The organism is Rhodococcus sp. WAY2 (assembly GCF_009859915.1).
Classification (GTDB): domain Bacteria; phylum Actinomycetota; class Actinomycetes; order Mycobacteriales; family Mycobacteriaceae; genus Rhodococcus_F; species Rhodococcus_F oxybenzonivorans.
In genome coordinates, this window is sequence record NZ_CP046572.1 from 2,668,358 (window position 1) to 3,129,730 (window position 461,373).

403 protein-coding genes, 4 tRNA genes, 3 rRNA genes, 1 other RNA gene, 2 pseudogenes and 3 riboswitches (2 of these 416 only partly in view) are annotated in these 461,373 nt (G+C 66.6%); of the genes and pseudogenes, 254 read left to right on the plus strand and 159 right to left on the minus strand.

What is annotated here, in order from left to right:
* Positions 1 to 2,509: the 5' portion of a pyruvate dehydrogenase (acetyl-transferring), homodimeric type gene (gene aceE, locus GFS60_RS12360; RefSeq protein ID WP_159921575.1), read on the minus strand. It extends 344 nt beyond the left edge of the window; the window shows 2,509 of its 2,853 coding nt (coding positions 1–2,509); the start codon lies at positions 2,507 to 2,509; its stop codon lies off the left edge, out of view.
* 225 nt (positions 2,510 to 2,734) lie between these two features.
* Between aceE and GFS60_RS12365 the strand changes: the two genes are divergently transcribed.
* From GFS60_RS12365 to GFS60_RS12380, 4 genes are all read left to right on the plus strand, one after another.
* Positions 2,735 to 3,268: a hypothetical protein gene (locus tag GFS60_RS12365; RefSeq protein ID WP_159921577.1), complete on the plus strand. Its 534-nt coding sequence runs from the start codon at positions 2,735 to 2,737 to the stop codon at positions 3,266 to 3,268.
* 165 nt (positions 3,269 to 3,433) lie between these two features.
* Complete coding sequence (locus GFS60_RS12370) at positions 3,434 to 3,859, plus strand: DUF3052 domain-containing protein (RefSeq protein WP_109329110.1); 426 nt, start codon at positions 3,434 to 3,436, stop codon at positions 3,857 to 3,859.
* A 38-nt stretch (positions 3,860 to 3,897) separates the two neighbouring features.
* Positions 3,898 to 4,362 carry a peroxiredoxin gene (locus GFS60_RS12375; RefSeq protein ID WP_109329112.1) on the plus strand — a complete coding sequence of 155 codons (465 nt, stop codon included), beginning with the start codon at positions 3,898 to 3,900 and terminating at the stop codon, positions 4,360 to 4,362.
* A 32-nt stretch (positions 4,363 to 4,394) separates the two neighbouring features.
* Positions 4,395 to 4,466 (plus strand) — tRNA-Val (locus GFS60_RS12380).
* A gap of 110 nt (positions 4,467 to 4,576) precedes the next feature.
* Here GFS60_RS12380 and GFS60_RS12385 read toward each other — a convergent pair.
* Positions 4,577 to 4,939 carry a DUF5655 domain-containing protein gene (locus GFS60_RS12385; RefSeq protein ID WP_159921579.1) on the minus strand — a complete coding sequence of 121 codons (363 nt, stop codon included), beginning with the start codon at positions 4,937 to 4,939 and terminating at the stop codon, positions 4,577 to 4,579.
* A 47-nt stretch (positions 4,940 to 4,986) separates the two neighbouring features.
* Here GFS60_RS12385 and GFS60_RS12390 point away from each other — a divergent pair, with 47 nt between their 5' ends.
* Positions 4,987 to 5,970 (plus strand): cobalamin biosynthesis protein, encoded by a 984-nt coding sequence (locus GFS60_RS12390; RefSeq protein WP_159921581.1) that lies wholly within the window; start codon positions 4,987 to 4,989, stop codon positions 5,968 to 5,970.
* On the opposite strand, the gene GFS60_RS12395 is transcribed toward GFS60_RS12390, so the two are convergent.
* The 3 genes from GFS60_RS12395 to GFS60_RS12405 are packed head-to-tail and all read right to left on the minus strand — an operon-like array spanning position 5,911 to position 8,021.
* Entirely contained in the window at positions 5,911 to 6,792 is an 882-nt protein-coding gene (locus GFS60_RS12395) for an SURF1 family cytochrome oxidase biogenesis protein (protein WP_201453559.1), read from the minus strand. The two genes, GFS60_RS12390 and GFS60_RS12395, sit on opposite strands and share 60 nt — an antisense overlap.
* Positions 6,793 to 6,835: 43 nt before the next feature.
* Positions 6,836 to 7,309, minus strand: coding sequence for a low molecular weight protein-tyrosine-phosphatase (locus GFS60_RS12400; RefSeq protein WP_159921583.1), 474 nt, complete (start codon positions 7,307 to 7,309; stop codon positions 6,836 to 6,838).
* Positions 7,296 to 8,021 carry an HAD-IA family hydrolase gene (locus GFS60_RS12405; protein ID WP_159921585.1) on the minus strand — a complete coding sequence of 242 codons (726 nt, stop codon included), beginning with the start codon at positions 8,019 to 8,021 and terminating at the stop codon, positions 7,296 to 7,298. Before GFS60_RS12405 ends, GFS60_RS12400 begins: the two co-directional genes overlap by 14 nt.
* 29 nt (positions 8,022 to 8,050) lie before the next feature.
* Between GFS60_RS12405 and cobC the strand changes: the two genes are divergently transcribed.
* The 4 genes from cobC to GFS60_RS12425 all read left to right on the plus strand — a co-directional run bounded on the left by cobC (position 8,051) and on the right by GFS60_RS12425 (position 12,183).
* Positions 8,051 to 9,085 (plus strand): Rv2231c family pyridoxal phosphate-dependent protein CobC, encoded by a 1,035-nt coding sequence (cobC, locus tag GFS60_RS12410; protein ID WP_159921587.1) that lies wholly within the window; start codon positions 8,051 to 8,053, stop codon positions 9,083 to 9,085.
* Entirely contained in the window at positions 9,082 to 10,230 is a 1,149-nt protein-coding gene (locus GFS60_RS12415; protein ID WP_159921589.1) for a Nif3-like dinuclear metal center hexameric protein, read from the plus strand. The genes cobC and GFS60_RS12415 overlap by 4 nt, the downstream gene beginning before the upstream one ends.
* A gap of 88 nt (positions 10,231 to 10,318) precedes the next feature.
* A complete protein-coding gene (locus tag GFS60_RS12420; protein ID WP_159921591.1) occupies positions 10,319 to 11,056 on the plus strand; it encodes a zinc ribbon domain-containing protein in 738 nt (245 codons plus the stop codon).
* Positions 11,053 to 12,183, plus strand: coding sequence for a bifunctional RNase H/acid phosphatase (locus GFS60_RS12425; RefSeq protein WP_159921593.1), 1,131 nt, complete (start codon positions 11,053 to 11,055; stop codon positions 12,181 to 12,183). The genes GFS60_RS12420 and GFS60_RS12425 overlap by 4 nt, the downstream gene beginning before the upstream one ends.
* A gap of 6 nt (positions 12,184 to 12,189) precedes the next feature.
* Here the strand turns inward: GFS60_RS12425 and GFS60_RS12430 are convergent, their stop codons facing one another.
* Positions 12,190 to 13,425, minus strand: coding sequence for an SLC13 family permease (locus tag GFS60_RS12430; protein ID WP_159921595.1), 1,236 nt, complete (start codon positions 13,423 to 13,425; stop codon positions 12,190 to 12,192).
* Positions 13,426 to 13,432: 7 nt separating this feature from the next.
* On the minus strand, positions 13,433 to 13,960 hold the full coding sequence (locus tag GFS60_RS12435; protein WP_159921597.1) for a DUF1697 domain-containing protein: 528 nt from the start codon (positions 13,958 to 13,960) through the stop codon (positions 13,433 to 13,435).
* Between the two features lie 77 nt (positions 13,961 to 14,037).
* Between GFS60_RS12435 and rnpB the strand changes: the two genes are divergently transcribed.
* Positions 14,038 to 14,475: RNase P RNA component class A (gene rnpB, locus GFS60_RS12440), an RNA gene on the plus strand.
* 58 nt (positions 14,476 to 14,533) lie between these two features.
* A complete protein-coding gene (locus GFS60_RS12445; protein ID WP_159921599.1) occupies positions 14,534 to 15,337 on the plus strand; it encodes an alpha/beta fold hydrolase in 804 nt (267 codons plus the stop codon).
* A gap of 11 nt (positions 15,338 to 15,348) precedes the next feature.
* Here the strand turns inward: GFS60_RS12445 and GFS60_RS12450 are convergent, their stop codons facing one another.
* Both GFS60_RS12450 and GFS60_RS12455 read right to left on the minus strand, forming a co-directional pair.
* Complete coding sequence (locus GFS60_RS12450; protein WP_109329134.1) at positions 15,349 to 15,768, minus strand: MaoC/PaaZ C-terminal domain-containing protein; 420 nt, start codon at positions 15,766 to 15,768, stop codon at positions 15,349 to 15,351.
* Complete coding sequence (locus tag GFS60_RS12455; RefSeq protein WP_159921601.1) at positions 15,765 to 16,211, minus strand: FAS1-like dehydratase domain-containing protein; 447 nt, start codon at positions 16,209 to 16,211, stop codon at positions 15,765 to 15,767. The genes GFS60_RS12450 and GFS60_RS12455 overlap by 4 nt, the downstream gene beginning before the upstream one ends.
* A 381-nt stretch (positions 16,212 to 16,592) precedes the next feature.
* On the opposite strand from GFS60_RS12455, the gene GFS60_RS12460 reads away from it, so the two are divergent.
* Both GFS60_RS12460 and GFS60_RS12465 read left to right on the plus strand, forming a co-directional pair.
* The gene (locus GFS60_RS12460; protein ID WP_109329136.1) at positions 16,593 to 16,778 is read left to right on the plus strand and encodes a hypothetical protein; all 186 of its coding nucleotides are present in this window, start codon (positions 16,593 to 16,595) and stop codon (positions 16,776 to 16,778) included.
* A 53-nt stretch (positions 16,779 to 16,831) separates the two neighbouring features.
* On the plus strand, positions 16,832 to 18,232 hold the full coding sequence (locus GFS60_RS12465) for an RNB domain-containing ribonuclease (protein WP_159927112.1): 1,401 nt from the start codon (positions 16,832 to 16,834) through the stop codon (positions 18,230 to 18,232).
* Here the strand turns inward: GFS60_RS12465 and pip are convergent, their stop codons facing one another.
* The 3 genes from pip to panB are packed head-to-tail and all read right to left on the minus strand — an operon-like array spanning position 18,233 to position 20,573.
* Positions 18,233 to 19,189, minus strand: coding sequence for a prolyl aminopeptidase (pip, locus tag GFS60_RS12470; protein ID WP_159927110.1), 957 nt, complete (start codon positions 19,187 to 19,189; stop codon positions 18,233 to 18,235).
* A 19-nt stretch (positions 19,190 to 19,208) separates the two neighbouring features.
* On the minus strand, positions 19,209 to 19,646 hold the full coding sequence (locus tag GFS60_RS12475; protein ID WP_236603444.1) for a hypothetical protein: 438 nt from the start codon (positions 19,644 to 19,646) through the stop codon (positions 19,209 to 19,211).
* Between the two features lie 57 nt (positions 19,647 to 19,703).
* Complete coding sequence (gene panB / locus GFS60_RS12480; protein WP_159921603.1) at positions 19,704 to 20,573, minus strand: 3-methyl-2-oxobutanoate hydroxymethyltransferase; 870 nt, start codon at positions 20,571 to 20,573, stop codon at positions 19,704 to 19,706.
* 182 nt (positions 20,574 to 20,755) lie between these two features.
* Here panB and GFS60_RS12485 point away from each other — a divergent pair, with 182 nt between their 5' ends.
* The 4 genes from GFS60_RS12485 to GFS60_RS12500 all read left to right on the plus strand — a co-directional run bounded on the left by GFS60_RS12485 (position 20,756) and on the right by GFS60_RS12500 (position 27,766).
* Positions 20,756 to 22,324 (plus strand): alpha/beta hydrolase, encoded by a 1,569-nt coding sequence (locus tag GFS60_RS12485; protein ID WP_159921605.1) that lies wholly within the window; start codon positions 20,756 to 20,758, stop codon positions 22,322 to 22,324.
* 116 nt (positions 22,325 to 22,440) lie between these two features.
* Positions 22,441 to 23,781 carry a glutamine synthetase family protein gene (locus GFS60_RS12490; RefSeq protein WP_109329144.1) on the plus strand — a complete coding sequence of 447 codons (1,341 nt, stop codon included), beginning with the start codon at positions 22,441 to 22,443 and terminating at the stop codon, positions 23,779 to 23,781.
* Positions 23,782 to 23,789: 8 nt separating this feature from the next.
* On the plus strand, positions 23,790 to 26,804 hold the full coding sequence (locus GFS60_RS12495) for a bifunctional [glutamine synthetase] adenylyltransferase/[glutamine synthetase]-adenylyl-L-tyrosine phosphorylase (RefSeq protein ID WP_159921607.1): 3,015 nt from the start codon (positions 23,790 to 23,792) through the stop codon (positions 26,802 to 26,804).
* Positions 26,801 to 27,766, plus strand: coding sequence for an endonuclease/exonuclease/phosphatase family protein (locus GFS60_RS12500; protein WP_159921609.1), 966 nt, complete (start codon positions 26,801 to 26,803; stop codon positions 27,764 to 27,766). The genes GFS60_RS12495 and GFS60_RS12500 overlap by 4 nt, the downstream gene beginning before the upstream one ends.
* Positions 27,767 to 27,769: 3 nt before the next feature.
* On the opposite strand, the gene GFS60_RS12505 is transcribed toward GFS60_RS12500, so the two are convergent.
* The 6 genes from GFS60_RS12505 to GFS60_RS12530 form a co-directional block, all read right to left on the minus strand.
* Positions 27,770 to 28,762: a glycine betaine ABC transporter substrate-binding protein gene (locus GFS60_RS12505; protein WP_159921611.1), complete on the minus strand. Its 993-nt coding sequence runs from the start codon at positions 28,760 to 28,762 to the stop codon at positions 27,770 to 27,772.
* Positions 28,762 to 29,532, minus strand: coding sequence for an ABC transporter permease (locus GFS60_RS12510; RefSeq protein ID WP_159921613.1), 771 nt, complete (start codon positions 29,530 to 29,532; stop codon positions 28,762 to 28,764). The genes GFS60_RS12505 and GFS60_RS12510 overlap by 1 nt, the downstream gene beginning before the upstream one ends.
* Positions 29,529 to 30,740, minus strand: a complete 1,212-nt coding sequence (locus GFS60_RS12515; protein ID WP_159921615.1) for an ABC transporter ATP-binding protein — start codon at positions 30,738 to 30,740, stop codon at positions 29,529 to 29,531. The genes GFS60_RS12510 and GFS60_RS12515 overlap by 4 nt, the downstream gene beginning before the upstream one ends.
* Entirely contained in the window at positions 30,733 to 31,389 is a 657-nt protein-coding gene (locus tag GFS60_RS12520) for an ABC transporter permease (protein ID WP_159921617.1), read from the minus strand. The genes GFS60_RS12515 and GFS60_RS12520 overlap by 8 nt, the downstream gene beginning before the upstream one ends.
* Before the next feature lie 162 nt (positions 31,390 to 31,551).
* Positions 31,552 to 32,616, minus strand: coding sequence for a DUF2332 domain-containing protein (locus tag GFS60_RS12525; protein ID WP_159921619.1), 1,065 nt, complete (start codon positions 32,614 to 32,616; stop codon positions 31,552 to 31,554).
* Between the two features lie 48 nt (positions 32,617 to 32,664).
* Positions 32,665 to 33,642: an antibiotic biosynthesis monooxygenase gene (locus tag GFS60_RS12530; protein WP_159921621.1), complete on the minus strand. Its 978-nt coding sequence runs from the start codon at positions 33,640 to 33,642 to the stop codon at positions 32,665 to 32,667.
* 167 nt (positions 33,643 to 33,809) lie between these two features.
* Between GFS60_RS12530 and GFS60_RS12535 the strand changes: the two genes are divergently transcribed.
* Entirely contained in the window at positions 33,810 to 34,544 is a 735-nt protein-coding gene (locus GFS60_RS12535) for a GAF and ANTAR domain-containing protein (protein WP_159921623.1), read from the plus strand.
* A gap of 223 nt (positions 34,545 to 34,767) precedes the next feature.
* Here the strand turns inward: GFS60_RS12535 and glnA are convergent, their stop codons facing one another.
* Positions 34,768 to 36,204, minus strand: a complete 1,437-nt coding sequence (gene glnA, locus GFS60_RS12540; RefSeq protein WP_109329159.1) for a type I glutamate--ammonia ligase — start codon at positions 36,202 to 36,204, stop codon at positions 34,768 to 34,770.
* 212 nt (positions 36,205 to 36,416) lie between these two features.
* Here glnA and GFS60_RS12545 point away from each other — a divergent pair, with 212 nt between their 5' ends.
* Positions 36,417 to 36,893 carry an RDD family protein gene (locus tag GFS60_RS12545; RefSeq protein ID WP_159921625.1) on the plus strand — a complete coding sequence of 159 codons (477 nt, stop codon included), beginning with the start codon at positions 36,417 to 36,419 and terminating at the stop codon, positions 36,891 to 36,893.
* Between the two features lie 86 nt (positions 36,894 to 36,979).
* Here the strand turns inward: GFS60_RS12545 and GFS60_RS12550 are convergent, their stop codons facing one another.
* From GFS60_RS12550 to sucB, 5 genes are all read right to left on the minus strand, one after another.
* Positions 36,980 to 37,738 carry a DUF4191 domain-containing protein gene (locus GFS60_RS12550; RefSeq protein ID WP_109329163.1) on the minus strand — a complete coding sequence of 253 codons (759 nt, stop codon included), beginning with the start codon at positions 37,736 to 37,738 and terminating at the stop codon, positions 36,980 to 36,982.
* Positions 37,739 to 37,810: 72 nt separating this feature from the next.
* The gene (lipA, locus tag GFS60_RS12555) at positions 37,811 to 38,821 is read right to left on the minus strand and encodes a lipoyl synthase (protein WP_201453560.1); all 1,011 of its coding nucleotides are present in this window, start codon (positions 38,819 to 38,821) and stop codon (positions 37,811 to 37,813) included.
* A gap of 51 nt (positions 38,822 to 38,872) precedes the next feature.
* The gene (gene lipB, locus GFS60_RS12560) at positions 38,873 to 39,652 is read right to left on the minus strand and encodes a lipoyl(octanoyl) transferase LipB (RefSeq protein WP_159921627.1); all 780 of its coding nucleotides are present in this window, start codon (positions 39,650 to 39,652) and stop codon (positions 38,873 to 38,875) included.
* A 47-nt stretch (positions 39,653 to 39,699) separates the two neighbouring features.
* Positions 39,700 to 40,590 (minus strand): TIGR01777 family oxidoreductase, encoded by an 891-nt coding sequence (locus GFS60_RS12565; protein WP_159921629.1) that lies wholly within the window; start codon positions 40,588 to 40,590, stop codon positions 39,700 to 39,702.
* Between the two features lie 96 nt (positions 40,591 to 40,686).
* Positions 40,687 to 42,441 (minus strand): 2-oxoglutarate dehydrogenase, E2 component, dihydrolipoamide succinyltransferase, encoded by a 1,755-nt coding sequence (sucB, locus tag GFS60_RS12570; RefSeq protein WP_159921631.1) that lies wholly within the window; start codon positions 42,439 to 42,441, stop codon positions 40,687 to 40,689.
* A gap of 327 nt (positions 42,442 to 42,768) precedes the next feature.
* On the opposite strand from sucB, the gene GFS60_RS12575 reads away from it, so the two are divergent.
* Positions 42,769 to 43,110: an oxidoreductase gene (locus tag GFS60_RS12575; RefSeq protein WP_109329171.1), complete on the plus strand. Its 342-nt coding sequence runs from the start codon at positions 42,769 to 42,771 to the stop codon at positions 43,108 to 43,110.
* A gap of 68 nt (positions 43,111 to 43,178) precedes the next feature.
* Here GFS60_RS12575 and GFS60_RS12580 read toward each other — a convergent pair whose 3' ends face one another.
* Entirely contained in the window at positions 43,179 to 44,696 is a 1,518-nt protein-coding gene (locus tag GFS60_RS12580) for a leucyl aminopeptidase (RefSeq protein ID WP_159921633.1), read from the minus strand.
* A 122-nt stretch (positions 44,697 to 44,818) separates the two neighbouring features.
* On the opposite strand from GFS60_RS12580, the gene gcvT reads away from it, so the two are divergent.
* Both gcvT and GFS60_RS12590 read left to right on the plus strand, forming a co-directional pair.
* A complete protein-coding gene (gene gcvT / locus GFS60_RS12585; protein ID WP_159921635.1) occupies positions 44,819 to 45,919 on the plus strand; it encodes a glycine cleavage system aminomethyltransferase GcvT in 1,101 nt (366 codons plus the stop codon).
* 61 nt (positions 45,920 to 45,980) lie between these two features.
* A complete protein-coding gene (locus tag GFS60_RS12590; RefSeq protein WP_159921637.1) occupies positions 45,981 to 47,084 on the plus strand; it encodes a branched-chain amino acid aminotransferase in 1,104 nt (367 codons plus the stop codon).
* Between the two features lie 22 nt (positions 47,085 to 47,106).
* Here GFS60_RS12590 and GFS60_RS12595 read toward each other — a convergent pair whose 3' ends face one another.
* The 3 genes from GFS60_RS12595 to cobU are packed head-to-tail and all read right to left on the minus strand — an operon-like array spanning position 47,107 to position 49,591.
* Positions 47,107 to 47,847, minus strand: coding sequence for an adenosylcobinamide-GDP ribazoletransferase (locus tag GFS60_RS12595; RefSeq protein WP_159921639.1), 741 nt, complete (start codon positions 47,845 to 47,847; stop codon positions 47,107 to 47,109).
* A gap of 2 nt (positions 47,848 to 47,849) precedes the next feature.
* A complete protein-coding gene (gene cobT, locus GFS60_RS12600) occupies positions 47,850 to 48,947 on the minus strand; it encodes a nicotinate-nucleotide--dimethylbenzimidazole phosphoribosyltransferase (protein ID WP_159921641.1) in 1,098 nt (365 codons plus the stop codon).
* Positions 48,944 to 49,591, minus strand: a complete 648-nt coding sequence (cobU, locus tag GFS60_RS12605) for a bifunctional adenosylcobinamide kinase/adenosylcobinamide-phosphate guanylyltransferase (protein ID WP_159921643.1) — start codon at positions 49,589 to 49,591, stop codon at positions 48,944 to 48,946. Before cobU ends, cobT begins: the two co-directional genes overlap by 4 nt.
* A 100-nt stretch (positions 49,592 to 49,691) precedes the next feature.
* Here cobU and GFS60_RS12610 point away from each other — a divergent pair, with 100 nt between their 5' ends.
* Positions 49,692 to 49,928, plus strand: coding sequence for a hypothetical protein (locus GFS60_RS12610; protein WP_159921645.1), 237 nt, complete (start codon positions 49,692 to 49,694; stop codon positions 49,926 to 49,928).
* On the opposite strand, the gene GFS60_RS12615 is transcribed toward GFS60_RS12610, so the two are convergent.
* Entirely contained in the window at positions 49,925 to 50,581 is a 657-nt protein-coding gene (locus GFS60_RS12615; RefSeq protein WP_159921647.1) for a DUF3043 domain-containing protein, read from the minus strand. The genes GFS60_RS12610 and GFS60_RS12615 overlap by 4 nt on opposite strands.
* Before the next feature lie 135 nt (positions 50,582 to 50,716).
* On the opposite strand from GFS60_RS12615, the gene GFS60_RS12620 reads away from it, so the two are divergent.
* The 7 genes from GFS60_RS12620 to GFS60_RS12650 all read left to right on the plus strand — a co-directional run bounded on the left by GFS60_RS12620 (position 50,717) and on the right by GFS60_RS12650 (position 55,672).
* The gene (locus GFS60_RS12620; RefSeq protein WP_159921649.1) at positions 50,717 to 51,169 is read left to right on the plus strand and encodes an ArsR/SmtB family transcription factor; all 453 of its coding nucleotides are present in this window, start codon (positions 50,717 to 50,719) and stop codon (positions 51,167 to 51,169) included.
* Complete coding sequence (locus GFS60_RS12625) at positions 51,166 to 52,206, plus strand: cation diffusion facilitator family transporter (protein WP_159921651.1); 1,041 nt, start codon at positions 51,166 to 51,168, stop codon at positions 52,204 to 52,206. Before GFS60_RS12620 ends, GFS60_RS12625 begins: the two co-directional genes overlap by 4 nt.
* A 40-nt stretch (positions 52,207 to 52,246) precedes the next feature.
* The gene (locus tag GFS60_RS12630) at positions 52,247 to 52,903 is read left to right on the plus strand and encodes a class I SAM-dependent methyltransferase (protein ID WP_159921653.1); all 657 of its coding nucleotides are present in this window, start codon (positions 52,247 to 52,249) and stop codon (positions 52,901 to 52,903) included.
* Between the two features lie 138 nt (positions 52,904 to 53,041).
* A complete protein-coding gene (locus GFS60_RS12635) occupies positions 53,042 to 53,596 on the plus strand; it encodes a copper resistance CopC family protein (protein ID WP_159921655.1) in 555 nt (184 codons plus the stop codon).
* A gap of 125 nt (positions 53,597 to 53,721) precedes the next feature.
* Complete coding sequence (locus tag GFS60_RS12640) at positions 53,722 to 53,982, plus strand: hypothetical protein (protein ID WP_159921657.1); 261 nt, start codon at positions 53,722 to 53,724, stop codon at positions 53,980 to 53,982.
* Positions 53,983 to 54,172: 190 nt separating this feature from the next.
* On the plus strand, positions 54,173 to 54,523 hold the full coding sequence (locus GFS60_RS12645) for a HesB/IscA family protein (RefSeq protein WP_109329195.1): 351 nt from the start codon (positions 54,173 to 54,175) through the stop codon (positions 54,521 to 54,523).
* A gap of 174 nt (positions 54,524 to 54,697) precedes the next feature.
* Positions 54,698 to 55,672: a carbohydrate kinase family protein gene (locus GFS60_RS12650; protein WP_159921659.1), complete on the plus strand. Its 975-nt coding sequence runs from the start codon at positions 54,698 to 54,700 to the stop codon at positions 55,670 to 55,672.
* Between the two features lie 72 nt (positions 55,673 to 55,744).
* On the opposite strand, the gene asnB is transcribed toward GFS60_RS12650, so the two are convergent.
* Positions 55,745 to 57,670, minus strand: a complete 1,926-nt coding sequence (gene asnB / locus GFS60_RS12655) for an asparagine synthase (glutamine-hydrolyzing) (RefSeq protein ID WP_159921661.1) — start codon at positions 57,668 to 57,670, stop codon at positions 55,745 to 55,747.
* A 252-nt stretch (positions 57,671 to 57,922) separates the two neighbouring features.
* On the opposite strand from asnB, the gene ctaC reads away from it, so the two are divergent.
* The gene (gene ctaC / locus GFS60_RS12660) at positions 57,923 to 58,996 is read left to right on the plus strand and encodes an aa3-type cytochrome oxidase subunit II (RefSeq protein ID WP_159921663.1); all 1,074 of its coding nucleotides are present in this window, start codon (positions 57,923 to 57,925) and stop codon (positions 58,994 to 58,996) included.
* 41 nt (positions 58,997 to 59,037) lie between these two features.
* Positions 59,038 to 59,454, plus strand: a complete 417-nt coding sequence (locus GFS60_RS12665) for a cytochrome c oxidase subunit 4 (RefSeq protein WP_109329202.1) — start codon at positions 59,038 to 59,040, stop codon at positions 59,452 to 59,454.
* A gap of 70 nt (positions 59,455 to 59,524) precedes the next feature.
* Here GFS60_RS12665 and GFS60_RS12670 read toward each other — a convergent pair whose 3' ends face one another.
* Complete coding sequence (locus tag GFS60_RS12670; RefSeq protein WP_159921665.1) at positions 59,525 to 60,118, minus strand: TetR/AcrR family transcriptional regulator; 594 nt, start codon at positions 60,116 to 60,118, stop codon at positions 59,525 to 59,527.
* A 68-nt stretch (positions 60,119 to 60,186) separates the two neighbouring features.
* Between GFS60_RS12670 and GFS60_RS12675 the strand changes: the two genes are divergently transcribed.
* Complete coding sequence (locus GFS60_RS12675; protein ID WP_236603445.1) at positions 60,187 to 61,122, plus strand: DMT family transporter; 936 nt, start codon at positions 60,187 to 60,189, stop codon at positions 61,120 to 61,122.
* A gap of 17 nt (positions 61,123 to 61,139) precedes the next feature.
* On the opposite strand, the gene qcrB is transcribed toward GFS60_RS12675, so the two are convergent.
* The 4 genes from qcrB to ctaE form a co-directional block, all read right to left on the minus strand.
* A complete protein-coding gene (gene qcrB, locus GFS60_RS12680; RefSeq protein WP_159927118.1) occupies positions 61,140 to 62,783 on the minus strand; it encodes a cytochrome bc1 complex cytochrome b subunit in 1,644 nt (547 codons plus the stop codon).
* Positions 62,784 to 62,812: 29 nt separating this feature from the next.
* Positions 62,813 to 63,955 carry a cytochrome bc1 complex Rieske iron-sulfur subunit gene (gene qcrA, locus GFS60_RS12685; protein ID WP_159921667.1) on the minus strand — a complete coding sequence of 381 codons (1,143 nt, stop codon included), beginning with the start codon at positions 63,953 to 63,955 and terminating at the stop codon, positions 62,813 to 62,815.
* Entirely contained in the window at positions 63,952 to 64,803 is an 852-nt protein-coding gene (gene qcrC / locus GFS60_RS12690) for a cytochrome bc1 complex diheme cytochrome c subunit (RefSeq protein ID WP_201453561.1), read from the minus strand. The genes qcrA and qcrC overlap by 4 nt, the downstream gene beginning before the upstream one ends.
* A 63-nt stretch (positions 64,804 to 64,866) precedes the next feature.
* Complete coding sequence (gene ctaE, locus GFS60_RS12695; RefSeq protein WP_159921669.1) at positions 64,867 to 65,478, minus strand: aa3-type cytochrome oxidase subunit III; 612 nt, start codon at positions 65,476 to 65,478, stop codon at positions 64,867 to 64,869.
* A gap of 126 nt (positions 65,479 to 65,604) precedes the next feature.
* Here ctaE and GFS60_RS12700 point away from each other — a divergent pair, with 126 nt between their 5' ends.
* Both GFS60_RS12700 and trpD read left to right on the plus strand, forming a co-directional pair.
* Positions 65,605 to 66,084 carry a hypothetical protein gene (locus tag GFS60_RS12700; protein WP_159921671.1) on the plus strand — a complete coding sequence of 160 codons (480 nt, stop codon included), beginning with the start codon at positions 65,605 to 65,607 and terminating at the stop codon, positions 66,082 to 66,084.
* Positions 66,085 to 66,142: 58 nt separating this feature from the next.
* Positions 66,143 to 67,246, plus strand: coding sequence for an anthranilate phosphoribosyltransferase (trpD, locus tag GFS60_RS12705; RefSeq protein WP_159921673.1), 1,104 nt, complete (start codon positions 66,143 to 66,145; stop codon positions 67,244 to 67,246).
* An 18-nt stretch (positions 67,247 to 67,264) separates the two neighbouring features.
* Here trpD and GFS60_RS12710 read toward each other — a convergent pair whose 3' ends face one another.
* On the minus strand, positions 67,265 to 67,540 hold the full coding sequence (locus GFS60_RS12710) for an Lrp/AsnC family transcriptional regulator (RefSeq protein ID WP_109335029.1): 276 nt from the start codon (positions 67,538 to 67,540) through the stop codon (positions 67,265 to 67,267).
* Positions 67,537 to 69,333, minus strand: a complete 1,797-nt coding sequence (locus GFS60_RS12715; protein ID WP_442972190.1) for a DEDD exonuclease domain-containing protein — start codon at positions 69,331 to 69,333, stop codon at positions 67,537 to 67,539. The genes GFS60_RS12710 and GFS60_RS12715 overlap by 4 nt, the downstream gene beginning before the upstream one ends.
* A 463-nt stretch (positions 69,334 to 69,796) precedes the next feature.
* A riboswitch (cyclic di-AMP (ydaO/yuaA leader) is annotated at positions 69,797 to 69,959 on the plus strand.
* A gap of 14 nt (positions 69,960 to 69,973) precedes the next feature.
* Here GFS60_RS12715 and GFS60_RS12720 point away from each other — a divergent pair.
* The 4 genes from GFS60_RS12720 to GFS60_RS12735 all read left to right on the plus strand — a co-directional run bounded on the left by GFS60_RS12720 (position 69,974) and on the right by GFS60_RS12735 (position 74,529).
* Positions 69,974 to 70,513 carry an NlpC/P60 family protein gene (locus tag GFS60_RS12720; protein ID WP_109329220.1) on the plus strand — a complete coding sequence of 180 codons (540 nt, stop codon included), beginning with the start codon at positions 69,974 to 69,976 and terminating at the stop codon, positions 70,511 to 70,513.
* A gap of 375 nt (positions 70,514 to 70,888) precedes the next feature.
* Positions 70,889 to 71,941 carry a C40 family peptidase gene (locus GFS60_RS12725; RefSeq protein WP_159927122.1) on the plus strand — a complete coding sequence of 351 codons (1,053 nt, stop codon included), beginning with the start codon at positions 70,889 to 70,891 and terminating at the stop codon, positions 71,939 to 71,941.
* Positions 71,942 to 71,990: 49 nt separating this feature from the next.
* On the plus strand, positions 71,991 to 73,358 hold the full coding sequence (locus GFS60_RS12730; protein WP_159921675.1) for a hypothetical protein: 1,368 nt from the start codon (positions 71,991 to 71,993) through the stop codon (positions 73,356 to 73,358).
* Between the two features lie 43 nt (positions 73,359 to 73,401).
* Positions 73,402 to 74,529 carry a glycosyltransferase family 4 protein gene (locus GFS60_RS12735; protein WP_159921677.1) on the plus strand — a complete coding sequence of 376 codons (1,128 nt, stop codon included), beginning with the start codon at positions 73,402 to 73,404 and terminating at the stop codon, positions 74,527 to 74,529.
* A 59-nt stretch (positions 74,530 to 74,588) separates the two neighbouring features.
* Here GFS60_RS12735 and GFS60_RS12740 read toward each other — a convergent pair whose 3' ends face one another.
* Positions 74,589 to 76,400: an AMP-dependent synthetase/ligase gene (locus GFS60_RS12740; protein WP_159921679.1), complete on the minus strand. Its 1,812-nt coding sequence runs from the start codon at positions 76,398 to 76,400 to the stop codon at positions 74,589 to 74,591.
* A 172-nt stretch (positions 76,401 to 76,572) separates the two neighbouring features.
* Between GFS60_RS12740 and GFS60_RS12745 the strand changes: the two genes are divergently transcribed.
* The 6 genes from GFS60_RS12745 (at position 76,573) to GFS60_RS12770 (ending at position 81,123) form a co-directional block, all read left to right on the plus strand.
* Positions 76,573 to 76,953 carry a polyketide cyclase / dehydrase and lipid transport gene (locus GFS60_RS12745; RefSeq protein ID WP_159921681.1) on the plus strand — a complete coding sequence of 127 codons (381 nt, stop codon included), beginning with the start codon at positions 76,573 to 76,575 and terminating at the stop codon, positions 76,951 to 76,953.
* 153 nt (positions 76,954 to 77,106) lie between these two features.
* The gene (locus GFS60_RS12750) at positions 77,107 to 77,544 is read left to right on the plus strand and encodes an SRPBCC family protein (protein WP_159921683.1); all 438 of its coding nucleotides are present in this window, start codon (positions 77,107 to 77,109) and stop codon (positions 77,542 to 77,544) included.
* Positions 77,544 to 78,782 carry an ArsA family ATPase gene (locus GFS60_RS12755; RefSeq protein ID WP_317768221.1) on the plus strand — a complete coding sequence of 413 codons (1,239 nt, stop codon included), beginning with the start codon at positions 77,544 to 77,546 and terminating at the stop codon, positions 78,780 to 78,782. The genes GFS60_RS12750 and GFS60_RS12755 overlap by 1 nt, the downstream gene beginning before the upstream one ends.
* Positions 78,779 to 79,180: a hypothetical protein gene (locus GFS60_RS12760; RefSeq protein WP_159921685.1), complete on the plus strand. Its 402-nt coding sequence runs from the start codon at positions 78,779 to 78,781 to the stop codon at positions 79,178 to 79,180. The genes GFS60_RS12755 and GFS60_RS12760 overlap by 4 nt, the downstream gene beginning before the upstream one ends.
* Before the next feature lie 64 nt (positions 79,181 to 79,244).
* Entirely contained in the window at positions 79,245 to 80,240 is a 996-nt protein-coding gene (locus GFS60_RS12765) for an ROK family protein (RefSeq protein WP_109335033.1), read from the plus strand.
* A 127-nt stretch (positions 80,241 to 80,367) separates the two neighbouring features.
* Entirely contained in the window at positions 80,368 to 81,123 is a 756-nt protein-coding gene (locus tag GFS60_RS12770) for a lysophospholipid acyltransferase family protein (protein ID WP_159921687.1), read from the plus strand.
* Between the two features lie 147 nt (positions 81,124 to 81,270).
* Here GFS60_RS12770 and GFS60_RS12775 read toward each other — a convergent pair whose 3' ends face one another.
* Positions 81,271 to 82,608, minus strand: coding sequence for a glycosyltransferase 87 family protein (locus GFS60_RS12775; RefSeq protein ID WP_397518053.1), 1,338 nt, complete (start codon positions 82,606 to 82,608; stop codon positions 81,271 to 81,273).
* A 52-nt stretch (positions 82,609 to 82,660) separates the two neighbouring features.
* Between GFS60_RS12775 and GFS60_RS12780 the strand changes: the two genes are divergently transcribed.
* Positions 82,661 to 83,152: a polyadenylate-specific 3'-exoribonuclease AS gene (locus GFS60_RS12780; protein WP_159921691.1), complete on the plus strand. Its 492-nt coding sequence runs from the start codon at positions 82,661 to 82,663 to the stop codon at positions 83,150 to 83,152.
* A 42-nt stretch (positions 83,153 to 83,194) separates the two neighbouring features.
* Positions 83,195 to 84,580 carry a class II 3-deoxy-7-phosphoheptulonate synthase gene (locus GFS60_RS12785; protein WP_109329236.1) on the plus strand — a complete coding sequence of 462 codons (1,386 nt, stop codon included), beginning with the start codon at positions 83,195 to 83,197 and terminating at the stop codon, positions 84,578 to 84,580.
* An 11-nt stretch (positions 84,581 to 84,591) separates the two neighbouring features.
* Here the strand turns inward: GFS60_RS12785 and pknB are convergent, their stop codons facing one another.
* Positions 84,592 to 86,604, minus strand: a complete 2,013-nt coding sequence (gene pknB, locus GFS60_RS12790; RefSeq protein WP_236603447.1) for a Stk1 family PASTA domain-containing Ser/Thr kinase — start codon at positions 86,602 to 86,604, stop codon at positions 84,592 to 84,594.
* A gap of 110 nt (positions 86,605 to 86,714) precedes the next feature.
* Here pknB and GFS60_RS12795 point away from each other — a divergent pair, with 110 nt between their 5' ends.
* Positions 86,715 to 87,083: an Rv2175c family DNA-binding protein gene (locus tag GFS60_RS12795; RefSeq protein ID WP_159921693.1), complete on the plus strand. Its 369-nt coding sequence runs from the start codon at positions 86,715 to 86,717 to the stop codon at positions 87,081 to 87,083.
* An 8-nt stretch (positions 87,084 to 87,091) separates the two neighbouring features.
* Here the strand turns inward: GFS60_RS12795 and GFS60_RS12800 are convergent, their stop codons facing one another.
* The 4 genes from GFS60_RS12800 to GFS60_RS12815 form a co-directional block, all read right to left on the minus strand.
* Positions 87,092 to 88,033: a phytoene/squalene synthase family protein gene (locus GFS60_RS12800; RefSeq protein ID WP_159921695.1), complete on the minus strand. Its 942-nt coding sequence runs from the start codon at positions 88,031 to 88,033 to the stop codon at positions 87,092 to 87,094.
* A 7-nt stretch (positions 88,034 to 88,040) separates the two neighbouring features.
* The gene (locus GFS60_RS12805) at positions 88,041 to 89,645 is read right to left on the minus strand and encodes an alpha-(1->6)-mannopyranosyltransferase A (RefSeq protein ID WP_159927128.1); all 1,605 of its coding nucleotides are present in this window, start codon (positions 89,643 to 89,645) and stop codon (positions 88,041 to 88,043) included.
* Positions 89,646 to 89,726: 81 nt separating this feature from the next.
* Entirely contained in the window at positions 89,727 to 91,334 is a 1,608-nt protein-coding gene (gene crtI, locus GFS60_RS12810) for a phytoene desaturase family protein (RefSeq protein WP_159921697.1), read from the minus strand.
* Positions 91,335 to 91,344: 10 nt separating this feature from the next.
* Entirely contained in the window at positions 91,345 to 92,445 is a 1,101-nt protein-coding gene (locus tag GFS60_RS12815; protein WP_201453610.1) for a polyprenyl synthetase family protein, read from the minus strand.
* Positions 92,446 to 92,614: 169 nt separating this feature from the next.
* On the opposite strand from GFS60_RS12815, the gene metF reads away from it, so the two are divergent.
* Positions 92,615 to 93,619 carry a methylenetetrahydrofolate reductase [NAD(P)H] gene (metF, locus tag GFS60_RS12820; RefSeq protein WP_159921699.1) on the plus strand — a complete coding sequence of 335 codons (1,005 nt, stop codon included), beginning with the start codon at positions 92,615 to 92,617 and terminating at the stop codon, positions 93,617 to 93,619.
* Here the strand turns inward: metF and GFS60_RS12825 are convergent.
* The 5 genes from GFS60_RS12825 to GFS60_RS12845 are packed head-to-tail and all read right to left on the minus strand — an operon-like array spanning position 93,612 to position 98,603.
* Positions 93,612 to 94,772, minus strand: coding sequence for a glycosyltransferase (locus GFS60_RS12825; RefSeq protein ID WP_159921701.1), 1,161 nt, complete (start codon positions 94,770 to 94,772; stop codon positions 93,612 to 93,614). The two genes, metF and GFS60_RS12825, sit on opposite strands and share 8 nt — an antisense overlap.
* Entirely contained in the window at positions 94,769 to 95,491 is a 723-nt protein-coding gene (locus GFS60_RS12830) for an LppM family (lipo)protein (protein ID WP_159921703.1), read from the minus strand. The genes GFS60_RS12825 and GFS60_RS12830 overlap by 4 nt, the downstream gene beginning before the upstream one ends.
* Positions 95,492 to 95,522: 31 nt before the next feature.
* On the minus strand, positions 95,523 to 96,353 hold the full coding sequence (locus GFS60_RS12835) for a carotenoid biosynthesis protein (RefSeq protein WP_159921705.1): 831 nt from the start codon (positions 96,351 to 96,353) through the stop codon (positions 95,523 to 95,525).
* On the minus strand, positions 96,350 to 97,939 hold the full coding sequence (locus tag GFS60_RS12840; protein ID WP_159921707.1) for a phytoene desaturase family protein: 1,590 nt from the start codon (positions 97,937 to 97,939) through the stop codon (positions 96,350 to 96,352). The genes GFS60_RS12835 and GFS60_RS12840 overlap by 4 nt, the downstream gene beginning before the upstream one ends.
* Before the next feature lie 4 nt (positions 97,940 to 97,943).
* Positions 97,944 to 98,603 (minus strand): GNAT family N-acetyltransferase, encoded by a 660-nt coding sequence (locus GFS60_RS12845; protein WP_159921709.1) that lies wholly within the window; start codon positions 98,601 to 98,603, stop codon positions 97,944 to 97,946.
* 53 nt (positions 98,604 to 98,656) lie between these two features.
* On the opposite strand from GFS60_RS12845, the gene GFS60_RS12850 reads away from it, so the two are divergent.
* From GFS60_RS12850 to GFS60_RS12965, 24 genes are all read left to right on the plus strand, one after another.
* Entirely contained in the window at positions 98,657 to 99,241 is a 585-nt protein-coding gene (locus GFS60_RS12850) for an SAV_6107 family HEPN domain-containing protein (RefSeq protein ID WP_159921710.1), read from the plus strand.
* A 235-nt stretch (positions 99,242 to 99,476) separates the two neighbouring features.
* Complete coding sequence (locus tag GFS60_RS12855) at positions 99,477 to 99,905, plus strand: DUF3040 domain-containing protein (protein WP_159921711.1); 429 nt, start codon at positions 99,477 to 99,479, stop codon at positions 99,903 to 99,905.
* Positions 99,906 to 100,379: 474 nt separating this feature from the next.
* Complete coding sequence (gene mraZ / locus GFS60_RS12860) at positions 100,380 to 100,811, plus strand: division/cell wall cluster transcriptional repressor MraZ (RefSeq protein ID WP_109329258.1); 432 nt, start codon at positions 100,380 to 100,382, stop codon at positions 100,809 to 100,811.
* 198 nt (positions 100,812 to 101,009) lie between these two features.
* Positions 101,010 to 102,026, plus strand: a complete 1,017-nt coding sequence (gene rsmH / locus GFS60_RS12865; protein ID WP_159921712.1) for a 16S rRNA (cytosine(1402)-N(4))-methyltransferase RsmH — start codon at positions 101,010 to 101,012, stop codon at positions 102,024 to 102,026.
* Positions 102,023 to 102,703, plus strand: a complete 681-nt coding sequence (locus tag GFS60_RS12870) for a hypothetical protein (RefSeq protein WP_159921713.1) — start codon at positions 102,023 to 102,025, stop codon at positions 102,701 to 102,703. Before rsmH ends, GFS60_RS12870 begins: the two co-directional genes overlap by 4 nt.
* The gene (locus GFS60_RS12875) at positions 102,700 to 104,550 is read left to right on the plus strand and encodes a peptidoglycan D,D-transpeptidase FtsI family protein (protein ID WP_159921714.1); all 1,851 of its coding nucleotides are present in this window, start codon (positions 102,700 to 102,702) and stop codon (positions 104,548 to 104,550) included. The genes GFS60_RS12870 and GFS60_RS12875 overlap by 4 nt, the downstream gene beginning before the upstream one ends.
* Before the next feature lie 267 nt (positions 104,551 to 104,817).
* The gene (locus GFS60_RS12880; RefSeq protein WP_159927132.1) at positions 104,818 to 106,392 is read left to right on the plus strand and encodes a UDP-N-acetylmuramoyl-L-alanyl-D-glutamate--2,6-diaminopimelate ligase; all 1,575 of its coding nucleotides are present in this window, start codon (positions 104,818 to 104,820) and stop codon (positions 106,390 to 106,392) included.
* Positions 106,389 to 107,903 (plus strand): UDP-N-acetylmuramoyl-tripeptide--D-alanyl-D-alanine ligase, encoded by a 1,515-nt coding sequence (locus tag GFS60_RS12885; protein WP_159921715.1) that lies wholly within the window; start codon positions 106,389 to 106,391, stop codon positions 107,901 to 107,903. The genes GFS60_RS12880 and GFS60_RS12885 overlap by 4 nt, the downstream gene beginning before the upstream one ends.
* Positions 107,900 to 108,979 (plus strand): phospho-N-acetylmuramoyl-pentapeptide-transferase, encoded by a 1,080-nt coding sequence (gene mraY / locus GFS60_RS12890; RefSeq protein WP_159921716.1) that lies wholly within the window; start codon positions 107,900 to 107,902, stop codon positions 108,977 to 108,979. The genes GFS60_RS12885 and mraY overlap by 4 nt, the downstream gene beginning before the upstream one ends.
* 4 nt (positions 108,980 to 108,983) lie before the next feature.
* Positions 108,984 to 110,480 (plus strand): UDP-N-acetylmuramoyl-L-alanine--D-glutamate ligase, encoded by a 1,497-nt coding sequence (murD, locus tag GFS60_RS12895; protein WP_159921717.1) that lies wholly within the window; start codon positions 108,984 to 108,986, stop codon positions 110,478 to 110,480.
* Positions 110,477 to 112,144 (plus strand): putative lipid II flippase FtsW, encoded by a 1,668-nt coding sequence (gene ftsW, locus GFS60_RS12900; RefSeq protein WP_236603448.1) that lies wholly within the window; start codon positions 110,477 to 110,479, stop codon positions 112,142 to 112,144. Before murD ends, ftsW begins: the two co-directional genes overlap by 4 nt.
* On the plus strand, positions 112,141 to 113,289 hold the full coding sequence (murG, locus tag GFS60_RS12905; RefSeq protein WP_159921719.1) for an undecaprenyldiphospho-muramoylpentapeptide beta-N-acetylglucosaminyltransferase: 1,149 nt from the start codon (positions 112,141 to 112,143) through the stop codon (positions 113,287 to 113,289). Before ftsW ends, murG begins: the two co-directional genes overlap by 4 nt.
* Positions 113,286 to 114,794, plus strand: coding sequence for a UDP-N-acetylmuramate--L-alanine ligase (murC, locus tag GFS60_RS12910; RefSeq protein WP_159921721.1), 1,509 nt, complete (start codon positions 113,286 to 113,288; stop codon positions 114,792 to 114,794). The genes murG and murC overlap by 4 nt, the downstream gene beginning before the upstream one ends.
* A gap of 233 nt (positions 114,795 to 115,027) precedes the next feature.
* Positions 115,028 to 115,669, plus strand: coding sequence for a cell division protein FtsQ/DivIB (locus tag GFS60_RS12915; protein ID WP_159927136.1), 642 nt, complete (start codon positions 115,028 to 115,030; stop codon positions 115,667 to 115,669).
* Between the two features lie 210 nt (positions 115,670 to 115,879).
* Positions 115,880 to 117,076, plus strand: a complete 1,197-nt coding sequence (gene ftsZ / locus GFS60_RS12920; RefSeq protein ID WP_109329280.1) for a cell division protein FtsZ — start codon at positions 115,880 to 115,882, stop codon at positions 117,074 to 117,076.
* Positions 117,073 to 117,816 carry a peptidoglycan editing factor PgeF gene (gene pgeF, locus GFS60_RS12925; protein WP_159921723.1) on the plus strand — a complete coding sequence of 248 codons (744 nt, stop codon included), beginning with the start codon at positions 117,073 to 117,075 and terminating at the stop codon, positions 117,814 to 117,816. Before ftsZ ends, pgeF begins: the two co-directional genes overlap by 4 nt.
* A gap of 30 nt (positions 117,817 to 117,846) precedes the next feature.
* Positions 117,847 to 118,632, plus strand: a complete 786-nt coding sequence (locus GFS60_RS12930) for a YggS family pyridoxal phosphate-dependent enzyme (protein ID WP_159921725.1) — start codon at positions 117,847 to 117,849, stop codon at positions 118,630 to 118,632.
* A gap of 110 nt (positions 118,633 to 118,742) precedes the next feature.
* Positions 118,743 to 119,420: a cell division protein SepF gene (locus GFS60_RS12935; RefSeq protein WP_159921727.1), complete on the plus strand. Its 678-nt coding sequence runs from the start codon at positions 118,743 to 118,745 to the stop codon at positions 119,418 to 119,420.
* Between the two features lie 164 nt (positions 119,421 to 119,584).
* Positions 119,585 to 119,887, plus strand: a complete 303-nt coding sequence (locus GFS60_RS12940) for a YggT family protein (protein WP_005247609.1) — start codon at positions 119,585 to 119,587, stop codon at positions 119,885 to 119,887.
* A 102-nt stretch (positions 119,888 to 119,989) separates the two neighbouring features.
* On the plus strand, positions 119,990 to 120,835 hold the full coding sequence (gene wag31, locus GFS60_RS12945) for a DivIVA-like cell division protein Wag31 (protein WP_159921729.1): 846 nt from the start codon (positions 119,990 to 119,992) through the stop codon (positions 120,833 to 120,835).
* A 49-nt stretch (positions 120,836 to 120,884) separates the two neighbouring features.
* Complete coding sequence (locus GFS60_RS12950) at positions 120,885 to 121,100, plus strand: hypothetical protein (protein ID WP_159921731.1); 216 nt, start codon at positions 120,885 to 120,887, stop codon at positions 121,098 to 121,100.
* Between the two features lie 271 nt (positions 121,101 to 121,371).
* Positions 121,372 to 124,527, plus strand: a complete 3,156-nt coding sequence (ileS, locus tag GFS60_RS12955) for an isoleucine--tRNA ligase (RefSeq protein WP_159921733.1) — start codon at positions 121,372 to 121,374, stop codon at positions 124,525 to 124,527.
* Between the two features lie 31 nt (positions 124,528 to 124,558).
* Positions 124,559 to 125,908 (plus strand): DNA polymerase IV, encoded by a 1,350-nt coding sequence (locus GFS60_RS12960; protein ID WP_442972191.1) that lies wholly within the window; start codon positions 124,559 to 124,561, stop codon positions 125,906 to 125,908.
* Positions 125,909 to 126,063: 155 nt separating this feature from the next.
* Complete coding sequence (locus GFS60_RS12965; RefSeq protein WP_159921735.1) at positions 126,064 to 126,564, plus strand: hypothetical protein; 501 nt, start codon at positions 126,064 to 126,066, stop codon at positions 126,562 to 126,564.
* 97 nt (positions 126,565 to 126,661) lie between these two features.
* Here GFS60_RS12965 and GFS60_RS12970 read toward each other — a convergent pair whose 3' ends face one another.
* Together GFS60_RS12970 and GFS60_RS12975 are read right to left on the minus strand one after the other, a co-directional pair.
* Positions 126,662 to 127,405 (minus strand): sensor domain-containing protein, encoded by a 744-nt coding sequence (locus GFS60_RS12970; RefSeq protein WP_159921737.1) that lies wholly within the window; start codon positions 127,403 to 127,405, stop codon positions 126,662 to 126,664.
* Positions 127,405 to 128,358 (minus strand): hypothetical protein, encoded by a 954-nt coding sequence (locus tag GFS60_RS12975; RefSeq protein ID WP_159921739.1) that lies wholly within the window; start codon positions 128,356 to 128,358, stop codon positions 127,405 to 127,407. Before GFS60_RS12975 ends, GFS60_RS12970 begins: the two co-directional genes overlap by 1 nt.
* A 51-nt stretch (positions 128,359 to 128,409) precedes the next feature.
* Here GFS60_RS12975 and lspA point away from each other — a divergent pair, with 51 nt between their 5' ends.
* The 5 genes from lspA (at position 128,410) to dnaE (ending at position 135,157) form a co-directional block, all read left to right on the plus strand.
* Positions 128,410 to 129,006: a signal peptidase II gene (lspA, locus tag GFS60_RS12980; RefSeq protein ID WP_201453562.1), complete on the plus strand. Its 597-nt coding sequence runs from the start codon at positions 128,410 to 128,412 to the stop codon at positions 129,004 to 129,006.
* Between the two features lie 14 nt (positions 129,007 to 129,020).
* Positions 129,021 to 129,929, plus strand: coding sequence for an RluA family pseudouridine synthase (locus GFS60_RS12985; RefSeq protein WP_201453613.1), 909 nt, complete (start codon positions 129,021 to 129,023; stop codon positions 129,927 to 129,929).
* Entirely contained in the window at positions 129,901 to 130,608 is a 708-nt protein-coding gene (locus tag GFS60_RS12990) for a hypothetical protein (protein ID WP_236603449.1), read from the plus strand. The genes GFS60_RS12985 and GFS60_RS12990 overlap by 29 nt, the downstream gene beginning before the upstream one ends.
* Positions 130,605 to 131,522: an EamA family transporter RarD gene (gene rarD / locus GFS60_RS12995; protein ID WP_159921745.1), complete on the plus strand. Its 918-nt coding sequence runs from the start codon at positions 130,605 to 130,607 to the stop codon at positions 131,520 to 131,522. Before GFS60_RS12990 ends, rarD begins: the two co-directional genes overlap by 4 nt.
* A 98-nt stretch (positions 131,523 to 131,620) precedes the next feature.
* Positions 131,621 to 135,157 (plus strand): DNA polymerase III subunit alpha, encoded by a 3,537-nt coding sequence (dnaE, locus tag GFS60_RS13000; protein WP_109329304.1) that lies wholly within the window; start codon positions 131,621 to 131,623, stop codon positions 135,155 to 135,157.
* Between the two features lies 1 nt (position 135,158).
* Here the strand turns inward: dnaE and GFS60_RS13005 are convergent, their stop codons facing one another.
* Positions 135,159 to 135,398 carry a hypothetical protein gene (locus GFS60_RS13005; RefSeq protein WP_159921747.1) on the minus strand — a complete coding sequence of 80 codons (240 nt, stop codon included), beginning with the start codon at positions 135,396 to 135,398 and terminating at the stop codon, positions 135,159 to 135,161.
* 144 nt (positions 135,399 to 135,542) lie between these two features.
* Here GFS60_RS13005 and GFS60_RS13010 point away from each other — a divergent pair, with 144 nt between their 5' ends.
* On the plus strand, positions 135,543 to 135,977 hold the full coding sequence (locus GFS60_RS13010) for a nitroreductase family deazaflavin-dependent oxidoreductase (RefSeq protein WP_159921749.1): 435 nt from the start codon (positions 135,543 to 135,545) through the stop codon (positions 135,975 to 135,977).
* Between the two features lie 49 nt (positions 135,978 to 136,026).
* On the plus strand, positions 136,027 to 137,376 hold the full coding sequence (gene ilvA, locus GFS60_RS13015; RefSeq protein ID WP_159921751.1) for a threonine ammonia-lyase IlvA: 1,350 nt from the start codon (positions 136,027 to 136,029) through the stop codon (positions 137,374 to 137,376).
* Position 137,377: 1 nt separating this feature from the next.
* Here ilvA and GFS60_RS13020 read toward each other — a convergent pair whose 3' ends face one another.
* Positions 137,378 to 137,902 (minus strand): TetR/AcrR family transcriptional regulator, encoded by a 525-nt coding sequence (locus GFS60_RS13020; RefSeq protein ID WP_159921753.1) that lies wholly within the window; start codon positions 137,900 to 137,902, stop codon positions 137,378 to 137,380.
* Positions 137,903 to 138,024: 122 nt separating this feature from the next.
* Here GFS60_RS13020 and GFS60_RS13025 point away from each other — a divergent pair, with 122 nt between their 5' ends.
* Positions 138,025 to 139,605, plus strand: coding sequence for an MFS transporter (locus tag GFS60_RS13025; RefSeq protein ID WP_159921755.1), 1,581 nt, complete (start codon positions 138,025 to 138,027; stop codon positions 139,603 to 139,605).
* Here the strand turns inward: GFS60_RS13025 and treZ are convergent.
* The 5 genes from treZ to GFS60_RS38585 all read right to left on the minus strand — a co-directional run bounded on the left by treZ (position 139,557) and on the right by GFS60_RS38585 (position 143,791).
* Positions 139,557 to 141,305 carry a malto-oligosyltrehalose trehalohydrolase gene (treZ, locus tag GFS60_RS13030; RefSeq protein ID WP_159921757.1) on the minus strand — a complete coding sequence of 583 codons (1,749 nt, stop codon included), beginning with the start codon at positions 141,303 to 141,305 and terminating at the stop codon, positions 139,557 to 139,559. The two genes, GFS60_RS13025 and treZ, sit on opposite strands and share 49 nt — an antisense overlap.
* Before the next feature lie 90 nt (positions 141,306 to 141,395).
* A complete protein-coding gene (locus GFS60_RS13035) occupies positions 141,396 to 142,742 on the minus strand; it encodes a permease prefix domain 1-containing protein (RefSeq protein ID WP_159921759.1) in 1,347 nt (448 codons plus the stop codon).
* Positions 142,742 to 143,104, minus strand: a complete 363-nt coding sequence (locus tag GFS60_RS13040) for a PadR family transcriptional regulator (RefSeq protein WP_159921761.1) — start codon at positions 143,102 to 143,104, stop codon at positions 142,742 to 142,744. The genes GFS60_RS13035 and GFS60_RS13040 overlap by 1 nt, the downstream gene beginning before the upstream one ends.
* Positions 143,105 to 143,190: 86 nt before the next feature.
* Positions 143,191 to 143,613 (minus strand): hypothetical protein, encoded by a 423-nt coding sequence (locus GFS60_RS13045; RefSeq protein ID WP_159921763.1) that lies wholly within the window; start codon positions 143,611 to 143,613, stop codon positions 143,191 to 143,193.
* A gap of 34 nt (positions 143,614 to 143,647) precedes the next feature.
* A complete protein-coding gene (locus GFS60_RS38585; RefSeq protein WP_201453563.1) occupies positions 143,648 to 143,791 on the minus strand; it encodes a hypothetical protein in 144 nt (47 codons plus the stop codon).
* A 110-nt stretch (positions 143,792 to 143,901) separates the two neighbouring features.
* On the opposite strand from GFS60_RS38585, the gene GFS60_RS13050 reads away from it, so the two are divergent.
* The 3 genes from GFS60_RS13050 to GFS60_RS13060 all read left to right on the plus strand — a co-directional run bounded on the left by GFS60_RS13050 (position 143,902) and on the right by GFS60_RS13060 (position 145,292).
* A complete protein-coding gene (locus GFS60_RS13050; protein ID WP_109329317.1) occupies positions 143,902 to 144,090 on the plus strand; it encodes a DUF1918 domain-containing protein in 189 nt (62 codons plus the stop codon).
* Between the two features lie 81 nt (positions 144,091 to 144,171).
* A complete protein-coding gene (locus tag GFS60_RS13055) occupies positions 144,172 to 144,807 on the plus strand; it encodes a TetR/AcrR family transcriptional regulator (protein ID WP_159921765.1) in 636 nt (211 codons plus the stop codon).
* A gap of 137 nt (positions 144,808 to 144,944) precedes the next feature.
* The gene (locus tag GFS60_RS13060; protein WP_159921767.1) at positions 144,945 to 145,292 is read left to right on the plus strand and encodes a PLD nuclease N-terminal domain-containing protein; all 348 of its coding nucleotides are present in this window, start codon (positions 144,945 to 144,947) and stop codon (positions 145,290 to 145,292) included.
* 13 nt (positions 145,293 to 145,305) lie between these two features.
* Here GFS60_RS13060 and GFS60_RS13065 read toward each other — a convergent pair whose 3' ends face one another.
* The 4 genes from GFS60_RS13065 to GFS60_RS13080 are packed head-to-tail and all read right to left on the minus strand — an operon-like array spanning position 145,306 to position 152,251.
* Positions 145,306 to 146,247 carry an NADP-dependent oxidoreductase gene (locus GFS60_RS13065; protein WP_159921769.1) on the minus strand — a complete coding sequence of 314 codons (942 nt, stop codon included), beginning with the start codon at positions 146,245 to 146,247 and terminating at the stop codon, positions 145,306 to 145,308.
* Entirely contained in the window at positions 146,244 to 148,631 is a 2,388-nt protein-coding gene (gene treY / locus GFS60_RS13070; RefSeq protein ID WP_159921771.1) for a malto-oligosyltrehalose synthase, read from the minus strand. Before treY ends, GFS60_RS13065 begins: the two co-directional genes overlap by 4 nt.
* 12 nt (positions 148,632 to 148,643) lie before the next feature.
* A complete protein-coding gene (gene glgX / locus GFS60_RS13075; RefSeq protein WP_159921773.1) occupies positions 148,644 to 150,905 on the minus strand; it encodes a glycogen debranching protein GlgX in 2,262 nt (753 codons plus the stop codon).
* A 32-nt stretch (positions 150,906 to 150,937) separates the two neighbouring features.
* On the minus strand, positions 150,938 to 152,251 hold the full coding sequence (locus tag GFS60_RS13080) for an adenosylmethionine--8-amino-7-oxononanoate transaminase (protein ID WP_159921775.1): 1,314 nt from the start codon (positions 152,249 to 152,251) through the stop codon (positions 150,938 to 150,940).
* Positions 152,252 to 152,328: 77 nt separating this feature from the next.
* Here GFS60_RS13080 and GFS60_RS13085 point away from each other — a divergent pair, with 77 nt between their 5' ends.
* The gene (locus GFS60_RS13085; protein WP_159921777.1) at positions 152,329 to 153,471 is read left to right on the plus strand and encodes an 8-amino-7-oxononanoate synthase; all 1,143 of its coding nucleotides are present in this window, start codon (positions 152,329 to 152,331) and stop codon (positions 153,469 to 153,471) included.
* Positions 153,468 to 154,178, plus strand: coding sequence for a dethiobiotin synthase (bioD, locus tag GFS60_RS13090; protein WP_159921779.1), 711 nt, complete (start codon positions 153,468 to 153,470; stop codon positions 154,176 to 154,178). The genes GFS60_RS13085 and bioD overlap by 4 nt, the downstream gene beginning before the upstream one ends.
* A gap of 36 nt (positions 154,179 to 154,214) precedes the next feature.
* On the opposite strand, the gene GFS60_RS13095 is transcribed toward bioD, so the two are convergent.
* Positions 154,215 to 154,622, minus strand: coding sequence for a VOC family protein (locus tag GFS60_RS13095; RefSeq protein WP_397518052.1), 408 nt, complete (start codon positions 154,620 to 154,622; stop codon positions 154,215 to 154,217).
* Complete coding sequence (locus GFS60_RS13100) at positions 154,619 to 155,005, minus strand: VOC family protein (RefSeq protein ID WP_159921781.1); 387 nt, start codon at positions 155,003 to 155,005, stop codon at positions 154,619 to 154,621. The genes GFS60_RS13095 and GFS60_RS13100 overlap by 4 nt, the downstream gene beginning before the upstream one ends.
* A gap of 173 nt (positions 155,006 to 155,178) precedes the next feature.
* Between GFS60_RS13100 and GFS60_RS13105 the strand changes: the two genes are divergently transcribed.
* From GFS60_RS13105 to GFS60_RS13120, 4 genes are read left to right on the plus strand one after another with little or no spacing between them, the layout of a single operon-like run.
* Entirely contained in the window at positions 155,179 to 155,463 is a 285-nt protein-coding gene (locus tag GFS60_RS13105; RefSeq protein WP_109329332.1) for a hypothetical protein, read from the plus strand.
* The gene (locus GFS60_RS13110) at positions 155,460 to 156,284 is read left to right on the plus strand and encodes a hypothetical protein (RefSeq protein ID WP_159921783.1); all 825 of its coding nucleotides are present in this window, start codon (positions 155,460 to 155,462) and stop codon (positions 156,282 to 156,284) included. Before GFS60_RS13105 ends, GFS60_RS13110 begins: the two co-directional genes overlap by 4 nt.
* A 36-nt stretch (positions 156,285 to 156,320) precedes the next feature.
* Complete coding sequence (locus tag GFS60_RS13115) at positions 156,321 to 158,252, plus strand: fumarate reductase/succinate dehydrogenase flavoprotein subunit (RefSeq protein WP_159921785.1); 1,932 nt, start codon at positions 156,321 to 156,323, stop codon at positions 158,250 to 158,252.
* Between the two features lies 1 nt (position 158,253).
* Positions 158,254 to 159,003, plus strand: a complete 750-nt coding sequence (locus GFS60_RS13120; RefSeq protein ID WP_159921787.1) for a succinate dehydrogenase/fumarate reductase iron-sulfur subunit — start codon at positions 158,254 to 158,256, stop codon at positions 159,001 to 159,003.
* Positions 159,004 to 159,064: 61 nt separating this feature from the next.
* Here GFS60_RS13120 and GFS60_RS13125 read toward each other — a convergent pair whose 3' ends face one another.
* The 4 genes from GFS60_RS13125 to GFS60_RS13140 all read right to left on the minus strand — a co-directional run bounded on the left by GFS60_RS13125 (position 159,065) and on the right by GFS60_RS13140 (position 162,414).
* Positions 159,065 to 159,736 carry a sterol desaturase family protein gene (locus GFS60_RS13125; protein WP_159921789.1) on the minus strand — a complete coding sequence of 224 codons (672 nt, stop codon included), beginning with the start codon at positions 159,734 to 159,736 and terminating at the stop codon, positions 159,065 to 159,067.
* Entirely contained in the window at positions 159,733 to 160,464 is a 732-nt protein-coding gene (locus GFS60_RS13130; protein WP_159921791.1) for a FadR/GntR family transcriptional regulator, read from the minus strand. The genes GFS60_RS13125 and GFS60_RS13130 overlap by 4 nt, the downstream gene beginning before the upstream one ends.
* A 96-nt stretch (positions 160,465 to 160,560) precedes the next feature.
* Positions 160,561 to 161,688 carry a lipase family protein gene (locus GFS60_RS13135; protein ID WP_159921793.1) on the minus strand — a complete coding sequence of 376 codons (1,128 nt, stop codon included), beginning with the start codon at positions 161,686 to 161,688 and terminating at the stop codon, positions 160,561 to 160,563.
* Between the two features lie 96 nt (positions 161,689 to 161,784).
* Positions 161,785 to 162,414, minus strand: a complete 630-nt coding sequence (locus GFS60_RS13140; protein WP_159921795.1) for a TetR/AcrR family transcriptional regulator C-terminal domain-containing protein — start codon at positions 162,412 to 162,414, stop codon at positions 161,785 to 161,787.
* Positions 162,415 to 162,558: 144 nt separating this feature from the next.
* Here GFS60_RS13140 and bioB point away from each other — a divergent pair, with 144 nt between their 5' ends.
* Genes bioB through GFS60_RS13155 form a run of 3 tightly spaced genes read left to right on the plus strand, consistent with a single transcriptional unit; the run spans position 162,559 to position 164,397 of the window.
* Positions 162,559 to 163,572 carry a biotin synthase BioB gene (bioB, locus tag GFS60_RS13145; RefSeq protein WP_109329346.1) on the plus strand — a complete coding sequence of 338 codons (1,014 nt, stop codon included), beginning with the start codon at positions 162,559 to 162,561 and terminating at the stop codon, positions 163,570 to 163,572.
* Entirely contained in the window at positions 163,572 to 163,829 is a 258-nt protein-coding gene (gene bsaP / locus GFS60_RS13150) for a biotin synthase auxiliary protein BsaP (protein ID WP_159921797.1), read from the plus strand. Before bioB ends, bsaP begins: the two co-directional genes overlap by 1 nt.
* Positions 163,830 to 163,839: 10 nt before the next feature.
* Positions 163,840 to 164,397 carry a DUF2567 domain-containing protein gene (locus GFS60_RS13155; protein WP_159921799.1) on the plus strand — a complete coding sequence of 186 codons (558 nt, stop codon included), beginning with the start codon at positions 163,840 to 163,842 and terminating at the stop codon, positions 164,395 to 164,397.
* Here the strand turns inward: GFS60_RS13155 and GFS60_RS13160 are convergent.
* A pseudogene (locus GFS60_RS13160) lies at positions 164,387 to 164,803 on the minus strand (SDR family NAD(P)-dependent oxidoreductase); the annotation flags it as partial. The gene GFS60_RS13155 and the pseudogene GFS60_RS13160 sit on opposite strands and share 11 nt — an antisense overlap.
* Between GFS60_RS13160 and GFS60_RS40115 the strand changes: the two are divergent.
* Positions 164,797 to 164,889, plus strand: a pseudogene (locus tag GFS60_RS40115) (TetR/AcrR family transcriptional regulator); the annotation flags it as partial. The pseudogenes GFS60_RS13160 and GFS60_RS40115 overlap by 7 nt on opposite strands.
* Before the next feature lie 84 nt (positions 164,890 to 164,973).
* On the opposite strand, the gene GFS60_RS13170 reads toward GFS60_RS40115, so the two are convergent.
* On the minus strand, positions 164,974 to 165,708 hold the full coding sequence (locus GFS60_RS13170) for an NUDIX hydrolase (RefSeq protein ID WP_159921801.1): 735 nt from the start codon (positions 165,706 to 165,708) through the stop codon (positions 164,974 to 164,976).
* 76 nt (positions 165,709 to 165,784) lie between these two features.
* Between GFS60_RS13170 and nadA the strand changes: the two genes are divergently transcribed.
* Genes nadA through nadC form a run of 3 tightly spaced genes read left to right on the plus strand, consistent with a single transcriptional unit; the run spans position 165,785 to position 169,256 of the window.
* Positions 165,785 to 166,822, plus strand: a complete 1,038-nt coding sequence (nadA, locus tag GFS60_RS13175) for a quinolinate synthase NadA (protein ID WP_159921803.1) — start codon at positions 165,785 to 165,787, stop codon at positions 166,820 to 166,822.
* Positions 166,819 to 168,387 (plus strand): L-aspartate oxidase, encoded by a 1,569-nt coding sequence (locus GFS60_RS13180; RefSeq protein ID WP_159921805.1) that lies wholly within the window; start codon positions 166,819 to 166,821, stop codon positions 168,385 to 168,387. Before nadA ends, GFS60_RS13180 begins: the two co-directional genes overlap by 4 nt.
* The gene (gene nadC, locus GFS60_RS13185; RefSeq protein ID WP_159921806.1) at positions 168,387 to 169,256 is read left to right on the plus strand and encodes a carboxylating nicotinate-nucleotide diphosphorylase; all 870 of its coding nucleotides are present in this window, start codon (positions 168,387 to 168,389) and stop codon (positions 169,254 to 169,256) included. Before GFS60_RS13180 ends, nadC begins: the two co-directional genes overlap by 1 nt.
* Positions 169,257 to 169,305: 49 nt before the next feature.
* Here nadC and GFS60_RS13190 read toward each other — a convergent pair whose 3' ends face one another.
* A complete protein-coding gene (locus tag GFS60_RS13190) occupies positions 169,306 to 170,583 on the minus strand; it encodes a glycoside hydrolase family 1 protein (RefSeq protein ID WP_159921808.1) in 1,278 nt (425 codons plus the stop codon).
* A gap of 88 nt (positions 170,584 to 170,671) precedes the next feature.
* On the opposite strand from GFS60_RS13190, the gene GFS60_RS13195 reads away from it, so the two are divergent.
* The 13 genes from GFS60_RS13195 (at position 170,672) to GFS60_RS13250 (ending at position 181,439) form a co-directional block, all read left to right on the plus strand.
* Positions 170,672 to 172,615: an acyl-CoA dehydrogenase family protein gene (locus GFS60_RS13195; protein WP_159921810.1), complete on the plus strand. Its 1,944-nt coding sequence runs from the start codon at positions 170,672 to 170,674 to the stop codon at positions 172,613 to 172,615.
* Positions 172,616 to 173,173: 558 nt separating this feature from the next.
* Entirely contained in the window at positions 173,174 to 174,496 is a 1,323-nt protein-coding gene (gene hisD / locus GFS60_RS13200; protein WP_159921812.1) for a histidinol dehydrogenase, read from the plus strand.
* Entirely contained in the window at positions 174,493 to 175,635 is a 1,143-nt protein-coding gene (locus tag GFS60_RS13205; RefSeq protein ID WP_159921814.1) for a histidinol-phosphate transaminase, read from the plus strand. Before hisD ends, GFS60_RS13205 begins: the two co-directional genes overlap by 4 nt.
* Positions 175,632 to 176,246 carry an imidazoleglycerol-phosphate dehydratase HisB gene (gene hisB / locus GFS60_RS13210; RefSeq protein ID WP_109329368.1) on the plus strand — a complete coding sequence of 205 codons (615 nt, stop codon included), beginning with the start codon at positions 175,632 to 175,634 and terminating at the stop codon, positions 176,244 to 176,246. The genes GFS60_RS13205 and hisB overlap by 4 nt, the downstream gene beginning before the upstream one ends.
* 13 nt (positions 176,247 to 176,259) lie before the next feature.
* The gene (locus GFS60_RS38590) at positions 176,260 to 176,412 is read left to right on the plus strand and encodes a hypothetical protein (RefSeq protein WP_201453564.1); all 153 of its coding nucleotides are present in this window, start codon (positions 176,260 to 176,262) and stop codon (positions 176,410 to 176,412) included.
* 65 nt (positions 176,413 to 176,477) lie between these two features.
* Positions 176,478 to 177,593 carry an MFS transporter gene (locus GFS60_RS13215; protein ID WP_159927144.1) on the plus strand — a complete coding sequence of 372 codons (1,116 nt, stop codon included), beginning with the start codon at positions 176,478 to 176,480 and terminating at the stop codon, positions 177,591 to 177,593.
* Positions 177,594 to 177,630: 37 nt separating this feature from the next.
* Positions 177,631 to 178,266, plus strand: coding sequence for an imidazole glycerol phosphate synthase subunit HisH (gene hisH, locus GFS60_RS13220; RefSeq protein ID WP_159921816.1), 636 nt, complete (start codon positions 177,631 to 177,633; stop codon positions 178,264 to 178,266).
* Complete coding sequence (locus GFS60_RS13225; RefSeq protein ID WP_159921818.1) at positions 178,263 to 178,523, plus strand: hypothetical protein; 261 nt, start codon at positions 178,263 to 178,265, stop codon at positions 178,521 to 178,523. The genes hisH and GFS60_RS13225 overlap by 4 nt, the downstream gene beginning before the upstream one ends.
* Before the next feature lie 19 nt (positions 178,524 to 178,542).
* Positions 178,543 to 179,277: a bifunctional 1-(5-phosphoribosyl)-5-((5-phosphoribosylamino)methylideneamino)imidazole-4-carboxamide isomerase/phosphoribosylanthranilate isomerase PriA gene (gene priA / locus GFS60_RS13230; protein WP_109335048.1), complete on the plus strand. Its 735-nt coding sequence runs from the start codon at positions 178,543 to 178,545 to the stop codon at positions 179,275 to 179,277.
* Positions 179,278 to 179,284: 7 nt separating this feature from the next.
* Positions 179,285 to 180,115 carry an inositol monophosphatase family protein gene (locus GFS60_RS13235; RefSeq protein ID WP_159921820.1) on the plus strand — a complete coding sequence of 277 codons (831 nt, stop codon included), beginning with the start codon at positions 179,285 to 179,287 and terminating at the stop codon, positions 180,113 to 180,115.
* Positions 180,115 to 180,888 (plus strand): imidazole glycerol phosphate synthase subunit HisF, encoded by a 774-nt coding sequence (gene hisF / locus GFS60_RS13240; RefSeq protein ID WP_159921822.1) that lies wholly within the window; start codon positions 180,115 to 180,117, stop codon positions 180,886 to 180,888. Before GFS60_RS13235 ends, hisF begins: the two co-directional genes overlap by 1 nt.
* Complete coding sequence (gene hisI / locus GFS60_RS13245; protein WP_159921824.1) at positions 180,885 to 181,229, plus strand: phosphoribosyl-AMP cyclohydrolase; 345 nt, start codon at positions 180,885 to 180,887, stop codon at positions 181,227 to 181,229. The genes hisF and hisI overlap by 4 nt, the downstream gene beginning before the upstream one ends.
* 30 nt (positions 181,230 to 181,259) lie before the next feature.
* On the plus strand, positions 181,260 to 181,439 hold the full coding sequence (locus GFS60_RS13250) for a tautomerase family protein (protein ID WP_159921826.1): 180 nt from the start codon (positions 181,260 to 181,262) through the stop codon (positions 181,437 to 181,439).
* A 72-nt stretch (positions 181,440 to 181,511) separates the two neighbouring features.
* On the opposite strand, the gene GFS60_RS13255 is transcribed toward GFS60_RS13250, so the two are convergent.
* The gene (locus GFS60_RS13255) at positions 181,512 to 182,021 is read right to left on the minus strand and encodes a MarR family winged helix-turn-helix transcriptional regulator (RefSeq protein WP_159921828.1); all 510 of its coding nucleotides are present in this window, start codon (positions 182,019 to 182,021) and stop codon (positions 181,512 to 181,514) included.
* A 171-nt stretch (positions 182,022 to 182,192) separates the two neighbouring features.
* Here GFS60_RS13255 and GFS60_RS13260 point away from each other — a divergent pair, with 171 nt between their 5' ends.
* A complete protein-coding gene (locus tag GFS60_RS13260; RefSeq protein WP_159921829.1) occupies positions 182,193 to 182,972 on the plus strand; it encodes a dioxygenase family protein in 780 nt (259 codons plus the stop codon).
* Here GFS60_RS13260 and GFS60_RS13265 read toward each other — a convergent pair.
* On the minus strand, positions 182,960 to 183,424 hold the full coding sequence (locus GFS60_RS13265; RefSeq protein ID WP_159921830.1) for a peroxiredoxin: 465 nt from the start codon (positions 183,422 to 183,424) through the stop codon (positions 182,960 to 182,962). The genes GFS60_RS13260 and GFS60_RS13265 overlap by 13 nt on opposite strands.
* A gap of 59 nt (positions 183,425 to 183,483) precedes the next feature.
* Here GFS60_RS13265 and GFS60_RS13270 point away from each other — a divergent pair, with 59 nt between their 5' ends.
* The 13 genes from GFS60_RS13270 to GFS60_RS13330 all read left to right on the plus strand — a co-directional run bounded on the left by GFS60_RS13270 (position 183,484) and on the right by GFS60_RS13330 (position 201,749).
* On the plus strand, positions 183,484 to 185,070 hold the full coding sequence (locus GFS60_RS13270; RefSeq protein ID WP_159921831.1) for an anthranilate synthase component I: 1,587 nt from the start codon (positions 183,484 to 183,486) through the stop codon (positions 185,068 to 185,070).
* Positions 185,067 to 185,777, plus strand: coding sequence for a TIGR02234 family membrane protein (locus GFS60_RS13275; protein ID WP_159921832.1), 711 nt, complete (start codon positions 185,067 to 185,069; stop codon positions 185,775 to 185,777). The genes GFS60_RS13270 and GFS60_RS13275 overlap by 4 nt, the downstream gene beginning before the upstream one ends.
* Before the next feature lie 86 nt (positions 185,778 to 185,863).
* Entirely contained in the window at positions 185,864 to 186,673 is an 810-nt protein-coding gene (gene trpC, locus GFS60_RS13280; protein ID WP_109329383.1) for an indole-3-glycerol phosphate synthase TrpC, read from the plus strand.
* Positions 186,674 to 186,735: 62 nt separating this feature from the next.
* The gene (gene trpB, locus GFS60_RS13285) at positions 186,736 to 188,058 is read left to right on the plus strand and encodes a tryptophan synthase subunit beta (protein WP_159921833.1); all 1,323 of its coding nucleotides are present in this window, start codon (positions 186,736 to 186,738) and stop codon (positions 188,056 to 188,058) included.
* Complete coding sequence (gene trpA, locus GFS60_RS13290) at positions 188,055 to 188,858, plus strand: tryptophan synthase subunit alpha (protein WP_159921834.1); 804 nt, start codon at positions 188,055 to 188,057, stop codon at positions 188,856 to 188,858. The genes trpB and trpA overlap by 4 nt, the downstream gene beginning before the upstream one ends.
* Positions 188,855 to 189,892 carry a prolipoprotein diacylglyceryl transferase gene (gene lgt / locus GFS60_RS13295; RefSeq protein ID WP_159921835.1) on the plus strand — a complete coding sequence of 346 codons (1,038 nt, stop codon included), beginning with the start codon at positions 188,855 to 188,857 and terminating at the stop codon, positions 189,890 to 189,892. Before trpA ends, lgt begins: the two co-directional genes overlap by 4 nt.
* Positions 189,885 to 190,808 carry a TM2 domain-containing protein gene (locus tag GFS60_RS13300; protein WP_159921836.1) on the plus strand — a complete coding sequence of 308 codons (924 nt, stop codon included), beginning with the start codon at positions 189,885 to 189,887 and terminating at the stop codon, positions 190,806 to 190,808. The genes lgt and GFS60_RS13300 overlap by 8 nt, the downstream gene beginning before the upstream one ends.
* A gap of 286 nt (positions 190,809 to 191,094) precedes the next feature.
* The gene (gltB, locus tag GFS60_RS13305; RefSeq protein ID WP_159921837.1) at positions 191,095 to 195,678 is read left to right on the plus strand and encodes a glutamate synthase large subunit; all 4,584 of its coding nucleotides are present in this window, start codon (positions 191,095 to 191,097) and stop codon (positions 195,676 to 195,678) included.
* Positions 195,671 to 197,173, plus strand: coding sequence for a glutamate synthase subunit beta (locus GFS60_RS13310; protein ID WP_109329389.1), 1,503 nt, complete (start codon positions 195,671 to 195,673; stop codon positions 197,171 to 197,173). The genes gltB and GFS60_RS13310 overlap by 8 nt, the downstream gene beginning before the upstream one ends.
* Before the next feature lie 37 nt (positions 197,174 to 197,210).
* Positions 197,211 to 198,629, plus strand: coding sequence for a pyruvate kinase (pyk, locus tag GFS60_RS13315; RefSeq protein WP_159921839.1), 1,419 nt, complete (start codon positions 197,211 to 197,213; stop codon positions 198,627 to 198,629).
* Positions 198,630 to 199,508, plus strand: coding sequence for an acyl-CoA thioesterase (locus GFS60_RS13320; protein WP_159921841.1), 879 nt, complete (start codon positions 198,630 to 198,632; stop codon positions 199,506 to 199,508). It begins immediately after the preceding gene.
* 52 nt (positions 199,509 to 199,560) lie between these two features.
* Positions 199,561 to 199,845 carry a hypothetical protein gene (locus GFS60_RS13325; RefSeq protein WP_109329392.1) on the plus strand — a complete coding sequence of 95 codons (285 nt, stop codon included), beginning with the start codon at positions 199,561 to 199,563 and terminating at the stop codon, positions 199,843 to 199,845.
* A 116-nt stretch (positions 199,846 to 199,961) separates the two neighbouring features.
* Entirely contained in the window at positions 199,962 to 201,749 is a 1,788-nt protein-coding gene (locus GFS60_RS13330; RefSeq protein ID WP_159921843.1) for an ABC transporter ATP-binding protein/permease, read from the plus strand.
* A 93-nt stretch (positions 201,750 to 201,842) separates the two neighbouring features.
* Here GFS60_RS13330 and GFS60_RS13335 read toward each other — a convergent pair whose 3' ends face one another.
* A complete protein-coding gene (locus GFS60_RS13335) occupies positions 201,843 to 202,346 on the minus strand; it encodes an SRPBCC family protein (protein WP_159921845.1) in 504 nt (167 codons plus the stop codon).
* A 148-nt stretch (positions 202,347 to 202,494) separates the two neighbouring features.
* Between GFS60_RS13335 and GFS60_RS13340 the strand changes: the two genes are divergently transcribed.
* On the plus strand, positions 202,495 to 203,307 hold the full coding sequence (locus tag GFS60_RS13340; protein WP_159921847.1) for a DUF427 domain-containing protein: 813 nt from the start codon (positions 202,495 to 202,497) through the stop codon (positions 203,305 to 203,307).
* Between the two features lie 117 nt (positions 203,308 to 203,424).
* On the opposite strand, the gene GFS60_RS13345 is transcribed toward GFS60_RS13340, so the two are convergent.
* A tRNA-Leu gene (locus tag GFS60_RS13345) sits at positions 203,425 to 203,498 on the minus strand.
* 101 nt (positions 203,499 to 203,599) lie between these two features.
* On the opposite strand from GFS60_RS13345, the gene GFS60_RS13350 reads away from it, so the two are divergent.
* Both GFS60_RS13350 and GFS60_RS13355 read left to right on the plus strand, forming a co-directional pair.
* The gene (locus GFS60_RS13350) at positions 203,600 to 204,226 is read left to right on the plus strand and encodes an ANTAR domain-containing response regulator (RefSeq protein WP_109329396.1); all 627 of its coding nucleotides are present in this window, start codon (positions 203,600 to 203,602) and stop codon (positions 204,224 to 204,226) included.
* A gap of 159 nt (positions 204,227 to 204,385) precedes the next feature.
* On the plus strand, positions 204,386 to 205,711 hold the full coding sequence (locus tag GFS60_RS13355; RefSeq protein ID WP_159921849.1) for an ABC transporter substrate-binding protein: 1,326 nt from the start codon (positions 204,386 to 204,388) through the stop codon (positions 205,709 to 205,711).
* 82 nt (positions 205,712 to 205,793) lie between these two features.
* Here the strand turns inward: GFS60_RS13355 and GFS60_RS13360 are convergent, their stop codons facing one another.
* The 4 genes from GFS60_RS13360 to GFS60_RS13375 are packed head-to-tail and all read right to left on the minus strand — an operon-like array spanning position 205,794 to position 209,961.
* Entirely contained in the window at positions 205,794 to 206,588 is a 795-nt protein-coding gene (locus GFS60_RS13360) for an ABC transporter ATP-binding protein (protein WP_109329398.1), read from the minus strand.
* On the minus strand, positions 206,585 to 207,604 hold the full coding sequence (locus GFS60_RS13365; protein ID WP_159921851.1) for an ABC transporter ATP-binding protein: 1,020 nt from the start codon (positions 207,602 to 207,604) through the stop codon (positions 206,585 to 206,587). The genes GFS60_RS13360 and GFS60_RS13365 overlap by 4 nt, the downstream gene beginning before the upstream one ends.
* Positions 207,597 to 208,586, minus strand: a complete 990-nt coding sequence (locus tag GFS60_RS13370; RefSeq protein WP_159921853.1) for a branched-chain amino acid ABC transporter permease — start codon at positions 208,584 to 208,586, stop codon at positions 207,597 to 207,599. The genes GFS60_RS13365 and GFS60_RS13370 overlap by 8 nt, the downstream gene beginning before the upstream one ends.
* A 4-nt stretch (positions 208,587 to 208,590) precedes the next feature.
* A complete protein-coding gene (locus GFS60_RS13375; RefSeq protein WP_236603450.1) occupies positions 208,591 to 209,961 on the minus strand; it encodes a branched-chain amino acid ABC transporter permease in 1,371 nt (456 codons plus the stop codon).
* 223 nt (positions 209,962 to 210,184) lie between these two features.
* Here GFS60_RS13375 and polA point away from each other — a divergent pair, with 223 nt between their 5' ends.
* Positions 210,185 to 212,929 carry a DNA polymerase I gene (gene polA / locus GFS60_RS13380; protein WP_201453565.1) on the plus strand — a complete coding sequence of 915 codons (2,745 nt, stop codon included), beginning with the start codon at positions 210,185 to 210,187 and terminating at the stop codon, positions 212,927 to 212,929.
* A gap of 87 nt (positions 212,930 to 213,016) precedes the next feature.
* On the opposite strand, the gene trxA is transcribed toward polA, so the two are convergent.
* The 3 genes from trxA to GFS60_RS13395 form a co-directional block, all read right to left on the minus strand.
* The gene (gene trxA, locus GFS60_RS13385; protein WP_109329403.1) at positions 213,017 to 213,385 is read right to left on the minus strand and encodes a thioredoxin; all 369 of its coding nucleotides are present in this window, start codon (positions 213,383 to 213,385) and stop codon (positions 213,017 to 213,019) included.
* 74 nt (positions 213,386 to 213,459) lie between these two features.
* The gene (locus GFS60_RS13390; protein ID WP_109329404.1) at positions 213,460 to 214,458 is read right to left on the minus strand and encodes a helix-turn-helix domain-containing protein; all 999 of its coding nucleotides are present in this window, start codon (positions 214,456 to 214,458) and stop codon (positions 213,460 to 213,462) included.
* 210 nt (positions 214,459 to 214,668) lie between these two features.
* Positions 214,669 to 215,190 carry a 2'-5' RNA ligase family protein gene (locus GFS60_RS13395; RefSeq protein ID WP_159921855.1) on the minus strand — a complete coding sequence of 174 codons (522 nt, stop codon included), beginning with the start codon at positions 215,188 to 215,190 and terminating at the stop codon, positions 214,669 to 214,671.
* A gap of 19 nt (positions 215,191 to 215,209) precedes the next feature.
* On the opposite strand from GFS60_RS13395, the gene GFS60_RS13400 reads away from it, so the two are divergent.
* The 6 genes from GFS60_RS13400 (at position 215,210) to GFS60_RS13425 (ending at position 220,629) form a co-directional block, all read left to right on the plus strand.
* Complete coding sequence (locus tag GFS60_RS13400; RefSeq protein ID WP_159927150.1) at positions 215,210 to 216,307, plus strand: isocitrate/isopropylmalate dehydrogenase family protein; 1,098 nt, start codon at positions 215,210 to 215,212, stop codon at positions 216,305 to 216,307.
* A gap of 165 nt (positions 216,308 to 216,472) precedes the next feature.
* Positions 216,473 to 217,402, plus strand: coding sequence for an ABC transporter substrate-binding protein (locus GFS60_RS13405; protein ID WP_159921857.1), 930 nt, complete (start codon positions 216,473 to 216,475; stop codon positions 217,400 to 217,402).
* A gap of 20 nt (positions 217,403 to 217,422) precedes the next feature.
* Positions 217,423 to 218,406, plus strand: a complete 984-nt coding sequence (locus GFS60_RS13410; RefSeq protein WP_284708525.1) for an amino acid ABC transporter permease — start codon at positions 217,423 to 217,425, stop codon at positions 218,404 to 218,406.
* Complete coding sequence (locus GFS60_RS13415) at positions 218,403 to 219,164, plus strand: amino acid ABC transporter ATP-binding protein (RefSeq protein ID WP_109329408.1); 762 nt, start codon at positions 218,403 to 218,405, stop codon at positions 219,162 to 219,164. Before GFS60_RS13410 ends, GFS60_RS13415 begins: the two co-directional genes overlap by 4 nt.
* Positions 219,161 to 219,853, plus strand: a complete 693-nt coding sequence (locus GFS60_RS13420; protein WP_159921859.1) for an ABC transporter ATP-binding protein — start codon at positions 219,161 to 219,163, stop codon at positions 219,851 to 219,853. The genes GFS60_RS13415 and GFS60_RS13420 overlap by 4 nt, the downstream gene beginning before the upstream one ends.
* On the plus strand, positions 219,850 to 220,629 hold the full coding sequence (locus tag GFS60_RS13425; RefSeq protein WP_159921861.1) for an ABC transporter permease: 780 nt from the start codon (positions 219,850 to 219,852) through the stop codon (positions 220,627 to 220,629). Before GFS60_RS13420 ends, GFS60_RS13425 begins: the two co-directional genes overlap by 4 nt.
* A 28-nt stretch (positions 220,630 to 220,657) precedes the next feature.
* Here the strand turns inward: GFS60_RS13425 and GFS60_RS13430 are convergent, their stop codons facing one another.
* Positions 220,658 to 221,554, minus strand: a complete 897-nt coding sequence (locus tag GFS60_RS13430; protein WP_159921863.1) for a class I SAM-dependent methyltransferase — start codon at positions 221,552 to 221,554, stop codon at positions 220,658 to 220,660.
* A gap of 214 nt (positions 221,555 to 221,768) precedes the next feature.
* Here GFS60_RS13430 and rpsA point away from each other — a divergent pair, with 214 nt between their 5' ends.
* Positions 221,769 to 223,256: a 30S ribosomal protein S1 gene (gene rpsA, locus GFS60_RS13435; protein ID WP_109329412.1), complete on the plus strand. Its 1,488-nt coding sequence runs from the start codon at positions 221,769 to 221,771 to the stop codon at positions 223,254 to 223,256.
* Positions 223,257 to 223,407: 151 nt separating this feature from the next.
* On the opposite strand, the gene GFS60_RS13440 is transcribed toward rpsA, so the two are convergent.
* On the minus strand, positions 223,408 to 223,629 hold the full coding sequence (locus GFS60_RS13440; protein ID WP_109329413.1) for a hypothetical protein: 222 nt from the start codon (positions 223,627 to 223,629) through the stop codon (positions 223,408 to 223,410).
* Between the two features lie 169 nt (positions 223,630 to 223,798).
* Between GFS60_RS13440 and coaE the strand changes: the two genes are divergently transcribed.
* Positions 223,799 to 225,013 (plus strand): dephospho-CoA kinase, encoded by a 1,215-nt coding sequence (gene coaE, locus GFS60_RS13445; protein WP_159921865.1) that lies wholly within the window; start codon positions 223,799 to 223,801, stop codon positions 225,011 to 225,013.
* A gap of 2 nt (positions 225,014 to 225,015) precedes the next feature.
* Here the strand turns inward: coaE and GFS60_RS13450 are convergent, their stop codons facing one another.
* On the minus strand, positions 225,016 to 225,531 hold the full coding sequence (locus GFS60_RS13450; protein WP_159921867.1) for a DUF402 domain-containing protein: 516 nt from the start codon (positions 225,529 to 225,531) through the stop codon (positions 225,016 to 225,018).
* 76 nt (positions 225,532 to 225,607) lie between these two features.
* Here GFS60_RS13450 and uvrB point away from each other — a divergent pair, with 76 nt between their 5' ends.
* The 3 genes from uvrB to GFS60_RS13465 all read left to right on the plus strand — a co-directional run bounded on the left by uvrB (position 225,608) and on the right by GFS60_RS13465 (position 229,317).
* On the plus strand, positions 225,608 to 227,770 hold the full coding sequence (uvrB, locus tag GFS60_RS13455; protein ID WP_109329415.1) for an excinuclease ABC subunit UvrB: 2,163 nt from the start codon (positions 225,608 to 225,610) through the stop codon (positions 227,768 to 227,770).
* A gap of 22 nt (positions 227,771 to 227,792) precedes the next feature.
* Complete coding sequence (locus tag GFS60_RS13460; RefSeq protein WP_159921869.1) at positions 227,793 to 228,665, plus strand: SCO6745 family protein; 873 nt, start codon at positions 227,793 to 227,795, stop codon at positions 228,663 to 228,665.
* A 199-nt stretch (positions 228,666 to 228,864) separates the two neighbouring features.
* On the plus strand, positions 228,865 to 229,317 hold the full coding sequence (locus GFS60_RS13465; protein ID WP_109329417.1) for a universal stress protein: 453 nt from the start codon (positions 228,865 to 228,867) through the stop codon (positions 229,315 to 229,317).
* Between the two features lie 15 nt (positions 229,318 to 229,332).
* Here GFS60_RS13465 and GFS60_RS13470 read toward each other — a convergent pair whose 3' ends face one another.
* The 4 genes from GFS60_RS13470 to GFS60_RS13485 form a co-directional block, all read right to left on the minus strand.
* A complete protein-coding gene (locus GFS60_RS13470; protein WP_236603451.1) occupies positions 229,333 to 229,665 on the minus strand; it encodes a DUF732 domain-containing protein in 333 nt (110 codons plus the stop codon).
* 50 nt (positions 229,666 to 229,715) lie between these two features.
* Positions 229,716 to 231,998 carry a HelD family protein gene (locus tag GFS60_RS13475; RefSeq protein WP_159921873.1) on the minus strand — a complete coding sequence of 761 codons (2,283 nt, stop codon included), beginning with the start codon at positions 231,996 to 231,998 and terminating at the stop codon, positions 229,716 to 229,718.
* A gap of 159 nt (positions 231,999 to 232,157) precedes the next feature.
* Positions 232,158 to 233,096, minus strand: a complete 939-nt coding sequence (locus GFS60_RS13480) for a DoxX family protein (protein ID WP_159921875.1) — start codon at positions 233,094 to 233,096, stop codon at positions 232,158 to 232,160.
* 125 nt (positions 233,097 to 233,221) lie between these two features.
* Entirely contained in the window at positions 233,222 to 233,911 is a 690-nt protein-coding gene (locus GFS60_RS13485; protein ID WP_159921877.1) for an MBL fold metallo-hydrolase, read from the minus strand.
* A gap of 152 nt (positions 233,912 to 234,063) precedes the next feature.
* Between GFS60_RS13485 and uvrA the strand changes: the two genes are divergently transcribed.
* Positions 234,064 to 237,084, plus strand: coding sequence for an excinuclease ABC subunit UvrA (uvrA, locus tag GFS60_RS13490; RefSeq protein ID WP_201453567.1), 3,021 nt, complete (start codon positions 234,064 to 234,066; stop codon positions 237,082 to 237,084).
* A 6-nt stretch (positions 237,085 to 237,090) separates the two neighbouring features.
* Here the strand turns inward: uvrA and GFS60_RS13495 are convergent, their stop codons facing one another.
* Together GFS60_RS13495 and GFS60_RS13500 are read right to left on the minus strand one after the other, a co-directional pair.
* The gene (locus GFS60_RS13495) at positions 237,091 to 237,825 is read right to left on the minus strand and encodes an alpha/beta fold hydrolase (protein ID WP_159921879.1); all 735 of its coding nucleotides are present in this window, start codon (positions 237,823 to 237,825) and stop codon (positions 237,091 to 237,093) included.
* An 11-nt stretch (positions 237,826 to 237,836) separates the two neighbouring features.
* Positions 237,837 to 238,223 (minus strand): DUF1844 domain-containing protein, encoded by a 387-nt coding sequence (locus GFS60_RS13500; RefSeq protein WP_230990166.1) that lies wholly within the window; start codon positions 238,221 to 238,223, stop codon positions 237,837 to 237,839.
* Positions 238,224 to 238,598: 375 nt separating this feature from the next.
* On the opposite strand from GFS60_RS13500, the gene infC reads away from it, so the two are divergent.
* From infC to GFS60_RS13585, 17 genes are all read left to right on the plus strand, one after another.
* Positions 238,599 to 239,240 carry a translation initiation factor IF-3 gene (gene infC / locus GFS60_RS13505; protein ID WP_159927154.1) on the plus strand — a complete coding sequence of 214 codons (642 nt, stop codon included), beginning with the start codon at positions 238,599 to 238,601 and terminating at the stop codon, positions 239,238 to 239,240.
* 59 nt (positions 239,241 to 239,299) lie between these two features.
* On the plus strand, positions 239,300 to 239,494 hold the full coding sequence (rpmI, locus tag GFS60_RS13510) for a 50S ribosomal protein L35 (RefSeq protein ID WP_109329424.1): 195 nt from the start codon (positions 239,300 to 239,302) through the stop codon (positions 239,492 to 239,494).
* Between the two features lie 64 nt (positions 239,495 to 239,558).
* Positions 239,559 to 239,948 (plus strand): 50S ribosomal protein L20, encoded by a 390-nt coding sequence (gene rplT, locus GFS60_RS13515; protein ID WP_005247385.1) that lies wholly within the window; start codon positions 239,559 to 239,561, stop codon positions 239,946 to 239,948.
* A gap of 38 nt (positions 239,949 to 239,986) precedes the next feature.
* Entirely contained in the window at positions 239,987 to 240,796 is an 810-nt protein-coding gene (locus GFS60_RS13520) for a TrmH family RNA methyltransferase (protein WP_159921881.1), read from the plus strand.
* Between the two features lie 92 nt (positions 240,797 to 240,888).
* Complete coding sequence (pheS, locus tag GFS60_RS13525; protein ID WP_159921883.1) at positions 240,889 to 241,959, plus strand: phenylalanine--tRNA ligase subunit alpha; 1,071 nt, start codon at positions 240,889 to 240,891, stop codon at positions 241,957 to 241,959.
* Positions 241,960 to 242,021: 62 nt separating this feature from the next.
* Positions 242,022 to 244,508 (plus strand): phenylalanine--tRNA ligase subunit beta, encoded by a 2,487-nt coding sequence (pheT, locus tag GFS60_RS13530; RefSeq protein ID WP_159921885.1) that lies wholly within the window; start codon positions 242,022 to 242,024, stop codon positions 244,506 to 244,508.
* Between the two features lie 44 nt (positions 244,509 to 244,552).
* Complete coding sequence (locus GFS60_RS13535) at positions 244,553 to 244,951, plus strand: hypothetical protein (RefSeq protein WP_159921887.1); 399 nt, start codon at positions 244,553 to 244,555, stop codon at positions 244,949 to 244,951.
* A gap of 63 nt (positions 244,952 to 245,014) precedes the next feature.
* A complete protein-coding gene (gene argC / locus GFS60_RS13540; protein WP_159921889.1) occupies positions 245,015 to 246,070 on the plus strand; it encodes an N-acetyl-gamma-glutamyl-phosphate reductase in 1,056 nt (351 codons plus the stop codon).
* Complete coding sequence (gene argJ, locus GFS60_RS13545) at positions 246,067 to 247,308, plus strand: bifunctional glutamate N-acetyltransferase/amino-acid acetyltransferase ArgJ (RefSeq protein ID WP_201453568.1); 1,242 nt, start codon at positions 246,067 to 246,069, stop codon at positions 247,306 to 247,308. The genes argC and argJ overlap by 4 nt, the downstream gene beginning before the upstream one ends.
* Entirely contained in the window at positions 247,305 to 248,231 is a 927-nt protein-coding gene (gene argB / locus GFS60_RS13550; RefSeq protein WP_109329429.1) for an acetylglutamate kinase, read from the plus strand. The genes argJ and argB overlap by 4 nt, the downstream gene beginning before the upstream one ends.
* Complete coding sequence (locus tag GFS60_RS13555) at positions 248,228 to 249,427, plus strand: acetylornithine transaminase (RefSeq protein WP_159921891.1); 1,200 nt, start codon at positions 248,228 to 248,230, stop codon at positions 249,425 to 249,427. Before argB ends, GFS60_RS13555 begins: the two co-directional genes overlap by 4 nt.
* Entirely contained in the window at positions 249,424 to 250,371 is a 948-nt protein-coding gene (argF, locus tag GFS60_RS13560; RefSeq protein ID WP_159921893.1) for an ornithine carbamoyltransferase, read from the plus strand. The genes GFS60_RS13555 and argF overlap by 4 nt, the downstream gene beginning before the upstream one ends.
* Entirely contained in the window at positions 250,368 to 250,886 is a 519-nt protein-coding gene (locus GFS60_RS13565; protein WP_230990167.1) for an arginine repressor, read from the plus strand. Before argF ends, GFS60_RS13565 begins: the two co-directional genes overlap by 4 nt.
* A 47-nt stretch (positions 250,887 to 250,933) precedes the next feature.
* Entirely contained in the window at positions 250,934 to 252,133 is a 1,200-nt protein-coding gene (locus GFS60_RS13570) for an argininosuccinate synthase (protein ID WP_109329432.1), read from the plus strand.
* A gap of 2 nt (positions 252,134 to 252,135) precedes the next feature.
* On the plus strand, positions 252,136 to 253,554 hold the full coding sequence (gene argH, locus GFS60_RS13575) for an argininosuccinate lyase (protein WP_159921895.1): 1,419 nt from the start codon (positions 252,136 to 252,138) through the stop codon (positions 253,552 to 253,554).
* 110 nt (positions 253,555 to 253,664) lie between these two features.
* Complete coding sequence (locus tag GFS60_RS13580; protein ID WP_159921897.1) at positions 253,665 to 256,649, plus strand: acyl-CoA synthetase; 2,985 nt, start codon at positions 253,665 to 253,667, stop codon at positions 256,647 to 256,649.
* A 38-nt stretch (positions 256,650 to 256,687) separates the two neighbouring features.
* Positions 256,688 to 256,900, plus strand: coding sequence for a Trm112 family protein (locus GFS60_RS13585; RefSeq protein WP_109329435.1), 213 nt, complete (start codon positions 256,688 to 256,690; stop codon positions 256,898 to 256,900).
* 15 nt (positions 256,901 to 256,915) lie between these two features.
* On the opposite strand, the gene GFS60_RS13590 is transcribed toward GFS60_RS13585, so the two are convergent.
* The 3 genes from GFS60_RS13590 to GFS60_RS13600 are packed head-to-tail and all read right to left on the minus strand — an operon-like array spanning position 256,916 to position 259,007.
* A complete protein-coding gene (locus tag GFS60_RS13590) occupies positions 256,916 to 257,524 on the minus strand; it encodes a TetR/AcrR family transcriptional regulator (RefSeq protein WP_109329436.1) in 609 nt (202 codons plus the stop codon).
* Positions 257,521 to 258,276, minus strand: a complete 756-nt coding sequence (locus tag GFS60_RS13595; protein WP_159921899.1) for an ABC transporter permease — start codon at positions 258,274 to 258,276, stop codon at positions 257,521 to 257,523. Before GFS60_RS13595 ends, GFS60_RS13590 begins: the two co-directional genes overlap by 4 nt.
* Positions 258,276 to 259,007 (minus strand): ABC transporter ATP-binding protein, encoded by a 732-nt coding sequence (locus tag GFS60_RS13600; protein WP_159921901.1) that lies wholly within the window; start codon positions 259,005 to 259,007, stop codon positions 258,276 to 258,278. Before GFS60_RS13600 ends, GFS60_RS13595 begins: the two co-directional genes overlap by 1 nt.
* Before the next feature lie 39 nt (positions 259,008 to 259,046).
* On the opposite strand from GFS60_RS13600, the gene GFS60_RS13605 reads away from it, so the two are divergent.
* From GFS60_RS13605 to GFS60_RS13715, 23 genes are all read left to right on the plus strand, one after another.
* Positions 259,047 to 259,718, plus strand: coding sequence for a DNA-3-methyladenine glycosylase (locus tag GFS60_RS13605; RefSeq protein ID WP_159921903.1), 672 nt, complete (start codon positions 259,047 to 259,049; stop codon positions 259,716 to 259,718).
* Between the two features lie 8 nt (positions 259,719 to 259,726).
* Positions 259,727 to 261,004, plus strand: coding sequence for a tyrosine--tRNA ligase (gene tyrS, locus GFS60_RS13610; RefSeq protein ID WP_159921905.1), 1,278 nt, complete (start codon positions 259,727 to 259,729; stop codon positions 261,002 to 261,004).
* 602 nt (positions 261,005 to 261,606) lie between these two features.
* Positions 261,607 to 263,124 (plus strand): 16S ribosomal RNA (locus GFS60_RS13615).
* Positions 263,125 to 263,461: 337 nt separating this feature from the next.
* Positions 263,462 to 266,596, plus strand: a 23S ribosomal RNA gene (locus GFS60_RS13620).
* Positions 266,597 to 266,751: 155 nt separating this feature from the next.
* Positions 266,752 to 266,868 (plus strand): 5S ribosomal RNA (gene rrf, locus GFS60_RS13625).
* The 16S, 23S and 5S rRNA genes sit together here, the layout of an rRNA operon.
* Before the next feature lie 60 nt (positions 266,869 to 266,928).
* On the plus strand, positions 266,929 to 267,882 hold the full coding sequence (locus tag GFS60_RS13630) for a tetratricopeptide repeat protein (RefSeq protein ID WP_159921907.1): 954 nt from the start codon (positions 266,929 to 266,931) through the stop codon (positions 267,880 to 267,882).
* Entirely contained in the window at positions 267,879 to 268,895 is a 1,017-nt protein-coding gene (locus tag GFS60_RS13635; RefSeq protein WP_236603452.1) for an HAD-IIA family hydrolase, read from the plus strand. The genes GFS60_RS13630 and GFS60_RS13635 overlap by 4 nt, the downstream gene beginning before the upstream one ends.
* A gap of 90 nt (positions 268,896 to 268,985) precedes the next feature.
* A complete protein-coding gene (locus tag GFS60_RS13640) occupies positions 268,986 to 269,213 on the plus strand; it encodes a hypothetical protein (protein WP_159921909.1) in 228 nt (75 codons plus the stop codon).
* Between the two features lies 1 nt (position 269,214).
* Positions 269,215 to 270,069 (plus strand): TlyA family RNA methyltransferase, encoded by an 855-nt coding sequence (locus GFS60_RS13645; RefSeq protein WP_159921911.1) that lies wholly within the window; start codon positions 269,215 to 269,217, stop codon positions 270,067 to 270,069.
* On the plus strand, positions 270,066 to 271,019 hold the full coding sequence (locus GFS60_RS13650) for an NAD kinase (protein WP_109329442.1): 954 nt from the start codon (positions 270,066 to 270,068) through the stop codon (positions 271,017 to 271,019). Before GFS60_RS13645 ends, GFS60_RS13650 begins: the two co-directional genes overlap by 4 nt.
* 2 nt (positions 271,020 to 271,021) lie before the next feature.
* Entirely contained in the window at positions 271,022 to 272,794 is a 1,773-nt protein-coding gene (gene recN, locus GFS60_RS13655; RefSeq protein ID WP_159921913.1) for a DNA repair protein RecN, read from the plus strand.
* Positions 272,795 to 272,885: 91 nt separating this feature from the next.
* Positions 272,886 to 274,070, plus strand: a complete 1,185-nt coding sequence (gene steA, locus GFS60_RS13660; protein WP_159921915.1) for a putative cytokinetic ring protein SteA — start codon at positions 272,886 to 272,888, stop codon at positions 274,068 to 274,070.
* Positions 274,067 to 275,017, plus strand: coding sequence for a copper transporter (locus tag GFS60_RS13665; protein WP_159921917.1), 951 nt, complete (start codon positions 274,067 to 274,069; stop codon positions 275,015 to 275,017). The genes steA and GFS60_RS13665 overlap by 4 nt, the downstream gene beginning before the upstream one ends.
* A 144-nt stretch (positions 275,018 to 275,161) precedes the next feature.
* Entirely contained in the window at positions 275,162 to 276,931 is a 1,770-nt protein-coding gene (locus GFS60_RS13670; protein WP_159921919.1) for a CTP synthase, read from the plus strand.
* Positions 276,932 to 276,944: 13 nt separating this feature from the next.
* Complete coding sequence (locus GFS60_RS13675) at positions 276,945 to 277,604, plus strand: NUDIX domain-containing protein (RefSeq protein WP_159921921.1); 660 nt, start codon at positions 276,945 to 276,947, stop codon at positions 277,602 to 277,604.
* A 4-nt stretch (positions 277,605 to 277,608) separates the two neighbouring features.
* On the plus strand, positions 277,609 to 278,532 hold the full coding sequence (xerD, locus tag GFS60_RS13680; RefSeq protein WP_236603453.1) for a site-specific tyrosine recombinase XerD: 924 nt from the start codon (positions 277,609 to 277,611) through the stop codon (positions 278,530 to 278,532).
* A gap of 160 nt (positions 278,533 to 278,692) precedes the next feature.
* Positions 278,693 to 279,592, plus strand: coding sequence for a ParA family protein (locus tag GFS60_RS13685; RefSeq protein ID WP_236603454.1), 900 nt, complete (start codon positions 278,693 to 278,695; stop codon positions 279,590 to 279,592).
* A complete protein-coding gene (locus GFS60_RS13690; protein ID WP_159921925.1) occupies positions 279,593 to 280,474 on the plus strand; it encodes a segregation and condensation protein A in 882 nt (293 codons plus the stop codon).
* A complete protein-coding gene (gene scpB, locus GFS60_RS13695; RefSeq protein ID WP_159921927.1) occupies positions 280,471 to 281,190 on the plus strand; it encodes an SMC-Scp complex subunit ScpB in 720 nt (239 codons plus the stop codon). The genes GFS60_RS13690 and scpB overlap by 4 nt, the downstream gene beginning before the upstream one ends.
* Positions 281,191 to 281,208: 18 nt before the next feature.
* Positions 281,209 to 282,330, plus strand: coding sequence for a pseudouridine synthase (locus GFS60_RS13700; RefSeq protein ID WP_159921929.1), 1,122 nt, complete (start codon positions 281,209 to 281,211; stop codon positions 282,328 to 282,330).
* Complete coding sequence (cmk, locus tag GFS60_RS13705; protein ID WP_159921931.1) at positions 282,327 to 283,016, plus strand: (d)CMP kinase; 690 nt, start codon at positions 282,327 to 282,329, stop codon at positions 283,014 to 283,016. The genes GFS60_RS13700 and cmk overlap by 4 nt, the downstream gene beginning before the upstream one ends.
* A complete protein-coding gene (gene der, locus GFS60_RS13710) occupies positions 283,013 to 284,440 on the plus strand; it encodes a ribosome biogenesis GTPase Der (RefSeq protein WP_109329462.1) in 1,428 nt (475 codons plus the stop codon). The genes cmk and der overlap by 4 nt, the downstream gene beginning before the upstream one ends.
* Before the next feature lie 85 nt (positions 284,441 to 284,525).
* Positions 284,526 to 284,599 (plus strand) — tRNA-Pro (locus GFS60_RS13715).
* A 139-nt stretch (positions 284,600 to 284,738) separates the two neighbouring features.
* On the opposite strand, the gene GFS60_RS13720 is transcribed toward GFS60_RS13715, so the two are convergent.
* On the minus strand, positions 284,739 to 285,503 hold the full coding sequence (locus GFS60_RS13720; RefSeq protein ID WP_159921933.1) for a L,D-transpeptidase: 765 nt from the start codon (positions 285,501 to 285,503) through the stop codon (positions 284,739 to 284,741).
* A gap of 150 nt (positions 285,504 to 285,653) precedes the next feature.
* Between GFS60_RS13720 and GFS60_RS13725 the strand changes: the two genes are divergently transcribed.
* From GFS60_RS13725 to gcvP, 13 genes are all read left to right on the plus strand, one after another.
* Positions 285,654 to 286,094 carry an SRPBCC family protein gene (locus GFS60_RS13725; protein WP_159921935.1) on the plus strand — a complete coding sequence of 147 codons (441 nt, stop codon included), beginning with the start codon at positions 285,654 to 285,656 and terminating at the stop codon, positions 286,092 to 286,094.
* An 85-nt stretch (positions 286,095 to 286,179) separates the two neighbouring features.
* Positions 286,180 to 286,797 (plus strand): NUDIX hydrolase, encoded by a 618-nt coding sequence (locus tag GFS60_RS13730; protein WP_159921937.1) that lies wholly within the window; start codon positions 286,180 to 286,182, stop codon positions 286,795 to 286,797.
* Between the two features lie 40 nt (positions 286,798 to 286,837).
* Positions 286,838 to 287,872, plus strand: coding sequence for an SMP-30/gluconolactonase/LRE family protein (locus tag GFS60_RS13735; RefSeq protein ID WP_159921939.1), 1,035 nt, complete (start codon positions 286,838 to 286,840; stop codon positions 287,870 to 287,872).
* Positions 287,873 to 288,017: 145 nt separating this feature from the next.
* The gene (locus GFS60_RS13740; protein ID WP_159921941.1) at positions 288,018 to 288,641 is read left to right on the plus strand and encodes a CDP-alcohol phosphatidyltransferase family protein; all 624 of its coding nucleotides are present in this window, start codon (positions 288,018 to 288,020) and stop codon (positions 288,639 to 288,641) included.
* Positions 288,641 to 289,504 carry a DUF881 domain-containing protein gene (locus GFS60_RS13745; RefSeq protein ID WP_159921943.1) on the plus strand — a complete coding sequence of 288 codons (864 nt, stop codon included), beginning with the start codon at positions 288,641 to 288,643 and terminating at the stop codon, positions 289,502 to 289,504. Before GFS60_RS13740 ends, GFS60_RS13745 begins: the two co-directional genes overlap by 1 nt.
* Positions 289,505 to 289,562: 58 nt before the next feature.
* The gene (locus GFS60_RS13750; protein ID WP_159921945.1) at positions 289,563 to 289,925 is read left to right on the plus strand and encodes a small basic family protein; all 363 of its coding nucleotides are present in this window, start codon (positions 289,563 to 289,565) and stop codon (positions 289,923 to 289,925) included.
* A 7-nt stretch (positions 289,926 to 289,932) separates the two neighbouring features.
* Complete coding sequence (locus tag GFS60_RS13755) at positions 289,933 to 290,676, plus strand: DUF881 domain-containing protein (protein WP_159921947.1); 744 nt, start codon at positions 289,933 to 289,935, stop codon at positions 290,674 to 290,676.
* A gap of 42 nt (positions 290,677 to 290,718) precedes the next feature.
* Positions 290,719 to 291,123, plus strand: coding sequence for a glycine cleavage system protein GcvH (gcvH, locus tag GFS60_RS13760; RefSeq protein ID WP_159921949.1), 405 nt, complete (start codon positions 290,719 to 290,721; stop codon positions 291,121 to 291,123).
* Between the two features lie 314 nt (positions 291,124 to 291,437).
* Entirely contained in the window at positions 291,438 to 291,938 is a 501-nt protein-coding gene (gene garA / locus GFS60_RS13765; RefSeq protein ID WP_109335060.1) for a glycogen accumulation regulator GarA, read from the plus strand.
* Positions 291,935 to 292,675, plus strand: coding sequence for a transcriptional regulator FtsR (gene ftsR, locus GFS60_RS13770; RefSeq protein WP_159921951.1), 741 nt, complete (start codon positions 291,935 to 291,937; stop codon positions 292,673 to 292,675). The genes garA and ftsR overlap by 4 nt, the downstream gene beginning before the upstream one ends.
* A 147-nt stretch (positions 292,676 to 292,822) precedes the next feature.
* Positions 292,823 to 293,296: a bifunctional nuclease family protein gene (locus GFS60_RS13775; protein WP_109335061.1), complete on the plus strand. Its 474-nt coding sequence runs from the start codon at positions 292,823 to 292,825 to the stop codon at positions 293,294 to 293,296.
* A 271-nt stretch (positions 293,297 to 293,567) separates the two neighbouring features.
* Positions 293,568 to 294,188, plus strand: a complete 621-nt coding sequence (locus tag GFS60_RS13780) for a MerR family transcriptional regulator (protein ID WP_109329483.1) — start codon at positions 293,568 to 293,570, stop codon at positions 294,186 to 294,188.
* Between the two features lie 111 nt (positions 294,189 to 294,299).
* Positions 294,300 to 294,421: riboswitch (glycine riboswitch) on the plus strand.
* Positions 294,422 to 294,595: 174 nt separating this feature from the next.
* Positions 294,596 to 297,448, plus strand: a complete 2,853-nt coding sequence (gene gcvP / locus GFS60_RS13785) for an aminomethyl-transferring glycine dehydrogenase (protein WP_159921953.1) — start codon at positions 294,596 to 294,598, stop codon at positions 297,446 to 297,448.
* Positions 297,449 to 297,491: 43 nt separating this feature from the next.
* Here gcvP and GFS60_RS13790 read toward each other — a convergent pair whose 3' ends face one another.
* The 9 genes from GFS60_RS13790 to GFS60_RS13830 form a co-directional block, all read right to left on the minus strand.
* Positions 297,492 to 298,649 (minus strand): metallophosphoesterase, encoded by a 1,158-nt coding sequence (locus GFS60_RS13790; protein WP_159921955.1) that lies wholly within the window; start codon positions 298,647 to 298,649, stop codon positions 297,492 to 297,494.
* Positions 298,650 to 298,868: 219 nt separating this feature from the next.
* Positions 298,869 to 300,656 carry a substrate-binding domain-containing protein gene (locus GFS60_RS13795; RefSeq protein WP_159921957.1) on the minus strand — a complete coding sequence of 596 codons (1,788 nt, stop codon included), beginning with the start codon at positions 300,654 to 300,656 and terminating at the stop codon, positions 298,869 to 298,871.
* A 130-nt stretch (positions 300,657 to 300,786) separates the two neighbouring features.
* Positions 300,787 to 302,970 (minus strand): malate synthase G, encoded by a 2,184-nt coding sequence (locus GFS60_RS13800; RefSeq protein WP_159921959.1) that lies wholly within the window; start codon positions 302,968 to 302,970, stop codon positions 300,787 to 300,789.
* Positions 302,971 to 303,082: 112 nt separating this feature from the next.
* On the minus strand, positions 303,083 to 304,048 hold the full coding sequence (locus tag GFS60_RS13805; protein ID WP_159921961.1) for a sulfite exporter TauE/SafE family protein: 966 nt from the start codon (positions 304,046 to 304,048) through the stop codon (positions 303,083 to 303,085).
* Between the two features lie 262 nt (positions 304,049 to 304,310).
* The gene (locus GFS60_RS13810; RefSeq protein WP_159921963.1) at positions 304,311 to 305,555 is read right to left on the minus strand and encodes a saccharopine dehydrogenase family protein; all 1,245 of its coding nucleotides are present in this window, start codon (positions 305,553 to 305,555) and stop codon (positions 304,311 to 304,313) included.
* Positions 305,556 to 305,592: 37 nt separating this feature from the next.
* Positions 305,593 to 306,003 (minus strand): DUF2784 domain-containing protein, encoded by a 411-nt coding sequence (locus GFS60_RS13815; RefSeq protein ID WP_159921965.1) that lies wholly within the window; start codon positions 306,001 to 306,003, stop codon positions 305,593 to 305,595.
* A 72-nt stretch (positions 306,004 to 306,075) separates the two neighbouring features.
* Entirely contained in the window at positions 306,076 to 306,492 is a 417-nt protein-coding gene (locus GFS60_RS13820) for a universal stress protein (RefSeq protein ID WP_159921967.1), read from the minus strand.
* 105 nt (positions 306,493 to 306,597) lie between these two features.
* Positions 306,598 to 308,052, minus strand: a complete 1,455-nt coding sequence (locus tag GFS60_RS13825) for an SDR family NAD(P)-dependent oxidoreductase (protein ID WP_159921969.1) — start codon at positions 308,050 to 308,052, stop codon at positions 306,598 to 306,600.
* 72 nt (positions 308,053 to 308,124) lie between these two features.
* Positions 308,125 to 308,210, minus strand: a tRNA-Leu gene (locus GFS60_RS13830).
* A 107-nt stretch (positions 308,211 to 308,317) separates the two neighbouring features.
* Between GFS60_RS13830 and GFS60_RS13835 the strand changes: the two genes are divergently transcribed.
* Both GFS60_RS13835 and GFS60_RS13840 read left to right on the plus strand, forming a co-directional pair.
* Positions 308,318 to 309,670, plus strand: a complete 1,353-nt coding sequence (locus tag GFS60_RS13835) for a M20/M25/M40 family metallo-hydrolase (protein WP_159921971.1) — start codon at positions 308,318 to 308,320, stop codon at positions 309,668 to 309,670.
* Between the two features lie 33 nt (positions 309,671 to 309,703).
* The gene (locus GFS60_RS13840; RefSeq protein ID WP_159921973.1) at positions 309,704 to 310,234 is read left to right on the plus strand and encodes a YbhB/YbcL family Raf kinase inhibitor-like protein; all 531 of its coding nucleotides are present in this window, start codon (positions 309,704 to 309,706) and stop codon (positions 310,232 to 310,234) included.
* An 81-nt stretch (positions 310,235 to 310,315) separates the two neighbouring features.
* Here the strand turns inward: GFS60_RS13840 and GFS60_RS13845 are convergent, their stop codons facing one another.
* From GFS60_RS13845 to GFS60_RS13855, 3 genes are read right to left on the minus strand one after another with little or no spacing between them, the layout of a single operon-like run.
* Positions 310,316 to 311,386, minus strand: a complete 1,071-nt coding sequence (locus GFS60_RS13845; protein ID WP_159921975.1) for a quinone-dependent dihydroorotate dehydrogenase — start codon at positions 311,384 to 311,386, stop codon at positions 310,316 to 310,318.
* A 10-nt stretch (positions 311,387 to 311,396) separates the two neighbouring features.
* Positions 311,397 to 311,636 carry a DUF5703 family protein gene (locus GFS60_RS13850; protein ID WP_109329507.1) on the minus strand — a complete coding sequence of 80 codons (240 nt, stop codon included), beginning with the start codon at positions 311,634 to 311,636 and terminating at the stop codon, positions 311,397 to 311,399.
* On the minus strand, positions 311,637 to 312,647 hold the full coding sequence (locus tag GFS60_RS13855) for a YncE family protein (RefSeq protein WP_159921977.1): 1,011 nt from the start codon (positions 312,645 to 312,647) through the stop codon (positions 311,637 to 311,639).
* A 182-nt stretch (positions 312,648 to 312,829) separates the two neighbouring features.
* On the opposite strand from GFS60_RS13855, the gene GFS60_RS13860 reads away from it, so the two are divergent.
* Positions 312,830 to 313,183, plus strand: a complete 354-nt coding sequence (locus GFS60_RS13860; protein ID WP_109329511.1) for a hypothetical protein — start codon at positions 312,830 to 312,832, stop codon at positions 313,181 to 313,183.
* Positions 313,184 to 313,196: 13 nt separating this feature from the next.
* Here the strand turns inward: GFS60_RS13860 and GFS60_RS13865 are convergent, their stop codons facing one another.
* From GFS60_RS13865 to GFS60_RS13885, 5 genes are all read right to left on the minus strand, one after another.
* A complete protein-coding gene (locus GFS60_RS13865; RefSeq protein WP_159921979.1) occupies positions 313,197 to 314,069 on the minus strand; it encodes a heme ABC transporter ATP-binding protein in 873 nt (290 codons plus the stop codon).
* Positions 314,066 to 315,136: a FecCD family ABC transporter permease gene (locus GFS60_RS13870; RefSeq protein ID WP_109329515.1), complete on the minus strand. Its 1,071-nt coding sequence runs from the start codon at positions 315,134 to 315,136 to the stop codon at positions 314,066 to 314,068. The genes GFS60_RS13865 and GFS60_RS13870 overlap by 4 nt, the downstream gene beginning before the upstream one ends.
* Positions 315,133 to 316,173, minus strand: coding sequence for a heme/hemin ABC transporter substrate-binding protein (locus tag GFS60_RS13875; protein WP_159921981.1), 1,041 nt, complete (start codon positions 316,171 to 316,173; stop codon positions 315,133 to 315,135). Before GFS60_RS13875 ends, GFS60_RS13870 begins: the two co-directional genes overlap by 4 nt.
* Positions 316,170 to 316,856 carry a biliverdin-producing heme oxygenase gene (locus GFS60_RS13880; protein WP_159921983.1) on the minus strand — a complete coding sequence of 229 codons (687 nt, stop codon included), beginning with the start codon at positions 316,854 to 316,856 and terminating at the stop codon, positions 316,170 to 316,172. The genes GFS60_RS13875 and GFS60_RS13880 overlap by 4 nt, the downstream gene beginning before the upstream one ends.
* 94 nt (positions 316,857 to 316,950) lie before the next feature.
* Positions 316,951 to 317,880, minus strand: a complete 930-nt coding sequence (locus GFS60_RS13885; RefSeq protein WP_109329521.1) for an aldo/keto reductase — start codon at positions 317,878 to 317,880, stop codon at positions 316,951 to 316,953.
* A 241-nt stretch (positions 317,881 to 318,121) separates the two neighbouring features.
* Between GFS60_RS13885 and GFS60_RS13890 the strand changes: the two genes are divergently transcribed.
* From GFS60_RS13890 to mshC, 5 genes are all read left to right on the plus strand, one after another.
* Positions 318,122 to 318,967 (plus strand): undecaprenyl-diphosphate phosphatase, encoded by an 846-nt coding sequence (locus GFS60_RS13890; protein ID WP_109329523.1) that lies wholly within the window; start codon positions 318,122 to 318,124, stop codon positions 318,965 to 318,967.
* 40 nt (positions 318,968 to 319,007) lie between these two features.
* The gene (locus GFS60_RS13895) at positions 319,008 to 319,706 is read left to right on the plus strand and encodes a histidine phosphatase family protein (RefSeq protein ID WP_159921985.1); all 699 of its coding nucleotides are present in this window, start codon (positions 319,008 to 319,010) and stop codon (positions 319,704 to 319,706) included.
* A 104-nt stretch (positions 319,707 to 319,810) separates the two neighbouring features.
* Entirely contained in the window at positions 319,811 to 320,404 is a 594-nt protein-coding gene (locus GFS60_RS13900; RefSeq protein WP_159921987.1) for a DUF3090 domain-containing protein, read from the plus strand.
* A 3-nt stretch (positions 320,405 to 320,407) separates the two neighbouring features.
* Positions 320,408 to 321,211: an SCO1664 family protein gene (locus GFS60_RS13905; protein WP_109329529.1), complete on the plus strand. Its 804-nt coding sequence runs from the start codon at positions 320,408 to 320,410 to the stop codon at positions 321,209 to 321,211.
* 91 nt (positions 321,212 to 321,302) lie between these two features.
* On the plus strand, positions 321,303 to 322,547 hold the full coding sequence (mshC, locus tag GFS60_RS13910) for a cysteine--1-D-myo-inosityl 2-amino-2-deoxy-alpha-D-glucopyranoside ligase (RefSeq protein ID WP_159921989.1): 1,245 nt from the start codon (positions 321,303 to 321,305) through the stop codon (positions 322,545 to 322,547).
* A gap of 48 nt (positions 322,548 to 322,595) precedes the next feature.
* Here the strand turns inward: mshC and GFS60_RS13915 are convergent, their stop codons facing one another.
* The 5 genes from GFS60_RS13915 to GFS60_RS13935 form a co-directional block, all read right to left on the minus strand.
* Positions 322,596 to 326,768 carry a TIGR02680 family protein gene (locus GFS60_RS13915; RefSeq protein ID WP_159921991.1) on the minus strand — a complete coding sequence of 1,391 codons (4,173 nt, stop codon included), beginning with the start codon at positions 326,766 to 326,768 and terminating at the stop codon, positions 322,596 to 322,598.
* The gene (locus GFS60_RS13920; protein ID WP_159921993.1) at positions 326,765 to 328,150 is read right to left on the minus strand and encodes a DUF2398 family protein; all 1,386 of its coding nucleotides are present in this window, start codon (positions 328,148 to 328,150) and stop codon (positions 326,765 to 326,767) included. The genes GFS60_RS13915 and GFS60_RS13920 overlap by 4 nt, the downstream gene beginning before the upstream one ends.
* Positions 328,147 to 329,598 carry a TIGR02677 family protein gene (locus tag GFS60_RS13925; RefSeq protein ID WP_159927162.1) on the minus strand — a complete coding sequence of 484 codons (1,452 nt, stop codon included), beginning with the start codon at positions 329,596 to 329,598 and terminating at the stop codon, positions 328,147 to 328,149. Before GFS60_RS13925 ends, GFS60_RS13920 begins: the two co-directional genes overlap by 4 nt.
* 294 nt (positions 329,599 to 329,892) lie before the next feature.
* Positions 329,893 to 331,050, minus strand: a complete 1,158-nt coding sequence (locus tag GFS60_RS13930; protein WP_159921995.1) for a hypothetical protein — start codon at positions 331,048 to 331,050, stop codon at positions 329,893 to 329,895.
* Between the two features lie 183 nt (positions 331,051 to 331,233).
* Positions 331,234 to 332,355, minus strand: a complete 1,122-nt coding sequence (locus tag GFS60_RS13935; RefSeq protein WP_159921997.1) for a helix-turn-helix domain-containing protein — start codon at positions 332,353 to 332,355, stop codon at positions 331,234 to 331,236.
* 603 nt (positions 332,356 to 332,958) lie between these two features.
* Between GFS60_RS13935 and GFS60_RS13940 the strand changes: the two genes are divergently transcribed.
* Entirely contained in the window at positions 332,959 to 333,576 is a 618-nt protein-coding gene (locus GFS60_RS13940; protein WP_159921999.1) for a class I SAM-dependent methyltransferase, read from the plus strand.
* Here the strand turns inward: GFS60_RS13940 and GFS60_RS13945 are convergent.
* From GFS60_RS13945 to GFS60_RS13960, 4 genes are all read right to left on the minus strand, one after another.
* Positions 333,573 to 333,899: a Rieske (2Fe-2S) protein gene (locus GFS60_RS13945; RefSeq protein WP_159922001.1), complete on the minus strand. Its 327-nt coding sequence runs from the start codon at positions 333,897 to 333,899 to the stop codon at positions 333,573 to 333,575. The genes GFS60_RS13940 and GFS60_RS13945 overlap by 4 nt on opposite strands.
* Positions 333,896 to 336,391, minus strand: coding sequence for a nitrite reductase large subunit NirB (gene nirB, locus GFS60_RS13950; RefSeq protein ID WP_159922003.1), 2,496 nt, complete (start codon positions 336,389 to 336,391; stop codon positions 333,896 to 333,898). The genes GFS60_RS13945 and nirB overlap by 4 nt, the downstream gene beginning before the upstream one ends.
* Before the next feature lie 90 nt (positions 336,392 to 336,481).
* A complete protein-coding gene (locus tag GFS60_RS13955; RefSeq protein WP_159922005.1) occupies positions 336,482 to 337,630 on the minus strand; it encodes an MFS transporter in 1,149 nt (382 codons plus the stop codon).
* Positions 337,627 to 338,568 carry a PAC2 family protein gene (locus tag GFS60_RS13960; protein ID WP_159922007.1) on the minus strand — a complete coding sequence of 314 codons (942 nt, stop codon included), beginning with the start codon at positions 338,566 to 338,568 and terminating at the stop codon, positions 337,627 to 337,629. The genes GFS60_RS13955 and GFS60_RS13960 overlap by 4 nt, the downstream gene beginning before the upstream one ends.
* A gap of 51 nt (positions 338,569 to 338,619) precedes the next feature.
* On the opposite strand from GFS60_RS13960, the gene metH reads away from it, so the two are divergent.
* The 6 genes from metH to hisG are packed head-to-tail and all read left to right on the plus strand — an operon-like array spanning position 338,620 to position 345,869.
* A complete protein-coding gene (metH, locus tag GFS60_RS13965; RefSeq protein ID WP_159922009.1) occupies positions 338,620 to 342,189 on the plus strand; it encodes a methionine synthase in 3,570 nt (1,189 codons plus the stop codon).
* The gene (locus GFS60_RS13970; protein ID WP_159922011.1) at positions 342,182 to 342,886 is read left to right on the plus strand and encodes an HAD family hydrolase; all 705 of its coding nucleotides are present in this window, start codon (positions 342,182 to 342,184) and stop codon (positions 342,884 to 342,886) included. Before metH ends, GFS60_RS13970 begins: the two co-directional genes overlap by 8 nt.
* A 15-nt stretch (positions 342,887 to 342,901) precedes the next feature.
* Positions 342,902 to 343,762: an oxygen-dependent tRNA uridine(34) hydroxylase TrhO gene (gene trhO, locus GFS60_RS13975; RefSeq protein WP_159922013.1), complete on the plus strand. Its 861-nt coding sequence runs from the start codon at positions 342,902 to 342,904 to the stop codon at positions 343,760 to 343,762.
* Between the two features lies 1 nt (position 343,763).
* The gene (locus tag GFS60_RS13980; protein ID WP_159927164.1) at positions 343,764 to 344,657 is read left to right on the plus strand and encodes a pseudouridine synthase; all 894 of its coding nucleotides are present in this window, start codon (positions 343,764 to 343,766) and stop codon (positions 344,655 to 344,657) included.
* A 25-nt stretch (positions 344,658 to 344,682) separates the two neighbouring features.
* A complete protein-coding gene (locus GFS60_RS13985) occupies positions 344,683 to 344,964 on the plus strand; it encodes a phosphoribosyl-ATP diphosphatase (protein WP_201453570.1) in 282 nt (93 codons plus the stop codon).
* Between the two features lie 53 nt (positions 344,965 to 345,017).
* On the plus strand, positions 345,018 to 345,869 hold the full coding sequence (gene hisG, locus GFS60_RS13990) for an ATP phosphoribosyltransferase (protein WP_159922015.1): 852 nt from the start codon (positions 345,018 to 345,020) through the stop codon (positions 345,867 to 345,869).
* Between the two features lie 36 nt (positions 345,870 to 345,905).
* Here hisG and GFS60_RS13995 read toward each other — a convergent pair whose 3' ends face one another.
* Positions 345,906 to 346,748 carry a thioesterase family protein gene (locus GFS60_RS13995; RefSeq protein WP_159922017.1) on the minus strand — a complete coding sequence of 281 codons (843 nt, stop codon included), beginning with the start codon at positions 346,746 to 346,748 and terminating at the stop codon, positions 345,906 to 345,908.
* Positions 346,745 to 347,671 carry a RecB family exonuclease gene (locus GFS60_RS14000; protein ID WP_159922019.1) on the minus strand — a complete coding sequence of 309 codons (927 nt, stop codon included), beginning with the start codon at positions 347,669 to 347,671 and terminating at the stop codon, positions 346,745 to 346,747. The genes GFS60_RS13995 and GFS60_RS14000 overlap by 4 nt, the downstream gene beginning before the upstream one ends.
* 92 nt (positions 347,672 to 347,763) lie before the next feature.
* Between GFS60_RS14000 and GFS60_RS14005 the strand changes: the two genes are divergently transcribed.
* Positions 347,764 to 348,618, plus strand: a complete 855-nt coding sequence (locus tag GFS60_RS14005; RefSeq protein WP_159922021.1) for a tRNA (adenine-N1)-methyltransferase — start codon at positions 347,764 to 347,766, stop codon at positions 348,616 to 348,618.
* 60 nt (positions 348,619 to 348,678) lie between these two features.
* On the opposite strand, the gene GFS60_RS14010 is transcribed toward GFS60_RS14005, so the two are convergent.
* Positions 348,679 to 349,188, minus strand: a complete 510-nt coding sequence (locus GFS60_RS14010) for a hypothetical protein (protein WP_159922023.1) — start codon at positions 349,186 to 349,188, stop codon at positions 348,679 to 348,681.
* A gap of 180 nt (positions 349,189 to 349,368) precedes the next feature.
* On the opposite strand from GFS60_RS14010, the gene arc reads away from it, so the two are divergent.
* The gene (arc, locus tag GFS60_RS14015) at positions 349,369 to 351,144 is read left to right on the plus strand and encodes a proteasome ATPase (protein WP_159922025.1); all 1,776 of its coding nucleotides are present in this window, start codon (positions 349,369 to 349,371) and stop codon (positions 351,142 to 351,144) included.
* A 30-nt stretch (positions 351,145 to 351,174) separates the two neighbouring features.
* On the opposite strand, the gene GFS60_RS14020 is transcribed toward arc, so the two are convergent.
* Positions 351,175 to 351,759, minus strand: coding sequence for an NUDIX hydrolase (locus GFS60_RS14020; RefSeq protein WP_159922027.1), 585 nt, complete (start codon positions 351,757 to 351,759; stop codon positions 351,175 to 351,177).
* A 178-nt stretch (positions 351,760 to 351,937) separates the two neighbouring features.
* On the opposite strand from GFS60_RS14020, the gene dop reads away from it, so the two are divergent.
* The 4 genes from dop (at position 351,938) to prcA (ending at position 355,462) form a co-directional block, all read left to right on the plus strand.
* A complete protein-coding gene (gene dop / locus GFS60_RS14025) occupies positions 351,938 to 353,437 on the plus strand; it encodes a depupylase/deamidase Dop (protein ID WP_159922029.1) in 1,500 nt (499 codons plus the stop codon).
* Between the two features lie 170 nt (positions 353,438 to 353,607).
* Positions 353,608 to 353,802: a ubiquitin-like protein Pup gene (locus tag GFS60_RS14030; RefSeq protein WP_005242990.1), complete on the plus strand. Its 195-nt coding sequence runs from the start codon at positions 353,608 to 353,610 to the stop codon at positions 353,800 to 353,802.
* Positions 353,799 to 354,686, plus strand: a complete 888-nt coding sequence (prcB, locus tag GFS60_RS14035) for a proteasome subunit beta (protein WP_159922031.1) — start codon at positions 353,799 to 353,801, stop codon at positions 354,684 to 354,686. Before GFS60_RS14030 ends, prcB begins: the two co-directional genes overlap by 4 nt.
* On the plus strand, positions 354,683 to 355,462 hold the full coding sequence (gene prcA, locus GFS60_RS14040; protein WP_109329571.1) for a proteasome subunit alpha: 780 nt from the start codon (positions 354,683 to 354,685) through the stop codon (positions 355,460 to 355,462). The genes prcB and prcA overlap by 4 nt, the downstream gene beginning before the upstream one ends.
* Here prcA and GFS60_RS14045 read toward each other — a convergent pair.
* Positions 355,453 to 356,826: a bifunctional phosphatase PAP2/diacylglycerol kinase family protein gene (locus GFS60_RS14045; RefSeq protein WP_442972198.1), complete on the minus strand. Its 1,374-nt coding sequence runs from the start codon at positions 356,824 to 356,826 to the stop codon at positions 355,453 to 355,455. The two genes, prcA and GFS60_RS14045, sit on opposite strands and share 10 nt — an antisense overlap.
* A gap of 165 nt (positions 356,827 to 356,991) precedes the next feature.
* Here GFS60_RS14045 and pafA point away from each other — a divergent pair, with 165 nt between their 5' ends.
* The 7 genes from pafA to GFS60_RS14080 all read left to right on the plus strand — a co-directional run bounded on the left by pafA (position 356,992) and on the right by GFS60_RS14080 (position 365,473).
* A complete protein-coding gene (gene pafA / locus GFS60_RS14050; protein ID WP_201453571.1) occupies positions 356,992 to 358,350 on the plus strand; it encodes a Pup--protein ligase in 1,359 nt (452 codons plus the stop codon).
* 47 nt (positions 358,351 to 358,397) lie between these two features.
* Complete coding sequence (locus GFS60_RS14055; RefSeq protein ID WP_201453572.1) at positions 358,398 to 359,393, plus strand: helix-turn-helix transcriptional regulator; 996 nt, start codon at positions 358,398 to 358,400, stop codon at positions 359,391 to 359,393.
* Positions 359,386 to 360,366 (plus strand): helix-turn-helix transcriptional regulator, encoded by a 981-nt coding sequence (locus tag GFS60_RS14060; RefSeq protein WP_159922035.1) that lies wholly within the window; start codon positions 359,386 to 359,388, stop codon positions 360,364 to 360,366. Before GFS60_RS14055 ends, GFS60_RS14060 begins: the two co-directional genes overlap by 8 nt.
* 153 nt (positions 360,367 to 360,519) lie before the next feature.
* Positions 360,520 to 360,795: a Sec-independent protein translocase subunit TatA gene (gene tatA, locus GFS60_RS14065; protein ID WP_159922037.1), complete on the plus strand. Its 276-nt coding sequence runs from the start codon at positions 360,520 to 360,522 to the stop codon at positions 360,793 to 360,795.
* 91 nt (positions 360,796 to 360,886) lie between these two features.
* Positions 360,887 to 361,927: a twin-arginine translocase subunit TatC gene (gene tatC, locus GFS60_RS14070; protein WP_159922039.1), complete on the plus strand. Its 1,041-nt coding sequence runs from the start codon at positions 360,887 to 360,889 to the stop codon at positions 361,925 to 361,927.
* A 12-nt stretch (positions 361,928 to 361,939) separates the two neighbouring features.
* Positions 361,940 to 364,678 (plus strand): DEAD/DEAH box helicase, encoded by a 2,739-nt coding sequence (locus GFS60_RS14075; protein WP_159922041.1) that lies wholly within the window; start codon positions 361,940 to 361,942, stop codon positions 364,676 to 364,678.
* A 102-nt stretch (positions 364,679 to 364,780) separates the two neighbouring features.
* Positions 364,781 to 365,473, plus strand: coding sequence for a DUF4333 domain-containing protein (locus tag GFS60_RS14080; RefSeq protein WP_159922043.1), 693 nt, complete (start codon positions 364,781 to 364,783; stop codon positions 365,471 to 365,473).
* 26 nt (positions 365,474 to 365,499) lie between these two features.
* Here the strand turns inward: GFS60_RS14080 and GFS60_RS14085 are convergent, their stop codons facing one another.
* Positions 365,500 to 366,456 carry a 5'-3' exonuclease gene (locus GFS60_RS14085; protein ID WP_159922045.1) on the minus strand — a complete coding sequence of 319 codons (957 nt, stop codon included), beginning with the start codon at positions 366,454 to 366,456 and terminating at the stop codon, positions 365,500 to 365,502.
* Between the two features lie 36 nt (positions 366,457 to 366,492).
* Between GFS60_RS14085 and GFS60_RS14090 the strand changes: the two genes are divergently transcribed.
* Together GFS60_RS14090 and GFS60_RS14095 are read left to right on the plus strand one after the other, a co-directional pair.
* Positions 366,493 to 367,632, plus strand: coding sequence for a M24 family metallopeptidase (locus tag GFS60_RS14090; protein ID WP_159922047.1), 1,140 nt, complete (start codon positions 366,493 to 366,495; stop codon positions 367,630 to 367,632).
* Between the two features lie 130 nt (positions 367,633 to 367,762).
* A complete protein-coding gene (locus tag GFS60_RS14095) occupies positions 367,763 to 368,521 on the plus strand; it encodes a polyprenol monophosphomannose synthase (RefSeq protein WP_159922049.1) in 759 nt (252 codons plus the stop codon).
* On the opposite strand, the gene GFS60_RS14100 is transcribed toward GFS60_RS14095, so the two are convergent.
* Complete coding sequence (locus GFS60_RS14100; RefSeq protein WP_159922051.1) at positions 368,481 to 368,894, minus strand: TIGR03618 family F420-dependent PPOX class oxidoreductase; 414 nt, start codon at positions 368,892 to 368,894, stop codon at positions 368,481 to 368,483. The genes GFS60_RS14095 and GFS60_RS14100 overlap by 41 nt on opposite strands.
* 30 nt (positions 368,895 to 368,924) lie before the next feature.
* On the opposite strand from GFS60_RS14100, the gene GFS60_RS14105 reads away from it, so the two are divergent.
* From GFS60_RS14105 to GFS60_RS14120, 4 genes are read left to right on the plus strand one after another with little or no spacing between them, the layout of a single operon-like run.
* Positions 368,925 to 369,701, plus strand: a complete 777-nt coding sequence (locus GFS60_RS14105) for an SDR family NAD(P)-dependent oxidoreductase (RefSeq protein ID WP_159922053.1) — start codon at positions 368,925 to 368,927, stop codon at positions 369,699 to 369,701.
* Positions 369,698 to 370,936: a precorrin-6y C5,15-methyltransferase (decarboxylating) subunit CbiE gene (gene cbiE / locus GFS60_RS14110; RefSeq protein ID WP_159922055.1), complete on the plus strand. Its 1,239-nt coding sequence runs from the start codon at positions 369,698 to 369,700 to the stop codon at positions 370,934 to 370,936. The genes GFS60_RS14105 and cbiE overlap by 4 nt, the downstream gene beginning before the upstream one ends.
* On the plus strand, positions 370,933 to 371,682 hold the full coding sequence (gene cobM, locus GFS60_RS14115; protein WP_159922057.1) for a precorrin-4 C(11)-methyltransferase: 750 nt from the start codon (positions 370,933 to 370,935) through the stop codon (positions 371,680 to 371,682). The genes cbiE and cobM overlap by 4 nt, the downstream gene beginning before the upstream one ends.
* Before the next feature lie 2 nt (positions 371,683 to 371,684).
* On the plus strand, positions 371,685 to 372,425 hold the full coding sequence (locus tag GFS60_RS14120; RefSeq protein WP_159922059.1) for a cobalt-precorrin-6A reductase: 741 nt from the start codon (positions 371,685 to 371,687) through the stop codon (positions 372,423 to 372,425).
* A 14-nt stretch (positions 372,426 to 372,439) separates the two neighbouring features.
* Here the strand turns inward: GFS60_RS14120 and GFS60_RS14125 are convergent, their stop codons facing one another.
* Positions 372,440 to 372,883, minus strand: coding sequence for a cupin domain-containing protein (locus tag GFS60_RS14125; protein WP_159922061.1), 444 nt, complete (start codon positions 372,881 to 372,883; stop codon positions 372,440 to 372,442).
* A 173-nt stretch (positions 372,884 to 373,056) separates the two neighbouring features.
* On the opposite strand from GFS60_RS14125, the gene GFS60_RS14130 reads away from it, so the two are divergent.
* A complete protein-coding gene (locus tag GFS60_RS14130; protein WP_159922063.1) occupies positions 373,057 to 373,443 on the plus strand; it encodes a hypothetical protein in 387 nt (128 codons plus the stop codon).
* A 34-nt stretch (positions 373,444 to 373,477) separates the two neighbouring features.
* Here the strand turns inward: GFS60_RS14130 and GFS60_RS14135 are convergent, their stop codons facing one another.
* Entirely contained in the window at positions 373,478 to 374,404 is a 927-nt protein-coding gene (locus GFS60_RS14135) for an LLM class F420-dependent oxidoreductase (RefSeq protein WP_159922065.1), read from the minus strand.
* A gap of 139 nt (positions 374,405 to 374,543) precedes the next feature.
* Between GFS60_RS14135 and GFS60_RS14140 the strand changes: the two genes are divergently transcribed.
* Together GFS60_RS14140 and GFS60_RS14145 are read left to right on the plus strand one after the other, a co-directional pair.
* Complete coding sequence (locus tag GFS60_RS14140) at positions 374,544 to 374,831, plus strand: hypothetical protein (protein ID WP_159922067.1); 288 nt, start codon at positions 374,544 to 374,546, stop codon at positions 374,829 to 374,831.
* 129 nt (positions 374,832 to 374,960) lie between these two features.
* Entirely contained in the window at positions 374,961 to 375,806 is an 846-nt protein-coding gene (locus GFS60_RS14145; protein ID WP_159922069.1) for an HpcH/HpaI aldolase/citrate lyase family protein, read from the plus strand.
* Here the strand turns inward: GFS60_RS14145 and bla are convergent.
* The gene (gene bla / locus GFS60_RS14150) at positions 375,781 to 376,728 is read right to left on the minus strand and encodes a class A beta-lactamase (protein WP_159922071.1); all 948 of its coding nucleotides are present in this window, start codon (positions 376,726 to 376,728) and stop codon (positions 375,781 to 375,783) included. The two genes, GFS60_RS14145 and bla, sit on opposite strands and share 26 nt — an antisense overlap.
* Positions 376,729 to 376,875: 147 nt before the next feature.
* On the opposite strand from bla, the gene GFS60_RS14155 reads away from it, so the two are divergent.
* Both GFS60_RS14155 and GFS60_RS14160 read left to right on the plus strand, forming a co-directional pair.
* Positions 376,876 to 377,769 (plus strand): LysR family transcriptional regulator, encoded by an 894-nt coding sequence (locus GFS60_RS14155; RefSeq protein WP_159922073.1) that lies wholly within the window; start codon positions 376,876 to 376,878, stop codon positions 377,767 to 377,769.
* Positions 377,766 to 378,674 (plus strand): serine hydrolase, encoded by a 909-nt coding sequence (locus GFS60_RS14160; RefSeq protein ID WP_159922075.1) that lies wholly within the window; start codon positions 377,766 to 377,768, stop codon positions 378,672 to 378,674. The genes GFS60_RS14155 and GFS60_RS14160 overlap by 4 nt, the downstream gene beginning before the upstream one ends.
* Before the next feature lie 27 nt (positions 378,675 to 378,701).
* Here GFS60_RS14160 and GFS60_RS14165 read toward each other — a convergent pair whose 3' ends face one another.
* The 3 genes from GFS60_RS14165 to cobG are packed head-to-tail and all read right to left on the minus strand — an operon-like array spanning position 378,702 to position 381,985.
* The gene (locus GFS60_RS14165) at positions 378,702 to 380,204 is read right to left on the minus strand and encodes a precorrin-2 C(20)-methyltransferase (protein WP_159922077.1); all 1,503 of its coding nucleotides are present in this window, start codon (positions 380,202 to 380,204) and stop codon (positions 378,702 to 378,704) included.
* Complete coding sequence (locus GFS60_RS14170; RefSeq protein WP_159922079.1) at positions 380,201 to 380,827, minus strand: precorrin-8X methylmutase; 627 nt, start codon at positions 380,825 to 380,827, stop codon at positions 380,201 to 380,203. Before GFS60_RS14170 ends, GFS60_RS14165 begins: the two co-directional genes overlap by 4 nt.
* 24 nt (positions 380,828 to 380,851) lie before the next feature.
* Positions 380,852 to 381,985 carry a precorrin-3B synthase gene (gene cobG, locus GFS60_RS14175; protein WP_159922081.1) on the minus strand — a complete coding sequence of 378 codons (1,134 nt, stop codon included), beginning with the start codon at positions 381,983 to 381,985 and terminating at the stop codon, positions 380,852 to 380,854.
* Between the two features lie 6 nt (positions 381,986 to 381,991).
* Positions 381,992 to 382,134, plus strand: a riboswitch (cobalamin riboswitch).
* A gap of 71 nt (positions 382,135 to 382,205) precedes the next feature.
* Between cobG and cobN the strand changes: the two genes are divergently transcribed.
* Positions 382,206 to 385,808 (plus strand): cobaltochelatase subunit CobN, encoded by a 3,603-nt coding sequence (cobN, locus tag GFS60_RS14180; protein WP_159922083.1) that lies wholly within the window; start codon positions 382,206 to 382,208, stop codon positions 385,806 to 385,808.
* A 30-nt stretch (positions 385,809 to 385,838) separates the two neighbouring features.
* A complete protein-coding gene (locus GFS60_RS14185; protein ID WP_159922085.1) occupies positions 385,839 to 386,225 on the plus strand; it encodes a PPOX class F420-dependent oxidoreductase in 387 nt (128 codons plus the stop codon).
* On the opposite strand, the gene GFS60_RS14190 is transcribed toward GFS60_RS14185, so the two are convergent.
* Positions 386,206 to 387,156 (minus strand): ADP-ribosylglycohydrolase family protein, encoded by a 951-nt coding sequence (locus tag GFS60_RS14190; RefSeq protein WP_159922087.1) that lies wholly within the window; start codon positions 387,154 to 387,156, stop codon positions 386,206 to 386,208. The genes GFS60_RS14185 and GFS60_RS14190 overlap by 20 nt on opposite strands.
* A gap of 245 nt (positions 387,157 to 387,401) precedes the next feature.
* Here GFS60_RS14190 and GFS60_RS14195 point away from each other — a divergent pair, with 245 nt between their 5' ends.
* A complete protein-coding gene (locus tag GFS60_RS14195; RefSeq protein ID WP_159922089.1) occupies positions 387,402 to 388,556 on the plus strand; it encodes a hypothetical protein in 1,155 nt (384 codons plus the stop codon).
* A 19-nt stretch (positions 388,557 to 388,575) separates the two neighbouring features.
* On the opposite strand, the gene GFS60_RS14200 is transcribed toward GFS60_RS14195, so the two are convergent.
* Positions 388,576 to 388,902: an ANTAR domain-containing protein gene (locus GFS60_RS14200; RefSeq protein ID WP_159922091.1), complete on the minus strand. Its 327-nt coding sequence runs from the start codon at positions 388,900 to 388,902 to the stop codon at positions 388,576 to 388,578.
* Positions 388,899 to 389,114, minus strand: coding sequence for a hypothetical protein (locus GFS60_RS14205; protein WP_109329622.1), 216 nt, complete (start codon positions 389,112 to 389,114; stop codon positions 388,899 to 388,901). Before GFS60_RS14205 ends, GFS60_RS14200 begins: the two co-directional genes overlap by 4 nt.
* 253 nt (positions 389,115 to 389,367) lie before the next feature.
* Between GFS60_RS14205 and GFS60_RS14210 the strand changes: the two genes are divergently transcribed.
* Positions 389,368 to 390,174: an SDR family oxidoreductase gene (locus GFS60_RS14210; RefSeq protein ID WP_159922093.1), complete on the plus strand. Its 807-nt coding sequence runs from the start codon at positions 389,368 to 389,370 to the stop codon at positions 390,172 to 390,174.
* A 1-nt stretch (position 390,175) separates the two neighbouring features.
* On the opposite strand, the gene GFS60_RS14215 is transcribed toward GFS60_RS14210, so the two are convergent.
* The 4 genes from GFS60_RS14215 to GFS60_RS14230 form a co-directional block, all read right to left on the minus strand.
* Positions 390,176 to 391,537: a metallopeptidase TldD-related protein gene (locus GFS60_RS14215; protein WP_159922095.1), complete on the minus strand. Its 1,362-nt coding sequence runs from the start codon at positions 391,535 to 391,537 to the stop codon at positions 390,176 to 390,178.
* Positions 391,534 to 393,054, minus strand: a complete 1,521-nt coding sequence (locus tag GFS60_RS14220) for a TldD/PmbA family protein (protein ID WP_159922097.1) — start codon at positions 393,052 to 393,054, stop codon at positions 391,534 to 391,536. The genes GFS60_RS14215 and GFS60_RS14220 overlap by 4 nt, the downstream gene beginning before the upstream one ends.
* A 22-nt stretch (positions 393,055 to 393,076) precedes the next feature.
* Positions 393,077 to 393,844, minus strand: a complete 768-nt coding sequence (locus tag GFS60_RS14225; protein WP_109335072.1) for a TSUP family transporter — start codon at positions 393,842 to 393,844, stop codon at positions 393,077 to 393,079.
* A gap of 187 nt (positions 393,845 to 394,031) precedes the next feature.
* Positions 394,032 to 395,243 (minus strand): NAD(P)/FAD-dependent oxidoreductase, encoded by a 1,212-nt coding sequence (locus tag GFS60_RS14230; protein ID WP_159922099.1) that lies wholly within the window; start codon positions 395,241 to 395,243, stop codon positions 394,032 to 394,034.
* Positions 395,244 to 395,349: 106 nt separating this feature from the next.
* Between GFS60_RS14230 and GFS60_RS14235 the strand changes: the two genes are divergently transcribed.
* From GFS60_RS14235 to GFS60_RS14250, 4 genes are all read left to right on the plus strand, one after another.
* Positions 395,350 to 396,513 carry a sensor histidine kinase gene (locus GFS60_RS14235; protein WP_159922101.1) on the plus strand — a complete coding sequence of 388 codons (1,164 nt, stop codon included), beginning with the start codon at positions 395,350 to 395,352 and terminating at the stop codon, positions 396,511 to 396,513.
* Positions 396,514 to 396,569: 56 nt separating this feature from the next.
* Positions 396,570 to 396,929, plus strand: coding sequence for an ArsR/SmtB family transcription factor (locus GFS60_RS14240; protein WP_159922103.1), 360 nt, complete (start codon positions 396,570 to 396,572; stop codon positions 396,927 to 396,929).
* Positions 396,907 to 397,377 carry an SRPBCC family protein gene (locus GFS60_RS14245; protein WP_159922105.1) on the plus strand — a complete coding sequence of 157 codons (471 nt, stop codon included), beginning with the start codon at positions 396,907 to 396,909 and terminating at the stop codon, positions 397,375 to 397,377. The genes GFS60_RS14240 and GFS60_RS14245 overlap by 23 nt, the downstream gene beginning before the upstream one ends.
* Before the next feature lie 128 nt (positions 397,378 to 397,505).
* Positions 397,506 to 397,925, plus strand: a complete 420-nt coding sequence (locus GFS60_RS14250) for a hypothetical protein (protein WP_159922107.1) — start codon at positions 397,506 to 397,508, stop codon at positions 397,923 to 397,925.
* Between the two features lie 384 nt (positions 397,926 to 398,309).
* Here GFS60_RS14250 and GFS60_RS14255 read toward each other — a convergent pair whose 3' ends face one another.
* A complete protein-coding gene (locus GFS60_RS14255; RefSeq protein ID WP_159922109.1) occupies positions 398,310 to 399,080 on the minus strand; it encodes an META domain-containing protein in 771 nt (256 codons plus the stop codon).
* Between the two features lie 247 nt (positions 399,081 to 399,327).
* Here GFS60_RS14255 and GFS60_RS14260 point away from each other — a divergent pair, with 247 nt between their 5' ends.
* The 3 genes from GFS60_RS14260 (at position 399,328) to GFS60_RS39100 (ending at position 402,059) form a co-directional block, all read left to right on the plus strand.
* Positions 399,328 to 400,251: an ABC transporter ATP-binding protein gene (locus tag GFS60_RS14260; RefSeq protein ID WP_159922111.1), complete on the plus strand. Its 924-nt coding sequence runs from the start codon at positions 399,328 to 399,330 to the stop codon at positions 400,249 to 400,251.
* A complete protein-coding gene (locus GFS60_RS14265; protein ID WP_236603456.1) occupies positions 400,248 to 401,048 on the plus strand; it encodes an ABC transporter permease subunit in 801 nt (266 codons plus the stop codon). Before GFS60_RS14260 ends, GFS60_RS14265 begins: the two co-directional genes overlap by 4 nt.
* A gap of 747 nt (positions 401,049 to 401,795) precedes the next feature.
* Positions 401,796 to 402,059, plus strand: coding sequence for a hypothetical protein (locus tag GFS60_RS39100; protein WP_236603457.1), 264 nt, complete (start codon positions 401,796 to 401,798; stop codon positions 402,057 to 402,059).
* A gap of 258 nt (positions 402,060 to 402,317) precedes the next feature.
* Here GFS60_RS39100 and gvpJ read toward each other — a convergent pair whose 3' ends face one another.
* The 12 genes from gvpJ to GFS60_RS14330 form a co-directional block, all read right to left on the minus strand.
* Positions 402,318 to 402,686, minus strand: coding sequence for a gas vesicle protein GvpJ (gvpJ, locus tag GFS60_RS14275; protein ID WP_159922113.1), 369 nt, complete (start codon positions 402,684 to 402,686; stop codon positions 402,318 to 402,320).
* 32 nt (positions 402,687 to 402,718) lie between these two features.
* Positions 402,719 to 403,396, minus strand: coding sequence for a hypothetical protein (locus GFS60_RS14280; protein WP_159927172.1), 678 nt, complete (start codon positions 403,394 to 403,396; stop codon positions 402,719 to 402,721).
* 247 nt (positions 403,397 to 403,643) lie between these two features.
* Complete coding sequence (locus GFS60_RS14285) at positions 403,644 to 405,692, minus strand: transglycosylase domain-containing protein (RefSeq protein WP_442972199.1); 2,049 nt, start codon at positions 405,690 to 405,692, stop codon at positions 403,644 to 403,646.
* Positions 405,693 to 405,878: 186 nt separating this feature from the next.
* Positions 405,879 to 406,199 (minus strand): hypothetical protein, encoded by a 321-nt coding sequence (locus GFS60_RS14290; protein ID WP_159922117.1) that lies wholly within the window; start codon positions 406,197 to 406,199, stop codon positions 405,879 to 405,881.
* Between the two features lie 135 nt (positions 406,200 to 406,334).
* Complete coding sequence (locus tag GFS60_RS14295) at positions 406,335 to 407,549, minus strand: vWA domain-containing protein (RefSeq protein WP_159922119.1); 1,215 nt, start codon at positions 407,547 to 407,549, stop codon at positions 406,335 to 406,337.
* Positions 407,546 to 408,187, minus strand: a complete 642-nt coding sequence (locus tag GFS60_RS14300) for an SRPBCC family protein (RefSeq protein ID WP_159922121.1) — start codon at positions 408,185 to 408,187, stop codon at positions 407,546 to 407,548. Before GFS60_RS14300 ends, GFS60_RS14295 begins: the two co-directional genes overlap by 4 nt.
* Positions 408,188 to 408,200: 13 nt before the next feature.
* The gene (locus GFS60_RS14305; protein ID WP_159922123.1) at positions 408,201 to 409,088 is read right to left on the minus strand and encodes an AAA family ATPase; all 888 of its coding nucleotides are present in this window, start codon (positions 409,086 to 409,088) and stop codon (positions 408,201 to 408,203) included.
* Positions 409,085 to 409,978, minus strand: a complete 894-nt coding sequence (locus GFS60_RS14310; protein ID WP_159922125.1) for an XdhC family protein — start codon at positions 409,976 to 409,978, stop codon at positions 409,085 to 409,087. The genes GFS60_RS14305 and GFS60_RS14310 overlap by 4 nt, the downstream gene beginning before the upstream one ends.
* Before the next feature lie 29 nt (positions 409,979 to 410,007).
* Complete coding sequence (locus tag GFS60_RS14315) at positions 410,008 to 412,410, minus strand: aerobic carbon-monoxide dehydrogenase large subunit (RefSeq protein WP_159922127.1); 2,403 nt, start codon at positions 412,408 to 412,410, stop codon at positions 410,008 to 410,010.
* Positions 412,410 to 412,991 (minus strand): (2Fe-2S)-binding protein, encoded by a 582-nt coding sequence (locus GFS60_RS14320; RefSeq protein WP_159922129.1) that lies wholly within the window; start codon positions 412,989 to 412,991, stop codon positions 412,410 to 412,412. Before GFS60_RS14320 ends, GFS60_RS14315 begins: the two co-directional genes overlap by 1 nt.
* A gap of 2 nt (positions 412,992 to 412,993) precedes the next feature.
* A complete protein-coding gene (locus GFS60_RS14325) occupies positions 412,994 to 413,899 on the minus strand; it encodes an FAD binding domain-containing protein (RefSeq protein WP_159922131.1) in 906 nt (301 codons plus the stop codon).
* Between the two features lie 75 nt (positions 413,900 to 413,974).
* Positions 413,975 to 415,117 carry an XdhC family protein gene (locus tag GFS60_RS14330; RefSeq protein WP_159927174.1) on the minus strand — a complete coding sequence of 381 codons (1,143 nt, stop codon included), beginning with the start codon at positions 415,115 to 415,117 and terminating at the stop codon, positions 413,975 to 413,977.
* 209 nt (positions 415,118 to 415,326) lie between these two features.
* Here GFS60_RS14330 and GFS60_RS14335 point away from each other — a divergent pair, with 209 nt between their 5' ends.
* Entirely contained in the window at positions 415,327 to 415,986 is a 660-nt protein-coding gene (locus tag GFS60_RS14335; protein ID WP_109329663.1) for a response regulator, read from the plus strand.
* A gap of 18 nt (positions 415,987 to 416,004) precedes the next feature.
* Here the strand turns inward: GFS60_RS14335 and GFS60_RS14340 are convergent, their stop codons facing one another.
* Positions 416,005 to 416,622 (minus strand): hypothetical protein, encoded by a 618-nt coding sequence (locus tag GFS60_RS14340; protein ID WP_159922133.1) that lies wholly within the window; start codon positions 416,620 to 416,622, stop codon positions 416,005 to 416,007.
* A 194-nt stretch (positions 416,623 to 416,816) separates the two neighbouring features.
* On the opposite strand from GFS60_RS14340, the gene GFS60_RS14345 reads away from it, so the two are divergent.
* From GFS60_RS14345 to GFS60_RS14360, 4 genes are all read left to right on the plus strand, one after another.
* The gene (locus GFS60_RS14345) at positions 416,817 to 417,323 is read left to right on the plus strand and encodes an FxsA family protein (RefSeq protein WP_159922135.1); all 507 of its coding nucleotides are present in this window, start codon (positions 416,817 to 416,819) and stop codon (positions 417,321 to 417,323) included.
* Between the two features lie 12 nt (positions 417,324 to 417,335).
* Entirely contained in the window at positions 417,336 to 418,940 is a 1,605-nt protein-coding gene (locus GFS60_RS14350) for an amidohydrolase (protein WP_159922137.1), read from the plus strand.
* Positions 418,930 to 420,663, plus strand: a complete 1,734-nt coding sequence (gene lnt / locus GFS60_RS14355) for an apolipoprotein N-acyltransferase (RefSeq protein ID WP_159922139.1) — start codon at positions 418,930 to 418,932, stop codon at positions 420,661 to 420,663. The genes GFS60_RS14350 and lnt overlap by 11 nt, the downstream gene beginning before the upstream one ends.
* Positions 420,664 to 420,951: 288 nt before the next feature.
* On the plus strand, positions 420,952 to 451,989 hold the full coding sequence (locus GFS60_RS14360; RefSeq protein ID WP_159922141.1) for a non-ribosomal peptide synthetase: 31,038 nt from the start codon (positions 420,952 to 420,954) through the stop codon (positions 451,987 to 451,989).
* Positions 451,990 to 452,194: 205 nt separating this feature from the next.
* On the opposite strand, the gene GFS60_RS14365 is transcribed toward GFS60_RS14360, so the two are convergent.
* Entirely contained in the window at positions 452,195 to 452,839 is a 645-nt protein-coding gene (locus tag GFS60_RS14365) for a TetR/AcrR family transcriptional regulator (protein ID WP_159922143.1), read from the minus strand.
* 160 nt (positions 452,840 to 452,999) lie between these two features.
* Positions 453,000 to 454,430, minus strand: coding sequence for an MFS transporter (locus GFS60_RS14370; protein WP_159922145.1), 1,431 nt, complete (start codon positions 454,428 to 454,430; stop codon positions 453,000 to 453,002).
* Between the two features lie 230 nt (positions 454,431 to 454,660).
* On the opposite strand from GFS60_RS14370, the gene GFS60_RS14375 reads away from it, so the two are divergent.
* From GFS60_RS14375 to GFS60_RS14390, 4 genes are all read left to right on the plus strand, one after another.
* Positions 454,661 to 455,092 carry an acyl-CoA thioesterase gene (locus tag GFS60_RS14375; RefSeq protein WP_159922147.1) on the plus strand — a complete coding sequence of 144 codons (432 nt, stop codon included), beginning with the start codon at positions 454,661 to 454,663 and terminating at the stop codon, positions 455,090 to 455,092.
* Between the two features lie 247 nt (positions 455,093 to 455,339).
* A complete protein-coding gene (locus GFS60_RS14380; protein ID WP_159922149.1) occupies positions 455,340 to 456,173 on the plus strand; it encodes a phytanoyl-CoA dioxygenase family protein in 834 nt (277 codons plus the stop codon).
* Positions 456,174 to 456,202: 29 nt separating this feature from the next.
* On the plus strand, positions 456,203 to 456,604 hold the full coding sequence (locus tag GFS60_RS14385) for a RidA family protein (protein ID WP_159922151.1): 402 nt from the start codon (positions 456,203 to 456,205) through the stop codon (positions 456,602 to 456,604).
* A gap of 9 nt (positions 456,605 to 456,613) precedes the next feature.
* Positions 456,614 to 457,597 (plus strand): hypothetical protein, encoded by a 984-nt coding sequence (locus GFS60_RS14390; protein ID WP_159922171.1) that lies wholly within the window; start codon positions 456,614 to 456,616, stop codon positions 457,595 to 457,597.
* A 575-nt stretch (positions 457,598 to 458,172) separates the two neighbouring features.
* Here GFS60_RS14390 and GFS60_RS14395 read toward each other — a convergent pair.
* Positions 458,173 to 458,538, minus strand: coding sequence for a hypothetical protein (locus tag GFS60_RS14395; RefSeq protein ID WP_159922173.1), 366 nt, complete (start codon positions 458,536 to 458,538; stop codon positions 458,173 to 458,175).
* A gap of 417 nt (positions 458,539 to 458,955) precedes the next feature.
* Positions 458,956 to 459,606, minus strand: a complete 651-nt coding sequence (locus tag GFS60_RS14400; RefSeq protein ID WP_236603458.1) for a helix-turn-helix domain-containing protein — start codon at positions 459,604 to 459,606, stop codon at positions 458,956 to 458,958.
* 255 nt (positions 459,607 to 459,861) lie between these two features.
* Here GFS60_RS14400 and GFS60_RS14405 point away from each other — a divergent pair, with 255 nt between their 5' ends.
* Together GFS60_RS14405 and GFS60_RS14410 are read left to right on the plus strand one after the other, a co-directional pair.
* A complete protein-coding gene (locus GFS60_RS14405; RefSeq protein WP_159922177.1) occupies positions 459,862 to 460,713 on the plus strand; it encodes a sugar phosphate isomerase/epimerase family protein in 852 nt (283 codons plus the stop codon).
* Positions 460,714 to 460,757: 44 nt separating this feature from the next.
* A protein-coding gene (locus GFS60_RS14410) for an SDR family NAD(P)-dependent oxidoreductase (RefSeq protein WP_159922179.1) crosses the window boundary here: on the plus strand, positions 460,758 to 461,373 show its 5' portion. Its footprint extends 110 nt past the window's final position; only the first 616 of its 726 coding nucleotides appear in the window; the start codon lies at positions 460,758 to 460,760; the stop codon falls past the right edge of the window.

Sequence of the window (461,373 nt, forward strand, 5' to 3'; positions counted from 1 at the left end):
CCGGGTCGCGCAGTGCCTGCTTCTCACACTCGACGCCGTCGCGGCGCAGCTCGCCCCACGACGTCACCGACCACACGTCGGCGGCCACACCCCAGTCGTCGGCGAGAAGGTTCTGCGCGCGCAGAGCCTCGGGCATCCCGACGCCGGAGACCAGGATCTGGGCCTTCGGGCCGGAGCCTTCCGACTTCTTGAACAGGTACATGCCCTTGAGCAGGCCCTCGACGTCCAGGTTCTCCGGCTCGGCCGGCTGCGAGTACGGCTCGTTGTACAGGGTGATGTAGTAGAAGATGTTCTCGCCACCGAAACCGTCGACACCCTCGGTGCCGCCGTACATGCGGCGCAGACCGTCCTTGATGATGTGCGCGATCTCATAGGAGAACGCCGGGTCGTAGGCGACGGCAGCCGGGTTGGTCGACGCCAGCAGCAGCGAGTGTCCGTCCGCGTGCTGTAGTCCCTCACCGGTCAGCGTGGTGCGGCCGGCGGTGGCGCCCAGGACGAATCCGCGCGCCATCTGATCCGCCGCTGCCCAGAGCCCGTCGCCGGTGCGCTGGAAACCGAACATCGAGTAGAAGATGTACAGCGGGATCATCGGCTCGCCGTGCGTGGCGTACGAGGTGCCGACTGCCGTGAACGACGCGGTCGACCCCGCCTCGTTGATGCCCTCGTGCAGGATCTGCCCGATCTCGCTCTCCTTGTAGGCGAGCATCAGTTCGGCGTCCACGGCCGTGTACAGCTGACCGTTGCGGTTGTAGATCTTCAGCGACGGGAACCACGAGTCCATACCGAACGTGCGCGCCTCGTCGGGGATGATCGGCACGATGCGCTTGCCGATCTCCTTGTCCCGCAACAGTTCCTTCATGATGCGGACCAGTGCCATCGTGGTCGCGACCTGCTGCTTGCCGGAACCCTTGCGCACCACGTCGTAGGTCTTGTCGGGCGGCATCGGCAACGGCGCGACGTTGGAGCGACGTTCGGGGAGGAACCCGCCCAGCGCGCGGCGACGGTCGAGCATGTACTGGATCTCGGGTGCGTCCTTGCCCGGGTGGTAGTACGGCGGCATCTTCGGATCTCGCTCGAGCTCCTCGTCCGAGATCGGGATGCGCTGCAAGTCGCGGAAGTTCTTCAGGTCGTCGAGCGTGAGCTTCTTCATCTGGTGGGTCGCGTTGCGGCCCTCGAAGTGCTTACCGAGGGTGTAACCCTTGATGGTGTGCGCGAGGATCACCGTCGGCTGACCCTTGTGTGCCATCGCGGCAGCGTAGGCGGCGTAGATCTTGCGGTAGTCGTGACCACCACGCTTGAGGTTCCAGATGTCCTGATCGGACAGGTTCGCGACGAGTTCCTTGGTCCGCGGATCGCGACCGAAGAAGTGCTCGCGCACGTAGCCGCCGTCGTTGGCCTTGTACGTCTGGTAGTCACCGTCCGGGGTGACGTTCATGAGATTGACCAGGGCGCCGTCGCGGTCCGCATGCAGGAGCGCATCCCACTCGCGTCCCCACACGACCTTGATGACATTCCAGCCGGCGCCGCGGAAGAACGATTCGAGTTCCTGGATGATCTTGCCGTTACCGCGGACGGGGCCGTCGAGGCGCTGCAGGTTGCAGTTCACCACGAACGTCAGGTTGTCGAGACCTTCGGTGGCGGCCACGTGGGCGAGGCCACGCGATTCCGGCTCGTCCATCTCGCCGTCGCCGAGGAACGCCCACACGTGCTGATCGGAGGTGTCCTTGATGCCGCGGTCGTGCAGGTAGTGGTTGAACCGGGCCTGGTAGATGGCATTCATCGGGCCGAGACCCATGGACACGGTCGGGAATTCCCAGAAGTCGGGCAGCAGCCGCGGATGCGGATACGACGGCAGGCCGCCACCCTCGTCGGCGTGGGAGGCCTCCTGACGGAATCCGTCCATCTGCTCGGCCGGAATGCGGCCCTCGAGGAACGCGCGGGCATAGATGCCGGGGGAGGCGTGACCCTGGATGAAGATCTGGTCGCCCCCACCCGGGTGGTCCTTGCCACGGAAGAAGTGGTTGAAGCCCACCTCGTACAGGGCCGCCGAGGACGCGTACGTGGAGATGTGGCCGCCGACGCCGACGCCGGGACGCTGGGCACGCGTCACCATGATCGCCGCGTTCCAGCGGATGAAGGCGCGGTAACGCCGCTCGACTTCCTCGTCACCGGGGAACCAGGGCTCGTTCTCGGTGGGGATGGTGTTGACGTAGTCGGTGGATGTCAGCGCGGGAAGAGCGACGTGCTTCTCGCCGGCGCGTTCGAGCATGCGCAGCATCAGGTAACGCGCGCGGGTCGGACCGGACCGATCGAGCAGTCCGTCGAACGATTCCAGCCACTCAGTGGTTTCGTCCGGGTCGATGTCGGGCAGATACGACGCGACACCCTCACGGATGACGCGAACGCGGCCGTCGGAGCCCGGGGTCGCACTGGGGGAAGGTTGGGCCGCTCCGGCGCCGGGTGTGGCGGAATCCGGTTGAGACGCGGGTCCCTGGATCAGGTCTGACAACGTTGCTCCTCATTGTGGTGGGACGCGCGGTGTGGCGTCCTCTCCATGTGATCGGGACCTTGTTAGGTCCGACCCATCTCCTTTATGAAATATGGCGCAAGCCCCATCTTTCCCCATCGCGACGCAGTCGGCACACTCCGCTCGGGTTACTCTCCGGTAGCGTTTGCGCAGTTACGGGGCCTGGCGGTTCACTTGTCGGGGGTCGTCGTGGAACAGGGGAGACGAATGCGCGCCGGAACCGAAAGAGCAGCCCTGCTCGGCGCTGCCGCCGCGGTGATCGGACTCGCCCTGGTCGTGGGTTGCTCCGCCCCGGTGGAGGGTCACCCACAGGAGAACCGAGCGCAGGCGGCCGAGTACGCCGCGGAAGTCACGTCGTCGATGGCGGCAGCGTCGTCCTCCCAGAAGGTCGCGGACGAACTCGCCGCACTGGAAGCGGAATGCGCGCTGTTCCTCACCCGCGCCGGCGACACCATCGACTCGTACAACGCCTTCATCGACGCGGCCAACACCGACGCCGCGGACGCCGGCACGAAAGCCGCTCAGGCCGTAGGGGCTCTGCGTTCCGCGGCGGACCGGGCCGAGGAGGCGCGCCCGGCGTTGCCCTCGGATCTGGCGGGTCTCTTCGTCGACTACGCGGCCACGTATCGCGACCTCGCCTCCGCGGTCGAGAGCGGCGAGCGAGGCGACTATCTGAACACGCTGGCGGGTCGTGGGGACGAACTCCGCGACTCGATTCGGGCAGCCTGCCCCACTTCCTGAGCTCCGCACCGTAGGCTCGGTCGATGACCACGCGGCACTTTCTCCACAATTTTCGCGTGGTCGGCTTGCGCGAAAGCGTCCGAGCATGTTCGCTTTCACCTAATTGATCTTCATTCGGCCGGTGTTCGGGTACCCGAGCACCGTCAACAAAAGGAGGACCCCACCGTGGTCGCCGCGGCGGACGCCCAGAACTACGCTCAGAAACTCGGGATCACTGCTGACATGGCAGTACAAGAACTGGGCTGGGACGAGGACACCGACGACGACCTGCGTGCCGCGGTCGAGGACACCATCGGTGGAGACATGCTCGACGAGGACTCGGACGAGGTGATCGACGTCGTGCTGCTGTGGTGGCGCGACGAAGACGGCGACCTCGTCGACGCCCTCATGGACGCGATCGGCCCGCTGGCCGACGACGGGTTCGTGTGGGTCCTCACCCCCAAGACCGGCCAGCCCGGTCATGTGGAACCCAGCGAGATCGCCGAATCAGCCCCCACGGCCGGGTTGACCCAGACATCCGCGGCCAACCTCGGAGACTGGACCGGAAGCCGCCTGGTGCAGCCGAAGTCACGCCCCGTGAGCAAACGCTGACACGCCGGAACGTTCATCACACATCGAAGGATCACCTCATGCCGCTCGAGGTGGGCACCACCGCCCCCGATTTCACCCTCAAGGACCAGAACAACCAGCAGGTGACGCTGTCCGACTACCGCGGGAAGAAGAACGTCCTGCTGGTGTTCTACCCCCTCGCCTTCACCGGCACCTGCCAGGGGGAGCTCTGCAAAGTGCGCGACGAGCTGCCGAAGTTCGAGAACGACGACACCGCCATTCTCGCGCTGTCGGTCGGTGCGTCGCCCACGCACAAGATCTGGTCCGCCGAACAGGGGTACACCTTCCCGCTGCTCGCCGACTTCTGGCCACACGGCGAGGTCGCACAGGCATACGGCGTCTTCAACGAGAAGCTGGGCTTCGCCAACCGCGGCACCTTTGTGATCGACAAGGAAGGCATCATCCGGTTCGCCGAAATGAACGGTCCCGGAGAAGCCCGTGACCAGGGAGCTTGGGAGAAAGCGCTCGCCACGCTAGAGTCCTGATGCACATCCGGCGAGCCTCTCGCCGGATGTTCGGGCGTGTAGCTCAGTGGTAGAGCTCTGGTTTTACACACCAGCGGTCGGGGGTTCGAAACCCTCCGCGCCCACCGTTTTCGCCTTGTCCGCATCCGCGCACCGATTTGCGCGACTCGCCGGCCAATTCCTCAGCACCTGACCAATGTGTATGCGGATGCGTCGCGGCTCCCGCGCGCAGCGGCTACCGCGCGCGGGTGCCCGGGCCGACCGTCTCGTAGGCCTCGGTCAGAAGCGCGGCGAGGGTGTCGTCGAGCTGGCCGTCGGCGGTGATCGTGAGCCGATGCGTGATCACCGTTTTGGTGGTGGGGAAAGCGTCGCGCAGCTGCGGGTGGTGCACGCGTCGACGAAGGTCGAGGGCGATCTCGAGTCGGGACGAGTAGATGAACGCGGCGGCGAAGACGCGGGTGCGCGCCCAGGCGATCTCGGTCCTGTGCACTCGCTCGTCCACCTCACCGCAGGCCAGCACCAGGTCCCGGAACTGCAGAAGACGCTCCGTGGCGTCCGGATCTTTCCCGGCCAGATACTCGTCGATCACGGCACTCATGGACGCTCCTTCACTCCCCTGCAACGTTAGTTGATACAAATAGCGGCGTGTATCCAACCTCCCGCCCCGGCACCGCGCGTGCAGTAGGCCTGTTGCTCGGCTTCGGCGCCGACCGACTGCTGGCCGACCCGGCCCGGTGGCATCCGGTGTCCGGATTCGGCAGGGCGGCAGCAGCATGCGAGAAAGCCACCTACCGCGACTCGCGGCTGTCGGGCGCCCTGCATGCAGCGGTGCTCGTGGGCGTCGTCGGAGCATTGGGGGTGGTCACCGCGCGGGCTGCGGGGCAGGGAGGCTGGGCAGGCGAGGCAGGCGGGACCGCGATCGCGACGTGGGCCGTGCTCGGCGGAACGTCCCTCGGCCGCACCGGCGCGGCGATGGCCGAACACCTCGCGGGTGACGACCTCACCGACGCCCGCGAACTGTTGCCGTCCCTGTGCGGCCGGGATCCCAGCGTGCTCGACGCCCGGGGGATCACGCGGGCGACGCTCGAGTCGGTGGCGGAGAACACATCCGACGCGGCAGTGGGACCACTTTTCTGGGGTGCGCTGGCAGGCATCCCCGGCCTGTTCGTCTACCGGGCGTTCAACACACTGGACGCGATGGTCGGGTATCGCTCGCCGAGATACCGCAATTTCGGGTGGGCCGCGGCGCGCGGCGACGACGTTCTGAACCTTCTGCCCGCCCGGCTGACGGGCGCTCTCACCGTGGCGCTGGCCCCGGCAGTGGATGGTTCGCCGAGGCAGGCGTGGACGGCATGGCGCCGGGATGCGGCGGGGCATCCCAGTCCCAACGCGGGCGTCGTGGAAGCCGCGACCGCGGGCGCTCTCGGGATTTCCCTCGGCGGCCGGACCCAGTATGCGCACGGAATCGAGATGCGCCCGCAGCTGGGGAGTGGCCGTGTGCCCACGCCTACCGACCTGCGCCGTGCGGTGCGGCTGTCGATCGCGGTCCAGTGCGGTGCGGCGTGTGCCTCAGCGGCTCTTGCCGTAGCGGTCGGCCATCTTCGCTTCCGCCGCCGTCCGCGGGGCTGAGTCGGCGGGCTTGGCCCGCGTGAACGGCGTCTTCTTCGGGGCGGGAACGGGGGCGGACGCCGGGGACGTGCCGCCTGCGGCAACCTTCTCCTTGCGACGTTCCCGCAATTCCGCGCGGACGAAGTACGCCAATCCCAGGGGAGCCATGATCCCGAACGCCAGCCACTGCAGTCCGTAGGACAGGTAGGGGCCGGCGTCGAGCTGGGGGAGCGGAATGGTGCCCAGTCCGCCGGGCTGATCAGGTTCCAACTGCACGTAGGCGTCGAGAAGGTCGATGCCGATGAAGTCGCCGATCTGACCGGCGTCGATGAAGTAGACCTGCCGCAGCCCGTTCTCCGTGATCGGGTCCTTCCCGGCGACGGTGCCCTCCGACTTGCGGATGCGCCCGTCGAGCGTGACCTGTCCTGCGGGGGGCGGTCCGACGGGGGGCGCTTGGGTTCCCTGGACCGGTCGCACGTATCCGCGATTGACGAGAATGGCGCGGCCGTCCGTGAGCTGCAGGGGTGTCAGTACCTCATACGCGGGCTCCGAACCGATGGACCGCAACCGGACGAGGATGTCGCTGTTCTGCACGTACGAGCCGGTGGCGGTGACGCGGCGCCACTCGTCGTCCGGATTCGGCGCCGACCCCGGGATCAGGCTCTCCAGCGACACCGGCTCGGCCTCCACCGATTCGGCGATCAGCTGGTTGCGGTGTTCCGTCGAGGTGTTCTTGCCGAGCTGCCATGGCGCCAGTACGTAGAAGCACATGAATGCGAATCCGGCGACCACCACGGCCAACACCAACCAGCCGGGTCGCAACAGAAATCTCAGCCTTCGCACCCTTCCACGGTAGCCGCTCGCAGGTGAGACCCCTGATCGCGGGTCAGCGACCGCGGACCCACTCGAGCAGTCCGGGCACCGCGGCCTCGATCTGGCGGCGCACCCGTTCGAAGTCCTCGAGACCGCCGTAGAACGGATCGGGGACGGACGGGGAGTCGGCGTCCGGGTCGAAGCTGCGCAGCAGCCGGCGACGCTCCTCGGGTACGCCGAGGTGAGCGAGTTCACGATCGTGATTGGCCGCCAGGGCGACGACGAGGTCGGCGCCGAGGTGGTACGGCCCGACCTCGGCAGCGGTGTGGCCGGTGGGGTACCCGCTGCGCTTCAGGATCTCGTTGGTCCGGAGGTCCGCCTCCCGGCCGACGTGCCAGCCGTGCGTGCCGGCGCTGCTCACCCTGACCCGGTGGTCCAGGTCTGCGCGTCTGACATGCTCGCCGAAGATCTTCTCGGCCATGGGGGAGCGGCAGATGTTGCCGGTGCACACGAAGGTGACGTGCAACCGCGGGTCAGGCTGCGCCATCGAGCATCTTCCCGAGCTCGGTCACCGTGCGCGCCGAACGGTGCGCACCCGAGGCCTCGGCCGGCGAACCGTACCCCCACTCGACGAAGACCGCCGGAATACCCCACCGCGCCGCACCGAGCACGTCGTGGTCGCGGTCGCCGATCATCAGCACATCGGACGTCGCACCCTCGGTGGCGGAGACACCCAGGGCCTGCAGAGAGTGCGCGATCACGTCTGCCTTCGCGCGGCGCTGCCCGTCGTTGCTGGCGCCGCCGATGAACTCGAAATAGTGGGCCAACTCGAAATGCTCGAGGATGCGGACGGCGAACCGCTCGGATTTCGACGTGGCGACGGCGAGCCGCCTGCCGCTGTCGCGGGCGCCGGCCAGCACGTCCGCGATGCCGTCGAAGACGGAGTTCTCCGCCCACCCCACACTGTCGTAGCGGTCGAAGTACGCCGTGAGTGCGCGCTGGACATCGGCCTCGTCGAGGCCCAGTGAACGGAAGGTGTCGATCATCGGCGGCCCGATCACGTTGTCGAGCATCTCCGGGGTCGGCTCCGGCTGCCCGATGGTGGCGAGCGCGTGGCGGAAACCGCCGTGGATACCGGGAGCCGAGTCGGTGAGTGTGCCGTCCAGGTCGAACAGCACGATCGGCGCAGACAGGGCCGAGGGGGCGGACAGGGTCGACTGGGCGGACAGGGCCGACGGGGCGGTGGAGAGCGAAGTCACCGGACCATTGTCCCTTAGGCTCGACAGCTGTGGACATTCGTGCCGGTAGCCGGGAGAGCCTGCGTCATCACGGAGATGTGGAAGCGGGCCCAGGTCTGCTCGATTTCGCAGTGAACGTGCAAGGCGACGGCCCACCGGAATGGTTGCGCCGCCGCCTCGCCGACGCGCTCGGGAGTCTGGGCACGTACCCGACGGTGGCCGCCGACCTCGCCGCCCGCACCGCGGTCGCCGAGCGGCACGGACGGTCACCGGACGAGGTACTGCTCCTCGCGGGTGGGGCCGAGGGCTTCTCGTTGCTGCCCCGGCTCGGTGTGCGGCAGGCAGCACTGTTTCATCCGTCGTTCACCGAGCCCGAATGGGCACTGCGGGAGGCCGGGATTCCTGTCACGCAGGTACTGCTCGAGGATCCGTACCGACTCGAGCAGGCGCCGGTGCCCGACTCGGCGGACCTCGTCGTGGTCGGAAATCCGACCAATCCCACGTCGGTGCTGCACCCCGCCGAGGACATTCTCCGGTTGCGCCGTCCCGGCCGAATTCTTGTAGTCGACGAGGCCTTCGCAGACGCGGTGCCCGGTGAAGTGGAGTCGCTGGCCGGTCTGTCGCTGCCCGACGTCCTGGTGTTGCGCAGCCTCACCAAGACCTGGGCGCTTGCGGGATTGCGCTGCGGGTACGTCCTCGGGCCGCCCGAGCTTCTCCAGCGACTGCAGGTGGGCAGGGCCCACTGGCCGCTGGGAAGCCTGCAGGTGGAGGCGATAGCGGCCTGCAGTAGTGCCGCCGCCGTCGCCGCCGCCAGGGACCGTGCCGTGCTCCTGGGCTCCTGGCGGGACGACATGATCCGGCGACTGCGCGACCTCGGTGTGGCAGTGCACCAGCCCGCATTCGCTCCTTTCCTGCTGCTGCGACTTCCCGACGGCGAACTGATGCGCAAGCACCTCAGGGAGCGGGGCATCGCAGTCCGGCGGTGTGACACCTTCCCGGGGCTGGACGCGAACTTCCTGCGGGTCGCGGTGCGGCCCGGCGAGCAGACCGACGTCCTGATCGACGCGATGAAGGAGATCCTGTGAACCCTGTTCGTCTCCGTGACATCATCGCGGTCCTGGACGACGCCTATCCGCCGGCCCTCGCGGAGTCGTGGGACTCCGTCGGCCTGGTCTGCGGCGACCCCGAGGACTCCGTCACCACGGTGATAATTGCGGTGGACCCGACGGCTGCGGTGGTCGCAGAGGCCGTCGACGCGGGCGCCGACCTCCTCCTCGTCCACCACCCGTTGCTGCTGCGCGGTGTGGACACCGTCGGCGCGCACACGCCCAAAGGTGCGTTGATCCACCGGCTGATCAAGGCGGGCTGCGCCCTCTTCACCGCGCACACCAACGCGGATTCCGCAGACCCCGGCGTGTCCGACGCATTGGCGGAGGCGCTGGGTCTGAACGTCACCGGGCCGATCGAGCCGCAGCCCACCGAGCCACTCGACAAATGGGTGGTGCCGGTGCCGGTCGACGATGCTGCGAAGGTCCGCCGTGCGATGTTCGACGCGGGAGCAGGCAACATCGGCAATTACCGAGACTGCAGCTGGTCGGTCACCGGGCAGGGACAGTTCCTTCCGACGGAAGGCGCGCAACCCGCCCTCGGCTCGGTCGGGGAGCTCGAACTCGTCGAGGAGAGCCGGATCGAGGTGATCGCGCCGCGGCGGATCAGAGCGGGAGTGCTCGCCGCGCTGCGGGCCGCGCACCCCTACGAGGAGGTCGCGTTCGACGTCTTCGAGACCGCCACCTTTCCCGGACCACGCGGACTGGGCCGGGTAGGCGAACTACCCGAACCGGTGTCGCTGAAGACCTTCACCCAGCAGGTCGCCGACGCTCTTCCCGCAACGTCGTGGGGAGTGCGGGCGGCCGGCGACCCGGACGCGACGGTACGCACGGTCGCTGTGTGCGGGGGATCGGGCGACTCCTTCCTGGACGCCGTCGCCCGGTTGGGCGTCGACGCATATGTGACCGCGGACCTGCGTCACCATCCCGCCGACGAGCACCTGCGCGCTGGCGGTCCCGCGCTGATCGACGTCGCCCATTGGGCCAGTGAGCAGCCCTGGTGCGCGCAGGCGAAGGGCGTACTGGACAACGCCTTCGGTGACGGGCCCGGATGGCAGGCGCGGGTGTCGCAGGTACGGACCGATCCATGGTCGGTCGGCGCGACATCGGACTGCTCGCGGTAGCGCCGATCGACGCCCACGGCCGGGGTACGGTTGGCCTACACATCTCCAGAGAAGAACCCTTCACAGAAGACAGCAGGAGTTACCACGCGTGAACGTCGAACCACAGGTCCAGTCCAAGCTCCTCGACCTCGCCGGCGTCGATGCGGAGCTCTCGAGGATCGCCTACCGCCGCACCGCGCTCCCGGAACAGCAGGAAGTCGAGCGGCTCGAGGCCGAACGACTCACCCGCAAGGATGCGGCAGTGGCCGTGGAGATCATCCTGGACGACCTCGACCGCGACATTCGCAAACTCGAGGGCGAGGTCGACGCGGTGCGCAAGCGTGAGGATCGCGACCGCGCGCTGCTCCAGAGCGGCTCGGTGGGGTCGAAGCAGCTCACCGAACTCGAACACGAACTCGGCAGCCTGGTCCGACGGCAGGGTCTCCTCGAAGACGAACTGCTCGAAGTGATGGAACGGCGTGAAGCGTCCCAGTCCGATCACGACCATGCCGGTGCCCAGCTCTCGCAGATCGAGGACGAACTGATTGACGCACGACGCCGCCGCGACGATGCGGTGGCCGACCTCGATTCCGCGGAGCAGCGGTGCACGGCGGACCGGACCACACTGGCGGAGCAGCTCCCCGCCGACCTGATCGCGATCTACGAGAAGCAGCGTAAGCAGAACAGTGTCGGCGCGGCACTGCTGCAGGCGCGGAGGTGCGGCGCATGCCGTATCGAACTGGACCGCGGCGAGATCTCGCGCATCACCGCCACCGCACCGGACGTCGTGGTGCGGTGCCCGGAATGCGGGGCAATCCTGGTGCGTACCAAGGAGTCCGGTCTGTGAGTGTCGAGCGGGTGGTCGTCGAGGCCGACGGCGGGTCGCGGGGCAACCCCGGGCCGGCCGGCTACGGCGCCGTCGTGTTCGACTCGGCACACGGCACCGTTCTGGCGGAGCGGAAGGAAAGCCTCGGTGTCGCCACCAACAACGTCGCCGAATACCGGGGACTGATCGCCGGTCTCGGAGCGGCGGCCGAACTCGGTGCCTCCGCGGTCGAGGTACGGATGGATTCGAAACTGGTGGTCGAGCAGATGTCCGGGCGCTGGAAGGTCAAGCATCCGGACATGATTCCGTTGCAGCGACGCGCCGCCGACCTTGCCGGACAGTTCGAGCAGGTGACGTACACGTGGATTCCGCGGGCGGAGAACGCGCATGCCGACCGCCTCGCGAACGAGGCGATGGATGCGGCCGAGGGCGTGCCGTCTCCCACACTTTCCTCGGCGCCACCCTCCCCGGCGCCGGCGCCGGCGCCGGCGCCGGCGCCATCCAGCCCCGCCGCGCCGGGCTGGATGGACGCACACGGTGCACCCACCCGAATGTTGCTATTGCGGCACGGGCAGACGGCGTTGTCCGTCGACCGCCGCTACTCCGGGCGCGGCAACCCGTCGCTCACCGAACTGGGGCAGGCGCAGGCGGGGGGCGCCGCCAAACGTCTCGCCGGGCGCGGCGGAATCGCGGCGGTCGTCTCTTCCCCGCTGGGGCGCGCGCAGCAGACCGCGGCCGCGGCTGCCGAAGCGCTCGGGCTTCCCGTCACTGTGCACGAGGGTCTCACCGAAACCGACTTCGGGAAGTGGGAAGGGTTGACGTTCGCGGAGGCCGCGGCGCGCGACCCCGAACTTCACCGCAGCTGGCTGTCGGACACGTCTGTGCGTCCGCCGTCCGGGGAGAGTTTCGACGAGGTGCGCGAGCGGATCGAGCGGGTGCGGGAAGACCTGACCTCCTCCTACGCGGGCTCGACCATCCTCGTGGTCACCCACGTCACCCCCATCAAGACGCTACTCCAGCTGGCACTCGCTGCCGGACCGTCGCTGCTGTACAAACTGCACCTGGATCTGGCGTCGCTGAGCATCGCCGAGTTCTACCCCGACGGCGGCTCGTCGGTACGCCTGGTCAACGACACCTCGCACCTCTGACCCGGCTCACCGCAGGACCAGCCACAGCGCGGTGACGGAGGACAGCAGTGTCAGCGGCGTGGTGACGAGGCCCAGGACGGTGAACGTCCGCAACTCGGGCGGCGAACCGGCGCGCGCGGACACCCGCCGCCACAGCATGATGGCCAGCGAGCCGACGTAGGTGGGGTTGGGGCCGAGGTTGACACCCAGCAGCATCGCAAGAACCAGGCCGGGTGGGGCCTGAGTGCCCAGCCCGGCCAGCAGCAGAAGCGTCGCCGGAAGATTGTTGACGAGGTTGGCCGCCACCGCCGCCACCACGGCCATTCCGAGCAAGCCGAGGAAGGTGGCGCCGGTGGGAAGCCGCTCGCTGATCCACTGACCGATCGGACCGTTCGCCACCCCCGCCACCACGACGCCGAGGAGAAGGACGAACAGGCAAAACCACGCGTCCAGCGCGTAGAGGATGTGACGGATCCTGGTTCGCCCCTCGCGCAGGGCGAGGACACCCAGAGCGAACGCTCCGAGAGCCGCCACCCATGCCGGGGCGACGTCGACGACGCCGGACACAGCGAAACCCGCCAGCGTTGCCCCCACGATCGCCAACGCCGCAGTAGGTGCGGGTACATCGCGTTCCGCCGCCGGTTCGGCGCCTCGCCGAGCGAGTAGTTCCCGCCGGAAGAACGCACGGAACAGCGCCAGTTCGACGCAGACCGACACGATCCAGGGCAGCGCCATCACCGCGGTGAAGTGGAGAAAGGTCAACCCCGTCGCGGAAAACGCGATGAGGTTGGTCAGGTTGGACACCGGCAGGAGTGTCGACGCGGTGTTCGACAGATGCGCCGTGGCATACGAATGTGGCCGTGGGTCCATCTGCAACGCACGTGCCGTGGCGATGACCGCAGGCGTCAGAAGCACCACCGTGGCGTCGAGACTCAGGACCGCCGTGGTGAGCGCGGCGGCGCCGAACACCAGCGTCAGCAAACGTGTCGGCTCTCCTCGCGCGCCGCGCCGTAACCGGCTCGCGATCCAGGCAAATACACCCATCGCGTCCGCCAGGTGCGCCAGGACGAGGATTGCGGCGAGGAACCCGACGGTCGGCGCCATCTCCCGTATTTCGTCCCAGGCCTGCGACGGCGTCACCAGACCCACCCCGACGGCGACGGCAGCGGCCGGGGCGGCCACCACCACCTCGGGGAGGCGGTACGGGCGGACGACCGCGAACAGGAGGACTACGGCGACCAAGGCCGCTGCCAGAACTGTCACCGCCGAATTACTTCAACAGCTTCTGCAAGGTGCGGAGATTGCGAGTCGTCGTGGACCCCTTGAGCCGCGGTGTGCCCGTGCTCTTGCCGAACGCGCTCTTCAGCGTCATCCCGCGTTCGACCTCCCAGTACAGGACCCCGTTCCCGGCCTGGACTCGCTCGACTGCCGGATCCAGTTCCTCGCCCTTGGCGATCAGCCCCGCGAGAACGTCGGGATCAGGCGTCACGAGCACGTACGGATGCCAGCCTTCCCGCTCGGGATCGAACGGGTAGTCGTCGACGATCCTTCGGACCGTCTCGAGGTCAAAAACGAAAACCCATGCGTCGTAATGGAACTCGGCCCTCAAGGCCTTCTCGATCTCGCTCTTCAACGTGGGGACGTCGGTGCGATCGGAATCGAACAGCACGTTGCCGGACGCGAGCACCGTCTTCACGTTCTCGAAACCCAGATCGCTGAAGGTGCGGCGCAGATCCACCATCTTGATGTTGATGCCACCCACATTGATCCCACGCAGAAGGGCGACGTATCGAGTCATGAGTCCGACCATAGTGCGAAGGCACGACACCGCGAGTTCGGAGGCCGAGCGCGTGACGCGTATCCTGATCGGGCGGACGAGTTGGCCGGGCGGCCGCGGCACGGGGAACCAGCATGCAGATGCACAGGCCCCGGGCCGAGGAAAGTCCGGACTCCACAGAGCAGGGCGGTTGTTAACGGCAACCCGAGGTGACTCGCGGGACAGTGCCACAGAAAACAGACCGCCGACGTCACACCCCTTCGGGATGTGCGTCGGTCAGGGTGAAACGGTGCGGTAAGAGCGCACCAGCACCCCGGGTGACCGGGGTGGCTAGGTAAACCCCGCCCGGAGCAAGGTTGAAGACCGCACCAGGCCTTTCGGGGTCCCGGTGCGGTTGCGCAGGTGTTCGAGGGCTGCTCGCCCGAGCCTGCGGGTGAACCGCTCGAGGTACCCGGCGACGGTGTGCCCAGATGGATGGTCGCCACCCGGCATTTCGGTGCCGGGGACAGGATCCGGCTTATACGCCAACTCGTCCGCGCTCCTCGTTTCTCCGGGAGCTGTAAGTGTTACCGGTGGGAGCGCTAACATCTGCCCATGGACTTGCCTCATGACATCGCCGGCTCCGGCCCCACGCTCGTCCTCGTGCACGGCGTGGTGCATCGCCGCCAGGCGTGGAACGCCTTGCTGGACCAGTTGACGCCATATCGCCGGGTGGTCACGGTGGATCTTCCGGGCCACGGGGAGTGCCCGGCTCTCGAGCACGACGGTGTGGATGCGATGGCCGCCCTCCTCGAGGAGCTGAGCGGGTTCGTCCGGTCGGTGACGCCGCCGGGAGAACGCGCACACATCGCCGGGAACTCTCTCGGGGGCTGGCTTTCCCTCGCGCTCGCGGCCAGGGGTGAGGTGGCCTCCGCCACCGCCCTCTCGCCGGCCGGGTTCTTCGTCAACAAGGCCGATCAGGCGCGCACCATCTACACCTTCCGTGCGCTCCGCAAGGTGGCGAGGGCAATGGGGGAGAATGCGCCGAAGGCGCTGAGCTACCGCGCAGTCCGCTATCCGTCGCTGGCCGCCTTCTTCGCCAGGCCGAGCCACGTACCGTACGAGGATGCCGTGATCGACGCCCGATCCCTCACCACCAACGTGTTGGTCGACCAGGGACTGACGGCGTCGTTCGCGCTGCCGCCCGTCGTCGACGCCACCGTCCCCGTCACCGTGGCGTGGGGCCGGCGCGACCTCATCCTGCCGGTGTATCAGGCGCGACGCGTGCGCAAATCCTTCCCGCAGGCCCGGCTACTGGTGCTCCCCGGAATCGGTCACGTTCCGATGAGCGACGACCCCGATCTCATCGGCACCATTCTGTTGGGCGGCAGCTCGGCGACATCCTCTGCGCCGCGCTGACCGGTACGCCCTCAGCGAAGCGAAATCCACACCTGGGACTTGCCCAGCACCGTATGGCCGTCGCAGGTCACGGTCAGATCGATCCGGGCGCTGCCGGCTTCGTCGTCCACGCGAGCGGCCTTGGCGACCACATCGACGACCGCACCGTCCTCGGCATGAACGATGACCGGCTTCGTGAAGCGGGCCCGGTAGCCGGTGATTCGCGCAGGGTCGCCGAGCCACTCGACGACGCACTGAGTGGCGAGCCCCAGCGTGAGCATCCCCTGAGCCAGGACACCGGGAAGTCCGACCGTCGCGGCGACGTCGTCCCGATAGTGAATCGGATTGAAGTCGCCGGAGGCGCCGGCGTAGCGAACCAGTGATTCGCGGGTCAGGTGGTATCGCGCCTTGACGACAGTGTCGCCCAGCAGGATTCGCTCGGGCGAACTCACTGGTCACCTCGCACGAAAAGGCTGGAGGTCATGGTGCTGACCACAGCACCGCTCGCGTCGGTGATGTCGATGCCGGCCACGATGAGGGTGTGGGGACCTCTCGGGGCCACCTCGGTCACGGTCAATACCGCCGACAACTCGTCGCCGGCGACTACGGGGCGGAAGGACGACGCCTGTTCAGTGCTGTGCACCAGGTTGACGGGCTCGATTCCCGTGGTCGGATCGGCGACCAACTGTGCGAGGGCCCGCTCCTGCACGATGACGGGAAATGTCGGCGGCGCAACGAGATCAGCGTGTCCGGCGGCTCGGGCGCGTTCCACGTCGTAGGACGTCGGGTTGGTGGCGAAAACGGCCCGTGCGAACTCGCGAATCTTCTCACGGCCGACGAGGTACGGCTCGGTGGGCGGATAGACCCGTCCCTCGATCGCTCGATTGACTGCCATCATGACAGCGTAGAGAGACTACGGGCGCCGGGCGCAGTGAAACGGCCGGAACTCTACGCCTCCGGCAACGGCGAAGCCCCCGCCGAGAAGTTCGGCGGGGGCTTCGTTCGAATCAGCTGACCGGCATCCCGTCAGACGGGATCGACCATCAGAAGCTGGGCCCAGTAGGAGGCGCCTTCGGCGCCGAGGTAGGGAAGTAGCTGATCAAAAATGATCGTTGACATGCTCGCTCCATTCTCTGTTCGGGCACTGCACGCGGGACACGCTGCCACGACACCGCACGTACCGGCGCCGGGGAACGAATCACCGGACAGGCCCCGAGGGTAACAGTCTGAGCATGATCCACAACTCCAGACGTCCCGCCGGTGCGACACTGGGAACATGACTGACGAAGATCAACTCTGGTACTACAACGTCGACGACGGATCCGTCACGCAGGGGAAGGCGGCTTCGTCGATGTCCAGGATGGGCCCGTACCCCGACCGGGCTTCGGCCGAGAAGGCGCTGCAGATCGCCGCCGAGCGGAACAAGGCGGCTGACCGCGCCGAAGAGGAATGGAACAACTGACAGCGCGCACCGTCAGGGTGCCTACGGCGTGAAAGGGGCTACCTACGGTGCCGATCACTCGCTTTCTCGCGCACGGGATCGATTTCGGTGCCGTGCGCGAGGAGTTCAACCTTCCGCACGGTTATCCGCCCGAGGCGGTGGCCGAGGCCGTGCGGGCTACGGACCGGTGTTCCGCCGAGCGTGAGGACCGCACGGATCTGCCCCTCGTGACCATCGACCCGCCGGAGTCGATGGACCTGGATCAGGCCCTCCACCTCGAGCGCACCGCGGACGGATTCGTCCTGCACTATGCGATCGCGGACGTCGGCGCCGTCGTCGAACCCGGTGGTGCCCTGGAGGTGGAGAGCCGCAAGCGGGGCCAGACGTTCTACCTGCCGGACGGCAAGGTTCCGTTGCACCCGAAGGAGCTGTCGGAGGGGTCGGCGAGCCTCCTGCCGGACCAGATCCGCCCCGCAGCCCTGTGGCGGATCGAGCTCGACGAACAGGCAGCACCGGTGTCGTGGACGGTATCCCGCGCGACCGTCCGCTCGGTGGCGCGGCTCGACTATGCCGGGGTCCAGGCGGATTCGGATGCGGGCCGATTGCACCCGTCCATCACCTCGCTGCCCGAGTTCGGCCGGCTTCGCGCCGCAGCCGCGGTGGCGCGCGGTGCCATCGAGCTGCGACTTCCGGAACAGGACGTGGTACCGGACGGCGAGGGGTGGCGCATCGATCTGGCGCCGCGCACCGAGGCCGACGACTGGAACGCCGAGGTGTCCTTGCTCACCGGAATGTGCGCCGCTGCCATGATGATCGACGCGAGGATCGGGCTGCTGCGGACGTTGCCGCCCGCCGGACCCGACGCCGTCGCCGCGTTGCGACGCACCGCGGCGGCACTGGGCATCGAGTGGCCACGCGACGTCGGTGTGGGCGAAATGCTGGCCGGGCTGGACCCCAATTCGGCGCCGACGCTCGTGTTGATGACCGAGGCCCCGTCCTTGCTGCGCGGCGCCGATTACGCCGCTTTCGACGGCAGCGTTCCGGAGCTCACCGTGCATGCGGCGATCGGCGCCCCGTACGCACACGTGACCGCACCGCTGCGGCGGCTGTCGGACCGCTATTCGACGGAAGTGTGCCTGGCCATAGCGTCCGGCGCCGCGGTCCCGACGTGGGTGCGAGGCGCGCTGGGGTCGATGCCCGAGATCATGGGCGGCTCCGACACGCTGGCCGGGAAGGTGGAACGCGCCTGCATCGACCTTGCCGAGGCGACAGTGCTCGCCGACCGGGTGGGGGACGTGTTCGATGCGACCGTTCTCCGCTCACGCAACGGCAAGCGCACCGCCGACGTGTTCGTCCCTTCCGTGTCGGTGATGGGCAAGTGCGTCGGGGATCCCGCGGAAGGGGAGCAGGTCAAGATCCGGCTCGTCGCCGCCGACGTCCACAAGCGGTCCGTCGAGTTCAGCTACCCGGCGTAGTTACGGGCGGAACCGGTCGGTGGCCCGTACCAGACGGTCGACGATCCCCGGCTCCATCGCTGAATGACCGGCATCGCCGACGATGTCGAGCTGCGAGCCGGGCCACGCCTGGTGCAGCGCCCACGCGCTCGTCGCCGGGCATACCACGTCGTAACGACCCTGCACGATCACCCCGGGAATCCCCTCGAGCCTGGCAACATCACGCAACAACTGTCCCTCGTCGAGGAACCCGCGGTGATGAAAATAGTGGTTTTCGATGCGGGCGAACGCGAGTGCGAACCGAGGCTCCGAACTCTCGGCGATCCGCTCCGGCTTGGGCAGGAGCGAGCTGGTCGCCCCTTCCCAGGCCGACCACGCGATCGCGGCCCGCGTCGCAATCTCCACATCTTCGGCGTGCAGCAGCCGGTGGTAGGCCTCCACCAGATCGCCGTCCCGCTCTTGCTCGGGAACAGGCGCCAGGAACTGCTCCCACCGTTCCGGAAAGAGATGTGCGGCACCGCCGTTGTAGTACCAGTCGATCTCGCTGCGCCGCAGCAGGAAGATTCCTCGCAGCACCAATTCGGTGACCCGGTGCGGATGCTTCTGCGCGTAGGCGAGGGCCAGGGTGGAACCCCACGAACCGCCGAACACCTGCCACCGCTCCACGCCCAGATGATCACGCAGCATCTCGATGTCCGAGAGCAGGCGGTCCGTCGTGTTCACCGACAGATCGGCCCCGTCGGCGACGTGTGGTGTGGAACGACCACACCCGCGCTGGTCGAACAGAACGATCCGGTACGCGGCTGGGTCGAAGAACTGCCGATACGCAGGATCGGTGCCGCCGCCCGGGCCGCCGTGCAGGAAGACGACGGGCTTTCCGTCGGGATTGCCGCTCAGTTCCCAGTACACCTGCTGGCCGTCACCCACATCGAGATGCCCGAACCGGAAGGGTTGGATCTCGGGGTAGAGAGTGCGCAGGTCCTGCTCGCCGGACACCTCAGAACCCGATCAGGCCGGACGCCAGATCGGGTATCTCCAACGCGGTCACGGCTTCCTGACGGATGTCCGGGCAGGCCGCCGTCGTGATCACGTCGATGCGACCGCGATCCTGCAGGAAGTCGAGGGCATTGAGGTTGTTCTGCGCGATCCACGTGCCGACCAGCCCGTTGAGTCCGGTCTTCCCGATGGTCGGCGTGTACGTACGCCAGCTCTGCAGCTGCCCCTCGAGATCCCGGCACAACTGGGTGGCCTGGGCCTCGGTCACTCCGCCCGGGACCGCAGCGACTCCCGGCGGGGCGGCGCGGGAACTGGTGGGAACAGCGGATTGGGGCGCGGGTGCGGTGCCCTGTCCCGCGCACCCCGTGAGCGCGGCGAGTGCGACCGCCCCGGCCGCGAGTGCGGCCGGGGCGGCGACGGTGGCCGGTCTGCGACGCACGTCGTACTCGCATGAACACCTCTCTCGAATTGTGGAGCCGAACCGGATGAGAAGAGATCAGAAGCTGTGCTCATCCGCGGGGAAGGCGCCCGAACGTACCTCGTCTGCGTAGGCCGCGGCTGCCGCGCGGAGCTCCTCACCGACGTTGCCGAAGCGCTTGACGAACTTCGCCGTCTTCCCGCTGGTGTAACCGGCCATGTCCTGCCACACCAGCACCTGGGCGTCGCATTCGGCGCCGGCACCGATGCCGACCGTGGGGATGGTGAGCTTGCGGGTGACCTGCCCGGCGATTTCCGCGGGCACCATCTCCATGACGACCGAGAAAGCGCCTGCTTCCTGGACGGCGATGGCGTCGGCCACCAACTGCTCGGCCGCGTCACCTCGGCCCTGCACCCGGAAGCCGCCGAGTGAGTTGACGCTCTGCGGAGTGAAGCCGACGTGGGCCATGACGGGAATACCCGCGGCGGTAATTGCGGCGATCTGGGGTGCGACGCGTTCGCCGCCCTCCAACTTGACGGCGTGGGCCAGGCCTTCCTTCAGGAACCGGGTGGCGGTGGCCAGGGCCTGCTCGGGCGAGCTCTCGTAGCTGCCGAACGGGAGGTCGGCCACGACGAGGGCGTGGGGTGCGCCGCGAACGACACCTCGTACCAGGGGAAGCAGTTCGTCGACGGTGACCGGAACGGTGGTCTCGTACCCATAGACGACGTTGGCGGCGGAATCGCCGACCAGCAGGACCGGGATGCCGGCTTCCTCGAAGATGCGGGCGCTGGAGTAGTCGTAGGCGGTGAGCATCGCCCAGCGTTCGCCTTCGGCCTTCATGGCCTGCAGGTGGTGGGTCCGGGTCTTGCGTCGGGGTGCGTCGGGGGAGGGGGCTGATCCGTAGAGCCGATTCTCGGACGTGCTCTCGGAAGTCTTGCTATCGGACATCGTTGTCCCTTTCTGGCCTCGAGGCCCTTGGCGGGTCCCCGGGTGCGGGTGATGACGCCTACAGTCTGCCACCGGGCCATGGGGGTGCGAACCCCCGGCGCAGGTGCGATAGGTCACATCGATCTCCGGGGTCTGACCTGCCCTCGAGGCACGCACCCGGTGAACCCTGGCACGATCGTCGTATGTCTCGCAGTGCTCGCGTGCCGGCCGCGTTCGCGGGTGCCGTCGCCGTTGTCCTCGTCTTCGCAGGATGCAGTGGGAGTGGAGGGGATTCCGGCGAGGCCGTCGCCGAGCCCTCGCCTTCTGCGGCGTCGCCGGGAGCGTCCGCTCCCGACGGACTGGAGGCCTTCTATACGCAACAGGTGAATTGGGGTTCGTGCGAGGGATACAGCACGGACGGCACACCGCTCGGGGACAACCTCGACTGCGCCAAGGTGACCGTGCCCAACGACTACGCGGACCCGGGCGGCGCCACGGCGCAGATCGCGATCTCCCGTTCGCGGGCGGGTGGACCGAAACTCGGGTCTCTTCTGGTCAACCCCGGCGGTCCCGGGGCATCCGGTCTGGCTCTGGCATCCGTGGCCGACGGCACCGAACTCGCCGAGAAGTTCGACGTCGTCGGATTCGACCCGCGCGGTGTCGGCGCATCCACCCCGGCAGTGACCTGCTTGACCGACCCAGAGGTGGACGCCAAGCGGAGGGACGACGACGTCGACATGAGCCCTGCCGGGATCGCGCAAACCGAAGCGGAGAACCGTGATTACGCGGCCAAGTGCGCAGAGCGGACAGGTCCGGACGTACTGGCCCACGTGGGCACCTACGACGTCGTCCGCGACATGGACGTCATCCGGGCAGTGCTCGGCGACGCGAAGCTGAACTACCTCGGATATTCCTACGGCACCCGGCTGGGGTCCTCCTATGCGGAGACGTTCCCCGGCAACGTGCGGGCGATGGTGCTCGACGGCGCCCTCGACCCCGAGCAGGATCCGACCGACGAGGTCATCTTGCAGGCCGAAGGCTTCCAGAAGGCATTCGACGCCTTCGTCGCGGACTGCATGAGGCAGCAGGATTGCCCCCTGGGCACCGACCCGGCGAAGGCCGACGAGAACTTTCGCGCTCTGGTCGATCCGCTGATCGCGAAGCCGGCGGCCACGACCGATCCACGAGGACTCAGCTACACCGACGCGATCACCGGCGTCCAGCAGGCGCTGTACTCACCCAACCTGTGGGGACCGCTGCGCGGCGGATTGCAGAGTCTGCGGACGGGCACCGGGGATTCGCTGCTGATGCTGGCCGATCTGTACGAGGGCCGGGCGGACGACGGCAGCTACTCGAACCTCAACGACGCTTTCAACGCCATCCGGTGCGTGGACGATCCGCCGGTCACCGATCGCGCGAAGGTCGGCGAGGCCGATCTGCGGTACCGGCAGGCGGCTCCGTTCCTCGACGACGGTCGCGGCACGGGCAACGCGCCGCTCGACGTCTGCGCGTTCTGGCCGGTACCGAGCACGGGTGCACCGCACACGGTGGACGCCCCCGGAATCCCGACGATCGTAGTGGTCTCGACCACAGAGGATCCGGCCACTCCCTATCAAGCGGGAGTGGACCTGGCGAAGCAGATGAACGGCGCGCTGATCACGTACCGGGGCACTCAGCACACCGTCGTTCTCGATGGCGAAGCATGCGTCGACGACGCCGTCATCGACTATTTCGTGACCCTCGAGCCGCCGCCCGCCGACCTCACCTGTTGACACGCGCGTCCGCGGCGAGGGGTCGAGGTGGCCACACGCTGGCACGATGCGGAATCGTAGCCGGGTGAATTCACGAAGTAACACAGATTTAACGAACTTTGCTTACTCTCGCGGACATGGATCGCCAAAAGGAATTCGTGCTTCGCACCCTGGAAGAGCGCGACATTCGGTTCGTCCGATTGTGGTTCACGGATGTTCTCGGATACCTGAAATCGGTGGCGATCGCCCCCGCGGAACTGGAAGGTGCCTTCGAGGAGGGCATCGGCTTCGACGGATCCGCGATCGAAGGGTTCTCGCGGGTGTCCGAAGCCGACACCGTCGCGAAGCCGGACGCCTCCACGTTCCAGGTTCTGCCCTGGAGCTCGAGCAAGGGCCATCAGCACTCCGCCCGCATGTTCTGCGACATCGCCATGCCCGACGGGTCCCCGTCCTGGGCCGATTCGCGGCACGTGCTGCGACGGCAGCTGAACAAGGCCAGCGACCTCGGCTTCAGTTGCTACGTGCACCCCGAGATCGAGTTCTTCCTGCTCGAGAACGGGCCGATCGACGGCACGCCGCCGAAGCCCGCAGACTCCGGTGGGTACTTCGACCAGGCAGTCCACGACTCTGCCCCCAATTTCCGCCGCCACGCCATCGACGCGCTCGAGTCGATGGGAATCTCCGTCGAGTTCAGCCATCACGAGGCGGCCCCCGGCCAGCAGGAGATCGACCTGCGGTATGCGGATGCCCTGTCGATGGCCGACAACGTCATGACCTTCCGGTACGTGGTGAAGGAAGTCGCCATTGCCGAGGGGGTGCGGGCCACGTTCATGCCCAAGCCGTTCAGCGATCAGGCCGGCTCGGCGATGCACACGCACATGAGCCTGTTCGAGGGCGACACCAACGCGTTCCACAACCCGGACGATCCGATGCAGCTGTCGGAGACCGGGAAGGCGTTCATCGCCGGCATCCTCGAACACGCCAATGAGATCAGTGCGGTCACCAATCAGTGGGTGAACTCGTACAAGCGGCTCATCCACGGTGGAGAAGCTCCGACTGCGGCCTCCTGGGGTCCGTCGAACCGGTCGGCGCTCGTGCGTGTCCCGATGTACACGCCCAACAAGGCGTCGTCGCGTCGCGTCGAGATCCGCAGCCCAGACTCGGCGTGCAACCCGTATCTCACCTTCGCGGTCCTGCTCGCTGCGGGACTGCGCGGTATCGAGAAGGGTTACGCACTGCCGCCGGAGGCCGAGGACGACGTGTGGGCGTTGACATCGGCCGAGCGGCGCGCCATGGGGTATCGCGAACTCCCCGGGAACCTCGACGGGGCGCTGCGGGAAATGGAGAAGTCCGAACTGGTCGCCGAAGCACTCGGTGAGCACGTGTTCGACTTCTTCCTCCGCAACAAGCGTCGCGAGTGGGAGGAGTACCGCAGCCACGTGACGCCGTTCGAACTCAAGACGTATCTGGGGTTGTGAGCAAGAACATGGTGAAGCCTCCGGCAGCGCGTTCTGCCGTTCCCGGCCCGGGTCGACTGGGCCTCGTCGAACCGACCGCTCCCGCCGAACTTCGAGATCTGGGCTGGGTAGGCGAGGGCAGCGTCGAGCTGCTCTGGTCCCTCTCCCGTGCAGCCAACGCCGACCTCGCGCTCCGCACGTTGGTGCGGATGAAGGACGGTCTGGGCGACGGGTGGGAAGCCCTCGACAAAGCCCTGCGGACCGACAAGGCCCTGCGCGGGCGCTTGTTCGGCTTGCTGGGTGCTTCCAGTGCGTTCGGCGATCATCTCGTAGCGGACCCCGCGCTGTGGACCAATCTCGCCGGCGACGTGACCCTGCCGACGAGGGAAGAGGCGAACGCCCGGATGTTAGCGTCCGTCGACGCCCACCCGGAGGAAGGCGTTCATCCCGAGGCGAATCTGTACCGGGCCGCCGTGACGGGCTCGGACGCTGTCGCCGCATTGCGCAAGTCGTACCGTGACCAGCTCATGCTCCTGGCCGCCGTGGACCTCGCGGCCACCGTCGAGAACGAACCGGTACTTCCGTACCAGACCGTCGGGCGTCAGTTGTCCGATCTGGCGGACGCCGCACTCAATGCCGCCCTCGCAGTCGCCGTCGCAACAGTGTGTCCGGAAGCGCCCTGCCCGGTGCGGCTCGCCGTGATCGCGATGGGCAAATGTGGTGCACGCGAACTGAATTACGTCAGCGATGTGGACGTGGTCTTCGTCGCCGAGCCCGCCGATGCGATCGCCAGCCGGATCGCGGGTGAGCTGATGCGCATCGGATCGACGGCCTTCTTCGACGTCGATGCGGCACTGCGACCCGAGGGTAAACGCGGCGAACTCGTCCGCACCCTCGAATCTCACGTCACCTACTACAAGCGGTGGGCCAAGACCTGGGAATTCCAGGCGCTCCTCAAGGCTCGGCCGATGATCGGCGACCTCGAGCTGGGACGGCAGTACGTCGAGGCCCTCAGCGCGATGGTGTGGACGGCCTCCGAGCGGGAAGATTTCGTTCCCGAGGTGCAGGCCATGCGCCGGCGGGTAGAGGAGATGGTTCCGCCCGAACTGCGCGAGCGGGAGCTCAAATTGGGCCGGGGCAGCCTGCGGGACGTCGAGTTCGCGGTGCAGCTGCTCCAGCTGGTCCACGGACGTGCGGACGAGGCGCTCCACGTGCAGAGCACCATCGACGCCTTGACGGCGCTCGCCGCGCGCGGGTACGTCGGGCGCGACGACGCCGCGAATTTGGCTGCGTCGTACGAATTCCTGCGGCTGCTCGAGCACCGGCTGCAACTGCAGAAGTTGCGACGCACCCACACGCTTCCGCCCGCCGAGGACGAGGAAGCATTGCGGTGGCTGGCGCGGGCCGCCCACATGCGGCCGGACGGCAGCAAGGATGCCCTCGGCGTCCTCAACGCCGAAATCAAGCGCAACGCCCACCGGGTGCGGCGCCTGCACGCCAAATTGTTCTACCGCCCACTGCTCGAATCGGTGGCTCGGATCGACAAGGATGCTCTGCGGCTCAGTCCCGACGCGGCAATCCGGCAGTTGGCGGCGCTGGGATACACGGCACCCGAGAACGCCCTCGGACATCTGACGGCGCTCACGAGCGGTGCGTCCCGAAAGGGCCGCATCCAGGCGCTGCTGCTGCCGACGTTGCTCGAATTCCTCGGTGACACACCGGACCCCGACGCGGGGTTGCTCGCCTACCGCAGGCTGTCGGATGCGATGAACGACCAGACATGGTTCCTGCGTCTGCTCCGTGACGAGGCGTCCGTGGCCGAGCGACTGATGACCGTGCTGGGTTCGTCGGCCTACGTTCCAGACCTGCTGATCAAGGCCCCCGATGTGGTGCGGTTGTTTGCCGATTCCCCGGGCGGCCCGCGCCTGCTGGAATCGAAACCGGAGGACGTCGCGCGGGGAATTCTGACGGCGTCGGCACGCCACGACGATCCGGCGCGCGCCATCGCGGCCGCGCGGTCCCTGCGCCGGTACGAACTGGCCCGGATCGCCTCCGCCGACATTCTCGGCATGCTCGACGTGCCCGGGGTGTGCCGGGCGCTGTCCTCGGTGTGGGCGGCCGTCCTCAACTCCGCGCTGACCTCGGTGATCAACGCGAGCGAGAAGGAGCTGGGCGAACCGGCACCCGCAACGTTCACGGTGATCGGGATGGGCCGGCTCGGTGGCGGTGAGCTGGGCTACGGATCCGACGCCGACGTGCTCTTCGTGTGCGAGCCCCGCGAGGGCGTCGACGAGACCGTCGCCGTCAAGTGGGCCAACGGAGTCGCCGACAAGGTGCGCTCGCTCCTGGGTGCGCCCAGCACGGATCCACCACTCGAGGTCGACACCGGGTTGCGGCCGGAGGGTCGTAGCGGTCCCGTCGTGCGCACGCTCGCGTCGTACGAGGCCTACTACGCACAGTGGGCGCAGGCCTGGGAGATTCAGGCGCTGCTGCGAGCACACCACGTTGCCGGCGACGCCGACCTCGGACTGCGCTTCCTGCACATGATCGACAAGACGCGTTACCCCGAAGGCGGGGTGTCAGAGCAGGCGGTACGCGAGATCCGGCGCATCAAGGCGCGGGTCGACTCGGAGCGGTTGCCTCGCGGCGCCGACCCCGCCACGCACACCAAACTCGGCCGCGGCGGGCTCGCCGACATCGAGTGGACTGTGCAGCTGATCCAGCTTCGCCACGCCCACGACATCGAGTCGCTCCACAACACGTCGACCCTCGAAACTCTCGACGCCATCGGGGCCGCAGAACTGCTCAGTGAGGCGGACGTCGAACTGCTACGCGACGCGTGGATCACGGCGACGAAAGCCCGCAACTGCCTGGTGCTGGTGCGCGGTAAGCCCACCGACCAGCTGCCCGGCTCCGGTCGCGTCCTGTCCGCGGTCGCACAGATTGCCGGCTGGGGTAGTGACGACGCGGGCGGGTTCCTCGACCATTACCTGCGCGTCACCCGACGGGCCAAAGCAGTGGTGGAGAGGGTCTTCGGCGGGTGATCGCCGCCTGGGGAGTGCGAGCGCTCACTGCCCTCGGGTGGTGCGCGGTGCTCGTCGGGGTGTTCGGTGTGGTGCTCCGATTCCTCGACGTGCACAACCAACGACTCCTCGTGCTGGCGTCGGCCGCCCCCTATTTGATGGCCGCGGCCGCGGTCGGGGTGCTGGTTCTCGGAGTGACGCGGCACTGGGTCGGATTCGGCGTGGCCCTGACAGTCGCGGCGGTAGCCACGCTGTCGCAGGCGCCGCTCTATCTGGCGAACGGCTCGGCGCCGGCATCTGGTCCGGAAGTGACTGTGATGCAAGCCAATATCTGGCTCGGCAACGCTGATCCCGATTCGCTGAGGAGGCAGATCGAGGACAACGACGTCGACGTCGTTACCGTGAACGAACTGACGCCCGAGGCTGTCGGGCGGCTCGAGGCGTCGGGTATCTCGTCTGTGTTGCCTTACTCGTTTCTGCGGCCCGGGACCGGCGGAGTAGGAACCGGGATCTGGAGCCGGTATCCGCTGTCCGAACAGATACACCACGAGGAGTTCCTGCTGACGGCGCTGTCGGCGCGGATAACCCTTCCGGACGGCGCGAGTGCCGCCGTGTACGCTCTGCATCCCGTTCCGCCCTGGCCGGTGGATTCCGCGGTGTGGGCGGGGGAGATGGACCGCATCAAGGCGTTGCTCGACGGGATCCCCGAGGACTCGGGTCCGGTGATTCTCAGCGGCGATTTCAATTCCACCCGCGATCACGTCAAGTACCGCAATCTGGTGAGCGGCCGCTTCCGGGACGCCGCCGACCAGGTGGGTGCCGGAATCCAGAACACGTATCCGGCAGACCGGCAGCCGTTTCCGCCGATGATCGCGATCGACCACATCGTGACGAGCGGGGCCCGGGCGCAGTCGGTCGAGTCGGTGGTGATCGCCGGTTCGGATCATCGGGGCTTGATCGCAACGATCACGCTCGGTCCTTGACGGTCAGGGGAGTGTCACAAATCCCTTGTCTGCCAGCCAGTTACGAGCGACGTCCGCCGGTTCCTGTCCTTCGACGTCGACGAGCCGGTTCATCTCGGTGACCTCCTCGTTGGTCAGGGCGTCCGAAATGGGCGCCATGACCTCCGCCACCTGTGGGTGGGCATCGGCGAAGTCCTTCCGCATCGTGATGGCAGGGTTGTACTTCGGGAAGAACTGCCGGTCGTCCTCGAGAAGAACCAGATCGAGCGCGATGATGCGTCCGTCGGTGGTGAACACCTCACCGAACTTGCATTGTGTGCCGTCCGCGGTGGCCTGATAGATGATGCCGGTCTGCAGGATCTGCCGGTTCGCTCTCGCGGGATCGAAGCCGTAGGTGGCGGCCAGCCCGGGGAAGCCGTCCTGTCGCACATTGAATTCCGTCTCGACGCACGTGGTGGCGGCCGCAGGGTCGCGGTTGACCAGGTCTGCGTACTGGGACAACGTGGTGATGCCGGTCTGCTCGGCGGTCTGCCTGTTCATCGCCAGGGCATACGTGTTGTTCATGGGCGCGGGCTCCACCCACACCATGGCATTGCGTTCGAGGTCTTCGTCCCGCACGGCCTCGAATTGCGCGACGGGGTCGGGCACAGGAGTCTCGTTGCCCAGATAGTTGATCCAGCCGGTTCCCGTGTACTCGTAGGTGACGTCGATCTGCCCGTCCAACTGCGCGTCCCGGGTGCTGTTCGATCCCTGGATGTTGGTGAGATCGCGCACCTCGGCGCCGGCGGCGCTGAGCGCGAACTCGATGATGTACCCGAGGATCACCTGCTCGGTGAAATCTTTGGACCCGACGGTGATCTTGACCCCCTCGAGTCCGGGGACAGGCTGGATACTGCCGGGGAGTACGGACAGCGGCAACGCGCCACCGGATTCGAGACCGCAGCCGGCCAGGAGAGTGACACTGCACGCCAACGCCGTTGCGGCAAGAGTGCGCCGGAGTCCTCGTCGCAAGGCCATCAGCGCAGTCCCTTGGGGCCCAGGAACTCCTCGGCCAGTGCACCGCACCAGTCGACCAGAAGCGCGAGCGCAACCGCGAGCACCGCGCCGACGACCAGTGTGACGTTGTCGCGCAGCTTGTATCCGGTGTCGATGAGGATGCCGAGACCGCCAGCGCTGACGAGGAAACTGAGGGTCGCGGTGCCGACGGCGAGGACGAGCGAGGTACGCAACCCGGCCAGGATGTACGGAACGGCCAGTGGCAACTCGACTTTCTGCAACACCAGGCGCGCCGTCATTCCTTGCCCGCGCCCGGCGTCGATGACGGCGGGATCGACCTGCTGCAGACCGAGCATGGTGTTGCGAAGCACAGGAAGCAACGAGTAGAACGCTATGGGCAGAACGCCGATCCAGAACCCGGTGGTGTTGGTGGCCAGGAACAGCAGCACGAGTAGCCCGATCGCCGGCGCGGCCTGACCGATGTTGGCGACACCGATGAAGACTGGTGCCAGCCTGGTGAAACCGGGGCGCGTCAGAAGGACGCCCAGGGGAACGGCGATGGCAACGACGATGGTCACGACCACGACCGTGATCAGCACATGCTGCCATGTCAGGGTGGCGATGTTCGAAGCGTTGAGACTGCCCTTCTGAGTGGCCGTGAGTTCGCGGTTGAATGCCCAGCCGAGGACCCCGGCGACGAGTACGAGCACGATCGCCGGTTGAACCAGCAACCGGGCACGTTCGGACCGGCGGGCGGCGGGGATGGTCTGTGCGACAACGGCGGTGGTCATGACGGCGGTCCCTCCACGCTCGTTTCCCCGTTCTCGCTGTCCGGCCCGTGCTCCTCCCGCATCGCGGAGAGGTGGTTCACCAGCGTGTCGATACTGATGAGACCTTCGTACTCGCCCCGTCGGCCGGTGACGACGGTCGAGGCGCTACTTTCGGCGAGCAACGCCTCGAGCGCATCCTGCAGCGTGGACTGGGTGGAGACGACCTCCTCGATCGGGTCACCGATGTCCTGCAGTGAGGAGGCGTGCGCCAGGTGGCCGAGGGACACCCAGCGGATGGGGCGATCACGTGCGTCGAGAATCAGACCCCACTTGATTTTGCGTGGTGTGATGGCCGCCCGCAGCTCGTCGACCGAACCGTCGGCATACGCGGTGGGGCAGTCGAGGAGCGGCACGTCCCGGACCCGGGTCAGCGTCAACTGTTTGAGCGACGCGTTCGCGCCGACGAAGCCGGCCACCATGTCGTTCGCGGGATTCGCGAGAATCGCATCCGGGGTGTCGTACTGCATGATGTGCGACTGATCCCCGAGAACGGCGATACGGTCGCCGAGCTTGACGGCCTCGTTGAAGTCGTGGGTGACGAAGACGATGGTCTTGCCCAGATCCGACTGCAGTCGCATCAGTTCGTCCTGCAGCAGTCCGCGCGTAATCGGATCCACCGCGCCGAACGGCTCGTCCATGAGCAGGACCGGGGGATCGGCGGCCAGGGCCCGGGCCACGCCGACCCGCTGTTGCTGACCACCCGACAGCTGCCGGGGATAGCGGTCCCGGTAGACATCGGGGTCGAGTCCCACAAGGTCGAGCATGTCGTCGGTGCGCTGGGCGATCTTCTTCTTGTCCCACCCGATCAGCCCGGGAACGGTGGCGACATTCTTGGCGATGGTCAAATGCGGGAAGAGCCCTGCCTGCTGTATCGAGTAGCCGATGCCCCGCCGCAACCTGTCGGGATCGATGGACAGCGCATCGTTGCCGCCGATCGTGATCTTGCCCGACGTCGGTTCGATGAGGCGGTTGATCATCCGCATCGTGGTGGTCTTGCCGCAGCCGGACGGGCCGACGAATACGACGATCTCGCCCGCCGGGATGCGCATCGAGACGTTGTCGACGGCCGGCCGGCTCTGGCCGGGATAGTTCTTGACCACATTCTCGAGGACGATCTCGACGCCTGAGACGGTGTCGGCGCCGGTGCGTGCTGTGTCGAGTTCAGTCACGGATCCCCCTGGAAGTGGTGAGTCGCCCGACGACCACGAAAAGGCCGTCGAGCACGAGAGCGAGAAGGACGATCAAAACGGTGCCCGTGAGGGCCTGCGGGACTGCCGTGGGGCTTCCCACCCGGGACAGTCCGGAGAAGATGAGGTTGCCCAGTCCGGGGCCCTTGGCGTACGCCGCTATGGCGAGAATTCCCATCAACATCTGGGTGCTCACCCGCATGCCGGTGAGGATCGACGGCCACGCGAGCGGCAACTCGATCCGGCTCAGCACAGCGATCCGGCTCATACCGACACCTCGTGCCGCGTCCGTCACCGCCGGGTCCACCGACGACAGACCGAGGATCGTGTTCCGGATGATCGGCAGCAGGGCGTACAGGACCAGGGCCGTCACGGTGGGAGCCACACCGAGACCCAGGATGGGGATCAGGAGGCCTAGTAGGGCGAACGACGGGACGGTGAGGATGGTGCTCGCGAGCGCTGTGGCGACGGCCGAGCCCGCCGGACTGCGATACACGACGATGCCGACGACCACCGCGACGACCGTGGCGATGACCACCGATTGCACCACAGCGCTGACGTGCAGATAGGAGTCCGTGAGCAGTTGCTGCTTCCGCGCGGAGACGAAATCCCACAGCTGCACGATGTCCACTGTGCGACACCTTTCACCCGTCGAAACCTGTTCCGAGATATTTCACAGTGCTATGCGCCGGCCCTGTACGCAGGCAAATGCGAATCTTCGGCGGGTTGTACGCGGTCAGTCGGGGCAGGGGTCGTCGATCTCGGCAGGACGGTCGCTCACTCGGTCAGAACATCAGGAGCCGGTCAGCCAGGACAGCAAGCGGCCCCGCGACCAGCAGCGGCCGATGGCCTCGGCGCGCAGAGTCGACGCGTCGAACACAGCCAGCCCGATGATGCTGTGGCCGGAGGCGCGGCGATCGCCGAGCGTCGGTATGGACGGCGCGACCCCGACTCCCTCCGCCGACACCCACACCACAACCCGGCCGGCAGCTGCGGCGCCGAGGCGGTGCAGGAAGCGCACGCGGCTTTCGAGGGACAAGCGCGACAGCGCCCACGTCGTCGTCACGACGGGCAGGGCGTCCGCGGGCACACGGGCGAAGGCCTCAGGCAGAACCTCGACGGCGTCACCTCGGAGCAGCAGCGGAGGCTCCGTCGCCGCCAGCGCGATTTCCGCATCGAGCCTGGCGACCCGCTCCGGCTGGTCCGGCCACACGCAGGCGCGTAACCAGCGGGCTTCGTCCGCGTCGGTCACGTCGACCGGATCGAGGTCGATGCCCACCCGGGCGACAACCTCGGGCATCGCCCGCGGCGGGAGGGGGCGATCTCCCACGATCGAGGACGACAGCTGTACCGGAGATGACGGGTCGCCCAGGAATTGTCGGTTGCTGTAGGTGATGCCGACGCGATCGACGGTGAGATCGAACCCGGCCGAACAGCCCACGTCGATCAGCGCAACCCTCTCCGCACCCACCCGGCTTGCAGCCTCAGCGATGGCGGGATACAGCACAGTGCAGTGACCGGTGTCATCGGCCCGCATCGTCCGGCGCACGGCGGTGGCCACCACAGAGTCGGTCATGTGCATCAGCGTGTCGATCGCCGCGCCGACGGCAGCGTCGCGGTCCGCGGCGGCATAGGCGGCGGCGAGCGCGGGGGCGTGTCCGGCGAGCGCGAGGTCGTGGAGCGCGGCGAGAATGACCGTGGGGTGCCGCTTGCGCGCCGGCGCGGCCTCGATCGCGCGCAGCGCTTCCGCGGACTCGCTCAGGGCGACGGCGATGCGATGGTACAGCGGCGATGTCGGGGCGGCATCGACCTCACCGAAGTCTCGGTACACCTGAGCGAGTGTGCGGGCCCTACTCACGATCCCGACTTTCTCTTGGACGAGCTCGGCGCTCACTTCCCCGGAACATCAGGTGGTGGGAATGGCGAAAAGCAGGGTGGACACGGCGATCGAGACACCGAACAAGGCGATCATCACGGCGTATCCGATATTGCGCCGGCGAGGAGAAATCGTTGGGTCCATCCACCATCCGAACGCCTTGAAGGCGGCCGGAACCGCCCACCACCCCAAGAGCTGGGTGGTGACGACATTGCCGATGAACAGCGCGATGGCAACGGGGACACCGCGAGCCTCGATGAGCGGTGCACTGACGAAGTGGCCCCAGATCACCACCATCGGATACAAGACGAGGAGTACCAGGAGGTTGCTCCGCGCAACCGGAACCTCCGCGGACTGTTCGCCTTTCGCCCCGCGAAACCAGAAGTCGAAACCGTAACTGGCCCTGCGGACTCGAAGGTTCTGATTGAAGCGCGCCCCCTGTTCGAGAAGTTCGGCGCGCTCTGCCGAGTTCATCCATCGCTCGAGATTCTCTTCGGTGTCGAAGCTGAGGACGATCGTCCAATCGTCGGTGACGCCGCGGACAGGCCGCTCCACCTTGTGCCCCCGGAAGCCCGTGAACCGGGCCTCGGCGGCGGAAATCCGACGCTGCCAATCCATGAAGGCGGACTCGTCCTCCGGATCGATGCGGCAGGAGATGACCACCGACGACGCAGCCTGCGCGGCAGTCTGTTCACCGGTGAGCAGATGGACGTCCTCGTTGCCGATGAATGTGTGCTTGATCTTCGCGACGAGGGTAGTCCGTTCGGCACTGTCCAGCCACGCTCTGGCGTCGTCGATCGTGGTGAACCGTTGGACCGTTACCCAGTCGTCCTGCACGGGCGGTGACGGCGGGATGATGTCCTGATCGATGAATCCTGGAAGACCCGACAGGATTTCGGCTGAGCGGTGCTCCCAGCGCAGGTACTCGTCGAAACTGGCGTCGTCGATCCTGCGTCGGAAGATGATCGACACCGGCGATTGCGCCGGATCGCGGGCGGAGCGAGGCACGCGTTCACCCCCATCGGTTCGGCCCAAGGCAGTGTGCGGCCGGGTTTCCGGATCATATCGCCGGTCTCGGTGGCAGCGAGGAGGTTCCCGTACTTCTGGAAGTCCTCCCATCCACGGCCGCCGCGGTGACGAATAATGGAGGGTCGGAGAATCACGGAAGGTGCACGATGAGCGGAGTGAGTGGGAACGGACTCGGTGATCGCCAGTTCGACGCGCTGAAGGATGCGCTCCACAGCTTGTACTCAGAACTGGACTCGGCGGGGCGAACGGACCGATTCCTCGAAGAAGTCAGCCGCGAGGCCCTCGCCCTGGTGCCGGGCGCCCACCTGGCAGGCGTCACAGTCCTTCTGGACAACGGAGATGCCACGACGAGAGCCGCCACCGACCGCTTGGTCGTCGACGTGGATCGTGTCCAGTACGACGCCGGCGACGGGCCGTGTCTCGAAGCTGCCCGCACGCAGACGATCACGCGGGCCGATTCCGAAGAAGCGACACGGCGATGGCCGTCGTTCGCACACAGCGCCCGGCGCTTGGGTGTCGCGAGCTACCTGTCCGCGCCGATACTGCTCGAGGGAAAGTACCTCGGCGCACTGAATGTATACAGCCGGGAGGCACACGGTTTCACCAGGGCAGATGCCGCCGTCCTCAACGTGCTTCTCGTTGCCGTCCGCTACGCCCTCGACGGCGCCTCGCGACTCGAGGAGGCGCGCAGGCGTGGTGAGCAACTGGAGACGGCGATGAAGTCGCGTGCGGTGATCGAGCAGGCGAAGGGCGCCATCATGGCGGCCCGCCGGGTCTCCGCCGACGAGGCGTTCGAGGTTCTGGTCACCGAGTCGAAGAACCGCAACATCAAGCTGCGCGTCATCGCCGAGGAGATGCTTCGGACGCTGCAGGAAGGGTGAGGCGGCGGCGCCGCCTCGACTTCTGAACCGGCGCCGCCTGGACGATCCAATGGTCCGGAACACTGGAACGCCTGGTGTGGCGGTTACCCGAGTCGCCTGGAGTGAAACAGGTGTGCCACAGGAGAGACGAACGAGCCCATCCGCGGGAATCGGCTGCAGGCAGCCGAGACCACGGATGGGCTCCTCGGAGAAACGATTCCGCGCGAAGGCGGGAACCTACGACTTACACGTCGTAGTACAGCTGGAACTCGTAGGGGTGCGGCCGCAGGTTGACCGGAGCGATCTCCTGCTCACGCTTGAGCGAGATCCAGGTCTCGATCAGGTCGGAGGTGAACACGCCACCCTCGGTGAGGTAGTCGTGGTCCGCCTCGAGGCGGTCGATCACTGCCGACAGGCTGGTGGGGGCCTGCGGGATGTTGCGGGCCTCCTCCGGCGGGAGCTCGTAGAGGTCCTTGTCGACCGGAGCCTGCGGCTCGATCTTGTTCTTGATGCCGTCCAGGCCGGCCATCATCTGCGCCGCGAAGTTCAGGTAGGGGTTACCCGAGGAGTCGGGGGCACGGAACTCGAGGCGCTTGGCCTTCGGGTTGTTGCCGGTGATCGGGATACGCACGGCCGCCGACCGGTTGCGCTGGCTGTACACCAGGTTGATGGGGGCTTCGTAGCCCGGCACCAGGCGGTGGTACGAGTTGACGGTCGGGTTGGTGAACGCGAGCAGCGACGGAGCGTGATGCAGAATGCCGCCGATGTAGTGGCGTGCCATGTCGGACAGACCCGCGTAGCCGGCCTCGTCGTGGAACAGCGGCTTGCCGTCCTTCCACAGCGACTGGTGGACGTGCATGCCCGAGCCGTTGTCGCCGAACAGCGGCTTCGGCATGAAGGTGGCGGACTTGCCGTGCTTCCACGCGGTGTTCTTCACGATGTACTTGAACAGCTGCAGGTCGTCTGCGGCTGCGAGCAGCGTGTTGAACTTGTAGTTGATCTCGGCCTGACCGGCGGTGCCCACCTCGTGGTGACCGCGCTCGAGCTCGAAGCCCGCGTTCTGCAGGTTGGTCGAGATCTCGTCGCGCAGGTCGACGTAGTGGTCGTACGGTGCGACGGGGAAGTAGCCACCCTTGGGACGGACCTTGTAGCCCAGGTTGGGGCTGCCGTCGGCGTTGAGTTCGGCGCCGGTGTTCCAGGATGCGGAGACGGAGTCGATCTCGTAGAAGGAGCCGTTCATCTGCGAGTCGTAACGGATCGAGTCGAAGATGTAGAACTCGGCCTCGGCGCCGAAGAACGCCGTGTCGGCGATGCCCGTCGACTTCAGGTATTCCTCAGCCTTGCGGGCGACGTTACGGGGGTCGCGACTGTAGGACTCACGCGTGAACGGGTCGTGGACGAAGAAGTTCACGTTCAGTGTCTTGGCGGCACGGAAGGGGTCGATCTGCGCGGTAGCGACGTCGGGGAGGAGCATCATGTCCGACTCGTGGATCGACTGGAAGCCGCGGACGGACGAACCGTCGAACGCGAGGCCGTCCTCGAAGACATCCTGGGTGAACGCAGAGGCCGGGATCGAGAAGTGCTGCTGGACGCCGGGAAGGTCACTGAACCGAATGTCGACGTACTCGACGTTCTCGTCCGCGATGAACTTGATGACCTCTTCGGCCGTGGTGAACGCCACGCTTGTGCTCCTTAAGTCGCTTCAGCCAAGTAGATATTGGCGAATTCGTCGTGCCAGACGGTATGGACCTGGTGTTGCCCGCGGGTCAACCTTTTGTTTCCGGCATGTTACGCGTCGCAACGTCCTGGGCTTTTGCGGCCGGGTGTGACTGCGCACACAGGCCCGAACGCCAGTGTGAGGTGCCCCGAGCGGCGACGCCTATCCTGGACAGCATGGCACGTATCACCGGCTCCTGGCTCTCCGGACCCTCGGCTGCCCTGCCGAACGGGGCAGCCGAGGCGCAACAGTCCTATCGAGGTGAACGCCTCGGGCTGCCGGCGGACGGGCCCGGCGCGCTCGTCGGCACCGGCCGCCGTCTGGCGGCCCTCATGATCGACTGGGTGTCGTCGGCGGGCGTGGCCGCGCTGATCATCGGCGACAATCCGCTCGAAGGCCCGTTGTCGAGCGTCACGTTGCTCGTGTGGTTCGTCGTCGGGATCGCCGCCGTCACCTTGTTCTCCTTCACTCCCGGGCAGTTGTGCCTGGGAATACGGGTGGCGCGGGTGGACGGCCCCGTGCGTGTCGGCTTCGTCCGTGCGCTGGTGCGTCAGGCCCTGCTCGTCTTCGTCGTGCCGGGCACCATCACCGATGTCGACGGCCGTGGCATGCAGGACCGCGCCACCGGCACCGCCCTCGTGCGCACACGCTGACTCCGACCTCGACGAAAACGCCGATGCCGGGCCGATGCAGTCGAGCTGCATCGGCCCGGCATCGGGCTTGTGTGACAGAGGCGAACTCAGCGACGACGGATGGTGCGCTGCACCCCGCGCATCTTGGCGCCGCCCGGCATGGGGCCCTTGGGTAGTGCGGCACCGCCGCTCCGGCTGCTCAACGCCGCAAGACGCGACTCGATAGCGTCCATGCGCTTGGTGTCGATGTTCTTCGGGAGCTTGTTGAGGTACTTCTGCAGCTGCGAGAGCGGTACCTGCCCCTCGTCGTTGCCGATGACGATGTCGTAGATCGGCGTGTCACCGACGAGTCGAGCGGTCTTCTTCTTCTCCTGCGCGAGTAGCGATTTGACCCGCTGCGGTGATCCCTCGGCGACGAGGATGACGCCGGGGCGTCCGATCACTCGGTGCACGGCATCGAGCTGAGTGGTACCTGCGACAGCGCTCGTCACTCGCCAGGCACCCTGCATGTTGTCGAGCGCCCACGCCGCGGCGCCCGCCTGCCCTTCGGCTTTTCCGTACACAGTCTTCTGCACACGCCGGCCGAAGATGATGAACGCTCCGAGGACGCCGAGCAGGAGACCGATGGGCAGCAGAAGCCACTGGATGCCCCAGATCAGACCGACGAGGAAGAACACCACCGCGAGTCCGACCAGGGTCCCGAGCATGAGCGGCAGCAGCAGCTTGTCGTCCTTGCGCTGCATCTGGAAGGCCTGCCAGAGCTGGGTTCTACGCTCCTTCGATGCCTGCCTGCGAGCTGCCTTGGCGGCTGCTTTCGCTTCCTTGCCGGGTTTGCCCGCTTTACCAGATTTACTGCCGTTCGCCATGCTGTTCAGGATACGTCCCCAACACTCGGGACCGATGACCCGTCCGGTGTTGGTCGACGTCGTCGCTTCGCGTTACCGTGCGAGCCTGGCCATGAGGGAGCTCGCCTCCTGTGACGCACTGCCGCCCTCCGCGAGATGTGCTTGCCCGGCGGGCAGTTCACGGCCGTGGTGGGCCATCGCCTGCGCGTACAGGCGGCCGGCCCGGTAGGAGGAGCGGACCAGTGGTCCGGCCATCACGCCGGCGAAGCCGATCTCTTCGGCGGTGGTGGAGTGCGCCACGAATTCCTCCGGCTTGACCCACCGCTCGACGGGGTGATGCCGCGGCGAGGGCCGCAGGTACTGGGTGATGGTGATGATGTCGCAGCCGGCGTCGTGCAGGTCGTGCAACGCCTGAGTGACCTCGTCGGGGGTTTCACCCATTCCCAGGATCAGGTTCGACTTGGTGACGAGTCCGTCCTCGCGGGCGGCGGTGATCACGTCGAGGCTGCGCTGGTAGCGGAACGCCGGGCGGATGCGCTTGAAGATGCGGGGCACGGTCTCGACGTTGTGGGCGAGGACCTCGGGGCGGGTGGAGAACACCTCGGCGAGTTGCTCGGGTTTGGCGTTGAAATCCGGGATCAGCAGTTCGACGCCGGTGCCGGGGTTGAGCTGGTGGATCAGCCGCACGGTTTCGGCGTAGAGCCAGGCGCCGCCGTCGGGGAGGTCGTCGCGGGCGACACCGGTGATGGTCGAGTAGCGCAGCCCCATGGCCTGGACGGACTCGGCGACGCGGCGGGGTTCGTCGCGGTCGAGGTCGTCGGGTTTGCCGGTGTCGATCTGGCAGAAGTCGCAGCGCCGGGTGCACTGCTCGCCGCCGATCAGGAAGGTGGCCTCGCGGTCTTCCCAGCATTCGTAGATGTTGGGGCAGCCGGCTTCTTCGCAGACGGTGTGCAGGCCCTCGCGCTTGACGAGGCTCTTGAGCTCGGAGTATTCCGGGCCCATCTTCGCTCTCGTCTTGATCCAGTTCGGCTTGCGTTCGATCGGGGTCTCCGCGTTTCGGATCTCGAGGCGGAGCAATTTGCGTCCTTCTGGGGCCACAGTCACGCAGACGATGGTACGCCCGGCCCGAGGTACCCGGCGGGCCGGGGACGCCCGTCAGCCGTACTGAACAGTAGTGAAGGTGGGGGTCGACGAAGAGCGCTGGGCGGCCGCGGCAGCGTCGAACTCGACCCGTTCGATGTCGTGATCGGTGATCGGCAGAGTGCCGTCGAGTGCGGCCAGGACCGCTTCGGTCACGGCGGGAGTGACCTCGTCGACCGTCACGTCGCGGCCGAGTTCGTGCGAAAGCGTGGTGACCCCGGCGTCGCGGAGGCCGCAGGGAATGATGTTGTCGAAACCCGTGAGGACCGAGTTGCAGTTCAGCGAGAAGCCGTGCAAAGCGACGCCCCGCTGCACTCGGACGCCGATGGCGGCGATCTTGCGCTCCGGTAGCCACTGCCCCTCGGTCAGGGAGGCAGCCAGCCACACACCGGAACGACCCTCGACCCGGCCGCAGTCCAGGCCGAGGTCGGTGCAGACGGTGATCAGTGCCTGCTCGAGGCGGCGCACATACTTCACGACGTCTACCGGTTCGGCGAGCTTCAGGATCGGGTAGCCGACGAGCTGGCCGGGGCCGTGCCAGGTGATTTTCCCGCCGCGGTCGACGTCGATCACGGGCGTGCCGTCGCTCGGCAGGTCCTCGGGTTGCGTCCGACGCCCGGCGGTGTACACGGGCGGGTGCTCGAGGAGCAGCAGCGTATCGGCGCCGATGTCCTCCGCGCGTTGGGCAGCGAGCTCACGCTGACGATTCCATGCATCGACGTAATCGATCAGGCCGAGATTCTCGACGGTGATCGGGTCGCGGCTGAAACGGGCGGAAAGTGGCACGCTGCTCATGTGCTAGAGATTACGCCCGGCTCGAGTTGCCGCGGACGTGACCTCCTTCACCGCACGAGGCAGGCATCGAGTGCCTCACCGATCGTGTTGTGGCGAAAAGAGAAGCCGCACGCCTCCAGAACGGTGGGGATGGCGCGCTGGCCCGCCAGGATGCCTTCTCTCGCGAACTCGCCGAGCAGTGCGTTCAAGGCGAAACCCGGGACGATCCAGGGCGCCGGACGGTGCAGGGTCCGTGCCACCGCACTATTGAACTCGGCATTGGTCACGGGTGCGGGCCCGGTGAGATCGACCGGTCCGTCGACGTCGTCGCGGGCGAGGAGGAACTTGATGGCATCCACCTCGTCCTCCAGCGAAATCCATGACAGGTACTGGCGGCCGTCCCCGAGGCGTCCACCGAGGCCGATCGAATACAGCCGCCGCAGCTTGCCGAGCAGCCCACCCCGCGGTGAGAGGACGATCCCGCTGCGGATCAGAACCGTCCGGACGTTCGACGCGACCGCAGGAGCTGCGGCCGCCTCCCAGTCGCGACAGGTGTCGGCGAGGAACCCGGTACCCGATGGCGAGCTTTCGTCGACGACGGTATTGCCCGTGTCGCCGTAGTAGCCGACAGCGCTGGCGCTGACGAACGCGGGGACGCGAGCCTCCGCAACCGCCTCGGCCAGGACGTCGGTGGCTGCGATGCGGCTGTCCCGGATCAGTTGTTTGTACGCCCCGGTCCATCGTTTGTCACCGATGCCGACACCACACAGATTCACGACCGCGTCGGCGTCGGTGAGGATCGCCGTGTCGAGCCGGTCCTTCTGCGGATCCCACCGCGATTCGTCGGGTCCGGCCGTTGCCCGCCGCACCAGCCGGACGACGTCGTGGCCGTCGCCACGTAGAGACGAGACAAGTGCAGTTCCGATCAGCCCCGAGGAGCCGGCGATGACAACGCGCATGTGCAACAGCCTCCTTCACAAGGCAGGGGCACCATTCCGGAATGAATGGTGCCCCTGCGCGAATCCGAACCGAACCGACTCGGTGTGCTCCGCGAACTACAGGCCGAGATCAGCCTCGAACGAAGCCTCCTCCAGGCGATGCTTGACCGTGGTCAGGAAGCGTCCGGCATCGGCGCCGTCCACCAAGCGGTGGTCGTACGTCATCGGCAGGTAGCACATCGAGCGGACGCCGATGGATTCGCTGCCGGACTCGTCCGTCACGACGACCGGGCGCTTGACGATCGCGCCGGTACCGAGCATCGCCGCCTGCGGGGGCACGAGGATCGGGGTGTCGAACAGGGCGCCCTGGCTACCGATGTTCGTGATGGTGAACGTGCCACCCGACAGTTCGTCGGGCTTGAGGCCACCGGACCGGGCGCGCTTGGCGATGTCGGCGATGGCGCGGGCCAGCCCGGCGAGCGACAGATCACCGGCGTTGTGGATCACCGGGGAGAGCAGGCCCTGCTCGGTGTCGACCGCGATGCCCAGGTGCTCGGCGTCGTAGTAGGTGATCTGCTTGTTTGCCTCGTCGTAGCTGGCGTTGACGTTCGGGTGCGACTTCAACGCCTCGACGACAGCCTTCGCGAAGAACGGGAGGAACGTGAGCTTGACGCCCTCGCGCTCGAGGAAGGTGTTCTTGGCCCGCGCACGCAGTGCGGCGATCCTGGTGACATCCACCTCGAAGGTCTGGGTGAGCTGCGCCGTAGTCTGCAGCGACTCCCGCGTCTTCGTCGCCGTGATCTGGCGAATACGGTTGGCCTTCTGCGTCGTTCCGCGCAGGTGGGCCAGCTCCGGGCGGACTCCGGCTGAGGTGGGCGCCGGTGCCGAGGCGGCCGCCGCGGGGGCCGATGCCGGTGCTGCTGCGGGAGCCTTCTTGGCCTCCGCCGCCGCGAGGACGTCCTGCTTGCGGATGCGTCCACCGACGCCGGTGCCCGTGATCGAGGACAGGTCGACGCCGTTGTCCGCGGCGAGCTTGCGGACGAGGGGAGTGACGTACGGGGTGCTGTCGCCGGACGGTGCAGCGGGTGCCGACGTCGCGGCCGAGGGTGCCGGTGCGCTCTTGGCGGGCTCCGCCTTCGCGGGCTCAGGCTTGTGTTCGGGCTTCGGTTCCGGCTTCGGCTCTGCCTTCGCAGGTTCCGGCTTCGGCTCTGCCTTTGCGGGCTCCGGGGTCGGCTCGGGTGCCGCAGCAGGCTTCGCGGCGGGAGCGCCGGATCCGATGACGGCGAGCTGACCGCCGACCGAGACCGTGTCGTCTTCCTGCGCGCTGATCTCGAGGAGGGTTCCTGCCACGGGCGACGGGATTTCGGTATCGACCTTGTCGGTCGAGACCTCGACGAGCGGCTCGTCGACGGCAACCTCGTCACCGACGGCCTTGAGCCACCGGGTCACGGTGCCTTCGGTGACCGACTCGCCCAGTTCGGGCATCGTCACCGGGGTGCCGTCGGAGCTTCCGTTGCCGGACGAAGCCGGTGCGGATTCGGCGGCCGGTGCCTCCTGAGCGGGTTCCGCGGCCGGCTCTTCGGCCGGCTCTTCCGCGGCCGGCTCGGGTGCGGAGTCGGACGACGGCGCTTCACCGTCGTCACCGATCACGGCAAGCTCGCCACCGATTTCCACGGTGTCGTCTTCCTGAGCGACGATTTTGCTGAGCACGCCGGCCACGGGGGACGGGATCTCCGTGTCCACCTTGTCCGTGGAGACTTCGAGCAAGGGTTCGTCAACTTCGACCGTGTCTCCTTCCTGCTTGAGCCATCGCGTGACAGTTCCCTCGGTGACACTCTCACCAAGCGCTGGCATCTGGACGGAGAAGGCCATGTCTTTTGACTCCTCGACAGTTGTGTTCGGGTTGTTGAATTTTGTCGACTTGTGGTCGTGAACCATTGTGCTCGAGATGCACATATCTTGCGGCTACTCGCAGGTAATTCCGATTCGTCGTCACCCACTCGCTGTGTCGGCGCTCCACATCTTTCCATTGATCGGAGGCGCGCGTCCGTCGAGGGTTCCCCCACGTCGGCTCGGGTGTGTCGCGACGTTCGCCCTACTGGCGAGTAGTTTCCGATCGCGGCACCGAGCGGAAGTTGCCTGGCAAACTGGGGGAACCGTGCCGGCACCGACCGGCGCACGCTTCCGAGGAGGCCCGACGTGGGGTTGTTCGACCGTTTCTCGCGGCCACGACCGGGCCGCCGATCCCAGGCATCGCCCGAGGACGCTTCCTATCTGGCGAATTGGGCGCGAACTCACCTCGGCGTCGAGGCTTATGTGGAACCGCAGACCACGGTGACCGAGGTCACCGTGGTCTTGGTCGCCGCCGACGGGGAATGGACCCGGCGCCGCGTCGGCGGCGAGCGGGGCGCCCGCAAGCTCGGCGAAGATCTGCAGATCCCCGTCTACGACGTCCGCAAGACCGGTTACCCGCAGCGCATGCGCGACCACGACGCGCGGCGGCGCATCGAACGCCGACGCGAGCGGGAACGCGACCTCTAGGCGGCTTCGCCGCCCGTGCGCCTTTTTGGTAGCGGCGACAACCAGAAAGGCGCACGAGCGCGGAGCGCCTAGCCGTTGGCTGCGATGTCCTCGATCACCGAAATCATGGTGCGCACCGGGACTCCGGTGCCGCCACGCCCGGTGTACCCCCACGGGCCCGACGAGTTGTAGGCCGGTCCGGCGACGTCGATGTGTGCCCACTGGACGCCGTCGGCGACGAACTCTTTGAGGTACAGCCCCGCGGCCAGCATGCCGCCCCAGCGGTGGTTGGTGACGTTGGCGAGGTCGGCGACCTTCGAATCCAGGTCCGCACGCAGCTCCGTGGGGAGCGGCATCGCCCAGGCGTTCTCGCCGATCGCCTGCGAGATCGACGCGACCCGGTCCCGGAATTCGTCGGTGCCCATTACGCCGGGTGTACGAGTGCCGAGCGCGACCACCTGCGCGCCGGTGAGAGTTGCGGTGTCGATGAGGTAATCGGGGTCGTCCTCGCAGGCGCGGACGATGGCGTCGGCGAGAATCAGGCGCCCTTCGGCATCGGTGTTGATGACCTCCACCGTGGTCCCGCCGTACTGGGTCAGCACGTCACCGGGGCGCTGGGCGGTGGACGAGGGCATGTTTTCAGCCATCGGCACGGTGGCGATGACGTCGACGGGCAGTCCGAGTTTCGCCGCGAGGACAACCGTGGCGACGACCGCTGCCGCGCCGCCCATGTCGGAGGTCATGTTCTCCATGCCCGCAGCAGGCTTGATCGAGATGCCGCCCGTGTCGAACGTGATGCCCTTGCCGACGAGCGCGAGCTTGGGGGCGTTCCGCTTCTTCGCCGAGTAGCTCAGCCGGACCAGTCGAGGAAGGCGCGACGACCCCTTGCCCACGCCGAGGATCCCGCCGAACCCGTTCTTCTCCAAGGCCTTCTCGTCGAGGATCTCGACCTTCAGCCCGGCCTCTGTGCCGAGAGTCTTTGCGCGCTCGGCGAATTCGGCCGGAAACAGGTGGCTCGGGGGAGTGTTGACGAATTCGCGTGCGGTGGCGACGGCCTCGGCGATCGCGGCCGACCTGGCCAGCGTCTCCTTGGCTTCCTTCGCGCGGGGGGACGACACGAGAAGCTCGACCCGCGAGACCGGCTGTGCCTCCGGTCCGGGCGCGGATTTCGCCGACTTGAACTCCGTGAATCGGTACGCGCCGAGCGCGAAACCCTCGGCCGCGGCGCCGAGATCCAACGACGACAGGGTGGTGGCGACGGTATCGACACCGCCGAGTGAGCGGGCCGCCGCCCCCGCGGACCGGCGGATCTGCTCCGCGTCGAGCTTGTCGGCGCCGCCGAGCCCGACCGCGAGGACGCTGTCGACCGGGAGCGTGTCGGGAGCGGGGATACGCGTGGTCTCCTCCGCCTTGCCCTTGGCTCCGACCGCGACGAAACGGTCGAGGAGTCCGGCGAGGACCGATTCGTCGACGATGCCGTCGCCCAGCGCGATCTCGGGGCCGTTCGACGTGGACGTCAGCCCGATCACCAGCACGTCCACCCGCTTGCCGACAGTGCCTGCAAGGGCGAGTTGTGGTCCGAGGGGTCGAGCTGTGCGAGTGCTCACGGTGTCTCCTGAAGCAGTTCGGGGTTCGGGTCGTGCCGGGCCGGTCCGGCGCTCGTCCCGATGGTAGTGCGCGTGTGCCGTCACCGACGCGGGGTGCTGCGGGGTCCGATAGGTTTGTGGCCATGACCGAGGAGCAACTCTCGCAAGGGCCGATTCACGCCGTTCACGTCGAACTCGGGGCCACGTTCGCGCCCTTCGGTGGATGGGAGATGCCCGTGTCGTATGCGGGGGTCGTCGCCGAGCACACTGCCGTGCGGGAATCGGTGGGCGTGTTCGACGTCAGTCATCTGGGCAAGGCTCTCGTGCGCGGCAAGGGAGCCGCAGCTTTCGTCAACTCCGCGTTCACCAACGATCTGGACAAGATCGGCCCCGGTAAGGCGCAGTACACGCTCTGCTGTACCCCCTCCGGCGGAGTGATCGACGACTTGATCGCCTACTACGTGAGCGCCGAAGAGGTGTTTCTCGTCCCCAACGCCGCCAACACCGCTGACGTGGTCGCGGCGCTGGCGGCCAAGGCGCCCGAAGGTGTCACCGTCGACAACTGCCACCGCGATTTCGGTGTCATCGCAGTTCAGGGGCCGAAGTCGCCGGAAGTGCTCGCCGCGCTGGGCCTGCCGACCGACATCGAGTACATGGGCTTCGCGGACGCCACGTGGGAAGGCGTGCCCGTGCGGGTGTGCCGTAGCGGGTACACCGGCGAAATCGGATTCGAAGTCCTGCCCCGCTGGGAGGACAGCGAGAAATTGTTCCGGGCCGCGGTCGAGCAGGTTCGGACCCGCGGTGGTCAGGTCGCGGGTCTCGGCGCCCGCGACACCTTGCGGACCGAAATGGGATATCCGCTGCACGGTCACGAGTTGTCCTTGGAAATTTCTCCGCTGGAGGCACGGTGCGGATGGGCGATCGGGTGGAACAAGCCGAAGTTCTGGGGCAAGGAAACCCTGGCCGACGAGAAGGCTGCCGGACCCGCCCGCAAGCTGTGGGGCATCAAGGCGCTCGACCGCGGGGTGCTGCGAGCAGGGCAGAACGTCCTCCGCGACGGTGAGCCGATCGGCGAGACCACGTCGGGCACCTTTTCGCCCACACTCAAGGTCGGTATCGCCCTCGCTCTGCTCGATTCGGATGCCGGTGTCGCGGCCGGTGACGCTGTCGACGTGGATGTGCGCGGACGCGCGTTGCGGGCGGAGGTCGTGTCTCCGCCCTTCGTGAAGACCAGCACCAAGTAGCCGCTGCGGGTCGACCCTCTCGGGCGCTGGGGAGCAGGAGGCGTTCGATAGGATCACCGGCATGACAGGTGTCACCGAGTTCCTTCGCGTCCCGCATCCTTCCCCCGCCTCGGATGAGGCGCGGCGAGAGATATTGGCGGCGCCCGGATTCGGTCGGTACTTCACGGACCACATGGTGTCGATTACCTACTCCGCCGTCCACGGCTGGCACGACGCCCGGGTGGAACCCTACGGTCCGCTCCAACTCGATCCGGCGGCCATGGTGCTGCACTACGGGCAGGCCATCTTCGAGGGCCTCAAGGCGTACCGGCAGCCGGACGGTGGCATCGCGACGTTCCGCATCGAGGCGAACGCCGAACGACTCGTCACCTCGGCTCGTCGGCTCGCGATGCCCGAACTTCCCGCCGAGTTGTTCGTCAAGTCGATCACCGAACTCCTCGACGTCGATCACGAGTGGGTGCCTGCCGCCGGGGGTGAGGATGCGCTGTATCTGCGTCCTTTCATGTTCTCCACCGAGGCCGGCCTGGGGGTCCGGCCGGCCGACGAGTACCGCTACCTCCTGATCGCCTCGCCTGCGGGGGCATACTTCCCGCGCGGGGTGAAACCGGTCAGCGTGTGGCTTTCGACGGAGTACGTGCGCGCGGCTCCCGGAGGAACCGGCGCGGCCAAGTTCGCCGGCAACTACGCGGCTTCGCTTCTCGCCCAGGCGCAGGCGGCCGACGAAGGCTGCGATCAGGTGGTGTGGCTCGACGCCCTCGAACGTGCATACGTCGAGGAAATGGGCGGAATGAATCTCTTCTTCGTCTACGGGTCCGGTTCCGATGCCCGCCTCGTCACACCCTCGCTGTCCGGCTCGCTGCTTCCGGGCATCACCCGGAATTCGCTGCTGACCCTGGCAACCGACGCCGGTTTCGCAGTCGAGGAACGTCGTATCAGCACCGAGGAATGGCGAACCAAGACCCTGTCGGGAGAGATCACCGAGGTATTCGCCTGCGGCACCGCGGCAGTCATCACCCCGGTGGGGCGGGTCAAGTCGGCAGAGGGCGAGTTCGTCGTCGCCGACGGGGAGCCGGGAGAGGTCACCATGGCCCTTCGGGACACCCTTACCGGGATTCAGCGTGGCACGTTCGCCGACACCCACGGCTGGATGCACAAGCTGCGCTGAATCGGGGCTTCTCGGCGGTCGCTCAGAGGAGGAAACCGACCGCTGAGGCCGCAACCGTGATCTCGATCGCGGCACCCAGCACGTCACCGTTCACGCCTGCGAACCGGCGGACACAGTGCGCCACCAACAGAGCCGACAGGGCGAGAGTCACCGCGACGACGATGATCCCGTGCCACCAGTCGGGGCCGCACCACGCCGCTGCTGCTAGCAGCGGGACCGTCCAGGCGAACGCCGTCCACCACGACTGCGTTTCGGCAACGAGTGCGCCGAAACCTTCGGTGGCGGAAGCCGGAACTCCACGGCGGCAAGCGAATACGACGGCGACCCGCCCGGTCGCCACGGCGACTGCTACGGCCCCGAACTGTCCTGCAACGGCGAGTGAACCGAAAGCAAGAGCCTGTGTCCCGAGGCAAATCAGCAGGGCACACACGCCGAACGGGCCTGCGCCGCCGCTGTGCATCACAGCCTTTGCGCGTTCCGGCGGCCCGTAACACCCGAGACCGTCGACCGTGTCGGACAACCCGTCGATGTGCATGCCACGAGTGGCGAGCGCGAGAGCCCCGACCGTCAACAGTCCTCCCAGGGCCGGGTTCAGTCCTGCCGACACCAGGAGCCACAGCAGGCCGGCAGCGAACACGCCCAGAGCCGCACCGGTCACGGGTGCATATCGGATCGCGCGCCCGCCTGCCGCACGGTCCACGCTGTCGGGGCCGCGGAGCGGGAGCACGGTCAACCAGGAAAACGCCAGCAACAAGCCAGACACGATCAGTCCACGTCGGCGACGTCGGCCTCGGTGACGTCGCCGGTGCTGACTCCCGCCTCGTCGAACGTCGCCATGAATGCGAGTGTGGCCACGGCGCCTTGCAGGATCGGTAGTGCGGCCACCGCGCCCGACCCCTCACCCAAGCGCATGTCGAGTTCGAGGAGAGGGTCCAGCTGCAGGTGTTTCAGGGCGATCGTGTGTGCCGGTTCGGTCGACCGGTGTCCCGCGAGCCACCACGCGCGGGCGCCATGGGCCAGTTCCTCGGCAACCATGGCAGCGGCCGTGACGACGACGCCGTCGAGGATCACCGGCGTCCGGCGCGCGGACGCCTGCGCGAGAAAACCTGCCATCGCTGCGATGTCCGCGCCCGACACGGTGCGTAACAAGGCCACCGTGTCACGGACGACGGGCCGAGCGCGGCGGAGGGCGTCGCGGATCACCGCCGTCTTTCGTATCCACCCGGCGTCGTCGATACCGGTTCCCCGGCCCACCGCTGCGACGGGCTCGGTGTCCGTCAGCGCCGCGATGAGCACCGTGGCAGGGGTGGTGTTGCCGATTCCCATGTCTCCGGCGATGAGAAGATCAGCGCCGGAGTCTATTTCGTAGTCCGCGATGGAGCGTCCGGCTTCGATCGCCCGTAGGGTCTCTTCGGTAGTGAGTGCGTCCTCGCGGTCGATCACCCCCGACGAGCGCCGCACCTTGTACGCCGACACCGCCGGATCGGTGTCGCCGTCGACCGACATGTCGACCACGCGCACACTGGCACCCGCTCGGTCGGCGAGAGTGTTGACCGCGGCCCCACCGCCGAGAAAATTGGCGACCATTTGCGCCGTCACTTCGGGGGGATACGCCGACACCCCGGTGCGCGCGACTCCGTGATCCCCGGCGAAGACCACGACGCGGGCCCGCTCGAAAGGTGCGGGCGGACATATTCCCTGGCATGCCGATGCCCAGCATGCGAGTACCTCGAGCCGTCCCAGTGAGCCGGCCGGTTTGGTGAGCTGCAGCTGACGGGCTTCGGCCGTGCGGCGGATCGTGTCGTCCGGCGGGGAAACTGGATCGAACCGACCGGGGTCGTTGCTCACGGACTCGCTCGTCACGCTTGGCCTCTCGTTCGACTGGGAACTGTTGTCCCGGATGCATTCGCGGCGGGTAGGTCTTTCAGGGTCATGGTCAGCCCGGCCACCACGAGGACTGCCCGATCGCAGACCTCGGCCAGCCGGGCGTTGAGGGCGCCGATTTCGTCGCGGAAGAGGCGTCCGGAGCGGGTCTCCGGGATGACCCCGAGGCCGACCTCCGGTGTCACGAGGACGAGGTCACCGGCGTAGTCCCGGACGCTCGCGACCAGTTCCTCCACCTCGCCTGCGAGGGTGCCTCGCGGCAGATCCCAGGCGCCGGCGGCGTCGAACTCCACGGTCAGCCAGGTGCCCAGATCGTCCACCAGGGTGACAGGGGCATCGGTGGACGACCGCAATTGTTCGGCGAGGTCGCGGCCCGGGGCAGTCTCGATCGTGGTCCAGGTGGCGGGACGGCGGACTCGGTGCTGCTCGACGCGGTCCTCCCAATCGACATCGCTGGGCTCACGGCGACTGGTGGCGAGGTAGCGGACCGATTCGGTACCCGCGAGAGTGTGCGCCAGCCGTTCGGCGTATGCCGACTTCCCGGATCGTGCGCCGCCGAGAACTAGGGTTCGCGAGGACCTGTGGGGGAGATCCGGTCGGTTCGGGGGCTCGGCAGGGGGCACGGACCCCAACGCTACCAACCCGACAATTTGGCAGTATTCTGACGTACATCGTCATTTGCGCCACTGTTGGTCGGAAGTAGTCGAGCGGAGACTTTCAGCCATGACTGAGTTCCTCGCGCTCGTAGCGCTCTTGGTAGCGCTGAACGCGGCCGTGATGTTCGCCGGGAAGCGCCTGGGCGCGCCACGCCCGTGGCTTCGCCGCAGCTTCCGCGACAACTTTTTCCGGCCGGGAGCCCCGCCTGTGGATCAGTTGGATGGCCACGACGCCGAACTCGGCCGACTACTCGCCGAGTCGCACCGCGCGCCGCATCACTTACGCAAAGAGGGTGAGTCCTAGATCGCGTCGCCCGGACGAACCCGGGGCTTCGGAGCGCGAAGCTTACGAATCTGCGACGCCCGAACGAACGCATACCAGCCGAGTTTGAAGCCGCCGTCGATCGTATCCGGGAAGCGCTCGCGCACCCGGGAGTTGATCTTGCGACCCAGCCACACGCCTTCTGCGGCCATGAACAGCATCATCACGAGCATCGCCAGCGTCACAATCGCCTGCAGGGCGGGGCTGACGAACATCGCCATGATCAGTACCAGCGCCAGTGGCATGAAAAGTCCGACGAGGTTGCGCCGGGCGTCGACGATGTCGCGGACATACGCGCGGACCGGCCCCTTGTCGCGCGGCAGGAGGTACTTGTCCTCCCCGGCGAGCATGCGGGCGCGCCGCTCGGACGCCGTGGCCCGCCGTTCCGCGGCAGCGATCTTGCGTTCTTCCTTGCTGCCCCGCGTGGCTTTGCGGCGTGCCCGCGCCTCTTTCGCTGTCAGAGGTGCCGGTGCCACAGGTCCTCGCCGCCTCGCTTCCGCGTCGCGGCGTTTAGGAGTCGGACGGCCCTTGCCGACCTGTTCGGCGGACTCGGGTTCCGGTGCCGTGGACGGCGCGGCCGTCTCGGCATCCCGCTTGTCTGAATTGTCCGAATCACCGCGGCGTAGCAATTTCACTCTTCCAGCCTATGGGAAGACGCGGCCACGGGGAAAACTGCCCTCGCACCGAAATGCCGGGTGGCCTCGGCGGGCGAAGGCTTCGTGGGTGCGAGCACTTGCCCGGCTTTCGGGCGTGTGCGTTATTATCTGCGTATGAATGCAGATAACGGTTCATGCCGTCGGCGCTTGCCGGACGATCAGGTTGATCTGGTGGTCGAGGTCTTCCGCATGCTGGCCGATTCCACCCGCGTCCAGGTGCTGTGGGCGTTGGTGGATCGAGAGTTGTCGGTGAATGACCTGGCCGAGCATGTGGGAAAGCCCGCCCCGTCGGTGTCGCAGCATCTGGCGAAGCTGCGGATGGCGCGTTTGGTGCGTACACGGAAGGAAGGCACCCAGGTGATCTACCGGCTGGAGAATGATCACATCCGCCAGTTGGTGACCGACGCGGTGTTCAATGCGGAGCATGCCGGGCCGGGTGTTCCGGGGCATCACCGCACCGGTGACGAGTTGCGGATTCTGCATCCCGAGCGAATGTCGGGTCCGGCTCCGTCTTCGGCAGGTGCCGATATTCCGGCTCCCGCACGTGCGGAAGGTGGCCAGGCATGAGTCACGCACCGAAGCCACCGACTCACACCCACGGCCACGGTCACGGTCACGGTCACGGTCACGGGCATGAGGGTGGGGGCCGGTTCCGGGCGGCGGTGCGGGAGGTGTTCGCCCCGCACAGTCACGACGCAGCGGACAGTGTCGACGACGCCCTCGAATCGAGCGAGATCGGCATTCGGGCGGTGAAGATCAGCCTGGTCGCGCTGGGTGTCACCGCGATCGCTCAGTTGGTGATCGTCGCCGTGTCGGGTTCGGTCGCATTGCTGGCGGACACGGTGCACAACTTCTCCGACGCACTGACCGCGATTCCGTTGTGGATTGCGTTCGCGCTCGGGCGTCGGGCGGCCACTCGCCGCTACACCTACGGGTTCGGGCGGGCCGAGGACTTGGCGGGGCTGTTCGTGGTCGCGATGATCACGCTGTCCGCGGTGATCGCCGGAGTCGAAGCTGTGCGGCGACTGATCAACCCGGTTTCGATCGAGCACGTCGGGTGGGTTGCCGTGGCAGGCCTCGTCGGATTCGTCGGTAATGAACTCGTCGCCCTCTACCGCATTCGGGTGGGCAGCCAGATCGGCTCCGCCGCCCTGGTCGCCGACGGATTGCACGCACGCACCGACGGTTTCACCTCCCTGGCCGTGTTGTTCGGCGCGGGGGGTGTGGCCCTGGGCTTCCCATTGGCGGACCCGATCGTCGGACTGGTCATCACCGTGGCGATCCTCGCGGTCCTGCGCACCGCGGTGCGGGACGTGTTCCGCCGTTTGATGGACGGGGTCGATCCGGAACTCGTCGACGCCGCCGAGGGATCGTTGTCCGTAGAACCCGGGGTGCGTGAGGTGCGTAGCGTGCGGATGCGGTGGATCGGGCACCGTCTGCATGCCGACGTCGAGCTCGACATCGACCCCGAAATCAGCCTGGCCGAGGCGCACCGGTTAGCGCACGAGGCCGAGCACACCTTGACCCATGCGGTGCCGAAATTGTCCACCGCACTCGTCCATGCCTACCCCGCCCACCAACACGTTGTCGTCGGCGCGCCCTGATGCGCGTCGGCCGGGGTAGCTCACCGAAGGGAAAGTCGTCATGGGACTCGGTCAACGACTGCTCGGCGGATCTTACGGACACGCCGACCACTCGAGCGGAGGACTGATTCGGCGCGCCCGGTTATACGAGTGGTTCTCCGCAGTGGGGTTCGGTGGTTTCCGTCGCCGGGTCTTCGACGGCCTGGTCGCGCTGTCCGGTGCGAAGCCGGGGGATGAGGTGCTCGACATCGGTTGCGGAACCGGCATCTTCTCCCGCCGTGCAGCCCGCGTGGTGCGTCCGGGTGGGCGGGTGGTGGGCATCGATCCGTCACCGCCGATGATCGAGTACGCGGCCCGGCGAGCCCTGGCGAACTGCACCTTCGTGATCGCCGGTGCCGAAGACCTTCCCCAGCCGGACGCGTCTTTCGACCTCGTGATCTCCAGCCTGGCCATTCATCACATTCCGACCGAACTGCGCGCGAAGGCGCTCGCAGAGGCGTTCCGGGTACTCAGGCCCGGGGGGAGGCTGTTGATCGCCGACTTCCGGCCACCGCGCAACCGCATCGCCAGCCACCTCGTCGGAGCTGTGAGCGGGCATGCGATGCAGCACAATCCGATCCACGAATTGGCCGGTTCGGTTCGCGGCGCCGGGTTCGTGGTTACCGGGAGCGGTGACCGCTGGCCCCGCCTGCATTACATTCAGGCAACACGACCCTGATCCACGATTTTCAGGCGCTCCCGGCTCGAGACCTATCCTGGTCCGAAAGCTCGCTGCTCCCCTGGAAGACCTTCTTGCCAGCGCGCTGCCTTCGCCGATCGGTGACTGTGCTCGACACCAAAAGAAATGAAGAAACACATGACTTCCTGGTTCACCCGCGCCGTCCTCGTCGCGGCCGCGGTCTTCGCCTGCGCCGCTCTGACCGCCGGCCCGGGAATGGCTCATGCCGCGCTCGAAAGCAGCAACCCGGCCGACGGCGCCCAGATCGATGCCGCCCCGGACAACGTCACCCTGGTGTTCAACCAGGACATTCAACCGAATTTCGCCGCCCTGACGGTGGTGGGTTCCGACGGCGCCCAGTGGGGGCGCTCCGAGCCGGTCGTCGACGGTCGGCTCCTGAGCGTCGACCTCGACGGTCTCGGCGCTGCCGGGCAGTACACCGTCGCGTTCCGGGTCGTCTCCTCCGACGGTCATCCGATCGCCGGCACCTACACCTTCGACCTCACCCAGGCTTCGGCTACTCCTGCCGCCGGTACAGCGCTTTCGGCGACCACGGCTGCGAACACCTCCCAAGCACAGCGAGCGGTGGAGTCCGGTGGATTCCCCGTCTGGATCCTGCTGGTGATCGGTGTGGTGGTCGTCGGCGGCGCGGTCACGTTCATGCTCGCCAGTAAGCCGAACACCCGAAAATAACCTCACGGTTCGTACTCGGCCGTCCACCCCGTCGACATCCGGCGGGGTGGACGGCCGGTCGTGTTTTCGGCCTCCGCTGGACGGCCCGATCTCGGTAAACTTCGGGTACAAGCGAGGTGCTGACGATGTGGACGGTAGCGAAGCTCGAGGTCGAGGATCTGCGGTGGTCCTGGGTGGTGATCGCCGTTGCCGCCGGCCTCCTGGGCCTGCTGGTTCTGCCCCCGATTTACCTCTTCTTCCTCGCGGCCGTGATTGGCTTCGCCGGGATGAGCATGTTCAGCACCCGCACCCACCGCGCGAGCGGTGCCACATTCGCATCTATCGGTCTCGGAATGCTGATTCCGGCCGCGGCAGCACTCGTCCTACAGGGGATCAATTCTCTTTGACGACGGCCGTGGGTGCACGGCGATAGTTAATGGGAACCCCTTCGGTAGTAACCGGAAATCGCGACGTCGGATACCATGGACGGTGATTGCTGTGCGGTCGCGCCGCATAGGCAATGAAACCCGGGAATAAGTCGGGCGCGGAGTACCGTTGAAGCGTTCACGGGTTTGTTACGAACTACAGGGAGAGCCCATGACTGTGCAGAACGAGACCGCCACCCACGGCGTCAAGATGACCGAGGCTGCGTCCGCCAAGGCAAAGGCGCTGCTCGATCAGGAGGGTCGTGACGACCTCGCACTGCGTATCGCCGTGCAACCCGGCGGCTGCGCAGGACTGCGTTACCAGCTTTTCTTCGACGATCGCAACCTCGACGGCGACCTCATCGTCGACTTCGGCGGCGTAGCCCTCGCCGTCGACCGGATGAGCGCGCCGTACGTCGAAGGTGCGTCGATCGATTTCGTCGACACCATCGAGAAGCAGGGGTTCACCATCGACAACCCCAACGCCACCGGGTCCTGCGCCTGCGGCGACTCCTTCAACTGAGTCCCGGGCCGGCCGACAACTGAATCGAAAAGTCTGATGCGGAGCTCAGGTTCCGTGTCAGACTTTTTGGTGTCCGGACACCACTGTCCACCTCGCCGTGCTCCCACCCGATCATGGGTGGTACTGCGGGTACGGTGAGAAATCCCGCCCGAACTCACCGAAAGGCATCCGCCCGTGACAATTGCGGTAACCGGTTCCATCGCCACCGACCACCTGATGCGGTTCCCTGGCCGGTTCGCCGAGCAACTGCTCGCCGATCAGCTCAGCCATATCTCGTTGAGTTTCCTGGTCGATGACCTCGTGGTCCGGCGTGGGGGAGTGGGCGGCAACATCGCGTACGCCATGGGTGTCCTGGGCGGCTCGCCGCTCCTCGTCGGCGCCGTGGGGGCCGACTTCGCCGATTACCGTGAGTGGCTCGAGAGCAACGGCGTCGACTGCACCGCCGTTCGGATCTCCACGACGGCGCACACCGCGCGGTTCGTCTGCACCACGGACGAGGACATGGCGCAGATCGCGTCGTTCTACCCCGGCGCAATGAGCGAGGCTCGCGAGATCGAGCTCGAAGAGGTCACCGCAACCGGTGGAAGTGTCGACTTGGTGCTGATCGGCGCCAACGACCCCGCCGCGATGATCCGCCACACGGACGAGTGCCGGCAGAAGAACATCCCATTCGCGGCCGACCCCTCGCAGCAGCTGGCCCGGCTCAACGGTGACGAGGCAGCGGCGCTGATCAGAGGCGCCAAGTACCTGTTCACCAACGAGTACGAATGGGGATTGCTCCAGCAGAAGACCGGCCTGTCCGAGGAGCAGATTCGTGCGCAGGTCGGCGTCCGGGTCACCACGCTGGGTTCGAAGGGCGTCGACATCGTCGAGTCGGACGGCACCCATACCCGGGTCACCGTCGTACCGGAGAAGGGCAAGGTCGACCCCACCGGTGTCGGCGACGGATTCCGGGCAGGATTCCTCCTCGCGCACAGCGCCGGCCTGAGTTTCGAGCGCTCCGCCCAGCTGGGATCGCTCGTCGCCGTGCTCGTCCTGGAGACAATGGGAACCCAGGAGTGGACTTTCGACCGCGACGAGGCCGTCAAACGGCTGGCCGATGCGTACGGCTCCACCGCGGCCGACGAGATTGCGGCGTTTCTCCCGTAAGAGGCGGCTCCGCCGCTCGTGAGTGGTTGACGAGTCCCTGGACTCGTCAACCACTCACGGGCGGCGGAGCGCCTAGAGGGACACCGGGTACGCAGGCTCCGCGATCTTCGGCGTGATCCGGTTCTCGACGAAGATGCCGTGCCAGACCATAAAGGTCAGGACGGTCCACAGGCGACGGCTGTGATCTGAGACGCCGTCCCGGTGATCGTCGAGCATCTTCGCGACAGCGGCCTTGTCGAGCAGCTGGTCGGTGCCGGACGCGGCGATCTGCTCGTGCGCCCAGTCGAAGAGTTCCGTGCCGCGTAACCAGTGCCGAAGCGGCACGGGAAACCCGAGCTTGGCGCGGTGCAGCACGTGGCCGGGCACGATGCCTTCGAGAGCCTGCCGTAGCGCGTACTTCGTGGTGTTCTTGGTGATTTTCTGGTCCAACGGCACCCGGGAGGCCACCTCGAACACCTCCGGGTCGAGGAACGGCACCCGCAGTTCGAGGGAGTTGGCCATGGTCATCTTGTCTGCCTTGACCAGGATGTCACCACGCAGCCAGGTGAACAGGTCGAGGTGCTGCATGCGGGCCACGGGGTCCCACCCCTGCGACTGGGCGTAGATCGGATCCGTGACGTCCCGATGCGTCCATTCGGGACGGAAATCGCGCAGCACCGTACGCAGCTGGGCGTCGTTGAAGCTGCGGGCGTTGCCGTAGTACCGCTCCTCGAGGGTGAGGGAACCGCGATTGAGCAGGCTCTTTCCGCGTGTCCCGTCGGGGATCCGTTCCGACAAGCGTCCGGCGGCCCGCCGCAGACCCTTCGGCAGATATTCGAACGGCTTCAGTGACAGCGGCTCGCGGTAGATGGTGTAGCCGCCGAACAACTCGTCGGCGCCTTCGCCCGACAGCACCACCTTGACGTGCTTGCGGGCTTCCTTCGCCACGAACCACAGCGGAACGAGGGCCGGATCGGCGACGGGGTCGTCGAGGTACCACACGATTTCCGGGATGGCCGCAGCGAATTCTGCGGGGCTGACCACCTTGACGACGTGCCGTGCCCCGATGGCCTCTGCCGACTCGGCCGCGACGTCGACCTCGGAATAGCCCTCCCGCTCGAAGCCGGTGGTGAAGGTGATCAGGTTGGGATTGTGGCGCATCGCGAGCGCCGCAATGGCCGTCGAATCGATGCCGCCCGACAGGAAGGACCCGACCGTGACATCGGCCCGCATGTGCTTGGCGACAGAATCCTCCAGAGCCGCCGCGATCTCCGCATACCGGGCCTTCTCCGTTCCCGCGGTGAAGGGCTGCACCGGGAAGGTAGGGGCGAAATACCGGGTGATGACCGGTGCCTCACCCGGACGCACCCGCGCGAAGCAGCCCGATTCGAGTCGGCGGATGTCCTTGTGCAACGTCTCCGGTTCCGGCACGTACTGCAACACCGTGTAGTGCTCCACGGCGCGCGGATCGAGGTCCGTACCGATACCGATGAGGTCGGCCAGCTCGAGCAGGCTCTTCTTCTCGCTGCCGAACGCGGTGCCGCCCGTCCCCGTCGCCAGAAACAGAGGCTTGATGCCGAACGGGTCGCGGGCAATGAACAGCTCCCGCGTCTCGGTGTCCCAGATCGCGAACGCGAACATGCCGCGCAGGCGGCGCACAGCATCCTCGCCCCAGTAATGGAACGCCGCGACGATGGCCTCACTGTCGCCCTCGGTCGCGAACCGCGCCCCGAACTGCTCGGCGAGTTCCGCGCGAACCTCGAGGTAGTTGTAGATCTCACCGTTGAAGGTGAGGGCGTACCGCTGCGGGTTCTCGGCAGGACCCCACCGCAACGGCTGGTGGGAGTGTTCGATGTCGATGATCGACAGCCGATTGAAGCCGAACACGAGGTGATCGTCGTGCCACGTCCCGTGCTCGTCCGGCCCGCGATGCCGCAGGCAGTGCATCGCCTCGTCGACCTGTGAGACGGCGTAGTCGCTGGTTTCTCCAGAGGTCAGTAGCCCGAGCAGTCCGCACACAGCGTCCGGTACCTCAATTCAGAATCTGGGATGCTCCACACGGGTGTGGAGAGGTCAGGGAACTCTGCCGGAAAGTATGCCGCAGATTCCCGTGGCGGCCGGTTCCGGCCGTCGAGGACACCGCCCCGGCAGCGGTGGCGACACGACCGCCCGACCCGAGGAGGGACGGCCATCCGCTTTGGTCTACGCTGCGTAGTAATTGGGCCTTCCCATCGGGTGTGCCCTAGTGGAATTTGCGGCGATCAGGAAGGCGTGAACGTGGCGCAAGGTCGGATCCTTCGGCGGGCAGGGTTGGCAGCATCTTTGGGCGTTGCTGCCTTGCTGCTGTCGGGTTGTTCAATCGACAACGAAGTGCTTCGTTTCGGGTGGCCTTCGGGCGTAACCCCGCAGGCAGAACGCATGCGTGAGCTCTGGACCTGGTCGGTCATCGCCGCCCTCGTCATGGGCATCCTGGTGTGGGGCCTCACCTTCTGGGCGGTGATCTTCCATCGTAAGAAGAAGGACTCTCCCGAGTTCCCTCGCCAGACTGCGTACAACGTGCCGCTCGAGTTGGCGTACACCGCCGTCCCGTTCGTCATCATCGCCGTTCTGTTCTACTTCACGGTGGTCGTGCAGAACCACGTCCTCGACAAGGAGGACAACCCCAACGTCGTGGTCGACGTCACTGCCTACCAGTGGAACTGGAAGTTCGGTTACCGCTCCATCGATCTCGGTGACGGCCAGGCCAAGTACGACGGCATCGACCAGGAGGCCCAGGCGGCCGTCGAGGCAGGCGCGGCGTCCGGAACCGAGCACGGGGGCGAGGGCGGTCACGCGCAGCCCGGTGCAATCCACGGCAAGTCCCCGCAGGACCTGTCCTACCTGCACTACGACAAGATCGAGACCATCGGCTCCAGCCAGGAGATCCCGATCCTCGTCTTGCCGACCGGTAAGCGGATCGAGTTCGAGCTCGCTTCCTCTGACGTCATCCACTCCTTCTGGGTGCCGGAGTTCCTCTTCAAGCGGGACGTGAACCCGAACCCTAAGGAGAACCAGTCCGACAACGTCTTCCAGATCAGTGAGATCGAGAAGGAAGGCGCCTTCGTGGGACGCTGCGCCGAGATGTGCGGAACGTTCCACGCGATGATGAACTTCGAGGTTCGCGCCGTGAGCCCGGAGAAGTTCGCGCAGTACATCGATCTGCGTAAGCCTGCTGACGAGGGTGGCCGGGCGCTGACCACGGCGGAGGCTCTCGAGGCTATCGGCGAGTCGCCTGTGGCGACCTCCACCTCACCGTTCACCACCGATCGCGGCTACCAGCAGGCGAGCGGTGTCGAAGGTAACTGACCCCGCTGCTGATACCTCATTGACCAAGGACAAGTGCTGATATGAAGATCGAAGCCAAGCTCTTCGAGATCCTGACGGTATTCTTCATTCTCGTCGCGATCGTCTACGGCGTGTTCACCGCCGTCTCCCGGACCGGTATCGAGTGGGCGGGTCTGACCGGCATCTGCCTGTCGGCGGGCCTGACATTGATCATCGGTACCTACTTTCGGTTCGTCGCCCGCCGTCTCGACACCCGGCCCGAGGACTACGAGGACGCAGAAATCGCCGACGGCGCCGGCGACCTCGGGTTCTTCAGCCCCGGAAGCTACTGGCCCATTCTGCTGGCCGGTGCAGCGGCCCTCGCCGGCCTCGCGCTGGCGTTCTTCCAGCCCTGGATGATCGTTGTTGCAGTTGTTGCCGTGTTGGCGGCAGCGGCAGGCCTGGTCTTCGAGTACCACGTCGGACCCGAAAAGCACTGAGCATCAACACCCCATGGCGGGGCGTCGGAATCCTAAGGGATTTCGGCGCCCCGCCGTTGTTGTCGCATCACTAACGGGCGGCCGCGCGTAGCAGTGCCTGTGACCGAGCCGACGCGAGGATGAGTGCGTCCTCGAACACGTGAAGACCATGTGCCACCAGAGCCCCCTCGTGGAGCAGCATGAAGGTGCAGGCAAGTTCGTGTGCGTCTGCCACTCCCGCGTCGGCGCATACCTGCGTGAACAATGCGAGCATCCACCGCTTCTGCTCGATGATGACGCGGTACCCCGGATGGGCTGGGTCGCTGATCTCGGCGTGTGCGTTCACCATGCTGCAGCCCTTTGTGCTGTGCTGACCGGCCCAGTCGCGGGATGCGTCGAAGATAGCCTTCAGGCGTCCGTCCGGTGAGCTGCCCGCTGCGTCGAGATAGCCGGCAAGGAACAGTCGCCAGCGCTCGTCGCGGTCGGCGAGGTACTCGACCACGAGCTGTTCCTTGGACCCGAACCGGTCGTACAGCGTCTTCTTCGTGACGCCCGCCTCCGCGGCGATGAGATCGACCCCCACAGCGGAGATTCCGCGCTCGTAGAACAAGCGGTCGGCTGCGGCCAGGGCGCGTCGGGCCCCCGGGGTCAGCGTGACTCGTCTAGGTTCCGGCACTGTGCCCATGACAGAAGTATACAGATCGGTATATCGTTGGTTTTGCTACACAGATCTGTATACCCGGGAGGTTCTTCGTGAATGTACTTCTCGCTGCGGCCTTCGTCGTGTGCTGGAGTTCGGGCTTCATCGGAGCGAAACTCGGGGCCGGCACCGCCGATCCCATCACCCTGCTCATGTGGCGGTTCCTGCCCCTCGCGGTGGTGCTTGTCCTCTGCACAATGCTCTTCGGACTCCACCGCTGGAGAAGCCTCCGACTGCACACGGTGCGGCGCGAGATTGTCATCGGCGCGCTGTCGCAGACGGGCTACCTCCTCACCGTCTACCAGGCAATCGGCTTGGGGGTCTCCAGTGGGACCACGGCGCTGATCGACGGTACTCAGCCTCTCGTCGTCGCCGTACTTGCCGGACCGCTGCTGAGGGAGTATGTCGGGCCGCGGCAATGGTGGGGTCTGGCGCTCGGTGTGGCCGGAGTCGTGACGGTCACCGCCGGCGATGCCACCTCGTCCGGGGGAGTGGTGTGGTGGGCGTATCTGGTGCCGTTCGCGGGGATGCTCTCACTGGTGGCCGCGACGTTCTTGGAGCGCCGCTCACCTCGGGACACCGACCCCACGGTGTCGCTGACGATCCACTGTGTCACCAGCGCGGTGTTGTTCACCGCGATGGCGGCAGCGGGCGGAGATGTGACTCCACCGGCTGACGCCACATTCTGGCTTGCCGTGACCTGGTTGGTGGTTCTGTCCACCTTCGGCGGCTACGGCCTGTACTGGCTGGTGCTGCGACGCAATGGTATCACCCGGGTCAATACGCTGATGTTTCTGATGGCACCCGTGACCGCGGTGTGGGGGGCCGTGGCCTTCAGTGAGCCCTTCGGAGCCCTCACCGCGACAGGCCTGCTGTTGTGTCTCGGTGCAGTGACAGTGGTGTTCCATGCGCAGTCGCGAGAGGAGGGAGGAGATGCAGCTCGTCCCATAGAGGCAGGGCCCCGAACCACAAGTGGTTCGGGGCCCTGACCAGCGCGGGGTCAGCCTCAGTGGGCCTCGCCGTTGCCGGAGCTGCCGTTGCCTGAGCTTCCGTTTCCGTGCACCCGATTCTGAAGCTCGGTCAGCATGGTGAGCTGTTCGCGCTCACCATGATGCAGAGCGGCCTCGAGAGCTTCGCTCTCTTCGATCGGGTCTGCGGTGACAAGGCTGCCGGAGCCGGGCTTGCCTGCGGAGCCGAGCTTGTTCATCTTCTTCGGGATGGCCGCACCCTGGTACTCGAGCGGAATCGGGTGGCCATGGCCGTCGACCGGGCCGAGCGGCTGATGGATCTCGATGTACTGACCATTGGGCATCCGCTTGATGATGCCGGTCTCGATGCCGTGCTCGAGAACCTCACGGTCGCTGCGCTGCAGACCCAGGCAGAACCGGTACGCCACGAAGAACGCGAGGGGCGGCAGCAACACCATGCCGATACGGCCGATCCAGGTCATCGCGTTCAACGAAATGCTCAGGTGGTACGCGATGATGTCGTTGATGCAGGAGATCGTCAGAACGGCATAGAACGTCAGTGCCATTGCGCCGATCGCCGTGCGGACCGGAACGTCCCGCGGACGCTGCAGCAGGTTGTGGTGAGCGTCGTCCTTGGTCAGACGCTTCTCGATCCACGGGTAGGCGATGAGGACGGTGAAGACGAGTCCCATGATCAGCGCCACCGCGAACACGGCCGGGATGGTGTACCGGTCGAACAGGTAGATCTCCCACGCGGGCCACAGACGGGCCAGGCCGTCCGTCCACATCATGTAGATGTCGGGCTGCGACCCGGCGGACACCTGTGCCGGGTTGTACGGGCCGATGGTCCACACCGGGTTGATCTGCAGCACGCCGCCCATGACGGCGAGAACACCGAAGGTGATGGCGAAGAACGCGCCCGACTTGACGGCGAAGACGGGGAGGATCCGGACGCCGACGACGTTCTGTTCCGTGCGGCCGGGGCCGGGGAACTGCGTGTGCTTCTGGTACCAGACGAGCGCGAGGTGACCGGCGATCAGCGCGAGGATGATGCCGGGGAACAGCAGGACGTGCGCCACGTAGAGCCGGGGGATGATCAGGTCGCCGGGGAAGTCGCCGCCGAAGATCAGCCAGTGCATCCAGGTGCCGGCGATCGGGATGCTCAAGGTGATACCGGAGAACGCGGCACGTAGGCCCGTACCCGACAGGAGGTCGTCGGGAATGGTGTAACCGAAGAAGCCCTCGAACATGGCCAGGATCAAGAGAAGGCAACCGATGACCCAGTTCGCTTCACGCGGACGCCGGAAGGCGCCGGTGAAGAAGATGCGCATCAGGTGCACCACGATGGACGCCGCGAACATCAATGCCGCCCAGTGGTGGATCTGCCGGACGAACAATCCGCCGCGCACCTCGAAGGAGATGTTCAGCGTGGTCTCGTATGCGCGCGACATGGTGACGCCGCGCAGAGGCTCGTACGCGCCGTTGTAGACCACGTGGGCCATCGACGGGTCGAAGAACAAGGTGAGGTAGACACCCGAGATCAGCAGAATGACGAAGCTGTACAGCGCGATCTCACCGAGCAGGAACGACCAGTGGGTGGGGAAGACCTTGTTGATCTGCCGCCGCATTCCTGCTGCGAGGTGGTAACGGGAGTCCATTGCCTCCGCCTGGCCGGCGGCCATGGCGTTCAGTCTGGACGGTTTGTTGTTGGTCACGGTCGACGCTCCCAAAATGCCGGGCCGAGAGCTTCGATGTAGTCACCGGTGGCGACCAGGAAACCCTCTTCGTTCACTGTAATAGGCAACTGCGGAAGTGCACGAGCAGCGGGACCGAAAATCGGCTTTCCGTAGGTCAGCGCGTCGAACTGCGACTGGTGGCACGGGCAGAGAATTCGGTTGGTCTGCTGTTCGTACAGCGACGTGGGGCAGCCGAGGTGGGTGCAGATCTTCGAGAAGGCGAAGTAGTCGCCGTAGTTGAAGCTCTCCTGGCCCTTGCGCTTGGTGACCCGTTCGGTGTCTTCCGTGCGCAGACGGATGAGCATCGTCGCGTTGCGGATACCGCGCAGGCCCTCGAGCAGGGCGTCGTGGTCGCCGCGGTCGGACTCGCGGAAAGGAAAAACGGTTTCCATGGCACCGGCGTCGAGGTCTTCCGGACGGACGAGGACGACGTCCTCAGGACGACCGGTGTCTCGGCGCAGGTAGATGGTCTCGCCGGCGTAGCGGGGCGTCCAGCCGGACACCCAGAGCGGCGAATCGTCACGCTGTGCCCACGGGTTCTTGACCAGTCCACCGAGCGGCATCAAGGACATGATTCCGAGTGCGCCACCACCGAAGAGGAGACTGCGCTTGATGAGCTTGCGGCGCCCGAGCGTCGAGGTGTCGAAGGAGTCTCCGAGTTCCGCGACGATGGTCCGGCGGTCCGTCTCGGACGATCCGCCGTCGTGGCGGTCCTGGACGGACAGCTCTTCCGGAATGAACTTCTTGGTGAACTGGACGGCGCCGACACCCAGACCGAGGATGGCCAGGCCCATGGTGAGACCGATCAGCGGGGTGTACAGGCTGTACGCGGAGTAGTTCTCTTCACCGGCGCCGGCGTACTCCCACGGCCAGAACAGGTAGATCGCGATGAACGCCACGGCCGAGACGCCGGCGAGGGCGAACCAGAACGCCACGGAGCGTTCGGCGCGCTTCTCGGCCTTGGTTCCTTCGACCGCCCAGCGGTTGCGGCGGAACGCGACATCGACCCCGTCGAGGTTGGTACCGAGTTCGACCAGCTCGTCGCGGCTCAGGTTCTCGAGTTCCGCGTCCGTGTACTTCTTTGGCGTAGCGCCGCCCGGTTGGCCAGCGTCGCTCATGACCTTGCTCCGATCCACAGTGCTGCACCGACGACAGCGATGATTCCGACGACCCACATGGCCAAGCCCTCGGATGCCGGACCGATGCCGCCGAGTCCGTATCCACCGGGCTGCTTCGTCTCGCCCGACGACTTGATGTAGGCGATGATGTCCTTCTTCTCCTCGAGGGTCAGCTGACGGTCCGAGAACTTGGGCATGTTCTGCGGTCCGGTGACCATCGCGGTGTAGATCTGCTGCTCGTTGGCCGGGTCCAGGACGGGCGCATACTTGCCGGAGGACAGTGCTCCGCCGCGACCGGTGAAGTTGTGGCAGGACGCGCAGTTGAGGCGGAAGAGTTCGCTGCCTCGTCCGATGTCGCCGCCGCGCAGCGAGGACTGGGCGATTTCGCCGTTCTCGTCGCGCACGACCGTGGGGCCGCCGCCGTTGGCCTGGATGTAGGCGCCGATGGCGTCCGTCTGCTCGGCGTCGAACTTGAGCGGCTTGCGCTCGACCTGCGCCTCGTTACGCGACGCGGGCATGCGTCCCGACGACACCTGGAAGTAGACGGCGGCCTCACCGACACCGATCAGGCTGGGCCCGCGGTCCTGCACACCCTGAAGGTTTGCACCGTGGCAGGTGATGCACGACGTGTCGTACAACTGCTTGCCTTCACGGATCAGTGCTGCCTGATCGTCGGTCGCGGTGGCCACCTGCGGGGTAGGCGTCAACGCGGACGCGAGGAAACCGGCGCTGACCAGTCCCATCATCAGGACCAGGGCGCCCGTGACGCGACGGCGTAGCTTGCGCTGGCGACGCGTCTTCGCGGCAGACGCCGTGGTATCGGATGCGGGCGGGGGGGATGAACTCATCTGTATCCCTTTGGTATGTCGGGACGGACTGGACGTCAGGGGGCTGCCTGGGCGTTCAGCTGATCAACGGATGAAATAGATCGTGGCAAACAGGGCGATCCACACGATGTCGACGAAGTGCCAGTAGTACGAGACGACGATCGCGGCGGTGGCCTGGGCGGGCGTGAACTTGCTGACCTTGGTGCGGGCGATCAGGAAGACGAACGCGATGAGACCGCCGATGACGTGGAGACCGTGGAATCCCGTGGTCATGTAGAACACCGAGCCGTACACGCTGCTCGAGATGGACGTGCCGTGCTCGACGAGGTGCACGTACTCGTATCCCTGGCCGAGCACGAAGAACGTGCCCATGGCGAGGGTGAGGAGGTACCAGCGGCGCAGACCGAAGACGTCACCGCGCTCGGCCGCGAACACGCCCATCTGGCACGTGAACGACGAGGCGATCAGCACGAGCGTCACCGGCACGGCGAGGAAGAGGTTCAGCTCGGTCGGCTCCGGCGGCCAGTTTCCATTCGCTTGTGCTCTGGCCACGAAGTACATGGCGAAGAGCCCTGCGAAGAACATGAGCTCACTTGACAACCACACGATGGTGCCAACGCTGACCATGTTTGGTCGGTTCAGCGAGTGCACGCGTTGGGTGATTGCTGATCCTGAAGTCCCTACTGCGCTCGTCACAGACAGAAGTATGACGCTTCGTCGTAAGAGACGACTACCCGGGTCCACCCTCGGCGCGCCGACGCGTCCCGCTTGTCCGATTCTGCCTGCTGACACGCTGGTGGCGGGGCATGAAAGGGTGGAGGAATGCGAACTCGTGACAACAGTACGGGGTGGTTGCGGAGACTGTTCGGCGGCGGCAGGTCGGCGCCTCCGCTGGACCCGGACCGGGAAGATCTCGTCGTGGTCGCCTCCTGCTTCGACGACGTGGAGGCGTGCTCGACCACGCTCGAACGCGCGGCCTCGGAGACCCCGGTGTGGCGGGCCGGCGAGGAGGCCGTGCTGCGTCACCATTTGCGGCTGCCGGCGACCACGGTCGGCGAGGCGGAGTCCATTGCCGCGCAGGACGGATACCGGCCACGGCGCACCGGCGTCGCGGTTGCCGACACCCCCGGCGCGGCCGAGGGGACCGTGGAGTTGGTGTTACAACGGGTCCAGGTGCTGGACGCGCTGCACTGTTCCCAGGAACGGTCGAGAATGGCCGGGCTGGCACAGCGTCTCGGTGGGGACGTCGCGGGGTGGGACGCAATGCAACCGGTGCGCGAGATGGATACGCAAGGCAACTAGGCTGCGGAGAGCGGATCACACGAGTACACATCGCTACGAGTTTCGAGGGGACACGACGATGCAGAGCCCGACCGTGCAGGGCCCGGACGCCCAGGGGACGAACGACACGACCCCGCCGGTCCGCACGTGGCCGTCGGTTCTCGGGGCGCTCACCGAAGGACGCGACCTGTCGGTGGAAGACGCGACGTGGGCAATGGACGAAATCATGTCCGACAATGCCACGTCCGCCCAGATCGCCGCGTTCGGTGTCGGCCTCAAGATGAAGGGTGTCGTTCCGGAAGAACTGCGCGGACTGGCCGACTCGATGCTGGGCCATGCGCGCAAGGTGCCGGTCGATGCCGATGTCGTGGACATCGTGGGTACCGGTGGCGACCGGTCCAACACCGTCAACATCTCCACGATGGCGTCGATCGTGGTGGCCGCCAGCGGCATTCGGGTGGTGAAGCATGGAAACCGGGCCGCCTCCTCGAAAAGTGGCGGCGCCGACGTACTCGAAGCACTCGGTGTTCGGATCAACTTGGGGCCCGACGAGGTGGCACGCTCCTTGCGCGAGGCCGGTATCGGTTTCTGCTTCGCGCCGGTCTTCCATCCCGCCCTCCGGTTCGCGGCGGCGCCGCGTAAGGAAATCGGCATCCCGACGGTGTTCAATGTGCTGGGGCCTCTCACCAATCCGGCGCGGCCGCGCGCGGGACTCATCGGCTGCGCGTTCCGCGATCTGCTCCCGGTGGTCGCCGGGGTGCTGGCGCAGCGCGGTAACTCCGCACTCGTTGTGCGGGGGGATGACGGCCTCGACGAGCTGACTACGTCGAGCACGTCGACCGTGCATCTCGTGTCCGAGGGATCGGTGACGGTGCGTCAGCTCGATCCTCGCGATCTCGGTATCGCCCGGGTGTCGCTGGACGAGCTGCGGGGCGGGGACGCCGAAGCGAACGCGCTGGTGGCACGGCGCCTCCTCGACGGCGAGGCCGGGCCGGTGCGTGACGCGGTTCTGCTCAACGCTGCCGGCGCCATCGCGGCCTTCCGTGGTCTCGGCGACCGCCCGCTCGAAGAACTCTTGGCCGAGGGTATTACGACTGCAGCTCAGGCAATCGACAGTGGGGCGGCGGCGGCACTTCTGGCGAAGTGGGCCGCAGTCACCTCGGCGATGACGGCGACCAAGTAGCGCGCCCGCCCGGCGCGGTCATTCGCCGATGGAGAATCCGGCCTCGACATCGGCGCTCGAATAGGACTGGAACGCGATGTGCGTTGCCGTCCTGGACACTCCGTCGACCTTGTTGATCCCCTCGGTGACCACTTCGGCGATCTTCGCGTGGTCCCGGACCCGCACGATTGCGATCAAGTCGATGTCGCCGGCGCAGGAGTAGACCTTGTCGACGCCGTCGATATCGGCGACGGCTTGCGCTGTTTCCGGGATGCGGCGGGCTTCGGCGTGGATCAGGACGATGGCGTTGATCATGAGTGCCACCCTATGTGGTGGTGAACAGCGTCGGGCACAGGCGCTCGGGACTCCGGTTCGGGTGTCGGTTCACTGCCGGCGCGGGCCCGCTCGCACCACTCCGCCCACGATCCGGCCCCTCGCGCGGGTTCGCAGTATCCCGCGGAGGCACTGACTATGCGGGTGCCCTCGCTAGCGAGCCAACGGGCCAGCAGGCCGGCTTCCTCGGGCGAGGCCCCGCGGAGCGGCGCATCATCCGGAACGACGGTCTCGGCAGCGAGCACCAGAGCCTCAACCACCGGCATCGGGTGTATTCCGCGCCGCGCACGCCCGGAGGATGCGAGCCGGCCGTGCCGGATCACCGCGAACTCCCAGCCTCCGGTGGCGGCCGGGCGGGCCGCCACGATCTCCTCGAGCGCGGTGAGGGCAGCCAGCCGTTGCATCCTGCGCAATGCGAGGGCCACGTCGGCAGTGCGGTCGCGCAGCCGGGCGGCGTTCTCGAACAACTCGCTCGCCGCGAGCCCGTCCAGCCGTGTGCGCATCCGCCGCAGTGGCGTGTCGTCGACGCCTCGCAGCAGGTGACGGAAGAGTCGGGGGCCGGGGCTGTAGTCGTCCTCGGTTTTCAGACCCTGCACGGCCGCCGGGCACCGGGCGAGTTCGCGCGGCGGACATTGCGGTCCATGCTCCCGTCCTTTCGGTATCCGGGTGGTACAGGTTCGCAAGACGCAGTACTCGGCGAGCGTCTCCGCGACCTCGACCGCGGTGGAGCGGGACCGGAACGGGCCGAGTGAATCCGGAGTGGGAGTGCGTACGACGGACAGTCGGGGAAAGGCCTCGACTGTGAGTGTGATCCACCATCCGCGCTTCGGATACTTCGACCGCCGGTTGTACGGCGGCGTGTGTGCGGCGAGTAGGCGCAGTTCGCGGACACCGGCCTCGAGCGCGTGCGAGCACTCCACATGATCGATCCGGGTGGTGAGCGCCACCATCTCCTTCATCCGTCCGCGCGTCTCGGACCCGGTGAAGTAATTGCGTACCCGGCGCCGCAGGTCTGTCGCCGTTCCGACGTAGAGCACCTCGTCCGAGGGGCCACGGAACAGGTACACCCCCGGGGCATGCGGTAGGTGACTGGCGAGGGTGCGCTTGGCTCGCTGGTGGGAGGAGACATCGGGAAGGTAATCGACGAGTTCGGTGAGGCTGTGCACTCCCTGGTTGCCGACCCGATCGATCAGAGCGTGCAGGACGTCGACGGTGGCGCGGGCGTCATCGAGTGCGCGGTGAGTGGGCTGTGTGCTGACGTCGAAGAGCCGGGCAAGGGAGGACAGCTTCACCGACGGCGCTTCGTCGCGGGTGAGGACGCGGCGCGCCAGCTTGACCGTGCACAGCACCGTGAACTTGGGCCAGGGGGTGTCGGTGGCCGCCGCGGCGGCCTTGAGGAAACCGGTGTCGAAGGGAGCGTTGTGCGCAACCAGCACCGAGCCTCGTGCGAATTCCAGAAAGGCAGGCAGTACCCGCTCGATACGCGGGGCGTCCACGACCATCGCCGTGGTGATTCCGGTGATCTCCACGATGTGCGGCGGGATGGAGCGACCCGGATCCACGAGGGTGGCCATCTCGCCGAGTACTTCGCCTCCGCGCACCTTCACGGCGCCGATCTCGGTAATCGCGTCCTCCCCGGGCCGTCCACCGGTCGTTTCGAGATCGACGATCACGAAGGTGGTATCTCGCAGCGGGGTGTCGAGCTCGTCGAACCTCAGTTGCTCGAACTTCGGTTGCACGAATTTCGGTAACTCGGGTACGCCGGAAACTCTCACAGCCCGGAGCGTATGGGCGGGTACCGACAAGCCTCTCCAACGAACACTTCGGGGGTGGGGAGACGAGGATCACACTGCCTCTTCCCGGCTCGTCCCAGAGTGCGGTAGCGGGCAGCGATTGTCGCGCAGTGGGTGTGCCTCGGGCGGACGATGACAGGTGTTCGGCCTCGGCGACGCGTCGCGGGTCTCGTATCGAGGAAGGGTATGTGAACTGCACGGATGCGGGGTCGGCGAAGGCTCCTCGCGAAAGGGTCGGGCGAAATCGCCACAGCCGCTATCGAAAAGAGATCGGAAACCAACCGGCTGTTATCTCGCTGTTATCGGGACCCGGTACAGGCGCCCGCGGCGGGTATCCCTGCGCCCGATGGGCAATCTTCGCGTGTCCCGGTCGACATCCGGGTACTCCATTTCGTAACCTTCCTGAGACCTAGCGGAGTCTTGCCGCCCCACACCGGGACAGCATCGCTAGTCACCGCCTAATCGGCTTCTCGTGAGAGGGCCGTACCGGGAACCCAAGTTTCTACTGGGGTGAATCCTGCCGGGACGTTCGTCGGACCGGTGGGTAGGGCTGATCTTCCCAGCCCGAACCCGTCAGCTAACTCGGTCGGCGGACGAATGGAAGAAACGGAGTACCCCTTTCGTGGCGTCACAAGTTTCCAAGCGGAATGTGCGGCGGGCAATCGTCGCCAGCGCTCTTGCAGTAGGTGCGCTCACCGCTACCGCAGCCCCGGCCGCTGCGGACCCCATCACCATCCCCGGAATCGGAACCTTCGAGATCCCGGGCGTCGTCATCCCGCAGGTCCCCGGAGCGCCCGCGCTACCCGCGCCGCCCGCGTCCTCCACCGGCGACAAAGCTGTTCAGGCAGCTCAGAGCAAAATCGGTGCCCCGTACGTCTACGGCGCCGCCGGTCCCAATTCGTTCGACTGCTCCGGTCTCGTGCAGTGGGCGTTCAAGCAGGCCGGACTCAACCTGCCGCGCACCAGCTACGACCAGGCCGCGGCCGGGACTCCCGTCGCGCAGTCCGATCTTCGTCCCGGCGACGTCGTGTCCTTCTACGGTGGGTCGCACTCCGGTATCTACGCTGGCAACGGCAACGTGATCCACGCCTCGACCGAGAGCCAGCCGGTCAAGTTGGCGCCCATCGCGTCGATGCCTTTCGACGGCGCACGCCGCTACTGATCCAGCCGCGTGGCACACGCATCTCCGGGACTCGTCCGGGGATGTACGGGGTAGCTTCGCAGGATCGCGCACGACCACCGAGGGTGGGTTCGAATCGCCATTCGAACCCACCCTTTGTGACATCTCGGCGCCCTGTCACCGTCGGAAATGCGCCCCGTTGTCGTCTGTGCCACGAGGCTGCGTCGGAGGTGGACACGAACGTATGCCATTCCGTAACCTATCCGAGACCTTGCGAACTCATGTCACCCGAACCGGACGACAACGCGGGTCGCCACCTCTTCAGCATTCCGTGGCCGTGCGCGACCGCGGACCCTCGTGTCGCGCATCGCATCGCGTCTCGGGTGGTGGAGATCGATGAACGGAGAACCGCATTCCGTGGGCTCGAACAAGATGAAGCGCTCGCTGCGCAGCATGCTGACCGTGGGCGTCCTGTCCTTGACACTCACCTCTCTGCCCACCGTGTCGGCGGGCGCGGACCCGGTGGTCACCAACCCAACGGAGGCACTGGCCAAACTCGGTGATCTCTCCCGGCAGTCCGAGCAGACGTCCGAGGCACTCCACAACGCGCAGATCGACCTCGACGCCAAGTTGGCGGCACAACGTGACGCCGAGGCGAAGCTCGCCGGTGATCAGGGGGCTCTCGACGCCGCCAAAGCGCGCATTGCGGTGTTCGAGCCGGTGGTGAACAAATTGGCCACAGCCAATTACCAGGGAGCCCGCACCAATCGGCTCTTCGCGGTGATGGTCAGTGATTCGCCGCAGCAACTTCTGGACCAGATGTCGGCTCTCGACGTCATCTCCAACGAGACCCGCAACCAGGTCGCGCAGTTCCAGGCAGCGACGTCGGATGCGGCGAAGGCCGCGGAAGCATCGAAGCAGTCCGCGGACACCGCCCGGTCCGCAACCGAAGAAGCCAAGGCGCTCAGCGACGATTTGCAGCGCAAGCAGAGTGACCTGCAGGCGCAGATCGGTGAGGTGATGAAGGCGTTCGGTGACCTCACGGGTGCCGAGCGCGACCAGTTGGCCGGTACCCCGTTCCCCCCGGGATTCGATCCGAACACGATCCTCGCCCACCTCACACCGGGCTCCGGGTCGAGCGCACTCCAGGCCGGGATGACCCGCATCGGCGACCCGTATGTCTGGGGCGCCACCGGTCCGAACGAGTTCGACTGTTCTGGTCTCGTGGTGTGGGCTTACAAGCAGGTCGGGAAGACGTTGCCGCGGTCGAGTCAGGCGCAGGCAGGCGGGGGCACCCCGGTGTCGCGCGATCAGCTCCAGCCCGGCGACGTGGTCCTCTTCTACGACGACGCCTCTCACGTCGGCCTGTATGCGGGCAACGGCAACATCCTGCACGCGTCCACATTCGGTGTCCCGGTAAAAATCGAGTCGATGGCCAGGTTCCCGTTCTACGGAGCACGCCGCTACTGACGGTGACCGTCCCGCCACCGTTCGAGGTCATGCTCATACACTCACCGGCGTGCCTGAATCAGAGCCGGCGACCGCCGGGGAGCCGACATCACGCCGCCGGACGCGTCCCTGGGAACTCGCCGCCCTGGTGGGACTCGTTCTCGCCGTCCTCGTCGTACTGGCTTTGACTGCATTCTCGCGAACCGGCGAACGCACGGACGGCGCCGTCGGCAACGCCGACACCGCGGAGCAGAGCCGTCGCATCGCGGTGCAGGCCCTCCTGGATCGATGGGCGGAGGCAGTTCGCTCGAACGATCCGGCAGCCTTGTCACAGCTGATGGATGCGTCGGCATCACCCGGATTTCTCGCTGCAGAGACGCGGCGAGCCGCGAATCTCGCGGCTGTCGAATTCTCGGACTGGGGATACGAGCTCGCCGACGGTACCGCGACCGAGGTGCCGGAGAGTCTGGTCGACGCGCTCGGCGCCGACGAAGTGTGGTCACCCGCGGTTCGACTCCGCTATGCGATCGCGGACGTCGACGTGCTTTCCACCCGTAAACCTGTGTCACTGGTCGTCGCCCGGCGCGGTGATCGTTGGACCCTGGTGAGCGACAACGCCACAGTGGACGGGGATCATCGGACTTGGCGTGGGCCGTGGGATTTCGGCCCCGTGGTGTCGCGCCGCGTGGACACAGGCGACGGACTGACGTCGGTGGTGCTGGGGCACCCCGACAACGCCGCAATGGTGGACCGGCTGGCCGAAGAACTCCCGTCTGCGGTGGTCAACGTCACGCAATTGTGGGGGCCGGACTGGGCGGGCAGGACGCTCGTGTGGGTGGCGGCGTCGCAAGACGAGTTCACGGCGCTGGTCGGCCCGGATCACGACGGACGTGACATTGCCGCCGTCGCGATCTCGGATGCCGTCGACCCGGAGGCAGCAGCGGTGAGCGGCCAGCGAATCGTGTTCAGCCCGGCGTCGGCGGAGCGCCTCACCGAGGTGACGCGCCGGGCGATCCTGCGGCACGAACTGACCCATGTGGCGGCGCGGGCCGACACGGTCGATCACTCGCCGATGTGGGTGCTCGAAGGGTACGCGGAGTACGCGGCATACCGCGGTTCCGACGAGGAGAAACGCCGGATCGCACCCGCGCTCACGGCGCTGGTGGACGAGGAAGGCGCACCGCAGGAGTTCCCCCGTGACGAGGACTTCTCTGCGGCAGGTGAGCGCGGGTCCATCGCCTACGAGACGGCGTGGTCCCTCAACGCGTTCGTGGCAGAGGAATTCGGTGAATCGAACGTGACGCAGCTGTATCGTGCGTTGGCTGTCGGGGAGAGTGACCCCGTGCAGGTCGACGACACACTGGCCGAGGTCCTCGACGTCGATGCCGATCAATTCCGGGACGAGTGGGCCGACTGGGTGGGCGCCCGACTGGGGTGACCCTGCGTCGCCCAGCGCCTGGTCAACCGCCTACGGTGGTCACATGCGTCGAACCCTGTTGGTGACGAACGATTTTCCGCCCCGCCCGGGTGGTATCCAGTCGTACCTGCACACCTTCGCCAAGCACTTTCCGGCGGACGACTTGGTGGTGTATGCCCCGCGGTGGCGGGGCGACTCGCATGTCACCTTCGATGCACGACAGCCCTTTCCGGTGGTACGCCATCCCACCACGCTGATGGTGCCGACACCGTTCGTGGCCCGGCGCGCCGCGCGGCTGATCGAGGAGTACGGGTGCGCGAATGTGTGGTTCGGGGCCGCCGCGCCACTCGCCTTGCTCGCTCCGACGCTTCGCCGTGCTGGCGCGCAGCGCGTCATCGCCAGCACGCACGGGCACGAAGTGGGCTGGTCGATGCTGCCCGCCGCGCGGCAGGCGTTGCGGCAGATCGGTGAGCAGACGGACGTCGTCACCTACGTGAGCCGCTACACCCGTGGCCGCTTCGCGTCCGCATTCGGTGCGGGCGCCGCGCTCGAGCACGTGCCGCCGGGGGTCGACACGGAACGGTTTGCGCCCGACAGCGGCGCTCGCACGGAATTGCGGGCCCGGTACGGGCTGGGGGAGCGGCCGACTGTCCTGTGCCTGTCGCGTCTGGTGCCGCGCAAGGGGCAGGACGTTCTCATCCGGGCCCTTCCGGCCATCCGTGAGCACATCGACGGTGCGGTACTCGTAATCGTCGGCGGCGGGCCCTACGAGGACCGCCTCCGGTCCATAGCCCGGGCGGTGGGTATGGAGGACCACGTGGTGTTCACCGGAACGGTCCCGTCGGCCGAACTGGCGGCACACCATACGATCGCCGACGTGTTCGCCATGCCGTGCCGCACACGGGGCGCGGGACTGGACGTGGAAGGCCTGGGGATCGTGTTTCTCGAAGCATCCGCCAGTGGAGTCCCCGTGGTCGCGGGACAGTCGGGTGGTGCACCGGAAACGGTGCGCCAGAACGAGACCGGGCTCGTCGTCGACGGCACGTCGGTGAACGAGGTGGCCCGTTCGGTGATTGCGGTTCTCGCCGACCGCGATCGCGCGGCCGCCATGGGTGCGGCCGGACGCGAATGGGTCAAGGCGGAGTGGCGATGGGACGTACTCGCCGCCCAGCTGCGGGCACTGCTTGCGTGACCGCTCGTGAGTACTTCTCAACCGCGGGCGGTTGAGAAGTACTCACGAGCCGGAGGGGACTACTTGGCGTAAATGGCGGCGATCTCCTCGGAGAAGCTCTCGTGCACGACGTTCCGCTTGAGCTTCATCGTGGGCGTGAGTTCCCCTGTCTCCTCGGTGAAGTCGACGGGCAGGACACGGAACTTCTTGATCGCCTCCGCGTGCGAGACGAGTTTGTTGGCTTCGGCGACCGCCTCGTCGATCTCGGCCGTGAGATCGGCGTCGGCGAGCAGATCGCCGACCTTGGTCTCGGCGGGCTTGCCGTTGCGCTCGTTCCACGCGGGGAGGGCGTCGGCGTCGATCGTGATCAGAGCGCCGATGAACGGCTTCTGGTCGCCGACGACGATGGCCTGGCTGATGAGCGGGTGCGCGCGAAGGTGATCCTCGAGCTGCGCGGGGGACACGTTCTTTCCACCGGCCGTGACGATGATCTCTTTCTTGCGGCCGGTGATCGTGATAAAACCGTCCGAATCGACCGACCCGAGGTCGCCGGTGTGGAACCAGCCGTTGTCGAGTGCCTCGGACGTGGCGGCCTCGTTGCGCCAGTATCCGTGGAACACCACCGGTCCCGACAGCAGGATCTCGCCGTCGTCCGCGATGCGGACCGAGTTTCCTGCGAGGGGTTTGCCGACCGAACCGACCTTCTGTTCGCCGATCGTGTTGACTGCGAATGCCGCTGAGGTCTCGGTGAGACCGTAGCCCTCGTAGATCGTGATGCCGATGCCGCGGAAGAAGTGACCGAGCCGGGCGCCGAGGGGTGCGCCGCCCGAGATCGCCAGCTGACACTTTCCGCCCAGCGCCGCGCGTAGTTTCGAGAACACCAGCTTGTCGAACAGTGCATGCTTGGCCTTGAGGACCAGTCCCGGCCCGCCCTTGTCCTGAGCTTCGCTCAAGGCGATGGCCGTCTCGGCGGCCGCGTCGAAAATCTTGCCCTTGCCCTCGCCGTGGGCCTTGGCGCGGGCACTGTTGTACACCTTCTCGAAGACACGGGGCACCGACAGGATGAAGTCGGGGCGGAACTCGCCGAAAGTGGGGACCAGGTTCGGGATGTCGCTCGTGTGTCCGAGCGCAGCACCGGCGTCGAACGATGCGATGCTCACGGCCCGCGCGAGTACGTGCGCCATCGGGAGGAACATCAGCGTGCTCACACCGGGGGACTTCAGCAGGGTGCCGAGGCTCGAGTCGAGGATGCCCTTCGACTCGGCGATCAGATTCGAGTGCGTCAGCTGGCAGCCTTTGGGGCGACCGGTGGTACCGGAGGTGTATATGAGAGTCGCGGGGTCGCTCGACTTCAGAGCCGCGACCCGGGCCTCGATCTCCGCGTCCGGGACGTCGATGCCGAGCGTGGTCAGTTCGTCGACGACGCCGCGCTCACCGCCGGCCGCCTCGATCTGGTAGACCCCACGCAGCGCCGATGCCTCGGCGGCGACCTCCTTCACGGTTGCCGCATGCGTGGCGTTCTCGACGATCAACTGGGTGGCTTCGGAATCGCCGAGGATCCAGCGGACCTGCTCCGCCGAGGATGTTTCGTAGATCGGGACGGTAACGCCGCCGGCGGACCAGATGGCGAAGTCGAGGAGCGGCCACTCGTACCGGGTGGCGGACATCAACGCGACCCGATCACCCTGCTGGACGCCCAGGGCGACAAGGCCCTTCGCGACCGCGGTGACCTGTGCCGCGAAATCTGCGGCCGTGACATCGGTCCAGCTTCCCGCGACCTTCCGCTTGTACACGACCAGCGCCGGACGGGCCGCTGCGTGGGCGAACACCGAGTCGACCGCGGACGCGTCCTCCGCGATCGTGAACGACTGTGGCGCGCTGAACTCGGGCACGAAAAACCTCCGACGCTGAAAGATACTGACGAGTAGGATTGTCTGGCCCAACTTTAGACCTTCGCCTGCACCTCGCTGTCCCAGCCCGACGGACCCCTGCTCAGAGCCTGCTCTCGGCCACCGGAGCGACCACGCGGCGATCGTGGCGCGGCAGTGTGTGAAGCTAGTCGCTGTGAGCAGTATTCAGGTCGCAGACCAGACGTTCGTTGCGGCGCCACCCGCGCAGGTAGCGGCGGCGATTGCCCCGCCCACCCGCTGGCGACGGTGGTGGCCCGACCTCACTCTGTCCGTCCGCGAGGACCGTGCCGACAAGGGGATCCGGTGGGTCGTGGCCGGGTCCCTCACCGGAACGATGGAGGTGTGGCTCGAACCGGTGCTCGACGGGGTGATCGTCCACTACTTCCTGCATGCCGAACCGGCCCGGAGCGAGGGCGACGGTTCACCCGACCTGGCCGCACTGAACCGTCGCCGCCGTGTCGAGGGGAAAGTGATGTCCTTCGAGGTCAAGAAGGAACTGGAAGCGGGTCGCGCACCCGGGGAACCACCATCCTGACCTGGCGCCCTTTCCCAGGGGCGCCGTCAGCATTGTGTCCGAGCACAGGAATCGTGTGTGATAGTCGGGCACGACACAGTCACGGAACCAGGTAACAGTGTGGCCCGGCCATCGGCGCGCGGGTTCGCACACGCGAAAGGAAGCGTTCAGTCCATGCCCGAGAGGACCAAGAGGTCGATCAGTATCGAGGCGCCGGCCGCCCGGGTGATGGATGTGATCGCCGACTTCGACGCGTATCCGGCGTGGGTGACGGCAGCGAAATCCGTGGAGGTACTGGACCCGGGGCCGAACGGCAGGGCCGATCGGGTGCGCTTCGTCCTCGATGCGGGAATGGTCAAGGACACCTATGTGCTCCGCTACCAATGGGCGCCGGACGGCAAGGCCGTGAGCTGGGAGCTCGAGTCGGGCGAGATACAGAAGGCGCAATTCGGTTCGTATGTGCTCGAGGAAGAATCGGGCGGCAGTACCACCGTCACCTACGAACTGACCGTGGACCTCACCATCCCGATGATCGGCCTGTTCAAGCGCAAGGCCGAAAAGGCCATCACCGATACAGCGCTCAAGGAACTGAAGAAGCGGGTGGAAGGCTGATCAGCGAGGGCGGTAGCGGTCCCGCACGGGTCCAGTTCTTCGTTGGCAAGGGCGGTGTGGGTAAGACCACACTCGCTGCCGCGACGGCGCGGGCGGCTGCGGACAGTGGTAGTCGGACACTTCTCGTTTCCCTCGATCAAGCGCATTCACTCGCCGACGTCCTCGGTGTCGGGTCGGCACGGGACCTCGTGTCGGTGGCCGAAAGTCTCGACGTGCTCGAACTGGACACTCTCGCCGTGCTGGAAAGGCGCTTCAGGAGCGTGTCGGCACTGATCGCCGCCGCAGGCAACCACGACCACGGCGCGCAACTGTCGGCACTGGAGCCCGAGGAGTTGACGGGGCTGCCGGGTGTGCAGGACGTGCTGGGTTTGCGGGAGGTCGTCGGCTTCGCCACCAGCGGGCGGTACGACACCGTCGTCGTGGACTGCCCACCCACCGCGGATGCCCTGCGGATGCTCGACGCTCCTGCGATGACCCTCGACTACATCGAGCGGGTGTGGCCGCAGCATCGGCGGATGATCGCCCTGGTGGGCACGGATCCGCGGCTGGTCATGCTGGTCTCGTTGCTCGAGCAGGTGGTCTCCGCCGTCGGCGAGGTCCGGGCGTTGCTGACGAACCGCTCGAAAACCACTGTGCGCCTGGTTACCGCGCCCGAGCGGGTGGTGCTCACAGAAACACGCCGCACCTTGGCCGCGGCGGCGCTCTCGGACCTGCGGGTCGATGCCATCCTCGTGAACAACCTTCTGCCGCAGTTCGATTCGACTTATCAGGGAGATGGTCCCGGAGTCGCCTGGCTGACGCGGCGACGGGCGCTCCAGCAGAGGGTGCTCGCCGAGCTCACCGCGTCGGTCGGAGCGACCGTGATCCGCACGGTGACCCGTTCGGTGACGGAGCCGGTAGGGTTGGCCGATCTCGGCGATATCGCCAGGGAGTTGTATACCGACGGCGTGGACGCGGTTGCGGTGCTGGGGAAAAACCCCCCTGCAGTGCGGGTGGGGCTGGAATCGGGGGCCGGTGTGGATTCTGTGTACACGATGCGGATGTATCTGCCGCTCGTGAATCCGTCGACTCTCACCTTGGGTCGAGTGGAGGACGATTTGGTTGTGGGTGCCGAAGGGGTGCGCCGGCGAATACGCCTCGCCTCCGTCCTACGCCGATGCGTCGTTGCAGGCGCGGAACTGGACGGCACCGACCTCGTGGTGCGCTTCACCCCCGACCCTCAGGTGTGGCCGGTATGAACGACGATCACGCCCAACTCGTCGCGGAACTGCGGGCGCTGGCCGAAAATGCCCTGGAGCGACTCGAACCGATCCTGCAGCGCGCCGCGGCACCCCACGCGCAGGACGGGCCGAACGATCCGGCGGCGGGCACCGGCGAGTGGTCGGGGTGCACGTGGTGCCCGGTCTGTGCGCTCGCGGCGTTGATTCGCGGTGAACAGCACGACCTCGTGACACTTCTGGCGAATCAGGGGACCGTGCTCATCGCGGTTCTCCGGCAGATACTCGACGAGCATCGTGTGCACGACACCCCGGACGGCCCGCAGGCCCCGGACCCCCCGCCGGGTGGCGCCGAGGACGCAGCACGCGATCCCGCCGGCTCGGCGTTCGTCCCCATTTCGGTCACCATCAAGCAGTGACCGCCGGCGCCCTGTCCGCAGATCTCATGCGCGCGGGCGGCCCGGCGTGGGCACAATCATGTCCATGAACAACGGCGCGGGCAGCGACACGGGCGGCAGCTCGCCACTGACCATCGGCATCGACGTCGGCGGGACCAGCATCCGTGCCTCGGTGGTCGATGCGAGTGGCGAGGTTCTGGACTCGCTCCAGTCGCCGACACCGGCGTCCGCGAAGGCTCTCGAGAACGGCCTCGACCGGGCCGTACGGGAGCTGTCGGGGCGACACAGTATCGCCGCTGTCGGGCTGGCGGTCGCCGGATTCATCACCCCGGACCGCACCACGGTGCGGTTCGCGCCCCACCTGCCCTGGGTGGGTGCACCGGTAGGGCGGGACCTGGGCGAGCGGCTGGGCCTCCCGGTGATCCTCGAGCACGACGCCAATGCCGCCGCATGGGCCGAGCACCGTTTCGGCGCTGCGGCCGGAGGTCGGAACGTGGTGATGCTCGCCGTCGGGACGGGCATCGGGGCCGCGCTCCTCGCGGACGGGCAGCTCTACCGCGGCAGCCATGGTGTCGCTCCGGAGCTCGGGCACATTCAAGTCGTTCCGGGTGGCCGTCCGTGCGCGTGTGGGAAGCGCGGGTGCTGGGAGCGGTACTGCAGCGGCACGGCCCTCGTCGACACTGCGATCGAGCTGCTGGCCGCCGATCCGACGACGTCGACCATCCTCGCCCGTGAAGTCGCCGTCGATCCGGGTGCGCTGACGGGACGGCGGATCGCAGGCGCCGCCCAGGACGGGGACCCCCTGGCCCAACAGACGATGCGGGAATTCGCGCGCTGGCTCGGGGTGGGGCTGGCACTGATCGGCGACGTGTACGACCCTGATCTCATCGTGATCGCAGGCGGCGTGGCAAGCTCGTCCCCGTTGTTTCTCGACGCGGCACGCGAGCACTACGCTGCATTGACCACCGGCGCGGGCCATCGGCCGTTGGCACGAATCCGGTCGACTCAACTGGGTGAGGCAGCGGGCATGATCGGTGCCGCGGAGCTCGCCCGGGCCGTCCTGCCCGACCGGGTAGGTTGACTCCTCTTCGACACCTGTAAACCTGCAGTGTGATGCTGTGCGGGGTACCAGGGCGTATGTAGCGGCCCTCACCTACCCGAAGTAGAGTCGACCCGAACGAAGCTTGGGTTGCAACGGGAGGGACGCCATGTGGTACTGGCTCTTCAAGTACGTGTTTTTGGGGCCGGTTCTCTGGGTGTTGGGTAGGCCCACGGTGGAGGGAACGGAGAACATTCCGGCCGAGGGTGGTGCCATCTTGGCGAGTAACCATCAGGCAGTGCTGGATTCGTTCTTCCTTCCGTTGCGTGTCTCGCGCAGGATCACCTTCCTCGCGAAGAGTGAGTACTTCACCGGGACGGGACTGAAGGGCGCCTTCCAGCGCTGGTTCTTCTCCGTCGCCGGGCAGGTGCCGATCGACCGCACCGGGGCCGACGCCGCGCAGGACGCACTGAATGCCGGTCTGCGGGTGTTGTCGCAGGGGAAGTTGCTGGGCATCTATCCGGAGGGCACCCGTTCTCCGGACGGCCGGCTCTACAAGGGGAAGACCGGACTGGCGCGGTTGGCGCTCGAGTCCGGTGTGAAGGTCATCCCGGTGGCCATGATCGGAACGGCGAAGGTCAACCCGATCGGTTCGCGGCTCTGGCGTCCCGCGAAGGTGACCGTCCGGATCGGGGAGCCGATCGACTTCTCCCGGTTCGAGGGAATGGGCGGCAATCGGTTCGTCGAGCGGGCCGTCACCGACGAGGTGATGTACAAGCTGATGAAGCTGTCCGGTCAGGAGTACGTCGACATCTACGCGGCGACCCTCAAGAAGTCGACGTCGACCGGCCCGACTGCGGTGCCGGAGGCAGGACTCGCCCCGGCCACCGATGTCACTCGGATGCCGGACACACGCGCGAGCTGACTTGCCACGGCCTCAGGCCACGGGGACGGACACGTCGCCTCAGGACACGGGGACGGACACGTCGCCTCAGGACACGGGGACGGACACGTCGCCTCAGGACACGGGGACGGACGCGTCGCCTCAGGACACGGGGACGGACGCGTCGCCTCAGGACACGGGGACGGACACGTCGCCGGACGGTGTCCGGCGTTCGTCCCCGTCCGGCCGGGGCGCGGCCGTGCCGAAGGTGACGAACGCCACGGCTACCACAGCGAGGCCCCACCACACGTAGGACGACGCCAGGAACTGGTCCCACACACTCCAGTGGACGCCGCTCCAACGGCCGACTCCCAGCTTCCAATGGGCGGCCACCTTGATGACGGCCAGTCCCGCGACTGCGAGGAGCCCGAGCGCGATGCTGCGTCGCCGGTAGGCGAGGACCCCGAGCGTGAGGATGATCGGCACCGACCACACCCAGTGGTGTGACCAGGACACCGGGGACACCAGAAGTCCCAGCACCGCGTTCACCCCGAGCGCGAGCGCGGCCTCTCCGGCGCGGAGCGTTCGGAGCATCGCGACGATCACGACGGCGAGAACCCCGAGACTGAGCAGCAGCCAGATCGGGGTGCGCAACGACTCGCTCACGTCGAAACGTGCCAGCACCCCGGTGATGCTCTGATTTGCCGGATACGCGGGAGTGCCGATCCGGCCCGAGTCGAAGAGAGTCCGGGTCCAGTAGATGACCGAGTCGCTCCACGTTGCGATCGCGCCCACCGCGCTGAATGCAACGAAGGCGGCCGCCGTCGTCACTGCCGCGCGAAAGTCTCTGCGCAGCAGGAAGTACAGCACGAACACGGCGGGGGTCAGCTTCACGGCGGCGGCCAGTCCGATCAACACACCGCGGGGCAGGGGTGTGCGCTTCGCGAGGCAGTCGAACGCCACCAACGCCATCAGCAGGATGTTGATCTGCCCATAGTCGAGAGTGGACGACACCGGTTCGAGTGTCATGGCCACGGCCAGCCCGCCGAGTGCCGTCCACACCAGGGTGGTCCGCGGGGCGATTCCGAGGGAGTCGAGAGTGACGAGGAGTGCGCCGAACAGGGCGACAAGGGACAGCACGGTCACCACCACTCCTGCGGCCTCCAGCGACACCAGCGACAGTGGACTGAAGACCACCGCCGCGAGCGGCGGATAGGTGAACGGAAGGAAGTTACCCATCTGCGTGGGTGGCATCGATCCGTAGAGAGTGGGCCCGTGGAGGAACACCGACCCGCCGAGACGGTAGACGTCCAGGTCGAGCCGGTAGTAGAAACCGAAGTCGCGCAGACCCGGCAGACCGACGAGGTTATACGCGAAGCCGGTGACGAGTCCGGTGACGATCAGGACCCGGATCAACACACCTGCCACGCGTTGTCCCGGCGGCGTCCGCGGCGCCTCCGAGCGGTCCGCGGCAGTGCCCGCGGACCGACGACCGTCGGGGGTAGCGCTCACCAAGGTCTCCTTCAGGAGTGAGGGGTGGATCCGGTCGACGCCGACGAATGAGGCATAGTCTGCGGGCGTGCGTTACTTCTACGACTGCGAGTTCATCGAGGATGGTCGCACGATCGACCTGGTGTCGATCGGGGTGGTCGCAGAGGACGGACGTGAATTCTACGCCGTGTCCACCGAGTTCGATCCCGCGCGCGCCGGAAAGTGGGTGCGGCGGAACGTTCTGCCGAAACTGCCTCAACCGTCGTCCCCCTTGTGGAAGAGCCGCGCGCGGATCCGCGACGACCTGTACACGTTCCTGATTCCCCGACCCGGCGTGGTGCCCGAACTGTGGGCGTGGGTGGCCGCCTACGACCACGTCGCCCTGTGTCAGCTGTGGGGAGACATGACGGCGTTGCCGCAGTCGCTGCCCCGCTACACCCGAGAGCTCCGTCAGTACTGGGAGGACAACGGCAGTCCAGCCCTTCCACCTGCACCGGGAGACGCACACGACGCACTGGCCGACGCCCGGCACAACATGGCAAAGTTCGAAGCCGTGCGGGTGGCGCGGTCGCTGCGGTGACCTGACTCGCCATCCGTCCTGCCGAGCGAATATCCTGTATGGGTGAACTGGACTGTCGACGTGCCGATCGACCGCTTGCCCGAACTTCCGCCGCTTCCTTCCGTGATGCGTGAGCAGCTCGACGCTGCCCTGGCCAAGCCGGCTGCCCAGCAGCCGCAGTGGCCGGAGGGGCAGGCCGCGGCGATGCGGACCGTCCTCGAGAGCGTTCCGCCGATCACGGTCGCCAGCGAGGTCGTCGCGCTGCAGGAGAAGCTGGCGCAGGTGGCCCGTGGGGAGGCATTCCTCCTCCAGGGCGGTGACTGCGCGGAGACCTTCGCCGACAACACCGAGCCGCACATCAAGGGCAACATTCGCACGCTGCTGCAGATGGCCGTCGTCCTCACCTACGGCGCGAGCCTGCCCGTGGTCAAGGTTGCGCGCATCGCCGGTCAGTACGCGAAGCCGAGGTCGTCGAACGTGGACGCACTGGGACTGCAGTCGTACCGCGGCGACATGATCAACTCCCTCGTCGCGGACGAGGCGGTGCGCGCCCACGACCCGTCGCGGCTGGTGCGCGCCTACGCGAACGCGAGTGCAGCGATGAACCTCGTCCGCGCGCTCACCGGCGCGGGCATGGCCGATCTGCACAAGGTCCACGACTGGAACCGTGAGTTCGTGGCGTCCTCACCCGCGGGTGCCCGCTACGAGGCACTTGCCGCGGAGATCGACCGTGGCCTGCAGTTCATGAACGCGTGCGGCGTCACCGATCCGAGCCTGCATCAGGCGCAGATCTTCGCCAGCCATGAGGCGCTGGTCCTCGATTACGAGCGAGCGATGCTCCGTCTGGACAACGACGACGATCACCCCAAGCTGTACGACCTGTCGGCCCACTTCCTATGGATCGGTGACCGCACCCGTCAGCTCGACGGAGCGCACATCGCGTTCGCGGAACTGGTGTCCAACCCGATCGGACTGAAGATCGGTCCCAGCACCACCCCCGAGATGGCCGTCGAATACGTCGAGCGTCTGGACCCCACCAACAAACCGGGCCGGCTGACGCTGATCTCCCGGATGGGCAACAACAAGGTGCGCGACCTGCTGCCGCCCATCATCGAAAAGGTGCAGGCCACCGGTCACCAGATCATCTGGCAGTGCGACCCGATGCACGGCAACACGCACGAGGCGTCCACCGGCTACAAGACCCGTCACTTCGACCGCATCGTCGACGAGGTCCAGGGTTTCTTCGAGGTCCACAACGGCCTCGGCACCTACCCGGGCGGCATCCATGTCGAGTTGACCGGCGAGAACGTCACCGAGTGCCTCGGCGGCGCCCAGGACATTTCCGACCTCGATCTCTCGGGCCGGTACGAGACTGCCTGCGACCCGAGGCTCAACACGCAGCAGTCACTCGAACTGGCGTTCCTCGTCGCGGAGATGCTGCGCGGCTGATCCGGACAGAGTCAGGGCAGCGACACCAGGGTGACGGTGCTCCCGGGTTTCACCAGGTCGCCGCCGCCCGGGTTCTGGCTGATCACCACCGACCGGTCGGTGTGGGTGACTTGACGCACCTTCACCTCGAGTCCCAGTCGCGTCAGCTCGTCGCGAGCGGATCCGACGGTGCGTCCGAGCATCGACGGCACCCGCACGGCGTTGGACACCGTCAAGGTGACACTGCTGCCTGCGCTGACCTGGGTACCGGCCTTCGGGTCGGTGGCGATGACATCGCCTTCCTCGACCTTCCGGTCGAAGTCGGTGGCAGTGTCCTGTACCACGATGCCGACCGCTTCGAGGGACGCGCGTGCCTCAGCCTCCGACATTCCCCGCACGTCGGGGATGTCGACGGGGGGAGCGCCCTTGCTGACGATGAGTTTTACCTGCGAGCCCGTGGGGAGTGAGGTGCCGGGCGCCGGATCGAGCGCGGCCACCGCACCGATCGGAACCTTCGCGCTGAATGCCTGACCCCCGTCGACGGGCATGAAGGTCCGGTGCCGAAGCTCCCGCTCGATCTCGGAACGATCGCCGCCGGCGGGCAGGGGAGGGACGGTCGGCTGTCCGAGTGACACGACGAGCGCGACCGTGCCGTCCCGGGAGATCCGCGAGCCGCCCGGGGGATCCGTCCCCAGCACGGTGTCGAGGGCGGCTGTATCCGAATACTCGCCGCGAATCTCCGAAGAGAGCCCTGCCGCCTCGATCGCCGACACCGCGGCACCTCGATCCAGCCCGTCGATGGCCGGGACCGCGGTGTACCGGCCGGAACCCATCCACCAGCCGCCGAACCCCACGGCGAGGGCGAGCATCAGTACCACCAGCAGCCACAGGATCGTCGTCCGCCGCGACCGCTGACGTTCGGCGGCGAAATCCGGATACCGGTACCCCTCGTCAGGTTCGTCGTCGCCGGCCGATCCGTGCCCGTCCATCGGGGGACGCGGGGTACCCGCCGTCACGATGCGGGTGTGCTGGATACCGGGCTGTCCGCTGTGTTGCGGGAGCGGTGCGTGGAGAGGAGCAGCGGGAAGGTGCGCGGTGGGTGGGGCGAGCGGGCTCGGCGGCGAGGTGAGCGGAGGTGCGCTCGCAGCGGCCGCAAGATGCTGGGCCGAGCGGCGGGGTGCGGGCACCCGGTAGGTGGGCAGCTCGAGCGCCGCCGCGATGCTACGGAGTGCCGTTCCCATCTGTTCGGCGTTGGCGAAACGGTGTGAGGGTTCCCGGTGGGTGGCCTCGGCGACGAGTTCGTCGAACTCGTGCGGAACCCCGGCGATGTACGACCCCGGTCGGGGAACGTCCTGGTTGATGCGCTGATACGCAACGGAAAGGGAGGTGTCCCCGGTAAACGGTGTGCGCCCGGTGAGAAGCTCGAACAGCAGGATCCCGGTGGAATAGACGTCGCTGCGGGTATCCGCGACCCCGGACGTGACCTGCTCGGGAGACAGGTATGCGGCGGTACCGAGAATGACGCTGTTGGACGTGGTGTTCGACGCTGCTGCGGCGCGCACCAGACCGAAGTCGGCGATCTTCACCTCGCCGCCGTCGGAAATCAGGATGTTCTCCGGTTTGACGTCCCTGTGCACGAGTCCGGCACGGTGAGCGACGGCCAGCGCATCGAGAACCGGTCCAGCCACCGCGGCCACGGCATGCGGAGGCATCGGCCCGCGCTCGCGCAACAGTTCCCGTAGCGTTCCCCCATCGACGAGTTCCATCACGAGAAAGGCGTGTTCGCGGTCGTGTCCCTGGTCGTAGACGGCGACGAGTGAGGGATGCCCCAGCCGGGCCACCGAACGGGCTTCGAACTCGAAGCGGGAGACGAAGGCAGGGTCGGCAGCGAACTGCGGGTCCATCACTTTGATGGCCACCGGACGGTCGAGGCGCATGTCGAGCCCCCGATACACGGTGGACATACCCCCACGCGCGATCAGGGCATCCACCCGATAGCGCCGGTCGAGCAGTTCGCCGATCAAACGTTGACCTCCATCGTGCACTGTGTCCGTCCCCCGTAATGTCCGCGCAGTCCGGCCACGCGCCCTCCAATCGTAGCCAGCCGGACCGACCGGTAGCGCCACGGCGGAACCGACCAGATAACGTTAGGGGAGTGAGTGCCATCCCTTACTGTGACGATGTCCTGGACCCTTCCGTCTCGCTACTACAGCTGGTGGACGTGGCGAAGTCGCTGGGTGTACCCGTCACACGTGTGCAGCAGCTTCTACGGGATGAGCAGCTGATCGCTGTTCGCCGCAACGGTGTGCTCGGCGTTCCGGAACTGTTCTTCGGTGAGGACGGGCAGACGCTGAAGTGGCTGCCCGGCCTCATCGCGGTACTACACGACGGCGGCTTCCGCGACGAGGAGATTCTGCTGTGGCTTTTCCGGGAGGACGACAGCCTTCCGGGGACGCCCGTGCAGGCGCTGCACGGGGATCTGGCTCGAGAGGTCGTTCGCCGGGCACAGGCGATGGGTTTCTGAGCGTCGTTTCACTGCGTGCCGCGTATGGGAACCGCGAGCCGGGCGAATTGGGGAATGGCGGTGGACCACCGGTTCCTGCGCGGCACCGTCGCGCGCTGGTGTAAGACGGCATAGCCGCTGCGCTCTATTTCGTCGAGAATCCTCGAGTACAGCACGAAGGCCGTTCTGATCCCGGGCTGTACCCGGCGGTCCAGCATGCCGATTCCCGGCTCCGCATCCCGGTACACCGCCCGGGTGACCGCGATGAGGTGGGCGAGCGCACGAACGATGCGCTGATCCGTTGTTCCGGTGCGTCGGCTGGACATCAGCAGGTCGGTGTCGACACCGAAAGCTGCCAGCTCGTCAGCGGGGAGGTACACGCGTCCCCGGTCGAGGTCTTCTCCGACGTCCCGGAGGAAATTGGTCAGCTGGAACGCTTCGCCGAGCGCAGCGGCGTGGGGCTCCGCCTCGTCCGCGGGACAGATCGTGCCGAGCACGGGCAGCATCTGCAGCCCGATCACGGCGGCGGACCCGTACATGTACTCCCGCAGTGCCGGCATCGTGGTGTACCGGGCACGGTGCGACGGGGTATCCGGAATATCCATCCGCATCGACTCGAGGAACGCAAAGAAGTATTCGGGCGAGATGTGGAAGGTCGCGACCGAGTCCAGGAAAGCGGGAAGGACGGGCGCCAGCTCGGGAACCGTTCCGGGGTCGATTGCAGTCGGGTCGTCGAATCCCCGTCGAAGCATCGATTCGATTCGATCGAGTTCTGCTGCACACTCTTCGGTCGACCGCACGCCGCCCATCTCGACATCGACGATGTCGTCGACGGTGCGGGCGAACGCGTAGAGCGCGTGAACCGCGTTGCGGCGGTGCCTGGGAAGTAACCGGGTGGCGAGGTGGTACGTGCGTCCATGCTCCGCTGTCAGAGCACCGCAGTAGCGATAGCTCTCCACCAGCTCCGCCATGGCCCGGCTATTCCACGCCGGGTGACGCGGCTACGCGTCGGAGTCCGGAGGAGGGGACCTCCGGGGACGGCCGGGATGCGCGCAAGCGCAGAGGGTCGACCGTGCGCAGCGACACCGCCGCGACCACAGCCGCGAACGTGGCGAGAGCAACGTGGGGGAAGGTGTAGAGGCCGATCGAGCCGTCGGGCTGGAATACCAGCATCAACCAAGTGGACAGCCCGACGAGCACCATCAGCGTGCGTGTGGACAGGGCGAAGCCCGCTGCGATGGCGACGGGCCAGGAGTAGTACCAGGGCAGCGCGGCCGGCGAGAGAATGACGATGGCGACCAGGACGATCAGGATTCCGAGTATTGCGTCCCGTTCGGTGTTCTTGAATTTCCACCAGACGGTCAGGACGATCGCGACGAGTGCGGCTGCGCAGATCGGCCGGGTGATCGCGAGGATTTCGCCGAGCCGCAGATCCGCGAACCAAGACGTTCCGACGGTCACGACATGGGCAAGGATCGTCGGCAACGACAACCAGTTGATGATCTTGTTCGAACCCGACAGGGCCGTCATCCAGCCCAGTCCGACCCCGGCCACCGCCGACGCTGCGGCGAAGATGACGACGAACACGGCGACCCCCGCGCCGGCAGTTTTCGCGAACAGTGCCAGCGGCGATGCCGGAGTACGCCCTTCGGCCTCCGCTCTCTCCTTCTCGTGCAGCATCCAGATCCACACCATGAAGGGGAGTGCGGCACCGGCGGTCGCCTTGATCGCCACCGCAATCGCGACGAGCCCGATGCCCGCGAGATGGCGTCGCTCGAGGACGAGCGCGATGCCCGCCGTCATCAGGCCGACCATCAGCATCTCGTTGTGGACTCCACCGATGAGATGGACCAGAACGAGGGGGTTGAGCACTGCCAGCCACAGGGCGATGGCCGGGTTTCCGCCGAGGTGACGTGCGAGGTGGGGGACCGCCCACATCATGAGAGCGAGCCCCGGCAGCATCGTCAGACGCAGCAGCATGGTGCCGGCGATGACGTTGTCACCGGTCAGGGCGGTGATTCCCTGACCGAGAAGCAGGAAGACCGGACCGTAGGGCGCCGTCGTCGTGGTCCACACGTTGCTGACGTTGTCGAGCAGAATCCCAGGATTGACCACCGGGCCCACGGCATAGGGATCGAAGCCGTCGCGCAGAAGGGCGCCCTGGGCGAGATACGAGTAGGCATCGCGGCTGAACATCGGCACCGCCAGCAGCAGGGGCGCCGTCCAGATCGGAACGATCAGGCGCAACTGCCGCAGAGCGACATCCCCGGCCAGCGTGCCGCGCCCCAACCGGACCCAGGCGGCGATCATCGAGATGACGCCGATCCAGACGATGGCGGTGGACAGTATCTGGCCGTGCCCGAACCGCAGCCACGACAGATGCATCGCCTCGAGCAGGGGATCCTCGCGGCGGACGCTACCCGCACCGAAACCACCGAACGTGATCATGATCGCGCCGGCGAAACCCAGGATCGCCGCATGTCCCGCCTGGCTGCGGAGGAAGTCGGCCGTGGTCTGAGGCCACGAACGGTGCGGCGGTGTCGTCGCAGGGGCGACGGTCGCCTGCGGGGCAGAGGACGTCATGGGTGCAGATTCCTCCCCCGAGGTGAGTTCGGTTGCGATCGGTGCACCGATCATCGCGCGCACCACATGGTCGCGCCTAGTTTAATTGCTCCCGACACCACTTATTGCCACGCCTCGCTCATATATCTGCCTTTCGGGCTCCTGCGCACCGGTGATGCGGCGCGCGGCGAGCTTCCCCGACAGCAGGACGGTCGGTACACCGACACCGGGGACCGTGCCGGAACCGGCGAGGACGGCGTTGTCGACGCCCGGCACCAGATTCGGGCGCCGGAAGGGGCCTGTCTGGCGGAAGACGTGTGCTGCCGCGAACGGGCTGCCCGCGCTCATGCCCTTGTTCAGCCAGGTCAGCGGCGTATCGACGTGGTCGATCTCGAACTGCGCGGCGATGCCCGTGTATCCGCGGTCCTCGAGCACCCGCAGAAGTTCGCGCGTGTAGGGGCCGGTCAGCGACGACCACTCGAGCGGGGCACTGTGCAGATTGGGGCAGGGCGCCAGGACCGACAGCGGCTCGGACGGAACATCCGAGCGGTCCACGAGGAGGCTCGGGTCGGACAGCGCGGGCCGGGTGATCAGCAGGGAGGGGTCCGTCATGAGGCGACCGCGGCCGGCTCGTGCGGTGATCTCCGCGAAGGTTCGCTCCCACGCGGCGCCGAAGTCGATGGTGTGGTGACGCTGCGCCGCCCACCGGGAGGTCACCGCGGTGGGGATCGTGCCGTGGAGGACCACCGCGGACGGTGACACCCTTACGCGGCGGGGGATCCTCCGGGCGACCGGCCGGAGCAGTTCGTCGACGACCGCGGTGTCCGGGGTGAGGACCACGGCGTCGCATCCGACGCGTTCACCGGACGCGGTGTGGAGGGCGCGCACACGGCCATCGGACGTTTCGACCCGCGTGACCGTTGTGTCGAGCCGGAGGTCGCCGCCCGCCGTGGTGAATGCGTCGGCGAGTGCGCGAGCAATGGAGCGCATGCCGCCCTGCGGGAAGTAGACGCCCAATGAGGTGTCCATGTGGGCGATGGCGCCGTACACCGCGAGCGCATCGGCGGGCGCAACCCCGGCGTACAGGGCCTGGAAGGTGAAGATCCGGCGTAGCCGCGGATCGGTGATCGTGCGATCGACCCGGGAACCGAGCCGGCCGAACCCGCCCAGGGCAGTGAGCCGGACGAGATCCGCCGCGGCCGCCCTGCTCGACACGAGGTCGAGAGGCGAGTCGAAGTTCGCGTCCATGAAACGGGAGTACTCGGCGTCGAAGATGCGACCGAGCCAGCGTCGTAGCTTCAGGTAGCGATCGGATTCCGCGGGTCCGCACACCCGGGTGATCTCGGCGACCATCGCCGCCGGGTCCGAGTGGACGTCGAGCGAGGAACCGTCGGTGAAGCGCGCGTGATAGGCCGGGGACAGTTTCTCGAGAATCAGGGCGGGCCGGGTCGAGGTGAAATCCGCTCCGACCGCAGCGAGGGCTTCACGGACCAGTTCGGGCATGGTGAGCACGGTTGCGCCGTTGTCGATGTCGTAGCCGGGACCGCGGTAGGTGCCCACCCGGCCGCCCGGCAGTGGATCCCGTTCGAGGACGGTGACCCGCCGGCCCGACCCCCTGAGGTGAAGAGCCGCCGACAGGCCCGCGAGACCGGCGCCGACGACGACGACGTGATCGGTGGGGCCCGGAACGGTGCGGAGCGTGCGTGCCATCGGGGTGCCGTCAGGAGTTGCGCCGCGTCGCCGCGACCGCCATGTCGGTGAGGTGTTGTTTCGCCTCCGGCGTCGCGGTGCTTGCCGTCAGGGTCGTCAGCGCGGAGTCGACGAGTTCCTCGATTCGTTTCTCGACGTCGTCGACCGCGCCGAGCGAGGTGATCGTCTCGCGGAGCGTATCCACGTCCGCGTCGGACAGGTCGGTGCCGATGCTCCCGCGTAGCGCTGCGGCCGCCCCGGGATCATCGCGGTCGGCGCGCTGAAGGGCCAGCGCGAACAGCACGGTGCGTTTCCCCGCCCGCAGATCGTCACCCGACGGCTTTCCGGTCACGGCCGGGTCACCGAACACGCCGAGGAGATCGTCCCGCAGCTGGAATGCGATCCCGATGTCCGTACCGAATCTTCGGTAGGCCGACACGAGGTTCTCGCCGGCACCGGCGAGTGCGGCACCGAGATGCAGTGGCCGCTCGATGGTGTACGCCGCGGTCTTGTACCGGTTGACCCGCATCGCCGCGTCGATCGACTCGTCGGCCCGGGCCTCGTTGCTGATGTCCAGAAACTGGCCACCGAGAACCTCGGTGCGCATCGCGGACCAGACGGGGGAGATGCGCGCGGCGGCGTCCGGGCCGATACCGGATTCGCGGATCATGTCGTCCGCCCAGGCCAATGCGAGGTCGCCGAGCAGGATGGCGACAGCCTCCCCGAAGTGCGGAGACTCGCCGCTCCAAGAACCGGCGCGGTGGCGTTCCTCGAACTGGACGTGGACGGTGGGGAACCCGCGTCGCGTGGTGGAGGCGTCGATGATGTCGTCGTGAACCAGGGCGCAGGCTTGGACCAGCTCGAGGGCTGAGCAGGCGCGCAGCACCGGCCCGGCGTCGGGACCCTGCGGGTCACCGCCCGCGCCGATCCACCCGGTCCACGCGAAGGCCGGGCGTACTCGCTTTCCGCCGCGGAGGACGAAGTTCTCCAGCGTGGTCACGGCGTCGCGGTAGCCGCCGCCCACGGCGTCGACCAACTCCGTCCGGCCGGCGAAGAACTCTCGAAGCGCATTCTCGACCCCGGCCGCCAGAGCGGAGGGGCGCGTTTCGACGGACAGTGTTGCCTCCCAGATCGACGTTCCGCGTGCGCACCGGTGACGGCAGCAGGCCTCGTCACCACCATAGTGGGCGTCGCCCGGTAGGACCCGATGCCCTGTTTCCCACGAATGCCCCGCTCCCGCGATCGAAGAGGATCGGCGACGCGGTGGGCACACCCGGCGCGGCTGTACCTATGCTTGTCGGGTGACATTCGATTCCGTCAGGGGGCGGGCCAGCGAAGGCTGGGTGACCCGCACTCCCTCCATCGTCGACCGCATCCGGTCGTGCCGTGACGGTCGGGTGCCCTTCTCCGTCGAATTCTCGCCCCCGCGGGACGAGGCCGCCGAGGCCCGCCTGTGGCGCGCGGTGCGGGAGTTCGAACGTCTGGGACCGGCCTTCGTGTCCATGACCTATGGCGCCGGTGGCTCCACCCGTGACCGCACCGTACGTGTCACCGGTCAGCTCGCCGAGGAGACGACGCTCCTGCCCGTGGCGCATCTCACCGCGGTGTCGCACAGCGTCGACGAACTCCGGTCGATGGTCGGCGCCTACGCAGACCGCGGAATCAGCAACATTCTCGTCCTTCGTGGTGACCCACCGGGCGATCCGCTGGGCGAGTGGAAGAAGCATCCGGAGGGTGTCGAGTACGCCGAGGAACTGGTCCGGCTCGTGCGTGAGCTCGGTGACTTCCATGTCGGCGTCGCGTCGTTCCCGGAAGGTCACTACCGGGCGCCGGACCTCGACCACGACACCCGGTACCTGGTCGCGAAACTTCGGGCCGGCGCGGAGTACTCCATCACGCAGATGTTCTTCGACATCGACGACTACCTGCGCCTTCGGGACCGGGTCGCGGCCTTCGACGCCGAGCAGGGTGAGAAGCCGATCATTCCCGAGATCATGCCCATCACGTCCCTGCGGTCGGTGCAGCGCGTGATGGAGCTGTCGGGGTCCCGGCTTCCGGTCGCCCTGGAACGCCGGTTGAGCCGGGCGGCTGGTGACGGCCCCGAGGAGAATCGGGCCGCTGTCCGTGAGATCGGCATCGATGTGGCCACCGAGATGGCTGAGCGGCTCATCGCGGAGGGTGCGCCCGGCCTGCACTTCATCACGTTGAACTTCGCCCGGGCGACCAGTGAGGTGCTGGCGAGGCTGGGGGACAAGGTCGGATCGCGAACCGACCCTCGGCCGGTCACTCCGGCCCGCGTCAGCTGAGGGCACGCCCCTTCCAGCGGGTTCGTCCACGGTGGTGGGCGAGGTGTGACGAGATGATCAGTGCTGCGGTCGCCGCGACCGAGAGCGGGTGGGTCACCGCCCCGGCCACGTCCGTGGCGGTCGGCGACGCGCCACGCTCGAGCGTTCGTGCGCACAGTCTCGACGTCACGGCAGCGAAATACCCCACTGCACCCCATCGGCGCACCCGTCCACTGCCCAGCGCGAGCGCCACCGGCGGCACAAGATAGGCCAGACCGACCGCACCGACGGCTGCCACAGCCCCCGGCCTCGAGCCGAAGGCCGTCCACAGCCAGCGGTCGTATCCACTGCGGAGCGCAGTGGCGTTCTCGTACATCCGGCAGGTCGCGGCGCCGCCTGCGACGACAACGTGGGTGGAAACTCCGCGGCGTCGCAGCAGTCGGGCAATGTCGAGATCCTCGGTGAGACTGTTCACCACCGCGCCGTGCCCACCCGCCCGGCGGTACGCCGCGGAGTCGAAGACCATGAACTGTCCACAGGCGACGGCCATGGACGGGCGCAGCGAACGATTGCCGAGTCGCACGGGTAGTGAGGCCGCCCACGACCAGGCCAGAAGCGGCTGGACGGCGGTTTCGGCGATCGACCCGGACTCCTGGAACGGCCAGGGGCAGATCAACCCGGCCCCGCACTGGCGAAGCGCGGAACACGCCGCGGCCAGCGCGCCCGGCTGCAACCGCACGTCGGCATCGAGGAACACCAGCAGTCCGTCGCGGCGGGGATGGAGGGCTTGGGCGCGATCGTAGGCGCGGTGGCAGGCGGCGGGCTTCCCCACCCACCCGGGAAGCGGCTCCTCGGTGCTCCTGACGACGGTGAACCGCGAGTCGTCGGCGCACGCAGCCTCGGCTGCCTCGGCCGTGTCATCGGTCGAGGCGTCGTCGAACACGAGCACTCGGAGATCGTGGATGCCGCGCTGACCGGCCAGATCTTCGATGAGGGCGGGCAGTCGCCGGACCTCGTTGCGGGCAGGGATGCAGACCGTGACCGGTTCGGTGACGGTGCGGCGCGGCACCCGCAGACGCGGGGCCCTGCACAGATTGACGGCGGCGACGGCCATACCGGCCACCGACAGCACCGAACCGGTGCGGACCAGCTGCACGATCGGCGCAGGCGTCACACCGTCGACGAGTCCTTCCGGCGTCCACTGCCTACGGCCGGCTCCCTGTTGCGGGCCAGCCATGCCAAAGCCCCCACGATCACGGCCACGCCGAGCGTCACCCCGGCCATGATCCCCGCCCAGCCCGCGAAGCTCCGGGTGCTCGGGTCGGAGTAGCGCACCTCGGCGCGGATCGTCGACGTGTCACCCGCAGGCAGTTTCCACGACACGATGGAGTCACCCTCCCGCGTGCCGTTGGTCGTGGCCACCCGGGCCGGGAAGGCGATAGTGAACTGCACATCGGTGCCCTGGGCGGGAACCGAGCTGAGATCGGCCTTGCCTTCCAGGGTCACGAGGTCGCCGGTCCGGCGCAGCGAAATCTGGAAGCTGCCGGCGGCCTGTTCGGACATCGAGCCGAGTTGCTGTACGTCACCGAACGTGAGATCGCTGAAGAACGCCTGGGTGCCGACGTACCCGTCCTTCTTGTACTCCTGTACGCGAATCTTGCCCGACAGCGCATCGGGCGGGGTGAGCTGCGGACCCTTGTCCTGATCGTCTGCGGGTACGGCCGCAGCCACGATCTGACCGGAGACCCGGTCGTCGGCGGACACTCCCATCGACACCTGGACGCGCAGACAGCCGGCGAGCAACGGGACGATCAGGAGTACCAGGGCCGTCAGGGAGAGGGCCCGGCTCCGCGCGCGGGTGATGTTCGGGGCAGGGAGTGAGGGCGGCTGCACAGTCGTATCGTGCCAGGGGAGTGAACCGGTGTCAGGCGCGAGGGGGCGTGTCGGGGATCTCGGGTCGCCGGACCCGCGACCGCACGAGGACGATCAGGAGGGGAATCCCGAGAACTCCCATCGTGATCCACCCGTAGATCGCGGAGAATCGGAGTCCGGGTCCGTCGAGAAACACTGCGTGGGCCAGCGCCGAACCCAGCCAGGTCCATAGGAACAACGCGATCGGGACACCGTCCCTGTGTGGCGGCGTTCCGTGCGGTGCGGCGGTATCGGACATGCGGTGGTCGAACCATTCCATCGCCGCAGCCATGCTGGCAGCCACCACACACCATCCGACGTAGTTGGTCACCGGAATGTGCTCGACACCGGGAAGACCCGCATCGGTGACGCACCAAGTCCACTGACCGTCCGCGACCATCTGGGGGTCGAGATACAGATCCCATCCCACGACGCCGACCGTGGTGAGGACCATCCGAATCAGGTGCCGATATCTGCCCCCCGCCAGGAGGGAGGCGACGCACCACACCGGATAGAAGCCCGCTGTCCAGGCGAACGGCACCACGAGGGGGACACCGGCGAGTGCGGGACCGAGTCGGTCGACGCTGTAGTCGTAGCAGCCGTAGGGCACGCCGGTTGACGTCCCGACGACCTCCGAGAGCAGGCCGACACCCGCTGTCACCAGAACCAGAGCCGCGGACCAGCGCGGACCGCGGGTGAGGGCGGCATGCGTGATGCTCGCCGCGGCGAGCAGGAGCACGACGCAGACCGTCACCGCGTCACGGAGGTCACCGCGCACCAGAGGGTAGACAATCTGCGCCGCGATCGCTGCTGCGGCCGTCAGGGCGGGGATGCGCGCGGTCACGTCCCCGGCCACAGGCGGCGCAGTCGCGCGGTTCTGGAGGCGCGGCGTGCGTCGTGGAGCGCGACGTGTGCGGCGCTGCGCCCGCTGGCACCGGACACCCCACCGCCCGGATGCGTCGAGGCGCCGGTGAGGTACAGGCGTTCGGCTCCGGGGACCCGGTGCCCGGACAGTTCGGGAAGGGGCCGCCACATCATCATCTGGTCGAGCGACATCTCGACGTGCATCACGTTGCCCCCGATCAGCCCCATCTCCTCCTCGAGGTCCTGCGGTGACTGCACATGACGGTCCAGGATCGACGCCCGGACACCGGGGGCGAGTGCGTCGATCTCGTCGACGATGCGCTCGGCCTCGGCCTTTGCCAGGTCGCTCCACCGACGGCCCCCGCTGAGCCGGTAGGGCTGCCACTGCGACCACAGGGTGATCTGATGCCGACCCGCGGGCGCGATCGTGGGATCGAGGCCACTGAAGCTCATCCCCAGCACCGCCGGCCGCGGCGGGAGTTCCCCTGCGAGCGCGGCGCCGTGGGCGAGGCGCAGGTGCGCGCGATCGGACACGAGGAGCTGCAATCCGCTGGTCACCGAGGTGTCAGGGGCGCTCGGATAGGACGGCAGGGCGTCGGTCGCCAGCCGTACCACCATCCCGATGCCCGGTCCGACGCGGATCCGCCGGCGCCAGCTATCGAGGATCTGCTTGTCGTAGCCGCCTGCTTCGAGGAGATCGAGCGTAGTGAGCACGTGGCACCCGGCAATGACGGTCCGCGATCGTATTTCCCGCCCCGCCGATGTCCGGGTGATCCAGGAGGTCCCGTCCCGGCGCAGCGCGACGACCTTCTCACCCAAGGAAAGCACGCCGGAGTCGGCCTGCAACCGCGACGCCAGGGCCGCCGTCAAGGCGCCGCTGCCACCGACGGCACGGCCGGGCGGAAGGGTGTGCATCAGTGCCGCGAATCCCACCATCGGGGCGGTGCCCGGCTCGGACATCGGCGGCCCGGACTGGGCGCCGAACCATGCGAGTGCGGCCTTGAGCCGTTCGTCGTCGAAGAATTCGTCCAGCAGGGCGTCCCCCGACGCGAGGAACTGCCGCGACAGGTCGCTGCCGCCGCCCCCCGTATCGAGACCCCAGAACGACGACAACAGCGCGGGGGCGGTCGGCGGCCTGGTGAAGGCCCGCATCACGCGGGCGCTGCGCGGCCCCCACACGTCGACGAACCGCCGATACGCGTCGGCCTCGGCCGGTCCGCAGGATTCCTGGATGGACAGGCAGGTCGCGTCGAGGCTGCGCCGGAACACGATGCCGGGCCGGTCGGTACCCGCAGGTGCCGGGGCGAACGCCCACGGATCGCAATCCAGGTAGCGCAGACCGTGCGCCTGCAGGCCCAGTTCTTCGACGATGCCGGTGTGACGGATCATGATGTGCGCGGAGGATCCGCGGTCGACGCGGTGACCTGGAAACCGTTCCACTGTCGAGACCGCTCCGCCCGGTACGGTGTCGCGTTCGATCACCTCGACCGACCATCCCGTTCGAGCCAGGTAGCACGCCGACACCAGGGCGTTGTGTCCCGACCCGACTACCACCGCATCGATCATCGGGTCAGGTTAACGGTTCTTCTCCGGAGGAAGGCTTCTCGGTGGAAAGGCTTTCCAGTGGAAGGCTACGGCCGAGGACCGCGAAGGGACGGTTGTCGCCTGCGAACCGGAAGTGGCGCAGTACATCCCGGAATCCGAGCCGACGGTAGAGCCGCCACGCTCGATTGTTCTCGTCCGCGACCTCGGGGGTGGACAACAACACGCCGCGTTCGGGTCGGCGGTCGAGCAATCGGAGAAGGAGTGTTTCGCCGAGACCGTGTCCCTGGGCGTCGGGATGGACGTGGAGTTCGGTCAGTTCGAAATAGTCGTCGAGAATTGTGTCGATCCGGTCCCGGGTCCAGCCGGTGTGCCGCAAACCGGTGCGGACCTGCTGGTGCCACCACTGTTCGGGGGCTCCGCGGTAGCCGTAGGCCACGGCCACGAGGCGGTGAGTCGCATCGGATTCGGCGGACGGATCGGCCGGGACCACGGCGCCGACACCGCTCCACCCCGATCGCTGCACATGTTCGGTCCACATCGGCGCGCGGTGGTATTCCGTGCCGCGGGGATAGCCCATGGCGGCGACATAGATCGCGAGGGCCTCCTGGAGGCGGTCGCGGAACTCGGCAGCCGAGAGTTCGACCACGAGCGGTATCTGGTCAGCGTTCGTGTCGACCGGTCTCACCTTTCTCTTGACGACGTGTCGGTGGGTCCAGCTATATTGAATAGGTCGAACGGATGTTCGATAGCGGGGATCCGGCGATGCTCGAGGGAAGCGAGCATCGCCGGGACCCCGGCTCACGACAGGACTACGCCCGGCGGGGTGGACACACCGGGGTTGTGGAGGTGTTCGAAGTGAGGAACAACTCGGTTTCAGGACCGACCTCTGGGCCCTCGCGGCGACCGGGGGAGGTGCGTGCTCCGGCATCTCGGCGCGCCGCCTCCCTGCTCGACCGGGCTGACGCTCTTCTGTCGCAGTCGGTCGGCGCCGACTCGCCTGCGGATCGTTTTCACAGCGCGTATCTCGCCGCACTGCGCGGCGCCGGTGCCGTGCTCGCCGCTGTCGAGGGGTCCTCGCCGGGAGGTCGACGGACACGAACGCGTAACGCTTGGGTTCTCATGGCAGACGCCGCGAGCGACTTCGGCGCTTGGGCCGACTATTTCGCTGGGCACTCCGCCACTCGTGCCGCGATCGAGGCCGGGATGTCTCGTACGCTCACCGATCTCGAGGCGGATGAGTTCTTTGTCGAGGTGGGGCGGTTTTTGCAAGCGGTGGAAGACCACATCGGTCGCGGTGCAGACGTCGATCTTCGGGCGTCGTAGCTGCCCGTCTCGCCCGGAATCCGGGTCGGCCGCCCGCAGTGTCGGCGACGTAGTGAAAGCCCGGAGCAGGGTTCGGTGCGGGAGTCCGTAAGGTTGGTGTCGAACTCGTGCACCGAGTAGGTGGTACCGGGGTCGAACTGCTCGTATTATTAAATCTAGGTAGCCGCCAAAGTCGGTTACCCACCGCCTCGCACCGTGAGGCGGTGGCCAACACTCCAGTGCCGGGGGAGGTACCGTGCCACTCTCCGAGCACGAGCAGCGCATGCTCGACCAGATCGAGAGCGCTCTCTATGCCGAAGATCCCAAGTTCGCCTCCACTGTGCGAGGCGGTCGCATGCGTGCGGCATCGAGTCGTCGTCGTTTTCAGGCCATAGCCCTGTTCGTCCTGGGGCTGGTCCTGCTCATCGCCGGCGTCGCCCTGCCGATCAAGCCGGGTGGATTCCCGGTGATCAGCTTGATCGGCTTCATCGTTATGTTCGGTGCGGGAGTCCTCCTCCTGTGGGGTGGGGGAAAGAACAAGTCCCGACAGTCGTCGCGTGGCGGCTCGACCACGCCCGACGAGACCAAGAGGTCCGACCGGGGTAAGCCCCGGGGCGGACGAAAGAGTGGCGGGTTCTCGTCGCGAATGGAAGATCGCTTCAAGAAGAGATTCGAGCAGGAGTAGCAGAACTCACTTCGGGCGTTGGCGGCGTGGCATTTCGATGCCACGCCGCCAACGCTTTTTTGTGGCTGTGAACGCGCCCACGCCTCCCGCCGCGACTGGCTGGTGCTCTCAGTGAATGTCTCTGTGTGATCCCCGGCCCCCTACTCGCCCCACTTTCCCCCATTGCGTGCGGACTGATCGACGCGCGACTGCCCGGGACGTCGCCGTCGTCACCTCACCTGGCCTTTTGCGGCGTTCACCGCGTGCGCTGGCTGGTTCGTCCCATGAGTGGGCCGTGTTTGTGATCACTGTGGGAATTTTCCCCCACCTTCACGAATTGGCATTGACCAGCAAGTATCGAGCAAACAGGAGGGAAACACCCCTGCTTCCGCCTTGTCAGTGGGGGAAAGTGGGGTACTGTGGTGCGCAGCGGGGAGCCGAAGGTGAACCGCCCGGGCATGCGGCGTTCGATATGGACGTAGTGGGAGGTGTCGAGTGTTTCTCGGTACCTACACGCCGAAGCTCGACGACAAAGGGCGGCTGACGTTGCCCGCAAAGTTCCGGGATGCACTGGCGGGAGGGTTGATGGTCACCAAGGGTCAGGATCACAGCCTCGCGGTGTATCCCCGGGAAGAGTTCACCGCGCTCGCGCGCAAGGCCGCGGCAGCGTCGAGAAGCGATCCGGAAGCGCGAGCTTTCGTGCGCGGTCTCGCTGCCGGCACCGATGAGCAGCATGCAGATGCCCAGGGGCGCATCACCCTCTCGGCAGATCACCGTCGCTACGCAGGTCTCTCCAAGGATTGCGTAGTGATCGGTTCGGTCGATTTCCTCGAGATCTGGGATGCGCAGGCATGGCAGACCTACGTCGAGGAGAACGAGGAGAACTACTCGCAGGCAACGGGAGTCGCGCTCGGCGAGATCGTCTGAGCATGACCGCACGCACGCGAATGCAGCGAGGCCTCTGTCCGACGGAACCCTGACGCACTTCCCCAGCGCCAGGTTTTCATTTCGGGCAGGGACCTCGAAGCATTCGCACCGGCAACCGGCCGAGAAGAGAAGTTCGACATGTGGACTCCGGCTTCGGACATGTCCACCCGCACCACAGAAGCAGGAGCCGGAGGGATCATGGTGGATCACGAGGGGGAAGAATCCTCGCCCGCCGATGGCTTCGGCCATATCCCCGTCCTGCTGCACCGAGCAGTCGAACTCCTCGGCCCCGCGCTCACTCTGCACGACCCGGAGGGTGGGGGAGCCGTCATGATCGACGCCACCCTCGGCCTCGGTGGGCATTCCGAGAATTTTCTCCGGACGTACCCTCGGCTGAAGCTCGTGGCCCTCGACCGGGATCCGCACGCCCTCGAGATCGCCGGGGCTCGGTTGGCCCCGTTCGGGGACCGCGTGACCTTCGTCCACACTCGGTATGACGGCATCGAGAATGCACTCCTCGAAGCGGGACTTCCTCCTCGAGATTCAGTTCACGGCATCCTGTTCGACCTGGGGGTGTCGTCGATGCAACTCGACGAGTCCGATCGCGGTTTCGCCTACTCCATCGATGCGCCGCTCGACATGCGGATGGATCCGACTACGGGGATCACGGCGGCAGAGGTACTCAATACATACAGCCACGGTGACCTGGCCCGGATCCTCAGCACCTACGGTGAAGAACGGTTCGCGGGAAAGATTGCGTCGGAAATCGTCCGGCAGCGGGCGAAGCAGCCCTTTACGACGAGTGCGGAACTGGTCGAACTGTTGTATCGCGCCATTCCGGCGGCGACCCGCCGGACCGGGGGACACCCCGCCAAGCGGACCTTCCAAGCTCTTCGCGTCGAGGTCAACGGCGAACTCGATTCACTGCGAGCGGCGATACCGGCGGCACTCGACGCATTGACTGTCGGGGGACGCGTCGTGTTCATGTCGTATCAGTCGCTCGAAGACCGGGTCGTCAAGCAGGAGATCACTCCCCGGTCGAAGTCGAGGAGTCCGGAGGGGCTCCCTGTCGAGTTGCCGGGTATGGGGCCGGAGTTCCGCATCCTCACCCGAGGGGCGGAGAGAGCGTCCGAGCAGGAAATAGAAGAGAACCCACGATCAGCCCCGGTGCGCTTGCGTGCTGCAGAGAAAATTGCCAGGAGGTCGGCGGCATGACGGTTCAGGTGAATTCCCCCGAGGTACGGCCTGCACGTGGGGGTAACCGTTCGGGCGCTGCCCAGCGAGCGTACGAGCGGCGTACCCAGCGTGCGGCAGTGCACAGCGGATCGCCGACCGCCGTGGCCGGAATGAACCGCGCCGGTTCCCTTGCTGCCCGGATTCCTTTTGTGGCAACAATTCTCGGACTTCTCAGCTTGGGCCTCGCCGTCACTCTCCTGCTCACCACCCGCTCGGCGGAGGATTCCTATCAGCTCAGTGCTGCGCGGGAACACAATCAGTCGCTCGCGGAGGAGAAGGCGGCGCTGCAGCGGGATGTGGAGACGGCCAACTCTGCGCCGAAACTCGCGGAGGAAGCGGCCAAGTTGGGGATGGTTCCGGCGAACGATCCCGCTCGTCTCGTGGTGCACCTGGACGGAAGCGTCGAGGTGGTCGGGAAGCCGGCTCCGGCATCCGGGTCACCTGTGCCCCCGCTCGATGCCGCGGCCCCGTCCACCCAGGCGGGGAAGACGGTCGCGACAGCTCCGAATCGGGGCACGACCACTACGCAGGCGCCGCGCGCCACGCCACGACCCGGCAATAGCCCGGAGATCCAGGCCCGAGGTGAACAATTGGTTCCCGTGATGCCTTCGACCACTGCACCGACGACAGCACCACCATCGGGTGGTCGCCGGTGAACCGAAACGCACCGAGAAGTCGTCCCCGGCGCCCCAAGGGCGCCGGCACGGGGTCCTTTCCGTTCAGGCAACGGATCGGACGCGGGATGATGTTCGGAGCGCTCGGCCTCGCCGCGGTGCAACTCTTGTGGATTCAGGTCATCGACGCGCCGCAACTGTCGGCCGAGGCGGCGAATCAACGCACGACCACCCAGGTGGATCCGGCGCTGCGCGGGTCGATCACCGACCGCAATGCCAACCCCATTGCTTTCACCATGGAAGCGAAGGCACTGACTTTTCAGCCTGCGCGGGTCCGTAAGGAGCTCGAGGAGGCGCGCGCCAAGAGCGAGACCGCCCCCGAGGTCGATTCGAGGCTCGATGCCATTGCCAAGGAAATTCACGACCGCCTCGGTGACGCGGCGCCGGAGAAAGAACTGAAGGAGAAACTGCGCAGCGACGAGACGTTCGTCTATCTCGCCCGCAGTGTCGACCCCGCGATTGCCGCCGAAATCAGTGAGAAGTATCCCGAGGTGGGTCTCGAGCGTCAGGACATCCGCGAATATCCCGGCGGATCCCTCGCCGCAAACCTCGTCGGCGCGACCGGCTGGGACGGGCACGGGCTCCTCGGCCTCGAGGACTCACTGGACTCCACTCTCGCCGGCACGGACGGCTCCGAAACCTACGACCGCGGGTCCGACGGCGCCGTCATTCCCGGCAGTTGGCGTGACAAGCAGCCTGCGGTGGACGGGTCGAGTGTCGAACTCACCATCGACTCGGACCTTCAGTACTACGTGCAGCAGCAAGTGCAGATGGCGAAGGACAAGTCCGGCGCCAAGGATGCGTCGGCGGTGGTGCTCGACTCTCACACCGGTGAAGTCCTGGCGATGTCGAACGACAGCACGTTCAACCCGGCGATCGGTGTAGGCAATAATCCGAGATCTGTGGAGATGGGCAATCTGTCCGTCAGTACCCCGTTCGAGCCGGGATCGGTGAACAAAATCGTGACCGCCGCGGCGGCCATCGAGTACGGACTGACCACCCCCGACGAGGTCCTCGAGGTTCCCGGCACCATTCAGATGGCAGGCGTGTCGGTGAAGGATGCCTGGGATCACGGCGTGGCTCCCTACACTTCCACCGGGGTGTTCGGTAAGTCGTCGAACGTCGGCACGCTGATGCTCGCCCAGCGCGTCGGCGAGGACCGTTACGCCGACATGCTGTCGAAGTTCGGACTCGGTCAGCGCACCGAGGTGGGGTTACCCGGCGAGAGCGCGGGCAGTGTGCCGAGCCGCGACCAGTGGTCGGGCGGCACCTTTGCGAACCTGCCGATCGGCCAAGGTCTGTCGATGACGTTGTTGCAGATGACCGGCATGTATCAGGCCATCGCCAACGACGGTATTCGCATTCCGCCGCGAATCGTCCGGGCCACCATCGACGCGGACGGCGACAGAACCGAGACGGAGCGACCGGAAGAAATCACCGTGGTCAGCCCGCAGACAGCGGCCACCGTGCGCGACATGTTCCGGTCCGTCACGCAGAACGACACCGGCAACCAGCGCGGCACAGGGGTTCAGGCTGCTGTCGACGGCTACCAGATCAGCGGTAAGACGGGAACAGCGCAGCAGGTCGACCCCGCCTGCAAGTGCTACTCGAATTCGAACTACTGGATCACGTTCGCCGGGATCGCGCCCGCGGACAATCCGCGGTACGTGATCGGCATCATGCTGAACGCACCTACGCGGAGCGCGGACGGCACCGGTGGGCAGTCCGCCGCGCCGCTGTTCCACAACATCGCGTCGTGGTTGCTCCAACGTGACAGCGTCCCGATGTCCCCGGATCCCGGACGCAGGCTGGTGCTCCAAGCCGATTGAGCGATGGTCGGCCGAATCCGGCTTTCGGAACGGTCGCGGTAATCTGACACGTCGGCCGTTCAGTGGGCACAGTCGTTCAGTGAACACAGTCGCGTGAAGATGCCCAGGTCGCGCACTGTAGAGCCGTGCACGACGCCCGTAGTCAGTAGAGAGTCGACACCCGAGAGGAGCCCGGTGCCTGTTCCGTCCCGCCCGCAGTCGACGTCCGCGCCACTGAAGTCTGGAGAAGATCTGCAGTCCGGAAAAACTCTGCAGTCCGGAGAAGATCTGAAGTCTGGCGACGATCTGCGCCCCAGTCTGCCGGTTCGTACCCCGGTGAGCGTTCTCGCCGCAGCTGCCGGAGCCAGAATCGAAGCTTCCGCAGGTGGTGCTGCCGACGTCGTCGTCACGGGAGTGGATCTTCGGGCTCAGGCCATCGCCCAGGGCGATCTCTTTGCTGCCTTGCCCGGCGCCCGGGCGCACGGGGCGGAGTTCGCGGCAGACGCTGTGGCACGCGGTGCCGTGGCGATCCTCACCGACGAGGCCGGGTTCGACATCGTGTCGGGGCTGGAAGCGGACGTGCCGGTCCTGGTCCACCACGATCCCCGCGGAGTTCTCGGCGAGATGTCGGCCACCATCTACGGCCGTCCGTCGGAGCGCATGCAGGTGATCGGTATCACCGGCACTTCCGGTAAGACCACCACCTCGTACCTTGTGGAGGGCGCCCTCACCGCGGCGGGGCGCACCACCGGTCTGGTGGGAACCATCGAAACGCGGATGAAGGGGCGACGGGTGCCGAGCGCACTGACGACGCCCGAGGCCCCGCAACTGCACGCCCTGTTCGCCGTGATGCTCGAGCAGGGGGTCGACACGGTGGTGATGGAGGTCTCCAGTCACGCGCTCGCGCTCGGCCGGGTCGACGGTGTGCGGTTCGATGTGGGTGCCTTCACCAATCTCTCGCAGGACCACCTCGATTTCCACCGCGACTTCGAGGACTACTTCGCCGCCAAGGCCAGGCTTTTCCGCGCCGAATCCTCGGTCCACGCGCCGCGGGCCGTCATCTGCGTCGACGACGAGTGGGGGCAGCGGATGGCCGAGGTTGCCGCCGACGCCGGCTCCGTCGTATCCACGGTGGCCACGGGGCCCGGCCGTGTGGAGGCGGAGTGGACTGCAGGTGCGCCGACGGTATCCCCTTCCGGTTCGCAGACCTTCTCTCTCACCACTCCGGACGGCACGTCGCTCGAGGTGTTGCTACAGCTTCCGGGCCGGTACAACGTTGCCAATGCCTCGGTTGCCGTTGCGTTGAGCGCCTCACTGGGGGTCGATCCGCTCGTCGCAGTGAAGGGCATCGCGGAGGTCGACGTGCCCGGGCGGGTGCAGCGGATCGATCGCGGCCAGGACTTTCTCGCCGTCGTCGACTACGCGCACAAACCCGCCGCCCTCGAGGCTGTGATCGCAACCCTTCGGAGCCAGGTGTCCGGCCGTGTCGCGGTGGTCGTGGGTGCGGGAGGTGACCGCGACGCCGGGAAGCGGCCCCTGATGGGGTCGGCGGCGGCGCGAGGGGCGGATCTGCTGATCATCACGGACGACAACCCGCGTACCGAGGACCCGGCGACGATCAGAGCCGCGGTCCGGGAAGGCGCCCTCGCGGTGCCCGAATCCGAGCGGGGAGAAGTTCGGGAAGTGGGGGACCGCGCGAGGGCGATCACCGAGGCCGTCAGCTGGGCGCAGGCAGGCGACGTAGTTCTGGTCGCAGGTAAGGGACACGAGTCCGGTCAGGAGATTTCCGGGGTGAAGCACCCATTTGACGATCGCGAGGTTCTGGGCGAAGCGATCGAGCAGGTAATCGGAGGAAGCAAATGATCCCGATGACACTCGCTCGCATCGCCCAAATCGTGGGAGGCGAGCTCCACGACGTCGTCGATCCCTCGACCGAGGTGACCGGCAGCGTGGAATTCGATTCGCGGAAGGTAGGTCCAGGCGGCCTCTTCCTCGCTCTGCCCGGTGCCCGCGTCGACGGTCACGACCATGCGGCGGCCGCCGTTGCGGCAGGTGCGTCCGCCGTCGTGGCTGCGCGGCCGGTCGGGGTTCCGGCCGTCGTGGTCCCGCCGATTCCCGTGGACGTCCCGAGCCGGGCGATGGCACTCGAACACGATTCGGACGGGTCCGGCGCCGCGGTGCTCGCCGCTCTGGCGAAGCTTGCCCGCGCCTCTGTCGACGAACTGACCGACAAGGGCTTGACCGTGGTCGGAGTGACCGGGTCAGCGGGCAAGACCTCGACCAAAGACCTCCTCGCGGCTGTTCTGCGCCCCCTGGGCCCCGTGGTGGCGCCGCCTGGATCGTTCAACAACGAGCTCGGCCACCCGTGGACTGCCCTGCGCGCTGATGCCGACACCCGGTTCCTGGTTCTAGAGATGTCTGCGCGCGGGCTGGGGCACATCGCGTCCCTCGCGACCATCGCGCCTCCCCGGATCGGGGTCATTCTCAACGTGGGCACGGCACATCTCGGTGAGTTCGGGTCCCGGGACGCGATCGCCCTGGCGAAGGGGGAGCTCGCCGAAGCGCTGCCGACTGCCGCGGACGGCGGCGTCGCCGTGCTCAATGCAGACGACCCTCTGGTCGCCGCCATGGCCTCACGGACCTCTGCGCGCGTGGTGCTCGTCGGTCAGTCGGAGGCGGCGGATATCCGGGCCACCGACATCGTGCTCGACGAGAAGGCGCGTGCGCGATTCACGCTCACCACGTCTTCGGGCAGTGTTCCGGTCGAGCTGGCGGTGCACGGCGAACATCAAGTCGGGAACGCACTCGCCGCTGCCGCAGTGGCTTTCGAGTGCGGCGCAGATCTCGGCCAGGTTGCCCAGGCACTGTCCGGGGCCGCTGCGGTGTCGGCTCGCCGTATGGATGTGCGAGACCGGCCGGACGGTGTGACGGTTGTCAACGATTCGTACAACGCCAATCCCGATTCGATGCGCGCAGCCATCAAGGCGCTGGTGTCGATGGCGAAGACCGGCCGCGGCGCGGCGCGCCGCAGTTGGGCGGTACTCGGAGAAATGGCGGAGCTGGGGCCAGAATCAGTGGTCGAACACGATGCGATCGGCAGGTTCGCGGTCCGGCTGGACGTGAGCAAGTTGATCATCGTCGGAACCGGCAGACCGGCACGGGCCATGCATCAGGGCGCGGTCATGGAGGGCTCGTGGGGCGACGAGGCGATACTCGTTCCCGACGCCGCCTCCGCGATCGCGTTGCTCGAGGAGGAATTGGCGGCGGGTGACCTGGTATTGGTCAAAGCGTCGCAATCCATCGGACTATGGGAGGTCGCGGACGCGGTGCTGGCGGGACACACGGGACAGAAGGGTTCGGAGGCCATGCGGTGAGACAGATCCTCTTCGCGGCGGGCATCGCGCTTGCCGTCTCGATTCTGCTGACCCCGGTCCTCATCAAGGCCTTTTCCCGTCAGGGTTTCGGCCAGGAGATCCGTGTCGAAGGTCCGGCCAGTCACCAGTCGAAGCGCGGGACCCCGACGATGGGTGGAGTCGCCATCCTCGCCGGCCTGTGGGCGGGGTACTGGGGATCGCACCTGATCGGTATCGGCTACAACGCAGACGGCCCGTCGGCGTCGGGTCTGCTGGTGCTGGGCCTGACGACTGCGCTCGGTGGTGTCGGGTTCCTCGACGACTTCATCAAGATCCGCAAGCAGCGCAACCTGGGACTGAACAAGACCGCAAAGCTGGTCGGCCAGCTGATCGCGGCGGTGGCGTTCGGCATCCTCGCGCTGCAGTTCCGCGGGGCCAACGACCTGACCCCCGGCAGTGCCCACCTGTCGTACGTCCGAGACATCGCGACGGTGACCCTGGGATCCGTAGTGTTCGTCGCGTTTTGTTATCTGCTGGTCAGCGCGTGGTCGAACGCCGTCAACCTCACCGACGGACTCGACGGCCTGGCGGCCGGTTCCATGAGCCTCGTGCTGGGTGCCTACGTCATCATCACATTCTGGCAGTACCGCAACGCATGTGAGACCAGCCCGGGAAAGGGTTGCTACGACGTCCGGGATCCGCTCGACCTGGCCCTGATCTGCGCCGCCGGGGCGGGCGCCTGCATCGGCTTCCTCTGGTGGAACGCCGCGCCCGCCAAAATCTTCATGGGCGACACCGGCTCCCTTGCGCTGGGCGGCATGCTCGCCGGGCTGTCCATCACGACGCGGACGGAACTGCTCATGGTGGTGATCGGCGCTCTCTTCGTCGCCGAAGCGGCGTCCGTGGTGATCCAGGTTGCGGTGTTCAGGTCGAGCCGGAGACGAGTGTTCCGCATGGCGCCTTTCCACCATCACTTCGAACTCGCCGGGTGGGCGGAAACCACGGTGATCATCCGCTTCTGGTTGCTGGCGGCCATCGCCTCGGCGATCGGCCTCGCGCTGTTCTACAGCGAGTACCTGGCAGCGATCGGCGGCTGACGCAGTGGCCGAGGATCTGGAACTCGATCGGTTGCGGGGCCGTGCCGTACTCGTCGCGGGGGCGGGGATCTCGGGCCGGGCGACGATCGAACCGCTCCGTGAACTCGGAGCCCTCGTCACCGTCACCGATTCGAATGCCGACGCCCTTGCCGAATGCGCGAGGCTCGGCGCAGCCACCGTGCCCATCGACGACCTCCTCGCCGACCGCGAACGTGTCCGTGACTTCGCACTGGTGGTGACCAGCCCCGGATTCCGTCCCGACGCACCGCTGCTCTCTGCTGCCGCCGGAGACGGCATCCCCATCTGGGGAGATATCGAACTCTCCTGGCACGTGGACCGATCGGGACTCTACGGCCCGCCCCGCCGATGGTTGGTGGTTACCGGGACCAACGGAAAGACGACCACGACCTCGATGCTGCAGTCGATCCTGTCGGCGGCAAAGGTGCCCAGCGCAGCCTGCGGGAACATCGGACTCCCGGTCCTCGAGGCCCTACGCCAGACGTCTCCTCGGCCCGAAGTGCTGGCGGTGGAACTCTCGTCGTTCCAATTGCACTGGGCACCGTCAGTTCGGCCGGCGGCCGGAGCCGTCCTGAACATCGCCGAGGACCACCTCGACTGGCACGGCGGTATGCAGTCGTACATCGAAGCGAAGGCGCGAGCGTTGACCGGCGATGTCGCAGTACTGGGTCTCGACGACGACGTGGCCGCGTCCCTCGCAACCTCCTCACCCGCCGAACGCACGGTGGGCTTCCGGGTGGGGATGCCGGGGCCGGGGGAGTTGGGGATCGAAAACGGCCACCTGGTGGATCGGGCGTTCGCCGACGGGCTGCGGCTGGCCCCGGCGGAGGGGATTACCCCGTCCGGTCCTGCGGGATTGATGGATGCGCTCGCTGCGGCAGCGCTCGCGCGCGCCGCCGGGGTGGGGCCCGAGGCCGTGGCCCGCGGTCTGGCGAGTTACGTCGTCGGCCCGCACCGCGGTGCACGCGTTGCCGAGATCGGCGGGGTCACCTTCGTCGACGACTCGAAGGCCACCAACCCACACGCGGCCGGGCCGTCGATTCTCGCGCACGAACGCGTGGTGTGGATCGCCGGCGGCCTCCTCAAAGGCGCCCAGGTCGACGACCTGATCGTCGAGGTGGCCGACCATCTGACCGGAGTCGTGCTACTCGGGCGTGACGCCACCCACATCGCCGAGTCGCTTGCGCGACACGCCCCCGAGGTTCCCGTGGTCAGTGTCGAAACGGGAGACGATGCTGGAGTGAGTGCTGTTGCTCGAGCCGCGACCCGACGGGTGGTTCTGCCGCCCGGTACCGACAGCGACGCGGTCATGGCAGCCGTCGTGCGTGAGGCGGCTGCCCTGGCGACGGCGGGTGACGCCGTCGTACTGGCTCCTGCCGCGGCTTCGCTCGACATGTTCGACAGCTACGGTCATCGAGGTAGGAGCTTCGCCGACGCGGTCGGCCGGCTGCATGCATCGGACATTACCGGGCAGCCGCAATGACGTCGGCCGATCCGCGCCCACGCCGGGTTCCCGACGCGCAGCGCAGCCGTGGGGCCGACGCGCAACGGAGCCGGGTGTCCGACGCGCAGCGGGGCCGCGGTGGCGAACGTGGTCGCGGTGACGCACCTCGGGGCCGTGCCGGTGATGCGGGACGGCCTCGCTCTCCCGCAGGCCCGCGTTCGCAGGACGGTTCTCCGCGCTCGGCTACGCCCCGCCGCCCGCCGCAGGGTCCGCGAACCCGCACTTCGCCGCCGCGCGCTCCCCGCACCCGGATCGGTGCGTGGCTGGCCAGACCACTGGCGTCGTTCCACCTCGTCGTGACCATCGCGTTTCTGCTCACGGTGCTGGGGCTGGTAATGGTGCTGTCGTCGTCGAGCGTCGAGGCGTATGCCAACGACGGCTCGGCCTACACGCTGTTCACCCGGCAAACAATCTTCGCCGGCGTCGGCATGATCCTGTTCTTCGTCGCGTTGCGCATCCCGGTACGGGTGATGCGCGCGCTGTCCTTTCCCGCCTTCGCGGCAACGATCGTTCTTCTGATACTGGTGCTCATACCCGGTATCGGAACGGTGTCCCAGGGCACCCGGGGATGGTTCGTCGTCGGCGGTGTGTCGCTGCAGCCGGCCGAGTTGACGAAGATCGCGCTCGCCATCTGGGGTGCGCACATCTTGGCGTCACGCCGGAGCGACCTGGTCGGGATCCGCGACATGCTGGTCCCACTCGTTCCCGCGGCGCTGTTGGCGTTCGTGCTCATCATCTTGCAGCCCGACCTCGGAACGACGGTTTCGTTGGCCATCATCCTGATGGCCTTGCTGTGGTTCGTAGGTCTGCCGCTCAAGTTGTTCCTGGGCATCGTGGGAACCGGCCTCGCCGGGGTGGTCGTTCTCGCTCTCACAGCCGGTTACCGTTCGGCGAGGGTCCGGGCCTTCTTCAATCCGGACGAGGATCCGCAGGGTATCGGGTATCAGTCACGCCAGGCGATGTACTCGCTGGCCGACGGCGGAATTCTCGGGCGTGGACTGGGGCAGAGCCGCGCGAAGTGGAGTTATCTCCCCAACGCGCACAACGACTTCATTTTCGCCATCATCGGTGAGGAACTGGGCTTCCTGGGTGGTGCCGCCGTGCTGGGACTCTTCGGGTTGTTCGTGTACACGGGGCTGCGCATCGCCGCACGATCGGCCGATCCCTTCCTGCGCTTGCTCACAGGTACGGCCACGGTGTGGATCACCGGTCAGGCGTTCATCAATGTGGGGTACGTCATCGGGCTGCTCCCCGTCACCGGACTGCAGTTGCCGCTCGTGTCCGCCGGGGGAACGTCGACGGCGACGACGCTGTTCATGTTCGGCGTGGTGGCGAATGCGGCCCGGCACGAGCCGGAGGCCGTAGCGGCGCTGCATTCGGGTCAGGACGGCCGTTTCGGGCGAATGCTGCGTCTTCCGAAGCCCGAGGCATATTCACCGGTGCGGGCGGACGCTGCCCGGGCGGAGGCGGTGCGACGGGCCGAGGCACGGCGGCAGGCCGGACGCGAGATGGCAGCCCGCACCCGGAGCATCACATACGACAAGGGCCGCGCGGAACGCGGCAATGCCCGCACACCCGACCGCGGTGTGCGCCAGCAGCGAAGCTCGGGTGGCCGAGCAGGAGAGCGAGGATTTCGTAGGTGAGCGGCGAGAAGCCCACTCTGTCGGTGATCGTGGCCGGTGGTGGAACCGCCGGACACATCGAACCGGCTCTGGCGGTGGCCGATGCGATCAAGGCGATCGACGGGGATGTGGTGGTGACGGCGCTGGGGACGGCCCGCGGTCTCGAAACCACCCTGGTTCCGGAGCGCGGTTATCCGCTGGAACTCATTCCGCCGGTGCCACTTCCCCGTAAACCCACCCTCGACCTGCTGCGGCTCCCGCGCCGGGTGCTGCATTCGGTTCGTCGTACCCGTGCGGTGATGGACGAGACCGGGGCCGACGTGATCGTCGGTTTCGGCGGTTACGTCGCTCTTCCGGCGTACCTGGCCGCGGGTCCCGGTCTGCTGCGGCGGCGACGCAGAATCCCGATCGTGGTGCACGAGGCGAACGCGAGCGCGGGCATCGCCAACAAGATCGGCGCTCGCCGTGCTGCACGGGTCCTCGCGGCGGTGGCGGGTTCCGGTGTGAAGGCGCGCGGCAGGGCGGAGGCCGAGATCGTCGGTATACCCGTGCGGGCATCCATCACCGGTCTCGACCGGGCGGGATTACGCAGTGAGGCCCGGGCCCACTTCGGGCTTCCCGCCGAGGGACCAGTGCTGCTCGTGTTCGGTGGGTCGCAGGGCGCGCGGTCGCTCAACGAGGCGGTGTCGGGGGCGGCGGAGTCGCTCGCGGCGGCGGGGATCGCCGTCCTGCACGCACACGGTCCGAAGAACACCCTGGACGTCCCCGACTCCGCAGGCGGTCCGCCCTACGTGGCCGTCCCGTACCTGTCGCGGATGGATCTGGCGTATTCGGCTGCCGACGCGGTGATCTGCCGATCGGGTGCGATGACGGTCGCGGAGGTGTCGGCTGTGGGTCTCCCCGCGCTGTACGTGCCGTTGCCGCACGGCAACGGTGAGCAAGAACTCAATGCGCGGCCAGTCGTCGAAGCGGGAGGTGGAATGATTGTCCGTGACGGCGACCTGACCGCCGCCTTCGTCGCGGACACCGTGATCCCGCTGCTGCGCGACCCCGCGCGGCTCGCGGACATGGGGCGGCGCGCGGCGGGAGCGGGTCACCGTAGCGCAGCCGCCGAGGTTGCGCAGATTGTTCTCGACGTGGCCGCGCTGACGAAGGAAACCCGATGACCGACCTGCCCGCGCACCTCGAACGTGTCCACATGGTGGGGATCGGTGGCGCCGGAATGTCCGGGATCGCCCGGATCCTGCTGGCCCGAGGGGGCCAGGTGTCCGGATCCGACGCCAAGGAGAGCCGCGGCGTGCTGGCCCTCCGCGCTCGCGGCGCGAACGTGCGCATCGGCCACGACGCCAGCGCACTCGATCTCTTGCCCGGCGGACCCACCGTGGTCGTCACCACGCACGCCGCCATCCCGAAGGACAACCCGGAACTGGTCGAGGCCGCGCGGCGCGGCATCCCCGTGATCCTGCGCCCGGCGGTACTCGCATCGTTGATGCACGGTCACCGGACCCTGCTCGTGTCGGGCACCCACGGTAAGACGTCGACGACGTCGATGCTGGTGGTGGCGCTCCAGCATTGCGGTTTCGACCCCTCCTTCGCGGTGGGCGGCGAGCTGAACGAAGCCGGGACCAACGCTCATCACGGCAGCGGTGACGTATTCGTCGCCGAGGCCGACGAGAGTGACGGTTCGCTTCTCCAGTACGACCCCGATGTCGTCGTCGTCACCAACGTCGAGGCCGACCATCTCGACTATTTCGGGAGCCCGGAGGCCTATACCCAGGTTTTCGACGATTTCGCCGATCGGCTCTCGCCCGGCGGGCTCCTCGTCACCTGTCTCGACGATCCCGGTTCGGCAGCGCTCGCGTCACGGGTGAGCGCGCGGAACCTCCCCGGTGTGCGAGTGGTCGGCTACGGCAGCGCAGAGTCGTCCGCCGCTCCGTTCGACTCCGTCGACGGGATCGAGGTCGGTGCCCGGCTGCTGAGTTTCGAGGCCAGAGATGTGGGGGGAGTGCTGCAGTTCCAGCTGGCCGGTGAGCGGAGTCCGCGGACCATCCGGATGGGTGTCCCGGGACGGCACATGGCACTCAACGCGCTGGCCGCACTTCTCGCTGCCCGCGAGGCCGGTGCCGACGTCGACGAGATACTCGAAGGAATCGCCGGTTTCGGCGGTGTACACCGCCGGTTCCAGTTCACCGGGCGTGAGCGTGGTGTTCGCGTGTTCGACGACTATGCGCACCATCCCACCGAAGTGCGTGCGGTGCTCGGCGCCGCCGCGGATCTGGTGCGCCAGCCGCACGAGGCGGATCGGCGAGAATCCGAGGAATCGGTCCGCCGGGGCAAAGTGATCGTCGTGTTCCAGCCGCATCTCTATTCGCGGACAGCAACTTTCGCGGAAGAGTTCGGGCATGCTCTCGATCTCGCCGACGAGGTCGTGGTGCTCGACGTGTACGGGGCGAGGGAGGAACCCATGCCCGGTGTCAGTGGCGCCCTGGTCGCATTGTCGGTGACCAAGCCGGTGCATTATCAGCCCGATCTGTCGCAGGCGCCGCGTCAGGTGGCGGGGTTGGCCGAACCCGGCGACGTCGTGATCACGATGGGTGCCGGTGACGTCACGATGCTCGGAAACCAGATTCTCGACGCGCTGCGCGCGGCCCCACACAACGCCTCGCGATGAGCCGGGAGCGCCGAGGCCGCCCGGAACGGCCGGATCGCCCGGTTCGCCGCGACACCCAGCGCAGTCCGCGGCCCGGTGGCGCCTCCGCGCGGAGTTCCGGCACCAGGACTGGGTCGCGCCGGACGCCGCCGGGCGGTGACCCGTCCACTCGCAGACCGCGCGGATCGGTCCCGGCCGCAGCATCTCCGGACGTGGAGCAGGGGCCGGGACGGCCGTGGTATCGCAGGCCGGCGGTGACCGGTTTGATCGGTGTCGTGGTGGTCGTGGCGCTCGGTCTGGTGGCCTGGTTCACGCCGCTGTTGTCGGTCCGGTCCACCGATGTCGCGGGTGCCACGAGCATTCCCGAGGAACAGATTCGACAGGTACTCGCCGTGCCGCAGGGGCAGCCACTGCTGCGCGTCGACACCGTGGCGGCCGCGCAACGGGTCGCCGCGATCCCCAAGGTGGCTACCGCCCGCGTGCAGAGAATGTATCCGTCCACCATCCGGGTGACGGTGACCGAACGCGTGCCGGTCGTGTTCGTCGATACTCCCGACGGCACGCATCTTCTGGACGCCGACGCTGTCGACTACGAGATTGCGCCACCGCCTCCCGGCGTTCCTCGCCTGGTGACCGACACTCCCGGGTGGGGTGATCCCAGTACCGCGGCTGCGCTCGAGGTGCTCGAGTCGATGCCGCCGCAATTGCGCGGGCAGGTGGGTGAGGTTGCGGCCAAATCCATTTCGGACATCTCGGTGACGTTGCTCGACGGCCGCGTCGTGGTGTGGGGCGGCACGGAGAAGTCCGAACGCAAGGCGGCGGTCACCTTGCCCCTGCTGACTCAGCCCGGGCAGACGTACGACGTGTCGAGTCCTGATCTCCCGACGGTGCGGTAGGGGAATGAAATTCGTAGTTGGCTCCAGCGAGCGAGTTCGTCAAAAAACTCGGCGAGTCTCGGCGCGCCTAATGGCGTATCCCGATGACGGTGCATAGCGTTTCGCTCTAGTCGAGCACTTGACATAACCGTAACCCTATGGTTCAGGTTGAGAGTTTACCCGACTGATTTGTACGAAAGCGTGATACACACTCATGGAAGGCGAGAGCCGATGACGCCCCCGCACAACTACCTCGCCGTAATAAAGGTCGTCGGCATCGGCGGCGGCGGCGTGAACGCAGTCAACCGGATGATCGAGCAGGGACTCAAGGGAGTTGAGTTCATTGCCGTCAACACGGACGCGCAAGCGCTGCTGATGAGTGATGCCGACGTCAAGCTCGACGTCGGCCGTGAACTCACCCGCGGCCTCGGAGCCGGCGCGGATCCCGAAGTCGGCCGCAAGGCCGCAGAAGACCACAAGGACGAGATCGAGGAAGTGCTCAAGGGCGCCGACATGGTGTTCGTCACGGCCGGTGAGGGCGGCGGTACGGGTACCGGCGGCGCCCCCGTCGTCGCGAGTATCGCGCGCAAGCTCGGGGCCCTCACCGTCGGTGTGGTGACCAGACCCTTCTCGTTCGAGGGGAAGCGTCGCGGCGGGCAGGCCGATACCGGCATCCAGTCGCTGCGCGAATCGTGCGACACCCTCATCGTCATCCCGAACGACCGCCTTCTTCAGCTCGGTGACGCCGCGGTGAGCCTCATGGATGCGTTCCGCAGCGCCGACGAGGTCCTCCTCAACGGTGTTCAGGGCATCACCGACCTCATCACCACCCCGGGTCTGATCAACGTCGACTTCGCCGACGTCAAGGGCGTCATGTCCGGGGCCGGTAGCGCGCTGATGGGCATCGGGTCCTCGCGCGGTGAGGGGCGTGCCATCAAGGCTGCCGAGTCCGCGATCAATTCACCTCTCCTCGAAGCATCGATGGAGGGTGCGCGCGGCGTCCTGCTGTCGATCGCGGGTGGCAGCGACCTCGGACTGTTCGAGATCAACGAGGCCGCCTCGCTCGTCCAGGAAGCGGCGCACATCGATGCCAACATCATCTTCGGCACCGTGATCGACGACTCGCTGGGTGACGAGGTGCGGGTCACCGTCATCGCCGCCGGATTCGACGGCGGCACGCCGGCCCGTCGTCCGGTCGAGTCCACCGCCGCCGGCCGCAGCGCCATCGGGGCCGGACGCGCGGGTGAAGTGAACCAGGGCGCGGAGCCGCAGGGCGGTGAGCCGATGTCCGTGACACGCGAGACGATCAGCTCGCACAGCGCGAGCAGTCTGCCTCCGTTGTCCGGAAACGGCTCTTCCCGGCCCGTGCCGGTGTCCGACGAGGAGGGCGAAGACGACGTCGACGTGCCCTCCTTCATGCGTCGTTGACTTCGCCGTCGGGTCCCGGATTCCGGGTTCGCCGCGTCGTCACCGCACGTGCGGGTGGGCACTCCGTCGGACCGTACGAGTCCTTCAATCTGGGTGACCACGTGGGGGACGACCCCGGCGCGGTAGAGGCCAATCGTCGTCGGCTGGCCGCAAAGATCGGTGTTCCGTTCGACCACCTGATCTGGATGGAACAGATTCACAGTCGCACGGTGACGGTGGTCGACAGACCGACCGATACGGCTGTGCCGGCAACCGACGCGTTGGTGACCACGGTGCCGGGTTTGGCGCTGGCCACGCTCAGCGCCGACTGTGTGCCTGTCCTGCTCTCCGACGAGGAGGCGGGCGTCATCGCGGCCGTGCACGCCGGACGGATCGGTGCACGCATCGGTATCGTCCCCCGGGTTCTCGAGGTGATGGTGCAGCAGGGCGCCCGGATCGGACGGATCGGTGCCTTCCTCGGCCCGGCCGCGAGTGGACGCCAGTACGAGGTTCCCGCCGCAATGCAGGCGGATGTCGAAAAGTACCTTCCCGGCAGTGCCGCCCGCACGGTGAAGGGGACCCCCGGTCTCGACCTGCGGGCCGGCATCCGCAGGCAACTGCTCGACGCGGGAGTGTCAGGTGTCGCCGAGGATCCGCGTTGCACCATCGAGGACCGGACCCTCTTCAGTCATCGGCGGGAGGCACCGACCGGCCGGCTCGCAGCGGTGATCTGGATGGATACTGGGCAGGGCGGCAGGTAGGCGCGCGAGAGGGTGTGGGAGTTGACGGCGATGGATCGTGTTCCGGAGGCGAGCGGAGCGGGTGACCGTGTTCCGGAGGCGAGCGGAGCGGGTGACCGTGTCGCGCAGATTTCGGATGCGCTCGGGGCTGTCCGGCAGCGGCTGGATGCGGCGTGCCGTGCGGCGGGACGCGAACCCTCGGAGGTGACGCTCCTCCCGGTCACCAAGTTTTTCCCGGAGTCCGATGCCCGCATCCTCTATGAACTCGGTTGCCGCGAGTTCGGTGAGTCGCGTGAGCAGGAAGCGACCGCGAAGATCGGCGAGTTCCGCGCCCGAAATCCGGACCCGGCGGTGCGGTGGCACATGATCGGCCACCTACAACGAAACAAGGCCCGGGCGATCGCCCAGTGGGCGTACGCAATTCACTCGGTGGACAGCGAGCGCCTGGTCGGCGCGCTCGGTAAGGCAGCGACCGCGGCCGTCGAGGCGGGAGAACGCACGGAGCCGCTCCGAGTGTTGCTCCAGGTCAGTCTCGACGGTGATCCCCAGCGTGGCGGCGCTGTGGTGGGCGACCTCGAAAGCCTTGCGGCGCAGGTTCGGTCGGCTCCACACCTCGAATTCCGGGGTCTGATGGCCGTCCCGCCGATCGAGGCCGACCCGGATGCGGCATTCGAGGAGCTGTACAACATTCACGCCCGGTTGTGCCTGGAGCATCCCGATGCGACGGAGCTCTCAGCGGGGATGACGAATGATCTCGAGCACGCTGTCCGACACGGGTCGACGTGCGTGCGTGTCGGAACCGCTCTGTTGGGCGCGAGGCCTATAACCTCGAAATGATCGCCGAGGCGAGCCTCGAAGGAAAGTCGGCTGGGTGATCGCCAACCCGTCCACACCGCTGCGACCGGTCGTAGCGGGATCCTGTCCGCCGCGCCAAGGAAGGTCGATCAATGAGCAGTCTGCACAAGTTCAAGGCTTACTTCGGCATGGTTCCCCTCGACGACTACGAGGACGAGTACCTGGACGAGCCGGAGCCTGCGCGCAGGCCTGCACGCCCGGTACGGGACGGTGGACGTGATCCGTATCTCGACCGCGACGACCGGGACTTCGCCGAGCCTTCGTTCAGCAAGGCGGCATATGCCCCGGGTCGGCGCGACGATCTCGACGACGAGTTCGACCGCTATGAAGGCCCGCGGCACGCGTCGCGGGTCGAGCCTGTGGCTGTGCGTTCGGCGCGCCCCGGCGTGAGTGGGTCGGTCCGGGGGAGCACCCGCGGTGCGCTCGCTGTCGATACTCGATCCGAGCGGGTGGAAAGCCGCCGCGGACCTCTCTTCGACGAGGGCGGTCCGCTCTCGAAGATCACGACGCTGCGGCCCCGCGACTACAGCGAGGCGCGCACCATCGGTGAGCGCTTCCGCGACGGCACCCCGGTCATCATGGACCTCGTGGAGATGAGCAACGCCGACGCGAAGCGTCTCGTCGACTTCGCGGCGGGCCTGGCGTTCGCCTTGCGCGGCTCCTTCGACAAGGTGGCGACGAAGGTGTTCTTGCTCTCACCCGCCGATATCGACGTCTCGGCCGAGGAGCGCCGCCGGATCGCCGAGACGGGCTTCTACAGTCAGAAGTAGCACGGCGTGCAGCAGGCATGGGCGAAGCGGTCAGGGAAAACCGAAGGGTGATCATCGGGATCGGGACGTTCGGACATCACGCGGGCTGCGGTGGCTGAGGTGCAGAGTGCCCTGGTCACGCGGCCCGTTTTGATAGACCGAACTGTTTCAGGCAGAGTGAAGGTGTGGCCTTGTTCTCGGTGATCTATTTGATACTGTTCGTTTTCTGGCTGCTTCTCATCGGCAGAATCATCGTCGAGTTCGTACGGACCTTCGCTCGGGACTGGCGGCCGACCGGCGTCGTGGTCGTCATTCTCGAGGCGATATTTACGGTCACAGATCCGCCGGTCAAGCTGCTGCGGCGGTTGATCCCCCCGATAAATCTCGGCGGGGTGCGGTTGGATCTATCCATCATGGTCTTGCTGTTCATCGTCTTCATCCTGATGTCGATCGTTCAGGGGCAAGCGCGTGCTACGGGTCTGGTGTGACAGAATGGACCCCATTGATCCAGTGTTGGTTCACCGTTACGTAGACTGCGCTGTAACTGAATGCTTGCTAGACCGCCAAATGACGCGTGAAGGGATCCTTCCATGCCGCTGACTCCAGCTGATGTGCACAATGTCGCGTTCAGCAAGCCGCCGATCGGTAAGCGGGGCTACAACGAAGACGAGGTCGATGCGTTTCTCGACCTTGTCGAGCAAGAGTTGTCGCGCCTGATCGAGGAGAACGCCGACCTTCGGCAGCGAGTGGGTGAGCTCGACAAGGAACTCGCCGATGCGAAGAAGGCCCCGCGCCCGTCCGGCGCAGCCTCAACGCCTGCGCCCAAGGCCGAGCCCGCTCGTGTCGTCGAGCAGCCCAAGGCGCCGGCGCCCGCACCGGCCCCGGCCGCCGCGGCTCCGCAGGCGGCACCGCAGGGAGCGGACGCTCACATGCAGGCCGCCAAGGTGCTCGGGCTCGCCCAGGAGATGGCTGATCGCCTCACCAGCGATGCGAAGACCGAATCCGAGCAACTTCTCGGTAATGCCCGCACCAATTCGGAGCAGCTGGTCAGCGACGCGCGGCAGCGTTCGGAATCGATGATTGCGGATGCTCGGCAGAAGTCCGAGGCGCTGATCACGGACGCGCAGACTCGTTCCGAGACCCAGCTGCGGCAGGCCAAGGAGAAGGCCGACGCACTGCAGGCGGACGCGGAGAAGAAGCACACCGAGATCATGGCGACGATCAACCAGCAGCGGTCGGTGCTGGAGGGTCGCATCGAGCAGCTCAAGACCTTCGAGCGTGAATACCGCGTGCGGCTGAAGTCGTACCTGGAGTCGCAGCTCGAGGAGCTGGAGCAGCGGGGTTCCGCCGTTCCGGTGGACGGTGGTCAGGATTCGTTCGCGCAGGGCGGATCGCAGTCGAATTACAGCCAGTCCTACGCCAAGGGCAATAGCTGACTGAGCGTGCGGTAGTTGCCCAGCCAGCGGCCCGGATAGAGGTTGAGCCGTGCTGGTCGTGACACTCGTTCTTGCAGCGGTGGGGTTCGCCCTCCTGGTGGTCGCTCTGATGACCGGTTCGGTCATCTGGGCCTGGGGATGCATCGTGGTGTGCGTCGCGGGTGCGGTGCTGCTGTTGATCAGTGCCCTCGCGGGCAGGCGGACGGCAGCGGTGTCCGGCCGCGGTGTCGATTCAGTTCCGCCCACCGACCCGTCGAGTGACTGACCGCGCCGGTTTCCCACGGCGAGGACGACTACACTACATAGAGCGAGCAATTTCAGATTAGCGAGACAACCACGGCGTCGATCCGGCCATCACCGGGGAGCCTTCGGAAGAACGGCCGTACGCAGGCTCAGTAGAACCGAACGGGTGGGCCCGTCACAGCCCGCTAGTGAGAGGCACTCCTCGGAGTGCAAGCGGGGTGGTACCGCGGTGGTGACGCAGGAGGCGTCCCCGTCGTCCCCGTGCCGAGTACGTCAGGCACGAGGAGATCGCGGTGAGCACCACCAGTAACGTCACCAGCACCAACGAGTCCTACCCGAAGGTCGATTACGGCGTTCCGCAGGATGCGGGCGTCAAGTTCCCTCAGGTGGAGCAGCGTGTGCTCGCGGGGTGGGACGAGGACGACACTTTCCGGGCGTCCGTGACACAGCGTGAAGGTGCCGAGGAATTCGTCTTCTACGACGGCCCGCCGTTCGCCAACGGTCTTCCGCACTACGGTCACCTGTTGACCGGGTATGTCAAAGACCTCATCCCACGTTTCCAGACCATGCGCGGCAAGAAGGTCGAGCGCCGGTTCGGCTGGGACTGCCACGGCCTTCCGGCCGAACTCGAGGCGGAGAAGCAGCTCGGCATCAAGGACAAGTCCGAGATCGACGTCATGGGTCTCGAGAAGTTCAACGAATACTGCAAGTCCTCGGTTCTGCGATACACCGACGAGTGGCGCAACTATGTCACCCGTCAGGCCAGGTGGGTCGACTTCGACAACGATTACAAGACCCTGGACCTCGACTTCATGGAGTCGGTCATGTGGGCCTTCAAGGAGTTGTTCGACAAGGGGCTGATCTACCAGGGTTTCCGCGTACTGCCGTACAGCTGGTACGAGCAGACGCCGCTGTCGAATCAGGAGACCCGACTCGACGACGCCTACAAGATGCGTCAGGACCCGGCCGTCACCGTCGACATGCCGCTGCGCGGTGAGGGCCCGCTGGACGGCGCGAACGCGATCATCTGGACCACGACGCCGTGGACTCTGCCGTCCAACCTCGCGATCGCGGTGCACCCCGACATCGACTACGTGCAGGTGTCGGGTCTCGACGGGAAACGCTATGTGCTCGCCCGCGATCGTCTGGGCCACTACGCGCGGGAAGTCGGGGACTCGCCGGACGTGCTGTCCGAGCACACGGGGGCCGACCTCATCGGTCTGCACTACGACCCGCCGTTCGACTTCTTTGCCGGTCACGAGAACGCGCACCGCGTCATCTCGGCCGACTACGTCACCACCGAGTCCGGTACCGGAATCGTGCACATGGCCCCGGCTTTCGGTGAGGAGGACTACGACTACTGCCTCCGCAACGGCATCGAATTGGTCCAGCCGCTCGACGCGGGTGGCAAGTTCACGTCGATGGTGCCGCCCTACGAGGGGCTCTTGGTGTTCGACGCGAACCCGGCGATCATCAAGGACCTCAAGGCTGCTGGAAAGTTGCTGCGGCACGAGACGATTGAGCACTCGTATCCGCACAGCTGGCGCAGCGGGCAGCCGCTCATCTACATGGCGGTCCCGTCGTGGTTCGTCGCGGTCACCAAGTTCCGCGATCGGATGGTGGAACTGAACCAGGAGATCACCTGGGTGCCGGAGCACATCCGCGACGGACAGTTCGGCAAGTGGCTCGAGGGTGCCCGAGACTGGAACATCAGCCGGAACAGGTACTGGGGCAGCCCCATCCCGGTGTGGGTCTCCGACGACCCGGCCTATCCGCGGACCGACGTGTACGGCTCGCTCGACGAACTCGAGCGCGACTTCGGCGTGCGCCCGACCGATCTGCACCGGCCGATGATCGACGACCTCGTGCGCCCGAACCCGGACGATCCGACGGGGAAGTCGATGATGCGTCGCGTGCCCGAGGTGCTCGACTGCTGGTTCGAATCCGGGTCGATGCCGTACGCCCAGGTGCATTACCCGTTCGAGAACCGCGAGTGGTTCATTGGGGCGACGGGGGATGACACCGCGCACTTCCCGGGCGATTTCATCGTGGAGTACAACGGCCAGACCCGCGGCTGGTTCTACACGCTGCACGTGCTGGCGACGGCATTGTTCGACCGTCCCGCGTTCAAGACGGTTGCGGCCCACGGCATCGTCCTCGGTGACGACGGACTGAAGATGAGCAAGTCGAAGGGCAACTACCCGGATGTCAAGGAGGTGTTCGAGCGCGACGGTTCGGACGCCATGCGGTGGTTCCTCATGTCTTCGCCGATCCTGCGGGGCGGAAATCTCGTGGTCACCGAGCAGGGCATCCGTGAGGGTGTCCGGCAGGCGCTGCTGCCGTTGTGGAACGCATGGAGTTTCCTGCAGCTGTACGCGCCGAAGCCGGGTCAGTGGCGGACCGACTCGACCAACGTCCTCGACCGGTACATCCTCGCCAAGCTGGCCGGCACCAGGGACGTGATCACCGATGCGCTCGAGACGAACGACATCGCCGGGGCGTGCGACGAACTGCGCACGTTCTGTGATGCGTTGACGAACTGGTATGTGCGGCGGTCGCGTTCGCGTTTCTGGGACGAGGACAAGGACGCCGTCGACACCCTCCACACGGTGCTCGAGGTGGTCACCCGTCTCGCAGCTCCGTTGCTGCCGCTGATCAGTGAGGTCATCTGGCGTGGGCTCACCGGCGGACGGTCCGTGCACCTCGCCGACTGGCCGGCCGCAGGTGATTTGCCGGCGGATGCGGAGTTGGTGTCGGCGATGGACGAGGTTCGGTCGGTGTGTTCGACGGTGCTGGGTCTGCGGAAGGCCCAGAACCTGCGGGTGCGGTTGCCGCTGCCGGAGGTGACGGTGGCCGCGGACGACGCCGAGCGTCTGCGCCCTTATCTGGGACTGATTGCCGACGAGGTGAATGTGAAGAAGGTCGACCTCACGACGGATGTGGACGTGCACGGCCGTTTCGAGCTCGTCGTCAACGCGCGTGCCGCGGGGCCGCGCCTGGGCAAGGACGTGCAGACCGTCATCAAGGCAGTGAAGGCCGGTGACTGGTCGGAGAACTCGGACGGCGTCGTCACCGCGGCGGGGATCGAGTTGCTGCCGGAGGAGTACACGCAGCGGCTGGTCGCCGCCGAACCGGAGTCGACGGCAGCCCTGCCTGATGGGGCCGGCCTGGTGGTTCTCGACTCCGCCGTCACCGAGGAACTCGAAGCCGAGGGCTGGGCGAAGGACCGCATCCGTGAGTTGCAGGATGCGCGCCGGGCGGCGGGCCTCGACGTGTCGGACCGGATCACCGTGGTGCTCGAGGTCCCGGCCGAACGGCGGGACTGGGCACGTGCTCACCGCGAGCTGATCGCGGGCGAGATCCTCGCTGTCGAGCTCGAACTGGCAGAGGCGCCCGCCGACGCGGTCGAGCTCGGTGAGGGTGTGCGGGCGGCCATCTCGAAGGTGTGATCTGTCGGACCGCGCGGGTAGGTTGCACCAGGTGAGTCGTCGATGGGTGCTGCACCTCGACATGGATGCCTTCTTCGCCTCCGTGGAGCAGCTCACCCGGCCGACGTTGCGTGGCCGCCCGGTGCTCGTCGGTGGGCTCGGCGGTCGTGGGGTGGTCGCCGGGGCCAGTTACGAGGCGCGGGTGTTCGGCGCCCGTTCCGCGATGCCGATGCACCAGGCCCGGCGGCTCGTCGGGCCCGGTGCCGTCGTGTTGCCGCCGCGCGGCCGGCTGTACGGGATGTTGAGCAAGTCCGTGTTCGATGCGCTGCGTGGCCCCATGCCCGTGCTCGAGCAGCTGTCGATGGACGAGGCGTTCGGTGAACCGGCGGAGCTGGCCGGGGTGGACCCGGCCACTGTCCGCCGGTACTGCGAAGCCCTGCGCGCCCTGGTCTTCGAAGAAACCGGACTGGTCGCGTCGATCGGTGCGGGATCCGGCAAGCAGGTGGCGAAGATCGCGTCCGGTCTGGCCAAGCCGAATGGAATCACCGTCATCGCGCCGGAGGAACAGCAGGAGTTGCTCGACGGGTTGCCCGTGCGGAAGTTGTGGGGCATAGGTCCCGTCGCCGAGGACAAGCTCAAACGCCTCGGCATCGAGACGATCGGAAGTTTCGCGCGCACTCCCGAATCCGAGGTGGCTTCCATTCTCGGCACCACGATCGGCCCCGGCTTGCACCGGCTGGCGCGGGGGATCGACAATCGGCCAGTTGCCGAGCGGGCCGAGTCGAAACAGGTCAGTGCCGAGACCACCTATGCCACCGACATCGTCACCCTCGCGGAGCTGCGGGGAGCGGTCGAGTCGAGTGCGGGTTCCGCCTTCGCGCGCCTGCAGAAGGACGGCCGCGCGGCACGGACGGTGGTGCTCAAGTTGAAGAAGGCGGACATGAGCATCGTCACCCGATCGGTCACCTTGCCCTACGCCACCCTGGATCGTCCCACCCTGGTCGCCGCGGCTCAGCGGCAGGTGATCGACCCTCTCGAGCTCGGTCCCGTGCGCCTTGTCGGGGTCGGTTTCGCCGGTCTGTCGACGGTGCGGCAAGGGTCGCTGTTCCCCGAACTGGATCTGGACGTGCCCGGCTATCCGGACTCGGCGGCGACGCGAAACGAAGGCGGTGACGCGGTGTCGCCCGTGCAGCCGATCCCGGCACGCGAACCCGATCGACGATGGCATCCGGGTCTGGACGTGAGGCACCCCGACTTCGGGCACGGGTGGGTCCAGGGGGCGGGGCATGGTGTCGTGACCGTCCGATTCGAAACGCGCACAACAGGTCCCGGCATAGCCCGCACCTTCAAGGAGGACGACGAGCAACTCGAGCACGCAGGAGTGGAGGGCTCCCTCGCCTGAGGTTCCGGCCTGGCTGGGACGGAGTGGAGGGTGGCTCGGCGAGAAGGTAGCCTCGGGGGCTGGTGCTTACCCTTGGGTAATGTTGCCCCAGGATGCAGCACTTCGATGCTGAGTTCGCCCGAGAACGAACACCCGAGAATGAAGAGGTTATTCAGTTGAAGCTTCGTAAGATCACGGTTGCCGCAGTAGCGATCGCCGCAGCCCTCACGATGTCCGCCTGTGGTTCGGACGACAGCGACACGGCGACCAAGACCACGACCACCACGACTTCCGCAGCCGAAACCTCGGAAGCCATCGAGGTGCCCACCGCCGCCGAACTCAACGCTCTGCTCGTCAAGGGTCTCGATCCCAACACGCCCCTCGAGGAGAAGTCGGTCATGGTCGAGGGCTCCGAGCAGGACCCTCAGCTGATCAACCAGGTCGCCGCCGCAGCCAAGGCAAACAACGCCGAGGTCACCGTGCTCGACCCGGTCATCGACAACGGTGACGGCACCGCCAGTGGCCAGCTGCAGCTGACCGTCAACGGCCAGGTTCAGCAGGGTGGTCTGCCCGCGATCTTCATCCCGGGCGAGAACGGCGAATGGAAGCTGTCGAAGGTCACCGCGTGCCAGATCGTGTCGCTCGCGCAGCTGACCTCGCCGGCGTGCCCCGCCTGATCGAAGACGATCCGGTCCCGACGGACCGATAAAAAGTAGGTGCCGATGCCGGCGTCCCGTCACGGGACGCCGGCATCGGTCGTTTCGAGTCGGCCGCTCAGCTGGCAGGCGCGGACGCGAGCTTGCTCACGGCGGCGTGCGTCATGTCCTCGAAGACGCCCTCGTCGATCGGCTCCTGCCCGGTGGCCACCAACTGGGTCACGGTGCTTCCGGTCATCGCGACGACCACATCCGAGACGAGGCTGAAGCCGTCACTGGTGGTGACGAGCCGGAACCCGGTCGACGCATCGCCCGCGGGTCGTCCGTCCCGGCCGCCGACCCGGTACTGCACGTCCACCCCGTCGGCGTCCGTGCCGGAGTAGTCGGTGCAATGGGCGAGGGTGGTCTGGATGTCGGTGAACGCCTGTGCCGCGTCGGCGGCCGTGGGGTAGCTCGCCGCATCTTGATCGACGGTCGTGAAGTTCGGGCCCTGAAACCAGGCCGACGCGGACGCAGCGGCGCCGGGATGCTGATCCGCAACAGGGGACAGGACGGCGCTGCACAGGGCCGGGTCGGTGCTCGACTTGTCGGACTGCGCGGCCTCGGAGGCCGGCGGGAGTCCGAGGTCCTCCTCGGGGTCGGCGACGGGGGAGAAGCCGACGGGAAGGTCACCGACGTCGAGCAGTGCGGCCCGCAGCACGGCCGGATCAGGGAACGGAGCACCGGCGGCGTCGGGGGGCGCCGTGACCATCGGGCCGAGCGGTGCGAGGAACTCGTCGGATCCCGGTTCGCTGTCTGCGGCCGACGAGCACGCCGACACTGCGAGGGCTGTCAGGACGGCAGCGATGGCACTGGCGCGCATCAGGATCCCCACTGCACGCGGTTCGAGGTGGTCTGCCGCAGAAGGGTGGCGCCCTCCGGGTCACTGTATTGCTGCTCACCGGACACGGTCACCGTCCCGGCGACAGGCAGCGGAAGGCCGAGATCGACGGTCGTCGTGCCCGCCCCCCGCATGACGTACTGGTCGACGTTCAGGGTCCCCGCCTCACCGGGGAGCTGCCAGATCGGTGACTGCGGTGTCTGGTCGACGGTGTAGTCGATGGTCACCCGGTTCCCGTCGCGGGCGGTGAGGGTGGCGACAGTGGTTTGATCCAGGGCGATGCCGCTCATGACTTTCTGATGGATGGTCCACTGCGCTCCTATGCCGACGGGTTCGGCGGGGAAGGCGATAGTGCGGTACACCGCCTGATAGAACGCCTGCTCGATTGCCGAACGCGCTATGTCCTGCGATTCGGCCGCAGGACGGAGGCGAAGGGCGGTGATCGCGCCGGTCGAATCGAACGTGAAGCCGGCCCCGGATCCCTTGCTCGCTTCCAGGGCGCTCGCCAGGCGGGAGTCCGGACTCGTCACGGCGCCGAGCGTGAGGTCGAGGGCGATGGCCCCGTCGGCGTCTTCGGTCGGGCGTGTGACCACCGCGGTGAGGGGCACCGTGATCTCGGGGGAGGAAAAGTCCTGGACCGGCTGATCGTCGATCCGCTGGAATACCTCGGCGCCCGTGGTCAGCTGCACCTGCTGGGCGACGTCTACCGCCGGCCGGCGCTGAAGCACCTCTCGCGGCTCGTCACCGGGCCGAGTCAGCCGGACGGTCGTCGCGGAGATGGGGACCGTCACCTCGGCGGTGGTCGACGTGGTTCCCGCGGGACCTGCCTGCGAGGAGTCGTCGTCACTTCCACAGCCCGCGGCCAGAGCGACCACGGAGAGTGTTGCGGCGAGGAGAGAGGAACCGGGTCGCGAAGCTTTCGAGAACAGTGGCACGCCCCCAGGTTAGTGGGCACGGGAGCGCGTGAACCGCGGCTTGCCCGCGTAGTGGATGATGGACGGGTGAGTCAAGACCCCGCGGCCGAGAACGACACCGCCGCCGAAGACCCGAACGACACCGACACGACCACCACCTCCGCGCCCGCGGCTGCACGGTATCAGCGCATGCGGTTGCTGTTCGTGATCGCCGGTGTCGTGCTGATCACCGACCTCGTGACCAAGGTGCTCGCCGTTGCCAGGATCGAGCCGGGGGAGTCGGTTCGGGTGATCGGCGACGTGGTCACCCTGCGTCTCGTGCGCAACCCGGGTGCCGCGTTCTCGATGGCCACGGGCATGACGTGGTTGCTCACGCTGGTGGCCGTCGGTGTGGTCATCGGGGTCGTGCGCATCGGACGGACTCTGCGGTCACCGTGGTGGGCGCTCGGTCTGGGACTCGTCCTCGGTGGCGCCCTGGGCAACTTGGTCGACCGTTTCTTCCGGGCACCGGGAGTGATGCAGGGGCACGTCGTCGACTTCGTCTCCGTCGGCTGGTGGCCGGTGTTCAATGTGGCCGACTCCGGCATCGTGTGCGGTGCGGTCTTACTCGTCGTGCTCACCCTGATAGGCCTCGAACCGGACGGAACTCGGAAGGTGGAGAAGAAGTGAGGGAAACTCGGTCGATGCCGGTCCCGGACGGGCTCGACTCGATGCGGGTCGACGCCGGCCTCGCGCGACTGCTCGGGCTCTCGAGGACCGCGGTCGCGCAGCTCACCGAGGACGGGTCGGTTCTCGTCGACGGAGCGCCCGTCGGAAAATCCGATCGACTCTCGGCCGGGACGTGGCTGGAGGTGGAACTCCCGGAGCCGCCGCGCCCGCTGACGATCGAGGCGGAACCCGTCGAGGGTATGGAAATCCTGTACGCCGACGACGACGTCGTCGCAGTCGACAAGCCGGTGGGTGTGGCCGCCCATGCCAGTGTGGGCTGGACCGGTCCCACGGTGATCGGCGGCCTGGCCGCCGCAGGTTTCCGGATTTCGACGTCGGGTGCGCACGAACGGCAGGGCATCGTCCATCGGCTCGACGTCGGCACGTCGGGTGTGATGGTGGTGGCCACGTCCGAGCGCGCCTACACGCTTCTCAAGCGCGCATTCAAACAGCGGACCATCGACAAGCGGTATCACGCCCTCGTGCAGGGTCACCCCGATCCGAGTAGCGGAACCATCGACGCACCGATCGGGCGGCATCGCAGCAACGACTGGAAGTTCACGGTCACCGCGGACGGCAAGCCCAGCATCACGCACTACGACACCGTGGAGGCGTTTCAGGCGGCGAGCCTGCTGGACATTCACCTCGAGACGGGACGGACCCACCAGATCCGCGTGCACTTCGCGGCTCTGCGGCATCCGTGCTGCGGTGACCTCACCTATGGCGCGGACCCCCGGCTGGCGGAACGGCTCGGTCTCGAGCGCCAGTGGTTGCACGCTCGATCGCTCGGCTTCGCGCATCCGGCGGACGGGCGGTGGGTGGAAATCACGTCCAAGTATCCGAAAGACCTCGAGGATGCTCTCGAGGTTCTCCGGTCCAGCTGAGGTGATCCGCGGCCGCCCGACCGGAGTCGCCGTCCCGGTCGGTGTCACCATCGCGGTGGTGTTGCTCCTGGTGATCGTGCTGGGAATCACCAATCCGGTTCGAGCCCCGCTCGTCACGTCAGATGCTCTCGGTCCGGACAACGGCGAAGTGGTGTCCGATTATGTGGCTCGTGCGGCCGGAACGCTGGAACAGCCGCCCGGGAACGAGCACTGGGCCCTGGTGTCGTTCACCCGGCCGGTGTCCTCCGACACCGTGCGCGAGGTCGCGGCCACGGTGCGGGTGTCACAGTTGCTGTTTCGGCTTCCCCTCGACCGGGTCCAGACGCCGCTCGTGCCGGTGTCGGTCGGCTCGGGTGCCGCAGCGATCGAACGCGCACACGTCCTGGCGTCCGCCCGGGTCCAGCGCATGACCGGCGAGACGGTCCGGCAGGGGAACATTGCTGCGGTGTCCTCCCAGCAGTTCGCGCGCGACTGCGCCTGTGTGATCGGCATCGTGGTGCGGGGCGACCTCGACCGGTTGGGCGCACTGCGCTCGACCTCGGCGGTCCGCGCTGTCGAGGCGCTGCACGCCGACGCGGTGTTCGGGCGTTTCGCGATCCGGCCTCTTCTGCCCGAGCAGGCCGAGACGGTCTCGCCCGGCCCAAACGACGGTGCGGTGGTATCCGGAGGTGGCCCGTGACAGCGCGGAAGGCGGAAACCGTCGGCGTTGCCTGCGGAGTCGGTGCCTACGCGCTCTGGGGTGCTTTTCCCGCGTTCTTCGGAATTCTCGGCCCGGCGGGGTCGGTCGAGATTCTCGCCCATCGGGTGGTGTGGACGCTGGCCCTGATGCTCGTGGTGCTGTGGGCGTCCGGGCGCATCCGCTCGCTGCGCGGACTCGGGGTGCGGACATGGCTCCTCGTCGCCGCGGCGTCGGCATTGATCGCGATCAACTGGGGCACGTACATCTACGGCGTGACGTCGGACCGGGTGGTCGAGACTGCACTCGGCTATTTCATCAACCCGCTGGTGAGCGTTCTGCTGGGGGTAGTGATCTTCCGGGAGCGTCTGGTGCCGGCGCAGATCGTGGCCCTCGCGCTCGCCGCCGCGGCGGTCGTCGTGATCACCGTCGACTACGGACATCCGCCGTACATCGCGCTCACCCTGGCGCTGTCCTTCGCGCTGTACGGGCTCTGTAAGAAGGTGATGCCGCTGGACCCGAGGACCAGTCTCACCGCCGAAGGAATCGTTGCGGGACCGATCGCGCTCGGCTATCTCGTCTACCTGTCGGTCGTCGGCACCGGCACGTTCCTCGGGCACGGGCCAGGTCACAGCCTGCTCCTCATCGCCGCCGGCCCGGTGACCGCGCTTCCGCTGCTGCTGTTCGGTGCTGCCGCGCAGCGAGTGCCGCTGCGCACGCTCGGAATGTTGCAATACTTGACACCTGCCCTGCAGATGATGTGGGGCGTCGCGGTCCTGCACGAGGACATGCCGGCCTCCCGGTGGATCGGATTCGCGTTAATCTGGGTGGCACTTGCGATCTTCACTACCGATGCGCTGGTGCGTGTTCGGCGCGGAAGGCAGTCGGCGCGATCGTCACAGGAGCCCGTCCAGTAACTCTCGTCACGAGTTCGCCGACACCCCGCCGCAGCGGCGGGTGGTGTCGGTTCGAGGGCCTACACTCGTGAGGCTCCCAGACCTTCAGAGAGGCGCACGTGGCTGACTCGTTCGTACATCTGCACAATCACACCGAGTATTCGATGCTCGACGGTGCGGCCAAGGTCGGCCCCCTGTTCGAAGAGGCCGAGCGGTTGGGAATGACCGCGGTGGGAATGACCGACCACGGCAACATGTACGGTGCCAGCGAGTTCTACAACGTAGCGAAGAAGCAGGGCATCAAGCCGATCATCGGGATCGAGGCCTACGTTGCTCCCGAATCCCGTTTCAACACCAAAAGGGTTCTGTGGGGTGACCGCAGCCAGAAGTCCGACGACGTCTCCGGTAGCGGTGCGTACACCCACATGACGATGGTTGCCGAGAACGCCACCGGTCTGCGAAACCTGTTCAAGCTGTCCTCCCTCGCGTCGATCGAGGGGCAGCTCGGCAAGTGGGCGCGCATGGACGAGGAGTTGATCGCCACCTACCACGAGGGCATCATCGCCACCACCGGATGCCCGTCCGGTGAAATCCAGACACGCCTGCGGCTCGGTCACGACCGGGAGGCCCTCGAAGCCGCCGCGAAGTGGCAGGAGATCTGGGGCAAGGACAACTTCTTCCTCGAACTGATGGACCACGGTCTGTCGATCGAACGGCGGGTCCGGGAGGGACTGCTCGAGATCAGCAAGAAGCTCGACATTCCGCCGCTCGCCACCAACGACTGCCACTACGTCACCAAGGACGCCGCGGAGAACCACGAGGCCCTCCTCTGTATCCAGACCGGTAAGACGCTGTCCGATCCCACCCGGTTCAAGTTCGACGGCGACGGCTACTACCTGAAGTCCGCCGCGGAGATGCGGGCACTGTGGGACGACCAGGTGCCCGGCGCGTGCGACAACACGCTGCTGATCGCCGAGCGTGTCCAGTCGTACGACGACGTGTGGGCGCACCACGACCGGATGCCGATCTTCCCGGTCCCCGAGGGCGAGACGCAGGGCACCTGGCTGCGCAAGGAGGTCATGCGCGGACTGGACCGCCGGTTCCCCGACGGACCGCCCGAGGAGTACCTCGCCCGCGCCGATTACGAGATCGGCGTCATCCTCGAAATGGGTTTCCCGGCATACTTCCTCGTCGTCGGTGACCTGATCAACCACGCGCGTGAGGTGGGTATCCGCGTGGGTCCCGGCCGAGGTTCCGCCGCAGGGTCGCTCGTGGCGTACGCGATGGGTATCACCAATATCGATCCGATCCCACACGGTCTGCTGTTCGAGCGGTTCCTCAACCCCGAGCGCGTGTCGATGCCCGATATCGATATCGACTTCGACGACCGTCGGCGCGGTGAAATGGTGCGCTACGCCACCGACAAGTGGGGAAGCGACCGGGTGGCTCAGGTCATCACGTTCGGCACCATCAAGACGAAGGCGGCCATCAAGGACTCCGCCAGGGTCCAGTTCGGTCAGCCGGGATTCGCGATCGCCGATCAGATCACCAAGGCGCTGCCGCCGCCCATCATGGCCAAGGACATCTCGGTGTCGGGCATCACCGATCCGAATCACGAGCGGTACAAGGAAGCGGTGGAGGTTCGTGCCCTCATCGACTCCAACCCGGACGTCGCGAAGATCTACCAGACTGCCAAGGGTCTCGAAGGCCTGATCCGCAACGCGGGCGTCCACGCCTGCGCGGTGATCATGTCGTCCGAGCCGTTGATGGACGCCATTCCGGTGTGGAAGCGCGCCCAGGACGGCGCCATCATCACCGGTTGGGACTACCCCTCGTGTGAGGCCATCGGCCTCCTCAAGATGGACTTCCTCGGCCTTCGAAACCTCACCGTCATCGGTGATGCCATCGACAACATCAAGGCCAACCGAGGCATTGACCTCGACCTCGACACGCTACCGCTCGACGATCCGGCAACCTACGAATTGCTCTCGCGGGGTGACACTCTCGGTGTCTTCCAGCTCGACGGCAGCGCCATGCGGGACCTGCTGCGCCGCATGCAGCCCACCGGCTTCGAGGACATCGTCGCGGTGCTCGCGTTGTATCGGCCGGGCCCGATGGGCATGAACGCGCACAACGACTATGCCGACCGCAAGAACGGTCGCCAAGAGGTCAAGCCCATCCACCCGGAGCTCGAGGAGCCCCTGAAGGAGATTCTCGCCGACACCTACGGGCTGATCGTCTACCAGGAGCAGATCATGCAGATCGCTCAGAAGGTGGCCGGGTACTCGCTGGGGCAGGCCGACATTCTCCGTCGGGCCATGGGTAAGAAGAAACTCTCCGTGCTGGAGGAGGCGTACGCCGGGTTCCGCGAGGGCATGCTCGCCAACAACTTCTCCGAGCCGGCGATCAAGGCGTTGTGGGACACCATCCTCCCGTTCGCCGGCTACGCCTTCAACAAGTCTCACGCCGCCGGCTATGGACTGGTGTCGTTCTGGACGGGATATCTCAAGGCCAACTACCCCGCCGAGTACATGGCGGGCCTGCTCACCTCGGTAGGCGACGACAAGGACAAGGCCGCCATCTATCTCGCCGACTGCCGCAAGATGGGTATCACGGTGTTGCCGCCCGACGTGAACGAGTCGGAGGTCAATTTCGCCTCGGTCGGCGAAGACATCCGCTTCGGCATGGGCGCGGTGCGCAACGTCGGGGCCAATGTGGTCGCGTCGATCATCAAGGCGAGGAAGGAGAAGTCCAAGTTCGTGGACTTCTCGGACTACCTCAACAAGATCGACGCCGCAGCCTGCTCCAAGAAGGTCACCGAATCGTTGATCAAGGCGGGTGGGTTCGACTCGCTCGGCCATCCCCGCAAGGGACTCATGCTCGTCCATGCCGACGCGATCGACGCGGTGATGGGTACCAAGAAGGCGGAGGCCATCGGCCAGTTCGACCTGTTCGGGGGCGACGACGCCGACGAATCGATCTCCTCGGTGTTCAACGTCAAGATTCCCGACGAGGAATGGGACAGCAAGCACCGACTGGCGTTGGAACGCGAGATGTTGGGGCTCTACGTTTCGGGGCATCCGCTCAACGGCGTCGAGCACGTCCTGTCCGCCCAGTCGGACACGGCGATTCCGGCCATCCTCGAAGGCGATGTGAAGGACGGCGCCCAGGTCACCGTCGGCGGTATTCTCGCCTCGGTCAACCGGCGGATCAACAAGAACGGTCTGACGTGGGCGTCGGCACAGCTCGAGGATCTGTCGGGCGGTATCGAGGTGCTGTTCTTCCCGCAGGCGTACTCGGTCTACGGGATGGACGTCACCGAGGATTCCGTCGTCCTCGTCAAGGGGCGGGTGTCTGTCCGTGACGACCGCATCTCACTTATCGCGAACGACCTTGCAGTGCCGGACCTTTCGGCAGTCGGTGTCGCCAAGCCGCTGGCGGTGAGCCTCCCGTTGCGCCAGTGCACCAAAGACAAGCTGGGCGCACTCCGGCAGGTACTCACTCGGCACCCGGGAACCTCGGACGTGCATGTGCGGTTGATCGGTGGAACCGAGATCACGTTGTGGAAGGTCGACGACGTGCTGCGCGTCGAGCCGTCGTCGGCGTTGATGGGCGACCTCAAGGCGCTGCTCGGGCCCAGCTGTCTGTCGGTGTGACCTATTCGGGTGGGGCGTCGGGAAAGAGCCGGCGCACCCACCAGACCACCACTGCGACAGCGGCTGCGGTGAGGACGGCCACCGGCACGGCCTCGGTGATGATCAGAACGGCCACGAAAACCAGCAATCCGACGGCGAGAGCTTCGAGTTTGTAGAGGGGCCACGCGGTACCGGCGAGATCGACGGTGCGGGGAGGCCGGCTGCCTGTGACGTGAGGGATCGGCGTGTCGGATGTCGTCATCGCGGGTTCACCTCGCTGTTCGTTGATCCGTGTGTGTCGATCAGGGTACGCGCAACTGGGAGTTCGGTCCAACGAACACTCGCGCTCGCTGTCGATTCGAAGCGTTCGGTGGCGCAGACCGGATGGTCGGGGTTCACTGGACGCATGCCACTCACAGGTGAATACGAACCCAGTCCGTCCAAGTGGGCCGCAGATCAAGCGGAGTTGATCGAATCGAGCAACGGCACCGAAGGTACGACGCTCAATGGAATGCCGGTCGTCCTGTTGACCACCCGCGGCGCGAAATCCGGGAAGCTTCGCAAGACCCCGCTGATGCGCGTCGAGCATGACGGAAAGTATGCGATCGTGGCGTCCCTCGGCGGCGCTCCGAAGAACCCCGTGTGGTACTACAACGTGAAGGCCGATCCGCACGTCGAGCTCCGGGACGGTCGAACGACACGGGACATGGTGGCCCGGGAGGTGACCGGCGAGGAGAAGGCAGCCTGGTGGGAGCGCGCAGTCGCTGCGTTCCCCAACTACGCCGATTATCAGAAGAACACCGACCGGGAAATTCCCGTCTTCGTTCTCGAGCCCGCCTGAGAATTGCCCCGGCTGGTACGGCGGGCTGTGGTGGTGGGAACATATGCGGGTGTCCACATCGCCCGATACCGCAGCCCGCAACACCACTTCGCCCCTGACCGTGGGCGACATCGACGCGGCGATCGAGCGAATTTCCCACGTGATCGACGCCACGCCGCTGCAATGGAGCGAGCGACTGTCGGCGCTCACCGGCGCGAATGTCTATCTCAAGCGTGAGGACCTACAGGTCGTCCGCTCCTACAAGCTGCGGGGCGCCTACAACCTCATGGCTCAGCTCGCCCCGGACGAACGTGCGGCGGGTGTGGTGACGGCCAGCGCGGGCAATCATGCGCAGGGAGTGGCCTTCGCCTGCCGCGCAATGGGAATCGTCGGACGAATCTATGTTCCGTCCAGTACGCCGAAGCAGAAGCGCGACCGCATCCGCGCGCACGGCGGCGAGTTCGTCGAACTCATTCTGACGGGGGAGACCTACGATGCCGCGGCCGCTGCCGCCACCGCCGATGTGCTGCGCACCGGGGCGACGATGGTCCCACCGTTCGACGACGCACGCACTGCGGCGGGCCAGGGGACGATCGCCGCCGAGATCCTTGCGCAGCTCGACACGGTTCCCGACGCGGTGGTCGTCCCGGTCGGGGGAGGCGGGTGCATCGCCGGTATGGCGACCTATCTTCACGCTCACGCGCCGCGGACTGCCCTCGTCGGCGTGGAGCCGACCGGCGCGGCGTCGATGACCGCCGCCCTGGTGGCCGGGGCGCCGGTCACGCTGTCGGAGATCGACCCGTTCGTCGACGGTGCCTCGGTGAAGCGGGTCGGCGACCTGCCGTTCGCCGTCGTGTCCGCGCTCGGCGCCGAGGTCGTTTCGCATACGGCGCTGCTGCAGGCTGACGGGTCGACGATCCGACTCGATCCGGAGAGCTTCGTCATGACGAACCTCGACGAAGGTGCCTTGTGCACCACGATGCTCGAGCTGTACCAGAACGAGGGCATCATCGCCGAGCCCGCCGGCGCACTGTCCGTCGCCGCCCTCGGCAGCATCACGTTCGAACCCGGTTCGACGGTGGTGTGCCTCGTGTCGGGCGGTAACAACGACGTCTCGCGTTATGGCGAAATTCTGGAACGGTCGCTGGTGCATCTCGGTCTCAAGCACTACTTCCTCGTCGATTTTCCGCAGGAACCGGGCGCGCTGCGACGATTCCTGGACGAGGTGCTCGGTCCCGAGGACGACATCACGCTGTTCGAGTACGTCAAACGGAACAACCGTGAGACCGGCGCCGCCCTGGTAGGTATCGAGTTGGGGAATGCGGACGGTCTCGGCGACCTCCTCGAGCGGATGGAGCACTCGCAGATGCAGGTGGAGCGGCTTGAACCGGGTAGCCCGGCGTACCGCTACCTCACCTGAGTTACTTCTGCAGGAGTCGCTCCACGACCTTGCTGTACAGCGCGGGTTCGGGCAGGGGGAGTCCGAGTAGTGCTGCGAGGTAAATTCCGTCGCCGACCAGTCGGACGATCTCGGCCTGCACCGGGTCGTCGATTTCGCTGTGCAGGCCTTCGTCCCAGCCGCGCATGACCTCGATCACCGCTCGCTGGATCTCGTCGTGTTGTCCGTCGACGCTGCGCAATGCGGCGATGGTGGATCGATAGAGGGCCAGCTCTTCCGTCGTGCTGGCATCCGGAACCTGGAGATACCACTCGGACAGCGAGGTGCCGCCTGAGACGGCGTCGGCGAGCTGGGCGTCGGCGCGCTCGCCCAGGCGACGCACCATCGCCGCGAGAAGTGCCTCTTTGCTGGGGAAGTGGTACAGGAGACCACCCTTGGAGACCTCTGCTTCGGCGGCGACTGCTTCGAGTGTCACCTGGGCGATTCCCACGTCGAGTAACAACTTCTCGAGGGCGTCGAGTATTCGATCGCGCGTACCGGCAGCCATGAAGAGGGACTGTACCTGGAAATAACTTTACCGTCCGGACGGTTCAAGCTACAGTAGCCAGCTGTACCGGCTGGACGGTTTACCTACCGTGTCGGCCCTCCGAGGAAAGTCGTAGGAAAGAAATGTCTGTCTCCACGGATCGCGGGATCAACGACGCCTTCGGCGCGCCGGATCAGGCATCCGCGTCACGCCGAGACTGGCTCGGGCTCGTCGTTCTGGCGTTTGCCGTACTCCTCATCGCCGTCGACGGCACGGTGCTCGATCTCGCTCTTCCCTTCATCAGTGCCGATCTCGAGCCGAGCAGCACCCAGCTGCTGTGGATCATCGATGTCTACTCCTTCGTGCTCGCCGGACTGCTCATCACGATGGGCACCCTCGGTGACCGCATCGGCCGACGGCGCCTACTGCTCGTGGGCGCTGCCGGTTTCGGTATCGCCTCGTTGATCGCGGCGTGGGCGCCCACCCCGGAGATGCTCATCGTCGCGCGGGTTCTGCAGGGAATCTCCGGTGCAACCCTCATGCCGGCGACTCTCGGGCTGATTCGGACGATCTTCGCCAACCCTCGCGAGCGCACACTGGCGATCGGTGTGTGGGGCGCGATGGCCGGCGGCGGAACCGCGGCCGGCCCTCTGATCGGGGGCTGGCTACTCGAACACTTCTGGTGGGGTTCGGTGTTCCTGATCAACATCCCGGTGATGCTGGTCCTCATCGTCGCCGGACCGCTCGTGATCCCCGAGTCGAAGGATCCGACACCGGGTCGCTTCGACCTGCTCAGCGCTGCGCTGTCGATGTCGACGATGCTGCCGCTCGTGTATGCGGTGAAGGAAACGGTGGTCCACGGGTTCGCGCTGGAACTCCTTGCGATCGGCCTGGTCGGCGCGGCGTCGGGCGTGGCATTCGTGCGCAGGCAGCGCGCGATGAAAGATCCGATGATCGACGTCGCGCTGTTCGCCAAGCCGGCCTTCTCGACGGCCGTCCTCACGAACCTACTGTCTATCTTCGCCCTGGCAGGCGTGCTGTTCTTCGGATCCCAGTATCTGCAGCTGGTGCTGGGTAACACGGCATTGGAATCGGGTGTGCTGATGCTCCCCGGCATGCTGCTCAGCGCTGTCACCGCGCTCGCCGCCGCCTGGATGGTGCGCCGATGGTCGACGTCCCACGTCCTCGGTGGGGGCCTCGCGGTCGCCGGACTCGGTGCCGCGATGATGCTGACACTGAGTGTCGACGGTGCCCCGACGATGTTCGTCGCCGGCTTCGCCCTCGCCGGGGCCGGTGTCGGAATTGCCTTGACCCTGACATCCGACCTCGTTGTCAGTGCGGTCGAGCCCGAGCGGGCGGGCGCCGCCTCGGCCGTGTCCGAGACGGCGTACGAACTCGGTGTCGCACTGGGTGTCGCGGTCCTGGGCAGCGTGGTGATGGCCTTCTTCCGCGGCGGCCTCGACACATCGATGCTGGCACCGGAACGGGTGGACGCGGCCCGGGGCACGCTCGGTGCGGCGGTCGCGGAAGCCGAGCATCTACCCGATACGTCGCGATCGGTCTTTCTGGAGTCGGCGCAGTCGGCGTTCGTCGAGGGCATGCACGTGGCCGCAGGCGCCACCGCGCTGATTCTGTTCGCCACCGCGGTGCTCGTGCTCCGGATGCTGCGCGGCCGTCAGCCCGAGGCGACAGTGCGCGAGGCATCGAGCACCACGAACGAGTGACCCGGCACGATCGTCGCCGACGCGGTCTCGTCCTGCTTCGGCGGCTCCCACCACAACACGGGGGAGCCGCCGACCGGCACGGTCACCGGGTCCGCTCCGAGATTGCACGCGAGTCGCAGCGCACCGCGATGCACCACGACCCAGCATTCGTCCTCGTCGTAGTCGACGGTGAGGTCGCTCAGCCACGGATCGGTCAGCTCGACGCGTTCACGTCGCAGGCGAAGCAACGCGCGGTAGCACTCGAGTAACCGGGCATGGGGTTCGCGCCCTCGTTCGTCCCAATTCAGCTTCGAGCGCTGGAAAGTGAGCGGGTCCTGCGGGTCCGGGACGTCCTCGGTACTCCAGCCGTGCTCGGCGAACTCGGCTTTGCGGCCTTCCGCGGTTGCCCGTGCCAGCTCGGGCTCCGGATGCGAGGTGAAGAACTGGAAGGGTGTGCTCGCGCCCCACTCCTCGCCCATGAACAGCATCGGCGTGAACGGCGAGCACAACACGAGTGCCGCCTTCACGGCCAGCTGCCCCGAGTCGAGATAGGCGCCCGGGCGGTCACCGATCGCCCGATTACCCACTTGATCATGTGTGCAGGTGTAGGTGACCAGCGAACTGGCCGGAATCTGCCGCGTGTCCAAACGACGCCCGTGGATGCGTCCGCGGAACGTCGAGTACGTGCCGGCGTGAAACCAGCCCTGCCGCATCGTTTCCGCCAGGCACGCGAGTGACCCGAAGTCACCGTAATAACCCTGCCGTTCACCCGACACCGCGGCGTGGACTGCGTGATGCATGTCGTCGTCCCACTGCGCGTCGAGGCCGTACCCACCGGCAGAACGCGGAGTGATCAACTTCGGATCGTTGAGATCGCTTTCGGCAATGAGGGTCAGCGGCCGACCCAGATGGGCAGAGAGGCGGCGCGTTTCGACAGCCAGTTGTTCGAGGAGGTGGGTCGCGGTGTGGTCGACGAGGGCGTGGACCGCGTCGAGACGCAGCGCGTCGACATGAAACTCCTCGAACCAGCGGAGCGCGTTGTCGATGATGTAGCGCCGCACATGGTCGCTGCCGGGGCCGTCGAGGTTGATGCTGCGACCCCACGTGTTCGCGCCCTGCGCCAGGTAGGGGCCGTAGCGGTCGAGGTAGTTTCCCGATGGTCCCAGGTGGTTGTAGACCACATCGAGTACCACTCCGAGGCCGCGCGCGTGGCAGGCGTCGACCAGGGCCTGCAGGCCGTCGGGACCTCCGTAGGCCTCGTGCACGGTGTACCAGAGGACGCCGTCGTATCCCCAGTTGTGGGTTCCGTTGAAACCGTTGACGGGCATCACTTCCACGAAGTCGATCCCGAGTTCCACGAGGTGGTCGAGCTTGTCGACGGCCGCGGCGAAGGTTCCTTCGGGCGTAAAGGTTCCGATGTGAAGTTCGTAGATGGAGGCCCCGGCGAGCTGGCGGCCGTGCCACTGCGAGTCCGTCCACGCGTCCCGGTCGACGGTGTGAAGCTGTGACGGTGCGTGCACGCCGTCGGGTTGGCGTGGCGAACGGGGGTCGGGGAGGGCGGTGTCGTCATCGTCGAGAAGGAAGCCGTACCGCGAGTCGTCAGACGCGTCGACCTCCGCTCGCCACCAGCCGTCGGGAGAGGGTGTCATGTCGTGACTTCGGCCGTCGACGTCCACGCGAACGGCGCTCGGAATCGGGGCCCATACCTCGAAAGTGTGCACCCGATAAGCATGCCTTGCCCTCGCGCGGCGTGCAGGGTTGTCGGCCCCGGCTGGTCAGACAGCTCTGCCGCCGACGCGACTGGGTCATGGTTACATGAAATCGAAGGCGGGGGGCACCGCAATCATGGCGACGGCGGCCCACCCGCCGTACACGGGCAGATATCGGGTTTGCCAGCGCTCGACAGCGCCGAACCCGCACCGACCGCGGACGAAGCCGAAACCGAGTCGAGCGGACCACACCAGGTTGACCAACAACACCACGTTCAGTCCCAGCGCGGTCACTTTGTTCGGTGTGAAGCCGAATTCCGCGATGCGACTGAGCATGGCGGTCAGCATCAGCACGTCGACGGCGAGTGCGCTGACGACGAGGACGACTTGCAGCTTGTCGAACAGGTCGGGAGGTGCCAGCGGATCACGTGCGGAGATCGCGTACAACAGCAGGCCGAGCACGAGCACGAGAATGAGATCCATGAGGATGAGCAGATCTCGGTCGACGCCGACGACGCTGCGGGCAGCCACGAACGCCGTCAGCAGTGCCAGCAACATGAGAATGGTGAGAGGTGTGAACACGCGAGTGAGCACGGGGGCGATGTTCTCGATGACGTCCTGCTTCGCCTCCACGAGCCAGGCCGCCACGAGAATCGCGCCGGCAATGCCGAAGGGCAGGATCCACTGCTCGATGACCCACTCGACATCGAGGTCCAGGGAGGCGAATGCGCCGACAGTCAGGCCGATCAGCACTCCGCCACCGAGCGCAAGCAGGGCCATATAGACCACCCACTCGCCGGTGAACCGGACGAAGTCCATGCGGCGCCCTTGGGATCGCCAGTCGCCACCGACATAGGCCAGCCCGGCGACGAACCACAGCGCAATGGGCGCATGGATCGCCGCGATCACTTCCGTCGACCCGTTGTCGACGAACGGAAAGAGATTCAGGACGAGTGCTGCGACCGCGAAGGGCACAGTGAGGACTGCGGCGCCGCGCACTGTCATCTTCCGTTTCCACGCGAAGTATGCCGTCAGGAACGGAAGTACGAGGAGGCTGATATCTCGGGCCAGGGCAAGTTCGGGCAGCAGCTCCATCCCGGCCTTGACGGCCAGTCCCGCTCCGACGGCGAGGGCCAGGACGACGCTCAGTTCGCGCTTGGAGGAAGTCGTTTCGGGTTCCGCGGTGGCCGGCATCAGCACCAGTTGCTTCCACAGCCGGTCGGAATGCTCGAGCGCGAACTCGCGGGAGATCGCGTCGAGGTTGCCCATACGTCCGACGGCGACGAGGAAGGCCTCGGCCGCCGTCAGCCCGACCGCGGAGAGGTCGGAGACCTGATCGCGGAGGTGACCTTCCATTTCGTCGACATCGGCACTCGAGATCACGCGGTGGCCCCGAACGTAACCACGCCACTGGCCGATCTGCGATTCCAGCTCTGCGTCGGTATCCATCACGACCACCCCTCGGCGGCGGCCGGTGGAAGCTGAGCCGACTGCCACACTCGATGCAGGGCTTCCGCAACGACGTTCCACTGCATGCGCCGGTCGGCGAGCATGTCCCTGCCGGGATCGGTAATGGCGTAGTGCTTACGCCGCCTGCCGTTCTCGGCCGTGCGCCAGGTTGCCGTGACGTACCCTGATCGCTCGAGGCGATGCAGGAGCGGGTACAGCATCCCGTCCGTCCACTGCATCCGCCCGCCCGACAACTCGTTGACGCGCTTGATGATGGCGTAGCCGTAGGACTCGCCGTCGGCGAGAATGCCGAGCACGAGCGGGGTGGCCGAGGCTGCCACCAAGTCCTTGTCGATGAACATCCGAGCTCCATACCTAGTTCCTCTAGGGTTCGAAGTTGACCCTAGCAGATCTAGGTATGAAGGGAGCTCCCTGATCTCCGGATGATTCACTGTTCTCCGGGTGATTCGATTCGATCGAGCAGCCACCGGGGTCCGACTGTGCCGGCCCCGAGCGCCTCGACCCGAGAGCGGAGTCCGCGATCCGCCGTCACCACCCTGACCGGCCGGTCGCTGTTCGTTTCGACCGCTTCAGCCACGATCCCGACGATTGCGTCATCACCGGATTCGTCTGCCCGCACCACCCGCAGCTGTTGCGAATTCACCTTCGCCTCGTCGGCGACCGCGACTCGCGCAGCGCCTTCGAGCACGGCAATCACCTCGGGTGGTTCATCGAGGCGTTCCTGCCACCGGGCCAGATTCACGAGCAATCGCCGGGCGGCACCGCCGCGATCACGCCACCAACCATCGGGCCTGGAACCGACGACGTTCGCGGCATCCACCACGATGAGAACGGATCTGGCATCGGTCATGAGCGACGGTTCCCACGCGTCGGCACGGGGGCGCTCAGTCCTTGCCGGAGTCTTCGACCTTCTCGATGATTTCGGCGCCGAGGACCGACAGTCGGTGTTCCTCGGCATCCTGCACGGTGCCGAAGTCGTGCTCTTCCAAGACGTTGTGGTCCTTGTCGAGGTATCGGTAGGTTGCCATGTCCCCACGATGGCACATCGAGTCTGCACATGCCGGTGAGTCAGCCCTTTCGCCGGCGGTCGCGAAGTAGCAAGCTTGAGGTGACGAGTCCAGTATCGCGAGGAGCAGTCATGCACGTAGCAGTGGGAGACCGGTTGCACGTCCAGGGCAGGGTTGTGGGAGCGCACGCGCACACCGCCGAAGTCGTGGAGGTACATGGGGAGAACGGCGAACCGCCCTACCTGGTCCGGTACGACGACGGTCACGAAGCGCTGGTGTTTCCAGGGCCCGACGCCTGGGTGGAACATCCGCAGTCGTAGGGCATCGACGCGTGGGTGGACCACGGTGACTCACCGCATTGGTTGCAGGGGCGCTGCTTCCAATGCGGTTAGCATGAGTTCGTGCTGGAACCGGTCAGAAGGACCTACAGTTCGCCGTTGCGCGCGGAGTCGGCGCGCCGCACCCGCGTCCTCGTCCGGGATGCTGCGGCCCGACTGTTCGTGGACCGGGGCTATGTGAGCACCACGGTGCGCACGGTTGCCGAAGCAGCGGGAGTCGCAACGCGGACGGTGTTCACGGCGTTCCCGGGTGGGAAGGCCGAGCTGTTCCACGAGGCGCTCGCCGCCGCCATCGAGGGCGGCGACGACAGCATGCCGACCGTGTATGCGTCTGCCTCTCGCGACGGCGATCCGGTCGAACGCATCCTCGACGAAGTGGTGGGGTACGGCGCTGACGTCCTCGAACGGGCTGGGACTCTCATGTTGACGTCGATCAAGAGTTCGGGCGCCGACGAGGACATGAGGCGATTCGCCGAGGAGGGCGCCCGAGCGTCCGCCGCGAACGCGATGACCCTTGCCGAAGGGCTTGCCGCGCACGACCTGCTGCGACCGGAGATCTCCGTGCAGCGAGCGGCGGACGTGCTCTTCACCGTCGTCTCACCCCAGGTTCATTCCATGCTTCGGCACGACTGCGGGTGGGACATCGACGAGTACCGCAACTGGGTCAAGGCGATGATCAGGGCAAGCCTGCTCCATTGACCCGGAACGCTCTGTGGTTTCATGGGCGCAGTAATTCCATGGACACAGTAATTCCATGGACACCGCCGTTTCACGACACGTCATTCCGTGGGACACCGCGCTCGGCATTCCCGGCGCGCTTCGGAGGGGGAATCTCGGTGCCGTACTTTGTCTTCGGTCTCGTCACTCTGCTGTTGTGGGTCTACTGCCTCGTCGACGTGATCACGCGGAACGAGTCCGATATTCGGCACTTGCCCAAGATGGTGTGGCTGCTGATCGTGCTGCTCCTGCCGACCGTCGGGTCGTTGGTCTGGTTGTTCGTCGGCCGCGGTGCAGGAGTCCGCAGACCGGGCACGACAGGCGGGTTCGGTGAGTACGAGCGCCCCGGCCGTCACGTGGCACAGAACCCGGACGACGACGAAGCGTTTCTCCGGCAGTGCCGCGAACGCGCCGAAGAGCAACGCCGTATCGCGCGGCGTCGGAGCGAAGAGTCCGGCGAGCCCTGAGGCTGCGCAGCCGTTACGGAAGCAGGACGAACTTCCCCGCAGGATGGGGACCGGCAAGTTCTGTGTGGGCGCGTCCGGCCTCGGCCAGCCAGTACGTCCGGGCGACCCGCACCCTGAGGTCGCCGCGGTCCGCGAGATCGACGACCACCGATCGGAGGCGTCGTCGCACTTCTCGACTGGCCGGATTCTTGCCACCCACGCCGAGGAAGCCGGCGTCGACCGCACGCGGTACTGCCAGGGTCGTGACCATCCGGGACGGGTCGCGTACCGATGCGACGGACACGTCGACAGCCTCCTCGCCGCCGACCGTGTCGATGACGGCGTCCACGCCATCCGGCGCGAGGACGCGGACGCGATCTGCAAGACCGTCTCCATAGGACACCGGGGTGGCGCCGAGCGACCGGACGTAGTCGTGATGTCCCGGCCGGGCCGTGCCGATCACCGTCGCGCCCCGGCCGCAGGCCACTTGGACGACGCACGACCCGACAGCGCCGGCCGCTCCGTGGACGAGAACCAGATCTCCCGAACCGACCTGGATGACGTCGAGTGTCTCGACTGCGGTCGTACCGGCCACCAGGAGCCCGGCGGCCTCGTTCCACGGGAGCGAGGGCGGTTTGCGGACAACGGAATCCGCGCCGACGACGAGTCGATCCGCGTACGCCCCATCGACCGGGTATGCGATCACTTCGTCGCCGGGTGAAAGTGGCCCGTCCGGACCCGTCGCATCCCCGCCGACCTCGACGATCACGCCGGCCGCCTCGGCACCGAGGCCCATCGGCAGGGAATCGGGATTGGTGCCGAATGCGCCGCTGTACCGCTTGTAGTCGATGGGATTGACGCCGATCGCCCGGACTTCGATCGCGACCTCACCGCGCGCCGGCGGCACCGGGTCGACCTCCACGACAGTGAGGACCTCGGGACCTCCGTAACCTCGGGCAATGACGCGTCGCGTCATGACCCTGGCAACTCGGCTACCGAAGTTCGGCTGAGCAGGGCCACCGGGTAGCGATCGAACAGGCTGGACAGCCGAACGTGGCCGGACTCTACGTCCTCGGCGGTCAGCAGGTTCGTCCACGAACCCTCCGGCAACGTGAATTCGGTGTCGCCCCAACCGCGTTCGCTGAGCCGGACGCTGTGCCGGGTCGCGAGAGCGATGACATCCTGGGCCGCACCGGATCGGCCTCGCGCGAAGCCGATCAGGTGGGCGGCCGCACTTCCCGAGGCGAACACCGGTGTGTACGTGTCGAAACTTTCGGGACGTGTTCGGCGCAGCCTGAGTGCGGTACGAACAACGTGGAGCTTGGCCGCGCCGGTGGCGTCGACAGGAGGGAGGTCGAGTCCGTCGAGCGCGCGTCGGCGAACGTCATAGTCCACCAGGCGCCGGTTGTCGGGGTCGACGAGCGAGTCTTCCCACAACTCCGTTCCCTGATAGACATCCGGTATCCCGGGTCCACAGAGCTGGAGCAGCTTCTGGCCCAGAGCGTCCGACCAACCGTGGGGTGCCAGCTGGGTGCAGATCGAACCGAGGGCGTTGCCGACGGCACCGTCGATCACCGTGTCCAGCCAGCGATGGAGATCGCGTTCGAATTCTTCGTCGACATCGTTCCAGGATGTGCGGGTGCCCGCCTCGCGGACCGCCTTCTCGGCGTAGGCGTGGATGCGATCGCGGAAGTCCGGAACGTCCGCGGCCGCGCGGCCGTCCACCGGCCAGACCCCGAACAGGTTCTGCCACAGAAACAATCCGAGGGCCGGGTCGGGACTGGGGGCGATGCGCTCCCATTGATCCACGCACTCCGCCCACAGGCTCGGCACCTGGGACAAGACGCCGATACGTGCGCGGACATCCTCACCGCGCTTCGTGTCGTGGGTGGACAGGGTGGTCATCGCCCTCGGCCACCGCGTCGCCCGCCCGGCGAACGCCAGGTGGAACTCGGCGGGGGACACGCCCACCGTCGCGGGATCACCACCCACTTCCTGGAGCGAGACGAGGCGAGCGGTGCGATAGAACAGGCAGTCCTCGACGGATTTCGCCATGACCGCACCGCACACCTGGTGGAACCGCGTCGCCGCCTCACCCCCACGAATGAGGGCCGACGCCAAGGCCGCCAACGGCTCCGCCATGCGCGGCTCCTCGGCGACCACGCTCCCGATCACCCGGTGCGCCAGGCCGGCGAGGGGACTGTAGTCGGACCGGTACACGGGCATGGCCGCGACCACCGCGATGACCGCGTCTCGGACGTCCTCGACGACGTAGTCGCCGTCGGCTTCCCGAAGGATCGCCCGCACAAGCCGCCGGACCTCCGGAGCGAGCATCGTGCTCGCCACTTCTCGTTTGATCTCGGGTTCGCGCTGTCGAAGCCAGGCGCTGTCTCCCCGCTCTTCGGTCCGGGCCGCAGACAGCGCAGTCAGCGCGGGCGCCCCGGACGAATCGAGGAACACCCCACCCAGTTCGGCCAGCGCGTCGTATCCGGTGGTGCCGTCGATCGGCAGGTGATCGTCGAGTGGTTCCTCATGACCCAGAATTTTCTCGATCACGAGCCACCGATCGGGGCCGATCATGGCGCGGAGCCGGTCGAGGTAACCCGCCGGATCGGCCAGCCCGTCGGGATGATCGATGCGCACACCGTCGACGAGGTCGTCCGCGATCCAGCTCTGCAGCTCGCGGTGTGAGGCGTCGAACACGCGTGGGTCCTCTTGTCGGATCCCGGCGAGATCACTGACCGCGAAGAACCGCCGGTAGCCGATGATTCCCGAGTTCCACGGGACCAGGCGATACGACTGCGCCTCGTGCACGGCCCGCGCGTCTTCCGAGTCGGTGCCCGGGGCGATCGGGAAGCGGTGCTCATAGAACGCGAGAAGCGGTTCTTCGCTTGTGCGGTCGACCGTGAACGCGTCGAGGTCGGAGTCCGATCCCAGAACGGGGAGCGCCAGCTTCCCGTTCGCACCGTTGTCCGGCCGCCAGTCGATATCGAAGAAGTCGGCGTAGTCGGATCGCTGTCCGTGGGTGAGAACGTCCCACCACCAGGCATTCTCGCGGGGGTTGGCGACGCCCACGTGGTTGGGAACGAGATCGACGACGAGTCCCATTCCCCGCCGCCGTAGCTCCTCGGACAGGGCTGTGAGAGCCTGCCGACCACCGAGTGCCGGGGACACGGTCGTCACATCGGTCACGTCGTACCCGTGTGTCGAACCCTTGCTGGCGGTGAGGATCGGCGACAGGTAGACGTGTGAGACGCCGAGGTCGTCGAGATAGTCGGCGACCGCAGCGGCGTCCGTCAAGGTGAAGGCGTCGCCGCGCAGCTGGAGCCGATAGGTCGCGGTAATCGTCGGATTCCCCATGCTCGCCCGGCCTCAGGCGGTCCGTCGCAGCACGACCAGCGAGCGCGCCTCGACCTCGAGCGGCTTCCCGGCCTCGATCACCGCGTCGTTCGACCCCGTCGGCACCGCGGTGTCGAGCACCACGGTCCACTCGTTCGCGTAATCGGAGTTCGGCGTCGAGAACTCGATGGCGTCGTCGTGGGCGTTGAAACACATCAGGAACGAATCCCCGACGACCCGCTCGCCGCGATGATTGGGCTCAGGGATCCCCTCACCGTTGAGGAACACGGCCAGCGACTTGCCGAACCCGCTGTCCCAGTCCGCGGGTGTCATCTCCTCACCGGACGGGGTGAGCCAGGCGATGTCCCGAGTCTGGTCCCCGCTGCGGATGGGGGTGCCATCGAAGAAACGTCGCCTGCGGAACACCGGGTTCTTGGCCCGCAGGTCGATCACTCGTTTGGTGAACTCGACGAGGTCGGCGTTGGTGTCGGCGAGTGACCAGTCCATCCACGACAATTCCGAATCCTGGCAGTACACATTGTTGTTGCCCTGCTGAGTCCGGCCCATCTCGTCGCCGTGCGCGATCATCGGAGTGCCTTGGCTGAGCATCAGGGTGGCCATGATGTTGCGGCTCTGACGGCCACGGAGGTCGAGCACCTCGGGGTCGTCCGTCGGTCCCTCGACACCACAGTTCCACGAACGGTTGTGGCTTTCGCCGTCGTTGTTGTCCTCGCCGTTGGCCTCGTTGTGCTTCTCGTTGTAGGAGACGAGGTCGCGCAAGGTGAATCCGTCGTGAGCGATGACGAAGTTGATACTCGCACCGGGACGGCGGCCCGTCGCCTCGTAGAGGTCCGAGGAGCCGGTGAGGCGGGAGGCGAACTCGCCGAGGGTGGCGGGCTCACCGCGCCAGTAGTCCCGAACCGTGTCGCGGTACTTGCCGTTCCACTCGGTCCACAGTCCTGGGAAATTGCCCACCTGGTAACCACCCTCGCCGACGTCCCACGGCTCGGCGATGAGTTTCACCTGGCTGACGATCGGATCCTGCTGCACGAGGTCGAAGAAGGCGGACAGTCGATCGACGTCATGTAGTTCCCGGGCCAGCGTGGAGGCGAGGTCGAAACGGAAACCGTCGACGTGCATCTCGGTCACCCAGTAGCGGAGCGAATCCATGATCAGTTGCAGTGTGTGGGGATGGCGGGCGTTGAGGCTGTTGCCCGTTCCCGTGTAGTCCATGTAGTGCTCGAGGTCACCGTCGACGAGCCGGTAGTAGGCGGCGTTGTCGATGCCGCGGAAGCTGATCGTGGGGCCGAGATGGTTTCCCTCGGCCGTGTGGTTGTAGACGACGTCGAGAATCACCTCGATGCCGGCCTCGTGGAAGGCGCGCACCATCGCCTTGAACTCGGACACCGCGCCACCGGGCTTCTCGGCGGACGAGTAGCCCGTGTGGGGAGCGAGGAAGCCGAAGGTGTTGTACCCCCAGTAGTTACGCAGACCTTTGTCGAGCAGCGTCTGGTCGTGCATGAACTGGTGCACCGGCATCAATTCGATCGCGGTGACGCCGAGATCGACCAGATGATCGATGATTGCGGGATGGGCGAGACCGGCGTACGTGCCGCGGAGCTCTTCGGGTACATCGGGGTGCGTCGCGGTCATCCCCTTGACGTGGGCTTCGTAGATGACGGTCTCGTGATAGGGGCGTTTCGGCGCCCGGTCGGTGGCCCAGTCGAAGAACGGGTTGATCACCACGGTCGTCATGGTGTGGCCCAGCGAATCGTGCCCGGGCAGGGGAGAACCGGGGTCGTCCTCGTTCTGCTCGGCGCCGTTCTGCGCGTCTTCGTCCTGGCCGCTGTCGGCCGCGGCAACGCCCTCGGCGTCGGTGCCGGCCGCGGGGTCGGCGTCTTCCGCCGGCTCGGGCAGATCGATGTCGTACGAGAACAACGACCGATCCCCGTCGAACTCCCCGTCGAACGCCTTGCCGTACGGGTCGAGGAGCAACTTGCTGGGGTCGCAGCGATGTCCCGCCGCGGGATCCCACGGGCCGTGGATGCGGTATCCGTACCGCTGTCCGGGTTCGACGGTCGGCAGATAGGCGTGCCAGACGTATCCGTCCACCTCGTCGAGACGCACCCTGGTCTCGGTTCCGTCCCGGGCGATGAGGCAGAGGTCGACCGCCTCCGCGACCTCGGAGAAGACCGCGAAATTCGTCCCTGCGCCGTCATAGGTGGCGCCCAGTGGGTAGGCCGTTCCGGGCCACACGGGGATGTGTGTGGTGCCGATCTCGTCGCTGGCAGTCATGAGAAGAACATTAGCCCGCGGCGCTCCGGCGCTCAGCTCGAGGCGAGAGGGGTTCCGGCGCCGCGCGAGCTACCTGCCGCGGCAAGCATTCCGGCTGTGATGTTCCGCACGTCGTCCCCGGTGGACACGTAGGGAGGCATGGCGTAGATCAGGTTGCGGAACGGTCGAAGCCAGACCCCGGCGTCCACCGCCGCGTCGGTCGCCGCCTGCATGTCGACGGGGTCGGTGAGTTCGATGACGCCGATACCGCCGAGCACCCGCACATCCCGCACGCCGGGCAGGTCGCGGGCAGGAGCGAGGCCGGACTCGAGTCCGCGGTGCAGCGCCGCGACCTCACCCCGCCAGTCGCGCGCGAGCAGCAATTCGACGGCGGCGACGGCGACAGCGCACGCGAGGGGATTGGCCATGAACGTGGGACCGTGCATCAGTCCACCGGCATCCCCGGCGCTGATGGTCTCGGCCACCTCGGTGCTGCAGAGGGTGGCCCCGAGCGTGAGGTACCCGCCGGTGAGCGCCTTGCCGATACACATGACGTCCGGGCTGACACCCGCGTGCTCGGCGGCGAACAGCTCACCGGTCCGGCCGAACCCTGTCGCGATCTCGTCGAAGACCAGCAAGAGTCCGTGCTCGTCGCAGATTCTTCGTAGTTCCGTCAGGTAGCGGGAATCGTGGAAGCGCATACCGCCCGCACCCTGGACCACCGGCTCCACGATGACCGCCGCGAGCTCGTCGGCATGCGAGCGTGCGAGGCGCTCGAACTCGTCGACGTACTGCGGATCGAAGTCGCGTGGGGGCGGTCCTGCGAACACCTGCCGGGTGAGCACGTCCGTCCACAGCGAATGCATCCCGCCGTCCGGATCGCAGACGCTCATCGGGGCGAAGGTGTCACCGTGATAGCCGCCGCGCCAGGTCAGGAGCCGGTGCTTCTGCGGCTTGCCCCGGCTGCGCCAGTACTGCAGGCACATCTTCACGGCCACCTCGACCGACACGGAACCGGAGTCGGCGAGGAAGACCTTGTCGAGCCCGTCCGGCGTGATGTCGACGAGCAGTCGCGCCAGCCGCGCCGCAGGCTCGTGGGTGAGACCCCCGAACATGACGTGGCTCATCCGCCCCAGCTGCTCCGCGGCCGCAGCATCGAGAACGGGGTGGCGATAGCCGTGCACTGCCGCCCACCAGGAACTCATTCCGTCCACCAGTTCGCGCCCGTCCGCCAGGACGAGGCGCGTGCCCCTGGCCTCGGTCACGACCAGCGGGGTGGTGGAGGAGGGAAAGGCGCCGTAGGGATGCCACAGCAGCGAGGCGTCGAGGGACGTGATCTCTTCGGCGGTCAGGCTGGGATGGGTCACGTTCGTGACCCTAGCCACTGGACGAAAAGGGGGCCCACCCGGGTTGAACACTGTTCAAGTCCCGTATCGTTCCGGAGGTGAGCAACGATCGCACCTTCTCCACGTGGCTCGACGACGTCGAGCATCGACGTCGTGTCGCCGGACTGCGCCGTGAGCTGCGTCCGCGGACGGCCGGAAGCGCACTCATCGACCTTGCCTCGAACGACTACCTGGGTCTCGTCCGTCATCCCGAGGTACTGCACGGAGCGATGACAGCTCTACGCAGATGGGGTGCGGGAGCGACGGGTTCTCGTCTTGTCACGGGATCGACCACCGAACACCAACTGCTGGAATCGGAACTCGCCGAGTTCGTGGGCGCAGAGGCCGGCTTGGTGTTCTCGTCCGGCTACACCGCCAACCTCGGGGCTGTGACCGCGCTGTCGGGGGCAGGGTCGTTGATCGTCAGCGATGCGGGCAGCCACGCCTCCCTCGTCGACGCCTGCCGGCTTTCCCGCGCCCGCGTCGTCGTCGCGCCGCACTCGGACATCGAGTTCGTCCGGGCCGCGCTGGCCACCCGGTCGGAAGAACGCGCCCTGGTCGTCACCGATTCGGTCTTCAGCGCTGACGGCGATCTGGCACCGCTCGTCGCGATGCACCGGGTGTGTCGCGACACCGGCGCCGTCCTCGTGGTCGACGAGGCCCACGGTGTCGGTGTGCGCGGCGAGGGCGGGCGGGGGCTGGTCCACGAGGTCGGGCTCGCGGGTGAACCGGACATCGTGATCACTGCGACGCTGTCGAAGTCCCTTGCCAGCCAGGGCGGTGCAGTCCTGGCCTCCGAGAAGGTGCGCGCCCATCTGATCGACGCCGCCCGCACCTTCATCTTCGACACCGGTCTGGCGCCCGCCGCGGTAGGAGCGGCGAGGGCGGCGCTGTCGGTGCTGACACGCGAACCGCACCGCGCGGCTGCCGTGCTCGACCGCGCGCGGGACCTTGCGCGTTTCACCGGCGCCGCGACTCCGGAATCCGCCGTGGTGTCCGTGATCCTCGGTGATCCTCAGCACGCGGTCGACGCGGCAGCCGCATGCCGGGAGCTGGGTGTGCATGTCGGGTGCTTCCGGCCGCCGTCGGTGCCGGAGGGCACGTCGCGACTGCGACTCACCGCCCGGGCGACATTGGACGAAAAGGAATTGGCGCTGATCGAGACGGTGCTCACCAGCGTGGTGGCGGGAGCCTCGGCATGAGTGTGCTCGTGGTGACGGGAACGTCGACCGATGTGGGCAAGACCGTCGTCACCGCCGCACTCGCTGTGACGGCTCAGGCCGCGGGCCGTTCCGTCGCCGTGTGCAAACCGGCGCAGACGGGCGTCGCCCCGGGAGAGCCGGGTGACCTCGCCGAGGTGACCCGGCTGTCCGGTGTCACCGCGGTGCGGGAACTCGCGCGTTATCCCGAGCCGCTCGCCCCCGACACCGCGGCCCGACGGAGCGGTATGCCGCTGCTGCACTGCGCCGACGTGGTGGCGGCGGTCCGGGCGCTCGATGCCGGGCACGACCTCGTCCTCGTCGAAGGTGCCGGTGGTCTGCTGGTCCGGATGGGGGAGGCCGGGTTCACGCTCGTCGACGTTGCGCGTGCGCTCGATGCGCCGGTCGTCGTGGTCGCGGCCGCCGGGCTGGGCACCCTCAATCACACCGAACTGACCATCCGGGCCATCACCGGTGCCGGGCTGTCCTGCGCCGGCACGATCATCGGGTCGTGGCCCGATCACCCCGGGCTCGCCGAGCGCTGCAACCTCGTCGACCTGCCCGTCGTGACGGGAAGCGGCGTGGTCGGCAGTGTGCCCGCGGGCAGTGGCAGCCTCGACGCGGAGACGTTCTCCGCAGCAGCACCGGGTTGGTTCGACAGCGGTTGGCGGACGTCGGTGCTCACCGGAAACTTCCTGACCGGACACTGATCGGGCGCACCGGGCGAGCGACGCCGTGGTGCCGGGTCAGGACTCGGACAACACCGACAGGATGTTCCCGGCGGGGTCGGTGAACCAGGCGATTTCGGGGCCGTTGCCGCGCATGATCCCCTTGTCGTCCTGCTCGAAACCGTCGTACCGCAGGAAGTGCACCCCGCGTTCGGTCAGGGCGTCGACCGTCTTGTCGACGTCGTCGACGGCGAAGTTCACGATGGTGTACGTCGCCGGTGTGTGGTCGGGTTTCGGGTAGATGAGCACCACTGGTCCGTTCGGCAGATGCAGCCCCAGTAATCCCATCTCCTCCTCGGTCACCTCGAGTCCCAAGGTGGTGGTGTAGAAGGACTCGGCGGCGGCAATGTCGTTCACCGCGAATCCACTGAATCCTCGCGACTGGGCCAACACGTCGGTTCGCCCGCTTTCCTGTCGAGTGGTCATGACATCTCCGCTCGCGCACGCTCGCTGAGCTCGATGATCTGTACGTAGTTTCCGTCCGGGTCGATCGCGGTGCCGAACCAGCTGCCGTCGCGATCTTCGAGCGGCGACAACCACGTGACACCCAGGTCGTCGAGACGCCCGGCGGCGGCGCGCGCATCGGCGACCTCCACGTTGAGCAGGATGCGTCCGGGTTCGGGGTTCGTGTCGCCGACATCGTCGCGGCGGTCGATCATGATGTAGAAACCGTCGAAGTCGAGTACGTCGTACCCCGGCTCGCCCGGCGTGCGATCGACCTTCGGTGAGAAGGCTGCGGCATACCAGTCCCGCAGTCGCTCAGGATGTGTGCTGGCGAGCAAGATGCTGCCGATGGCTGCGTCGGCCATGATTTCCTCCAGATGTTCGAGAGTGCTGTTGCCTTTCCGAAGGTATGGACTCGTGCGATCGCGGAAAGTCATCGCTGCGGGACTCGCCGGGCCGAAAAGCCGCCCGTATCCGGCGGGAAGTCGGTAGTGTGATACGCGTCACGGGTTCATCCGTCTGGGTTGGGAGGGGTCCAATGTCGACCTCCGAAATGCTCGAATTGAATCGCACGATCAACCACCTCCGGCGGTGCGTCGGGTCGTTGCGTTCGATGTATGGCGACGCTGCACAGGTGCGCCGGCTCAGTAACGATCTCGAGCGCCTCGAGATCGACGCCCAGGAACTCGACACGTCGCCGCCGCATGTCACGCGCCGCGAACCCGTCGAGCGGATCAAGATCCCCGACGTCCCCTACGACGCCTCGATGTGGGCGGGTGTCGACGACGAAGGTCTCGGCGGCTGCCACTACGAGCGCGGATGAGCGCGCCACCGAAAAATTCCGAAAATCTGGGTGTTGCGTCCCCGAGGCGTGCCCGAATCGCGGAACGGACACTACGCACCGACCGGTGGTGGCAGGCGCCGCTGCTGACCGTGCTCGGACTCGCGGCGTTCGTGATCTACGCGTCGATTCGTTCGTGGGTACGGACCGCCTACTTCGCCGAGGAATACCACTACCTGACGCCGTTCTACTCACCCTGCCTGAGTGATTCGTGCGTGCCCGGGTCGAGTGACTTCGGAACTCCGATCGGCGAATTGCCGATGATCATTCCGCTCGGGTTCCTCGTGTTGCCGTTCCTCCTGGGGTTCCGGCTCACGTGCTACTACTACCGCAAGGCGTATTACCGCTCGATCTGGCTCTCGCCCCCGGCGTGTGCCGTGGCCGAACCCCACCGAACCTATACCGGTGAGACACGCCTTCCGCTGATCGTCCAGAACGTCCACCGATACTTCTTCTACGTCGCGGTGATCGTCTCGCTGATCAACACCTACGACGCCATCCGAGCGTTCCACGGCGCGGACGGGGGTTTCGGCATCGGGCTGGGCACACTCATCCTGGTCGGCAACGTCATCCTGCTCTGGGCGTACACCGTGTCCTGCCATTCATGCCGGCACGTCGTCGGCGGGCGGCTCACCCACTTCTCGAAGCACCCCGTCCGCTACTGGTTGTGGACCCAGGTGAGCAAGCTCAACGTACGCCACATGCAGCTGGCCTGGACCACCCTCGCCACGCTGATGATCACCGACTTCTACGTGATGCTCGTGTCCAGTGGGACTCTGTCGGACTTGCGACTGATCAACTGACCGCGCATCGAAGCCGCCGAACACGAGGGGAGTGGAATGACGGAAGTCGAACGGCACCGGTACGACGTCGTGGTGATCGGTGCGGGTGGCGCCGGACTGCGAGCGGTCATCGAGGCACGCGAGCAAGGCCTGTCCGTCGCCGTCGTCTGTAAATCGCTGTTCGGCAAGGCGCACACCGTGATGGCGGAGGGTGGCTGCGCGGCCGCGATGGGCAACGCGAACGACAAGGACACCTGGCAGACCCACTTCCAGGACACGATGCGTGGGGGGAAGTTCCTCAACAACTGGCGGATGGCCGAACTGCATGCGCGTGAGGCGCCCGACCGAGTCTGGGAACTCGAGACCTACGGGGCGTTGTTCGACCGCACCCCGGACGGGCGGATCAGCCAGCGCAACTTCGGGGGTCATACGTATCCGCGGCTGGCGCACGTCGGTGACCGCACCGGTCTCGAACTGATCCGGACGATGCAACAGAAGATCGTGTCGCTGCAGCAGGAAGATTTCGCCGCCACCGGCGACTACGAGGCGCGGGTCAAGATATTCGCCGAATGCACCATCTCGGAACTGGTCAAGGATGGCGACCGCATCTCGGGTGCGTTCGGGTATTGGCGGGAAAGCGGCCGATTCATCCTCTTCAAGGCTCCTGCCGTGGTGATGGCGACAGGGGGGATCGGGAAGTCGTTCAAGGTCACCTCCAACTCCTGGGAGTACACCGGCGACGGACACGCTCTCGCACTGCGTGCGGGGGCCAACCTGATCAACATGGAATTCGTCCAATTCCACCCGACCGGCATGGTGTGGCCGCCGAGTGTCAAAGGCATCCTCGTCACCGAGGGCGTGCGCGGCGACGGCGGGGTCCTCAAGAACGCCGAGGGTGAACGGTTCATGTTCAGCTACATTCCCCCGGTCTTCAAGGGCCAATACGCGGAGACGGAGGAGGAGGCCGACGGCTGGTACAAGGACTCCGACAACAATCGCCGTACCCCCGATCTGCTGCCCCGCGACGAGGTCGCGCGAGCCATCAACTCCGAAGTCAAAGCCGGGCGGCAGACACCGCACGGCGGCGTGTATCTCGACATCGCCTCCCGGATGCCCGCCGACGAGATCGTGCGCCGGCTCCCGTCTATGTACCACCAGTTCAAGGAACTCGCGGACGTCGACATCACCAAGGAACAGATGGAAGTCGGCCCCACCTGCCACTACGTCATGGGAGGCATCGAGGTCGACCCCGACAGCGGCGCGGCCAGTGTTCCGGGTCTCTTCGCGGCGGGGGAGTGCTCGGGCGGAATGCACGGGTCCAATCGGCTCGGCGGAAATTCGCTTTCCGACCTCCTCGTCTTCGGACGTCGCGCCGGACTGGGCGCCGCGACGTACGTGTCTTCGCTGACGGACCGGCCGTCCGTGTCGGACGAAGCCGTCGATGCGGCCGCACGAATGTTGCTGTCGCCATTCGACTCCGGGCAGGAGGGGGAAGCGGTCGAGAATCCATATACCCTGCACACCGAGTTGCAACAGAACATGAACGACCTCGTCGGCATCATTCGCAAGGCCGACGAAATCGAGCGCGCACTCGACAAGCTCGCCGATATCAAGAGCCGGATCGGTGCCGTCGTCGTGGAAGGGCACCGTCAGTTCAATCCCGGATGGCACCTTGCCGTCGACCTGCGCAACATGGTCCTCGTCAGCGAGTGCGTGGCGCGGGCGGCATTGACCCGCACCGAAAGTCGCGGTGGGCACACCCGGGACGACCACCCCGCCATGGATGCGCAATGGCGCAACACCCTGCTCGTCTGCAGTGTGGAGGGCGACATGGCATCCCATCCGGATGCCGTGATCCCCGATGTGGTTGTCACGCGGGAGCAGCAGGAGCCGATGCGATCAGACCTGCTGGAGCTCTTCGAGGCCGACGAACTCGCCAAGTACTACACCGACGCGGAACTCGCCGGGCATCCCGGGAGAAAGGCCTGACATGGGTTACGACGCACAGTTCCGGGTCTGGCGCGGTGACGTCGACGGGGGCGCCCTGCAGGACTACTCGATTCCCGTCAACGAGGGCGAGGTGGTCCTCGACATCATCCACCGGCTTCAGGCCACGCAGGCGCCCGATCTGGCTGTCCGGTGGAACTGCAAGGCAGGTAAGTGCGGGTCGTGTTCGGCCGAGGTGAACGGTCGCCCCCGGCTGCTCTGCATGACGAGGATGTCCACCTTCACCCAGGACGAGGTGGTGACGGTAACGCCGCTGCGGACCTTTCCGGTGATCCGCGACCTCGTCACCGACGTGTCGTACAACTACCTGAAGGCACGAGAAGTTCCGTCGTTCACCCCGCCTTCCGGACTGGCGCCGGGCGAGTACCGGATGAAGCAGATCGACGTGGAACGGTCTCAGGAATTCCGTAAGTGCATCGAGTGCTTTCTGTGCCAGAACACCTGCCACGTCGTGCGCGATCACGAGGACAACAAGGCGGCGTTCTCGGGTCCGCGATACTTCATTCGCGTCGCGGAACTCGAAATGCACCCACTCGATACTGCTGACCGCCGCAACGCGTCGCAGGACGAGTTCGGTCTCGGTCTGTGCAACATCACCAAGTGCTGCACCGAGGTGTGTCCCGAGGGAATCAAAATCACGGACAACGCCATCATCCCGATGAAGGAACGGGTGGTCGATCATCGATACGACCCGCTGGTGTGGTTGGGTAACAAGCTCTTTCGCCGGGGTTAGCGCCTGCGGCGCCCGTGAGTACTTATTAACATCCCGAGGTTGACAAGTACTCACAGGGGCGTCAGCGCACGGTGTGGAGGCTGCGAGCGGTCGGCGACTTCTCCACTGACTCGGGGTCGGGCGCAGTGCCGAGTAGGCGGTCCGCCGTTCCGGTGGTGGTCACCGTGAACCAGTAGTGCTCGTTCTTGTAGTGATGGTGCCGGTGGCTGCGCCAGATCGCCCGATAGAACCGGGATTTCGGCTTGTAATCGCTGTGGATCAGATAGTGCGTCCATTCGTACACCACGCCCAGAGCGCTCAGTGTGACGAGGAACGTCAGCCCCAGGCCGAGGCGCGGGAAAGCCAGCACGGACAGACCGGCGAGAACCGGAATGAGCCACGTCAGGGTCTGCCAGGGGATGAAGACCAAAGGCACGTCCCGGGGATCGACGTGGTGCTCGCGATGCTTACGGGCAAGCAGCGAGTCGACGGTCAGGCCCAGGACTCTGCGGGGTTTCCAGTGCAGGATGCAGACGTGAATGACCCATTCGGCGAACGGGAACAGCGCCAGCATCACCACCGGCAGGACGGCATCGCTCAGGTGCCAGTCGCCCACCGCCAATCGTGCCGCGACAGCGACCGCCAGCATGCCGCCGACCATCCACGGGGACGGGTGGCGCCGGAATTGATCGGCAGCGTCACGCAGGGTGAGTGACCGACGTCGGCGGCGATCTGCCGAAGAGTGTGTCGTCATGAGTGCTGCTCCTGTTGTTGGAGTTGGTCGATGGCGGTGGTCACCGCAGCAGTCCCGAGGTCGAGAAGGGTGGCGGCGACACCGGTGGCAGTGTCCTCGTCGTGCGCGGCAACCGCTTCGGCGAGAGCGTGATAGAGGTCGGATCTCCCGACCTCGGCAACCATGACGCCTGCCATGGCCGTCATGGTCGGCTCATAGGCGTTGCGCAGGCTGTTGAAGATGAGCCGGAAGGCGATCGAATCGGCCGCGTCGACCACCCTCTCCCAGAATGTGAGGGCGTGCACCTGTTGCGAGACAGGGTCGCTCGCGGCTGCCAGGGTCTCGGCCGCGTTCTGCACGGCGGCCGCCGCGTCGGGTGTCGCCCTGCTCGCGGCGAGTCGAACCACCTGCGTGCCGATCATCCGGCGTGCCTCGAGGACGCTCCGCACGACCGGCCACTCGGGTTGTCCGTTCCGGATCAGCAGCTGGGACAGCAGTTCGGGCCCACCGTGCTGCCGAAAGTCGCGCACCGACGTCGCATCGCCCTGACGAACTTCGACGAGGCCGGCCTGCGCGAGCTTCTGGATCGCTTCGCGCACGGCCGGCCGGGACACACCGAACGCCTCGGCGAGTCGCCGCTCGCTGGGCAGCGATTCGCCCGCGGCGAGGTCCCCGCCCAACACGCGTGCGGTGATCTGGTCGAAAACCTCGGTGGATGCGGACTTCCGCGCGATCGGCTCGAACATCATGCAGTCACAATAGGGCGGCCATAGGTAAGAGGTCAAGTGGTAAGACCAGCTCCCCGAAAGGATTGCGAAAGCCTGGTGCCGTTAGGGGGTATGCGACTACGAGAAGGCCTGCCGGACGAACGGCGTGGTGTCGGGCAGGGACGCCGGCATGGTCTGCAGATGCCCGGTCGGGTAGGTGCGGTAGACGAAACTTTGCCCGTTGGCGGCAAGGTCGGCGGTCAACTTCCAGCTGAACGCTGCGGGGACGATGTCGTCGAGCAGTCCCTGGCCGATGAAGAGTGGCCGGTCGTATCCACGGACGGGAACTCCAAGGGTGCCCCGAATCGCGTCGAGGATGGCAGGGTCGTCGAGGTTTCGGGACATCAGTTGTCCGATGGTGACGCCCTGTAGCTGCGGCGCTGCGTCTTGGTAACAGAGTTCCTCGAGGCGGTCGAGCGCGGAGACGCCGAGGGGGCTGAGGTAACTGTCGACGTCGAGATCGGGACGAGATGCCCGCAGTCCGGCCAGGGCATACGCGACGAACACGGTGCTCCCGGTGAGGGGAAGCGGTGGGAAATTCGGACCCACCAGAGGTGCCAGCTGTTCGAGATTCGATGGCGCCCCGGTTGCGACCGTGCCCCGAAAATCGAGTTCGGGCGCATATCTGGTCGCCATCGATGCGGCGACCAGCGCTGCGTGTCCGCCCTGAGACTGTCCGAGAGCAAGCCAGCGGTTCGACAGTGACGGCGTCACGCTGCGAGCGGCGCGCACCATGTCGATCATGCTGTGTGCTTCCGTCGGACCGTCCAGATAGGGATGGACACCGGGTGTGCCGAGGCCCACGTAGTCAGTGGCCACCACGGCATATCCCTCGCGGAGCCAATGCTCGACATATTGCCCGCCGAAGTTCCCGGTGGCGGTGGGAGCGCAAACGTCGGCCAGCCCGACCGTCCCGTGCGCCCACGACACCACGGGCCACCCGCCAGGGGGCGGTCCGCCAGGTGGCAGAAACGTCGCGCCGGTACTGAGCGCGGGCCGGTTCAACGGGCCCGTAGTCCAGTAGGTCAAGAATGAACCCGTGGCGGCACCCGGCGGCCACATCTGCTGCGGCACCGACGAGGACGCGACCACGTCACCCGGTGCGCCGACGGGTTGCGACGGGCTCGGAGCCGGGCCGGCGAAAAGGGAGAAGGCCAGTACCGCCGCGACAACAATTCCGGCACGGCGGCCGACTGTCGACCTCATCGTCACCCCCTGGCCTGACCGGGTAGCCACTCGGTCTCGGATGTGAGTGTGCCCACCCAGCTTTCGATTACGAGTGTGCCCACTCAGTGTGCCCGTTCAGGGGTGCTGCGCGGGGTCTTTCAGCCGTGCACGGATGCCGTCGACGAACAGCGAGAGTCCGAAGTCGAATCGGACCGCGGGATCACCGTCGAGGAGGTCGTCGTCGTAGGCGCCGATTTCCGAGGTCGGGGCGTCGGGGGAGAGCGCAGCGCGGGTGAGGGCGCCGACGGATTCCATCTGTGCGCGCGACTGCTCGTCGACCGTGTGTCCGAGGACGTAGTAGAGGAGCGAGTACGACGCCAGCTCGGCGTGCTCGCGGGAAAGTCCGGATCGCAGCCCGACGGCGGCGAACGTTTCCCGAACGCGGGAGTTGGTCATCCGCGAGGCGTAGGTCGCGGAGACGAGCTCGGCACCGTCGCGGTGCGACAGCAGGGCGCCTCGCAGGCGATGGGCCAGCTCGACGAACTCCTCGTTCCAGCCGGTAGCCGAGGTGGGCGCGTCGACATCTTCGAGGATCTTGTCAGCGAGAGCGCCGAGGAGGGTCTGCTTGTTGGGAAAGTGCCAGTACAGGGCGCCGGGTTGGACGCCGAGGGCGGTCGCAAGCCTCCGCATCGTGAGGTCGGCGAGGCCGAATTCGTCGAGGATGGCCAGTGCGCCGTCGAGTACGTCGCCGCGTCGCAATTGCACTGCTGTTCTCCTCAGGTATTCGGTCCTTGCTTTGACAGTATTCCATCACGGATCTAACCTGAACGCCGTTCAACTTGTACGGTGTTCAATTCTTGCTCATGTCGATCCACGACGCGTGATCGGCCCGCTCTTCAGGAGATACGTGTGACGTCGGCCCCGGTACAGACAGACATTCTCGCCCTGGCGCGTGACCAGGTTCTCGAACGCGGGGAAGGGCTCACGCAGAGCCAGGTACTCGAGGTCCTGCAACTGCCGGACGAACGTCTCGAGGAACTGCTCGCGCTGGCGCACGACGTGCGGATGACATGGTGCGGTCCCGAGGTCGAGGTGGAGGGAATCATCAGCCTCAAGACCGGCGGCTGCCCCGAGGACTGCCACTTCTGCTCGCAGTCCGGCCTGTTCCAGTCGCCGGTGCGAGCCGCCTGGCTCGACATCCCCTCGCTCGTGGAGGCTGCCAAGCAGACCGCCAAGTCCGGCGCCACCGAGTTCTGCATCGTCGCTGCGGTCCGCGGACCCGACGAACGACTGCTCGCCCAGGTGGCGGCCGGTATCGAGGCCATCCGCAACGAGGTCGACATCCAGATCGCCTGCTCGCTCGGCATGCTCACCCAGGAGCAGGTCGACCAGCTGGCCGCCATGGGTGTGCACCGGTACAACCACAATCTCGAGACGGCGAAGTCGCACTTCCCGAATGTGGTGACCACCCACTCGTGGGAGGAGCGGTGGAACACGCTGCGGATGGTTCGTGAGGCGGGTATGGAGGTGTGCTGCGGCGGCATCCTCGGGATGGGCGAGAGCCTCGAGCAGCGCGCGGAGTTCGCCGCGAATCTGGCCGAACTCGAACCCGACGAGGTTCCGCTGAACTTCCTCAACCCCCGTCCGGGCACGCCGTTCGGCGACCTCGAGGTGCTGCCCGCGAGCGAGGCGCTCAAGTCGGTGGCCGCCTTCCGGCTCGCGCTACCGCGCACCATCCTCCGCTTCGCCGGTGGTCGTGAAATCACCCTCGGCGACCTCGGCGCAAAACAGGGCATCCTCGGCGGAATCAACGCCGTGATCGTCGGCAACTACCTGACGACGCTCGGACGGCCCGCGGAACAGGACCTCGACCTGCTCGTCGACCTGCAGATGCCGATCAAGGCACTGAACGACACCTTGTGATGACCGGCACCGACGTTTCACCGGGCAGTGTCGCTGACGAGCGCGCTGCAGAGGAGCGGTACAACCCGTACACGGGCCGCCGAGTCGTTCCCGGAGTCGAGGACAGTGTCCCGACCGCGGCCCAGCTCGGGCTCGAACCGCCGCGCTTCTGCGAGTCGTGCGGTCGGCGCATGGTCGTACAAATCAGTCCCGACGGCTGGTGGGCAAAATGCTCACGCCACGGTGTGTTCGACTCGATCGGGCTCGCCCGGCGGTAGCGTCGTCGGTGTGACCAACTTCCCGCGCATCAGGCTTCGATCTGCCGCCGGAATCGTCTGCGGAACGGTCGTGGCAAGTGCACTCGTGGGGGCGATATGGGGAGTGCTCGCGCCGGCAGAACACCTGTTGGTCGTTGCGCCCGACCGCGGCGTGACGCTGACGGGTGAGAGTGTGCACCGATTCGATGCGATCGGCATGTTCGCGTGCGCGGGGCTGGTCGTGGGAATCCTCGCCGCGGTTGCGGCCTGGACGGCGCGGCGGAGTCGTGGTCCGGTAGCTGTCGCGGCTGTCCTCGCCGGCAACATCGTCGGAGCGGGTGTCATGGCACTCGCCGGACTCGGCGTCGCTGCACTGCGGTTCCCCGGCGACGACGTGTCGACGCCCGGAACGATCGTCGCGACGGCACCGGGGATCGGGACGCTGCTCGTGCTGGTGTTCCAGCCGCTGGCTGCCTGCGTCGTCACGTTGGTACTCGCCGCGCTCAACCCATTCGACGACCTCGGAATCAGCGATTCCCCGGTCGAACTCGACGAATGGGACGAGCGCGACGCGACACTTACTTCATGACCGCGGTTCGCATACGGACGTCCCCGAGGAGACGCCCACTGGCGAGAGCGCCGATGCGGCGAGTCGCGAACCGGGTGCTGACCGACGACACCCAGTTCATCAGCCCGGATACGACGCTCGGTGGTGTGCTGCGCCGATCCAGCGCGCGCAGTGCTGTCGTTACCACCTGATCCGCGGTCTGCATGCGGCCGACGGCGGCGTCCTCCGAACCGACGACGTCGAAGAATTCGGTGCGGGTGGGGCCCGGGCAGACGGCGAGCACGGTGAGGCCCGTGCCTCGGGCCTCTGCCCACAATGCCTCCGTGAAACTCATAACGAACGCCTTGGTCGCGCCGTACACGGCCATGCCGGGAGTCGGCTGGAACGCGGCGGTGCTCGCTACGTTCACGAGCTTGCGGCATGTCCGTCGCCGAACAGCCCTATCACCACGGGAGTCTTCGCCAGGTGCTGCTCGCGCGCGCCGGGAGCACGCTCGAGCAGGACGGCGTCGACGCATCGGACACGTTCTGGCGGGGGCTCGGACCGAGGACCGAGGTCGACTCACGGTGACGTCCTAGGTCCCTGATCGCAAGCGGGTCAGGCCGGCGGTCGAAGCGCCGCGAATTCGTCGGTGACCCGCAAAGTGGCGTCGGTGAACCGGTAGAGCGCGGCGGGGCGTCCGCCGGTGCGGCCCGACGGCGCGGTGTTACCGGTGGGCGTCAAGACCCCGCGCCGCCCGAGGACGCGTTGCAGATTCGTGGCGTCCACCTGGTAACCGAGTGCCGCACAGTAGATTTCGCGCAGCGTCGACATGGAGAATTCGCCGGGCGCCAGGCCGAACGCAATGTTGGTGTAGGAGAGCTTGGCGGCCAGGCGTGTACGCGCATGCTGCACGACGGTGCCGTGGTCGAACGCCATCTCGGGCAACTCCGAGACCGGATGCCACGCAGTGTCCGGCGGGAGGGTCGGATCGGCGGGGAGGGGAACGAGCCCGAGGAAGGTCGAGGCGATGGTGCGCGGCCCGGGGACGCGATGTGGATCGCTGAACACCGACAGCTGCTCGAGGTGTGACACCTCCCGCACGTCCACCTTCTCGGCGAGTTGCCGCCGGGCGGAGGTGGTGAGGTCTTCGTCTTCACCCAGCAGGCCGCCCGGAAGCGACCAGGCGCCCGCCTGGGGGTCGAGGGCGCGTTGCCACAACAACACGGCGAGTTCGCCCGCGCCCGTCGCGTGACGCGCATCACCGGGCTGACCTGCGCAGATACGATCGGCGAAGTGGCGAACCTGGAACACCGCGGTGAGCACTTCGTGCCTGGTGTTACTATGGGGCATGTTTTCGATCCTAAGTCGAAAACCTCGATTTAGGAATTCGGGCCAGCCCGCCCGAGTCCACGGTGAAGGAGCAGCCATGACGACCAGCACGTTGTGGGCGGGAACGCACCCGCAGATTCAGGACGGTCCCGGCGGTTACGGGGGTGTCGAGGCGAGCGAGGAGTGGGCTGCCGAAATCAAACGGCTGGCGCGTGAGCGGGGGGCAACCCTGCTGGCGCACAACTACCAGTTGCCCGCCATCCAGGACGTCGCCGACCACGTGGGTGACTCCCTCGCGCTCTCGCGCATCGCGGCGGAGGCGCCCGAGGACACCATCGTGTTCTGCGGTGTGCACTTCATGGCCGAGACGGCGAAGATTCTCAGCCCGGACAAGACCGTGCTGATCCCCGACGAGCGCGCGGGGTGCTCGCTTGCGGACTCGATCAACGCCGATCAGTTGCGGGAATGGAAGGCCGAATTCCCGGACGCCGTGGTCGTCTCGTACGTCAACACCACCGCCGAGGTCAAGGGACTGACGGACATCTGCTGCACGTCGTCCAACGCCGTCGACGTGGTGGCATCGATCGACCCGGACCGTGAGGTGCTCTTCCTGCCCGACCAGTTCCTCGGCGCACACGTCAAGCGCGTCACCGGGCGCAAGAACATGCAGATCTGGGCGGGCGAATGCCACGTCCACGCCGGCATCAACGGCGACGAACTCACCGCCCAGGCGAAGGCGCACCCCGGCGCCGAGCTGTTCGTCCACCCGGAGTGCGGCTGCGCCACCTCAGCTCTGTACCTGGCGGGAGAAGGGTTCGTCCCCGAGGACAAGGTGAAGATCCTGTCGACGGGTGGCATGCTCGACGCCGCACGAGCGACCGGCGCCAAGCAGGTTCTCGTCGCGACGGAGGTCGGGATGCTGCACCAGCTGCGCAAGGCGGCGCCGGACGTCGACTTCCAGGCTGTCAACGACCGCGCTTCCTGCCCGTACATGAAGATGATCACCCCCGCGGCGCTCCTCCGGTGCCTGCTCGAAGGCAAGGACGAGGTTCACGTCGATCTCGAGACTGCCGAGCGTGCCCGTAAGTCGGTGCAGCGCATGATCGAGATCGGAAACCCTGGCGGCGGCGAGTGAGCAGCCCGGCCCGGGGGATCTCCTGGGAAGAGCATGCCGACCTGGTCGTGGTGGGCGGTGGGGTGGCCGGACTGACGGCCGCCCGTACCGCCTCCCTGCGGGGGCTGAGGGTCCTCACCGTCAGCAAGGGCGGTCCCACGGACACGGCGACGCAGTATGCGCAGGGTGGGATCGCGGTGGTGGGCGATGCGCTCACCGACTCGGTGGCCTCACATGTGGCGGACACCTGCGAGGCCGGAGTCGGTCTCTGTGACGAAGACGCCGTGCGGTCGATTGTGGCCGGTGGTCGCGATGCGGTCGCCGCCCTCACCGACCTGGGCGCGGTGTTCGATCGTGGACGCGACGGCGTCGTCTCCCGCACCCGTGAGGGTGGGCACAGCACCCGCAGGATCATCCACGCCGGCGGCGACGCCACGGGGGCCGAGGTGCAACGGGCACTGGGCGCCGCGGGTCTGCCCGTGCTCTTCGGCGCGTCCGCGGTGCGGGTCCTCACCGATGTGCGCGGGGTCACGGGTCTGCTCGTCGATGCACCGAATGGCCTCGGCGTGATCCACACGCCCGCAGTCGTCCTGGCAACGGGCGGACTCGGTCAGCTGTACGCGTGCAGCACCAACCCGCCCGGCGCGACCGCGGACGGCATCGCACTTGCGTTGGATGCGGGCGCAGCGGTGGCTGACCTCGAATTCGTGCAGTTCCACCCGACCGTCCTGTTCACTCCGGGCGGCCTCGGGCGGCGTCCGCTCATCAGTGAGGCCGTTCGAGGGGAGGGGGCACGGCTCGTCGATGCGAACGGCGATTCGGTGACCGAGGGCGTCCATGCCCGCGGCGATCTCGCTCCCCGAGACGTCGTCTCCCGGGCGATCGCCTCCCGGCTGCGGGAACTGGGGCACGACCACGTCTATCTCGACGCCCGGCACCTGCCGGGGTTCGCCGAGCGTTTCCCAACCGTGACGGCGTCTTGCCTGCAAGCGGGGATCGATCCCCGCGAGCACCTGATTCCGGTGGCACCGGCCGCGCACTACTCGTGCGGCGGCGTGGTCACCGACGTCTCCGGACGTACCGAGGTGCCGGGCCTCTACGCCGCCGGTGAAGTGGCGCGCACCGGGCTGCACGGAGCCAACAGGTTGGCGTCGAACAGTCTGCTCGAGGGTCTCGTGGTCGGTGAACGTGTCGGCGTCGCGGCGGCCGAGCGTGCCGGTCTGCGCGTGGAGGTGACGGACACGGTCCGGCCCGGACTGTCGTACGCGTCTCGTGAACTGGTGCAGCAGGTGATGACCGCGCACGCCTCTGTGGTCCGCGACGGAGCGGGCCTCGCGTCGGCGGCGGTTGCGCTCGCCGACGCACCCCGAAGTCTTCCCGACGGCCCGACCGAACTCGAGGACGCCGCGCTGACCACTACGGCCTCTGCCCTTGTGCTTGCTGCAGGTGCGCGAACCGAGAGCCGGGGTTGCCACACCCGCAGCGACTATCCGGAGTCCAGCGAACAGTGGCGGCGGAGCACGCACATCCGCTCCCGGGACGGCGAACTCGAACTGCTCGAACCCCAACTGACAGGAGTGCTGTGATGTCCGGCCATGTCCTTCCAAACGGTCTCGACGCGGACGAAGTGCGGGCACTCGTGCGACTCGCGCTCGACGAGGACCTGCGGTACGGCCCGGACGTGACGTCGACGTCGACGGTTCCGGCGGACGCGGTGGCCAAGGCGTCGGTCGTGTCCCGCGCGCACGGCACCGTGGCTGGTCTCGATGTGGGCCTTCTGGTGCTCGACGAGGTGATCGGTGAGGGTAGCTACCAGGTGCTCGAGCGCGTTGCCGACGGCACCCGTGTGAGCCCCGGGCAACCGGTCCTGAGCGTGTCCGCCCCTACGCGAGCGCTGCTCACTGCCGAGCGGACCATGCTGAATCTGGTGTGCCACCTCTCGGGCATCGCGACCGCGACGGCGGCGTGGGTGGACGCGGTCGAGGGAACCGGGGCGCGGATCAGGGACAGCCGCAAGACGCTGCCTGGGTTGCGTTCGCTGCAGAAATACGCGGTCCGCGTCGGTGGTGGCGTCAATCACCGGATGGGGCTCGGGGACGCGGCGCTGATCAAGGATAACCATGTCGCCGCAGCAGGTTCGGTGGTGGCGGCGCTGCGGGCGGTGCGTGCGGCGGCCCCGGACATCGAGTGTGAGGTCGAGGTCGACAGCCTCGAGCAGCTCGACGAGGTACTGGCCGAGAATGTCGAACTCGTCCTCCTCGACAACTTCCCGCTGTGGCAGACGCAGATCGCCGTGCAGCGCCGCGACGCGAAGGCGCCCGGCACCAAGCTGGAGTCCTCCGGAGGTCTCACGCTCGACGTAGCGGCGGACTACGCCGGTACGGGCGTCGACTATCTCGCGGTCGGGGCTCTCACCCACTCCGTGACGGTGCTGGATCTCGGGCTCGACATGTAACGCCCCGTGAGTACTTGTTCACCGCGGGCGGTGAAGAAGTACTCACGGGTCAGGGCGGGTCGATGCAGCTGGTGGGCAGATCTACCAGTGAACAGAATCCCGGTTTCCGTGCCGGGACGTAGCTGTCCGGCAGCCCTGCCACGATGATGTCGCGGTAGGTCGCGACCGCATCCGTGGGGCGGCGGGTGAGGGTCGGATCGGTGAGCGCGTCGACGGTGTAGAGGCCGAACCGGGGTCGGTACGTTCCCCACTCGTAGTTGTCGGTGATCGACCAGTAGTTGTAGCCGATGACCGGTGCTCCGTCCTGTCGGGCCCGTTCCATCCAGTCGATGTGGTCGCGGAGATGATCCGAACGGGTGTACCCGTCCGGTCGCGGTTGGCCGTTGTCGGTCGGCATACCGTTCTCCACGACGTACAACGGCAGTCCGGGGAACTTGCGGGTGTAGCGCATCAGCGCGGAGTAGATGCCGTCCGGTTGCGGATCGATGCGGTAGAAGTCGTCGGTGATCGCGTTGACGGCGGTGACGTTGTCGAGAGCGAGTCCGTAGTAGTAGTCGACACCGAGGAAATCGAGCTTCTCGCGAACCCGGTCCACGAAGATTGCATCCACGGCGTCGGTGGCGGCCGGGATGTAGGAGAGATTGCTGCTCACGCGGGCGTCCGGGTCGTACTCGTGAATCAGGTCGTACGCGCGCCGGTGCACCTCGACCAGGCGGTCGAGCATCTGGGGACCCTGGGCGGCGGTGACGCCGCCGAACGTCAGTTCCTTCTGCAGATACACGGTCGGTTCGTTGATGGTGATCCAGAGAGCGCCCGACCCGGAGTAGCGGGGTACGACCCTGCGGGCGTACTCGAGCCAGTGGTCGACCGTCGCCTGATTCGTCCACCCACCTTTGTCTGCGACCCAGCCCGGATACACCCAGTGGTCGAGAGTGATCATCGGTGTCATCCCGCGGCCGGTGATCTCCCGGACGACGTCGTCGTAGTACCGGAGTTCGGTGTCGTCCCAGGAGCCGGGCGACGGCTGTACCCGCGCCCATTCGACGCCGAAGCGGAACACGTCGACACCGAGATCTGCCGCGCGGGCGATGTCCTCGCGGTAGCGGTGACGGAAGTCGACCGAGTCGCCGAGTGCATCGTCGGTCCTGCCCGACGCCGCGTAGCGCGCCCAGTTGCTGTCGGGCGACGAACCCTCCGATTGGAAGCCGGAAGTGGCGACGCCCCAGAGGAACTCGTCCGGTAGCGGTTCGGCGCCCGATGTGGCCGGGGGCGTCACGAAGCACAGGAGAAGCGCGCCGGCGCCCAGGAGAGTCGACGGAGTCCGCATCGGCCGAAGAGTAACCGAAATGCTGTGTCGACTCCGTCGATTTGGGGGATACTCGTCAGTAGGACTACCCGCCAGTAGGAGGCGCGTCATGGTCGACACATCAGCTCCGAAGGTCACCGAGGAAGAAGCACGAGCTGTAGCGGAGGAGGCGAGGGAATCCGGTTGGGACAAACCCTCATTCGCAAAGGAACTGTTTCTGGGACGGTTCCGGCTGGATCTGGTTCACCCGTTTCCCCGGCCCGCGGCCGAGGACGCTGCCAAAGCCGACGAATTCCTGACTCGTCTCCGCGCCTACTGCGAAGAGATGGACGGCAGTGTCATCGAATCCCAGTCGCGAATCCCGGACGAGTACGTTCGCGGCCTCGCCGACCTGGGATGTTTCGGGCTGAAGATCTCCGAGGAGTACGGCGGACTCGGGCTTTCCCAGGTCGCGTACAACCGGGCGTTGATGCTGGTCGCGTCGGTGCACCCGAGCCTCGGCGCACTCCTGTCGGCGCACCAGTCGATCGGGGTACCGGAACCGCTCAAGCTCGCCGGCACACCCGAGCAGAAAGCCGAGTTCCTGCCGCGGTGTGCCCGAGGTGCCATCTCCGCGTTTCTCCTCACCGAACCGGACGTCGGTTCCGACCCGGCCAGGCTGGCGTCGTCGGCTACTCCCATCGAAGGCGGGGCGGCCTACGAACTGGACGGCGTGAAGTTGTGGACGACCAACGGCGTCGTCGCGGAACTGCTCGTCGTCATGGCACGGGTTCCGAAGCGTGAGGGTCACCGCGGCGGGATCTCGGCGTTCGTCGTCGAGGCCGACACCCCGGGCATCACCGTGGAACGGCGCAATGCCTTCATGGGGCTACGCGGGATCGAGAACGGCGTGACCCGCATGTACAAGGTTCGCGTTCCCAAAGAAAATCTCATCGGGCGGGAAGGCGACGGACTCAAGATCGCGCTCACCACACTGAACGCCGGCCGACTCGCTATACCCGCAATGTGCGCCGGCGCCGGCAAATGGTCGTTGAAGATCGCCAGGGAATGGTCCGGTGTCCGGGTGCAGTGGGGCAAGCCGGTCGGTGAGCACGCGGCCGTCGCCAACAAGCTGTCATTCATGGCCGCCACCACCTACGCCCTCGAAGCCGTGGTGGACCTGTCGGCACAGATGAACGACGAGGGCCGCAACGACATCCGGATCGAGGCGGCGCTCGCCAAGCTGTGGTCGTCCGAGATGGCCTGCGTTCTGTCCGACGAGCTCATTCAGGTGCGCGGCGGTCGGGGATACGAGACTGCGGCGTCGCTGGCGGCCCGAGGAGAACGAGCAGTTCCCGCTGAGCAACTCGACCGAGATCTCCGCATAAACAGGATCTTCGAGGGCTCGAGCGAGATCATGCGTTTGCTCGTCGCCCGCGAGGCCGTCGACGCCCATCTCACGGCGGCAGGCGATCTCGCCGACCCCCACGCCGACACCGGCGCGAAGGCCCGGGCGGCGGCCAAGGCGAGTGGCTTCTACGCGAAGTGGTTGCCGCAGCTCGTCGCCGGCAAGGGACAAATGCCGATGGCATACGGCGACTTCGGCATTCTGGCCAAGCATCTGCGCTTCGTCGAGCGGCATTCCCGCAAACTGGCCCGCTCCACGTTCTACGGCATGGCCCGATGGCAGGCGGCGCTCGAGAAGCAGCAGGGATTCCTCGGCCGGGTGGTGGACATCGGCGCAGAACTGTTCGCGATGTCCGCCAGCTGTGTCAAGGCGGAGATGCAGCGCGAGGAGAACGAGGCCGAGGGAGCCGCGGCCTACGAACTCGCCGACGTGTTCTGCCGGCAGGCCGCACTCCGTGTGGAGAAACTGTTCGACGGGTTGTGGCACAACACCGACGACGTCGATCGGCAGGTCGCGCATTCCCTTCTCGAAGGACGGTATGCATGGCTCGAACGGGGAGTGGTCGACCCCAGCGAGGGCACCGGTCCGTGGATCACCGAATGGACGCCCGGCGCGTCCACCGAAGAGAATCTCGCCAGGAGGTTCGTCGAATCCACTCGCCTTTGACCGGAGCATGCCACGACGCTGACCCCCGGGCTGCCACGACTCCGACCCGGGGGGCGCCACGACCTCGCGTAACGGGTGGAACTGAGGTCGACTCTTGCCGTCTTCACGGTCGGCCTCGTCGTGCGACCCACGGTCGGCAGTGTCTTCCGCCTATGGACGAAACTGCCGTCGAACTGGGCCATTGAGGTCCGTCCGGGGGTGGTTTAACGTGGAGGTGCGGGCCGTATCCCGTCGGGTCGAGACTGGGCATTCCGGGATACGACTCGCCGGGGGGCACCGATGACGAACTCGCGCGGCAGGCCCGCCGATTCGAAGTTGGGTGTGCTGCCGGCCCGAGAAATTCTCTGCGCGCGATCTCCATCGACCGGGCGAGCGGGATCTGCCGGCCCGGCCCGCAGCGGCAGCCACCGACCGGTGAAAACGCGGTACGCCTATCCTGGATAATCGGTGCAGAGCCCTGTTCTCCGTAGGACAGCCGGCTCGTCAGTGACCTGCCGGCTCATCCGTGACCTGCGTGTCAGTGACACCGTGTCCCGCCAGTCGCAGAGAGGACCTCTCATGCTCGCCCGCACCGACCTTCGTGGTCGTACCCCTTCCACGGCCGAACTTCGTGCCGCACTTCCTCGAGGTGGAGTGGATGTGGACGCGGTGCTGCATCAGGTTCGCCCCGTGGTCGACGCCGTGCGTGAGCGTGGCGCCGCTGCCGCCCTCGACTTCAGCGAGCAGTTCGACGGCGTCCGGCCTGCGCAGATACGTGTCCCGCAGGCAGAACTCGATCGTGCGCTCGCCGAACTCGATCCCGCAGTCCGGGCCGCTCTCGAAGTCGCGATCGAACGCACCCGCAAGGTGCACGCCGACCAGCGCCGCACGGACACCACTACCCAGGTAGTCCCCGGCGGCACCGTCACCGAGCGGTGGGTGCCCGTCGACCGGGTCGGCCTCTACGTGCCCGGCGGCAACGCCGTCTATCCGTCCAGTGTCGTCATGAACGTCGTGCCGGCGCAGGCCGCCGGTGTGCGGTCTCTCGTGGTGGCCTCGCCGCCCCAGGCGGAGTTCGGCGGGCTCCCGCACCCGACCATCCTCGCGGCGGCGGCGTTGCTGGGCGTCGACGAGGTCTGGGCCGTCGGCGGCGGGCAGGCTGTCGCCCTGCTCACCTATGGCGGCACCGACACGAACGGCGCCGAACTCGCCCCCGTCGACCTGATCACCGGTCCCGGCAACATCTACGTCACGGCGGCCAAGCGCCTGTGCCGTGGCCTCGTCGGCATCGACGCCGAGGCCGGACCCACCGAGATCGCGATCCTCGCCGACCACACGGCAGACCCGGTGCACGTTGCGGCAGACATGATCAGCCAGGCCGAGCACGACGTGATGGCGGCGAGCGTGCTCGTCACCACCAGCACCGAACTCGCCGACGCCGTCGACACAGCGCTGGCCGCGCAACTGGAGATCACCAAGCACAAGGAGCGCGTCACTGCCGCGCTGTCCGGCACGCAGTCGGGCACCGTCCTGGTCTCCGATGTGGAGGCCGGACTGCGGGTGGTCAACGCCTACGCCGCCGAGCACCTCGAGATCCAGACCGAGAACGCCACCGCCGTCGCCGCGAAGGTGACCAGTGCGGGTGCGGTGTTCGTCGGGCCGTGGGCGCCGGTCAGCCTCGGCGACTACTGCGCCGGATCGAACCATGTCCTGCCCACCGCAGGCTGCGCCCGGCACTCCTCGGGTCTGAGTGTGCAGACGTTCCTGCGGGGCATCCATGTGGTCGACTACTCGGAATCCGCGCTGAAGGAGGTCTCCGGCCACGTCATCACCCTCGCCAACGCCGAGGACCTGCCCGCACACGGTGAGGCTGTCCGGCTGCGTTTCGAGGCCTTGAAGTGACCGCGGCGAACGTGCCGGGTTCGTCCATCGGCGTGGACGCGCTGCCGATCCGGGAGAGTCTGCGCGGCAAGTCGGCGTACGGCGCGCCGCAGCTCGCCGTGCCGGTGCAGCTGAACACCAACGAGAACCCGCACCCGCCCACGCAGGCGCTCGTCGACGACGTCGCGGAATCCGTGCGGGAGGCGGCGCGGGAACTGCACCGTTACCCGGACCGCGACGCGGTGGCGCTGCGCACCGATCTCGCCGCCTACCTCGCCGGCCAGACGGGTGTGCCGGTCACGGTCGACAACGTCTGGGCCGCCAACGGCTCGAACGAGATCCTGCAGCAGCTGCTGCAGGCCTTCGGAGGTCCTGGGCGTAGCGCGATGGGATTCGTGCCGTCGTACTCGATGCACCCGATCATCGCGGACGGAACGCAGACGGACTGGTTGCCGATCTTCCGCCGCGCCGATTTCGCCCTCGACGTCGACGCTGCGGTGGAGGCGATTCGGGCACGCCGTCCCGACGTCGTGTTCGTCACCAGCCCCAACAACCCGACGGGGCACAGCGTCGGCATCGCGGAACTGCGCCGGGTCCTCGACGCCGCGCCGGGCGTCGTGATCGTCGACGAGGCATACGCCGAATTTTCCGACGCCCCCAGCGCCCTGACATTGATCGACGAGTACCCGTCGAAGATCGTCGTGTCGCGGACGATGAGCAAGGCGTTCGCGTTCGCCGGCGGCCGGCTCGGATACCTCGCCGCCGCACCGGCATTCATCGAGGCGCTGCTCCTGGTCCGGTTGCCGTATCACCTGTCGGTGGTCACGCAGGCCGCCGCCCGCGCGGCGCTGCGGCACGCGAACGAGACACTCGGCAGTGTGCACGCGCTCGCCACGGAGCGGGTGCGGGTGTCGAAGGCATTGGAGGACACGGGGTTCCGTGTCATCCCCAGCGACGCCAACTTCATCCTGTTCGGTGAGTTCACCGACAGCGCCCACGCCTGGCAGGCCTACCTCAACCGCGGAGTGCTCATCCGGGACGTCGGGATCCCCGGATACCTCCGTGCCACCGTCGGACTGGCCTCCGAGAACGACGCCTTCATCGTGGCGAGCGACGCGATCGCCGCCACCGAACTCACGACCTCAGGAGACCGAGGATGACCGACCGCATCGCCAAGGTGGAGCGCACCACCAAGGAATCCAGCATCACCGTCGAACTGAACCTCGACGGTACCGGCATCGTCGACATCTCCACGGGTGTCCCGTTCTTCGATCACATGCTGACCGCGCTCGGCTCCCACGCGAGTTTCGACCTCAGTGTTCAGGCGCAAGGTGACGTCGAGATCGAGGCGCACCACACGGTGGAGGACACGTCCATCGTGCTCGGCCAGGCCCTGGGTCAGGCGCTCGGCGACAAGAAGGGCATCCGGCGGTTCGGTGACGCGTTCATTCCCATGGACGAGACGCTCGCCCACGCGTCGGTCGACGTGTCGGGGCGGCCGTACTGCGTCCACACCGGCGAACCGGAACACCTGCTGCATGCCGTCATCGGCGGTTATCCCGGAGTTCCCTACGCGACCGTGATCAATCGGCACGTGTTCGAGTCGATCGCACTCAACGCCCGGATCGCCCTGCACGTGCGGGTGCTCTACGGCCGCGACCAGCATCACATCACCGAGGCCGAGTTCAAGGCCGTCGCCCGCGCCCTGCGGGAGGCCGTCGAACCCGATCCCCGGGTGTCCGGGGTGCCGTCGACCAAGGGCAGCCTGTGATCGGCTCGCCTTCGTGAGCGTCGTGCTGGTGTACGTACTGTTCATCGCCGCCGGAATAGCGGCGGGCGGCGCGTACTCGATGTGGAAGTTCAACAAACTGGCCTCGGGTGTGCTGCTGGCACTGGCTGTGCTGGCGGCAGTGGCGGGCGTCGTCAGGCTGCTGTAGTGCCTGTCGCCTCCGTGACCGGACCTCGGTTGCTACGCACTCCTGGTCTGCTCACCGCGCTGGTGATGGGTGCGGCGGCGTTTGGTGGGTGGGCGGTACTGCTCCCTGTGGTTCCGCTGATCGTGTCTCTGTCGGGAGGTTCGGACACCCTCGCCGGTGGTGTGACTGCCGTTTTCATGGCCGCCACGGTGTTGACCCAATTCGGCGTGCCCCGGCTCTTGCGCAAGTGGGGCTACCGATGGGTGCTCGCGGCCGGATGCCTCCTCCTGGGGCCTCCGTCCTTACTGTTCCTGCTGTCCACCGAGGCGATTCCGGTTCTCGCCGTGTCCGCCGTGCGGGGTGCGGGTTTCGGGATGCTCACGGTGGCGGGCAGCGCTCTCGTCGCCGAACTGGTTCCGCGGGAGATGCTCGGCCGGGCCACAGGCGCGCAGGGGATCGCGGTGGCTGCCGCGCAGATGGTGGGCCTGCCCGCGGGGCTGGCGATCATGCAACACTGGTCCGCCACGCCGGTTTTCGTACTCGGTGCGCTGATTCCCTTGCTGGCGGTGGGCGCCGTCACTCGGCTGCCGCACCTGCATCCACGCCCGGCCGGTACAGCACGAGGGCGTCTTCCGCTGTCGGTCCTGCTCGTGCCGTGGCTGTCCATTGCCACGGCGGCTGCAGCGTTCGGCGGTGTGTCGAGTCTCCTGCCGATCGCGATTGCCGAGCGGGCGTCCCTCGCCGGCGGGGTCCTCGCGGTGGTCAGCGGCGCCGCAGTGTGCGGACGTTACGCGGCGGGGTCGTTCTCCGACCGGGCCGGAGTCGGCCGGGCGTTGATGCCCGCGCTTGCGTTCACCTGCGGCGGTCTGGCGCTGTTCGCGGTCGCGGCGGCACGGAGCGGGGACGGGATCGTCCTGGTCTGTGCAGCAGTGATGTTCGGGTTCGGATTCGGCGCCGTTCAAAACGAATCGCTGGTCATGATCTTCACCGCAGCCGGGCCCGCCCGATTCGGTGCCGCGAGCGCCGGATGGAACATCGGATTCGACGCCGGCACAGGATTCGGGTCCCTCACCCTGGGGGCCGTCGCTTCGGTGGCGGGGTTTTCGTGGGTCTTTGCGGTGGCGGCGATGGCGGTGGCCGTCGTCCCGGCGACGGGAATGCTGGTCGGCCGCGCCCTGGGTGGCCGGACACGGCCCGGATAGAATCAGGAGGCCGGACACGGCCGGATAGAATCGATTCATGACCGTCCCCACCATTGCAGTCCTCGATTACGGCTCCGGCAATCTGCATTCGGCCACCCGCGCGCTGGCTCGCACCGGTGCACAGGTCGAGGTGACGGCAGACCACAAGGTGGCTCTCGCGGCGGACGGCCTGGTGGTTCCCGGGGTCGGCGCTTTCGCCGCCTGCATGGACGGGCTCCGCGCGGTGCGCGGCGAGCGACTCATCGGCCAGCGCCTCGCCGGTGGCAGGCCCGTTCTCGGCATCTGTGTGGGCATGCAGATCATGTTCGAACGCGGAGTCGAATTCGGTGTGGAGGCGGAGGGCTGCGGTGAATGGCCGGGCACGGTCGAACGCCTTCAGGCCGCTGTCCTGCCGCACATGGGATGGAACACGGTCGAGGCGCCCGACGACAGCACCTTGTTCAAGGGAATCGATCCTGACACCCGGTTCTACTTCGTGCACTCCTACGCGGTGCAGAAGTGGGAGATGCCCACACCCGAGCGGCTGGCACCGCCCGCGCTGACGTGGGCGGATCACGGTGGGAAGTTCCTCGCGGCCGTCGAGAACGGTGCATTGTCCGCCACCCAGTTCCACCCGGAAAAATCCGGTGACGCAGGAGCGGAGTTGCTCCGGAACTGGGTGCGCAGCTTGTGACGCCATCACCCGGTGAGGGGAGCGGTGACCTGTCGATCGGCCGGCTCGCGGTGTGCGCACTGGGTGCGGCCACCGTGGTGCTGGTGATCGCCACCACCGTCATCCTCGTCGTGAAGCCGGGGCCGGTCGTGGGCCTGGTCGTCGGACTTCTGGGAGTCGCGGGGGCGATTGCGTCCATGGGGTACGTGTCGAAGCGCATGACCCGCAACGCCTACGGTGACGATCCGCAGGACCCCGAGCCGGGTTCCGGGCGCTGAGCGACTAGGGTTGTCGCACGTGAGCCTGGTCCTTTTGCCTGCTGTAGATGTCGTCAACGGTGAAGCTGTTCGCCTCGTCCAGGGGGAGGCAGGGAGCGAGACCGGGTACGGCTCGCCTCGTGATGCCGCCCTTGCGTGGCAGAACGACGGTGCCGAGTGGGTGCACATCGTCGACCTCGACGCCGCATTCGGTCGCGGTTCGAACCGGGAACTCCTCGCCGACGTGGTGGGTGAGCTCGACATCCAGGTCGAACTGTCCGGGGGAATCCGCGACGACGAGTCGCTCGAGGCCGCTCTGGCCACCGGGTGCGGCCGCGTGAATCTCGGTACCGCCGCCATCGAGAATCCCGACTGGTGCGCCCGCGCGATCGCGAAGTACGGCGACAAGATCGCCGTCGGCCTCGATGTCCGGCTGATCGACGGTGAGTATCAGCTCCGTGGCCGCGGCTGGGTCACCGAGGGCGGAAACCTGTGGGAGACCCTCGCGCGCCTCGACCGGGACGGTTGCTCGCGCTACGTCGTCACCGATGTGAGCAAGGACGGCACACTGACCGGCCCGAATCTCGAACTCCTCGCGCAGGTGTGCGCGGCCACCGACGCGCCCGTCGTGGCGTCGGGTGGTGTGTCCACCATCGACGATCTGACGGCGATCGCCGGACTCGTCGATCAGGGTGTCGAGGGCGCCATCGTCGGCAAGGCGCTCTACGCGGGACGTTTCACGCTCCCCGAGGCGCTCGCCGCGGTCTCGGGCTGATCCGGTCATGAGCCCGGACCGCGATCCTCAGGAACTGCTCGCCGTTGCCGGTGAGCTGCTCGACGGCGTCCACGACCGGTTCGTTGCCGGGGTGGGGTCGCCGAGTGCCGTGCACAAGGGACCCGACGACTTCGCGACTGCTCTCGACCTCGAACTCGAGAAACGGCTGACCGGAGAACTTCAGGATCGGACCGGCATCGCGGTTCACGGCGAGGAATTCGGCGGCCCCGATCTCGACGCGGGATTGGTGTGGGTTCTCGATCCCATCGACGGCACCTTCAACTACTCGGCGGGATTGCCGACGGCGGGCACACTTCTCGCCCTGCTCGACGACGGTGTTCCGGTCCTCGGTCTCACGTGGCTGCCGCTCGTCGGGCGACGGTACGCGGCCGTGGCGGATGGGCCGCTCCTCGAGGGCGGTCTGCCGCTGCCGCGTCTCACCGAGACGTCGCTGGCGTCGTCGATCGTGGGAATGGGCGCACTGAACATCGACAGCCGCGGACGCATCCCCGGGCCTTATCGGCTGCAGGTTCTCGCTCAGCTCAGCCGGGTGTCGTCGCGGATCCGGATCCACGGCTCGACCGGCGTCGACCTCGCCTTCACCGCGGCGGGAATACTCGGTGGCACGGTGGTGTTCGGCCACAATGCGTGGGACAACGCCGCCGGTGTGGCTCTGGTGCGGGCGGCGGGTGGCGTGGTCACGGATCTCGCCGGTCAGCCGTGGACGATCGCTTCGGGTTCTGTGCTGGCCGGTGCCCCCGGAGTGCACGGTGAGATTCTCGACATTCTCGGATCGCTGGGTGACCCCCGCGCCGAGCTCTCGGAAGGGCTTTCGTAATGACTCTGGCAGTGCGGGTTATCCCTTGCCTCGACGTCGATGCAGGACGCGTCGTCAAGGGCGTCAACTTCGAGAATCTGCGTGATGCAGGTGATCCGGTGGAGTTGGCGGCCGCCTACGACGCACAGGGTGCCGACGAGCTGACCTTCCTCGATGTCACAGCCTCGACCGCGGCCCGTGGCACCATGCTCGATGTCGTGAGCCGGACGGCGGAACAGGTCTTCATTCCACTCACCGTCGGCGGCGGCGTCCGTACCGTCGAGGACGTCGATCGGTTGCTGCGTGCCGGTGCCGACAAGGTCAGCGTCAACACCGCGGCCATCGCCCGGCCCGAACTGCTTCGTGAACTGAGCGAGCGTTTCGGATCCCAGTGCATCGTGCTGTCGGTGGATGCGCGCACCGTCCCGCAGGGTCAGCCGGACACCGCGTCCGGATGGGAAGTGACCACCCATGGCGGCAAGCGCGGAACCGGGATCGACGCGGTCGAGTGGGCAGTGCGCGGCGCCGAACTGGGTGTCGGCGAAATTCTGCTCAACTCGATGGACGCCGACGGGACGAAAGCGGGCTTCGACCTCCCGATGATCCGCGCCGTGCGGGCGGCCGTGCATGTGCCGGTGATCGCGAGCGGGGGAGCGGGTGCTGTGGAGCATTTCGCACCCGCCGTCGACGCGGGCGCCGACGCGGTACTGGCCGCAAGTGTCTTCCACTTCGGCGACATGACGATCGCCGAAGTGAAGAAGTCCATGCGCGAAGAAGGGATCACCGTCCGATGAGTCTCGACCCCGCTATCGCCTCGCGGCTCAAGCGCAACGACGCAGGCCTGTTCAGCGCCGTCGCGCAGGAACGGTCGACGGGCGACGTCCTGATGGTGGCGTGGATGGACGACGAAGCACTCGCCCGCACCCTCGACACCCGCATGGGCACCTACTACTCCCGTTCCCGCCAGCAGTACTGGGTGAAGGGGGAGACGTCCGGGCACACGCAGTACGTCCACGAGGTGCGGCTCGACTGCGACGGCGACACGGTGCTCCTGATCGTGGATCAGGAAGGCGCTGCATGTCATACGGGCACGCACACGTGCTTCGACACCGACGTTCTACTCGCCCCGCAGTAGAGTTCCGGGCGCTCGGGCAGAATGTCCCGTATGCCGTTAATCCAGATCAGTCAGACAACCGGGCTCACCGCCGAGCAGAAGCGCGCCACCATCGAAGCGGTCACCAAGGCGTACGCCGAGGCGACGGGTAAGGATCCGGCGAAGGTCTGGGTGACGATTGCGGACGTGCCGGCCGAGAACTGGGGTGTCGGCGGGTCGCCGCTGGGGTGAGGTGCGGTCGGGTCGCCGCTGGGGTGAGGTGCGGTCGGGTCGCCGCTGGGGTGAGGTGGCTGTTTCGGCGCGTCACGCTCTTCCGGTGCCGGCGGCGATGCCCTTGTCGAGTTGGGTGAGCATGGCGCTGCCGAGTTCGGAGAGCTGACGTACTTGGTCCGTGGAGAGGCCGTCGAAGACGAGTGCGCGGACGGATTCGACGTGGGGTGGTGCTGCCTCCACTACTTTGGCCATCCCTGCGTCGGTGAGGACGGCGTCGGAACCACGGCTTCCCCGGATGCTCTCTCGCCGTACCCAGCCGGCTTTTTCCATCTTGGTGATGACGTGGGACAGCCGCGACAGTGACGCGTTGGCCCGCTGCGCGAGCAAGGAGAGCTGAAGTCGACGGTTGTCTTCGCCGGACAGGGAGGCGAGGACGAAGTACTCGAAATGGGTGAGCGCCGAGTCGCGCTGCAGCTGGGCGTCGAGGGCCGCGGGCAGGCGGGTGACGAGTGCGATGAGGGTGAGCCACGCCTGCTGCTGATCGGCGTCGAGCCAGCGTGTCTCCGTCTGCGTCGAGCTGTCCTCGTCGTACCCACCCATGAGTGGTGTCCTCCATTTCGTGCGCCGAACCGCTGTGCGACCTCTTCACCATAGGCAGCACGCCGCCTGCGGAACGGTACCCGGGAATAGTTGTCGCATCCGCGTGTTGACTCCTATACTAGCTTGAAGGTTCAACTTAGGGCCTTGCGAGTCGGACCTCGAGGAGTCACGATGACGAACGTCATGCCCGCGCTGTTCCTGAGCCACGGAGCGCCGCCGTTGGTCGACAGCGAACTGTGGGTGTCGCAACTGGCGAAGTGGGCCGGCGACCTGCCGCGGCCGAATGCCATCCTCATGGTCTCGGCGCACTGGGAGTCCGCGCCGCTCACCATCGGCTCGACCACCACCGGGACCCCCCTCGTCTACGACTTCGGTGGTTTTCCCGAACGTTTCTACCGGGCCACGTACGCCTCACCGGGTGCTCCGGATTTGGCCGCGCTGGTCGCGGCACTCATGCCCGACAACGAGACGGTGGCGCATCAACCGGATCGGGGCCTCGATCACGGCGCCTACGTGCCGCTCACGGTGATGTATCCGGACGCGGACATCCCCGTCCTGCAGATCTCCTTGCCGACGCTCGACCCCGAACGGCTGCTGCACCTCGGTGAGCGGCTGCGCCCACTGCGGGAGCAGGGAGTCCTGATCGTCGGCTCCGGGTTCACCACCCACGGGCTGCCGTTCCTGCGCGACCCCTCGCCGGAGGCGAAGGCCCCGGGATGGTCGGCGGAGTTCGACGCGTGGGCGAACGAGCGCCTGGCCGCAGGCGATGTCGACTCGCTCATCGGCTTCCGCTCACTCGCCCCGGGAATGCCCTATGCGCATCCGACGATCGAGCATTTCGCTCCGCTGTTCGTGACGCTCGGCGCCTCCAGCGACCCCGAGCAGATTCCCCGCCAAGTGATCGACGGGTTCTGGATGGGCTTGGCGAAGCGGTCTTTTCAGGTGGCCTGACGGGCACGGAGGAAGGTCAGCGCCTGATCGCCGTGGGCATTCGCGCGAAACTCGCTCGAGATCACCTCGAGCACCGTGCGGTCGGTGTCGATGACGAACGTCGACCGTTTGACGGGTGCGAGTTTGCCGAGCAGTCCACGCCGGACACCGAACTTCTCGGCGACCGCGCCGTCGCGGTCCGACAGAAGTGGGTAGTCGAACGACTGCGCCTGCGCGAACGACGCCTGCTTGGGCACCGCATCGGTGCTGATCCCGGCGCGGGAAGCCCCGACGGCTGCGAACTCGTCGGCGAGGTCGCGAAAATGGCATGCCTCGGCAGTGCAGACCGGGGTGGACGCCGCCGGATAGAAAAACAGCACCAGCGGACCGTCCTCCAGAAGGCTCGACAGCGAACGTTTGCTGCCGTCCTGGTCGGGCAGGGTGAATTCCGGTGCGAGCTGACCTGGCTTCATGACAGCCGAGGCTACCCGCGCACGCAGACGCGCCGAACGCGCCTGGGATGATGGTCGGCATGCACGGTGAGCCCACCACGATGTCCGCGCCCAAATCCGCCGCCACCCTGCCGGATGGCGGATCCGACTCGACCACCACGCGCGAGCAGTTCCACGCTCTCGCCGCCGAGCATCGGGTCGTCCCGGTGACTCGTAAGGTGCTGGCGGACGCCGAAACTCCGCTGTCGGCGTACACGAAGCTGGCGGGAAACAGGCCCGGCACGTTCCTGCTGGAATCGGCGGAGAACGGTCGGTCGTGGTCACGATGGTCGTTCATCGGCGCAGGAAGTCCCGCCGCGTTGACCGTCGTCGACGGGGAGGCGGCCTGGTACGGAAACGTTCCGGCGGGAGCGCCGTCGGGTGGGGATCCCATCGCGGCGCTCGGTCAGACCCTCGAGCTCCTGCGGAGCGAACGGTTGCCCGACCTGCCGCCGCTGACCGGCGGCATGGTGGGCTTCCTCGGCTACGACGCCGTGCGGCGCATCGAACGCATCGGTGAACACGCCGTGGACGACCTGCAGATCCCGGAAATGGTCATGCTGCTCGCCACGGATCTGGCGGCCGTCGATCACCACGAGGGGGCCATCACCCTCATTGCCAATGCGGTGAACTGGGACGGCACGGACGAGCGGGTCGACGAGGCGTACGACAATGCCGTCGAGCGCCTCGACCGGATGACGGCCTCGCTGTCGGCGCCCGCGCCGTCCACGGTGTCCACGTTCGCCACACCCGCACCCGACTACCGCCGGCAGCGCACCACCGAGGGATTCGGTGCGGACGTACAGCGCCTGGTGGGGGAGATCGAGGCGGGCGAGGCGTTCCAGGTCGTGCTGTCGCAGCGTTTCGAAATCGATTGTGCTGCTGCACCTATCGATGTGTACCGCATGCTGCGCGCCTCGAATCCCAGCCCGTACATGTACCTTCTCAACGTTCCCGGTGGTGACGGCGAGACCGCGTTCTCGATCGTCGGTTCCAGCCCGGAAGCACTGGTGACGGTCAAGGAGGGTGTCGCCACCACCCACCCGATCGCCGGCACCCGGTGGCGCGGTGCCACCGAGGAGGACGACATCCTCCTGGAGAAGGATCTCCTCGCCGACGAGAAGGAGAACGCCGAGCACCTCATGCTCGTCGACCTCGGCCGCAACGACCTCGGCCGCGTGTGCGAACCCGGCACGGTGAAAGTGCACGACTATCGGCACATCGAGCGGTACAGCCACGTGATGCACCTCGTCTCCACGGTGACGGGCCACCTCACGGCCGGCAAGCAGGCACTCGACGCCGTCACCGCCTGCTTCCCGGCCGGCACGCTGTCTGGCGCGCCGAAGGTCCGGGCCATGCAGTTGATCGAGGAACTCGAACCGACGAGGCGCGGGATCTACGGCGGCATCGTCGGATACCTCGACTTCGCCGGCGACGCAGACACGGCGATCTCCATCCGGACGGCGTTGATCAAGGACGGCATAGGGTACGTCCAGGCCGGTGCCGGTGTGGTGGCCGATTCGAATCCCGAATACGAGGACACCGAGGCGCGGAACAAGGCCATGGCCGTGCTCAGCGCCATCGCCGCGGCGCACACGATGAAGACCCTGGGAGGCGGCACGCAGTGACCGAAGGGACCGGAGCGGGAACCGAGGCTCCAGGACGCCGCCGGTCGATCCTCGCGGTGCTCCTTCTCGCCGTCGCGGCGGTGTGCTTGTGGGGAGCATCTCGGATGACGTGGGTGGAGGTCACCTCCTCCGACGGACTCGGTGAGCAGCGCACCACGGCGCTCGACGGGGGCACCTGGGCGGCGGCGCTCACGCCGCTGGCCCTGACCCTTGTTGCCGCCATCGCAGCATCCTTTGCCGTCAAGGGCTGGGCGCTCCGCATTCTCGGCGTACTCGTCGCCGCCGTGGCCGTCGTAGCGGCCGTCCCGGCGGCAACTGTGCTCGTTTCCGGCGCAACGGACGAGCAGGCGGGACGGCTGGCGGAATTGCCGGGCCGTGCGGTGATCGATTCCGTGACGGTGAATCAGGGGCCCGCAGTGCTGGCTCTCGCCGGCGCTGTCGCCGCCCTCGCCGCCGCCGTCGAACTGGCCCGCCGTCCACGGGTACGCGCCGGGCTCTCCTCGAAGTACGACAGCCCGGCCGCCCGGCGCGCGGCGGCCAAGAAGACCAGCGCTGATTCCGCCGACGAGCCCCTCACACAACGCATGCTGTGGGACGCGCTCGACGCGGGCGAAGATCCGACGGTCGACGGCTCCCGCGCAGACAAGAAAGCCGATGATGTCGACCGGCTGGACGGCGACACCAACGAGCCGGGTACCCGATCGTAAACAGAATCAGAGTGCCATCTACGCTTGCTTCACTCCTGATGATGTTCCTCACATCGGGTTCCTGCCCAGAAAGGACTCGGGCCACGATGACCGTTCTCGACTCGATTCTCGACGGAGTGCGCGCCGATGTGGCCGCCCGCGAAGCCGTCCTTGACTTCGCCGCTGTCAAGGCCGCCGCGGCTGCCGCACCGCCTGCGCTCGACGCTGCGGCTGCTCTGCTCGAGCCTGGCATCGGAGTCATCGCCGAGGTCAAGCGTGCAAGCCCGTCGAAGGGCCCGCTCGCCGAGATCACCGACCCCGCCGAACTCGCCAAGGCCTACGAGGCCGGAGGCGCCCGGGTCATCAGCGTGCTCACCGAGGAACGACGCTTTCAGGGATCCCTCGCCGACCTCGACGCCGTCCGGCGTGCGGTCAGCATCCCGATCCTGCGTAAAGACTTCATCGTCGGGCCGTACCAGATCCATGAGGCCCGCGCGCACGGCGCCGACGTCGTCCTGCTCATCGTCGCCGCGCTCGAGCAGCATGCGCTGGCGTCGTTGATCGACCGCACCGAGTCGCTGGGAATGACCGCGCTGGTCGAGGTCCACACCGAAGAGGAAGCCAACCGGGCACTCGAGGCCGGCGCCAGGGTGATCGGCGTCAACGCCCGAAACCTCAAGACACTCGAGGTCGACAAGAACACCTTCGGGGAGATTGCACCCGGACTGCCCACCGAAACCATCAAGATCGCCGAATCCGGTGTCCGGGGCACCGCCGACCTCCTCGCCTACGCGGGTGCCGGAGCGGACGCCGTACTCGTCGGCGAAGGCCTCGTCACCAGCGGAGATCCACGCAAGGCCGTGGCCGATCTGGTCAATGCCGGGGCGCACCCCTCCTGCCCCAAGCCGTCGCGCTGAACCGACTGCGGCCGAATTGACCCGGACGGCGGCAGCGCCCGGCGTTGGGGCAGACTGGACCTGTGACTTCACGTAATCAGGACACCGTCTTCAAGGGTGGCGATCTGCCGACTGCCAGCGCCGGAATCGCCGAACGCACGTCGCACGACCCCGACTCCGGAGGACACTTCGGCGTCTACGGCGGACGCCACGTGCCCGAGGCGCTGATGGCGGTGATCGAGGAGGTCACGGCCGCGTACGACAAGGCGCGGTCGGATGACACCTTCCTGTCCGAGCTCGATCGGTTGCAGCGCGATTACACGGGCCGCCCGTCGCCCATCTTCGAGGCCACTCGGATGAGTGAATTCGCCGGGGGTGCGCGGCTGATTCTCAAGCGCGAAGATCTCAATCACACGGGCTCGCACAAGATCAACAACGTGCTCGGTCAGGTGCTGCTCGCCAAGCAGATGGGCAAGACCCGCATCATCGCGGAGACCGGTGCCGGTCAGCACGGTGTGGCCACGGCGACGGCGTGTGCACTGTTCGGGCTCGAGTGCGTCATCTACATGGGCGCGGTCGACACCGAGCGGCAGGCGCTGAACGTGGCCCGTATGCGGTTGCTCGGTTCGTCGGTGGTTTCGGTGGAGTCCGGCTCCCGGACGCTCAAGGACGCCATCAACGAGGCGCTGCGGGACTGGGTGACCAACGCCCACAACACGTACTACTGCTTCGGCACCGCGGCCGGACCGCATCCCTTCCCGACCATCGTCCGCGACTTCCAGCGTGTCGTCGGGCTCGAGGCGCGGGCGCAGGTGCAGGCGCTCACGGGCAGGCTGCCCGACGCGGTCACCGCGTGTGTCGGTGGTGGGTCCAACGCCATCGGAATCTTCCACGCCTTCCTCGACGACCCCGGGGTGCGGCTGGTCGGGTACGAGGCTGCCGGTGACGGAGTCGAGACGGGGCGCCACGCCGCCACCTTCGCGGCCGGCACCCCGGGCGCCTTCCAGGGTGCGTACTCGTATCTGCTGCAGGACGAGGACGGACAGACCATCGAATCGCATTCCATCTCGGCTGGTCTCGACTATCCCGGCGTCGGACCGGAGCACGCCCTGCTCAAGGACATCGGCCGCGCCACCTACGAGCCCGTCACCGACACGGAGGCCATGGATGCCCTGCGCCTGCTGTCCGAGCGTGAGGGAATCATCCCGGCCATCGAATCAGCGCACGCCGTCGCAGGATCGTTGCGACTCGGCCGCGAGCTGGGGGAGGGCGCGATCATCGTCGTCAGCCTCTCCGGGCGCGGTGACAAAGACATGGACACGGCGGCCAAGTGGTTCGGGCTCTTCGACCCCGACGCCGCCACCGAAACCCCCACGACCACCGACAAGGAAGGTTCGGCCAAGTGAGCGAACGACTCTCGCGCCTCGCCCCGACATTCGCGCAGTGCCGTGAGGAAAAGCGTGCCGCTCTCGTCGGATACCTACCCGCCGGGTACCCCACCGTCCCCGAATCCATCGACGTCTTCAAGGCCATGGTCGACTCGGGCTGTGACATCGTCGAGGTCGGTATCGCCTACTCGGACCCGGTGATGGATGGACCCACCATTCAGGCGGCCGCCGAGAAGGCGCTGAGCAACGGCGTCAAGGTGCGTGACGTGTTCACGATCATCGAGCAGATCGCGTCGGTGGGCGGCAAGGCCGTGGTGATGACGTACTGGAATCCGGTTCTGCAGTACGGTGTCGACCGGTTCGCCCGTGACCTCGCAAACGCCGGCGGCCTCGGACTCATCACGCCGAACCTGATCCCCGAGGAGGCCGGCGAGTGGATCACGGCGTCGAAGGAACACGACCTCGACCGGATCTTCCTTGTTGCCCCGTCGTCGACCGAAGAACGACTGGCGATGACCCTGAAGGCGAGCAGCGGATTCGTGTACGCGGCGTCGACGATGGGGGTGACCGGCGCGCGTGACGCGGTGTCGTCGATGGCGCCCGAGTTGACCGCGCGCATCCGCGCCCATTCCGACATTCCGGTGGGTGTCGGTCTGGGTGTCCGTTCGGGGGCGCAGGCCGCCGAGATCGCCGCCTACGCGGATGCAGTCATCGTCGGGTCTGCCCTCGTCACCGCGGTCGAATCCGGGCTCGACGCTGTGCGCTCGCTGACGAGGGAGCTCGCCGAGGGCGTTCGCTCCGCTACCGTGGCGTCGTGACTTCCACTGTGGACGTGCTGGCGTATATTCCGAGTCCGCCTCAGGGCGTCTGGTACGTCGGCCCACTGGCCCTGCGCGCGTACGCGCTGTTCATCATTGTCGGCATCGTCGTCGCGATCTTCTGGGGCGACCGCCGCTGGGTCGCCCGCGGCGGCGAGAAGGGCACCGTGCTCGACATCGCCATCTGGGCGGTGCCGTTCGGGTTGATCGGTGGCCGGCTGTATCACGTCCTGACCGACTGGCCCACCTACTTCGGGGAGGGCGGGGATCCCGTCGACGCCCTGAAGATCTGGCAGGGCGGGCTCGGTATCTGGGGCGCGGTGGCGCTCGGCGGCGTCGGCGCGTGGATCGGCTGTCGCAGGCGTGGGATACCGCTGCCTGCGCTCGGTGACGCGGTAGCGCCTCCCATCTTGCTGGCCCAGGCGATCGGACGAATCGGCAACTACTTCAACCAGGAACTGTACGGACGGGAAACCGACGTGGCGTGGGGGCTCGAGATCTTCGAGCGCCGCAACGACGCCGGGCAGGTGCACCCCGAGTTGATCGACGGTGTCTCCACCGGGCAGGTCGCTTTCGTGGTGCACCCCACCTTCCTGTACGAAGCGCTGTGGAACGTGCTGATCGTGATCCTGCTGGTGTGGGTGGACCGCCGCTTCCGTATCGGGCACGGCCGCCTCTTCGCCCTGTATGTGGCCGGGTACTGCGCGGGTCGGTTCTGGATCGAGCTGATGCGCAGCGATCACGCCAGCCTCATCGCCGGCGTCCGCGTCAACTCGTTCACATCGGCGATCGTCTTCGTCGCAGCGGTGGTGTATGTCTTCGCCGCGACCAAGGGCCGGGAAGACCCGGCGGAGTTGCAACCGCATCATCCTGTCGCGGCGGAACAGGGGACGCCCAATCAGGAGACGACCGAACAGGACAACGGGGAGAAAGACAAGCCTGCGGGTGACGACAAGGCTGTGAGTACTGCGAGTGCCGGCACCGATGCGGGCACGACGACCACCGACAGCAAGAAGGATGACGCGAATGACTGATCCGGGGAAAGCATCCGACGATTCCGCCAAGGCCGACACCTCCGGCGACGACACCCAGCGGGTGGATCTGGGGAAGAAGAGCGGAAGCGGTGAGTCGAGCCTTCCGCCCGAGTTCGGTTCGCCCTTCGATTACGACGCCACCGCCGAGGCATCGCTGTCGCAGCCACCCGCCACCTCGGACGCAACGCCCTCACCGGCGTCGTCGGGAACCGGGCCCGGATGGGACACCTACTCCGGGGTCGGCAATGGTCCCGGCTGGGGTTCGACTCCCACCTACCCGTCGCCGAGTGGAACCGAACCCACCACCGCACTGCCTAATGTGGGCGACACCCCGCCGCCGACCGCCCCGTACACCGGTTACGACAAGCCGCAGCAGCCTGCGGACGGCCCGACGTACGGCACCCCCGATCCTTACTACAACGCGCAGTACGGGACGTCGCCGCAGTCCGGGCAGGACTATCAGCAGCCCGGCTACCCGCAGGCCGGTTACGGTCAGCAGGGTGCCGCACCCCAGAGTTACGGTCAGCCGGACTACGGCCGGCAGAATTACGGCCAGCAGAATCCCGGACAGCAGTATGGCCAGCAGGGGTACGGCCAGCAGGGATACCCGCAGCCCGGATATGCCCCGGTCGGGTACAACGCCTACGTCGATCCGTCTGCGCCGTTCGGCCGGCACCCGGTCAGCGGTGAGCCGTACTCCGACAAGTCGAAGCTCACCGCGGGACTCCTGCAAATTTTCCTGGGTGCCTTCGGTGTCGGACGGTTCTACCTGAACCAGCCCGGCATCGCGGTCGCGCAGATCGCCGTCACCTGGCTGACGTGCGGATTAGGCGGGCTCTGGCCGCTGATCGACGGCATCATGATGCTGACGGGCAGCGTGAAGGACAAGTACGGACGACCCCTCCGGGACCAGTGACGACGTAGCGTCGCCGCTCGATTCCACCGCTGTGGCCCCTGTTGCTCGTGCGACGGGGGCCACAGCGCTGTCCTCTCCGGAAATCGGCATATCCGAGGCTTATCGGTGCTGGTAAGCTGAGCGCGCCGGATGTATGTCCGGTAACAACCTTCACGGGCCGAGGCTGTCCCGGTAGACCCCCGAAAATGCAGTTAGCGCCCGTCGTGGCGACCCCGCTAGCGGAGGCCGCCGGCAGGGACGCGCAAGCGCCACCGGTGGTCCCCTCGGCCGATGTGGAGGTATATCGGTGCTGTTCTCTCAGTCGCCTGGTCCGCAAGGTCTCTATGACCCGGATCGCGAAGTCGATTCGTGCGGTGTCGCCATGGTGGTGAACGTGCACGGCCGCCGTTCGCACTCCATCGTCGCGGATGGTCTCGTCGCTCTGGACAACCTCGAGCATCGCGGCGCTGCCGGCGCCGAGACGAACAGCGGAGACGGTGCCGGAATACTGGTGCAGCTGCCCACCGAGCTCTTCGAGGAGGTCGTCGATTTCGACCTTCCTTCGCCGGCCCCGGACGGAAGTAGTACCTACGCCGCGGGTTTCTGCTTCCTTCCTCGCGACCCGGAGGCGCGATCGACGGCCCGGAAGCGGATCGAGGACCTCGCCGACGAGGAGGGGCTCGAAATCCTCGGGTGGCGGGACGTGCCGATCGATTCGCAGGGCGCCGACCTCGGGGCTACGGCACGCGGATGCGAGCCGCACATGAGTCAGCTGTTCGTCGCGGCGCCGCCGACCGGCGAACGGCGGCCCAGTGGTCTCGACCTCGATCGCCTCGTCTACCCGTTGCGCAAGCGCGCCGAGCAGATCACTCCGGAGGTCGAGTCGAGCGGATCGGGCGTCTACTTCCCGTCGCTGTCGAGCCGCACCATCGTCTACAAGGGCATGCTGACCGTTCCCCAGCTGCCTCTCTACTACGTGGACCTGCGGGATTCCCGCATGATGAGTGCGCTCGCGGTGGTGCACAGCAGGTTTTCCACCAACACGTTCCCGTCCTGGCCGCTTGCGCACCCGTTCCGCTTCGTGGCGCACAACGGGGAAATCAACACCGTTCGAGGCAACCGGAATCGGATGCGGGCGCGGGAGGCGATGCTGTCGAGTGCCGCCATCCCAGGCGACCTCCGACGGTTGTACCCCATCTGCACACCCGAGGCGTCGGACTCTGCCTCGTTCGACGAGGTGCTCGAGCTGCTGCATCTCGCGGGACGCAGCGTGCCCCATGCGGTGATGATGATGGTGCCCGAGGCGTGGGAGAACGACACGAGGATGTGTCCCGACCGGCGCGCTTTCTACCAGTTCCACGCTTCGCTGATGGAGGCGTGGGACGGGCCGGCGTGTGTGACGTTCACCGACGGAACCGTAGTCGGGGCAGTGCTGGACCGTAACGGTCTGCGGCCCGGCCGCTGGTGGCAGACCGTCGACGGGCGGGTGATCCTGGCGAGCGAGAGCGGAGTTCTCGACGTGCCCCAGGACGAGGTCGTGGCGAAGGGGCGCCTCGAGCCGGGGCGCATGTTCCTGGTCGACACGTCGGAGGGACGTATCGTTCCCGACGACGAGATCAAGTCGCGGCTGGCAGCCGAGAAGCCGTACGCCGAGTGGCTCTATGCAGGGTTGCTCGACCTCAGGACGCTGCCCGAGCGACCGCACGCTCAGAACAACCACGAGTCGGTGGTCCGGCGACAGGTGGCGTTCGGCTACACCGAGGAAGATCTCCGGATCCTGTTGTCGCCAATGGCGGCGTCCGGCGGGGAGCCGCTGGGCTCGATGGGAACCGACACGCCCATCGCTGTGCTGTCCGCCCGGTCGCGGCTGCTGTACGACTATTTCGTCGAACTGTTCGCCCAGGTGACCAATCCGCCGCTCGACGCCATCCGCGAAGAGATCGTGACGTCGCTGTCCCGGGTCATGGGTCCGGAACAGAATCTGCTCGAGCCCACTGCGGCGTCGTGTCGTCAGATAGTGCTGCCGTGGCCAGTGCTCGACAACGACGACCTGAACAAGATCATCAATGTGAACGCGGACGGCAACCACCCCGGTCTGGCGGCGACCGTTCTGCGCGGTCTCTACGAGGTGGAGCGCGGCGGTGCGGGCATGGCCGATGCGCTGGAAGAACTGCGCACCCAGGCGAGCGCTGCGATCGCGCAGGGATACCGGACACTGGTGATCTCGGACCGCGACTCCGACCACACCCGCGCTCCCATCCCGTCGTTGCTGGCCGTGGGCGCGGTGCATCACCACCTGATCCGCACCAAGGAACGAACGAAGGTGGCGCTGGTCGTCGAGTCCGGCGACGCGCGCGAAGTGCATCATCTGGCGCTGCTCATCGGCTACGGAGCGGCCGCGGTCAATCCGTACCTCGCGATGGAGTCGATCGAGGACCTCGTGTCGGAGGGCGAGCTGACGGGAGTCGATCACACTATCGCGGTGCGCAACTACCTGACGGCACTCGGCAAGGGTGTGCTGAAGGTGATGTCGAAGATGGGCATCTCGACAGTCGGTTCGTACACCGCCGCCCAGGCTTTCGAGGCACTCGGCCTCGACCGCGGCCTCGTCGACGAGTATTTCCGGGGGACCACCAGCAAACTCGGTGGCGTGGGACTCGACGAGATCGCGCGGGAAGTGCTGCTCCGGCACCGGCAGGCCTACCCCGACAATCCCACCGAGTACGCACACCGCCGGCTTGCCCACGGCGGCGAGTACCAGTTCCGCCGCGACGGCGAACTGCACTTGTTCACGCCCGAGACCGTGTTTCTCCTCCAGCACGCCACCCGCACCGGCAGGCACGAGGTTTTCGCCCAGTACAGCGACGAGGTGAACAGGCTCGCCGCAGCCGGAGGTGCACTGCGCGGCCTCTTCAGCTTCCGGGAGGGCATCCGGCCTCCGGTGCCGCTCGAGGAGGTGGAGCCGGCGGAGCGGATCGTCACTCGTTTCAACACCGGCGCGATGAGCTATGGGTCCATCTCCGCCGAGGCGCACGAGACGATGGCCGTGGCCATGAACAATCTCGGTGGGCGATCCAACTCCGGGGAGGGCGGGGAGAACGTCGACCGCCTCTACGACCCGTCCCGTCGCAGCGCCGTGAAGCAGGTGGCGAGCGGAAGATTCGGCGTCACCAGTGATTACCTGGTCAACGCCAGCGACATCCAGATCAAGATGGCCCAGGGCGCCAAGCCGGGCGAGGGCGGGCAGTTGCCCGCCTACAAGGTGTACCCATGGGTGGCGGAGACCCGGCATTCGACTCCGGGCGTGGGGTTGATTTCACCTCCGCCGCACCATGACATCTACTCGATCGAGGACCTCGCACAGCTGATCCACGACCTCAAGAACGCCAACGACCAGGCCCGTGTCCATGTGAAGCTGGTCAGTTCGGTGGGTGTGGGGACGGTGGCGGCCGGTGTCAGCAAAGCGCACGCGGACGTGGTCCTCATCTCGGGCAACGACGGCGGCACCGGCGCGACTCCGCTCACGTCGATGAAGCACGCGGGTACGCCGTGGGAGATCGGACTGGCCGACGCACAGCAGACACTCGTGCTCAACGGTCTGCGCGATCGGATCACCGTTCAGTGCGACGGCGGCATGCGTACCGCGAAGGATGTCGTCGTCGCTGCGCTGCTCGGGGCGGAGGAGTTCGGCTTCTCGACGGCGCCGTTGATCGTGGCGGGGTGCATCATGATGCGTGTGTGCCACCTCGACACCTGCCCGGTGGGAGTGGCCACTCAGAACCCCGAATTGCGCAAGCGGTACACCGGCAAGCCCGAGTTCGTCGAGGAGTTCTTCCGCTTCATCGCCGAGGACGTCCGGCAGCACCTGGCGCGTCTCGGCTTCCGCAGCATCGACGAGGCGGTGGGGCACGCGGACATGCTCGAGACGGCCGAGGGAATCGCGCACTGGAAGAGCCGCGGACTCGACCTCTCGCCGATCTTCGCGTTACCGAAGGGCCCCGACGGGACCCCGCTCACCCAGCGGCGCAAGGTGACCGACCAATACCATGCCCTGGACCGGGCGCTGGACCGCACGCTCATCCAGCTGGCCGAAGGCGCCCTCGAAGACGCGCATCCGGTCGAGATCGAGATGCCCGTGCGCAATGTGAATCGGACGGTCGGGACGCTGCTCGGTGCCGAGGTCACCCGTCGTTACGGTGCGGGTGGGCTCCCCGACGACACCATCCGGCTCACCTTCACCGGGTCGGCGGGTCAATCACTCGGTGCGTTCCTGCCGCCGGGCATCACCATCGACCTCACCGGCGACGCCAACGACTATGTCGGGAAGGGGCTGTCGGGCGGGCGAATCGTGGTGCGCCCGGCCGCCGACGTCCTGTTCGTCCCGGAGACTCAGGTGATCGCCGGCAACACACTGCTCTACGGTGCGACCTCCGGTGAACTGTTCCTCCGCGGACGGGCCGGCGAACGGTTCTCGGTACGCAATTCCGGAGCGACCGCCGTGGTCGAGGGAGTGGGCGATCACGGGTGCGAGTACATGACGGGCGGACGGGTCGTCGTCCTCGGTCCCACCGGACGGAACCTGGCGGCCGGAATGTCGGGCGGGATCGCATATGTGCTCGACCTCGATCCCGCCGACGTCAATCCGGCCATGGTCACCCTGCTGACACCCGACCCCGAGGACCTCGACTGGCTGTGCCGTACCGTCAGCGACCATCTGCACTGGACCGGCTCCACCGTCGCGGCTTCGATGCTCGCCGATTGGCCCCGGCGGTCTGCGCTGTTCACCAAGGTGATGCCGGTGGACTATCAGCGGGTTCTCGAGGCCACTCGGCTGGCCCGCGCCGAGGGGCTCGACGTGGACACCGCAATCATGGAGGCGGCTCGTGGCTGATCCGCATGGTTTCCTGCACATCCCCAAGAAGGAAGCACCCAAGCGACCCATTGCGGAAAGGGTGCACGACTGGCACGAGGTCACCAGTCCGCTCAGTCCCGAGGAGCGCAACGCCGAGGTAGCCGAGCAGGCCACCCGCTGCATGGACTGCGGTATCCCGTTTTGCCACTCGGGAAGTGCGGGCTGCCCGCTGGGCAATCTGATTCCGGAATGGAACGATCTCGTGCGCCGCGGCCGCTGGTCGGCGGCGAGCGAGCGTCTGCATGCGACCAACAACTTCCCGGAGTTCACCGGCAGGTTGTGCCCGGCGCCGTGTGAATCGGCGTGTGTGCTCTCGCTCGCCGACACCCACACGACGGGCAGCGTCACCATCAAGCGGATCGAGCAGACGATCGCCGACGTCGCTTGGGAGTCCGGAACGGTGGAGCCTAAACCGCCGATGATCGCCACGGGAAAGAAGGTCGCGGTGGTCGGTTCCGGTCCGGCCGGGCTCGCGGCCGCCCAGCAGCTCACCCGCGCCGGACACGATGTCACCGTCTACGAGCGCGACGACCGGCTCGGGGGACTCCTTCGCTACGGCATCCCCGAGTTCAAGATGGAGAAGTCGGTGCTCGATCAGCGGCTGGTCCAGATGCGCGCGGAGGGAACACATTTCGTCACCGATTGCGAGGTGGGTGTCGATCTCACCGTGGACCAGTTGCGGACCAACTTCGATGCGGTGGTCCTCGCCATCGGCGCCCTGCGTGCCCGCGACAACACGACGGTGGAGGGCCGGGAGTTGGGCGGCATCCATCTCGCAATGGAGCACCTGGTGACGTCCAACAAGGAGTGCGAGGGTGACGGCCCTGCGTCGATCACCGCGAAGGGCAAGCACGTCGTCATCATCGGTGGCGGTGACACCGGCGCGGATTGCCTCGGAACGGCGCATCGGCAGGGAGCGTTGTCGGTGACCCAGTTGGACTACCGCCCTGAGTTGCCGAGCGAGCGGGACGAGTCCGTGACTCCGTGGCCGGCCTCGCCGATGGTGCTGCGCACGTCGCCGGCCCACGCGGAAGGCGGCGTCCGCCGGTATCAGGTTGCGGTGCAACGGTTCCTCGGTGACGAGAACGGAAACGTCAGGGCCATGGTGCTCGCGGAGGTCCGGGTGTCGAGGGAGGACGGCAAGCGCATCATCACCCCGGTGGGGGAGGAAATCGAATTACCCTGCGGATTGGCGCTTTTCGCGATCGGTTTCGAGGGCGTCGACCTCGGTCCGCTGCTCGACGACTACGGTTTGAGCCCCACCCGTCGGGGCGTGCTGTCCTGTGGTCCCGACTGGCAGACCACCGCACCGGGAGTGTTCGTGTGCGGCGACGCGCATCGCGGTGCCTCGCTCATCGTGTGGGCGATCGCCGAAGGCAGGTCCGCCGCGCATGCCGTCGATGCGTACCTCACAGGGGCGTCCGACCTCCCGTCGCCGGTGCATCCGACGGCGCTTCCGCTGGCCGTAGTCTAAATGGAGATGGACGGGCGGGACGACTAGGCTTCAGGCCGTGAACCGACGGACGAAGATCGTATGCACTCTTGGACCTGCTACCGCCACCGGTGACCGTATTCGCGAACTCGTCGAAAGCGGTATGGATGTGGCCCGGCTGAACTTCAGCCACGGGGAACACTCCGACCACGAGGAAAATTACAACCGCGTCCGAGCCGCATCGGATGCGACGGGAAAGGCGGTCGGAGTCCTCGCCGACCTCCAGGGGCCCAAGATTCGGCTCGGCCGGTTCGCCGAAGAGCGCACCACCTGGGCCAACGGTGAGCTCGTCCGGATCACCGTGGACGAGGTCGACGGCACGCACGACCGGGTGTCGACCACGTACAAGCAGCTCGCGGAGGACGCCAAGGCGGGTGACCGACTTCTCGTCGACGACGGCAAGGTCGGTCTCGTCGTCACCGGCGTCGAGGGCAACGACGTGGTGTGTCGTGTCACCGAGGGTGGCCCGGTCAGCAACAACAAGGGTGTGTCCCTGCCGGGGATGAACGTGTCGGTGCCCGCGCTGTCGGAGAAGGACATCGCCGACCTCGAGTTCGCGCTGAACCTCGGTGTCGATTTCATCGCCCTCTCGTTCGTGCGTTCACCTGCCGACGTGGAGTTGGTGCACGCGGTCATGGATCGCGTCGGTCGCCGCATCCCGGTCATCGCGAAGCTCGAGAAGCCGGAGGCCATCGACAACCTCGAGGCCGTCGTCCTCGCGTTCGACGCGGTCATGGTCGCGCGTGGTGACCTGGGCGTGGAACTTCCGCTCGAGCAGGTCCCGCTCGTGCAGAAGCGGGCCATCCAGATCGCCCGCGAGAACGCGAAGCCGGTCATCGTTGCCACGCAGATGCTCGAGTCGATGATCGAGAACTCGCGCCCCACGCGCGCCGAGGCGTCCGATGTGGCCAACGCGGTTCTCGACGGTGCCGACGCGGTCATGCTCTCCGGGGAAACCTCGGTGGGCAAGTACGTGATGGAGACCGTGCGCACCATGGCCCGCATCGTCGAGGCCGTGGAGGGTGAATCGACCCGGGTGCCTCCGCTGACCCACGTTCCTCGCACCAAGCGGGGCGTCATCTCCTACGCCGCCCGCGACATCGGTGAGCGACTCGACGCGAAGGCGCTCGTTGCCTTCACCCAGTCCGGCGACACGGTGCGGCGACTCGCTCGCTTGCACACCCCGCTGCCGTTGCTCGCGTTCACCCCGCTCCCGGAGGTGCGCAGCCAGCTCTCGCTGACCTGGGGCACGGAGACGTTCCTCGTCGACCCCGTCGAGAGCACCGACGCGATGGTCCGTCAGGTCGACCACGCACTCCTGGGCCTCGGCCGTTACCAGAAGGGTGAACTGGTCATCATCGTGGCAGGTTCGCCGCCCGGCACCGTAGGATCGACCAACCTGATCCACGTCCACAGAATCGGTGAAGAGGACCACTAGGTGAGCGAAGTCGCGGCGAAGACCGATCTCGAGACTCTTCTCGAACTCCTCGATCTGGAGAAAATCGGGGAGGACACCTATCGAGGTCGGCATCCCGCGCAGGTGGGCAGCCGGACGTTCGGCGGCCAGTTGATCTCGCAGGCTCTGGTCGCCGCCGGCCGCACCGTCTCCGGTGAACGGGCGGTGCACGCGGTCAACGCCCACTTCATTCGCGGTGGTGACGTGAAGGAACCGATCGAGTACCGCGTCGATCGTCACCGCGACGGCCGAGCCTTCGCCAACCGGCAGGTCACCGCCCTGCAGAACGGTCAGGAACTGTTCGTGATGCTTGCGGCGTTCCAGGACTGGGGCCAGGGACTCGAACACGCGGTCGCGGTTCCCGATGTTCCGTTCCCGGAGACACTTCCGCCTCTGGGTGATCATTTTCTCGGTTACGAGGACCGGCTGAAGATGTTCGTCAACGCCCTGAAGCCGATCGACATGCGGTATGCGAACGACCCGTCCTGGATCATGAAGGGTACGGGGGAGAAGCTCACCCACAACCGGGTGTGGATGAGGGCGGACGGCGATCTTCCGGACGATCCGCTGATCCACGTCGCCGTCATGGGTTACTCGTCGGACACCACGGTGCTCGATTCGATCATCACCACGCACGGGTTGTCGTGGGGCCTCGACCGGATCGTGGCGGCCACGGTCAATCATTCGATGTGGTTTCATCGCCCGTTCCGGTTCGACGACTGGGCGCTCTATGCCACCGAGTCGCCGGTGGCCGCCGGTTCACGAGGGCTTGCGACCGGGCGCTTCTTCTCGCTCGAGGGCGAACTGCTCGCCACCGTGGTGCAGGAAGGGCTGATTCGTCATTTCCCGCCCAGGAAGTGACGGTTCGGGGCGTATCGTCGATTCCGGATCTCCGACGGAACGGACGTGCACCATGAGCGCAGACGACACCGAGCAGAAGAACACCGGCGAGCAGACCGAGGGCGAAGTGCCCCGTCCCGACGACGAAGCGATCGAGAAGGCCAAGAAGAAGGCCGAAGAAATCGACGCTCGGTACGATCCGGGAGCCAGGGAGACGGTCGTGCTCCCCGGCTCCGGGGGCACGGTCTCCGGCACCGCCTTCGACGACTATGTCGACGACGAGGGCAACCTCAAGGAAGAGTATCGAGACCGAGATCCGGACACCGAAGAAAAGCAGGAACCTGCACAAGACGGGTAGCTTTCCGGGCGACGACGGACGTGTCGTTCACGTTTCTCTCGCCGATCACGCCGAACCAGGGTTAGACTTCGCCATCTTTTCTCCTGAGCTTCATCTCGTGATCGGGGACCTGGGTCGTGGACTGGAACAACGTGGTGTGGGACAGCACGGTATGGCTGTTGAAGGCCTACGTGATGACTGCCGTCGTCTTTGTCGTCGTCATCGTGCTGCTGGCCCGATTCACCAAGTGGGGCAGGCAGTTCTGGCGTTTCGCGGCGGCGTATTTCAATCCGCGGCGTAGTCCCAAGCCGCTGGTGATCCTCGCGGTCCTGCTGCTGTTCACCGTGTTCGCCGTGCGGATGAACGTACTGTTCTCCTATTGGTCCAACGACTTCTACGACTCGATCCAGAACCTCGACGAGACCGCGTTCTGGCACTTTCTGCGGGTGTTCGCGTTCCTCGCGGCCATCCACGTCGTACGCGCCCTGATCGAGTTCCTCATCGGCCAGACACTCGACATCGATTGGCGTGTCTGGCTCACCCACCACCTCACGGACGACTGGCTCGACAGTCGGGCCTATTACCGCGACCGCTTCCTCGACGACGCGATCGACAACCCCGATCAGCGAATTCAGGCCGACATCACCAATTTCGTGACCACGGCCCGGGTGCTGTCCATGGGCGCGGTCACCGCGGTGCTGTCGATCGTGTCGTTCACCGGGATCCTGTGGGACCTGTCCGGTCCGATGACCATCTTCGGCACCGAGATTCCGCGGGCGATGATCTTCCTCGTCTTCGTCTACGTTCTCGTCACCACGGTCGTGGCGTTCTGGATCGGTAAGCCGCTCATCAGGCTGAACTTCCTCAACGAGAAGCTCAATGCGAACTTCCGCTACGCCTTGATCCGGGTCCGTGAGTACGGCGAGAGCATCGCGTTCTATCGCGGCGAGAACGTCGAGCGGCGAACGCTGGCAGGCCGGTTCGCGCACGTCATCCGCAACATGTGGCACATCGTCTTCCGGACTCTCAAATTCAACGGCTGGAACCTCTCGGTGAACCAGACAGCGGTCATCTTCCCCTTCCTGATTCAGGGGCCGCGGCTGTTCAGCGGTCAGGTCTCACTCGGTGACGTCATGCAGACCTCGACGGCGTTTTCACAGGTGCACGACTCACTGTCCTTCTTCCGCGAGTCGTACGACGACTTCGCGAGTTTCCGCGCCACCCTCATCCGACTCAATGGACTGGCCAACGACAACATGCACGCCGCCGCACTCCCGATCTTGAAGACGGGCAAGTCCGGGAACGAACTCGACGTCGACAAGCTCGACGTGCGGACTCCGTCCGGAGCGACGCTCATCGAGGGACTCGATCTCACCGTCGGCCCCGGTCAGTCGCTGTTGGTCAAGGGTCCGTCCGGTTCCGGCAAGACGACGCTGCTCCGGACCCTCGCCGATCTGTGGCCCTACGCGGACGGCACGGTGTCGCGACCATCCGGGGATGCCATCTTCCTGTCCCAGCGGCCGTATCTGCCGCTCGGTTCGCTCCGGACAGCGCTGGCGTACCCCAGCGAACCGACAGCGGCGGACGGCACTCTCCGTGAGGCGCTGTCGAAGGTATCGCTCGGCAATCTCGGCGACCGACTCGACGAGACAGCCGACTGGACCCGCATCCTGTCCCCGGGAGAGCAGCAGCGGCTGGCTTTCGCGCGGGTCCTGACCGCGCGGCCGGCCGTCATCTTCCTCGACGAGGCCACCTCGGCGATCGACGAGGGGCTCGAGCACACGCTCTACACACTCCTGCGGTCCGAATTGCCGGACAGCATCGTGGTCAGTGTCGGGCACCGCAGCACGCTCAACCAATTCCACTCGCTCGGAGTGGAACTGGAAGGCGAGGGGCAGTGGACCGAAACTTCGCTCGTGGGTTGAGCGGCCTTGCCCGGGTGTTGGGTTGAACGGCTCCGCCCGGGTGCTGGGTTGAACGGCTCCGCCCGGGTGTCTCGGCGGCACCCGGGCGGACTGTCAGTTGGCCTTGCGGTAGGCCGATGCGAGTTCGTCGGCCCGATCCCACGGTGACCAGTTCACCTCGCGGCCGTCGAGTTGCGCTTCCACCACCTCGAGGCCGGCGTGCCAGCCCGCGGCGTGTGCATAGGCGGAGTCTTCCTCTTCCACCGTGTGCGTGAGCGTCAACCAGCAACCGCCGCTCCCGTCGGGACTCAGCTCCCAATGCAGGGTCTCCGCGTCCCACAGATACTCGAGGATGTGGCCAGGGTGCACCGAGATGACCGTGCCGGTGGTCGTGTGGTCTTCGGGTAATCCGAACCGGCGGACCTGCTCCGGGGTTACGCGGAACACCAGTTCCGCGCCGGGAGTGAGGTCGAAATCGACGTCGGCGGGGAACCAGACTTTCAAATACTGGGGGTCCGTCAGTACCCGCCACACCTTCTCCGGCGAATGCGACAACGCTTGCTGGAATCGAAGAGCTACGCGCCCGTCGTACGTGAAGTTGACGGTGCCGAGATCCATGGGTGACCTCCGTGCTCGAGGGCGGAACCGTGCCACCATGGTACTGGCAGGCACACGCCGAACCACAGGGTTCCGGCACAACAAAGCCGCCACTACCTGCGGCTCAGTTCTCTTCGCGCGTACGCAGGTCGACAAGGAGGTACAGCGGATGGCCGTCAGAATGATCGACCACTTGATGCAGGCTCGGCAGGAGCTCCGATACCAGCCGACTCCCAAGCGGGTGCGTGCGCGTCTCGGCGGCGCCACGGTCGTCGACACGCGTGACGCCGTGCTGGTGTGGGAGCCACGACGCGTCGTCCCGTCCTATGCGGTGCCGATCTCCGACGTGACGGGCACCCTGGCGGAGGCGTCGGACGATGCCGCCTCGGAGCTGCCGGTATCGCTGGAAGAGGGCGGCCCACCGGTCATCGACCCGCGGACGGCCTTCGGGTTCCACACGACCGCAGGGACGCCGATGACGGTCACTGCCGGTGCCGCCATCGGGCAGGCGTTCCGGCCGGCCGAACTCGACTCGATGGTCATCCTCGACTTCGACGGCTTCGACTGGCTCGAGGAGGACGAACCGATCTTCGGGCACCCCCACGACCCGTTCTCCCGAATCGATGTGCGGCGGAGTTCGACGCCCATCCGCATCGAACTCGACGGCCGACTCGTCGCAGAGTCGGCCCGCGCGCTGATCCTCTTCGAATTCGTGCTCCCTGCGCGCTACTACCTGCCCCGTGCCGACGTCGTCGCGGCGCTCGAACCGAGTCCGACCTCGACGGTCTGTGCGTACAAAGGCCACGCGTCACATTGGTCGCTGGTGGGAGGCGGTGACAAGGGCGTCGACATCGCGTGGAGTTATGAACATCCCCCGCTCGAGCTCGCCCAGATCGCGGGGATGGTGTGCTTCTATCAGGAACGTGTCGACGTCGTCCTCGACGGCAAGGCACAGATAAGACCCGTCACCCCGTGGTCGTAGCCGTCCGCGGCGATACGCAGCCCGCAGGCAGTGGTGCGGACGGTGCGATAGCAGTCCATTGCGCGAAGTGCAGGTCAGGGATGACCCTGACCTGCACTTGATGCGACTGTCCGGCAGTGCCCTCGGTGAGACTCGAACTCACACTGGACGGGTTTTGAATCCGTTTCCTCTGCCAATTGGGATACGAGGGCGTGTTGCGCTGTACCACTGTAGAAGATCGTCGTCGGGAGTCAACCACCGGTACCCTCTAACCGTTCGCTCCCCGGCTTCGGGGTCGTCCGAGCAGAGGAGAATGGTGACCATGAACGCTCCGCAGCCGCAAGGCGTGCCGACCCCGCCGCGACGGGTCGTGGTGGCCGAAGACGAGGCGCTGATCAGGCTGGACCTCGTCGAGATGCTGCGTGAAGAGGGTTACGACGTGGTCGGTGAGGCCGGTGACGGGCAGACTGCGGTCGATCTGGCGGTCGAGCTGAAACCCGACCTCGTCATCATGGATGTGAAGATGCCGAGGCGTGACGGCATCGATGCGGCGTCCGAGATCGCCGCGAAACGTATTGCCCCAGTGGTTATTCTCACAGCGTTCAGTCAGCGAGACTTGGTCGAACGGGCCCGTGACGCGGGCGCAATGGCGTATCTGGTCAAACCGTTCTCCGTCGCCGACTTGGTGCCCGCCGTGGAGTTGGCAGCCAGCCGGTTCAAGGAAGTGACCGCACTGGAGCGGGAGATCTCCGACCTGTCCGAACGGCTCGAGACACGCAAGGTCGTCGAGCGCGCCAAGGGCGTGCTGATGGACAAGCAGTCACTCACGGAACCCGAAGCGTTCCGGTGGATTCAGCGGGCAGCGATGGATCGCCGTTCGACCATGAAAGCGGTGGCCCAGGTGGTCCTCGAGACTCTCGGCGGCGAGAAGCCCCAGTAACACTTTACGGCCGCGTAAACACTGACCGCATCAAGGTCACAGTAAGGTCACGAGCCGTTCGCCGAGGGTCGCGAACGCCGCCGGACAGCTAGCGTCTGATCCCACAGCGGACGCCAACTCGGGTGGCGTCCGTACACAGGTGATCTAAGGAGACTTTGGATGGCTAAACGGACCCTCGTGCGGGCGGCCGCGGTTCTCGGCGCGGCGAGCCTCGCACTCGCAGGTTGCAGTTCGGACAGTGGCGACGAGTCCGCAAGCGGAGGCGACGGTGCCGCCGCCTCAGCCACCACGGTGACCACCGACTGCACCCCCGAAGAGGCGACGGCCGGAACGACACCGTCCACGGCGCCACTGAAGATCGGCACCCTGCTGCCCGACACCGGTAGCCTCTCCTTCCTCGGGCCGCCGATGGTGGCGGGCACCCAGCTCGGTGTCAACGACGTCAACGCGGCCGGCGGAGTGCTCGGTCAGCCCGTGCAGTTGATTCCCGGCGACTCGGGCGACACCACCACGGATACGGCCAACTCCACCGTCGACCGCGAATTGGCCGCGGGCACACAGGTGATCGTCGGTGCGGCGTCGTCCTCAGTGTCGCTCAAGGTCATCGACAAGGTGGCCAGCGCGGGTGTCGTGATGTTCTCGCCGGCGAACACGTCCGACCAGTTCGTCTGCTACGCCGACAAGGGGCAGTACTTCCGTACGGCCCCCACGGACGTGTTGCAGGCTCAGGCTGTGTCGCAGCTCATCTCGGACGACGGCGGCCAGCGGGTGTCCGTCCTCGCACTGAACGATCCCTACGGCACCGGGCTCGCCGACAACATCGTGAAGAACCTCGCCGACGCCGGCATTCCGGAAGATCAGATCCAGAAGATCATCTACGACCCCAACGCACAGTCGTTCAACTCGGAGATCGATCAGGTCAAGGACTTCGCCCCGGATGCTGTGGCAGTAGTGGGATTCGAGGAGTCGGCCAAGATCATCACTCGTATGCACGAGGTGGGCATCGGCCCGTCCGACGGCATGAAGGTCTACGGTGTCGACGGCAACATGGGTAACGCGCTCGGCGAGGCCGTAGCGCCGCCGCTGCTCGACGGGATGCAGGGCACCACTCCGCTCACCGACGTCGGTCCGGCGTTCCAGGATCGCCTCAAGGGCATCAACGGTGCGCTGATCGACTTCAACTACGCCGGTGAGTCTTACGACGCCGTCATGGTCTCCGCGCTGGCTGCGGAGGCGGCGAAGTCGACGGCGGGCCGCGACATCGCCGCCAACATCAACAACGTCACCGAGGGTGGCACACCGTGCACGTCTTACCAGGAGTGCCTGCCGCTCGTGCAGGCCGGAACTGACATCGACTACAACGGCGTCACCGGCAAACTCGACTTCAGTGATGCGGGCGAACCCTCCATCGGTTCGTACGGAAAGATGAAGTTCGGTGCCGACAACAAGCTGACGACGGACGGATACATCGTCGTGGGGGAGTGATCCTTCTCAGCTGAAACGTACTGTGTTTCAACGAACTGTGGGCCAGGGAAACCCCTGGCCCACAGGTTCGTGTGTGTGCGGACTATTTCTTCTCTTGACTGCCCGCCAGCGTGCCCAGGTACAGTTCGATCACCTTGGGGTCGTGCATGAGGTTGGGTCCCGAGTCGGTGTAGGCGTTGCGGCCCTGGTCCAGAACGTAGCCACGGTCGCAGATCTGGAGGCATCGACGGGCGTTCTGCTCCACCATGATCACCGAGACGCCCGCGGCGTTGATCTTCTTGCAGCGGATGAACACCTCGTCCTGGAACATCGGGGAGAGTCCGGCGGACGGTTCGTCGAGGAGCAGTACGGACGGGTCCATCATCAGCGCCCGGCCCATTGCCACCATCTGCCGCTCACCGCCGGAGAGGGCGCCGGCCTTCACTTTCCTGCGTTCGATCAGCAGCGGGAAAAGATCGCCCACGAAGGCGAATCGCTCGTCGAATGCCTTCGGGCGCAGATACATTCCCATCTCGAGGTTTTCCTCGATGGTGAGCGAAGGGAAGACGTTCTGCGTCTGCGGAACGTAGCCCACACCCTTCTGGACGAGCACGTGCGCGGGCTTGGCCGTGATGTCCTCGCCACGCAGCGTCACCGAGCCCTGCCGGACCGGAATGAGTCCGAACAAGGACTTCAGCAGTGTCGACTTACCGGCGCCGTTGGGGCCGATGATGCCGACGATTTCGCCTTCGCGAAGGAAGAAGTTACATTCGCGCAGAATGTTGACGCCGGGAATGTATCCCGCGACCACACCGTCGGCCCGGACGAGAGCGCCCTCGGCGAGCCGTGCGTGCTCCTCGGGCGTGGCCGCGAATTCCGCTGGGGTCAATTCGGTCATGGGTTCTCACGCCTCAGCTCGGTGATGTCGGGTTCGGAGAGGTCGCCGCCGGTCTCGAGGGTCTGCGCCTCCGCAGTCTCGAGCGCCTCGGCGAGCGCCGCAGTCTCGCCGACGGGGTTTCCTTCGTCGTCGAACTCCAGTGCCTGATCGTGGTGGCTGCCCAGATAGGCGTCGACGACGGCGTTGTTCGACGAAAGGTGAGCGGGTGTGGATTCGGCGATGACGCTGCCCTGTGCCATGACCACCACCCAGTCGCTGATGTCGCGGATCACGTCCATGTCGTGTTCGACGAAGACGACGGTCATGCCTTCGTCGCGCAGCGATTTGATGTGCCCGAGCAAGCTCTGAGTGAGGGCCGGATTCACGCCCGCCATCGGTTCGTCGAGCATCACCACGGTCGGCTCGGTCATCAGCGCGCGCGCCATTTCCAGCAACTTGCGCTGGCCACCGGACAGCGAGCCGGCGAGGTCGTCGGCCTTGGTGTCGAGCTTGAATCGTGCGAGCAGTTCATTGGCCCGCTCCGTGACGTCCTTCTCCTGCGCCTTCCACATCCACGGCAACAGGCTGGTGAGCATGCGTTCACCGCGCTGGCCGGTGGCGCCGAGACGGACGTTGTCCAGCACAGTCAGCTTCGACAGCGCCTTCGTGAGCTGGAAGGTGCGTACCACGCCCCTGCGCGCCACCTGATGCGGATACATCCGGCCGAGGGACTGGCCGTCCATCGACCAGGTGCCACTGTCGGGCCGATCGAAACCGGTGAGGAGGTTGAACAGGGTGGTCTTGCCCGCACCGTTGGGGCCGATCAGCCCGGTGATGCACCCACGCTGGATCTCGAGGTGCGCCACGTCGACGGCCTTGAGTCCGCCGAAGGTGCGGGACACGTTGTCCACCACCAGAATCGGGTCGGGTTTGGGAGCGCCGGGGACCTGGGGGACGTCGGCGAAGATCGCCTCCCGCTCCTCGGTCGTGAGGGTGGTGACGGTCTGCTGATCGTCGGGCAGTCTGTGGTCAGGCATTGAGCTGCACCTCCCGCTTGTTGCCCAGTATGCCCTGCGGACGGAACACCATCAGGACCGCGATCATGATTCCCAGCAGGACGAACCGCATCGCACCGACCTGCTGTTCCGTCAGCGGCAACAGGGGGTCGGGGCCGGAGATGGCCTGCCGCAAGAGCGCGTCGGGGATGGCGAGCAGGAACCAGAACAGCATCGCGCCGATCACGGGTCCGAAGACGGTGGCCGCGCCACCGAGAATGAGGGCGCCGAATGCGAAGAAGGTCTGGGCGGTGGAATAGAAGTCGGGGTTGATCGACTTGGTCTGCAACGCGTTGAACACGCCACCGAGCCCGCCGATCATGCCGCCGAGAACGAGCGCCTGCATCTTGTAGACGAAGACGTTCTTGCCGAGCGAACGGGCGGCGTCCTCGTCCTCGCGAACCGCCTTGAGTACGCGACCCCACGGGCTGTGGGTGAGGAGGTACACGAACCCGCAGAGGACCAGCACGAGGGTCCAGCCGACCACCATGGACCACAGGTCGTCGCCGTAGAACTTCACGCCGAGAAAGTTGTACTGCTTACCGGAATCGAATGGGCTGAGAGAGGTGAACGGGTCGGCGAAGCCGAACAGCCCGTTGGTCGAACCGGTGATGGAATCTGATGCGGTGGAACGGAAGATCAGTCGCAGGATCTCGGACGCCGCGATGGTGACGATGGCGAGATAGTCGGCCCGCAACCGCAGAGTCGGAATACCGAGAACGAGAGCGAGGAGGCCGGCGGCGGCGAGACCGACCAGGATGCCGAGCCATAGCGGTTGCTCGTAGGTGACGGTCATGATGCCCACGCCGTATCCGCCGAGAAGTGCGAACCCGATCTGGCCGAAGTTGAGCAGGCCGGCGTAGCCGAAGTGGAGGTTGAGACCGATTGCCAGCAGCGCGTAGAAGATCGCCGAGGGGCCGATCAGCTGGGCGAGTGAGACCTGGAGTGCTCCGGGAATGTCCATACGATCACCCGATCCTTTGGCGGCTGCCGAGAATGCCCTGAGGCCGGACGACGAGGATGACGATCAAGATGAGCAGTCCTCCGATGTACTTGAGGTCGGGGTTGATCACCAGGGTCGACAGCTGTACCAGCATGCCGACGATCACGCAGCCGAGCAGTGCGCCGTAGGCGGTGCCGAGTCCGCCGAGGGTGATACCTGCGAACATCAGCAACAGGAGTTTGAAACCCATCTCCCACTGCACGCGGCCACCGAGTTCCGAGATGCCGAACAGGACACCACCGAGCGCGGCGAGTCCGCCGCCGAGCCCCCAGACGAACCGGATGACTCGTTCGACGTCGATGCCGGAGGACGCAGCGAGGTCGCGGTTGTCGGCGACGGCACGCATGGCCTTGCCGATGCGGGTCTTCTGCAGCAGGAGGGCAACGCCGACCAGGACGACGAGGCTGATCCCGATGGACACGAGGTTGGCGTCGGTGATGGCGATCGGACCCCAATGCCTCTCCACCTGGGCTTGGTAGTCGACGAAGGGTTCGGCGCGGTCGGAGAAGAAGATGAGGATCAGGTACCGCAGGGCGATCGCGAGGCCGATCGACACCACGAGCTGGGGGATCAGTCCGGTCTTGCGCTTCCGCAGGGGTCGCCAGATCCCGGCGTCGTTGGCGACGCCGATCAGGACACCGACGATGATCGCCAGGATCGTGGCCGGGATCAGCTGCACCCCGAACGACACGTTGATGACCCAGGCGGCGACGGCGCCGAGCGTGACGAGTTCACCGTGCGCGAAGTTGGTCAGGCCGGTGGTGCCGTAGATCAGGCTCAGCCCGACCCCGGCGATGGCGATCACGAGGCCGAACCTCAGTCCGTCGATGAGCTGGCGGATCAGCTTCTCGTAGAACGGAACCGCCGAACCTGTCCGGGCCTCACCGAAAGAGAAGATGACCGTGTTCGCGCGGCCGGCCACCACCTGACGATCCACGGTTCCCTGCACGCTGACGCCCTCGGGGAGCGACTCGGCGACGATCTCGAAGGTGTACCTGCCCGGCGCGACCCGGAGTTCCCAACGCCCGGTTTCCGCGGACTCCGTCGAGGCGACCTCTGTTCCGTCGGCGTCCAGCGCCCGCACCGTCACACCCGCGAGCCGCTCTCCGGCGTTGTTGAGATTGCCGCTGACCGGAACGGCATTCTCCGGGGGCGCAGGTTGGCCGGTGGCAGGCGGCGGCGCCGGTGTCGGGGTGGGTTGCTGTGCTGCCGCGGAACCGCCGAACGCGATCGCCGCGACGAACCCGAGCAGGAGGAGGACGAACGCACGGCGCAGTTGCCGGGTGACCGGCCCCCGTCTCGTGCGTTCCCTCACGGACATCGGTCGCGCACTCACTGGGAGTCGCTTCCTCACGGTTGGGGCCACGCAGGTCCTCCGAGGACGTGTAGTTCGGTCAGGTCGTGCAGCGTCGGGCCCGTCTTTCCGCCCGGGCTGCGATTTCCGGACTCTAACGGGTCGAGTCGCGCGAAATCGGGTTCTACGATTTCCGGCGCGTTTCGGTTGAGTTTCGAACCGTCCGGCTGATCGGTGTCGGATCCGCTCCCTAGACTGGGCAACCGTGAGCCCCGCAACCACACCCCGGTCCACCACGTCCCTCGCGTCCGTCACGGCCGCGCCGGACGAGACTCGCCCTACCCTGATGCTGCTCGACGGCCATTCGCTGGCCTTCCGTGCGTTCTATGCCCTGCCCGCCGAAAACTTCAAGACTCACAGCGGGCAGGTCACCAACGCCGTCTACGGGTTCACGTCGATGCTGATCAATCTGCTGCGGGACGAACAGCCCACGCACGTCGGCGCCGCCTTCGATGTGTCGCGGCAGACGTTCCGGGCCGAGAAGTTCCCCGACTACAAAGCGAACCGCAGCAAGGCTCCCGACGAGTTCAAGGGGCAGGTCGAGATCACCAAGGACGTCCTGGGTGCTCTCGGTATCCCGGTGATGGCCGAGGAGGGGTTCGAGGCGGACGACATCATCGCCACCCTCACCACCCAGGCCGAGGCGCTCGGTTACCGCGTCCTCGTGGTGACCGGTGACCGCGATTCGCTCCAGTTGGTCAGCGACGGGGTCACGGTGCTGTACCCGAAGAAGGGTGTGTCGGATCTGACCCGGTTCACCCCGGCCGCAGTGGAGGAGAAGTACGGGCTCACTCCGGCGCAGTACCCCGACTTCGCTGCCCTCCGCGGCGACCCGAGTGACAACCTGCCGGGTATCCCAGGAGTAGGCGAGAAGACCGCCACCAAGTGGATCCGCGAGTACGGGGATCTGGTGGGCCTCGTCGACAATGTCGATCAGGTGCGCGGCAAGGTCGGTGACGCGCTGCGCGCCAACCTCCCCAACGTCCTGCTCAACCGGGAACTCACCGAGATGGTGCGGGACGTGCCCCTGCCGTACACCCCGGACCAGCTGATTCTGGCCCAATGGGATCGCGAGAAGATCCACGCGCTGTTCGACGACCTCGAGTTCAAGGTGCTGCGGGATCGGCTGTTCGCCACGCTGGCGCCGGTGGAAGCAGAAGCAGAGGAGGGCTTCGAGGTCCGCGGCGGTGCGCTCGAACCGGGTGCTGTCGCAGACTGGCTGGCGGCACACGCGTCGAGCGGTGCGCGCTCCGGTGTGTCCGTCGTCGGCACCCGCACCCCGTACGGCGGTGACGTGACAGCCATCGCGATCGCCGCGGCGGACGGGGAAGGTGCCTACATCACCACGGTCGGCGCCACGCCGGAGGACGAAAAGGCACTCGGCTCCTGGCTCGCCGACGCGGAGCAGCCGAAAGCCCTGCACGAGGCGAAATGGGCAATGCATGCTCTGCGCGGACGCGGCTGGGTACTCGGCGGACTCACCAGCGACACGGCCCTGGCGGCCTACCTGGTCCGCCCAGGTCAACGCACCTTCAACCTGGACGACCTGTCTCTGCGGTACCTGCGCCGGGAACTGCGCGTGGAAGAGACCGGGCAGGAGCAGCTTTCACTGCTCGACGACGCCGACCAGGTAGATGCCGAGGCCGCGGAAGCGGAAATTCTCAGTGCCAGGGCCGTACTCGATCTGGCGGCGGCACTCGACACCGAACTCGCAGACATCGAATCGACCGCCCTGCTGTCCGAGATGGAACTGCCGCTGCTCGAAGTACTCGCAAACATCGAAGCCGCGGGAATCGCCGTCGATTGCGAGCACCTCAACGACCTGCAGAGCCGCTTCGCAGCCGAGGTGTCACAGGCGGCGGAGGCGGCCTACGGCGTCATCGGCAAGCAGATCAATCTGGGATCGCCGAAGCAGCTGCAGGTTGTGCTGTTCGACGAACTGGAGATGCCGAAAACGAAAAAGACCAAGACGGGATACACCACCGACGCCGAGGCGCTGCAGAGCCTCTTCGAGAAGACGTCGCATCCCTTCCTCGAACATCTGCTGGCTCACCGCGACGCCACCCGGCTGAAGGTCACGGTCGACGGGCTGCTCAAAACGGTGGCCGAGGACGGGCGCATCCACACCACCTTCAACCAGACCGTCGCGGCCACCGGCCGATTGTCGTCCACCGAGCCGAACCTGCAGAACATCCCTGTACGCAACGACGCCGGCCGACAGATCCGGGACGGGTTCGTGGTCGGTGAAGGGTTCGACACGCTCCTCACGGCCGACTACAGCCAGATCGAAATGCGCATCATGGCCCACGTCTCCGGCGACGAAGGACTGATCGAGGCATTCAACACGGGGGAGGACCTTCACAGCTTCGTTGGGGCACGGGCCTTCGGCGTGCCCATCGAGGAGGTCACTCCCGAGCTGCGCAGGCGCGTCAAGGCGATGTCGTACGGCTTGGCATACGGGCTGAGCGCTTTCGGCCTCGCCGCTCAGCTGAAGATTTCGACCGAAGAGGCGAAGTCGCAGATGGAGGCATATTTTGCGCGATTCGGCGGGGTCCGCGACTACCTGCACGCGGTAGTCGAGCAGGCACGCAAGGACGGGTTCACGTCGACGCTGTACGGCCGTCGCCGCTACCTTCCCGACCTCACCAGCGACAACCGTCAACGGCGTGAGGTGGCGGAGCGGGCGGCGCTCAACGCCCCGATTCAGGGCACCGCAGCCGACATCATCAAGGTCGCGATGATCAATGTGCAGCGTTCACTGCGCGAGGCGGGACTGAAGTCGCGGATGCTGTTGCAAGTCCACGACGAACTGGTACTCGAGGTGGTCGAGACGGAGCGGGAGCAGGTGGAGCAACTGGTCCGCGACAACATGTCTTCGGCCATCGAGCTTTCGGTGCCGCTCGACGTGTCGGTGGGCACCGGACGCAGCTGGGACGCCGCCGCCCACTGAGCTGAGCCTCACAGAGATTCTGAGCTGAGCCTCCAAGAGCCTCGGGGCCGGACCTCAGAGGGATTCGGGGCGACGACGTCCTTTGCGTTATTCGGCCGGTGTCTGCTCGGCGATCTGCTTGCGTACCTCGTCCATGTCAAGGGCCTTGACCTGCGTCACCAGATCTTCGAGCGCCGCCGGCGGGAGAGCTCCCGGCTGGTTGAAGACGAGAACGCCTTCCCGGAACGCCATGATGGTCGGGATCGAGCGGATGTTCGCTGCCGCCGCGATTCCCTGTTCGGCCTCGGTGTCGACCTTCGCGTGCACCACGTCCGGGTGTTGCTCCGAGGACTTCTCGAAGGTGGGCGCGAAGCTGCGGCACGGGCCGCACCAGGACGCCCAGAAGTCGACGAGGACCACATCGTTGCCGGTCACGGTCTCGTCGAAATTCTGTTGAGTCAGGGTCTTGGTGGCCACGAGGGTCCTTTCGTTCGGGAACGGTCGTGCCAGTACAACGCGGGAGTGTCGCCGATTCTTCCCCCGCAACCGCCTCAGCCGACGCGCTCGGTGTTCCGGAAGGTGCGCCGGTACGCCTGTGGGGTGGTGTGTCGTAGGCGGAGGAAGTGCTGACGCAGCACAGCCCCTCCGCCGAAGCCGACCCGTTCGGCGATGACGTCGACCGACAGGTCCGAATTCTCGAGGAGCTGTTGTGCGGCCAGCACGCGCTGATCGCTGAGCCACCGCGCCGGGGTGGTGCCGGTCTCGGCCTGGAATCGCCGCGCGAACGTACGCGGCGACATATTGGCCTTTGCCGCGACGGCCGTCACCGAGAGGTCGAGGGCGAGGTGTTCGGTCATCCAGTCCAGCACCGGTCCGAGGGTGTCGATCGACGTCGACGGCAACGGCATCGCGACGTACTGGGCCTGACCGCCGTCTCGATGCGGCGGGACCACCATGCGGCGGGCGATACCGTTGGCCACTCTGCTGCCCTGTTCCTTGCGCACGATGTGCAGGCACAGATCGATGCCGGCCGCGGTGCCCGCGCTCGTCAGCACGGGGTCGTCGTCGACGTAGAGGACATTGGGATCGACGGTGGCGCCGGGATGCAGTGCGGCGAGCCGCTGGGCGTGCCGCCAGTGGGTGGTGCAGCGGCGGCCGTCGAGAAGTCCCGCGGCGCCGAGAACGAAAGCGCCGTTACACAGACTCGCGACCTTCGCTCCCCGCTCGACGGCGGCACGAAGTTTGTCCAGCAACGGGTCCATGCACGGGTCGGGATCCTTCGCGCAGACGTACGACCCGTCCGCTTCCGCGTAGGTTCCGCCCGCCGGGACGATGATGAGGTCTGCGTCGTCGAGCCGGTCGAGGTCATACGGGACGTCGATGCCGTAGCCGAATCGTGTGCGGATCGGTTGGGAGACGCCGGCGACGAGTGAGAAGTCGTAGGTGGGAAGTCCGTCGTCGGATCTGTCGAATCCGAACACCTCGCAGGCGACGCCGAGTTCGAAGGCTTCGGTAAGCGGCATCAGCGGTACTACGACCTTTTTCAACACCGCACCAGTATGGCAGAAATAATTCGAACTATGACGTTTCTGCCACTATTTCTCGGAAGCTGCCGGCGTAAGGCTTAGGGCATGACAATCCTGGTTGTGGTTCTGCTCGTGTTCCTGGCACTGGCTGCCTTGGCGCTCGCCGACCGCACGCCCGACACGCACAACGACGTCACCCAGCACGGCGATTTCCGGTTTTGAGGGCGAGTCCGGTCACGGCGGGGCCGTCACGGTCCACTCGCGTTTGGCATCTCCGTCCCATCGCCGTACCACCGAGGCGCGGCCGATGATGTCGCCGCCGTCGAGTAGTCGTACGGCGTCGGCGATCTGATCCGCTGGCAGGCGCCGCGCCAGAGTGACGTGGGGAGTCCATTCACCCGGACGGATGTGCGGCGTCACCTCGGTGGCGTGCTCGGCGAGATCGAACACCGACCGGTGTAACGACAACAGGGCCTTGGACGGCACCACCAGACGCGACAACGTGACGTGCCTGCCGCCGAACATGACCAGTCCTCCCAGACGGACATGGAACGACGGGGTGGGGATACGGCGCCCCAGGAGCTCGTCGATCTCGGGCGGGATATGGCGCGCGACGAACAGTGTGACGTGCGGCCGATTCGACAGTGCGCGAACGCGAGTTCTGCTCGGCAGACCGGCGTCCCAGAGGAGTTTCCACTCGTTGCGCACGGCGTCGTCGGTCGCCTCGTCGAACAGCAGTTCCACCGACTGGACCATGGTAGGCAATGATGGCCTCATGGGTGGTCCTACGGCAAACAACTCGGATAAACGCATCGGCGTGATCCTCGGTGACGGCATCGGTCACGAGATCGTTCCGGCAACGCAGCGCGTGGTGACCGCGGCCGTCACCGCCGCCGGTGGGGCCGACGTCGACTGGGTGACGTTGCCCCTCGGGCTCGATGCGATCGACTCCCACGGCACGCCGCTGCCGGACTCCACCCTGGCGGCCCTGGCGGAGCTCGACGCGTGGATCCTCGGTCCGCACGACAGCGCGGCCTATCCGGAACCGTTCCGCGGGCAGCTGACCCCTGGGGGAGTCATCCGCAAGGAATTCGACCTGTTCGCCAACATCCGCCCGGCCCGTTCGCTGGAGGGGGTCGCCTCGATGGTGCCGGACATGGATCTGGTGATCGTTCGCGAGAACACCGAAGGCCTGTATGCGGATCGAAATATGTTCGCCGGCAGTGGCGAGTTCATGCCCACCCCCGATGTGGCCCTCGCAGTCGGCGTCGTCACCAGGCGGGCCTGTGAACGCATCGCACACACAGCGTTCGCGCTCGCCCGGACCCGGCGGCGCCACGTGACGATCGTGCACAAGGCCAACGTCCTGTCGTTGACGACGGGACTGTTCCGTGACGTCTGCCGGGACGTGGGCGAGCGCCACTACCCGGATGTTCAGATCGATGACCAGCACGTCGACGCGATGACCGCCCACCTGGTGCGCCGCGGACGCGACTTCGATGTCGTGGTGGCGGAGAACATGTTCGGTGACATCCTGTCGGATCTCACGGGCGAGCTGTCCGGCTCACTCGGCACCGCGCCGTCGATCAACAGCTCCGACACCCAGGTCATGGCGCAGGCGGCACATGGTGCGGCCCCGGACATCGCGGGACACAACCGGGCCAATCCCACGGCGCTGATGCTGTCGGCCGCGATGATGCTCGACCTGCTCGGCGAGCGCCGAGCCGACCGGCACCTGGTCGGTGCGGCGACCCGGATCCGGGATGCCGTCCGGTCGACGATCGCGTCCGGAGTGGCCACTTCTGACCTGGGTGGACTCGCGTCGACCAGCGAATTCACCGAGACCGTCCTCGCCCGTACCCTGCGTCGGTGAAAGCGCGGTCACGGCACGGCACGGGCCGTTAATGTTCGGTAACGACGTCTGCAGATGTGGGTGCCGTAACCTACCGTTCGACTATTCGGAGTTCGCGAGTTCTCCGTCGCCGTAGCTCGTACGGTGCAACACGATTTTCGATGCATCACGATTTTTCTGGAGGACATGCCAGTGTCTGGTCGATCCGTCTTCACGCGTCGGCGCGTGGCCCGAACCATCTGTGCACTGGCGGGAAGCAGCGCGCTGCTCCTCGCCGGCTGTGCCAGCAATACCGAAGGTGGCGGTTCCCCTTCGGGTGACGCCGCCGCCACGGTGGAAGTTGAGAAGGTGGATGCCATCGCGGCCGAGTTGCCGGAGAAGATCGCGTCGTCGGGCAAGATCGTGGTCGGCGTGAACATCCCGTACTCGCCCAACGAGTTCAAGGATCCCAGCGGAAAGATCGTCGGCTTCGACGTGGATCTCGTCGACGCGGTCGGCAAGGTACTCGGGGTCACGCCGGAGTACACCGAAGCCGACTTCGACAAGATCATCCCGTCGATCCAGGCCGGCAGTTACGACATGGGCATGTCCTCGTTCACGGACACCAAGGAACGCGAGCAGTCCGTCGATTTCGTCACGTACTTCAGCGCGGGCGTGCAGTGGGCCCAGCCTGTCGGTAAGAATGTCGATCCCAACAACGCGTGCGGTCTGCGGGTCGGGGTGCAAACCACCACCATCGAGGACCTCGAGGAAGTACCCGCCAAGAGTGCCGCGTGTGTGGCGGCCGGTAAGCCGGCGATCGAGATCGTGAAGTTCGACAGTCAGGACGACGCCGCCAACGCGGTCGCCCTCGGCAAGGTCGATGCCATGTCCGCGGATTCGCCCGTCACCGCCTACGCGATCAAGCAGAGCGACGGCAGGATCGAGGCGGCGGGCGAGGTCTTCGACGCCGCGCCCTACGGCTGGCCCGTCGCCAAGGGATCGCCCCTCGGACCCGTTCTCCAGAAGGCCATGCAACACCTCATCGACGACGGCACATATCAGAAGATCGCGGAGAACTGGGGCGTCCAGGCCGGCGTCATCACGACTTCGCACATCAACGGCGCCACGAGCTGAGCGGTTGACGAGTGTCTGATCTGGAAAAGGTGCCGGGCGATGTCACGACCGCGACGGGTTCGGATCCCGAGCCGATCAAAGCGATCCCGCTGCGACGGCCCGGGCGCTGGATCGCTGCGATCGTCGTCGGGTTACTCCTCGCTCTGTTCGTCAACGGTGCCCGCACCAACGAGGCGTATCGTTGGGACATCTACATCCGCTACCTGTTCGACGCGCGAATTTCCGCAGCGGCCTGGAACACGATTCAGCTGACGATTCTGTCGATGGCGATTGCCATCGTGCTCGGCGTGCTGCTCGCTGTCATGCGGTTGTCGCCGAACCCGGTGCTCAAGGCGTCGTCCTGGGGTTATCTGTGGATCTTCCGCGGCACCCCGGTATACGTCCAGCTGGTGTTCTGGGGCCTGTTCCCGTCCATCTACAAGCAACTCGACCTCGGCATCCCCTTCGTGCACCAGTTCGTGCACATCGACCTGCAGGGCATCAACGCGGCGTTCCTGTTCGCGGTGATCGGCCTGGGCCTCAACGAGGCCGCGTACATGGCCGAAATCGTGCGGGCCGGCGTCAACTCGGTCGCCGAGGGGCAGACCGAGGCGTCGGTGGCGCTGGGCATGACGTGGTCGCAGACGATGCGGCGGACAGTGCTGCCACAGGCGATGCGGGTCATCATCCCGCCCACCGGCAATGAACTGATCAGCATGCTGAAAACCACCTCGCTGGTCACCGCGGTCCCGTACAGCCTCGAACTGTACGGCCGTGCCAGAGACATTTCGGGTGCCAACTTCCAGCCGATTCCGTTGCTGATGGTCGCGGCCACCTGGTACCTCGCCATTACGAGTCTCCTGATGATCGGGCAGTTCTACCTCGAGCGGTACTACTCGAAGGGCGCGACGCGCAAGCTCACCGCCCGGCAGTTGCAGGCGCTCGCCGACGCGCAGGGCAAGCCGCTGGTGATCGAACCCGGCCCCGAGACGCTGCCCGACACACCCGGAGGGGAACGAAAATGACGCCGATGGTCAAGGCGGACCAGGTGTGCAAGAACTTCGGTGCGCTGAAAGTACTCAAGGGCATCTCACTCGAAATCGGCCGCGGGCAGGTGCTGTGCCTGGTCGGCCCCTCGGGGTCCGGCAAGTCGACATTCCTGCGCTGCATCAACCACCTCGAGCAGGTCAATGCCGGGCGGCTCTACGTCGACGGTGAACTCGTGGGGTACTCGGAGCGGAACGGCAAGCTGTACGAACTGCATCCCCGTGCGGCGGCGAAGCAGCGGCGCGACATCGGCATGGTCTTCCAGCACTTCAATCTGTTCCCGCACCGGACCGCGCTCGAGAACATCATCGAGGCGCCCACCCAGGTCAAGCGGCTCAGCAAGAAGAAGGCCGTCGAGCGTGGACGTGAACTGCTGGCCCAGGTCGGGCTGAGCGAGAAGGCCGACGCCTACCCTGCCCAACTGTCGGGCGGTCAGCAGCAGCGGGTCGCCATCGCCCGGGCACTCGCGATGGACCCGAAGCTGATGTTGTTCGACGAGCCCACCTCGGCGCTCGACCCGGAACTCGTCGGTGAGGTCCTCACCGTCATGAAAGACCTTGCGGCAGGCGGCATGACCATGGTCGTGGTCACTCACGAGATGGGGTTCGCCCGCGAGGTGGCCGATCAACTGGTGTTCATGGACGCCGGCGTGGTGGTCGAATCGGGAGAGCCACGCGAACTGCTGGCCAATCCGCAGCACGACCGCACCAAGGCGTTCCTGTCGAAGTTGCTGTGAGCGAGCCGGCGCTCTTCGACTTCGTCGGTGTCGACGTCGAGCAGGGCGGGACCCGTGTGCTGCGCGACATCGACGTGACCATTCCGGAAGCGGGAATCACGGTGCTGGTGGGGCGTTCGGGAGCCGGGAAGTCGACGCTGTTGCGATGCTGCAACCGGCTGGAGGTCCCGACCACGGGAGTCGTTCGGTTTCGCGGACGGTCGCTGGCCGACGTGGACGTGCTGGCGCACCGGCGGACGGTGGGCATGGTGTTCCAGCAGCCCACCGCATTTCCGGGAACGGTGCTGGACAACGTCCGTGCCGCCGACCCCGGTGTCGACGAGGCGCGCGGAGGTGAGTTACTTCGCCACGTCGGGCTCGACCCCGCAATGCTCGGGCAGGTGGCCGACACCCTGTCGGGAGGCGAGATGCAGCGCATGGTCCTGGCCAGGGCGCTCGCGACCCGGCCGTCGGTTCTGCTCGCAGACGAACCGACCGCGGCCCTCGACACGGAATCTTCGGCGCAGCTCGAGTCGCTCGTGCTGCGACTGGCGAAGGAGGGGATGCCCATTCTCTGGGTCACCCATGATCTCGGACAGATGCGCCGGCTGGCAGATCACCTGGTGGCCCTCGATTCGGGGCACATCGTTTATACCGGTGCCCCCGGCGACTATTCGGACCGTCCGATGGCGGGGGAGTCGGAGACGTGAGCTCGACGATCATCGGATGGGCCGGTCTTCTCGCATCGCTGATCTTCGTCGCTGTCGCTATCGGGCTCTCAGCGCAGCAACGGCTTTCGCTGACGACGCCGATCGTCGTCTCCGTGGCGCGTTCCCTCGTGCAGATGATGATCGTCGGGGTGGCGCTGGTTCCACTCGTGCGGCCACAGACCCCGCTGTGGTGGTCGTGGCTGTGGGTCATCGGCATCGTATTCTTCGCCGCGTACACGATCACGCGCCGGGCACCGACGGTCCCCGCGTTGTATGTCATCGCGCTGGCCGCCATGGCGGCGGTGGCCGTGGTGGGCCTGGCCGTGATCTTCGGCGCTCGGATCTTCGAGCTGAACGGGCGGACGCTCGTGCCCGTTGCCGGCATGATCGTCGGGAACTCGATGAAGTCCGCCGTCATCGCCGCCACGCGGGTCAGTGAGTCGGTGGCCGACCATCGCGCGGAGATCGAGGCCGGACTCGCTCTCGGGATGACACCTCGCCGCGCCTTCGATCGGCAGCTACGGTCGGCTCTGCGAACGGCTATTTCGTCCCAGATCGAGCAGACGGCAGCACTGGGCATCGTGTTCCTGCCCGGCGCTATGACCGGTCTGATTCTCGCGGGCGTCGACCCCATGGAAGCGGTGTTTGCTCAGCTCGCACTGATGTACGTCATTCTGGCCGGCGTCGTCATCGCTGTGGTGGTGACGGGTCTCGGCACGCTGCGGAGGCTCACCTCGGCCGATCAACGACTGGTACCCGTCGCCCGCGCCCGCTGACCTCTCGGGTGTCTGTGGCTGCCCCTGGCTACGGGCTGTCGGCGACAGGTTTGCGGCAACTGAAGATCGCCGTGCCGGGGAAGAGTTGGCCCCGTAGCGGGCTCCATTGACCCCATTCCCGATCGAGCCATTCGGGCCACTCGGGCTCGATGATGTCGCGCACTTCGAGTCCGGCGGCGACGATCTCGCGAACGCGGTCACCGATGGTGCGGTGGTGCTCCACGTAGGTCGGCACGCCGGCCGAGTCCACCTCCACGTAGGGCGTGCGATCGAAGTAGGGGAGCGTGGCGGTGAGGCCGCGCGGCCCGGGATCGTCGGGGAAGATCCACCGGATCGGATGGTTGACGGCGAACACCCACAGACCGCCGGGCCTCAGGACCCGGGCCACCTCGCGCATGACCCCCGCGGAATCGGCGACGAACGGAACTGCGCCAAAAGCCGAACATGCGAGGTCGAAGCTTCCGTCCGCGAACGGGAGGTGCTCGGCTCCTGCTTGAATCAGCGGCACCACCGGTCCTCCCGCACGTATGGCGTCGACGCCGCGGTCGAGCATCGCCCGCGAAATGTCGAGTCCCACCGGCCGCGCCCCCTGGCCGGCAAGCCACCGTGCGCAGGGAGCCGAGCCGCAGCCGACTTCGAGGACGTCCTTGCCGGCGACGTCGCCCAGCAGGTGGTGATCGCCCTCGTGAAGCCCCTCCGGGCACCACACGAACTCGCCGTCCGCCGCGTCCACCCCGAGGAACTCGCCATGGGTGCGGTGGTAGTCGTCGGCGTCGGCGTCCCACCACGCTCGGCTCGCGCGTTCGCTGGCCTCCGAGTCGACCCGGATGCGGCTGACTCCGGCGGTTCCGAGGACACTGTTGGCGGTGCCGTGGCGGTCGTCTTCGGGGGAGTGGGCGGGATCTGTCGCACGAGAGTCGGGCATGCGCAACAGACTAGAGCGTGGGAACGGACCCGGGTTTGCCCAGCTTGCCCAGGGGCGCGTAGCCTATTGCACGCGAGTGTCTACGTGCGCGACATCCGATTGGGTACGGTTCGAGTTTTCGTTCGGTTCCGGTCAGGTGTCGTTGCACTGTTCTCGTGCTTTGTCCGACAGAACACCATCAACCGACCACAACCCGTCCGGAGCAACTCAACATATGCCCTCCACCACCGTCACCTCGCCGCAGGTAGCCGTCAACGACATCGGCTCCGCCGAGGACTTCCTCGCCGCCATCGACGCAACGATCAAGTACTTCAACGATGGTGACATCGTCGAAGGCACCATCGTCAAGGTCGATCGCGACGAGGTTCTGCTCGACATCGGTTACAAGACCGAAGGCGTCATCCCTTCCCGTGAGCTCTCCATCAAGCACGACGTCGACCCCAACGAGGTCGTCTCCGTGGGCGATGAGGTCGAAGCTCTCGTCCTCACCAAGGAGGACAAGGAAGGCCGACTGATCCTGTCGAAGAAGCGCGCTCAGTACGAGCGTGCCTGGGGCACCATCGAGGAGCTCAAGGAGAAGGACGAGGCCGTCAAGGGCACCGTCATCGAGGTCGTCAAGGGCGGCTTGATCCTCGACATCGGCCTGCGTGGCTTCCTTCCCGCTTCGCTCGTCGAGATGCGCCGTGTCCGCGACCTCCAGCCGTACGTCGGCAAGGAGATCGAGGCCAAGATCATCGAGCTCGACAAGAACCGCAACAACGTCGTCCTCTCGCGCCGCGCATGGCTCGAGCAGACGCAGTCCGAGGTTCGCAGCGAGTTCCTGCACCAGCTCCAGAAGGGCCAGGTCCGCAAGGGCGTCGTGTCCTCCATCGTCAACTTCGGTGCCTTCGTGGACCTGGGCGGCGTCGACGGCCTGGTGCACGTGTCCGAGCTGTCCTGGAAGCACATCGACCACCCCTCCGAGGTTGTCGAGGTCGGCACCGAGGTCACCGTCGAGGTTCTCGACGTCGATCTCGACCGCGAGCGCGTGTCCCTGTCGCTCAAGGCCACCCAGGAAGATCCGTGGCGTCAGTTCGCCCGCACGCACGCCATCGGCCAGATCGTGCCCGGTAAGGTCACCAAGCTGGTTCCGTTCGGTGCCTTCGTGCGCGTCGAAGAGGGAATCGAAGGCCTCGTCCACATCTCGGAGCTGGCCGAGCGCCACGTCGAGGTCCCGGACCAGGTTGTCGGCGTCGGCGACGATGCGCTGGTCAAGGTCATCGACATCGACCTCGAGCGTCGTCGTATCTCGCTGTCGCTGAAGCAGGCCAACGAGGACTACAACGCCGAGTTCGATCCGTCCAAGTACGGCATGGCGGACAGCTACGACGAGCAGGGCAACTACATCTTCCCTGAGGGCTTCGATCCCGAGACCAACGAATGGCTCGAGGGCTTCGACAAGCAGCGTGAAGAGTGGGAGAACCGCTACGCCGAGGCTGAGCGTCGCCACAAGATGCACACCGCTCAGATGGAGAAGACCGCTGCAGACGAGGCCGCCGAGGCTGCCACCGCTGCTGCCGGCTACTCCTCGGAGTCGGGCGCAGGCGATGCCGACACCGCGTCGTCGTCCGCATCTGCTCCGGCGTCCGAATCTGCTGGTGGATCGCTTGCGAGCGATGCACAGCTCGCCGCTCTGCGCGAGAAGCTGTCGGGCAACGCCTAGTAGGCCCGCCTGACCCAGTCAGGCACAGAAAACGAGACCCCGCTCCTGCCCCGGCAGGAGCGGGGTTTTTTGTCGGTGCTGCCGCCCAAAACGACTGTGGCCCGGCCTTTGGTGAAGGCCGGGCCACAGTCGCGTGGAAGGACGCTGGGGTTCAGTTCGCGGTGACGGGAATCCAGTAACTCGACGACGACGCCTGGCCCTCCGAGCGTTTACGCATCGACGCGAAGCTGTGCTTGCCCTGGCTGATCATCGCGGTGAGCCACGTCCGACGATGCTCGGCGAGTGCCGAAGCGACCGCGGGTATCTCGAGGCAATGCACGCCACCCGCGGTGCCGAGGCGGTGCCGACCGGGCTGAAGGCGTTGCTCACGCATGGCGTTCCTCTTCTTCGAGAAGGTGCAGGTCGGGCCGTTCGCTAGAACATAACCGACCGTGCTGCCCATCGGTGGTATTTGGGATCGGTGAGTCTGCCGGTAACGGTGGGGGAGATGATGTCGGTGGGGTCGCGCAGGCGAGGGCAGGGTGGATGCCACACTGGGTGACGTGTTGAGAATCGGCCTCACCGGAGGCATTGGAGCCGGCAAGTCCACCGTGTCGACGATCCTGGCGGAACTGGGAGCCGTGATCGTCGACGCAGACCTGATCGCCCGTGAGGTCGTCGAGCCGGGCACCCCCGGCTTGACCGCTCTCGTGGAGCGATTCGGCAACGACATCCTTACGGAGGCCGGGGCGCTCGACCGGGCGGCCCTGGCGGCACGTGCCTTCGCGGACGAGGAATCGAGGTTGGCGCTGAACTCGATCGTGCATCCACTCGTCGGTGCGCGCACGGCGGAACTCATCGATTCAGCAGCGGCCGACGCGGTGCTGGTGCAGGACATTCCGTTGCTGGTCGAGGGCGGTATGGGCGCCGCGTTCCATCTGGTCCTGATCGTGTTCGTCGACGCGGAGGAACGGGTACGCAGACTCGTCGGGTCCCGAGGCATGCCGGAAGCGGACGCGCGGGCGAGGATCGCCGCGCAGGCGGACGACGAGCAGCGGCGGGCAGCCGCGGACGTCCTACTCGACAACAGTGGGGAGCCCGGGGCGCTCGAACCAGTGGTCAGGGCCCTGTGGTCGGAGCGGATCGCTCCCTTCGCGTCCAATATCCGTACCCGCACCGTCGTGCGGCCGTTGCCTGCACTCGTGGTGCCGGATTCGCGGTGGGCGGGAGAGGCCGCGCGGTTGATCGCCCGACTGCAGTTGGTGTGCGGGGACCGCGCGGTGCGGGTCGATCACATCGGGTCTACCGCGGTCGAGGGTATGCCTGCAAAGGATGTCATCGATCTGCAGGTCACCGTTGCCGACCTCGCGACGGCGGACGACCTCGCCGAACCGCTTGCCGAGGCGGGGTTTCCTCGTATCGAGCACATCACGGCGGACGATCCCAAGCCATCCTATCTTGGTGGCGAGACCGATCCAGCGTTGTGGGACAAGAGAATTCACGGGGGAGCCGATCCGGGCCGGCCGGTCAACATTCATCTTCGGGTCGATGGATGGCCCGGACAGCAGTTCGCACTGGTGTTTCGCGATTGGCTCCGAGCCCATCCCGATGTCCGGGCCGAGTACACCGATATCAAGGAGGGCGCGGCAGACAAGGCCGCCGGCCACAGCTCGTACGAGGATGCGGTCACCGCCTACATCGACGCGAAGACTCCCTGGTTTGACACGGCCTACTCCCGGGCGTGGGAATGGGCCGATCGCGCGGGCTGGAAGGCCTGACATCACCGCCAGTCGATCGGCATTCCGAGCGAGGCCAGCCACCGCCCGAGGTCGTGGCCGTGTGTGGCCAGGCCCTCGATGGCGGCGACGGCGGTAGTGATCGCCTTCTCGGCGGTGGCCGTATCGAGCAGACCGGCGCTGTGCGCCTCCATCAGCTCGTCCACATCCAGTAATTCAGTGCTCCGCCCGGTTCGCACGACCAGATCGAGGTAGTGGTCCTCCGACGTCCAGATGTCGTCGCCCCGGGTGAACACGCCGATGTCGACGTAGTGGTCCTGGTCCCGCCGATGCTCCGGCCGGAAATGGAAAATGGATGCCCGGAGTCCCAGGTCGGGAAGCAGCCACGACTCGAGGTAGTCGAACTGCCGATGGTCGGCCGTCCGCGCCATGTAGAGCCCCCACGGCTCGACGCGGAATTGCTCCACCGGACGGACGAATCCCTTCGGATCCGTGTTGGTGCTGTTGCGGAGATCGAAATATTCGATCTTGGGTGGGTGCGGATGAGCAGCGCCTTCCATGAGGCAGAACCTACGGCACTGCGCTGCCACCGGCGCAGGTCGGGACCTTGTCGGTCCCTGCGCTTACCCTGGTGACATGGCGTTTGCATCCGAGCACCCGGTGGTAGCACATTCCGAGTTCCGACCCATCGGTGAGATCGAGCGGTCGGAGGCGCGGTTCGAGGTCGTCAGCGATCACAAACCCGCGGGTGACCAGCCGGCGGCAATCGCGGAACTCGAGAAGCGGATCAACGCGGGCGAGAAGGATGTGGTCCTGCTCGGCGCCACCGGTACCGGCAAGTCCGCCACCACGGCGTGGCTCATCGAGAAAGTGCAGCGCCCCACGCTGGTCATGGCGCCCAACAAGACTCTAGCGGCGCAGCTCGCCAACGAACTGCGCGACATGCTTCCTCACAACGCAGTCGAGTACTTCGTGTCGTACTACGACTACTACCAGCCCGAGGCGTACATCGCTCAGACCGACACCTATATCGAGAAGGACTCGTCGGTCAACGACGACGTCGAGCGCCTTCGCCACTCCGCGACGTCGAGCCTGCTCTCCCGTCGAGACGTGGTGGTCGTGGCTTCGGTGTCGTGCATCTACGGCCTGGGCACTCCGCAGTCGTACCTCGACCGGTCGGTGCAACTCGAAGTAGGTGTCGAGGTTCCGCGCGACGCGCTTCTCCGGCTTCTCGTCGATGTTCAGTACACGCGTAACGACCTGGCGTTCACCCGTGGTTCCTTCCGGGTCCGGGGCGACACCGTCGAGATCATTCCGTCGTACGAGGAGTTGGCCGTCCGCATCGAATTCTTCGGTGACGAGATCGAAGCGCTGTACTACCTGCATCCGCTGACCGGCGACGTCGTCCGGCAGGTCGACTCCGTGCGCATCTTCCCGGCAACCCACTACGTGGCGGGTCCCGAACGGATGGAGCGGGCGGTCAAAGACATCGAAGCCGAACTCGAGGAACGCCTCGCCGACCTCGAGAACCGGGGAAAGTTGCTCGAGGCGCAACGGCTGCGGATGCGCACCCAGTACGACCTCGAGATGATCAAGCAGGTCGGATTCTGCTCCGGAATCGAGAACTACTCGCGGCACATCGACGGACGCGGCCCCGGCACTGCTCCCGCCACGCTCATCGACTATTTTCCCGAGGACTTCCTGCTCGTCATCGACGAGTCGCACGTCACCGTGCCGCAGATCGGAGCGATGTACGAGGGTGACATGTCCCGGAAACGGAATCTCGTCGAGTTCGGATTCCGGCTCCCCTCGGCCACCGACAACCGACCGCTCACGTGGGAAGAATTCACGCAGCGCATCGGGCAGACGGTGTACCTGTCGGCGACACCCGGCAAGTACGAGCTGGGCCAGGCCGGCGGGGAGTTCGTCGAGCAGGTGATCCGTCCCACCGGTCTGGTCGACCCGGAGGTGGTGGTGAAGCCCACCAAGGGGCAGATCGACGACCTCGTTCACGAGATCCGGGAGCGGGCCGACCGCGACGAGCGGGTGCTCGTCACGACATTGACGAAGAAGATGTCGGAAGACCTCACCGACTACCTACTCGAGCTCGGTATCCGGGTCCGGTATCTGCACTCGGACATCGACACGCTGCGTCGCGTCGAACTCCTCCGCCAGTTACGGCTCGGTGAGTATGACGTGCTCGTCGGTATCAACCTTCTGCGTGAGGGACTCGACCTGCCGGAGGTGTCCTTGGTGGCGATCCTCGATGCCGACAAGGAGGGCTTCCTGCGCAGCTCGACGAGTCTGATCCAGACGATCGGTCGCGCAGCTCGTAACGTGTCCGGTCAGGTCCACATGTATGCCGACAAGATCACCGACTCGATGCAGCACGCCATCGAGGAGACCGAGCGGCGCCGCGAGAAGCAGATTGCCTACAACAAGAAGATGGGCGTCGATCCGCAGCCGCTGCGCAAGAAGATCGCAGACATCCTCGATCAGGTGTACGAGGAGGCCGAGGACACCGCTGCCGGCGTCGACGTGGGTGGTTCCGGACGCAACGCCTCGCGCGGTCGCCGCGCCCAGGGTGAAGCAGGCCGCGCGGTCAGTGCGGGCGTCTACGAAGGCCGCGACACCAAGTCGATGCCGAGGGCCGAGCTGGCCGACCTGGTCAAGCAGTTGACGGATCAGATGATGAACGCTGCACGCGACCTCCAATTCGAGCTTGCCGGACGTTTACGCGACGAGATCGCGGACTTGAAGAAGGAGCTGCGTGGGATGGACGCCGCGGGCCTGAAGTAGCCGAGGCAGTACCGTCTGACTCATGGATGCACAGAGCGCCGGTCGAGCCGCTCGATCGTTGGAGTTGCTTCATTCCCTGAGCTACTTCGTACCCGAGGTCGGGGAACGACTGGCCGAGGTGGGGTTGGAGCCGGGCCGGATGGGCTACGTCGCCGGTCGGGCGGCTCCCATGGGTGCGGTGAACGCAGGGGTCGTCACCGCCGCTTTCTTCAATTTCAGCCCCGACGCCGTCGCCGCGGTGATCCCGCGGGCGTGGGATCTGGCCGCGCCGCACGTGATCGTCGAGGCTCGCTACCGTGCGGTCGGTGAGGCGTATGTCCGCCTGCTGGGGGAGTCTGTCATCGCGTCACCGGAGATGGCGGAGGCGGCCGACCTGCTGTCGACCGCGGCGCGAGGCATCCCCGGGGTCGAAGGCAGGCCGCTCTACGCCGGTTACGCGGCGTTGGAGTGGCCGTCGGCGCCGCATCTCAGCTTTTGGCATGCCCTGACAGTGTTGCGCGAGTATCGCGGCGACGGGCATACCGCGGCGTTGCAGACCGCCGGTCTGAGCGGGCTCGAGGCGCTGATCACCCATACCGCGACGGGCCGCGGGTTCCAGAAAAAGTTCGCGCTGACCCGTCGCGGGTGGAGCGAGGACCAGTGGAACGCCGCCTGCGACAGCCTTCGTGATCGGGAGTTGCTGGACGCTCGGGGTGAACTCACCGCGGACGGCAGCGACCTGCGCAATCTGATCGAGGATCTCACCGACGATATTGCGCTCACACCGTGGGCGGCGCTCGGTGAAGATGGGGTGGCACGCGTGGTCGAGCTCGCGACGCCGTGGCGCGACACCGTCGTGGCCGCCGGGGTATTCCCCGCAGGAGTGTTCGGTCCGAAGGTCCGCACCGCGAGCTGATTTCTCGTCGGGGGAGGTCACAGACGCGGACAGCGCGGCAATGTGACTGATCACGCAGGGGGGCGGTGCGCTGTGGCTTGTGCTGCAAATACCCCTATGTACGCACCGATACCGCTAGGGTCAGCGCAGTGGCCGCTGGGTCCGGACACGACGTGTGCGGGGCCCCGGCCAAGTGACCACCCCAGACATGGAGGAATGAATGAGCGCCTACCGGACCGTTGTCGTCGGAACCGATGGCTCCGAGTCGTCATTTCGGGCCGTCGAGAAGGCCGCTGCCATTGCGGGGGACGCCGGCGCCAAGCTGATCATCGCGTGTGCGTACTACCCGGCTGATCCCAAGGACGTCGGCCATGCGGCTGATGCGCTGGGCGACGAGGCCTACCAGATCACCGGTTCCGCGCCCACATACGAGATCCTGCGTACCGCGAAGGAGCGCGCCCACGCCACCGGGGCCAAGGATGTCGTGGAACGCGCAGTCGTGGGTGCGCCCGTCGAGTCCCTTCTCGCGTTGGTCGACGAGGTCGACGGCGGGCTTCTGGTGATCGGAAACCGCGGCCTCAACACGTTGACCGGACGACTGCTCGGCTCCGTTCCCTCGGATGCGGCCCGCAAGTCCACGTCCGACGTTCTGATCGTCCACACGGTCCGCTGAGCGGCGCCTGATCAGTCAGCAGTAATTCGCCTCGGCCGCATCGAGGAATACCCGCGCCACCTGCTCGGTGGTCAGGTGCGTATCCGATGCGGCCGAGGCGAACTGCGCCATCGGCGTCAAGTGCTCCATGATGGTCGCCTCATCGGTTCCCCGGGACAGCTGCCCGCAGACGCCGTTGGCGATGGCCATGACGGTGTCCGCCGGCATGGCGGGGAGTCCAGCATCGACCAATGTCTGCTGATACCGCAATCCACGGGCGTCGAGGCTGCTGGACGCAGTTGTCGTCGCTGCCGGGCTTGCCGACGTGTCGTCGGCGGCAGTGGCCTGGGAGCAGGCGCTGAATGCCACAGTTCCGAGGGCACAGGCGCACCAGATCAGCAAGCTCCGCCCGAACGACGTCACGACGGGTTCGCCGCCGTTGCGGGTGTCAGATCGGACAACGCCGCGGGCAGGGGCCGCGCGTGGACCACCCCGAGACGCTGAGTGGCGCGGGTGAGCGCGACGTAGAGGTCGTTCATTCCCCGCGGCGACTCGTCGACGATGCTCTGCGGTTCGACGATCAGCACCGAGTCGAACTCCAGGCCCTTGGCATCCTTCACGGTCAGGACGCTCACCGAATCGGAGCGAAGATCCGCGAGGGCCGACACGAGGCCGTGATCCCCGATCACGGCCGTGGTGCCAGGGCCGGTTTCCTCTGCCACACAAGCGCGGACCGTGTCCGTCACATCCGACGTGGCCACGTTTCGGGACCACGGCACGAAGCCGGATTCCCGGACCGAGCGCGGTACCGTCTGCTCGGTATCGATCTCGGCGAGCACCCGGCGCGCCGTTGTCATGATCTCTGCCGGGGTGCGGTAATTGACTGTCAGCTCCGTCAGCTTCCAGCGTTGGGCAACGTACGGTTCCAATATCCGCTGCCAAGAGGATGTTCCGGCGGGGTCACCTGTTTGGGCGGTGTCACCGACCAGGGTCATCCATCGATTCGGGATGCGACGCATCAGCATGCGCCAAGCCATCTCGGACAGCTCCTGTGCCTCGTCGACGATCACGTGTCCGTAGGTCCAGGTGCGGTCACCGGCCGCACGCTCGGCCGTCGTCTGGTGTGCTCCCACGTCGTGTCTCTCGGCGAGCTGGCTCGCGTCGATGAGGTCGTAGGCCATGAGGATTTCGGGATCCAACTCGTCTTCGAGATCCTGGGGCGCAGAACCGGTGAGAATGTCGAGTGCGCCCTGCGCATCGGCGATCTGAGCCCGCCACTGCCGCCGCGCCCGTTCCCGTTCGGCGGCGTCGTCCACTCCGAGGAGTTCGGCGAGTTCGTCCAGTAGCGGTGCGTCGGCCGCACTGAACCCTCCGGACTCGGTGCGGTGCAATGCGGCGCGTTGAGTCTCGGTCAACTGTGGCGCGGCGTCGGCCAGTCGCTTCGGCGAGGCGAACAGCTCTGCGAGGACCCGCTGCGGAGTCAGCTCCGGCCACAGAGCGCTGATCGCGCTCATGATGTCCGGGTCTTCACGCATCTCATCGCGCATGTCGGCGATGTCCTCCCGGCTGAGGAGGTTGCCGCCGTCGACGACGTTGGCGCCGAGCGTGTCGGCGAGTTGCTGGGCGAGGGCGTCGATCACCGCCGACACGAAGATCGGCCGGGCCAGGTTGTGGGGACGCCGCGACGACCGCGCCCGGCCACGGGCACGCGTGACCACCTTGCGATCCAACGTGATTCGGTAGGTGTCGAAGGTCAGCTCGATCGGCCGCGCCGGCACCTCCTGCCTGTCCCGGACCGCCTTCTTCAGCACATCGAGGATGTCGAGGGAGCCCTTGATCGTTCCGGCCTCGAGACTGTCCTCGCGCGTGGCACGGACACCGGGGTAGAGGTCGCCGATAGTGGAGAGCAGCACGCCCGTCTCACCGAGCGACGGCAGGACCTGGCCGATGTAGTCGAGGAACGTGGCGTTCGGGCCGATGATGAGGACACCGGCTTTCGCGAGCTGCTGACGGTAGGTGTACAGAAGGTAGGCGGCGCGATGTAGGGCCACAGCGGTCTTTCCCGTACCGGGACCGCCCTGCACCACGAGCACGCTCTTGTGCTCGGACCTGATGATGGCGTCCTGCTCACCCTGGATGGTCTCGACGATGTCGTTCATCTGCCCGGTGCGGGCAGCGTTCAATGCGGCCAGCAGGGCGCTCTCACCCGCGACACCGTCGGAACCGGTGACGGTCCCGGCGGCCTCCGCGGCCGCGAGATCCAAGTACTCGTCGTTGACCGCCGTCACGCGTCTGCTTCGCGTACGGATGTGGCGGCGTCGCGTCACACCATCGGGTGCGGCGGGGGTCGCGAGGTAGAACGGGCGCGCCAGAGGCGCACGCCAATCGAGCAGCATGGTCTCGTAGTCGTTTTCCTCGTCCAGGATGCCGAGACGCCCGATGTAACGGTGCTCTCCATCCAGATCGATCTTTCCGAAGCAGAGGCCGTTTTCGGCGGCGTCATACTTGGCGAGGTCCTCGGTGTAGAGCTGGTTGAACGATTCGCGCTCACTGCGTGCCTGGGGGGTACCGCCGGTCTCGAGCAGAACACGGCTCAACCGGGTGGCCGCATAGTCGCGAAGCCCGTCCAGTCGGTGGTAGAGCATCGTCACGTACTGCTGCTCGAGCTCGCGCTCGTCGCGTGACGTGTCCTGGTCGGGCAAGAGGTCTCCTTGACTGGTTCGGCTGCAGATCCGGCGCGGCTGCAAAAGTGCCTGGACAGTCTAGTCGGCCCCGGAGTGCTCCCGCCGATGTCGCAGGTCAGGGCATTCTCCGGGGCCGATCAGATGGTCTGCGGCGGGCGTCGACGCCGCAGAATGACGTCAGTGCGTCAGATCGATCTTCTTGGCGCGCGCCTTCTCCAACGCGAGCTCCGCCTTCTCGCGGGCGATTTCGGCCTGCTTACGGGCGATTTCCGCCTGCTTGCGGGCGGCCTTGCCCGCAACCTCGCTTCGTTCTACGGCCACCGTTGCCAAGTCGGCACCCTTCTCCCGAGCGAGTTCGGCCAGCACAGGGCCGCGGTCCTTGGCGACATCCACCCACTCCGCGCCGCGGTCCTTGGCGACGTCGACCCACTCCGCGCCGCGGTCCTTGGCGACGTCCACCCACTCCGCGCCGCGGTCCGCCGCGACCTTCGCGATGGGCGTCACACGTTCCTTGGCGATCTCCAGCAGGTCGGAACCGCGCTCCGCGGCTTCACCGGAAAGCACCCTGGCCCGCTCCGCCGCCGCGGCCAGAGCCTCGGCGATCTCAGGTCCGTGATGATCGTCGCTCGATCCGAGTGGAAGCGCAGCCGCCACACTGGCCTGGGCTGCTCGTGCGGCGCGGCGCCCACGCCACCCCAGCGACGGCTTGCCTTCCGTGTCGACTGCGGCGATCAGCAGACCACCGAGCAAACTGACGTTCTTGAGGAACTGGGTGCGCTGGGCAGCTTTCGCGGCCGGATCGGTCTCGTTCCAGAAGGCGTGGCCCGCCACCGTCGTGGGAATCAGGCTTCCGGCCAGCGCCAGGGACGCGAGACGAGGCGCCTTGCCCGTGGCGAGCAGAACACCACCGCCGATCTGCACGGCTGCGTTGATCTTGATCAGCGTCTCCGGGTCGGACGGGATCTTCTGTGTGACGGACTCAGGAAGCGTTTCGGTTGACTTGTCGATCAGCGGTCCTGCGGCCTGGGCCCTCGGTGCCGGATTTCGGAGTGCATCGATCCCTCCGCTGATGAACACGGCCGACAGCAGTGGGCGAGCGATACGACGGACAAGCATTCCTAGCCTCCCAATCATCGAGTTTCTCCCGTCTCACACTAACGAGAGTTCGAGGCAGCCGTCCCGAGTACGACAGTCTTGTACTTCCGACCGGCTGCCCCTTCCCCAGTACCCAGTCGGGCGGTTCACCAACCGCGGTCGCGCCACTCGCCGAGGTGCGGACGCTCGGTACCGAGGGTGGTGTCGTCGCCGTGACCGGGGTAGACGACGGTGTCGTCGGGATAGCGAGCGAACAACTTCTGCTCCACATCGTTCAGCAACGACGCGAACATGTCCGCATCAGCGGTTTTGCCGACTCCGCCGGGGAAGAGTGAGTCGCCGGTGAACAGGTGAGTGCGTCCATTGCCCGCCTCCGCGAACGCCAGTGCGATCGAACCGGGGGTGTGACCCGCGAGGTGGATCACGTCGAAGGTGACCTCACCGATGGACAGGGTGTCGCCGTCGTCGAGGAGACGGTCGGGCCGGACCGGCAGTGCTTCCGCATCGAGGGGATGGGCGGCCGTGGGTACTCCGGTCGCGGTAGTGACCGCTTCGAGGGCGAGCCAGTGGTCACCGTGCTGGTGGGTCGTCACGATCAGTTCGAGGGAGGGTGCGTGTTCGCGGATCAACTGTTCGAGCCGTTCGGCCTCGTTGGCGGCGTCGATCAGGACCGATTTTCCGGTCGCGGAACAGACGACCAGGTACACGTTGTTGTCCATGGGGCCGACGGACATCTTCGTGATCGTGGCTCCGGGAACGGTCCGGCGTCGAGGCGCCGAGCCGGGGGAGACGTGGCCGGTATACGAGTCTTCTATCACCATGGGCTGCTCGGTCATGGTGGGGAGGCTACCGTCGAATACAGGCAGGTGAGTGGCAGGCGGCCATCCGTCCGGCAGAAACGTGTCGGTGGCCGCGCTTACCATGACACGGCTGGAGGACCCGACGAACGCGCAGCGTCCTCGGCCGTCGAACAATGAAGGGAATTGGAGTGGCGGATCGCCTTATCGTGCGGGGTGCCCGTGAGCACAATCTGCGAGGGGTCGATCTCGATCTACCCCGCGACAGCCTGATCGTGTTCACCGGCTTGTCGGGCTCTGGTAAGTCGAGCCTGGCGTTCGACACGATCTTCGCCGAGGGTCAGCGACGCTATGTCGAGTCGCTGTCGGCATACGCACGCCAGTTCCTCGGTCAGATGGACAAGCCGGACGTCGACTTCATCGAGGGCTTGTCGCCCGCGGTGTCCATCGACCAGAAGTCGACCAACCGGAACCCGCGTTCCACCGTGGGCACGATCACCGAGGTCTACGACTACCTTCGACTCCTCTACGCGCGGGCAGGCACGGCTCACTGCCCGGTGTGTGGTGAGCAGATCGCCCGGCAGACGCCGCAGCAGATCGTCGACCAGGTGCTCGACATGGAAGAGGGCATCCGCTTTCAGGTACTCGCTCCGGTGGTCCGCACCCGCAAGGGTGAGTTCGTCGACCTCTTCGATCAACTGAACGTCCAGGGTTATTCGCGTGTGCGGGTAGACGGGGTGGTGTATCCGCTCACCGATCCGCCGAAGCTGAAGAAGCAGGAAAAGCACGATATCGAGGTGGTCGTCGACCGTCTCACCGTCAAGGCCAGTTCCAAGCAGCGCCTCACCGATTCCGTCGAGACGGCACTGCGGCTCGCCGAAGGCATCGTCGTGCTCGACTTCGTCGATCGCGAAGAAAATGCCGCCGATCGTGAACGCCGTTTTTCGGAGAAGCTCGCATGCCCCAACGGCCATGCCCTGTCCATCGACGACCTCGAGCCGCGTTCCTTCTCGTTCAACTCCCCGTACGGTGCCTGCCCGGAATGCACCGGTCTCGGCATCCGCAAGGAAGTCGACCCCGACCTTGTCGTGCCGGACCCCGAGTTGTCTCTCGAGGACGGTGCCATCGCACCCTGGTCGATGGGGCAGAGTTCCGAGTACTTCGGACGGCTGTTGTCCGGCTTGGGAGACATCCTCGGCTTCGATATGAAGACGCCGTGGAACAAGCTTCCGGCGAAGGCGCGCCGAGCCATCCTCGAGGGTAGCGAGGAGCAGGTGCACGTCCGGTACAAGAACCGGTACGGGCGTACCCGTTCGTACTACGCCGAGTTCGAAGGGGTCATGCCCTTCCTGCACCGCCGCCTCGACCAGACCGAGTCGGATCAGATGAAGGAGCGGTACGACGGCTATATGCGCGACACACCGTGTCCCGCGTGTGCCGGCGCACGCCTGCGTCCGGAAATTCTCTCCGTCACCATTGCGAGCGAGAAGTTCGGCAAGAAGTCGATCGCTGAAGTGTGTGAGCTGTCGATCTCCGATTGTGCCGATTTCCTCAACAGCCTGACATTGGGCAGTCGTGAGGAAGCAATCGCCGGTCAGGTGCTGAAGGAAGTTCAGGCCCGTCTCGGATTCCTCCTCGACGTCGGACTCGAATACCTGTCCCTCGCGCGTGCCGCAGGCACGCTGTCCGGTGGTGAAGCGCAGCGCATCCGGCTAGCGACGCAGATCGGCTCCGGCCTGGTGGGTGTGCTGTACGTGCTGGACGAGCCGTCCATCGGCCTGCATCAGCGCGACAACCGTCGACTCATCGAGACCCTTACGCGTCTGCGGGACCTCGGCAACACTCTCATCGTGGTCGAGCACGACGAGGACACCATCCGGACCTCGGACTGGGTCGTCGACATCGGCCCGCTCGCCGGTGAACACGGAGGCAAGGTCGTCCACAGTGGCCCGTACGAGGAACTGCTCGAGTGCGAGGAGTCGCTGACCGGCGCCTACCTGTCGGGCCGCAGCCACATAGAGGTTCCGGCCATTCGGCGTCCCGTGGACCGCAAACGCCAGGTCACCGTCATCGGCGCGCGGGAACACAACCTCGGCGGTATCGATGTGAGCTTCCCGCTGGGTGTGCTCACGGCGGTCACCGGTGTCTCCGGCTCCGGCAAGTCGACACTCGTCAACGACATTCTTGCCACCGTCATGGCCAACAAACTCAACGGTGCGCGGCAGGTGCCCGGTCGTCACACCCGCATCAACGGGCTCGATCAGCTCGACAAGCTGGTGCAGGTCGACCAGTCGCCGATCGGACGCACACCGCGATCGAACGCGGCCACGTACACCGGCGTGTTCGACAAGATCCGCACTCTGTTCGCGTCCACGACCGAAGCGAAAGTGCGCGGATACCAGCCCGGCAGATTCTCGTTCAACGTCAAGGGCGGTCGGTGCGAGGCATGCTCCGGCGACGGCACCCTGAAGATCGAAATGAACTTCCTGCCCGACGTCTACGTTCCGTGCGAGGTGTGCCACGGCGCGCGGTACAACCGGGAGACCCTCGAAGTGCACTACAAGGGCAAGACCATCGCCGAAGTGCTCGACATGCCCATCGAGGAAGCCGCGGACTTCTTCCAGCCGATCACCTCGATCCATCGCTACTTGAAGACGCTGGTGGAGGTCGGACTCGGGTATGTGCGCCTCGGTCAGCCGGCACCCACGTTGTCCGGGGGTGAGGCGCAGCGCGTGAAGCTCGCCGCGGAACTGCAGAAGCGGTCGACGGGGCGCACGGTGTACATCCTCGACGAGCCCACGACTGGTCTGCACTTCGAGGACATCCGCAAGCTGCTCGGGGTCGTCAACGGGTTGGTCGACAAGGGCAACACCGTCATCGTCATCGAGCACAATCTCGACGTGATCAAGACGTCCGACTGGGTGGTCGACATGGGACCGGAAGGTGGATCCGGCGGGGGAACGGTGGTGGCCCAGGGCACCCCGGAAGAGGTGGCTCAGGTCCCCGAGAGCTACACCGGAAAGTTCCTCGACAGCGTTCTCGCGGTGACACCTGCGCAGAAGAAGAAGCCGGCCAGAGCGGGCAAGTCGGCGAAAGCTGCTTCGGCGAAATCCCCGGCCTCGCCGAAGGCCGGTTCCGCGAAAGCCACCACTGCGGTGAAGTCGGTGACGTCGCGGAAGCGGGCACCGAAGAACACCGCGGCAGTGGGCTGACGTCGACTATCGAGCGGCGGCCGCGTCGATCTCCTCGGCGAGGTCGGCCGGCCGCGACCACATCGGCCAGTGGCCGGTGGGAAGGTCGACGTAGTCGACGTTTGTGATCCGGCCCAGTTCGGCGGCCATTGGGTGGCCCACGCCGGCCAGCTGTCGGATGGCCTCGGACGGGAAGCTGGTGCAGATCACTGTGGTGGGCACCTCCAGGCGGCGGCTGTTTCTCAGTGCGAACGTGGCCCTGGCGGGCCCTGCGGGTTCGGGCACGGCTCGACTGCGGAATGTCTCGAGCATGGCCTCGTCCAGTCCCTCCAGACTGTTGCCCTCGACTTCCAGCTCCGACCAGCCGGGCAGCGGAAGCTCCGTGGCTGACGGATCGAGGTCGTTCCGCAGGGCTGCGCCGTCCTGAAGAGGACCTGAGTCGACGTAGATGACTCGCGCCAGCGCGTCCGGGATGCGATCAGTCACGGCGTAGGCCACCGGACCTGCACCGCTGTGGGCGACGAGGACTGCCCGCTCCGACGCTGGTGTGGCTGCGACCGCGCCGGCTACCGCTGAGATGTGATCATCGAGGCCTATGCCGCTGCGATCCGTATCGACCGAGTCGAGTCCCGGCAGTGTCACGGCCGTCACATGATGGCCGCGGTCCCGCAGGTCGGCCGCGACCGACTCCCAGGCCCACGCGCCGAGCCAGAAACCGGGAACAAGGACGATGTGCGCCTGCGTGGGAGCGGAAGTTGTCATCGCCTCGCCCCTCAGTACACCGGGCCGGTGTACTTCTCGCCGGGACCCTTGCCGGGTTCGTCGGGATGCGACGAAGCCTCACGGAATGCGCGCTGCAGTGCCTGCAATCCCTCGCGGATGGGTCCGGCGTGCGGTCCGAGGTATTCGATCGAGGCAGTGACCAGGCCGGCGAGTGCGGTGATGACGCGCCGCGCCTCGTCGAGGTCGAGGTGCGGACTGGACTCGGGGTCCGGATCCGACAGGCCGAGCTTTTCGGCCGCCGAACTCATCAGCATGACTGCTGCGCGGCTGATCACCTCGACTGCGGGCACTTCGGCCAGCTCACGCACTTCGGTATTCTGGTCCCCGTTGTCATTCAGGCCACCGCCGGTAAGGGCGTCGTCGGAGTTCTGCGTCATGGTGGAAGAGCTTTCCATCTCGGCGTTCACCCGCAACGCACCGGTGTCGATTAGCCGACGAGGTGCGCAAATGTTACCCTTGACCCAACGACCGCCTTCGGATTTTGTCGGGGGCAGCAAGTGGAGTCCGACTCCCACCTCTGCGCGGCAGTGAAACTGCAGTTCAGTGGTCCGGTCACCTGCTTCGAGGCGTGCCTCGATTCAGGTTCCTCACGCGAGGAGATGGTGGAGCGGCGCAAGCCGTGAGATTGTCTGATCGGTCGACATCGGGCCCCGCATGGTGAATTCTCACCGCAGCGGGGCTTTTTTGTTGGGAATCCGGGCGTACGGGCTGCTGGCGGTCTCGAGACCAGACCGTTCAACCTAGGAGGCCCCATCAGCACTGAGACCCGCATCAACGATCGCATCCGAGTTCCCGAGGTCCGCCTCGTCGGACCCGGAGGTGAACAGGTTGGCATCGTGCGTGTTGAAGATGCACTCCGCTTGGCCCTCGAGGCCGATCTCGACCTGGTCGAGGTGGCCCCCGACGCTCGCCCGCCGGTCTGCAAGATCATGGACTACGGCAAGTTCAAGTACGAGGCAGCGCAGAAGGCGCGTGAGTCGCGGAAGAACCAGCAGCTCACGGTCATCAAGGAGCAGAAGCTCCGTCCGAAGATCGACGATCACGACTACGAGACCAAGAAGCGGAATGTCGTTCGCTTCCTCGAGGCCGGGTCCAAGGTCAAGGTCACCATCATGTTCCGTGGACGTGAGCAGTCGCGGCCGGAACTCGGCTTCCGGTTGCTGCAGCGTCTCGGTGCAGACGTTGCCGATCTCGGGTTCGTCGAGACGTCCGCCAAGCAGGACGGCCGGAACATGACGATGGTGCTCGCTCCGCACAAGGGCGCGAAGACACGCGTCAAGGCGCAGGAAAGCGCAGCAGCGCCTCCGGCTCAGCGTGCAGTTCCGGCGCCGGCCGAACAGGCGCCGTCGGAGCCGGCGGGCGGAAGTGCGCCCGGCGAAGCGCCCACCAGCTAGTCCGACTCCACCAGCACGATCCGGATGTTCAGATCCGGAAACACAGAACTGAGGACTCCATGCCCAAGTCGAAGACCCACAGCGGCACCGCGAAGCGATTCAAGGTGTCCGGCACCGGAAAGATCCTGCGCCAGAAGGCCGGTCGCCGCCACTTGCTCGAGCACAAGCCCACCAAGGTGACTCGTCGCCTCGATGGCACGGCTGTCGTCAGCAAGGCTGACACCCCGCGCATCAAGCGCCTGCTCGACATCTGAGTCGACACCCCTTTTACTGACCACCCGGGGCAGCTAGCCGCCCCAAGATTGACAGGATTTTTCAGTGGCACGCGTAAAGAGGGCGGTAAACGCCCAGAAGAAGCGTCGTTCGATTCTCGAAGCCTCCAGCGGCTACCGCGGACAGCGCTCACGTCTGTACCGCAAGGCCAAGGAACAGCAGCTCCACTCGCTGACCTACGCCTACCGTGACCGTCGTGCGCGCAAGGGCGACTTCCGCAAGCTGTGGATCACGCGTATCAACGCTGCTGCACGTGCGAACGACATCACGTACAACCGTCTGATCCAGGGTCTGCGTCTTGCCGAGATCGAGGTGGACCGTAAGAACCTGGCCGAGCTCGCCGTGTCGGACGCCGCTGCGTTCGCCGGTCTCGTGGCTCTCGCCAAGGCAGCGCTCCCGGCTGATGTGAACGCTCCGGCCGGAGAAGCAGCCTGAGTCTCGCACCCCGCAGTTCAGCAGACCGGAAACGACCCGTGGACCCGCTCACCGAGCGCACCCCGCGGGTCGTTTCTGCTGTGAAGCTCCTGCGTACGGCGGAACGGCGCAAGGCAGGGCGCTTCCTCGTGGAGGGGGAGAACGCGGTGGGGGAGGCGCTGGGTACCCGCGCCGTGCACGATCTGTTCTACACCGAGGACGCGCTGCAGCGGTACGCCGAGTTGATCGGCCGGGCCGAGACCATCGGAGTTCGGACGTCGCTGGTGACGGACCGGGCGGTGCGTGGTCTCAGCGACACGGTCACTCCACCCGGACTGGTCGCCGTCTGTGACCTCCTCGACGTTCCGCTGTCGGAGGCGGTGGGTCCAGGCACGCGGCTACTCGCGGTCCCGGTCGCGGTGGCAGAACCGGGCAATGCAGGGACAGTTATCCGGGTAGCCGATGCGGTGGGTGCAGACGCTGCCATTCTGGCGGGCGACAGCGTCGACCCGCACAACGGGAAGTGCGTTCGCGCGTCCGCGGGCAGCTTGTTCCATCTTCCGCTGGTGCGTGAACGGAATACGGCTCTTGTTCTGGACGCGATCAGCGCGGCAGGCATTCAGTTGCTGGCCACCGCGGCGGACGGTGAAGTAGACCTCGACGACGCCGACGACCTGTTGTCGCGCCCGACGGCGTGGTTGTTCGGGAACGAGGCCCACGGCCTCGACGTGCACGTGGCGGCGAGGGCGGATCACCGGGTGCGCATCCCGATCCACGGCCGTGCCGAGAGCCTGAATCTGGCGACCGCGGCAGCTATCTGCCTGTACTCGAGTGCGCGGGTCCAGAACCGCACGCGAACCGACAGCTGAAACCGAAATTTTCGATCGCATAGGATTCTCCCGAGGAGCCGTTTCGGCTCGTCGAGAGTCTGCCGAGAAGAACTGAAGGAGTGGCACCGGTCGTGGCTAAAAAAGAGGGCGCTGCGTCACCCGAGGTCGATGCGAGTGCGCTCACCGAAGAGGCCTTGACTGCGGCAGCGGAAAACGCCGAGAAAGCATTCTCCGCCGCCGCGAACCTGGACGACCTCGCCAAGGCGAAAGTCGACCACATGGGTGACAAGTCGCCCATCGCCCTCGCTCGCCGTGGACTCGGAGCCCTTCCGGGCAAGGAGAAGGCCGAGGCAGGGAAGCGCGTCAACGTCGCCCGCACCCGGATCAGCGCGGCCTTCGACGATCGGCGCGCCGTGCTGCTGGCCGAACGTGATGCCGCAGTGCTCGTCGCCGAGGCCATCGACGTCACGCTGCCGTCGCAGCGTCAGCCGGTAGGGGCCCGGCACCCGATCAGCATCATCTCCGAACAGGTCGCGGACGTGTTCGTGGGTATGGGCTGGGAGGTCGCCGAAGGCCCGGAAGTAGAAACCGAGCACTTCAACTTCGACGCGCTCAACTTCCTTCCCGACCATCCCGCGCGGACGATGCAGGACACGTTCCACATCGCCCCGGAGGGGTCGCGTCAGGTACTGCGCACGCATACGTCGCCGGTTCAGGTGCGCACGATGCTCTCCCGGGAACTTCCCATCTATGTGGTCTGCCCCGGACGAACCTTCCGCACCGACGAACTCGACGCCACGCACACCCCTGTCTTCAATCAGGTTGAGGGCCTCGCCGTCGACAAGGGCCTCACGATGGCCCACCTGCGGGGCACGCTCGACGCCTTCGCCCGGGCGCTGTTCGGCTCGGACACCCGAACCCGGATGCGTCCCAACTACTTCCCCTTCACGGAACCCTCCGCGGAGGTGGATGTCTGGTTCCCGAACAAGAAGGGCGGCGCCGGTTGGGTCGAGTGGGGTGGCTGCGGGATGGTCAACCCGAACGTGTTGCGCGCCTGCGGGATCGACCCCGACGTGTACAGCGGCTTCGCGTTCGGTATGGGTCTCGAACGCACGCTGCAGTTCCGGAACGGCATCCCGGACATGCGCGACATCGTCGAGGGTGACGTGCGGTTCACGCTGCCCTTCGGCGTCCAGGGCTGAGCGCGATCGCGCCGCATCCGTCCACAGTCACGACATTTCACGAACGAGAGAGCTGAGCAGACGTGCGAGTAGCGCAATCCTGGCTGACCGAGATCCTGCAGCGTGCCACCCCGGGGTGGGGCGTCACCGCGGAGGAGTTGGACGCGGGCTTCGTCCGCGTCGGTCTCGAGGTGGAGGAGGTCGATCGCCTCGAGGCCGTCGACGGCCCGCTCGTCGTCGGCAAGGTTGTCGAGATCACCGAGCTCACCGAGTTCAAGAAGCCCATCCGCTTCTGCAAAGTCGACGTCGGTCGGCCGGAACCGCAGGGCATCGTGTGCGGTGCCCGTAACTTCGCGGAGGGCGATCTGGTGATCGTCGCACTTCCCGGCGCAGTGCTTCCGGGCGGCTTCGCGATTGCGTCCCGCAAGACGTACGGCCAGGTTTCCGACGGAATGATCTGCTCGGTGGCCGAACTCGGCATCGGCAAGGACCACTCGGGAATTCTGGTACTCGAGCCGGGGGCCGCGGCTCCGGGTGCCGACGCGAATGCTCTGCTGGGTCTGGACGACACCATCATCGAGCTGAACATCACGCCGGACCGTGGTTACTGCTTCTCGGTGCGCGGGCTGACCCGTGAACTGGCATGTGGGTTCGATCTCGAGTACCTCGACCCTGCGGTGGTGCCTGCACATCCCGCCGAGGGCGAGGCATGGCCCGTGCGCGTCGACCCCGACACGCAGGCCACCCGGTTCGCCGCACGGCGGGTCACGGGTATCGATCCGACGGCGGCCAGCCCGTGGTGGCTGCAGCGACGACTGTTGCTGTCGGGGGTCCGGCCTATTTCGCCGGCCGTCGACGTCACGAACTACGTGTTGCTCGAGTTGGGTCAGCCACTACACGCGTTCGATGCCGCAAAGATCAGCGGCGACCTCGTGGTGCGCCGAGCGGTGGACGGCGAGAAATTGACCACCCTGGACGAGGTCGAGCGGGTCCTCGACCCCGAGGACGTCGTCATCGCCGACGACTCCGGCGTCATCTCTCTCGCCGGTGTCATGGGTGGAGCGACCACCGAGGTCAACTCCGCGAGCACCGACATCCTCCTCGAAGCGGCCACCTGGAATCCGCTTGCGGTGTTCAAGACGGCACGTCGGCACAAGTTGTCGAGCGAGGCGAGCAAGCGATTCGAGCGCGTGGTCGATCCTCGGATCCCTGTGGCCGCCCTCGACCGCGCGGCGTCGTTACTGGTCGAGATCGCCGGCGGGCGCATCGAGCCGGTCCTCACCGATGTCGGTGGGGTCACCGGCACAGCGCCGATCCGGATGGACATCGACCTGCCGGACCGTGTCGCCGGGGTGACCTACCCGAACGGCACGGCGGCACGCAGGCTGACGCAGATCGGTTGCGACGTCGAAGTCGGCGTCAGCGACGGTGGGCACGGGCAGTTGGTGGCCACCCCGCCGTCGTGGCGGCCCGACCTCGTCCAGCCCGCCGACCTCGTCGAGGAGGTACTGCGCCTCGAGGGGCTGGAGCAGATCCCGTCGGTGCTTCCCGCGGCGCCTGCCGGCCGCGGATTGACACCCGCCCAGCGCCGCAAGCGCGCCGTCGGCCGGGCGCTCGCCTTCTCCGGATACGTCGAGGTGCTTCCGCCGGTATTCCTTCCCGCTGCCGTCTTCGACTCGTGGGGACTGGACCCGGAAGATCCGCGCCGAAACACCGTCAGGGTGCTCAACCCGCTCGAGTCGGATCGCCCGGAGTTGGCGACGACCCTGTTGCCCGGGCTCCTCGAGGTTCTTGCTCGCAACGTCTCCCGCGGCCAGCGCGACCTGTCGCTGTTCGGTATCGCGCAGGTCGTGTTGCCCGGTCCCGACACGAAGCAGGTCGGTGTCCTCCCGGTCGATCGCCGGCCGACGGACGACGAGATCGCCGAGTTGCTGCAGTCGCTGCCGGCGCAGCCGGTACACGTCGGAGCCGTGCTCACCGGGATGCGCGAACCGAGCGGACCCTGGGGCCCGGGTCGCCCCGCCGAAGCGAGTGATGCATTCGCTGCCGCTCGCGCAGTCGCGTCCGCAGCAGGAGTCGAACTCGAGTTCCGCGCGACGCAGTATCTACCGTGGCACCCGGGACGCGGCGCGGAGTTGTTGCTCGACGGGGTCGTCGTCGGGCATGCCGGTGAGCTTCACCCCGCTGTCCTCGAACGGGCAGGGTTGCCGCCGCGCACGTGCGCTGTCGAAATCGACCTCGACGCCCTTCCGCTCGTGGAGAATCTCCCCGCCCCGAAGGTGTCGCCCTTCCCTGCTGTGCTGCAGGACGTCGCGGTCGTCGTCGATGCCACCGTGCCCGCGGCCACCGTGCAAGAGGCTCTGCGTTCGGGTGGCGGTGAACTTCTCGAGGACATCCGTCTCTTCGACGTCTTCGAGGGGGACCAGGTCGGGCCCGGACGGAAGTCGCTCGCCTTCGCGCTCCGGTTCCGCGGAGCGGACCGCACGCTGACCGAGGACGAGGCGAGTGCAGCCCGCGACGCTGCGGTCGCGGCCGCCGCAGCCTCGGTGGGTGCCGAATTGCGCAGCTGACCCGTAGCCTGGGAACCACAGCGGGGGCGTGAGGAGCGGGACAGATGGCCGAAGTGCGCGACATCGTAGCAGCGGCGAGTGAGCTGACCGACGCCGAGTTCCTCGCGGTGGTGCGGGCAGTCGCCGCCGGTCGCCCCGGCCTCGGGGCACTCCTCGCCGCCGTCGACGTCGGAAGCGCGGTCCCGACGGAAGACCCCGTCACCGCGGAGATCGTCCCGGACACCACTCCGCGGTTGCCCGAGCCCGACTACACCGCGGGGGGCGTCCCGACGTTCGATCGTGTGCGGGATCGGATCGAGGAGCGGGTCGGTACGGCGATCGGGTCGGCGGAATTGGCGCACGAAAGCCCGTCCGGCCGATCGGTGGACGAACAGTGGGAAGCGCGGAAGAAAGCCGGCAAGGCCAAACTGGATGAGATCAGGCGGTCACTCGGCAAGCAGTGACCGACCACGGCTCGGGGTGACCCAGGCGTGAATTAGCTTGCATGATGATGCATAATCAATCGTATGACTGAGCACGCGGGAAAACCGATCAGGATTGCCGTCGCCGGCGCGAGCGGATACGCCGGAGGCGAGGTGTTGCGTCTGCTGCTGGGGCACCCGTCCTACGCCGACGGGTCCCTCCTCATCGGCGCGCTCACCGCCGGCGGTAGCGCCGGATCGAGTCTCGGCTCACATCACCCGCATCTCCTCCCGCTCGCCGACCGCATTCTCGAGGACACCACAGTCGAGACTCTCAGCGGCCACGATGTCGTCTTCCTCGGTTTGCCCCACGGCAATTCGGCGCAATACGCGAAGGCCCTGCCCGAATCCACCGTGATCATCGACTGCGGCGCCGACTTCCGGCTCTCCGACGCCGACGACTGGGAGCGGTACTACAAGAGCCCACATGCCGGCAGCTGGCCCTACGGACTTCCCGAGCTACCCGGTGCGCGCGAAAAGCTTACGGGCGCGACACGGATCGCCGTTCCGGGCTGCTTCCCGACGGTGTCGAGCCTGGCGCTGGCCCCCGCCGTCGCGGCCGGTGTCGTGGAACCACGTGTCACGATCGTCGCGGTCACCGGGGCGTCCGGTGCGGGCCGCGCACCCAAGGCGGATCTACTCGGCTCCGAGGTGATGGGCTCGGTGCGCGCCTATGGAGTCGGCGGCGTACACCGGCACACTCCGGAGATCATTCAGAACCTGTCCGCACTCGCAGGTGAACGGGTCACCGTGTCGTTCACCCCCGTGCTGGCGCCGATGCCCCGCGGCATCCTCGCCACCTGCACCGCAGTGACCACCGCATCCGAGGACGAAATTCGGGCGATCTACGAAAAGGCCTACGCCGACGAACCTTTCGTGCACGTGCTTCCGGCGGGAATGCTGCCGCAGACGGGCGCGGTCACCGGGTCCAACGCCGTTCAGATCGCTGTCGCAGTCGATGCGGACGCCGGTCAGCTCGTCGTTGTCGCCGTGATCGACAATTTGACCAAGGGCACCGCCGGAGGGGCCGTGCAATCGATGAATCTCGCGCTCGGGTTACCCGAGACCGCCGGGCTTTCGACAGTGGGAGTCGCACCGTGAGCAACGACAGAATCGACACCGCCTACACCCGCGACATCGCGGGCGGCAAACTCGTCCGCACCCAAGGGGTGTCCGGTCCGGCCGGGTTCCGGGCGTCGGGGATCAAAGCGGGCATCAAGGCCAACGGAAACGCCGATCTCGCGCTCGTGCTCAACGAAGGTCCCGAGCTCGCAGCTGCGGGGGTGTTCACCACCAACAAGGTCAAGGCTGCCCCGGTGCTGTGGTCACAGCAAGTCCTGACGACGGGCCGGCTGCGCGCAGTCGTACTCAACTCCGGTGGGGCCAACGCTTGTACTGGCGCCGGCGGATTCCAGGACACGCACAGGACGGCCGAGGAAGTCGCGTCCGCGCTCAGTAACTGGGGAACCGAGACCGGCGCGGTCGAGGTCGCGGTGTGCTCGACGGGTCTGATCGGCGACCGGCTGCCCATGGACAAGCTTCTTCCCGGCGTCACCGAGGCGGTGCACGAACTGGCCGGCGGCATCTCGGGTGGCACGGATGCGGCCTACGCCATCATGACCACCGACACCGTTCCGAAACAGTCGGCCCTGCACCACGCTGACAAGTGGAACGTCGGCGGGATGGCGAAGGGCGCCGGCATGCTCGCCCCCGCGCTGGCCACCATGCTCTGCGTCATCACCACCGATGCGGTGGCCACCGCCGCCCAGCTCGATGCGGCTCTGCGCGCGGCCACCCGCGTGACTTTCGACCGCCTCGATGTCGACGGTGCGACGTCGACCAACGACACTGTGCTGCTCCTGGCGTCGGGTGCGAGCAACGTCGCCCCCAGCCAGGCGGAACTCGATGCCGCGGTCACCGCGGTGTGTGACGACCTCGCCGACCAGATGATGGCCGACGCGGAGGGAGTCACCAAGCGGGTGCGCGTCACCGTCCGTGGAGCCGCGAGCGAGAACGACGCCCTGATCGGTGCCCGAACCGTGGCCCGCGACAGCCTCGTCAAGACGGCAATCTTCGGCTCCGACCCCAACTGGGGGCGTGTGCTCGCCGCCATCGGTATCGCACCGATCGAGTTGGACCCGGACAAGATCGCGGTCTCGTTCAACGGGTCCCCGGTCTGTATCGACGGGGTCGGTGCGCCCGGCGCCCGTGACGTGGACCTGAGCGGTGTCGACATCGCCCTCGACATCGACTTGGGTGTCGGCGCGCATGCCGTGACCATCCGGACCACGGACCTCTCACACGCCTACGTCGAAGAGAACTCGGCGTACTCGTCATGACCCCGGGCAGCGAAACACTGGTCGGAATCACCGATCACCAGAAGGCACACGTGCTCGCCGAGGCCCTGCCGTGGCTGCAGCAGTTCCGTGGCAAGGTCGTGGTCGTGAAGTACGGCGGCAACGCCATGATCGACGACGCACTGAAGACGGCGTTCGCGGCCGACATGGCGTTTCTCCGCACGGTGGGAATCCACCCGGTCGTCGTGCACGGCGGCGGACCCCAGATCAATGCCATGCTCGCCAAGCTCGGAATGACCGGCGAATTCAAGGGTGGATTCCGGGTCACCACGCCCGAGGTGATGGACGTGGTACGGATGGTGTTGTTCGGCCAGGTCGGCCGCGAACTCGTGGGCCTGATCAATGCGCACGGGCCCTACGCGGTCGGCATTTCCGGCGAGGACGCCCACCTGTTCACTGCGACCAAGCGCACCGTGATGGTCGACGGGAATCCCACCGACATCGGCCTCGTCGGTGACGTCACGACGGTCAGTCCGGACGCGGTGCTCGACCTGATCCATGCCGGCCGGATACCGGTGGTCTCCACCATCGCGCCCGATTCGGACGGCGTCGTGCACAACATCAACGCCGACACGGCGGCAGCGGCGCTCGCCGAGGCGATCGGTGCCGAGAAGCTGGTCGTCCTCACCGATGTCGAGGGGCTGTACACCAACTGGCCGGATCGGGATTCGCTGGCCACGCAGATCGACGCTGCGGCGCTGGCCCAGCTCTTGCCGAGTCTCGACGCCGGAATGGTGCCGAAGATGGAGGCCTGCCTCCGGGCTGTCCGCGGCGGTGTACCCACCGCGCACGTGATCGACGGGCGCATCCCACATTCGGTGCTGCTCGAGCTCTTCACCGGTGAGGGCATCGGAACCATGGTGACCCCGACACCGTCGTCATCTACCGAGGGAGTTGTGTCATGACCGGAACTCCGGAACTTCAGCAGCGGTGGTCGGGCGCGCTGATGAACACGTACGGCGTCCCCCGGGTCGCGCTTACGGGCGGCCGCGGCGCGGTGCTGACGGACGCGGAGGGTAAGCAGTACGTGGACCTTCTCGCCGGCATCGCTGTCAACATCCTCGGACACGCGCATCCGGCGATCATCGAGGCGGTCACCCACCAGCTGTCGACGCTGGGACATGTGTCCAACCTCTATGCCAGCGAACCCGCGATCGCCCTGGCGGAGGAATTGCTCTCGCACCTGGGCGCACCCGGCCGGGTCTTCCTGTGCAATTCGGGGACCGAGGCCAACGAGGCGGCTTTCAAGCTCGCCCGCGCGACAGGTCGCTCCAAGATCATCGCCGCGGAGAACTCCTTCCACGGCCGCACCATGGGCGCGCTGGCGCTCACCGGGCAGGCAGCCAAGCGTGCCCCGTTCGAACCGATGCCCCCCGGTGTCGAGCACGTGCCGTACGGCGATCTCGATGCGCTGGACCGCGCCGTCGACGAAGACACCGCGGCGGTCTTCCTCGAACCCATGATGGGTGAGGGCGGCGTCGTCGTTCCTCCGGAGGGGTATCTGGTCGGTGCAAGGAAGATCACCGCGGACCGCGGTGCGCTGCTGGTGCTCGACGAGGTGCAGACCGGGATCGGCCGGACCGGTTGGTTCTATGCCCATCAGTCCGTCGGCATCATTCCCGACGTCATGACGCTGGCAAAGGGACTCGGTGGGGGAATGCCGATCGGCGCCTGTATCGCCACGGGCGCGACCGCAGATCTGTTCGGTCCCGGTAAACACGGCACCACCTTCGGCGGGAATCCGGTGTGCGCGTCCGCGGCGCTCGCCGTGCTCCGCACGATCGCCGAGGAAGACCTCGTCTCCCGCGCCGACGCACTCGGGAAGTCGCTGTCTGCGGGTATCGAGGGGCTCGGACACCCCTTGGTCGACCACGTCCGCGGCGCCGGGTTGCTGCTCGGCATCGTCCTCACCCGGGACGTCGCACCCGCAGTGGAGAACGCGGCGCGCGAGGCCGGTTACCTGCTCAATGCTGCACAGCCCGGTGTCATCCGGTTGGCTCCACCGCTGGTGCTGACCGACGATCAGGCCGAAGGCTTCGTTGCGGCACTGCCCGCAATCCTCGACAACGCGCAATCGGCCGCTCAGCCGGGAAAGCAGTGACGATCGTGGTGAAACACTTCCTACGGGACGACGACCTGACCCCTGCCCAGCAGGCCGAGGTTCTCGACCTCGCAGCCCGGCTCAAGAAGGATCCCTTCGCGGAGCGCCCGCTCGAAGGCCCGCGCGGTGTCGGCGTCATCTTCGAAAAGAACTCCACCCGTACCCGGTTTTCGTTCGAGATGGGCATCGCCCAACTGGGCGGCCACGCCGTGGTGGTCGACGGACGCAGCACCCAGCTCGGTCGCGAGGAGACACTCCAGGACACCGGCCGGGTGCTGTCGAGGTACGTCGACGCAGTCGTCTGGCGGACGTTCGGGCAGAAGCGCCTGGAGTCGATGGCCTCCGGGGCGAGCATTCCGATCGTGAACGCCCTGTCCGACGAGTTCCATCCCTGTCAGGTCTTGGCCGACCTCCAGACACTGGCCGAGCGGAAGGGATCGTTGAAGGGTCTGAAACTGACCTACCTCGGGGACGGCGCCAACAACATGGCCCACTCCCTCATGCTCGGCGGAGTCACCGCGGGCGTCGACGTCACGATCGCCAGCCCGGACGGATTCGCGCCGTTGCCGTGGGTAGTCGAGGCGGCGCGGGCACGCGCGGCCGAGACCGGTGCCACGATCACGCTTACGGGCGATGCGCACTCGGCGGTCGCGGGCGCGGACGCACTCGTGACCGACACGTGGACGTCGATGGGACAGGAGAACGACGGGCTCGACAGAGTCGGACCGTTCCGCCCTTTCCAGGTCGACGAGGCACTGCTCGCGCGAGCCGATTCCGAAGCTGTGGTTCTGCACTGCCTTCCCGCCCACCGCGGGGAGGAGATCACCGACGCTGTGCTCGACGGACCGCAGAGCGTGGTGTGGGACGAGGCCGAGAACCGGCTTCACGCGCAGAAGGCGCTTCTGGTGTGGCTTCTCGCACAACGATCCGGGGATCGTCCGTGAGTCCGGTTCCGCCACATCGAGTGGGTGCCACCAACGCGGCGACCGCGCCGACGCGGGCAGGGCGTCAGGCCCGGATCGTGGCGATCCTCTCGACCAACCCGGTCCGCAGCCAGACCGAGCTCGCGTCCCTGCTGGCCGCCGAAGGGATCGACGCCACCCAGGCCACGCTCTCCCGTGACCTCGAAGAACTCGGGGCCGTCAAGCTGCGCGCGGCCGACGGTGGCGCCGGCGTGTACGTGGTACCCGAGGACGGGAACCCGGTGCGCGGAGTCTCGGGCGGAACGGACAGATTGGCGCGATTGCTGGGGGAGTTGCTGGTGTCCACGGACTCGAGTGGCAACCTGGCGGTGCTGCGAACGCCTCCCGGGGCGGCGCACTATCTGGCGAGTGCACTCGATCGGGCATCATTACCTGACGTCGTGGGAACCGTAGCCGGCGACGACACCCTTCTCGTGGTGGCCCGTGAGCCGCTGACCGGGGCGGAACTCGCGGCGAAGATCGAATCCCTCGCCTGACAACTGAATCATCTCTACAGATCTTCAACCTAAGGAGCACAAGGACCATGGCCGATCGCGTCGTACTCGCCTACTCGGGCGGGCTGGACACCTCAGTCGCCATCAGCTGGATCGGCAAGGAGACGGGCAAGGAAGTTGTTGCTGTCGCCATCGATCTCGGCCAGGGCGGCGAGGACATGGAGGTCGTGCGCCAGCGTGCGCTCGACTGCGGCGCGGTCGAGTCGGTCGTGGTGGATGCACGGGACGAATTCGCCGACGAGTACTGCCTCCCGACCATCCAGGCCAACGCCCTGTACATGGATCGTTACCCCCTTGTGTCGGCGATCAGCCGCCCGTTGATCGTCAAGCATCTCGTCGACGCGGCCCGCGCCTACGGCGGCACCACCGTCGCGCACGGCTGCACCGGCAAGGGCAACGACCAGGTCCGCTTCGAGGTCGGGTTCGGTTCGCTGGCCCCGGACCTCGACGTGATCGCGCCCGTTCGCGACTATGCCTGGACCCGTGAGAAGGCCATCGCGTTCGCCGAGGAGAACGAGATCCCGATCAATGTCTCGAAGAAGTCCCCGTTCTCGATCGATCAGAACGTGTGGGGCCGCGCGGTCGAGACCGGCTTCCTCGAGGATCTGTGGAATGCACCGACCAAGGACGTCTACGACTACACCCAGGACCCGACCGTCAACTGGCAGGCCCCGGACGAACTGATCATCAGCTTCGAGGAAGGCCGCCCCGTCGCGATCGACGGCAAGCCGGTGTCGGTCCTCGAAGCGATCCAGGAACTGAACCGTCGCGCCGGCGCTCAGGGGGTCGGTCGCCTCGACGTCGTGGAAGACCGGCTGGTGGGCATCAAGAGCCGCGAAATCTACGAGGCTCCGGGCGCCATGGTGCTGATCAATGCGCACCAGGAACTCGAGCACGTCACGCAGGAACGCGAACTCGGCCGCTACAAGCGGCAGACGGAGCAGCGCTGGAGCGAGCTGGTGTACGACGGCCTGTGGTTCTCGCCGCTGAAGGTGGCACTGGACACTTTCATCGCGAAGACCCAGGAGCGCGTCTCGGGTGACATCCGCCTGGTTCTGCACGGCGGCGCGATCATCGTCAACGGCCGCCGGAGCAACCAGTCGCTCTACGACTTCAACCTGGCCACCTACGACGAGGGCGACACCTTCGACCAGTCGTTCGCCAAGGGGTTCGTGCAGATCCACGGTCTGTCCTCGAAGGTCGCCGCGAAGCGCGATCTGGGCCTGTAGGCATGACGGCGCACGGCACCAACGAAGGTGCGTTGTGGGGCGGTCGGTTCGAGTCCGGACCCGCCGCCGCCATGGCGGCCCTGAGCAAGTCGACCCACTTCGATTGGGTTCTCGCACCGTATGACGTGCGGGCGTCGCAGGCGCACGCACGGGTCCTGCACAAGGCGGGACTGCTCAGTGCCGAGGACCTCTCGACGATGCTGGGTGGGCTGGACAGCCTGGCAGCCGATGTGGCGAGCGGAACATTCGGTCCGAGTGAATCCGACGAGGACGTGCACGGCGCCCTCGAACGGGGCCTGATCGATCGGGTCGGCCCGGAAGTCGGGGGACGCCTGCGGGCGGGTCGCTCACGGAATGATCAAGTGGCGACGCTGTTTCGCATGTGGTTGCGGGATGCGGTCCGCCGGGTCGCGGCCGGGGTGTTGGACGTCGTGGATGCGCTCGCGACGCAGGCGGCCGCGCATCCGTCCGCGGTGATGCCCGGCAAGACGCACCTGCAGGCCGCGCAGCCGGTTCTGCTGGCACATCATCTGCTGGCGCACACGCACCCCTTGCTGCGAGACGTGCAGCGCCTGCGGGACTTCGACGTGCGAGCCGCGGTGTCCCCGTACGGATCGGGGGCGCTCGCCGGGTCCTCACTCGGACTCGACCCCGAGGCGATCGCCGCGGAACTCGCGTTCGACTCTTCGGCCGAGAACTCGATCGACGCGACGTCGTCGCGGGACTTTGCGGCCGAGGCCGCGTTCGTCCTCGCGATGATCGGCGTGGATCTGTCGCGGATGGCGGAGGAGGTCATCCTCTGGAGCACCCCGGAATTCGGCTACATCACGCTGGCCGATGCCTGGTCGACGGGTTCGTCGATCATGCCGCAGAAAAAGAATCCGGACGTGTCCGAGCTGACTCGCGGAAAGTCGGGCAGGCTGATCGGCAACCTGACGGGTCTGCTGGCCACGTTGAAAGCGCAGCCGCTCGCTTACAACAGGGACCTGCAGGAAGACAAGGAACCGGTTTTCGATTCGGTGGCACAACTCGAAATGCTGCTGCCTGCGATCACCGGGCTGATCTCGACTCTCGAGTTCCACACCGACCGGATGGCGGAATTGGCGCCCGCCGGTTTCACGCTGGCCACGGATATCGCCGAGTGGCTGGTACGCCAGGGCGTACCGTTCCGCGTCGCCCATGAGGCGGCGGGTGCCTGCGTGCGTGTCGCCGAGGCACGAGGTGTCGGCCTCGAGGATCTCACCGAGGAGGAACTGGCAGCAGTCGATCCTTCCCTGACGCCGGACGTTCGGGAGGTGCTCACGGTCGAGGGCTCGATCGCGTCGCGCAACGCCCGCGGTGGCACCGCCGGTATCCGGGTAGCCGAGCAGTTGGGTGGTGTTCGCCAACTCTCCGAGTCCATGCGGGAATGGTGCCGGTGATGCCTCCGTCGTCGACCCTCCAATAGGGCAGTGTGACGCGTCGGGAGCAGTAGGGTGAGGGCGGCGGCAGTGAGACGTACGTCGCGGTTCGAGAGTCTGGGAGAGTATTCGTGGGTTTTTCTACCGAAACGGTAAAGGGCCCGATCCGTCGGGTAGTGGCGACGGCGCAGAACGGTTTGGAGGTAGTCCGCCTCGGCGGACTCGAGACAGACCTGACCACCTCGCCGTTCGAGGTGGTCGAACGGCGGCCTATGTATCGACTCCGGCGATACTTCCCCGACACCGACCCGGCGGAGGTCGGCCCTCCCATCGTGCTGGTGCCGCCGATGATGATGTCGGCCGACGTCTACGACGTGACCCGCGATCAGGGCGCCGTGGGCATCCTGCACGAAATGGGGATCGATCCCTGGGTTGTCGACTTCGGGTCGCCGGACACCGAAGAGGGGGGATGGGACAGAAATCTCGCCGATCACATCGTCGCGATCAGCGAGATCATCGACAAGGTCCGTGCCCACACCGGCCGCGACGTCCATCTCTCGGGGTATTCGCAGGGTGGCATGTTCGCCTACCAGGCGGCTGCTTACCGCCGCAGTCGCAACATTGCGAGTCTGATCACCTTCGGCAGCCCCGTGGACACTCTGGCCGGTCTGCCGTTCGGAATTCCCGCCGGATTTGCCAGCGACGCAGCCGCTTTCCTCGCGGACCATGTGTTCAACCGTCTCGCGGTGTCCGGGTGGATGGCGCGCACCGGTTTTCAGCTCCTCGACCCGGTGAAGACCCTCAAGTCCCGTCTCGAATTTCTTCGGCAGCTGCACGACCGGGAGGCGCTCCTCCCACGGGAACAACAGCGCCGGTTTCTCGCGACCGAGGGATGGGTTGCCTGGTCGGGTCCCGCAGTGGCGGAGCTGCTCAAGCAGTTCATCGTCCACAACCGGATGATGACCGGCGGTTTCGTCATCAAGGACCGCGTCGTGTCACTCGCCGAGCTGACTTGCCCGATCATGGCGTTCGTCGGTGAAGTAGACGACATCGGGCAGCCGCTCGCGGTCCGCGGGATTCGCCGGGCCGCACCGCGTGCCAATGTGTACGAATCTACTTTGAGGGTAGGGCATTTCGGGCTCGTGGTCGGTTCAGCGGCGGCCGCGCACACATGGCCGACCACCGGTGAATGGGTGCGGTGGAACGAGGGTATGGGGCCAAAACCGTCCACTGTGGATCTCATGCGGTACGACGAACACTTCGGCAGCGAGACCGGAGTGTCGATCAGCGATCGCATCATCCACACGGTGGCCTCGGTCGCGGAAGTCGGTGTGGGGGTCGGCAAAGGGATCACAGGATTCGCCTCGGGAGCGGTTCGCGGCACGGTGGAACTGTCCGGTGAGGCCACGCGCGCTCTTCCGCGTCTCGCGCGTCTCGGCCAGATGCAACCGCACACTCAGATCTCCCTCAGCCGGCTTCTGGCGGAGCAGCGTCGGAAGGCGCCGAACGGTGAGTGCTTCCTCTTCGACAACCGGGTACATACCTACGAGGCGGTGAACCAGCGGATCGACAATGTCGTTCGCGGATTGATCTCCGCCGGCGTGCGGCCCGCTGCACACGTCGGTGTGGTCATGGAAACCCGGCCGAGCGCGCTGGCTGTCATCGCGGCGCTGTCCCGGCTCGGCGCCGTGGCAGTTCTCCTTCCTCCGGGCCGCGAAATCCACACCGCTATCCGGATCGACGGGGTCGAACGCATCGTCACCGATCCTGAGAATCTCGACGCCGCCCTCGCCACCGGAATGCAGGTTCTCGTCCTCGGTGGGGGAGACCTCCGCAGTCTCGATGTCGAGCCCGGGTCGAACGTCGTCGATCTCGAGCAGATCGACCCGGAGTCCGTCGCTCTGCCAGGCTGGTACCGGCCCGACCCCGGGCTGGCACGAGAGCTGGCCTTCATTATCTGCAGTGAATCCAACGGGCACTGGGAGACCAAGCAGATCACCAACTACCGTTGGGCGCTGTCTGCCTTCGGTACCGCCTCGGCCGCTGATCTCGATCGCGGCGACACGGTGTATTGCATTGCTCCCCTGCATCATTCATCCAGTCTCCTCGCGGCAGTGGGGGGAGCGGTGGCGGGCGGCTCACGTATCGCCCTGTCGAAGGGCCTCGACGCCGAGCGCTTCACCGAGGAGGTCCAGCGTTACGGCGTGACCGTCGTCAGCTACACGTGGACGATGATGCGTGAAATCCTCGATGCGGAAAGCCTCGATCTGCTCGGTAACTACCCGATCCGCCTGTTCCTCGGTTCCGGTATGCCACAGGGGTTGTGGCGGCGCACCACCGAGTGCTTCGCGCCCGCGAAGGTGCTGGAGTTCTACGCGTCGACCGAAGGTGATGTCGTTCTCGCGAACGTCGCAGGCGCCAAGATCGGGTGCAAAGGCAGGCCGTTGCCGGGTAGCGCCGAGGTGCGACTGGCCGCATACGACCCGATCTCCGGACGTCTGCTCGAAGACGACCGGGGCTTCGTCCGCGAATGTGCGGACAACGAGGTCGGTCTACTCCTCGGCAAGGCGGGCGTGCACGGTGAAATGTCCGGTGTGGCCATGCGGGGCATCTTCGCTGCCGGCGACGCGTGGATCGCGACGGAAAACCTCTTTCGCCGCGATGCAGACGGTGACTACTGGCTGGTCGATCACAAGAAGACCGTCATCACCACCGCCCGAGGACCTGTGTTCACGCAACCGATCGTGGACGCCCTGGCGGCCGTCGACAGGATCGACCTGGCCGTGGCCTACGGTATCGAGGTCGGCGGCAGCACGTTGGCGGTTGCGGCCTTCACCCTCCGCGACGGACGCCCGCCACGGCTGGCCGATGTGGCGGAGGCCATCGAAGCACTCCCGTTCGGGTGGCGTCCCGACATCGTCCATGCGGTGGACACCATTCCGCTGGGCTCGTCGTTCCGCCCCAATGCCGACGGTCTGAGTGCGGCAGGTTTGCCGAAGCCGGGCACCCGCGTCTGGTATCTCGACGCGACCTCACAGGAGTACAAACGGCTGACGAAAGCAGTAGCAGCGCAGTTCCACGACGGCTCGGCCGGCATGCCCGCTGGTGCGCGGTAACCTGAGGCTGCTCACCCGAACGGTTGGAGAGGACATCCGTGGTTATTGATCCGACACTGCTCAGCATTCTGGCGTGCCCGCAGGACAAGGGCCCGCTCCTGCTGGTCGGAGACGAGTTGCTCTACAACCCTCGACTTCGGCGCGCCTATCCCATCGAGAACGGGATCCCGGTCCTCCTCATCGACGAGGCGCGGGACGTGGATGCCGAGGAGCACGAGCAGCTGGTCGCCCGGGCATCTGCGCAGTCGTGATCGCGGCGCGTTGAATCAGCCCGGCACGGGTCCGGTGAGATAGCGCTGGAGCGTCGGCGCTATCACGTCGACCAGATCCTCGATCGGGAGAGAAGCGAGGGGTTCGAACTCGAGGATGTACCGGGTCACCAGAATCCCTACCATCTGCGACGCCACCAGCTGCATACGCAGGATCCCGGTTCCGGGTGGCTCGTCGACTCTCGGGCCGAGGTCACGAAATACCACTTCCACGAGGAAGGTTCGGATCAGGGTCGGTTCGTTGCCCGCCATCGCGGAACGGAACGCCGCGACAACTGCCGGTCGGTGCGGTGACTCCCAGACCGAGAAGACAGCTTCCGCGAGATGGCGCCCGACCTCGTCGGTCGGGATGTCGAGGACCGGTGCAATCACCTGGGTGGGGTCGACGGGAATGTCGACGGAGTCGAGGAACAACTGGCGTTTGGTCCCGAAGTAGTGATGCACGAGCGCCGCATCGACGCCTGCACTCAGGGCGACTGCACGCACACTCGTTTTGTCGAACCCATTCTGTGCGAACAGCTTTCGTGCGACTGCCAGTATCCGAGATCGAGTGTCCTGATTTCCGGGTCTGCGGCCCGAACGCGTTCGTGCGCGTGGTGCCGTCATGGTGTGCGACGCCTCAGTGTGGCGGCTCCGAGCGACAGCGCGAGTAGTGCGAAGGCGGCGACCACGGTGAGATCGCGCCACATGATTCCGGTGGTACCCGGGTGGGTCGCGACCTGTTGGAGCGCCTCGACGGCGTAGCTCAGTGGCAGAACGTTGCTGCTCCATTCGAGCCAGGTGGGGAGCTGATCGCGGGGGACGAGCAGCCCGCACAGGAACAGTTGGGGAACCACGATGACGGGCATGAACTGCACGGCCTGGAACTCGGTGCGGGCGAAGGCGCTGCACAGGAGGCCGAGCGCAACACCGAGAATCGCGTTCAGTACCGCGATCAGCAGAACCCAGCTCACGCTGCCTTCGGTGTCGAGACCGAGGAAGCCGAATGCGACGGCGCAGGCCAGTGCAGCCTGTGCGGCGGCTGCCGTGGAAAAGGCTGCCGCGTAGCCGCCGAGAAGGTCCAGTTTGCCCAGTGGTGTCGTGAGGAGGCGTTCCAGGGTTCCCGACGTGCGTTCGCGTTGCATCGCAATCGACGTGACGAGGAACATCACCACGAAGGGAAGGATACCGAGCATCGTGATCGCGACCCGCTCGAAAAGCGATTGTTGGCCGGGGGCCGCCGGCACGTTCTGGTACAGGAAGTACAGCAGCACCATCAGCAGGCTCGGTACTACGAGGATCATGGCGACCGTGCGATGGTCGGCCCGCAACTGCGCGAGTATCCGACCTGCCGTTGCGAGGAAGATTCTGGCGTTCATCAGTTTTCACTTCCCACCTGTGATGTGCGGATCAAGGTCAAGAAGGCGTCTTCGAGGCTCGACTCACCGGTCTGGCGGCGCAGGCCGGTGGGAGATTCCTGCGCGAGTACGTGCCCGTCGCGCATCAGGAGCAGCGAATCGCAGTGTTCGGCCTCGTCCATCACATGGCTGGACACCAGGAGGGTCGTTCCTCCGGCAGCGAGGGCCTCGAACCGCTCCCACAGTTCGACACGAAGCAACGGATCGAGGCCGACGGTGGGCTCGTCGAGTACGAGGATCTCCGGGTCCGCGACCAGTGCGCAGGCGAGTGAAGCTCGTCCGAGTTGGCCCCCGGAGAGGTCCGCTGCTTTCTGGCCGGCGAACCGGGTGAGTCCGACAGCGTCGATCGCGTCGTTGACCGCACCTGCCGGCCGGCCGTAGAGCGCGGCGTAGTAAGCGACGTTCTTCTTGACGGTGAGGTCGGTGTACACGCTCGGTGTTTGGGTGACGTACCCCACTCGGCTCCGTAGCGAGACCGAACCAGCGGGCGATCCCAGGACGGTGACGGAACCGGACTCCACGATTTGAGTACCGACCACGCACCGCATCAGTGTCGTTTTGCCGCACCCGGAAGGACCGAGAAGTCCGGTGATGGACCCGCCCGGTACTTGCACCTCGACGCCGTGCAAGACCTCGTTCTTTCCTCGCCGTACGCGGAGATCCCGGATGTCGATCGCAGGGCTGCCGTTCATGGCGTGCCTCAATTCATCACTGGGTGAATTCACTGCCTGATGAATTATGCGTCCACGGAGAGCTGTGCGTCAACGGTTGGGCACAATCGGAGGGTGACTGTCGATCGACTTGCCGAGGCCCACCCCACCGAAGCCGCAAGAATCGTGCTGGGGTCCACCTTGATCGTCGCGGACGTACGCCTTCGCATCGTCGAGGTCGAGGCGTACGGCGGAGAAGCCGAGGGGCCATGGCCGGACCCTGCATCGCACTCGTATCGGGGGAAGACGCCGCGGAACGCGGTGATGTTCGGCCCTGCCGGACACCTGTACGTGTACCGCAGCTACGGAATGCACTTCTGCATGAATGTGTCGTACGGGCCGGTCGGGACGGCCGGCGGAGTGCTTCTGCGCGCAGGTGAAATCCTCGACGGTGCGGAGACTGTCCGTGCACGACGATCGCGGGTCACCCGGCCCGCTGATTTCGCGCGCGGTCCCGGGAACTTGGGGTCGGCCACCGGCGTCACCCTCGCCGACAATGGTGCGCCGCTGTTTGCGGCTGATTCACCGATCCGGCTCGAGATCACCGAGTCGGAAGGATGGGTGAGTGGTCCTCGGGTGGGGGTCAGCGCGGCCGCTGACCGGCCGTGGCGTTTCTGGATCCCCGAGTCCGCTGCCGTGTCGGCCTATCGGAGAAGCCCGCGTGCGATGCCCGTCGGCGAGCGGATGGGATGATCGATCACGTGACTGAGAACATCATCGATGAACTGACCTGGCGCGGGCTGATCGCTCAATCAACCGATCTGGACGCATTGCGTCGTGATCTCGACGCCGGACCGGTCACGCTGTATGCGGGGTTCGACCCGACGGGACCCAGTCTGCACGCCGGGCACCTGGTACCTCTGCTCGCGCTCAAACGGTTCCAGCGCGCAGGGCACCGGCCAGTGGTCCTGGCAGGTGGCGCGACGGGACTCATCGGTGACCCGCGTGATGTCGGTGAACGGACAATGAACTCCTCCGACACGGTGGCCGCGTGGGCCGATCGCATCCGCGGCCAACTCGAACGGTTCGTCGACTTCGACGATTCCCCCAGCGGCGCCGTCGTCGAGAACAATATGAACTGGACCGGGAAGCTGTCGGCGATCGACTTCCTCCGAGATGTCGGCAAGCACTTCTCGGTCAACGTCATGCTGGCGCGGGACACGGTGAAACGCAGGCTCGAATCCGACGGCATGTCCTACACGGAGTTCAGCTACATGCTGCTCCAGGCCAACGACTACCTCCATCTGCGCCGTAGCCACGGGTGCACGTTGCAGGTGGGCGGGTCGGATCAGTGGGGCAACATCATCGCCGGTGTCGACCTGAACCGCCGTATCGACGCCGCGACGGTGCACGGACTCACCGTTCCGTTGGTGACCTCCGCCGACGGTAAGAAGTTCGGCAAGTCGACCGGTGGTGGGAGCCTGTGGCTCGATCCCGAGATGACGAGCCCCTACGCCTGGTACCAGTACTTCGTGAACACGAGCGACGCCGATGTCGTGAAATACCTGCGATGGTTCACCTTCCTTTCGCCGGAGGAGCTTGCGGAGCTCGAGGCGGCGACAGTTGAACGTCCGCATGCTCGCGAGGCCCAGCGGAGGCTGGCAGCGGAAATGACAACTCTGGTCCACGGAGAAGCGAACACCCACGCCGTGGAGCTGGCTAGCAAGGCACTGTTCGGCAGGGGTGAATTGCGGGATCTCGACGAACCGACGCTGGCTGCGGCGCTCCGCGAAGCGGCGGTCGCAGAGTTGGCGCCCGGGGCACCTGCCAGCATCGTGGATCTGCTCGTGCTCAGTGGGCTGTGCGAGAGCAAGGGCGCTGCCCGCCGTGCGGTGAAGGAAGGCGGCGCGTCGGTGAACAACCGCAAGATCAGCAGCGAGGAGTGGACCCCCTCGGGCGACGATCTTCTCCATGGAACCTGGCTCGTGATTCGGCGCGGTAAACGGCACTTCGCCGGCATCCAGGTGGTTGCGGGCTAGGGTGCCCGGCATCACACCGTTGTAAGTTCGGGACGTGATCCGCAGGTGGCTGACGCTGTGCGCGTTCCACCTGCGGATTTAACGCGCCGGACTTCTCCGAACTGGGGATTTGACGCTCCGTTATCCGTCGCGTAACTTATTCCAAGTCAGAGCGACACGGACACCGACCCCGGCCGGAAGGCGGGGGACACGAGGTTGGACGAAGGCGCCTGAACTTCCCGAAGATGCTGATCTTGATTGGTGTGTTCGAGATGTCCTGGAGGTTCCCGTTTGCATCGGGGGTTGGCAGGAGTTAGGCTGGAGCGGTTGCCCCGGATCGGTCGGAGATGTTGTCTTCGGGTGTGATGGTGTGTGCGTGTTCTTTGAGAACTCAACAGTGTGTCGATGAATGTCAGTGCCAAATGTTTTTGGTACTCCGCATCACGGGTGATCGGCTGGGCCTTTTGGGGTTTGGTTGTGAGTGGTGTGGGTATTTGCTGGCTCTTTCTCCTTCTTCCGTCGGAGAGGGGGTCGGTGTTTGATTGAGCTAGTTTGAGTTTTTGATCGCTAGTGATTTGACTCGATGTCTATGACTGATTGGGGTTCGCCTCTTTCTAGAGTCTTCAACGGAGAGTTTGATCCTGGCTCAGGACGAACGCTGGCGGCGTGCTTAACACATGCAAGTCGAGCGGTAAGGCCCTTCGGGGTACACGAGCGGCGAACGGGTGAGTAACACGTGGGTGATCTGCCCTGCACTTCGGGATAAGCCCGGGAAACTGGGTCTAATACCGGATACGACCTTCGGCTGCATGGCTGGGGGTGGAAAGGTTTACTGGTGCAGGATGGGCCCGCGGCCTATCAGCTTGTTGGTGGGGTAATGGCCTACCAAGGCGACGACGGGTAGCCGACCTGAGAGGGTGACCGGCCACACTGGGACTGAGACACGGCCCAGACTCCTACGGGAGGCAGCAGTGGGGAATATTGCACAATGGGCGAAAGCCTGATGCAGCGACGCCGCGTGAGGGATGAAGGCCTTCGGGTTGTAAACCTCTTTCAGCAGGGACGAAGCGCAAGTGACGGTACCTGCAGAAGAAGCACCGGCTAACTACGTGCCAGCAGCCGCGGTAATACGTAGGGTGCAAGCGTTGTCCGGAATTACTGGGCGTAAAGAGTTCGTAGGCGGTTTGTCGCGTCGTTTGTGAAAACTCACAGCTCAACTGTGAGCTTGCAGGCGATACGGGCAGACTTGAGTACTGCAGGGGAGACTGGAATTCCTGGTGTAGCGGTGAAATGCGCAGATATCAGGAGGAACACCGGTGGCGAAGGCGGGTCTCTGGGCAGTAACTGACGCTGAGGAACGAAAGCGTGGGTAGCGAACAGGATTAGATACCCTGGTAGTCCACGCCGTAAACGGTGGGCGCTAGGTGTGGGTTCCTTCCACGGAATCTGTGCCGTAGCTAACGCATTAAGCGCCCCGCCTGGGGAGTACGGCCGCAAGGCTAAAACTCAAAGGAATTGACGGGGGCCCGCACAAGCGGCGGAGCATGTGGATTAATTCGATGCAACGCGAAGAACCTTACCTGGGTTTGACATATACCGGAAAGCCGTAGAGATACGGCCCCCCTTGTGGTCGGTATACAGGTGGTGCATGGCTGTCGTCAGCTCGTGTCGTGAGATGTTGGGTTAAGTCCCGCAACGAGCGCAACCCTTGTCTTATGTTGCCAGCACGTAATGGTGGGGACTCGTAAGAGACTGCCGGGGTCAACTCGGAGGAAGGTGGGGACGACGTCAAGTCATCATGCCCCTTATGTCCAGGGCTTCACACATGCTACAATGGCCAGTACAGAGGGCTGCGAGACCGTGAGGTGGAGCGAATCCCTTAAAGCTGGTCTCAGTTCGGATCGGGGTCTGCAACTCGACCCCGTGAAGTCGGAGTCGCTAGTAATCGCAGATCAGCAACGCTGCGGTGAATACGTTCCCGGGCCTTGTACACACCGCCCGTCACGTCATGAAAGTCGGTAACACCCGAAGCCGGTGGCCTAACCCCTTGTGGGAGGGAGCCGTCGAAGGTGGGATCGGCGATTGGGACGAAGTCGTAACAAGGTAGCCGTACCGGAAGGTGCGGCTGGATCACCTCCTTTCTAAGGAGCATCTCCAGTCATGTACCGCTGAACAGTCAGTGGATGATGGTCTGGCAGAGGCCATTTCGGATGCGTATGTTATCCGGTGGTTGCTCATGGGTGGATCGCTGACAAGTATTGGTTCTCAACTGCCGGCCTGTGTGCTGGTGGGAGGGCGAATTATATCGACATACTGTTGGGTCCTGAGGGAACACGTGAGTGTTTTTTCTTTCAGGGAAGTGACGATCCGGTTCGGATGTCAGGCAGACCGCATCACTTTTGGTGGTGGGCATGGTGCTGGCGGAGTTCGAGGCGGGTGTGTTGTTTGAGAACTGCACAGTGGACGCGAGCATCTTTGTTGTAAGTAATGAAGAGCGTACGGTGGATGCCTTGGCACCAGGAGCCGATGAAGGACGTAGGAGGCTGCGATAAGCCTCGGGGAGCTGTCAACCGAGCTGAGATCCGAGGATGTCCGAATGGGGAAACCCAGCACGAGTGATGTCGTGTTACCCGCATCTGAATATATAGGGTGTGTGGAGGGAACGTGGGGAAGTGAAACATCTCAGTACCCACAGGAAGAGAAAACAATAGTGATTCCGTGAGTAGTGGCGAGCGAAAGCGGAAGAGGCTAAACCATGGATGTGTGATAGCCGGCAGGCGTTGCATTCGTGGGGTTGTGGGGTTCATCTTGTCAATGCTGCCGTGTTGGCCGACAGTAAGAAATCATGGTGTTAGTGGAAGTGGTCTGGAACGGCCTGTCGTAGAGGGTGAGAATCCCGTACACGAAAACATTGTGACTGTCGTGATGGAAACCCAAGTAGCACCGGGCCCGTGAAATCTGGTGTGAATCTGTCGGGACCACCCGATAAGCCTGAATACTCCCTGGTGACCGATAGCGGACTAGTACCGTGAGGGAAAGGTGAAAAGTACCCCGGGAGGGGAGTGAAATAGTACCTGAAACCGTGCGCTTACAATCCGTCAAAGCCTTCGAGTGACTTGTCACTGGGGGTGATGGCGTGCCTTTTGAAGAATGAGCCTGCGAGTTAGTGGCATGTCGCGAGGTTAACCCGTGTGGGGTAGCCGTAGCGAAAGCGAGTCCGAATAGGGCGTTCATAGTGGCATGTTCTAGACCCGAAGCGGAGTGATCTACCCATGGCCAGGTTGAAGCGACGGTAAGACGTCGTGGAGGACCGAACCCACTTAGGTTGAAAACTGAGGGGATGAGTTGTGGGTAGGGGTGAAAGGCCAATCAAACTCCGTGATAGCTGGTTCTCCCCGAAATGCATTTAGGTGCAGCGTCGCGTGTTTCTCATCGGAGGTAGAGCTACTGGATGGTCTAGGGGGCCCACAAGCTTACCGAAATCAGCCAAACTCCGAATGCCGGTGAGTGAGAGCGCGGCAGTGAGACTGCGGGCGATAAGGTTCGTAGTCGAGAGGGAAACAGCCCAGATCGCCAGCTAAGGTCCCTAAGCGTGTACTAAGTGGAAAAGGATGTGGGGTCGCGAAGACAACCAGGAGGTTGGCTTAGAAGCAGCCACCCTTGAAAGAGTGCGTAATAGCTCACTGGTCAAGTGATCCTGCGCCGACAATGTAGCGGGGCTCAAGTACACCACCGAAGCTGCGGCATTCACACAATGCACCCCCATTTTCCTGCGGGAGGGTGGGCAGTGGTGTGGATGGGTAGGGGAGCGTCGTGTGGCCATGGAAGCGGCGGGGTGACCCAGCCGTGGAGGCCACACGAGTGAGAATGCAGGCATGAGTAGCGAAAGACGAGTGAGAAACTCGTCCGCCGAATGACCAAGGGTTCCTGGGCCAGGTTAATCCGCCCAGGGTGAGTCGGGACCTAAGACGAGGCCGACAGGCGTAGCCGATGGACAACGGGTTGATATTCCCGTACCCGTGTGAACGCGCCCCTGGTGAATCAGTGATACTAACCACCCTGAAACCGCGTGTGGACCTTCGGGTTCGTGCGTGGTGGATGCGTGGGACCTGATCTGGTAGTAGCCAAGCGATGGGGTGACGCAGGAAGGTAGCTGAGCCAGTCAGTGGTAATACTGGTGTAAGCCTGTAGGGAGTGACCTAGGCAAATCCGGGTCACACATATCCTGAGAGGTGACGCATAGCCGAATGAGGCGAATTCAGTGATCCTATGCTGCCGAGAAAAGCCTCTAGCGAGCTTTCACACGGCCCGTACCCCAAACCGACACAGGTGGTCAGGTAGAGAATACTAAGGCGATCGAGATAACTATGGTTAAGGAACTCGGCAAAATGCCCCCGTAACTTCGGGAGAAGGGGGGCCTCGTCTGGTGATCACTCTTGCAGTGTGAGCTGGGTGGGGCCGCAGAGACCAGTGAGAAGCGACTGTTTACTAAAAACACAGGTCCGTGCGAAGTCGTAAGACGATGTATACGGACTGACGCCTGCCCGGTGCTGGAAGGTTAAGAGGACCGGTTAGCCATTTCGGTGGCGAAGCTGAGAATTTAAGCCCCAGTAAACGGCGGTGGTAACTATAACCATCCTAAGGTAGCGAAATTCCTTGTCGGGTAAGTTCCGACCTGCACGAATGGCGTAACGACTTCTCAGCTGTCTCAACCATAGACTCGGCGAAATTGCATTACGAGTAAAGATGCTCGTTACGCGCGGCAGGACGAAAAGACCCCGGGACCTTCACTACAGCTTGGTATTGGTGTTCGGTTCGGTTTGTGTAGGATAGGTGGGAGACTGTGAAGCGCTCACGCCAGTGAGTGTGGAGTCGTTGTTGAAATACCACTCTGATCGTATTGGACCTCTAACCTCGGACCATGATCTGGTTCAGGGACAGTGCCTGGTGGGTAGTTTAACTGGGGCGGTTGCCTCCCAAAATGTAACGGAGGCGCCCAAAGGTTCCCTCAGCCTGGTTGGCAATCAGGTGTCGAGTGCAAGTGCACAAGGGAGCTTGACTGTGAGACTGACAAGTCGAGCAGGGACGAAAGTCGGGACTAGTGATCCGGCACCGGCAAGTGGAAGCGGTGTCGCTCAACGGATAAAAGGTACCCCGGGGATAACAGGCTGATCTTCCCCAAGAGTCCATATCGACGGGATGGTTTGGCACCTCGATGTCGGCTCGTCGCATCCTGGGGCTGGAGTAGGTCCCAAGGGTTGGGCTGTTCGCCCATTAAAGCGGCACGCGAGCTGGGTTTAGAACGTCGTGAGACAGTTCGGTCTCTATCCGCCGCGCGCGTTAGAAACTTGAGGAAGGCTGTCCCTAGTACGAGAGGACCGGGACGGACGAACCTCTGGTGTGCCAGTTGTTCCACCAGGAGCACCGCTGGTTAGCTACGTTCGGAAGGGATAACCGCTGAAAGCATCTAAGCGGGAAGCCTGTTCCAAGATGAGGTTTCTCACCCCCTCGAGGGGGTAAGGCCCCCGGCAGACCACCGGGTTGATAGGCCAGAACTGGAAGCCCAGTAATGGGTGTAGGTGACTGGTACTAATAGGCCGAGGACTTACCACAAAGAAGCTACGCGTCCACTGTGCAGTATCTGAAACAACACACAGATACCCTTTTCCCTTTTACGGAACCCCCGACAAGTTCCGCACCCACCCGGGTGCGTGGCCACGGACAGGAACCGGCAAAGGGACGATGGGTGTGTGACAGTTTCATAGAGTTACGGCGGCCATAGCGGAGGGGAAACGCCCGGCCCCATTCCGAACCCGGAAGCTAAGCCCTCCAGCGCCGATGGTACTGCACTCGACAGGGTGTGGGAGAGTAGGACACCGCCGAACATCCGTTACCGAAAGGGGACCCAATATACTGGGTCCCCTTTCGTGCTTTGTGTGAAAGGAATGACTGTGTCGGAGAGCGACGACGGACGTCGATCCTTCCGCGGAGGCGGTGCCTCTAATTCTGGACGAGGCGGTGCTTCCGGTTCGGACCGAGGCAGTGCCTCAGGGTCGAGCAGAGGTGGCCCGTCGGGTGGTCGTGGTGGATCGTTCGGCGGACCGCGAGGTGATTCTCGTGGCGGTGCCGGCAATGACCGGCGGGGTGGGCAGCGCCGTGGGGGCGAGGGCGGATTCACTCCGCGGGGTCGTGATGGTGACCGCCCGCAGCGGCAGGATGCCCGTCCCGACGAACCCGACCTGCCGGAAAATGTCGAGGCCGGTGAACTTGATCCGACTGTCCGGCGTGACCTGCTGAGCTTGGACAAGACGAACGCGAATACCGTTGCGCGGCATCTGGTGATGGCGGGCAAGTTGGTTGACGACGATCCCCGACTGGCCCTGGCGCATGCGCGTGCGGCGCGGCAGCGGGCCGGACGTATCGCCGTCGTTCGTGAGGCCGCGGGCATCACCGCGTACCACGCTGGTGAATGGGCAGAAGCGCTGTCCGAGCTGCGGGCCGCACGTCGGATGGCTGGCGGTCCCGGACTCCTCGCCGTGATGGCGGATTGCGAACGTGGACTGGGCCGACCAGAACGGGCGATCGAACTGGGTCGGAGCGATGAAGCAGCGGCTCTGTCTGGTGACGATGCCGCCGAGCTGCGCATCGTAGTTGCAGGTGCGCGCATGGACCTCGGGCAGTTCGATCAGGCCGTGGTCACGTTGCAGACGCCGGACCTCGACGCTTCCCGTACCGGTCCGGGCGCTGCGCGTCTCTTCTATGCGTATGCCGACGCCCTGGTGGCCGCCGGCCGTATCGAGGATGGCCTGAAGTGGTTCCTCAATTCGGCTGCGGCGGACCTCGAAGGTGATACCGACGCAGAGGAGCGTGTGGCCGAGCTGACCGGAGACGATCAGTGACGGTGGAGAACGGTGTGGCGTCGTCGCTGCGTGAGGGATATGACGCTCTGCTACTCGACCTGGACGGCACCCTGTATGAGGGTCCGCTGGCAATTCCCGGTGCCCGGGCCGCGCTGGCGCCGGGAACGCAAGCCCTCTATTACGTGACCAACAATGCGAGTCGTAGCCCAAGTGAGGTCGCCGCACACCTGACCGAGCTCGGTTTCGACGCCTCGGAGTCGAGGGTGGTCACGAGTTCGCAATCCGCAGCTCGACTCCTCGCTGAGAAGATCGAACCCGGTGCTGCAGTGCTGGTGGTCGGGACGGAAGCCCTGGCGGATGAAGTGGCGCGGGTCCGCTTGCGCCCGGTGCGGTTGTTCGCGGATTCGCCCGTCGCGGTGGTGCAGGGCCATTCTCCGACAACCGACTGGGCGATTCTTGCGGAGGCGACTCTCGCCATCCGGTCGGGAGCTCTCTGGGTAGCGGCCAATGTCGATTCCACGCTCCCTACCGAGCGTGGGCTGGTGCTGGGCAACGGATCTATGGTGGCCGCTCTGCGCACCGCAACGTCCTGCGTACCTTTGGTTGCCGGTAAACCGGCAGCGCCTTTGATGGAAGACGCGATACGCCGTAGTGGGAGTTCGCGCCCTCTGGTTGTGGGCGACAGACTCGACACCGACATCGAGGGCGCCAACGCGGTGGGTCTCGAATCCCTGTTGGTGCTCACCGGGGTCAGCACTGCCATCGACGTCCTTCGGGCAACCGAGGAACAACGCCCGACCTTCATCGCGTCCGAACTGGATGCCCTCAACCGGCCTGCTGACGAATCGCGGGTCGGCGAGGACCGCCGGTTCTCCGTCGAGTTCGATGGCACTGATCTGGTGATCGAACCGAAAGGCGAATCGATCGGCACTGCCGATTCGGTGACGCTGCTCCGGCACGTGGCTGTGTCAGCATGGAAGTACCCGGAGTTCGGCCGCGTCACGTCCACTCACCCGGCAGTCAGCGCGCTCGTGTCCGATTGGGGTGCTTGACCGCGCAACTCGAGTGCCCGCAGATCCTTTGTGTCCGCGGCGCGGTTCGCTGTATGCGTATCCGAAGGGGATCGACTAGCGTTGTGCCCGATGAGCACGCCAATACCGCGCCCGGGAGCCCATCTACCTGGGCCAACGCCGAGTGTCGACCCCGAGAAGATTTCCGCGGAGGTGGACGGATTGCTGACGCGGCTGCACGCCGTCGAACCAGATCCCGAGGACCCACACGGAGTCGGTGTCATTCCGAAGAAAGCGCATCTGCTCGAGAAGGCCCACGACGTTCTGGTGGAAGCGCTGGCCGCCGTGGACAAGATCTGAGGTGGCCCGACGCGCGCGGGTGGATGCCGAACTCGTTCGGCGTGGACTGGCCCGGTCCCGTGAACACGCCCAGGAACTCATAACATCCGGCAGAGTGCTGATCTCCGGAGTAGCTGCGACCAAACCCGCTACCGCCGTCGAAGCGGGAACACCGCTACGGGTGGTCGAGGTGGACAACGAGGTGTCCTGGGCTTCGCGGGGCGCCCACAAGTTGCTCGGAGCTCTCGAAGCGTTCGGACCCGGCGGGCTCTCGGTCGACGGAAAGCGGTGTCTCGACGCCGGCGCCTCGACGGGGGGTTTCACGGATGTACTTCTCCACCACGGCGCCCGGGAGGTGGTCGCGGTGGATGTCGGATACGGCCAGTTGGTGTGGCGGTTGCAGTCGGACGATCGGGTTCGTGTGGTCGACCGCACCAACGTGCGTGCTATCGACGCCGAGCGCATCGGCGGACCTGTCGATCTCGTGGTCGCCGACCTGTCGTTCATTTCCCTCGAACTCGTGCTGCCGGCCTTCGTCGCGTGTGTGACTGCCGGGGCAGATCTCGTTCCGATGGTGAAGCCGCAGTTCGAAGTCGGTAAAGATCATGTCGGGTCGGGCGGAGTTGTCCGTGACCCGGAACTGCGGGTGGCTGCCGTGCTCAGGGTGGCAAGGGCCGCGGAGTCCCTGGGGCTGCGTACGCTGGGAGCCGTCGCGAGCCCGTTGCCAGGTCCCTCCGGAAATGTCGAGTATTTCCTGTGGCTCCGTTCGGGTGCCACTGCGGTGCCGGAACCGGGTGTCGTACCCGGGGTTGATGATGAACCGGTCGACTCGATCGAAGAGTTGATCCGCACCGCGGTGCAGGAAGGACCACAGTGAGCGGGGGAAGCAGCGGCACGGCACGCGAGATTCTGCTGGTGGCGCACCCGGGCCGGGCCGAAATCACTGAGACGGCACGGCGCGTCGGTGAGATCTTCAAGAGCGCTGGAATCGGACTGCGCGTCCTCGTCGACGAGGTCGACAACACGCGCATCGAACCAATGGACGGCATGGCGCCCGACGAGTTCCTCGTGCCGGGATTCGAGGTGACGATCGTCCAGGCCGGTCCGCACGCCGCCCTCGGCTGCGAAATGGTGCTGGTCCTCGGAGGAGATGGGACTTTCCTTCGCGCCGCGGAACTTGCTCAGGCCGCGTCCATTCCGGTGCTGGGTATCAACCTCGGGCGCATCGGCTTCCTCGCCGAAACGGAGGCCGAACATCTGGACGAGGCACTCGGTCAGGTGGTGCGCCGCGAATACCGGGTGGAACAGCGCATGACGCTGGACGTCGTCGTCCGGGTGGACGACGAGATCATCGAGCGGGGCTGGGCGCTCAACGAAGCGAGCATCGAGAACCGGTCCCGGCTCGGTGTTCTCGAAGTAGTGCTCGAAGTCGACGGCCGCCCCGTGTCGGCGTTCGGATGCGACGGAGTGCTCATCTCGACACCGACCGGGTCGACGGCCTACGCCTTCTCCGCCGGCGGTCCCGTCGTGTGGCCCGAACTCGAAGCCCTGCTGGTTGTTCCGAGCAATGCCCACGCACTCTTCGCGCGGCCGCTCGTCACCAGCCCGGAGTCGATCATTGCTGTCGAGACGGTGGCCGGTAGTCATGATGGCTTGGTGTTCTGTGATGGCAGGAGAACTCTCGAACTTCCTGCGGGTGCGCGGGTGGAGGTGGTGCGCGGTAAGGAAGCCGTTCGCTGGGTGCGACTCGACTCGGCTCCCTTCGCCGATCGCATGGTGCGAAAGTTCGAGCTGCCCGTCACCGGGTGGCGAGGAAGGAAACCCTAGACGTGCTGGCAGAGATCAGGATCGACAACCTCGGTGTGATCTCCGAGGCGTCCGCGCAGTTCCACGAAGGCTTGACAGTACTCACCGGTGAGACAGGCGCCGGAAAGACGATGGTGGTGACCAGCCTCCATCTCCTCAGCGGTGCCCGGGCAGACGCGGGCCGGGTGCGTCTCGGGGCGCCGCGAGCCGTCGTCGAAGGTCGTTTCGTGACGGACGAGAATTCCGAACGCGTCGAGCGGGCAGTTGCCGAGTTGCTCGAGTCGACCGGCGCGGAGCGGGACGAAGACGGCACCATCATCGCCGTGCGGACGGTCAGCAGCGACGGCCGCTCGCGCGCGCACCTCGGCGGCCGCAGTGTCCCGGCAGGAGTGCTGTCCGACTTCACCGACCCGCTACTGACCGTGCACGGGCAGAACGACCAACTGCGGCTGTTACGACCCGACCAGCAGCGTGCTGCGCTCGACCGATTCGCGGAGAAAACCGTCGGCCCTCTGCTGGCGCGGTACCGCAAGCACCGCGACGAGTGGCTGACGGCACGATCGGAGTTGATCGAGCGAACCGGCCGCACGCGCGAACTCGCGCAGGAGGCCGATCAGCTGACGTTTGCCCTCAACGAAATCGACGGCATCGCACCCACCCCGGGGGAGGACGAGTCGATCGTCGCGGAGGTGCGCAGGCTCAGCGAACTCGACTCCTTGCGGTCGGCAGCGCAGGAGGCGCAGACCGCGCTTGCCGGCGGTGACGAGATGGACGGTGACGGCGTGTCGCCGCCCGCCCTCGACTTGTTGTCCGAAGCCCGCGCCCGTATCGAGTCCGCCACCGATCCGGAGCTCGACGGGCTGGGTTCGCGTCTTGCGGATGCCATCGCCGTGGTCACGGACGTGTCGGCCGACCTCACCACCTACCTGGCCGGACTGCCCGCGGACCCCGGCGCGCTCGATTCGCTGTTGTCGAGGCAGGCGGAGCTCAAGAACCTCACGCGCAAGTACGCTGCGGACGTCGACGGCGTGCTGGAGTGGGCCGAGAACGCGCGGGCGCGGCTCGAGAAGATCGATGTGTCGTCCGATGCGCTGGCAGCGCTGACGAAGCAGGTGGAGGAGTCGGCGGCGGCGACTGCGGAGGCGGCATCGAAACTCACCGCCGCCCGTGTCAAGGCTGCGGCCAAGCTCGCCAAGGCAGTGAGTTCGGAGCTGTCCGGTCTCGCGATGGGCCGCGCAGCTCTCGACGTGTCGGTACGCGCACGTGCGGCGGGCCCTCAGGACACCGCTCCGCTCACCGTCGAGGACGCACAGGTGCATGCCGGGTCCTCTGGTGTCGACGAAGTCGAATTCAGGTTGTCGGCCCATAGTGGTGCACAGTCGCTGCCGATCAGCAAGAGCGCCTCGGGCGGTGAACTTTCCCGGGTGATGCTGGCACTCGAGGTGGTGCTTGCCGGATCCGATTCGGGTGCGACCATGGTGTTCGACGAGGTCGACGCTGGAGTAGGCGGTCGCGCTGCAGTCGAGATCGGCAAGCGACTGGCGCGGCTGGCGAGAACCCACCAGGTGATCGTCGTGACCCACCTGCCGCAGGTGGCGGCATTCGCCGATACCCATCTGGTGGTCGACAAGGTCGACGACGCCGACGGAGTCGTCAGTAGCGGGGTGCGCACCCTCACCGATGACGAGCGGGTCGTGGAACTGGCCAGGATGCTCGCCGGTCTCGACGACACCGAAACCGGTCGTGCGCACGCTGAGGAACTGCTGGCCACGGCAAAAGCGGAACGCGCTGTCTGAACGAAAACTGTTGGTGATGGTGGGACCGATGTGGTAGCTGGTTCGGCGCGCCTCCACAGGTGGGCTGTGCATCCGCGTCATCATCGAAGCCATGAAGATGCCGGCACTGCTGTCACGTAACACCGAAACTTTGCCTGGGGTCAGCGGCATCGCCAGGGTGGACCGCAACACAGCCAAGCTGCTGAGGCGTGTCGGGCCAGGCGACGTCGTCGTTCTCGACGAGCTCGACCTCGATCGCGGTACCGCGGACGCCTTGGTCAAGGCCGGCGTTCTCGCAGTGATCAACGCGTCTCCGTCGATTTCGGGGCGCTATCCGAATCTGGGACCGGAGGTGATCGTCGCCAACGGGATCCTCCTGATCGATTCCGCGGGAACCGAGGTCTTCAAGAGCATCAAGGACGGAAGCAAGGTTCGGATCGACGGCGGCTGCGTCTATTCGGGGGAGCGGCGCATCGCCAAGGGCGACGAGCAGACCGAGGCCGAAATCTCCGATCGGATGATCGAGGCGAAGACGGGACTGGTCGATCACCTGGAAGCGTTCTCCGGCAACACGATCGAGTTCATCCGCACCGAAAGTCCGCTTCTCATCGACGGGGTGGGAGTGCCGGATGTCGACGTCGACATGAAGGATCGGCACGTGGTGATCGTGTCCGACGGACCGGATCACGCGTCGGATCTGAAAAATCTCAAACCGTTCATAAAGGAATACTCGCCGATCCTCATCGGGGTGGGGGCAGGCGCCGATGTACTCAGATCTGCCGGCTACCGGCCCGACCTCATCGTCGGTGACCCGGAGGACATCACCAGCGCGACGCTGAAGTCCGGCGCCGAGGTGGTGTTGCCGGCAGACCAGGACGGGCATGCCTCGGGCTTGTCGCGTATCCAGGACCTGGGCATCGGGGCGATGACGTTCCCGGCTTCCGGGTCTCCGTCGGACCTGGCACTGCTCCTTGCCGATCACCACGGTGCCTCGTTGATCGTGACCGTGGGCAATACGGTCTCTCTCGACGAGTTCTTCGACCGCGGCCGCCGCGACAGCAATCCGTCGGCGTTCATGACCCGATTGAAAGTCGGACCCAAGCTGGTGGACGCCAAGGCCGTGGCGACCCTTTACCGCAGCAGGGTGTCGGGAGGCGCCATCGCTCTGCTCGTACTGGCCGCTCTGGTTGCGGTGATCGTGGCCCTCGTGGTGTCGAATGTCGGTGGGGAAGCTCTGGACTGGGCTATCGCGACCTGGAATAGCTTTGCGCTGCGGGTGCAGGGGTTCTTCAAGTGATTTCTCTGCGTCAACATGCCATTTCGATCGCAGCGATCTTCCTGGCGCTGGCAATCGGGGTGGTGCTGGGATCCGGCCTGCTGTCGAGCGGTCTGGTGTCCGGTCTCCGCGATGACAAGGTTGATTTGCAGAACGACATCGAAAAAGCGAACGAACGCAACAACCAGCTGACCGAGCAGCTGAATTCGGCCGATGGTTTCGACTCGGCGGTGGCCGGCCGGGTGGTGGCCGACGCCCTTGGGGGGCGAACTGTCGTCGTGGTGACAACGCCCGACGCCGACCCTGCCGACCTCGACGGGGTGAACCGGATGATCGGGGCGGCCGGTGGCAGCGTCACGGGACGGGTGTCGCTGACGGACTCGTTCGTCGACGCTACTGGTGGTGACCGGCTGCGCACGGTCGTCAACAATGTCATCCCCGCCGGTGTCACTTTGAAGACGGGTGCCGTGGATCAGGGCAGCCTGGCGGGTGACCTCCTGGGCTCGGTGGTTCTGCTCGGCAAGGAGACCGGTCAGCCGCAGAGTTCACCGCAGGAGAGGGCGCTCGCTCTGGAAACGTTGCGAGGTGCGGGTTTCATCACCTACGACGACGGCGGGGTCGAGCCCGCCCAGCTCGCGGTGGTGCTCACGGGGGACCGTGACGTGGAGGACGGCGCCAGCGGTAACCGGGGCGCGGTGGTTGCCCGGTTCGCGGGAGCGTTGGACTCGCGTGGCGGTGGAACCGTCCTCGCCGGTCGTCCGGCTTCAGCGCAGGGAAACGGTGCGGTCGCCGTTGCCCGTGCCGATGCCGCACTGTCGGCGGCGCTCACGACGATCGACAACATCGACCGCGAGGCAGGGAAGATTACCGTTCCGCTGTCTTTGCAGGAACAGCTCGGCGGCGGCGCCGGCCGGTATGGGACCGGACCGGGAACCACCGGAGTCACGGTCGGGGCGACGCCCGCGTAGTGCACGTCACACCATGGGGGAGTGCAATCTCGGCGCGTTGTTTCCCGCAGGTCTGCGGAGGTGTTACCGTGAAGTCCCGTGGGTCGGCAGGCCCCAGCATTGCTCGAACAGACCAAGCCCTGCACAGTCGTCACGGGAGCCCCTTTGCCACAGTCACGCACTTCTTCGCGTACCGCCACCAAGCACATCTTCGTCAGCGGCGGCGTCGCCTCCTCGCTCGGCAAGGGCCTCACAGCCTCGAGTCTGGGACAATTGCTGACCGCGCGAGGGATGCGCGTGACCATGCAGAAACTGGATCCGTACCTCAACGTCGATCCGGGAACGATGAATCCCTTCCAGCACGGTGAAGTGTTCGTGACGGAAGACGGCGCCGAAACCGACCTCGATGTCGGCCACTACGAGCGCTTCCTCGATCGCGACCTTTCCGGTCAGGCGAATGTGACCACGGGGCAGGTGTATTCGACGGTCATCGCCAAGGAACGGCGGGGGGAGTATCTCGGGGACACCGTCCAGGTCATTCCGCACATCACGGACGAAATCAAGAGCCGCATCCTCGCCATGAGTGGGCCGGACCTGCAGGGTCAGCGTCCCGATGTGGTGATCACCGAGATCGGCGGCACCGTCGGCGACATCGAGTCGCAGCCGTTCCTCGAGGCGGCCCGTCAGGTGCGACACGACGTCGGCCGCGACAATGTCTTCTTCCTCCACGTCTCTCTGGTTCCGTACCTGGCGCCGTCGGGTGAGCTGAAGACGAAACCCACACAGCACTCGGTTGCCGCGCTGCGGAACATCGGTATCCAGCCCGACGCGCTGATCCTGCGCTGCGACCGTGAGGTCCCGCCGGCGCTGAAGAACAAGATCGCGCTGATGTGCGACGTCGACGTCGACGGATGTATCTCGACACCCGACGCGCCGTCGATCTACGACATTCCGAAGGTTCTCCACAGCGAGGGTCTCGACGCATACGTCGTGCGTCAGCTGGGACTACCGTTCCGGGACGTGGACTGGACGGTCTGGGGAAATCTTCTCGAGCGCGTCCACCAGCCGCGCGAGACGGTGCGGATCGCGCTCGTCGGCAAGTACGTCGACCTTCCCGACGCGTACCTGTCGGTCACCGAGGCACTGCGAGCCGGAGGCTTCGCTCACCGATCCAAGGTGGAGATCTCCTGGGTTCCCTCGGACGCCTGTGAGACCGAAGCCGGAGCGCAGGCAGCGCTGGGGGATGTGGACGGCGTGCTGATTCCCGGCGGTTTCGGGATCCGCGGCATCGAGGGCAAGCTCGGCGCCATCCGGTATGCACGCCACCGCAAGATCCCACTGCTCGGCCTGTGCCTCGGCTTGCAGTGCGTCGTGATCGAGGCCGCCCGCAGCGTGGGGCTCGAGGATGCCAACTCTGCGGAGTTCGAGCCCGAGACGACGCACCCGGTCATCTCCACGATGGCCGATCAGGAAGACGTCGTGGCCGGCGAAGCCGACCTCGGTGGAACGATGCGCCTCGGCGCCTATCCCGCCGTGCTGGCCAAGGGGTCTGTCGTTGCGCGGGCGTACGGCAGCGAGCAGGTTTCCGAGCGTCATCGGCACCGCTACGAGGTCAACAATGCCTACCGCGACCGCATCGCCAAGAGCGGACTTCTCTTCAGTGGGACCTCGCCGGACGGGCACCTCGTCGAGTTCGTCGAGTACCCAGCGAAGCAGCATCCGTTCTTCGTCGCAACGCAGGCCCACCCGGAGCTCAAGAGCCGTCCGACTCGTCCGCATCCCTTGTTCGCGGCATTCGTCGCAGCGGCGTTGACGTACAAGCTCGAAGAACGTCTTCCCGTCGACGTCCACGGTGAGGAGCGGTCGGTCGAGGTCGCCGTGGCGGACGAGGTGGCTGCCGCCACCGACCGGGCGTCGATCGACAGTGCCGGATAAGTAGAGCCGGCGCATGACCGACACCGATCGGCACGAATTCGACATTCTCGACTCGCGCGTCGTCTACAGCGGGGCCATCCTGGCATTGCGTCTGGACGAGGTGGCGATGCCGAATGGGCGGACAGCCGAACGAGAGGTCGTCGAGCATCACGGCGCAGTTGCCGTCGTGGTGCTCGACGACGAGAACCGGCTCGTCCTCATCCACCAGTACCGCCACCCGGTGGGCCGCCGGCTGTGGGAGATTCCGGCGGGCCTCCTCGACGAACCGGACGAGGACCCGCTCGAGGCTGCGAAGCGGGAGCTGGCCGAGGAAACAGGACTCGCGGCGAAACAGTGGGCGGTCCTCGTGGATGTGGCTGTCTCGCCCGGCTTCACCGACGAGTCGGTGCGGGTGTTTCTCGCGGAGGACCTTTACACCGTCCACCGGCCCGAACCGGAGCACGAAGAGGCGGACCTCGAGATAGAGCGGTTCCCGCTCGACGAGGCGGTGGCGATGGTCCTGCGCGGTGAGATCGTCAACGCCACCGCGGTTTCCGGGATCATGTCGTTGGCCGCAATCAAGTCGCGACCCGACACGCCACTACGCGACCGGGATGCACCGTGGGTCGATCGTCCGGCGAGTTTCAGTGAGAGAGAACGCTCACGTGCCGGGGTCGAAGCCGCGGGAGAATGATCCGGTGATCGCGCGGCAGGTCGAAACCTACATCGATCACCTGGCAGTCGAACGCGGTGCTGCCCGCAACACCATCTCGTCGTATCGGCGTGACCTGTCGCGGTACACACAATTCCTCGCCGATCGAGGGATCACGGACATCGGACGGGTCCGCGAGCAGGATGTCAGTGAATTCGTCGTCGCGCTGCGCAGCGGTGACCCCGAGCGCGGCCTGCCGGCGCTGGCCGCGAGTTCGGCCGCCCGCGCGTTGATCGCGGTGCGCGGGTTTCACCGTTTTGCCGCCGCTGAGGGGATGGCGGCGGTGGACGTGGCTCGGGTAGTCCGACCACCCTCGCCGGCCACCCGGCTTCCCAAATCGTTGCCCGTCCGCGAGGTGCTGTCGCTACTCGAGGCCGTCGGCGGCGCAGGGCCCGCCGACGGGCCCAGAGCGGTGCGCGACCGCGCTCTTCTCGAGTTGCTGTACTCCACGGGGGCCCGGATCTCCGAAGCGGTCGGCCTCGATGTAGACGACATCGACACCGAGAACCGCTCCGTCCTGCTCCGGGGCAAGGGCGGAAAGCATCGTGTCGTCCCCGTGGGCAGGCCCGCGGTCGAAGCCCTCGACGCCTACCTCGTCCGCGGCCGGCCGGCGCTGATGTCGCGGGGCACGCCCGCGCTCTTCCTCAATGTCCGCGGTGGTCGACTGTCACGGCAGAGCGCTTGGAAGGTGTTGCAGACTGCGGCGGAGGCTGCCGGGATCACGGTAGCGGTCTCGCCACACACGCTGCGGCACTCGTTTGCCACTCACCTTTTGGACGGGGGCGCCGACGTGCGCGTCGTCCAAGAGTTGCTCGGACACGCCTCCGTCACGACGACGCAGATATATACCCTGGTCACGGTGGGTTCGCTGCGCGAAGTGTGGGCACACGCCCACCCTCGGGCGCGGTAGGCGAACGCGTGTCGAGGGGAATATTCATGGTACGAAGCGGTAGCGTTCGTATAACGATGTGTGATCGACAGCGAGCATCGAGAGAACAGGGGATCATCGGACCGTGATGACACCGCAGCCGCCAGCAGCGGAGTCAGGGCACTCGCAATCGGAGGGCGACATGTTCGACATGCGACAGACCGACCCCGCAGCCCTGTTCGACGACACCGTCGTCGAATCGGGTGAGCTCGGCCCCACCGGGAGACCGACCCGTGCGGTGCCGGAACCTGCGCCGCTGCCATCCCACGGTCCCGCGAGGATCGTCGCGATGTGCAACCAGAAAGGCGGAGTCGGGAAGACGACGTCCACGATCAACCTGGGGGCGTCCCTCGCCGAGTACGGCCGTCGGGTCCTGCTCGTCGATCTCGACCCGCAGGGCGCGCTGTCTGCCGGCCTGGGGGTCGCGCACCACGACCTCGACCTCACCGTGCACAACCTGCTCGTCGAACCCCGCGTGTCGATCGACGATGTGCTGATGCGGACACGCGTCGAAAATCTCGACCTGTTACCGAGCAACATCGACCTTTCCGCCGCGGAGATTCAGCTCGTCACCGAGGTCGGACGGGAACAGACCCTGGGCCGGGTGCTGCATCCCGTGCTGGACCGGTACGACTACGTCCTCATCGATTGCCAGCCGTCCCTCGGCCTGCTCACCGTCAACGCTCTCGCCTGCGCGGACTCGGTGATCATCCCCATGGAATGCGAATACTTCAGCCTGCGTGGACTGGCGCTGCTCAACGACACCGTCGAAAAGGTGCACGACCGACTGAACCCGAAGCTCGAACTCGCCGGGATCGTGGTGACCATGTTCGACGCCCGCACGCTCCACGCCCGCGAGGTGATGGCCAGGGTGGTCGAGGTGTTCGGCGAGGTGGTGTATGACACGGTGATCAACCGGACCGTGCGATTCCCGGAAACCTCTGTGGCCGGTGAGCCGATCACCACCTGGGCGCCGAAGTCGCCCGGTGCCGAGGCGTACCGCGCGTTGGCCCGTGAGGTCATCCACCGTTCCGGCCGGTAAGTGGTGAACACCCAGGACGTCGTGGCTCCATCGCATACCGAGAATCCCGGCGCGGCATCGGTGCCGGCCGAGTCGAACGATCAGCAGGCCTCCGCCGTCAAGGCCGGCTTCCGGGTGACCCTGCGGAACTTCGAGGGACCCTTCGACCTGCTGCTCACGCTCATCAACCAGCGTGAGCTCGACGTAACGGAAGTCGCGCTCCATCAGGTGACCGACGACTTCATCGTTTACACCCGCGAACTCGGTGCGGAGATGGGCCTCGACCAGACCACCGAGTTCCTGGTGGTCGCCGCAACACTCCTCGACCTCAAGGCGGCGCGACTCCTTCCTGCCGGACAGGTGGAGGACGCCGAGGATCTGGCCCTGCTGGAGGCCCGTGACCTGCTGTTTGCCCGACTGCTCCAATATCGCGCGTACAAGCAGGCGGCCCAGCTGTTCGGCGAACTCGAAGCGGCGGCCCTTCGGCGATATCCGCGATCGGTCGCACTGGAAGACCAGTTCACAAGCCTGCTTCCCGAGGTTTTGCTCGGTGTCGACCCGCAGCGATTCGCCGAGATCGCCGCAACCGTGTTCACCCCACGCCCGACTCCGACCGTGGGACTCGACCACCTGCACGACATGCACGCGGTGTCGGTGCCGGAGCAGGCCGCCCGGATACTGGAACTGCTTCGCGGACGTGGCGCGAATCAATGGGCGAGCTTCGGTGAACTGGTGTCGGAATGTGAGGTAGCAGTCGAGATCGTGGCACGATTTCTCGCGCTGCTCGAGCTGTACCGCGAGCAGTCGGTGCTGTTCGAGCAACCCGAGCCTCTCGGTGAATTGTTGGTGAGCTGGACCGGGGGCGACGTCCGTCTCCCGGTGACCGAGGAGGATTACGGATGAGCTCGGCCCCGCACGACGAGCCCCACCAGCCCCATGCCTCCGGCGGTGACGATGAGCCGGCTTCGCTCGGCGGTGACGACGAACTGTCGGACGCCGAGCTCGAGGCCGTTCTGGAGTCGCTGCTGTTGATCGTCGATTCGCCTGCCGGGGTCGATCTGCTGTCCTCCGTGACCGGGGCTTCTGTGAAACGCATCACCGAGACCCTCAACCGGATGTCCGCCGAGCTCACGGCCCGCAGTAGTGGCATGGACCTCCGATATGCCGGTGACGGTTGGCGTCTCTATACCCGCACCGTCTACGCGCCCTACGTGGAGCGCCTGCTGCTGGATGGGGCACGCTCCAAGCTGACGAGGGCTGCTTTGGAGACTCTTGCTGTCGTGGCATACCGTCAACCGTTGACCCGCGCACGGATCAGTGCGGTGCGCGGCGTCAACGTGGATGGTGTGGTGCGCACGCTTCTCGCTCGTGGATTGATCGCCGAAGCCGGGGTCGATCCCGATACCAACGCCACGCAGTACTCGACGACGGAGCTCTTTCTGGAACGGCTCGGCTTGGCCTCTCTGGCCGATCTGCCCGCCCTGGCCCCGTTGCTGCCGGACGTGGACCTGATAGACGACATCAGCGACAGTCTGGAATCTGACCCACGATTTGCGAGAATGAATAAAGCTACGGCGTCCACGGACAAGTTGGACACCGGGCTCGACACCGAAGACTGACAGGGATCGTAGAAAAAAGTGAAGAAACCCGCTCGCCGAGATGGCACACCGGATCGCAACAACAACAAGCATCGCACCGACAAGACGGAGACCGGCCACAGGTCGGGCCGGTCGGACACCGGCCAGCGTCCAGGTCGGCCGGAGGCCGCAAAGACCCGAACAGGTCGGCCGGAGGCCGCGAAGACCCGAACAGGTCGGCCGGACGCCGCGAAGGGCCGCTCAGGTAGGCCGGACGCCGCGAAGACTCGAACCGGCAGGCCGGAAGCCCCGGTCGCCACGAACAAGCGGGGCAAGCCGAAATCGGCCAAACCCCAGCGCGCGCAAACTCAGGCCCCCAAGGTCAGCAATGCCAAGCCCGCCCGGCACCAGCATGCAGACGCCGAAAGGCCCGTCGGGCCCCCACAGGGCGACGGTGTGCGGCTGCAGAAGGTGCTCGCCCAGGCCGGAGTCGCGTCGCGTCGCGCCGCCGAGGAACTGATCTCCCGGGGGCGGGTCGAGGTCGACGGTCGCATCGTGATCGAGCAGGGATTGCGGATCGACCCCGAAAACGCTGTCGTTCGCGTGGACGGGGTACGCGTCGTCGTCCAGAAGGATCTGGTCCATCTCGCGCTGAACAAGCCTCGCGGGTGGCAGTCGACCATGTCCGACGACCTCGGTCGTCCGTGCGTGGGTGACATCGTCTCCGAAAGGGTCGCGGCCGGTCAGCGGCTGTTCCACGTGGGCCGCCTCGACGCCGACACCGAGGGTCTGCTGCTGCTGACCAACGACGGCGATCTGGCCCATCGGCTCATGCACCCGTCGTTCGAGGTGTCGAAGACCTATCTGGCGACCGTGTCCGGTGCACTCGAGCGCGGTGTCGGGAAGAAGCTCAAAGAGGGCGTCGAACTCGACGACGGTCCGGCGAAAGTCGACACCTTCACCCTCCTCGACATCAACGAGGGCAAGTCTTTGGTTCGGGTCACGCTGCATGAAGGCCGCAAGCACATCGTGCGCCGACTGTTCGACGCAGTCGGACACCCGGTGATCCGGCTCGTCCGGACGGACATCGGTCCCGTGGCCCTGGGTGAACAGCGCCCGGGAACGCTGCGAGTCCTCGGCCGCGGCGAGGTCGGCGGCCTGTACGGGGCGGTGGGTCTGTGAGCGCCGCCTCGCTTGTCGTCGCCATGGACGGGCCGTCCGGAACCGGCAAGTCGAGTGTGTCTCGGCAGCTGGCGCAGGAGCTCGGAGCCCGCTACCTCGACACCGGTGCCATGTACCGGATCGCTACCTTGCATGTACTTCGCAAGGGAGTGGACCTCGGGGATCCCGACGCGATTGCCGACGCCACCGCCGGTCTGCCCTGGTCGATCGGCACCGACCCCACCCGTGAGCAGGTTCTGCTCGACGGTGAGGACGTCGCCCAGGAGATTCGAGGTGACGCGGTCACCAAAGCTGTCTCTGCCGTCTCCGCCGTCCCTGCCGTTCGCGCTCGCCTCGTCGAGGCGCAGCGTCGTCTGACAGCGGAGGCGGACCGGATCGTCGTGGAAGGGCGGGACATCGGGACGGTCGTCCTGCCCGACGCCGACGTAAAGATTTTTCTCACCGCTTCGTCGGCCGCCCGCGCTCAGCGCAGGAACGCGCAGAATCTCGCGGAGGGGCGAGGTGACGATTACGCCGCGGTCCTCGCCGACGTCGAGCGTCGCGACCACCTCGACTCCACACGCGCCGTGTCGCCGCTGCGGCCGGCAGAAGATTCTGTGCTGGTCGACACCAGCGAACTCGGAATCGACGACGTGATCGGCAGGTTGCTGCTGGTGGTAAGCGAGAGAACTGGAGCAGTGCAGTGACCGAACAATTCACAACTGAATTCGCGGGCGACGGAACGTGGAGCGAAGAGTCCGACTGGGAAGTCGTCGATCTGGAGGACGGAACCGACGGCGAAGCCCATATTCCCGTACCCACCGTTGCGGTGGTAGGCCGTCCGAATGTGGGTAAATCCACGCTGGTCAACCGCATCATCGGTCGTCGTGAGGCGGTCGTCGAGGACATTCCGGGTGTCACCCGCGACCGCGTTTCCTATGAGGCCAACTGGAGCGGTCGCCGATTCCTGGTACAGGACACCGGTGGTTGGGAGCCCGACGCGAAGGGTCTCCAGCAGTCCGTGGCGCGGCAGGCGGAACTGGCGATGCAGACCGCGGATGCGATTCTCCTCGTGGTCGACGCCGTTGTCGGCGCTACCGCCACCGATGAGGCCGTCGCCAAGGTCCTGCGCCGCTCCAAAACTCCAGTCTTGCTGGTAGCGAACAAGGTTGACGACGGGCGCACCGAATCCGAGGTTGCGGCCCTGTGGTCGCTGGGTCTCGGGCAACCGCACTCGGTGAGTGCGACACACGGTCGAGGTACCGGCGACCTCCTGGACGAGGTTCTCGCCGCGCTGCCCGAAACCCCTCGCGAAGGTATCCCGGGTGGCGGTCCGAGGCGTGTCGCTCTGGTCGGGAAACCGAACGTCGGCAAGTCGAGTCTGCTGAACAAGCTGTCGGGTGACGAGCGTTCCGTCGTCCACAACGTTGCGGGCACTACCGTCGACCCGGTCGACTCGATCGTCGAGCTCGGTGGCCGGCCGTGGCGGTTCGTCGACACGGCAGGCTTGCGTAAGCGCGTCAGTCACGCCAGCGGCGCCGAGTTCTACGCCTCCCTTCGCACGAAGAGTGCCATCGAGGCCGCCGAGGTCGCGATTCTGCTCATCGATGCGTCAGAGCCGATCTCGGAGCAGGACCTGCGCGTGCTCAGCATGGTGGCCGATGCGGGTCGCGCGCTCGTGATCGCCTTCAACAAGTGGGATCTCGTCGACGAGGATCGCCGCCTTCAGCTCGATCGGGAAGTCGACCGGGACCTGGTCCGGGTGCCGTGGGCCCAGCGGGTCAACATCTCGGCGCACACAGGTCGGGCGGTACAGAAGTTGGTACCCGCGCTGGACACGGCGCTCGAGTCCTGGGACAAGCGCATTCCGACCGGCCGGCTCAACAACTGGCTGAAGGAAGTCGTGGCTGCCACTCCGCCGCCGATGCGTGGGGGACGTCTCCCACGGGTGATGTTCGCCACCCAGGCCGGAACGCGGCCGCCGACCTTCGTACTGTTCACCACCGGTTTCCTCGAGGCCGGGTACCGGCGATTCCTCGAGCGGCGCCTGCGTGAGGAGTTCAACTTCGACGGCAGCCCCGTCCGGATCTCGGTTCGTGTCCGGGAGAAGCGGGACCGACGCGGGCGGTAGCTCGGGAGAATCGCCCTGACCAGGCGATTAGCGTTCAGGACTGCCACTGATGTAATCTCATCGAGCACCTGAACGAGGGTGTGGACGGGCTGTGGCGCAGCTTGGTAGCGCACTTGACTGGGGGTCAAGTGGTCGCAGGTTCAAATCCTGTCAGCCCGACCGCACATGACCTGGTGGACGAACATGTCCGCCAGGTCATTGTCGTTTCTGGCCTTGCTCCCTCGCGCGAGACTCGCGGACACCGGGAAGGCAATGGCCGAGGGAGCGCGGACGGTGACGCATCCGCGCTGTTCTGGCGTCAGTTCGTGACGATGACGGGGTCACCGATCTTGGCGTGGTCGTAGAACCATCGCGCATTCTCGATGCTGAGATTGATACAGCCGTGACTGACGTTCTCGCGCCCCTGCGAGGCGACCGACCAGGGCGCGCCGTGGATGAAGATCCCGCCCCAGGTGATGCGGGTGGCGTACTCCACGTAGAGCCGGTACCCCTCCGGGGAGTCGATCGGGACGCCGTACGTCGACGAGTCCATCACCATGTCGCGGAACTTCTCGAGGACGGGGAAGGTGCCCAGCGGCGTTTCGTAGCCGGGTTTACCAAACGACGCCGGCATGGTGTGCACTACGCGGTCGTTGATGCTCACGGTGAACTGGTGTGTCGTAGTGTTCGCTACGGCGACCAGCGCGTCGCCGACCTGGAACTGGGTCTTCGATCCCGCGAATTCGACGGTGACCGCGGTGTGCGCCGGCCAGAAAGCGTCCGGGCTCCACCGCAGTTCGCTGTCATCGATCCACGAATAGTGTCCGGTCACAGGCGTCGACGGGGAGATCGCGACGGAGCGTTCGGCGCTCGCCCGGTCGGCGACGGGCGATCGGAACCGGATGATGATCGGATGCGCGACGCCGACGACCTCACCGCTCGAGGGTGCGATGGCCGGAGCGACGACTTTCGCAACGACGGCCGACGGTACAGCGGTGCCGGTGGCACTCACCCCGCACAAGGCCAGGATGGCGAGAACCGCCACGAGAAACAGGCGTGCACCGTGCTGCTGCGCTTTACGCATGGCCGTCAGCCCTTCGCATCACTGTGAGCTCATTTCAGTGAAACACAGCGTCGTCCGGGATCGGAACCGGGGAGATGTCACGACTTCATGACTGCTCGACGGTCCCGCGAGTAGCGTCAGTTCCGGGATGTCAGCGAAACGGAGGCGCACATGTCCGGACGATTCGAAGGCACCGTGGTGATCGACCGCCCCATCGAGTACGTGTTCGCCTATCTCGCGGCAGGCGTCAACGACCCGGATTTCAGTCCCCGTGTGCAGAAGATCACGAAGTCCACCGACGGACCACCCGGAGTCGGGACGGTGTTCGTCAGCACCGTGAAAGATGCCGGAATGACCACCACACGGGAATTCGAGCTGACCGAATTCGAGGCACCGAGAAAGATCCGGTGGACCGAACGATCCAAGAACATCGTGACGGCGAAGGAAGGCGGCTACGACCTCGAGCCGGCCGGAGCCGCCACGAAAGTCACCATCTACAACGAGCTGGAAGGCCACGGAATCGGCAAGCTGATCGCTCCTCTCGCGCTCCGCGCTGCACGCAAGGACGCGCCGAACTTCGCTCGGCGAATCAAGGCGGCCGCGGAGAAATGATTCTCCTGTGTGCCGGCCGACAGCGTGACGTACCGAGAGATTCAAACGGCAGGAAATCACGCGCAGGGGCGGATAGTGTCGGGTGATGGTTGATGCGCCCGTCCTCGACAGAAACCACCTCGCCGACGCGCTCGCACACTTCGAACCGCGGATAGTCGATCCGACCAATCGTCGATCGGCGGCAGTCGTGATCGCCGTGATGAGCGACGGATCGGGTGGGCAGGCCATTCCACTCACCATGCGCCCGACCAAGATGCGAGCGCACCCGGGCCAATTCGCATTGCCCGGGGGCGGCGTGGATGCGGGGGAGACCGGGGCGGACGCGGCGCGCCGTGAATTGCACGAAGAGCTCGGTCTCGATGTGGAGCCGTCCGCGGTTCTCGGCCGCCTCGACGACTACGTCACCCGCTCCGGCTACGTCATCACACCGTTCGTCGTGTGGTCGGATCGATCGATCACTACTCTCGTTCCCCATCTCGAGGAGGTGGCGGAAGTCTTCGCGGTGGGACTCTCCGAAATCGACACCGAGCCGCGGTTCGTCGACATCCCCGAATCGTCGAAGCCGGTGATCCAATGGCCGTTCCGGCGCCACCTGGTACACGCGCCGACCGGCGCCGTGGTGTACCAATTCCGGGAAGTCGCGCTCCACGGCCGCCACACCCGCATCGACGGGTTCGACCAACCGGTCTTCGCTTGGCGTTAGCCGAATCACGGTGGGGTTGCCGCGACTAGGGTCATACCCTGTGACCATCTTCGAGTCCGTGGCTCGCAAACTCGACCGCACCGGCGTCGACCCTGTCGTCTGGCATGCTCCCGCACCGCCCACTCCCACAGGTCTTCTCGCGCCCAACCGAGTGCTCGACGATGCCGAGCGATGGCAGCTGCCGTCCGGTGAAGGCCCGGAAGACGTCGCCGTCGATGCCGAGGGACGGGTGATCACCGGGGGCAACGACGGTCGGATCTGGCGGTTCGATATCCACGGGAAGGCGATCCCGATCGCCGACACCGGCGGGCGCCCCCTCGGGATCGAGGTGCTGGACGACGGCCGATTTCTCGTGTGTGATGCCGCGCGCGGGGTCCTGCGGGTAGATGACAGTGGGCACGTCGAGGTGCTGGCCGAATCCGCTGTGGGGCGACCGATCCTGGCGTGCAACAACTCTGCCGTCGGCCGTGACGGGATCGTGTATTTCACCGACTCGTCGGCCCGCTTCACCATCGATGATCATCGGTACGATCTTCTCGAGCACCGGGGGACCGGCCGACTGCTTCGGTTGGACCCGAAGACGGGGGAGACCGATCTCCTCGCAGAGGGGTTGCAGTTCGCCAACGGCGTCGGATTGGCGGCAGATGAATCCTTCGTCCTGGTCGCCGAGACCGGGGCCTATCGAATTTCTCGCGTCGACCTCACGGGCCCGTCTCGGGGAAGCGTGTCGGTATGGGCGGAGAACCTCCCCGGCATTCCCGACAACATGACGTCGCACACGTCGGCCGGTCTGTTCTGGGTGGCGCTCTACAGTCCGCGCATGAGAGTGCTCGACATGCTCGCGCCGTATCCGACGTTCCGGATTCTGGCAGCAAATCTGCCCGAAGCGGTGCAGCCCGCCCCGCAGCGTGCCGGCTGGGTGATCGCCCTCGACTCGAACGGGACGATCGTGCACAGCCTGCGCGGTGGTAAAGGAAGCTACTCACCCGTCACCGGTGTCCGGGAGCATGAGGGGTGGCTGTATATGGGAAGTCTGACCGCGGACTGTGTTGCCCGAGTCCGAGCGCCGCGATGATCGGACTCGGTTCGCATATCGACGAGTGACACGTGGCTGAGGTGGCCCACGGTCGCCTGAAGCCCGGACCCGTTGTGGAAGAGTGGCGAGAGCGTTGCGAGGAGCAGCGCGCGACACTGCGCAATCGAGGGCTGGGGAGACTGTGGTGGATTCGGTGGACCGGGACATCGTGCGGTCGGACCGCATCGTGACCGTGCCCAACGTCCTCAGTGTCATCCGCTTGATCGGCGTGCCGCTGTTCGTCTATCTCTTGCTCGTCACCCACGCCGACGGGTGGGCGCTGGCCATCCTCATGATCAGTGGATTCACCGACTGGCTCGACGGCAAGCTGGCGCGGGTACTGAACCAGTCCTCGAAGCTGGGTGCGCTCCTCGACCCCTTCGTCGACCGCCTCTACGTCGTGACCACCTTGGTGACTTTCGTGGTGCGCGGGTTCATTCCCTGGTGGGTGGCCGCCATCCTCATCGGGCGTGACGCCGTTCTGGCACTGACCCTGCTCATCTACCGGCGCCGCGGACTGCCCCCACCGGACGTGATCTATCTGGGTAAGGGTGCAACCTTCCTGCTCATGTTCGCACTGCCGATGATCCTCGCCGCGCACGTCGACTGGGATTTCGCCCCGGTCGCGCAGCCTGCGGGTGCCGCTCTCCTCATCTGGGGCACAGCGTTGTACCTCTGGACCGGTCTGCTGTACATCGCCAACGCATTCGTCGTCGCACGTACCGTTCCCGTGCGAGCGCCGGGTGGCGACGACCGCGAGGTCCGCTGATGGAGCGCACCGACACGGGCGTCCGCCGAAATCCGGTGCCGTCCCTTCTCCGGTCCCTGATGAACGATCACCTGGACCCCGGCTACGAGGGCGCCGCCGAGGATCGCGAACACGGCCATGCGCGGCAGACCCGGTGGGGAAACCGGGTATGGATTTCCCTCGGTGCGCTGCTGATCGGCCTGGTGCTCGCGGTGGCGTACCGCCAGGCCACCGAACGCCTGCCGGGTACCGAACAGGTCCGGGCAGAACTGCTCGGCAAGGTACACGACGCCGAAGCCCGCGTCGGGAGTCTCGAGGACACCCGCGACGGCCTGTCCGTGCGCACCGACGACGCCCGCGCCGCAGCCTTGGCGGGTGATGCCCGTGGATCCGCCGTCCTCACGGAGCTGCGCGCCCTCGAGGGTGACGCCGCGGTCGAGGCCGTCCGCGGTCCAGGACTCACCGTGACACTGACCGATCCCGCGGCTCGGCCCAACCTGTCCGACTCGTCGCAGCGCTCGGTGGGGGGAAAGGCTGTGGTGCTCGACCGCGACCTCCAATCAGTTGTCAACTCGTTGTGGGCCAGCGGAGCCGAAGCCGTGGCGGTCGGTGATGTACGGATCGGTCCTACCGTGACGATCCGGCAGGCGGGCGGCGCGATGCTCGTCGACAATCAGCCCGTGTTCTCGCCATACGTGGTGTCTGCGATCGGACCGCAGAGGCCGATGCAGACGGGATTCGTGGTGAGCGATGCGTATTTGCGGATGTCGAGTATTGCTCAGCTGTACGGCATCGGCTTCTCGGTGGCCGAAGCAGACGAACTCGACCTTCCCGCGGCCCCGGCTCGCGAGGTGCGCTCGGCGCAGGTGGCAGGAACTCGATGAGACGGCGGAGTGACGAGGAACTCGATGAGAGGGCTAGTGACATGGAGGCGGCGCTCGGATGAAGGCAGTGCTCAAGGGTGGATCGGCGGTGTACGGCGTCCTCGCGCTGGTGGTGGGCATCGTGCTCGGAGTGGTGTTCAGCCCTCAGGTGCCCGATGCCGTGCAGCCCTACCTGCCGATCGCCGTGGTGGCGGCGCTCGACGCCGTGTTCGGCGGACTGCGTGCCTACCTGGACGAGATCTTCGATTCGAAGGTGTTCGTCGTCTCGTTCGTGTTCAACGTTCTGGTGGCCGCGCTGATCGTGTGGCTGGGGGATCAACTGGGAGTGGGCACCCAGTTATCGACCGCGATCGTCGTGGTCCTCGGTATCCGGATCTTCGGCAACGCGGCGGCTCTCCGCCGTCGCCTCTTCGGAGCGTGATCGGGCAATGAGCGGTCACGAGGGCAGACACGAACTCCACCAGGACGAATCGGCGTCGCGCCGGTCTCATGTCGTCTTCGCCGTGCTGGCCGCACTTCTTCTCGGTGGCCTGGGAATCGCGATCGTGACTCAGGTGAAGAACACCGGCTCCGGTGACACGCTCGACTCCGCGAGTCCGGCGGACCTCCTGGTCGTGCTCGATACGCTGAACCAGCGGGAGGCGGCCCTGCGGCAGGAGATCGCTACCCTCGAGCAGACGCTGGACACTTTACGACGAAGTGGTAGCTCGGGTGCCGCCCTCGACGAGGCACGCGCACGCCTGACCGCGTTGTCGATCCAAGTGGGGAGCGCACCGGCCACGGGGCCCGGGGTGACGATGAGCATCACCGACCCAGGGAAAGGGGTGGGCTCCGAAGTGCTCCTCGACCTCGTGCAGGAGTTGCGGGCGGCGGGTGCCGAGGCCATCTCACTGCAAGGCGCGCAGGGTGCTCCCATCCGGATCGGCGTCGACTCCTGGGTGTCCGGGTCTGCAGGCGATCTGTCGGTGGACGGTCAGCGCGTGACCGCGCCGTACAGCGTTGTCGCGATCGGGGATCCGCCCACCCTCGCGGCCGCTCTCAACATTCCCGGCGGGGTGGTCGACACCGTCGCGCGCAGCGGTGGACAACTCGAGATCGAACAATCACAGCAGGTCACGATCTCCGCCTTGCGGGAGTCGAAACCTCGCCAATACGCTCAGCCCGGAAATTGATCTTCGCATCCGCCCGCGGATTGCCATCGAAAGGACGCCACTGTGAGTGAGCTCGAAATTCCCGCCGATCGTCGGTACACAGCCGAACACGAGTGGGTCGAGCGGACCGGAGCCACGACGGTGCGGATCGGCATCACCGATTTCGCGCAGTCCCAGCTCGGTGACGTGGTGTTCGTCCAGCTGCCCGCTGTCGACGAGGAGGTGACTGCGGGCGAATCGCTCGGCGAAGTGGAATCCACCAAGAGTGTGTCCGACATCTTCGCGCCTCTCACGGCGAAAGTCGTTGCCGCAAATGCTGATCTGGACGGCAACCCGGAACTCGTGAACTCGGCGCCGTACGCGCAGGGCTGGCTCGTCGATCTCGGGGTCGACGACGAGGCGACGCTCGACGCCGCTCTCGCGGAGATGTTGGATGCGGCAGCCTATGCGGACATCACCGCAGGCTGATCTCGGCGGGCTGAGGAAGCGGTGTTCCGCCGCCTCCGGGAACCCGGCGGCCCCCGTCTCGGTCACGACGGGTCGATCCGGCGGCGTATTACCGGTTCGTAATGTGCTGGCGGCCTGTCTTACTACACGCACCGGCGCGCGCAGGGTACGGTCGAGGTGAACGCATGTGCCGTGTCGGGGCGCAGGTCCGTAGTTTGACTGTGGTTGTGGCAGTGCACGGAAGATAATGTGCACAAATATCGAATTATGTAGAACCGAGTGGCATTGCGTAGTCCAGCGAATCTTGCTGGATGATCGAACTAGGAGGAGAAACGGTGAGCGAGAACGGCAATGACGCGGTTTATGGGGAGTCCCCGGCGGAAACGACGTCGGTCTTCCGCGCGGACTTCCTCAACGAGCTCGACACCTCCTCGGCAACCCAGGCGCCGGAGGCTCCGGTGTCGGGTGTGGAGGGACTGCCAGCAGGTTCCGCTCTGCTCGTCGTCAAGCGCGGACCCAACGCGGGTTCACGCTTCCTGCTCGACCAGCCGACGACCTCTGCGGGGCGCCATCCCGACAGCGACATCTTCCTCGACGACGTGACGGTCAGCCGTCGTCATGCGGAGTTCCGCCAGGAGGACGACGAATTCCAGGTCGTCGACGTAGGAAGCCTCAACGGCACGTACGTCAACCGGGAACCGGTCGACTCCGCGGTGCTGGCCAACGGTGACGAGGTCCAGATCGGGAAGTTCCGTCTGGTTTTCCTGACGGGTCCGCGTACCACCGCGGGTGGCTCGCAGATCGGTGAGACGTCAGCTGGTGCGGGTAGCCAATGACCGCGGTGCGGCAGCAGCAGGCGCAATCGGGAATGTCGATCGGCTCGGTGCTGGATCGACTGCGGCCCGATTTCCCTGATGTGACGATCTCGAAGATCCGATTCCTCGAAGCCGAGGGTCTCATCAGCCCCCAGCGGACTCCGTCGGGTTATCGGCGCTTCTCGATCGCCGACTGCGAACGTCTGCGCTACGTCCTCACTGCGCAGCGAGACCAGTATCTGCCGCTGAAGGTCATCAAAGAGCAGCTCGAGGCCATCGACAGAGGTGTGGCCACGGTCGGTGCCGGCGACTCGTCGCCGCGCCGGCCGCGGGCCCTCACCGTCGCTCCGGGTGAGGTGTCACCCGAGGAGTTCCTCACCGATCGGGAAGTCCGGATCAGCCGCGACGACCTGATTTCCCGGGCAGGCATCGACGAGAAATTCCTCGTGGAACTCACCCGAGGAGGTCTCGTCGTGCCCGGCCCGGCCGGCTTCTTCGACGAGGATGCCGTGACGCTTGCACGCACGGCGCGGGCGATGTCCGAGTTCGGCCTCGAAGTGCGGCACCTGCGGGCATTCAAGCTCGCCGCCGACCGTGAGGCGGGGCTGGTGGCCCAGATAGCCGGGCCGGTGGCCAAGGGACGTGACGCGGGTGCCCGTGACCGCGCCGAGGAAATGGTCCGGGAACTGGCTGCGTTGTCGCTGACTCTGCATACGTGTCTGGTGAAGTCCGCTGTGCGCGGTGCCCTGGACCGGTGAGTTGTTGCCAGGCACGCCTCTGACGGGGAACTTCTCAACGACGCTGCCCTCGAACGGCTGTACGGTCGACAGCGGACACGAATCGAATAGAATCCTGGTAGGCACGGTGTGCCGCGTACGGACCATTGCAGCGTGGAGGCAGAGGCGATGAGCGAAATGCACGTGATCGGAGTTCGTGTCGAGCAGCCTCAGAGCCAGCCTGTTCTGCTGCTGCGCGAAACTGACGGCGACCGGTACCTCCCTATTTGGATCGGGCAGACCGAGGCCACCGCAATCGCACTCGAACAACAGGGTGTCGAGCCTGCCCGGCCTCTCACACATGATCTGATCAAGAATTTGATCGAGGCCCTCGGCCGCACCCTCAAAGAAGTGCGCATCGTCGAACTCCGCGAAGGCACGTTCTACGCCGATCTCGTGTTCGATCAGAACACGCGGGTCTCCGCTCGGCCTTCCGACTCGATCGCCATCGCGTTGCGTATCGGAGTCCCCATTTTCGCCGAAGAGTCGGTTTTGTCGGAGGCGGGACTCGTCATGCCGGACGAGCGTGAAGACGAGGTCGAGAAGTTCAAAGAGTTTCTCGAATCCGTCTCGCCGGACGACTTCAAGGCCACCGACGGCTAGGGCTCCTCTTCGCCCAGTAACGGTTGAGGTTCTTCCGGCGCGTTGCGTTGACCCTGACTGCTCGGAGTCATAGCGTTCGGTGCAGTGATTTTCTGCCTTGCAGATTCGATCGGGCGTACGCTGAGTAGGTTCAGGGTATGGATGTGCTCGGTGTCACTGGTGGCGACTACGCCGCCCGAGTGCTGTGGTGCATGCGCCGCGGCTACTGGCGACGCGTGTCACAGGCGCACTGATCGTCGGGTTCAGTGCAACATGCGAGAGGGAGTAGTCAGTGGGAGATCGGCCGCAGGAGAATCCGCTGAATCTTGCGCCCGGCGACAACGTTGCCGAGCCAGAGTTCAGCTCCGAAGAGATCCAGCCGGGCCTCTTCCCCGACGATTCCGTGCCTGACGACCTCGTCGGATACCGCGTCCCCATCGCCTGCCAGATCGCCGGAATCACCTACCGGCAGCTCGACTACTGGGCGCGGACGTCACTGGTGGTGCCGTCCATCCGTGGGGCGGCCGGCTCGGGGAGCCAGCGCCTGTACTCGTTCAAAGACATCCTCGTTCTCAAGATCGTCAAGCGCCTGCTCGATACCGGCATATCCTTGCAGAACATTCGTGTGGCCGTCGACCATCTGCGTAAGCGTGGGGTGCGCGACTTGGCCAAGATCACACTCTTCTCCGACGGCACCACTGTCTACGAGTGCACGTCCGCCGAAGAGGTTGTCGACTTACTGCAGGGTGGCCAGGGCGTGTTCGGTATCGCCGTGAGCGGTGCCATGCGTGAGCTGACCGGCACCATCGCGGACTTCCCGGCGGAGCGTGCCGATGGTGGCGCGCTCGAGCAGAGTCCCGAAGACGAACTCGCGTCCCGGCGGAAGACTCGCGCAAGCCGTAAGACGGGCTAAGTTCTCGTCGGGCAGACAAGCGCCGGGTCAAGCCCGGTCGTGTTCCACCGCAGAAATGCGTGACATGGGCGTGCGTGAAATGGTCGCGGGTGACATAGACTGTCGGTGCGTCGACGCCGTGCGGGAGAGTTCCGGGCACTGCATGCACAGAAAATCGTGTGTGGAGGACCCGGGCGCCGAAGGAGCAGCACCTCCCCGTCAATCTCTCAGGCACACAGGACCGTGCGGGCTCCGACGTCTCTGGAAAGCGGTGGGAGCACCCACCCGCCCACGGGGAAAGGGCCCGTCCACACCTGGACGCCGGTACCGAATCTCTCAGGCGCTCGAACGCGAGCAGGCGACAGAGGGGGAGGGACGCACCGCTGCGCGGGGCGGGTCCTAGTCCTCCGAACTGCTTGGGAGTTGTCGTGATCGACGCTGGAAGCCGTACATTCGCTGACCGCCATGTCGGCCCGAACGCGGCGGAACTCGCGCACATCCTCGACGTCGTGGGTGCCGGATCCCTGGACGACCTGGCGTCGAAGGCGGTCCCGGCCGCCATTCTCGACGGCGTCACGAATGGTGTGGCCGACGGGCTCGACGCTCTGCCTGCCCCGGTGTCCGAGCACGAGGCTCTCGCCGAGCTTTCTGCACTCGCCGCCCAGAACACCGTGGCGACCACGATGATCGGACTCGGGTACTACGACACCCTTACGCCTCCGGTTCTGCTCCGGAACATCATCGAGAATCCTGCGTGGTATACCGCCTACACCCCGTACCAGCCGGAGATCAGCCAAGGGCGTCTCGAGGCCCTTCTGAACTTTCAGACGATGGTGGCCGATCTCACCGGTATGGAGGTCGCGAATTCGTCAATGCTCGACGAGGCGACCGCAGCCGCTGAGGCCATGACACTCCTGCGGCGCGCGAACAAGTCCAAGTCGCCGCGGTTCGTGGTGGATGCCGATCTGTACCCGCAGACCCTCGCCGTGGTCGAGACCCGGGCCGAGCCTCTCGGTATCGACATCGTCGTCGCTGATCTGTCCGCCGGGCTGCCCGATGGTGACTTCTTCGGTGTCCTCGCTCAACTGCCGGGCGCGTCCGGCCGCATCGTCGACTACACCGACGTCATCGCCGAGGCTCACGAGCGCGGCGCCCTCGTCGCGCTCGGCGCCGACCTCCTGGCCCTCACCCTGATCACACCGCCCGGCGACATCGGCGCGGACGCCTGCTTCGGCACCACTCAGCGGTTCGGTGTCCCGATGGGGTTCGGCGGTCCGCACGCCGGGTACCTTGCCGTGCACACCAAGCATGCCCGCCAGCTACCCGGCCGCCTCGTCGGCGTGTCCGTGGACGCCGATGGTGACAAGGCGTATCGACTGGCTTTGCAGACCCGTGAGCAGCACATTCGCCGGGAGAAGGCTACGTCGAACATCTGCACCGCCCAGGTGTTGCTTGCCGTCCTCGCGGCCATGTACGCGAGTTATCACGGTGCGGAAGGCCTGAAGGCGATCGCGGAGCGTGTCGCGAATGCTGCGCACTCGCTCGCCGCCGCCCTCCGCAAGGCTGGGGTGACCGTGGTGCACGAGCACTTCTTCGACACCGTCCTCGTTCGCGTCGAGGGGCAGGCGTCGGCAGTCGTGGCGAAAGCCAAGGAGTCGGGAATCAACCTCCGCTTCGTCGATGCCGATCACGTCGGCATCGCCTGTGACGAAGCGACGACCCCAGCACACCTCGAGAGCGTTCTCGCGGCATTCGGCGGTGCCGGTGCGGTCGGCGTCGAACCGGGCACCGCGGTGCCCCACCCTCAGCGCCGCGGCTCCGACTATCTCCAGCACGAGGCCTTCACGCGGTATCGCACCGAAACCGGGATGCTGCGGTATCTGCGAGCGTTATCGGACAAAGACATCGCACTCGACCGCAGCATGATCCCGTTGGGTTCGTGCACCATGAAGCTCAACGCGACCGCCGAAATGGAAGCAATCACCTGGCCGGCGTTCGCCCGACTGCACCCGTTCGCACCCACCGGCGACGCGCCGGGGATTCTCCGCATCATCGAGGACCTCGAGAACTGGCTCGTGGCCGTGACCGGTTACGACGCGGTCAGCCTGCAGCCGAATGCCGGCAGTCAGGGCGAGTACGCGGGACTCCTGGCGATCCGCAACTATCACCTGAGCCGCGGCGACGACCACCGCGACACCTGCCTGATTCCCTCGAGCGCCCACGGCACCAACGCGGCGTCCGCCGTCATGGCCGGTATGCGCGTGGAAGTGGTGGCCTGCCGACCCAACGGTGACGTCGACCTCGACGACCTGCGGGCGAAAATCGCGGACCATGCCGAGCGCCTCGCCGCGATCATGATCACCTACCCATCCACCCACGGCGTGTACGAGCACGAGATCGCCGACATCTGCGCTGCCGTCCACGACGCCGGAGGTCAGGTCTACGTGGACGGCGCCAACCTCAACGCCCTCGTCGGGCTGGCCCGACCCGGTCGGTTCGGCGGCGACGTCAGTCACCTGAACCTGCACAAGACGTTCTGCATCCCGCATGGCGGCGGTGGCCCCGGTGTCGGACCCATCGGCGTGCGCTCCCACCTGACGCCGTTCCTGCCCGGGCACCCGCTGGCGCCGGAACTCGGCACTGCCGGACCGATTTCTGCGGCACCCTATGGAAGCGCCTCCATCCTGCCCATCACCTGGGCCTACATTCGGATGATGGGCGCGGTTGGACTGCGCCGGGCCAGCCTGACGGCCATCGCCTCGGCCAACTACATCGCACGCCGCCTCGACGAGTACTTTCCCGTCCTCTACACGGGCGAGGGTGGAATGGTGGCCCACGAATGCATTCTCGACCTGCGTCCGATCACCAAGGACACCGGTGTCACTGTGGACGATGTGGCAAAGCGTCTCGCTGACTACGGTTTCCACGCCCCGACGATGAGCTTCCCGGTAGCCGGGACGCTGATGGTCGAGCCCACCGAGAGTGAGAATCTCGAGGAGATCGACGCCTTCTGTGAGGCGATGATCGCGATCCGTGCCGAAATCGACAGGGTAGGGGCAGGCGAGTGGCCGGTCGACGACAATCCGCTGCGCGGAGCCCCGCACACGGCGGGCTGCCTCGTTGCCGAGTGGAACCACCCGTACTCGCGAGAGGTCGCTGTCTTCCCCCGAGGCAAGGCTCGGCCGAAGGTGTGGCCTGCCGTGCGTCGCATCGACGGAGCGCACGGTGACCGCAATCTCGTATGCTCCTGCCCGCCGATCTCGGCATTCGAAGGGGCCTGACGGCTGGGCCCGCCCTGCTCACCCGGGGCGGGCCCGGACCGGGTCAGTCGGCGCGCACCAGTTCGAGGATCGTGATCTCCGGCGGTGCGGCGACGCGTACCGGCGGGCCCCAGGCGCCGACTCCGCGCGTGGTGTAGAGAACCGTGTTCCCGATCCGATCCAGACCGGTCACCGAAGGTTGCTGCAGCGGCACGAGATAGCGGAGCGGCCACATCTGCCCGCCGTGCGTATGCCCCGACAGCTGCAGGTCCACGCCCAGATCCGACGCCTCCAGCGCCTGCCGCGGTTCGTGGGCGAGCAACATCACGAACGTCGACGGGTCACGTCCCGCGAGGGCTGCAGACAGGTCGGGCTCGTAGGGCGCCGGCGACGAGTAATCGTGAATGCCTGCGATGTCGATCGTTGCTTCGCCGCGGCGGAGAGCCACCCGTTGGTTCCGGAGGGTGGCGATGCCGAGACGGTCCCAGACATCCAGCCAGCGGCCGCCGTCGTCGGCGTAGAACTCGTGGTTTCCGCTGACACCGAAAATCCCCATCGGTGCGCGAAGATCCGCGAGGGGTTCGAGGTCGGGCGCGACCTTGGACACCGTTCCGTCCACCAGGTCTCCCACAATCGCCACCAGGTCGGGTTCCTGCGCGTTGATCACATCCACGACCTCGCGGGTGAAGCCCGCTCCTCGTGCCGGACCCACGTGGAGATCGGACACGAGGGCGACGCGCACACCGTCGAACTCGGGAGGAAGGCGCCGTAGCGGGACACGGACGCGTACCACCTTCGGGCGGGCGGCCTCGGCGACCCCGTATCCGGCGGCCACGACGGCGCCGACCGCGACAATCGACGTCGCGAGGCGCAGGGTGCGGCGCCGGGACAGGTCGACCTGATCGGCACTCTCGCCCCTGTGGCGCAACCGCGCGACAACGCGAACGACCAGCGAACCGATCGCCACCAGGAGCAGGCCCAGCACCAGATACAGCAGTGCTCCGAGCCACGCCCACCCCACGAAACCGGGAGGTCGCGCCCATCCGGTGTCGAATACCTCACCGCTGCCGGCGCCGATCACGGCAAGAACCCACAGCACGACGAGGACGACATCGACGACGACGGACCACGGCCGGGTCAGGCCCGTGGCCCGCACGAGCCGCCGGTGAAGCCACCAGGTGAGCAGGGCGAGGACGACGCCGAAGACAACGACCCTTGTCATCGGACTACCGCGGGGGAAGCGGCCCGCTGTGACACGGGTACGAGCGGGTGAGGGAGTCGAATCTCCGGATACATGGCGGTGCTTTCTGTCACGGTGTCGTCGCACCCGTCGACGACGTCAGCGGGGTCCTTGCAAGGTGATGTTCCGGGCCGACGGCACGCAGCTGCGCTCGTGCTAGTGCGGTCGAGCGCCGATGCCCGACTTCCGGCGCGGAAAGGGTCAAGACAACAACTTGCCGATGGCTGTGGCCAAAGCGGGTCCGTCGGAGGACGGGACCTTCTCGAGCGACCCGCCGGTGCGATCGGCGACGGCCTGAAGGGTATTGAGATCAGAGTTCTGCCCGATGGTCACGACGTCGATGCGAACAGGCTTCGACGGATCGCCCGCGGCTGCGAGGGACGCCAGGAGATCGGCGCGCGTGAGCGAACCGTCGTCGTTAGCGCCGTCGGTCAGGAGCAGCACCGAGTTCGTGCGTCCCGGGGTGTATCCGGCGACCGCGCTCTTGTACGCCGCCTCGAGCGAGGCGTAGGTGGCCGTGCCGGCGGCCGGGACGGCCTTCGCCAGCCGGGCACCCAGGGCTTGCCTGCGGCTTCCCTCAATGAAACCACCGGCCGAGAGCGGGCCGGTGGCAACCACCGTCGTGTAGGGGCGGGTTCCGTCGAGGTTGGTGCTGTATTCCCACAACCCCAGGCTCGAGGCGTCCGGCGAGCGGCTGACCTGGGCCGCCAGTGCAGCAGTCGTATTCGTCAAGCGTGAGGTGGCTCCCTCGCCGGCACCCATCGAACTGGAGACGTCGAGCAGAATTGTCGACGTCCGTTCGGTCACGGGATTGCGGATGACCCCCATCATCGCTTCGGCGGCCGCGGAATCGGCGGGCAACAGCGTGGTGGGGAAGCCGGGGAACGTCAAGGCTGTGTCATCCGGCCTGCCAAGTCCCTCCACCCTGAAGCCCGCATCAGCGAGCACCTGACCCTGCTCCGGCTCGCGAAGAAACTCCGTGAACTGGGCAGCGGCCCGGCTCTGCGTCTCGTCGACAGCGGGCCCCGACAAGATGGCCGCCGGATGATCCGCTACCGGGGTCGCGCCCTTCGGCACGAAAGTGGTGACATCTGAGCCAGGGGCCTCGCGCAGCGCCCGGTAGACCTGCTGTTCGGTGACCGGTACCGCGTGAATGCCCTCCATGGACGGGTCGTCCGCGTCGGCGAGGAGGGTGAGGGCCTCGCGCGTCGTCGCCGGCTTCGCGCCGGGCAGTGCTTGATACCCGAGCGCCAGCCCGGTGAGCGCGGAGGTGACCTGGGTCGATCCGGCCTGCTCGGCCGTGACCGGGCCGGCAGAATCGCCGGCAACGGAGGCGGCGACGGCTTCGACCGCCAATTCTGTACTGCCGGAGCCGGATCCGACGGGTAGCGCCAATCCCAGGCTTCCCCACTCGGAGAGCCCAAGGGTCGCCAATGACCCTCGCCCTGTCTGCAGCGACGGCAGATCTTTCCACTCGACCGCAGCGGTGGTCAGGGCGTTCTCGAACTCGGACCTCACGGCGAGCACCACGGGGCTCGCGGCAAGGGGGCGAGCCTCGCCGTTGACGACGGCGGGCGGCACCTGACGGACCCATTGTGAACTGGACGGAATCCACAATGCAGGACGCGGGCCGAGAAGCTTGTCGTCCCACGCGCCGTCCGGGCCTGCGATCAGGGCATCGCGCACCTCGCCAGAGTCGACCGGCGTGACGGTGACGGAGATGCAGTGATCACGGATGACGGGGGAGGTGGCGGTGAAGCGGTCCGCGAGAGTCCGGATATCTGCGGCGATGTCCGGGTCGGCTGCGACAATGAGCACACTGTCACCCTCGACACACGCGCCTGCCGCTGCGGCACCCTGATCTTCGATTCGGTCGGCCAGCTGGAACCAACCGAACACTCCAACGACGATCACCACGACGAGGCCGAGCGCGATCAGGGGTCCCTTACTGATACCCCTGGCGCCCTTTCCACCGCGATGATTTCCCACGTGGTTACCTGCTCCTGTCGGTCGAGTCGATCGAAGTCGACTTCCGCAGTGTAGTGAAGCGTGGAGCGGAAGCCGGAAAAGCGGCCCCCGTCACCAGATGATGACGAGGGCCGCTGACCGTGCGCAGTACTCAGGCGTTGGCGGCCTTGTACTCGCGACGACGGCGATGCAGGATCGGTTCCGTGTAACCGCTGGGCTGCTTGCCGCCTTCGAGGATCAGTTCCTTCGCCGCCTGGAATGCGATGCTGTCATCGAAGTTCGGCGCCATCGGGCGGTACGTCACATCAGCCTCGTTCTGGCGGTCGACAACCGGTGCCATCCGCTCGAGGCTGGCGACCACGTCGTCCTCGGTGACGATGTCGTGGCGCAGCCAGTTCGCGAGGAGCTGGCTGGAGATCCGCAGCGTGGCACGGTCCTCCATCAAGGCGACGTCGTGGATGTCGGGCACCTTCGAGCAGCCGACGCCGGCGGTGATCCAGCGGACGACGTAACCGAGGATGGACTGGCAGTTGTTGTCCAGTTCCTCCTTCTTCTCTGCCTCGGACCAGTCGGTGCTCGGGGCGAGAGGAATGGTCAGGATGTCGTCGAGGGTGGCCCGGGGCTTGCCCTTCAGTTCGTCCTGAACAGAAAAGACGTCGACCTGGTGGTAATGGGTGGCGTGCAGGGTGGCGCCGGTGGGGGACGGAACCCACGCGGTGTTCGCGCCGGCCCGTGGGTGACCGATCTTCTGCTCGAGCATCTCGGCCATCAATTCGGTCATGGCCCACATGCCCTTGCCGATCTGGGCCTTACCCTGCAGTCCGGCAGCCAGACCGGTGTCGACGTTCCAGTCCTCGTAGGCAGCGATCCACTTCTGCTTCTTCATCTCGGCCTTGCGGACCATCGGTCCGGCCTCCATCGACGTGTGAATTTCGTCGCCGGTGCGGTCGAGGAATCCGGTGTTGATGAACACCACCCGCTCCGACGCCTCCTTGATGCAGGCGGCCAGGTTGACCGTGGTGCGGCGCTCCTCGTCCATGATCCCCACCTTGAGGGTGTTGGCGGGCAGCCCGAGGACTTCCTCGACACGGCTGAAGAGTTCGGTGGTGAACGCGACTTCCTCGGGACCGTGCTGCTTGGGCTTGACGATGTAGATGGAACCGGTCCGGCTGTTGTCGAGGGGGCCGTTGGCCTCGCTGACGGACAGTCCGTGGACCGCGCAGAGGCTGGTGACAAGGGCGTCGAGGATGCCCTCGGGCACTTCGTTGCCGTCCGAGTCGAGCACTGCCGGGTTGGTCATCAAGTGACCGACGTTGCGCACGAACAGCAGTGACCGTCCGTGCAGCGAGAGTTCGCTGCCGTCGGGTGCGGTGTAGGTGCGGTCGGCGTTGAGCTTGCGCGTGAAGGACTTTCCGCCCTTGGCGATTTCCTCGACCAGGTCGCCGCGGTTGAGGCCGAGCCAGTTCCGGTAACCGATCACCTTGTCATCCGCGTCGACCGCGGCAACCGAGTCTTCGAAGTCCATGATCGTGGTGACCGCGGACTCGAGGACGACGTCCTTGACACCGGCGGCGTCGGTCTTGCCGATCGGGGACTCGGCGTCGATCTGGATCTCGGCGTGCAATCCGTTGTTGCGGAGCAGAACGCTCGTGGGGGAGTCCTTCTCACCGAGGTAGCCGACGAACTTCTCCGGCTGCGCGAGAGTCGTGATGTTCCCGCCGTCGAGTTCGACCTTCAGCTCCGCGCCGTCGACGAAGTACCGGGTGGAGTCGGCGTGCGACCCGGACGACAGGGGTGCCGCGGTGTCGAGGAACTGGCGAGCCCACGCAATAACCTTGTCGCCACGGACCTTGTTGTACCCGCTGCCCTTCTCCGCGCCGCCTTCCTCGGAGATGGCGTTGGTGCCGTAGAGGGCGTCGTACAGCGATCCCCACCGCGCGTTCGAGGCGTTGAGCGCGAACCGTGCGTTCAGAATGGGCACGACCAGCTGCGGGCCGGCCGTCGACGTGATCTCGGTGTCGACGTTCGCGGTCGAGACCTCGAACGGTTCCGGAGCGGGAACCAGGTAGCCGATCTCCTCGAGAAAATCCTTGTACTCCGCCGCGTCGATGGGCTTGCCGGCGCGGTCACGGTGCCATCCGTCGATGCGGGACTGCAGTTCGTCACGCTTCGCGAGGAGGTCCCGGTTCTTCGGGGCGAGGTCGTGAACAACCTTGTCGGCGCCGGCCCAGAAGGCGTCGACATCGACTCCGGTTCCGGGAAGAGCTTCATTCCCGACGAAGTCGTAGAGAACCTTGGCGACCTGAAGACCGCCGACCTGAACACGCTCAGTCATGAATAGCCTCACTCTTCCGCTATCGGAGCACCGGACGGGTGCCATGAATCGCGACCAATGTTACCTGGGAGTAAAGGCGTGGGGCCGATGACGTCCGGCCTGGCGGATGCGCTCAGACCTTCCCGCCGGTGGAAGGCTCGAAGACCGGGGTTTCCGGCAGTGCGGACAACTCGGGGCCGGTGCCGAAACGCTGCAAGTCGCCCGCGGCCTCCGCTGCGCTGAGGCGCGAGCGGCGCCATGCGACGACCAGCAGTCCCGCCCACAACCCGACGAGCACGACGTAGCCGAATGCCGACAGCGCTCCACTCACGTCGAACGTTGAAAAGAGCTTCTGTGCGTTGGTGATCACGATGATTCCCCCGACGCCGGTCCCGAGCAGCGTCGCCGGGACCCGGCTCACCAGCCACGCCGCCAGGGGTGCAGCGAGGACTCCGCCCAGCGCCAGTCCGGCGATGATCAGCAGGTTGTCGAAGAAGGCGCTACCGAGGCCGAAGATGAAGCCGAGACTGGCCGCACCGGACACCAGGAACTCCGAGGCGCTGACAGACCCGATGACGGTCCGCGGTGCAGTTTTGCCGCGGGAGAGCAGGGTGCTCGACGTGATCGGACCCCAACCACCGCCACCGCTGGCGTCGATGAATCCACCGAACAAACCCAGCGGCGACAGAAATGCGGCCGTGTGAGGGGACGTTCGGGCGCCGTCGACCGCCGGCGGCCGGATCGAGAACCGGAGCAGCACATAGATTCCGATGGCCAGCAGAATGGTGGCTGTCACCGGGGCCGCCGCTGCGGTCGACAAGCTGGACAGGACGACGGCACCGAAAAAGGACCCGATCGCGCCGGGCACGCCGAGTCGCAGGACGAGCGACCAGTCGATGTTGCGGAATCGCCAATGCGCCGCCCCCGAAGCGAGGGTCGTGCCGACCTCCGCGAAATGAACGGCAGCGCTCGCCTGCGCCGGCCCGACCCCACTGACGACGAGCAGGGTCGTGGCCGTCACACCGAAAGCCATCCCGAGCGCTCCGTCTACCAGTTGGGCACCCACGCCGACCAGCGTGAAGATCAAGAGCTTGAACATCGGGACTCCGAGCGGGGGAAGCGAACGTCAGGACAGCGAAAGACCGGCCCGTAGGCCGGTCAGCAACATCCCTGATCGAAAGCATGACCCCGGCGCGACGGCCAGAACGGCATGAGAGCGAGCACGGCCGCGGGGCCTGCCATCGCGCTCGAGCCGTTCATGGACACTCCGTAAGCCGTGAGAAAAGGCGCGGACTGCCCGCGCACGTCGTTCGAGATTAGCGGGGCGGTTCGACGCCTGTCACGTCGACCCGCCCGGCCCGTCACAACTTGCGTGCCGAGATTTCCAGACCTGCGTCGCGGAGTCGGGTGACCAGGACGTCACCGAGCGCCGTCGCCGGAGTGAGGACACCGGCCGCGGCGGGGAGCGCATCGCCGCCGAGAACCAGGCCGAGCGCGGATTCACCCAGCATGACCGCGGTGGCGCGGTACCCCGGATCGCCTTGCGCCTTCACCCGAGCGGTGTACCGGGCACCCGTCGTGGTGGTCGTATAGATGTCGATCGTGAAGTGGCCTTTGCGTTGCGCATCCTCGCTCGGACCTTCGCCGGGTGCGGGAAGAACCCGGTCGAGGAGGTAGCGGGTGGGCGGGACGCTGAGGCCGAGTACCAAGCCGCCCAGACCGACGGCGACGGCACCGGCGATGAGAGGCGAGACCGGAGACTTGCCGACGCTCATGACCTCGCGATACTTGAATTCGCGCCCGTACGCCCATTTCCGGAGGGCGTTGCTGCGCCGCACGACGCGGGTGTTGTAGGACGCCATCACGAACGGCGCCTTCCAGCCCTCGAGTTCGGGGGCGATGTCCTTACCGTTGACCACGCTGACATCGGACTGTTTTCCGAGATCGGGTTCCTGAGACCGGTCCGGGCTGAGCGAATAGGGCGACGCCGCGAGCCGGCGCAGCGCCGAATCCTTCTTCGACACGTCGACCTGGGTCCGAAGGGAGTCGATGGTCCCTCCACTCACGCCGCCTCGGAGCGAGGTGACGACCAAGGTGGTGTCGGTGAGTTCGCCGGCCCCGTCGGCCTGCACGGCTTCGTGGAGTACATGCACTCCGATGTCGGACGGAATGGAGTCGAAACCGCAGGAGTGCACGATTCGTGCGCCGGTCTCACGGGCTTTGTCGTGGTTGGCGTCGATACTGTCGCGGGCGAACAGCACCTCACCCGTGAGGTCGACGTAGTCGGTGCCGGCCTCGGCGCATGCCGCGACGAGGCCGTGCCCGTACTTGGCGTAGGGACCCACCGTCGTGGCGACCACTCTGGTGCCGGCGGCCAAGGCGGCGAGCGACGCCTGATCGTCCGAGTTCGCGACGATGATTGGCCACTGTGCCGCGCGGGGGCCGAGCGACGATCGCACCGATTCGAGCTTGGCCTGCGAGCGTCCGGCAAGGCCGATTCGCACATCGTCGGGCGCTGTGCGGGCGAGGTAGTCGGCGAGAAGTTTGCCGACGAAGCCGGAAGCCCCGTAGACGACCAGATCCAGTTCACGTGCGCTGTCTGTCATGGCTCGACACTACAAGCTCGTCCAGCCACTCCGGGGGCTACGAACCGGCGTGACCGGAAGGGGTGTGCGCGAATGTGCTGCGGGCCCGGACACGGAGAATGCCGTAGCCGGCCCAGGAGAGGACGACGCCGAGGGCGGCCGATATCTGGATCGCGCCGGCAGCCGACTCTGGGTACAGAACTCCGGTCAAGTAGTGGTCGATGAACCCGGAGGACGGCAGTGGAGCCTGTCCGGCCTGCACCCGGGCCCAGCTCTCGAGATGCGTGAGTGGGCAGTCGATACCTACGAGGAGTCCGGTGAAACCCCAGGCGACGGCCGCGACGTGGAGGCCGATCGTGCGCGGCAGGCGCCAGGCGAGGAAGCCGCCGGCGGCGACATACAGGATGAAGGCCAGGTGCACGACGACCGTCGCGTCGGCAACCACCCTGTAGAAAGCTGCACTCCCCATCGGTGTACTCCTGGTTCCGGGACCCGCCCTGTCATCCTAGGCGCGGCGCCGGCCCGGCCGCCGGAAGAGCGTTCAGGCGGAACCGTGCAGTTCTTCCTTGACGACGAGAACCGGGATGTCGACCTCGAGGAGGAGCCGTTGCAGCCAGCGTTCGAGAAGGAACTTGCCGATCGGTGACATGCGTCGGGTACCTACGACGAGGAGGTCGGCACCACTACGGTCCACCAAGGTGTGCAGCGCACTGACCTGGTCGCCGTCGCCCGCCTCGGTGCGCAACTCCCACGAGGCCTCGCCGACGCCGTTACCCTCGAGCGTGGCCTGGACTTCGGCGCACAGAGCGGAACGATCCGATTCGGCGTCCGCATCCGCAACCTCGTCGACGACGGAGAGAACCACGAGCTGTTCGTGTCGATGCACGGCCTCACGGGCGGCGTGGACGATCGCCGCCCGGCCCTCGGGGCTGTCTCGGTGGACAACGGCGATCGCCATGTGTGGTGCCTCCAGTTCAGGATTCGTTTCGAACCCCATTATCCCCGTGCACCAGTGTCCTTCGGCTGTGTTGATGCTCTCTGGCGCGCCGGATGGGGTGCTCGGTCACCAGGGGGAGGGTTCGTAATCCTTCAGGAAGCAGCCGTGCAGGTCGATGCCCTGCTCACCCTGCACGATCGGGTCGTACACCCGCGCCGCGCCGTCGACGAGGTCCAGGGGGGCGTGGAAACCCTCGTCGGCCAGCCGCATCTTCGTGTAGTGCGGTCGCTCGTCGGTGATCCAGCCGGTGTCGACCGCCGTCATGAGGATGCCGTCGTCGAGCATTTCCTTGGAACTGGTCCGCGTCAGCATGTTCAGCGCTGCCTTCGCCATATTGGTGTGCGGATGCCCTGGTCCTTTGTATGCCCGGCTGAATTGACCTTCCATCGCCGAGACGTTCACCACATACTTGCGCCGGGCGGCGGCCGCCGCCATCGCGGGTCGCAGCCGGGATACCAGGATGAACGGCGCTACCGAATTGCACAATTGCACTTCGAGCAGCTCGATCGGGTCGACCTCCTCGACGGTCTGGACCCAGCTGTTCGTGTGCGCGAGATCGGGCAGGAGGCCCCCGGCGTCGATGGCGAGACCCTGCGCGATGCGATCGGGGGAGGCGGATTTGGCGACGAGTGCGAGGGAGCTGACGGATTCCGGTGCCATCGCCGCACCGGCCATGGCCGACACGTCGGACAGGGAGCCGGCCAAAGCCGCCGGGTGCGCGTCGCTGGTCTTTCCAAAAGTCAGGACGTCGGGAAGAACACCGGCGGGCAAGGCGCCCGATTCCGCGTCCGCCAGTGCGCTGTAGGCGCCGGGGGAGCGCCGCACCGTCTGGGCGGCATTGTTGATGAGAATGTCGAGGGGGCCCTGGGCGGCAACGGAATCGGCGAGAGCGACCACCTGCGCGGGATCGCGGAGGTCGATACCCACCACCCGCAGACGGTGGATCCAGCCGGCGCTGTCCTCCATCGCCTTGAACCGTCGGATCGCGTCGTTGGGGAACCGTGTGGTGATCGTGGTGTGCGCGCCGTCGCGGAGCAAGCGCAACGCAATGTACATCCCGATCTTGGCGCGACCACCGGTGAGGAGCGCCCGGCGTCCCGTGAGGTCGGTGCGTGCGTCCCTCTTCGCGCGGCTCTTCCCGGCGCAGTCGGGGCACAGTTGGTGATAGAACGCGTCGACCCGCGTGTACCGCTGTTTGCAGATGTAACAGGGGCGGGGACGGATCAGCGTGCCCGCGGTGGCGCCGTCGGCGTTCGACGTGAGCGGAATGCCGGCGGTCTCGTCGTCTATCCGATCAGGCGACCCGGTCGCCGTGGCGGCGACCACCCGGCGGTCCGCCTCGGCGACAGCATCCCGGGCGGCGAGTCGGCGCCGCTTCTTCAACTTCTTGAAGAGATGGCCCACGGCGCGCTGCACGGTGACCGAATCAGGGTCGGATTCGTCCAGACTTGCGGCCTGATCGAGAACCCGCAAACAGATCTCCAGATCTGCCGGATCGATTGCCGTCGCTGTTTCACCCATCGAACTTCGCCCTCTCACGAAGAAGGCCCCGGTTCGATGAACCGGGGCCTTTTCGTCTGTCTCAACTCAGAGTGTCCGAGGGGGGACTTGAACCCCCACGTCCGTTAATAGGACACTAGCACCTCAAGCTAGCGCGTCTGCCATTCCGCCACTCGGACTCGCACCCATTTCCTGGGCGCTGGGAAAGACTATCCGATGAAGCGCCACGGCCCAAATCGCCCCTTTCACCTGAGCGTTTCCGGTGGCGCGGTGGTAGGAAAGTGAAGTGCCGACTACACAGGAAACGCCAGGCCGGGGTCGCGCCGAAGCCGAGGTCGTCGAGCTCGTCAGCTCACTGATCCGCTTCGACACGTCCAACACCGGGGAACTCGCCACGACCAAGGGTGAGCGTGAGTGTGCGGAGTGGGTCGCCGCTCAGCTCCAGGAAGTGGGATACGATACGGAATACGTCGAATCGGGGGCGCCGGGGCGGGGGAACGTCTTCGCGAGGCTGAAGGGGTCGGACCCCACCCGCGGTGCGCTGATGTTGCACGGTCACCTCGACGTCGTGCCCGCCGAGCCCGCCGATTGGCGCGTCCACCCGTTCGCCGGCGCCGTCGAGGACGGCTACGTGTGGGGCCGCGGCGCCGTCGACATGAAAGATATGGTCGGCATGATCCTGGCGGTGGCCCGCCAGTTCAAGGCCGAGGGAATCGTTCCGCCGAGGGATCTCGTGTTCGCGTTCGTCGCCGACGAGGAGGCCGGGGGCAAATACGGCTGCCAGTGGCTCGTACAGAATCGTCCCGACCTGTTCGAAGGTGTCACCGAAGCCGTCGGCGAAGTCGGTGGGTTCTCGCTCACCGTTCCGCGCCCGGACGGCACCGAGCGACGGCTGTATCTGGTGGAGACCGCGGAAAAGGGTCTCGGCTGGATGCGTCTGACGGCCAAGGGCAGGGCCGGGCACGGCTCGTTCCTGCACACCGACAATGCCGTCACCATTCTCGCGCAGGCAGTCGCCCGCCTGGGTGCGCACACCTTTCCGCTGGTCATTTCCGATTCGGTCGCCGAATTCCTCGCCGCTGCAGGCGAGGAAACGGGCCTCGATTTCGATGCGACGTCGCCCGACCTCGACGGCACCCTGGCGAAACTGGGCAGTATCGCCAATATCATCGGCGCCACGCTGCGGGACACCGCGAACCCCACCATGCTGTCCGCCGGCTACAAGGCCAACGTCATCCCGCAGACCGCGGAGGCCGTGGTCGACTGCCGCATCCTGCCCGGTCGGCAGGCCGAGTTCGAGGCCACCGTCGACGAGCTGATCGGGCCCGACGTGCAGCGGGAGTGGATCACCAACCTCGACTCCTACGAGACGACGTTCGACGGTCACCTGGTGGACGCCATGAACGAGGCGATCCTCGCGCACGATCCCGGTGCGCGGACCGTGCCGTACATGTTGTCCGGCGGCACGGACGCCAAGGCATTCGCCAAGCTGGGTATCCGATGCTTCGGCTTTGCGCCGCTGCAGCTGCCTCCCGACCTCGACTTCAGTGCCCTGTTCCACGGCGTCGACGAACGGGTACCGGTCGACGCACTACTGTTCGGGACGCGTGTGCTGGAGCACTTTCTGCTCCACAGCTGATCCATCGCCCATTCGCGACAAGAGAGGAACCGCATGTCCTACGACCCGTACGAAGCACTTCCCGACCTGCCGAGTTTCGAGCTGACCTCCGCCGACGTCACCGACGGGCAGCCGCTGAAGAAGGATCAGGTCAGTGGAATCATGGGAGCCGGCGGCTTCGACAACTCGCCACAGCTGTCGTGGTCGGGATTTCCGCCCGAGACCAAGAGTTTCGCGGTCACCGTGTTCGACCCGGATGCGCCGACCGCCTCGGGTTTCTGGCACTGGGTAGTGGCGAACATCCCGGCGGACTGCACGTCTTTGGTGAACGGTGCCGGTGACGACGACGGTACCGGGCTCCCGAATGGCGCGATCCAGCTGCGGAACGACGCCGGGCAGCGCCGCTTCATCGGGGCAGCCCCGCCCCAGGGGCACGGCCCGCACCGCTACATCGTCGCTGTCCACGCTCTGGACGTCGACACCCTCGACGGCGTGAGCGAGGATTCGACTCCGGCATTTCTGGGATTCAACCTGTTCTCGCACGCCATCGCCCGGGCGAGGATCACCGGCACCTACGAGCAGTAGGTCAGACAGCAGCAGGTCGGAAATCGGTTGCCGGCGACTTCTCTCGGAAGTCGCCGGCCACCGGTCGTTGAGGCACCCGTATCAGCGGATTACTCCCGCGCCCACCGCGTCCCCGATGCTGTCGAAGCCGGCGTCGCGGACCTTGCGCGCCAACCCCTTGTGGATACGGCGCGCCCAGAACGGTCCGCCGTAGATGAAACCCGTATACCCCTGGACCAGCGTGGCCCCGGCCAGGATGCGTTCCCAGGCCTGCTCCGTGGTCTCGATCCCGCCCACCGAGATCAGCACCAGCCGATCGCCGACCCGCGCGTGCAAGCGGCGCAGCACTTCGAGGGACCGTTCCGCGACCGGTGCGCCCGACAGCCCGCCCGCCCCGATCGCGGTGACCTCGGCTTTCGGGGTCCGCAGGCCGTCACGCCGGATGGTGGTGTTGGTGGCGACGATTCCGGCGAGACCCAACTCGACCGCGAGATCAGCGACGGCGTCGACGTCGTCGTCCGACAGGTCGGGGGCGATCTTCACCAGGACGGGAACGTTGACGGTCTCCTGAACTGCGCGAAGCAACGGCCGCAGCGACTCGACAGCTTGCAGGTCGCGTAGTCCCGGTGTGTTGGGTGAACTGACGTTGACTACCAAGAAATCGGCAAGGGGCCCGAGAAGCCGCGCACTTGCTGTGTAGTCGGCGGGCGCTTCAGCCGTGTCGACGATCTTGGTCTTGCCGATGTTCGCCCCGATCGGAACACTCGCGCGTCGCTGCCGGAGATGGTTCGCGGCATTGCCTGCGCCGTGGTTGTTGAACCCCATTCGGTTGATCAGGGCGCGGTCGGCGGGCAGCCGGAACAAGCGGGGAGCTGGGTTGCCGGGCTGAGCCTGCGCCGTCACGGTTCCCACCTCGGCGAAACCGAATCCGAGGGGACCCCACGCGTCCACACCGGTGGCGTCTTTGTCGAAGCCGGCGGCCAGTCCCAGCGGGGCGGGGAAGTCCAGTCCGAACACGGTGTTCCTCAGCACCGGATCATTGACCACGAGGACCTTGCCGACCAGCTGGCGGAGCGGGGTGACGCCTGTGGCCAGGCGCATCGCCGTGAAGGCCAGATGATGAATGCGCTCCGGGGGAACGAGGAACATCAGCCGCAGGAGCAGGTGATACAACGGGATCTCCCTAGATAGCCGGGTCGGGAACATGGTGGGTGGTCTTTCGTCGTTTGAGCAGCACGCGCCGGCTGCCGTCGGAGTACAGCCGCACGCGCGAGAGCTCCCAGCCACCGAACTCCGCCTGTATGGCGAGTCTCATCGACGCACTGACGCGGGTGACGTCCGGTGGCAACCGCAGCGGCACGTACTCGAAGTCTTCGGACTCGATTTCCCAGCCGGAGGGGAGACGGCGTGAATGCGACGACATCTATGAGCTCCTCGTCGGTATCTGCTGCAACCCGTCACCCGTGCCGGAACCGATGAGTAGATCACCGCTGACGGTGTCCACCGCGATCGAGTTGGGCTGGCGGACCGTGGGATAGCGTGCGGTTTCCACCCCGACACCGCTGGCGAGGTCATAAGCGACCACCTCGTTCGTACCGGTCGATGTGACCCACGCCCGGTTGGCCTCGTCGTCGTAAGCGACGCCGTAGGGCGCATCGCCCGCCGGAAACCGCTGGCGCAGCATCAGAGTGTCCGTCGTGTACGCCAGCAACTCGTCACCGGCCGTATCGGTCACCAGAATGCGACCGAAGTGATCGGTGGTGAGTTGAGTCGCACCTTCACCGGCGCGGAGAGCGGCACCGAGGGAGGATTTCGGAATATCGACTTCCGTGACGGAAGTCTGACCGCGGTCGAGTGCGGTGAGCGACTCGCCGACAACGGCCAGCGCATCTACCGAGGTCAATCCGTCGATCACCTGTGACTCGGCGCCCTCGCTGCCGGCGATGTGAATTTCGCCATTGCCGAGTCCTACGGCCAGCCGTCCGTCGGGCAGCTGCGCCACCGACCGGACGTCCCCGTCCGCAGGGACGGAGTCGAGCTCGGCGGATCGGAGGTCCAGCCGTCCCACCTGGCCGTTCATGGCGAGCAGTGCAGTTCCGCCGGGGGCGAGGGACACCTGGGTCACGGGCTCGTTCAACCGAATCGAACGCGGTGCGGCGCCGAGGTCGCCGCCGGCGAACAGAAGAACTTCCCTCCGGTCGCCGACCAGGACGACGGCGGTACGCGTGTCGGGGTCGATTGTGACCGACTCGATAGGTTGCCCGATCGGATGGACGACACCGGCAGGCGTCGTGGCCTGTGCGGGTGACTGAGCTGCACTGGCCGGCGCGATGGTGACTGCCTGATCCTCGTCGTTGCTCGAAGAACAGCCCGTGACCAGCAAAAATGCCGCTCCGACGCACGACGCGACGACGCGCGCTCCAGGTCTGCCCATGCGCTGCTCCTCGGGTTTCTCTTCTGTCCGTACCTGCACAACTGTCCACCAAGCATCCCTGATTCGCGAAACACCGGGCAAAGCGGTCGGTGCCCAGCGCGTCGCGAGGCGATACCGTAGGGGCTATCGACCCCACGTGCGGTTGTTCCCGACAACCGGACGAGGTCATCGAGGAGAACACCGTGGAACTACCCGAAACACCGACGTTCACCGTCGAAGACGTCTCGGTCGGCCCGCACGCGCACGGCTTCGGCCGCACCGCAGAGGGGAACTCCTATGCATTCCGGGTACGGAAGAGCACCCTGTTCGTCGAGGTGTACCGGGCGGACGTCGAGACGGATGTGCCGGCACCGGACGACATCATCGCGACGGCTCGTCGCTCGATTCGCGAGATCGATCTGACCGACGAACGCTCCATCGTCGCGGTGGTGCGGGATGCGGTAGCCGCCCCCGATTCGGTTGTCGTCGGACAGGAAGACGGCAGAACGGTCCGCGCTGTACTGAGCCGCCTCGGCGCCGTCATCGACGGACTCTGACACCCATACGGCCTCAGCGTCGGTCACGTCGAGGTAGGACAAGGGGCGTCCCGGTTTCCGGGTGCGCGATGACCTCCACCGGATGGCCGTAGACGCGGGTGAGGAGCTCCGGGGCCAGCACTTCCCGGGGTGGGCCGTCGGCGGCGACGCGGCCGTTCTCGAGCACGACGATCCGGTCCGCATAGGCGGCGGCGAGCGCAAGGTCGTGCAGCACCACCACCACAGCGGTGCCGGCGCGGGCACGGTCGCGTGCAAGCCGCATCACTGTCTCCTGGTGACCGAGGTCGAGCGCTGCGGTCGGTTCGTCGAGCAGAATCGTCTCGGTGCGCTGAGCGAGCACTCGTGCCAGCGCGACGCGAGCACGCTCACCGCCGGAGAGAGCGGTGAAAGGTCGATCGGCGAAGGGCTCGACATCGCAGATTCTCATCGCCTCGGCGACTGCGGTGACGTCCTCGTCCGACCGGGACGTTCTGGCCCACGGGGACCGGCCCATCGTGATGACCTGGCGTGCGGTGAACGAGAATCCCACCGTGTTCTGCTGGGGGAGTACGGCGCGGCGCTGAGCCATCTGGAGGGGCGTCCACGTGTCGACGTCCCGGTCGTCGAGGTGGACGAAGCCCGACTGCACGTTCTGATCGCCCGACAGCGCCGCGAGGAGGGTTGATTTGCCGGCGCCGTTGGGTCCGACGAGTACGAGTACCTCACCGACGCGCACGTCCACCGACACCTTGTCCAGCACGGGTCGTCCCCCGCGGTGGACGTCGATGTCGACCGCGCACAGTGTTACCGCGCCCGGGCGGGGTACCTGCGGAACCGGATCGGTCCGGCGGAGGAAATTCTGCGCGAGAGCTTCCCGGATTCTCGTCCGCAGACGGCTGGGGCTCACGCCCAACCGCCCTGGCGGGCTCGGGTACGGCGGAGCAGCCAGAAGAAGAACGGTCCACCGACCAGAGCAGTCAGCATGCCGAGGGGAAGGTCCGCGTTGGCCACCAGGGACCGGGCGCCCAGGTCGGCGAGGAGGAGCACCAGCGACCCGCACAACGCGCTGGCCGGAATGAGCACTCGGTGCCCCGGACCGACGGCGATACGCATGAGGTGGGGTACCACCAGGCCGACGAACAGAATGATCCCGGTGAAGGCCACGCTCGACGACACCAGTAGCGCGACGATGAGGACGGCGATCAGGCGCAAACGCTCGACGTCGAGTCCCAGATGTCGCGCTGCGCTCTCACCGAGCGAGAGTAGGTCGAGTTTTGCCGCGATCACCATGGTCGCGGCGATACCGGCGACGGTCATCGGCGCCACTACCGCGACAGCGCTCCACGTGGCGCCGTTGAGGCTTCCCAGCTGCCAGAACACGATCTGGTCACGGGCGGCCGGCGAGGCAATGAAGGTGAAGAAGGCGATCAGTCCGCCCGCGAAGGCATTGACCGCGACGCCTGTGAGTACGAGGGTGACCACCTCGGTGCGGCCGTCGTGGCGGGCGAGGACGTACACGGCGACAGTCGTGATGAGTCCGGCGATGAACGCGGACGCGGCCACGGTCCACCCGGCCGCGAACGCCCCGCCGACGACGATGGCGGCACTGGCACCGACGGCTGCCCCGGCGGAGACCCCGATGACGCCCGGCTCGGCCAGAGGGTTGGCGAAGACGCCCTGCAGGAGAGCACCGGCGCAGCCGAGAGCCGCGCCGACGAGGATCGCGAGGACGACCCGGGGGAAGCGGACCTCCCACAGCGTGACCTCACCGCTGGGATGTGCGGGGAGGGGACCCAGGTCGAGTCCTACGCGGTGCGCGATGCTGCCGAGCACCTCGCCCGGTCCGGTGGGCACCTGGCCGATGCACGCGGAGAACACTGCGGCGACCGCGAGCGCGATCAGCAACCCGGCCAGCACGATGCCGGTGCGTGTTCGAGAAGAAGCCTGAGCTGGTGTGACGGTGCCGAGGCTCATCGATCGGCCGGCTGATAGACGGCGTCCGCCAAGGCGTCCAGCACACGACCGGTGTTGGGTCCGAAGCTGAGAAGCACCCCGTCCTCCATGTCGACGACACGCTGGTTCTTTCCTGCCGGGGTCTGCGCGACACCGGGAATCTTCGCGAGTCCGTCGATCCCCCCGATCGATTCGAGGCCACCCGTCATCATCAGGATCACATCGGGTGCTGCGGCGATGAGGGCCTCGCTGGTGATGGGCGCGAACTGCTGGGTGATTCCGGAGGCCGTGCCTGCGTCGACGGCTCCGAGAGCCTCGATCAACGAGTCGGCTCCGGATCCCCGTCCGCCGATCATGGTGATCGCGGTGCCGCGCAGATAGAGGAACGCGATCTTCAACGGATTCTCACCGTCGGGCGCCCGGCTGCGGGCCGCTGCGATCTCGTCGTCGGTGCGGGCAGCGAGTTCGGCTCCGCGCTCGGGCACACCGAGCGCGTTCGCCACCGCGATGATCTGCGGTGACACGCCGGCGAGGGTGCGCGTCGGGTCGAAGTAGACCACCGGAACGCCCGCCGCGCGCAATTGATCCTGAACGCCTTTCGGTCCGATGCTGGTGTCGGTGAGAATGACCGTCGGCGCGAGATCGAGTATTGCCTCGGCGCTGAGTGACTGGCCGCCCGGCGTCACCACCGGCACATCGGCGGCGGCGGGGAACTCGGCTGCGATGTCGCGGCCGACCACGTTGTCCCCAAGCCCGAGAGCGAAGACCGTCTCCGTCAGAGTGCCGTAGCGGTCGGCGGTCACGATACGGCTCACGTCGTCGATCGTGACGTCCACGCCGTCGAAGCTGCGGACCGTGGTGGGCAGCACCGGTGCGGCCGTCGACGCGACAGGTTGCGGATCGAGATCGTCCAGCACCGCGGTGTGCGCGCCGCGTGGGCCCGTCCCACCGTCACCGGTCGCGGATGTGCACGAGGAAGCGCCGACGGCGGCGACGAGCATTACTGCCAGTACTGCGAGAACTGATCGGAGAGTGCACGTGCGGACCACGGGCCTCACCGCGCGAGGTAGCTGTCGATGTCGGCTTCGAGATCGGCGAACAGGTCACCGTTGAGTCGATACGCGAGGTTCACCTCGTCGATCACCCGTTGCTGATCGGCCGCGGACAACGGGGCGGCGTCGAGTTTCGCGCGGTACGCATCCTTGAACAGTTTCGGTTTCGGGATCTCCTCGAAGATGTAGAACCGCAGGCCGTTCTCGGTGTATCCATATGCTCGTTCGAGCATCCGGCGAATGATCTGACCACCGGACAGATCGCCCATGTACCGAATGTAGTGGTGCGCAACGAAACCGGCGGGCCAGTCGTACGCCACCTCACGCAGCCGCTCGAGGTACCGGGTGGTGGCGGCGAGCGGGGACACGGTGTCGCGCCACGACGAACCGCGCAGGTAGGCCAAATCCGCTTCCAGGGCCGGTACGCGTATCAGCTTCTCGGACAGAAACGGTGAGGCCACCGGATCATCCGTGTGGGTGCGTCCGGCGTCTTCCAATTCGCGGTAGACGAGATAGGTCTGCGCAAGCAGTTCGGCGTAGCCGTCCGAAGTCAACTCTCCGGCGAGTAACGCTCCGACGAACCGGGACTGTTCGGTCTCGCGGTGAGCGGAGTCCGTGCCGTCCTTGATGCGCTCGGCGAAACCGACCGCTCGGCGATCGGCCGCGTCGGCCTCGTTCAGCGTGGTCATGAGCTCTCCTGCATCTACGACGTCGACCGTTGAGCACCAGGTTAGCCTGGCCTGCTTTATCGCGGCATTCGCACGGAGAGCGCCCCACGGCCCCTCAGGCGCTGACGTCGTCGAGAGCCGCCGAGATGGCGGGCGGCAATTCGAGTTCCTCGGCGACGAGGACACCGGTCAGCTGGGCGATGTCCCGGGCGCCGACTACGGCGCTCGCGACACCGGGACGGTCCCGTGCCCAGGCGAGCGCGACCGCAAGCGGTGAGGTTCCGAGCCCGTCCGCGGCGGTGACGACGGCATCGACGACACCGACCGAGGAGTCGGTGAGGTAGTTCTGCACGTCCTGGGAGTGCGCGTCGTCGGCCCCGCGGGAGTCGACGGGAATCCCGTTTCGGTATTTGCCGGTCAGGACGCCGCCCGCAAGGGGCACCGCCGCGAACACCCCGATCCCGTGATGTGCGGCGGCAGGAAGAAGTTCCTCTTCGACCCCGCGCGCGAGCAGGGAGTACTCCACCTGCGTGGCGACGAGGGTGGTACCGCGAGAGGCTCCCGCAGCGGTGGCCAGCTGCCACCCGAGGTAGCCGCGGGCGCCGACATACCGGACGCGGCCACTCGAGACCGCGAAATCCAGTGTCGCGGCCACCTCGTCGACCGGGGTGAACGGATCCCAGGTGGCGACCTGCCACATGTCGAGGTAGTCGGTTCCGAGTTCGCGGAGGGTGGCATCGAGTTGAGCGAGCAGCCCTCGGCGCGAGCAGTCGACCCGCAAGGGGCCGTGCGGGTTGATGCCGGCACTCGAACTCAGGACGAGTTCGGTTCGGGGTACCACGTCGTCGAGCAGTTCCGCCAGAATGCGCTGCGCTGCACCGTCACCGTAGGCGGGCGAGGTGTCTACGAGGGTGCCGCCGGCATCGACGAAGGCCGCGATCTGCGCGGCGGCTTCGTCGCCGTCGGTGTCGCGTCCCCAGGTGAGTGTGCCCAGGCCGAGGCGTGACACCCGCAGACCACTTGCTCCGACCGATCTCTGTTCCATAACCGCCTGCGTCTCGTGCTGTTTCCCCGGACGGCGACTGCCACCCGGGACGGGCCACCACAGGAGCAGAGTAGTGGTGTCGCGCGGAACCGGCCGTCCTGCCACGCCGGATTCTGCTGCGACCGGGGCCTCCCGGTACCGTGGCGCCGGTGAATGACGAACGCGACATGGGAAATTGGCGTCCTGACAGCAGATTCGAGGCCTCGCGGGCCGGTGTGTTTCACCTCGGGACGGGTGAGTGATGGGGGAGGCGATGTCGTGGCTCCAGGCGATCGTCCTCGGAGTCGTCCAGGGGTTGACGGAGTTTCTGCCCATCTCCTCGTCCGGCCATCTGCGGATCGTGTCCGAGGTCTTCTTCGGTGACGACGCAGGCGCCTCCTTCACCGCCGTCACCCAGCTCGGCACCGAGGCGGCCGTTCTCATCTACTTCGCCCGAGACATCGGCCGGATCGTCGTCGCGTGGTTTCGCGGATTGCTGCATCCCGAGCATCGAGGTGACCTCGATTACCGGATGGGCTGGTACGTGATCATCGGCACCCTTCCGGTCGGAATTCTCGGCTTCCTCTTCAAGGATCAGATCCGCACCGGGGCACGCAATCTCTGGCTGATCGCCACCATGTTGATCGTCTTCGCGCTCGTCATCGCAGCGGCGGAGTACTACGGACGCAAGGTCCGTCCGGTCGAGGACCTTCGCGCCAAGGACGGCATCATCATGGGTTCGGCCCAGGCACTCGCGTTGATTCCCGGCGTCTCGCGGTCCGGCGGCACGATCAGCGCGGGCCTGTTCCTCGGACTGACCCGAGAAGCCGCGGCACGCTATTCGTTCCTGCTGGCTATTCCGGCCGTGGTCGCATCGGGTCTGTTCAGCCTCCCCGACGCCTTCGAGCCCGCGGGGGAGGGCCTCAACGCGAGCGGTGCCCAGTTGCTCGTTGCGACGCTGATCGCCTTCGCCATCGGGTACGCCTCGATCGCGTGGTTGCTCCGCTTCGTCGTCGACCACTCGATGTACTGGTTCGTCGGCTACCGGATCATTCTCGGCGTCGTGGTGCTGTCACTCCTGGCAACCGGTGTCGTGTCGGCAACCTGAGATCGGGCGGCCGGCGGGTGCGCGACACTAGGCTGGGCCAATGACTGTTGTCCTGCTGCGCCATGGGCGGTCGACCTCCAACACTGCACGCACGCTCGCCGGCCGGTCGCCGGGAGTCGAACTCGACGACCACGGCCGGGAGCAGGCAGAGGCGGTTGTCGCCCGGCTCGCGGACGTCGTGATCGAGGAAATCGTGCACTCACCGTTGTTGCGGTGTGAGCAGACGGTGCAGCCACTCGCGCGGGCGCGGGGGCTCACCCCGGTGGTCGAACACCGGCTCGTCGAGGTCGACTACGGCGACTGGACCGGCCGTGAACTGAAGGCCCTGCTGGAGGAGCCGCTGTGGAAGGTCGTCCAGCAACATGCGTCCGCCGCGGTGTTTCCGGGCGGCGAGGGCCTCGCCCAGGTGCAGGCCCGGGCAGTCGCAGCCATCCGTGAGCACGATGCCCGGCTCGCGGAACGGCACGGCCGGGACGTGGTGTGGGTGGCATGCTCGCACGGTGACGTGATCAAGGCGGTGCTCGCGGATGCGCTCGGCTCCCATCTCGACGGCTTCCAGCGGATCGTCGCCGAACCCGCGTCGATCAGCGTCGTCCGCTACACCTCCACCCGGCCGTATGTGCTCAAGATGAACGACACCGGCCACGACCTGTCGGCGGTCAACACTCCACCGGCGTCGGGGGACGGTGCCGCCGCCGAAGTTTCGGGGTCGGTCCCCGGCGGGGAGGTTCGCCTGTAACGATTGACGGATAATGAACGGGGCACGCTGCTAGGAAGAGTCCCAGACGGATCAACGAGTGGGCAGCGCCGCAGAAGGGCCCGGCTCCAGCTGAAGGAGGTGCAATGTCACGCGCAATTCACGTATTCCGCACTCCTGACCGGTTCATTGCGGGAACGGTGGGTGAGCCCGGCGACAGGACGTTCTATCTCCAGGCGGTTCACGAGACACGTGTCGTCAGCGTGTTGTTGGAGAAGCAGCAGGTTCAGGTACTCGCGGATCGGATGGGACTCCTGCTCGAGGAAGTACACCGCCGGTTCGGTACGGAAGTACCACCGCAGGGCGCCGAACTCGATGACGCGAGCCCGCTCGTCACCCCCATCGACGCCGAATTCCGGGTCGGAACCATGGGCCTGGGCTGGGACGCGGACGCCGGAGCCGTCGTCGTGGAGCTGCTGGCCGTCACCGAGACCGAGTTCGACGAGTCCGTCGTTCTCGACGACTCCGAGGACGGCCCGGATGCCGTACGGGTCTTTCTCACCCCGTTGCAGGCCAGGGACTTCTCGCTGCGTTCCGAACGAGTCATCGCCGCCGGCCGGGCGCCGTGCCCGCTGTGCGGGGAGCCGCTCGCGCCGGAGGGGCACATCTGTATCCGCACCAACGGATACCGCCGCGGCCACAGCTTCGGCCTCACCCCGGAAACGGACGAGGAGGACTGACAGTTGCCCGCCGAGGAGTCGGACCCTCTGGAGTTCGGCGAACTGACCCTCATCGGCCAGATCACCCACGCCAGTAACGCGACATTGGTCTGTGATGCGGTGATCGGTGAGACCGCGGTCCGGTGTGTGTACAAACCGATTCGCGGGGAGCGGCCGCTGTGGGACTTCCCCGACGGAACCCTCGCCGGCAGGGAGTACGCGTCGTATCTGGTGTCCGAACAGCTCGGATGGGGTGTGATTCCGCGCACTCTCCTTCGGGACGGTCCATTCGGACGGGGGATGGTGCAGCAATGGGTGGACACGGCCGACCGCCACGGAGACGATCGGCCCGGACTTGATCTGGTCGACATCTGCGCGCCCGGCGCGGTGCCGGACGGTTGGTTCGAAATTCTTCGCGCCAGCGACATGGATGGCGAGCCGGTGGCCCTCATCCACGCCGACGACCCCCGGCTGCAGCGCATGGCTGTCCTCGACGTACTCATCAACAACGCCGACCGCAAGGGTGGGCATGCGCTCGAAGGACTCGACGGTTCCGTGTACGGAGTCGACCACGGCATCTGCCTGCACAGGGAGAACAAATTACGGACCGTGCTGTGGGGGTGGGCGGGGACGCAGGTGCCGGGTGCCCTGGTGGTCGACATCGCCGAATTGATACCCGCGCTCGAGGGCGACTTCGGTGCGCGGCTCGCGGAGCACATCACCTCCGCCGAGGTCGCGGCGCTCTACGAACGGGCGGTCGACCTGCTCGACGCCCCCGTGATGCCGCGTCCCAACGGGCACCGGCCGATCCCGTGGCCCGCATTCTGAGACGTTCGTGCACGACCCAGGAATCCGGGTTCCCGGCGACGGGCGGCGGCTCCCTCGAGGGCGGTGACGCCGGTCCACTAGGCTCGCAAGCATGCAGTCTTGGTCCGATACCGCTGTCCCGTCCGTCCCTGGCCAGGGTCCCCCTCTGCGGTTGTTCGATACCGCTGACCGGCAGGTTCGACCGGTCACCCCGGGGCGCACGGCGACCATGTACGTGTGCGGTATCACTCCCTACGACGCCACCCACCTCGGCCACGCCGCCACCTACCTGACATTCGATCTGGTCAACCGGCTGTGGCGTGACGCCGGGCACGAGGTGCATTACGTCCAGAACGTTACCGATGTCGACGACCCGCTGTTCGAGCGCGCCGCCCGTGACGGCGAAGACTGGGTCGTCCTCGGCATGCGGGAGACGGCGCTCTTCCGCGAGGACATGGAGGCCCTACGGGTCATCCCGCCCCGCGACTACATCGGCGCGGTCGAATCCGTCAACGAAGTGGTGGAACTCGTCGAGAAATTCCTCGCCTCCGGTGCCGCGTACATCGTTGACGACGCAGAGTTCCCCGATGTGTACTTCCGCACCGGTGCCACCGAGCAGTTCGGTTACGAGTCCGGATACGACCGCGAGACGATGGAGAAATTCTTCGCCGAGCGCGGGGGAGACCCCGACCGCCCCGGCAAGGAAGACCCCCTCGACGCCCTGGTGTGGCGTGCCGCCCGCCCCGGCGAACCGTCGTGGCCGGCACCGTTCGGGCAGGGCCGTCCCGGCTGGCACATCGAGTGTTCAGCTATCGCCCTCAATCGCATCGGCTCGGGCTTCGACGTGCAGGGCGGAGGCAGTGACCTGATCTTTCCGCACCACGAGTACTCGGCTGCACATGCCGAATCCGTGACCGGCGACCGTCGCTTCGCACGCCACTACGTGCACACCGGGATGATCGGTCTCGACGGCGAGAAGATGTCGAAGAGCCGTGGCAACCTCGTGTTCGTGTCGAAGCTGCGGGGCGAAGGCGTCGACCCCGCTGCCATCCGGCTCGGACTGCTGTCGGGGCACTACCGGCAGGACCGTCCGTGGACCGAGCAGGTGCTCGCCGACGCGCACACCCGGCTGAAGCTGTGGAAGGACGCCGCCGCCCTCGAGTCGGCGCAGTCGGCGACGGACACGATCGCCCGGCTGCGTCAGCATCTCGCCGACGACCTCGACACCCCCAAGGCGCTCGACGCACTCGACGGCTGGGCCCGCCGCGCGCTCGATCACGGCGGTTCCGACACCGATGCCCCGCGCCAATTCGCTGCAGCGGTCGACGCGCTGCTCGGCGTCCGACTCCACCCGTGAGTACTTCTTAACCAACCGAGGTTAAGAAGTACTCACGGCTCCCGGTAGTCACACCTCGGCGAATTCGAGCCCGCCCTCGACGGGGGAGGGCACTCGTCGACGCAGGGGTGATCCGAGTGCCCGCGCCAGATCGGTGCCGTCGTGTTCGGCGAGCAGTTCGCCGTCTGCCCATACCAGCAGTGCGGCGCTGACGCTGTGTTCCGCCGTCGAGTGCGCGAGGTCGTAGTGTGCACACCCCGGGACCCCGGCGTAGGTGATCCAGAGGTCGTACCCGGTCATGAACAGGTCGAGGTCGAATTGGACGCTCAAACCGAGGAGTTCACCCCGACCGTTGTCGTCGACGCCGGCGAAGGCCTCGTCCAGGGCGAGAAGTCGCGGTGCGTGTGGATCAGCGGAGTCGAGCATCACGTGGGCGGCCGCGAACAGTGGCAGGTGGAGCGACACCGACTGTTCACCGCCGGACAGTGCACTGTGGCGGGCGACGGTGAGGCGGTCTTCGCTGCCGTCTCCGCCGACGAGGGTGAAGGAGAACACCCGCCATCTGCGGTAGTCGAGTGCGGAGGCGAGGATCTCGGGGTACGAGCGTTCGGGGTGCGCGGCCCGGGCGATGCGAATCTGGGCTGCGAAATGTGCACGCATGGCAGCGAGATCGTCCGGACTCAGCGCGGACGCGTCGCGATCGAGCAGCTTCGAGATGGCGCGGGCGTTGTCGTCGAGGTTGTCCGCGAGAACCCAGTGCACGCCGATCGTGTTACCGGAAGACATCCGCCGCTCCCGCATCTCCGAACCCATTCGCGCGATCAGGTCGCGGGCGTCGACGGTGCGTTCGTGGATCTGCTGAGCGAGTCCGGTGAGCAGGGCGTCCTCGAGTATGCGCCGTTCCGAGTCGGTGAGGAGCAGTTCCTGATCAGCCCGGGCAGCGGCGATGCGGGACGCGAACGCACCCACCGACGAGTAACCCTGATCGTCTTGCACCTGTACCACGGTGAGCCCGTCGGGTGCATCCCATTGCACGCGGTAGTCCTGACCCGCGGATGCGAGGCCGGCGTCGAAGTCCTGCAGGGCTGTGGTGAGCGCGGTGCGGGTGGACTTGCGTGCCGCCTCGCTTACTCGCACCGCGTCGGTGGCCGAGTCCAGCGCGCTGTACAGGGCGAGCACCTCGGCGGGCAAGACCTGTGCTGTGCTGTCCGCGTTCTGAATTCGGTAGACGAGCTGATCCGCGTTCATCCAGGCCGCAGGACTCGCCGGCCATACGTGGTCGGTGTCGACGCCGAGTAGTTCGAGGAGGTCGCGTCGTGCGTACGGGGCCAGGCGCGCCGCATCGTTGTGGGTTTCGGTGAGCGCGATGCGCAGGGTGGCGACTGCCGCCGCGTAGGCGCCCTCCGCTTTGCCGATCGCCTCTCCCGCATCCTTGTCCGCTTTGCGGGCCTCCCGCTGCCGCTGCTTGCACGCCTCGATCCGGGCATGCGCTTCCTCGAGTTGAGCATCGATGTGTTCGGCGCTGGCGCCGAGGCTCTCGCGAAGGGTGTCCAGCCGTTGGACCTGTGTTGCGAGACTCTCTTCGGCGATGGCCGCCTCCTCGGCGAACTCCTCCGCGTTGCCGCGTGCTTCCGCGAGCCGCTCGTGCGTTTCCCGGGTGTGCTCGAGTTCCTTGAGATGCTCACGCCGACAGCGCAATACCAGCTCGCCCTGCTTCTCGAAGTGCCGGATGGCTGCGGCCAGTGAGTCGATCTCGCGTGCCACGTGTGGAGTTCGGTGGGTGACGGCCGCGGTGCGCAGCTGCTTCTCTTTGCCCGACAGGTCGGCGATGGCCTGATCGAGATCACGATCCGCCGCCGCAGACGCCTCGGTGCGTGAGCGGAGCATCCCCGCATTCTCGGTCACCGATTTGAGTGCGCGGAGAACCGATGCGGTGCGGGGCAGTGACCGGCTGGTCGTGGCGACCTGCGCGGACAGCGCGACGGCCTCCGCCTCGGCGGTGCGGGCGTCGGTCAGCGCTGCCTCGGACTCGTCGATGGTCCGATCGAGTTCGGCGATGCGGGCCGCACGCCTGCGCGCACGTGCCGTCGCGCCGATATACTCCGCGTCGCCCTTGGCATGCGAACCCTGTTGTACGCCTTGTCGATACCCGCCCGCACCATCGACGGCGACCGTTGTGCCGGACACCGAGGTGCTGTCGGGCACCCAGGCGATGGACTCGAGGACGGCCTGCACGCGATCGGCGGGGACGCCGGTGTCGGGCTCGACCTCGAGGACGTCGGCCAGGGTGGGACCGTTTGGGCGATCGCCCGTCGGTAGTGGCAGCAGAAATTGCTCGGACTCGGTATCCGGCAGCGGTCCGTCGCCGCCGAAGATCCACCCGTCGAGGAGGTTGGCGGCCTGTAGCGCGGACTCGACGCCGGTCGCGACTGCGGCCTCCACGTTGTCGCGGAAGCGGACCAGACGCCACAGTGGTGCGCCGGGCAAGTCCTTCCGCGACCCCGTTCGGGCCGCGAAGGGCGCCGGGGCGTCGTCGTGCTCGGCGGCAACCTCCGCACGGTTGGCCCGCAGGTCGCTGATCCGTTCGGTCAGGGTCGCAATGTCCGATTCCGCGCGCCGACGACGGAATTGGAGCGACTCGACGCCGTCGGCGGTATGTGCGGTGAGCACTTCGGCCAAGGTGGGTGCGTCGTCGTCGCCGACTCGGTGCAGCGCAGCGTCGAGTGCGTCGAACAGCGATGCGGGCACTCCGAGGGACGTGTAGAGCGGCGCATGTTCGACCCACCAGGACCGCAGGGCGACAGCGGTTTCGCTGCGTGCGAGCTCGACAGCCGCTTCGGCTTCGAGGACCGCGGCCCTGGCCTGCTCGAGTTGCTCGCGACTGCGACGCGCTGCGGCGTCGGCGCGGGTTCGTTCGGTGGCGGCTTTCTCGACCGTGCTCAACGCGGCCCGCACGGCCCGCACGTCGCCGTCCCGCTCCGCGGCGTGCCCGTGCAGCGCAGCAGTCAGCTGGTCGGAGCGGGCACCGGCGGGCAGTGGGGTCCACGTGATGCCGGCGTCCTCGGCAGCGACGTGCAGTTCGTCCTCGGCGCGCGCGAGCGCCTCCACCAGTTTCGCGACAGCGGCGTCTGCCCGTTCGGCTTCCTCGGTGCGCTGCGACAGCGTGGCCCGCGCTTTGGCCGCCTTGTCGACCTGTTGCTCGGTGGCCTTCTCGAGAGTGGCCACGGCTTGGGCGAGATCGTCGAGTTGTGTGCGTCCCTCGTAGGCGGTGGAACGCTTGAGGGCGTCGAGGTTTTCGGTCGCCTGATCCAGTGCCCGCTCGGCGTCGATGAAGCCCTGTTCGGCCGCTTCGCGTGCTTCCCGGCTGCGGGTCTGCTCGGCCGCAGTCTCCCGTAGTGCGGTAATCCCGTTCTCGACGGCGTCGAGTCGCCCGGCCAGCTGGTCGACATCCGAACGCGCCTGCTGGCGCAGGTATTTGGTGTACACACCGATGAACCGTTGGGTTGCCCCGTCCGCCGCGGCGAGGCCTTCGAGGGCACGTCCGACTTCTTCCATGTCGCTGAACGAGCGCGCAGCCTCGAGGACCAGTTGCTCGTCGAGGGGTCGCAGCCCGTCGGTCAAGGCCTGGGACAACCCCTTGGGATCGAGGTTCTTGGCAAGCTGTGGACGCCGGAGGGTGAGGATCAGGTTGATCAACTGGTCGTATCGCTCGGCGCCGAGGCCGAACATGCGTGCATCGATCGCAGCGCGATAGTCCACCGGCCGATCGGTCAGACAATCGGTTCCGATCTGCTCGCCCAACTGCTTCTTCGTCAGCGGGCGATCGTCTGCGCCGAGCAGGGAGAAGTCGACGCCGACGCGACCGTCGGCGACGAAATACCACCGGGTGACCTTGTCGTTGGACCTCGTCGCGCGCATGCCGACACCGACCGTCACGGCCTCGGGATCATCCTTCGGCCCTCGACAGAACTCCATCCACACGTACGAATACGCGCTGTCCTGGCCACGGTAGAGAAGGTTCGACTTCATCGTCCGCTCCTCACCCGCAAATGGATTGAGGCGCCGCGGTTCGATGCGGCCGTCGAGGACGAACGGGAACAGGACTTCGAGCGCCTTGGTCTTGCCCGACCCGTTGGGTCCCCGCAACACCAATCGTCCGTCGGCGAAGGAGAACTCCTGGTCGCGGTAGTCCCAGAGGTTGATGATTCCGGCACGGGTGGGCCGGAAGCGCGCGCTGGTCATGCGAAGGTGTCCTTGCTGTCGTTCGAGGAATGGGGGAACAGATCGATTTCGGGGGTGCGGTCGCGAATGTTGACCACGACTCCGCGATACCGCGCCAGCGCCGGTAGTACGAGAATCCCGCCGGGAACGGCGGCGACCAGGCTGAGGCGGTCGAGCAGTGCGACTGCGGCACGTCCCAAACCCTCGGGATCTGCCTGCCACCCGGCAGCGAACGTCTTGCCGAATCGATCGACCAGCGACGCCATGGTCAGTCGAATCCGGCTGTCCTCGACGAACGGATACGCAACCGGTTCGGCGGCCGGTAGCGGCGCCGCGTTGTCGGGGGCATCTGTGGCCAGGCTGTCGAAAATTCCGGACAGGGGAACGGCACCGTCCAACTGCTCGATCAGAGCTGTCGCCTGTCGGTCGGGCACCGGCAGCTGCACTGGTTCGGCCCCGTCGGGATCGAGCAGGTGATCCGCGAGTTCGCCCGCCAACAACAACGCGACCTGCGCGACGGTGCCGGTGCCCGGAAACCGGATGTCGGACAGACGTCCCGAGGAGTCGATCATGGCGACGCCCTCACGCCGCCTTTCGGCGACCAGTCCGGTGAGAAGTTCGACGTCGGCTGCCGTTCGAGGGAGGGCGAGCTGCAATTGTTCGTCCTCCTCGAGTTCGGCCGCGTAGACGACGGGACGCTCGATGAGGGCGCGTCGGACGCGCCGAGCTACTTCCTTGGTGTCGACGGCGCGGTCGAACGCCGCGGGATCGGAGTCGCCGCCGCGCCCGGAAAGAAGTTCACGGACCGACCGGAGATGCTGGAGAGCGCGGGACGGCCGGAACAAGGCGATGACCACCGAGCGGTCGATGTCGTACAGCGCCTCACCCGCATCGGGATTGGCTGCCCAGCTACCCGCGTCACCGTCGGCCAGCGCTATCGCGCCCCGGGTCGCGAGCCAGCCGACCGCGTCGACGAAGGCGTCCCGGTCGGCGGCCCGCTCGGTGGCGAGTTCGATGCCCTCGACCTGCGCCGCGGAGGCGGCCACGTGGTCTGCAAGTTCGGACAGGGTGATCTGATTGCCCGCCCGCCCCAGCGCGGCCAGTGCCAGTGCAAGGTATGCATAGCGGTACCGGTCGAACGTTCGATCCGTCGCGGTCTTGGCCGGGGCCCCGGCGTCGAGTCGATCGGCAATGGTGAACAACCGCGCGGTCGTTTCGGTGACTTCGAGTCGATATCCGAACAGATCGAGCAGGTCATCGCGTAACTCGGTGGCCCACCGGCGGAGCAGCGGAAGCGCGATCCGATCCGGGTAGGTCTGTGTCACCAGATGATTGGACAGAATGATGCGGGCCGCCCGCTGGTAGGAGTCGAGTGCGAGCGGAGGTATCTCCCGTGCCCTCACTGGACCGTCACCCGCAGTCCGTCGAGGTGGAGCCGGCCGCGGGCCGTGTGTACCACCGTCGATTCCGAATGGGGAGTCAGCGTGAGTTTCACCCCGTTACCGGATCCGGACGCGCCGCCGACTCTCCCGCTCACGGGGACACGAGCCGTCAACGCAGCGTCGAGCAGGCTGAGAAGAACATCGGTTTCCGCGTTGTCGAGCACCCGTTCGTGCACTCCTCCCGACGCGAGCGATTTCGCCGCCGAGGCTCGGGCCCGCTGACCGGCCAGCTGCTCTTCTCGTAACCGTCTGATGCCGGCGTCGTTCCGCTGGACACGGGCGGGGGCGCCGGGGGAGGGCGCACGTCCCGTCTCGGCGAGCGTGCGGGAGATCTCGACGGGCGGTGCCTCGCACCACGACCGCGAGTCGGGAATGATATCGGCGTCCGGATGCACCATGGACAGATGGCGGGGGCGGCCGAGGTCGAACACGGAGCGGAACAGCGCGTGCGCCGCTTCCTCGGAGGGAGTGGCAGCGAACCAAGCGGCGAGGTGCCGCAGCTGGCTTTCCCGGCTGACGCCTCCCCGCCGCGTCTCGGTGACCCGGCGTAGCAGCGACAGCACGGCGGCGATAGCGCTCATGGTCCCTTCGCGGAGTCGTTCCGACTCACTCGGCCCGGACTCCGGTGGCAGAAACCAGTGTGTGAGGCCGTTCCATCGTGCTCGCCAGTCGGCTTCCCGCTCGGCGGGCGGCAGGAATACCCGCTCGTCGCTCATCGCGGCCCTCCGGAGGAGGTCGTCGATCCCGGTGTCCTCGACCTCTCTGATCGCTTCGGCCAGTTTCGGTGCGTAGCGGGACAAGTCGGAACTGAACTCGCGCATGTGGGTGAGGAGCGCATCTTTGTGGGACAGGAATGTTTCGGGCGTGATTTCGGTGGTGCGCACCAGATCGCCGAGTGTGAGATAGAAGTGAGCGGCACGGGTGGCCATGTCGGACAGCGTGGTGTCGAGGCGACTGAGTTTCCGGAAAATCACGTCGTTGTCGGCGGCCTTGTTGGCGGCAGCGAGTTCCTTCATGTCCGCCAGCAGTTCGGGTAGAGCGAGCCGGGAGAGTGAGGCGTCGTCGAGGCGGGCGGCGAGGACGTCCTCGACGGCCCGGAACACTTGGTAACCGGCCTGGCTGAATTGGTAGACGAAGTGCCGATTTCGGTACTCGGCGAGGCTGGCGGCCCGCGTTCCGTCGTAGCTGCGTTCGAGAACCTCCCATACGTGGAGTTGCTCGAGCAGGGGAGTGACCTCGGCAGGGGAGAGCTGCCCGGACGCGTCGTCGGCGGCGATGCGGCCGAGGATGGTGGCCACCTCTGCGGCATGCAGGAGCACGACGTAATTGGCGCGGGCATGGTCGAATGCCCGGAGCACCCACAGATACTCGACGCGTTTCTCGGCGGTGGCGAAGGAGAACAGCTTCAACCGATCGTCGCGTACGAGGAGATCGGGGAGTGGCCCCTCGGGACGCGACCACTCACGGGAGTTGCCTGATTCGCTCACCGGAACAGGTTATGCGGTCGGGTACCCCGCGGCCGAACGCCGTGGCCACCTGCGCCGTCATCTTTCGATGATGAATCGGGCCGGGACGGAAACGCGGAATTTCGCGAACTGGCGATCCCGCGCGGGTAGGCGACAACAGCCGTCGCCGCCACCAGCGCAAGTCCCGACCGAACACACCCAGTCCGTAAGACCTCTAGGCGGAGAGCAGGTCGGCTGTCACAGGACGAACAGGACGAAGACGATGGCGACCAGCACGAGCGCCAAGCCGACTACCGCTGCGACCAACCAGGAACTGCGGGTGTCGGAGCCGGCAATGGGCGCGTCCTGCGCGACGGCGCGCGGTTCCGGCGGTGTCGCGACCGCCGTTGCACCCGTGGCACGCGCAGGGGAGGCACCCACTGCCGCGGCAGATGCGGGGTCTGTTGTGCGCGCCGCGGATCCTCTCGGCGTCTCGGCCGCTGCGGGCAAAGGCTCGCCGACAACGGCGTCGATCACCTCGGTGACGTCGTAAGAGGGCGGGAGGCCGATCGGGGTGACCCGGTGCGTCGTCGGATTGAAGCCCGCCGCGCGAATAGCAGCGCCGAGGGCAGCTGTCTGTTCGGGGCCGGGGCCGACCACACACCGCACGTCGAACTTCTCGCTCACCGTGGTCGCGAAGCCTCGAATCGCTGCTGCATCCCGCGCAATCAGCCCGTCACCGGTGACCACGACCGCGTCGAGGTTGCTCGGAAGCCACCCGAACGCACCGAGTGCGGTGGCGATCTGGGCGGAGGGAGTTCCCCCCGACGCGAAGCGGAAGGCCTTTCCCGCCTCGACTCCTGAACGGATCAACGCAACCGTCGCACCAGTGTCGTCGACATGATAAATACCGACCAATTGTCCGGGACGTTCGGCAATTTCGGATTCGAACCAGGCGGCCGCGGCTTCGGCGTCCGATACCAAGGACAGGTACGACATGTCGGCGTAGTCCAGGGCGTCGCGGAGGGCGGCAACTGCAGTCGAGTCCCACCGAGTGGGGTACGACGCCATGATGTCGGGAGCGCCGCCGGTTCGCCCACCGTGGTCGGGCAGTGGTTCACACTCCCGGAGCAGGCAGCGCATGGCGCCCGCGACCAAGTCTTCGGCCCGGTAACGGGTGCCGTCACCCAGCGCGACGCCGGCAGGGTCACCGACCCGAGGAAGGAATCCCGACACGGTGTGCGTCCGACCGAGGGTCTGTGGTGCCGAACCACCGAGGATCGCGGTGCCGTCTGGGCACATGTGCAGGACGGTGTCCCTGACGATCACGACAGGATCCGGTGACCCCGGGTCGTTCGACGCGACCACCGCTGTGGACACGACACTGCCGATCCTGAGCCCGACTCCCATGGACATGCAAGTACCCCTATTCGTGTGCGAACGGATTGTGAATTCCGCCTGGCCGTTCCGACGCGCTCGTCGCGGCCACAAGATGTACATCCTGCTACTCGGAGGGGCCTGTGCCCGCCATCACGCGCGGCGTGGCGGCGGCGTGTCGCTCGTATCGACCACTTTCCTCAATTATTTGGGCGGTCGCAGTCACAAAGGAGTGTGTGGGGCGAGTGGGGTTCGCCATTCGCTCTCGTGGTCGGCGAGCCAGCTGAGGAGATGCTCAGCCTCTTGGGGATGACGCCCGGTTCCGGCAAGCAAGTCGGCGAAGGCCTGCGTCGGGGCCACCAAGCGAACGTTCTCGCGGAACAGCGTGCGCTCGAACACGGCAGCTGACCGGGGAGTGGCGATGAGGACGTTGGCGCCTTCGTCGACGGGGCGCAAGTGGAGGGCCTTGGCGAGGGCCTCGCCGTGATCGGCATAGATCTGCACCTGGTGCGCCGGTGCGTAGTCGACGAATGCTGCCGCAGCGACCGAGCCCGTAACTGCATACAGCTGATCTGCGTGCTTTGCGAGACCGGCGAGGACGGAGGCGACGCCTTCGGGGGCGAAGTAACCGACAGTGGGGGAGTCCTTGAAACTGGCGTCGCTGCTCCAGGCACGCAACATGTGCTGCCACCGCACCCTCGTCACGGGTCCGCGGGGGAGTCGCTCCAGTAGATCGCGTTCTTCGAGCGTTTCGACGACTCGATAGGTGGCTCCAGTCGAGGCCCCGGAGAGCCGGACGAGTTGAGGGACGGTGAGTTGACCGGAGTGGTCGGCGAGCGCCCGCACCACCCGGGCGGCCGGGTCACCGGTCAACTGGGCCGCGGGCCGGCCGGGACCGCGCCAGGGGTCGGCGTCGGCACCACGATCACGTACCCAGATTGCCGGCCGGTCGGCAGACAGCGAGGTATTTCCTGTGGCATCCGCATAGGAGAGGCCCCGCGCATCGAGTTGACGCCGAACCGGATCGGAAAGATAACGCGCGCAAACGAATCCGCGATCAGAATCGGAAAGGCTGTCTGCAAATCTGGCCGCGTCCCCAGCCAGCACACCGCGAGCGGGGATGACCGAGAAGGAGGCTACCTCGCCGTTCGGCGCACCCACGAGGAGGCGTTCCGGGGCGTCGGGGAGCGAGCGGGACTTACCGGACGTCAACGTCCAGCCGTGGGGGAGCGCCGCCTGGAGCGTCGCGATCGACCGGCGGTAGAGGTCGATGTCGCGCTCCGGCTTGGGAAATGGCACTTTTTGCTCGCGACCCGCGAATTCAGTGTTCTCCTGACCCGGCACGCCACAACAGTAACATCTGTCACAGACGGAACGCCCGGAAAGTCCGAATCGGGTCCGCGTTTCCGGTGCAGCTGAGGGGTCGGTTTTCGCAAGAACCTCACCGTGCCACCTCGACGACTATCCAACAGCCACGGGGGAGTCGCCGATATGTGCGGCGGATCTCGATGACCGGGCTTCCCAAGGGGAGCGTCGAGCTCCATCGGGGAGGGGCTTGGCCCGGTGAATTCGTCCGCGGGGGAACGCGCTTTACCGGCGTGCCTCGGCGCCCGCCGGTGGGGGAGCGTCTGTGCGCCTTTCTGGTTGTTCCAGTTACCAGAAAGGCGCACAGGTGAAGCTAAATCTGTCCCGGACGGAATACTAACATTTACCGAACAATCCAGTAGTGCTGTCGGCCCCCAACCGACCGGCCAGCGCACCCCAAAACCTCACCTCCCACTCGAACCACTCTCGCAACCGCCACGACACAGGCCGACCCGAGCCGTACGTGCCGGGCTGGAAGGCCGCGTAATTCGGCATTCGGTCACCTGGGATAGCCTCGGCTTCACACGACGAGTTCGGGTGGCACGGTGTACGGGATGCGGCCGAAACGAGGAGAGATCGACGATGAGTGAACGCACCCCCAGCCAATGGGAGGAACTCACAGCCGCCGACCCAAGGCATTCCACGTGGTACGTGGAGCGGTTCCGGACGATGGCGGCCGAGGGAAAAGACATCTTCGGGGAGGCTCGGCTGGTCGACGCGATGCTCGGCCGTGGGGGCCGGGTTCTCGATGCCGGGTGCGGGCCGGGTCGCCTGGGTGGCTATCTGCACGAGGCTGGGCACGTCGTGGTCGGTGTCGATGTGGATCCGGTGCTGATTGCGGCTGCCGAGGAGGACTATCCCGGCCCGACCTGGCTGGTCGGTGATCTCGCCGAGTTGGATCTGCCGGGCCGCGGGGTGAAAGCGGACTTCGATGTCATCGTCTGCGCCGGGAACGTCATGACGTTCCTCGCGCCGTCCACGCGGGAAGCGGTGTTGGCGGGTTTCGCTCGCCACCTCGGCCCCGCAGGCCGCGTGGTTGTGGGGTTCGGTGCCGACCGCGGGTACGACTTCTCACAATTCCTGACCGATGCCGCGACTGCTTGTCTCGCCGTGGATCTGCGACTCTCGACGTGGGATCTGCGCCCGTTCACCGACGAGTCACAGTTCCTGGTGGCGGTGTTCTCGCGAGCAGGTGCCTAGACACACAGGGTGAGAATCCCGTCCCGCACCGATGCGGGGTAGGTGCGTACCGACTCGACGCCCTCGGACGTGCAGGCTCCGGTGTCGAAGGAGAACGCGTACTGATGCAGCGGGCACATCACGACCGCGTCGTCGATCTGCCCGTCGGCGAGGGGGCCGCCCTTATGTGGGCACACGGCGTCCATGGCCCGAACGGTGCCGTCCGACAGCAGGAATACGGCGACCTGTCGGCCCTGCACGACGTACGTGCGGCCCTCGCCGGGCGTGAGGTCGTGGACCGGGCCGAGTGCAATCTCCGATGCACCCTCGATGGTCGCGGTCATCGAACCGGCACCTGGGGGAGCGGGAGGAGAGGAAGCGACGGCGCGAACTGTGCCGGTGATTTCGGTGCGCTGCGTTCCTTCCATGGATCTCGGTAGCCGTCGACTGCCGTCTGCATGCGTTGATCCAACCCTGCCACGATGCCCTCCTCGTCTCGGACCAAAACCGCCTGAAGGTGCTCGAGTCCGACTCTCGGCACGAAGTCGTAGGTGCGCTCGAGCCATTTCGCGTTCTCGCGGTAGTACTGGATGAACCGTCCGCCCAGTTCGACTACGGCTTCGGGCGATTCGACGGTCGCCAAGAGATCACCCTTGCGCACGTGGGCGCCCGCTGCGCCGCCGACATATATTTCCCAGCGGCCGTCGCCCACGGCGACGACGCCGAAGTCTTTGCACAGCGCCTCGGAGCAGTTGCGCGGGCAGCCGGCCACAGCCAGTTTCAGTTTTGCCGGCGTTTCCAGGCCTTGGAAGCGTTCTTCGATCGCAATGCCGAGACTCGTCGAATCGCCCAGGCCGTACCGGCAGAAGTCGGTACCGACACAGGTTTTCACCGTGCGCATGCTCTTCCCGTAGGCGAAACCGGAGGGCATGTCCAGATCACTCCACACTTTGGGGAGGTCTTCCTTCTTGATGCCCAGCAGGTCGATACGCTGTCCGCCCGTCACTTTCACGAGTGGCACGCCGTATTTGTCGGCTACATCGGCGATCTTGCGGAGCTGATCCGGGGTTGTGACGCCGCCTTTCATCTGTGGCACCACCGAGAAGGTGCCGTCACGCTGAATGTTCGCGTGCACCCGGTCGTTGATGAACAAGGCGCCGCGTTCGTCCACCCAGTCCGGACCCCAGACGGTCCGCAGCAGTGAAGCCAACGGCATCTTCGCCGCCGCGTCCTCCTTGCCGTCGGTCGCGAGTTCCGCGAACACCTGCGACACGGCCCGCAGGTCGCGTTCGCGGATCGTAGCGATCAAGTCGGGCTTGGACATCGGGATGCAGGGCACATACCAGTCGGCGGCCGGGTCGACCTCCAGTTCACCACCCGCTGCGGCTGCCACGATGTCGGCGACGAGTCCCTTGCAGGACCCGCAGCCCTTACCTGCCCGCGTCTGCGCGCACACTGCGGACAGTGTTGTGGCCCCGGAGTGCACACACGCGACCAGATCGCCCTTGCTAACTCCGTTGCACTTACACACCTGCAGGTCGTCGGGCAGATCCGCGGCACTGGCCGCGACGCTGGGTGTGCCGAGGTCGAAGAGCATACTGATGCGTTCTTCGGGCAGCGGGACCTTCCCGTCGAATGCCTGAGTGAGGTAGCCGGCCTTGCTGATGTCGCCCATGAGGGTGGCGCCGATCAACTTTCCGTCGCGGACGACGAGGCTCTTGTAGGTGCCGCTGCGGGGTTCGTAGTACTGGACAAATTCGTCGTCGGCGGTTTCCGGACCTTTGACACCCATGGCCGCCACGTCGACGCCCGCGACCTTCAGTTGTGTGGTTGTGCGCGAACCGACATATGCGGCTTCGGGGTTCGTGCCGGTGAGAACCTCAGCGAGAATGACGGACTGCTCCCACACCGGGGCGACGAGACCGTACGTTTCGCCGCGGTGCTGTGCGCACTCGCCGACGGCATACACCGAACCCTCGTCCTCACACCGCATCTGGTCATCGACCACGATGCCCCGCTCGACCACCAGCCCGGCCGCCCGCGCCATTTCGACGTTGGGCCGAATACCGGCGGTGACCACGACCATGTCGGCGTCCAAAGTGCTGCCGTCGACGAACGAGACACCCGTGACACGTCCCGCATCGTCGCGCAGAACCGCGGTGGTCCGCATCGAGGTATGGACCCCGACACCGAGTTTCTCGATCTCGGAGCGGAGCATGCTGCCGCCGCGCTCGTCGAGTTGCTGATTCATGAGGTGGCCGGGGGAGTGCACCACGTTGACCTCGAGGCCCTGGGTGCGGAGCCCGTAGGCAGCCTCGAGTCCGAGGAGTCCACCACCGATGACGACGGCGGACACGTCGTCGTGGGCCTGCGCCATCTGCAGCATGCCGTTGGTGTCGGCGATGTTCCGGAATCCGAACACACCGCGGGCGAGCCTTCCGTCGGCTTCCCGGAGACCGTCCATGTTGGGGAAGAACGTGTTGCTTCCGGTCGCGATGATCAACACGTCGTAGTCGACGACGCGGCCACTCTCACACGTGACGGTCTTCGCGAAGCGGTCGAGGGCAACCGCCCGATCGCCGGCGTGGAGGGTGACGCCGTTCGCGGTATACCAACCCATCGGGTTGAGGATCAGGTCCTCGTCGTCGACCGCCGCCTCGCCGGACAAGACGTGCGAAAGCAGGATGCGGTTGTAGTTGCCGTAAGGCTCGTCGCCGATCATGGTGATCTCGAATCGCTCGCGGCCGCCACGGTTGATGATCTCCTCGACGGTGCGTGCGCCGGCCATACCGTTGCCGACGACCAGCAGCTTGCTCGAACTCGGTGTGTTGGCCATAGGACGAGGCTCCGCCCCCGCCGTGTCGTAACGGCTGCGCGGAAGTTACATGGGAATCAGGAACATCTCACAGGCTCCGCGGAAGTTGCGTCAGACGGAACTGTCGCGCGGCATGAGAAGGGGAGCCGCCACCGCGAGCAGCACGGCAGGAAGTAGAAACCCCGCTGCCGGGGAGATCGCATAGACGGGAGTGAGAGTAATGGGTGCCAGCGCATTGCCCGTGAACCTCAATGCCTGGACCACCGATACCGCCCCACCCCGATTCGGTCCGGAAGACCCGAGAACTGCAGCGTTGACGCCGACCAGGATGAACTGGCCCGCGGCTCCGGCCGCGAACCAGGCCACGGCGACGACGGCGAGGAGTGAGACGGTGCCGGCGGCGGCGATGAGCACGGCACCGGCAATGGCACCGATCACGACGGCCGTCCGTGCGCCGATCCTGTCGATCACTCCGCCGACGAGGCGCGCAGTGAGGATTCCGGCCACTCCGAAGCCGGTGAGCAGGAGGCCCCGCTGGGTCGGGCTCAGGCCGAAGACGTCCTCGGCACGGAACGCCACCAGAAAGCTGAGTCCCCCCAGGGCGCCCCAGCCGAGGAGTGCCACAACACCCATTCGCAGTACCGGCAGTGTCAGCGCGTCGCGCAGGCGTGGACGCGCGGCCCCCGGCTCGTCGCGGGCAGCGTCAGGTATTCCGATGAGGCCGAGGACCGCGGCGACGAGGGCGATGACGAGGAACGACAGCCGCCAGTCGATCTCGGCGGCCAGTCCGCCGACGAGCGGCGCACTCGACTGACCTGCAGCTTGGAACGCGCCGAAGATCCCGAGTGCACGTCCGAGACGCTTCTTCGGCGTCGAGGCGGCGAGCGCAGCCAGCAGCAGGGGTGTGGTGAACGAGTTGGAGCATCCCTGCAACACCCGCGCGCCGAGAAACAACGGGAGCGTGGGGGCGAGGAAGCACGCGAGCGACGACACCAGGTAGACGGCGTAGGCGGCCCGCACGGTCCGAGTGCGACCCCAGCGCGCCCCCAGTGTTCCCGACACGAGCATCACCAGCGCGAAGGGCAGCAGGTACGCCGTCAGGGAACTGGCGGCGGCTGCGGCGCCCACGCCCAGGTCGTCACCGATCTCGGGGAGGATCGAGACGACGACGCCGCCGCCGAAGGGTCCGAGGAAGCCCCCACCGTAGAGGGCGAGGCGTTGCAGTGTAGAACGAAGCGACTCCGGGGAGCGCTCCGTCACAGCCCGAAGCTGCCGGGCCCACGCCGGCGGAGGTACCGCTCGAACTCGGCCGCCAATGCGTCACCGTCGATCTTCGAGATCGCCTCGGAAATGTCGGTCTCGGCGTCTCCGCGTTCCTCGAGCGAGCGGACGTAGTCGCCGATCTCTTCGTCGTCGGCGGTCATCTCCGTGACGGCTTCCTGCCAGTCGTCGGCTTGGCTCGGCAGCTCACCGAGCGGAACCTCGATGTCGAGAACATCCTCGACGCGTTGGAGCAGAGCCACGGTGGCCTTCGGGTTCGGTGGCTGCGACACGTAGTGGGGCACGGCCGCCCAGAACGACACCGCGGGCACACCGGCCCGGACGCAGGCGTCCTGCAGCACCCCGGTGATGCCGGTAGGCCCCTCGTACCGCGTCTGCTCGAGCTTGAACCGCTCGGCGGCCTCACTGCTGTACGCGCTGCCGGTGACGGGGACCGGCCGGGTGTGCGGCGTATCCGCGAGGAGCGCCCCCAGGATGACGACGGTGCTGATCTCGAGTTGGTCGATCAGCTCGAGGAGGTCCTCGCAGAAGCTGCGCCAGCGCATGTTCGGTTCGATACCGCGAAGAAGGACGACGTCACGCTCACTGCCGGGTGGAGAGCACACGGACAGGCGGGTGGCCGGCCACACGATCTCCCGGGTGACGCCGTCGACCTGCCGGACGGTGGGGCGATTGACCTGGTAGTCGTAGTATTCCTCGGAATCCAGCTCGGCCAGCGGCTGGGCGTCCCAGGTCAACTCCAGGTGTTCGACGGCCCCGCTCGCGGCGTCGCCGGCGTCGTTCCAGCCTTCGAAGGCGGCGACCATGACAGGGTCACGCAGCACGGGAACGCCGTTGTCTTCGGCGCCGGCATCCGCGGTGTCGAAGGCGTCGTCGTCGCGGCCCGCGGGCGTGACAGGGAACTCACTGGAACTCACCCACCCAGCCTACGGCCAGCATCCGCCCCCGCGCCCATTAGTCTGGACGGCATGTCTGCGCCATTTCACTCTGCCCTGCTCGATGCGTTGAACCAGCGCGTTGTCATCGGCGACGGCGCCATGGGCACCATGTTGCAGGCCGCAGATCTCACCTTGGACGACTTCCTGGGCCTCGAGGGCTGCAACGAAATTCTCAACCACACCCGCCCCGACGTGCTGAAAGACATCCATCGCGCGTACTTCGAGGCCGGGGCCGACGCCGTCGAAACCAACACGTTCGGCTGCAACCTGCCCAACCTGGCGGACTACGACATCCAGGACCGGATCCGCGAACTGGCCGAGAAAGGTACTCGGCTGGCACGTGAGGTCGCCGACGAGATGGGGCCGGGGCGCGACGGCATGGGCCGGTTCGTGCTGGGGTCGATGGGCCCGGGCACCAAGCTGCCGACACTCGGTCACGCATCGTTCGCGAGCCTGCGGGACGCGTACGCCGAGGCGGCGATGGGAATGATCGACGGGGGCGCCGATGCGATCCTCGTCGAGACGTGCCAGGACCTTCTGCAGGTGAAAGCCGCAATCCTCGGCAGTCGCATGGCGATGGACAAGCTCGGCTCCCGGCTGCCGATCATGACGCACGTCACCGTGGAGACCACCGGAACGATGCTTCTCGGCAGTGAGATCGGTGCGGCGCTGACCGCCCTCGAGCCGCTCGGAATCGACATGATCGGACTCAACTGCGCTACCGGTCCGGCCGAGATGAGCGAGCACCTTCGGCACCTGTCGAAGTACTCGACGCTGCCGGTGTCGGTCATGCCCAACGCCGGTCTGCCGACGCTGGGGGCCAATGGCGCCGAGTACCCGCTCACGGCGGAGGAGCTGGCGGAGGCGCTCAGCGGGTTCGTCAGCGAGTACGGGCTCGCGCTGGTGGGTGGTTGCTGCGGCACCACCCCGGAGCACATCCGGCAGGTGGCCGAGGCGGTGCGCCTGGTCGAGAAGGCCGAGCGTAATCCGGTACGCGAGTCGGGGACGTCCTCGCTCTACACCGCAGTGCCGTTCCAGCAGGATGCGAGCATCCTGATGATCGGCGAGCGCACGAACTCCAACGGATCGAAGGCGTTCCGTGAGGCGATGATCGCCGAGGACTACCAGAAGTGCCTCGACATCGCCAAGGACCAGACCCGCGACGGCGCCCACATGCTGGACCTCAACGTGGACTACGTCGGCCGCGACGGTGCCGCAGACATGGCCGCTCTGGCGAGCCGGTTCGCGACGGCGTCGACGTTGCCGATCATGCTGGACTCCACCGAGCCCGCAGTGCTGCAGGCGGGCCTCGAACATCTCGGTGGTCGGTGCGCCGTCAACTCCGTGAACTACGAGGACGGCGACGGGCCGGATTCGCGGTTCCAGAAGATCATGCGGCTGGTGAAGGAACATGGCGCCGCCGTGGTGGCCCTGACCATCGACGAGGAGGGTCAGGCGCGTACCGCGGAGCACAAGGTCCGGATCGCCGAGCGGCTCCTCGAGGACATCACCACCAACTGGGGTCTCGACGAGTCCGACATCATCATCGACGCGCTCACGTTCCCGATCTCCACCGGTCAGGAGGAGGTGCGCCGGGACGGCATCGAGACCATCGAGGCGATCCGGGAGCTGAAGAAGCGGCACCCTGAGGTGCACTTCACCCTCGGTGTGTCGAACATCTCGTTCGGTCTCAATCCGGCCGCGCGGCAGGTGCTCAACTCGGTATTCCTGCACGAGTGCACCGAGGCCGGTCTCGACACGGCGATCGTCCACGCGTCCAAGATCTTGCCGATGGCTCGCATCCCCGACGAGCAGCGGGAAACGGCCCTCGACCTGGTCTACGACCGTCGCAGCGAGGGTTACGACCCACTGCAGAGGCTGATGCAACTCTTCGAGGGTGTCTCGGCGGCGTCGGCGCGTGAATCGCGCGCCCAGGAACTTGCTGCTCTGCCGCTGTTCGAACGGCTCGAGCGACGGATCGTGGACGGGGAGCGCAACGGTCTCGACGAGGACCTCACCGAGGCCATGACGCAGAAGCCGCCGCTCGAGATCATCAACGAGACGCTGCTCTCGGGCATGAAGACCGTCGGCGAACTCTTCGGCTCCGGTCAGATGCAGCTGCCGTTCGTCCTCCAGTCCGCCGAGGTGATGAAGGCGGCGGTGGCGTACCTCGAACCACACATGGAGGCCACCGACGAGGACGGCAAGGGTCGCATCGTCATCGCCACTGTGAAGGGCGACGTCCACGACATCGGCAAGAACCTGGTCGACATCATCCTGAGCAACAACGGATACGACGTCGTGAACCTGGGCATCAAGCAGCCGATCGCCACCATTCTCGATGCCGCGATCGAGCAGCGGGCCGATGTGATCGGCATGTCCGGTCTGCTGGTGAAGTCGACCGTGGTGATGAAGGACAATCTGCAGGAGCTCAACGCCAAGGGCGTCGCGGAGAAGTTCCCTGTGCTGCTCGGGGGAGCGGCCCTTACCCGGTCTTATGTGGAGAACGACCTCGCCGAGGTGTACGAGGGTGAGGTCAGTTATGCGCGGGACGCTTTCGAGGGCCTGCACCGGATGGACGAGATCATGGCCGTCAAGCGCGGCGGTGGACCCGATCCGGACAGCCCGGAGGCGATCGCGGCCCGCGAGAAGGCGGCGGAGCGCAAGGCCCGCCACGAACGATCGAAAAGGATCGCCGAGAAACGCAAGGCCGCCGAAACGCCGATCGAGGTGCCCGAGCGGTCCGACGTGGCCACCGACATCGACGTCCCGAATCCGCCCTTCTGGGGTAACCGGATCGTCAAGGGCGTCTCGCTGTCCGAGTATTCGGGACTTCTCGACGAGCGTGCCCTGTTCCTCGGACAGTGGGGTCTGCGCGGACAGCGGTCCGGCGACGGTCCTACCTATGAGGAGCTGGTGGAGACCGAGGGTCGCCCACGGCTGCGGTATTGGCTCGATCGCCTGAGCACGGAAGGAATTCTCGCGCACGCCGCGGTGGTGTACGGGTACTTCCCGGCCGTGTCCGAGGGTGACGACGTGGTGGTGCTCACCGAACCGAAGCCCGATGCGGACGAGCGTTTCCGGTTCACGTTCCCGCGTCAGCACCGTGACCGCTTTCTCTGCGTCGCCGACTTCGTTCGCTCGCGGACCGAAGCGAAGGAAACCGGGCAGGTCGATGTGTTCCCGATGCAGTTGGTCACCATGGGGCAGCCCATTGCGGACTTCGCCAACGAGCTGTTCGCTGCAAACGCGTATCGCGACTACCTCGAGGTGCACGGCATCGGTGTGCAGTTGACGGAATCGTTGGCCGAGTACTGGCATCGCCGCGTGCGGGAGGAACTGGTGCTGCCCGGCGGACACAATGTGGCGGAACAGGACCCGTCGGACGTGTCCGGATTCTTCGACCTGGCGTATCGCGGTGCCCGCTACTCGTTCGGCTACGGCGCGTGCCCCAACCTGGAAGACAGGGCCAAGATGGTAGCTCTGCTCGAGCCCGAGCGGATCGGTGTGAAGTTGTCCGAGGAGTTGCAGTTGCATCCGGAACAGTCCACGGATGCGTTCGTTCTGCACCATCCCGAGGCGAAGTACTTCAATGTCTGAGGCGGGCAACGAACTCGCAGGTGTTCTGTGGGACATGGACGGAACGCTGCTCGATTCGGAGAAGATGTGGGACGTCGCGGTGCGGGAGTTGTCGCTGCACCTCGGCGGTCCCATGACCGAGGAGACACGGCTGAAGACGATCGGTGCATCCAGTGCCGATGCTCTCGGCGTCATCTTCGACGCTCTCGGCCTCGAGCAGGACCCGGTTTCGCTCGCCGAGGCCAAGGAGTGGATGTTCACTCGCGTCGAAGAGTTGTTCGCCGACGGCATCCCGTGGCGTCCCGGCGCACTGCGGGCATTGCAGGCGGTGCGTGAACACGGCCTGAGTACAGCCCTGGTGACCAACACCGAGCGTCGTCTCACCGAGCGCGCACTCGACACGCTCGGGCGGCAGCACTTCGACCATTCGGTGTGTGGTGACGAGGTGCCGTTCGGCAAGCCGCACCCCGGCCCGTATCTGCGAGGTGCTGAACTGTTGGGGCTGGACGCTGCTCAGTGCCTCGCCATCGAGGACTCTCCCACCGGTGCCGCGTCGGCGCAGGCCGCCGGATGCGTCGTGCTCGTCATCCCCTGCGAGGTCGTCGTACCGCAGGGCCCGGGCAGAGTGTTCCGGGACAGTCTCGAAGGGCTCACGGGCGTAGAACTCGGCGCACTGTGGTCGCAGCCGCAAGCGCAGCTGAGCGGCCTGCAGCTTTAGGTATCCTGGTTTCCCGTGGCTGTGCCGAAGATTGTGCTGTTCTATGTGTTCACACCGCTCGCCGACCCGGACGCGATCCGGCTGTGGCAGCACACCCTCGCCGAGGCCCACGGCCTCACCGGCCGAATCCTGATCTCCGAGCACGGCATCAACGCCACGGTGGGCGGCGACATCCGGGACGTCAAGAAGTATGTCAAGGGCACCCGGAGTTACGCACCCTTCCGCGACGCCGACATCAAATGGTCCGATGGGCGCGGCGCCGACTTTCCCCGGCTCAGTGTCCGGGTACGGCCCGAGATCGTGTCCTTCGGTGCGCCCGACGAGCTGAAAGTCGACACGACCGGGGTGGTGGGCGGCGGCACCCACCTGGCGCCACACGAGGTGCACGAACTGGTCGAGGGTAGGGGCGAGGACGTCGTGTTCTTCGACGGCCGCAACGCCTTCGAGGCGGAGATCGGCCGATTCCGGGGGGCCGTCGTCCCCGATGTGTCGACGACCCGGGACTTCGTCCACGAACTCGACAGCGGCAAGTACGACCACCTCAAGAACAAGGCGGTGGTGACGTATTGCACGGGCGGGGTGCGCTGTGAGGTGCTGTCGTCGTTGATGCGCTCGCGCGGTTTCGGGGAGGTATATCAACTCGAGGGCGGCATCGTCCGGTACGGCGAAGCCTTCGGTGACAGCGGTCTGTGGGAAGGGTCGCTGTATGTCTTCGACAAGCGGATGTCCGTGAACTTCAGCGAGCGGGCGAGCGTCCTGGGAACCTGCACCGTATGCGGGGATCCCACGTCCCGTTACGAGAATCTGCCCGAGAATCAGGGGCGTGCCCTTGCGTTGGTGTGTGAGGGCTGCACCGCCGACAGTCGGGTCGGCTGACGTGGCCGGCGCCCCTCTGCCCGTCCGTAACGGGCTCGGCCCGGACCGCATCCGGATGCCCGCCGACCTCGACACGAAGACCGTTGCCGACTTTCTGCTGCGGACCTACCCGGACGACAGTGCGCACTGGCTCACGCTGATCGACAGTGGTGGTGTGGTCGACGAACACGGGCGGGTGGTCGATCGCCGAACACGGTACTCGCCCACGCGATTCGTGTATTTCTACCGTAATCCTGCCCCCGAGATCCCGGTGCCGTTCGACATCGACATCCTCCACCACGACGACCGGCTCGTCGTGGTCGACAAACCGCACTTTCTCGCGACCATCCCGCGTGGCGCCCACATCACCGAGACTGCGGTGGTACGACTGCGTAAGGCCCTCGACCTCCCCGAACTGACGCCGGCGCACCGGCTCGACCGGATGACGGCGGGTGTGCTCGTGTTCCTCGTCCGGCGTGAGGATCGTCGACCGTATCAGGAGTTGTTCGTCTCCCGGCAGGTGACGAAAGAGTATGAGGCGCTTGCCGGTACCGCTTCGGCGTTGACCTTTCCGCGCACCGTTCGCAGCCGTATCGTGAAGGAACACGGGGTGATGACGGCAACGGAGGAACCGGGGGAGCCGAACAGTGAAACCGTGATCGACCTGCTCGAGTCGAGGAATGGTCGCGGACGTTACCGCCTGCTGCCGAGAACAGGTCGCACGCACCAGCTGCGGTTGCACATGTCGTCGCTGGGATTGCCGATCGAGGGCGACAACTACTACCCGACCTTCCGCCGCTCGGTGCCCGGTGACTTCTCGTCGCCCCTGCAGTTGCTCGCGCGGGCCATCGAGTTCATCGACCCGGTGTCGGGTGGGGTCCGCCAGTTCGAGAGTCGCCGCACTCTCGGGTGGTGACCGGTTCCGAGGGGACCGCGGTGGCGTGAAACAATGGGTCCTCGTGAAGACCTTCGAATCCCTGTTCGCCGAGCTGACTGAACGCGCCGCCACCCGTCCCGAGGGCTCCGGCACCGTTGCCGCCCTGGACGCCGGCGTCCATTCGCAGGGAAAGAAGATCCTCGAAGAGGCCGGTGAGGTGTGGATTGCCGCCGAGCACGAGAGCGACGACGCGCTCTCCGAGGAGATCTCCCAGCTGCTCTACTGGGTTCAGGTGCTGATGGTGGGTAAGGGGCTGAAACTCGAGGACGTCTACCGACATCTGTGATCGGTCGATCGAGCCTTCCCTCACTCCGCGTCGTCTCCGAAAGGACCCCTCCCATGCTGCGCGTTGCAGTCCCGAACAAGGGCTCGCTGTCCGAGTCCGCCGCCGAAATCCTCAGCGAAGCCGGTTACCGGCGCCGCACCGACTCCCGCGATCTGACCGTTCTCGACCCGTCGAATCAGGTCGAATTCTTCTTCTTGCGGCCCAAGGACATCGCGATCTACGTCGGTTCGGGTGAACTCGACCTCGGGATCACCGGCCGCGACCTCGCCCGCGATTCGGGCGCCCCTGTCTCCGAACGGCTCTCACTCGGCTTCGGCCGGTCCACCTTCCGGTACGCCGCCCCTGCCGGGAAGGATTGGTCCGTGGAGGACCTCGCGGGGCTGCGGATCGCCACGTCCTACCCCAACCTGGTCCGCGACGATCTGTCGGCCCGCGGCATCGAGGCCTCGGTGATCCGCCTCGACGGCGCGGTCGAAATCTCGATTCAGCTCGGTGTCGCGGACGCGATCGCCGACGTGGTGGGGTCGGGACGCACACTGCGCCAGCACAACCTGGTGGCCTTCGGGAACACCCTCTGCGACTCCGAGGGTGTCCTCATCGAACGCGCGGGTTCGCCCGCCGACAATTCGGCCCGCAACCAGTTGGTGGAGCGGGTGCGGGGCATCGTGTTCGCGCAGCAGAACCTCATGCTCGATTACGACTGCCCCAAGACGATCCTCGACGACGCGTTGAAGATCACCCCGGGTCTGGAATCCCCGACACTGTCCCCGCTGGCCGACGAGAACTGGGTGGCAGTGCGGGCGATGGTGCCGATCAAGGGGCACAACGGTGTGATGGACGAGCTCGCCGAACTCGGTGCCAAGGCGATTCTGGCCTCGAATATCCGGTCGTGCCGGGCTCTGTGAGTCCGCGTTCCGCTTCGGTTCGCGCTCGTCCCGAACTCAGGGGCGGACGCGGACCTGTACGGATTGGGTGATACGCCCGACCGCACCGGCGTCGTCGTAGAGCACGCCCGCGCACATGCCCACCCCGTCGGGGCCGATCGACGTTTCCGCGCTGACACCCACCCAGCTCCCCGACGGCACCCGGAACACGTGCACCGTGAGGTCCGTGTTCAGGAACGTCCACTGCGTCGGGTCGAGTTTGGAGCCGACGCCGTTGGCGATATCGGCCACGGAGAACAACCGCTCGAGCGGAGTCATCTGCTCACCCCGGACGAGGGCGGGCTTCGGCCTCGCCCACATCGCGGCGGGACCTTCGCCGCCGATCTCGGTGATCCACCGGTAGTCGAGGGTGTCGAGGTAACCGGATGCGGGGAAACGCCACACAGCACCGTCGCGGCCTGCTTCCGGCAATGGGAGAGGCGTGTCGGCGGTGTGCACCGTGGCGGCGTTATCGACGGTCTCCATTCGCCACCCGGTAGCCCTGGCCACTGCGCGCGGTCGGCCGGCGGTATCGGTGCTCCACAATTCCGCGACCACCAACTCCACCCGCCGCCCGGGACGCTGTACCCAGGAGCGGACCTCGAGTTCGGCGATCGGGATGGGGCCGAGGATATCGACGGCGACCCGGGTGACCCGCACGTCGGTTCGGGCGTCGCAGCGCTCGAGCGCGCGAAGGAGGAGGGCGGACGGGGGCGCGCCGTGTTGCATGGTGTCGGCCCACACGCTGACGGTCAGGTCGGTACTCGCGAACCGCTCGATGGTGACCTTCCGATCCGGATCGGACGCTGCAGCGCTCAGCGACTCCGAACCGACCGGAACGTAGTAGGACTCCGCACTCATTCGACGATCTCCTCGAATCCAGGGGTCTCCTCGGCCGGGCCCTCGGGCCATCCCGGATAGGGCGGCGGTGTTCCGCCGAACGACGGGCACAGGGCCTTGTGGTCGCACCAGTCGCATAGTCGGCTGGGCTTGGGGCGGAAGTCCCCGGTCGCACCCGCTGTCAGAATCGCTTTCCAGATGGCCGAGAGCGTGCGTTCGAATCGCAGCAGTTCGTCCTCGTCGGGCGCGTAGGTGAGCACGATGCCGGAGGCGAGGTACAGCAGGCGCAACTGGGCGGGCACGATCCCCCGGGTCCGGAGCAGCACCAGGGCGTAGAACTTCATCTGGAACAGGGCCTTGGACTCGCTCATTTCCCGCGGGGCGCGACCCGTCTTGTAGTCGACCACCCGCACCTCGCCGGTGGGCGCGACGTCGATGCGGTCGACGAAGCCGCGCAGCAACACCCCGTCGGCGAGTTCGGTCTCCACCCGCAGCTCACACGACTCGGCCTCGAACCGCGTCGGATCTTCCAGACCGTAGTAGGCGGTGACCAGGGAGCGGGCCTCGTCGAGGAACCCTTCACGCTCCTCGGCGGGTACCAATTCGATCAGTTCGGGGGTCTCGGCGAGCATCCGTTCCCATGAGGGATGGACGAGGTCGACGGCGCGCTCGGGCACACGCTCAGCGGCGGGTAACCCGAACAGGGTTTCCAGCGCCGCATGCACCACAGTGCCTTTCACCTGCGCCCGCGAGGGCGCCTCGGGGAGTCGGTCGACGGCCCGGAACCGGTAGAGCAACGGGCACTGCTTGAAGTCGCCGGCCCGGGAGGGGGAGAGCGCGGGGCGCCTGCGGGTTGCCGTTCCCGCTCCGAGCTGCAATGGGGAACCCTTCGTCTGTGATAGGGGACCCTCTGTCACAGGGGCTGCCGACTCTGAGATGCTCACACCTGGCAGGGTAGGCGCCTGGTCCGACAGTCTCGTCGCGGCCGCCGGCGAGTACGACGGCCGGAACGAACAGGCTGAGGAGTCGTTGACACATGGTAGGACGCGAAACGCGACCGAGCGGACCGTTTCGGGTGGGCGATCGCGTCCAGCTGACCGACGCCAAGGGCCGGCATTACACGGTCAACCTGGAGACGGGCAAGGAGTTCCACACCCACCGCGGCGGCATCCTGCACGACGACCTGATCGGCACCGACGAGGGCAGTGTCGTCAAGTCCACCAACGGCACCCCCTACCTGGCGTTGCGGCCGCTGCTGGTCGACTACATCCTGTCGATGCCGCGCGGCGCCCAGGTGATCTACCCGAAGGACGCCGCGCAGATCGTGCACGAGGGTGACGTGTTCCCCGGTGCGCGGGTGCTCGAGGCGGGCGCCGGATCCGGGGCGCTGACCTGCTCTCTTCTCCGTGCGGTGGGACCGCAGGGCCGGGTCATCTCCTACGAGGTTCGGGACGACCACGCCGAGCATGCGGTGCGCAACGTCGAGACCTTCTTCGGGGAACGACCGGACAACTGGGATCTGACCATCGCCGATGTCGCCGAGTTCGACGCCGAGGCGGCCGGCGGACAGGTGGATCGGGTCGTTCTCGACATGCTGGCGCCGTGGGACGCCCTGCCCGCCGTGTCGAAGGCGCTGGTTCCCGGCGGCGTTCTCGTCGTCTACGTCGCTACTGTGACGCAGCTCTCAAAAGTCGTCGAGGCGATGCGGGAGCAGGAGTGCTGGACCGAGCCCCGGTCGTGGGAGTCGATCGTGCGGGGCTGGCACGTGGTCGGCCTGGCGGTGCGCCCCGAGCACCGGATGCAGGGCCACACCGCGTTCCTCGTCAGTGCCCGGCGTCTCGCCGAGGGCACCGTCACCCCCAAGCCGCAGCGCAGGTCCGGCAAGGGCTGACCGACGAAAGCGGCGGCGCCCGAAGGGACGCCGCCGCGGAAACGGTCTCGCAGGTCTGTTCTAGCTGCAGCCGGTGCGGGCCATGCCCAGCAACGCGCAGGTGCTCTCGTCCGACACCTTCCAGGTGCCGTCGACGTTCTCCCATGTCCACGGGGTGGGAGCGGCGGTGCCGTGCGGGCTCGTCACCGCCACCTTCGCGGTGGCAATATCACCGTCTACCTGCACGTCCGTGAGAGTGAACGACACCGGGTAGTTGGCGGTGGCGGCGGTCATGGCCTCGATGTTGGAGCGGCGCTCGTCACCCTCGACCACCACGGCGGTCTTCTCGTCGACCGGGCGTGCGGGATCGACGAGAACCTGCAGCGTGGTGAGCAGTTCGTCCGAGCTGGGCGCGGCCACGGAGTCCTCGGCCGACGTCGCGGCCGCGGCCGTCGTGGCGGTGGCCGGTGTGGTGTCCGCGTTGTCGTCGGACGAGCACGACGCCAGGCCCAGCGCGAGGACGACGGCGCCGGTGGCGACCGCAGTCCTGCCGACGAGGGAAGTGCCGATCAGCGATGTGCGGATTATCACGACGAGCCCTTTCGTTACACAGAAGAGAGACACTGCTCAGCAGGTAGGCAAGGCTAACATGATGGAACTGGAGGTTCGGGTCTCTCGTTGGCCGATTCGCAATCGGCAGATTCCGTGTCACGGCGCAGAATTCGGGCGGTGCCGGTAGCGTTGATAGATCTTCATTGGGAGGAGACGCACATGAGCTCGACAGAGAACCCCGATTCGGTTGCGGCCGCACGAGAGCTCGAGGCGTTGCGCGCAGAGGCGTCGGCATTGCGGAGGCAGCTCGCGGAGTCGCCGGAACAGCTCCGTGAGATGGAATCGCGAGTGGACTCGTTGTCCATCCGTAACACCAAGCTGATGGACACCCTCAAGGAAGCACGCCAGCAGCTCATCGCTCTTCGAGAGGAAGTCGATCGCCTCGGCCAGCCGCCGAGCGGATACGGCGTCCTCCTCGGAGTGCACGACGACCAGACCGTGGACGTGTTCACCTCCGGTCGCAAGATGCGGTTGACGTGCTCACCGAACGTCGAGGCCGAGACGCTCAAGCTCGGTCAGACCGTGCGCCTCAACGAGGCCCTCACCATCGTCGAGGCCGGCACCTTCGAGCGTGTGGGCGAGATCAGCACCCTGCGCGAGATCCTCGACGACGGCCAGCGTGCCCTCGTGGTGGGTCACGCCGACGAGGAACGCATCGTCTGGCTGGCCGAACCCCTCGCCGCGGTCTTCGCCGACAGTGAGCGAGAGTCGGTCGCGTACGACGCGGAGTCACCCACCCGCAAGTTGCGGCCCGGTGATTCTCTGCTGGTCGACACCAAGGCCGGGTACGCGTTCGAGCGGATCCCGAAGGCGGAAGTCGAGGATCTCGTCCTCGAAGAGGTCCCGGACGTGCACTACGACGACATCGGCGGGCTCGGACGGCAGATCGAGCAGATCCGCGACGCGGTGGAGTTGCCGTTCCTGCACAAGGACCTCTTCCACGAGTACGCGCTCCGCCCACCCAAGGGTGTGCTCCTGTACGGCCCGCCCGGTTGCGGAAAGACACTCATCGCGAAGGCTGTCGCGAACTCGCTGGCCAAAAAGATCGCCGAGGCCCGCGGTGAGGACAGCAAGGAAGCGAAGTCGTTCTTCCTCAACATCAAGGGTCCCGAGCTGCTCAACAAGTTCGTCGGCGAGACGGAACGGCACATCCGGCTCATCTTCCAGCGGGCTCGCGAGAAGGCATCGGAGGGTACTCCCGTCATCGTGTTCTTCGACGAGATGGACTCGATCTTCCGTACCCGCGGATCGGGTGTCTCGTCCGACGTCGAGACCACCGTCGTCCCGCAGTTGCTCAGCGAGATCGACGGAGTCGAGGGGCTCGAGAACGTCATCGTGATCGGCGCCTCCAACCGCGAGGACATGATCGACCCCGCGATCCTGCGTCCGGGCCGCCTGGACGTGAAGATCAAGATCGAGCGTCCCGACGCGGAATCGGCACAGGACATTTTCTCCAAGTACCTGACCGAGACGCTGCCCGTCCACGCCGACGACCTGGCCGAGTTCGGTGGGGACCGCACCGCCTGCATCCGGGCGATGATCGAGCGGGTCGTCGACCGCATGTACGCCGAAAGTGAGGAGAACCGCTTCCTCGAGGTCACCTATGCCAACGGTGACAAGGAGGTGCTGTACTTCAAGGACTTCAACTCGGGTGCGATGATCCAGAACATCGTCGACCGGGCCAAGAAGTACGCGATCAAGTCGGTGCTCGACACCGGGGCCCCCGGCCTGCGGGTCCAGCACCTGTTCGATTCGATCGTCGACGAGTTCTCGGAGAACGAGGACCTGCCGAACACCACGAACCCGGACGACTGGGCACGCATTTCCGGCAAGAAGGGCGAGCGGATCGTCTACATCCGCACGTTGGTCACCGGCAAGAACGCGAGCGCGAGCCGCGCCATCGACACCGAGTCCAACACCGGCCAGTACCTGTAGCGGATTGCCCATACCGGCACGGCGGGAACATCATTCGTTTCCCGCCGTGCCGGTCTGTTCTCCGGGTCGGTTCTCGTCCGGGGCGACACGGTTTCCGAGCAGTGCGCGGGTGTCGGGAGCGAACGGCCATGCCGGGTCGCGGAGGTGGGTGAGCAGCTCTTCGGGGGTCCACCACCAGCCGGCCGCGATTTCGCTCTCCTGGTGAACGATCGGGCCGTCCCAATGGGTTTCGTAGGCGTAGAGGTGGCAGCGCAGGCGCAGCCCCTGCCACCGGCCGTTCCAGGACACCCTAGCGATCGGGGTGAGCACGGCACCGGTAATGCCCAGCTCCTCGGCCAATTCCCGGCCGGCGGCCTGTTCGGGGGTCTCGCCGGGATCGAGCACACCGCCCGCCAGGCAGTCGTGATGACCGGCGAACACCCTCTTGGTGTCGGACCGCCGGTGCACGTAGAGACGTTTTCCGTCGCCCGACCGCACGAGCACTCCGGCGCTGGCATGCCACAGCCCCTCGTCGTAGACCCGTGATCGTTCGGCGGACCCGACCGGGTGGCCTGCGTCGTCGAACACCGCCACCACTTCGTGTGCCTGTCGTGAAGTGTCCGGCGCGGAATCCATGCGTCCGATCCTGCCAGCAGCACGGTGACCCCGTCCCCGTCGGCGTCGGGGTGTTCAGGGCCTTGGCACGGCCGGTCGCTCGATTTCGGTGGAGGCCGGGGCACGTTCCGTCGACCGCTACCGGGAGTGCGCGCAGGCCTGACCGTCTCGGGAACCGGTGATCGCATAGGCTCGCAGCATGCAGCGGATCATCGGTGTCGAAGTCGAGTACGGAATCTCCTCGCCCAGCGAGCCGTCGGCCAATCCGATTCTGACCTCGACCCAGGCGGTGCTCGCCTATGCGGCAGCGGCCGGGGTGCCCCGGGCCAAGCGGACGCGGTGGGACTACGAGGTGGAGTCGCCCCTGCGTGACGCCCGCGGATTCGACCTCGGCCGGCTCAGCGGTCCGGCACCGGTCATCGACGCCGACGAGGTCGGTGCCGCCAACATGATCCTCACCAACGGCGCGCGCCTGTACGTCGACCACGCCCATCCGGAGTATTCCGCCCCCGAGGTCACCGACCCGCTCGACGCGGTGATCTGGGACAAGGCGGGTGAGCGGGTGATGGAAGCCGCCGCCCGGCACGCGTCGAGTGTGCCCGGTGCACCGCGGCTGCAGCTGTACAAGAACAACGTGGACGGCAAGGGCGCCTCCTACGGCACCCACGAGAATTACCTCATGTCGCGGGCTACCCCGTTCTCCGCGGTGATCAACGGCCTCACCCCGTTCTTCGCGTCCCGTCAGGTGATCACCGGGTCCGGGCGGGTGGGCATCGGTCAGTCCGGCGACGAGGCCGGTTTCCAGTTGTCGCAGCGGGCCGACTACATCGAGGTGGAGGTCGGCCTCGAGACGACGCTCAAGCGTGGGATCATCAACACCCGCGACGAACCCCATGCCGATGCGGACAAGTACCGCCGGCTCCACGTCATCATCGGTGACGCCAACCTGGCCGAGATGTCGACGTACCTCAAAGTTGGCACCACCGCCCTGGTTCTCGATCTCATCGAGGCCGGCGTCGATCTCACCGACCTCCAGCTGGCGCGCCCGGTGACCGCCGTGCACCACATCAGTCACGACCCCACCTTGCGGGCCACTGTGGCGTTGGCCGACGGCCGGGAGCTGACCGGGCTTGCCCTGCAGCGGATCTATCACGACCGGGTTGCGAAATTCGTCTCCGCCGAGGGCAACGACGACCCCCGCGTCACCGATCTGCTCGAAAAATGGGCCATGGTGCTCGACCTGCTCGAGCGTGATCCGCTGGAGTGCTCACACCTACTGGACTGGCCGGCGAAGCTGCGTCTCCTGGAGGGTGCGCGCAGCCGGGAGGGCCTCGGATGGGCCGCCCCCAAATTGCACCTGATCGACCTCCAGTACTCCGACGTGCGTCTCGACAAGGGGCTGTACAACCTCCTGGTGTCGCGCGGGTCGATGGAACGGCTCGTCACCGAGCAGCAGGTCCTGGACGCCGTCGATGCACCGCCGATCGACACCCGCGCGTACTTCCGCGGCGAGTGCCTGCGCAAGTTCGGTGCCGACATTGCGGCTGCGAGCTGGGATTCGGTGATCTTCGACCTGGGTGGAGACTCCCTGGTCCGTATCCCGACTCTCGAGCCGCTCCGGGGCAGCAAAGCCCACGTCGGAGCGTTGCTGGAGTCGGCGACCACCGCGAAGGAGCTCGTCGACGAGCTCACGAACTGAGCCCTCCGGTCGGTCACGGTGGGCCCCGCCGGTGAACTCGCCGCCGCGTCGGCACACGTGGGGCGTCGGCGCTCGGTAGGGTGAAGGTCCGAGCGGATGATCAGTCAGACTGCTTGGCAGAACAGGACGCTCGGAAGAAGAGCTCCCTTTACACAAGGAGGTCGGCGGCGATGGCACAGGAGCAGACCAAACGTACTGGTGGCGGCGATGAGGACGACACCCCCGGCGGTGACGGAGCTGCAGGTCAGGAACGTCGTGAAAAGCTGGCAGAAGACACCGACGACCTCCTCGACGAGATCGACGACGTACTCGAGGAGAATGCCGAGGACTTTGTCCGGGCCTATGTCCAGAAGGGCGGCCAGTGACGGCGGATCGACCGGCACTGCGGATACACAACGGTGACACGAGGCTCAGCTTCGGCTCGAACCTGTCCTCTTTCACCGAGTATCTGCGTGGTCATGCACCAGAATTGCTGCCGGAGAATCGCATCGGCCTTCGCTCGCACTCGACCGCACGGGGTGGTGACGGGATGGACAGCGGTGATCTCGCACCGCACGGAACGACGATCGTGGCGCTCACCTACAAGGGTGGGGTGCTCATCGCCGGTGACCGGCGAGCGACACAGGGAAACCTGATCGCCAGTCGCGACGTGGAAAAGGTGTACATCACCGACGAATACTCGGCTGCCGGAATCGCAGGCACCGCCGGTATCGCGATCGAGTTGGTGCGGCTCTTCGCCGTCGAGCTCGAGCATTACGAGAAGATCGAGGGCGTTCAGCTCACGTTCGACGGCAAGGCGAATCGCCTGGCGTCGATGGTGCGCGGCAATCTCGGTGCCGCGATGCAGGGCCTCGCCGTGGTGCCGCTCCTCGTCGGCTACGACCTCGACGCGGACGACGACGCGCGGGCGGGCCGCATCGTGTCCTACGACGTGGTCGGCGGTCGCTACGAGGAACGCTCCGGATACCACGCGGTCGGTTCGGGTTCGTTGTTCGCGAAGTCGTCGCTGAAGAAGCTGTATACGCCGGAGAGTGACGAGGAGACCGCGTTGCGCGCGGCCATCGAGTCGCTGTACGACGCCGCTGACGACGACTCTGCCACCGGCGGGCCGGATGTGACCAGGGGTATCTACCCGACAGCGGTGACGATCACGCAGGCCGGGGCGGTGCACGTGTCCGAAGACACGACGTCGGAGTTGGCGCGGCGCATCGTCGCCGAGCGGACCGAAGAAGGGGGGTCGGCGCGATGACCATGCCGTACTACGCATCAGCCGAGCAGATCATGCGGGATCGCTCGGAGCTGGCGCGCAAGGGCATCGCCCGGGGGCGTAGCGTCGTGGTGCTCACCTTCCACGACGGTGTGTTGTTCGTCGCGGAGAATCCGTCGACCGCCCTGCACAAGGTGAGCGAGCTGTATGACCGCCTCGGGTTCGCGGCGGTGGGGAAATACAACGAGTTCGAGAATTTGCGCCGGGCCGGCATCGTGCACGCCGACATGCGCGGTTACTCCTACGACCGCCGCGATGTGACGGGTCGGTCGCTGGCCAACGCCTATGCGCAGACGCTGGGCACGATCTTCACCGAGCAGCCCAAGCCCTACGAGGTGGAAATCTGCGTCGCCGAGGTGGGGCGGGTGGGAAGTCCCAAGGCGCCGCAGTTGTACCGCATCACCTACGACGGATCCATCGTCGACGAGCAGGACTTCGTGGTGATGGGTGGCACGACGGAACCGATCGCCACTGCCATGCGTGAGTCCTATCGCGCCGATCTGGGCCTCGAGGACGCGGTCGGGGTCGCGGTCAACGCATTGCGGCAGGGCGGTGCGGGCGACGGTGAACGCCGCAACGTCGATGTGTCGGCTCTCGAGGTGGCGGTGCTCGATCAGACCCGTCCCCGGCGCGCGTTCCGGCGGATCGTCGGGAGTGCGCTCGAGGGGCTGCTTCCGGAGCCGCCCGCCGCCCCGTCGGAATCGGCCGCAGAGCCGACTCCGGACAACGGGACGACGTCGACCGAATCTCAGGGCTGAGGGCGGTACACCGCGAGCGCTTCGGGCTCGGCCCGGAAGTCGAAGGTGCGGGCGTCGGCGACTACTTCGCCGTCGGTCGCCAGAGCGACCGGTGATCCGTCGACCTGCACGGTCAGCCTCGGCACCAGCGACCGGACGTACACCGGTGTGGTGCCGAGGGTGCCGGTCGCCGCGGCGAACAGCAGCCGGGATCGTGAGGCGCGGCGGTCTGCCCGCACATATCGCACATCGAGCATTCCGCCGGTGATCGCCGGGCGTGACATCGGAACCTGATCGGCCGGCGAGTACCGGCCGTTTCCGACGAACAGCATCCAGATCAGCACCGGTTCCTCGTCGATGGTGACGGCAAGGGGTGCGGCGGCGGACAGGATCCGGATCATTGCGGCGCAGGCGGCCGGCCATTTCCCGAGCCGCGGCTGCCACTTTTCCCGTAGTCGCACGGCGTCCGGGTATCCACCCAGGCTGGCAGTGTTGAGGAACGGAGCCGGCGCTGCGACGTCGGTGACGACGACGGCCTTGTCGACGTGCCGGGCGCGCCCCTCCTCGACAGCCTCTCCCGTTCCGGCGATGTCGGTGACGCCCGCGTCGCGGGCGAAGTGATTGAGAGTGCCCCCGGGGAAGACCGCCAGCGGCAGCGTGTGGCGGACCGCTGCCGCTGCCACCGCGACCACCGTGCCGTCGCCGCCGCAGACCCCGAGCGCCTGCGGTCGGGTCCCGCCGATCCAGGTGTCGAGCTGCTCGGCGAAATCCTGGTCCATGTCGAGGGTGCGCACCAGTGCACTCGGCAAGGCGGCGCCGATCTCGTCGATCGGCGCATCGTCGCCGGGTCCGGATCCGGGATTGACCACCACGAGTAGTCCTTCGCCACCAGGCAGTGCGGGAACGTCGGCCGCGGAACCGAGGTCGGCCGGGTCCTCCGAGCGGACCGCCCACCAGCGTCGGGTGCTCGAGGCCACGACACCACCGAACGCGAGCCCGACGAGCACGTCACTCGGCCAGTGGACTCCGTTGTGGACGCGGGAGTAGGCGACTGCCGCCGCGAGGGGTGCCAGCACGGCCCCGGTGACCGGCGACTCGAGGGCGACCCCGGTGGTGAAGGCGGCCGCGGATGCGGCATGCCCGGACGGGAACGACGACGACAGCGGAATGCGCACCCCCCGCAGCACGCTGGCCCATTGCCGGGCGGTGGGCCGCCGCCGAGGGAACAGCGGTTTCAGGATCCCGTTGGCCAGCATGCTGGCCAGGGCGAGGGACAGCAGACCGCGGACACCGCCGCGCCGCGCCCGCCCGCCGACGGCGGTGAGTACTGCTGCGGCTGCCCACCACAGCACCCCTTTGTCGGCGGCACGGCTGAGGAAACGCATCACCCGGTCGGCCTCGGACGGACGTAGATTGGCGCTGCGATCGAACACGAATTCGTCGGCTCGGTGGATCCGGTGTAACGGTGGCTTCACGACCTCAGAGTATGCGTGCGGTGTCGCCGATGGTTTTCTCGCTCCGCCGCGTGATCCGCGTTGTACTGTCGAGGTGTGCAGCGACGAATCATGGGTATTGAGACTGAGTTCGGTGTGACCTGCACCTTCCATGGTCACAGGCGACTGAGCCCCGACGAGGTTGCGCGCTACCTGTTCCGGCGGGTGGTGTCGTGGGGCCGTAGTTCCAACGTGTTCCTCCGGAACGGTGCCCGCCTGTATCTGGACGTCGGCTCGCACCCCGAGTACGCGACGGCGGAGTGCGACAACCTGATCCAGTTGGTCAATCACGACCGGGCGGGGGAGCGGGTCCTCGAGGAACTGCTCATCGACGCGGAGCAGCGGCTCGCCGAAGAAGGCATCGGCGGCGACATCTACCTGTTCAAGAACAACACCGACTCCGCCGGTAACTCGTACGGCTGCCACGAGAACTTCCTGGTGGCGCGCGCCGGGGAGTTCTCCCGGATCTCCGACGTCCTGTTGCCGTTCCTGGTGACGCGGCAGCTGATCTGCGGTGCCGGCAAGGTCCTGCAGACTCCCAAGGCGGCCACCTTCTGCCTCTCGCAGCGGGCGGAGCACATCTGGGAGGGAGTCTCCTCGGCGACTACCCGGTCGCGGCCCATCATCAATACGCGCGACGAACCGCACGCCGACGCCGAGAAGTACCGTCGCCTCCACGTGATCGTCGGTGATTCCAACATGTCGGAGTCGACCACCATGCTGAAGGTGGGAACCGCGGCCCTCGTCCTGGAGATGATCGAGGCCGGGGTCTCGTTCCGCGATTTCGCGCTCGACAACCCGATCCGCGCCATCCGCGAGGTCAGTCATGACGTCACCGGACGTCGCCCGGTGCGGTTGGCCGGCGGCCGGCAGGCCAGTGCACTGGACATTCAGCGCGAGTACCACGCGCGCGCGGTGGAACACCTGCAGAACCGCGAACCCGACGCACAGGTCAGCCAGGTGGTGGATCTGTGGGGCCGGATGCTCGATGCGGTGGAGTCGCAGGACTTCGCCAAGGTGGACACGGAGATCGACTGGGTGATCAAGCGCAAGCTGTTCCAGCGCTACCAGGACCGGGACGGGTTCGAGCTCGCCGACCCGAAGATCGCGCAACTCGACCTGGCGTACCACGACATCAAACGTGGTCGCGGTGTGTTCGACCTGCTCCAGCGCAAGGGGCTGGTGAAGCGGATCACCGAGGACGAGACGATCGAGGCTGCCGTGGACACACCGCCGCAGACGACCCGCGCGAAGCTGCGCGGTGAGTTCATCACCGCAGCTCAGGAGGCCGGCCGCGACTTCACCGTCGACTGGGTGCACCTCAAGCTCAACGATCAGGCGCAGCGGACCGTCCTGTGCAAGGACCCGTTCCGGTCGGTCGACGAACGGGTGGAGCGGTTGATTGCCTCGATGTAACCGCGCTGCGGGAGTTCGGAACCAACCCACCCACTAGGCTTCCGGGCGTGCCGACATCCAAGATCGAGCGCTTGATGAACCTGGTGATCTGTCTGCTGTCCACCAGGCAGTTCCTCACGGCCGAGAAGATTCGCGAGAGTGTAGCCGGATACGCCGACTCCGCCAGCGACGAGGCCTTCAGTCGCATGTTCGAACGCGACAAGAACGAACTCCGTGACCTCGGTGTGCCCCTCGAGACCGGGCAGGCGTCGCGTTTTTCCACGGTCGAGGGCTACCGCATCAACCGCAACGCGTACGAACTTCCCGACATCGACCTCACCCGGGAGGAATCGGCGGCCGTGGCGGTGGCGGTGCAGTTGTGGGAGTCGCCGGAATTGACCTCGGCAGCACAGGGTGCGTTGCTGAAATTGCGGGCGGCGGGGGTGCAGGTGGATCCCGACTCTGCGGCCACCCCCGTTACCGCCGTCCCGGCACGCACACGAGGGTCGGAACCGGCGCTGGGCAAGCTGCTGGCCGCGATCGATGCCGGTCGTGCGGTGCACTTTCCCCACCGGGGTGCGCTCAACGAGCCGTACACCGAACGCACGGTCGAGCCGTGGGGTGTCGTCACAGCGCACGGTCGCTGGTATCTCGTCGGCCACGACGTCGACCGTGGTGCCGTGCGGACGTTCCGGCTCTCGCGGATCGGTGACGAGGTGACGGCGTTCGGTCCGGCCGGTGTGGTGCACAAGCCGGCCGACGTCGATCTTCGTGCAATCGTGGATCGGGTCACCGGATCGGGTGCGGTCACCGGCACCGCAACGGTGTGGGTGGCCGAGGGGCGCGCCCAGGAGTTGCGGCGGCTGGGCACCACGACCGGGGAACAACAAGTGGCCCAGCGCAGCGGCAGTGTTCTGCAGATTCCGGTGCGGTCGCGGGACTGGATCGCCCGGCTGATCGCCGGACACGGGGCGGATGCATTGGTCCTCGACCCACCGGAACTGCGCGACGACGTGCTGGCCAAGCTGCGGGACGCGGCGGAACAGGGGGCGCGGAGTGAGTAACAGATTGTCGTCGAGACTCTCGCGGCTACTCAATCTGGTGCCGTACTTCATCGCGAATCCGGGAATGAGCGCAGCGGAAGCCGCCGCCGAACTCGGGGTGACGACCACCCAGCTGATGACCGACCTCAATCAATTGTGGGTGTGCGGGTTGCCGGGGTACGGCCCCGGCGACCTGATCGACCTCTCGTTCTCCGAGGAAAGCATCGAGGTGACGTTCTCGGCAGGCATCGACCGTCCGTTGCGGTTGACGTCCACCGAGGCGACCGCGCTGCTGATTGCTCTGCGTTCGCTGGTCGAGATGCCCGGCATGGTCGACCCGTCGGCGGCGCACAGCGCGATCGCGAAGATCGAGGACGCCGCCGGCACGGCCGCGGCGCGTACCCCGGCAACGGTCTCGCCAGGCCGGGAGACTGCCGAAGACGTGGAGGAAGACCCCATCGCCGCAACGGTCCGCGCCGCCCTCCATCATCGCCGTGCACTCGACCTCACCTACTATTCCGCCTCGCGGGACCGGGTGAGTGAGCGCACGGTGGATCCGGTCCGCATCGTGCTGGTCGACAACCACAGCTACCTGCAGGCGTGGTGCCGTCAGGCCGAAGGGGTGCGTCTCTTCCGGCTCGACCGCATCGACGCCGCCACCGAACTGGAGGAGCCCTCCACACCGCCGGCGCAGGCGCTGGTGCGGGATTCGAATTTGGAACTGTTCAGTGGCGACCCCTCCCTTCCGCATGCCCGGCTGCACATCACCGCCGAGTGCGTGTGGGTGCTCGACTACTACCCGATGGATGTGCTGGCCGTGGGTGCGGACGGTGCCGTCGAGGCGAGCATGAGCTACGGGGCACTCGAGTGGATGGCGCGGCTCGTCCTCGGCTTCGGTGGTGGCATCACCGTCCTCGAACCGGTCGAGCTCGTCGAGGAGGTGCGGCGCCGCGCGGTCGAGGCCCTCGCGGCGTATGAGGCCGTGGACGTCTGAGTCAGCGTTCGAGGACTGCTCGCCGATGTGCGTTCACAGCGTTCGGTGAGGAAACCGACAGTCGAATCGCAGCGTGACTAGCCGGTTTCGACGCGGCTGGTCCGGGGCCGGTCCGGTAGCATCGGGATCACCTGATCTTTTGGAGGTTTCATCATGGGAGCCATGAGCCCCTGGCACTGGGCCATCGTTGCGTTGGTCGTTGTCATCCTTTTCGGTTCCAAGAAGCTGCCCGACGCAGCTCGTGGACTCGGCCGCTCGCTTCGCATCTTCAAGAGCGAGGTCAAGGAGATGCAGAACGACAACAACGCTCCGGCGCCCACCGCGCAGCAGAGCGCACCCGCCGAACTGCCCGTGGCGGATACCACCACCACGCCCGTCACGCCTCCCGCTCCGGTGCAGCCGCAGCACCCCGAGCACAAGTCGGCGTAGTCCGAGCCGTCCGGCAACCGGGGTGACCTCGTCACCCCGGTTGCTTGCTGACCGAGACCGGTTCGCCTGCTGATCAAGACTAGGGCCCATAGTGCGTATTCCGTTCGATCCGCGACACAGCAAGCGGAGGACCAATCCCGACGGCACCATGTCGTTGGTCGATCACCTTTACGAGTTGCGCACGCGACTGCTCCTGTCCGTGCTGGCGATCCTCGTCACTACCGCGGTCGGCTTCTTCTGGTATTCCCATCAGCTTCTCGGCATCGAGAGCCTGGGTGAGCTGCTGCGCGGGCCGTACTGTTCACTGCCCGACTCGAGCCGGGCGGATCTCAGTAGCGACGGCGCGTGCCGGCTGCTCGCCACCGGACCGTTCGAGCAGTTCATGTTGCGGTTCAAGGTGGCTTTCACCGCGGGCATCGTTCTGGCGTGCCCGATCTGGCTGTACGAGCTGTGGGCCTTCATCACGCCCGGCCTGTATGCGAAGGAACGCCGCTACGCCATCGGCTTCGTGGTGTCGGGGGCGCTGCTGTTCGTCGCCGGCGCGGTGCTGGCGTACGTGGTGGTCGCCAAGGCGTTGCACTTCCTGTTGACGATCGGCGACAACGTTCAGATCACGGCGCTCGGTGGTGCCGAGTACTTCGGGTTCATCGTCAATCTCCTGATCATCTTCGGTGTCAGTTTCGAGATTCCGTTGCTCATCGTCGCGCTGAACTTCGTCGGCATCTTGCCGTACGCCAAGCTCAAGGCATGGCGGCGCGGGTTGATCTTCGCCTTGTTCGTCTTCGCCGCGATCGCCACGCCCGGGCAGGACCCGTTCTCGATGCTGGCGCTCGCGCTGGCCCTGACGGTGCTGTTCGAAATCGCCGTGCAGATCGCCCGCCTCAACGACCGAAGGAAGGCGCGGCGCAGCGAACAGGAATGGGGGGCGCTGGACGACGACGAAGCGTCGCCGATCGCCGCCCCGAAGGATCTGGACGAGGCCTTCGACGCCGCGCCGACCCCGGTTCCCGAGCCCGCCGGCCGCTTCCGGCGTGGCCGCAAATCCGGCCGGTCCGGTTCAGCGATCCAGAGTGACGGCGCCACCACGACCGGCCCCAACACACCGGGTCAGGACTTTTCCGACACCCTGTGACAATCTGACGGGGTGGCTGTAACAACAGGCGAGGCAACCGGCGGCACCGAGCTCGACGTGTTCTCGGCGCTGCTCGGTTTCGTCCTCGACCCCTTCCAGATCAATGCCTGCCGCGCGCTCGAGGCCGGGCACGGTGTCCTCGTGTGCGCACCGACCGGTGCAGGCAAGACGGTGGTCGGTGAGTTCGCCGTGCACCTGGCCCTCGCGTCGGGGCGCAAATGCTTCTACACCACGCCCATCAAGGCGCTGAGCAACCAGAAGTACGCCGAGTTGGTGCGCAGGTACGGCAAGAATTCGGTGGGTTTGCTGACCGGCGATTCGAGCATCAACTCCGACGCCCCCGTGGTGGTGATGACCACCGAGGTCCTGCGCAACATGCTGTACGCCGACTCGCCGGCGTTGCGCGGTCTGTCCCACGTGGTGATGGACGAGGTGCACTTTTTGGCGGATCGGTTCCGCGGCGCGGTGTGGGAAGAGGTGATCCTGCACCTGTCCGAGGACGTGCGGCTGGTCAGCCTGTCGGCGACGGTCAGCAACGCCGAGGAATTCGGTGCCTGGATGGAAACCGTCCGGGGTGACACCACCGTGGTCGTCGACGAAACCCGCCCGATCCCGCTGTGGCAGCACATCATGGTCGGCCGTCGACTGTTCGACCTCTTCGACACCCGGGCCCGCACCACGGGCGGCCGCCGCGACCTGGTGGTCGACCAGGACCTGGTCCGGCACGTCAAACAGCGGCAGGCACTCGACCGGGTCGACCCTTGGGAGTCCCGTGAACGTGGGCGGCGAGGAGGCCGCGGTGGGGTTCCGAGCGACTTCCGCCCGCTGCCGCGTCCGGAGGTCATTGCCCGCCTCGACGACGAGGGACTGCTCCCGGCCATCACTTTCATCTTCAGCAGGGCCGGCTGCGACGCCGCCCTGGCGCAGTGCCTGCGGTCGCGGCTCGACCTGACGACTGCCGAGCAGGTAGCCGAGATCCGCACGATCATCGACGCCCACACCGGTGACCTACCGAAGGCGGATCTCGAAGTGCTCGGCTACTGGGAGTGGCGGAAGGCGCTCGAGCGGGGACTCGCCGCGCACCACGCCGGCATGCTGCCCGCGTTCCGTCAGACCGTCGAGGAGTTGTTCGTCAAAGGTCTGGTCCGCGCGGTCTTCGCCACGGAGACATTGGCGCTCGGCATCAACATGCCCGCCCGCACGGTGGTCCTGGAACGGCTCGTGAAGTACAACGGCGAAGCGCACGCCGAATTGACGCCGGGGGAGTACACCCAGCTCACCGGCCGCGCCGGTCGCCGCGGCATCGACGTCGAGGGGCACGCGGTGGTGCTGTGGCAGCCCGGGGTGGAGCCGGTGGACGTCGCGGGCCTCGCCTCCACCCGTACCTTCCCGCTACGCAGTTCGTTCCGTCCCGGCTACAACATGACGATCAACCTGATCGACCGGATGGGTGCTGCCGAATCGCGGGCCCTGTTGGAGAGGTCGTTCGCTCAGTTCCAGGCCGACCGTTCCGTGGTCGGGCTGACGCGGGGTATCGAACGCAACGAGGCGGCGATGGCCACCCTGCGGGAGCGGCTCGGCGGCGAAGACGGCGAGTACTTCGAATACGCGCGGCTGCGGGAAGAACTGAGCAGCAGGGAGCGGGCCCTCGAGCGACAGGGCCGCAGCGAGCGCCGCGACGCCGCCGTCGAGTCCCTCACCTCGTTGCGGCGCGGTGACGTGATCGCGATTCCGGTGGGCAGGCATTCGGGTCTGGCCGTCGTCCTGGAACCCGACCGGGACCCGACCGATCCGAAGCCGCTGATTTTGACGGAAGGGAAGTGGGCGGGCCGGGTGTCGGCCGGCGACTTCCCCGAGCCCGCGCGGTCGCTGGGCTCGATGCGGATGCCTCGCCGAGTCGACCATCACACCGCCCGGGTTCGCCGCGATCTGGCTTCGGCGTTGCGCAGCACCGGCATTGTCGTGCCGGGACGCCGCAAGAAGAAGAAAGCGGGCGCCGCCGACGACGCGGAGATCGCGCGGCTGCGGCGGGCGATCCGTCAGCATCCCTGCCACTCCTGGCCCGACCGTGAACAGTTGAGCCGGATCGGTGAGCGGTACAACCGGCTGGCCCGCGAGACCGAGACCATGCGGCAGAAGGTGGCCGCCACGACCAACTCGTTGGCCCGCACCTTCGACCGCATCCTGGCGCTGCTGACCGAACGTGGGTATGTCACTGCGGGTGAGCATCCGGAGGCCACCGAGGACGGCGCCCGACTGAGCCGAATCTACTCGGAGAGTGACCTTCTCGTCGCCGAGTGCCTACGCCAGGGTGTGTGGAAGGGGCTGGGTCCCGCCGAGCTCGCCGCCGTCGTCTCGTCCGTGGTCTTCGAATCGCGGCGCGAAGGCGACACCATCGAACAGGGTGGGCCCGGGGCGTTGCGGTACGCGCTCGACGAGACGGTGCGGGTGTGGCGGGATCTGCGGGCCGAGGAGATCCGGTACAAACTGCCGCCGACGCGTGAACCCGATTTGGGGTTCGCCTCGGCCATTTTCCAATGGACGAGCGAGAATTCGTTGGTCGACGCGTTGATCGCCGCCGGCGATCAGGGACGTGCTCTCTCGGCGGGTGACTTCGTCCGCTGGTGCCGACAGGTGATCGATCTGCTCGAGCAGGTCCGCTCGACGTCACCGGACCCCGGGGTGAGCAGGGCGGCCGGCCGCGCGGTGTCCGCGATACGTCGTGGTGTCGTCGCGGTGGATGCAGCGTGACCCGGCGACTGTGTGGTTCGATTCGCACGCCGTCCGACGACCCGAATGCGGGTGCGGGGCGCTACGGTATGACGACAAGTGACACGTGAGCGGGAGGCGACGATGAGCGGCCCTTACGGACCGAACGACCCGAACGGACAGTGGGGCCCGGGTCAGGGTAACCCTGACCAGACCGGCGGCCAGTACGGGTCGCCCCAGTACGGTCAGCAACCACCCGCCCAGCCGTGGGGACAACCGGCACCCGGGGGTCAGCCGGGGCAACCGCAGTGGGGTCAGCAACCGCAGCAGCCCGGCCAACCCCAGCAGCCCGGCCAACCGCAGTGGGGTCAACAGCCGCAACCCGGCCAGCTCGGTCAACCGGGTCAGCAGCAATGGGGTCAACAGCCCGGCCAACCCCAGTGGGGTCAGCAGCCCGGGCAACCTCAGCAGTGGGGACAGGCACCCGGTCAGCAGCAGTGGGGTCAGCCGCCGGCGTCGTCCGGCAAGTCGAAGGTGCCGTGGATCATCGGCGGTGTGGTGGCGCTGCTGGTGGTCGTGGGCGTGGCACTGGCCCTCGCGTTCACCGTGTTCGGCACCGACACCCTCGACCAGAAGGCCGCCGAGGAGGGTGTCGAGCGCATCGTCACCGAATCGTACGGTGCCGAGAACGTGTCCGGCGTGTCCTGCCCGGCTGACCAGGAAGTGAAGGAGGGCAACAGCTTCGAGTGCACACTCACAGTCGATGGTGAGAAGAAGCAAGTCACCCTGACCTTCACCGACGACAAGGGCACCTACGAGGTCAGCCGTCCCAGTTAGATCCGGTAATCCGCCGCGGTCGGTTCCTACGGGACCTGCGCGGCGGCCACCGACTGCATCGCCGCCGTGAGGCGGGCAACGGAACTGCCGATTCCGAGTTCTTCCGCCAGTCCGCCGAGCCGGTCCGCATCGACCGGTTCGGCGGGCAACGTGTCTTCACGGGACAACACGACGTCGGCGTCGCGTACCACCCGTACCACCGGCAGGGCGGCGTCGAGATAGTCCGCTGCCGCAGCGAATTTCGCGCGCGCCCCCTTCGCCATGTCCGATTCCGGATCGAGTGCGGCGGCCCGCAGATTCGCGAGCGATCCGTACTGCATGATCAGGCTCGATGCGGTCTTCTCGCCGATGCCCTTCACCCCGGGCAACCCGTCCGAGGAGTCGCCGCGCAGCAGGGCGAGTTCGGCGTAGGCGTCGCCGGCCCGGTCCGCCGGCACCCCGTATTTGGCGGCCGCCTCCGCCGGACCCAGAAGTTCGGCCTTCGCCAGGCCGCGCACCACGTACAGGACGCGGACCGGCACCGGTTCGTCGGCCACCACCTGCAGGAGGTCGCGGTCGCCGCTGACCACGATGGTTGGGTCGCGGGTCTCGGTGGCGGCGAGGGTGCCGAGCACGTCGTCCGCCTCGAGACCCTCGGCGCCGGCCGTTGCGATCCCGGCGGCGGCGAGGACGTCGAGGATCATCGGCACTTGAGGGGACAGGGTGTCGGGCACCTCTTCCTCGGCCCCATCGCTCTCCGCGGCGACCCGGTGCGCCTTGTAGGTGGGTACTGCGGCCACCCGGAACGCCGGCCGCCAATCGAGATCGAGGCACACGGCGAGCCGGGCGGGCCGGTGGGTGGTGATCAGCGCGGCCATCATGTCGGTGAATCCGCGTACGGCGTTGACCGGTCGGCCGTCCGGGGACGTGATGGAATCGGGCAGCGCGTAGTAGGCGCGAAACCACAGGCTGGCACCGTCGAGGAGAAGCAGGGGCTTACTCATGGCTCACATACTGCCAAACGGCATTAACCTGAGCGCATGAGTTCCCTCGGAGCGTCCACGTCCCGCTTCCCCGCAGCCAGTTACGCCGACCGGATTGCCCGGGCCGGCGCGCTCGCCCGCGAGTCCGGACTCGACGGCCTGCTCATTACACCCGGCCCCGACCTGCGGTATCTGCTCGGTTCCCGCGCCGAATCCTTCGAAAGGCTCACCTGCCTGGTGATTCCGGCGAACGGTGAGACCGCCTCGGTGGTCGTGCCGCGCCTCGAATTGGCATCGCTCACCGAGTCGGCGGCGTCCGAACTCGGCGTGAGGGTGCTCGACTGGGTCGACGGGGTCGACCCGTATGCCCTGGTCGCCGGAGCGCTTCCGGCGCCGGCGCGAACCGCCGTCACCGACGCCATGCCGGCGTTGCATCTGCTGCCCCTGGCCCAGGAGCTCGGCGCGCTGCCCGTTCTCGCAACCGGGGTGCTGCGCGAGTTGCGGATGGTCAAGGACGAGGCCGAGATCGACGCCCTTCGCCGGGCAGGTCGGGCGATCGACCGGGTGCATGCCCGGATGGGCGAGTTCTTGACGGTAGGCCGCACCGAAGCCGAGGTCGCCGCGGACATCACCGCCGCCATACTCGACGAGGGGCACACGGAAGCCGCCTTCGTGATCGTCGGATCGGGCCCGCACGGCGCCGATCCCCATCACGAGGTGTCGGACCGGGTAATCGAATCGGGTGACGTGGTGGTCATCGACATCGGCGGCCCCGTGGACCCGGGGTACAACTCCGACTCCACCCGCACCTACTGCATGGGCGAACCGGATCCGGGTGTGGCGGCCCGGGTGGCCGTCCTCGAGGCGGCGCAGGCGGCGGCCGTCGACCTCGTTCGTCCGGGGGTGGCGGCGGAGGCCGTCGATGCGGCCGCGCGGGACCTGCTGGCGGCGGAGGGCCTGGCCGACGCCTTCGTCCACCGCACCGGTCATGGCATCGGTCTTTCCGTACACGAGGAGCCGTACATCGTGTCCGGCAACGCGATCGAGCTGACGGAGGGGATGGCGTTCAGTGTGGAACCGGGAATCTACTTCCCCGGGCAGTGGGGGGCTCGCATCGAGGACATCGTCGTCGTCACCGCCGACGGCTGCGAATCCCTCAACACCCGGCCGCACGGGTTGACGGTCCTTCCCGGCTGATCCGGCTCGGCCGATCCGGACGTGCGGCAGGGCCTGCCGCCACGGGTAGTAACATCTACCCTTTGTTCGCGACCGCACTCGCCGCCGCCCGTCGGCGGCGGGTCGGGATCACAGATCAATCGAAGGTGTCATGGAGAGCGTCGCCCCGAAGGTAACCGTCGTCGTACCGACGTACAACGAACGCGACAACCTGCCCAAGCTCGTCGAATTTCTCGACGCGTTGCAGATCGCGAACATGCACGTGCTCGTGGTCGACGACAACTCGCCGGACGGCACCGGTGACGTCGCCGAAAAGCTCGCGATCGACGCGCCCATCCCGGTGGGCGTCCTGCACCGCACCGTCAAGGACGGGCTCGGGCGCGCCTACGTGGCCGGGATGACACGGGCGCTCGACGAGGGCGCCGACATCGTCATTCAGATGGACGCCGACCTGTCGCACCCCGCCGAGGCGATCCCGCGGATGGTCGAGACGCTGACGCAGACGGATGCCGCGGTGGTGCTCGGTTCTCGCTACGTGGCCGGCGGTGCGGTTGCCAGCGACTGGCCCTGGCACCGTAAAGCGCTGTCGGCGTGGGCCAATTTCTACGTCAACGCGATTCTGCGGCTGCGGGTGAAGGATGCCACCGCCGGGTTCAAGGCCTGGCACGCCGACACTCTGCGGGCGATCGACGTTCACGGGGTGCAGAGCAACGGCTACGCCTTCCAGGTCGAGATGAACTACCGGACCGTGCAGCGCGGCATGCGCATCGCCGAGGTGCCCATCCGTTTCGAGGAGCGCACCGATGGTGTGTCGAAGATGAGCCTGGGTGTGCAGATGGAGTCGGCGCTGGTGCCGTGGAAACTGCGGTTCAGTGGCCGCGCAGCGAAGCGGAACCGAGCACGCGGCTGACCGCGATCTCGACCACCACCCGGGTCGGATTCTCGCGCGGCTGCCGGTAGCGGGCCGCGTACCGCGCGACCGCATCCGCCACCGCCTCCGGGTCGGTGAGCACCCGGGACGGCCCCTCGAGGGTCATCCACCGCGGGCCGTCGACCTGGCTCACTGCGGCATACCCGCCACGGTCGGCGTTAAGCGCCTTTTGTGACGAACCGTTGGTGATCACCCGTGCGATGCCGTGCTCCTGATCCCAGGTGAAGCCGACGGCCACCACATGGGGGGTGCCGTTCTTGCGCAGTGTGGTGAGGGTGCCGAGGTGATATTCACCGAGGAAGGTGAGCGCTGAATCGGTGAGGCGAATCGGTGCCTGGGGGGTGCGGTCCATGACCCGACGGTAATCCAGGACACTGGACCGGTGAGCCTGGGATCGAAGAGGAACAGCCGACAGCATGTGGACGACGGGGCGGTACTCCTGCTGGGCGGGCGCAGCGAGATCGGTCTCGAGATCGCGACCCGGCTGGCGCCCGGCCGCACGATCGTCCTGGCGGCGCGCCGAAGCGGCGACCTCGCCGCCGAACGGCAAGCGTTGCTCGACGCCGGTGCGTCGGCCGTGGAGTGCGTGGAATTCGATGCCGACGACCTCGGCAGCCACGAGGGCCTCCTCCGGTCCGTCGTGACCGCGCACGGCCCGGTGTCGGTGGCGATCCTCGCGTTCGGCATTCTGGGCGATCAGGCGCGCGCCGAGCGGGACGCACGACACGCCGTGGCGGTGGTGCACACCGATTACGTCGCACAGATCAGTGTGCTGACTCATCTGGCCACCCTGCTCCGCGCCCAGGGGTCGGGACGCCTGGTGGTGTTCTCGTCCGTCGCCGGAGTGCGGGTACGGCGGGCCAACTACGTGTACGGGTCCGCGAAGGCCGGGCTCGACGGATTCGCCTCCGGACTCGGGGACGCCCTCCACGGCAGCGGGGTGTCCCTCATGCTGGTCCGGCCGGGTTTCGTCGTCGGACGGATGACGGAGGGGATGTCCGCGGCACCGATGTCGAGTACGCCCGGGCAGGTCGCGGACGGTGTGGTCCGCGGGCTGCGCCGAGGGTCGGCCCGGGTGTGGGTGCCGGGACGGCTGCGCCCGGTGTTCTTCGTTCTGCGGCTGCTGCCGCAGGCACTCTGGCGCCGGATGCCGCGATGAGTGATGTCGTCGTCGTGGTGGGTATCGGCGCGGACGGCTGGGACGGGCTGTCCCCGCGCGGGCAACGGGAGATCCGGGAAGCCGACGTGCTGATGGGCTCGAGCAGGCAACTCACGCTGATCCCCGAATCTCCTGCGCTGCGGGTTGCATGGCCGTCGCCGCTGGTGCCGGCGCTCGGTGGTCTGTTGGACGCTCATGCCGGCCGGAAGGTGTGCGTGCTGGCGAGCGGCGACCCGATGTTCCACGGCATCGGGGTGACACTGGTCGAGCTGCTGGGTCCGGAACGGGTGCGCGTCGTCAGCCATCCGTCTTCGGCGACGCTGGCCTGCGCCCGGTTGGGCTGGCCGGCGCACGACACTCCCGTGGTGAGCCTGGTGAACCGGCCGCCGGAGACTGTGTTGCCCGCCCTGCACGATCAGGCGCGCATTCTGGTGCTCAGCCGCGACGAACACACCCCGGCCGCGGTGGCCGCGCTGCTGCGAGGTCACGGGTTCGGCGACTCGCGCCTCACTGTGCTGGGGGAGCTGGGCGGGCCCGGGGAATCCCGGGTCGACGGGACGGCGTCGATGTGGAACCACGACGCCGGGGCCCGGCTGAACGTGATCGCCGTGGCGTGCCGCGCGAGCGCAGACAGCCCACGGCTGACCAGGCTTCCCGGCCTTGCCGATGCGGCGTACTCGGGTGACGGCCAGATGACCAAGCATGAGATCCGGGCACTGACGCTGTGCGCCCTGGCGCCCGCTCCGGGAGAGGTTCTCTGGGATGTGGGCGGCGGGTCGGGCACGATCGCGATCGAATGGATGCGCAGTCATCCCCGGTGCCGGGCCGTCGCGTTCGAGCGTGAGCGCGCGCGCGTCGCCCAGATCGAGGCGAACGCAACCGCACTCGGGGTGCCCGCCCTCGCCGTCCACGGTGCCGCGCCCGCGGCGTTCGGTGACGTACGGGAACAGGAGGGACGCGTGCCGGACGCCATTTTCGTCGGAGGCGGCCTCACCGAGGACGGTGTTCTCGACGGGTGCTGGTCCCGGCTCCGTGACGGCGGCCGATTGGTGGCCAACGCCGTGACGGCGGAATCGGAGGCGCTGCTGCTGCGGTGGTTCTCCGTGCACGGCGGGCAGCTTCGCAAATTCCAGGTGTATCGCGGCCAACCGCTCGGCGGATTCACCGCCTGGCGTCCACAATTGCCGGTCGCGCAATGGTCGGTGACGAAGCAGGCGAAAGGTGACTCAGCATGACGGTCTACTTCATCGGGGCCGGTCCGGGAGCGGCCGACCTCGTCACCGTGCGGGCGCAGCGCATCATCGCGGCCAGCCCGGTGTGCCTCTACGCGGGAAGTCTCGTTCCCCGAGAGTTGCTCGCCGAATGCCCTGACGACGCACGGGTGATCGACACCGCCCGCCTGAGTCTCGACGAAATCGTCGCCCTGCTGATCGAGGCCGACGCCGCCGGTCAGGATGTGGCGCGGCTGCATTCGGGGGATCCGTCGATCTTCAGTGCGGTCGCCGAGCAGGCGCGCAGGCTCGACGCCGCGGGCGTCGAGTACACCATGGTGCCCGGAGTTCCCGCGTTCACCGCTGCGGCAGCGTCGCTCGGGCGGGAACTGACGGTGCCCGGCGTGTCCCAGTCGATCGTGCTGACCCGGGTGTCCACGTTGTCCACCGCCATGCCGGAGGGAGAGGATCTGCGGTCGCTGGGTCGCAGTCGCGCCACCCTCGTGGTGCATCTCGGGGCGCACCGGATCGAGCAGATCGCCCTGGAACTGACCGAGAACTACGGTCGCGACTGCCCGGCCGCCGTCGTCGCCTTCGCATCCCGACCCGACGAGATCGTGTTGCGCGGCACCCTCGCGACTATCGCGGACCAGGTGAAAGCTGCCGGCGTCACGAAGACGGCTGTTGTGATCGTCGGCAAAGTCCTTGCTGCCGAGGGCTTCCCGGACAGCTACCTGTATTCGGCCGCCCGCGAGCGCACCACCCACTGACCGTGCGGCGGATATTGATCCTCGGAGGTACCGGGGAGGCGAGGTCGCTGGCAGCGGCGCTGGCGGATGATCCGTCGATCGACACCGTGTCCTCCCTCGCCGGCCGGGTTCGGGATCCGCGGATCCCCGCCGGCGACGTCCGGATCGGCGGATTCGGTGGAGAGGACGGCCTCGCGGACTGGTTGCGGGGCAACCCCGTCGACGCGATCGTCGATGCCACCCACCCGTTCGCCGCACGCATCACCGAGAACGCGGCCGAGGCGGCCCGGCGCTGCAGAATTCCCCTGGTCGTGCTGCGACGACCCCAGTGGTCACCCGTGCCGGGTGACGACTGGCGCCGCGTCCCGGACCTCTCCGCGGCGGCCGCACTCCTTCCCGGGCTCGGAACGCGCATCTTCCTCACGGTGGGACGGCAGGGTGTCGGGGCATTCGCCGACCTGGGTGCACTGTGGTTCCTCGTGCGCGCGATCGATCCACCGGACGTCGACCTTCCCGCGCGCTCGACTCTGCTTCTGGCCCGCGGGCCGTTCACCGTGCCGGCGGAAATCGACCTCATGCGGGAGCACCGCATCGACGTACTCGTCACCAAGAACAGCGGTGGTGAACAGACCGCCGCGAAACTGCATGCGGCTCGCGACCTCGGGCTTCCCGTGGTGATGATCGACCGCCCACCGTTACCCTCCGCCGCCGCGATCGTCGGCGACGTTGCGGGCGCACTCAACTGGATCCGCTCGGACCGGTAGGTCCCGGCACAGCGTCAACACGTGACGGCGGGCGCGTCCTCCGACAGGGGTTTGCCCGCCGGTTCGGTGTAGAACGCCAGCAGAACCAGTGGAACCTCACCCAGATTGGAACCGATGTGCACGTGGTCGCTGCCGAAGTTCTCGGTGATCGCCTGCCCGGCGGCGGTCACCACTGTGGTGCAGTCGTCCAGAGTTCTTGTGAGAACCCCTGATTCGACGAACGCGTAGACAGGACCGTCGTGGTAGTGCCACCCCGTGGTGCCGCCGGGTGCGATTTCGATGCGGCGCAGGGTGAGATCGGTGGCACCGGTCTCCGCGGAACCGGTCATGGCGGGCACGGTGGTTTCGAACAGGATCTGCGCCGTCACGCCCGACGACGGAGTGGCCTGCGCAGGGGAAGGAAGAAGCACTGCCAGGGCCACGCAGGACAACGCAGCCAGACTCGGTTTGACGGACATCGCCACCACCTCTCGGGGCACGGAAGTGCCCGAACACCCCAGCCTACGGTTGACCGGGTGACCCACGGGCGCGTTTCGGGATCGGATACTTCGGGCCCATTTTCGCCTCCCGCTCCCATCACACCGGGTTACAGTCGGAACGGTTTTTCCTTCGTCAGCAGGGTGGGATCACGATGAACTTGGTGAAGAAGACAGTAGCGTCGGCTCTCGTTGCGGGAGCGTTGACCATGGGAGCGGGTACGGCGCACGCCGATCTGGTGGAGCCGAGCGGTATCGTGCCCGCTCAGGTTGTTCCCTTCCGGCACGAGGTCGACAAGCAGAAAGCCCTCGAGAACATGCTCAACGAGCTCGGCGTCGGCTGGGCCAACGGCGGAGCGGCGGGGACGGCGATCGGCGCCCTGATCGGTCTCGGGGTGGGGTGTGTGTCGATGTTCCCCGGTAGCCTCGCCGGTTGCATGATCGGGACCCCCATCGGTGCCATTACGGGCGCCATCGTGGGTATCGGTAACGGAAATCCCAGGGCGCAGCAGGCCATTCAGGAGTACATCACCACGCCGTAGCGGTGAGCGGTGGCCCGGACGGTGACCGTCCGGGTCACCCACGCTTGCGGAGAGCGTCGATGACGGGCGCGAATACCTCCATGTAGGGGTCGTGGACGGTGATGTACGAGAAGCCATACCGTTCGCGGTGCCGCGCGAGTTGTTCGGCCATCTCGTCGACGGTTCCCAACAGCAGGTACGGCGTATCGAGCACGGCGTCGGCTGTCATGCTTCCGGTCATCCGTTCGGCGATGCGCCGCGCCGCGGATTCTCGGTCGTCTGTCTCGACGACCATCTGCACGAGCAGGTGCCATTCGATGCCGTCCGCCCGACTTCCGGCGTGCTTGCGCACGAATCGGATTCGTTCGTCGGTTTCTTCGGCTGTGGCGAGCCGGAACGTTCCCGGCGGCTTACCGGGAATCTGGAATGTGCCCGCCACCCCGACGGTGTCCGCGTGTGCCGCAGCGATGCGCAGCACCCGATCCCCGGTGCCGCCGATCAGCAGGGGCGGCCCCGACCCTTCGAAGCCCGACCGCTGAAGTGGTCGGGGTGCGTCCCGTTCTTCGGGGAGTTCGTCGAAATCGGTGGTGAAGAACGTGTGCAGGTCGTCGACCGTGGCCGCCAACTGTTCGACCCGCCCACCGAACGGTTTCCACTCGATGTCGGCGGCGTCGAACTCCCACTTCATGTGCCCCGCGCCGAGACCGATCTCGAGCCGGCCGTCGGTGAGGACGTCGGTGGTCGCGATCTCCCGCGCGAGGAGGGCCGCGTTCCAGAACGGCGCATTGAGCACCAGGGTGCCGACCCGCTGCGGGGTGGCGTCGGCGATGGCCACCAGCAGCGGAAACGGTGCCGGTGCGCCGAGATGGTCGGCGGCGAGCACGACGTCGTAGCCCAGTTCCGCGCTGCGGCGACAGCGATCGATCAGCGCGTCGCGGGAACCGACATCGAGGATGTTGAAGGAGAACCGGAAATCGCGCATGACCACCACGATGCCTGATCGGCGGGGGAGTGCGCAGGAAATCCGGGACCGCTGTCGTGAAGCGATGGTAACGATAGCTCTGCGGTGAACGACCTAACGGCACAGAACTGTCGTGTCCCCGCCACGTGAAGGAGCTTTCGTGCAGAAGAAGTCCGTTCGGCGAACCGCAGCACTCGTCGGCCTCCTGGCCGCACCCCTCGTTCTCGGATCCACCGTCGGGGCAGGCACGGCCGGGGCCGACCCCTGGCATGTCGGCCCCGTCTACCGCGCCGAGACGTCCGGTGAAGGTGGCGAGTACTTCTGCAACAAGGCAGCAGCGCTCGAGAAGACCACCGGTTACATCATCATCCCCTGCACCTTCGATTCCGCGGCGGACGTGTGGTATCGGGTGGTGTTCAACCCGGTCAACTGGGCTTTCGACATCTGACCCGTGACGAGACGGGTCGGCACACCTGACGAAGCGGCAGCTTTGTGTGCCGGGCACACTCCACTTCGGCGAGTGTGCCCGGGTGCCGGTCTCGAGCAGACTGTCGAGCATGGCAGAGCGTAGAGCGACATGAGTATCGACATGGTCCGGACCTCGTCGGTCGATATCCTGATGGCCCGCAGCTGGTTTCTGGTTCCCGCAGTCGATTCCGAAACACTCACCGCCGCAGCACAGTCCGGAACCGACTGCCTCGTCGTCGACCTGGAGGACGGGCTGCCTTCGGCCGCAAAGGGCGACGGACGTGCCTGCGTTGCCGGATGGCTCGACGGTCAGCGCGGCTGGGTACGTCTCAATGACGCGACCACCGACCACTGGCAGCGTGACCTGGAGTCGATCCAGGGGTCGAAGGGCCTGCATGGGGTGATGTTGTCGAAAACGGATTCGCCCGAACAGGTTCGTGCCACCGCCGCCGCACTTCCCGGTGTGCCGGTGGTTGCCCTGATCGAATCGGCCGCCGCGGTGGTGGCCGCCGACGAGATCGCCCGCACTGCGCCGGTGGTGCGGCTGGCATTCGGGATCGGCGACTACTGCCGCGACATCGGCGCGGGCCGCAGCCCGATGGCGCTCGCGTACGCGCGATCACGGCTGGTCAACGCCAGTCGCGCCGCGGGCATCGGTGCGCCCGTCGACGGGCCGACACTCGTGCTCGACGCCGAGGTGACGCGGTCCGATGCCCGGCTTGCTCTCGACATGGGTATGACGGGCAAGCTGACCTTGTCGAGCGAGCAGGTCCCGGTGATCAATTCGGCCTTGGCCCCGGATGCGGACGAGGTGGTCTGGGCCGAGACGATCATCGACCGTCTCGGCGCCGACGGCAGTCGCGCCACCCATGGCGGTCACCGACCTCAGCTCGCCCGTGCCCATGACATCTTGCGGCGATCCGCGCACTTCACGGGGCGTCGAGTGCTCCGATGACCGCGGTGGTGGTCTCGGCAATGGCGTCGCTGTTCGGTTGAGCTGCTTCTTGATTGGTCGAAGTGTCGGTCAGGATGACGAGCACGAGGGGGTTGCCCTCCCGATCCCACACCACGCCGGCGTCGTTGGCGGTTCCGAATCGTCCGGTTCCGGTCTTGTCGGCGGCGGACCACCCCGGCGGCAACCCTGCCCGGATACGCGTGTCGGAGGTGGTGCTGGCGCGTAGCCAGTCGAGCAACTGCCGTCGGTGGGTGGGCTCGAGCTCGTCGCCGAGGAGCAGTGCCCGGTAGCCCTCGGCGAGGCCGTCTGTCGTGGACGTGTCGCGGGGATCGCCGCGGAGGGCGGTGTTCAGTTCGGTCTCCCAGCGGTCGAGTCGGGTGGTGTCGTCACCGATGCTGCGAGCGAGTGCGGTGATGGCCTGCGGACCCCCGATTTCCGTCAACAGTAGGTTTCCGGCGGTGTTGTCGCTGCGAGTGAGGGCCGCTTCGGCGAGCTCCGCCAGCGTCATCGAGGTGCCCACTGCCGCCGCGGTGACCGGTGAATTCTCCACCAGAGCAGAGGCTTCGACGGGAACCGCCTTGTCGAGTGACGAGGTGCCTTCACTCGTACGGCGGAGAACCTCTGCGGCGGCGTACGTCTTGAACGTCGAGCACAGGGCGAACCTTTCGGCGCCGCGATGCCGGTACACGGCCCCGGTGGTGGGATCGACTGCCGTGACACCGATGCGGGTCGAGTGCCGCGCCTCCAGTTCAGCGATGCGTGAGTCGAGGAAAGCTGCCTGCGCCGACGAGACCGCCGACGCGACGGCCGGTGCCGACGTGGTGGGTGGAACGGATTCCGCGGCGTCCGTGCAGGCGCCGAGCAGCAGAGGCAGTGCGAGCGCGAGGGTGTAGACGTGGCGAGGAAATCGTGGTCGGGTCATGCACACAATCTCGGGCTGATGGGGCGCGAACGCAAAGACGCGAACGCCGCCCCGCCGAGTCGTCTTCGATATCACCGCAGCGTGGCACCCGTCCGCACAGGACCATTTTGGTGGACGCACGCGGCCGCGTTGTTCGCCGCTGGTTCAATGGTGGGCATGGATCTTCTCCGCCATCTCAGTTTCTTTGTCGCCGTTGCGGAAGAGGGTCACTTCGGAAACGCCGCAACCCGGCTGGGGATGACACAGCCGCCGCTGTCGCAGGGAGTTCGGCGGCTCGAACAGCGACTCGGCACCGAACTCGTGTCCCGCAGCGCGCGCGGTGTCGGGCTGACGGAGGCGGGACGGCACCTGTTGCCGCGGGCGCGACTGCTCGTCAACGATGCCGCCCGGTTCGAGGACGAGGCGCGCCGCCTCGCCGGCGGAAGCGACGCGGTGGTGCGATGGGGTGTGACGCCCGCGCTGGGCGACGATGTCGTGGTGTGGTGTGTTCGTGCCCTCCGCGACGCGGACCGAGCCCACCGGACGAGGGTGGTGACGCGAACCGCGGCAACGACCGACTTGGTGGAAGAGGTCCGCAGCGGCAGTCTCGACGTGGCGGTGATCGAACATCCCGCGCTGCTCACCGGGCTCGGCAGTGGGCCTGTCCTGAAGATCCGGCGCTGGGTGGTGGTTCCGGACGATCACCCCGCAGCGACCGCCCGACAGCCGCAGGTCCGAATGTTGCGGGGGTTGACGCTGTCGACCGGCCCACGCTCGGACAACCCACCGGCGCACGATCTGTTCGTCGACCTGTGGCGGGCCCGCGGCCTCGACCCGGACGTCGTCGTCGCGCCGGGACCACGGGAGGTGCTCGCCCACGTGGCGGCCGGTGGCTGTTTCGGGGTGACCACGACTTCGCCGACGGACATGCCTGGGGTGGCCTGGCTCGACCTGGTCCGCCACGACCTGGCCTTGCGCGTGCGCATCGTCTGGCGGTCGGGCAGCGACGTCTCCGTCTCCGCAGGCGCACTCGACCGAGTGCTGTTGAAGGGCGGGCGATGACTTCGCCGCCCGAGAAACGGATCCGTGACGTCTTCGCCGACGCCGGGTGCATCGGCTGGCTCCACGCGCGCCGGGTCGGCCCGACCGATGACGGCGTTCCGGCCGTCTCCGTCGACGGTGACGACCTGGTCGTCACCGCGTCGGTGTACAAACTGCCGCTGCTGGTCGCCCTCTGCCGCGCCTTCGACGCGGGCACTCTGTCGCCGACGTCGACGGTGCGTGTAAACCCGGCGGACTGCACGCCGGGGCCGACCGGGGTGTCGATGTTCCGCGATCCCGTGGTGATGAGCTGGCGGGATCTCGCGCTGTCGATGATGACCGTCTCCGACAACGCCGCGGCTGATCTCGTTCTCGGCGGAGTCGGTCTCGACGCCGTCGACAGGGTGCTCACCGACCTGTGTCTGGCACGGACCCGCATCGTGGGCGGGACAGCGGACGCGCATCGGAAACTGGTGATCGACTCCCACGCGCACACCACTGCGGAAGCGTTCGCCGCGCTCGCCGACAACGACGATGCGTGGACGGTGTCGGCCTACGATCCGTCGTACGCGAGTGCCACCACCCCGCAAGAGATGACGGCGCTGCTCGACGCGATCTGGACGGACCGGGCGGTGTCGCCGGTGCAGGGCGAGTTCATCCGGCAGGTGATGGCCGCGCAGGTGTGGCAACACCGAATCCGCTCGGGATTTCCCTATGCCGACGTCACGGTGGCAGGGAAGACCGGCACCATCGGGGCGATCCGCAACGAGGCGGCCGTGGTCACCTTCCCGGGCGAGATCCCGGTGGCCGTGGCCGTGTTCACCCGGGCCGCGCGGGCGGATCCCCTTCTGCCCGTGGTGGATCAGGCGATCGGCCGCGCCGCCCAGATCGCGGTGTCCGAACTTCGGTCCGGACGCATCGAGTGAGACCCGGTGTCGATGTGCTGCGTCCGCTCAGCCGGGGTAGCGGCGGGGGGTGAAGACCCGGGTGCCGTGTTCGTTCTCGACGACGGTGGTCATCGAGGAGCCGACGATCAGCAGGCACCGCATGTCGATCTCGGCGGGGTCGAGATCGGCGAGGCGGACCACCCGCACCGATTCCTGCACGCCGGCCACATCGCGTCCGATGATCACGGGGGTGTCGGGGGAGCGGTGCTCGAGCACGAGGTCGCGCATCGCGGCCACCTGCCAGGTCCGTGACTTCGACGCCGGGTTGTAGACGGCGAACGCCATGTCGGCGCTCGCGACCGCGGAAATACGTTGCGCCACGATGTCCCACGGCTTCAGCCGGTCCGACAGGGACAGGACGGCGTAGTCGTGGCCGAGGGGAGCACCGACACGGCTCGCCACCGCGTTGGCGGCGGTCATGCCGGGGAGCACGCGGACGGGAACGTCACGCCACTGGTCCTCGGCAGCCACCTCGAGCACGGCCGCGGCCATGGCGAACACCCCCGGGTCACCGGAGGACACCACGGCCACCCGGGCACCGTTCTTGGCCAGGTCGAGCGCCATCGCCGCGCGTTCGGCCTCGACGCGGTTGTCGCTGGCATGCCGGCGTTGACCGGGCCGTTCGGGCACCCTGTCGATGTACGGACCGTAGCCGACGACATCGGTGGCGAGGGACAATTCGTACTGCACTTCGGGGGTGGTCCAGGCCTGATCGCCCGGACCCAGCCCGACGACGACGAGTTCGCCGGTGGGTGCCGTGGTGTCCCCGCGGCTGTTGGACGGGCTCGGGATCACGGCGATCGAGAAGTAGGGCACGTCGCTGTCCGACACCTCGTCCGCGGAGGCGATCCGTTCCCGGTCGGTACTGGCCCGCTCGACATACCAGGCCTCGTCGATGCGGCCGGAATCTTTCAGCGCCTGGCGGACCGCCGGATAGGTGCGCCCGAGCTTGAGGATCGCGGCGGCGTCGGTCTCGCGGAGGCGCCGGGTCAGTTCCGCCTGCGGCAACGTTCCGGGCAGGACGGTGAGCACTTCCTCACCTTCGACCAGCGGCATGGCCAGGGCGGCCGAGGCGGCGCTCACGGCAGTGACACCGGGAATCACCTCGGCCTCGAACCGCTGCGCCAACCTTTTGTGCATGTGCATGTACGAGCTGTAGAACAGCGGATCACCCGCGGCGAGCAGCGCGACCGAACGACCGGCCTCGAGATGCGCGGCGAGCCGCCCCGACGCGTCCTCGTAGAACTCGTCCATCGCCCCCTGATAGCCGCCGGGGTGATCGATCGTCTCGGTGGTGACGGGGTAGACGAGGTGCTCCTCGATCTGGTCCTCACGCATGTACGGGGCCGCGACACCGCGGGAGATACTCTTGCCGTGCCGGGCGCTGTGGAACGCCACCACGTCGGCCTCGGCGATGACCCGCGCCGCCTTGACCGTCATCAGTTCGGGATCGCCCGGACCGATCCCGACTCCCCACAGTTTGCCGTGCGCACTCGTCTCGGCGCTCATTCCACTTCACTCGCAATCGCGTTCAGGGCGGCCGCCGTGATGGCACTGCCACCCCGCCTGCCGCGCACCACCAGGTAGTCGAGGCCGCTGGGATGCTCGATCAGTGCCTCCTTCGATTCGGCCGCACCGATGAAACCGACTGGACCACCGATCACGGCAGCGGGACGCGGCGCGCCCGACTCGATCATGTGGAGCAGGTAGAAGAGGGCGGTGGGGGCGTTCCCGATGGCGACGACGGCACCCTCGAGTTTGCTGCCCCACAACTCCAGCGCGGCGGCCGACCGGGTGTTCCCGATCTGCGCGGCCAAGACGGGGACCCGGGGGTCGCGGAGCGTGCACACCACTTCGTTGTCCGCGGGTAGCCGCTTGCGGGTGACGCCGGCCGCCACCATCTGCGCATCGCAGAAGATCGGGGCGCCGTTCGCGAGGGCCTCCCGCGCGGCCTTGACGACACCGGGGGTGAATGCGACGTCGTCCACCAGATCGACCTGGCCGCTCGCGTGGATCATGCGGACCACGGCCTGCGAGACGTCCGCGGGGAAGGCGCTGAGATCTGCTTCGGCGCGAATCGTGGCGAAGGACTGGCGGTAGATCTCCGCGCCGTCTCGGATGTACTCGATCATGGCCTCACGATAGAGGCAGTGCTGTCAGCGGTGGTCCACCCGGTAACCGGTTGCGGTCGCAACGACATCGGTCACCTCACCCTTGGGGCGCCCGCAACAGCGGTCGCAACCCGACCAGTGTTGTCTCCCGTCGGCGGGGAGCTCGCCACCGAGAACGGCGTCGCGGGCGTCGGTGCGCACGTCGGCGAGCGCCTTGTCGCAGCCCGGCCTGCCCGTGCAGGCAGTGACGTTCAACCAGGGGGAATTCTCGTCGAAGATCAGGCCCATCGGTGCAAGGACGCGGACCACCTGCTCGGCGGACCACTCGTCGAGATCGCACAACAGCACCGACCTCCACGGGGTGACGATCACCGGTTTCTCCACCGCGGCCAGGAATTCCGCCATCCTCGGGTCGAGGACCCCGAACGCGAGGCCGCCGCCGAGCGTGACGGTGCCGTCCGGCTGATCCAGCCACCCGATCGGCGGCCGGTGCTCGGCGAACCCGGTCACCGGTTCCGCGGTGGGCGCAAGGGCAAGGGCGGTAAGGGTTCGTTCGACGCCGTCGTCGATCTCGGACAGCCGCCACTGCCCGTCACGCAGGCCGAGGAAGGTGCGGGCCGCGTCGAGCAGCACGTGCACCGACTGGGTCGCGGAAATCCGGGCCCCGCTGTCGCGGCCGGCCAGCACCAACGCCACCTCGGTCTCGCTCACCGCGTGTATCCCGAAATCGCCGCCGAGCGCGGACACGTCACCGCGGCCGTCGTCGAGGGTGAAGAGGACGCGGCCGGGGAGGTCGGCCAGCGCGGTGTCGGCGCACAAATTCCGGTCGAGTTCGTCGACCACGTTCCGCAGGTCGGCGACGCCACCGATGCGACCCGTCAACGGCGAGGCGAGAATGTTGCGTACCCGTTCGTGGGTGTGCGAGGGCAGCAGGCCGGTGTCCGCGAGCCGCCTCGCGAACTCCGGGGGATCGCCGACGGCGCGAAGCTGCACGTTGCCGCGGGAGGTCAGTTCGATCTCCCCGTTCCCGAGGTCGCGGGCCGACTCCGCGAGCACCTGCAGCTGCGCGGGCGTGAGAACACCACCGGGCAGCCGCACGCGGGCGAGCGGACCGTCGGCGGCCTGATGTACCTGCAGCGCCCCCGGGCAGGCGTCGGGGCGGGAACGTGGGGCGACCATGGTCCCAGGTTACGTCGGCCGCCCGGTAGCATCACGGGCACTTGCGGCAGCAGGAGAGGAAGCCGGTGCAATTCCGGTGCGGTCGCGCCACTGTGAGCTCGCCGAACCCGGTGGGCGAGCCAGACCCTCACCTGCCGTCCGGTTGACCCACGGTTCCGAAGCCGACCCGGTTTTCGGCAACCACCGCCACGGGGCGCGACACCCCAGGAAGGCTCCACCTGTGATCCTGCTGCTCTCCACCTCCGACACCGACCTGCTCAGCGCACGTGCCAGCAAGGCGGACTACCGCTGGGCCAACCCGGCACGCTTGCTGGTCGAGGAGGACCTGCCGGGACTGCTCGCGGGCGTAGACCTCGTCGTGGTCCGGATTCTCGGTGGCCGCCGGGCGTGGGAGGACGGGCTCGACGCGGTGCTGGCCAGTGGCCTGCCGGTGGTTGTCCTGGGCGGTGAGCACGCCCCCGACGCCGAGTTGATGGAGTGCTCGACGGTGACCGCCGGTGTCGCTGCGGAGGCGCACAACTATCTGGCCGAGGGCGGAGCCGACAATCTCGCCCAACTGCACCACTTCCTGTCCGACACGGTCCTGCTCACCGGTCACGGTTTCGAGGCGCCGGTGCATCTGCCGAGCTGGGGTCTGGCACCGTTCGCCGTCGAGGCCGAACCGCAGCGCCCGACCATCGCCGTGCTCTATTACCGAGCCCAGCACCTGGCCGGGAACACCCGCTACATCGAGGCGCTGTGCGCCGCGATCGATGCGGCCGGGGGCAACCCGCTGCCGATCTACTGCGCGTCGCTGCGCACCGCGGAGCCCGAGCTGCTGCAGACGCTGCGCCGCGCCGACGCCATGGTGGTGACCGTGCTCGCCGCAGGCGGCACCAAGCCCGCCGGTGCGTCCGCCGGCGGCGACGACGAGGCGTGGGATGTCGCCGCGCTCGCCGCGCTGGATGTGCCGATCCTGCAGGGGCTGTGCCTGACGAGCAGCCGGGAGTCGTGGGAGTCCAACGACGACGGACTCTCCCCGCTCGACGTCGCCACCCAGGTCGCGGTGCCCGAGTTCGACGGGCGCCTCATCACGGTGCCGTTCTCGTTCAAGGAGATCGACGCGGACGGGCTGTCCACGTATGTGCCCGACGCCGAACGGGCATCCCGGGTGGCGGGCATCGCCGTCCGGCACGCCCGCCTGCGCCATATTCCGGCGTCCGAACGTCGCATCGCCCTGATGCTGTCGGCGTATCCCACCAAGCACGCGCGGATCGGCAACGCGGTCGGTCTCGACACCCCCGCGAGCGCGATCCGCCTGCTCACCGACATGCGGGCGGCCGGGTACGACCTCGGCCCGGACGACGGCCCGGACGCGGTGCCAGGTCTCGCCGCGCAGGACGGGGACGCGCTCATCCACGCCCTGATCGCCGCGGGCGGCCAGGACCCCGACTGGTTGACGGCCGAGCAGCTCGAGGGCAATCCGATCCGCATTTCCGCCGCCCGCTACCGGGAATGGTTCTCGGCGCTGCCGGCGGAGCTGCGCGACGGGGTGGAGGAACACTGGGGCCCGGCACCGGGCGAATTGTACGTCGACCGCTCCCAGGACCCCGACGGTGAAATCGTCATCGCCGCAATGCAGTTCGGCAACCTGGTGCTCATGGTGCAGCCGCCCCGCGGTTTCGGGGAGAAGCCGGTGGCCATCTACCACGACCCGGACCTGCCGCCGAGCCACCACTACCTCGCCGCCTACCGCTGGATCGCCGCGCAGACCGCGGACGGTGGTTTCGGCGCCGACGCGGTGGTGCACCTCGGCAAGCACGGCAACCTCGAATGGCTGCCCGGTAAGACCCTCGGCATGTCGGCGTCGTGCGGCACCGACGCCGCCCTCGGCGACCTCCCGCTCATCTACCCGTTCCTCGTCAATGATCCCGGCGAGGGCACACAGGCCAAACGGCGTGCGCATGCCACCCTGGTCGATCACCTGATTCCGCCGATGGCCCGCGCCGAGAGCTACGGTGACATCTCCCGGCTCGAGCAGCTCCTGGACGAGCACTCCAACATCTCCGCCCTGGACCCGTCGAAGCTGCCGGCCATCCGCCAGCAGATCTGGACGCTGATGCGGGCCGCCAAGATGGACCACGACCTCGGGCTCGAGGAACGACCCGACGAAGACGTGTTCGACGACATGCTGCTGCACGTCGACGGCTGGCTGTGTGAGATCAAGGACGTCCAGATCCGGGACGGGCTGCACGTGCTGGGGCAGGCGCCCCGCGGCGATGCCGAGGCGGAGTTGATTCTCGCCATGCTCCGTGCCCGGCAGATGTGGGGCGGCGAGCAGAATGTTCCCGGGTTGCGGGAGGCACTCGGACTCAGCGAGGACGGCGACGAATCGCGCACCCGCGTGGACGATGTCGAGGCCCAGGCCCACGCGCTCGTGCGGGGCATGGCCGACGCCGATTGGCGGCCCGAAGCAGCCGACTCGCTGACCGAGGACGCCACGGTTGCGAAGATCCTTCGTTTCGCCGCGACCGAGGTGGTGCCCCGACTCCGGGAAACCGACAACGAGATCGCGCAGGTTCTGCACGCCTTGGACGGTGGATTCATCGCCGCCGGGCCGAGCGGTTCACCGCTGCGCGGGCTCATCAACGTGCTTCCGACGGGCCGCAACTTCTACTCCGTCGACCCGAAGGCCGTGCCGTCGCGGCTGGCCTGGGAAACCGGGCAGGCGATGGCCGAATCGCTTCTCGAGCGGTACCGAGCCGACCACGGGGACTGGCCGCGGTCGGTGGGGCTGTCGGTGTGGGGCACCTCCGCGATGCGTACCTCCGGCGACGACATCGCCGAGGTGTTCGCGCTGCTCGGTGTGCGGCCGGTGTGGGACGAGGCCAGCCGCCGGGTGGTGAGCCTCGAGGTGATCGACCTCGCGGAGCTGGGCCGCCCGCGCATCGACGTGACCGTGCGGATCAGCGGCTTCTTCCGTGACGCGTTCCCACATGTGCTGGCCCTGCTCGACGACGCGGTCCGGCTCGTCGCCGCGCTGGACGAACCGGCGGAGAGCAACTTCGTGCGCGCGCACGCGCAGGCCGATCTGGCGGACCACGGTGACGAGCGGCGCGCGACCACCCGCATCTTCGGGTCGAAGCCCGGAACCTACGGCGCCGGACTGCTGCAGCTGATCGACTCCAAGAGCTGGCGCGGCGACGCCGATCTCGCCGAGGTGTACACCACCTGGGGCGGTTTCGCCTACGGACGCGGACTTGACGGCGCCCCCGCCGCCGACGACATGCGTGCCGCGTACCGGCGAATCACCGTGGCCGCGAAGAACACCGACACCCGTGAGCATGACATCGCCGACGCCGACGACTATTTCCAGTATCACGGTGGCATGGTCGCGACGGTGCGCGCGCTCACCGGGACGTCACCGGAGGCGTACATCGGTGACAGCACACGACCCGACTCGGTGCGTACCCGCACCTTGTCGGAGGAGACGTCCCGCGTCTTCCGCGCCCGGGTGGTCAACCCGCGCTGGCTCGAGGCGATGCGCCGGCACGGGTACAAGGGGGCGTTCGAGATGGCCGCCACCGTCGACTACCTGTTCGGGTACGACGCCACCACCAACGTCGTCGCCGACTGGATGTACGAGAAGCTGGCCGAGTCGTACGTTCTGGACGAGCAGAACCGCAAGTTCATGGAGAAGTCGAACCCGTGGGCGCTGCACGGAATCGCCGAGCGGTTGCTCGAGGCCGCGGAGCGGGAGATGTGGGAACACCCCGAGAAGGACACGCTCGATGGGCTCCGTCAGGTGTACCTCGACACCGAGGGTGAACTCGAGGGCGACTGAGACGGCGTTCCCGCGGACTAGCATGGCCGGGTGACCACAGAATTCGATCGGGTGTCGGCCGCCAAGTATGTTCTGCTCACCACGTTTCGCAAGGACGGCTCCCCGGTGGCGACGCCACTGTGGGCGGCCCCCGACGGGGACCGGCTACTGATGTGGACGGTCACCGACTCCTACAAGGTGAATCGAATCCGCCGCAATCCGGAGGTCACGGTGGCGGTGTGCGATGCCCGGGGAAAGCCGAAGGGACCGGAGGTCCCGGGGCGGGCGGTGGTCCTCGACGCCGCGGGCACCGATCACGCGCGCGACGTCATCGCACGCAAGTACGGGATTATCGGGTGGATCTCGATGAAGCTCAGCCTGCTTCGGCGCGGTAGGACGGGCACCATCGGACTCGCCGTCACCGCGGACGACCGGTAGCGGCCACCCGCGCCGACGCGAGACCGTCGGCGAGCAGCGTGATGTCCGCGGGGTCGGGAAGTAGGACATCGACGTACCAGGGGAGTGCACGCACCGTGTCCTCGGACGACTGTGCTCCGAGGAGACCACCGACCAGGGCGGCGACGGTGTCGGTGTCGCCGCCGAGCCCGATGGCCTGCTCGAGGGCCTGTCGGAGTGTGCGCGCGGAAGCCGCGCAGAACAGCACTGCCGCGAGGGTGTCGTACGGATCGAGTGACACGCCGGCCGCATCGGCCGCCCACTGACCATCGGCGACCGCGGCGATCAGTTCCTCGATGCGGCGATCCGCGCCGCACAGGTGGACCGCGGCGGCCGCTTCCTCACGGGCGACCTCCAGTAGTTCCCGCCCGGTTGCGCCGTCGAGCGCAAATGCTGCGCAGGCCGACATCACCACGGCCGCGCCCTGGGCGTTCGGCGACGGGTGCGTGATGCGGGACAGCGCGCGGGTGAGGGCTCGGCGACGGTCGGGGTCGTCGACCGGGACGAACCACCCCACCGGCAGCGCTCTCATCACCGCACCGTTCGTGTTTCCTCCTGCCTCGGGTGGGCGGCCGTGGTCGCGGTAGTGCTGGATCGCTGCGTGTGTCGAGGGGCCGATACCGGGAACGCGGTCGGCGCGCTCGCTCAACAACCGCAGGAAGTGCTCCGCCGGATCGGCGTGTGCCGCGGTGATCAGGGCTTCGGCCACCAGGAGGGTGAGCGCTGTGTCGTCCGACGTCGAGCCGCGCGGCCAGCCCGGGCGCACCGGCAACGCCACCGCCGCCGAAAGGTCGATCTCCGCAGCCGGCGCGCCCTCGCAGGGAACGCCGAGAGCGTCACCGCAGGCATAAGCGCACAGTGCCGCGCCGATCCGGTGCCGGTAGATGTCCACGGTGACGGCGTCGCTGTCCATCCGGCCTCCCTCCGCCCGCGCGGGCCCGTGTGTGAGGGCAACCTACAACAGCCTTGTCCCGATTTACAGGGCAGCCGGCGACGACGCGCCCGGCGGCAGGGTGGGGATGCGGCCACCCAGGTGTTCGATTTACCCACTTCGGGGTGGTGGTCACCGATCCCGTTGCGCGCGACGATCGACCCTGTGCGCCGTGTCAGGTCTCGATCCGCCCGATTGCTCGCCGCCCAGCCGAAGGACGGCACCCGATGAGCCGTCGGATGATGGTCGCGGCCGTCCTCTCGGCGGTCGCGCTGGCCGTCGCGGTGACGGCGTCCGTCGAGTGGCGGATGTGCCGAACAACCTTCGGCCCTACGGAATTGGCGTTGTTTCTGACGGTCGGTGGGGTGTTCGTGGCGGCGGGTCTGGTCGCGGGCCGGCACCGGCCGGCGGACACTCTGGGAAGTCTGCTGGTGGCGGCCGGGTTGCTCTGGATGACGAAAGGTCTTCGGCTGTCGTCGATTCCGGTGCTGTTCACCACCGGCACGGTCTTGACCAACATGTATATACCGGTGCTGATCCAATTGGTGTTCAGTTTCCCCTGGGGGCGGTTGCACCACCGGTGGGAGCGTCGGTTCCTCGGCGGGTGCTACGCGTATTACGCGGTGTCCGTGGTCTGCGAGCTGGCCTTCCTGGACACCCGCCGCGTCGATTCCACCCATCCACCCGGGTTGAACCTTCTCCTGGTACGGGACGACCCGACGGTCTTCGCAGCGATGCAAGTCGTCTTCGGAGTCGGGGGAATGGCGATCGGTCTGGTGCTGATCGGTGTTCTCCTCGCGCGGTGGCGTTCGGGTACGCGGGCATACCGGGCCGCCGTCGCACCGTTGTGGTTCGCCGCGCTGCTCGGTACCGCCGCCACCGCCTGGACCCCGCTCGCCTCGGTCTGGGTGCAGGGTCCACAACAGGCGTGGACCCTGCTTCTGCGGTATCCGTCGACCGCGCTGATCCCGCTCGCCGTGTTGGTGGGGCTGTGGCGATACCGAGTCACCCGCGCTGCGGTGCGCAACCTGTCGATCGATCTCGGCACCGCCCCGTTCGGTGCGGGCGTGGCCGACGCACTGCGTGAGGCACTCCGCGACCCCAGCCTGGTGGTGTGGTGGTACTCCCGCGCCCACGACGGATATGTGGATGCCCAGGGACGACACCAGGTCCTTCCGTGCAGAAACGATCCCCGGGAGGCGACCACTCTCATCCACGACGGAGTTCTGATCGGGGCCTTGGTGTACGACAAGGCGGTCGCCGATCAGCCGCGGCTTCTCGCGGAGGTGCGCACCGCCACCAGCCTGGCGCTCTCCACTCGGCGACGGGACGACGCACTGGGGCAGCGTCGTCGCGCGGTGTCAGCACGGGACTACAGGTAGCACGAGGGACGCGGTCCCGTCACGCAGTCGGTACCGACAGAGCAGGTGGGCGACCCGACGGCGACAGGGAGGTGGCCCAGTCGCCGAACGCCATCGCAGTCGATCCGGCGGGCAGCGGCGCCGCCTGTCGCCGATCGGCCAGTACGACCAGCATTCGTGCGGCGCGCTGCACGCTCACGTGGTGATGCCGGGAGACATCCAGCAGTTCCTCGAATGCTTCGGCGTCGCCATACCCGCGGCTGGCGATGAGAATGCGCTTCGCCGCGGCGAGAATTTCGCCGGGGCCGGGCGGGGCCTTCGAGGTGGTGGGTTCCGGGGAAGGACGCAGACGGAGTGGAGTGCTCATACAGCGGCAACGGACAGGGCGGTGGCCAGAAGGACAATCAGTCCCACGGACGCTCCCACCAGCAGCGAGTCGGTAAGGACGCCGCTGCCCACACCGGAGACAAGGCACACGAAGCTCGCAAGGGCAACATTCCCGAAGTCGGCTTTCGCTGCGACGATCGATCGGCGCGACTCGGGGGGCAGCGTGTCGCGATCGAGGGCACTGGAGTGCATACAACCTCCTGGGCAGAGTGCAAAGGACAAAACTCGGCGCACGCCGATTACGCGGCAAAGTCACCTGAGTTGTGGTCCCTTTCTCTGGAGACCGAAATGTGACGTCCCTCGCCACTTCCTCGGTGAGTGAGAAATGTCATAAACAGGACGCCTGGACCTTTATAGCGCACACGGGCACCTTATGTCACCTGGACATTTGTCCAGTAAGATGCGGCGCCGTTTCGGTGTGCGTCGCCGCGGGTACCGACACGACATGGATTTCCCACGCACCGCGGTCGTCACCGGCTCCGATTCAGGAATAGGTCGCGCAGTGGCGGTGGCCCTCGCGGCAGCAGGGGTGAACGTCGGTATCACCTATCACACCGACCGGGACGGTGCGAACAACACAGCCCAGGAGGTCCGCGACAACGGTGCCGACGCGTACGTCCGCCACCTCGACCTGACCGACCTGCCGAACTCCAGTGCCGTCATCGACGAACTCGCCGCCGAGCTCGGCGGCGTCGACGTGCTGGTGAACTGTTCCGGCACCGGTACCGCGGTGCCGGTCATGGAGATGGATTTCGCGACGTGGCGCGAGGTGCTGTCGGTCAACCTGGACGGCGCTTTCCTGTGCACGCAGCGCGCCGTCCGGCACATGATCGATGCCGGGCGCGGTGGCCGCATCATCAACATCACCAGTGTCCACGAGCACGCACCCAAGTTCGGGGCGGCCCCGTACTGCGCGTCGAAAGCGGGGCTGGGCGGGTTGACGAAGGTACTGGCGCTCGAACTGGCGCAGTACGGAATCACGGCCAATTCGGTGGCACCCGGCGAAATATCTACGCCTATGACGGGGCAGACGGACGAGGAGCCCCGTGCGAAGGATCGGCCGGGCGTCCCCGGGCGCCGTCCCGGCGACGCGCGGGAAGTGGCCGCCGTCGTCTCGTTCCTCGCGTCACCCGAGGCGAGTTACGTCACCGGGTCGTCCTATGTGGTGGACGGCGGAATGCTCCTGATGGGGCCGGAGGCCAACGCCCGCTTGCAGAGCGGGGAATGGACGGTCGCATCGGGGAACGCCTGAACTATGATGCCTGACTCACCGAGGACATGTGGAAGTCGGGAATCCGCAACGGCGGCATGGCTGTTCGGGTGAACCAGTCCTTCCATTCCCGCGGCAGCGTGCGTTCGGTGGCCCCGGCCTGGGAGACCCTTCGGAGCAGATCGAGGGGGCTTTCGTTGAAACGGAAGTTGTTCACGGCGCCCGTCACCTTCCCGTTCTCGACGAGGTAGACACCGTCGCGGGTCAGCCCGGTCAGCAACAGGGTCGCCGGGTCGACCTCGCGGATGTACCACAGGGTGGTCAGCAGCAGCCCGCGTTCCGTCTCGGCCACCATCTGATCGAGCGACAGCGAACCGCCCGCGTCGAGAATCAGGTTGTCCCCGGGCACGGTGACCTCGGCGCCGAACTCCCGGGCCGCCGCACGCGGATAGGCGAGTGCATGGACCGAGCCCTCCCGCACCCAGTCGACGCGGCCGGCGTTCAAGCCGTTGTCGAACACCGACACCGATTCGGAGGACGATCGGGTCGCGACGAACGGGGCGTATTCCAGGCCCAGTGCCGCGGGATCGGAGGTGAGCGTGAGAGGGAGCGCGGAGAGGCGTTCGCCGATTCGGGTGCCGCCGGGCGCCGACAACGCGGAGTGCCCTTCCTCCGCGGCCCTGCCCTCCATGGTCCACATGAGATAGATCATCAGATCTGCCACGGCCGACGGCGGAAGAAGAGTTTCGTAGCGGCCGGCGGGTAGCTCCACCCGGGTGCTCGCCCAGTCGAGGCGAGTGGACAACTCCTCGAGCATCTTCGTGCCGGGGACGTCGGTGAAGTCCTTGGTGCTCGTGCCCACCCACGCGCTGGCGTCGCCGCGTTTGGCATTGATCTCGACGGACCCGGTGGGCTGGACGAATCGGCGCCGAATTCCGGTGGAGGTCCCGAGCCAGGTGGTGTGCAGTTGGTGATGGGCGAAGCCGTAGAGCTGATCGCTGCCGTCGAAGCCCATTGCAAGGTCCTGGGCGAGTTGCTCGAACGCGCCGATCTCGGTGACGGCGGCCGTCTCCTCCCACTGCGGGTCGGTGTAGGTCGCGGCGAGGAGCGGCATCGCGTCGGAGGCGGGACCGGCGGCGCGAGCGGCAGATTCGGCCGAACGGACGACGCCGTCGATGTCCGCGGTGTCCACCGAGGCCGAGGTGACGATCCCGACCTTCGCCTCGTCACCGTCCCGGACGATGGAGACCACCGTCCAACTGCGTGACGTCGAGAGGCCGTTGGTGGTCATCGAGTTGCCGGCCCACCGCAGGGCGGCCTCGCTGGCGTCGGTGACGAGAACGATGGTGTCGTCCACCGTGGCGCGGGCGAGGACCTGCTCGACGAGTTGCTGCGGGGCGATCATCGGGCACCTTCCGTCCGGGTGTTCAGTACGTTGACGCCGCGGAACAACGCGGACGGGCAGCCGTGGCTGACAGCCGCGACCTGACCGGGTTGCGCCTTGCCGCAGTTGAACGCGCCGCCCAGTTGCCAGGTGGAACGTCCCCCGAGGGCCTCCAGCGACCCCCAGAAGTCGGTGGTGGTCGCCTGATACGCGACGTCGCGTACCTGCCCGTCGATCCTGCCCCCGCGGATGCGGTAGAACCGCTGGCCGGTGAACTGGAAGTTGTACCGTTGCATGTCGATCGACCAGGACTTGTCGCCGACGATGTAGATCCCGTCCTCCACGCCGGAGATGAGGTCCGCGGTGCTGCGATCGGTGTCCGGGTCGGGCTGGAGCGACACGTTGGCCATGCGCTGAATGGGCACGTGATGGGGTGAGTCGGCGTAGGAGCACCCGTTGGACCGGTCGAGGCCCAGTCGTGGCGCGAACGCCCGGTCGAGTTGGTAGCCCACCAGCACACCGTCCGCCACCAGGTCCCAAGATTGCGTTTCGACGCCCTCGTCGTCGTATCCGACGGTGGCCAGGCCGTGGGGTTCCGTCCGGTCCGCGGTGACGTGCATGATCGGCGTCCCGTACCGCAGGGTGCCGAGCTTGTCGGGTGTGGCAAACGAGGTGCCCGCGTATGCGGCCTCGTACCCGATCGCCCGGTCGTATTCGGTGGCGTGCCCGATGGATTCGTGGATCGTCAACCACAGGTTGGTCGGGTCGATCACCAGGTCGGTGGGTCCGGCCACCACGGTCGGGGCCTTCACCTTCTCGGCCAGTAGTTCCGGGAGTTCGGCGAGTTCGGTGGTCCAGTTCCACGTGTCGTCGGATCGGAGGTATTCCCAGCCGCGGCCGACCGGGGGCGCGAGCGTGCGCATGGTCTCGAACACCCCTGCCGACTGGTCCACGGTGGTGGCCTCGAGTTGCGGGTGCAGGCGAACCCGCTGCTGCACGATGAAGGAGCCGGCGAGGTCGGCGTAGAACGTCTGTTCTTTCACCTGCAGGCACTCTGCGGTGACATGGTCGACACCGTCGGTCGCGAGCAACCGGTGGGAGTACTCGCCGAGCAGCGAAATCTTCTCTGCGGTCGGCACTTCGAATGGGTCCACCTCGTACTCCGACACCCACTGGGCCTCGGCGTACACCGGCTCGTCGGCGAGTTCGACGTGTTCCCGGTTCAGTCCGCGCAACGCCCTGGCCACCGCGACCGCCTGCTCCGCCGTTGCCGCAGCGGTGGCCGGGGTGAGCTCGGCGTGCGAGGCGAACCCCCACGTGCCCTCCACCACCACACGGACCGCGAAGCCCACCTCGTTGGTGTCGACCGCCGCCTGAACCTTGCCGTCGCGCAGCCGAAGAGACTGGCTGGTCAATCGGTGAACCCGCAGATCGGCGTGGGAGGCGCCCGCCGCGCGCGCGGCGCCGAGTGCGGCGTCCGCCAGCACACGCAGAGGGAGGGCGAGGAATTCCGGATCAACCTGTCGTGGAGCCGTCACGGGGACCACCGTAGTCGGAAACTCAGCCGAACTGTTGCCAACCCAGCCGCAGCACCATGCCGATGACCACCACCAGCAGCGTGATTCGGACGAATCCGGCACCCTTGCTCAACGCCATGCGCGAACCGACGACCGCGCCCAGCACATTGCACACCGCCATGCCGAGGCCCAGCGCCCACAACACGTTTCCACTTGCCGCGAAGAACGCCAGCGCACCGAGGTTGGAACCGAGATTGATCACCTTCGCCATCGCGGCGCTGCGCACGAACTCGGTGCCGAGGAACGTCGCGAAGGTGATGATGAGGAAGGTTCCGGTGCCGGGGCCGAACAGCCCGTCGTAGAACCCGAGCAACCCGCCGGCCAGCAGTACGACGGCGACCATCTTCCGCTGCGTCGGCGGATCCTTCGCCAGGGTGATGCCGAGTTGCGGCCGTGCGGTCACGAACACGGCGACACCGACGAGAACCACCATGATCAGCGGGATGAAGACGTCCTTGTCGATGCGGGTCACCGTGGCCGCGCCGAGCGCGGACGTCGCCGCAGCAAGGAGACCTGCGGGGATCAGTAGCCGCCACGCCATCCGGACGCGCCGTGCGAAGGTCACGACGGCCGCGAAGGTGCCGGTCACCGCGGTCAGTTTGTTCGTGCCCAACGCGACCTGGGGCGTCAGGTGCGGGGCGACGAGGAACAGCGCCGGGATCAGGATCAACCCGCCGCCGCCGACCACGGCGTCGACCCAACCAGCGGCTGTCGCGGCGATCAGCAGCAGGCCCCAATCGCTGGCGGTCACCGCCGAGTCGCTGCCGCGGACGGAGTGGGCGAATTTCTGCGGACCAGCGATCGTCGGGGCACGGCTCACCATAGTAGGAGTGGGCACGGTCCCTCCCTGCGTTCGGGCGCTGCGACCGCATCGCTACTGGGGTTAGGCCTTGGGATGCAGTGCTGAAGGAGTTGAGCGACACGATGTTCCGGAGCCGCTAGAGGCGGCCGCCGAGGATGAGATTCCAGTAGATCCGCGGCAGCGCGTAGCGGTCGAACGCCCAGGCTGTGCGGCGCGGCTTCAGTGGGTCGATGAACGAGGGAAGGGACGAGGCCACCGAACCGGTGCGGTCGAACTCGCCGGCGATGAGTCGCCGCGAGCTGATCGTGATGGGCGCGACGGTGTATCCGTCGTAGTCGCTGAGGGCTCCTCCCTGCCTGGTAGCGAGCAGATTGTCCACCAGAATCGAAATCTGCTGTCGCAGAGCACCACCGGACGGGTCGGTGTCGACGGCGGCTCCGTCTCCCGCCGCCCAGACGTTCGGGTGCCCGCGATGCCGGAAGGTGTTCGGATCGATGTCGACGAGTCCGTGCGGATCGTCCCCGGTCAGGTTCGACGTCTCGAGCCAGCGCGGGCCCCGGAAAGGCGGCACCAGGTGGAGCATGTCGTACGACAGGTGCTCGGGGGTCCCGTCCGAGTCGGTCACGGTGATCGCGCGCTCGTCCGGTTTCAGCTCGGTGACCGTGGTGCCGTGCAGCACGCGAACGCCGAGGTCGCGGAGGTGGTTCAGGAGCCTGGCGTCGAGGTCCGGAACACCCAACAGCTGGGGGCGGTCGATGACCAGCGTGATGTCGACACCCGGCAGCCGTCCGGTGTGCTGCCAGTGCGCGGCGGCCAGGAACAGCGGTTTGACGGTGGTTCCGGTGCAGCTGACCGGTGGGCGCGGCACGGTGAACACCGCGTGCCCTCCGGCCGGCATCGCCTGCACCAGCTTCCACGTCTCCTCGGCGCGGTCCACATAGTTGCTCGCCACCGCGGAAGTGTGCAGTGCCGCGTCGATACCCGGCAGGGCATCGGTGTCCGGCACCAGGCCGGGCCCCAGCACCAGGTCGGTGTACCCGTAGGTCCGTCCGGACGCGCACCGCACGGTTTTCGCCGCCGCGTCGACGACCAGGGCCGTGTCCTGAAGCCAGGTGCACCGGTGCGGAGTCACCGATCGTTGGGTGCGTTCTGCGCTCCGGAGGGATGCCTGTCCGCCGCCGACGTAGGACAGCAACGGGCGGTAGGTGTGCACGCGCTGCGGCTCCACCACAGCGACGTCGGTGATGCCGCGGCGGATCAGCCGCCCTGCCGCACTGAGTCCGGCGTTGCCGCCGCCGATGATCAGCACATCGAAGGATTGGTCACTCTCGCCGCCGTTGGCATTCATTCTTCGGGCAGTACCCGGGACGGAAGGCCGGCAACCATCCAGGACATGAGGTCCCTGGCGGTGGCACGTGCTCACCTCGTGGGTCCGCACTACCTACGCTGTGGTCATGCGAAGGTTCAGCTTGTGGCTGCGAGGCAAGCCGACGGTCGCGGACTCCATGCTGGCGGCGATTCTGTTCACGCTCGAGGTGTTCGCGTTCGCGGCGTCCGACGACCGGCCGCCGTGGGTGCAGTTGTTCATGGGTTTTCTGGTGTGCGTGCCGATCGTGTGGCGCCGCCGCTATCCGCGTGCGGCTGCCGGCGCCATCCTGCTGGTCTCCATCACCGTCACCTTCGTCAGTTATTCGCTCGGTGACGTCGACGCCGAGCATCCCGCCCTCCTCGCACTCGCCGTCGCCCTCTACACCCTTGTTGCGTATGTCGACCGGCAGACGGCGGCCGTCTACGCGGTCGGGTTGGTCGTCGACTCCGCTCTCTCCATCTGGTTGCTCGACCAGCGGGTAATCGAAATCGGTCTGTATTCCGCGCTGATCTACGCGCTGTCCTGGATCACCGCGGAATTCCTGGGTGCCCGCCGGGCCTACGACGAGGAAGTGGCGGCGCGGCTGGCGGTCGCCGACTACGACCGCGACCGCCGTGCCGAGGACGCGGTGGCCGCGGAGCGCACGCGCATCGCCCGGGAATTGCACGATGTGGTGGCACATGCCGTGAGTGTGATGATCGTTCAGGCGGATGGTGCGTCGTATGCGATGACGAAAAATCCGGCGGTGGCGAAACAGGCGCTGACAAACATTGCGAGCACCGGGCGGGAGGCGCTTGCGGAATTGCGGCGCACGGTGTCGCTGCTGCGGACCGAACCCGCCGTCGATGACATGCCCCAGCACGGGACCGCTGGTCTCGCCCGGGTGGTCGACATGATGCGCAGCGCTGGTTTGCCGGTCGAACTCGAACTGACCGGGGAGCTGGACGACATCAGCCCTGCCGTCAGCCTGGGCATTCACCGGTTGGTGCAGGAGTCGTTGACCAATGTGTTGCGCCACGCGGGGGAGCGTCCCCGGGCCAAGGTCAGGGTTCGCCGCCGTGAAGTCGACGTGCTCGTCGAGATCACCGACAACGGCAACGCAACCGAAAAGTTCACACTCGGTTCGGGCAATGGATTACTCGGGATGCGGGAACGGGTGGCCGTGCTGCACGGCACCCTCGAGGCGGGTCGGCAGACCGACGGAAGCTGGCGGGTGACCGCGGAGTTACCGCTGCAGCTCGAGGACTGAACCCGGCGAATCAGTTAGCCCTTGACCTAAGTGTTCTGTCGGTGATACTTTGCCTTATGGCTCAGTATTCGGAGCAGTTGGACGGCATCTTCCAGGCACTCGCCGATCCCACCCGCAGGGCAGTGTTGACCCGACTCGGCGAAGGGCCGGCGAGTGTCGGCGAATTGGCGAAACCGTTCGACATGGCATTGCCGTCGTTCATGAAGCACATCCGTTTCCTCGAGGACAGTGGGTGGATCCAGACCCGTAAGCAAGGTCGCGTTCGCACCTGCGTGCTGGAGGAGGAGTCGATGATCACCGCTCAGACGTGGCTGGCGGAACAGCGCGCCCTGTGGGAGGGCCGCACCGACCGGCTCGCGCAGTTCGTCACTACTCGAGAAAAGGACAATCGGAATGAATCCGTCACTGATAGATGAGCTCGACCTGACGATATCGCGCGTCATCGAGGCGCCGAGGTCGGCTGTCTGGAATGCCTGGACCGACCCCGCCAGCTTCGAGCAATGGTGGGTGCCGGCTCCCGCCAAGTGTCGCGTCCTGGAGATGGACCTTCGCCCCGGCGGGGCGTTCACCACCCAGATCAGCGAGGACGGCGGTGAATTCGCGCCCCACATCAACGGATGCTTCCTCGCGGTCGACCATCTCGAGCGGATCGTCTTCACCAACTCCCTCGTCGGTGGATGGCGACCCGCAGAAAACCCGTTCATGAGCGCGATCATCACCCTCGCTGACCATCCGCAGGGCACCGAATACGTGGCCCATGTGATGCACAAGAACAATGCCGACCGGAACATGCACGAGGAAATGGGTTTCGCCGACGGGTGGGGCACCGTGATCGCGCAGCTGGCCGCACTGGTCGAGCGGTAGGGGAGCGCCCGGCGGGCGCATCGAACCGGCCGCCGTGGTGGAAGTGGCGCCGATGTCGATCAGTGCCCACACTGGAAGAGGTACCCCACCCGAGGACGTTGGGTGGGGCGAACCGTCAGGAGACCGCTATGGCCAACGAGAGACCGTTCGGATTCGATCCCGACGACCTCGACCGCGTGATTCGAGAAGCGAGTGAGGAGCTGCGCGGCTTCAAGGACAAGATTGTTCACTTCGTCGAGGCCGACGCCCAAATTCCCTGGACAGGCCTGTTCGCCGACATTGCCGCCAGAACGAAGCGTCCGGATCCCCGACCGGAAACGACCGGCGACACCGGCGACGGCGTGTGGGCAATCTACAGCGTCGACGACGGCGGCGTCGCCCGCGTCGAGGAGGTGTACGCCACCGAACTCGACGCCCTCCGTGCCCACAAGCACAACACCGATCCGCGGCGATCGGTGCGCTTCCTGCCCTACGGCGTCACCGTCAGCGTCCTCGATCAGCCGAAGGAGGATCAGCCGAAGGAACCGCCGACACCGGCAGCTGAGTAACCGGACGCGTCTTCGTGGAGGTCTCGGTGGCCGCCTGCTCCTGGTGCGGGCAGGCCCATCGATACCCGCTGCTGTTCCTTCCACTGCAGAATCGGCTGCGGCGCAACTGTATCGGCATGCACGATCCCGGACGCCGGAGTTCGTGTGGGTTCGCTCTCCCGTAGCCAGGTCGGATCTGATCGTCGCCGAAGGATTGTCGACGCCGATGTCGTTCGATGGCAACGCAATTCACCGTGCATCGGCTCGTATCGCTACCTTGGTGTCGGAATCGCGCAGACGCATGGACGCGCGGACGGAGGAGACCAGACTGGCCGTATGAACGCTGGTTGCCGACTGACCTATGGCGCTGTGGCCGGCGATGATGCCAGCGCCTGGAAACTAGATCTAGCTCGCTCGCAACGTCAGCCCGATTCCGTCGGCGTTGACCAGTCGCAGCGAGTCCGAATGGATGCTGTAACCGGTCTCGCCGGTCAACGCCGCGAGTACGGCACGTTCGACCTCCGACACGTCCGGGGGGCACGCCATCCGGGTGGTCGCCCAGGGCCCGAACGCGATCGAACTCCGTCGCACGTCTGCGGTCCCGGTCATCCGGTTGCAGCCGGTGAAACCGGACGCGGAACCGTCGCCAGCGATCAGCAACTGCGGTGCCGTTCGCTCCAGCGCCGCTGTCGTCGTAACCGCGTCCGGGCTGATCAGTGCGGTGACCGTCCACGTGGTCCCGACGACGGGCCGATCCGGCCGGACGACCTTCTCGTCCGTCAAAGTTACCGACCCCGTGGGCGTGGTAAGGGTGAGCGTGTCGCCGCCGAGGGTCCAGCTCGGCTGCGCGTCCAGTAGGGCCGCCACCCAAGCGTCTGCGCCGGCGGCATCTCCCGGACACGCCATCAGGGTCATCGCGAGCGGACCTGCCTCCACCTTCCCGCCGGACAGGTCGACGTCGGCGCTGCCTTGATTGCATCCGGCGTCGACGGAGAGGCGTCCGGGGTCGGTGAAGTCCAGCACGAGCGGACCACCGCCGGGAATGGGATCGCCCTCGACGGTGGTGGAGACGAAGGTGCGGCCCACCGGGTCCGGGACCGCGGTTGGCGCGTCTCCGCCGCAGGAAGTGAGCGAGGCGAACGTCAGGAGGCCGAGAACGATGGCGGTGGCGCGCATTCCTCGAGGTTAGACACATCGTCCGCATTTGGTAACAGCATGGGGTGACGCTCGTGCACGGAATCCCCACGGCCGCTGTGCACTCCTGCCGGACGGCCGATGCGCCCGACTGATGGGTTGGGGTATTCGCTGGTGTACGAGTGCGAGCGCGGGTCGGTAACGTACTTCTCGTGATCGGGTCGCCTATCACGTCCGGTGCCGGAAATCGTCGCGCCGCTCATCGGTGTGTGGTGACGGTGACACCACCATGAAGGCCGCGGCACCGTCGGGCCGGCAGCAAGGGGCGGCCGACTGCGTCATCGAAATGCGCGGATTGTCGAAGTGCTTCGGTGAGCTCGTCGCCGTCGACTCGCTCGACCTCGATGTCCATCGGGGCGAGGTCTTCGGTTATCTCGGCCCCAACGGGTCGGGGAAGAGCACGACGATCCGCATGCTGTTCGACTTCATCCGTCCGTCCGACGGAACCTACACCGTGCTCGGCGGCAGCGGCGCCGACCCGGCGATTCGTCGTCGGCTCGGCTACATCCCCGGCGAGCTCCGATTCGATCCCAAATACACGACGGCAGACCTGATCGCGTTCTACGGCCGGCTACGCGGGGGCGTCGACATGCCCTATGTTCATGAGCTCCTCGAACGTTTCGACCTCGATCCCATGCGGCCGATCGGACAGCTCTCCACGGGCAACCGCCGGAAGACCGCAATCGTGCAGGCCTTCATGCATCGGCCGGAACTGTTGATTCTTGACGAACCCACGGCCGGTCTCGACCCACTACTGCAACACGAATTCCACCAACTGATCGGTGACGTGAAAGGCGGCGGCACCACCGTGTTCCTGTCCTCACACGTCCTACCCGAGGTGGAAGCGCTCGCTGACCGCGTCGCAATCTTGAATAAGGGCGCGCTCGTCACCGTCGCCGCAATCGACGAACTCCAGCGCCAAGCGCGCCAGCACATCGACCTCTACCTTGCCTGTGAAGCAAATGCCGAGCCGTTCGAGAAACTCCCGGGAGTCCTGAGCGCCACGTCGTCCGGAGCGGTGATCGCGCTCGTCATCGAAGGCAATGTCGCCGACGTCCTGAAGCACGCCGCGACGCTGCCGGTACGGAGAATCGTCACGCACGAAACCGACCTCGAGGACGTGTTCCTCAACCTGTATCGGGATCAGCCGTGAGGATCTTCGGGCGATTCCTCGAGGACCGGCGCCGATCAACGGTGTGGTGGTCGGGTGGAGTGGCCGCCTACGTGGCGGTCAACAATGCGTTCTACCCGACGATCAAGAACACGGCCGGCATCGAGAACCTCGTCAAGAACCTTCCGGACACCTTCAAGACACTGATCGGCTCGAGCGACCAGATCCTCATCACTTCCCCGGCGGGGTACCTACAGGGACGTGTGTTCGGCCTCATCCTGCCCGTCCTGCTGTTGGTCTTCGCCGTGGGAGCCGGCGCATACGCGATCGGTGGGAGCGAGGAGGACGGCACCCTCGAACTACTCCTGTCCAACCCGGTGACCCGCGGACGTGTCCTGATCGAACGATTTTTCGCCGTCGTCGCGCTCTCGACCAGTCTCGGGATCATTACCGCTGCAAGCCTTCTCACGTTCTCCCCGCCGTTCGGTCTGCTCGAGGGTGTATCGATTCCCGGACTCGTCGCGGCGGTGTTCGCGGCGACTGCTTTCGGCCTCATGCATGGTGCGATCGCGTTTGCTGCCGGCGCCTGGACGGGTCATCGGTCGGTGGCGATCGCCACGGCCACGACCGTGGCCGTCGTGGGCAATCTTCTCAACGCCGTCGCGGCGGCGAGCGCGAGTTTGCACATCTTGCGCTTCGCTTCGCCCTGGCATTGGTACGGGGGCCGCAACATGCTTGCGCAGGGGATCGCGCTCGAGCCCTTCCTCGTTCCGATTGCCGTTTCCGTACTCTGCGCGGCAGTGGGTTGGTGGAGCTTTCGACGTCGAGATCTGCACTGACCACGGGGGTGATGCGAAACGAACATCATGGCCTAGGGGAACCAGGCGATAAGAGAGTCGGGTGCCGCCCACCGCCAGGCGCTTTGGCCTTTCCTACCCGGTTTCGAGAGTCACCTCGAAGGGTAATTGCGATGTATGGGTGCACCAGAAAGGGTCGACGGCCGGACCGCACCGGCCAGGCCTGACCGCGCAGGCACTCGCTCTCGCGGCACTACCACCGGCAGAGGCAGCCAGACGTCGGCGGCTCAGCCTGGCGCAGTGGCCCGTCCATCCAGGACAGCTCCTTCCGAAGCAGCATCGGGGCGGCTGCCACGAAGGCGCCCGCTTCCCCCCAGGCAACCGGCTGCCAAGACCGCGACCGTCTCCCGTGGCAGCGTCCCACGGAAGAAAATTTCGGCGTCACGCCCGACACGAACCGATGCCACCGCACCGTCCGCGGGCGCGCCCCGTCGGTCACATCCAGACAGCACCGCCTCCACCAAACGTGCGCGGGAACAGACCGGCATCGCGAAGCCGACGGCTCGGAAGCACCCCCGAAACACCGGGGCCCACGCACAAGCCCATTCCCGGTCCACCACGTCGGCCCATATCCGACCGCTCGACACGGCCTCGCGAGGGACGGAACACGGCCCGCTCTCCGATGCGGTCATCGAGTGGCTGAAGAACACAGTTCACAGGCTCCTGGACTCGGCGCGGGACCGCAGCGACACACTGACACAAAAGATTCAGCAGAGACTCCGAAAATTTATGGATGCTCTCGTCGACCCCGCCGCACATGGCAACGCGGGCCTCCTGGCCGGACTCGAAGCACTTCGCGCCGTCCTGACGGGTAAAAGTCCGGTGTGGGCGGCGACTAAGGCGCTGGTGTCCCGACTGAGCGGCAAGACCAAGATCATCATTGTTCTTCTTCTCATTCTCGGACTCCTGCTCGGGCCGGTGCTGCTCGTAGTCCTCCTCCTGGCTCTCGTTGTCGCGGCGGTGGTTGCGGCAGTGCGGGCCGCTGCCAAGTGACATCGCTGACCATCGATTGGGGAATGTTGCGGCCTTGCACGAGACGGTCATCGAGAAGAAGCCAAGGTCATGATCAAGGGTGTGCCCGAGTCCGCGGGTGAAAACACTCACCGGCGGACGAAAAACAAAGTGCGTCAACTTATTTCACACGTCAACTCGGTGCGACACGTGCTGTCCACCCGATGTGGACGCCGGACAGGACGCGGTCGGCGGGGGAGACGGACTCAACATCGCCGCCGAAACTGTCGTCAACGGAGTTCAGTGACGCTTGCGGCGGGGTGCGGGTTCGCGTTCGGTTTCCGATCCGCCGAGCACCTCACCGAGCGACTCTCCGACGGCCTCGAGCGCGCCCTTGGTCTTCGCCTTCGCACTGCCGCTGCCCTTCACATCGGAGACGAGGTCGGCCAGGCCTTCGGGTTCGCTGCCGATCTCGAGTCGGTTCACCGCCTCGGCGAAGCGCAGGTAGGTGTCGACGCTGGCGACCACGACGCGTGTATCGATGGTGAGCAATTCGATTCCGACCAGCGAGACTCGCACGTAGGCGTCGATGACCAGGCCCTTGTCGAGGATGGTGTCGACGACGTCGGCGAGGCTGCTCGAACTGGGGCCCCCTCCCGCTGTGGTCATCACTACGTCCTTCCCGGTCGCCTATCGGAGGTCTACTCAGCACCCCGTCTGCGGGGCCGCCGTCGCACCGGTCGATCCTCGGCCTGCTCGACCGGCTCGTCTCCCTCATCGCCATCGTCGCGGTCGTCCGGTGATGGGGCCGCCTTCGGCCGCTTCCTGCGCCCAAGAGCGCCCAGCGCGCCGAGCGCGTCGCCGGTGACGTTTCGCACCGTGCCCACGGTATCGCCGGTGACGTTTCCCACCGTGCCCACGGTATCGCCGGTGACGTTTCCCACCGTGCCCACGGTATCGCCGGTGACGTTTCCCACCGTGCCCACGGCGTCGCCGGTGACGCCTCCGGCCATGTCCACGGCGTCGCCGGTGACGTCTCCGGCCATGTCCGCGGTGTCCTCGACCAGCTCTTCGGCTGTCTCGAGGACCGCATCGTCTCCGGAGAGGAGCCGATTGTTCAAGGCGTCGATTCGGGCGGTCGTCGCGGTCATGGCCGCCACTTTCACGGCATCGAGAAGTTGGCCACGCACCGATTCACTGAGCTCGGCGAACTCGGGCGAGGACCGGAGTAATTTGGCGGCCCGGTCAACCATTTCCTGGGGTCCCCCGGCGAGGCGGCCGGCCCCCGCAGCCGCGAGCAGAATTCCCAGTTTCTTCCGGTGACCTCGGCCCAACCAATAGCCCACCAGCACCGCTGCTGCGACCTGCACACGGGTCATCATCGTCGACTCCCTTCACCCGGATCGCCCATCTTTGGTCGGGGCCGGGCGACTCCGAGGTGGCCGCCCGGCGTACCCGAAGTCAGCCCTGCCGCGGCGAACCACCCTCAACCCGGCTACCCGCAACGGACATCCTTCAAGCGGTCGAAAGGGGTGATTGAGTTCCCCCGGCATATCCGGGCGCGCACCGGCACAACCCCGACACGCCCACCAGAGACACCTCCAAGTGGGCGCGTTCTCACCGGGGTCAGCGGGCGAAGCGCTGATCGATCGGAGGCAGAACGGTGGGTCCGAAATTGTTCACGATCGGCATCATCGCCTTGAACCAGGTACGGGCCGGTTCGGTGCCACCGAACAGATTGCCGTCACCGCACGAGCGCAACGGGCTGGTGCAGATCTGGCCGGGGGTGGGCGAGTCCCCGAACACGTAGACGCTGCCGGCCAGGTTGTTGGTGTACCCGAGAAACGCCGACGACATGTGAGACTCGGTGGTTCCAGTCTTGCCGGACATCGGCAGCTTCCAGCCGGCGCCGGCAGCTGCCGCCGACGCTGTGCCCCCGGGCAGGTCGTCCTTGCTGAGCGCGTTGGACAGGGTGTCGGCCAGGCCGGGGTCGATGACCTGCTCGCACGCCTGTTGGGTGAGCGGGACCGGCCGCCCCTGCCGGTCGACGATGGAATCGATCGGGGTCGGTGGGCACCACTTGCCGTGCGAGGCCAATGTCGCGGCAACATTCGACAGCTCGAGCGGATTGATCCACATCGGGCCCAGGGTGAAGGATCCCAGGTTTTGATCCTTGACCATGTCGGCCAGGCTCTTGTCCCCGAACCCGGAGGTGCCCGGTTCGGTGTAGGAGCGCATGCCCAGGCGCACCGCCATGTCCACCGTCGCATCCACCCCGGTGGTCTGGATCAGCTTCACGAAGGCGGTGTTCGGGGACTGGGCGAGGGCGTCGGTGACCGACAGTGCCCGCGGATACGGGGCGGCGTTCTGCACGCAGTAGGTCGCTGCCGGGCATCCTGGGGCACCGCCGTCGCCCATCCCACGAGCATCGAATCGGCCGGGCACATCCAGGATCGTGTTCAGCCGCAACCCTTTCTCCATCGCGGCGGCGGTGGTGAAGACCTTGAACACCGACCCGGCACCGTGCCCGGACAGCGAATAGGGCAACTCCTGCACAGTCTCGGCCGCGGCCGCGTCCAGACCGTAGTTGCGGCTACCCGCCATCGCGAGGACCCGGTGCTGGTCCTGCCCGGGCTGCACGACGTTCATCACGCTCGCAACATCCGGAAGTTTCGCATCGGCGTAGGACGACACCGCCGACTTCACCGATCCCTGCACGGCCGGATCCAAGGTGGTGCGGATCAGGAAGCCGCCCTTGTCGAGCTGCTCCCGGGACAGGCCGGCGTTCTGGAGGTACTGCAACGCGTAATCGCAGAAGAATCCGCGGTCGCCGGCGGCGATGCACCCACGGGGCAGATTGTTCGGCTTCGGCAGCACCACGAGCGGGGTGTCCTTCAGGGCGCGGATCTCGTCAGCCCGATCCGGCACGTTCACGATCAGGGTGTCCAGCACGACATTGCGGCGTTCGATGACCCCGTCCGGGTTGGTGTAGGGGTTGAGCGCCGAACTGGACTGCACCATGCCCGCGAGCATCGCCGACTGCGCCAGGTTCAGGTCCTTGGCGTCGATGCCGAAGTACGTGCGGGCGGCGTCCTGCACCCCGAAGGAGCCGTTGCCGAACGGCACCAGGTTCAGATATCGGGTGAGAATTTCCTCCTTGGAGAGTTCCTGATCGAGGGTCAGGGCCATCCGAATCTCCCGGATCTTGCGGACCGGAGTGGTCTCGATTGCCGCGCGGCGTTCGGCGTCGGTCTGGGCGACGACGTGCAGCAGGTAGTTCTTCACGTATTGCTGATTGATGGTCGAGGCACCCTGCTCGATCTGGCCGCTCGAGGCGTTGGTGAAGAACGCACGCATCGTGCCCTGCCAATCCACGCCCTGATGCTGGCCGAACCGTTTGTCCTCGATGGAGAGGATCGCCAGTTTCATGTCGTTGGAGATCTGGTCGCTGGGCACTTCGAAGCGGCGCTGATCGTAGAGCCAGGCGATGGGGTTGCCGGCGATGTCGGTCATCGTGGTCACCGCAGGCACCACCCCGTCGGCCAGTTCCGCCGAGCTGTTTCCGACGCTGTCGGCTGCCCGGTTGGACAGGTAGCCGACGCTGGCGGCGGCCGGGAACAGGATGCCGGATAGCAGCACCCCTGCAGCCGCGGTGGCGCCGGCGAGTTTGGCAATAGTCTTCGAATCCAATACGGCACCTCATTCGGACGGTGCACCGGAACGCGAATCAACCGGTGCAGGAACGATTATCGGGCCAAGGGCAGAGTACGGGCGGGAATGACACACCTGCGGCGCCCTGACCGTGATCGTCACAAGAGTGGCGAGGCGTCAGTTCTCGCGGGGAGGGCGGCTGGTGACCTGTCACACCCGTAGCACGCAGGTGGTTCTGAGCACGGGCATCGGAGATACCGCCGCGGTCGAGGTCGGTGCTCGGGCACCGGCCGGCACGGACACCGGTCGTCCGAGGCGCTGCCCTGTGGTGCGGCGCCGCGCGAGCGCGCTGATCAGGACCGCCAGCGACGCGGACAATGCTGTCAGAGCCAGTTGCGGATGCGCCTCATCCGCCGGCAGGTCTGTGTCCGTCGTTCCGGCTTCGAACGCGCCGGGCGCGAGGGTTTCGGTGACGACGAGCAGCGCCGAACGCCGCCGCGAGAATTGCCGATCACCACGCACAGGGCTCAAGGTAACACCGCGGGTTGGGCGGGGTGGGGCATCGGACACTCCCGAACGTGTTCGGCGTGCTCGCTGCCAGTGAGGCCTGCCGGGATGGGTCGCCGAAGACGGCGATGTCGAGGACGTCGGAGTTCGGTGGGGGAGCTATTCCATCCCGCCTATCACGTCCAGCACGTCGCGGAGCGCGGAGACGGAGTGCGCGGGGAGGAAGGCGTCGCAGAACGGCAGCGCGGCCGCCATCGATCCGGCGAGGGGCCGGAAGACGGGGTCACCGGCGCGGGGGTTGAGCCACACCAGTCGGTGGGCGCGGCGACGGACCCTGGTGAGGGCATGCGCCAGGCGCTTCGGGTCGTCGCTGTCCCAACCGTCGGACGCGATGATCACGACTGCCCCGCGCAGCGCGTTGCCGTGCGGGGACGCCAGCAGTTCGCTCACGCTGCCCGCGATGTGGGTGCCACCGAATCTGTCGACCACCTTGTCGTTCGCCTTACGGACCGCGGTCTCGGCGCTGCGGTGGGCGAGGACGGGGGTGAGCCGCGTCAGCGACGTGGAGAACGCGAACACCTCCGGCCTGCCCGCGGTCTGCCGTTGCACCGCCGCGCGCATGAGATGGAGATAGATCGCAGCGTACGGCTGCATCGACCGGCTCACGTCGCACAGCATCACGATGCGCCGCGGACGGCGCCGGGCACGGCTCCGCGCGAGAACCACCGGCTCCCAGCCCGTGGCTCTCGACAGGTTCATGGTGGCACGCAGGTCGATACGCCGGCCGCGGCGATGCACTTCGCGACGCCGGGTGCGACGGGACGGCCACGCGGCGGTGGCCTGTTCCAGCCAGGATCCGAGGAGTCGGAGGTCGCCGGCGTCGAATCGGGCGAAGGGCTCGTCGGCGCGGGCCACGAGCCTGCTGGGCAGGGTGTCCGGCACGGCGGTGAGCGCTTCGCGAAGGTCGTCCTCACGGTCGTCGCCGCCGGTCATCATCGGTCGTGTCATCCACGGCACGCCCTCGACGTCCTGCGCGTCACCGGGCCGGTCGCGATCGTCGCGGACACCGGCGAGGGCAGTCTCCCGTCCCGCAGCGGCTCGCCGCGCATGCGGGTCCACGGACAGCACGGCGTCCTCGAAGACCGCGGAGAACACCGCGTCGAACGGCGCGAGGTCGTCGACGCGGTTGACGAGCGTCAGACGCGCCGACCAGTACAGCCGCGACCGCGAACTTGGTGGCGACAGGTGCAGCGCCTGCACTAACACCGCGGGGCCACTCGCCGAGACGACCACACCACGGGAGCGCAATCGGGCGACGAGTGCCACCGCGAACGCCGCGAGGTCGACGCCCCGCAGGACGCCCGACGCGCTCATCGCCTGCGGCGGCCCACCACGAGCACGACCACGATTCCCGCGAGGACGGCGGCGAGAATCGGCGCGTACCGCTTCCACGCCCCCGCCCCGGACAGCGCGAGGAGGTCCAGCGGAGCCGGTTCCGCGGCAGGCGGGGCCACGGAAAGGTTCGTGGTGCCGGCCGCCTCGGGCTCGGCCGTGGGCTCCTCGCCGGCGCCTCCGGCGAGCTTCGCTTCCAGCGACTCCGCGAACTGACCCATGAGTTTCTCCGACACCTGCTGAATCATTCCGCTGCCGAACTGCGCAAGTTTGCCGACGATCTTCATGTCGGTGTCCACGGTGACGCGGGTGCCGGCACCGGTCTCGTGCAACTGCGCGATGATCGTCGCGGACGCGTTACCGGATCCGCGCGAGTCCCGACCGCGGGCGTCGATCACGGCGCGATGCTCCTGCGGGTCACGCTGCACGAACGTCGCCTTGCCCTTGAATTCACTCGTCACCGGGCCGACCTTGACCTTCACCTTCCCCAGGTAGTCGTCGCCTTCCCGCCCGGTCATCTGTGCCCCGGGCAGCAGCGGGGCAACCTCCTCGAGGTCGCTGAGTACCTCCCAGGCCTGCTCGATCGGTGCATTGACGGTGAACTCGTTGGCAATCTTCATGGCAGTTGCCTTTTCATCCGGTGGCCAGGACGTGCGCATAGTCGGTGAATGCGTCTTGAACTATTGTGCGGTCGTCTGGGGTCTTCGCGAGGGCACTCAAGCTTTGAATTGCGTCGTCGCTAACTAGATCCGCCACACCCAGGGCCGCGAGTGCGGACACCCAGTCGATCGTCTCGGCGATTCCGGGCGGCTTGTCGAGATCGAGTTCGCGGGCCCGGCCGACGAAGCGGGTGGCGTGCTCGATGAGGGGCGCCGTCGCCGCGGGGACCGTGCGGCGCACGATGGCGGCCGCCCGGGCCGGCTCCGGATAGTCGATCCAGTGGTAGAGGCACCGCCTGCGCAGCGCGTCGTGGAGGTCGCGACTCCGGTTGGATGTCAGCACGACGACGGGGTGCTGATCGGCCGTGAACGTTCCCAGTTCGGGTACGGTGACCGACGCCTCGCCCAGAAATTCGAGGAGGAGTGCCTCGAACTCGTCGTCGGCCCGGTCTATTTCGTCGATCAGCAGGACGGGCGGGGTCGGTCCCCGATATCTCACGCAATGGAGGATCGGACGCTCCAGCAGGAATTCCTCGGTGAACAGATCGTCCTCGGTCAGGCCGTCACCCCGCGATTCGGCCAGCCGGATGGTGAGCAACTGCCGCTGATAGTTCCAGTCGTAGAGGGCCTCGTTCGCGGTGAGGCCCTCGTAGCACTGCAAGCGGATCAGCGGGGCGCCGAGGACGGCCGCGAGAGCCTTCGCGGCGGTGGTCTTACCGACTCCTGGTTCGCCTTCGAGCAGGAGCGGACGGCTCAGCGCCGCCGCGAGATACAGAGCGGACGCGGTTCCGAAGTCGAGGAGGTAGTCCTCGGCATCGAAGCGCCGGATCACCTCCGCCACATCCGCGAACGGTGTCGTCATACCGCTTCCGTCCCCTGGGCGAACGAAGCCCGGCAACCCGGCCCGCAGAACCAGAAGTCGTCACCGCCGCGCCGCAGGTGGACAGTATCCGGCCGGATCGAGACGCGCATCCCGCACACCGGATCGACCGCTTCCGTCACCGCCGCCCGCGGAGGCGTATCGTCCTCGGGCGCACGTAGTCCCGCGGTGCGCAGTTCCTGCACCAGTTCCGCGGCGATCGACACCGCGATCTCCGCCGACGTCCTCGCCCCGATGTTCAGACCGACCGGGGTATGCACCCTTGCCCGCTCGGATTCGGTGAGACCCAGGGCGTCGAGGATGGCGCCGCCCCGGGTGCGGCTGGCGACGAGCCCGACGTATCCGACCCCGGCGTCGAGCGCCGCGCGGATGACGTCCGCCTCGGGTCCACCGTGACCGGCCAGCACCACGGCCGTCGTGCCCGTGAACTGTTCGAGACCGGCGTCGTCGTGCGCGACGGAGAACTCCAGCAATTCCGAAATGTGCGTTAACGCCTGCGCGATCGGTGTGGTGCCGTAAATCCGCACCACCGGCGGCGGCAGTTGCGGCTCCAGGAAGATCTCCATGGCGCCACCGGACAGGCACGGATTGACCACGACGGATGCGCCCGGCATCTCGGGGAACTGCACGGCCCCGTCAGGAAGGACCCGCAGCAGCACGCTCTCGTTGGTCTTCAACACACCCAGGGCGGCCGTGCGCACCGAGTTCTGCGCGCACTGACCGCCGACGAAACCCTCGATGGTCCCGTCCTGCAAGAGAATCGCCTCGTCACCGGTATGGCTGGACGTGGGTGGCTGCGCTCGCACCACGGTCGCATGGACGAACGGCCTGCGGTCGCGCACCAATTGCGCCGCACGCTCTTTCAGATCCATCGGGCCTCCTGCCGAGAGCCGGGCAATATTCAGATCGGTGGTGCCGCGCGGCCCTGCATGGCCTCCCACACCCGGGACGGGGTGAGCGGCATGTCGGCGTGCCGCACACCGAACGGGGCGAGCGCATCCACGACGGCGTTCACCACGGCCGGCGGCGACCCGACCGTCGCGGACTCGCCGATGCCCTTGGCGCCGATCGGGTGGTGGGGTGACGGGGTGACGGTGAAGCCGGTCTCCAGCTTCGGCACCTCCAGCGACGTGGGGATCAGGTAGTCCATCAGCGATCCGCCGAGGCAGTTGCCGTCCTCGTCGAATTCGATGATCTCCATCAACGCCATCCCGATGCCGTCGACGATACCGCCGTGCACCTGACCCTCGATGATCATCGGATTGATGCGGGTGCCGCAGTCGTCGACGGCGAGGAAACGCCGCACCTTCACCACCGCGGTGCCGGGATCGATGTCGACGACGCAGAAGTACGCGCCGTAGGGGTACGTCAGATTCTCCGGGTTGTAGCAGATCTGCGCGTCGAGTCCGCCCTCGATGCCCTCCGGCAGATCACCGGCGCCGTGTGCCCGCATCGCGATGTCCTGGATGGTCACCTTCGCCGACGGATCACCCTTCACATGGAATTCGCCTTTCTCCCATTCCAGATCCGCGACCGAGGCCTCGAGCATCCCGGACGCGATGATTTTCGCCTTGTCCCGTACCTTGCGGGCCACCAGCGCCGCGGCCGCGCCCGACACCGGCGTGGACCGGCTGCCGTACGTGCCGAGCCCGAACGGTGTGTTGTCGGTGTCGCCGTGCACCACGTCGATGTCGTCCGGTGGGATGCCGAGTTCCTCCGCGACGATTTGGGCGAACGTCGTCTCGTGCCCCTGCCCCTGCGTCTGCACCGACAACCGGAGAACGGCTTTCCCGGTGGGGTGGACGCGCAGTTCGCACCCGTCGGCCATGCCCAGGCCGAGAATGTCCATGTCCTTCCGCGGTCCGGCGCCGACGGCTTCGGTGAAAAACGCCATGCCGATACCCATCAGCTCACCGCGTTCGCGGCGTTCCTTCTGTTCCTCCCGCAACTGCTGGTAGCCGATCAGGTCCATGGCCTTGCGGAGGGTGGTCTCGTAGTCGCCGGAGTCGTACACCCAGCCGGTCTTGCTGGTGTAGGGGAACTGGTCGGGACGCAGCAGGTTCTTCAGCCGAAGCTCCGCCGGGTCCATCTTCAGGTCGAACGCCAGGCAGTCGACGAGCCGCTCGACCAGATACACGGCCTCGGTGATGCGGAACGAGCACGCGTACGCCACCCCGCCGGGCGCCTTGTTCGTGTAGACCGCCGTCATCGCGCAGTGCGCGGCCTCGATGTCGTAGCTGCCGGTGAAGACGCCGAAGAAACCCGCCGGATACTTCACCGGGGCCGCCGTCCCGTTGAACGCACCGTGGTCGGCCAGCACCTTCGTGCGGATCGCGAGCATCTTGCCCTCCTTGGTCGCAGCGATCTCGCCGACCATGATGTAGTCGCGGGCGAACCCGGTGCTCATCAGGTTCTCGCTGCGGTCCTCCATCCACTTCACCGGTTTGCCGGTCACCAGCGACGCGACGATGGCGCACACGTATCCCGGGTAGATCGGGACCTTGTTGCCGAAGCCGCCGCCGATGTCCGGGGACACCACCCGAATTTTGTGCTCCGGGATCCCCGAGACCAGGGCGTAGACCGTCCGGTGCGCGTGCGGGGCCTGCGACGTGGAGTACAGCGTCAACTTGCCGGACACCTTGTCGACGTCGGCGATCGCACCGCACGTCTCCATCGGCGCCGGATGCACCCTCGGGTAGACGATCTCCTGCTTGACCACCACGTCCGCCCTCGCGAACACGGCCTCGGTCGCGGCGGCGTCGCCTGTCTCCCAGTCGAAGCAGTGGTTGTCTGTTTTGCCGTCGAGATCGTCACGGATCACCGGTGCGTCGGGTGAGAGCGCCGTGCGGGCGTCGACGACAGGATCGAGCATGTCGTACTCGACGTCGATCAGCTCCAGCGCGTCCCGGGCCGAATAGCGGTCCTCAGCGATGACGAACGCGACCTCCTGACCTTGGAACCGCACCTTGTCGGTGGCGAGTACGGCCTGCACATCGTTGGACAGGGTCGGCATCCACGCGAGATTCTTCGCGGCGAGGTCGGCGCCCGTCACTACCGCGGTCACCTTCGGATGTTCCTGTGCCGCAGAGGTATCGATGCTCACTATCCGTGCGTGCGCGACCGGCGACCGCAGGATCGCCAGGTGCAGCATGCCGGGGAGGGTGATGTCGTCGACGTAATTCCCGAGCCCCCGGATGAAGCGGGGATCCTCCTTGCGGAGCATGCGGCCGTGGCCACAGGGTTTCTTGTCGTTGTCGATGATTTCGGCGTCGCCCGACGGCGGACGCGATTCGACGGTGGTCATCACTTACTTCCCGTGGTCGCGTGTTCTTCGACTGTCATCGGTGCGCCCTCGGCGCCCCGCGTCTTGTCCTCCTGGACCTCCGCGTCGAAGTCGCCGGCCGGTTCCGGCTCGGCGGCCTCGCCCGCCCGATGGTCCGCCGCCCACTGGATCGAGCGCACGATCGTGGTGTATCCGGTGCAGCGGCAGATCTGCCCGGAGATCGCTTCCCGGATGGTGGCCTCGTCGGGGCTCTCCTCCCGGTCGAGCAGTGCCCGCGCCGTCATCATCATGCCGGGGGTGCAGAACCCGCACTGCAGTCCGTGGCACTGCATGAAGCCCTGCTGGATGGGATCGAGTTCGCCGTCGTGTTCGAGACCCTCGACCGTGCGGACGTCGTGCCCGCTCGCCATCGCAGCGAGCATCGTGCACGACTTCACCGGATCGCCGTCCACGGTGACGACACACGTACCGCAGTTGCTGGTGTCGCAGCCCCAATGGGTCCCGGTCAGGCCGAGCTGGTCGCGGAGGAAATGGACCAGCAGCATGCGCGGTTCCACCTCGGCGCTCACTGCCTCGCCGTTGACGGTCATTTTCACCTGCATGGCTATGCCTCTTCTCCGGTCGGCTCGTGCTCCACGTCGCTGCGGAGCACCCGGTCGACCGCTGTGCGGAGTGTGCGGATCGTGAGTTCGGATGCGAGATGGCGCTTGTAGTCGACGGTGCCGCGGGCGTCTCCGACGGGCTCGCAGGCCTGTGCGGCCAACCGTCCGGCTTGGGCGAACGCCTCCTCTGAGGGTGGACGTCCGGTCAGGTAGTCGGCAATGTCCGAGAGCCCGGACGGATCCGGGTTCACGGCGGTCAGGCCGACGGCTGCCCGGGCTATCTCGCCGCCCTCCACCGTGACTGCGGCGCCGGCCGCGGCGATCGCCCAATCTCCGGTTCGCCGTGCAATCTTGGCGTACGCACTGGAACTGTGGCCGTGAACCGGTATCACGATCTCGATGAGCATTTCGTTGTGTGCGAGCGCCGTCTCGTACGGTCCGACGAGGAACTCGGACATCGGGATCTCGCGACGTCCGCCGGGCCCGCGCACCACGCACGTGGCCTCGAGTAGAGAGCAGATCGTGGTGAGATCTTCGGCCGGATCCGCCTGGCACAGCGATCCGCCGATGGTTCCGCGGTTGCGGACCACCGGGTCGGCGATCACCTTCTCCGCGTCGCGGAAGAGGGGGAACGCCGCCGCGAGTTCGTCCGATTCGAGTAGCCGGCGGTGCCGTGTCATCGCACCGATCCGCAGCCTCGACCGCTCGGTCGTGATGTAGCCGAGTTCGCCCTCGAGGTCGTTGATGTCGATGAGGTACTCGGGATTGGCGAGGCGAAGTTTCATCATGGGCAGCAGGCTGTGGCCGCCAGCGACGAGGCGGGCTTCGTCGCCCAGCCGGTCGAGCAGGGCGATGGCGTCCTCGACGCCGGTTGCACGCTCGTATTCGAAGGATCCTGGAACTTGCATTGTGACCTACCTCACAAACGTGGATCCTCTCAGCCTGCGCAAGAACCGGTGGTCCGTCAACCCCGGTCAACCGCCCTAGTCGACGCAGAAATCGACGGGTTCCTCGTGGTGGATCCGGCCGCTCGACTCCATTAGTGGGCGCCCCGTGCCACCCCACCGGCGGGCGATGATCTCGGCGGCGATGGACACCGCCGTCTCCTCGGGGGTCCGGGCGCCGATGTCCAGGCCGATGGGGCTCGACAGCCGGTCGAGCTCGGTGTCGGTCAGACCGGCCTCGCGGAGGCGTTCGCGCCGGTCCTGATCGGTTCGGCGTGATCCCATGGCGCCGATGTAGGCGACGTCGGGGATGCGCAGCGCCGTCTCGAGGAGGGGAACGTCGAACTTGGGGTCGTGGGTGAGCACACAGATCACGGTCCGGCCGTCGATGGCCTGCGCCTCGGCCTGCGCAGCGAGATACCGGTGCGGCCAGTCCACCACCACCTCGTCGGCCGTCGGGAACCGCGCGTGCGTCGCGAACACCGGACGGGCGTCGCAGACCGTCACCCGGTATCCCATGAAGGCGCCCTGCCGGGCCACCGCGGCGGCGAAGTCGATGGCCCCGAATACGAGCATGCGCGGCCGCGGCGCGTAACTGGCGACGAACACCTCCATGCCCTCGCCGCGGCGCTGACCGTCGGTGCCGTACGTCAGCACCGTGCTGCCGCCCGCCGCGAGGAGACCCCGCGCGTCGTCGGTCACCGCGGAATCGGCTCGGTCGGAGCCGAGTGAACCGCTCACGTTCTCCGGCCGGACGATCAGACGTCGCCCCACCCGCGCGGCATCGGGATGCGCGACAACGGTGGCCACGGCGACCGGCTGGTGATTGTCGATGTCATGGGCAATCTCACCGAACTCGGGAAAAGTGTTGCGCGACACCGGTTCGACGAAAATGTCGATGATTCCGCCACAGGTAAGACCCACCTCGAACGCGTTCTCGTCGCTGATCCCGTACCGCTGCAGCACCGGCGTGCCGGACGCCGTGACCTCGCATGCAAGTTCGTAGACCGCTCCCTCGACACACCCACCGGACACCGAACCGGACGCAGTCCCATCGGGTGCCACGACCATCGACGCCCCCGGCGGTCGCGGAGCGGAGCGGAATGTGCGGACCACGGTTCCGACACCCGCCGTCCCGCCCGCGGTCCACACCGCCATCAGGTCGGCCAGCACCTCGCGCATCAGCACCCTTCCCACTCGAGTCCGGACGTGTGATAGACGCTCAGGTACAGCCTATTCCGCCGAAGCGGATTTGGTCCGGGAGACCGGATCTCACCCTCGCGGCCTCAGGTGCCTGCTGGGTGTTGCGGCAGTCGGAATTCCGGGCCAAGACCACAGGGGCCGCCTTTGTGGATCCGCAGCGCGGGGCGGGGCGGTGCTAGGTTGGCGCTGTGCCGATCACCGTGCTACTCGTGGACGACCAGGAATTGATGCGTATGGGCCTCAATATGGTGCTCGACGCGCAGGACGACATCGTGGTGGTCGGCGAGGCCGGCGACGGGGCGGCCGCGGTGGCGGCGGTCCGTAAACTCGAACCCGATGTGGTGCTGATGGATGTGCGGATGCCGGTGGTGGACGGGGTCAGTGCGACGGCGCAGATACTCGAATCCGGGGTCGCCAGCCGCGTACTCGTCATGACGACGTTCGACCTAGACGAGCACGCGATGGGGGCGTTGCGGGCGGGGGCCAGTGGCTTCCTGCTCAAGGACACCCCCTCGGAGGACCTGGTGTCGGCCATCCGCAGTGTGGCGGCCGGAGACGCTGTGGTGTCGCCGAAGGTGACGCGGCGACTGCTGGCCCGCTTCCTCGACGACGGCCCGGCTCCGCGCCGCGACCCGGCGGTACTGGACGTGCTGACCGAGCGGGAACGGGAAGTGCTGCAGCTGGTCGCCACCGGATTGTCGAACACGGAGATCGCGGAAAGTCTGTTCCTGTCCGAGTCGACGGTGAAGTCGCACATCGGCCGGATACTCACCAAATTGAATGTGCGGGACCGCGTGCAGGCGGTGGTCCTGGCCTACGAGACGGGCCTGGTGCGGCCCGGCTCGTAAGTTCGTCCGCCGTGACGGTCAGGACGTGAACGTGCCGACGGTCGGGACCACCGTGCAGTTGACGTTGCCGGGATAGCTCACGGTGCCGAACATCGTGCCGAGCACCGTGCCCGCACCCGTGTCGACAATCTTCGACAGCAGCGGGGTGTTGATGATGGGCAGCCGGTCGTCGAGTTTCACGATCCCGCCCTGGAAGGTGTTCAGGTTGATCCAGGCAACGCTGAGATCGGACGACTGCGGTATCGCCACGTAGGCGGGAATTGCCTGGAACCGCAACTGGCCGGCGGTGATCGGGGGAAAGAGATTCGGTCCTGCCTGAGCGCTTGCCAGGGTGACGGTCGCCGGCTCGTCGGCGACACCGCATCCCAGGGTGGGGGACGGGTACATGAAGTCCTGCGGAGTGGTGAGCCCGAGTTCGAGCACATCCTTCGGGACGAAGACGCTGGCGCCAAGGAGTTGGTTCACCGCGTTGCTCGCCACCGGCGACATCTCGGCGGCCAGCGTCTGCAGCTCCCCGATACCCCGGGCCGCGTCGGGAAGGGGCTGGGCCGAGGCGGGTGCGGCCGACAGCATGCAGGCGACAGCGGCCGGTGCCAAGACCATCGTGGCACGGCGGAACAGGGTGGACCGGAACATAGCGGCTCCTTGTTGTGCGCGGGATCGGAAGATCCCCCATCCGAGAGAACTGCATCACGGCACAACTCTCAATGTCAACTTTAGGGTTAGATTGTGAGCGGTTCGAGATTTGTGCCGGGAGAAATCTGGCGTCCTCGAACGTTGAACGGACAGACGGCCAGAGTGTCGGTATCCGCCGTTCGAAAGGGGGCGTCATGTACGCCGCAGTGTTTCTGCTCTACGTGGTGGTGGAGATCGCCGCACTCATCTGGGTGGGCGGCACGATCGGCGTGCTCTGGACAGCCTGCCTCTTCCTCGGTGGGTCGCTCGTCGGGCTGATGCTGATGCGCTCGCAGTGGCGCCGGGTGATCCAGGGGCTGCGTGCAGCCGCAGGCGGCAAGGGGTCGCCGGGTGCGGCGGTAGCGGACGGCGCCCTCGTGGCGGTCGGTTCGGCGCTGATGGTGGTGCCCGGGCTCGTCACCTCACTTCTCGGGCTGCTTCTGCTGATCCCGCCCACCCGATGGCTGCTTCGGCCCGTCGTCGTGCTTGTTGCCGGCAAGCGCGCCGCCGTCGTCGCGGCCGGCGCCGAGGCCTTCGCGCGGGCCCCACGTCGAGGCAGCGGTGAAGTGATCGAAGGTGAGGTGGTGCACGACGTGTTCGACGGTGAGGTAGTCGGTCCGCAACCTCGAACCCCGACCCGTGATCCACGCCTTCTGCCCTAGCAGGCACACTAGGTGCCCGTGACTACCCAACTGCTGGTCGGCGGCCGAATCTACAGTTCCTTTGCACCAGACGCCACGTCGATGGCAGTGACCGACGGAACCGTCGTGTGGGTCGGCGACGACCGCGCAGCCCGCGCACTGCACCCGGACGCCGAAGTCGTGGACCTGGACGGCGCGTTCGTCACTCCGGCGTTCGTCGACACCCACGTCCACGTGACCGCCCTGGGGCTGAACATCGTGGGCCTCGACCTCGTCGGTGTCGGCTCGCTGCGCGAGTGCCTCGACCGGTTGCAGTCCTTTGCTCGCACCCACGACGACGCCGTCATCTGGGGGCATGGCTGGGACGACTCGAACTGGCCGGAGCGCGACGGCCCCACCACGGCGCAGCTGGACGAGGCCGCGCCGGGCCGCCCGGTGTACCTTTCGCGGATCGATGTTCACTCCGCGGTGTGCTCCACTGCGCTGCGGCAGCTGGTCCCCGATGTGAACGGAACCGCGGGCTACTCCCCGGACGGACCGCTGACCTTCGAGGCGCACCACGCCGCCCGCACGGTCGCCCGGTCCCTGCTGACGGAACGGCAGCGGGCAGTCGCCCGCGCCGCAGCGCTCGACGCCATTGCCGCCCGCGGAATCGTCGCGGTGCACGAGTGTGGCGGTCCGGACATCGCCGGACTGGACGACTTCCGCGAATTGTTGTCCACCTCCCACGCAGTGGAGGTGCGGGGCTACTGGGGGCAGGCAGTCTCCGGCGTCGAGGAGGCCCGGAAGCTCCTGCAGGACACGGGCGCTCACGCTCTCGGCGGCGACCTGTTCATCGATGGCTCCATCGGGTCGCACACCGCGTGGCTCCGCGAACCCTACGCCGATGCGCCCGGCACCACCGGGAAGAGCTACCTCACCGTCGACGAGATCGCGGCCCACCTCCGGGCCTGCACGATCGCCGGCATTCAGGCGGGCTTCCACGTGATCGGTGACGCCGCGGTCCGGGCCGCGGTCGATGCCCTCGAGCTGGTGGCCGACGAACTCGGCGGACCCGCCGTCGCCGCGGCCGGACACCGGCTCGAGCACGCCGAGATGATGAGCACCGAAGACGCGGCCCGCCTCGCGACGTGGGGTGTGATCGCCAGCGTGCAACCCGCGTTCGACGCCCTGTGGGGTGGGACGAACGGTCTCTACGCGCAGCGTCTCGGCCGGGACCGGGCCCTCACCTTGAACCCGTTCTCCGCGGCCGCGTCCGCCGGAGTGTCGCTGGCGCTGAGTTCCGACGCTCCCGTGACCCCGGTCGAACCGTGGGCGATGGTCCGTGCGGCAGTCCAGCACCGGACACCGGGGAGCGGCATCTCGCCGCGTGCCGCGTTCTCCGCTGCCACTCGTGGGGCCTGGCGGGCCGGCGGGGTCCGGGACGGGCTGGCGGGCACCCTGAACCCGGGTGCCCCGGCGTCGTATGCGGTGTGGGATGCCGGTGAGCTGGTGGTCAGCGCCCCCCAGGATTCCGTCCAGCGGTGGTCGACCGATCCGCGGTCCCGGGTGCCCGCCCTGCCGCGACTCGACGAAGACGCACCCACGCCGGTGCTGCTGCGTTCGGTGCACCGGGGGAGCGTCGTCCATGAGCGCTGACGAGGGAGCGTCGTCCACGAGTGCTGACGGCATTGCACCCCTTCGATTGATCGGCGCCCGTGGTCTGCTTGTGCGCTGCGTCGTCTCGGTGGCCGCCGGGTTTCTGATCTTCGCCGGGTTTCCTCCCCGGCCGCTGTGGTTCCTGGCACCGGTCGGTGTCGCACTGCTCGTCCTGGTTCTCACCGGCGCGGGCGGGCCGGCGCCGCGACTCCGCGCCGGCTTCGGCTACGGCTACCTGGCAGGTCTGGGCTTCCTGGTACCGCTGTTGCCGTGGATCGGCGTGTTCGTCGGCGCCCTGCCGTGGCTGGCGCTCGCGGCCGCCGAGGCGGTGTTCGTGGGCCTGTTCGGGGTGGTGGCCGTGCTCGTGTCCCGGTTGCGCTGGGCGCCCCTGTGGATCGCGGCCGGCTGGTCACTCACCGAATGGTTGCGTGCCAGCGTCCCGTTCGGCGGTTTCCCCTGGGGCCGGCTCGCTTTCGGGCAGTCGGAGGGATGGCTACTGCCGTTGGCGAGTCTCGGCGGCGCCCCGCTGCTCAGCTTCGGGGTGGCCTTGACGGGCGCCGGACTGGCCTCCGTCGCAGTGACGGTGTGGGCTCGGGCGCACGGCGCGGCGGACTGGAAGCGACCTCTTGCCGGCGGTCTGGCCGCGGCTCTCGCTGCCACGGTGCTGTCGGTGGCGTTGGCGCCGGCGCTCGCCGACATGGGGTCGGGGGACCGGACGATTACCGTCGCGGCAATCCAGGGGAGCGTGCCCAAACTGGGTCTCGACTTCAACGACCAACGCAAACGGGTCCTCGACAATCACGTGCGGCGCACCCTCCAACTGGCCGACGAGGTGGCCGCGGGGGCGGCGCCGCAACCCGATGTCGTCGTCTGGCCGGAGAATGCGTCCGATATCGACCCGCTGCGTAACGCGGACGCGGCCGCGGACATCTCCCGCGCGTCCGACGCGATCGGCGCGCCGATCCTGGTGGGTGCGGTGCTGGTCAACGGCGACCGCACGACGACCAATTCGGTGATCGTCTGGGACGGCGACGAGGGACCGGGCGAACGACACGACAAACGCATCATCCAACCGTTCGGCGAGTACCTGCCGTACCGCGATTTCTTCCGGCACTTCTCCTCCTACGCCGACCGGGCCGGCAATTTCGTACCCGGCGACGGCGACGGCGTCGTCCACGCGAACGGTGTTCCCGTCGGGGTCGCCACCTGCTACGAAGTGGCGTTCGATCGAGCCTTCGAGGGATCGGTGCGGGCCGGCGCGGAACTGCTCGCCGTCCCCACGAACAACGCCACCTTCGGCGATACCGAGATGACGTATCAGCAACTCGCCATGTCGAAGGTGCGGGCCGTCGAGCACGGACGGGCGGTGGTGGTCGCTGCCACCAGCGGTGTCAGTGCGATCATCGCGCCGGACGGCTCCACCGTGGAACAGACGTCACTGTTCGTGCCCGCCGCCCTGGTGTCGGAGGTGCCGCTGCGGACCCAGCTGACTCCGGCGAGTCGCCTCGGACCTCTGCCGGAGGTTTTGCTCTGCCTCGCCGCCGCCGCTGCGGTCGTGGCCGCTCTGGTGCCACGCCGGCGCGAAATTCGCACACCGGCTCGAGGCAGCACCGAGACGGCGCCGGCAATTGCCGGCAGGGAGCATCCTCACGGCATCGAAGACCGAATCCGGGCAGAGGGGGGCACCAAGCGCACCGACTCTGGTGATCATTCCGACATATGACGGGCGGGACAATCTCGGCCTGATCATGGGATGCCTGGACGCTGCCGCCCACAACGCACGTTCTCGCTGCTGGGTTGGGAGTTACGAAACGTGACACCCATGCGCAAACAGGTGGTCAGTCCACATTCTGAGACGCCCTGAAACGGTTTGAACCGTACGTCCGATAGGAACCTGAAGCGTACTCCCGGGTAAGGTTCGGTAAATTCCCAGGTTCGCAGGTCACTATGAGTTTCTTGGGTGGCCGGTGGGTGCCATGCCCACCGCCGGAGTGGGAAGAGGACGAACAACGTGGGCGAAGCCGTGCCGAGTGGTGATGTGACCGCCGTAGGTCGGATTCCGGACGGTGCATTCCCACTCTCCACCGCTCAGCGGGGGATGTGGTTCGCCCAGCAGCTCAATCCCGACGTTCCTGTCACCATCGCGCAGTGCGTGGAACTAACGGGTGTCCTGGACGTGGCGTTGCTGTCGAAGTCCTTGATCACCGCCGGCCGTGAACTCGGCTCCGCCTTCCTCCGCCTGGTCGAGGTCGACGGAGTTCCCTACCAGCTGGTCGATCCAACCCTGGACGCGTCGGTCAGCTTCGTCGACATGCAGCACGAGCCCGATCCGAGGGCGGCAGCCATGGAGTGGATGCGGCAGGAGTACACCACTCCGCTCGACGTGTGTCGCGATCGGCTCGTCACCTCGGCGGTCCTGTGCACCGGGCCGGATCGTCATTACTGGTACAGCCGTGTCCACCACGTCGCGCTCGACGGCATGGGATCGATGACGCTCATCGACCGGACCACACAGCTGTACACCGCAGCCGTCGAGGGGCGTGCCGCCGCACCGTCCAAGGCAGCCGCACTCACCGACGTCGCCCGGGTCGACGACGACTACCGGCTCTCGCCGCGCTACCGCGCCGACCAGGAGTACTGGTCCGAGCGGGTGTCCACTATCGGTGAACCACACAGCCTCGTCGACCGCTCCGCACCCGCGCAGGCACGAAGCCGGACAACTGGTGGGCAGATCCACGGGACCCTCATCGACCACCTCGAGGCCGCGACGAACCGTCACGACTCGTCGACGGCGTTCGAAATCGTCGCCGCGTTCGCCGCGTACCTTTCCCGGATGACGGGACGCGAAGAGGTCGTGGTCGGCCTGCCTGTCACCGCCCGTACCACCGCGCTGCTCCGCCGCTCCGGCGGCATGGTCTCCAATGTGGTTCCGTTGCGCCTGCACGTCCGGCCGGACATGACGAATGCGGCGCTGGTTGCGGCGGTCCGGCTGGAAGTCACCGCGGCACTCCGCCACCAGCGCTACCCGCATATCGACATGCGGCGGGACACGGCCACCGAATACCAGGGCTTCTACGGCCCCCTGATCAACGTCATGCTCTTCCACGACGAGATCACCCTCGGCAGCATTGTCGGCAGGCTCGAACTGCTGTCCACCGGTCCCATCACCGACCTCGCGGTCAACGTCTATCACGGAGTCGCCGGCACCAGCCTCAACCTGGACCTCGAGGCCAACCCCGACCTGTACTCCGAAGGCACCCTCCGTGCCCATCATGCTCGTTTCACCCGCTTCCTCGAGGCGTTCCTCACCTCCGACACCGACGAACCTCGACGGGTCGGCGATCTCGACCTCCTCGACGACGACGAGGGCCGCACCCTCGTTCCTGCTTCCGGCCGCGCCGGTTTCGCGCCCCTCACGCTGCCCGACCTCCTCGCGGGTGCCGTCCTCGGCAACCCGGACGGGGACGCACTCGTCGTACCCGGGCACGGGATCTCCGCCGACACCCTGAGTTACCGCGCCCTGGACGAAACGTCGAACCGGCTGGCGCGGTTACTGATCGACCTCCAGGTCGGCCCGGAGGTCATGGTGGCGTTGGCGTTGCCGCGGTCGCGGGAGTCGGTGTCGAGTGTGTGGGCGGTGGCGAAGGCGGGAGCGGCGTTCGTTCCGGTCGATCCGAGCTATCCGGCTGACCGCATCGCATTCATGCTGGAGGATTGCGGTGCGCCGATCGGTATCACCACCGCCGCGTTGCGGGATGGGTTGCCGGAGTGCATGCATTGGATCGTCCTGGACGACGACGAGTTTCGGGCGACCGCGGCGGCGTATCCGCCGGATGCGGTCACGGACGCCGATCGGACGCGGGCGTTGTCGGTCGATCATCCGGCGTATGTGATTTACACATCCGGGTCGACGGGCCGGCCTAAGGGTGTGGCGGTCACGCACCGGGGTGTGGTGAATCTGGCGGCGGACGAACGGGACCGTCTGGTGGTGTCGTCCGGTTCGCGGGTGCTGCATTTCGCGTCGCCGAGTTTCGATGCGTCGGTGTTCGAGCTGGTGATGGCGGTGTGTGCGGGTGCGACCCTCGTGGTGGCGCCGACCACGATCTACGGTGGCACCGAGTTGGCGGAACTGATCGCCGAACAGCAGGTGACGCATGCGTTTTGCACTCCGGCGGCATTGGCGTCGCTCGATCACCGCGGGCTGGAGCATCTGAAAACGGTAGTGGTGGCGGGTGATGTGTGCCCGCCGGAGTTGGTGGCGCGGTGGGCCCCGGGCCGGATCATGGTCAATGCGTACGGTCCGAGTGAGACGACGATCATGGCGTCCGCTACCGGACCGATGGTGCCCGGGCAGCCGGTCACCATCGGGTCACCGACCGTGGGTGTCGACCTCGTCGTCCTCGACCACCGGTTGCGTCCGGTCCCCGCCGGGGTGCGCGGCGAACTCTACGTCCTCGGCTCCAGCTTGGCGCGCGGGTATGTGCATCGGGCCGGATTGACGGCGGACCGGTTCGTGGCGAGCCCGTTCGGAACCGGCGGGCGGATGTACCGCACGGGTGACGTGGTCCGCTGGGTGTCCGCCCCGAATAGGCCTCCTACTCTCGAGTTCTTGGGCCGCAGCGATTTTCAGGTGAAGATCCGCGGGTTCCGGATCGAGTTGGGTGAGATCGACGCCGCGCTGGCTGCGCATCCGGTGGTGGAGTTCGCCCACACGGTCGGCTATGACGACGGGAGCGGAAGCAGTCGCCTGGTCTCGTACGTGCTGCCGGCGCCGGGAACCGACGTCGACACCCGGGTGTTGTCGGAATTCGTCGGGGAGCGTCTTCCCGGATACATGGTGCCCTCGTCGATCATGGTGATGGATACGCTCCCGCTGACCCCGGCGGGCAAACTCGACCGCAACGCCCTGCCCGCACCGGTTTTCGCCGCACGCTCGGCCGACATCGTGCGCCCGAGAACGGTCACCGAGGAGATTGTGCTCGGAGTCTTCCGCGACGTCCTCGGTCTCCCCGAACTGAGCATCGACACCAGCTTCTTCGAAGTCGGCGGAAACTCGCTGATGGCCACGCAGGTCGTGTCCCGAGTGAATGCCGCCTTCGGTGTGCGGATCGGGGTCCGGGATCTGTTCCAGTCGCCGTCGGTATCGGACCTGGCGGTCGCGGCGTCGAACGCCGACTCGCAGGCAGACTCGCGGCCGGTGCTGGAAGCGCGGGACCGCCCCGCCCGCATGCCCCTCTCCGTTGCGCAGCAACGGATGTGGTTCCTCAACCAATTCGACACGGCCTCGGCCGCCTACAACCTGCCGATCGCCCTGCAGCTCACCGGTGCGCTCGACCGGGATGCCCTGCGAGCGGCGCTCGGTGACATCCAGGAACGGCACGAGGCGCTGCGCACCGTCTTCCCCGACAACCCGGACGGCCCACACCAGCTGATCACCCCCGCCGTGAGCGTGCTGGCCGACACGGACCCGATCGACGTCGACGCCGAGTCGCTCACCGCCGCGGTGACGGCCCTCGGCGGTGCCGGATTCGACCTCACCACCGACACACCTCTGCGCGCCGGGCTGTTCCGGGAGGCGGCCGACCGGCACGTTCTCGTCCTCGTGGTTCATCACATCGCCGCCGACGGCTGGTCCATGACGCCGCTGGCCGCCGACGTGATGGCTGCGTACGCGGCGCGCGTCGCCGGTCACGCGCCAACCTGGGCGCCCCTCCCGGTGCAATACGCCGACTACACCCTCTGGCAGCGTGAACTACTGGGTTCGGAAGGCGACCCGGACAGCATGTCCGCGCGGCAAATCGCCTACTGGGAGTCCGCGCTCGCCGGAGCGCCCCAGATGCTCGAGCTGCCCACCGACAGGCCGCGGCCCGCCGAGATGTCGCATCGGGGCGGTCGTGTCGAGTTCACGATCCCGGCCGACGTCCACGGGCGACTCGTCGATCTCGCACAGAGCACCGGCACCACGCTGTTCATGGTCACCCACACAGCCCTCGTGGTGCTGTTCCATCGCCTCGGCGCCGGAACGGACATCGTCATCGGCACCCCGGTCGCCGGACGCGGCGAGGAGGCGCTCGACGCCCTGGTGGGCATGTTTGTCAACACCCTGGTGCTTCGCGCGACCGCCGAGCCGGGCGACACGTTCGAGGAGGTTCTCGACCGGGTCCGTGACGCCGACCTTGCCGCGTTCTCCCACGCCGACGTCCCGTTCGAGCGACTCGTGGAGGTGCTCAGCCCCGACCGGTCCGCCGCGCGTCATCCGCTGTTCCAGGTCATGCTCTCGTTCCAGAACACCGCGCCGACCTCCGTCGAGCTGCCAGGCCTCGAGGTCGCGGCGGCAGAAATCGATGTTCATGTCGCGAAATTCGACCTTCAGTTGACCGTCACCGAACGGTTCGGTGACGCAGGGGCTCCGGGTGGTCTCGCGGCCGGCTTCGATTACGCCACCGATCTGTTCGACGAGTCGACCGTTGCGTCGATGGCCGAGCGATTCGTGAACCTGTTGCGCTCGGTCGCGGCATCCTCTGCGACGGTGGTCGGTGATCTGTCCCTGCTCCACGCCGCGGAACGCGACCGTCTCCTCTGCACGTGGAACGACACCGAGCGCCGCGTGCCTGCGATGTGCCTGCCCGAGCTGTTCGACGCGCAGGTTGCCCGCACTCCGGATGCGGTGGCGGTGGTGTTCGGCGACCTCACGCTGTCGTATGCCCAACTCGATTGCCGCGCGAACAGTCTGGCGCGCTATCTGATCGACCGAGGGGTGGGGCCCGAATCGCGTGTCGGGTTGGCGATGCGGCGCTCACCGGACCTGCTGGTGGGCATGTACGCGATCGTCAAGGCCGGCGGTGCCTACGTGCCGGTCGATCCGGATCACCCGACGGACCGGATCGGGTATGTGCTCGACTCCGCACAGCCCGTCTGCGTGCTGACGACCTCGGCCGACCGCGGCGCACTTCCCGCGGGTTCGTCGTTCGTCGAGATCGATCGGATCGCGTTGGATTCCTGTTCCGGCGAACCTGTCACCGACACCGACCGACTGGCACCGCTCCGCCCCGACAACCCCGCGTACGTCATCTACACCTCGGGCTCCACCGGTCGGCCCAAGGGGGTGTCGGTGCCGCACCGCGGGATCGTCAACCAGCTCGTGTGGATGCAGGCGGAGTATGCGCTCACCGAACGGGACGTGTTCCTGCAGAAGACCGCAACTACTTTCGACGTATCACTGTGGGGTTACTTCTGGCCGCTGCACACGGGCGCGACGATGGTGCTGGCCACCCCGGACGGTCACCGCGACCCCGAGTACCTCGCCCGGGTCATCGACGAGCAGGGTGTCACGGTCACAGACTTCGTGCCCTCGATGCTCGACGCCTTCGTCGCGTCCGTGCCCGCCACCTCGTGCGCCACCCTGCGGCACGTCTTCGTGATCGGTGAGGCGCTGCCCCCGGAGACCGTCACGCGGTTCCGCGCGCTGTCCGATGCCGGACTGCACAACCTGTACGGGCCCACCGAGGCGGCAGTCTCGGTCACGTACTGGGACACCGCGACCACGGTGACCGGCACGGTACCGATCGGCGTGCCCGAGTGGAACACCCAGGTCTACGTGCTCGACTCGCGCCTGCACCCGGTTCCTCCCGGCGTTGCCGGTGAGCTCTACCTGGCGGGCGAGCAGCTCGCCCGGGGATACCTAGGCCGCGTCGATCTCACCTCGGACCGGTTCGTGGCAAATCCGTTCACCGCCGGACTGCGTATGTACCGCACCGGCGACCTCGTGCGATGGACGTCGGCAGGTGTCCTCGAATACATCGGGCGCACCGACTTCCAGGTCAAGTTCCGAGGACAGCGCATCGAGCTCGGCGAGATCGAATTCGTCCTCCGGGCACACCCGTCGGTCACCAGCGCTGCCGTGCTGGTCCATTCCGATCCCGGTACCGGCGATCACCTCGTCGCGTACGTCGTCCCCGAGCCGGGACACGACCTCGATACCACGGAACTTCGCGGGTGCACGGCTGCATCCCTGCCGGCGTACATGATTCCGGCAGCGCTGATGGTCGTCGACGAATTCCCACTCAATACGAGTGGAAAGCTCGATCGGAAGGCTCTCCCCGCGCCCGAATTCCGTGGCTCCGCCACGGAGTACGTGGCGCCGCGCACATCCGTCGAGGCCAACCTCGCGGAGATCTTCGCCGAGGTGCTCGGTCTCGACCGAATCGGCGTTTGGGACAACTTCTTCGACGTCGGCGGTAACTCGCTCGTCGCCACGCGGGTCACCTCGCGTATTCGGGCCGAGCTGGGTGCACCGCTCGCCCTGCGTGACCTGTTCGATGCCCCCACCGTCGGGGCGCTCGCGGAGCGGATCGAGGGAACAGTGCCGACGGCACCACGTGCCCCACTGGTCGCCGCCCCGCGTGCCGGACGGATTCCGCTGTCCCCGGCCCAACGTCGCATGTGGTTCCTCAACCAGTTCGATACCTCATCCGCGGCCTACAACATGCCCTTCGCCCTGCGGCTGTCCGGCAGTCTCGACGGCGACGCACTGCGTTCTGCGATCCGCGACGTCCTCGACCGACACGAGTCCCTGCGTACCCTGTATCCGGACTCGACGGACGGCCCGCATCAGGTGATCGTCGGCGCCGACGAGGTGTCCCTCGATCTCCACGCGCAGCCGATCACCGAGGCCGAGCTGCCGGCGCGACTCCTGGCGCTCGCCACCGAGGGCTTCGACGTCACGTCCGCGGTGCCGCTGCGCACGGCATTGCTGCGACTGTCCGTCGACGAACACGTGCTGGCCGTGGTGGTGCACCACATCTCCGCCGACGGATCGTCGATGGCCCCGCTCGCACGTGACATCCTGCTCGCCTACACGGCGCGTACGGCCGGGCGGGCACCGTCGTGGGCGCCGTTGGACGTGCAGTACGCGGACTACAGCTACTGGCAGGCCGAGTTTCTCGGCGACGAGACCGACGGTCGGTCGCGGGCCGCCGAGCAGATCCAATTCTGGTCCGCGGCGCTCGACGGCGTCCCCGACCTGCTGGAGTTGCCCGCTGATCGGCCCCGCCCGGCCGTCCCGACGAATTCGGGTGCGACGTTATCGTTCTCGGTCAATGCTGCCACAGCGAAAGCCGTCGCCGACCTCGCGGCCCGCTCCGGCGCCACGCCGTTCATGGTGTGGCACGCCGCGCTGTCAGTGCTGCTCGCACGGCTGTCGAACGCGGTGGACATCACCGTGGGCACGCCCGTCGCGGGCCGTGCCGAACCCTCCCTGCAGAACCTCGTCGGCATGTTCGTCAACACTCTCACCCTGCGCGCACGAGTATCCGGTGACCTGTCGTTCGCCGACGTGCTCGCACAGGTGCGGAACTTCGACCTCGCCGCGTTCGCGCACGCCGATCTGCCGTTCGAGCGTCTCGTGGAGGTACTCGAACCCGCCCGGTCCACAGCCCGTCACCCACTGTTCCAGGTGGGCCTGTCGTACGAGAACTTCGAACCGGGAGTGCTGGAACTACCGGGTCTCACGGTGGGCGCCGTCGAGATGAATCCGGAGATCGCGAAATTCGATCTGAACGTGACGCTCACCGAGATCCGAGACGAGCGCGGCACCGTGTCCGGTCTCACCGGTGCGTTCACGTATGCGGTCGACCTGTTCGACCGTGACACGGTGGAGTCGTTCGCGGACCGTTTCGCGCGAATCGTGGCGGCGGCGCTGGCCGATCCGGGCACGGCGGTGGGGGACCTGCCGGTACTGAATCAACGGGAACTGGTTCGCGTACTGCGCGAATGGAACGCCACGGACGTGGAGGTGACCGGGCGGCCCTACCTCGCCCGCTACGACGAGCAGGCGGCACGGACCCCTGATGCGGTGGCGGTGGTGTACCGCGACGTGTCCCTGACATATCGGGAATTCAACTTGCGGGTCAACCGATTGGCCCGCAAACTCATCGCCGAAGGCGCCGGAACCGAAACCACCGTGGCGGTCGCGGCCCGCCGGTCGATCGAATTTCTGATCGCCCTGCACGCCGTGTTGCGGAGCGGTGCGGCGTACGTGCCACTGGACGTCGACCTTCCGGCGGAGCGAGTGGCCCATGTCATCGAGGCAGCCCACCCGATCCTCGTTCTGACCGCAGTTCGAGGCGAGTTCGAGTCAGACTCCGGAGTCCGGGTTATCCGAATGGACAGTCTCGAACTCGACCGGTTCGACGATGCCCCGGTGACGGACCGCGACCGGCTGCGGCCTCTCGCGGCCGACAACCTCGCCTATGTCATTTTCACCTCGGGTTCGACCGGCCTACCCAAGGGAGTTGCCGTCTCGCACGCCGGTCTCGGAAGCCACTTCGAGTTCCTGATGTCTCTCGGCGCGCTGAATGAGACCGACCGGGTTGCCGTCAAAACACCACAGTCGTTCGACGCATCCCTCTGGGAATTGTTGTGGCCCCTGGCTGTAGGTGCACGCGTCGTGATCGCGGAACCGGACGGACACAAGGATCCCGACTACCTCGCGGAACTGATCGACACCGAGCAGATCACGGCGATACATTTCGTCCCGTCGATGCTCGCCGTCTTCACTGACGTGATCGTGCCGTCCCGGTTCTCGTCGCTGCGTACCGTGTTCGTCGGCGGCGAGGCACTGCCCGTCACTGTGGCGCGGCGGTTCGCCGCCGTCTCCGACGCTGCGATCCTCAACGCGTACGGTCCCGCCGAGGTCGCGCCCACCTCCACCACCTCGTGGGTGGACACCTCGAACTCGGGCATCGTCACCGTGGGCACACCGGTGTGGAACACCCGAGCCTATGTGTTGGACCAGCGGCTCCACCCCAGTCCTGCCGGAGTGACCGGTGAGTTGTACCTGGCCGGCACTCAGGTGTCTCGCGGATACGCGGGACGCCCCGACCTCACCGCCGAACGGTTCGTGGCCAACCCCTTCGACACACCGGGCGCTCGGATGTACCGAACCGGTGACCGCCTTCGCTGGACTGACCGGGGCGAACTGGAATACCTCGGCCGCAACGATTTCCAGGTGAAGCTGCGCGGACTGCGGATCGAGCTCGGTGAAATCGAGGCGGTACTCGAGGCGGCGGACTCGGTTGCCCAGGCCGTCGTGACCGTGTACGCCGGAGCGGCGAGCGAACAATTGGTGGCCTATCTCGTCGCACGTACGGGCGCCACGGTCGATCTAGAGGCGCTGACGGCGCATGCCGAGAGTCGGCTGCCCGAATACATGATTCCGGACGGGTTCGTCACCCTCGACGCCTTCCCGCTCAACGCGAGCGGCAAACTGGATCGAGCGGCATTGCCTGCCCCGGCCGTCGGTGACGTCGCAGTCGCTCGAATGGAGCCACGGACTCCGATGGAGGAAACACTCGCGGCCTTGTTCAGGGAGGCGCTCGGCGTCGACGACCTGGGGGTGAACGACTCGTTCTTCGCTCTCGGCGGCGACAGCATCGTGTCGATCCAGCTGGTTGCGCGAGCCAAGGCCGCGGGGATCGTATTCACCCCACGGGACGTGTTCGAGCGCAAGAGCATTGCCGCGCTCGCCGAAGTGGCTACCGTCGCGACGGCGGGTCGACTCACGCTCGCCGAACTGGCGGGTGGCGGCGTGGGGAACGTCGAGTTGACACCGGTTGTCCGATCACTGCTCGACCGGTCGGGTCCGGTGGGCCGGTATTCGCAGTCCGTGCTCCTCACGCTGCCGACCGGGATCGAGCGATCGGACATCGTGGCGACGGTGCAGGCGGTGCTCGACAGGCACGACGCGCTGCGGTCCCGGCTGGTCCGCGATGGTGCGGACGTACGTCACTCGGTGTTGCCCGCCGGTGCCGTCGACGCCGATCGACTGGTCACGGCGGTGCCGGTCAACCCCGACCTCGGCGACGCAGACTTCGATGTGCTGATCGATCGCGAACTCTCCGCCGCGGCCGACCGGTTCGACTTCGAGACCCCGGTGCTCACGCAGTTCGTCTGGTTGGATCGTGGTGCGACCGAGCCCGGGCGGCTCCTCGTGGTGGCTCATCACCTGGTCGTCGACGGTGTGTCCTGGCGAATCCTCGTGCCCGACCTCGTTGCGGCGGGAGGCGCCGTCGCAGCCGGTCACGCTCCGAACTTGCCGGAGGTCGGTACGTCGTTGCGGCGGTGGTCGCACGGGTTATCAGAGGCTGCCCGTCAGCCGTCCACCCTCGCGCAGTTCGACTACTGGCGAACCGTTGTCGACGCTCCGGACCCGCTCCTCGGCGACAGGGCTCTCGATCCGGTGCGGGACCGGACCTCGACCACGCAGGAGTTGCACGTCGAGCTGTCCACCGAGATCACGGGCACGCTGCTGGCCCGCGTGCCGGCGGCATTCCGGTGCTCGGTCGGCGATTCGCTGCTTGCCGGTTTCGCGGTGGCCCTCACCGAGTGGCGCCGTGCGCGCGGGGTGCCCGCCGCCTCTGCGTACATCACCCTCGAGGGCCACGGCCGCGAGGAGTCGGTCGTGCCGGGCGCCGATCTGTCTCGTACCGTGGGCTGGTTCACCAGCGTGTATCCGGTGCGGCTCGCCCTCGAAGGGGTGGACATCCAGGACGCACTTGTCGGCGGCGCGTCGGCCGGCGCCGCGATCAAGGCGGTGAAAGAGCAACTCCTGGCGGTCCCGGACCGGGGCGTCGGGTACGGACTGCTGCGATACCTCAATCCGACGACGGCCCCTGTTCTCGCGGGCTTCGACCCGCCCCAGGTGGTCTTCAACTACCTCGGAAAGACCGGGATGGGCGACCTGTCCCCGGAGATGCGTGAGATCGGCTGGGTGCCGGATCTTGCGTCGTCGCGCGTCTTCTCGGGTGAAACCGATCACGACATGAGCGCTTCCGCAGCAATCGAGATCAATGTCGGAGTAACGGATACCGACGCCGGACCGCGACTCGGAGCTTCCGTGCGGTTCGCCGGTGAACTGCTCGCAGCCGACAACGTTCGCGAACTCGTCGATCTGTGGCAGCAAGCGCTCATCTCACAGATCGAGCACGTCGTCGCCGGATCCGGTGGGGGACTGACCCCGTCGGACGTCGGCACGGTGGCACTCACCCAGTCCCAGATCGAGGTCTGGGAGCGGGCGTACCCGACCCTCGAGGATGTGTGGGCGCTGTCGCCGCTGCAGGCCGGTTTCCACTTCCACTCGCTGTTGGCCGCCGAGCACAGTGTCGATGTCTACCATTCTCAGCTGCGGATGACCCTGCTCGGCGACGTGTCGCCGGATCGGATGCGGGCTGCCGCCGCTGCGCTCCTGGACCGGTATTCCAACCTGCGGGTGGTGTTCGCACAGGACGGCGACGTCACGGCGCAGATCCCCCTCGGCGGGGTGGAGCTCCCACTGACCGTCGTCGACCTTTCGGGCCGTGAGAGTGATTCACGCAAAAGGGAACTCGAGTCGCTGGTCGCAGAGAACCGGACCGCGCCGTTCGACCTGTCCGAGGCGCCGTTGCTGCGTCTGCTGCTCGTGCGCACGGGAGCGGAGCGGTACGAGTTGGCGATGACCAACCACCACATCCTCCTCGACGGGTGGTCCATCCCGCTGATCGTCCAGGACCTGCTGGTGCTCTACGCGACCGCGGGCGATCAGTCCGCGCTTCCGGCGGTGCGGCCGTACCGGGAATACCTCGACTGGCTGGCCCGCCGAGACCCCTCCGCCTCGCGGGCCGCGTGGGCACACGCGTTGGACGGCCTCGACGAGCCGACTCTGCTCGCGCCTGCTCGCACCGGCGGCAGCGTGACCGCGGACCCGGACGAAGTTCCGATCCACTTCTCCAAGGCGGACACCGCCGCGATCCTAGCGTTCGCCCGCCAGCACGGCGTCACGCCCAACACGGTGATCCAGACTGCCTGGGCCCTGCTGCTCAGGCGACTCACCGGACGGGACGACGTCGTATTCGGCGCCACCGTCTCGGGACGCCCCCCGCACATCCCCGGGATCGAATCGATGGTCGGGCTCTTCATCAACACCGTCCCCGTCCGGGTACGAATCGACGCCGACGAGTCGGTGGCCGAATTGCTGGCACGGGTGCAGGGGCAGCAGGCCGATCTGCTCGATCACCACTATCTCGGCCTGACGGAAATCCAGGCCCAGGCGGGGGTTGGGGCGCTGTTCGACACGCTCACCGTCTTCGAGTCGTACCCCATGGATCAGGCGGCGCTGCAGGCGCAGACCGACATCGCAGGCATGCGCGTGGACTCGGTCGAGGTGCACAGTGTCACCCACTACCCACTGAGCCTGATGGCCCAGGTCGACGACACCCTGCGGCTCGGAGTGGCCTACCTGCCGGACACCTTCGAACGCGACGAAGCGAAGCTGATTGCGGCGCGGCTCGATTCGGTGATCCGTGCGTTGATCGCAGAGCCCTCTGCCGAGGTAGCCGAGATCACCGGATTCATCCCGGGCGAGTACACGCGGGTGATGCACGACTGGAACGCCACCGACCACTACGTGCCGGACTCGACGCTGCTGACGTCGTTCGAGGCGCAGGCGGCGCGTACACCCGATGCTGTGGCCGTCGCTTTCGACGGTGACGAGCTGACGTATGCAGCCCTCGATGCGCGCGCAAACCAGCTGGCCCGGCATCTGATCGCGCTGGGTGTGGCCCCCGAATCCCGAGTGGCCGTGGTAATGCGGCGGTCGCTGGAGCTGGTCGTCGGGATCTATGCCGTAGTCAAGGCCGGTGGTGCATACGTGCCGGTCGATCCCGATCATCCGGCGGAGCGAACGAGTTACGTGCTCGCGTCGGCGCAGCCGGTGTGCGTGCTGACCACCTCGGCCGACCGACCGTCCCTGCCGAACCGGATCCCCGTCTCGGCCCTCGACACTCTCGACCTCTCGGATGTCTCCACGGTGCCGTTGACCGACGCCGAGCGTATCGAACCGTTGCGGCCTGCACACCCTGCGTACGTCATCTACACCTCCGGCTCCACCGGCAAGCCGAAGGGGGTCGCGGTACCGCACTCGGCCATCGTGAATCAACTGCTCTGGATGCAGTCGGAGTACGCACTTACCGAGCGGGATGTGTGGTTGCAGAAGACCGCAACCACCTTCGACGTGTCGTTGTGGGGTTACTTCTGGCCCCTGCAGGTGGGTGCCACCATGGTGCTGGCCACTCCAGACGGGCATCGAGAGCCTGCCTATCTGACTCGGGTCATCGACGAGCATGCGGTGACGGTCACCGATTTCGTGCCGTCCATGCTCGACGTGTTCGTCGCTGCCGCCGCCGTGGGGTCGTGCCGATCCTTGCGGCATGTGTTCGTCATCGGCGAAGCGCTGCCCCCCGCAACCGTCCTGCGTTTCCAGGAACTCTCCGCGGCCGGACTGCACAACTTGTACGGGCCCACCGAGGCCGCGGTGTCGGTGACGTACTGGAAGACCGGTGAATCCGACACCACGAACGTGCCGATCGGTGTGCCGGAATGGAACACACAGGTCTACGTGCTCGATTCCCGGCTGCGCCCCGTTCCCGTCGGCGTTCCGGGCGAGCTCTACCTCGGCGGTGCTCAGCTCGCACGCGGATACCTCGGCCGCGTCGATCTCACATCCGATCGATTCGTCGCGAACCCGTTCGGACGCACGGGCGAGCGCGTGTACCGCACCGGCGACCTCGTGCGATGGACGGCGGCGGGAACGCTCGTCTACATCGGACGAACCGACTTCCAGGTGAAGTTCCGTGGTCAGCGCATCGAACTCGGCGAGATCGAGACAGTGCTCCGGTCGCATCCGGCGGTCACCGGTGCCGTCGTGTCGGTGTACTCCGACACCACCGTCGGCGATCATCTGGTCGCGTACGTCGTCGGTACACCCGGCGAGCTGGACGGTGCGGAGCTTCGCCGACAGGCTTCGGAATCCCTTCCGTCGTACATGGTGCCGTCCGCGATCACAGTCCTCGACGAGTTCCCGCTGAACACCAGCGGGAAACTCGATCGCAAAGAGTTGCCCGCTCCCGAATTCCACGGGAGTGCAACCGAGTACATCGCGCCGCGAAATGAGGCCGAGCGCACGGTCGCGACAGTGTTCGCTGACGTGCTCGGCTCGGGCCGCGTCGGCGCGCACGACAACTTCTTCCACCTCGGCGGCAACTCGCTCTCCGTCACACGAGTGGCGGCGCGGCTCGGTGAATTGTCGGGCACCGGACTCTCTGTGCGCGACGTGTTCACCGCGCCCACGGTCGCGGAGTTGGCTCTTCGTCTCGCCGAGCCCACGGCCGCAGGAGGCGCGCGCCCGGTGCTGGCCGCGACGCAGCGACCGGCCCGGATACCGCTGTCACCCGCGCAGCAGCGGATGTGGTTCATCAACCAGTTCGACCCGGACTCGCCCGCGTACAACCTTCCGCTCGCGGTCCGCATGTCCGGTGCTCTCGATGTCGCAGCGCTGGCGCAGGCACTCGACGACGTCGTCGGACGTCACGAGTCGCTCCGTACCGTCTTCCCCGACACGGAGGACGGACCCGCTCAGGTCGTCGTGTCCGCGGCGGATCTCTCGATGCCCCTCGAGGTGGTGGACGTACCGGAGGGCGAGCTCGATTCCCGGATGATCGCGTTCGCGTCGCGCGGGTTCGACGTGTCCAAGGACTTGCCGGTACGGGCAACGCTGTTCCGTACCGGTCCCGGCGAACACGTCCTGGCGATCACGCTGCATCACATCGCCGCCGACGGTTGGTCGTTCGGACCTCTCGGCGGGGATGTCATGACCGCGTACGCGGCCCGAGCAGAGTCCCGAAGTCCGGAATGGATTCCGCTCGCGGTCCAGTACGCCGACTACAGTCTGTGGCACAGGGCGGTTCTCGGCAGCGAGGACGAGCCGGAGTCCCTGGCCCGACGCCAACTCGATTACTGGACGCGGACGCTCGACGGTCTCCCGGATGAGCTGAAACTCCCCTTCGACCGTCCACGCCGGACCGAACAGTCCTACGCCGGGGGATCCGTGGGCTTCACCATCACCCCCGAGATCCACAGCGGCATCGACCAGTTGGCGCGCGAACACGGAGCCACGGTCTTCATGGTGGCGCACGCTGCCTTCGCGCTCCTGTTGGGCCGCTTGTCCGCGTCGGACGACATCGCCGTCGGATCGCCGATCGCCGGACGTGGCGAACGAGCTCTCGACAACTTGGTCGGAATGTTCGTCAATACGCTCGTGCTCCGCACGCGCATCGAGAGCGCCGAGACGTTCGCGGAGTTGCTGACGCGGGTACGCGACGGTGACATTGAGGCATTCGGCCACGCGGATCTCCCCTTCGAGCGTCTCGTCGACGTTCTCGACCCCGTGCGAACGTCCGCGCATCACCCGGTCATCCAGACTGCGCTGTCGATGCAGCCGACGGCAATTGACGACGTCGAGCTCCCCGGACTCCGGGTGCATGTCGAGGGCATCGACACCCGCGCCGCGAAATTCGACCTGCAGCTGACATTGGGTGAGAACATCGACCCTGCGGGCGTTCCGTCGGGTATGCGCGCCGAATTAACCTACGCCGCAGACTTGTTCGACGCCGTTACTGTGCGCCGGTACGCGGTGCAGCTCGTGAGAATCCTTGAAACAGTGGTTGCAGACCCGACCACGGTGGTCGGCGACGTGAATCTCCTCGACGACGCCGAGAGGGCCCGACTGGCACCGGTTCGCGGGCCTGCGAGTCGACCTACTCGACTGCTGCCCGAAGTTCTGGCGGCATCGGCGGCGGACTCGTCCGCGACTGCGCTCGTCTTCGGAGACCGTTCGACGACCTACGGAGAACTGGACCGGCGATCCAACCTCTGGGCGCGCGCACTGATCGAGGCCGGCGCCGGCCCCGAGACGTTCGTGGCCGTCGCGCTGGCCCGCTCGATCGAATCGGTGCTCGCCGTCTGGGCCGTTGCCAAGACAGGTGCCGCGTTCGTGCCGGTGGATCCGAACTACCCGGCCGAACGGATCGCACACATGCTCGGCGATTCGGGAGCCGCGCTCGGCCTCACGATGATCGAGTTCAGAGCCGGATTGCCCGACTCGACGCAGTGGCTCGTGATGGACGATCCCGACCACCTTGGGCTGGCGGAGTCCCAATCCTCGGCGGCGGTGACAGCGGCCGATCGTCTCGGGCGGACGCACGCCGACCAACTCGCCTACCTCATCTACACGTCCGGATCCACCGGACTGCCCAAGGGCGTCGCCGTCACACACTCGGGGCTCGCGAACCTCCTCACCGAGCTGGCCGACGAATACGAACTCACCGCCGGGGCCCGGACCCTGCACTTCGCATCACCCAGTTTCGACGCCTCCGTGTTCGAGTATCTGATGGCCTTCTGCAGGGGCGCGACGATGGTGGTCGTTCCCCACTCGGTGTACGGCGGTGCGGAGCTCGCCGAACTCCTGGGCGAGCAGAGAGTCACGCACGCGTTCATCACCCCGGCCGCGTTGGCGTCCGTCGACCCTGCGGGACTCGATGAACTCGCCGTCGTCGTCGTCGGCGGCGAGGCCTGGGGTACCGACCTCGCAGAGCGTTGGGTACCGGGGCGGGCCCTGTTCAATGGATATGGGCCGACCGAGTCCTCGATGATGGTGACGCAGAGTGGACCGCTGATACTCGGCGAGCGGATGACCATCGGCGGCCCCGTGCGCGGTGTCGAGGCTTTCGTTCTCGATGCGCGGCTGCACCCCGTACCGCCCGGTGTGCCGGGGGAGCTGTACGTGTCGGGACCAGCGCTTGCCCGCGGCTACCACCAGCGACTCGGCCTCACCGCGGAACGTTTCGTCGCGAACCCCCACGGTGCACCCGGTCGGCGGATGTACCGCACCGGCGACCTCGTCCGGTGGGTCGAGTCCCGTACCGGGACCTACATTCTCGAATACGTCGGGCGCAGCGACTTCCAGGTGAAGATTCGCGGATTCCGGGTGGAACTCGGTGAGATCGACTCCGTGTTCCGCGCGCATTCTGCGGTCGGATTCGCCGCGACCATCGCCCATGACACCGAACCCGGGGTCACAGCGCTGGTCACCTATGTGTGTGCTGCATCGGGGAACGAGGTCGACGTCGACGAACTGGCCGCATTCGTCGGCGAGGCGTTGCCGGCGCACATGGTCCCCGGTGCGATCATGGTTCTCGACTCGATCCCGCTGACACAGGCAGGCAAGCTCGACCGCCGCGCTCTCCCCGAGCCCGTGTTCGTCAGCCGTACCCGATTCACCGCACCCGAAACGGCGGACGAGCTCGCCGTCGCCGCTGCGTTCGCGGATGTGCTGGGCGAACGACGCATCGGTGTGGACGACAACTTCTTCGCGCTCGGTGGCAACTCGTTGTCCGCCACCCAGGTGGTTTCCAGGGTCGGTTCGGCGTTCGGCACCCGTGTCTCCGTTCGCACGCTGTTCGACAACCCCACTGTGCGTCAACTTGTGTCCGCAGTTGCCACGTCGGGCGCGGACGCGTCCGCGGGGCGCCCCGGCCTGACGCGGCGCGAGCGTCCCGGACGGATCCCGTTATCGCTGGCGCAACAGCGGATCTGGTTCCTCAACCAATACGATCCTTCGTCGTCTGCGTATAACATCCCGCTCGCACTGCGGATGTCGGGCCGGATCGACGTTCCGGCCTTGCGTGCAGCGCTCGTTGACGTAATTGAACGTCACGAGTCGTTGCGGACCGTGTATCCGGGTTCGGCGGACGGTGCGCATCAGGAGATCCTGCCTGCTGCCGTGGCAGAATTCGATCTCACACCGATCCGAACCAAGCCGGACCAGCTGATGCTCCGTATCGCCGAGTACGCATCCGCCGGTTTCGATGTGACCCGGGAGATCCCGTTCCGAATCCACCTGTTCCGGGAGAACCGTTCCGAACACGTGCTACTGCTCGTCGCACACCACATCGCTGCAGACGGATGGTCGTTCGGTCCGCTCGCCGCCGACGTGATGGCCGCATATGCATCCCGAGTGGAAGGGCTGGAGCCGTCCTGGGAGCCGCTGCCCGTCCAGTACGCCGACTACAGTGTGTGGCAGCGGGAACTGCTCGGTGCCGAGGATGATCCGGGCAGTCTGTCCGCTAAACAGATCGAGCGTTGGCGTGCGGCTCTGGACGGTGCGCCCGAGGCACTCGAACTGCCTACGGACCACCCTCGTCCCGCGGTGGCGTCGCATCGCGGCGAACGCGTGGACTTCGTGATCGATGCCGACATCCACCGTGGGCTCGTCGAGCGCGCCCAGAACAGCGGCACCACGCTGTTCATGGTCGTCCATGCTGCGTTTGCGACGCTCTTACACAGGCTCAGCGGCAGTACGGACATCGTGATCGGCACACCCGTGGCCGGCCGCGGCGACGAGGGACTCGATCCGCTCGTCGGAATGTTCGTGAACACCCTGGCCCTGCGCACACGCATTCATCCCGGCGGGAGTGTCGACGCTCTCCTGGCACAGGTGCGCGATGTCGATCTCACGGCCTTCCAGGACACCGAGGTTCCCTTCGACCGGCTCGTCGAGATCCTGCGTCCCACCCGGTCGTCCGATCGGCACCCGCTGTTCCAGGTGATGTTCGCCTTCCAGAACCTGCGACCGGTGACGCTGGAATTGCCGCAGTTGGTGGTGGAGGCCGTCGACTTCGATCCTCACATCGCGAAGTTCGATTTGGATTTGGCGCTCGCCGAAATTATGGACGACGCCGGACACCACAACGGGATCTCCGGGGCCTTCACGTTCGCATCGGAACTCTTCGAACGCGCCACTGTCGTGGGATTCGTGGACCGATTCTTGCGGATCCTGGAGGCGGTCGCTTCCGCTGACGAAATCGCCGTCGGCGATATCGCCATCCTGGGTGCGGCCGAGCAACAGTCCCTCGCGCCGGTGTGGGGCGGGCCGATTCTCGCGAGCGCCACCCTGCCCGAGCTGCTCGTCGCGGCCGCGGAACGGTATCCGGACTCGACTGCGCTCGTCTTCGACGGTGTCTCGATCGACTACAGTGAGCTGGATCGGCGATCGACCCAGCTGGCACGGGCACTTATCGGGATGGGCGTCGGCCCGGAAACCTACGTCGCAGTGGCCTTGCCGCGCTCTGTCGAATCGGTGCTATGCGTGTGGGCCGTTGCCAAGACCGGTGCGGCTTATGTTCCGATCGACCCCGCGCATCCGGTGGATCGGATCGCGCACATTCTGAGGGATTCGGGAGTCGTCGTCGGTGTCACTCGCGCCGAGTTCGCCGAACACCTTCCGGGTGTGACCGACTGGCTCGTACTCGACGACCCGGAGGTGATCCGCGAATTATCTTCGGCGAGCACGGAGCCGGTAAGGGACGCGGACCGCACATCGGCTCTGCACGTCGATCATCCCGCTTATCTCATCTACACGTCGGGTTCGACGGGTCTGCCCAAGGGCGTGGTGGTCTCCCACCGCGGTCTCGCGAATCTCGCCGGCTCGTATACCACCGCGGTGCGGGCAACCGAGGAGTCCCGGGTCGCGCACCTCGCGTCCCCGACGTTCGACTTGTCGGTCCTGGAACTGCTTCTGGCCCATACCTCCGGGGCCGCGCTGGTGGTCTGTCCGCCCGGTGTGTATGGCGGCGTCGAGCTACACGAGCTGTTGCAGTCCGAACGCGTCACGCACATGACCATCACCAATGCTGCTCTGGCGTCGGTCGAGCCGGAGGGACTGGACGATCTACGCTCGATCGTCGTGGGCGGCGACGCCTGCCCACCGGAGACGGTGGTGCGATGGGCCGACCGGGTCGAACTCGTCAACGGATACGGTCCCACCGAAGTGACGGTGGGCGCCACGTTCAGTTCGGTGCTCGGCCCGGGTAGAGACATCACCATCGGCGGTCCGCTGCCCGGGGTCGCCGCTGTGGTTCTCGATTCGAGGCTGCGGCCCGTGCCGGTCGGTGTCATCGGAGAGCTGTATCTGCTGGGGCCGGCTCTGGCACGCGGATACCACGATCGCGCCGCGCTCACGGCACACCGCTTCGTGGCCAGTCCGTTCGAGGCCGCCGGTGCCAGGATGTACCGCACCGGTGACATAGCGCGTTGGCGCGCAGTAGATTCCGGCATGACCGGCAGCATGACCGAAGGCACACTTCCCGGACATGCGATCGAATACCTCGGCCGCTCCGACCACCAGGTCAAGGTTCGTGGCCTACGTATCGAACTCGGCGAGATCGATGCCGCCCTCAACGCACATCCCGACGTCGACTTCGCCGCCACTTTGGGTTACGAGTCGCCATCGGAAACACGACTGGCATCGCACGTGCTCGTCGGTGCGGGCGCCGACCGTGACTCGGCAGCTCTGCTTGCGTTCCTGCGTCAGGCATTACCGGGGTACATGGTTCCGTCGGCGCTGGTGTTCCTGGACACCATCCCGCTGACCCCGAATGGCAAACTCGACCGGGGCGCCCTGCCCGTGCCCGACTTCGCCGCGGCCGCGAAGGAGATCGCGTACCGGGCGCCCCGGAACCCACTCGAGCGGTCGATCGCGGATGCGTTTGCCGAAGTGCTGGGCGGTACGGACATCGGTCTCGACACAAATTTCTTCGATGCAGGCGGTAACTCGCTCTCCGCGACGCGGGTGACGGCCCGGGTCGGTGCCCTGCTCGACATCCGGGTCACGGTGCGTGACGTCTTCGAAGCCCCGACCGTCCTCGCGCTGGCAGGTTCGCTGGCGCCGCGAATATCCGGGACCGGCGACGGCGGTTCGGCAGGACCGGCTCTGGTGCCGCAGCCGCGCCCCGACCGGATCCCGCTGTCACTCGCGCAGCAGCGGATGTGGTTCCTCAACCAATTCGACACCTCGTCGGCGACGTACAACCTGCCCGCGGCCGTCCGGCTGACCGGATCGCTCGACGGTGCGGCACTGAGGTCGGCAATCGTCGATCTGGTCAGTCGGCACGAATCGCTGCGGACCGTCTTCCCCGATACGCGCAGCGGTCCCCACCAGGTGATCCTCGAACCCGGAGAGGTCACCCTCGACGTCGCACCGGTCCGGGTGAGCGAAGCCGCACTGCACGCGGACCTCCAGGAGTTCCTCCTGGCCGGGTTCGACGTCTCCCAAGCCGTGCCACTGCGGGTGAAGGTGTACTCGCTCAACGACACCGAGCACGTCCTCGCCCTCGTCGTCCACCACATCTCGGCCGACGGCGCCTCGATGGACCCGCTGATCCGGGATGTGATGACGGCGTACGCGAGCCGCGCCGCCGGTTCGGAACCCCTGTGGGCACCCCTGCCCGTGCAGTATGCCGATTACGCGTTGTGGCAGCGACAAATGCTCGGCGATGATTCGGACCAGGGGAGCCTCGCCGCCGAACAGGTGCGCTACTGGACCCGTGCGCTGGACAATGTGCCCGACCAGCTTTTCCTGCCCCGGGACCGGGCCCGGCCGGCGGTTCCGTCGCATCGCGGTGCTGCCGTGCGTTTCTCGCTGTCCCCGGACACCCATCGCGCCCTGGCGGAGCTGGCCCGGGCTCACGGCGCGAGTCTGTTCATGGTGGCGCACGCCGCCCTCGCGGTACTCCTGAGCCGACTCAGCACCACCTACGACATACCGGTCGGCACCGCTGTCGCCGGGCGCGGTCGCCGGGAACTCGACGACATCATCGGCATGTTCGTCAACACTCTCGTTCTGCGCACCGAGCTCGACCCCGGGGCCTCGTTCGTGTCGCTGCTCGGGCAGGTACGCGACGTCGACCTGGAGGCGTTCGCGCACGCGGACTTGCCGTTCGAGCGCCTGGTCGAGGTACTGAGCCCCGTCCGCTCCACGTCCCATCACCCGCTGTTCCAGGTGGCGCTGGGCGTTCAGACCCCGTCCGTGGACCGGCTCGAGCTCGACGGCGTCACCGCCTCGCCGCTGTCGGTCGACGTGGACATCGCCAAGTTCGACCTGCACTTCACCCTCGTCGAACGGGTCGACGGCTCTGCGGAGCCCGCCGGCATCGACGGCGAACTAGTGTATGCCACAGACATTTTCGATGCCGGTACCGCGGCGGAATACACACTGCGGCTGCAGCGGATCTTCGAGTCCGTCGTTGCCGACCCGCAGCGCGCCGTCGGGGACATCCCCGTACTCGGAAACGACGAATACGAGGCGCTGACGCCGGTTCGGGGCGCCGACGCCCGCCCGGTGCAGATGCTCACCGAGATTCTCGCGGACGCGGTGGCCGCCGCTCCGGACGAACCGGCCGTCGTCTTCGACGGCCGAAGCATGTCCTACCGCGATCTGGACGAACGGTCGAACCAGCTGGCCCGACTTCTGGTCGATCGGGGTGTAGGACCCGAAACGCGGGTGGCGCTGGCACTGCCGCGCTCGTCCGAATCGGTGATGGCCGTCTGGGCGGTGGCGAAGTCCGGTGCCGCCTTCGTGCCGGTCGATCCCCGCTACCCCGAGGACCGGATTCGGCACATGGTGCAGGACTCGGGCGCAATGGTCGGCATCACCGTGTCCGCGGAACGCCCCCTCCTCCCGGATTCGATCCGGTGGCTGTTGCTCGACGACACGGCGCTCGAGCAGCGCTGCACCCACGAATCACGGCTGCCCCTCACCAACCGGGACCGCATGCGGCCGATCCTGCCCGACCAGGTGGCGTACGTGATCTACACCTCCGGGTCCACCGGGCGCCCCAAGGGGGTCGCGGTGACCCACCGTGGCCTGGTGAACCTGGTGACCGACGAACGCGAGCTTCTCGCGGTGACGTCCCGGTCCCGCGTCCTGCACTTCGCGTCCCCGAGCTTCGACGCCTCGGTGTTCGAGATGTTGATGGCGTTGAGCGCCGGCGCCGCCCTGGTGGTCGCGCCGCCGACCATCTACGGCGGCTCCGAACTCGCGGAGCTTCTCGCCGCGGAACACGTCACCCACGCGTTCTCCGCGCCCGCGGCCCTCGCCTCCGTCGACCATCACGGGCTCGACGACCTCGCCGTCGTGGTGGTGGCCGGCGACGTGTGCCCCCCGGAGTTGGTGGCCCGCTGGGCTCCCGGGCGTCGCATGGTCAACGCATACGGGCCGAGTGAGGCGACGATCATGTCGTCGATCACCGAACCGCTCCGGGCGGGCGAACCGGTCACGATCGGCGGGCCCAGTCGCGGCGTGCAGGCACTCGTGCTCGACGGGCGGCTGCGTCCGGTGCCGGTGGGCGTGCCCGGGGAGCTGTATGTCAGCGGGCCGAGCCTGGCCCGCGGCTATCTCGGCCGCCCCGGTCTCACCGCCGATCGGTTCGTGGCCGACCCCTTCGGCGAACCCGGGGCACTGATGTACCGCACCGGCGACCTCGTCCGGTGGCGCGAGGACCGGGTTCTCGACTTCGTCGGCCGTACCGACCACCAGGTGAAAATTCGGGGCTTCCGAATCGAACTCGGCGAGATCGACGCCGCGCTGACCGCGCACCCGCAGCTCGAGTACGCCACCACGATCGGTCACCAGCATCCCAACGGGGACACGTCCCTCGTCGCGTACGTGCTGCCGTTCAGCGGCGAGGACGTCGACCGGGTGGAGGTGGCGAAGTTCATCGGCGAAACCCTGCCTGGGTACATGATTCCGTCGTCGATCACGATCCTCGACGCCCTACCGCTCACCCCCGCCGGCAAATTGGACCGTGGCGCACTGCCCGAGCCGGTGTTCGCCGCCGCGGACCGTCCCTTCGAGGAGCCCCGCAACCCGCTCGAAGTAATCGTCGCGGGTGTCTTCGCGGAGGTCCTGGCGCTGCCGGAAGTGGGAATCCACGACGGGTTCTTCGACCTCGGCGGCAACTCCCTGCTGGCCACGCAGGTGGTGTCGCGGATCAACGCCGCTCTCGACGTGCACGTCGGCGTCCGCGAAATCTTCGAAGCGCCGACGGTCGCGGCGCTCGCGGCCCGTCTCACCGAGTCCGCCCGCCACGGTGTGCGCCGCCCGCCGCTCGTCGCCGGGCCCCGCCCCGAGCACATTCCGCTGTCACTCGCCCAGCAGCGAATGTGGTTCATCAACCAGTTCGACACGGCGTCGCCCGCCTACAACCTCCCGATCGCGCTGCGGTTGACGGGGGAGTTCGACCTACCCGCGATGCGCGCCGCTGTCGCCGATCTGGTGGGCCGGCACGAATCGCTGCGCACCCTCTACCCCGACTCCGACTCCGGTCCCCATCAGGTTGTCGTCGACACCGCGGGCGCGGTACCCGACCTGACCCCGATTTCCGAGCATCCCGACGACGTCCTCGAGCGGGTAATCGACTTCGTCACGACCGGATTCGACGTCACCGCGGAGGTGCCGCTGCGCGCCCGCATCTACCGCGTCGCCGCCGACGACCACGTCCTGGTCATGGTGGCTCATCACATCTCCGGGGACGGATGGTCGCTCGCACCGCTCGCGCGGGACGTCATGCTGGCCTACACCGCACGGGCCGAGGGGCACGTGCCCCAGTGGTCACCGTTGCCGGTGCAGTACGCCGACTACAGCCTGTGGCAACGGGAACTGCTCGGTGACGAGACCGATCCCGAATCTCTTGCCAGTGAACAGATTACGTACTGGAAGTCCGCGCTGGCGGGGATACCGGACCGGCTCTCGCTGCCGACCGACCGCCCCCGGCCCGCGGTGGCCTCGAACCGCGGCGCGCACGTCACGTTCACGATCGACGCCGACACCCACACCGCGCTACTCGCGGTGGCGCGCCGTCAGAACGCCTCACTGTTCATGGTCATGCACACCGCCCTCACGGTGCTGCTGGCGCGGCTGAGCAACGACACCGACATCGCGGTGGGCGCACCCGTCGCCGGGCGCGGTGACCAATTCCTCGACGAGCTGGTCGGGATGTTCGTCAACACGCTCGTCCTGCGCACCTCGGTCGAGCTGGGTGGTTCGTTCGCCGACAATCTCGCTGCCGCGCGAGCAACGGACCTCGGCGCGTTCGCGCACTCCGACATTCCGTTCGAACGGCTCGTCGAGGTGCTGAACCCCGCCCGCTCCCGGGCGCACCACCCGCTGTTCCAGGTGGCGTTCTCGTTCCAGAACCTCGCCCGGACCGCCCTCGAACTCCCCGGACTGCACGTCGAGGGCCTCGACGTACCCAGTGCCGTCTCCAACTTCGATCTGCATCTGACATTGTCGGAAAGCTACGACCACGATCGGAACCCGGACGTGATCGAGGCGCAGTTCACCTATGCCACCGACCTGTTCGACGAGTCGACGGTGCAGTCCTTCGCGGACCGGTTCCTGCGGATTCTGGGATCGGTCGCCGCGGATGCCGATGTCGTGGTCGGTGGTATCGACCTCCTCGACGGCGCGGAGAAGGTGCGAATCCTCGGTCAGTTCAACGACACCGCCGCTGAACTGCCGGCCGCCACACTGGTCGACCTGTTCTCCGCGCAGGTCGCGCGCACCCCGGACGCGGTCGCACTGTCCCTCGGCGGCGTCGACGTGACTTATGCGGAGTTCGACCGCCGCGTCGGCGAACTCGCCCGGCACCTCGCCGACCGTGGGGTGGGTCCGGAATCGGTGGTGGGGCTGGCGATGAACCGGTCCATCGAACTTCTGGTCGGGATGTACGCCATCCTGCGCGCCGGTGGTGCCTACCTGCCGATCGACCTCACCCACCCCGCGGACCGCCTCGCCTACGTTCTCGACGCCGCGGCCCCGGTCTGCGTCCTCACGACGTCCTCGGACGGTTTCGTCGTCGGCGGCGTGCCCACCATCGAGATCGATGGGTCCTTCCTCGACACGCCGATCCCGTTCGACGCGCCGACGCTCGCGGCGCCGCGACCCGAGAACACCGCCTACCTCATCTTCACCTCCGGCTCCACCGGCCGGCCCAAGGGTGTCGCGGTACCCCATGCCGCCATCGTGAACCAGCTGCTGTGGAAACAGCATCGGTACCCGCTGGACATCACCGACGCCGTGGTCCAGAAGACACCGGTCACCTTCGACCTCTCGGTGTGGGAACTGTTCTGGCCGCTCGTCTCGGGAGCGCGATTGGTGATCGCCCGGCCGGACGGCCACCGTGATCCGGCGTATCTGGCCGACCTCATGCGCGAACATCAGGTCACCGCAGCGCCGTTCGTTCCATCCTTGCTCGAGGCGTTTCTTGCGACACCGGGTGCGGCGCAGCAGCCTGCCCTGCGACGTGTGCTGTGCATCGGCGAGGCCCTGCCCCCCGACCTCGCTGCTCGCTCCCGCAGCGCGTTCGGTTCGGCAGTTGCATTGCACAACCTGTACGGGCCGACCGAGGCCGCGGTGTCGGTCACCTCCTGGCAGCACACCGTCGACGATCGCGACAGCGTTCCCATCGGCACCCCCGCCTGGAACACGCAGGCGTTCGTGCTGGATGGGCGTCTGCAGCCGGTTCCGCTCGGGGTAGCCGGCGAGCTGTATCTCGCCGGCGACCAGCTGGCCCGCGGGTATGTCGCCCGGCCCGATCTCACCGCGGAGCGTTTCGTCGCCAACCCGTTCGGCGCGGCCGGCTCCCGGTTGTACCGGACCGGTGACGTGGTTCGCTGGCGCCTGCGCGGCACCGAGGGCGTGCTCGACTACCTCGAGCGCTCCGACTTCCAGGTGAAGGTGCGCGGATTCCGGATCGAACTCGGCGAGATCGAGTCGGCGCTGAGCGGATGCCCCGGCGTGCAGCAGGCCGTCGTCGTCGCGCATCAAAACCCGACGACCGGGACGGCTCTGGTCGGATACGCGGTGCCCGAGGATGGCGCGACCCTCGTCGTCGCAGACGTGCTGGCGGACGCGGCCCGTCGAGTGCCGGGCTACATGGTGCCCGCAGCGCTCGTCGTCCTGGATGCCCTGCCCCTGACCACCAACGGAAAACTCGACCGTAAGGCGCTGCCAATACCGGAATTCGGGACCGCGCACGACGAGTACCGGGCCCCGGAAACGGATATGGAGGCCGCTGTCGCCGCGGCATTCGGGGACGTGCTCGGGGTCGAACTCGTCGGCGCCGACGCGAGCTTCTTCGAACTCGGCGGCAACTCGCTGGTCGCCACCCGGGTTGTGGCGTGGCTGTCCGAAACCCTGGGACGCCGCGTAGAAATCCGCACACTCTTCGAGGCGCCGACGGTGGCCGGCCTCGCTGCGCTGCTCGAGTCGACGGAGAACGCCAACGCCGACCGTCCGCGCCTCGCACCGGCCGAACGCCCCGCACGCATCCCGCTGTCGTCGGCGCAGCGCCGGATGTGGTTCCTCAACCGGCTCGACCCGGACTCGGCCGCCGACAACATTCCGGTGGCGGTGCGCCTGTCCGGGTCCCTCGATGTCGACGCGCTGCAACACGCGGTCACCGACGTCCTCGGCCGCCACGAGTCGCTGCGGACGGTGTATCCGGATTCCCCGGAGGGGCCGCACCAGATAATCCTGCCCGTCGACCGGGTCGGGGGTGAACTGTCCGTGGTCAGCGCCGAAGAAGCGGAGCTGGCCGGGCTGATCGCCGCAGTGGCCACGACCGGGTTCGACGTCACCACCGAGGTCCCGTTGCGAGTGCGGATCTTCCGGTTGTCCGACACCGAGCATGTGCTGGCGCTCGTCGTGCACCACATCTCCGGCGACGGCTGGTCGATGGCACCGATGGTGCGGGACGTGATGACGGCGTACGCGGCCCGCTCGGCGGGTGCCGCGCCGCAGTGGTCGCCGCTGCCGGTGCAGTACGCGGACTACGCGTTGTGGCAGCGGGATCTGCTCGGCGACGAATCGGATCCGACCTCGCTGGCGGCGCAGCAATTGGCGTTCTGGACCCGCACCCTCGCGGGTGCCCCCGACCAGCTGAACCTGCCCACCGACCGGCCACGTCCGGCGGTGTCGTCGTACCGGGGTCGAAGCATCGACTTCCTCGTTCCGGCCGCCTTGCACCACGGCCTCCACCGGACCGCGCGGGACGCGAACGCCACCCTGTTCATGGTGGTGCATTCGGCCCTCGCGGTGTTGCTGAGCCGGCTCGCCGGGACGAGCGACATCGCGATCGGCACCCCGGTCGCCGGCCGCGGCGAGCGCGCACTCGACGACCTGATCGGCATGTTCGTCAACACCCTGGTGTTGCGACAGCAGGTCGACGGCGCACGCACCTTCGCCGAGTTCGTGGCAGACGTACGCGACACCGACCTGGCCGCATTCGCCCACGCGGATGTCCCCTTCGAGCGGCTCGTCGAAGTGATCAATCCCGCGCGGTCCACTGGGCGGCACCCGCTGTTCCAGGTGATGCTCACCTTCCAGAACCTGGACCAGGCAACCCTCGAGCTGGGGGAGCTGGCGGTGAGCGGTGTCGACCTCGACGTGGACCTGGCCAAGTTCGATCTGCAGCTGACGCTGATGGAACGCTTTGACGCCGACGGCCGCGCGGACGGGATCACCGCCCGGCTCACCTACGCCTGCGATCTCTTCGAGGAATCGACCGTGCACGTCTTCGGTGAGCGCTTCCTGCAAGTGCTCGCCTCCGCCGTCGACGATCCGGGTGTTCCGGTCGGCGACATCGACGTCCTCGGCGCCGGTGAACGGAAGCAGATCGTCGGCATCAACGCGACGTCGCACGACGTCCTGGCAGGAACCCTGCCGTCGCTCTTCGGTGCGCAGGTCGCCGCCACCCCGGACCGCACCGCCCTGGTTTTCGACGGGGAGGAGTTGACGTACGCCGAGTTCGATGCGCGCGCGAACGCGCTTGCGCGCCGACTGATCGAGCAGGGTGTGGGCCCCGAATCGGTGGTCGCAGTGGCCATGCGCCGCTCCGTCGAACTGCTGGTGTCGGTCTACGCCGTCGGAAAGGCGGGCGGCGCCTACCTTCCCGTCGACCCCGATCACCCGGCCGAACGCACGGCCTCGGTCCTCGCGACAGCGGCACCGGTGTGTGTGCTCGTCGACGGTGAGACCGTGGACACCGCGGTGCCGGTCATCGACATCGCCGCCGAGGATTTCACCGGATACAGCCGGGTCGCCGTCACCGACCGCGAACGGCTGGCACCGCTGTCGTCGGCGAACACCGCGTACGTCATCTTCACGTCAGGATCGACCGGCCGGCCCAAAGGCGTCGCCGTCACCCACGGTGCGATCGTGAACCGGCTGCTCTGGATGCAGCACGAATACGGACTCACCGCCGAAGACGTCGTTCTGCAGAAGACTCCGACCACGTTCGACGTGTCGGTGTGGGAATTGTTCTGGCCGCTACAGGTGGGCGCCGGCCTGGTGGTCGCCGCACCCGACGGGCACCGCGATCCGCGGTATCTGTCCAGGCTCGTCCGGGAACATCGCGTGACGACGATTCACTTCGTGCCGTCGATGCTCTCCGTCTTCCTCGCCGAACCCTCTGCCGCGCAGTGTGAGTCGCTACGGTTGGTGTTCTGTTCGGGTGAGGCTCTCACTCCGGAGCAGGCGCAGCGGTTCCGGTCGGTCAGTCGGGCAGACCTGCACAATCTGTACGGCCCCACGGAGGCGGCGGTCGACGTAACCTACTGGAACACAAGTGCCGCCGACCTCTACGCGGTGCCCATCGGGCGTCCGGTGTGGAACACCCAGCTCCACGTCCTCGATGCGCGGTTGCATCCGGTGCCCAATGGTGTGGTGGGGGAGTTGTACCTGGCTGGAGACCAGCTGGCGCGCGGCTATCTCCGGCGGCCGGACCTGTCGGCGGACCGCTTCGTCGCCAACCCCTACACGCCGGGGGCACGCATGTACCGGACCGGTGACCTCGTGCGACGCCGGGGCGATGGAGCGTTGGAGTATTTGGGCCGCAGTGACTTCCAGGTGAAGCTGCGCGGCCAGCGCATCGAACTCGGCGAAATCGAAACAGCCCTCGAAGCGCATCCGGACGTCAGCCAGGCGGTGGTGGTCGTGCACCGCGACTCGCGCGGGGACGAGGCACTGATCGCGTACCTGGTGCGAGGGCACTCACCGAGTTCACCCGACGTGCGCGCCCACCTGTCCACGCGGCTCCCGTCGTACATGATCCCGGCGCACGTCGTCGAGCTCGGCGCCCTCCCGCTGTCGGCGAACGGCAAACTCGACCGCGCCGCGCTGCCCGTACCGGAGCTGTCCTCGGCTGCCGTCGAATACGCGGCGCCTCGCACCGCGGCCGAGAAAATGGTTGCCCGCGTCTTCGAGGAAGTGCTCGGCCTGGAACGGGTGGGCCGCACGGACAACTTCTTCGATCTGGGCGGCAACTCGCTGATCGCGACCCGTGTCGCCTCCGCACTCGCCGATGAACTGGCAAGCGACTTCCCGCTCCAGTGGATGTTCAGCGACCCCACGCCGCAGTCGCTGGGGGAGCGGATCGCGAAGTCGACGGCGGACGGCGTCCTCGACACCGGTGCGTCCCTCGACGTCCTGCTGCCGATCCGCACCCGCGGAGCGGCGGAACCGCTGTTCTGCGTCCACCCCTTCATCGGGCTCGCGTGGAGTTACGCCGGGTTGAGTGGGCACCTGACCCAGGATCGGCCGATCTACGGGCTGCAGTCCCCGGCACTCACCGAGGACGAGGCGCCGCTCGCGTCGATCACCGAGTTCGCCGCGCGGTATGTGCGCGAGATCCGCTCGATTCAGCCACACGGCCCCTATCACCTGCTCGGATGGTCCCTCGGTGGCGTGATCGCCCAGGAAATGGCCGTACAGCTGCAGGCATCCGGCGAGAAGGTCCGACTCCTCGGGATGCTCGACAGTTACGTCGGGCTCGATCGCAGTGCGAGCGCCGAGAACCCCGCTACCGTGGCGGACCTCCTGGGCGGCTTCGGTCTCGAACTGCCCACGACGGGCGGATTCGACGAGCTCGCGCCGGACGGCATATTCGACGCAGAGCGAGCCGCAGCGCTCCTCGGGGCGATTGGGGGACCGCTGGCGAGCCTCACCGCGCCGCAACTCGCCCGTATCTACGCAAACGCGCAGCGGGCGCCGGAGCTGATCGATCGGCACCAGTCGCGGATGTTCGACGGCGACCTCGTATTCTTCACCGCTGCCCTGGACGACGGATTCCACATCGATCCGGTGACGTGCTGGAAGCCTCACGTCGGCGGCGACATTTACGAGCACCCCGTCGACGCGACGCACTGGACGATGACCACGCCGGAGGCGCTCGCGGTGATCGGGCCGCACCTCGCGACACCCGGTCCGGTGCGTGATGCCATCAGCGGACCCGATGGCAACGACCCCGACGACAGCGAGGAACGGCAGCCGTCCGTCCGCTAGGTGGACCGAGAGCGTCGCCCAAGTTCGATGTCAGTCGTCTCGACTTCGTGTCAGCGGCCGTAGCAGTTTCTCGAACTCGTGTCGGCAAGAATGTCTGAACCTGCACATTGGTGCAGGAAAGAGCGCTTCTCTCCCGAAGGGCGCCACCGGCAAGGTCCTCGAGCACGAACTGCGCCGAGGCTGAATTCGCTCCGGCTCACCGCCGCTACGGCGGAGAAATGAGCCGGATCACCCCGTCGAGTATCTGCTCGATCTTGTCGGCGCCGAAGTTGTGGGGCTCGAGGGGGGCGATGATCGCCAACCCGTCACCCATCGCCCCGATTTGATCGACGAGAATCACCGCGGATACGTCATCGCGGATCGTGCCGCGCCGCTGGCCTTCCCGGACAACATCGGCGAAGCGCGCACGATAACTCGCGTATCGCCGAGCGATGGTCTCCCGCAATTTCGCGTCGAATTGCGTATTGGCCAGCAGTTGCGACATCACATGGGAGAATTCCGGCTCCCCGACCGACATTTCCAGCCATTGCTGCAGCAGTCCACGGATATCTGCCTCCGGTGCGACGGCATCGAGCAGTGTGTCGTACCGGTCGAAGCGGCTTTCCGCGAGCGCGTGGACGAGGTCGCTCTTATTGGCGAAATAGTAGGTCACCGCCCCCGTCGTATATCCAGCGCGTTCGGCGACTTTTCGAAGCGACGCTCTCGCGAACCCCTGTTCGGCGATGACGCTGGTTGCCGCTCTGAGCAGCTCCGCCCTCTTCTCCTCGCGATCGCCTACCGGGCGCCCGGGTCCTCGCATCGGTCGTGCCGTGTGATCGGCACCACCCGGGTCGTTCGTCTGCGTCAGCATGGTCCCCATCATCACATCGCCGCCGCCCCGGATCGACCCGCGGGCATCTGCACGGTGCCGAACAGCGTTCCACCGCGGTTTCGGTTCCTGGCGACAACGGGCCGCCGGGCCTTTCCAGACCGGGCGGCCCGCGTGTACGCGACTGTGGTCAGTCGGCAGGTCACAACTCGCGCGCCGAGACTTCTTCCAACGATTTGTTGGCCGTCTTCGGGCCGAACCCGAACACTATGATCGCGGACACGATATACACCGCGGCTGCGCTGATCATCAGGCCCGACCGGTCGAGACCCCATTCGTCTGCACTGTAGATGGCGGCGCCGAGCACGCCTGAGAGAACGCCACCCAGTCGGCCGAGACTGAAAATGACGCCGGTTCCCAGACCTCGGGCCTCGGTGGGCATTGTTTCGGGAATGTAGGCGTAATAGACGGAGAACACGACACCGGTGAGAATGCCCGCGGCACCGCCCGCGATGGCGACCACGACATCGCTGGTAGCGAGCCCGAGCGCCAGGATCGGGAACGCCGAAGCCGTCGACGACCAGAGAATCAGCGTTTTACGCTCCATCCGGTCGATCAGCAACACGGTGACTAGTGGAGTGAGCGCATACACGAGTGACCAGACGAACTGGAGTGTGTAGGCGTCGGTCTCGGAGTATTGCAGCGAGTCGACCAACACATAGACCGACCAGTTCTGATACATGTAGAGCCCGAGCGTGGCGCCGAACCAGCCGAAGCCGACGACGGCGACCAGCCGAAGCATTTTCTTGTTTCGCATCAGTTCGCGCAAGGTGTATTGGGTGCCGGTTTCGATGCGTACGATGGGCTCCGGCAGCGGTTTACCCGCTTGCCGCGCAATGCCTTCGAGGCCGGCGACCTGTTTGTGGGCGGCGTCGAGATTTCCTTGGCCGACCTGCCAGCGCACCGATTCCGGGAGCAACAGGCGGATGGCGGGGGCGATCAGCAAGCCGATTGCGCCGAATAGGAACAGGTAGCGCCACGTTCCTGGCGCGCTGTTGGGCAGCATGTACAGCGACAGGGCGCCGAGGATGGGCGCGGTGAGGGTGAAGGCGATCGTGGCGATCGCGATGAAGCGTCCCCGCGATTTCGACGGGAACATCTCGGCGATGTACACGAGCAAGACCGAGGTCGCCGCCTGCACACCTATGCCGGTGATGATCCGGGAGACCAGGAGCCAGGAGTATTCGGGTATTGCCGCCGACATCAGTGAGGCGAGGGAGTAGACCACTGTCGCCCACACCAACACCGGGCGGCGACCGAACCGGTCGGCCAGTCGCCCGCCGATGAGCGCGCCGACGAGCATGCCGACGAAGAAGGCGCTGCCGATGGTGCCGATCTGGCCGGTGGTGAGATTCGCGTCGGATTGCAGTGCCGGTGCGATGTAGATGAAAAGCCCGTTGTCGTAGTACTCGATCATCAAATTGATCGCGATGAGGGCAATCCACAGGAGGTGTGGTTTCAGTACCGGGAGCCGGTCCAGTCGGGCGACGATGTCGGGTCCGTGCAGGGGTGGGCTGACACGGTCGGTAGTGCTGGGCTGCTGTGTCAAGGTGTGCTCACTGATGTCGATCACACCGTCGCGGTGTGATGGGGATGGAGGCGTCGATACGCGGGGGACGCCTGCGAGCGGAACGGTCTCCCTCGCCGGGGCTCCGGCCCCCTGTTCGGGTGACGCACGCCACATTATCGACTCGCCATGATTAACGCAACAGTGGTTATGTAAACTCCGAGTTGCCGGCCGCGGAGTCGGCTCGTCATGAGCCTGTCGGCGGTCGGGCCCTGAGAAGTGAGCAGGTGAGGTGGGTGGGCACATCGCAGGTCATCGGAATCCCGTTGCGTTGGAACGACGTCGATGCGTATCGGCACGTCTCGCACGTGGCCCTGGTGGCAATCCTCGACGATGGTCGGGGCCGCTGGCTCGACAGCGTCGTCGGCTCCCTGGTTCCGGGGTGGGGGTATGTCGTCGCCCGGCTCGAGCTGGACTTCCGGGCCCCCGCCTCACTCGGCGAACGGGTGCTCTTCGGCTCGTTCGCGGTGGAGCACATCGGCTCGTCGAGCATCAGACTGCAGGAGCGACTGACGACCGATTCGGGCACGGTGGTGGTCGAAGCTGTCAGCGTGATCGTCGCCTGGGATCAGGACCAGGCGGTCGGCCGCCCACTGACCGGTGCGGAGAAGGCAGCACTCGCCGAGCAATCGGCGTCCCTCAGCCCCTGGCTCGGCTCGGCGCCGTAACACCGTAAACGTGTGGGTGTCGGATTCGGGCCAGGTCGAACTCGCGGGCACCGGAGCCGATACCAGCTGTGAGCCGTCGCTTCGGTCCCGGCCAATCGCCGTTCAGATTCGGCTGCGTAGATCGTGCGTGATGTCGGCCGTGGAGCCCTGGGCTGCAGTGTGTTTCCTTTTACAAAACAGATGTTGTGCAAATGCCGTCTACCCGTTAGCGTGGTCTGCGTCACCCCCTAGGAATTAGGAGACTCCCATGATCGACGAATCCGTCAAGAAGGCCTTCTGGGAAGACGGCGCCACCGTTGTCCGCAACTTCCTCAACCCGGAACAGCTCGCGGAGCTGTACGAGGTCTTCAAGTGGAATGTGGCCAACCCGGGCCCGTTCGTCTTCCGTCGCCTCGACGGCACGAGCCTGCAAACCCACATCGACAACGCCAACCCGGCCGCGAAGGAACGGCTCGACGAACTGGTGACCCGGCTTCCGTTCGGCGAGTTCTTCGCCGAGCTGTGGGACTCCGAGCACGTCTGGTACTACGCCGAAGAGGTGTTCGTGAAGGAGAACGGCGCGAGCGGCCGCGGCCCATTTCACCAGGACACCTCGAACCTGCCGTGGGCGGGCCCGGACTGGGGCAACGCCTGGATCTCGTTCCAGCATGTCCCCAAGAAGAACTCGCTGGAAATCGTGCGTGGCAGCTGGAAGGGCATCGAGTACGACGGTGCCAGCTTCGCCAACGCCGACGACCCCACCGAACCGCTGTACGGCGACGGATCGCTGCCGCGGCTGCCGTGGATAGACAAGGACCTGGAAAAGGACCCGAACTCCTGGGATCTCGTCTCGTTCGAAGTCAACCCCGGCGACGTGGTGTTCCTGCACCCCCGCTCGCTGCACGGCGGCGCTGCGGTCGATGCCGATTGCCCCGATCGCCACACCCTGGTGCTGCGATTCTTCGGTGACGATGCAACGTTCCGCGAACTGCCGCAGTCGAACCCGCGCTACACGCGCAACGGCGTGCTGTTCACCGACGAGATGGCAAAGCTGAACGCAGGCGACCCGTTCCGCTCGCCGGTCTTCCAGCAGCTCGTCTAATCCATCCCAGAACAGGAGATCCTTTCCCGATGTCGAAGCGTCAGAACTTCAATCCCGGACCGCGTGCCGAGCGTTACCACAATGACCTGCACTTCTCGACGGCCACCCGCGTCGGTGACCTGATCTGGGTGTCCGGTCAGGTCGGCATCGACCCGGCCACCTCGGCGCCCGCCGACGGCATCGAGGCCCAGGCCCGGTTCGCGTTCGACGGCGTCAAGCAGGCCCTCGAAGCGGCCGGGTCCTCGATGGACAACATCCTCGAACTGCTCACCTATCACACCGATATGGCCCGAGACGGTGAAATTTTCGGCCGGGTCAAGGACGAATACATCAAGGAACCGTACCCGTGCTGGACCGGCGTCGGAGTCACACACCTCGCCCGCCCGGAGCTGCTGTGTGAAGTCCGCGTCATCGCCTACGCCAACGACTGAGGAGCGGTAATGAATTCGACGCAGTCACGCCGGGTCGGACTTTACGGAACCGGACGCGCCGCCGCCCAGCTCGTCGGCGCCATCGAGGCGAGCCCGCACACGCTGACCACTGCCATCGTCTTCTTCGACGAGCATGCCGGCCAGGACATCGGCACACTCACCGGGGGTCGAGCCGCCGGGATCACGGCGACCACCGACCTCGAGGGCGCGATCCGCTCCGGCGACTTCGACGTCCTGACCTACGCCGGCCTGAAAGGTGAAGTGCTGCACCGGGCGATGGAACTGTGCGCCGACGCCGGTGTCGACCTCGTACACGCCTGCTTCGTCCATCCCCGGGTCAAGCTCGATCCCGAGATGTACTCGCGGTTACAGAAGCGCGCCGAGGAAACCGGTGCGCGCATCGTCGGCACCGGCATGCTGCCCGGATTCTGGCTCGACGTGCTGCCTGCACTGCTGAGCAGCGCGCTGCCCGCGCCGGTCTCGATCGTCGGCGAATCCCGCTCCGACATCACCGCGTGGGGCCGAGGCGTCCTCGCCGACGAGATGGGTCTCGGCACACTCGCAGACGGTCAACCCGGTCCTGTGGGCGGGGTGCTGCAAGAATCCGCGGAGATGATCGCCGATGTCCTCGGCCTCACCGGGTACGTGTCGAAGGTGTACGGCGGATTCGTCACGGCGGACGCAGCCACCGAGGTGGCGGGCATCCAGATCAGCCCGGGCACCAGGGTGGGTTTCGACGAGGCCGCGGTAGTGGTCCACGACGGTCGTGAACGCATCCGCATCGCCTGGAAGGGACTGCCCAAGGGGTCTTTCGAAGGCTACGAGCGCTCCTTGACGGTCACCGCGATCGGGGGCGACGACTCCGAGTGCACCCTGAGCATCACCCCGGCACTCGATCCCTATCCGGGTACCGCCGCACGCATCGTGCACGCCGTCGGCGCGCTCGGTGCGCTGCCGGGCGGCCAGCACACCCCGATAGGGCTCGGTATCTGAACCAACGAGGTAGGATTGAGATTTCCGCCGCGAGAACCACGACGACGACCACGGGGCCTTTCGGAGGACCGCCCGGGCCTTCACCGAAGCCGAGGTCGTGAAGGTCTTGGACGAGTGACTCGCCGCAGGCATCGTGCCGAGGGACTTCTATCGCAATGTAGGCGAGATGGGATTCCTCGGCATCGGGATCCCTGAAGAAGCTCCAAGCAGTACCCCAGACGGTCCCGCTCGACATGCGGTGTGTTATCCGCATTGGTTTGGTCCACCGGACCACCTTTGCGGGACAACAGCAGTCAAGCTTCCGATTGGGGACCGCTTCCGGAACACGCCGGTCGGGCTTCCGCTAGCGGAGTTCTCCGGCTCCACCGGCCAGCCGGAAGTTGACCCACCCAACGACGCCGAGTTGAGGACCGTGCCGCTCAGGGATCCCTCGGCATTGCGGACCCGTTCGGCGCACCACTCGAATGGTGCCCGAATGAGAACATCCTGGCCGGTGGTGAGCGACGTGAGGACCTCGATTCTCTCTCGAGACTAAATCATCGGCTCACATCAAACAGGCGGGCTGCGAACAGATCTCAGAGCGAGATGACAGCTTCGATTGCAGGCGCGGACACGTGAGCAGTAGCGGTACTCAACCAGAACCGGACGCGCCCGAGGCCCGACGCGACATAGGCCGCGTTACCCGAGGTTTGATATCGATCCGGGCGGCTGTCCATCGGATAGACCGTGCGACTGCCCGCCGCGCCCGTATCAAGGTTCTCCCAATGCACGGTCACCGGGATAAGGCACGAGGTCAGTTCGTGCGGTGCTCCTCGCAGCTCCGCGGGCACATAGAACTCCGGTGACAGCAGAATGTATGCCTCGGCACCTGGCCACCCGCTCGACAGACCCACCGTCATCGGGATCCGGGCAACACCGCATTGACTGACGTCCTCGGCCATAGCCCATGTATCACCGGCTTGCACCGGGACCGGAGCGGCGGAGGCCGACCCGCAACCGACCACAGCGGCTACAGAGACCGCGGCACACGCAAACACAATCCGCCCAATAGACTTCAACATCGCCCCCCATTTCGGCGAGGAAGGCCGTCCCACGGCCACTCGCATCTCCGTGAATCCATTCGAGTGGATATCACCATCTCCGGTTCGATCGTTACGCACTGGCGAGGGCTGACCAGAAGCCCACGTTCACAGTGATTGCAGAGAGTCGGCATACGCGGCAGGGGTCAACCAGCTGCTCCCGAGTCCGCGCCGGTGGACGCGCTGGTTCGCGGCGGCCTCGGCGCGGGTAGTGGGTACTCACCCGCAGGCAGGATCAGGCGGAGGTGATCGCCGAAATGTGGGGACAGGCTAGCGGGTTTACCTGAACGTGGGCAGATGAGTGCGGCTCTGGCCGCTTCCGTTGGCGGTTCGCATCGCGTCTAGCAACGATTTGACGTCGGCGGTGTGGCTCGCGGTGTCGAAGACGAACCAGACGCCGCGTGCGGGTACCGTGCCTGGGTTGTAGAACAGGTGTGGCCGGCTCGAGTCGAAGCAGAACGAGTCGCCGGGGCCCAGGTCATGTTCGTCGAAGTCGAGCCGGAGCCGCAGCGTGCCTTCGAGGATGTACGCGAACTCGGCTCCGTCGTGGCGCATCTGTTTGCCGTCGACCGAGCTGGAAGCGCCGACCTCGTAGGTGACGTAGAGCGGTTCGATCTCAGTGCGCCCTCCGGTTGCCAGCCGCTGCCAGGTGACCCCGTTTTCCATTTCGAGGACCGGATTGTCTGCGGCGCGCTGGATACCCGCCGCGGCGTCGCGGTTCTGCGGGAGCTCGATGTCGAGACCGCTGCGACCGGACACGATCTGGTCGAGGGAGACCTCGAGCACGGTCGCGAGACCGAAGAGTGTTTTCACCGACGGCTGGGTTTTTCCGTTCTCGACCTGGGACAGCAGGCTGGTGGAGATGCCGAGCTGATCTGCGACCTGGCGAAGTGACAGTTTCTTGTCCAGGCGGGCCCGCTTCAAGGCCACGCCGATTTCCTCTTCCACCACTGTGCCCCGTTCTGTGTGTCTGACGCTCGATATCCACTCTGGCTTAACTCCGGCAGTGGTGCAACACCGCAGTTCATCGCCCGATCTTGACATTCACACTACACGGATTGCATGATTGGAGTCACAAAATTAAGCCAGAATGAATTATTTGGTTGGTCAGTCTGGCATCGTCGCGATCCTGCGCTACGCCGCAGGATGCAATCCACCCAACCCCTCGGGAAGGAAGATTTGGTAGTGAGCAAAATCGAATTGATCGCTGGAACGTGGACGACCGCTGGTGACGCCGACGCCGGCAATGCGGAGAACGATCGCAGTCCGCACAGCTTCCAGGAGCGCATCGAGGTTGCCGCGAAGGCCGGATTCACCGGCGTGGGCATTGGGTACCTGGATCTTCTCGACGCCGAGCAGCAGTACGGGTTTCCCACTGTCAAGACCATGCTCGCCGACAACGGCATCGCTCACCTCGAGCTCGAGTTCCTGGAGAACTGGTTCCTCACCGACAAGCGCCGGACAGCCGCGGACGAGATTCGCGAAAACATGTTCCGGGCCGCCGAAGCTCTCGGCGCCCGTCACATCAAGGTCGGCGGCGACTTCAGTGGTGGTGAATTCGATGCGGATCACATGGCGGCCGAATTCGTGAAGCTCTGCACCGACGCTTCAAACGCGGGTACCACGGTGGTGTTCGAGCCGATGCCGTTCGTGAACGTCAAGACACCGCAGCAGGCACTCGAGTTCATCGCCAAGGCCGATCATCCCGCTGGCGGGTTGTTGATCGACATTTGGCACGTCGCCCGTGCCGGCGTCGACTTCGACACTCTCGCCGATATCCCGGCGCAGTACATCTTCGACGTCGAACTCGACGATGCGCCATTGACGTTCGAAGGTGACCTCATCGCCGACACCTTCAACGGCCGCCGGCTTCCCGGCGAGGGCGAACTCGACGTCCAAGGCTTCGTCGACGCCATCCGTAAGACCGGCTACGACGGAATCTACGGCGTGGAGATCTTGTCCGCCGCCTACCGCAAGCTCCCGATCAGCGAGGCCGTTCCCGCCGCCTATGAAGCGACGATGAAGTACCTGCGCTGACCTGGCCGGATACCGATTCGAACACGAAAGAAGAGGGCAACACAATGGCGCGGTTGGAACAGAAGGTAGCTGTCGTCTCCGGCGGAGCCCGCGGTATCGGCCGCGCCACGGCGGAACTGTTCGCCGAGGAAGGCGCGAGGGTGGTGGTCGGCGACCTGCGGGAGCCGGAGCCCTTCGGACACCCGAACATCACCTTCAAGCGCCTCGACGTCACCCAGCTCGACAGCTGGCAGGGACTCGTCGACTCGGTGATCGCCGCGCACGGGCGGATCGACATCCTGGTCAACAACGCCGGCCTCGTCGGCTCCTACGAGGCGATCGACAAGATCGACCTCAACGACTGGCACCACATCATCGCGGTCAACCAGACCGGGGTCTTCTACGGCATGCGCTCGGTCTTGCCGACCATGCAGGCCCAGCACGCCGGCGCGATCGTCAACGTCTCGTCGATCTGGGGCATCGTCGGCGCCGCCGGGGTCTCGGCCTACCAGGCCAGTAAGGCCGCGGTGCGGATGATGAGCAAGAACGCCGCCCTGTCGTACGTCGGCGACGGCATCCGGGTCAACTCCCTGCACCCAGGTCTGGCCAGCACCCCGATGATCGACGCTCAGGACGAGGCGATCACCGCCGAGGTGATCGCCGCCACCCCGATGAAGCGTG

What these genes read in the sequence shown, in the direction of transcription:
- GFS60_RS12375 (WP_109329112.1), top strand. Translation starts at nt 3,898, where the DNA reads ATGCCGCTCGAGGTGGGCACCACCGCCCCCGATTTCACCCTCAAGGAC.
- GFS60_RS12455 (WP_159921601.1), bottom strand. Translation starts at nt 16,211, where the DNA reads ATGGCAGTCAATCGAGCGATCGAGGGACGGGTCTATCCGCCCACCGAG.
- GFS60_RS14300 (WP_159922121.1), bottom strand. Translation starts at nt 408,187, where the DNA reads ATGAAGATTGCCAACGAGTTCACCGTCAATGCACCGATCGAGCAGGCC.
- murC (WP_159921721.1), top strand. Translation starts at nt 113,286, where the DNA reads ATGACCGACCTGCCCGCGCACCTCGAACGTGTCCACATGGTGGGGATC.
- GFS60_RS14130 (WP_159922063.1), top strand. Translation starts at nt 373,057, where the DNA reads ATGAACTTGGTGAAGAAGACAGTAGCGTCGGCTCTCGTTGCGGGAGCG.
- tatA (WP_159922037.1), top strand. Translation starts at nt 360,520, where the DNA reads ATGGGAGCCATGAGCCCCTGGCACTGGGCCATCGTTGCGTTGGTCGTT.
- GFS60_RS13730 (WP_159921937.1), top strand. Translation starts at nt 286,180, where the DNA reads ATGGTTGATGCGCCCGTCCTCGACAGAAACCACCTCGCCGACGCGCTC.
- GFS60_RS13745 (WP_159921943.1), top strand. Translation starts at nt 288,641, where the DNA reads ATGGAGCGCACCGACACGGGCGTCCGCCGAAATCCGGTGCCGTCCCTT.
- GFS60_RS14100 (WP_159922051.1), bottom strand. Translation starts at nt 368,894, where the DNA reads ATGGACCGCACCCCCCAGGCACCGATTCGCCTCACCGATTCAGCGCTC.
- GFS60_RS12765 (WP_109335033.1), top strand. Translation starts at nt 79,245, where the DNA reads ATGAACAACGGCGCGGGCAGCGACACGGGCGGCAGCTCGCCACTGACC.
- mshC (WP_159921989.1), top strand. Translation starts at nt 321,303, where the DNA reads ATGCAGTCTTGGTCCGATACCGCTGTCCCGTCCGTCCCTGGCCAGGGT.
- GFS60_RS13045 (WP_159921763.1), bottom strand. Translation starts at nt 143,613, where the DNA reads ATGACCGATGCCAGATCCGTTCTCATCGTGGTGGATGCCGCGAACGTC.
- GFS60_RS13755 (WP_159921947.1), top strand. Translation starts at nt 289,933, where the DNA reads ATGAGCGGTCACGAGGGCAGACACGAACTCCACCAGGACGAATCGGCG.
- GFS60_RS14310 (WP_159922125.1), bottom strand. Translation starts at nt 409,978, where the DNA reads ATGGATCTGAAAGAGCGTGCGGCGCAATTGGTGCGCGACCGCAGGCCG.
- GFS60_RS12665 (WP_109329202.1), top strand. Translation starts at nt 59,038, where the DNA reads ATGAAGATCGAAGCCAAGCTCTTCGAGATCCTGACGGTATTCTTCATT.
- GFS60_RS12760 (WP_159921685.1), top strand. Translation starts at nt 78,779, where the DNA reads ATGAACGACGATCACGCCCAACTCGTCGCGGAACTGCGGGCGCTGGCC.
- GFS60_RS12700 (WP_159921671.1), top strand. Translation starts at nt 65,605, where the DNA reads ATGCGAACTCGTGACAACAGTACGGGGTGGTTGCGGAGACTGTTCGGC.
- nirB (WP_159922003.1), bottom strand. Translation starts at nt 336,391, where the DNA reads ATGGCCAACACACCGAGTTCGAGCAAGCTGCTGGTCGTCGGCAACGGT.
- GFS60_RS13750 (WP_159921945.1), top strand. Translation starts at nt 289,563, where the DNA reads ATGAAGGCAGTGCTCAAGGGTGGATCGGCGGTGTACGGCGTCCTCGCG.
- GFS60_RS12935 (WP_159921727.1), top strand. Translation starts at nt 118,743, where the DNA reads ATGAGCAGTCTGCACAAGTTCAAGGCTTACTTCGGCATGGTTCCCCTC.
- GFS60_RS13945 (WP_159922001.1), bottom strand. Translation starts at nt 333,899, where the DNA reads ATGACCGCGACCATCGAGGGTGCATCGGAGATTGCACTCGGCCCGGTC.
- GFS60_RS12840 (WP_159921707.1), bottom strand. Translation starts at nt 97,939, where the DNA reads ATGATCGATGCGGTGGTAGTCGGGTCGGGACACAACGCCCTGGTGTCG.
- rpsA (WP_109329412.1), top strand. Translation starts at nt 221,769, where the DNA reads ATGCCCTCCACCACCGTCACCTCGCCGCAGGTAGCCGTCAACGACATC.
- GFS60_RS13005 (WP_159921747.1), bottom strand. Translation starts at nt 135,398, where the DNA reads ATGACGACATCCGACACGCCGATCCCTCACGTCACAGGCAGCCGGCCT.
- gvpJ (WP_159922113.1), bottom strand. Translation starts at nt 402,686, where the DNA reads ATGACCACAGCGGGAGGGGGCCCCAGTTCGAGCAGCCTCGCCGACGTC.
- bla (WP_159922071.1), bottom strand. Translation starts at nt 376,728, where the DNA reads ATGACCCGACCACGATTTCCTCGCCACGTCTACACCCTCGCGCTCGCA.
- GFS60_RS14145 (WP_159922069.1), top strand. Translation starts at nt 374,961, where the DNA reads ATGAGTATCGACATGGTCCGGACCTCGTCGGTCGATATCCTGATGGCC.
- sucB (WP_159921631.1), bottom strand. Translation starts at nt 42,441, where the DNA reads ATGGCCTTCTCCGTCCAGATGCCAGCGCTTGGTGAGAGTGTCACCGAG.
- nadC (WP_159921806.1), top strand. Translation starts at nt 168,387, where the DNA reads ATGTCCGGCCATGTCCTTCCAAACGGTCTCGACGCGGACGAAGTGCGG.
- GFS60_RS12970 (WP_159921737.1), bottom strand. Translation starts at nt 127,405, where the DNA reads ATGCGCGCCAGTGCCATCGCTGCCGTCCTGACAGCCCTCGCAGTGTCG.
- GFS60_RS13020 (WP_159921753.1), bottom strand. Translation starts at nt 137,902, where the DNA reads ATGGCTGCCGGTACGCGCGATCGAATACTCGACGCCCTCGAGAAGTTG.
- GFS60_RS14205 (WP_109329622.1), bottom strand. Translation starts at nt 389,114, where the DNA reads ATGCACTCCAGTGCCCTCGATCGCGACACGCTGCCCCCCGAGTCGCGC.
- GFS60_RS12870 (WP_159921713.1), top strand. Translation starts at nt 102,023, where the DNA reads ATGACGGTTCAGGTGAATTCCCCCGAGGTACGGCCTGCACGTGGGGGT.
- GFS60_RS13940 (WP_159921999.1), top strand. Translation starts at nt 332,959, where the DNA reads ATGAGTGAACGCACCCCCAGCCAATGGGAGGAACTCACAGCCGCCGAC.
- glgX (WP_159921773.1), bottom strand. Translation starts at nt 150,905, where the DNA reads ATGACTGCCAGCGACGAGATCGGCACCACACACATCCCCGTGTGGCCC.
- GFS60_RS13555 (WP_159921891.1), top strand. Translation starts at nt 248,228, where the DNA reads ATGACCGGAACTCCGGAACTTCAGCAGCGGTGGTCGGGCGCGCTGATG.
- GFS60_RS14390 (WP_159922171.1), top strand. Translation starts at nt 456,614, where the DNA reads ATGAATTCGACGCAGTCACGCCGGGTCGGACTTTACGGAACCGGACGC.
- GFS60_RS13890 (WP_109329523.1), top strand. Translation starts at nt 318,122, where the DNA reads ATGGGGGAGGCGATGTCGTGGCTCCAGGCGATCGTCCTCGGAGTCGTC.
- GFS60_RS14020 (WP_159922027.1), bottom strand. Translation starts at nt 351,759, where the DNA reads ATGGATTCCGCGCCGGACACTTCACGACAGGCACACGAAGTGGTGGCG.
- GFS60_RS14330 (WP_159927174.1), bottom strand. Translation starts at nt 415,117, where the DNA reads ATGCGCGAGGTGCTGGCCGACCTGATGGCGGTGTGGACCGCGGGCGGG.
- hisG (WP_159922015.1), top strand. Translation starts at nt 345,018, where the DNA reads ATGCTGCGCGTTGCAGTCCCGAACAAGGGCTCGCTGTCCGAGTCCGCC.
- GFS60_RS13100 (WP_159921781.1), bottom strand. Translation starts at nt 155,005, where the DNA reads ATGGCCGACGCAGCCATCGGCAGCATCTTGCTCGCCAGCACACATCCT.
- GFS60_RS12365 (WP_159921577.1), top strand. Translation starts at nt 2,735, where the DNA reads ATGCGCGCCGGAACCGAAAGAGCAGCCCTGCTCGGCGCTGCCGCCGCG.
- GFS60_RS13825 (WP_159921969.1), bottom strand. Translation starts at nt 308,052, where the DNA reads ATGGGTGAAACAGCGACGGCAATCGATCCGGCAGATCTGGAGATCTGT.
- GFS60_RS13440 (WP_109329413.1), bottom strand. Translation starts at nt 223,629, where the DNA reads ATGCGTGAGCAACGCCTTCAGCCCGGTCGGCACCGCCTCGGCACCGCG.
- qcrC (WP_201453561.1), bottom strand. Translation starts at nt 64,803, where the DNA reads ATGAGTTCATCCCCCCCGCCCGCATCCGATACCACGGCGTCTGCCGCG.
- GFS60_RS12645 (WP_109329195.1), top strand. Translation starts at nt 54,173, where the DNA reads ATGACTGTGCAGAACGAGACCGCCACCCACGGCGTCAAGATGACCGAG.
- lnt (WP_159922139.1), top strand. Translation starts at nt 418,930, where the DNA reads ATGAGCGCTGACGAGGGAGCGTCGTCCACGAGTGCTGACGGCATTGCA.
- GFS60_RS12635 (WP_159921655.1), top strand. Translation starts at nt 53,042, where the DNA reads ATGACTTCCTGGTTCACCCGCGCCGTCCTCGTCGCGGCCGCGGTCTTC.
- trpC (WP_109329383.1), top strand. Translation starts at nt 185,864, where the DNA reads ATGACCGTTCTCGACTCGATTCTCGACGGAGTGCGCGCCGATGTGGCC.
- GFS60_RS13720 (WP_159921933.1), bottom strand. Translation starts at nt 285,503, where the DNA reads ATGCGTAAAGCGCAGCAGCACGGTGCACGCCTGTTTCTCGTGGCGGTT.
- treY (WP_159921771.1), bottom strand. Translation starts at nt 148,631, where the DNA reads ATGGGGAATCCGACGATTACCGCGACCTATCGGCTCCAGCTGCGCGGC.
- GFS60_RS13360 (WP_109329398.1), bottom strand. Translation starts at nt 206,588, where the DNA reads ATGACCGAATTGACCCCAGCGGAATTCGCGGCCACGCCCGAGGAGCAC.
- GFS60_RS13265 (WP_159921830.1), bottom strand. Translation starts at nt 183,424, where the DNA reads ATGAAGCCAGGTCAGCTCGCACCGGAATTCACCCTGCCCGACCAGGAC.
- GFS60_RS14170 (WP_159922079.1), bottom strand. Translation starts at nt 380,827, where the DNA reads ATGATCGAGTACATCCGAGACGGCGCGGAGATCTACCGCCAGTCCTTC.
- GFS60_RS14255 (WP_159922109.1), bottom strand. Translation starts at nt 399,080, where the DNA reads ATGCGCGCCACCGCCATCGTTCTCGGCCTCCTGACGTTCGCCTCGCTC.
- GFS60_RS13485 (WP_159921877.1), bottom strand. Translation starts at nt 233,911, where the DNA reads ATGACCGAGCAGCCCATGGTGATAGAAGACTCGTATACCGGCCACGTC.
- GFS60_RS12485 (WP_159921605.1), top strand. Translation starts at nt 20,756, where the DNA reads ATGTCTCGCAGTGCTCGCGTGCCGGCCGCGTTCGCGGGTGCCGTCGCC.
- GFS60_RS12495 (WP_159921607.1), top strand. Translation starts at nt 23,790, where the DNA reads ATGGTGAAGCCTCCGGCAGCGCGTTCTGCCGTTCCCGGCCCGGGTCGA.
- GFS60_RS13605 (WP_159921903.1), top strand. Translation starts at nt 259,047, where the DNA reads ATGAATTATGCGTCCACGGAGAGCTGTGCGTCAACGGTTGGGCACAAT.
- GFS60_RS12445 (WP_159921599.1), top strand. Translation starts at nt 14,534, where the DNA reads ATGGACTTGCCTCATGACATCGCCGGCTCCGGCCCCACGCTCGTCCTC.
- uvrB (WP_109329415.1), top strand. Translation starts at nt 225,608, where the DNA reads ATGGCGTTTGCATCCGAGCACCCGGTGGTAGCACATTCCGAGTTCCGA.
- GFS60_RS12985 (WP_201453613.1), top strand. Translation starts at nt 129,021, where the DNA reads ATGCCGGTCCCGGACGGGCTCGACTCGATGCGGGTCGACGCCGGCCTC.
- GFS60_RS13840 (WP_159921973.1), top strand. Translation starts at nt 309,704, where the DNA reads ATGTCCTACGACCCGTACGAAGCACTTCCCGACCTGCCGAGTTTCGAG.
- GFS60_RS13135 (WP_159921793.1), bottom strand. Translation starts at nt 161,688, where the DNA reads ATGAGGTCGACAGTCGGCCGCCGTGCCGGAATTGTTGTCGCGGCGGTA.
- GFS60_RS14095 (WP_159922049.1), top strand. Translation starts at nt 367,763, where the DNA reads ATGGAGAGCGTCGCCCCGAAGGTAACCGTCGTCGTACCGACGTACAAC.
- GFS60_RS13630 (WP_159921907.1), top strand. Translation starts at nt 266,929, where the DNA reads ATGACTGTGTCGGAGAGCGACGACGGACGTCGATCCTTCCGCGGAGGC.
- GFS60_RS12400 (WP_159921583.1), bottom strand. Translation starts at nt 7,309, where the DNA reads ATGGCGCAGCCTGACCCGCGGTTGCACGTCACCTTCGTGTGCACCGGC.
- GFS60_RS12625 (WP_159921651.1), top strand. Translation starts at nt 51,166, where the DNA reads ATGAGTCACGCACCGAAGCCACCGACTCACACCCACGGCCACGGTCAC.
- GFS60_RS13195 (WP_159921810.1), top strand. Translation starts at nt 170,672, where the DNA reads ATGGTCGACACATCAGCTCCGAAGGTCACCGAGGAAGAAGCACGAGCT.
- GFS60_RS13255 (WP_159921828.1), bottom strand. Translation starts at nt 182,021, where the DNA reads ATGGGTGGGTACGACGAGGACAGCTCGACGCAGACGGAGACACGCTGG.
- GFS60_RS12930 (WP_159921725.1), top strand. Translation starts at nt 117,847, where the DNA reads ATGGATCGTGTTCCGGAGGCGAGCGGAGCGGGTGACCGTGTTCCGGAG.
- GFS60_RS14200 (WP_159922091.1), bottom strand. Translation starts at nt 388,902, where the DNA reads ATGAGCACTCCACTCCGTCTGCGTCCTTCCCCGGAACCCACCACCTCG.
- hisF (WP_159921822.1), top strand. Translation starts at nt 180,115, where the DNA reads ATGACTCTGGCAGTGCGGGTTATCCCTTGCCTCGACGTCGATGCAGGA.
- GFS60_RS13460 (WP_159921869.1), top strand. Translation starts at nt 227,793, where the DNA reads ATGGATGCACAGAGCGCCGGTCGAGCCGCTCGATCGTTGGAGTTGCTT.
- GFS60_RS13340 (WP_159921847.1), top strand. Translation starts at nt 202,495, where the DNA reads ATGGCCGTCAGAATGATCGACCACTTGATGCAGGCTCGGCAGGAGCTC.
- GFS60_RS13500 (WP_230990166.1), bottom strand. Translation starts at nt 238,223, where the DNA reads ATGACGCAGAACTCCGACGACGCCCTTACCGGCGGTGGCCTGAATGAC.
- GFS60_RS13595 (WP_159921899.1), bottom strand. Translation starts at nt 258,276, where the DNA reads ATGAACGCCAGAATCTTCCTCGCAACGGCAGGTCGGATACTCGCGCAG.
- GFS60_RS14160 (WP_159922075.1), top strand. Translation starts at nt 377,766, where the DNA reads ATGACTTCGCCGCCCGAGAAACGGATCCGTGACGTCTTCGCCGACGCC.
- gcvT (WP_159921635.1), top strand. Translation starts at nt 44,819, where the DNA reads ATGACCGAGGAGCAACTCTCGCAAGGGCCGATTCACGCCGTTCACGTC.
- GFS60_RS13325 (WP_109329392.1), top strand. Translation starts at nt 199,561, where the DNA reads ATGAGCGCAGACGACACCGAGCAGAAGAACACCGGCGAGCAGACCGAG.
- hisD (WP_159921812.1), top strand. Translation starts at nt 173,174, where the DNA reads ATGCTCGCCCGCACCGACCTTCGTGGTCGTACCCCTTCCACGGCCGAA.
- nadA (WP_159921803.1), top strand. Translation starts at nt 165,785, where the DNA reads ATGACGACCAGCACGTTGTGGGCGGGAACGCACCCGCAGATTCAGGAC.
- GFS60_RS14195 (WP_159922089.1), top strand. Translation starts at nt 387,402, where the DNA reads ATGAGCCGTCGGATGATGGTCGCGGCCGTCCTCTCGGCGGTCGCGCTG.
- GFS60_RS14090 (WP_159922047.1), top strand. Translation starts at nt 366,493, where the DNA reads ATGAGTTCCCTCGGAGCGTCCACGTCCCGCTTCCCCGCAGCCAGTTAC.
- lipB (WP_159921627.1), bottom strand. Translation starts at nt 39,652, where the DNA reads ATGAGCAGCGTGCCACTTTCCGCCCGTTTCAGCCGCGACCCGATCACC.
- GFS60_RS13970 (WP_159922011.1), top strand. Translation starts at nt 342,182, where the DNA reads ATGTCTGAGGCGGGCAACGAACTCGCAGGTGTTCTGTGGGACATGGAC.
- argB (WP_109329429.1), top strand. Translation starts at nt 247,305, where the DNA reads ATGACCCCGGGCAGCGAAACACTGGTCGGAATCACCGATCACCAGAAG.
- GFS60_RS14250 (WP_159922107.1), top strand. Translation starts at nt 397,506, where the DNA reads ATGGCCAACGAGAGACCGTTCGGATTCGATCCCGACGACCTCGACCGC.
- wag31 (WP_159921729.1), top strand. Translation starts at nt 119,990, where the DNA reads ATGCCGCTGACTCCAGCTGATGTGCACAATGTCGCGTTCAGCAAGCCG.
- GFS60_RS13675 (WP_159921921.1), top strand. Translation starts at nt 276,945, where the DNA reads ATGACCGACACCGATCGGCACGAATTCGACATTCTCGACTCGCGCGTC.
- GFS60_RS13365 (WP_159921851.1), bottom strand. Translation starts at nt 207,604, where the DNA reads ATGCCTGACCACAGACTGCCCGACGATCAGCAGACCGTCACCACCCTC.
- GFS60_RS13590 (WP_109329436.1), bottom strand. Translation starts at nt 257,524, where the DNA reads ATGACGGCACCACGCGCACGAACGCGTTCGGGCCGCAGACCCGGAAAT.
- ftsZ (WP_109329280.1), top strand. Translation starts at nt 115,880, where the DNA reads ATGACGCCCCCGCACAACTACCTCGCCGTAATAAAGGTCGTCGGCATC.
- qcrB (WP_159927118.1), bottom strand. Translation starts at nt 62,783, where the DNA reads ATGGCCGCCGGCCAGGCGGAGGCAATGGACTCCCGTTACCACCTCGCA.
- GFS60_RS14235 (WP_159922101.1), top strand. Translation starts at nt 395,350, where the DNA reads ATGCGAAGGTTCAGCTTGTGGCTGCGAGGCAAGCCGACGGTCGCGGAC.
- rpmI (WP_109329424.1), top strand. Translation starts at nt 239,300, where the DNA reads ATGCCCAAGTCGAAGACCCACAGCGGCACCGCGAAGCGATTCAAGGTG.
- GFS60_RS13300 (WP_159921836.1), top strand. Translation starts at nt 189,885, where the DNA reads ATGACTGATCCGGGGAAAGCATCCGACGATTCCGCCAAGGCCGACACC.
- GFS60_RS38585 (WP_201453563.1), bottom strand. Translation starts at nt 143,791, where the DNA reads ATGGCAACCTACCGATACCTCGACAAGGACCACAACGTCTTGGAAGAG.
- GFS60_RS13405 (WP_159921857.1), top strand. Translation starts at nt 216,473, where the DNA reads ATGCCAGTGTCTGGTCGATCCGTCTTCACGCGTCGGCGCGTGGCCCGA.
- GFS60_RS13895 (WP_159921985.1), top strand. Translation starts at nt 319,008, where the DNA reads ATGACTGTTGTCCTGCTGCGCCATGGGCGGTCGACCTCCAACACTGCA.
- GFS60_RS12670 (WP_159921665.1), bottom strand. Translation starts at nt 60,118, where the DNA reads ATGGGCACAGTGCCGGAACCTAGACGAGTCACGCTGACCCCGGGGGCC.
- GFS60_RS14030 (WP_005242990.1), top strand. Translation starts at nt 353,608, where the DNA reads ATGGCACAGGAGCAGACCAAACGTACTGGTGGCGGCGATGAGGACGAC.
- GFS60_RS13810 (WP_159921963.1), bottom strand. Translation starts at nt 305,555, where the DNA reads ATGACAGACAGCGCACGTGAACTGGATCTGGTCGTCTACGGGGCTTCC.
- GFS60_RS12640 (WP_159921657.1), top strand. Translation starts at nt 53,722, where the DNA reads ATGTGGACGGTAGCGAAGCTCGAGGTCGAGGATCTGCGGTGGTCCTGG.
- steA (WP_159921915.1), top strand. Translation starts at nt 272,886, where the DNA reads ATGAAGATGCCGGCACTGCTGTCACGTAACACCGAAACTTTGCCTGGG.
- GFS60_RS13775 (WP_109335061.1), top strand. Translation starts at nt 292,823, where the DNA reads ATGAGCGAAATGCACGTGATCGGAGTTCGTGTCGAGCAGCCTCAGAGC.
- hisI (WP_159921824.1), top strand. Translation starts at nt 180,885, where the DNA reads ATGAGTCTCGACCCCGCTATCGCCTCGCGGCTCAAGCGCAACGACGCA.
- GFS60_RS13395 (WP_159921855.1), bottom strand. Translation starts at nt 215,190, where the DNA reads ATGGTCCAGTCGGTGGAACTGCTGTTCGACGAGGCGACCGACGACGCC.
- GFS60_RS14320 (WP_159922129.1), bottom strand. Translation starts at nt 412,991, where the DNA reads ATGCAGGTGAAAATGACCGTCAACGGCGAGGCAGTGAGCGCCGAGGTG.
- GFS60_RS14045 (WP_442972198.1), bottom strand. Translation starts at nt 356,826, where the DNA reads ATGCGTTTCCTCAGCCGTGCCGCCGACAAAGGGGTGCTGTGGTGGGCA.
- GFS60_RS13120 (WP_159921787.1), top strand. Translation starts at nt 158,254, where the DNA reads ATGGGTTACGACGCACAGTTCCGGGTCTGGCGCGGTGACGTCGACGGG.
- cobG (WP_159922081.1), bottom strand. Translation starts at nt 381,985, where the DNA reads ATGGTCGCCCCACGTTCCCGCCCCGACGCCTGCCCGGGGGCGCTGCAG.
- GFS60_RS13685 (WP_236603454.1), top strand. Translation starts at nt 278,693, where the DNA reads ATGTTCGACATGCGACAGACCGACCCCGCAGCCCTGTTCGACGACACC.
- GFS60_RS13885 (WP_109329521.1), bottom strand. Translation starts at nt 317,880, where the DNA reads ATGGAACAGAGATCGGTCGGAGCAAGTGGTCTGCGGGTGTCACGCCTC.
- GFS60_RS13370 (WP_159921853.1), bottom strand. Translation starts at nt 208,586, where the DNA reads ATGGACATTCCCGGAGCACTCCAGGTCTCACTCGCCCAGCTGATCGGC.
- GFS60_RS13095 (WP_397518052.1), bottom strand. Translation starts at nt 154,622, where the DNA reads ATGACCACTCGACAGGAAAGCGGGCGAACCGACGTGTTGGCCCAGTCG.
- crtI (WP_159921697.1), bottom strand. Translation starts at nt 91,334, where the DNA reads ATGGCACGCACGCTCCGCACCGTTCCGGGCCCCACCGATCACGTCGTC.
- qcrA (WP_159921667.1), bottom strand. Translation starts at nt 63,955, where the DNA reads ATGAGCGACGCTGGCCAACCGGGCGGCGCTACGCCAAAGAAGTACACG.
- GFS60_RS12750 (WP_159921683.1), top strand. Translation starts at nt 77,107, where the DNA reads ATGCCCGAGAGGACCAAGAGGTCGATCAGTATCGAGGCGCCGGCCGCC.
- hisH (WP_159921816.1), top strand. Translation starts at nt 177,631, where the DNA reads ATGACCGTCCCCACCATTGCAGTCCTCGATTACGGCTCCGGCAATCTG.
- GFS60_RS13480 (WP_159921875.1), bottom strand. Translation starts at nt 233,096, where the DNA reads ATGCTTGTCCGTCGTATCGCTCGCCCACTGCTGTCGGCCGTGTTCATC.
- ftsW (WP_236603448.1), top strand. Translation starts at nt 110,477, where the DNA reads ATGACGTCGGCCGATCCGCGCCCACGCCGGGTTCCCGACGCGCAGCGC.
- GFS60_RS14305 (WP_159922123.1), bottom strand. Translation starts at nt 409,088, where the DNA reads ATGACGACACCGTTCGCGGATGTGGCGGAGGTGATCCGGCGCTTCGAT.
- GFS60_RS13235 (WP_159921820.1), top strand. Translation starts at nt 179,285, where the DNA reads ATGAGCCCGGACCGCGATCCTCAGGAACTGCTCGCCGTTGCCGGTGAG.
- panB (WP_159921603.1), bottom strand. Translation starts at nt 20,573, where the DNA reads ATGTCCGATAGCAAGACTTCCGAGAGCACGTCCGAGAATCGGCTCTAC.
- GFS60_RS13250 (WP_159921826.1), top strand. Translation starts at nt 181,260, where the DNA reads ATGCCGTTAATCCAGATCAGTCAGACAACCGGGCTCACCGCCGAGCAG.
- GFS60_RS14190 (WP_159922087.1), bottom strand. Translation starts at nt 387,156, where the DNA reads ATGGACAGCGACGCCGTCACCGTGGACATCTACCGGCACCGGATCGGC.
- GFS60_RS13415 (WP_109329408.1), top strand. Translation starts at nt 218,403, where the DNA reads ATGACGCCGATGGTCAAGGCGGACCAGGTGTGCAAGAACTTCGGTGCG.
- GFS60_RS13270 (WP_159921831.1), top strand. Translation starts at nt 183,484, where the DNA reads ATGCACGGTGAGCCCACCACGATGTCCGCGCCCAAATCCGCCGCCACC.
- GFS60_RS13190 (WP_159921808.1), bottom strand. Translation starts at nt 170,583, where the DNA reads ATGCGGACTCCGTCGACTCTCCTGGGCGCCGGCGCGCTTCTCCTGTGC.
- rsmH (WP_159921712.1), top strand. Translation starts at nt 101,010, where the DNA reads ATGGTGGATCACGAGGGGGAAGAATCCTCGCCCGCCGATGGCTTCGGC.
- GFS60_RS13855 (WP_159921977.1), bottom strand. Translation starts at nt 312,647, where the DNA reads ATGGGCAGACCTGGAGCGCGCGTCGTCGCGTCGTGCGTCGGAGCGGCA.
- GFS60_RS12735 (WP_159921677.1), top strand. Translation starts at nt 73,402, where the DNA reads ATGCGTCGAACCCTGTTGGTGACGAACGATTTTCCGCCCCGCCCGGGT.
- GFS60_RS13260 (WP_159921829.1), top strand. Translation starts at nt 182,193, where the DNA reads ATGACGAACGTCATGCCCGCGCTGTTCCTGAGCCACGGAGCGCCGCCG.
- GFS60_RS14005 (WP_159922021.1), top strand. Translation starts at nt 347,764, where the DNA reads ATGGTAGGACGCGAAACGCGACCGAGCGGACCGTTTCGGGTGGGCGAT.
- GFS60_RS14380 (WP_159922149.1), top strand. Translation starts at nt 455,340, where the DNA reads ATGATCGACGAATCCGTCAAGAAGGCCTTCTGGGAAGACGGCGCCACC.
- GFS60_RS13065 (WP_159921769.1), bottom strand. Translation starts at nt 146,247, where the DNA reads ATGACGCGACGCGTCATTGCCCGAGGTTACGGAGGTCCCGAGGTCCTC.
- GFS60_RS13125 (WP_159921789.1), bottom strand. Translation starts at nt 159,736, where the DNA reads ATGACGACACACTCTTCGGCAGATCGCCGCCGACGTCGGTCACTCACC.
- GFS60_RS13930 (WP_159921995.1), bottom strand. Translation starts at nt 331,050, where the DNA reads ATGTCCATGGGAGTCGGGCTCAGGATCGGCAGTGTCGTGTCCACAGCG.
- GFS60_RS13900 (WP_159921987.1), top strand. Translation starts at nt 319,811, where the DNA reads ATGTCACGCGCAATTCACGTATTCCGCACTCCTGACCGGTTCATTGCG.
- GFS60_RS13335 (WP_159921845.1), bottom strand. Translation starts at nt 202,346, where the DNA reads ATGGATCTCGGCACCGTCAACTTCACGTACGACGGGCGCGTAGCTCTT.
- GFS60_RS14215 (WP_159922095.1), bottom strand. Translation starts at nt 391,537, where the DNA reads ATGATCGCCCCGCAGCAACTCGTCGAGCAGGTCCTCGCCCGCGCCACG.
- GFS60_RS13040 (WP_159921761.1), bottom strand. Translation starts at nt 143,104, where the DNA reads ATGTTCATCGACAAGGACTTGGTGGCAGCCTCGGCCACCCCGCTCGTG.
- GFS60_RS13105 (WP_109329332.1), top strand. Translation starts at nt 155,179, where the DNA reads ATGTCGACCTCCGAAATGCTCGAATTGAATCGCACGATCAACCACCTC.
- argH (WP_159921895.1), top strand. Translation starts at nt 252,136, where the DNA reads ATGACGGCGCACGGCACCAACGAAGGTGCGTTGTGGGGCGGTCGGTTC.
- GFS60_RS12490 (WP_109329144.1), top strand. Translation starts at nt 22,441, where the DNA reads ATGGATCGCCAAAAGGAATTCGTGCTTCGCACCCTGGAAGAGCGCGAC.
- GFS60_RS13870 (WP_109329515.1), bottom strand. Translation starts at nt 315,136, where the DNA reads ATGAGCCTCGGCACCGTCACACCAGCTCAGGCTTCTTCTCGAACACGC.
- GFS60_RS13850 (WP_109329507.1), bottom strand. Translation starts at nt 311,636, where the DNA reads ATGTCGTCGCATTCACGCCGTCTCCCCTCCGGCTGGGAAATCGAGTCC.
- GFS60_RS13355 (WP_159921849.1), top strand. Translation starts at nt 204,386, where the DNA reads ATGGCTAAACGGACCCTCGTGCGGGCGGCCGCGGTTCTCGGCGCGGCG.
- GFS60_RS14230 (WP_159922099.1), bottom strand. Translation starts at nt 395,243, where the DNA reads ATGAATGCCAACGGCGGCGAGAGTGACCAATCCTTCGATGTGCTGATC.
- GFS60_RS13725 (WP_159921935.1), top strand. Translation starts at nt 285,654, where the DNA reads ATGTCCGGACGATTCGAAGGCACCGTGGTGATCGACCGCCCCATCGAG.
- scpB (WP_159921927.1), top strand. Translation starts at nt 280,471, where the DNA reads ATGAGCTCGGCCCCGCACGACGAGCCCCACCAGCCCCATGCCTCCGGC.
- GFS60_RS12505 (WP_159921611.1), bottom strand. Translation starts at nt 28,762, where the DNA reads ATGGCCTTGCGACGAGGACTCCGGCGCACTCTTGCCGCAACGGCGTTG.
- dop (WP_159922029.1), top strand. Translation starts at nt 351,938, where the DNA reads ATGCAGCGGATCATCGGTGTCGAAGTCGAGTACGGAATCTCCTCGCCC.
- GFS60_RS13995 (WP_159922017.1), bottom strand. Translation starts at nt 346,748, where the DNA reads ATGAGTGCGGAGTCCTACTACGTTCCGGTCGGTTCGGAGTCGCTGAGC.
- GFS60_RS14210 (WP_159922093.1), top strand. Translation starts at nt 389,368, where the DNA reads ATGGATTTCCCACGCACCGCGGTCGTCACCGGCTCCGATTCAGGAATA.
- GFS60_RS14240 (WP_159922103.1), top strand. Translation starts at nt 396,570, where the DNA reads ATGGCTCAGTATTCGGAGCAGTTGGACGGCATCTTCCAGGCACTCGCC.
- GFS60_RS14280 (WP_159927172.1), bottom strand. Translation starts at nt 403,396, where the DNA reads ATGACCCGTGTGCAGGTCGCAGCAGCGGTGCTGGTGGGCTATTGGTTG.
- GFS60_RS12535 (WP_159921623.1), top strand. Translation starts at nt 33,810, where the DNA reads ATGAGCGGAGTGAGTGGGAACGGACTCGGTGATCGCCAGTTCGACGCG.
- trpD (WP_159921673.1), top strand. Translation starts at nt 66,143, where the DNA reads ATGCAGAGCCCGACCGTGCAGGGCCCGGACGCCCAGGGGACGAACGAC.
- argC (WP_159921889.1), top strand. Translation starts at nt 245,015, where the DNA reads ATGACTGAGCACGCGGGAAAACCGATCAGGATTGCCGTCGCCGGCGCG.
- cbiE (WP_159922055.1), top strand. Translation starts at nt 369,698, where the DNA reads ATGAGTGATGTCGTCGTCGTGGTGGGTATCGGCGCGGACGGCTGGGAC.
- GFS60_RS14315 (WP_159922127.1), bottom strand. Translation starts at nt 412,410, where the DNA reads ATGACCACCGTCGAATCGCGTCCGCCGTCGGGCGACGCCGAAATCATC.
- GFS60_RS12435 (WP_159921597.1), bottom strand. Translation starts at nt 13,960, where the DNA reads ATGACTCGATACGTCGCCCTTCTGCGTGGGATCAATGTGGGTGGCATC.
- GFS60_RS14135 (WP_159922065.1), bottom strand. Translation starts at nt 374,404, where the DNA reads ATGCGCGATTTCCGGTTCTCCTTCAACATCCTCGATGTCGGTTCCCGC.
- GFS60_RS14245 (WP_159922105.1), top strand. Translation starts at nt 396,907, where the DNA reads ATGAATCCGTCACTGATAGATGAGCTCGACCTGACGATATCGCGCGTC.
- GFS60_RS13115 (WP_159921785.1), top strand. Translation starts at nt 156,321, where the DNA reads ATGACGGAAGTCGAACGGCACCGGTACGACGTCGTGGTGATCGGTGCG.
- GFS60_RS12710 (WP_109335029.1), bottom strand. Translation starts at nt 67,540, where the DNA reads ATGATCAACGCCATCGTCCTGATCCACGCCGAAGCCCGCCGCATCCCG.
- GFS60_RS13035 (WP_159921759.1), bottom strand. Translation starts at nt 142,742, where the DNA reads ATGGATACCGACGCAGAGCTGGAATCGCAGATCGGCCAGTGGCGTGGT.
- GFS60_RS12885 (WP_159921715.1), top strand. Translation starts at nt 106,389, where the DNA reads ATGATCCCGATGACACTCGCTCGCATCGCCCAAATCGTGGGAGGCGAG.
- GFS60_RS12630 (WP_159921653.1), top strand. Translation starts at nt 52,247, where the DNA reads ATGGGACTCGGTCAACGACTGCTCGGCGGATCTTACGGACACGCCGAC.
- GFS60_RS13880 (WP_159921983.1), bottom strand. Translation starts at nt 316,856, where the DNA reads ATGACCACGCTGAACGAGGCCGACGCGGCCGATCGCCGAGCGGTCGGT.
- GFS60_RS12590 (WP_159921637.1), top strand. Translation starts at nt 45,981, where the DNA reads ATGACAGGTGTCACCGAGTTCCTTCGCGTCCCGCATCCTTCCCCCGCC.
- GFS60_RS13215 (WP_159927144.1), top strand. Translation starts at nt 176,478, where the DNA reads ATGGGTGCGGCGGCGTTTGGTGGGTGGGCGGTACTGCTCCCTGTGGTT.
- bsaP (WP_159921797.1), top strand. Translation starts at nt 163,572, where the DNA reads ATGACCGGCACCGACGTTTCACCGGGCAGTGTCGCTGACGAGCGCGCT.
- GFS60_RS14260 (WP_159922111.1), top strand. Translation starts at nt 399,328, where the DNA reads ATGAAGGCCGCGGCACCGTCGGGCCGGCAGCAAGGGGCGGCCGACTGC.
- GFS60_RS12850 (WP_159921710.1), top strand. Translation starts at nt 98,657, where the DNA reads ATGTTCGATAGCGGGGATCCGGCGATGCTCGAGGGAAGCGAGCATCGC.
- GFS60_RS12545 (WP_159921625.1), top strand. Translation starts at nt 36,417, where the DNA reads ATGGCACGTATCACCGGCTCCTGGCTCTCCGGACCCTCGGCTGCCCTG.
- GFS60_RS14155 (WP_159922073.1), top strand. Translation starts at nt 376,876, where the DNA reads ATGGTGGGCATGGATCTTCTCCGCCATCTCAGTTTCTTTGTCGCCGTT.
- GFS60_RS14295 (WP_159922119.1), bottom strand. Translation starts at nt 407,549, where the DNA reads ATGAGCGCGTCGGGCGTCCTGCGGGGCGTCGACCTCGCGGCGTTCGCG.
- GFS60_RS13800 (WP_159921959.1), bottom strand. Translation starts at nt 302,970, where the DNA reads ATGACTGAGCGTGTTCAGGTCGGCGGTCTTCAGGTCGCCAAGGTTCTC.
- GFS60_RS13400 (WP_159927150.1), top strand. Translation starts at nt 215,210, where the DNA reads ATGGGTGGTCCTACGGCAAACAACTCGGATAAACGCATCGGCGTGATC.
- GFS60_RS13430 (WP_159921863.1), bottom strand. Translation starts at nt 221,554, where the DNA reads ATGCCCGACTCTCGTGCGACAGATCCCGCCCACTCCCCCGAAGACGAC.
- GFS60_RS13600 (WP_159921901.1), bottom strand. Translation starts at nt 259,007, where the DNA reads ATGAACGGCAGCCCTGCGATCGACATCCGGGATCTCCGCGTACGGCGA.
- GFS60_RS14080 (WP_159922043.1), top strand. Translation starts at nt 364,781, where the DNA reads ATGAGCGGCCCTTACGGACCGAACGACCCGAACGGACAGTGGGGCCCG.
- GFS60_RS12805 (WP_159927128.1), bottom strand. Translation starts at nt 89,645, where the DNA reads ATGACGTCCTCTGCCCCGCAGGCGACCGTCGCCCCTGCGACGACACCG.
- GFS60_RS14365 (WP_159922143.1), bottom strand. Translation starts at nt 452,839, where the DNA reads ATGCTGACGCAGACGAACGACCCGGGTGGTGCCGATCACACGGCACGA.
- GFS60_RS12565 (WP_159921629.1), bottom strand. Translation starts at nt 40,590, where the DNA reads ATGCGCGTTGTCATCGCCGGCTCCTCGGGGCTGATCGGAACTGCACTT.
- GFS60_RS12550 (WP_109329163.1), bottom strand. Translation starts at nt 37,738, where the DNA reads ATGGCGAACGGCAGTAAATCTGGTAAAGCGGGCAAACCCGGCAAGGAA.
- GFS60_RS14085 (WP_159922045.1), bottom strand. Translation starts at nt 366,456, where the DNA reads ATGAGTAAGCCCCTGCTTCTCCTCGACGGTGCCAGCCTGTGGTTTCGC.
- cobM (WP_159922057.1), top strand. Translation starts at nt 370,933, where the DNA reads ATGACGGTCTACTTCATCGGGGCCGGTCCGGGAGCGGCCGACCTCGTC.
- GFS60_RS13495 (WP_159921879.1), bottom strand. Translation starts at nt 237,825, where the DNA reads ATGACAACTTCCGCTCCCACGCAGGCGCACATCGTCCTTGTTCCCGGT.
- GFS60_RS13820 (WP_159921967.1), bottom strand. Translation starts at nt 306,492, where the DNA reads ATGGCGATCGCCGTTGTCCACCGAGACAGCCCCGAGGGCCGGGCGGCG.
- prcA (WP_109329571.1), top strand. Translation starts at nt 354,683, where the DNA reads ATGACCATGCCGTACTACGCATCAGCCGAGCAGATCATGCGGGATCGC.
- hisB (WP_109329368.1), top strand. Translation starts at nt 175,632, where the DNA reads ATGACCGACCGCATCGCCAAGGTGGAGCGCACCACCAAGGAATCCAGC.
- GFS60_RS13350 (WP_109329396.1), top strand. Translation starts at nt 203,600, where the DNA reads ATGGTGACCATGAACGCTCCGCAGCCGCAAGGCGTGCCGACCCCGCCG.
- GFS60_RS39100 (WP_236603457.1), top strand. Translation starts at nt 401,796, where the DNA reads ATGGATGCTCTCGTCGACCCCGCCGCACATGGCAACGCGGGCCTCCTG.
- GFS60_RS13110 (WP_159921783.1), top strand. Translation starts at nt 155,460, where the DNA reads ATGAGCGCGCCACCGAAAAATTCCGAAAATCTGGGTGTTGCGTCCCCG.
- GFS60_RS14325 (WP_159922131.1), bottom strand. Translation starts at nt 413,899, where the DNA reads ATGCAAGTTCCAGGATCCTTCGAATACGAGCGTGCAACCGGCGTCGAG.
- GFS60_RS13535 (WP_159921887.1), top strand. Translation starts at nt 244,553, where the DNA reads ATGGCCGAAGTGCGCGACATCGTAGCAGCGGCGAGTGAGCTGACCGAC.
- GFS60_RS13050 (WP_109329317.1), top strand. Translation starts at nt 143,902, where the DNA reads ATGCACGTAGCAGTGGGAGACCGGTTGCACGTCCAGGGCAGGGTTGTG.
- GFS60_RS14165 (WP_159922077.1), bottom strand. Translation starts at nt 380,204, where the DNA reads ATGAGCGCCGAGACGAGTGCGCACGGCAAACTGTGGGGAGTCGGGATC.
- GFS60_RS13450 (WP_159921867.1), bottom strand. Translation starts at nt 225,531, where the DNA reads ATGGAAGGCGCTGCTCATCCGCACCCACCCAAGATCGAATATTTCGAT.
- GFS60_RS13130 (WP_159921791.1), bottom strand. Translation starts at nt 160,464, where the DNA reads ATGATGTTCGAGCCGATCGCGCGGAAGTCCGCATCCACCGAGGTTTTC.
- bioD (WP_159921779.1), top strand. Translation starts at nt 153,468, where the DNA reads ATGAGTGTGCTCGTGGTGACGGGAACGTCGACCGATGTGGGCAAGACC.
- GFS60_RS13170 (WP_159921801.1), bottom strand. Translation starts at nt 165,708, where the DNA reads ATGCCCCATAGTAACACCAGGCACGAAGTGCTCACCGCGGTGTTCCAG.
- GFS60_RS12610 (WP_159921645.1), top strand. Translation starts at nt 49,692, where the DNA reads ATGACTGAGTTCCTCGCGCTCGTAGCGCTCTTGGTAGCGCTGAACGCG.
- GFS60_RS12800 (WP_159921695.1), bottom strand. Translation starts at nt 88,033, where the DNA reads ATGGCGGAGCTGGTGGAGAGCTATCGCTACTGCGGTGCTCTGACAGCG.
- GFS60_RS13790 (WP_159921955.1), bottom strand. Translation starts at nt 298,649, where the DNA reads ATGACAAGGGTCGTTGTCTTCGGCGTCGTCCTCGCCCTGCTCACCTGG.
- ftsR (WP_159921951.1), top strand. Translation starts at nt 291,935, where the DNA reads ATGACCGCGGTGCGGCAGCAGCAGGCGCAATCGGGAATGTCGATCGGC.
- GFS60_RS13570 (WP_109329432.1), top strand. Translation starts at nt 250,934, where the DNA reads ATGGCCGATCGCGTCGTACTCGCCTACTCGGGCGGGCTGGACACCTCA.
- GFS60_RS14125 (WP_159922061.1), bottom strand. Translation starts at nt 372,883, where the DNA reads ATGTCCGTCAAACCGAGTCTGGCTGCGTTGTCCTGCGTGGCCCTGGCA.
- GFS60_RS13915 (WP_159921991.1), bottom strand. Translation starts at nt 326,768, where the DNA reads ATGACCAGCGCGCGCTTCCGGCCCACCCGTGCCGGAATCATCAACCTC.
- arc (WP_159922025.1), top strand. Translation starts at nt 349,369, where the DNA reads ATGAGCTCGACAGAGAACCCCGATTCGGTTGCGGCCGCACGAGAGCTC.
- GFS60_RS14385 (WP_159922151.1), top strand. Translation starts at nt 456,203, where the DNA reads ATGTCGAAGCGTCAGAACTTCAATCCCGGACCGCGTGCCGAGCGTTAC.
- GFS60_RS12460 (WP_109329136.1), top strand. Translation starts at nt 16,593, where the DNA reads ATGACTGACGAAGATCAACTCTGGTACTACAACGTCGACGACGGATCC.
- GFS60_RS14345 (WP_159922135.1), top strand. Translation starts at nt 416,817, where the DNA reads ATGTACGCCGCAGTGTTTCTGCTCTACGTGGTGGTGGAGATCGCCGCA.
- GFS60_RS13640 (WP_159921909.1), top strand. Translation starts at nt 268,986, where the DNA reads ATGAGCACGCCAATACCGCGCCCGGGAGCCCATCTACCTGGGCCAACG.
- GFS60_RS12990 (WP_236603449.1), top strand. Translation starts at nt 129,901, where the DNA reads ATGCTCTCGAGGTTCTCCGGTCCAGCTGAGGTGATCCGCGGCCGCCCG.
- metH (WP_159922009.1), top strand. Translation starts at nt 338,620, where the DNA reads ATGTCTGCGCCATTTCACTCTGCCCTGCTCGATGCGTTGAACCAGCGC.
- GFS60_RS12620 (WP_159921649.1), top strand. Translation starts at nt 50,717, where the DNA reads ATGAATGCAGATAACGGTTCATGCCGTCGGCGCTTGCCGGACGATCAG.
- GFS60_RS12770 (WP_159921687.1), top strand. Translation starts at nt 80,368, where the DNA reads ATGTGGTACTGGCTCTTCAAGTACGTGTTTTTGGGGCCGGTTCTCTGG.
- GFS60_RS14340 (WP_159922133.1), bottom strand. Translation starts at nt 416,622, where the DNA reads ATGTTCCGGTCCACCCTGTTCCGCCGTGCCACGATGGTCTTGGCACCG.
- GFS60_RS13815 (WP_159921965.1), bottom strand. Translation starts at nt 306,003, where the DNA reads ATGGGGAGTGCAGCTTTCTACAGGGTGGTTGCCGACGCGACGGTCGTC.
- GFS60_RS14395 (WP_159922173.1), bottom strand. Translation starts at nt 458,538, where the DNA reads ATGGCCGAGGACGTCAGTCAATGCGGTGTTGCCCGGATCCCGATGACG.
- GFS60_RS12385 (WP_159921579.1), bottom strand. Translation starts at nt 4,939, where the DNA reads ATGAGTGCCGTGATCGACGAGTATCTGGCCGGGAAAGATCCGGACGCC.
- GFS60_RS12510 (WP_159921613.1), bottom strand. Translation starts at nt 29,532, where the DNA reads ATGACCACCGCCGTTGTCGCACAGACCATCCCCGCCGCCCGCCGGTCC.
- GFS60_RS13010 (WP_159921749.1), top strand. Translation starts at nt 135,543, where the DNA reads ATGCCACTCACAGGTGAATACGAACCCAGTCCGTCCAAGTGGGCCGCA.
- GFS60_RS13025 (WP_159921755.1), top strand. Translation starts at nt 138,025, where the DNA reads ATGTCTGTCTCCACGGATCGCGGGATCAACGACGCCTTCGGCGCGCCG.
- GFS60_RS13805 (WP_159921961.1), bottom strand. Translation starts at nt 304,048, where the DNA reads ATGTTCAAGCTCTTGATCTTCACGCTGGTCGGCGTGGGTGCCCAACTG.
- GFS60_RS13465 (WP_109329417.1), top strand. Translation starts at nt 228,865, where the DNA reads ATGAGCGCCTACCGGACCGTTGTCGTCGGAACCGATGGCTCCGAGTCG.